This is a genomic window from Methanosphaerula palustris E1-9c, assembly GCF_000021965.1.
Taxonomy (GTDB): Archaea; Halobacteriota; Methanomicrobia; order Methanomicrobiales; family Methanospirillaceae; genus Methanosphaerula; species Methanosphaerula palustris.
Window position 1 is genome coordinate 341,838 of record NC_011832.1, and the last position, 453,070, is coordinate 794,907.

Annotated in this window: 469 protein-coding genes, 14 tRNA genes, 4 rRNA genes and 8 pseudogenes (2 of these 495 only partly in view); 259 read left to right on the forward strand and 236 right to left on the reverse strand. The window is 55.1% G+C overall.

All coding sequences use genetic code 11. The features are described 5' to 3' along the window. The 6 genes in view from glmU (MPAL_RS01600) to MPAL_RS01625 are tightly spaced (at most 37 nt apart) and all read right to left on the reverse strand, a layout consistent with a single transcriptional unit that may run on beyond the window. Positions 1-669: the 5' portion of a bifunctional sugar-1-phosphate nucleotidylyltransferase/acetyltransferase gene (glmU, locus tag MPAL_RS01600; protein WP_012617014.1), read on the reverse strand. The gene continues 486 nt to the left of window position 1, outside the view; the window shows 669 of its 1,155 coding nt (coding positions 1-669); its start codon is at positions 667-669; its stop codon lies beyond the left edge, outside the window. A 10-nt stretch (positions 670-679) separates the two neighbouring features. Then, a complete protein-coding gene (glmU, locus tag MPAL_RS01605; RefSeq protein WP_012617015.1) occupies positions 680-1,882 on the reverse strand; it encodes a bifunctional sugar-1-phosphate nucleotidylyltransferase/acetyltransferase in 1,203 nt (400 codons plus the stop codon). 4 nt (positions 1,883-1,886) lie between these two features. Continuing rightward, positions 1,887-3,143 carry a phosphopentomutase/phosphoglucosamine mutase gene (locus tag MPAL_RS01610; RefSeq protein WP_012617016.1) on the reverse strand — a complete coding sequence of 419 codons (1,257 nt, stop codon included), beginning with the start codon at positions 3,141-3,143 and terminating at the stop codon, positions 1,887-1,889. A 37-nt stretch (positions 3,144-3,180) separates the two neighbouring features. Continuing rightward, positions 3,181-3,786: a hypothetical protein gene (locus MPAL_RS01615; protein WP_012617017.1), complete on the reverse strand. Its 606-nt coding sequence runs from the start codon at positions 3,784-3,786 to the stop codon at positions 3,181-3,183. Then, complete coding sequence (locus MPAL_RS01620) at positions 3,783-4,415, reverse strand: cyclase family protein (RefSeq protein ID WP_012617018.1); 633 nt, start codon at positions 4,413-4,415, stop codon at positions 3,783-3,785. The genes MPAL_RS01615 and MPAL_RS01620 overlap by 4 nt, the downstream gene beginning before the upstream one ends. Further along, complete coding sequence (locus tag MPAL_RS01625; RefSeq protein WP_012617019.1) at positions 4,405-5,052, reverse strand: protein-L-isoaspartate(D-aspartate) O-methyltransferase; 648 nt, start codon at positions 5,050-5,052, stop codon at positions 4,405-4,407. Before MPAL_RS01625 ends, MPAL_RS01620 begins: the two co-directional genes overlap by 11 nt. A 391-nt stretch (positions 5,053-5,443) precedes the next feature. On the opposite strand from MPAL_RS01625, the gene MPAL_RS01635 reads away from it, so the two are divergent. From MPAL_RS01635 to MPAL_RS16080, 5 genes are all read left to right on the forward strand, one after another. After that, positions 5,444-5,686 carry a hypothetical protein gene (locus MPAL_RS01635; RefSeq protein ID WP_012617020.1) on the forward strand — a complete coding sequence of 81 codons (243 nt, stop codon included), beginning with the start codon at positions 5,444-5,446 and terminating at the stop codon, positions 5,684-5,686. A 14-nt stretch (positions 5,687-5,700) separates the two neighbouring features. Then, positions 5,701-5,856, forward strand: a complete 156-nt coding sequence (locus tag MPAL_RS14925) for a DUF1328 family protein (protein ID WP_012617021.1) — start codon at positions 5,701-5,703, stop codon at positions 5,854-5,856. 231 nt (positions 5,857-6,087) lie between these two features. Further along, the gene (locus tag MPAL_RS01645; protein WP_236610411.1) at positions 6,088-6,384 is read left to right on the forward strand and encodes a hypothetical protein; all 297 of its coding nucleotides are present in this window, start codon (positions 6,088-6,090) and stop codon (positions 6,382-6,384) included. Between the two features lie 13 nt (positions 6,385-6,397). After that, positions 6,398-6,553: a DUF1328 family protein gene (locus tag MPAL_RS14930; protein WP_012617023.1), complete on the forward strand. Its 156-nt coding sequence runs from the start codon at positions 6,398-6,400 to the stop codon at positions 6,551-6,553. A gap of 234 nt (positions 6,554-6,787) precedes the next feature. After that, entirely contained in the window at positions 6,788-6,931 is a 144-nt protein-coding gene (locus tag MPAL_RS16080) for a hypothetical protein (protein WP_158303601.1), read from the forward strand. A 1-nt stretch (position 6,932) separates the two neighbouring features. Here the strand turns inward: MPAL_RS16080 and MPAL_RS01660 are convergent, their stop codons facing one another. Genes MPAL_RS01660 through MPAL_RS01675 form a run of 4 tightly spaced genes read right to left on the reverse strand, consistent with a single transcriptional unit; the run spans position 6,933 to position 10,474 of the window. Next, on the reverse strand, positions 6,933-8,048 hold the full coding sequence (locus tag MPAL_RS01660) for a hypothetical protein (RefSeq protein WP_012617024.1): 1,116 nt from the start codon (positions 8,046-8,048) through the stop codon (positions 6,933-6,935). A 7-nt stretch (positions 8,049-8,055) separates the two neighbouring features. Beyond that, positions 8,056-8,862 (reverse strand): TIGR01458 family HAD-type hydrolase, encoded by an 807-nt coding sequence (locus MPAL_RS01665; protein ID WP_012617025.1) that lies wholly within the window; start codon positions 8,860-8,862, stop codon positions 8,056-8,058. After that, positions 8,814-9,488, reverse strand: a complete 675-nt coding sequence (locus MPAL_RS01670; RefSeq protein ID WP_012617026.1) for a type 1 glutamine amidotransferase — start codon at positions 9,486-9,488, stop codon at positions 8,814-8,816. Before MPAL_RS01670 ends, MPAL_RS01665 begins: the two co-directional genes overlap by 49 nt. Beyond that, positions 9,485-10,474, reverse strand: a complete 990-nt coding sequence (locus MPAL_RS01675) for a hypothetical protein (RefSeq protein WP_012617027.1) — start codon at positions 10,472-10,474, stop codon at positions 9,485-9,487. Before MPAL_RS01675 ends, MPAL_RS01670 begins: the two co-directional genes overlap by 4 nt. Before the next feature lie 316 nt (positions 10,475-10,790). On the opposite strand from MPAL_RS01675, the gene MPAL_RS01680 reads away from it, so the two are divergent. Continuing rightward, on the forward strand, positions 10,791-11,777 hold the full coding sequence (locus tag MPAL_RS01680) for a 5,10-methylenetetrahydromethanopterin reductase (protein ID WP_012617028.1): 987 nt from the start codon (positions 10,791-10,793) through the stop codon (positions 11,775-11,777). A gap of 112 nt (positions 11,778-11,889) precedes the next feature. Next, positions 11,890-12,822: a galactose-1-phosphate uridylyltransferase gene (locus MPAL_RS01685; RefSeq protein WP_012617029.1), complete on the forward strand. Its 933-nt coding sequence runs from the start codon at positions 11,890-11,892 to the stop codon at positions 12,820-12,822. Between the two features lie 16 nt (positions 12,823-12,838). Here MPAL_RS01685 and MPAL_RS01690 read toward each other — a convergent pair whose 3' ends face one another. Then, complete coding sequence (locus tag MPAL_RS01690) at positions 12,839-13,681, reverse strand: F420-dependent methylenetetrahydromethanopterin dehydrogenase (RefSeq protein WP_012617030.1); 843 nt, start codon at positions 13,679-13,681, stop codon at positions 12,839-12,841. A 204-nt stretch (positions 13,682-13,885) separates the two neighbouring features. Here MPAL_RS01690 and MPAL_RS01695 point away from each other — a divergent pair, with 204 nt between their 5' ends. After that, on the forward strand, positions 13,886-14,290 hold the full coding sequence (locus MPAL_RS01695) for a Tfx family DNA-binding protein (RefSeq protein ID WP_012617031.1): 405 nt from the start codon (positions 13,886-13,888) through the stop codon (positions 14,288-14,290). Between the two features lie 60 nt (positions 14,291-14,350). On the opposite strand, the gene MPAL_RS01700 is transcribed toward MPAL_RS01695, so the two are convergent. From MPAL_RS01700 to MPAL_RS01725, 6 genes are all read right to left on the reverse strand, one after another. Beyond that, positions 14,351-14,422 (reverse strand) — tRNA-Ala (locus MPAL_RS01700). A 205-nt stretch (positions 14,423-14,627) separates the two neighbouring features. Continuing rightward, positions 14,628-14,699: transfer RNA gene (locus MPAL_RS01705), tRNA-Ala, on the reverse strand. Positions 14,700-14,711: 12 nt separating this feature from the next. After that, the gene (locus MPAL_RS01710) at positions 14,712-15,716 is read right to left on the reverse strand and encodes a transcription initiation factor IIB (protein ID WP_012617032.1); all 1,005 of its coding nucleotides are present in this window, start codon (positions 15,714-15,716) and stop codon (positions 14,712-14,714) included. Positions 15,717-15,730: 14 nt separating this feature from the next. Continuing rightward, on the reverse strand, positions 15,731-15,955 hold the full coding sequence (locus MPAL_RS01715; RefSeq protein ID WP_012617033.1) for an H/ACA ribonucleoprotein complex subunit GAR1: 225 nt from the start codon (positions 15,953-15,955) through the stop codon (positions 15,731-15,733). A gap of 95 nt (positions 15,956-16,050) precedes the next feature. Continuing rightward, positions 16,051-16,707, reverse strand: coding sequence for a histidinol phosphate phosphatase domain-containing protein (locus MPAL_RS01720; RefSeq protein ID WP_012617034.1), 657 nt, complete (start codon positions 16,705-16,707; stop codon positions 16,051-16,053). After that, positions 16,704-16,976 (reverse strand): signal recognition particle subunit SRP19/SEC65 family protein, encoded by a 273-nt coding sequence (locus MPAL_RS01725; RefSeq protein WP_012617035.1) that lies wholly within the window; start codon positions 16,974-16,976, stop codon positions 16,704-16,706. Before MPAL_RS01725 ends, MPAL_RS01720 begins: the two co-directional genes overlap by 4 nt. A gap of 52 nt (positions 16,977-17,028) precedes the next feature. Between MPAL_RS01725 and hypB the strand changes: the two genes are divergently transcribed. From hypB to MPAL_RS01740, 3 genes are all read left to right on the forward strand, one after another. Further along, complete coding sequence (gene hypB, locus MPAL_RS01730) at positions 17,029-17,676, forward strand: hydrogenase nickel incorporation protein HypB (RefSeq protein WP_012617036.1); 648 nt, start codon at positions 17,029-17,031, stop codon at positions 17,674-17,676. Between the two features lie 98 nt (positions 17,677-17,774). Continuing rightward, positions 17,775-18,152: a 30S ribosomal protein S8e gene (locus tag MPAL_RS01735; protein ID WP_012617037.1), complete on the forward strand. Its 378-nt coding sequence runs from the start codon at positions 17,775-17,777 to the stop codon at positions 18,150-18,152. A gap of 81 nt (positions 18,153-18,233) precedes the next feature. Next, a complete protein-coding gene (locus tag MPAL_RS01740) occupies positions 18,234-18,722 on the forward strand; it encodes a DUF2240 family protein (RefSeq protein WP_012617038.1) in 489 nt (162 codons plus the stop codon). Here the strand turns inward: MPAL_RS01740 and MPAL_RS01745 are convergent, their stop codons facing one another. Both MPAL_RS01745 and infB read right to left on the reverse strand, forming a co-directional pair. Continuing rightward, positions 18,723-19,121, reverse strand: a complete 399-nt coding sequence (locus tag MPAL_RS01745; protein WP_012617039.1) for a 30S ribosomal protein S6e — start codon at positions 19,119-19,121, stop codon at positions 18,723-18,725. A gap of 66 nt (positions 19,122-19,187) precedes the next feature. Continuing rightward, positions 19,188-20,969 carry a translation initiation factor IF-2 gene (gene infB / locus MPAL_RS01750; protein ID WP_012617040.1) on the reverse strand — a complete coding sequence of 594 codons (1,782 nt, stop codon included), beginning with the start codon at positions 20,967-20,969 and terminating at the stop codon, positions 19,188-19,190. A 232-nt stretch (positions 20,970-21,201) separates the two neighbouring features. Here infB and MPAL_RS01755 point away from each other — a divergent pair. Continuing rightward, positions 21,202-21,274 (forward strand) — tRNA-His (locus MPAL_RS01755). A 366-nt stretch (positions 21,275-21,640) separates the two neighbouring features. Here the strand turns inward: MPAL_RS01755 and MPAL_RS01765 are convergent. The 4 genes from MPAL_RS01765 to MPAL_RS01780 all read right to left on the reverse strand — a co-directional run bounded on the left by MPAL_RS01765 (position 21,641) and on the right by MPAL_RS01780 (position 25,814). Beyond that, positions 21,641-22,627: a hypothetical protein gene (locus MPAL_RS01765; protein ID WP_012617041.1), complete on the reverse strand. Its 987-nt coding sequence runs from the start codon at positions 22,625-22,627 to the stop codon at positions 21,641-21,643. 696 nt (positions 22,628-23,323) lie between these two features. After that, on the reverse strand, positions 23,324-24,088 hold the full coding sequence (locus tag MPAL_RS01770; RefSeq protein WP_012617042.1) for a hypothetical protein: 765 nt from the start codon (positions 24,086-24,088) through the stop codon (positions 23,324-23,326). 166 nt (positions 24,089-24,254) lie between these two features. After that, positions 24,255-25,580: a WD40 repeat domain-containing protein gene (locus MPAL_RS01775; RefSeq protein ID WP_012617043.1), complete on the reverse strand. Its 1,326-nt coding sequence runs from the start codon at positions 25,578-25,580 to the stop codon at positions 24,255-24,257. 45 nt (positions 25,581-25,625) lie between these two features. Beyond that, a complete protein-coding gene (locus MPAL_RS01780) occupies positions 25,626-25,814 on the reverse strand; it encodes a hypothetical protein (protein ID WP_012617044.1) in 189 nt (62 codons plus the stop codon). A gap of 353 nt (positions 25,815-26,167) precedes the next feature. Between MPAL_RS01780 and MPAL_RS01785 the strand changes: the two genes are divergently transcribed. The 12 genes from MPAL_RS01785 to MPAL_RS01835 all read left to right on the forward strand — a co-directional run bounded on the left by MPAL_RS01785 (position 26,168) and on the right by MPAL_RS01835 (position 36,923). Continuing rightward, positions 26,168-26,416 (forward strand): hypothetical protein, encoded by a 249-nt coding sequence (locus MPAL_RS01785; protein WP_012617045.1) that lies wholly within the window; start codon positions 26,168-26,170, stop codon positions 26,414-26,416. Further along, a complete protein-coding gene (gene wecB, locus MPAL_RS01790) occupies positions 26,416-27,552 on the forward strand; it encodes a non-hydrolyzing UDP-N-acetylglucosamine 2-epimerase (protein ID WP_012617046.1) in 1,137 nt (378 codons plus the stop codon). Before MPAL_RS01785 ends, wecB (MPAL_RS01790) begins: the two co-directional genes overlap by 1 nt. A 7-nt stretch (positions 27,553-27,559) precedes the next feature. Next, the gene (locus MPAL_RS01795) at positions 27,560-28,501 is read left to right on the forward strand and encodes an NAD-dependent epimerase/dehydratase family protein (protein ID WP_012617047.1); all 942 of its coding nucleotides are present in this window, start codon (positions 27,560-27,562) and stop codon (positions 28,499-28,501) included. A gap of 3 nt (positions 28,502-28,504) precedes the next feature. Then, a complete protein-coding gene (locus tag MPAL_RS01800; RefSeq protein WP_012617048.1) occupies positions 28,505-29,614 on the forward strand; it encodes an NAD-dependent epimerase/dehydratase family protein in 1,110 nt (369 codons plus the stop codon). A 33-nt stretch (positions 29,615-29,647) separates the two neighbouring features. After that, complete coding sequence (locus MPAL_RS01805) at positions 29,648-30,838, forward strand: glycosyltransferase family 4 protein (protein ID WP_012617049.1); 1,191 nt, start codon at positions 29,648-29,650, stop codon at positions 30,836-30,838. A gap of 192 nt (positions 30,839-31,030) precedes the next feature. Then, a complete protein-coding gene (locus tag MPAL_RS16085) occupies positions 31,031-31,192 on the forward strand; it encodes a hypothetical protein (RefSeq protein WP_158303602.1) in 162 nt (53 codons plus the stop codon). Continuing rightward, positions 31,192-31,956 carry a class I SAM-dependent methyltransferase gene (locus MPAL_RS14095; protein WP_012617050.1) on the forward strand — a complete coding sequence of 255 codons (765 nt, stop codon included), beginning with the start codon at positions 31,192-31,194 and terminating at the stop codon, positions 31,954-31,956. The genes MPAL_RS16085 and MPAL_RS14095 overlap by 1 nt, the downstream gene beginning before the upstream one ends. A 111-nt stretch (positions 31,957-32,067) precedes the next feature. Next, a complete protein-coding gene (locus tag MPAL_RS01815) occupies positions 32,068-33,063 on the forward strand; it encodes a DUF362 domain-containing protein (protein ID WP_012617051.1) in 996 nt (331 codons plus the stop codon). Then, positions 33,063-33,833, forward strand: a complete 771-nt coding sequence (locus MPAL_RS01820; protein WP_012617052.1) for an FkbM family methyltransferase — start codon at positions 33,063-33,065, stop codon at positions 33,831-33,833. The genes MPAL_RS01815 and MPAL_RS01820 overlap by 1 nt, the downstream gene beginning before the upstream one ends. Then, positions 33,823-34,761: a glycosyltransferase gene (locus MPAL_RS01825; RefSeq protein WP_012617053.1), complete on the forward strand. Its 939-nt coding sequence runs from the start codon at positions 33,823-33,825 to the stop codon at positions 34,759-34,761. The genes MPAL_RS01820 and MPAL_RS01825 overlap by 11 nt, the downstream gene beginning before the upstream one ends. 1 nt (position 34,762) lies before the next feature. Then, positions 34,763-35,971, forward strand: coding sequence for a glycosyltransferase (locus tag MPAL_RS01830; RefSeq protein WP_012617054.1), 1,209 nt, complete (start codon positions 34,763-34,765; stop codon positions 35,969-35,971). Beyond that, positions 35,961-36,923 (forward strand): methyltransferase domain-containing protein, encoded by a 963-nt coding sequence (locus MPAL_RS01835; protein WP_012617055.1) that lies wholly within the window; start codon positions 35,961-35,963, stop codon positions 36,921-36,923. Before MPAL_RS01830 ends, MPAL_RS01835 begins: the two co-directional genes overlap by 11 nt. A gap of 268 nt (positions 36,924-37,191) precedes the next feature. Here the strand turns inward: MPAL_RS01835 and MPAL_RS01840 are convergent. Next, a pseudogene (locus MPAL_RS01840) lies at positions 37,192-38,127 on the reverse strand (IS1634 family transposase); the annotation flags it as partial. Positions 38,128-38,237: 110 nt separating this feature from the next. Further along, positions 38,238-38,852 (reverse strand): annotated as a pseudogene (locus MPAL_RS17415) (transposase). A gap of 525 nt (positions 38,853-39,377) precedes the next feature. On the opposite strand from MPAL_RS17415, the gene MPAL_RS01850 reads away from it, so the two are divergent. The 13 genes and pseudogenes from MPAL_RS01850 to MPAL_RS01910 all read left to right on the forward strand — a co-directional run bounded on the left by MPAL_RS01850 (position 39,378) and on the right by MPAL_RS01910 (position 54,391). Further along, a complete protein-coding gene (locus tag MPAL_RS01850; protein ID WP_148208098.1) occupies positions 39,378-40,418 on the forward strand; it encodes a glycosyltransferase family 4 protein in 1,041 nt (346 codons plus the stop codon). Positions 40,419-41,228: 810 nt separating this feature from the next. Then, positions 41,229-42,683 carry a DUF6541 family protein gene (locus MPAL_RS01855; protein ID WP_148208099.1) on the forward strand — a complete coding sequence of 485 codons (1,455 nt, stop codon included), beginning with the start codon at positions 41,229-41,231 and terminating at the stop codon, positions 42,681-42,683. Positions 42,684-43,001: 318 nt separating this feature from the next. Then, positions 43,002-43,199 (forward strand): hypothetical protein, encoded by a 198-nt coding sequence (locus MPAL_RS01860; protein ID WP_012617058.1) that lies wholly within the window; start codon positions 43,002-43,004, stop codon positions 43,197-43,199. Positions 43,200-43,262: 63 nt separating this feature from the next. Beyond that, positions 43,263-44,822 (forward strand): oligosaccharide flippase family protein, encoded by a 1,560-nt coding sequence (locus MPAL_RS01865; RefSeq protein ID WP_012617059.1) that lies wholly within the window; start codon positions 43,263-43,265, stop codon positions 44,820-44,822. A gap of 396 nt (positions 44,823-45,218) precedes the next feature. Then, positions 45,219-46,343, forward strand: a complete 1,125-nt coding sequence (locus tag MPAL_RS01870; RefSeq protein WP_158303603.1) for a glycosyltransferase family 4 protein — start codon at positions 45,219-45,221, stop codon at positions 46,341-46,343. A 407-nt stretch (positions 46,344-46,750) separates the two neighbouring features. Beyond that, positions 46,751-47,649 (forward strand): annotated as a pseudogene (locus MPAL_RS01875) (IS5 family transposase); the annotation flags it as partial. A gap of 258 nt (positions 47,650-47,907) precedes the next feature. Continuing rightward, positions 47,908-48,438: pseudogene (locus MPAL_RS17420) on the forward strand (transposase). 104 nt (positions 48,439-48,542) lie between these two features. Continuing rightward, a complete protein-coding gene (locus tag MPAL_RS16090; RefSeq protein ID WP_158303604.1) occupies positions 48,543-48,719 on the forward strand; it encodes a hypothetical protein in 177 nt (58 codons plus the stop codon). Between the two features lie 202 nt (positions 48,720-48,921). Beyond that, the gene (locus MPAL_RS01890) at positions 48,922-49,263 is read left to right on the forward strand and encodes a hypothetical protein (protein WP_012617064.1); all 342 of its coding nucleotides are present in this window, start codon (positions 48,922-48,924) and stop codon (positions 49,261-49,263) included. A gap of 9 nt (positions 49,264-49,272) precedes the next feature. Then, complete coding sequence (locus MPAL_RS01895; protein WP_012617065.1) at positions 49,273-49,662, forward strand: hypothetical protein; 390 nt, start codon at positions 49,273-49,275, stop codon at positions 49,660-49,662. Then, on the forward strand, positions 49,646-52,822 hold the full coding sequence (locus tag MPAL_RS01900; protein ID WP_012617066.1) for a hypothetical protein: 3,177 nt from the start codon (positions 49,646-49,648) through the stop codon (positions 52,820-52,822). The genes MPAL_RS01895 and MPAL_RS01900 overlap by 17 nt, the downstream gene beginning before the upstream one ends. 324 nt (positions 52,823-53,146) lie before the next feature. Further along, positions 53,147-53,995 (forward strand): hypothetical protein, encoded by an 849-nt coding sequence (locus tag MPAL_RS14120; RefSeq protein WP_012617067.1) that lies wholly within the window; start codon positions 53,147-53,149, stop codon positions 53,993-53,995. 48 nt (positions 53,996-54,043) lie between these two features. Further along, complete coding sequence (locus MPAL_RS01910; protein WP_158303605.1) at positions 54,044-54,391, forward strand: hypothetical protein; 348 nt, start codon at positions 54,044-54,046, stop codon at positions 54,389-54,391. 287 nt (positions 54,392-54,678) lie between these two features. Here MPAL_RS01910 and MPAL_RS01915 read toward each other — a convergent pair whose 3' ends face one another. Beyond that, positions 54,679-55,176 carry a hypothetical protein gene (locus MPAL_RS01915; protein WP_012617069.1) on the reverse strand — a complete coding sequence of 166 codons (498 nt, stop codon included), beginning with the start codon at positions 55,174-55,176 and terminating at the stop codon, positions 54,679-54,681. Between the two features lie 119 nt (positions 55,177-55,295). Between MPAL_RS01915 and MPAL_RS01920 the strand changes: the two genes are divergently transcribed. Both MPAL_RS01920 and MPAL_RS01925 read left to right on the forward strand, forming a co-directional pair. Next, positions 55,296-55,793 carry a helix-turn-helix domain-containing protein gene (locus MPAL_RS01920; protein ID WP_012617070.1) on the forward strand — a complete coding sequence of 166 codons (498 nt, stop codon included), beginning with the start codon at positions 55,296-55,298 and terminating at the stop codon, positions 55,791-55,793. Beyond that, positions 55,783-56,109, forward strand: a complete 327-nt coding sequence (locus MPAL_RS01925) for a hypothetical protein (RefSeq protein ID WP_012617071.1) — start codon at positions 55,783-55,785, stop codon at positions 56,107-56,109. Before MPAL_RS01920 ends, MPAL_RS01925 begins: the two co-directional genes overlap by 11 nt. 323 nt (positions 56,110-56,432) lie before the next feature. Here the strand turns inward: MPAL_RS01925 and MPAL_RS01930 are convergent, their stop codons facing one another. After that, a complete protein-coding gene (locus MPAL_RS01930; protein WP_012617072.1) occupies positions 56,433-56,669 on the reverse strand; it encodes a type II toxin-antitoxin system HicB family antitoxin in 237 nt (78 codons plus the stop codon). 136 nt (positions 56,670-56,805) lie between these two features. Between MPAL_RS01930 and MPAL_RS16095 the strand changes: the two genes are divergently transcribed. Continuing rightward, positions 56,806-56,943 (forward strand): hypothetical protein, encoded by a 138-nt coding sequence (locus tag MPAL_RS16095; protein WP_158303606.1) that lies wholly within the window; start codon positions 56,806-56,808, stop codon positions 56,941-56,943. A gap of 42 nt (positions 56,944-56,985) precedes the next feature. Next, positions 56,986-57,813 carry a hypothetical protein gene (locus tag MPAL_RS01935; protein ID WP_012617074.1) on the forward strand — a complete coding sequence of 276 codons (828 nt, stop codon included), beginning with the start codon at positions 56,986-56,988 and terminating at the stop codon, positions 57,811-57,813. 9 nt (positions 57,814-57,822) lie between these two features. Here the strand turns inward: MPAL_RS01935 and MPAL_RS01940 are convergent, their stop codons facing one another. From MPAL_RS01940 to MPAL_RS16780, 4 genes and pseudogenes are all read right to left on the reverse strand, one after another. Continuing rightward, on the reverse strand, positions 57,823-58,065 hold the full coding sequence (locus tag MPAL_RS01940) for a type II toxin-antitoxin system HicB family antitoxin (protein WP_012617075.1): 243 nt from the start codon (positions 58,063-58,065) through the stop codon (positions 57,823-57,825). Positions 58,066-58,214: 149 nt separating this feature from the next. After that, on the reverse strand, positions 58,215-58,535 hold the full coding sequence (locus MPAL_RS17425) for a HEPN domain-containing protein (protein WP_095206378.1): 321 nt from the start codon (positions 58,533-58,535) through the stop codon (positions 58,215-58,217). A gap of 13 nt (positions 58,536-58,548) precedes the next feature. Further along, on the reverse strand, positions 58,549-58,701 hold the full coding sequence (locus MPAL_RS16775) for a hypothetical protein (RefSeq protein WP_236610498.1): 153 nt from the start codon (positions 58,699-58,701) through the stop codon (positions 58,549-58,551). 73 nt (positions 58,702-58,774) lie between these two features. Continuing rightward, positions 58,775-58,897 (reverse strand): annotated as a pseudogene (locus tag MPAL_RS16780) (nucleotidyltransferase domain-containing protein); the annotation flags it as partial. Between the two features lie 742 nt (positions 58,898-59,639). Here MPAL_RS16780 and MPAL_RS01950 point away from each other — a divergent pair. The 9 genes from MPAL_RS01950 to MPAL_RS01990 all read left to right on the forward strand — a co-directional run bounded on the left by MPAL_RS01950 (position 59,640) and on the right by MPAL_RS01990 (position 67,777). After that, the gene (locus MPAL_RS01950) at positions 59,640-60,221 is read left to right on the forward strand and encodes a metal-dependent hydrolase (protein WP_012617077.1); all 582 of its coding nucleotides are present in this window, start codon (positions 59,640-59,642) and stop codon (positions 60,219-60,221) included. A gap of 305 nt (positions 60,222-60,526) precedes the next feature. Next, positions 60,527-60,790 carry a hypothetical protein gene (locus MPAL_RS01955; RefSeq protein WP_012617078.1) on the forward strand — a complete coding sequence of 88 codons (264 nt, stop codon included), beginning with the start codon at positions 60,527-60,529 and terminating at the stop codon, positions 60,788-60,790. After that, positions 60,787-62,517 (forward strand): DUF4129 domain-containing protein, encoded by a 1,731-nt coding sequence (locus tag MPAL_RS01960; RefSeq protein WP_012617079.1) that lies wholly within the window; start codon positions 60,787-60,789, stop codon positions 62,515-62,517. Before MPAL_RS01955 ends, MPAL_RS01960 begins: the two co-directional genes overlap by 4 nt. After that, entirely contained in the window at positions 62,514-63,476 is a 963-nt protein-coding gene (locus MPAL_RS01965) for a DUF4129 domain-containing protein (RefSeq protein WP_012617080.1), read from the forward strand. The genes MPAL_RS01960 and MPAL_RS01965 overlap by 4 nt, the downstream gene beginning before the upstream one ends. Continuing rightward, positions 63,463-64,359 carry a DUF4350 domain-containing protein gene (locus tag MPAL_RS01970; RefSeq protein ID WP_012617081.1) on the forward strand — a complete coding sequence of 299 codons (897 nt, stop codon included), beginning with the start codon at positions 63,463-63,465 and terminating at the stop codon, positions 64,357-64,359. Before MPAL_RS01965 ends, MPAL_RS01970 begins: the two co-directional genes overlap by 14 nt. A gap of 2 nt (positions 64,360-64,361) precedes the next feature. Continuing rightward, positions 64,362-65,336 (forward strand): AAA family ATPase, encoded by a 975-nt coding sequence (locus MPAL_RS01975; RefSeq protein WP_012617082.1) that lies wholly within the window; start codon positions 64,362-64,364, stop codon positions 65,334-65,336. Positions 65,337-65,340: 4 nt separating this feature from the next. Continuing rightward, positions 65,341-66,582: a DUF58 domain-containing protein gene (locus MPAL_RS01980; protein ID WP_012617083.1), complete on the forward strand. Its 1,242-nt coding sequence runs from the start codon at positions 65,341-65,343 to the stop codon at positions 66,580-66,582. Continuing rightward, positions 66,582-67,025: a hypothetical protein gene (locus MPAL_RS01985; protein WP_012617084.1), complete on the forward strand. Its 444-nt coding sequence runs from the start codon at positions 66,582-66,584 to the stop codon at positions 67,023-67,025. Before MPAL_RS01980 ends, MPAL_RS01985 begins: the two co-directional genes overlap by 1 nt. Beyond that, on the forward strand, positions 67,022-67,777 hold the full coding sequence (locus MPAL_RS01990) for a hypothetical protein (protein ID WP_012617085.1): 756 nt from the start codon (positions 67,022-67,024) through the stop codon (positions 67,775-67,777). Before MPAL_RS01985 ends, MPAL_RS01990 begins: the two co-directional genes overlap by 4 nt. A gap of 82 nt (positions 67,778-67,859) precedes the next feature. On the opposite strand, the gene MPAL_RS01995 is transcribed toward MPAL_RS01990, so the two are convergent. The 6 genes from MPAL_RS01995 to MPAL_RS02015 all read right to left on the reverse strand — a co-directional run bounded on the left by MPAL_RS01995 (position 67,860) and on the right by MPAL_RS02015 (position 71,341). Then, complete coding sequence (locus tag MPAL_RS01995) at positions 67,860-68,828, reverse strand: DUF1616 domain-containing protein (protein WP_012617086.1); 969 nt, start codon at positions 68,826-68,828, stop codon at positions 67,860-67,862. Between the two features lie 33 nt (positions 68,829-68,861). Then, complete coding sequence (locus tag MPAL_RS02000; RefSeq protein ID WP_048145062.1) at positions 68,862-69,056, reverse strand: hypothetical protein; 195 nt, start codon at positions 69,054-69,056, stop codon at positions 68,862-68,864. Between the two features lie 3 nt (positions 69,057-69,059). After that, positions 69,060-69,401: a metal-dependent hydrolase gene (locus MPAL_RS02005; RefSeq protein ID WP_052292171.1), complete on the reverse strand. Its 342-nt coding sequence runs from the start codon at positions 69,399-69,401 to the stop codon at positions 69,060-69,062. 94 nt (positions 69,402-69,495) lie between these two features. Continuing rightward, positions 69,496-70,908, reverse strand: a complete 1,413-nt coding sequence (gene purF / locus MPAL_RS02010) for an amidophosphoribosyltransferase (protein ID WP_012617087.1) — start codon at positions 70,906-70,908, stop codon at positions 69,496-69,498. Between the two features lie 8 nt (positions 70,909-70,916). Beyond that, complete coding sequence (locus tag MPAL_RS14940) at positions 70,917-71,099, reverse strand: 50S ribosomal protein L37e (protein ID WP_012617088.1); 183 nt, start codon at positions 71,097-71,099, stop codon at positions 70,917-70,919. A 14-nt stretch (positions 71,100-71,113) separates the two neighbouring features. Further along, positions 71,114-71,341 carry an LSM domain-containing protein gene (locus MPAL_RS02015; RefSeq protein WP_012617089.1) on the reverse strand — a complete coding sequence of 76 codons (228 nt, stop codon included), beginning with the start codon at positions 71,339-71,341 and terminating at the stop codon, positions 71,114-71,116. Between the two features lie 117 nt (positions 71,342-71,458). Here MPAL_RS02015 and MPAL_RS02020 point away from each other — a divergent pair, with 117 nt between their 5' ends. The 3 genes from MPAL_RS02020 to MPAL_RS02030 are packed head-to-tail and all read left to right on the forward strand — an operon-like array spanning position 71,459 to position 72,902. Further along, positions 71,459-71,956: an RNA-binding protein gene (locus tag MPAL_RS02020; RefSeq protein WP_012617090.1), complete on the forward strand. Its 498-nt coding sequence runs from the start codon at positions 71,459-71,461 to the stop codon at positions 71,954-71,956. A gap of 47 nt (positions 71,957-72,003) precedes the next feature. Beyond that, complete coding sequence (locus MPAL_RS02025) at positions 72,004-72,378, forward strand: cell division protein SepF (RefSeq protein ID WP_012617091.1); 375 nt, start codon at positions 72,004-72,006, stop codon at positions 72,376-72,378. After that, complete coding sequence (locus tag MPAL_RS02030) at positions 72,378-72,902, forward strand: ZPR1 zinc finger domain-containing protein (protein WP_012617092.1); 525 nt, start codon at positions 72,378-72,380, stop codon at positions 72,900-72,902. Before MPAL_RS02025 ends, MPAL_RS02030 begins: the two co-directional genes overlap by 1 nt. 50 nt (positions 72,903-72,952) lie before the next feature. On the opposite strand, the gene purM is transcribed toward MPAL_RS02030, so the two are convergent. Both purM and MPAL_RS02040 read right to left on the reverse strand, forming a co-directional pair. Then, positions 72,953-73,945, reverse strand: a complete 993-nt coding sequence (gene purM / locus MPAL_RS02035) for a phosphoribosylformylglycinamidine cyclo-ligase (protein ID WP_012617093.1) — start codon at positions 73,943-73,945, stop codon at positions 72,953-72,955. Continuing rightward, positions 73,938-75,326, reverse strand: coding sequence for an aspartate kinase (locus MPAL_RS02040; RefSeq protein ID WP_012617094.1), 1,389 nt, complete (start codon positions 75,324-75,326; stop codon positions 73,938-73,940). The genes purM and MPAL_RS02040 overlap by 8 nt, the downstream gene beginning before the upstream one ends. A gap of 136 nt (positions 75,327-75,462) precedes the next feature. On the opposite strand from MPAL_RS02040, the gene tfrA reads away from it, so the two are divergent. From tfrA to MPAL_RS14130, 4 genes are read left to right on the forward strand one after another with little or no spacing between them, the layout of a single operon-like run. Then, the gene (gene tfrA / locus MPAL_RS02045) at positions 75,463-77,091 is read left to right on the forward strand and encodes a fumarate reductase (CoM/CoB) subunit TfrA (RefSeq protein WP_048145064.1); all 1,629 of its coding nucleotides are present in this window, start codon (positions 75,463-75,465) and stop codon (positions 77,089-77,091) included. After that, entirely contained in the window at positions 77,088-78,560 is a 1,473-nt protein-coding gene (gene tfrB / locus MPAL_RS02050) for a fumarate reductase (CoM/CoB) subunit TfrB (RefSeq protein ID WP_012617096.1), read from the forward strand. The genes tfrA and tfrB overlap by 4 nt, the downstream gene beginning before the upstream one ends. Before the next feature lie 42 nt (positions 78,561-78,602). Further along, complete coding sequence (locus MPAL_RS14125; protein WP_012617097.1) at positions 78,603-80,009, forward strand: GDSL-type esterase/lipase family protein; 1,407 nt, start codon at positions 78,603-78,605, stop codon at positions 80,007-80,009. A 45-nt stretch (positions 80,010-80,054) separates the two neighbouring features. Then, positions 80,055-82,304 (forward strand): GDSL-type esterase/lipase family protein, encoded by a 2,250-nt coding sequence (locus MPAL_RS14130; protein ID WP_012617098.1) that lies wholly within the window; start codon positions 80,055-80,057, stop codon positions 82,302-82,304. A gap of 61 nt (positions 82,305-82,365) precedes the next feature. On the opposite strand, the gene MPAL_RS02065 is transcribed toward MPAL_RS14130, so the two are convergent. The 4 genes from MPAL_RS02065 to MPAL_RS02080 all read right to left on the reverse strand — a co-directional run bounded on the left by MPAL_RS02065 (position 82,366) and on the right by MPAL_RS02080 (position 86,842). Next, positions 82,366-83,517, reverse strand: a complete 1,152-nt coding sequence (locus tag MPAL_RS02065; protein WP_012617099.1) for an FAD-dependent oxidoreductase — start codon at positions 83,515-83,517, stop codon at positions 82,366-82,368. A gap of 281 nt (positions 83,518-83,798) precedes the next feature. Beyond that, a complete protein-coding gene (locus tag MPAL_RS02070; protein ID WP_012617100.1) occupies positions 83,799-84,356 on the reverse strand; it encodes a DUF7504 family protein in 558 nt (185 codons plus the stop codon). Beyond that, complete coding sequence (locus MPAL_RS02075; RefSeq protein ID WP_012617101.1) at positions 84,356-85,384, reverse strand: PAS domain-containing protein; 1,029 nt, start codon at positions 85,382-85,384, stop codon at positions 84,356-84,358. Before MPAL_RS02075 ends, MPAL_RS02070 begins: the two co-directional genes overlap by 1 nt. 54 nt (positions 85,385-85,438) lie before the next feature. Further along, a complete protein-coding gene (locus tag MPAL_RS02080) occupies positions 85,439-86,842 on the reverse strand; it encodes a DNA-directed DNA polymerase II small subunit (RefSeq protein WP_012617102.1) in 1,404 nt (467 codons plus the stop codon). Between the two features lie 85 nt (positions 86,843-86,927). Here MPAL_RS02080 and MPAL_RS02085 point away from each other — a divergent pair, with 85 nt between their 5' ends. After that, positions 86,928-87,638: a S24/S26 family peptidase gene (locus tag MPAL_RS02085; RefSeq protein ID WP_012617103.1), complete on the forward strand. Its 711-nt coding sequence runs from the start codon at positions 86,928-86,930 to the stop codon at positions 87,636-87,638. A 14-nt stretch (positions 87,639-87,652) separates the two neighbouring features. After that, positions 87,653-88,747, forward strand: a complete 1,095-nt coding sequence (gene cofH, locus MPAL_RS02090) for a 5-amino-6-(D-ribitylamino)uracil--L-tyrosine 4-hydroxyphenyl transferase CofH (protein ID WP_012617104.1) — start codon at positions 87,653-87,655, stop codon at positions 88,745-88,747. Positions 88,748-88,776: 29 nt separating this feature from the next. Here the strand turns inward: cofH and MPAL_RS02095 are convergent, their stop codons facing one another. Genes MPAL_RS02095 through MPAL_RS02110 form a run of 4 tightly spaced genes read right to left on the reverse strand, consistent with a single transcriptional unit; the run spans position 88,777 to position 90,716 of the window. Next, positions 88,777-89,085 carry a YunC family protein gene (locus MPAL_RS02095; protein WP_012617105.1) on the reverse strand — a complete coding sequence of 103 codons (309 nt, stop codon included), beginning with the start codon at positions 89,083-89,085 and terminating at the stop codon, positions 88,777-88,779. Between the two features lie 37 nt (positions 89,086-89,122). Then, complete coding sequence (locus MPAL_RS02100) at positions 89,123-89,671, reverse strand: flavodoxin family protein (protein ID WP_012617106.1); 549 nt, start codon at positions 89,669-89,671, stop codon at positions 89,123-89,125. A 21-nt stretch (positions 89,672-89,692) separates the two neighbouring features. Beyond that, a complete protein-coding gene (locus MPAL_RS02105) occupies positions 89,693-90,127 on the reverse strand; it encodes a GIY-YIG nuclease family protein (RefSeq protein ID WP_012617107.1) in 435 nt (144 codons plus the stop codon). Continuing rightward, complete coding sequence (locus MPAL_RS02110; protein WP_012617108.1) at positions 90,117-90,716, reverse strand: MBL fold metallo-hydrolase; 600 nt, start codon at positions 90,714-90,716, stop codon at positions 90,117-90,119. Before MPAL_RS02110 ends, MPAL_RS02105 begins: the two co-directional genes overlap by 11 nt. 25 nt (positions 90,717-90,741) lie before the next feature. Here MPAL_RS02110 and thiC point away from each other — a divergent pair, with 25 nt between their 5' ends. Continuing rightward, complete coding sequence (gene thiC / locus MPAL_RS02115) at positions 90,742-92,040, forward strand: phosphomethylpyrimidine synthase ThiC (protein WP_012617109.1); 1,299 nt, start codon at positions 90,742-90,744, stop codon at positions 92,038-92,040. Between the two features lie 15 nt (positions 92,041-92,055). On the opposite strand, the gene purE is transcribed toward thiC, so the two are convergent. After that, a complete protein-coding gene (gene purE, locus MPAL_RS02120) occupies positions 92,056-92,448 on the reverse strand; it encodes a 5-(carboxyamino)imidazole ribonucleotide mutase (RefSeq protein ID WP_012617110.1) in 393 nt (130 codons plus the stop codon). A 121-nt stretch (positions 92,449-92,569) separates the two neighbouring features. On the opposite strand from purE, the gene MPAL_RS02125 reads away from it, so the two are divergent. The 8 genes from MPAL_RS02125 (at position 92,570) to MPAL_RS02160 (ending at position 101,393) form a co-directional block, all read left to right on the forward strand. Then, positions 92,570-93,697 carry a pyridoxal-phosphate-dependent aminotransferase family protein gene (locus MPAL_RS02125; RefSeq protein ID WP_012617111.1) on the forward strand — a complete coding sequence of 376 codons (1,128 nt, stop codon included), beginning with the start codon at positions 92,570-92,572 and terminating at the stop codon, positions 93,695-93,697. Beyond that, entirely contained in the window at positions 93,694-94,155 is a 462-nt protein-coding gene (gene ribC / locus MPAL_RS02130) for a riboflavin synthase (protein ID WP_012617112.1), read from the forward strand. The genes MPAL_RS02125 and ribC overlap by 4 nt, the downstream gene beginning before the upstream one ends. A 57-nt stretch (positions 94,156-94,212) precedes the next feature. Then, on the forward strand, positions 94,213-94,629 hold the full coding sequence (gene ribH, locus MPAL_RS02135; RefSeq protein ID WP_012617113.1) for a 6,7-dimethyl-8-ribityllumazine synthase: 417 nt from the start codon (positions 94,213-94,215) through the stop codon (positions 94,627-94,629). After that, positions 94,626-95,768, forward strand: coding sequence for a pyridoxal phosphate-dependent aminotransferase (locus MPAL_RS02140; protein WP_012617114.1), 1,143 nt, complete (start codon positions 94,626-94,628; stop codon positions 95,766-95,768). The genes ribH and MPAL_RS02140 overlap by 4 nt, the downstream gene beginning before the upstream one ends. A gap of 458 nt (positions 95,769-96,226) precedes the next feature. Beyond that, entirely contained in the window at positions 96,227-98,710 is a 2,484-nt protein-coding gene (locus MPAL_RS16785; protein ID WP_236610413.1) for a dockerin type I domain-containing protein, read from the forward strand. Positions 98,711-98,746: 36 nt separating this feature from the next. Beyond that, on the forward strand, positions 98,747-99,397 hold the full coding sequence (locus tag MPAL_RS02150; protein WP_012617117.1) for a hypothetical protein: 651 nt from the start codon (positions 98,747-98,749) through the stop codon (positions 99,395-99,397). A gap of 58 nt (positions 99,398-99,455) precedes the next feature. Further along, positions 99,456-100,076, forward strand: a complete 621-nt coding sequence (locus MPAL_RS02155; protein ID WP_012617118.1) for an FmdE family protein — start codon at positions 99,456-99,458, stop codon at positions 100,074-100,076. Further along, entirely contained in the window at positions 100,077-101,393 is a 1,317-nt protein-coding gene (locus MPAL_RS02160; protein ID WP_012617119.1) for a TM1812 family CRISPR-associated protein, read from the forward strand. On the opposite strand, the gene MPAL_RS02165 is transcribed toward MPAL_RS02160, so the two are convergent. The 3 genes from MPAL_RS02165 to cofC all read right to left on the reverse strand — a co-directional run bounded on the left by MPAL_RS02165 (position 101,313) and on the right by cofC (position 103,864). Next, positions 101,313-102,149: an ABC transporter permease gene (locus MPAL_RS02165; protein WP_012617120.1), complete on the reverse strand. Its 837-nt coding sequence runs from the start codon at positions 102,147-102,149 to the stop codon at positions 101,313-101,315. The two genes, MPAL_RS02160 and MPAL_RS02165, sit on opposite strands and share 81 nt — an antisense overlap. Before the next feature lie 6 nt (positions 102,150-102,155). Continuing rightward, positions 102,156-103,136: an ATP-binding cassette domain-containing protein gene (locus MPAL_RS02170; RefSeq protein ID WP_012617121.1), complete on the reverse strand. Its 981-nt coding sequence runs from the start codon at positions 103,134-103,136 to the stop codon at positions 102,156-102,158. A 98-nt stretch (positions 103,137-103,234) separates the two neighbouring features. Continuing rightward, complete coding sequence (gene cofC, locus MPAL_RS02175) at positions 103,235-103,864, reverse strand: 2-phospho-L-lactate guanylyltransferase (RefSeq protein ID WP_012617122.1); 630 nt, start codon at positions 103,862-103,864, stop codon at positions 103,235-103,237. A gap of 166 nt (positions 103,865-104,030) precedes the next feature. Between cofC and MPAL_RS02180 the strand changes: the two genes are divergently transcribed. The 3 genes from MPAL_RS02180 (at position 104,031) to MPAL_RS02190 (ending at position 108,818) form a co-directional block, all read left to right on the forward strand. After that, complete coding sequence (locus MPAL_RS02180; protein ID WP_012617123.1) at positions 104,031-105,242, forward strand: hypothetical protein; 1,212 nt, start codon at positions 104,031-104,033, stop codon at positions 105,240-105,242. 112 nt (positions 105,243-105,354) lie between these two features. Next, positions 105,355-108,255, forward strand: coding sequence for a carbohydrate-binding protein (locus MPAL_RS02185; protein ID WP_012617124.1), 2,901 nt, complete (start codon positions 105,355-105,357; stop codon positions 108,253-108,255). A 71-nt stretch (positions 108,256-108,326) separates the two neighbouring features. Then, positions 108,327-108,818 (forward strand): CBS domain-containing protein, encoded by a 492-nt coding sequence (locus MPAL_RS02190; protein WP_012617125.1) that lies wholly within the window; start codon positions 108,327-108,329, stop codon positions 108,816-108,818. 2 nt (positions 108,819-108,820) lie between these two features. On the opposite strand, the gene MPAL_RS02195 is transcribed toward MPAL_RS02190, so the two are convergent. Next, a complete protein-coding gene (locus MPAL_RS02195; RefSeq protein ID WP_012617126.1) occupies positions 108,821-109,984 on the reverse strand; it encodes a cation:proton antiporter in 1,164 nt (387 codons plus the stop codon). A gap of 64 nt (positions 109,985-110,048) precedes the next feature. Continuing rightward, complete coding sequence (locus MPAL_RS02200) at positions 110,049-110,603, reverse strand: hypothetical protein (protein ID WP_148208104.1); 555 nt, start codon at positions 110,601-110,603, stop codon at positions 110,049-110,051. A gap of 108 nt (positions 110,604-110,711) precedes the next feature. Here MPAL_RS02200 and MPAL_RS02205 point away from each other — a divergent pair, with 108 nt between their 5' ends. The 5 genes from MPAL_RS02205 to serA all read left to right on the forward strand — a co-directional run bounded on the left by MPAL_RS02205 (position 110,712) and on the right by serA (position 114,528). Continuing rightward, entirely contained in the window at positions 110,712-111,296 is a 585-nt protein-coding gene (locus tag MPAL_RS02205; RefSeq protein ID WP_012617128.1) for a hypothetical protein, read from the forward strand. Positions 111,297-111,405: 109 nt separating this feature from the next. After that, positions 111,406-111,963, forward strand: a complete 558-nt coding sequence (locus MPAL_RS02210; RefSeq protein ID WP_012617129.1) for a hypothetical protein — start codon at positions 111,406-111,408, stop codon at positions 111,961-111,963. 160 nt (positions 111,964-112,123) lie between these two features. Continuing rightward, entirely contained in the window at positions 112,124-112,567 is a 444-nt protein-coding gene (locus tag MPAL_RS02215) for a NusA-like transcription termination signal-binding factor (protein WP_012617130.1), read from the forward strand. Beyond that, positions 112,564-112,863 carry a phosphoribosyl-ATP diphosphatase gene (gene hisE, locus MPAL_RS02220; RefSeq protein ID WP_012617131.1) on the forward strand — a complete coding sequence of 100 codons (300 nt, stop codon included), beginning with the start codon at positions 112,564-112,566 and terminating at the stop codon, positions 112,861-112,863. Before MPAL_RS02215 ends, hisE begins: the two co-directional genes overlap by 4 nt. A gap of 66 nt (positions 112,864-112,929) precedes the next feature. Next, a complete protein-coding gene (gene serA, locus MPAL_RS02225; protein ID WP_012617132.1) occupies positions 112,930-114,528 on the forward strand; it encodes a phosphoglycerate dehydrogenase in 1,599 nt (532 codons plus the stop codon). A gap of 42 nt (positions 114,529-114,570) precedes the next feature. Here serA and MPAL_RS15625 read toward each other — a convergent pair whose 3' ends face one another. Beyond that, the gene (locus MPAL_RS15625; RefSeq protein ID WP_148208106.1) at positions 114,571-114,837 is read right to left on the reverse strand and encodes a hypothetical protein; all 267 of its coding nucleotides are present in this window, start codon (positions 114,835-114,837) and stop codon (positions 114,571-114,573) included. Between the two features lie 165 nt (positions 114,838-115,002). Then, positions 115,003-115,545, reverse strand: coding sequence for an HdeD family acid-resistance protein (locus tag MPAL_RS02230; protein ID WP_012617133.1), 543 nt, complete (start codon positions 115,543-115,545; stop codon positions 115,003-115,005). Between the two features lie 175 nt (positions 115,546-115,720). On the opposite strand from MPAL_RS02230, the gene MPAL_RS02235 reads away from it, so the two are divergent. Beyond that, a tRNA-Val gene (locus MPAL_RS02235) sits at positions 115,721-115,794 on the forward strand. A gap of 317 nt (positions 115,795-116,111) precedes the next feature. Here MPAL_RS02235 and MPAL_RS02240 read toward each other — a convergent pair. After that, the gene (locus MPAL_RS02240) at positions 116,112-116,852 is read right to left on the reverse strand and encodes a SagB/ThcOx family dehydrogenase (RefSeq protein ID WP_012617134.1); all 741 of its coding nucleotides are present in this window, start codon (positions 116,850-116,852) and stop codon (positions 116,112-116,114) included. Positions 116,853-117,484: 632 nt separating this feature from the next. Here MPAL_RS02240 and MPAL_RS02245 point away from each other — a divergent pair. The 28 genes from MPAL_RS02245 (at position 117,485) to MPAL_RS02380 (ending at position 132,808) form a co-directional block, all read left to right on the forward strand. Beyond that, complete coding sequence (locus MPAL_RS02245; RefSeq protein WP_012617135.1) at positions 117,485-118,498, forward strand: 50S ribosomal protein L3; 1,014 nt, start codon at positions 117,485-117,487, stop codon at positions 118,496-118,498. A 6-nt stretch (positions 118,499-118,504) separates the two neighbouring features. Next, a complete protein-coding gene (gene rpl4p / locus MPAL_RS02250; RefSeq protein WP_012617136.1) occupies positions 118,505-119,254 on the forward strand; it encodes a 50S ribosomal protein L4 in 750 nt (249 codons plus the stop codon). Next, positions 119,251-119,499: a 50S ribosomal protein L23 gene (locus MPAL_RS02255; RefSeq protein WP_012617137.1), complete on the forward strand. Its 249-nt coding sequence runs from the start codon at positions 119,251-119,253 to the stop codon at positions 119,497-119,499. The genes rpl4p and MPAL_RS02255 overlap by 4 nt, the downstream gene beginning before the upstream one ends. 10 nt (positions 119,500-119,509) lie before the next feature. After that, positions 119,510-120,229: a 50S ribosomal protein L2 gene (locus tag MPAL_RS02260; RefSeq protein WP_012617138.1), complete on the forward strand. Its 720-nt coding sequence runs from the start codon at positions 119,510-119,512 to the stop codon at positions 120,227-120,229. A 5-nt stretch (positions 120,230-120,234) separates the two neighbouring features. Continuing rightward, complete coding sequence (locus tag MPAL_RS02265) at positions 120,235-120,648, forward strand: 30S ribosomal protein S19 (RefSeq protein WP_012617139.1); 414 nt, start codon at positions 120,235-120,237, stop codon at positions 120,646-120,648. Then, positions 120,648-121,118, forward strand: coding sequence for a 50S ribosomal protein L22 (locus MPAL_RS02270; RefSeq protein ID WP_012617140.1), 471 nt, complete (start codon positions 120,648-120,650; stop codon positions 121,116-121,118). The genes MPAL_RS02265 and MPAL_RS02270 overlap by 1 nt, the downstream gene beginning before the upstream one ends. Then, positions 121,119-121,823: a 30S ribosomal protein S3 gene (locus MPAL_RS02275; RefSeq protein ID WP_012617141.1), complete on the forward strand. Its 705-nt coding sequence runs from the start codon at positions 121,119-121,121 to the stop codon at positions 121,821-121,823. After that, on the forward strand, positions 121,824-122,027 hold the full coding sequence (rpmC, locus tag MPAL_RS02280; protein ID WP_012617142.1) for a 50S ribosomal protein L29: 204 nt from the start codon (positions 121,824-121,826) through the stop codon (positions 122,025-122,027). Beyond that, positions 122,024-122,299 carry a ribonuclease P protein component 1 gene (locus tag MPAL_RS02285; protein WP_012617143.1) on the forward strand — a complete coding sequence of 92 codons (276 nt, stop codon included), beginning with the start codon at positions 122,024-122,026 and terminating at the stop codon, positions 122,297-122,299. Before rpmC ends, MPAL_RS02285 begins: the two co-directional genes overlap by 4 nt. 11 nt (positions 122,300-122,310) lie before the next feature. Next, positions 122,311-122,637 carry a 30S ribosomal protein S17 gene (locus MPAL_RS02290; RefSeq protein WP_012617144.1) on the forward strand — a complete coding sequence of 109 codons (327 nt, stop codon included), beginning with the start codon at positions 122,311-122,313 and terminating at the stop codon, positions 122,635-122,637. Beyond that, on the forward strand, positions 122,634-123,032 hold the full coding sequence (locus MPAL_RS02295) for a 50S ribosomal protein L14 (protein WP_012617145.1): 399 nt from the start codon (positions 122,634-122,636) through the stop codon (positions 123,030-123,032). Before MPAL_RS02290 ends, MPAL_RS02295 begins: the two co-directional genes overlap by 4 nt. Before the next feature lie 11 nt (positions 123,033-123,043). Further along, positions 123,044-123,412 carry a 50S ribosomal protein L24 gene (rplX, locus tag MPAL_RS02300; RefSeq protein WP_012617146.1) on the forward strand — a complete coding sequence of 123 codons (369 nt, stop codon included), beginning with the start codon at positions 123,044-123,046 and terminating at the stop codon, positions 123,410-123,412. Continuing rightward, a complete protein-coding gene (locus MPAL_RS02305) occupies positions 123,412-124,137 on the forward strand; it encodes a 30S ribosomal protein S4e (protein WP_012617147.1) in 726 nt (241 codons plus the stop codon). Before rplX ends, MPAL_RS02305 begins: the two co-directional genes overlap by 1 nt. 17 nt (positions 124,138-124,154) lie before the next feature. Further along, a complete protein-coding gene (locus MPAL_RS02310) occupies positions 124,155-124,652 on the forward strand; it encodes a 50S ribosomal protein L5 (protein WP_012617148.1) in 498 nt (165 codons plus the stop codon). Next, positions 124,652-124,807 carry a 30S ribosomal protein S14 gene (locus tag MPAL_RS02315; RefSeq protein ID WP_012617149.1) on the forward strand — a complete coding sequence of 52 codons (156 nt, stop codon included), beginning with the start codon at positions 124,652-124,654 and terminating at the stop codon, positions 124,805-124,807. Before MPAL_RS02310 ends, MPAL_RS02315 begins: the two co-directional genes overlap by 1 nt. 12 nt (positions 124,808-124,819) lie before the next feature. Beyond that, entirely contained in the window at positions 124,820-125,212 is a 393-nt protein-coding gene (locus tag MPAL_RS02320; RefSeq protein ID WP_012617150.1) for a 30S ribosomal protein S8, read from the forward strand. A gap of 11 nt (positions 125,213-125,223) precedes the next feature. Then, positions 125,224-125,754: a 50S ribosomal protein L6 gene (locus MPAL_RS02325; protein WP_012617151.1), complete on the forward strand. Its 531-nt coding sequence runs from the start codon at positions 125,224-125,226 to the stop codon at positions 125,752-125,754. A 5-nt stretch (positions 125,755-125,759) separates the two neighbouring features. Continuing rightward, positions 125,760-126,179: a 50S ribosomal protein L32e gene (locus MPAL_RS02330; RefSeq protein ID WP_012617152.1), complete on the forward strand. Its 420-nt coding sequence runs from the start codon at positions 125,760-125,762 to the stop codon at positions 126,177-126,179. Next, a complete protein-coding gene (locus tag MPAL_RS02335; protein WP_012617153.1) occupies positions 126,172-126,624 on the forward strand; it encodes a 50S ribosomal protein L19e in 453 nt (150 codons plus the stop codon). The genes MPAL_RS02330 and MPAL_RS02335 overlap by 8 nt, the downstream gene beginning before the upstream one ends. Position 126,625: 1 nt before the next feature. Continuing rightward, positions 126,626-127,153: a 50S ribosomal protein L18 gene (locus tag MPAL_RS02340; protein WP_012617154.1), complete on the forward strand. Its 528-nt coding sequence runs from the start codon at positions 126,626-126,628 to the stop codon at positions 127,151-127,153. 1 nt (position 127,154) lies between these two features. Then, positions 127,155-127,778 carry a 30S ribosomal protein S5 gene (locus MPAL_RS02345; protein ID WP_012617155.1) on the forward strand — a complete coding sequence of 208 codons (624 nt, stop codon included), beginning with the start codon at positions 127,155-127,157 and terminating at the stop codon, positions 127,776-127,778. Next, complete coding sequence (locus MPAL_RS02350; RefSeq protein ID WP_012617156.1) at positions 127,778-128,239, forward strand: 50S ribosomal protein L30; 462 nt, start codon at positions 127,778-127,780, stop codon at positions 128,237-128,239. Before MPAL_RS02345 ends, MPAL_RS02350 begins: the two co-directional genes overlap by 1 nt. A 6-nt stretch (positions 128,240-128,245) precedes the next feature. Next, positions 128,246-128,674, forward strand: a complete 429-nt coding sequence (locus MPAL_RS02355) for an uL15m family ribosomal protein (RefSeq protein ID WP_012617157.1) — start codon at positions 128,246-128,248, stop codon at positions 128,672-128,674. Positions 128,675-128,701: 27 nt separating this feature from the next. Further along, positions 128,702-130,135, forward strand: coding sequence for a preprotein translocase subunit SecY (gene secY / locus MPAL_RS02360; protein WP_012617158.1), 1,434 nt, complete (start codon positions 128,702-128,704; stop codon positions 130,133-130,135). A 5-nt stretch (positions 130,136-130,140) separates the two neighbouring features. Next, a complete protein-coding gene (locus MPAL_RS02365; protein ID WP_012617159.1) occupies positions 130,141-130,713 on the forward strand; it encodes an adenylate kinase in 573 nt (190 codons plus the stop codon). Positions 130,714-130,717: 4 nt separating this feature from the next. After that, positions 130,718-131,317, forward strand: coding sequence for a DUF106 domain-containing protein (locus MPAL_RS02370; RefSeq protein ID WP_012617160.1), 600 nt, complete (start codon positions 130,718-130,720; stop codon positions 131,315-131,317). Continuing rightward, positions 131,317-131,847 (forward strand): (d)CMP kinase, encoded by a 531-nt coding sequence (gene cmk / locus MPAL_RS02375; protein WP_012617161.1) that lies wholly within the window; start codon positions 131,317-131,319, stop codon positions 131,845-131,847. The genes MPAL_RS02370 and cmk overlap by 1 nt, the downstream gene beginning before the upstream one ends. A gap of 61 nt (positions 131,848-131,908) precedes the next feature. After that, positions 131,909-132,808, forward strand: coding sequence for a hypothetical protein (locus MPAL_RS02380; protein WP_012617162.1), 900 nt, complete (start codon positions 131,909-131,911; stop codon positions 132,806-132,808). Here the strand turns inward: MPAL_RS02380 and MPAL_RS02385 are convergent, their stop codons facing one another. From MPAL_RS02385 to MPAL_RS02420, 10 genes are all read right to left on the reverse strand, one after another. Beyond that, the gene (locus tag MPAL_RS02385) at positions 132,809-133,324 is read right to left on the reverse strand and encodes a nitroreductase family protein (protein ID WP_012617163.1); all 516 of its coding nucleotides are present in this window, start codon (positions 133,322-133,324) and stop codon (positions 132,809-132,811) included. It abuts the gene before it with no gap. A 59-nt stretch (positions 133,325-133,383) separates the two neighbouring features. Beyond that, positions 133,384-134,388, reverse strand: coding sequence for a DUF3821 domain-containing protein (locus MPAL_RS02390; protein ID WP_158303607.1), 1,005 nt, complete (start codon positions 134,386-134,388; stop codon positions 133,384-133,386). Positions 134,389-134,579: 191 nt separating this feature from the next. Continuing rightward, positions 134,580-134,753: a DUF362 domain-containing protein gene (locus MPAL_RS14950; protein ID WP_012617165.1), complete on the reverse strand. Its 174-nt coding sequence runs from the start codon at positions 134,751-134,753 to the stop codon at positions 134,580-134,582. Between the two features lie 66 nt (positions 134,754-134,819). Beyond that, positions 134,820-135,584, reverse strand: a complete 765-nt coding sequence (gene dapB / locus MPAL_RS02395) for a 4-hydroxy-tetrahydrodipicolinate reductase (RefSeq protein ID WP_012617166.1) — start codon at positions 135,582-135,584, stop codon at positions 134,820-134,822. Further along, positions 135,577-135,717: a hypothetical protein gene (locus tag MPAL_RS15630; RefSeq protein ID WP_012617167.1), complete on the reverse strand. Its 141-nt coding sequence runs from the start codon at positions 135,715-135,717 to the stop codon at positions 135,577-135,579. Before MPAL_RS15630 ends, dapB (MPAL_RS02395) begins: the two co-directional genes overlap by 8 nt. A gap of 113 nt (positions 135,718-135,830) precedes the next feature. Next, entirely contained in the window at positions 135,831-136,595 is a 765-nt protein-coding gene (gene dapB, locus MPAL_RS02400; RefSeq protein ID WP_012617168.1) for a 4-hydroxy-tetrahydrodipicolinate reductase, read from the reverse strand. Next, entirely contained in the window at positions 136,588-137,463 is an 876-nt protein-coding gene (dapA, locus tag MPAL_RS02405) for a 4-hydroxy-tetrahydrodipicolinate synthase (protein ID WP_012617169.1), read from the reverse strand. Before dapA ends, dapB (MPAL_RS02400) begins: the two co-directional genes overlap by 8 nt. 8 nt (positions 137,464-137,471) lie before the next feature. Next, positions 137,472-137,663: a 30S ribosomal protein S17e gene (locus MPAL_RS02410; RefSeq protein ID WP_012617170.1), complete on the reverse strand. Its 192-nt coding sequence runs from the start codon at positions 137,661-137,663 to the stop codon at positions 137,472-137,474. Positions 137,664-137,676: 13 nt separating this feature from the next. After that, positions 137,677-138,198: a thiamine-phosphate synthase family protein gene (locus MPAL_RS14135; RefSeq protein WP_012617171.1), complete on the reverse strand. Its 522-nt coding sequence runs from the start codon at positions 138,196-138,198 to the stop codon at positions 137,677-137,679. Positions 138,199-138,209: 11 nt separating this feature from the next. After that, positions 138,210-139,223 carry a phosphate signaling complex PhoU family protein gene (locus MPAL_RS02420; protein WP_012617172.1) on the reverse strand — a complete coding sequence of 338 codons (1,014 nt, stop codon included), beginning with the start codon at positions 139,221-139,223 and terminating at the stop codon, positions 138,210-138,212. 135 nt (positions 139,224-139,358) lie between these two features. Here MPAL_RS02420 and MPAL_RS02425 point away from each other — a divergent pair, with 135 nt between their 5' ends. The 6 genes from MPAL_RS02425 (at position 139,359) to MPAL_RS02450 (ending at position 145,250) form a co-directional block, all read left to right on the forward strand. Then, entirely contained in the window at positions 139,359-140,357 is a 999-nt protein-coding gene (locus MPAL_RS02425; RefSeq protein ID WP_012617173.1) for a phosphate ABC transporter substrate-binding protein, read from the forward strand. Between the two features lie 83 nt (positions 140,358-140,440). Continuing rightward, entirely contained in the window at positions 140,441-142,378 is a 1,938-nt protein-coding gene (gene pstA / locus MPAL_RS02430; RefSeq protein WP_012617174.1) for a phosphate ABC transporter permease PstA, read from the forward strand. 4 nt (positions 142,379-142,382) lie between these two features. Then, complete coding sequence (gene pstB / locus MPAL_RS02435) at positions 142,383-143,144, forward strand: phosphate ABC transporter ATP-binding protein PstB (RefSeq protein ID WP_012617175.1); 762 nt, start codon at positions 142,383-142,385, stop codon at positions 143,142-143,144. Positions 143,145-143,153: 9 nt separating this feature from the next. Beyond that, positions 143,154-143,804, forward strand: coding sequence for a phosphate signaling complex protein PhoU (gene phoU / locus MPAL_RS02440; RefSeq protein ID WP_012617176.1), 651 nt, complete (start codon positions 143,154-143,156; stop codon positions 143,802-143,804). Between the two features lie 49 nt (positions 143,805-143,853). Continuing rightward, positions 143,854-143,925 (forward strand) — tRNA-Thr (locus MPAL_RS02445). Between the two features lie 380 nt (positions 143,926-144,305). After that, positions 144,306-145,250: a magnesium transporter CorA family protein gene (locus MPAL_RS02450; protein WP_012617177.1), complete on the forward strand. Its 945-nt coding sequence runs from the start codon at positions 144,306-144,308 to the stop codon at positions 145,248-145,250. A 55-nt stretch (positions 145,251-145,305) separates the two neighbouring features. On the opposite strand, the gene MPAL_RS02455 is transcribed toward MPAL_RS02450, so the two are convergent. Beyond that, a complete protein-coding gene (locus MPAL_RS02455) occupies positions 145,306-146,112 on the reverse strand; it encodes a methyltransferase domain-containing protein (protein WP_012617178.1) in 807 nt (268 codons plus the stop codon). Positions 146,113-146,290: 178 nt separating this feature from the next. Between MPAL_RS02455 and MPAL_RS02460 the strand changes: the two genes are divergently transcribed. Next, entirely contained in the window at positions 146,291-146,482 is a 192-nt protein-coding gene (locus tag MPAL_RS02460; protein ID WP_048145087.1) for a DUF2124 family protein, read from the forward strand. 63 nt (positions 146,483-146,545) lie between these two features. Here the strand turns inward: MPAL_RS02460 and glmM are convergent, their stop codons facing one another. The 3 genes from glmM to MPAL_RS02475 all read right to left on the reverse strand — a co-directional run bounded on the left by glmM (position 146,546) and on the right by MPAL_RS02475 (position 154,055). After that, the gene (gene glmM / locus MPAL_RS02465) at positions 146,546-147,913 is read right to left on the reverse strand and encodes a phosphoglucosamine mutase (RefSeq protein ID WP_012617179.1); all 1,368 of its coding nucleotides are present in this window, start codon (positions 147,911-147,913) and stop codon (positions 146,546-146,548) included. A 109-nt stretch (positions 147,914-148,022) separates the two neighbouring features. After that, on the reverse strand, positions 148,023-148,583 hold the full coding sequence (locus MPAL_RS02470; protein WP_012617180.1) for a DUF5806 family protein: 561 nt from the start codon (positions 148,581-148,583) through the stop codon (positions 148,023-148,025). A gap of 72 nt (positions 148,584-148,655) precedes the next feature. Next, entirely contained in the window at positions 148,656-154,055 is a 5,400-nt protein-coding gene (locus MPAL_RS02475) for a carbohydrate-binding protein (RefSeq protein WP_012617181.1), read from the reverse strand. Positions 154,056-154,371: 316 nt separating this feature from the next. Between MPAL_RS02475 and MPAL_RS02480 the strand changes: the two genes are divergently transcribed. Next, a tRNA-Arg gene (locus MPAL_RS02480) sits at positions 154,372-154,443 on the forward strand. Between the two features lie 29 nt (positions 154,444-154,472). On the opposite strand, the gene MPAL_RS02485 is transcribed toward MPAL_RS02480, so the two are convergent. From MPAL_RS02485 to MPAL_RS02495, 3 genes are all read right to left on the reverse strand, one after another. Next, positions 154,473-154,916, reverse strand: coding sequence for a GAF domain-containing protein (locus tag MPAL_RS02485; RefSeq protein ID WP_012617182.1), 444 nt, complete (start codon positions 154,914-154,916; stop codon positions 154,473-154,475). Between the two features lie 251 nt (positions 154,917-155,167). After that, positions 155,168-155,467 (reverse strand): diguanylate cyclase family protein, encoded by a 300-nt coding sequence (locus tag MPAL_RS02490; RefSeq protein WP_048145089.1) that lies wholly within the window; start codon positions 155,465-155,467, stop codon positions 155,168-155,170. A 68-nt stretch (positions 155,468-155,535) separates the two neighbouring features. Then, the gene (locus tag MPAL_RS02495; RefSeq protein ID WP_148208107.1) at positions 155,536-155,865 is read right to left on the reverse strand and encodes a response regulator; all 330 of its coding nucleotides are present in this window, start codon (positions 155,863-155,865) and stop codon (positions 155,536-155,538) included. A gap of 476 nt (positions 155,866-156,341) precedes the next feature. Here MPAL_RS02495 and acs point away from each other — a divergent pair, with 476 nt between their 5' ends. After that, complete coding sequence (gene acs / locus MPAL_RS02500) at positions 156,342-158,249, forward strand: acetate--CoA ligase (RefSeq protein ID WP_012617183.1); 1,908 nt, start codon at positions 156,342-156,344, stop codon at positions 158,247-158,249. Positions 158,250-158,328: 79 nt separating this feature from the next. Next, positions 158,329-158,922, forward strand: coding sequence for an acetate uptake transporter (locus MPAL_RS02505; RefSeq protein WP_012617184.1), 594 nt, complete (start codon positions 158,329-158,331; stop codon positions 158,920-158,922). 366 nt (positions 158,923-159,288) lie between these two features. Here the strand turns inward: MPAL_RS02505 and MPAL_RS15440 are convergent, their stop codons facing one another. Beyond that, positions 159,289-161,172, reverse strand: coding sequence for a carbohydrate-binding protein (locus tag MPAL_RS15440; protein WP_012617185.1), 1,884 nt, complete (start codon positions 161,170-161,172; stop codon positions 159,289-159,291). 212 nt (positions 161,173-161,384) lie between these two features. Between MPAL_RS15440 and MPAL_RS17665 the strand changes: the two genes are divergently transcribed. The 3 genes from MPAL_RS17665 to MPAL_RS17155 all read left to right on the forward strand — a co-directional run bounded on the left by MPAL_RS17665 (position 161,385) and on the right by MPAL_RS17155 (position 162,933). Further along, positions 161,385-161,900, forward strand: a complete 516-nt coding sequence (locus MPAL_RS17665) for a TolB family protein (RefSeq protein ID WP_012617186.1) — start codon at positions 161,385-161,387, stop codon at positions 161,898-161,900. A gap of 108 nt (positions 161,901-162,008) precedes the next feature. Further along, on the forward strand, positions 162,009-162,389 hold the full coding sequence (locus tag MPAL_RS17670; RefSeq protein ID WP_012617187.1) for a hypothetical protein: 381 nt from the start codon (positions 162,009-162,011) through the stop codon (positions 162,387-162,389). 415 nt (positions 162,390-162,804) lie between these two features. After that, positions 162,805-162,933 (forward strand): hypothetical protein, encoded by a 129-nt coding sequence (locus MPAL_RS17155; protein WP_269078472.1) that lies wholly within the window; start codon positions 162,805-162,807, stop codon positions 162,931-162,933. Positions 162,934-162,978: 45 nt separating this feature from the next. Here MPAL_RS17155 and MPAL_RS02520 read toward each other — a convergent pair whose 3' ends face one another. Beyond that, positions 162,979-164,232, reverse strand: a complete 1,254-nt coding sequence (locus tag MPAL_RS02520) for a hypothetical protein (protein ID WP_148208109.1) — start codon at positions 164,230-164,232, stop codon at positions 162,979-162,981. 94 nt (positions 164,233-164,326) lie between these two features. Here MPAL_RS02520 and MPAL_RS02525 point away from each other — a divergent pair, with 94 nt between their 5' ends. The 5 genes from MPAL_RS02525 to MPAL_RS02545 all read left to right on the forward strand — a co-directional run bounded on the left by MPAL_RS02525 (position 164,327) and on the right by MPAL_RS02545 (position 167,072). Next, entirely contained in the window at positions 164,327-165,079 is a 753-nt protein-coding gene (locus tag MPAL_RS02525; protein ID WP_048145093.1) for a hypothetical protein, read from the forward strand. After that, a complete protein-coding gene (locus tag MPAL_RS02530) occupies positions 165,076-165,735 on the forward strand; it encodes a PrsW family glutamic-type intramembrane protease (protein ID WP_012617192.1) in 660 nt (219 codons plus the stop codon). Before MPAL_RS02525 ends, MPAL_RS02530 begins: the two co-directional genes overlap by 4 nt. Positions 165,736-165,855: 120 nt before the next feature. Continuing rightward, positions 165,856-166,134, forward strand: a complete 279-nt coding sequence (locus MPAL_RS02535; protein ID WP_012617193.1) for a glutaredoxin family protein — start codon at positions 165,856-165,858, stop codon at positions 166,132-166,134. After that, the gene (locus MPAL_RS02540; RefSeq protein ID WP_012617194.1) at positions 166,131-166,649 is read left to right on the forward strand and encodes a ferredoxin-thioredoxin reductase catalytic domain-containing protein; all 519 of its coding nucleotides are present in this window, start codon (positions 166,131-166,133) and stop codon (positions 166,647-166,649) included. The genes MPAL_RS02535 and MPAL_RS02540 overlap by 4 nt, the downstream gene beginning before the upstream one ends. Positions 166,650-166,730: 81 nt before the next feature. Next, a complete protein-coding gene (locus MPAL_RS02545) occupies positions 166,731-167,072 on the forward strand; it encodes a hypothetical protein (RefSeq protein ID WP_012617195.1) in 342 nt (113 codons plus the stop codon). On the opposite strand, the gene MPAL_RS02550 is transcribed toward MPAL_RS02545, so the two are convergent. The 3 genes from MPAL_RS02550 to MPAL_RS02560 form a co-directional block, all read right to left on the reverse strand. Further along, positions 167,069-167,650 (reverse strand): carbonic anhydrase, encoded by a 582-nt coding sequence (locus tag MPAL_RS02550; protein WP_012617196.1) that lies wholly within the window; start codon positions 167,648-167,650, stop codon positions 167,069-167,071. The genes MPAL_RS02545 and MPAL_RS02550 overlap by 4 nt on opposite strands. Positions 167,651-167,911: 261 nt before the next feature. After that, on the reverse strand, positions 167,912-169,555 hold the full coding sequence (ilvD, locus tag MPAL_RS02555) for a dihydroxy-acid dehydratase (protein ID WP_012617197.1): 1,644 nt from the start codon (positions 169,553-169,555) through the stop codon (positions 167,912-167,914). 50 nt (positions 169,556-169,605) lie between these two features. Further along, positions 169,606-170,010, reverse strand: a complete 405-nt coding sequence (locus tag MPAL_RS02560) for a DUF126 domain-containing protein (protein ID WP_236610414.1) — start codon at positions 170,008-170,010, stop codon at positions 169,606-169,608. Positions 170,011-170,048: 38 nt separating this feature from the next. On the opposite strand from MPAL_RS02560, the gene MPAL_RS02565 reads away from it, so the two are divergent. The 9 genes from MPAL_RS02565 (at position 170,049) to MPAL_RS02605 (ending at position 177,608) form a co-directional block, all read left to right on the forward strand. Continuing rightward, the gene (locus MPAL_RS02565; RefSeq protein WP_012617199.1) at positions 170,049-171,209 is read left to right on the forward strand and encodes a proteasome-activating nucleotidase; all 1,161 of its coding nucleotides are present in this window, start codon (positions 170,049-170,051) and stop codon (positions 171,207-171,209) included. A 1-nt stretch (position 171,210) separates the two neighbouring features. Then, positions 171,211-171,702, forward strand: coding sequence for a DUF5804 family protein (locus MPAL_RS02570; protein ID WP_012617200.1), 492 nt, complete (start codon positions 171,211-171,213; stop codon positions 171,700-171,702). 11 nt (positions 171,703-171,713) lie between these two features. Next, a complete protein-coding gene (locus tag MPAL_RS02575) occupies positions 171,714-172,271 on the forward strand; it encodes a UbiX family flavin prenyltransferase (protein WP_012617201.1) in 558 nt (185 codons plus the stop codon). Next, the gene (locus tag MPAL_RS02580; protein ID WP_012617202.1) at positions 172,264-173,502 is read left to right on the forward strand and encodes a UbiD family decarboxylase; all 1,239 of its coding nucleotides are present in this window, start codon (positions 172,264-172,266) and stop codon (positions 173,500-173,502) included. Before MPAL_RS02575 ends, MPAL_RS02580 begins: the two co-directional genes overlap by 8 nt. Positions 173,503-173,504: 2 nt before the next feature. Next, the gene (locus MPAL_RS02585; RefSeq protein ID WP_012617203.1) at positions 173,505-174,668 is read left to right on the forward strand and encodes an aconitase X; all 1,164 of its coding nucleotides are present in this window, start codon (positions 173,505-173,507) and stop codon (positions 174,666-174,668) included. Positions 174,669-174,743: 75 nt separating this feature from the next. Next, positions 174,744-175,499, forward strand: a complete 756-nt coding sequence (locus MPAL_RS02590) for a HEAT repeat domain-containing protein (protein ID WP_012617204.1) — start codon at positions 174,744-174,746, stop codon at positions 175,497-175,499. Positions 175,500-175,520: 21 nt separating this feature from the next. After that, on the forward strand, positions 175,521-176,237 hold the full coding sequence (locus MPAL_RS02595; protein WP_158303608.1) for a DUF432 domain-containing protein: 717 nt from the start codon (positions 175,521-175,523) through the stop codon (positions 176,235-176,237). Beyond that, the gene (locus MPAL_RS02600) at positions 176,237-177,103 is read left to right on the forward strand and encodes a mechanosensitive ion channel family protein (protein ID WP_012617206.1); all 867 of its coding nucleotides are present in this window, start codon (positions 176,237-176,239) and stop codon (positions 177,101-177,103) included. The genes MPAL_RS02595 and MPAL_RS02600 overlap by 1 nt, the downstream gene beginning before the upstream one ends. Beyond that, a complete protein-coding gene (locus MPAL_RS02605; protein ID WP_012617207.1) occupies positions 177,096-177,608 on the forward strand; it encodes a HEAT repeat domain-containing protein in 513 nt (170 codons plus the stop codon). The genes MPAL_RS02600 and MPAL_RS02605 overlap by 8 nt, the downstream gene beginning before the upstream one ends. Here MPAL_RS02605 and MPAL_RS02610 read toward each other — a convergent pair whose 3' ends face one another. The 3 genes from MPAL_RS02610 to MPAL_RS02620 all read right to left on the reverse strand — a co-directional run bounded on the left by MPAL_RS02610 (position 177,609) and on the right by MPAL_RS02620 (position 181,278). Beyond that, positions 177,609-178,736, reverse strand: coding sequence for a hypothetical protein (locus MPAL_RS02610; RefSeq protein WP_012617208.1), 1,128 nt, complete (start codon positions 178,734-178,736; stop codon positions 177,609-177,611). 234 nt (positions 178,737-178,970) lie between these two features. Beyond that, positions 178,971-180,101, reverse strand: a complete 1,131-nt coding sequence (locus MPAL_RS02615; protein ID WP_012617209.1) for a hypothetical protein — start codon at positions 180,099-180,101, stop codon at positions 178,971-178,973. Between the two features lie 10 nt (positions 180,102-180,111). Continuing rightward, positions 180,112-181,278 carry a tubulin/FtsZ family protein gene (locus MPAL_RS02620; RefSeq protein ID WP_012617210.1) on the reverse strand — a complete coding sequence of 389 codons (1,167 nt, stop codon included), beginning with the start codon at positions 181,276-181,278 and terminating at the stop codon, positions 180,112-180,114. 122 nt (positions 181,279-181,400) lie between these two features. On the opposite strand from MPAL_RS02620, the gene MPAL_RS02625 reads away from it, so the two are divergent. The 9 genes from MPAL_RS02625 (at position 181,401) to MPAL_RS02665 (ending at position 188,337) form a co-directional block, all read left to right on the forward strand. Next, positions 181,401-182,639 (forward strand): NAD(P)/FAD-dependent oxidoreductase, encoded by a 1,239-nt coding sequence (locus tag MPAL_RS02625; RefSeq protein ID WP_012617211.1) that lies wholly within the window; start codon positions 181,401-181,403, stop codon positions 182,637-182,639. Beyond that, complete coding sequence (locus tag MPAL_RS02630) at positions 182,626-183,342, forward strand: glycosyltransferase (RefSeq protein ID WP_012617212.1); 717 nt, start codon at positions 182,626-182,628, stop codon at positions 183,340-183,342. The genes MPAL_RS02625 and MPAL_RS02630 overlap by 14 nt, the downstream gene beginning before the upstream one ends. After that, positions 183,326-184,303 carry a lysylphosphatidylglycerol synthase transmembrane domain-containing protein gene (locus MPAL_RS02635; RefSeq protein ID WP_012617213.1) on the forward strand — a complete coding sequence of 326 codons (978 nt, stop codon included), beginning with the start codon at positions 183,326-183,328 and terminating at the stop codon, positions 184,301-184,303. Before MPAL_RS02630 ends, MPAL_RS02635 begins: the two co-directional genes overlap by 17 nt. Next, entirely contained in the window at positions 184,293-186,299 is a 2,007-nt protein-coding gene (locus MPAL_RS02640) for a DUF2298 domain-containing protein (RefSeq protein ID WP_236610415.1), read from the forward strand. Before MPAL_RS02635 ends, MPAL_RS02640 begins: the two co-directional genes overlap by 11 nt. 281 nt (positions 186,300-186,580) lie before the next feature. Next, on the forward strand, positions 186,581-186,949 hold the full coding sequence (gene rpl7ae, locus MPAL_RS02645; protein WP_012617215.1) for a 50S ribosomal protein L7Ae: 369 nt from the start codon (positions 186,581-186,583) through the stop codon (positions 186,947-186,949). A 6-nt stretch (positions 186,950-186,955) separates the two neighbouring features. Then, positions 186,956-187,165, forward strand: a complete 210-nt coding sequence (locus tag MPAL_RS02650) for a 30S ribosomal protein S28e (protein WP_012617216.1) — start codon at positions 186,956-186,958, stop codon at positions 187,163-187,165. Positions 187,166-187,170: 5 nt separating this feature from the next. Further along, entirely contained in the window at positions 187,171-187,362 is a 192-nt protein-coding gene (locus MPAL_RS02655; protein ID WP_012617217.1) for a 50S ribosomal protein L24e, read from the forward strand. A gap of 5 nt (positions 187,363-187,367) precedes the next feature. Next, entirely contained in the window at positions 187,368-187,817 is a 450-nt protein-coding gene (gene ndk / locus MPAL_RS02660) for a nucleoside-diphosphate kinase (protein WP_012617218.1), read from the forward strand. A 64-nt stretch (positions 187,818-187,881) separates the two neighbouring features. Next, positions 187,882-188,337 carry a DUF371 domain-containing protein gene (locus tag MPAL_RS02665; RefSeq protein ID WP_012617219.1) on the forward strand — a complete coding sequence of 152 codons (456 nt, stop codon included), beginning with the start codon at positions 187,882-187,884 and terminating at the stop codon, positions 188,335-188,337. On the opposite strand, the gene xseB is transcribed toward MPAL_RS02665, so the two are convergent. Continuing rightward, positions 188,319-188,501: an exodeoxyribonuclease VII small subunit gene (gene xseB / locus MPAL_RS02670; protein ID WP_012617220.1), complete on the reverse strand. Its 183-nt coding sequence runs from the start codon at positions 188,499-188,501 to the stop codon at positions 188,319-188,321. The genes MPAL_RS02665 and xseB overlap by 19 nt on opposite strands. Beyond that, entirely contained in the window at positions 188,485-189,744 is a 1,260-nt protein-coding gene (gene xseA / locus MPAL_RS02675) for an exodeoxyribonuclease VII large subunit (RefSeq protein ID WP_012617221.1), read from the reverse strand. The genes xseB and xseA overlap by 17 nt, the downstream gene beginning before the upstream one ends. A 61-nt stretch (positions 189,745-189,805) precedes the next feature. Here xseA and MPAL_RS02680 point away from each other — a divergent pair, with 61 nt between their 5' ends. The 23 genes from MPAL_RS02680 to MPAL_RS02790 all read left to right on the forward strand — a co-directional run bounded on the left by MPAL_RS02680 (position 189,806) and on the right by MPAL_RS02790 (position 204,278). Next, positions 189,806-190,603, forward strand: a complete 798-nt coding sequence (locus MPAL_RS02680; protein WP_236610416.1) for a sugar phosphate isomerase/epimerase family protein — start codon at positions 189,806-189,808, stop codon at positions 190,601-190,603. A 100-nt stretch (positions 190,604-190,703) separates the two neighbouring features. After that, a complete protein-coding gene (locus MPAL_RS02685; protein ID WP_012617223.1) occupies positions 190,704-191,969 on the forward strand; it encodes a hemolysin family protein in 1,266 nt (421 codons plus the stop codon). Between the two features lie 27 nt (positions 191,970-191,996). After that, entirely contained in the window at positions 191,997-192,605 is a 609-nt protein-coding gene (purN, locus tag MPAL_RS02690; protein WP_012617224.1) for a phosphoribosylglycinamide formyltransferase, read from the forward strand. Between the two features lie 70 nt (positions 192,606-192,675). Further along, entirely contained in the window at positions 192,676-192,996 is a 321-nt protein-coding gene (locus tag MPAL_RS02695; RefSeq protein WP_012617225.1) for a ribonuclease P protein component 4, read from the forward strand. A 7-nt stretch (positions 192,997-193,003) separates the two neighbouring features. Beyond that, positions 193,004-193,246 carry a YhbY family RNA-binding protein gene (locus MPAL_RS02700; RefSeq protein ID WP_012617226.1) on the forward strand — a complete coding sequence of 81 codons (243 nt, stop codon included), beginning with the start codon at positions 193,004-193,006 and terminating at the stop codon, positions 193,244-193,246. A gap of 135 nt (positions 193,247-193,381) precedes the next feature. Beyond that, the gene (locus MPAL_RS02705) at positions 193,382-193,828 is read left to right on the forward strand and encodes a 30S ribosomal protein S19e (protein WP_012617227.1); all 447 of its coding nucleotides are present in this window, start codon (positions 193,382-193,384) and stop codon (positions 193,826-193,828) included. Between the two features lie 15 nt (positions 193,829-193,843). Then, positions 193,844-194,173, forward strand: a complete 330-nt coding sequence (locus MPAL_RS02710; RefSeq protein WP_012617228.1) for a DNA-binding protein — start codon at positions 193,844-193,846, stop codon at positions 194,171-194,173. After that, positions 194,170-194,754 (forward strand): alpha hydrolase, encoded by a 585-nt coding sequence (locus tag MPAL_RS02715; RefSeq protein ID WP_012617229.1) that lies wholly within the window; start codon positions 194,170-194,172, stop codon positions 194,752-194,754. The genes MPAL_RS02710 and MPAL_RS02715 overlap by 4 nt, the downstream gene beginning before the upstream one ends. Positions 194,755-194,772: 18 nt before the next feature. Continuing rightward, the gene (locus MPAL_RS02720; protein WP_012617230.1) at positions 194,773-194,925 is read left to right on the forward strand and encodes a 50S ribosomal protein L39e; all 153 of its coding nucleotides are present in this window, start codon (positions 194,773-194,775) and stop codon (positions 194,923-194,925) included. 2 nt (positions 194,926-194,927) lie between these two features. Continuing rightward, on the forward strand, positions 194,928-195,191 hold the full coding sequence (locus tag MPAL_RS02725; protein WP_012617231.1) for a 50S ribosomal protein L31e: 264 nt from the start codon (positions 194,928-194,930) through the stop codon (positions 195,189-195,191). A 1-nt stretch (position 195,192) separates the two neighbouring features. Further along, positions 195,193-195,858, forward strand: a complete 666-nt coding sequence (locus MPAL_RS02730; protein WP_012617232.1) for a translation initiation factor IF-6 — start codon at positions 195,193-195,195, stop codon at positions 195,856-195,858. Between the two features lies 1 nt (position 195,859). Beyond that, on the forward strand, positions 195,860-196,051 hold the full coding sequence (gene rpl18a / locus MPAL_RS02735) for a 50S ribosomal protein L18Ae (protein WP_012617233.1): 192 nt from the start codon (positions 195,860-195,862) through the stop codon (positions 196,049-196,051). Then, positions 196,041-196,511 (forward strand): prefoldin subunit alpha, encoded by a 471-nt coding sequence (pfdA, locus tag MPAL_RS02740; protein WP_012617234.1) that lies wholly within the window; start codon positions 196,041-196,043, stop codon positions 196,509-196,511. Before rpl18a ends, pfdA begins: the two co-directional genes overlap by 11 nt. Position 196,512: 1 nt before the next feature. Continuing rightward, a complete protein-coding gene (ftsY, locus tag MPAL_RS02745) occupies positions 196,513-197,742 on the forward strand; it encodes a signal recognition particle-docking protein FtsY (protein ID WP_012617235.1) in 1,230 nt (409 codons plus the stop codon). After that, a complete protein-coding gene (locus tag MPAL_RS02750; protein ID WP_012617236.1) occupies positions 197,742-199,064 on the forward strand; it encodes a signal recognition particle protein Srp54 in 1,323 nt (440 codons plus the stop codon). The genes ftsY and MPAL_RS02750 overlap by 1 nt, the downstream gene beginning before the upstream one ends. 2 nt (positions 199,065-199,066) lie before the next feature. Beyond that, positions 199,067-199,642, forward strand: a complete 576-nt coding sequence (trmY, locus tag MPAL_RS02755; RefSeq protein WP_012617237.1) for a tRNA (pseudouridine(54)-N(1))-methyltransferase TrmY — start codon at positions 199,067-199,069, stop codon at positions 199,640-199,642. Next, the gene (locus MPAL_RS02760; protein WP_012617238.1) at positions 199,642-200,871 is read left to right on the forward strand and encodes a tRNA pseudouridine(54/55) synthase Pus10; all 1,230 of its coding nucleotides are present in this window, start codon (positions 199,642-199,644) and stop codon (positions 200,869-200,871) included. Before trmY ends, MPAL_RS02760 begins: the two co-directional genes overlap by 1 nt. Before the next feature lie 2 nt (positions 200,872-200,873). Continuing rightward, on the forward strand, positions 200,874-201,164 hold the full coding sequence (locus MPAL_RS02765) for a 50S ribosomal protein L21e (RefSeq protein ID WP_012617239.1): 291 nt from the start codon (positions 200,874-200,876) through the stop codon (positions 201,162-201,164). Between the two features lie 27 nt (positions 201,165-201,191). Beyond that, positions 201,192-201,542: an RNA polymerase Rpb4 family protein gene (locus MPAL_RS02770; protein WP_012617240.1), complete on the forward strand. Its 351-nt coding sequence runs from the start codon at positions 201,192-201,194 to the stop codon at positions 201,540-201,542. Positions 201,543-201,552: 10 nt separating this feature from the next. After that, positions 201,553-202,113, forward strand: a complete 561-nt coding sequence (locus tag MPAL_RS02775) for a DUF655 domain-containing protein (protein WP_012617241.1) — start codon at positions 201,553-201,555, stop codon at positions 202,111-202,113. After that, positions 202,110-202,898: a 16S rRNA (adenine(1518)-N(6)/adenine(1519)-N(6))-dimethyltransferase RsmA gene (gene rsmA / locus MPAL_RS02780; protein WP_012617242.1), complete on the forward strand. Its 789-nt coding sequence runs from the start codon at positions 202,110-202,112 to the stop codon at positions 202,896-202,898. Before MPAL_RS02775 ends, rsmA begins: the two co-directional genes overlap by 4 nt. After that, positions 202,849-203,415 carry a HemK2/MTQ2 family protein methyltransferase gene (locus MPAL_RS02785; RefSeq protein ID WP_012617243.1) on the forward strand — a complete coding sequence of 189 codons (567 nt, stop codon included), beginning with the start codon at positions 202,849-202,851 and terminating at the stop codon, positions 203,413-203,415. Before rsmA ends, MPAL_RS02785 begins: the two co-directional genes overlap by 50 nt. Positions 203,416-203,420: 5 nt before the next feature. Next, the gene (locus MPAL_RS02790) at positions 203,421-204,278 is read left to right on the forward strand and encodes a DNA-3-methyladenine glycosylase family protein (protein ID WP_012617244.1); all 858 of its coding nucleotides are present in this window, start codon (positions 203,421-203,423) and stop codon (positions 204,276-204,278) included. A 153-nt stretch (positions 204,279-204,431) separates the two neighbouring features. Here the strand turns inward: MPAL_RS02790 and MPAL_RS02795 are convergent, their stop codons facing one another. From MPAL_RS02795 to MPAL_RS02840, 10 genes are all read right to left on the reverse strand, one after another. After that, entirely contained in the window at positions 204,432-205,073 is a 642-nt protein-coding gene (locus MPAL_RS02795) for a Fe-only nitrogenase accessory AnfO family protein (RefSeq protein ID WP_048145604.1), read from the reverse strand. A 14-nt stretch (positions 205,074-205,087) separates the two neighbouring features. After that, entirely contained in the window at positions 205,088-205,396 is a 309-nt protein-coding gene (locus MPAL_RS02800; RefSeq protein ID WP_012617246.1) for a 2Fe-2S ferredoxin, read from the reverse strand. Between the two features lies 1 nt (position 205,397). Next, entirely contained in the window at positions 205,398-206,768 is a 1,371-nt protein-coding gene (locus MPAL_RS02805) for a nitrogenase component 1 (protein ID WP_012617247.1), read from the reverse strand. A gap of 4 nt (positions 206,769-206,772) precedes the next feature. Continuing rightward, positions 206,773-208,161, reverse strand: coding sequence for a nitrogenase iron-molybdenum cofactor biosynthesis protein NifE (nifE, locus tag MPAL_RS02810; RefSeq protein WP_012617248.1), 1,389 nt, complete (start codon positions 208,159-208,161; stop codon positions 206,773-206,775). A 33-nt stretch (positions 208,162-208,194) separates the two neighbouring features. Continuing rightward, a complete protein-coding gene (nifK, locus tag MPAL_RS02815) occupies positions 208,195-209,562 on the reverse strand; it encodes a nitrogenase molybdenum-iron protein subunit beta (protein WP_012617249.1) in 1,368 nt (455 codons plus the stop codon). Next, complete coding sequence (gene nifD / locus MPAL_RS02820) at positions 209,555-211,180, reverse strand: nitrogenase molybdenum-iron protein alpha chain (protein ID WP_012617250.1); 1,626 nt, start codon at positions 211,178-211,180, stop codon at positions 209,555-209,557. Before nifD ends, nifK begins: the two co-directional genes overlap by 8 nt. A gap of 17 nt (positions 211,181-211,197) precedes the next feature. After that, positions 211,198-211,617: a P-II family nitrogen regulator gene (locus tag MPAL_RS02825; protein WP_012617251.1), complete on the reverse strand. Its 420-nt coding sequence runs from the start codon at positions 211,615-211,617 to the stop codon at positions 211,198-211,200. 11 nt (positions 211,618-211,628) lie between these two features. Then, positions 211,629-211,955 carry a P-II family nitrogen regulator gene (locus tag MPAL_RS02830; protein ID WP_012617252.1) on the reverse strand — a complete coding sequence of 109 codons (327 nt, stop codon included), beginning with the start codon at positions 211,953-211,955 and terminating at the stop codon, positions 211,629-211,631. A 17-nt stretch (positions 211,956-211,972) separates the two neighbouring features. Then, positions 211,973-212,803 carry a nitrogenase iron protein gene (gene nifH / locus MPAL_RS02835; RefSeq protein ID WP_012617253.1) on the reverse strand — a complete coding sequence of 277 codons (831 nt, stop codon included), beginning with the start codon at positions 212,801-212,803 and terminating at the stop codon, positions 211,973-211,975. 576 nt (positions 212,804-213,379) lie between these two features. Then, positions 213,380-213,769, reverse strand: a complete 390-nt coding sequence (locus MPAL_RS02840) for a hypothetical protein (RefSeq protein ID WP_048145099.1) — start codon at positions 213,767-213,769, stop codon at positions 213,380-213,382. 119 nt (positions 213,770-213,888) lie between these two features. Here MPAL_RS02840 and MPAL_RS02845 point away from each other — a divergent pair, with 119 nt between their 5' ends. From MPAL_RS02845 to MPAL_RS17430, 3 genes are all read left to right on the forward strand, one after another. After that, a complete protein-coding gene (locus MPAL_RS02845; protein WP_012617255.1) occupies positions 213,889-214,392 on the forward strand; it encodes a hypothetical protein in 504 nt (167 codons plus the stop codon). 26 nt (positions 214,393-214,418) lie between these two features. Beyond that, positions 214,419-214,895, forward strand: coding sequence for a metal-dependent hydrolase (locus MPAL_RS02850; RefSeq protein WP_012617256.1), 477 nt, complete (start codon positions 214,419-214,421; stop codon positions 214,893-214,895). 69 nt (positions 214,896-214,964) lie between these two features. Then, positions 214,965-215,183: a transposase gene (locus MPAL_RS17430; protein ID WP_394295853.1), complete on the forward strand. Its 219-nt coding sequence runs from the start codon at positions 214,965-214,967 to the stop codon at positions 215,181-215,183. A gap of 522 nt (positions 215,184-215,705) precedes the next feature. Here the strand turns inward: MPAL_RS17430 and MPAL_RS02860 are convergent. Beyond that, positions 215,706-217,136 (reverse strand): aldehyde dehydrogenase family protein, encoded by a 1,431-nt coding sequence (locus MPAL_RS02860; RefSeq protein ID WP_012617257.1) that lies wholly within the window; start codon positions 217,134-217,136, stop codon positions 215,706-215,708. Between the two features lie 113 nt (positions 217,137-217,249). Beyond that, complete coding sequence (locus MPAL_RS02865; protein WP_012617258.1) at positions 217,250-218,482, reverse strand: adenosylhomocysteinase; 1,233 nt, start codon at positions 218,480-218,482, stop codon at positions 217,250-217,252. Positions 218,483-218,615: 133 nt separating this feature from the next. Between MPAL_RS02865 and hisF the strand changes: the two genes are divergently transcribed. Beyond that, positions 218,616-219,422 carry an imidazole glycerol phosphate synthase subunit HisF gene (gene hisF / locus MPAL_RS02870; protein ID WP_012617259.1) on the forward strand — a complete coding sequence of 269 codons (807 nt, stop codon included), beginning with the start codon at positions 218,616-218,618 and terminating at the stop codon, positions 219,420-219,422. On the opposite strand, the gene pheT is transcribed toward hisF, so the two are convergent. From pheT to MPAL_RS02895, 5 genes are read right to left on the reverse strand one after another with little or no spacing between them, the layout of a single operon-like run. Then, entirely contained in the window at positions 219,379-221,019 is a 1,641-nt protein-coding gene (gene pheT, locus MPAL_RS02875) for a phenylalanine--tRNA ligase subunit beta (protein ID WP_012617260.1), read from the reverse strand. The genes hisF and pheT overlap by 44 nt on opposite strands. Positions 221,020-221,023: 4 nt before the next feature. Continuing rightward, positions 221,024-222,508: a phenylalanine--tRNA ligase subunit alpha gene (pheS, locus tag MPAL_RS02880; protein WP_012617261.1), complete on the reverse strand. Its 1,485-nt coding sequence runs from the start codon at positions 222,506-222,508 to the stop codon at positions 221,024-221,026. A 2-nt stretch (positions 222,509-222,510) separates the two neighbouring features. Continuing rightward, positions 222,511-223,764 carry a tryptophan--tRNA ligase gene (locus MPAL_RS02885; RefSeq protein ID WP_012617262.1) on the reverse strand — a complete coding sequence of 418 codons (1,254 nt, stop codon included), beginning with the start codon at positions 223,762-223,764 and terminating at the stop codon, positions 222,511-222,513. An 11-nt stretch (positions 223,765-223,775) separates the two neighbouring features. After that, the gene (gene endA / locus MPAL_RS02890; protein ID WP_012617263.1) at positions 223,776-224,822 is read right to left on the reverse strand and encodes a tRNA-intron lyase; all 1,047 of its coding nucleotides are present in this window, start codon (positions 224,820-224,822) and stop codon (positions 223,776-223,778) included. Positions 224,823-224,857: 35 nt separating this feature from the next. Next, positions 224,858-225,643: an ATP-binding response regulator gene (locus tag MPAL_RS02895; protein ID WP_012617264.1), complete on the reverse strand. Its 786-nt coding sequence runs from the start codon at positions 225,641-225,643 to the stop codon at positions 224,858-224,860. A 250-nt stretch (positions 225,644-225,893) separates the two neighbouring features. Between MPAL_RS02895 and MPAL_RS02900 the strand changes: the two genes are divergently transcribed. After that, positions 225,894-226,970, forward strand: a complete 1,077-nt coding sequence (locus MPAL_RS02900) for an ATP-binding protein (RefSeq protein WP_158303609.1) — start codon at positions 225,894-225,896, stop codon at positions 226,968-226,970. 561 nt (positions 226,971-227,531) lie between these two features. Next, positions 227,532-227,708, forward strand: a complete 177-nt coding sequence (locus MPAL_RS16435; protein WP_167998857.1) for a hypothetical protein — start codon at positions 227,532-227,534, stop codon at positions 227,706-227,708. 803 nt (positions 227,709-228,511) lie between these two features. On the opposite strand, the gene MPAL_RS02905 is transcribed toward MPAL_RS16435, so the two are convergent. Further along, on the reverse strand, positions 228,512-229,753 hold the full coding sequence (locus MPAL_RS02905) for a Coenzyme F420 hydrogenase/dehydrogenase, beta subunit C-terminal domain (protein WP_012617267.1): 1,242 nt from the start codon (positions 229,751-229,753) through the stop codon (positions 228,512-228,514). Continuing rightward, complete coding sequence (gene fdhF / locus MPAL_RS02910; protein WP_012617268.1) at positions 229,753-231,813, reverse strand: formate dehydrogenase subunit alpha; 2,061 nt, start codon at positions 231,811-231,813, stop codon at positions 229,753-229,755. The genes MPAL_RS02905 and fdhF overlap by 1 nt, the downstream gene beginning before the upstream one ends. A gap of 198 nt (positions 231,814-232,011) precedes the next feature. Here fdhF and MPAL_RS02915 point away from each other — a divergent pair, with 198 nt between their 5' ends. Further along, positions 232,012-232,596 (forward strand): transposase family protein, encoded by a 585-nt coding sequence (locus MPAL_RS02915; protein WP_158303610.1) that lies wholly within the window; start codon positions 232,012-232,014, stop codon positions 232,594-232,596. Between the two features lie 36 nt (positions 232,597-232,632). Here MPAL_RS02915 and MPAL_RS02920 read toward each other — a convergent pair whose 3' ends face one another. Further along, the gene (locus tag MPAL_RS02920) at positions 232,633-233,568 is read right to left on the reverse strand and encodes a hydantoinase/oxoprolinase family protein (protein WP_012617270.1); all 936 of its coding nucleotides are present in this window, start codon (positions 233,566-233,568) and stop codon (positions 232,633-232,635) included. After that, on the reverse strand, positions 233,565-234,452 hold the full coding sequence (locus MPAL_RS02925; protein ID WP_012617271.1) for an ATP-grasp domain-containing protein: 888 nt from the start codon (positions 234,450-234,452) through the stop codon (positions 233,565-233,567). Before MPAL_RS02925 ends, MPAL_RS02920 begins: the two co-directional genes overlap by 4 nt. Before the next feature lie 102 nt (positions 234,453-234,554). Here MPAL_RS02925 and surE point away from each other — a divergent pair, with 102 nt between their 5' ends. Both surE and rpiA read left to right on the forward strand, forming a co-directional pair. Then, positions 234,555-235,346 (forward strand): 5'/3'-nucleotidase SurE, encoded by a 792-nt coding sequence (gene surE, locus MPAL_RS02930; RefSeq protein WP_012617272.1) that lies wholly within the window; start codon positions 234,555-234,557, stop codon positions 235,344-235,346. Positions 235,347-235,391: 45 nt separating this feature from the next. Then, positions 235,392-236,105 (forward strand): ribose-5-phosphate isomerase RpiA, encoded by a 714-nt coding sequence (gene rpiA / locus MPAL_RS02935; protein WP_012617273.1) that lies wholly within the window; start codon positions 235,392-235,394, stop codon positions 236,103-236,105. On the opposite strand, the gene MPAL_RS02940 is transcribed toward rpiA, so the two are convergent. Continuing rightward, positions 236,079-236,474 carry a TrmB family transcriptional regulator gene (locus MPAL_RS02940; protein WP_012617274.1) on the reverse strand — a complete coding sequence of 132 codons (396 nt, stop codon included), beginning with the start codon at positions 236,472-236,474 and terminating at the stop codon, positions 236,079-236,081. The genes rpiA and MPAL_RS02940 overlap by 27 nt on opposite strands. A gap of 71 nt (positions 236,475-236,545) precedes the next feature. Next, positions 236,546-237,157, reverse strand: a complete 612-nt coding sequence (locus MPAL_RS02945) for a PIG-L deacetylase family protein (RefSeq protein WP_012617275.1) — start codon at positions 237,155-237,157, stop codon at positions 236,546-236,548. A gap of 412 nt (positions 237,158-237,569) precedes the next feature. Here MPAL_RS02945 and MPAL_RS02950 point away from each other — a divergent pair, with 412 nt between their 5' ends. Both MPAL_RS02950 and MPAL_RS02955 read left to right on the forward strand, forming a co-directional pair. After that, positions 237,570-238,136 carry an LbetaH domain-containing protein gene (locus tag MPAL_RS02950; RefSeq protein ID WP_012617276.1) on the forward strand — a complete coding sequence of 189 codons (567 nt, stop codon included), beginning with the start codon at positions 237,570-237,572 and terminating at the stop codon, positions 238,134-238,136. Between the two features lie 111 nt (positions 238,137-238,247). Further along, the gene (locus MPAL_RS02955; protein ID WP_012617277.1) at positions 238,248-239,735 is read left to right on the forward strand and encodes a lipopolysaccharide biosynthesis protein; all 1,488 of its coding nucleotides are present in this window, start codon (positions 238,248-238,250) and stop codon (positions 239,733-239,735) included. A gap of 275 nt (positions 239,736-240,010) precedes the next feature. Here MPAL_RS02955 and MPAL_RS02960 read toward each other — a convergent pair. Beyond that, positions 240,011-240,085: transfer RNA gene (locus MPAL_RS02960), tRNA-Met, on the reverse strand. 108 nt (positions 240,086-240,193) lie between these two features. On the opposite strand from MPAL_RS02960, the gene trxA reads away from it, so the two are divergent. Next, a complete protein-coding gene (gene trxA, locus MPAL_RS02965; protein WP_012617278.1) occupies positions 240,194-240,619 on the forward strand; it encodes a thioredoxin in 426 nt (141 codons plus the stop codon). Positions 240,620-240,674: 55 nt separating this feature from the next. Continuing rightward, positions 240,675-242,825: a DEAD/DEAH box helicase gene (locus MPAL_RS02970; protein WP_012617279.1), complete on the forward strand. Its 2,151-nt coding sequence runs from the start codon at positions 240,675-240,677 to the stop codon at positions 242,823-242,825. Here the strand turns inward: MPAL_RS02970 and MPAL_RS02975 are convergent. The 7 genes from MPAL_RS02975 to htpX form a co-directional block, all read right to left on the reverse strand. Next, complete coding sequence (locus MPAL_RS02975; RefSeq protein WP_012617280.1) at positions 242,785-243,504, reverse strand: metal-dependent hydrolase; 720 nt, start codon at positions 243,502-243,504, stop codon at positions 242,785-242,787. The two genes, MPAL_RS02970 and MPAL_RS02975, sit on opposite strands and share 41 nt — an antisense overlap. A gap of 35 nt (positions 243,505-243,539) precedes the next feature. After that, the gene (locus MPAL_RS02980; protein ID WP_012617281.1) at positions 243,540-244,712 is read right to left on the reverse strand and encodes a M20/M25/M40 family metallo-hydrolase; all 1,173 of its coding nucleotides are present in this window, start codon (positions 244,710-244,712) and stop codon (positions 243,540-243,542) included. A 4-nt stretch (positions 244,713-244,716) separates the two neighbouring features. After that, positions 244,717-245,223 carry a hypothetical protein gene (locus tag MPAL_RS02985; protein WP_012617282.1) on the reverse strand — a complete coding sequence of 169 codons (507 nt, stop codon included), beginning with the start codon at positions 245,221-245,223 and terminating at the stop codon, positions 244,717-244,719. A gap of 71 nt (positions 245,224-245,294) precedes the next feature. Further along, entirely contained in the window at positions 245,295-245,462 is a 168-nt protein-coding gene (locus MPAL_RS14960) for a CxxC-x17-CxxC domain-containing protein (protein WP_012617283.1), read from the reverse strand. A 96-nt stretch (positions 245,463-245,558) separates the two neighbouring features. Then, positions 245,559-245,632 (reverse strand) — tRNA-Val (locus MPAL_RS02990). Positions 245,633-245,635: 3 nt separating this feature from the next. Next, positions 245,636-245,706 (reverse strand) — tRNA-Gly (locus tag MPAL_RS02995). Between the two features lie 75 nt (positions 245,707-245,781). Next, complete coding sequence (htpX, locus tag MPAL_RS03000; protein WP_012617284.1) at positions 245,782-246,657, reverse strand: zinc metalloprotease HtpX; 876 nt, start codon at positions 246,655-246,657, stop codon at positions 245,782-245,784. A 186-nt stretch (positions 246,658-246,843) separates the two neighbouring features. Between htpX and MPAL_RS03005 the strand changes: the two genes are divergently transcribed. Then, complete coding sequence (locus MPAL_RS03005; protein ID WP_012617285.1) at positions 246,844-247,494, forward strand: putative phosphothreonine lyase domain-containing protein; 651 nt, start codon at positions 246,844-246,846, stop codon at positions 247,492-247,494. On the opposite strand, the gene MPAL_RS03010 is transcribed toward MPAL_RS03005, so the two are convergent. The 10 genes from MPAL_RS03010 to MPAL_RS03050 all read right to left on the reverse strand — a co-directional run bounded on the left by MPAL_RS03010 (position 247,495) and on the right by MPAL_RS03050 (position 253,237). After that, the gene (locus MPAL_RS03010; RefSeq protein WP_012617286.1) at positions 247,495-247,641 is read right to left on the reverse strand and encodes a 50S ribosomal protein L40e; all 147 of its coding nucleotides are present in this window, start codon (positions 247,639-247,641) and stop codon (positions 247,495-247,497) included. Positions 247,642-247,713: 72 nt separating this feature from the next. Next, positions 247,714-248,271: an RdgB/HAM1 family non-canonical purine NTP pyrophosphatase gene (gene rdgB / locus MPAL_RS03015; protein WP_012617287.1), complete on the reverse strand. Its 558-nt coding sequence runs from the start codon at positions 248,269-248,271 to the stop codon at positions 247,714-247,716. After that, positions 248,268-249,827: a bifunctional N(6)-L-threonylcarbamoyladenine synthase/serine/threonine protein kinase gene (locus MPAL_RS03020; protein WP_012617288.1), complete on the reverse strand. Its 1,560-nt coding sequence runs from the start codon at positions 249,825-249,827 to the stop codon at positions 248,268-248,270. The genes rdgB and MPAL_RS03020 overlap by 4 nt, the downstream gene beginning before the upstream one ends. Positions 249,828-249,833: 6 nt before the next feature. Further along, the gene (locus tag MPAL_RS14965; protein ID WP_012617289.1) at positions 249,834-249,989 is read right to left on the reverse strand and encodes a 30S ribosomal protein S27ae; all 156 of its coding nucleotides are present in this window, start codon (positions 249,987-249,989) and stop codon (positions 249,834-249,836) included. A gap of 2 nt (positions 249,990-249,991) precedes the next feature. Next, positions 249,992-250,288, reverse strand: a complete 297-nt coding sequence (locus MPAL_RS03025; protein WP_012617290.1) for a 30S ribosomal protein S24e — start codon at positions 250,286-250,288, stop codon at positions 249,992-249,994. A 54-nt stretch (positions 250,289-250,342) separates the two neighbouring features. Then, on the reverse strand, positions 250,343-250,828 hold the full coding sequence (locus MPAL_RS03030) for a GTP-dependent dephospho-CoA kinase family protein (protein ID WP_012617291.1): 486 nt from the start codon (positions 250,826-250,828) through the stop codon (positions 250,343-250,345). Next, complete coding sequence (gene spt4 / locus MPAL_RS03035; protein ID WP_012617292.1) at positions 250,828-251,034, reverse strand: transcription elongation factor subunit Spt4; 207 nt, start codon at positions 251,032-251,034, stop codon at positions 250,828-250,830. Before spt4 ends, MPAL_RS03030 begins: the two co-directional genes overlap by 1 nt. Further along, positions 251,018-251,617, reverse strand: coding sequence for a DNA-directed RNA polymerase (locus tag MPAL_RS03040; RefSeq protein ID WP_012617293.1), 600 nt, complete (start codon positions 251,615-251,617; stop codon positions 251,018-251,020). The genes spt4 and MPAL_RS03040 overlap by 17 nt, the downstream gene beginning before the upstream one ends. 7 nt (positions 251,618-251,624) lie before the next feature. Then, on the reverse strand, positions 251,625-252,005 hold the full coding sequence (locus MPAL_RS03045) for a PIN domain-containing protein (RefSeq protein ID WP_012617294.1): 381 nt from the start codon (positions 252,003-252,005) through the stop codon (positions 251,625-251,627). Further along, on the reverse strand, positions 252,002-253,237 hold the full coding sequence (locus tag MPAL_RS03050; protein WP_012617295.1) for a translation initiation factor IF-2 subunit gamma: 1,236 nt from the start codon (positions 253,235-253,237) through the stop codon (positions 252,002-252,004). Before MPAL_RS03050 ends, MPAL_RS03045 begins: the two co-directional genes overlap by 4 nt. Before the next feature lie 211 nt (positions 253,238-253,448). On the opposite strand from MPAL_RS03050, the gene nikR reads away from it, so the two are divergent. Then, entirely contained in the window at positions 253,449-253,871 is a 423-nt protein-coding gene (nikR, locus tag MPAL_RS03055; protein ID WP_012617296.1) for a nickel-responsive transcriptional regulator NikR, read from the forward strand. A gap of 122 nt (positions 253,872-253,993) precedes the next feature. On the opposite strand, the gene MPAL_RS03060 is transcribed toward nikR, so the two are convergent. Beyond that, positions 253,994-254,281 (reverse strand): DUF2098 domain-containing protein, encoded by a 288-nt coding sequence (locus MPAL_RS03060; protein WP_012617297.1) that lies wholly within the window; start codon positions 254,279-254,281, stop codon positions 253,994-253,996. Between the two features lie 50 nt (positions 254,282-254,331). Between MPAL_RS03060 and MPAL_RS03065 the strand changes: the two genes are divergently transcribed. Next, positions 254,332-255,498, forward strand: a complete 1,167-nt coding sequence (locus MPAL_RS03065) for a YcaO-like family protein (RefSeq protein WP_012617298.1) — start codon at positions 254,332-254,334, stop codon at positions 255,496-255,498. Positions 255,499-255,502: 4 nt separating this feature from the next. Here MPAL_RS03065 and MPAL_RS03070 read toward each other — a convergent pair whose 3' ends face one another. Beyond that, a complete protein-coding gene (locus MPAL_RS03070; RefSeq protein ID WP_012617299.1) occupies positions 255,503-256,489 on the reverse strand; it encodes a histone deacetylase family protein in 987 nt (328 codons plus the stop codon). Positions 256,490-256,662: 173 nt separating this feature from the next. Between MPAL_RS03070 and MPAL_RS03075 the strand changes: the two genes are divergently transcribed. Beyond that, positions 256,663-257,766, forward strand: a complete 1,104-nt coding sequence (locus tag MPAL_RS03075; protein ID WP_012617300.1) for a glycosyltransferase family 4 protein — start codon at positions 256,663-256,665, stop codon at positions 257,764-257,766. Between the two features lie 20 nt (positions 257,767-257,786). On the opposite strand, the gene wecB (MPAL_RS03080) is transcribed toward MPAL_RS03075, so the two are convergent. Then, complete coding sequence (gene wecB / locus MPAL_RS03080) at positions 257,787-258,866, reverse strand: non-hydrolyzing UDP-N-acetylglucosamine 2-epimerase (protein ID WP_012617301.1); 1,080 nt, start codon at positions 258,864-258,866, stop codon at positions 257,787-257,789. Between the two features lie 165 nt (positions 258,867-259,031). Between wecB (MPAL_RS03080) and MPAL_RS03085 the strand changes: the two genes are divergently transcribed. Beyond that, the gene (locus MPAL_RS03085) at positions 259,032-260,168 is read left to right on the forward strand and encodes a glycosyltransferase family protein (RefSeq protein WP_012617302.1); all 1,137 of its coding nucleotides are present in this window, start codon (positions 259,032-259,034) and stop codon (positions 260,166-260,168) included. 20 nt (positions 260,169-260,188) lie between these two features. Here MPAL_RS03085 and MPAL_RS03090 read toward each other — a convergent pair whose 3' ends face one another. The 11 genes from MPAL_RS03090 to MPAL_RS03145 all read right to left on the reverse strand — a co-directional run bounded on the left by MPAL_RS03090 (position 260,189) and on the right by MPAL_RS03145 (position 268,718). Next, positions 260,189-260,569: a desulfoferrodoxin gene (locus MPAL_RS03090; protein WP_012617303.1), complete on the reverse strand. Its 381-nt coding sequence runs from the start codon at positions 260,567-260,569 to the stop codon at positions 260,189-260,191. A gap of 14 nt (positions 260,570-260,583) precedes the next feature. Next, on the reverse strand, positions 260,584-261,771 hold the full coding sequence (locus MPAL_RS03095) for an FprA family A-type flavoprotein (RefSeq protein WP_012617304.1): 1,188 nt from the start codon (positions 261,769-261,771) through the stop codon (positions 260,584-260,586). 7 nt (positions 261,772-261,778) lie between these two features. Continuing rightward, positions 261,779-261,937 carry a rubredoxin gene (locus tag MPAL_RS03100; RefSeq protein WP_012617305.1) on the reverse strand — a complete coding sequence of 53 codons (159 nt, stop codon included), beginning with the start codon at positions 261,935-261,937 and terminating at the stop codon, positions 261,779-261,781. Between the two features lie 428 nt (positions 261,938-262,365). Beyond that, positions 262,366-262,743 (reverse strand): hypothetical protein, encoded by a 378-nt coding sequence (locus MPAL_RS03110; RefSeq protein WP_012617307.1) that lies wholly within the window; start codon positions 262,741-262,743, stop codon positions 262,366-262,368. 16 nt (positions 262,744-262,759) lie between these two features. Continuing rightward, positions 262,760-263,062: a hypothetical protein gene (locus tag MPAL_RS03115; RefSeq protein WP_048145114.1), complete on the reverse strand. Its 303-nt coding sequence runs from the start codon at positions 263,060-263,062 to the stop codon at positions 262,760-262,762. Next, on the reverse strand, positions 263,059-263,259 hold the full coding sequence (locus MPAL_RS03120) for a hypothetical protein (protein WP_048145115.1): 201 nt from the start codon (positions 263,257-263,259) through the stop codon (positions 263,059-263,061). The genes MPAL_RS03115 and MPAL_RS03120 overlap by 4 nt, the downstream gene beginning before the upstream one ends. A gap of 131 nt (positions 263,260-263,390) precedes the next feature. Further along, positions 263,391-264,770, reverse strand: a complete 1,380-nt coding sequence (locus tag MPAL_RS03125) for a small ribosomal subunit Rsm22 family protein (RefSeq protein ID WP_012617308.1) — start codon at positions 264,768-264,770, stop codon at positions 263,391-263,393. A 5-nt stretch (positions 264,771-264,775) separates the two neighbouring features. Next, complete coding sequence (locus MPAL_RS03130; protein ID WP_012617309.1) at positions 264,776-265,708, reverse strand: glycosyltransferase family 2 protein; 933 nt, start codon at positions 265,706-265,708, stop codon at positions 264,776-264,778. Between the two features lie 268 nt (positions 265,709-265,976). After that, positions 265,977-266,285, reverse strand: a complete 309-nt coding sequence (locus tag MPAL_RS03135; protein WP_012617310.1) for a hypothetical protein — start codon at positions 266,283-266,285, stop codon at positions 265,977-265,979. Continuing rightward, positions 266,286-267,191: an Mrp/NBP35 family ATP-binding protein gene (locus MPAL_RS03140; protein WP_012617311.1), complete on the reverse strand. Its 906-nt coding sequence runs from the start codon at positions 267,189-267,191 to the stop codon at positions 266,286-266,288. A 204-nt stretch (positions 267,192-267,395) separates the two neighbouring features. Then, complete coding sequence (locus MPAL_RS03145; protein WP_012617312.1) at positions 267,396-268,718, reverse strand: response regulator; 1,323 nt, start codon at positions 268,716-268,718, stop codon at positions 267,396-267,398. A gap of 294 nt (positions 268,719-269,012) precedes the next feature. On the opposite strand from MPAL_RS03145, the gene MPAL_RS03150 reads away from it, so the two are divergent. Then, a complete protein-coding gene (locus MPAL_RS03150) occupies positions 269,013-277,802 on the forward strand; it encodes a GH36-type glycosyl hydrolase domain-containing protein (protein ID WP_012617313.1) in 8,790 nt (2,929 codons plus the stop codon). 234 nt (positions 277,803-278,036) lie between these two features. Here the strand turns inward: MPAL_RS03150 and MPAL_RS03155 are convergent, their stop codons facing one another. The 6 genes from MPAL_RS03155 to MPAL_RS15650 form a co-directional block, all read right to left on the reverse strand. Next, a complete protein-coding gene (locus MPAL_RS03155) occupies positions 278,037-278,255 on the reverse strand; it encodes a hypothetical protein (protein WP_012617314.1) in 219 nt (72 codons plus the stop codon). A gap of 131 nt (positions 278,256-278,386) precedes the next feature. Then, positions 278,387-281,446 carry an ATP-dependent helicase gene (locus tag MPAL_RS03160; RefSeq protein WP_012617315.1) on the reverse strand — a complete coding sequence of 1,020 codons (3,060 nt, stop codon included), beginning with the start codon at positions 281,444-281,446 and terminating at the stop codon, positions 278,387-278,389. Positions 281,447-281,593: 147 nt separating this feature from the next. Next, the gene (locus MPAL_RS16495) at positions 281,594-282,769 is read right to left on the reverse strand and encodes a molybdopterin-binding protein (RefSeq protein ID WP_048145117.1); all 1,176 of its coding nucleotides are present in this window, start codon (positions 282,767-282,769) and stop codon (positions 281,594-281,596) included. A 596-nt stretch (positions 282,770-283,365) separates the two neighbouring features. Continuing rightward, positions 283,366-283,581 carry a hypothetical protein gene (locus MPAL_RS03175; RefSeq protein WP_048145120.1) on the reverse strand — a complete coding sequence of 72 codons (216 nt, stop codon included), beginning with the start codon at positions 283,579-283,581 and terminating at the stop codon, positions 283,366-283,368. Positions 283,582-283,807: 226 nt separating this feature from the next. Continuing rightward, positions 283,808-284,098 carry a hypothetical protein gene (locus tag MPAL_RS15645; protein ID WP_158303611.1) on the reverse strand — a complete coding sequence of 97 codons (291 nt, stop codon included), beginning with the start codon at positions 284,096-284,098 and terminating at the stop codon, positions 283,808-283,810. Then, the gene (locus MPAL_RS15650; RefSeq protein WP_148208112.1) at positions 284,095-284,346 is read right to left on the reverse strand and encodes a hypothetical protein; all 252 of its coding nucleotides are present in this window, start codon (positions 284,344-284,346) and stop codon (positions 284,095-284,097) included. The genes MPAL_RS15645 and MPAL_RS15650 overlap by 4 nt, the downstream gene beginning before the upstream one ends. Between MPAL_RS15650 and MPAL_RS03180 the strand changes: the two genes are divergently transcribed. Beyond that, positions 284,334-284,546: a hypothetical protein gene (locus tag MPAL_RS03180; protein WP_048145122.1), complete on the forward strand. Its 213-nt coding sequence runs from the start codon at positions 284,334-284,336 to the stop codon at positions 284,544-284,546. The genes MPAL_RS15650 and MPAL_RS03180 overlap by 13 nt on opposite strands. Positions 284,547-285,051: 505 nt before the next feature. Here the strand turns inward: MPAL_RS03180 and MPAL_RS16105 are convergent. Then, complete coding sequence (locus MPAL_RS16105; protein ID WP_158303612.1) at positions 285,052-285,243, reverse strand: hypothetical protein; 192 nt, start codon at positions 285,241-285,243, stop codon at positions 285,052-285,054. Between MPAL_RS16105 and MPAL_RS03185 the strand changes: the two genes are divergently transcribed. The 3 genes from MPAL_RS03185 (at position 285,230) to MPAL_RS03195 (ending at position 287,130) form a co-directional block, all read left to right on the forward strand. Next, positions 285,230-285,478 carry a PD-(D/E)XK nuclease family protein gene (locus tag MPAL_RS03185; protein WP_158303613.1) on the forward strand — a complete coding sequence of 83 codons (249 nt, stop codon included), beginning with the start codon at positions 285,230-285,232 and terminating at the stop codon, positions 285,476-285,478. The genes MPAL_RS16105 and MPAL_RS03185 overlap by 14 nt on opposite strands. A gap of 171 nt (positions 285,479-285,649) precedes the next feature. After that, entirely contained in the window at positions 285,650-286,174 is a 525-nt protein-coding gene (locus tag MPAL_RS14150; RefSeq protein WP_012617320.1) for a hypothetical protein, read from the forward strand. 2 nt (positions 286,175-286,176) lie between these two features. After that, on the forward strand, positions 286,177-287,130 hold the full coding sequence (locus MPAL_RS03195) for a DUF4868 domain-containing protein (protein WP_012617321.1): 954 nt from the start codon (positions 286,177-286,179) through the stop codon (positions 287,128-287,130). Between the two features lie 328 nt (positions 287,131-287,458). Here the strand turns inward: MPAL_RS03195 and MPAL_RS03200 are convergent, their stop codons facing one another. Next, positions 287,459-288,322, reverse strand: coding sequence for a PD-(D/E)XK nuclease family protein (locus tag MPAL_RS03200; RefSeq protein ID WP_012617322.1), 864 nt, complete (start codon positions 288,320-288,322; stop codon positions 287,459-287,461). A gap of 267 nt (positions 288,323-288,589) precedes the next feature. On the opposite strand from MPAL_RS03200, the gene MPAL_RS03205 reads away from it, so the two are divergent. The 6 genes from MPAL_RS03205 (at position 288,590) to MPAL_RS17160 (ending at position 292,957) form a co-directional block, all read left to right on the forward strand. Then, complete coding sequence (locus MPAL_RS03205) at positions 288,590-289,819, forward strand: hypothetical protein (RefSeq protein ID WP_012617323.1); 1,230 nt, start codon at positions 288,590-288,592, stop codon at positions 289,817-289,819. Positions 289,820-289,944: 125 nt separating this feature from the next. Further along, entirely contained in the window at positions 289,945-290,163 is a 219-nt protein-coding gene (locus MPAL_RS03210) for a hypothetical protein (RefSeq protein ID WP_012617324.1), read from the forward strand. Positions 290,164-290,303: 140 nt separating this feature from the next. Then, entirely contained in the window at positions 290,304-291,053 is a 750-nt protein-coding gene (gpmA, locus tag MPAL_RS03215) for a 2,3-diphosphoglycerate-dependent phosphoglycerate mutase (protein WP_012617325.1), read from the forward strand. Between the two features lie 217 nt (positions 291,054-291,270). After that, the gene (locus MPAL_RS15655) at positions 291,271-291,453 is read left to right on the forward strand and encodes a hypothetical protein (protein WP_148208113.1); all 183 of its coding nucleotides are present in this window, start codon (positions 291,271-291,273) and stop codon (positions 291,451-291,453) included. Continuing rightward, positions 291,450-292,820, forward strand: a complete 1,371-nt coding sequence (locus MPAL_RS03220) for an ATP-binding protein (protein ID WP_012617327.1) — start codon at positions 291,450-291,452, stop codon at positions 292,818-292,820. The genes MPAL_RS15655 and MPAL_RS03220 overlap by 4 nt, the downstream gene beginning before the upstream one ends. Positions 292,821-292,828: 8 nt before the next feature. Continuing rightward, positions 292,829-292,957, forward strand: a complete 129-nt coding sequence (locus MPAL_RS17160; protein ID WP_269078473.1) for a hypothetical protein — start codon at positions 292,829-292,831, stop codon at positions 292,955-292,957. 106 nt (positions 292,958-293,063) lie between these two features. On the opposite strand, the gene MPAL_RS03225 is transcribed toward MPAL_RS17160, so the two are convergent. The 4 genes and pseudogenes from MPAL_RS03225 to MPAL_RS17435 form a co-directional block, all read right to left on the reverse strand. Next, the gene (locus MPAL_RS03225) at positions 293,064-293,630 is read right to left on the reverse strand and encodes a cache domain-containing protein (protein ID WP_012617328.1); all 567 of its coding nucleotides are present in this window, start codon (positions 293,628-293,630) and stop codon (positions 293,064-293,066) included. A gap of 199 nt (positions 293,631-293,829) precedes the next feature. After that, entirely contained in the window at positions 293,830-294,177 is a 348-nt protein-coding gene (locus tag MPAL_RS14155) for a hypothetical protein (RefSeq protein ID WP_012617329.1), read from the reverse strand. Between the two features lie 208 nt (positions 294,178-294,385). Beyond that, positions 294,386-294,727, reverse strand: a complete 342-nt coding sequence (locus tag MPAL_RS16500; protein WP_012617330.1) for a hypothetical protein — start codon at positions 294,725-294,727, stop codon at positions 294,386-294,388. A gap of 550 nt (positions 294,728-295,277) precedes the next feature. After that, a pseudogene (locus tag MPAL_RS17435) lies at positions 295,278-295,486 on the reverse strand (winged helix-turn-helix transcriptional regulator). Positions 295,487-296,158: 672 nt separating this feature from the next. On the opposite strand from MPAL_RS17435, the gene MPAL_RS03245 reads away from it, so the two are divergent. From MPAL_RS03245 to MPAL_RS03255, 3 genes are all read left to right on the forward strand, one after another. Next, the gene (locus MPAL_RS03245) at positions 296,159-297,628 is read left to right on the forward strand and encodes a B12-binding domain-containing radical SAM protein (RefSeq protein WP_012617332.1); all 1,470 of its coding nucleotides are present in this window, start codon (positions 296,159-296,161) and stop codon (positions 297,626-297,628) included. A gap of 116 nt (positions 297,629-297,744) precedes the next feature. Beyond that, the gene (locus MPAL_RS03250) at positions 297,745-298,989 is read left to right on the forward strand and encodes an SLC13 family permease (protein ID WP_012617333.1); all 1,245 of its coding nucleotides are present in this window, start codon (positions 297,745-297,747) and stop codon (positions 298,987-298,989) included. Between the two features lie 37 nt (positions 298,990-299,026). Next, the gene (locus MPAL_RS03255; RefSeq protein WP_012617334.1) at positions 299,027-299,878 is read left to right on the forward strand and encodes a pirin family protein; all 852 of its coding nucleotides are present in this window, start codon (positions 299,027-299,029) and stop codon (positions 299,876-299,878) included. Between the two features lie 59 nt (positions 299,879-299,937). On the opposite strand, the gene MPAL_RS03260 is transcribed toward MPAL_RS03255, so the two are convergent. Continuing rightward, positions 299,938-300,618 carry an MBL fold metallo-hydrolase gene (locus MPAL_RS03260; RefSeq protein ID WP_012617335.1) on the reverse strand — a complete coding sequence of 227 codons (681 nt, stop codon included), beginning with the start codon at positions 300,616-300,618 and terminating at the stop codon, positions 299,938-299,940. After that, positions 300,618-301,436: a class I SAM-dependent methyltransferase gene (locus MPAL_RS03265; RefSeq protein WP_158303614.1), complete on the reverse strand. Its 819-nt coding sequence runs from the start codon at positions 301,434-301,436 to the stop codon at positions 300,618-300,620. Before MPAL_RS03265 ends, MPAL_RS03260 begins: the two co-directional genes overlap by 1 nt. Before the next feature lie 383 nt (positions 301,437-301,819). On the opposite strand from MPAL_RS03265, the gene MPAL_RS03270 reads away from it, so the two are divergent. Both MPAL_RS03270 and MPAL_RS03275 read left to right on the forward strand, forming a co-directional pair. Continuing rightward, positions 301,820-303,034 carry a trans-sulfuration enzyme family protein gene (locus MPAL_RS03270; RefSeq protein WP_012617337.1) on the forward strand — a complete coding sequence of 405 codons (1,215 nt, stop codon included), beginning with the start codon at positions 301,820-301,822 and terminating at the stop codon, positions 303,032-303,034. An 84-nt stretch (positions 303,035-303,118) separates the two neighbouring features. Beyond that, positions 303,119-303,403, forward strand: a complete 285-nt coding sequence (locus tag MPAL_RS03275) for a hypothetical protein (RefSeq protein ID WP_012617338.1) — start codon at positions 303,119-303,121, stop codon at positions 303,401-303,403. A gap of 23 nt (positions 303,404-303,426) precedes the next feature. Here the strand turns inward: MPAL_RS03275 and MPAL_RS16110 are convergent, their stop codons facing one another. Next, positions 303,427-303,573, reverse strand: a complete 147-nt coding sequence (locus MPAL_RS16110; protein ID WP_012617339.1) for a hypothetical protein — start codon at positions 303,571-303,573, stop codon at positions 303,427-303,429. Between the two features lie 303 nt (positions 303,574-303,876). Between MPAL_RS16110 and MPAL_RS03280 the strand changes: the two genes are divergently transcribed. After that, positions 303,877-304,737, forward strand: a complete 861-nt coding sequence (locus MPAL_RS03280; RefSeq protein ID WP_012617340.1) for a methanogenesis marker 8 protein — start codon at positions 303,877-303,879, stop codon at positions 304,735-304,737. A 173-nt stretch (positions 304,738-304,910) separates the two neighbouring features. Next, positions 304,911-305,660 (forward strand): ZIP family metal transporter, encoded by a 750-nt coding sequence (locus tag MPAL_RS03285; protein ID WP_012617341.1) that lies wholly within the window; start codon positions 304,911-304,913, stop codon positions 305,658-305,660. 31 nt (positions 305,661-305,691) lie between these two features. Here MPAL_RS03285 and MPAL_RS03290 read toward each other — a convergent pair whose 3' ends face one another. The 12 genes from MPAL_RS03290 to MPAL_RS16790 all read right to left on the reverse strand — a co-directional run bounded on the left by MPAL_RS03290 (position 305,692) and on the right by MPAL_RS16790 (position 317,221). Beyond that, positions 305,692-307,107: a DUF2252 domain-containing protein gene (locus MPAL_RS03290; protein WP_012617342.1), complete on the reverse strand. Its 1,416-nt coding sequence runs from the start codon at positions 307,105-307,107 to the stop codon at positions 305,692-305,694. An 82-nt stretch (positions 307,108-307,189) separates the two neighbouring features. Beyond that, positions 307,190-307,468, reverse strand: coding sequence for an NAD(+)/NADH kinase (locus tag MPAL_RS03295; protein ID WP_048145128.1), 279 nt, complete (start codon positions 307,466-307,468; stop codon positions 307,190-307,192). A gap of 104 nt (positions 307,469-307,572) precedes the next feature. Further along, on the reverse strand, positions 307,573-308,052 hold the full coding sequence (locus MPAL_RS03300; protein WP_012617343.1) for a cupredoxin domain-containing protein: 480 nt from the start codon (positions 308,050-308,052) through the stop codon (positions 307,573-307,575). A gap of 16 nt (positions 308,053-308,068) precedes the next feature. Next, entirely contained in the window at positions 308,069-308,905 is an 837-nt protein-coding gene (locus tag MPAL_RS03305) for a hypothetical protein (protein WP_012617344.1), read from the reverse strand. Next, positions 308,902-311,076: a heavy metal translocating P-type ATPase gene (locus MPAL_RS03310; protein WP_012617345.1), complete on the reverse strand. Its 2,175-nt coding sequence runs from the start codon at positions 311,074-311,076 to the stop codon at positions 308,902-308,904. Before MPAL_RS03310 ends, MPAL_RS03305 begins: the two co-directional genes overlap by 4 nt. Positions 311,077-311,084: 8 nt before the next feature. Further along, positions 311,085-312,116: a cation transporter gene (locus MPAL_RS14165; protein WP_148208114.1), complete on the reverse strand. Its 1,032-nt coding sequence runs from the start codon at positions 312,114-312,116 to the stop codon at positions 311,085-311,087. Further along, complete coding sequence (locus MPAL_RS03320; RefSeq protein WP_012617347.1) at positions 312,079-312,276, reverse strand: heavy-metal-associated domain-containing protein; 198 nt, start codon at positions 312,274-312,276, stop codon at positions 312,079-312,081. Before MPAL_RS03320 ends, MPAL_RS14165 begins: the two co-directional genes overlap by 38 nt. 387 nt (positions 312,277-312,663) lie before the next feature. Beyond that, positions 312,664-313,446 carry a winged helix-turn-helix transcriptional regulator gene (locus MPAL_RS03325; RefSeq protein ID WP_158303615.1) on the reverse strand — a complete coding sequence of 261 codons (783 nt, stop codon included), beginning with the start codon at positions 313,444-313,446 and terminating at the stop codon, positions 312,664-312,666. 100 nt (positions 313,447-313,546) lie between these two features. Next, entirely contained in the window at positions 313,547-314,656 is a 1,110-nt protein-coding gene (locus tag MPAL_RS03330; protein ID WP_012617349.1) for an ATP-NAD kinase family protein, read from the reverse strand. A gap of 14 nt (positions 314,657-314,670) precedes the next feature. Beyond that, the gene (locus MPAL_RS03335; protein WP_012617350.1) at positions 314,671-316,029 is read right to left on the reverse strand and encodes a TrpB-like pyridoxal phosphate-dependent enzyme; all 1,359 of its coding nucleotides are present in this window, start codon (positions 316,027-316,029) and stop codon (positions 314,671-314,673) included. Between the two features lie 152 nt (positions 316,030-316,181). After that, positions 316,182-316,895, reverse strand: coding sequence for a tetratricopeptide repeat protein (locus tag MPAL_RS03340; RefSeq protein WP_158303616.1), 714 nt, complete (start codon positions 316,893-316,895; stop codon positions 316,182-316,184). A gap of 92 nt (positions 316,896-316,987) precedes the next feature. After that, on the reverse strand, positions 316,988-317,221 hold the full coding sequence (locus MPAL_RS16790; protein ID WP_330217453.1) for a CPBP family intramembrane glutamic endopeptidase: 234 nt from the start codon (positions 317,219-317,221) through the stop codon (positions 316,988-316,990). On the opposite strand from MPAL_RS16790, the gene MPAL_RS16795 reads away from it, so the two are divergent. Further along, positions 317,145-317,477, forward strand: a complete 333-nt coding sequence (locus MPAL_RS16795; RefSeq protein WP_236610418.1) for an ATP-binding protein — start codon at positions 317,145-317,147, stop codon at positions 317,475-317,477. The genes MPAL_RS16790 and MPAL_RS16795 overlap by 77 nt on opposite strands. Here the strand turns inward: MPAL_RS16795 and MPAL_RS03350 are convergent. Beyond that, positions 317,461-318,819: a dihydrolipoyl dehydrogenase family protein gene (locus MPAL_RS03350; RefSeq protein WP_012617353.1), complete on the reverse strand. Its 1,359-nt coding sequence runs from the start codon at positions 318,817-318,819 to the stop codon at positions 317,461-317,463. The two genes, MPAL_RS16795 and MPAL_RS03350, sit on opposite strands and share 17 nt — an antisense overlap. A gap of 109 nt (positions 318,820-318,928) precedes the next feature. After that, positions 318,929-321,718, reverse strand: coding sequence for a PAS domain S-box protein (locus tag MPAL_RS14170; protein ID WP_012617354.1), 2,790 nt, complete (start codon positions 321,716-321,718; stop codon positions 318,929-318,931). A gap of 214 nt (positions 321,719-321,932) precedes the next feature. Between MPAL_RS14170 and MPAL_RS03360 the strand changes: the two genes are divergently transcribed. From MPAL_RS03360 to MPAL_RS03365, 3 genes are read left to right on the forward strand one after another with little or no spacing between them, the layout of a single operon-like run. Further along, positions 321,933-324,449, forward strand: coding sequence for a RyR domain-containing protein (locus tag MPAL_RS03360; RefSeq protein WP_012617355.1), 2,517 nt, complete (start codon positions 321,933-321,935; stop codon positions 324,447-324,449). A gap of 28 nt (positions 324,450-324,477) precedes the next feature. Then, on the forward strand, positions 324,478-324,639 hold the full coding sequence (locus MPAL_RS16115) for a hypothetical protein (RefSeq protein ID WP_158303617.1): 162 nt from the start codon (positions 324,478-324,480) through the stop codon (positions 324,637-324,639). Beyond that, positions 324,629-324,811 carry a dockerin type I domain-containing protein gene (locus tag MPAL_RS03365; RefSeq protein WP_048145132.1) on the forward strand — a complete coding sequence of 61 codons (183 nt, stop codon included), beginning with the start codon at positions 324,629-324,631 and terminating at the stop codon, positions 324,809-324,811. Before MPAL_RS16115 ends, MPAL_RS03365 begins: the two co-directional genes overlap by 11 nt. Before the next feature lie 16 nt (positions 324,812-324,827). On the opposite strand, the gene MPAL_RS03370 is transcribed toward MPAL_RS03365, so the two are convergent. The 3 genes from MPAL_RS03370 to MPAL_RS03380 all read right to left on the reverse strand — a co-directional run bounded on the left by MPAL_RS03370 (position 324,828) and on the right by MPAL_RS03380 (position 327,254). Then, a complete protein-coding gene (locus tag MPAL_RS03370; RefSeq protein WP_012617356.1) occupies positions 324,828-325,511 on the reverse strand; it encodes a TetR/AcrR family transcriptional regulator in 684 nt (227 codons plus the stop codon). Between the two features lie 164 nt (positions 325,512-325,675). Further along, the gene (locus MPAL_RS03375) at positions 325,676-326,395 is read right to left on the reverse strand and encodes a flavodoxin family protein (RefSeq protein WP_012617357.1); all 720 of its coding nucleotides are present in this window, start codon (positions 326,393-326,395) and stop codon (positions 325,676-325,678) included. A 67-nt stretch (positions 326,396-326,462) separates the two neighbouring features. Then, positions 326,463-327,254, reverse strand: a complete 792-nt coding sequence (locus MPAL_RS03380) for a flavodoxin family protein (RefSeq protein WP_012617358.1) — start codon at positions 327,252-327,254, stop codon at positions 326,463-326,465. A 290-nt stretch (positions 327,255-327,544) separates the two neighbouring features. Here MPAL_RS03380 and MPAL_RS03385 point away from each other — a divergent pair, with 290 nt between their 5' ends. Then, complete coding sequence (locus MPAL_RS03385) at positions 327,545-327,760, forward strand: hypothetical protein (RefSeq protein ID WP_148208116.1); 216 nt, start codon at positions 327,545-327,547, stop codon at positions 327,758-327,760. 66 nt (positions 327,761-327,826) lie between these two features. Here the strand turns inward: MPAL_RS03385 and MPAL_RS14175 are convergent, their stop codons facing one another. Beyond that, positions 327,827-328,222 carry a hypothetical protein gene (locus tag MPAL_RS14175; protein ID WP_012617360.1) on the reverse strand — a complete coding sequence of 132 codons (396 nt, stop codon included), beginning with the start codon at positions 328,220-328,222 and terminating at the stop codon, positions 327,827-327,829. Between the two features lie 340 nt (positions 328,223-328,562). On the opposite strand from MPAL_RS14175, the gene MPAL_RS03400 reads away from it, so the two are divergent. Together MPAL_RS03400 and MPAL_RS03405 are read left to right on the forward strand one after the other, a co-directional pair. Beyond that, positions 328,563-331,106, forward strand: coding sequence for a PQQ-dependent sugar dehydrogenase (locus MPAL_RS03400; protein WP_158303618.1), 2,544 nt, complete (start codon positions 328,563-328,565; stop codon positions 331,104-331,106). A gap of 246 nt (positions 331,107-331,352) precedes the next feature. Continuing rightward, a complete protein-coding gene (locus tag MPAL_RS03405) occupies positions 331,353-331,649 on the forward strand; it encodes a hypothetical protein (RefSeq protein WP_012617362.1) in 297 nt (98 codons plus the stop codon). 140 nt (positions 331,650-331,789) lie between these two features. Here MPAL_RS03405 and MPAL_RS03410 read toward each other — a convergent pair. From MPAL_RS03410 to cfbA, 6 genes are all read right to left on the reverse strand, one after another. Beyond that, positions 331,790-331,864: transfer RNA gene (locus MPAL_RS03410), tRNA-Glu, on the reverse strand. A gap of 59 nt (positions 331,865-331,923) precedes the next feature. Beyond that, positions 331,924-332,790 carry a branched-chain-amino-acid transaminase gene (gene ilvE / locus MPAL_RS03415; RefSeq protein ID WP_012617363.1) on the reverse strand — a complete coding sequence of 289 codons (867 nt, stop codon included), beginning with the start codon at positions 332,788-332,790 and terminating at the stop codon, positions 331,924-331,926. 33 nt (positions 332,791-332,823) lie between these two features. Beyond that, positions 332,824-334,206 carry a Ni-sirohydrochlorin a,c-diamide synthase gene (cfbB, locus tag MPAL_RS03420; protein ID WP_012617364.1) on the reverse strand — a complete coding sequence of 461 codons (1,383 nt, stop codon included), beginning with the start codon at positions 334,204-334,206 and terminating at the stop codon, positions 332,824-332,826. Then, the gene (gene cfbD, locus MPAL_RS03425; protein ID WP_012617365.1) at positions 334,203-335,261 is read right to left on the reverse strand and encodes a Ni-sirohydrochlorin a,c-diamide reductive cyclase catalytic subunit; all 1,059 of its coding nucleotides are present in this window, start codon (positions 335,259-335,261) and stop codon (positions 334,203-334,205) included. The genes cfbB and cfbD overlap by 4 nt, the downstream gene beginning before the upstream one ends. Before the next feature lie 3 nt (positions 335,262-335,264). Beyond that, a complete protein-coding gene (gene cfbE, locus MPAL_RS03430) occupies positions 335,265-336,470 on the reverse strand; it encodes a coenzyme F430 synthase (protein WP_012617366.1) in 1,206 nt (401 codons plus the stop codon). A gap of 7 nt (positions 336,471-336,477) precedes the next feature. Beyond that, positions 336,478-336,879, reverse strand: a complete 402-nt coding sequence (cfbA, locus tag MPAL_RS03435) for a sirohydrochlorin nickelochelatase (RefSeq protein WP_012617367.1) — start codon at positions 336,877-336,879, stop codon at positions 336,478-336,480. Positions 336,880-336,955: 76 nt separating this feature from the next. On the opposite strand from cfbA, the gene MPAL_RS03440 reads away from it, so the two are divergent. The 9 genes from MPAL_RS03440 to leuS all read left to right on the forward strand — a co-directional run bounded on the left by MPAL_RS03440 (position 336,956) and on the right by leuS (position 347,582). Beyond that, positions 336,956-337,408, forward strand: coding sequence for a PDDEXK family nuclease (locus tag MPAL_RS03440; protein WP_012617368.1), 453 nt, complete (start codon positions 336,956-336,958; stop codon positions 337,406-337,408). 42 nt (positions 337,409-337,450) lie between these two features. After that, positions 337,451-338,569, forward strand: coding sequence for a methanogenesis marker 9 domain-containing protein (locus MPAL_RS03445; protein WP_012617369.1), 1,119 nt, complete (start codon positions 337,451-337,453; stop codon positions 338,567-338,569). Then, entirely contained in the window at positions 338,559-339,377 is an 819-nt protein-coding gene (locus tag MPAL_RS03450; RefSeq protein ID WP_012617370.1) for a triphosphoribosyl-dephospho-CoA synthase, read from the forward strand. The genes MPAL_RS03445 and MPAL_RS03450 overlap by 11 nt, the downstream gene beginning before the upstream one ends. Next, complete coding sequence (locus MPAL_RS03455; protein ID WP_012617371.1) at positions 339,377-339,940, forward strand: DUF447 domain-containing protein; 564 nt, start codon at positions 339,377-339,379, stop codon at positions 339,938-339,940. The genes MPAL_RS03450 and MPAL_RS03455 overlap by 1 nt, the downstream gene beginning before the upstream one ends. Positions 339,941-340,195: 255 nt before the next feature. Next, positions 340,196-341,551, forward strand: coding sequence for a NosD domain-containing protein (locus MPAL_RS03460; RefSeq protein WP_048145143.1), 1,356 nt, complete (start codon positions 340,196-340,198; stop codon positions 341,549-341,551). Positions 341,552-341,680: 129 nt separating this feature from the next. Then, positions 341,681-342,463 carry an A24 family peptidase gene (locus MPAL_RS03465; RefSeq protein WP_012617373.1) on the forward strand — a complete coding sequence of 261 codons (783 nt, stop codon included), beginning with the start codon at positions 341,681-341,683 and terminating at the stop codon, positions 342,461-342,463. 4 nt (positions 342,464-342,467) lie between these two features. Next, on the forward strand, positions 342,468-342,833 hold the full coding sequence (gene hisI, locus MPAL_RS03470) for a phosphoribosyl-AMP cyclohydrolase (protein ID WP_012617374.1): 366 nt from the start codon (positions 342,468-342,470) through the stop codon (positions 342,831-342,833). Between the two features lie 26 nt (positions 342,834-342,859). Then, the gene (locus MPAL_RS03475) at positions 342,860-344,788 is read left to right on the forward strand and encodes a PINc/VapC family ATPase (protein WP_012617375.1); all 1,929 of its coding nucleotides are present in this window, start codon (positions 342,860-342,862) and stop codon (positions 344,786-344,788) included. A 13-nt stretch (positions 344,789-344,801) separates the two neighbouring features. Then, positions 344,802-347,582, forward strand: coding sequence for a leucine--tRNA ligase (gene leuS, locus MPAL_RS03480; RefSeq protein WP_012617376.1), 2,781 nt, complete (start codon positions 344,802-344,804; stop codon positions 347,580-347,582). 10 nt (positions 347,583-347,592) lie between these two features. Here the strand turns inward: leuS and MPAL_RS03485 are convergent, their stop codons facing one another. After that, complete coding sequence (locus tag MPAL_RS03485; protein ID WP_012617377.1) at positions 347,593-347,907, reverse strand: DUF5611 family protein; 315 nt, start codon at positions 347,905-347,907, stop codon at positions 347,593-347,595. A 34-nt stretch (positions 347,908-347,941) separates the two neighbouring features. On the opposite strand from MPAL_RS03485, the gene MPAL_RS03490 reads away from it, so the two are divergent. From MPAL_RS03490 to MPAL_RS03505, 4 genes are all read left to right on the forward strand, one after another. Further along, the gene (locus MPAL_RS03490; protein WP_174255659.1) at positions 347,942-348,673 is read left to right on the forward strand and encodes a proteasome assembly chaperone family protein; all 732 of its coding nucleotides are present in this window, start codon (positions 347,942-347,944) and stop codon (positions 348,671-348,673) included. Between the two features lie 5 nt (positions 348,674-348,678). Next, positions 348,679-349,071, forward strand: coding sequence for a DUF473 domain-containing protein (locus MPAL_RS03495; protein WP_012617379.1), 393 nt, complete (start codon positions 348,679-348,681; stop codon positions 349,069-349,071). Positions 349,072-349,133: 62 nt separating this feature from the next. After that, positions 349,134-349,208, forward strand: a tRNA-Arg gene (locus MPAL_RS03500). 189 nt (positions 349,209-349,397) lie between these two features. Then, complete coding sequence (locus MPAL_RS03505) at positions 349,398-350,513, forward strand: radical SAM protein (RefSeq protein ID WP_012617380.1); 1,116 nt, start codon at positions 349,398-349,400, stop codon at positions 350,511-350,513. A gap of 68 nt (positions 350,514-350,581) precedes the next feature. Here MPAL_RS03505 and metG read toward each other — a convergent pair whose 3' ends face one another. Beyond that, positions 350,582-352,573 (reverse strand): methionine--tRNA ligase, encoded by a 1,992-nt coding sequence (gene metG / locus MPAL_RS03510; RefSeq protein ID WP_012617381.1) that lies wholly within the window; start codon positions 352,571-352,573, stop codon positions 350,582-350,584. An 86-nt stretch (positions 352,574-352,659) separates the two neighbouring features. Between metG and MPAL_RS03515 the strand changes: the two genes are divergently transcribed. Then, entirely contained in the window at positions 352,660-353,436 is a 777-nt protein-coding gene (locus tag MPAL_RS03515) for a hypothetical protein (protein ID WP_148208118.1), read from the forward strand. Here the strand turns inward: MPAL_RS03515 and MPAL_RS03520 are convergent. The 3 genes from MPAL_RS03520 to dnaG form a co-directional block, all read right to left on the reverse strand. After that, positions 353,405-354,064 (reverse strand): HEAT repeat domain-containing protein, encoded by a 660-nt coding sequence (locus MPAL_RS03520; RefSeq protein ID WP_236610419.1) that lies wholly within the window; start codon positions 354,062-354,064, stop codon positions 353,405-353,407. The two genes, MPAL_RS03515 and MPAL_RS03520, sit on opposite strands and share 32 nt — an antisense overlap. A 72-nt stretch (positions 354,065-354,136) precedes the next feature. Further along, on the reverse strand, positions 354,137-354,421 hold the full coding sequence (locus MPAL_RS03525; RefSeq protein ID WP_048145145.1) for a UPF0058 family protein: 285 nt from the start codon (positions 354,419-354,421) through the stop codon (positions 354,137-354,139). 58 nt (positions 354,422-354,479) lie between these two features. After that, positions 354,480-355,733 carry a DNA primase DnaG gene (dnaG, locus tag MPAL_RS03530; RefSeq protein ID WP_012617385.1) on the reverse strand — a complete coding sequence of 418 codons (1,254 nt, stop codon included), beginning with the start codon at positions 355,731-355,733 and terminating at the stop codon, positions 354,480-354,482. Between the two features lie 497 nt (positions 355,734-356,230). On the opposite strand from dnaG, the gene MPAL_RS03540 reads away from it, so the two are divergent. The 5 genes and pseudogenes from MPAL_RS03540 to MPAL_RS03560 all read left to right on the forward strand — a co-directional run. Next, positions 356,231-357,592 (forward strand): hypothetical protein, encoded by a 1,362-nt coding sequence (locus MPAL_RS03540; RefSeq protein ID WP_174255660.1) that lies wholly within the window; start codon positions 356,231-356,233, stop codon positions 357,590-357,592. Positions 357,593-357,744: 152 nt separating this feature from the next. Next, the gene (locus MPAL_RS03545) at positions 357,745-357,984 is read left to right on the forward strand and encodes a hypothetical protein (protein WP_012617387.1); all 240 of its coding nucleotides are present in this window, start codon (positions 357,745-357,747) and stop codon (positions 357,982-357,984) included. A 174-nt stretch (positions 357,985-358,158) separates the two neighbouring features. Beyond that, entirely contained in the window at positions 358,159-359,724 is a 1,566-nt protein-coding gene (locus MPAL_RS03550) for a hypothetical protein (RefSeq protein WP_148208120.1), read from the forward strand. A gap of 68 nt (positions 359,725-359,792) precedes the next feature. Continuing rightward, positions 359,793-360,770, forward strand: a complete 978-nt coding sequence (locus MPAL_RS03555) for a DNA adenine methylase (RefSeq protein WP_012617389.1) — start codon at positions 359,793-359,795, stop codon at positions 360,768-360,770. 231 nt (positions 360,771-361,001) lie between these two features. Next, a pseudogene (locus tag MPAL_RS03560) lies at positions 361,002-361,205 on the forward strand (SufD family Fe-S cluster assembly protein); the annotation flags it as partial. Positions 361,206-361,242: 37 nt separating this feature from the next. Here the strand turns inward: MPAL_RS03560 and MPAL_RS03565 are convergent. From MPAL_RS03565 to MPAL_RS03595, 7 genes are all read right to left on the reverse strand, one after another. After that, positions 361,243-361,470 carry a ferredoxin gene (locus MPAL_RS03565; protein ID WP_012617390.1) on the reverse strand — a complete coding sequence of 76 codons (228 nt, stop codon included), beginning with the start codon at positions 361,468-361,470 and terminating at the stop codon, positions 361,243-361,245. Between the two features lie 47 nt (positions 361,471-361,517). After that, positions 361,518-362,732 (reverse strand): cation:proton antiporter, encoded by a 1,215-nt coding sequence (locus MPAL_RS03570; protein ID WP_012617391.1) that lies wholly within the window; start codon positions 362,730-362,732, stop codon positions 361,518-361,520. Between the two features lie 78 nt (positions 362,733-362,810). Next, positions 362,811-363,554 (reverse strand): hypothetical protein, encoded by a 744-nt coding sequence (locus tag MPAL_RS03575; RefSeq protein WP_012617392.1) that lies wholly within the window; start codon positions 363,552-363,554, stop codon positions 362,811-362,813. 80 nt (positions 363,555-363,634) lie between these two features. Continuing rightward, entirely contained in the window at positions 363,635-365,218 is a 1,584-nt protein-coding gene (locus MPAL_RS03580) for an L-lactate permease (protein ID WP_012617393.1), read from the reverse strand. A gap of 149 nt (positions 365,219-365,367) precedes the next feature. Beyond that, positions 365,368-366,774 carry a hypothetical protein gene (locus MPAL_RS03585; protein WP_012617394.1) on the reverse strand — a complete coding sequence of 469 codons (1,407 nt, stop codon included), beginning with the start codon at positions 366,772-366,774 and terminating at the stop codon, positions 365,368-365,370. Continuing rightward, positions 366,767-367,486, reverse strand: coding sequence for an ABC transporter ATP-binding protein (locus tag MPAL_RS03590; RefSeq protein ID WP_012617395.1), 720 nt, complete (start codon positions 367,484-367,486; stop codon positions 366,767-366,769). Before MPAL_RS03590 ends, MPAL_RS03585 begins: the two co-directional genes overlap by 8 nt. A 200-nt stretch (positions 367,487-367,686) precedes the next feature. After that, positions 367,687-367,932 carry a hypothetical protein gene (locus MPAL_RS03595; RefSeq protein WP_012617396.1) on the reverse strand — a complete coding sequence of 82 codons (246 nt, stop codon included), beginning with the start codon at positions 367,930-367,932 and terminating at the stop codon, positions 367,687-367,689. A gap of 581 nt (positions 367,933-368,513) precedes the next feature. Here MPAL_RS03595 and MPAL_RS03600 point away from each other — a divergent pair. Together MPAL_RS03600 and MPAL_RS03605 are read left to right on the forward strand one after the other, a co-directional pair. Then, on the forward strand, positions 368,514-369,020 hold the full coding sequence (locus MPAL_RS03600; protein WP_236610420.1) for a flavodoxin family protein: 507 nt from the start codon (positions 368,514-368,516) through the stop codon (positions 369,018-369,020). Between the two features lie 193 nt (positions 369,021-369,213). After that, positions 369,214-370,065 (forward strand): ATP-binding protein, encoded by an 852-nt coding sequence (locus tag MPAL_RS03605; protein WP_012617398.1) that lies wholly within the window; start codon positions 369,214-369,216, stop codon positions 370,063-370,065. 8 nt (positions 370,066-370,073) lie between these two features. On the opposite strand, the gene MPAL_RS17165 is transcribed toward MPAL_RS03605, so the two are convergent. The 4 genes from MPAL_RS17165 to MPAL_RS03625 form a co-directional block, all read right to left on the reverse strand. After that, entirely contained in the window at positions 370,074-370,199 is a 126-nt protein-coding gene (locus MPAL_RS17165; RefSeq protein WP_269078474.1) for a hypothetical protein, read from the reverse strand. 23 nt (positions 370,200-370,222) lie between these two features. Then, on the reverse strand, positions 370,223-372,157 hold the full coding sequence (locus tag MPAL_RS14180; RefSeq protein ID WP_012617400.1) for a GAF domain-containing protein: 1,935 nt from the start codon (positions 372,155-372,157) through the stop codon (positions 370,223-370,225). 130 nt (positions 372,158-372,287) lie between these two features. Next, positions 372,288-372,566, reverse strand: coding sequence for a DUF1294 domain-containing protein (locus MPAL_RS03620; protein WP_012617401.1), 279 nt, complete (start codon positions 372,564-372,566; stop codon positions 372,288-372,290). A gap of 2 nt (positions 372,567-372,568) precedes the next feature. Beyond that, positions 372,569-373,285, reverse strand: a complete 717-nt coding sequence (locus MPAL_RS03625) for a class I SAM-dependent methyltransferase (protein WP_012617402.1) — start codon at positions 373,283-373,285, stop codon at positions 372,569-372,571. A gap of 226 nt (positions 373,286-373,511) precedes the next feature. Here MPAL_RS03625 and MPAL_RS14185 point away from each other — a divergent pair, with 226 nt between their 5' ends. Both MPAL_RS14185 and MPAL_RS03635 read left to right on the forward strand, forming a co-directional pair. Beyond that, positions 373,512-374,759, forward strand: a complete 1,248-nt coding sequence (locus MPAL_RS14185) for a 4Fe-4S binding protein (RefSeq protein ID WP_158303619.1) — start codon at positions 373,512-373,514, stop codon at positions 374,757-374,759. 191 nt (positions 374,760-374,950) lie between these two features. Further along, entirely contained in the window at positions 374,951-375,913 is a 963-nt protein-coding gene (locus MPAL_RS03635; protein ID WP_201763857.1) for a cation diffusion facilitator family transporter, read from the forward strand. Positions 375,914-375,964: 51 nt separating this feature from the next. Here the strand turns inward: MPAL_RS03635 and MPAL_RS03640 are convergent, their stop codons facing one another. Continuing rightward, positions 375,965-376,402: a winged helix-turn-helix transcriptional regulator gene (locus tag MPAL_RS03640; RefSeq protein ID WP_012617405.1), complete on the reverse strand. Its 438-nt coding sequence runs from the start codon at positions 376,400-376,402 to the stop codon at positions 375,965-375,967. A 282-nt stretch (positions 376,403-376,684) separates the two neighbouring features. Here MPAL_RS03640 and MPAL_RS03645 point away from each other — a divergent pair, with 282 nt between their 5' ends. The 3 genes from MPAL_RS03645 to MPAL_RS03655 all read left to right on the forward strand — a co-directional run bounded on the left by MPAL_RS03645 (position 376,685) and on the right by MPAL_RS03655 (position 378,806). Next, positions 376,685-377,620: a 4Fe-4S ferredoxin gene (locus tag MPAL_RS03645; protein ID WP_012617406.1), complete on the forward strand. Its 936-nt coding sequence runs from the start codon at positions 376,685-376,687 to the stop codon at positions 377,618-377,620. Beyond that, complete coding sequence (locus tag MPAL_RS03650; RefSeq protein ID WP_012617407.1) at positions 377,617-378,078, forward strand: DUF2115 family protein; 462 nt, start codon at positions 377,617-377,619, stop codon at positions 378,076-378,078. The genes MPAL_RS03645 and MPAL_RS03650 overlap by 4 nt, the downstream gene beginning before the upstream one ends. A 128-nt stretch (positions 378,079-378,206) precedes the next feature. Next, on the forward strand, positions 378,207-378,806 hold the full coding sequence (locus MPAL_RS03655) for a DJ-1/PfpI family protein (RefSeq protein WP_012617408.1): 600 nt from the start codon (positions 378,207-378,209) through the stop codon (positions 378,804-378,806). Positions 378,807-379,043: 237 nt separating this feature from the next. Here MPAL_RS03655 and MPAL_RS03660 read toward each other — a convergent pair whose 3' ends face one another. The 5 genes and pseudogenes from MPAL_RS03660 to MPAL_RS17440 form a co-directional block, all read right to left on the reverse strand. Beyond that, on the reverse strand, positions 379,044-379,712 hold the full coding sequence (locus MPAL_RS03660; protein ID WP_236610421.1) for an ABC transporter substrate-binding protein: 669 nt from the start codon (positions 379,710-379,712) through the stop codon (positions 379,044-379,046). 5 nt (positions 379,713-379,717) lie between these two features. Continuing rightward, a complete protein-coding gene (locus MPAL_RS15660) occupies positions 379,718-379,978 on the reverse strand; it encodes a hypothetical protein (protein WP_148208122.1) in 261 nt (86 codons plus the stop codon). Between the two features lie 656 nt (positions 379,979-380,634). Then, entirely contained in the window at positions 380,635-381,402 is a 768-nt protein-coding gene (locus MPAL_RS03665; RefSeq protein WP_012617409.1) for an MBL fold metallo-hydrolase, read from the reverse strand. 317 nt (positions 381,403-381,719) lie between these two features. Next, positions 381,720-382,154 carry a hypothetical protein gene (locus MPAL_RS14190; protein WP_236610422.1) on the reverse strand — a complete coding sequence of 145 codons (435 nt, stop codon included), beginning with the start codon at positions 382,152-382,154 and terminating at the stop codon, positions 381,720-381,722. Between the two features lie 3 nt (positions 382,155-382,157). Beyond that, positions 382,158-382,331, reverse strand: a pseudogene (locus tag MPAL_RS17440) (TetR/AcrR family transcriptional regulator); the annotation flags it as partial. Positions 382,332-382,580: 249 nt separating this feature from the next. On the opposite strand from MPAL_RS17440, the gene MPAL_RS03675 reads away from it, so the two are divergent. Both MPAL_RS03675 and MPAL_RS16120 read left to right on the forward strand, forming a co-directional pair. Further along, complete coding sequence (locus MPAL_RS03675) at positions 382,581-384,011, forward strand: MFS transporter (RefSeq protein ID WP_012617411.1); 1,431 nt, start codon at positions 382,581-382,583, stop codon at positions 384,009-384,011. 131 nt (positions 384,012-384,142) lie between these two features. Then, complete coding sequence (locus MPAL_RS16120) at positions 384,143-384,316, forward strand: hypothetical protein (RefSeq protein ID WP_158303620.1); 174 nt, start codon at positions 384,143-384,145, stop codon at positions 384,314-384,316. Positions 384,317-384,435: 119 nt separating this feature from the next. Here the strand turns inward: MPAL_RS16120 and MPAL_RS03680 are convergent, their stop codons facing one another. The 8 genes from MPAL_RS03680 to MPAL_RS14200 form a co-directional block, all read right to left on the reverse strand. After that, positions 384,436-385,020, reverse strand: a complete 585-nt coding sequence (locus MPAL_RS03680; RefSeq protein WP_012617412.1) for a nucleoside-triphosphatase — start codon at positions 385,018-385,020, stop codon at positions 384,436-384,438. After that, positions 385,017-385,874, reverse strand: coding sequence for an ATP-binding cassette domain-containing protein (locus tag MPAL_RS03685; protein WP_012617413.1), 858 nt, complete (start codon positions 385,872-385,874; stop codon positions 385,017-385,019). Before MPAL_RS03685 ends, MPAL_RS03680 begins: the two co-directional genes overlap by 4 nt. Further along, positions 385,858-386,817: an ABC transporter ATP-binding protein gene (locus MPAL_RS03690; RefSeq protein ID WP_012617414.1), complete on the reverse strand. Its 960-nt coding sequence runs from the start codon at positions 386,815-386,817 to the stop codon at positions 385,858-385,860. Before MPAL_RS03690 ends, MPAL_RS03685 begins: the two co-directional genes overlap by 17 nt. Then, positions 386,814-387,590, reverse strand: coding sequence for an ABC transporter permease (locus MPAL_RS03695; protein WP_012617415.1), 777 nt, complete (start codon positions 387,588-387,590; stop codon positions 386,814-386,816). Before MPAL_RS03695 ends, MPAL_RS03690 begins: the two co-directional genes overlap by 4 nt. Before the next feature lie 34 nt (positions 387,591-387,624). After that, positions 387,625-388,611, reverse strand: coding sequence for an ABC transporter permease (locus tag MPAL_RS03700; RefSeq protein ID WP_012617416.1), 987 nt, complete (start codon positions 388,609-388,611; stop codon positions 387,625-387,627). 101 nt (positions 388,612-388,712) lie between these two features. Further along, positions 388,713-390,497: an ABC transporter substrate-binding protein gene (locus MPAL_RS03705; protein WP_012617417.1), complete on the reverse strand. Its 1,785-nt coding sequence runs from the start codon at positions 390,495-390,497 to the stop codon at positions 388,713-388,715. Continuing rightward, a complete protein-coding gene (locus MPAL_RS16505) occupies positions 390,494-392,254 on the reverse strand; it encodes a hypothetical protein (RefSeq protein ID WP_012617418.1) in 1,761 nt (586 codons plus the stop codon). The genes MPAL_RS03705 and MPAL_RS16505 overlap by 4 nt, the downstream gene beginning before the upstream one ends. Positions 392,255-392,566: 312 nt before the next feature. Next, on the reverse strand, positions 392,567-393,463 hold the full coding sequence (locus tag MPAL_RS14200) for a hypothetical protein (protein WP_012617419.1): 897 nt from the start codon (positions 393,461-393,463) through the stop codon (positions 392,567-392,569). A 401-nt stretch (positions 393,464-393,864) separates the two neighbouring features. Between MPAL_RS14200 and MPAL_RS03730 the strand changes: the two genes are divergently transcribed. Next, a complete protein-coding gene (locus tag MPAL_RS03730) occupies positions 393,865-394,749 on the forward strand; it encodes a hypothetical protein (RefSeq protein ID WP_012617420.1) in 885 nt (294 codons plus the stop codon). Between the two features lie 314 nt (positions 394,750-395,063). On the opposite strand, the gene MPAL_RS14205 is transcribed toward MPAL_RS03730, so the two are convergent. From MPAL_RS14205 to glyA, 9 genes are all read right to left on the reverse strand, one after another. Further along, positions 395,064-396,947, reverse strand: coding sequence for a hypothetical protein (locus MPAL_RS14205; RefSeq protein WP_012617421.1), 1,884 nt, complete (start codon positions 396,945-396,947; stop codon positions 395,064-395,066). 10 nt (positions 396,948-396,957) lie between these two features. Next, positions 396,958-399,591 carry a PKD domain-containing protein gene (locus MPAL_RS16800; protein WP_012617422.1) on the reverse strand — a complete coding sequence of 878 codons (2,634 nt, stop codon included), beginning with the start codon at positions 399,589-399,591 and terminating at the stop codon, positions 396,958-396,960. 632 nt (positions 399,592-400,223) lie between these two features. Next, positions 400,224-400,295 (reverse strand) — tRNA-Thr (locus tag MPAL_RS03745). Positions 400,296-400,395: 100 nt separating this feature from the next. Next, positions 400,396-401,127, reverse strand: coding sequence for a sugar phosphate isomerase/epimerase family protein (locus MPAL_RS03750; RefSeq protein WP_012617423.1), 732 nt, complete (start codon positions 401,125-401,127; stop codon positions 400,396-400,398). 76 nt (positions 401,128-401,203) lie between these two features. Further along, a complete protein-coding gene (locus tag MPAL_RS03755; RefSeq protein WP_012617424.1) occupies positions 401,204-402,568 on the reverse strand; it encodes a cobyrinate a,c-diamide synthase in 1,365 nt (454 codons plus the stop codon). A gap of 102 nt (positions 402,569-402,670) precedes the next feature. Next, positions 402,671-403,474 carry a coenzyme F420-0:L-glutamate ligase gene (cofE, locus tag MPAL_RS03760; RefSeq protein WP_012617425.1) on the reverse strand — a complete coding sequence of 268 codons (804 nt, stop codon included), beginning with the start codon at positions 403,472-403,474 and terminating at the stop codon, positions 402,671-402,673. After that, complete coding sequence (gene folP / locus MPAL_RS03765; RefSeq protein WP_012617426.1) at positions 403,471-404,283, reverse strand: dihydropteroate synthase; 813 nt, start codon at positions 404,281-404,283, stop codon at positions 403,471-403,473. Before folP ends, cofE begins: the two co-directional genes overlap by 4 nt. Next, the gene (gene folD / locus MPAL_RS03770; RefSeq protein WP_012617427.1) at positions 404,265-405,107 is read right to left on the reverse strand and encodes a bifunctional methylenetetrahydrofolate dehydrogenase/methenyltetrahydrofolate cyclohydrolase FolD; all 843 of its coding nucleotides are present in this window, start codon (positions 405,105-405,107) and stop codon (positions 404,265-404,267) included. Before folD ends, folP begins: the two co-directional genes overlap by 19 nt. Beyond that, positions 405,104-406,351, reverse strand: a complete 1,248-nt coding sequence (gene glyA / locus MPAL_RS03775; RefSeq protein WP_012617428.1) for a serine hydroxymethyltransferase — start codon at positions 406,349-406,351, stop codon at positions 405,104-405,106. Before glyA ends, folD begins: the two co-directional genes overlap by 4 nt. A gap of 154 nt (positions 406,352-406,505) precedes the next feature. Between glyA and MPAL_RS03780 the strand changes: the two genes are divergently transcribed. The 9 genes from MPAL_RS03780 (at position 406,506) to rrf (MPAL_RS03820) (ending at position 417,427) form a co-directional block, all read left to right on the forward strand. After that, entirely contained in the window at positions 406,506-407,144 is a 639-nt protein-coding gene (locus MPAL_RS03780; RefSeq protein ID WP_012617429.1) for a hypothetical protein, read from the forward strand. Between the two features lie 12 nt (positions 407,145-407,156). Next, the gene (gene smc / locus MPAL_RS03785) at positions 407,157-410,597 is read left to right on the forward strand and encodes a chromosome segregation protein SMC (RefSeq protein ID WP_012617430.1); all 3,441 of its coding nucleotides are present in this window, start codon (positions 407,157-407,159) and stop codon (positions 410,595-410,597) included. Then, positions 410,590-411,306 (forward strand): segregation/condensation protein A, encoded by a 717-nt coding sequence (locus tag MPAL_RS03790; protein WP_012617431.1) that lies wholly within the window; start codon positions 410,590-410,592, stop codon positions 411,304-411,306. The genes smc and MPAL_RS03790 overlap by 8 nt, the downstream gene beginning before the upstream one ends. Before the next feature lie 908 nt (positions 411,307-412,214). Further along, positions 412,215-413,681, forward strand: a 16S ribosomal RNA gene (locus MPAL_RS03795). A gap of 61 nt (positions 413,682-413,742) precedes the next feature. Then, a tRNA-Thr gene (locus MPAL_RS03800) sits at positions 413,743-413,815 on the forward strand. Positions 413,816-413,926: 111 nt separating this feature from the next. Next, positions 413,927-416,851, forward strand: a 23S ribosomal RNA gene (locus tag MPAL_RS03805). Positions 416,852-416,959: 108 nt separating this feature from the next. Further along, a tRNA-Cys gene (locus MPAL_RS03810) sits at positions 416,960-417,031 on the forward strand. Positions 417,032-417,037: 6 nt separating this feature from the next. Next, positions 417,038-417,159, forward strand: a 5S ribosomal RNA gene (gene rrf / locus MPAL_RS03815). A 146-nt stretch (positions 417,160-417,305) separates the two neighbouring features. Next, positions 417,306-417,427 (forward strand): 5S ribosomal RNA (rrf, locus tag MPAL_RS03820). The 16S, 23S and 5S rRNA genes sit together here with 2 tRNA genes alongside, the layout of an rRNA operon. Positions 417,428-417,708: 281 nt before the next feature. Here rrf (MPAL_RS03820) and MPAL_RS03825 read toward each other — a convergent pair. Beyond that, on the reverse strand, positions 417,709-417,963 hold the full coding sequence (locus tag MPAL_RS03825) for a hypothetical protein (protein WP_012617432.1): 255 nt from the start codon (positions 417,961-417,963) through the stop codon (positions 417,709-417,711). Positions 417,964-418,405: 442 nt separating this feature from the next. Here MPAL_RS03825 and MPAL_RS03830 point away from each other — a divergent pair, with 442 nt between their 5' ends. Beyond that, positions 418,406-418,873 carry an LEA type 2 family protein gene (locus MPAL_RS03830; protein WP_012617433.1) on the forward strand — a complete coding sequence of 156 codons (468 nt, stop codon included), beginning with the start codon at positions 418,406-418,408 and terminating at the stop codon, positions 418,871-418,873. Positions 418,874-419,194: 321 nt separating this feature from the next. Next, positions 419,195-420,094, forward strand: coding sequence for a hypothetical protein (locus tag MPAL_RS03835; RefSeq protein WP_012617434.1), 900 nt, complete (start codon positions 419,195-419,197; stop codon positions 420,092-420,094). Positions 420,095-420,436: 342 nt separating this feature from the next. Here the strand turns inward: MPAL_RS03835 and MPAL_RS17445 are convergent, their stop codons facing one another. After that, the gene (locus tag MPAL_RS17445; protein ID WP_158303621.1) at positions 420,437-420,712 is read right to left on the reverse strand and encodes a 4Fe-4S binding protein; all 276 of its coding nucleotides are present in this window, start codon (positions 420,710-420,712) and stop codon (positions 420,437-420,439) included. A gap of 65 nt (positions 420,713-420,777) precedes the next feature. Beyond that, entirely contained in the window at positions 420,778-421,095 is a 318-nt protein-coding gene (locus MPAL_RS03840; protein WP_148208124.1) for a hypothetical protein, read from the reverse strand. Between the two features lie 362 nt (positions 421,096-421,457). On the opposite strand from MPAL_RS03840, the gene MPAL_RS03845 reads away from it, so the two are divergent. From MPAL_RS03845 to MPAL_RS14220, 4 genes are all read left to right on the forward strand, one after another. Further along, positions 421,458-422,372, forward strand: a complete 915-nt coding sequence (locus MPAL_RS03845; RefSeq protein WP_012617435.1) for a phosphatase PAP2 family protein — start codon at positions 421,458-421,460, stop codon at positions 422,370-422,372. Positions 422,373-422,792: 420 nt separating this feature from the next. Beyond that, positions 422,793-423,119: an MBL fold metallo-hydrolase gene (locus MPAL_RS17450; protein WP_394295843.1), complete on the forward strand. Its 327-nt coding sequence runs from the start codon at positions 422,793-422,795 to the stop codon at positions 423,117-423,119. Continuing rightward, the gene (locus MPAL_RS15670; RefSeq protein WP_148208126.1) at positions 423,100-423,291 is read left to right on the forward strand and encodes a hypothetical protein; all 192 of its coding nucleotides are present in this window, start codon (positions 423,100-423,102) and stop codon (positions 423,289-423,291) included. The genes MPAL_RS17450 and MPAL_RS15670 overlap by 20 nt, the downstream gene beginning before the upstream one ends. Positions 423,292-423,475: 184 nt before the next feature. After that, a complete protein-coding gene (locus tag MPAL_RS14220) occupies positions 423,476-425,341 on the forward strand; it encodes an SMP-30/gluconolactonase/LRE family protein (RefSeq protein WP_052292185.1) in 1,866 nt (621 codons plus the stop codon). Positions 425,342-425,441: 100 nt separating this feature from the next. Here MPAL_RS14220 and MPAL_RS03860 read toward each other — a convergent pair whose 3' ends face one another. The 3 genes from MPAL_RS03860 to MPAL_RS03870 are packed head-to-tail and all read right to left on the reverse strand — an operon-like array spanning position 425,442 to position 428,942. Then, positions 425,442-426,920 (reverse strand): NEW3 domain-containing protein, encoded by a 1,479-nt coding sequence (locus MPAL_RS03860; RefSeq protein ID WP_012617437.1) that lies wholly within the window; start codon positions 426,918-426,920, stop codon positions 425,442-425,444. After that, positions 426,917-428,020: an ABC transporter permease gene (locus MPAL_RS03865; protein WP_012617438.1), complete on the reverse strand. Its 1,104-nt coding sequence runs from the start codon at positions 428,018-428,020 to the stop codon at positions 426,917-426,919. Before MPAL_RS03865 ends, MPAL_RS03860 begins: the two co-directional genes overlap by 4 nt. Before the next feature lie 4 nt (positions 428,021-428,024). Next, a complete protein-coding gene (locus tag MPAL_RS03870; RefSeq protein ID WP_012617439.1) occupies positions 428,025-428,942 on the reverse strand; it encodes an ABC transporter ATP-binding protein in 918 nt (305 codons plus the stop codon). A 255-nt stretch (positions 428,943-429,197) separates the two neighbouring features. Here MPAL_RS03870 and MPAL_RS14225 point away from each other — a divergent pair, with 255 nt between their 5' ends. Together MPAL_RS14225 and MPAL_RS03880 are read left to right on the forward strand one after the other, a co-directional pair. Continuing rightward, a complete protein-coding gene (locus MPAL_RS14225; RefSeq protein WP_012617440.1) occupies positions 429,198-429,887 on the forward strand; it encodes a hypothetical protein in 690 nt (229 codons plus the stop codon). Between the two features lie 56 nt (positions 429,888-429,943). Next, positions 429,944-430,642, forward strand: a complete 699-nt coding sequence (locus MPAL_RS03880) for a winged helix-turn-helix transcriptional regulator (protein WP_236610423.1) — start codon at positions 429,944-429,946, stop codon at positions 430,640-430,642. Positions 430,643-431,295: 653 nt separating this feature from the next. On the opposite strand, the gene MPAL_RS15675 is transcribed toward MPAL_RS03880, so the two are convergent. Next, positions 431,296-432,231 (reverse strand): hypothetical protein, encoded by a 936-nt coding sequence (locus tag MPAL_RS15675; RefSeq protein ID WP_012617442.1) that lies wholly within the window; start codon positions 432,229-432,231, stop codon positions 431,296-431,298. 416 nt (positions 432,232-432,647) lie between these two features. After that, positions 432,648-434,084 (reverse strand): cache domain-containing protein, encoded by a 1,437-nt coding sequence (locus MPAL_RS03895; protein ID WP_012617443.1) that lies wholly within the window; start codon positions 434,082-434,084, stop codon positions 432,648-432,650. A 44-nt stretch (positions 434,085-434,128) separates the two neighbouring features. On the opposite strand from MPAL_RS03895, the gene MPAL_RS16125 reads away from it, so the two are divergent. Then, complete coding sequence (locus tag MPAL_RS16125) at positions 434,129-434,296, forward strand: hypothetical protein (RefSeq protein ID WP_158303622.1); 168 nt, start codon at positions 434,129-434,131, stop codon at positions 434,294-434,296. A gap of 110 nt (positions 434,297-434,406) precedes the next feature. Here the strand turns inward: MPAL_RS16125 and MPAL_RS03900 are convergent, their stop codons facing one another. Further along, entirely contained in the window at positions 434,407-434,970 is a 564-nt protein-coding gene (locus MPAL_RS03900; RefSeq protein WP_048145160.1) for an HdeD family acid-resistance protein, read from the reverse strand. Between the two features lie 616 nt (positions 434,971-435,586). Between MPAL_RS03900 and MPAL_RS16130 the strand changes: the two genes are divergently transcribed. Then, positions 435,587-435,742 (forward strand): hypothetical protein, encoded by a 156-nt coding sequence (locus MPAL_RS16130; RefSeq protein WP_012617445.1) that lies wholly within the window; start codon positions 435,587-435,589, stop codon positions 435,740-435,742. A 222-nt stretch (positions 435,743-435,964) separates the two neighbouring features. Here MPAL_RS16130 and MPAL_RS03905 read toward each other — a convergent pair whose 3' ends face one another. Continuing rightward, positions 435,965-437,974: an ATP-dependent helicase gene (locus tag MPAL_RS03905; RefSeq protein WP_012617446.1), complete on the reverse strand. Its 2,010-nt coding sequence runs from the start codon at positions 437,972-437,974 to the stop codon at positions 435,965-435,967. Then, the gene (locus MPAL_RS03910) at positions 437,967-439,838 is read right to left on the reverse strand and encodes an ATP-dependent nuclease (protein WP_012617447.1); all 1,872 of its coding nucleotides are present in this window, start codon (positions 439,836-439,838) and stop codon (positions 437,967-437,969) included. Before MPAL_RS03910 ends, MPAL_RS03905 begins: the two co-directional genes overlap by 8 nt. 423 nt (positions 439,839-440,261) lie before the next feature. Between MPAL_RS03910 and MPAL_RS03915 the strand changes: the two genes are divergently transcribed. Next, positions 440,262-440,636, forward strand: a complete 375-nt coding sequence (locus tag MPAL_RS03915) for a class I SAM-dependent methyltransferase (protein WP_052292186.1) — start codon at positions 440,262-440,264, stop codon at positions 440,634-440,636. A 150-nt stretch (positions 440,637-440,786) separates the two neighbouring features. Here MPAL_RS03915 and MPAL_RS03920 read toward each other — a convergent pair whose 3' ends face one another. Both MPAL_RS03920 and MPAL_RS03925 read right to left on the reverse strand, forming a co-directional pair. Further along, positions 440,787-442,892, reverse strand: a complete 2,106-nt coding sequence (locus MPAL_RS03920) for a M3 family metallopeptidase (RefSeq protein WP_012617449.1) — start codon at positions 442,890-442,892, stop codon at positions 440,787-440,789. 234 nt (positions 442,893-443,126) lie between these two features. Next, the gene (locus MPAL_RS03925) at positions 443,127-443,999 is read right to left on the reverse strand and encodes a hypothetical protein (RefSeq protein WP_012617450.1); all 873 of its coding nucleotides are present in this window, start codon (positions 443,997-443,999) and stop codon (positions 443,127-443,129) included. A 163-nt stretch (positions 444,000-444,162) separates the two neighbouring features. Between MPAL_RS03925 and MPAL_RS03930 the strand changes: the two genes are divergently transcribed. Both MPAL_RS03930 and MPAL_RS03935 read left to right on the forward strand, forming a co-directional pair. Then, entirely contained in the window at positions 444,163-444,882 is a 720-nt protein-coding gene (locus MPAL_RS03930) for a respiratory nitrate reductase subunit gamma (protein WP_012617451.1), read from the forward strand. Further along, positions 444,839-446,104 (forward strand): (Fe-S)-binding protein, encoded by a 1,266-nt coding sequence (locus MPAL_RS03935; protein WP_148208127.1) that lies wholly within the window; start codon positions 444,839-444,841, stop codon positions 446,102-446,104. The genes MPAL_RS03930 and MPAL_RS03935 overlap by 44 nt, the downstream gene beginning before the upstream one ends. 68 nt (positions 446,105-446,172) lie before the next feature. Here MPAL_RS03935 and MPAL_RS03940 read toward each other — a convergent pair whose 3' ends face one another. Both MPAL_RS03940 and MPAL_RS03945 read right to left on the reverse strand, forming a co-directional pair. Beyond that, entirely contained in the window at positions 446,173-447,276 is a 1,104-nt protein-coding gene (locus MPAL_RS03940) for a glycerol dehydrogenase (RefSeq protein WP_012617453.1), read from the reverse strand. A 402-nt stretch (positions 447,277-447,678) separates the two neighbouring features. After that, positions 447,679-448,110 (reverse strand): nuclear transport factor 2 family protein, encoded by a 432-nt coding sequence (locus MPAL_RS03945; RefSeq protein WP_048145657.1) that lies wholly within the window; start codon positions 448,108-448,110, stop codon positions 447,679-447,681. A 385-nt stretch (positions 448,111-448,495) separates the two neighbouring features. On the opposite strand from MPAL_RS03945, the gene MPAL_RS16135 reads away from it, so the two are divergent. Then, positions 448,496-448,672, forward strand: a complete 177-nt coding sequence (locus MPAL_RS16135) for a hypothetical protein (RefSeq protein WP_012617455.1) — start codon at positions 448,496-448,498, stop codon at positions 448,670-448,672. Positions 448,673-448,738: 66 nt separating this feature from the next. Here MPAL_RS16135 and MPAL_RS03950 read toward each other — a convergent pair whose 3' ends face one another. From MPAL_RS03950 to MPAL_RS03970, 5 genes are all read right to left on the reverse strand, one after another. Continuing rightward, complete coding sequence (locus tag MPAL_RS03950) at positions 448,739-449,230, reverse strand: hypothetical protein (RefSeq protein WP_012617456.1); 492 nt, start codon at positions 449,228-449,230, stop codon at positions 448,739-448,741. Between the two features lie 47 nt (positions 449,231-449,277). Continuing rightward, the gene (locus tag MPAL_RS03955) at positions 449,278-450,360 is read right to left on the reverse strand and encodes an MFS transporter (RefSeq protein WP_012617457.1); all 1,083 of its coding nucleotides are present in this window, start codon (positions 450,358-450,360) and stop codon (positions 449,278-449,280) included. 27 nt (positions 450,361-450,387) lie between these two features. Then, positions 450,388-452,280 (reverse strand): beta-CASP ribonuclease aCPSF1, encoded by a 1,893-nt coding sequence (locus MPAL_RS03960; protein WP_012617458.1) that lies wholly within the window; start codon positions 452,278-452,280, stop codon positions 450,388-450,390. A gap of 22 nt (positions 452,281-452,302) precedes the next feature. After that, positions 452,303-452,938 carry an archaeal proteasome endopeptidase complex subunit beta gene (psmB, locus tag MPAL_RS03965; RefSeq protein WP_012617459.1) on the reverse strand — a complete coding sequence of 212 codons (636 nt, stop codon included), beginning with the start codon at positions 452,936-452,938 and terminating at the stop codon, positions 452,303-452,305. 97 nt (positions 452,939-453,035) lie between these two features. Beyond that, positions 453,036-453,070, reverse strand: the final stretch of a protein-coding gene (locus MPAL_RS03970) for a CBS domain-containing protein (protein ID WP_012617460.1). It continues 784 nt past the right edge of the window; 35 of the gene's 819 nt are visible here — the last part of the coding sequence; the start codon falls outside the window, past its right edge — the gene reads right to left on this strand; its stop codon occupies positions 453,036-453,038.

Below are 453,070 nucleotides of genomic sequence, written 5' to 3' on the forward strand. Positions count from 1 at the left end.
CCTGGTTCCATCGATATTCTTCAGGAGCCGTGCGTTCATCTGGAGAAGATCCCAGGGATAGATCGCATCCTGCCAGTCGAACGCCTGGATCGCTTTGATCTGTTCGCCTGCATTCAGCATCGCCTGCAACGCATCTGGGATCTCATTTCCGACGATATACTTGAAGAACGACCGGTCCAGCGAATAGACGCCGGTGGAGACGATGAACCCGCGGGCGTCGGCTGGTTTCTCCCGGATCTCGCAGATATACCCGTCCTTGACCATCACCACTCCGAAGTTCGAGGGGGAGGGGTGGTCAGTGACCAGCACAGCGTTCTTCTCTTTGATCATCTGCTGGATCGATCGTGGATCGATGTAGTTATCACCGGAGAGGAGCAGGAAATCGCCCTCAAGGAAGGGTTCTGCATACCGCAGTGCATGGGCTGTGCCGAGCTGCTTCTCCTGCACCACCACCCTGACCTGAACGTCGAGCATGTTCAGGTACCTGATCACATGCTCCTTGCGATATCCGACCACGACGATGATATCCCGTATCCCGCTCATCTGGAGCGCTTTGATCACATACTCGATGATCGGGGTATTTGCAACCGGGGTTAGAGCCTTTGGGCGCGACCGGGTCAGCGGCCGCAGCCGGGTCCCCTCCCCTGCTGCCAGAATAACTGCCTGCATTACGTTTCACCTATGACTGGATGTTGGTCTTATCTTCGATCCACCCTTCGACAAATGAATGGGGGGCGATATTTGAGTCACTGCCGATGACGGTCCCGACGTTCACCGAGCAGTTGATCCCGAACTGTACATTGTCCCCGACGATCGCACCGAACTTCTTCCGACCGGTGCTCCTGCCGCAGACTTTGATGATCCCATGATCATGCCTGACATTGGCCAGTTTGGTTCCGGCCCCGAAGTTGCATCCGCTGCCAACAATACTATCGCCGAGGTAGTTGAAGTGTGGGATCTTGGTCTCTGGCATGATGATCGAGTTCTTCAGTTCACTGGAGTGGCCGATATGACATCGGTCGCCGACAGCGGTCCCGGGGCGGATGTACGCATGCGGCCCGATCTTGCAGTCCTTTCCGATCACACACGGCCCTTCGATGTACGTGCCAGCCTTGATGACGGTGCCAGCCCCGATGCTGACAGCGCCATGGATGGTGACCCCATCCTCGACCTCTCCCTCCTGCACTGGAGAGAGGACCGATAAGAGCCGGGTGTTGGCATCGAGCAGGTCCCAGGGGTAGCCCATGTCCAGCCAGACCTTCAGGGGGTGGGCGGCCAGCTGCCCTTCCCTGATCATCAGGTCGAGGGCGTCGGTAAGTTCATACTCCCCCCTGCTGGAGAGGCCGACTGCGTTGATAAGTGGATAGATCGTCTGATCGAAGAGGTAGACTCCGGCATTGATCAGGTCGCTCTTCGGATGCTGCGACTTCTCCTCAAGCCCGGTGATCAGCCCATTCTCACAGGTCACAACCCCAAAATCCTGGGGATGATCGGTCCTGTGGATCCCCATCACCGGGGCATCCATCTCACAGAGGGTGACGAGGTCTGAAGCACTGACGATCATATCCCCGTTCATCAGCAGGAACTTGCCTGAGGTCAGCCCTTCGGTGGCCTTTAACGCATCCGAGGTCCCGAGCTGCTGCCGCTGTGTCACATACCTGATCGAGACATTCCAAGCCTTTCCGTTCTTAAAGTAGTTCCTGATCTCCCGCTCACCATATCCGACCACAAAGACGAACTTTTTGATCCCGGCCTCTGCGGCAGCGACCATCAGATGTTCAAGGATCGGTCTGTTTGCAACAGGGAGCATCACCTTTGGCCGCTGACCAGTCAGCGGACGCATCCGTTTCCCTTCACCTGCTGCGAGTATCACACATTCCATATTCTCACTCCTTTGCTCTTCCCTTCTTCAGCAGGTCCTGCCCTCTGACGAGCATCGCCTTTGCTCTGGTCGGGGTCGTTCCCTCTGCTGTCAGCCTGACCTTCGGCTCGGTACCACTGGCCCTGATCAGGCACCATCCACCCTCTTCCTCGATTCGAAGCCCATCGGTCGGGTTCTCTGCGCCGAGTCTGGTCAGGATCCCCCGTGCATCATCGACCTGCACGGATTCGCGCAGGATCGGGTAGTTCGGCATCTCGTCGATCACCGTTGAGATCTTCCACTCACTGGCGATCTCACAGAGGAGGGCCGCCGCATACGGACCATCCGGGCAGAGCGATATGTCGGGGAAGACCCAGGCGCCGGAGGGTTCTCCGCCAAACTCGCCCCACCTGAGCAATTCCTCGGAGACGAAACTGTCCCCGACCGGGGTCCTCCGCACCTCTGCGATCTCTTCGATCGCCATCGAGGCGTCTGAGGTGGTGACCACATGGGCGGCGCCCAGGTATTTGGTCAGCAGCATCAGCATGTGGTCGCCGCCGATATACCGCCCCTTATCATCGAAGGCCATCATCCGGTCTGCATCACCGTCGTGCATCACCGCACAGGTCGCGCCGCGTTTTCGGATCAGGTCGGGGAGGTAGGGAAACGACTCTTTAAGTGGTTCTGATGGACGGGCAAACCTTCCCCGCGGATTGCAGTTCAGACAGATCGTCTTCACCCCTGCTCTTTTGAGCAGATCGGGGGTGACGGTGCATCCCGCCCCGTTCCCACAATCCACGATGGCGGTGATCTCCTTCTTTGGGGTGATCTGATCGAGGATCGCTTCAGTGTGAACGGCGATAGCATCCACCTGCCGCAACCGTCCCTGTTTGTTCCATGCTGCCCACCGGTCCTCTCCTTTCAGCATTTCCTCGATCTCCTGCTGCTGGGCCAGGGTATACGAGGAACCGTCCGGGTTGAAGAGTTTGAGTCCATTGTAGGCTTCGGGGTTGTGCGAGGCCGTGATCATACACCCTGCACCCTGTGTGCGTGCACCATACGCGATCGTCGGGGTCGGCGCCACCCCGCAGACATCCACCGATGCCCCGGCAGAGATGAGCCCTGCAATCACACCATCTGCAAGGAGCCTGCTGGTGGTGCGGGTATCCGTCCCGACCAGCACGGTCTGTCGGTCCTGCGCCATGGCAGCACCGACCCTTGGCGCGAGGTCGACCAGTGTCTGGTCGAATTTGCGCCGTATTCCTGAAGACCCGAAAAGCATGATAGAATAGTTATCGGTCTGGGAATATCAGGTTTGTTCACCGGCCATAGGGGCACCAGTGCGGAAACTTCTGCATCGTTGCGACGCCGGCTGTGGAGGGCGTCAGCAGCAGGATCTCTTTCTTCCCCCGGTACTGGTCGATCAGTGCCATACCCAGTTCACTGATCATCCCGTCGCCCGAGACCAGCAGCAGATCTGCGGCTTCGGGTGTGTCGACGACCCTGCTTCCAAGCGCCGTCGGGATCTCTCTGAGATCTCCGATGCAGTAGACCATCTTTTCAGTCAGTTCCTGGGTCAGGGCCGCCAGACAGAGGGGGTGATTGCTCTTCTCGCACCCCTTCAGCCGGCGCGAGAGGCAGAGAAAGCCGGCCACCGCATTGATCACCGAACAGGCTGCCGCCCGCTCATTCTCATTGGGGAGTGGGGCCCCTACCATATCCGAGACCTTCGGGGCGGCCCGGATCGGTGAATTCGTGACAAACTGGGCAGTTCTCCCTCCGAAGGCTCCCTCCATGCAGGCCCCGCGTTCATACGGGCAGTGCTCTGCATCCGGGTTCACATCGATGACGACGATACCATCCTCGCATCCGCTCCGGTCGAGCTTCTCTCCGAGGAGTGCTGCTGATTCTGCGATAAGATTCATGATCCTTCTCCGTGATAATTCTTGAGCAGGACGACCCTCGCCGGTGCCCCATCGAGTCCTTTGAGGGGGAGCGGAAGGGCGGTGAGCCAGTACTCTCCCCCGGCAACTCTGGATAGGTCCAGCAGTTCGATGATCGCGATCCCCTCCCCGAGGAGCTTCCGGTGAACGCTTCCATCGCCGGTGAACGGCTCTACTGAGGGGGTATCGACCCCGACGCAGATCACCTTCTCCCTGCAGAGGAGGGCTGCGGCCTCGCGGCTGAGCGCAGGATAGTGCTGGTCAAAGGTGGTTTTCTCTGAGAACCAGGTTCTGATCAGCACCCGGGTGGCCCCGCAGAGCCTCTTTGACAGGTCGGCAGCGGTGATCTCATCTCCTGCAACCTGCAGGTCGATCACCCTGCACCGTCCGATCAGGTGGGTGAGCGGGATCTGGTCGACGCCAGCGCCGTCTTTATAATAATGGTGCGGAGCATCGATATGGGTGCCGCTGTGGGAACAGAGCGAGAGGGAGGTGATCGTCGCCCCTGCCTCGTCGATGCTGGTGAACCTGACCGCCGGGTCTCCGGGAAAGACCATCATATCAGGCGAGAGCGATCTGGTCAGGTCGATGATCGCCTGTTCACCAGCCATGCTCACCGATCAGCGGTACAAACCTGACCGCCCCTTCTGGATATTCCTCATACCGGTCGCCCTCCCTTCGGATCAGCACGAGCTCCTGCAGGTCCTGTCCCCCGACCGGGGCGACGAGCCGGCCGTGATCGGCCAGCTGCTCCAAAAGTGGGGGCGGGACTGATGGCGTGCCGGCGGTGGCGAGGATTGCATCGTACGGAGCCCCAGGGGAATAGCCGTCGGTGCCGTCCTTTACAAGCACCTCTACATTGGTGAGCCCTATCTGTCGCAGGTGTTCCTCTGCACGGGCAGCAACAACAGGGATTCGTTCGATCGAGATCACCGTTTCCGCCAGCAGCCCGAGGATGGCGGCCTGATACCCACTCCCGGTGCCGATTTCAAGCACCCGGTCGGTGGGTTTCAGTTCAAGCAGGGCTGTCATCAGGGCGACGATGTACGGCTGTGAGATCGTCTGCCCCTCCCCGATCGGAAGGGGTGTATCCAGATAGGCCTGGTGCCGCCACTCCTCAGGGACGAAGATGTGGCGGGGGACCGTTCTCAGGACCGTTAACAATCGGGAATCGGTGATCCCGCGGGCTGCGATCTGGGTGCTTACCATCTCCTGACGTTCCCGGTGTTGCTCTGCTGTCTCATCCATTCCCGTTCTCCCTGTGACTATGATCTCTAAAGAGCGGATTCCAGATAAATGGATTGCGGTCTTCCTGAACAGCTCACACCTGGGTGGGTCGGGAGATGGACCTATGATACCTGGCATCATTGCTTTCATCTTTTTGGGGCAGGGCCCTTTTCAGATGTCTGAGCCTGCATCGATGCATCATCACGATGATAATATGGTCTGAACCACAGTTCAGAATTCATTCCGACACGGGATGACCGGGAAGAAGGGTGTGGATGTCAGCGGGAGACGATGCATCATAGCAGAGCTCAGAAAGAGATATATACTGTCTCGCTCTATGGGGGGTACGTCCTGAGATTTGTATATGACTTGTTATATACAAGTATAACTATCCAAAAAGATTGTATCCAGGATGGGAGTTGAAAAGAACATGACTGATAATTTAAAAGTAAAAGCCAAAAAAGCCTTAGATGACGTCAATGAGGCTGCACATGCCGCAATTGATGATACAAAGGTCGCTGTCCATAACGCAGGAAAAGATGCTGGGGTGGAAGCATCGCCGGCATCAGATGATGTAAAGACCGGTGCTCACAAGGCTGTTTCCGACGTTAAAATCAGGGCACATCAGGTCGCATCAGAACTGAAGAAGAAGTAGGGGAGACGTAAAAGATGGCAGGTCTGATCGGTCTTGCCGTATTTTTCCTTGTACTGGCCCTGGTCTTTTTTATTCTGGGTGCACGGGGAATAGCCGGCTTCTCCATGGAGATTGCGAAATGGCTCGTCATCATCTTCGTTGTCGTGGCCATCGTTACATTCCTCCTGTAGCGAGATCTTAAAAACAAAAACAGAGTCGGGTTCGGTGATGCAGTGCAGGAAAGGTGTTGCATCTCCAAATCGATTTTTTTTGATTTGATCTCTTTCTTCTTCTCCTCGAATGGCTGTGAGCAGGGGAGACCGGGATTGAACGATGTGGTTGCCAGAAAAGGATGCTGAACTGGAACACCGATCTGGTAAGGATTAAATACCTTGATGCTATACTGGGATACGTCCTGAAATTTGTATATACTCTACTCTATACAAATACAATTATCCAAAACGATCAAATCCAGGATGGGAGTTGGAAAGAACATGACTGATAATTTAAAAGTAAAAGTTAAAAATGCCTTAGATGACGCCAATGAGGCTGCACATGCTGTAATTGATGATGTAAAGGTTGTCGTTCATAATGCTGGAAAAGATGCAGGGGTGATTGAACCACAGATATCAGATGATGTAAAGACAGGTGTCCACAAGACAGTTTCAGATGCGAAAATCGCGGCACACCAGGCCGCATCGGAACTGAAGAAGAAGTAGGGGAGACAAAAAGATGGCTGATCTGATCGGTCTTGCCATATTTTTCCTTGTACTGGCCCTGGTCTTTTTTATTCTGGGTGCACGGGGAATAGCCGGCTTCTCCATGGAGATCGCGAAATGGCTCGTCATCATCTTCGTTGTCGTGGCCATCGTTACGTTTCTTCTTTAGAGGAATCTATGAAGACAGATTAACCAGATTCCGGCGATACAATGAAGGAAATGTGTTTCATCTCCTGGCACCTCTTTTTTCTTTCATTCGATCTTCTTCTTAAAATGATTTGAATGGGATAGATCAAAACAGGGGACTTTTTTTTGGATGATGAACTGTTGGGTTCTCTCCAATCTGATACTTTCACCCCGCTTCCCTCTGGTCATATCTGTATCAGACGCATCATCTCTCTGTATGGAACGGACAACATTCACTCTGCTTGCAGAACGGGCCGCAGCGTACCCGCTTGTCTGGCGCAGATCGCAGATCAGCAGGCTGACGTACCTGCAGAGCAGTCAGTCTTCGCAGCAGGACAAACCTCGGGCATCGACCTTCTGACTCATACCGGTAACAGGGTGGGGGCATTGTTCTGCAGCCATCGGTACGTACCTTCACGGTCGTACTGGTGAGTGATGATATAGTTGTGGACACTGCCGTAGTGGTTGTACCTGTCGACGCTGGCGTTGTAGTCGGCCTCCTGCTGCTGGTACCGGACGAGGTCCTGATTATACTGATCGGCCAGATCCTGCCGGGCCTTACCCGCCGTCATCGTAGCGATTGCAGCGTATTGCTGATTGAGGATCTGCCCTGCTGAAGCGAGGGCAATCTTCTGATCGTTCAGGGTGGGTGCCAGGGCCTGTGCCTGCTGATCTGCGCTGTCGCGTGCGGATGCGATCGCACTGGTCTTGTCGATCTGAGTGAACCCCTCGGTGCCGTTTCCTACCCTGACGATCAGCGGAGCCGACCGGAGCACTACCCCGCCTTCGAGCGTCTCCGGTGGGACTCCAACATAACTCAGATTGGTCGCCTCGATGAAGGCGTACCCGCTCTTCTGGTATCCCTCTCCTGAGCAGTTGACGCCGATCGCCATATGCTCTTCTGCAGGGAAGACCAGCAGTGAGACATTATAATTCTCTGCTGAAAGAAGGGCGGCCAGCAGCAGACTCTTATCATCGCAGTCCCCTGCCTGATCCTGATAGGTCTGGATCGGGAACTTCGCCCCTGCTCCATCCACACTTTTATACGGGATCTGCTGGACGAACGCGGTGATCAACTCCAGGTAGGCATCGGAGTCGAGATGATGCCGCTCTTTGGCATCCCGGAACCCGGCCAGCAACTGCTGATAGAAGGTTGTCTGTGCGGGATCGTTGATCTCTGCAAGGTACGATCCGCCGATCCATTCCTGGTCTGGCATCTCCTTGTAGAGGAGCACGGTCTTGTTTGCATGGACGGCCCCGGCATAGGCCGGCCCGTCGACCTGTATCGAGGAGGAGAAGGTCGTCTCCTGGAACTTGAATGTGTACTCTGGTGGCTGGGGTGTGGTAGCCCCTGGATCGGGGACGATATGCGGGTATACCACGCCTCCAGCAGGGGTGAGCACCCCACCAATACAGCCTGCAGCAATGAGGCAGAGGGTTATGAGCAGCAGAAATCCGGCGAGGTGCCTGGGAGTCATCCCGGGTTCAGCCTCTCCTCAGTATCATCTGCAGCGAAGCCAGCGAATCGATCAGAAGATCGGGGGTGACCCCTGATCCCCGGATCGCCTCCTCGCTGTACTTTCCGGTCCTGACCTGGATCCCTTTCAGCCCGGCTTGCTGAGCTCCCCCGATGTCGGTGGTGATGTCATCACCGATCATCGCCGCCCGCTCCGGGCTGACTCCGATACTCTGCAGGGCCCGGTGGAAATACTGGAGAGATGGTTTGCCCAGCACCGTTGCGGTGACCCCCGTGGCGTACTCGATCGCTGCGACGAACGGGCCGGCCGATAGACGGAGTCCGTCACCGCCCATCCAGTACCGGTCTTTCTCCAGGGCGAGGAGCCTGGCCCCGTCCTGCACGCACCGGAACGCATCGGTCAGCAGTGCGGTTGTCCAGCGGTCCCCGGCGTCCCCGATCACCACATAGTCCACCCCGCCGGAGGATGGGATCTCAATTGCAGAACTGACAAAGTCCTGATGCACATCTCCTGTGGTGAAGAGCCGGCACCGGCCACCACCCTCTTCCTCGATCAGGGCGACAGCTGCCACAGGCGGGGTAAAGATCGAGGAGCGATCGACGGTGATCCCCATCGACTGCAGTTTTGCCAGGATCGAGCCTCGGGAACGCTGGGTACTGTTGGAGAGAAAGACCACCCGATAGCCGAGCTGGTCGAGCAGGGTCAGGGTCTCTGCCCCTCCTGGGATTGGAGTTGTCCCAGTATAGATGACCCCATCCAGGTCGATCAGAAAGGCGTCGATCCCGTCGAGATCGATCGCCTCGTGTGAAACCATGCGAGAAGTGTGCTGCATAAGAGATTGCTCTGATTCTCACGTTGCATCGACTGCTGAATAATAGTATCTCTTTCTGCAGGGGAGAGGCCGGCTGTCCAGTGATCGATGATCGGGATGGTGGCCTCCGGGTGGAACTGCACCCCGAGGGCGGATCGGTAGATGAATCCCTGCGGACAGGTTCCTTCCCCCTGGTACAGGAGGGTAGCCCCGTCCGGGAGTTCAAAGGTCTGGTGATGCCATTCAAAGACCGGGACCTCGGCAGGGAACCAGGCATCGCCGCCAGGTGTTCTTCTGACTCTGTACCACCCCTGCTCCGGGGTCATATCGAAGACCCTGTAGCCAAGGGCAGCCGCGATCATCTGAGCGCCGAGGCAGATCCCGAGGACCGGCCTCCCCTCTTTGATCATCGTCCTGATAAGATTCTTCTCTGCTGCGAGGAAGGGATACTCCTGTTCGTCATTGACACTCATCAGCCCGCCGAGGACGATCAGTTCTTCGACCTGTTCAATGGGGACCGTTTCTCCTTCATACAGGTGCAGGACGGTGCAGGTCACGTCCCACTGATCGAGCAGGGGGAGGATTCGACCGGCCTGCTCGCCAGAACCATGCTGGAGGAGTGTGATCATATCAGGTCTCCAAAGATCTCCTGGAGTGCAGAGGTCTCGATCTCCTCCTTTCGTCCATCAGTAACCCTGTGCACCTCCGGGGATGCCCAGGTGAACCAGTTCTCCATGTGCATAAACGAACACCAGAGATCGGTGACCGCAACACCCTGGTTGAAGATCCCGGTAAAGTATGCGGCGTCTTTGAGGTTTTCGTTGTCTGATAACACATTCTCCTCAAGGATCCGCTTCATCTGATCCCCGACCAGTTTGGTCTTGTACCAGGACGATTTGGTCCAGCGGGTCGTCAGCATCTCCTTCACCTCCAGATGATCGAACTTCTGCATCTGTGGGATATTCTTGACTGGCATCAGGTCTTCTGAGGGGAGGGCATCGGCAAGGTACAGATCGCGTGCATAGAACATCGCCTTGTTCATCACGAAGAACTTCTTTGGCAGCGATTCCTTGAACTGGAGCAGAGCGGCCATGTCTCGCTTTCCCTCCTTGATCAGATAATACATCTGTGCCTTTCGCATCTTTGGACAGTGCTGGTACAGCCAGCGGTTGACAACGATATCCCAGGGAACCTCAGCGCAGGTCTCGTAAAAATGAGTGTATAACTGAAAGAGGATCCTGATCAGTTTCGTGGTCTCGATCTTTCTCCCGCTTTCACTGTCCTCCTTGAGGATGTCCAGGTAGATCTGCTTCATCCCGTGGTACGCCGACTCCTCGTTGTACGAGAGGACCTTCAGATTTCCTGTATTGAAGGCAGACCCTTTCAACAACAGTGTCAAACAGTGTTTGGCAATCACGAAATCCTTCAGCATCCCCAGGTAATCAGTACTGACGAGGATGACTGGTTCATACGTGCCATACGTGTACGGGTCGAGGAGCATCCCACGATACGGGGTTTCTTTGAGTCGTTTGATGGTGATCTCGATCTCCAGCACCTGCTCAGTCAGGGCGATCAGTCTCTCAAGTGAGTGGGAGATGGGATGAGTACAGATCATAATGACTCCAGACAATTGGCTGAATGCCTGTGCAGTCACAGGCGTTATCTGAATAAATTGGTATTTGGTACTATTCATAAGGATGGGCTTGGGTTGATTGACGTTTTCTGGGGGGAAAATCGTAATTCTATGTTGAATTTTAAAATATCCGATGCGTTCCTGTTTTTTTGAACTGGTCCCTGAAAAAAAACGGGCTGGATTATGCTGGAATCAGAAATAAATATCTGGAATGGGTGGAATGTCCCAGATCTTCCTGATCAAAAAAGGGAACATATTTAAATTTGTGTATTGTACTAGAGTGTGAGGTGAAGTTCACATGACCTATGGAATAGAGTTTGTACCCGGCAACGTGAATGTAAAGCAGGTTGTCAAGTTCTGTAAGCTTGCAGAGTCAAAGGATATCGACTTTGCATGGATCACTAACCACTATAATAACCGCCACTGCTACCCGGTTCTCGCAGCGATCGCTCAGGCGACCGATTCGATCAAGATGGGACCAGGTATCATGAACTCGTTTACTGACACTCCAGCCGCGATGGCATCGTTCATGGCGACCTTAAACGAGATCTCAGACGGACGAGCGGTGCTCGGCATTGGACCCGGCGACCTTTCTACCCTTCCAAAGCTCGCAATTCAGGCATCAAAGCCTGTTGGACATCTGGAAGAGGCAGTCGTCCAGATCCGGAAACTGCTCGCAGGTGAGGAGATCAAGAAGAGCGGAATGCAGTTCTTTGACTACGACGGCGCCAAACTGACTGGTGTGACCCTCCCCGGAAAGAAGGGCATCCCGGTCTACATCGGTGCCCAGGGGCCAAAGGTGCTCGAGCTCGCAGGGACGATCGGTGACGGTGCCCTGATCAATGCATCCAACCCGAAGGACTTTGCGGTCGCCATCCCAATCATCAAGGCAGCCAACGAGAAGGTCGGCAAGAAGAAGTTCGATATCGGGGCATACACCGCGATGTCGATCGACATGAACGAGAAGAAGGCACGGAACGCGGCTAAGATCGTTGCAGCATTCATCGCAGCAGGATCCCCTGAGCCACTGCTCACCCGCCACGGTCTCGACCTCGATAATGTTGCAAAGATCAAGGCAGCCCTCGGAAAGTTCGACTTCAAGAGTGTCGGCGAACTGGTCGGGGACAAGGAGATCGATGCATTCACCATCGCCGGTACCCCGGACATGGTCAAGCAGAAGTGTGAAGACCTGACCAAGGCAGGGGTCACCCAGATCATCTTCGGTTCCCCACTCGGTCCGGACATGACCACCTCGATCCGCCTGCTCGGCAAGTACGTGGTATAAGTCCATCCGTGAAATAAATCCCATCCTTTTTTGATAACACACTCATCAACCAGATCGCAGGCGATGCCTGCAGGTATTATATCCGACGCCCTCTCATGTTAGCAGGAGAGCGATGTTCAGTATCGAGGAGCAGCGGGTGGCAGGTGGAATCATCCAGTACCGCCTGGAGCACCTGACTGGTCTGCGGTGCACGATCAGTCCTACCCGGTTGAAGAGGCGGTTGAATGGCAGAGGGGCCGGATTTACGCTCCCGTCTGTCGGATGTCCGTTCTGTCCTGAAACGCTCGAATCGATGACGCCCGTCTTTCCTGACGGGACGAGGATTCATGTTGGGGAGAGCGTCACCTTCCCGAACCTGTACCCCTATGCCCCCTGGCATACGGTGACCGTCATCACAACGGCCCATGAGGTCAGGACCTTTCTTCTGCAGCAACTGATGGATGCCCTCACCGGGCAGGTTCAGTCCCTGCATGGTCATCAGGGGTACCCGAGCATCAACTGGAACTATCTCCCTTCAGCAGGGGCCAGTATCGCTCATCCCCATCTGCAGGGACTGGTGGAGCGGAGGGCATCTCCGCTCCTGCAGATGTACCTGACCGCTGGAGAACGGTACCGTGACCGGCATCGGAGAACCTACTGGGAGGTGTTGCGAGAGCGGGAATGCTCCTCGGACCGGTACCTGTTTGGGGATGAGATCGTCTGGACTGCACACGCGGTGCCGCTCGGCGAGCAGGAGGTGCGGGCGCTTCTCCCCATCGCGACGATCGACGATCTCGAACCGTATCTTGAACTCTTCGCTGCCGGGATGCTCAGGATCCTCTCGTTCTATGCGGAGCTGGGGACCTCAGCCTTTAATGCCTCGCTCTTCTTCGATCGTGGTGGGCGTGATCGCGGTTTCTCTGCGTTCTGTTCGATGATCGCACGGATCAATCCAAACATACATTCAGCTGGAGATACGGCGTTTATGGAACGTCTCCATCTGAATCCAGTGATCCTCACGCTTCCTGAAGAATTTGGACGGTACGCCCGACAAACCCGGACGTAAAAAAAGAGTGGTGGATTTACTCAGGCTTGCTGATCAGCGTGATCTTGGAGACGATGGTGCCGTCTTTCTTGTGGGGCTTGCGGATGATACCGTTGCCGGCCTTCTCGATCTCACGGGCCTCATCGCCGAGTGCTGCTGCCTGGCGCATCATTTCGTGGGCGCTGGCGACGATCGGAATGTACTTCTCCCATTCCTTGGTCATGAAGCAACCCTTGACATTGACGCCTGCGACTGCCTGGGCGATCTCATAGGCTGCGCGTGCCTTTGCCAGTGCATAGGGGTTTGAGAACTCGCCGTCGACTGCCTTGTCGGAGGTCATGACGACCTTCGGGAGGACGAGATCCGCACCCTTCTTGCCTTCCTTGACCTGGTCGATGACCTTGTCGAGTTCGGTCTGCAGCTTTCTGAAGGCACCGGTCAGGGCCAGGACCTTGACGAGGTTCCCATTGAAGTCCGCCATCTCGACTGGGTCGAGGAACTCGCGGCGGGCACCGATCATGGCGTCTGCTTTCATGATGATGTATCCGAACGAGCTGGCCTTCAGGGCTTCCCATCCTTCCTTCTTGGTCGTGATGTCGTCGGTGATCACCACGCAGGGGATGCCTGCCTTCAGGAGTTCGTCACGGGCACCGACTGGTCCGGGGAGGACGCCGTTCGGGGAGACGACAATACAGAAGTCTGGTTCCCATGCCTTCATTGTTGAGACAACACGGTCGATGTCTTCTGGCTGGAGCTTGGTTCCGCTCGTCGCCATGAAGGTCTGCATGTCTTCACGGTCTGCACGCTCATCAAGAAGAAGTTCGGCCATTACGCCGCTTGCAATATTACCTAATTTGGCAATTCCAACTTTAACAACCATTGATTTACCTCTTTATGCTACGTAATTACAATCAATACTAATATAAACATTTTGAATTTTTTCCGATTTCTGCTACTCAAATCCATAAATTATGAAAAAAACAGGTTTTTCCTGTGAGAAAACGGTGCGCGTCATCTCCTCTGGTGGGATCCTTTGATGCTGGTTAATGAAAATCTATTAATCGTCTGGAACTAGTTATTGTATATGAAAGAGGGGTTGCTGACTGAGCGGCAGAAAGAGGTGCTCAGGTACCGGAAGCAGGGGATGACCCAGCAGCAGATCGCCGACATCATCGAGACTTCAAAGGCCAATGTCTGTACCATCGAGAAGTCTGCGATGGAGAATATCCGGCGAGCAAAGGAGACACTCAGATTCCTTTACACCCTGGACGCGATCGCACTCTGCACCATCCCAGCAGGTACCGACCTTTTGACTGTCGGTCCGTCGATCTATAAGGAGGCTGAAAAACATCAGATCAAGGTCAAGTATGACACGCTCACCCTGATCAACCGGCTTCGCGATTCACATCCCGATCAGGTTCGAGGACGATATATCAGGGAGGAGATCGGTGTATACATCACCCAGGATGGTGACCTTTACTTTGAGTGAATCAAAAACTTAAATTCATATTATTTTTTAGGGAGTAGCATGTAATAAATCGCAAAACAGTGGACCCGACGGGATTTGAACCCGTGGCCTTCACGTTGCAAACGTGACGATCTACCCCTGATCTACGAGCCCTTTTCTGCAGACTGAATGTCAGTCTCCATTATTACGTGGTCGACGGTCCCATATATCTGTTGCTGAAGAAACGCCCATTTTCCCGTCTCTGGGATAGATGGTTCGGGGTTCCACGCAGCAACGATCAGATCATCGCTTGACGGGAGGTCTGATCGTGACGGATCCGTCGAGGTGCATCGATTATCACAGGAGGTCTGAAAAACGATGGACCCGGCGGGAATTGAACCCGCGGCCTTTACGTTGCGAACGTAACGATCTACCCCTGATCTACGAGCCCGAAATAAAAAGATTAGAGGATTATCTCGATATCTAACTTTTCAGCCAGTTCCTTATATCTGTTCCTGATCGTGACCTCGGTCACGCCGGCGACCTCGGCGACCTCACGCTGGGTGCGTCGTTCGCCCCCGAGGATTGAGGAGATATAAATGGCGGCAGCAGCGACTCCGGTCGGCCCTCTGCCGCTCGTAAGTTCGCGTTCTGCTGCCTGGCGAAGGATCTCCACGGCCCTGCTCTGGACCTCGCCTTTCAGCGTCAGCCCTGAGCAGAAGCGCGGAACATAGTCTATCGGGGATGTTGGGAGCAGTTTGAGCCCGAGCTCGCGCGAGATGAACCGGTAGGTTCTGCCGATCTCCTTACGGGAGACACGCGAAACCTCGGCGATCTCATCGAGTGTCCGCGGGACACTGCACTGGCGACAGGCCGCATATAGTGCCGCCGCAGCAACCCCTTCGATCGATCTACCACGGATCAGGTTCTTGTCGACGGCGTCACGGTAGACGACAGCGGCCGTCTCCCGGACATTCCTTGGCAGACCGAGAGCCGAGGCCATCCGGTCCAGTTCGCTCAGGGCAAACGCAAGGTTCCGCTCTGTGGCGTTGCTGACCCTGATCCGCCGCTGCCATTTCCGGAGCCGGTACAACTGGGCCCGGTTCTTACTGCTGATGGCACGACCATACGAGTCCCGGTTTCTCCAGTCGATCATCGTCGAGAGACCCTTGTCGTGGATTGTGAAGGTCATCGGTGCTCCGACCCTCGACCGCTTCATCCGCTGGTCGTGATCGAATGCACGCCACTCTGGTCCGCGGTCGATGAAGTCATCGTCGATGACAAGCCCGCAGTTCTGGCAGACCAGCTCTGCCCGTTCATAATCATGGACCAGTTGCCGGCTCTTGCATTCCGGACAGACAGACTCGGTATGGTCCTCAGTCTTCTTCTCGTGCTCGATGACCCTGTTGCGGTTCTTCAGGGCCTCGCGCTCGGTTTGAAGTATTCGTAGTTTCTCTATCTCCTGCATCAGAGTTCACCTGATCATCGTGCAAACACCTTCTCGCCAGGCTGTGATGTACACTGGTCCTGACAGAGAACGGTTGCATATGGTTTTGAAACGTTCCCGAAGAGATCCATAATCTTGCCGACAGGATGCATGCGCTGGTCCACAACGATTGAGTACAACTTTGGGAGCTGCGCTGCATCACATCTGACGATCATCAGTCGTCGACCACAAATTGCATTAATACGACCGATCACTTTCATGGCATTCCTGCGGTAAAGATTTTGAAAAATATTTTCGTAACATATATATTTTGAACCATCTTCTATTTAAAATAGGGGGGTTATATTCAAATAATTTAGGGCCTGCGCACAAGTTCCTCGATATTTAAAGCCAGTACCTCTTCGGCCTCGCGTGCCGAGAGGCCGGCACCCCGTGCCACAGCCATCTTTGCTTCGGCTGAGAGGAGATCGTGCGGGGCATGGGCATCGGAGTTCACAACGAGCCGGCATCCGGTGCGCTGGGCCACCCTGACGACATGGCCGTTGGTCCGGTTGTGGCCGCCGCGCGAGGTGATCTCCAGCGCTACGTTGTTGGCTGCGGCCAGGGCTGCGTCCTCGTCGGTGATCAGCCCGGGATGAGCGAGGATATCGACATCTCTGCAGATGCAGGCCGCATGGTTGGTTCCGGCCGGCACCGGCTCGACGACCGTCTCCCCGTGGACCACGACGATCTCGGCGCCCTCCTTCCTGGCGCGCTGTGCGAGGGCATGGATCTCTTCCGGCGGGACATGGGTGATCTCGACGGCCGGCAAGAATCTGATCCCAAAGAGGCGGGCCGACTCCCTGATTGCGGCGACCGTCGGTAACACCAGTGGAGAGGAGGCGGTGTCCACATGGTCAGCGATGGCGACGGTCGTATACCCGAGCACTGACATCCTCCTGAGCAGTTCCAGCGGGAGCATCTCCCCGTCGCTGAGCGTGGTGTGGGTGTGCAGGTCATAGAGGCCGGTCATCGCTTCACCTGCAGGTTGGCGGCCACTGTTTTGAGCAGCATCTCCTTGGATCGGTCCCACGGGACCATGACCCGTCCTTCATGCCTGGACCAGAATGCCGGGTGTGGGTTCTGTTCTGTTCTGCAGGTCAGTCCGCTCTTCCTGACTGCTCGTTCAAGGTCTGCCAAAAGCAGCCCCTTCTGGGCGAGGGACTGAGGAACGCGCCGGCCTTCGCTCCGTTTCAGGGCTCCGTTGAAGTAACAGGGGTACAAAATCCGCTCTTTTTCCATTCACTATGGGTAGGAGGTTAACCTATAAACAGATCACGTTGCAAGTACATGTATGCATCATATTGATATTCGGATCGAGCAGGATGTCTATGCGGCCAACGATCGGATCGCCGATCAAAACGCTGCTCTCCTCCGGGACCATGGGATCCGGGCGATCGATCTGCTCGGCGCGATCGGCTCGGGGAAGACCGCTTTGATCGAGCGTCTGGTCCCATTGCTTGCCGGGCAGGGAATCCGAGCCGGGGCGATAGCCGGGGATGTCTACGGGGATGACGACTTCAAACGGATCGTTTCGCTTGGAGTCCCAGCAGTGAACGCGAACACTGGTAAGGAGTGCCATCTCGATGCTCACATCGTCGAGCATGCAATCAGTCACCTCCCTCTCGACCAGCTCGATCTCCTCTTCATCGAAAACGTCGGAAACATGGTCTGTCCGACTGACTTCGCCCTCGGTGCTGAGAAACGGGTCGTCGTCGTCTCATCGACAGAGGGAGATGATGTCGTGAACAAGCATCCGATGATGTTCCGCGGTGCAACGATTGGGGTGATCAACAAGGTGGATCTGGCTCCGCTGGTCGGTGCCGACCTCGACCGCATGGTTCGTGATATCGCCCGGTATAACCCAACGATGCCGGTCTTCCGGACCAATTTAAAGACCGGGGAGGGGACAGAGGCCCTGCTTGAAGAGATCCTGAAGTGAACAGAGCTGTTAAATATCTTTGACAGGTACAATTATAGCACTCTGATAAAGGATCTCTATCCTGACAGACGATACATAAGTGATAACGGGGTTACTACATGCTCTGGCAAGGAAAATCAATACGAAAAGTGACTGGCGGCAGGTACGCACCTCTGCGGGGGAAGCGAAGAACTGAGATCGGAAAGGCTCCAGCTGAGACGCATATCGGCGTTGATCGGAAGAAGATGGTCCGGACCTTCGGTGGCAATGTCAAGGTACGTGCACTCCGTGCAACCTTTGCTTCTGTCGCCAACCGCAGCACCGGTGTCTGCAAGCAAGTGAAGATCGAGACCGTCGAGGAGAACTCGGCCAACCCCAACTATGTCCGGCGGAACCTGCTCACCAAGGGCGCCATCATCAGGACAGAACTCGGCAGGGCACGCATTATGAGCCGGCCCGGTCAGGACGGCGTCATCAACGCGGTTCTGGTAGAGTAATACACTATTTTTTTAGATTCCTCTGCTGATACTCTAGTGGAACGCAGCATTTCACTGCTGCAGGCCAAAGTGAGAACTGGTATGGATCGTACAGAAAGTCTTTTGATCACGGTCGCTGCGCCGTTTCGACATCTCCGCAAGGAGCGTCTGCAGAAGAGTGAGTTCATCTTCTATCTGACCATCGACCGGATGTGGATGAGCAGGGACCAGGCTGCCCTCCTGCTACAGCGTGCAGAGGGGGAGGGGCTGATCCGGATCTCAGGCGGGCTGATCGAGCCTCTCTTTGCCGTGGCATCGGTGACAGCTCCGCTCGGTTTCAAGCCGACCACGGTGATCTTTGAAGAGCAGGATCCCTATCAGGTACAGATTGAGCGGGTCACCAGGGTCACCGGTCGGTCTGCCCCGGAGGTGACGGCCGAGGTTGCAGCACTGGTGCATGATCAGTTTGACGGTCACCTCTCGCCTGAAGCTGGTCTCGTTCTCCTCTCACGCCGATATGGGGTCCCGATCAGCGATACCCTTGCTTCGCTCCGGACCAGTGCTCGAAAGGGAAGAAAAAAAGTGGATTGATTATTCTGCTGCCGCTGCGGGAGCTGCGAGCAGCTCGTCGAGCGACTTTTCGCCATAGGTAGCTACCTTGGCGTTGATCTGCACGAAGTCTGCGGTGATCTCATTGCCGCGGATCGATTTGCGCGCCCTCTGTCCGTCTTCTTTCGGGTTAAACCCGACGCCACCTGCAAGGAGCAGCCCTCTTCTCCCTGAACCCGGCAGGTCTCTGCGCGACGGTGTGCCGTTCCTGTCTGATGCCCCTGTGATCAGGATCTTATACCCGTTCAGCCCGAGTGGTGCCGCATCGATCTCAGTTCCTACGCGTTTCCCAATGAGCGCTCCTGCTGCGCCTCCGCTGACATCCATCTTGTATGAATGGCCCGTGCGGGTATCTGAAAGGATTATCTTGAATTCAACCATGGTCTTCTGACTCCGTATTGACGATAAATGAAGTACCTATAACATTGGATGATGCCGATATAAATACTACTTGCCCCAGAAGGGCTCGACCTTCCGCTTCATCGAGGTGAACTCCTCAAGCACCGCCTGGGTGCCGGCAGTCAGGTGTGAGAGCATCTCCTTCTCCAGCACCTTCACATGCCGTTCAGGCAGGTCCACGAAGAGGATATCACCGACATCGGCCTGTCTCCCTATGGTGGCCCCTTCGATGGCGATGGAGACCTCTGAACCCTCCTCAGCCTCATGCACATTCTCCAGCGAGAGCTCGATCGTCTTCAGGTGCCCGACCTTTCTGCCGTCCAGGTGGACCAGGTTCACATCGGTTCTGAGTTTTCCCTCCATCACCTGAACCCCGACCACTGCCGGGTTGGACTGGTGAAAGACACAATTAGGCATGATCCTGATCTTCGCCGGGATGATGATATTCTCGAACTTCTGCTGTTCCATGGCCCGCTTCTGCTGGTCACGCCAGAGCAGGTATGCGTCGATCAACTGGTAGATCACCCGTCCGGAGAAGACCTTCATCTGCTTGGTCTCCTTGACGATATCTGCTGCATCCGGGAGGAGGGGCGTATTGAAGGCCAGGACCACCTTATACAGCGGGTTCTTGATCGTCTCGGCGGTGATCAGGTCGTGCCGGCTGACCGGACCGACAGCCGCACGCATCACCCCGATCTCCTTATTCTCCAGTTCCTGACAGAGGGCTTCAAGGGCCCCGATCGTGTCCGCCTTGATCACCAGCCCGTCTTCGACCAGTTTAACATGGATCTCCTCCATCTCCTGTCGGATCTGGGTGGCCACTGCCTCCCGGTCACCCCGGACGCCTCGAAGCGGGGAGCCGGCGATCACCCTGTCCAGATTCGGGGCCGCGACCTTCACCCCTGATGCCGCCACGACGGACTTCACCCGCTCGAACCGCTCCTCGGTCAGGATCTCCTTCATCGGCCGCGGCTTTAAGAGGGACCTGACCTTGGTGGTGATCACGCCATCCTCTGAGGCGAGCATGATCTCGTCCCCGACCGAGAGGGTCCCGTCATACAGGATCACATCCAGCGTCGGCCCGAGCCCCCGCTCCTCCTTCACCTCGAGGACGGTTCCGCATCCCGGTCCGTCGACACTCATCGCCAGCGACTGCTCCATGTACCGCTGGGCCAGGCCGATCATCACCATCAGGAGGTCGGCGATACCTTCCCCTGTATGGGCACTGATCGGGACGATCGCGATGTTTCGTGCGAAGTCCTGTACCCGGTCGAATCGCTCGCAGTTGAACCCGAGGTCTGACAGTTTTCCGACGATCTCGTAGTGGCGAGTCTCCATGAACTCCTGGATCCGTTCATTCTGCTGTGCGAAAGTGGTCAGGAACGGTGCGTTCTCCACCACCCGCCAGCCATGGACCCGGTCGATCTTGGTCAGGGCCACGACGAACGGGGTCTTGCATCCCCGCAGGATCTGCAGGGCCTCGATGGTCTGTGGCTGGAATCCTTCGTTGATATCGACGACCACGATTGCCATATCTGCGAGCGCTCCGCCGCGGGCACGGAGGGTCGTGAACGCATGGTGGCCCGGGGTATCGATGAAGAGCAGCCCGGGCACTGTCACCGGGATCTTCTGCATGCTCGTCGACATCGCTCGGATGGCCTCGATTGGGACCAGTGTCGCCCCGATGTGCTGAGTGATGGCTCCTGCCTCGGAGCTGACCACCGACGATCCCCGTATCCGGTCGAGCAGTGATGTCTTTCCATGATCCACATGTCCAAGCACACAGACGATGGGCGTTCTGATCTTTGCGATCTTTGCACTCTTTGCCATTTCCACCCCATCCCAGGTCGTAAGAGAGCCGCAGAATCCCCTGACCGATCTGCGGCAAAACCAGTTATGATATAACGTATATGTCTATTAATAATGATTCCTGCGCGATCCCGGTGGTTTCTCCCATGCTCGTGAATCATTGCCCGGTTCTCTTCATCGGATCTGCTCTGAATGGGGAAAAGAGATAGAATAACATATATATCGAGGCGTGTAAACTATGAAGGCTCATTATGCCAGGGTAGGGTAGTTGGTCATCCTAGGGGACTGTGGATCCCCCGACCCGGGTTCAAATCTCGGCCCTGGCCTTTTCTTTTCATCTGGTTGTCCTGCAGGTGGGCATTGAACTGTTCATTTCTGTTCGGGATTTTGTTCTGTAATTCCTGCATGCTCCGGTACCCGTCCTGCCAGTCGGCGCGATAATACGTTTTGTACTGCATTTTGGTGTTGTAACAACCAGGAACATGTATGATATCCGAGATACTCCTCTTCCGTGCGGAATCATATGGCACACCCTGTGTAGTATTCAGGCTATTCAGCAACGCGAGTCTGATCAACCTGTGGATCTCCTACAGCAACACTCTTCTGTTGACCACAGGTCTGATCGAACTGGACAGAGTTTTGAGGAAGAGGATCTCCTGGTGGCCGCCAAGGTTCCTGAGAAAAAAGGATTTTTACCGTCGGTTGTGAATCATCAGGCATGCAAGGCCGAGTCCGATCAGGGTGATCAGTGCAAAGGGTGCGCCAGCTGGCTGGGTGGTGGAGGTGTTGGCAGTTGTTGCAGCCCCGGACAGGTCTGTCGTAGTTTCAGTAATCTTCGTTCCGGTAGATGTAACAACCTCTCCTGGCTGCCCCGTCGTCGTGGAGACCGGTGGGGTGACGCTGATGACCGGGGTTACGTTCGCTGTCATGTTTGCGGTCGTGTTGTTCGCTACAGGAGTGGCTGTCCAGGTCGCCCCAGTGTAATCATTCGAGCCTGAAGCACTGCTACCGCCCGGAATCAGCGTCGGGATGATGGCCGGCAGGGTTCCCTGCTCAAGGAAGAAGGTATCTTTGTAGGCGATGGTGTCGTTCGCCAGGATCTCAACATCGATGGTGGCGGGGTTTGCCGAGTAGGCTGAGGTGTTCAGGTCAAAGTTTTCTGGTCCGTCGACCTTGGTTCCATTGAGTTCAGCGGTGCTCGTCACAATCTTCGCACCGGCCATCGGTGTTGCGACCCATTTTGTGATCACGGTTCCCTCCACGATCTCGTTCAGCGTGTTATTGTGTGAGAACAAACCGTTCACCGAGGAACCGTTATAACTCATCTCGTGGTACTGGCCCTCCTCTTTGATCTCTCCAGGCTGGATCTCGTACTCCCCGATAGTCACCGAGTTTTCGGTGGTGTTTGTTTCAGAGATAGTGAAGGCAGCCCCGCTGATCTCAAATGGGATGGTGATATTGGAGTTGCCAAAGACGTTGGCGAGTGATTGTATCTCCTGGTGGTTGGTCACCTTCAAATCAAAGAAGGTGCCATTGGTCATCCCTGATACATTGACCGTCAGATTCTCCCCGCTCTTGAGCGAGTGTTTATCAGAAGTGATCGAGAGCGCTGAGACCGGTCCTGCAAGCATGCAGACGAGGCATAGCACCGCGATCATATACCATATCTTGTCTTTCATTTGTGAATCCCCGTCTCCACGATTTTATGTCCCTGTTCTGGATCATACGCTGGGACGATCACTCTTGCCAGGTTATGAATGTTTCTTTGTATTGTTGATACTCAATTTAAACATGCCTATTTCATTCCGGATATGCCGGCAAGGGCCTGGGGTTATGTTATGGGATCGTTGAATCGGGCCAGGATACGGGCACAACAAACCCCTGGACTGCAGGAATCCCGGGTAATCACTGTTGAGAACCGATCCGACGTTTTGTTTCGCACCTGACTCTGAGGTACAGGCCGTACCTCTCAATGGAGGGTTCTGTTTTTTTTGAAGGCCGCCCCTGTGAACACTGTGGTGATTCGAGGAGCGCTATCAGGTCGGGCCAGCTGCCTGTTGGATTGGGATCAGGTCACATCACCGGTCTGGTTGAGGATGGTTGATCTTCTTCTCCCTGTCATTACCTAAAAGATCATTCTCCAGAACAGGAATTTTTGGGAACGATCACATCTGTGTGAGGATGTCGCCCCCCCAATTCAGTATTGGTTGTACGTCGATGACGGGGTAGGATTGAAACAATATCAGCGATCCGATCAGTGATATCCCCCTGGTGATCGCTCCGTTCCTCGATGGTAACGAATTTCGGATTAAGAAAAGGCCCCAATTCTGTTCAAGGAGATCGATTAAAAATAGGTGATGTGAGTATGGTTTTCTTCACTGTCCGCTGACCCATCGCCAGAAGGAGGTGAGCAACCCTGTGAGTGGATCCGATCCTGAACCACTGCTGGTATTTGGCAGGGTCTCATTGGCAATGATGGAGAACGTATCATTGTAGGCGATGGTGCCGTTTGCACTGATCTCGACATTGACGGTGGCGGGGTTCTCAGAGTACATCGAGGTGTTCATGTCAAAGGTTTCAGGTCCGTCGACCTTGGTTCCGTTGATTGTAAAGCCGTTCGTCACATACTGTGCACCGGCCATCGGTGTCGCAACCCATCGGGTGCTCATGTTTCCCTGCACGATCTCATCGAGTTTGTTGGTCCGGGAGAACAGACCGTTCACTGAGGAACCGTTGTAGACCAGTTCGTGGTACTGGCCCCCTGCTTTATTCTCGTAGTTCCCGACGATCATCGTGTTTTCGGTGGTGTTCATCTCCGACATGGTGAAGGCAGCGTTACCGATCTTAAATGGAATAGTGATATTGAGGTTGCCGAATGCGCTAGTATTGGTGTTGCCGGATGCACTGGTAAATGAGGACATATCCTGATGATTAGTCACATTCCACTGGAAAAAAGTGCCGTTGGTCATCCCCGAGATATTGAAGGTAACATTCTCTCCATTCATAATAGTGTTGTTTGTCGTCCCAGAAACAATCGTTCCTGAGGCATTGAGCATCGTTACCGAAAGTGCCGAGGCCGGTCCTGCAAGTAAGCAGATGAGGCCAAGCACCACGATCATATACCAGTTCTTTTTAATCATTTATGAATCACCGTCCGCACATACGTCCCACTTCAAAGCTGTGCTCCGAGACGCCTGTATATGATGTAGATATATATTTCTTAATATATCTCTTTCCTATCTAAATCTATCTACCCGCATTGGGATGTACCCGTCGTGGGGTGCACAAATCAGGGCGTCGTTCCGGTCAGAGCCGGCGCCGGGATAAGAGCGCGACAAACCCTAGGGCTGCAAGGACTGCTGGGAGTAGGGGCATCGGGCTCTTTTGTGGGTCTGTTGCCACTGTCAGGACCTCGGAGGTGTTGTTCCGGGTTCCATTCTTTGCTGGCGTGATATTGACTGCTACAGTCTTGTTTGAGGGCGTCCCGTTCTTTGCCGCGGTGGCATTGATCGTTGCTGTTTTGTTTGTGGATGTTCCGTTCTTTGCAACGGTGGCATTCTTGACGGTGCTCGTCTTGTTCGGGGTAATCGCGGTTGTGAACAGGTACGATGTTCCATCTTCGCAGCCGACTCCGATAGATGTGCCGTCGCCAGAGACTGCCAGAGCGGTCGGCCTGGTCGACAGGTCGTATCCCCAGCGCAGGGTCCCGTTCTGGAAGAAGACCTGCACCTTTTTGTCCATCGAGCCGGCCGCGATCACCGAGGCGTCGTCAGAGAGCGCCACCAGGTTGGCCCAGTCGCCGGTTGGGTTGGACCAGATAACATCGCCGGTCTCGTCGAGGAGGGTGACTTTCTTATCCTCGGTTCCAGCGACGGTGCGGGTGCCATCGGTGCTGGTGGCCAGGGAGTCGACCCTGCCGCCGGTGTCGTATTCGCCGACCTTCTCGGCAGAGGTGTTGGTGGCGTTGTAGAGGAGGACCGAATGGGAGCCGCCGATTATCACCAGCGTGCCGTTGGCCGCGAGGGCGAGGGCCGAGGGGGTATCGAAGTCGGTCTTCCAGCGGACTTTTCCCGCCCGGGTATAGAGGTACAGGCCCTGGCTGTCGGTAGCTGCGATCACCGAGCCGTTCCTGGTGGTGGCGAGGTTCAGAACCGTGGTTGACTCTTTTTTGATGACCGCTGTAGCCCCGACCTTCGAGCCGGTTCCGTTGTAGATCTGAAGCGTTCCCTGCTTATCCCCGGTCACGACGGTTCCACCATCACCCGAGACGGCCACATGGACCATCGGTTCGGTGCCGGCGCTCCAGCGCGCGGTCCCGTTGGGGAAGAAGACATGGATGCCGTCGTCCATCGCCGCGGCGATCCTGGTTCCGTCTGTGCTCATGCCGACTGAGTTCGCCTGCAGGAACGAGCCGAACTCGGCTCCGGTCTTGTTCAGGATGGAGAAACTGCTGCCTCCGAGTGCGACCGTAGCCCCGTTCTTTGAGAGCGCGAGATCGACCACCTGGTCGGTCGTTGACTGACTGGAGGCCGTGTGGGTCCAGAGCGGAGTCTGGGCTGCGGCACAGGTGACTGCGATCAGCAGGAGGAGGATTTCAAAGAGCAGACGGTAGGTCTTCACCATTAATTTCATTTGGACTGAATTGATATTTAGACTATCGTCTTGAACGATCCGGTACTATTGCCTGCCCCACATCTGGCCGGAGATGTTCTCAAAGAAGCCGGTGAAGAGAATCGGTATATCCCCGGGGATAGTGCTGACCAGTCCCTGCGCTCTGACTTTCACGGGGAGTTGTCCGGTCAGAAATGGGGTGGTCGTCTTGTTCTCTCCGGCTGCCGGCAGGAATGATCCGGCGATGCAAACCATTAACTTGGTGGAAAAAAAAGGGTGATGGATAATATATATGACTATTATCCAGTTGTGGGGTTGATTATATGATAGTGTGCCTTAATTTTCTGGTTTCATCAGTACTCAATTGGATGAATCCCCTACAGGATCATTCTTCGTCCATTCCCTCCCTGATTCTCAATACGTCCAGAGGTGGGTCATTACCGCCCAGTTATTTATGATGTCTGCCATATCGAGGTGTTGCATGCTGTTCAAACCCCCTTCACGAGAGATGATCCCGATCCCCCCTGATGTCCTTTCTGTCCCACTACGATCGATCTCTTCATGTCTGAATTTTTCTTCTGGTTTGAACTGGGGGTTGATCGCGCCTTATGTACCGTGACCGTCGGATCAGGGCCGCCATCCCTGTGTACAACGAGGAACTGCCGATCGGGGAGACGCTCGCGTCCATCCCTGACTTTGTCGACGCAATCTATGGTGTCAACGACTGTTCGAAGGACCGGACGCAGCAGACAGGTGGGATGAGGTTGGCTGCTGACCCTTCTTCCTTCCCATGCACTGTCCCTCCTTCTGAGATGAGGACGCCGGCCTCCCTCGAACAGATAATCGAGGTTCGGTAATGATCGCCATCATCCTCGGCACCCGGCCGGAGATCATCAAGATGTCCCCGATCATCCGGGTGTGTGAAGCACAGGGGGTTGACTACTTCATCCTCCACACCGGTCTGTATTACTCGCACGAGATGGATCGGGCCTTCTTCGAGGAACTCGACCTTCCTGAACCGAAGTACAACCTCGATGTGGGATCCGGTACCCACGCCGACCAGACCGGTCGGATCATGGTCGGGATCGAGAAGGTCCTGATGGAGGAGAAGCCAGAGATCGTTCTCGTCCAGGGCGACACCAATACGGTTCTCGCCGGTGCGCTTGCCGCTGCCAAACATCACATCAAGGTCGGCCACGTCGAGGCCGGCCTCAGATCCTTTGACCGGACGATGCCCGAGGAGATCAACCGGGTGGTCGCCGACCATCTCGCTGCTCATCTCTTCGCCCCCACGGAGACAGCCCGGCAGAATCTCCTCGCGGAGGGTGTCGAGGATTACAGGATCTGCGTGACCGGCAACACCATCGTCGACGCGGTCTTCCAGAATCTGGAGTTGTCGAAGAAGAAGGCGACCATCCTCAAAGACCTTGATTTAAAGCCGGGGGAGTACTTCCTGGTGACCTCCCACCGGCAGGAGAATGTCGCCTCTCCCGAGACTCTGCGTTCGATCATCACGGGGCTTGAGGCGATCCACCAGGAGTACTCACTTCCGATCATCTTCCCGATGCACCCCCGCACCCGGAAGATGGTCGAGCAGTTCACGATCCCGCTGGACGGAATACCTGTCATTGAGCCCGTCGGCTTCCTCGACTTCTTACAACTCGAATCCAGCGCCCGCCTCGTCCTGACCGACTCCGGTGGCGTGCAGGAGGAGACCTGCATTCTGGGCGTGCCCTGCGTCACCTTCCGGGAGAGCACCGAGCGGCCGGAGACGATCGAGGTGGGCTCGAACGTGCTGGCCGGGATCAGGGCCGGCGAGATCCTGGCCGCTGTCCGACAGATGCTCTCCCGGCCCCGGACCTGGAAGAATCCCTATGGGGACGGTATGGCGGGTCGACTCATCATCACGATGTGCAGCGGCAAGGCTGGCGGACTCCCTGTCACGGTGGGGAACGGCATCCCGTTGCAGAACGATTATTCAATGATTCGGTGATAGTTACATGGAAACTCACAGCATTCTTGTTACTGGCGGCGCAGGCTTCATTGGCACCAATCTTGTCAACGAACTCGAGCGTCGGGGTCATGAGGTCGTCGCCCTCGATCTTCTGAACAACGATCGGGAGCACTACATCCGTGCGGATTCGAAGAATTACCGGCAATTGGAGCGGGTCTTCGATCGTTCAGCGTTTGATTATGTTTATCATCTCGCCGCGGAGTACGGCCGCTGGAATGGCGAGGACTACTATGAGAACCTCTGGCAGACCAACGTGATCGGTACCAAGCATATGCTCCGCCTTCAGGAGAAGCTGAAGTTCCGGATGATCTTCTTCTCCAGCGCCGAAGTCTACGGCGATTATAATGGCATCATGTCCGAGGATGTGATGATGGATAATCCCATCAAGGATACCTACCAGATGAACGATTACGCCATCACCAAGTGGGCAGGTGAACTGATGTGCATGAACTCGGCCACGATGTTCGGTACCGAGACGGTCCGGGTCCGGCCGGTGAACTGCTATGGGCCGCATGAGCACTATACCCCTTACCGCGGCTTCATCCCGAAGTTCATCTACCACGCCCTCTTCAACAAACCCTATACCGTCTACAAAGGGCACAAACGGATCATCGACTTCGTCGAGGACTCCTGCAGGACCTGGGCGAACATCGTCGACAACTTCATTCCTGGAGAGGTCTACAACGTCGGCGGCCGGCCTGAGTGGGAGCGGGATATCAAGGAGTACTCTGATATTATTCTCAACGCCGTCGGCAGGGACGACTCGCTGGTCACCTACGAAGAGGCCGAGCCGTTCACCACAAAGGTAAAGACGATGGACTTCACAAAGGCGGTCCGTGACCTCAAGCACGACCCTAACGTTTCACCGGAAGAGGGGATCCAGAGGACGGTCGAGTGGATGAAGAAATATTACCGGATCGAGGAGTAGACGATGACAGACTTTCATGAATTTTTCCAGGAGAAGACGATCCTCGTCACCGGCGGGGCCGGCGCGATCGGCGGGAACCTCGTGCGGCGACTGAACAACCTCGGGGCGAAGAAGATCCTGATCCTCGACAGCCTCTCGTCCTCCTATGAATGGAACATGGAGGCTGGGGATCGGATTCAGTTCATCAAGGGGGATATCCTCGACGAGGAGAAACTGCGGTGGACGTTCAAGCAGAAGCCTGACATCGTCTACCACCTCGCGGCCCACTTCGCGAATCAGAACTCGGTCGACAACCCCGAGACCGATCTGATGGTCAACGGCATCGGGATCCTGAAGGTTCTTCAGTACGCCCAGATGGTCGGCGTCGAGCGGTTCGTCTACTCATCGTCGGGCTGCGGGGTCTACGGCCTCGAGTCAAAGATGCCGTTTAAAGAGGACGACGTCTCGATCCACCTCCACACCCCCTACCAGGTTACGAAACTGCTCGGGGAGCTGTACACCAATTACTTCCACAACATGTACGACCTCCCGATCGTGAACGCCCGGTTCTTCAACTCCTACGGTCCGGGGGAGGTGCCTGGCCGGTACCGGAATGTGATCCCGAACTTTTTCTACTGGGCGATGAAGGGGCTGCCCCTGCCGATCACCGGCGAAGGGACCGAGACCCGCGACTGGACCTACGTCGGTGATATCGTGAACGGCCTGTTACTGATGGCCTACCGGGACGAGGCCATCGGCGAGGCGTTCAACCTCGGCAACGGGGAGGAGCAGCGGGTGATCGATATGGCAAATACGGTGAACGCCCTGACCGGGAATGAGGCAGGGATCACGTTCACCCCGCGGAGGGACTGGGACGTGAAGACGCGGCTCCTCTCCTGTATCGATAAGTCACGAGTTGTCCTTGGGTACGAACCGCAGACGACGTTCTCGAAGGGTCTGGAGAATACGTACGAGTGGTTTGTCGAGAACTGGGAGAGCATCGATACGCACGCGGAGTTCCCCAGAGTTCGTAGAGATGTAAAGAATGAACAGGATCAGGGTGTTCTCACCAAACCCCCGAATTGCGTCAGGTATCCGAATTCTGATGGAGATTCGTCTCCCTCAACCATATAATTTGTTATGCCATCGATACTCGAGGCAGACTGAATGAAGATCTTTGTCGTCCAGGAGTCAAACTTTATCGCCCGCGGGCCCCACCAGAGTCACCACCTCCTGGAACGGCTCGTCCAGCGGGGGCACGACGTCCGGGTGATCGACTTCGACATCCTCTGGCGGACCAAAGAGGAGCGAAAGATCATTCTGTCGCGCAGGGTCTTCACTGCCCGCGCCAAGGCGGTCCCCGGGGCCGATATCACGGTCATTCGGCCATCAATCATCCAGCTCCCGGTCCTCGAGTACGTTTCCCTCCTCTATTCCCACGGAAAGGAGTTGATCCACCAGATCGACGAGTATAAACCCGATGTCGTGATCGGGTTTGGCATCCTGAACACGCGCATGGCCATCACCCTCTGCCACCGACGGGGTATCCCCTTCATCTCGTACGTCATCGACGAGCTCCACCGGCTCGTGCCGCAAAGGCCCTTTCGGTGGCTTGCACGCGCTGTTGAAGGCAGCAGTTATGCCTCGGCCGACCTCGTCCTTTCCATCAATGAGGGGCTCAGGGACTATACTATCAAGATGGGGGCCCCCCGCGAGAGGACCCAGGTGATCCGGGCTGGTGTCGACCTCGCATGGTTCAGTGCTGTCGACCGGGAGAAGAAACGACGGGAACTCGGCCTTGTCGACGATGATATCGTCCTCTTCTTCATGGGCTGGCTCTACGACTTCTCCGGGTTGAAGGAGGTGATCGACGGGCTGATCGAGCGGCGAGATATGCCCAACCTGAAACTGCTCGTCGTCGGGCAGGGGGACCTCTGGGAGTACATTCAGGAGATCAAAGCGATCGATGGGATGGACGAGCGGGTGATTACCGTTGGCTGGCAGCCCTACGACTCCATCCCTGAGTTCATCGCGGCCGGTGATATCTGTCTCCTCCCTGCCCGGAAGAACGGGATCATGAAGAACATCGTGCCGATCAAGATGTACGAGTACATGGCCGCCGGCAAGCCGGTTATCGCCACCAGCCTGTCCGGTCTGAAGAAGGAGTTCGGGGCCGGCAACGGCGTCGTCTACATCGATTCCCCTGGAGAGGCGGTGGCCACCGCCATCGAGCTCGCGGAGAATGGGACGTGCGAGGAGTATGGGAGACGCTCTCGTCTCTTCGTCGAACCGAACGATTGGAATACCATCACTGATTCTTTTGAAGAGTCGTTGGAGTTGATTATCCATGCCAATTGAATATCGTGCATATTTGCTAGAGTTACTGATTCGAAACAGAAGGTTTTCAACAGTCTGGACTTTATCGAATGGAAGGATCAACCTGAAGAGGAACATGACTCAGGGAAAGAACGTCGTTGCGTACGAACAGATCTTTTGCACCATTGCCGGCGACGGTACCTTTTCCGAGAGATCATCTCCTTCGAGGAGCAGATGGACTGGGGTGTGAAAACCCGGTTGATATCCTGCATTACTAAAGCGGAGGATAAACTCGAATATTCACCTCATATTAAGTTCGGAAATGGATTGAAAGAAACACACAAGTGGTTTGCTGAGAATTGGGATGCTATTGAGATGGGTGTGGAGTTTCCATAATGAAACAATCTTTAAAAAGGGATTATACCTCCGATGAGAAGAAAAGAATGGAGGCAAAATTTTGGAAGGGTAAGACTGATTATACTGCCCTCCCCTCTAAAGAAAGCGATATCCGATTTAATGACTGGAATACCTTTTTATTGGATTCTGTGTTAAAATCGGTTGAAATTAACAATAAAATTATATTAAATGTAGGTGGGGGAAATGGCAATGAGGCAGAATTTTTACTTACTCACGGTGCAAAGGCTGTGGTATTAATAGATATTTCTCCCGGACAACTGGCAGGTGCCCAAATAAGAATTGAACAACGCGGATTAAAAAATTTGGAACTCGTGCATTGTGATTCAGAGAACCTTGGAATAAAAGAAAATTCTTGCGATGTTGGATTAATTTTTATGGCATTACACCATTTTCCGAATCATGAATACGCTGTAAATGAATTGTGTAGGGCATCAAAAAATGTATTAATAATCGATATTATGAATTGTGGTTTAACTCAATTATTTAATAAATTTGGCTTTTTTTTAAAAGAGGGTCCCTGTTTAATTAATCGAGTAAAAGAAGACGTGATTCAGCAGATCTTTATAAAAAACAATTTTTCTTTTACAATTCATTATTATTTTGTTCCACCCTACTATGGCAATAATAGAATATTAATTGCAGGTATCCGCAGCGGGGAAAAGATGGTCAATTTTTTAATCTCTAAAAATCGTATTTTTGCAAATTTTTTTGGAAATATCGCAATTATTGAGGGTATTCCATGAATAATGGGACAATAAAAAAACACAGTGTTTCCACCACAGTGTACGTTCAGAATCTTGACTGGGGCACCATAACAGATACATTTGAATACACAATAAAAGAGGTATGTTAAGATGAAAGATTACCTGGCGAGCATAATAAAGGTTTCAAATCTCCACGAAGACATCATCAATAGTCTCGAATTCATCAAATGGAAGGATTCTATTCGTAATGGTTCCATGGTTTTTATAAAACCAAATTTTACCTATCCATTCTATAAAGAGGGTATCACCACTAACCCCGTGGTCTTGAAAGAGATTCTGGCTATCCTCAAAGATCGGGCTGGGCGGGTTATTGTTGGAGAATCTAATGGCGGGAATCATTCATTCACTGCGAATCAAGCCTTCAAAGGTCATGGGATGCCCGAAATTTGCAAAGAAACCGGTGCTGAACTTGTCAATCTGTCAACACTTCCTTCACGATTTATTGAAGATACGATTCAAGGAAAAAGGGTTAAAGTCCAGGTACCTGATCTTCTTGTTGACGAAATCGACTGTTTCATCTCAGTTCCCGTTCTCAAAGTGCATGTGATGACTACCATCACTCTGAGCATGAAGAATCTGTGGGGTTGTTATCCCGATACCATGCGATGCCTGCAACACAAGTATTTGAGCAGGAAATTGACCCTTCTCACAAAGGTGATTAAACCGAAGATCGTTCTGATCGATGGGACGTATGCCCTCAATGGTCATGGTCCGATGTATGGTGAACCGGTGAAAACAGATCTCCTGATAGCGGCAAACAATCCGGTTGTAGCCGATGCATTTGGTTCAACGCTTATGGGGATACCGGCCTCAAGAGTTGAGCATATTATGTTTGCAGAGAAGGAAGGACTCGGTACAACAGATCTTGATGCAGTTCAATTCAATGATGACTGGAAAAAATATCAGTTGCAATTTCAGGTGAATAAAACCCTGATTGACAGTCTTTCAACGATCCTATTCAATAGCGAGTGCATGGCGAAACTGGTGATGGATTCCCCCATGAAGCCGATAATCTATGGTGTTGCATCGAAATTGAGAAATAAGAATGAACAGAATGTTGTCGATGAACTTGAAGGGAGAGATTAATGCATTTGTTTGGGTGGGTTTCCTTAAGTAGTCCATTTCAACATAAAATTTCCATCATTTTTAAAAAAATTATTCCTAAATCACTCATATTACCTATAATTGAAGGACCCCTTAAAGGGAAAAAGTGGATTGTAAATTCTTCAAATTTAGCATATTATTTAGGCAATTTTGAAAATCGTCAGATGAACATTGTAAAAGATCTATTACATAATGGGGATATTTTTTATGACATCGGGGCTAACGTTGGAACTTATACCTTACTCTCCTCGGAAAAAGTAGGGAATCCAGGAATTGTGGTTGCATTTGAACCATTACCTGCTAATGTAAAAATCCTTAATAAGCATATTCAAATGAACAACTGCACGAATGTCAGGGTGATTGAATGTGCCCTTTCTAATGTATCCGGGGTATCCATGTTTTTTGAACATCCTGATAATACGATGGGATCTATATCAAAAAATGGGAATCTGGAAGTCCCCACATTGACCTTGGACTCTGTTGTTGCTGACGGCATCGCACCACCCCCGGATTTGATTAAAATGGATGTTGAGGGAACTGAATCAATGGTATTATGTGGCGGGTTAGACGTATTGAGAAATTATTGTCCCACACTCCTTATCTCCTTACATTCAGATCAACAAAGAGAGGAATGTATTGATCTATTACGGGGTTTAGGATATTCAATTCAACCGATTGACGATAGAGATCTCTCTCGAACATCTGACATAATTGCTTGTAAGTCTAAGGAAGGATTAAATTATGAAAAATGATGGGGTCTATATTTTTGTGGAACCCCCACTTAATATTCTTCAATGTAAACAAATCGATTTTGAGCATCCCCCTCTCGTATCGTTTGTAATACCTGTCTATAATAGTGAACGCACTATTGAAAAATGTTTAAAAAGTATCCAAGATCAAGATTATCCCAATAAAGAAATAATTATCGTTGACAATGGATCTTCAGATAACACGCTTTCTATTGTGAAAAAATTTACAGATGAAATTTTTTTTGATGATGGCACTTTGGGGAGTGTCCGTCAAACGGGTATCGATAATATGCAAGGGCAGATTGCTGGGATTTTCGATAGTGATGTCTATTTACCTCATAAAAAATGGCTTTCAAATGCTATATGGTATTTCAATTATTCTGAAGATATTGCAACGATTTGGCCAAAAATGAAAGCACCATTAAATGGACCCTTGTTTCAAAGATTGTATTTTAATTTGGCATATCTGATTCTTGAGGATAGAATTGACAAGAATCGTGGTATAATGGGTGGTGGAGGTGCGTTAATCAATAAGAAAGCCATTGATGAAACTGGCGGTTATGATAGAAATGTACATTGGGGGGAGGATTTTGATCTAGCATCAAAATTGAAAAATAAAGGATATAAAATAATCTATTTAAAAGACGCGGTATATCATGACACTGATATGGGATTGTCAATTTCAAAATTTATTAAAAAGCAAATCAGGGGGGCTTCGTCATTATCTACCAATTCTAAAACAAAAATGAATTTATCTAAAAGAGATATGGTCTATGAGAATTTCTTTCTTGGAACCAAAGGCATGATATTTGGATTACTAAAAGAGAGAGATATCTCATGGCTGCTCTTTCCTCTGTTGGTTTTCTTAAGGATGCAAATTTTTCTCTATGTTCATTTATGTAAATTATTAAATGTTCCCCAGGAGAAATAAGATGAAAATACTTCAGATCATCTCCTCTTTCCCACCCGCTTATTCGTATGGGGGGCCCCTTCAGGTTGCATATAATTTATCGAAAAATCTTGTGAAACAAGGGGATGAAGTTACTGTATATAGCACAGATGTCCTCGATCAAACTCATAGGAACAAAAATGTTGAAAATCCTGGGTTTCTTGATGGGATAAAAATATTCAGGTTTAAAAATATCAATAATCGACTGGCATCAAAATATCGAATATCCTGTGCTCCACGTATTGCATATGCATTGAATCTCAATATTAAAAATTATGATATTGTTCATTGTCATGAATATCGCGCATTTGAAGCAATTGTGATGCATCATTATGCAAAAAAATATCATATCCCTTATATTGTTCAGGCTCACGGTGCGGTACTGCCAGTCTTTGAAAAACAAGGAATAAAAAAAATATATGATATTCTTTGGGGAAACCAAATATTAAGAGATGCCTCAAAATTAATTGCGGTATCAAAAGTTGAGAAAGACCAGTACTTGAAAATGGGAATGCCGGAAAACAAAATTGTAATTATTCCAAATGGAATTGATGTGTCTGAATATGAAACACTTCCGGAACGAGGAATATTTCGGAAAAAATATGGAATTGCATCCGATGAAAAAGTCGTTCTCTATTTGGGACGGTTGCATAAAAGAAAAGGAATTGATTTTCTTATTAATACTTTTTCAAGTCTTTTGGACTTAAAAAAGGACAATAAACTAATTATTGCAGGTCCGGATGATGGATTTCTCGAGATCCTTATGGAAATTATAAAAAAATTAAAAATTGGTAAGAATGTTTTGGTTACCGGCTCTCTTTCTAAAGTTGAAAAAATCGAAGCATTCGTTGATGCTGATGTGTTAGTATATCCTGGAATATTGGAAATTTTTGGGCTGGTACCATTTGAAGCTATAATGTGCGGAACACCGGTTATAGTGACGGACGACTGTGGGTGTGGCGAGGTAATTAAAGAAGCTAAATGCGGATATTTAGTAAAGTACGGAGATACTGATGATTTGAGAGGAAGAATATTAAATGTCCTTAATGATGACATCCAATCAAACCTGTTCGTGAGGGATGGGCAAAAATTTATTAAAGATAATTTATCCTGGTCATATCTCATTGAAGTTGTAAAACAAACATATTTGGAATGTATTTCTCAATCAAATGGAGTAAAACATGAATTATAAAACACTTGTATGGGGACTTTCGACGCATGTTCCTGGCCTATATAATTCATTGATTAAAATGCGGAATTCCAGTTCTGGTGGTGCGGCAAAATCCTCTCGATATTGTTATTCAGTCTGGTTACGTCATCTCGTTATGGCAAAAAATCACAACCTGATCAAAAAAGTACCTGAAACAATCGCTGAATTGGGACCCGGTGATTCGTTAGGAGTCGGCATAGCGGCCTTATTGTCGGGATCAAACAGATATTATGCTCTGGATGTTGTACCCCATGCAAACTTGATGCATAATATCTCTGTATTAGATGAATTAGTAAAATTATTTCAGGATCGTGAATCGATCCCGGATGATATTGAATGGCCGGACTTGTTTCCGAAACTTCACTCGTATAAATTTCCTAAAGATATTTTAAGAGATGAAGTTATTGACGCCGCATTAAAGCCTGAACGAATTATTGCAATAAAAGATGCTTTGGTAAATTCAGGTGTCGATTCATCAAATATTGAAATACAGTATTTTGTCCCATGGAACAATTCAGGGATTATCCAAAAAGATTCGGTAGATTTTGTTCTATCTCAGGCTGTCATGGAGCATATAGAAAATCTTGACGAAGCATATTCAGCAATTTTTCAATGGCTGCGTGCGGGAGGGATTTTTTCCATGGAAATTGATTTTTCAAATCATGTCATGGCAAAAAAATGGAATGAACACTGGCGGTATTCGGATTTTATATGGAATAATTTAATCTGGGGGAAACGACCGTATTCGTTAAATCGACAGCCGGCATCCATTCATCTCTCATTGATGAATAATAATAATCTCAAAATAATATGTGATTTTCCTCAGTATAATCATTCTGGGATTAAAAGATCTGAACTTAATAAAAAATTTGAATACATAACGGATGATGATTTATATATAAATAATACTTTTATTCAAGGTATTAAAAGGTAGCGTGCCTAAAATGATTTAAAAATAAAAATGCCCTGTATCCAACCTAGAATTGCTAGAAAGGTGAAACAGGGCCATGATACCATTATCATTTATCGAAGAGATCATCCCAAAACAACGATGAGACCAACGGTCACAGGCTCAACCAATGAAAATACTCATCTTCATGTTTGTCTATGGCATGTTTCTGGCAGAGCAGGTTGAAGAGTTTTTAAGTTGAGGAGCCTGTTCCTAAAACTAACCAGATTATGCATTGAACTGACATTCCGCACTAATTTTTCAGTCGATAATATTTTTCGCATTCAGGCCCAAGCAGCCCCAGAATTCGGTTCAAGAGATCATTGAGACCCAGTATCATCTTCTGTCTATCGTCCCCCCATGAGTATACTTGGACTTCGATTGCCCGGAAGAGGAAGAAGATCCTTTTGAGGGTCGGCTTTTGTGTTGGTCTTCGCTCCGGGTTCGGGATGGTTTCATTCCGCTCTTTGAGCGCCTTTCTGACTCTGAATTCAGCTAGGCTATAAATGAAGAGTGAGAGGGTCATGATCATGGCCAGTGCTTCAATTTGTGTATTCTTCTTGAGGAATATCTCAGATACCCGGAACGAGTTATCCTTCAGGAATCGAAATCCACGCTCGACCTGTGCCTGATTCTTATAATTAGCCAGTAGTCTGTCGGGATCGAGGTTGAGATCATTGGTTGCCAGCACGAATCGTCCCAATTTTTTTCTTCCAGCATAGTATCCCCTATTCGGTTCAATCTCCGCCTCGATCCGATACCCGACCTCCATCGCCTCCCCATTTCGTGGCCTTCCTCGAAGCCCATTCTTCTTTTTGGGGATCTGCTGGATATCAGATGACATGATCTGACACTCTGGATGTTCATCATACCATTGATCCAGAGCTCTCTGTGCATCCGGTTCACAGGCATATTCCTGATGCATGATCCTGCCCTGCGATGTTCGTGCTTTCGTTATTTTCTTCTCAATCGTAGCATCAAACGTCTTTTCAATTCGTTTCTGGAGTTCACTCGACTGATAGACGATCCAGTGTTGAGGGATACCACCGTAGTCCGAAATGACCTGCTGGTATGAATAGCGCGGATCCTCACAGTGATGGAAGGGTTCCTCGGTCTCATAGAGTTCCCGAATACCGCCAACTGGGGTTGGCACCCGGGTGATCCAGAAACTTCGGTTGAGTCTGGTGAGATTTTCAGCGCTTTAGAGCGCTGAATTGGCGATATAGTAGACCTTTCTGTCGAACTTCAAACTCTTCTGCAGGGGTTTCAATCATCGCGATAATGCTCTGTTTATCCGATTCATTCACCGAAAACGTCTGTATGAAGAGCGGGATCCCGACTTGGTTTGTCGCAAGACAATCCTCGTTCTTTCATCTCATCGAAGAGCCCGGACCAGAAGGTTTCATTCTCACATGTAGCAATCCGGGCTCCCAGGATCTCTCGATATCCATCCTCCCGAACTCCGGCTGTCACCAGAAGTGCCTTGGAGACACATCTGGGTCCATCTCGGACCTTAAAATACGATGCATCGACGTAAAGGTAAGGAATCGATCGTTCTATCGGTCGATTGAGAAAAGCCTTCACCTGATCGTCGAGATCATGTGAGATCCGTGAAACCGAGGATAGAAAGAGTTGTTTCATACCCGGATGCGCGACGATCTCCTGAACTTCTCTGGTTGAAACTCCCTATAGATACGATTGGCGATGGCGTTCATTAGTGCCTTCTCGATCCGGGCGTATCGCCCGAAGATCTGAGTCTTGAAGGGTTTTCTCCCGAAACTGATATTTTGTGAGAGTAACATCCCCGTAGCGAGTTGTGAGGGATCGGGATCGAGAACCGTTTCGACGGCAGTTTCTCGTTGAAGTTCGTTTATAGGGATTGGCACCCACTTGTTGATAGGCTTTGAGCTGCATTATCTGGTTCAAAAACTAGGTGATGAGAATGCGCATCCCTTCGTCCTTGTCGGAAAGATAATCTTCGATAAATGATAATGGTATCATGGCCCTGTTTCACCTTTCATGCAATTTTAGGTTGGATACAGGGCATTTTTATTTTTACATCACTTTTGGCACGCTACCAGATCGAGCAGTGAGAGATCGTAACCGTGGTGCTGAATCAAAGCAAAGATCTGGTCAGATCTCCTCTGAGTATTGATACTGGTGAAATCGAGATTTGCTCCTTCGATTGGCAATGACGATATTCAGATATATGAATTTGTGGTGAGAGGAGTGGCAGAAGGTATTTTTAATGTGTGAGAAATAAATCATCATGGAGTCAAGGAAAGCAATTTCCCGAAAAGATGTTGATGTAACATGTTTCTAGCTTAATTAATCTGGCGGTGGATTATCATACCTCATGAAAATAAAAATTGTATTGGTGTTGTCACACCTCCTATCGGGACTCATAGTTTAACACCTTTGTCAAATCTTATTGAATTGTTGTCAGTTCATTCTAAACCACTTTATCTTATAACCGGAAATGAGGGTTTTAATTATTTCAGAGATGATCCAAGGATTGTTACATTAGGGACAGACCATGATGGAGCAATGAATATTTTTTTGAGAATTCTAAAATATACACTTCTTCAGATCAGAATATCGCACTTATTACTAAAAATAAACAAAAAATGTGACCTATTTATATTTTTTTTAGGTGGTGAAGACTTAGTATTCCCAATGATTATTGCAAAAATTTTTAAAAAGAAAGTTGTTGTAATTTTTTCAGGATCCTCAGTTCACACATTATATTACGATAATTTAGTTTTTGGGTTAAAGATTTTGACTAATATTAATTGCACATTATGTTATAAAATTGTCCTATACTCAGAAAGATTAATAAAAGAATGGAATCTTGAGAGATATCAAAACAAAATTCTCATCGCCCAAAACCACATTGTTGATCTTTCAAATTTCCGGGTCGAAACACCCTTATCAGAGCGACCACCTCTTATTGGCTATTTTGGTCGTTTAAGTAAAGAAAAAGGGATTATTAATTTTATCCAATCACTTCCAATATTACTTCAACGTCTGCCTGAATTGCAGGTAATAATTGGGGGAAACGGGGCTCAATATCAATATATAATGACATATATTGATGAAAATAACTTAACAGACCATGTCAAAATTATTGGTTGGGTTCCACATAAAGATCTCCCTAAATATCTTAATGGATTAAGGCTTGTTGTCATTCCATCTTATACTGAAGGTCTGCCTAACATTATGCTTGAGGCTATGGCATGTGGAACCCCTGTATTAACAACTCTTGTCGGGGCGATACCAGATGTCATACAAGATGGAATAACAGGATTTATCATGACAGATAACTCTCCTGAATGTATCGCAGAGAATATAACTCGTGCAATTCAATCAGCCGATTTGGGAAATGTTGGAAAAAATGGTGAATTTTTTGTTCAAAATAATTATTCCTTGGAAGAAGTTACAAAGAAATGGAAGTGGGTAGTAAATGACATAAGATACTAATTCTGAAATTAAAATTCTATAAAGACTTTGAGGGATCCAGAAAGCAGTTGGTGACGGCGTTCCAAAAAGGTTCGTAGCAGATGTGTGAGGACTATACCCCACACATGTCCATCCCCCAAAAAAACTCGAATATAAATAGAAATTTGATGACGGACAAAAGATATGGATCAATGAATGAAGAATGATCCCACCACGGTGACGAGGCTTTGCATTATGGCTGAAATCCAAGGCGCTTCCATACTGAAAATTGATTGGTGGTTGAAGGACGACAAGGTTTAAAGTAAATGTAGGATTGGGACAGTCAAATGATCATTTTTTAAATGCCTCACAATAATATCTTAACAGGGGTATAGTCCATAGAAATTGAGAATGTTACCGGGAATATCACCTTCTTTCTATATAGTGACATCATCCCATTGAAGGTTCATTAGAAAATATCGTGAGATACGAGAAATGTTTGATAATCTGTTATTGGAAAAAAACATGGATCGAATCTCGAAATGTATCTCGATAATTGGATATATCTTCATCTGCTGTGGGACTAGTATTATTTTTTTTTATGGGCCAAGTACTAGGTACGAATTTTCTATTTACGATGTATACCCCAAATATTTTTGGGGATTATTGATTTCAGCAACATTCATAGGTCAGTTGCTCATTATTAAAGAAATCTTTAGAAAATCTGAGAAGCAATGGTGGCTACATGGTCTCATAATTATCCTTCTTTCAGACGCGATTCAACTTTTTTTACCCCTTATCAGGGGATATCATAGTACGGGCATCGGCGACGTTATGACGGAGATAGCATATATGCTCGATATCATCTATTCCGGAGTAATCGGCCAAACTAATCAATATCCTGCTGATCACTTGATTGGAGTGGTCTTCTATTGGATCTCTGGGATCTCGCTCTCGGACGTTACGATGATCATCCCGCCTATATTTTCTCTGTTCTTCATCATTTCCATGTATGTTCTCGGACGAAATCTTTTCAGTGATAGGAGGTTGCCATTTCTTATCGTTATCTTTGCTACTCCGCTCTATTTCGGCAGTTATAACGTTCATTTTTTACCAAATGCTCAAGCGATGATGTTACTGCCTTTGAATCTCTTCATATTGGCAAAGATTATTCAGGGGAACTGTGTAAAGCAATTTGTTTTCATTCTAACCGTCATGAGTATTCTCCTCGTTTTTTTTCATCCACTTATCACGGTCACGAACATCATTATTCTAATAATCGCGAAATTAATCCAGCGCCTGATGTCAGATATGGATAAGAAGGATAAAACCAAACTCCCAATCAATTACGCTCTTCTAATTTCTTTCTGTTTTTTTGTATTATGGGAACGGGGTTTCGTGGTTGTATTGAAAGCGCCGGGTCCACTTATTTCATATCTTTTAGGAGGAGAGGGGGCATCATCAATTTATGAGAGTTACTCTAAAACTATTTCTACAGTCTCAGTTGATATAGGATATCTCATTCGGTTAGCTTTCAACATGTATGGCCAGTACCTCGTTATGGCAATTCTCTCTCTCCTGTGCTTTGGTATCGTCCTATTCTTGATAAAAGAAAAAAGCACCGAACTTCCATTTTTTTTAATCTTTTCGATAGCCGGTTTCTTTATATTTGGTTTTATTACGTTTCTCTTATTCTTCTCCGGAATCACGTTCAATTTCGATCGGTTTTTGAAGTTGATGATGATTTTTTCGATGAGTTTGATACCGTTCACAATAATGCTAGTATTGCGTCTTCGACCATCACACTCTTGGGTGAAGATATCTATTGCGGTGGGTCTTTTCATTTGCGTGGTCATAGTGTCGTTTTTTTCTACATTCAATCTCTACGATTCTCCATTGATCAAACAAGCAAATCAACAGGTTACCGAGAGTGAATATCAGGGGATGACAACGTTCTTCGAGATTCGAGATAATACGACCCCGATAATAGAACATGGTCTCTATGTCTTCAGATATTATCAAGCGATCTTCGGCATAGATTCATCGCAAATACAAGATCTTTACGGAACTAATGCGATTGATCATTTTGGGTACGGCGGGAATACAACATTGGGAGGGAAATCTGGAACCCACTATTTACTGATGAATACACAGGGACGGTATGTTTACCAGAATGTATATCCCGAATTTTCTGAGTCATGGCGGTTCACTCCAACAGATTACAATCTTTTAGATAATGATAACCAGATTCATCTAACGTATGAAAATGGGAACCTACAAGTATACATAATTGTGAGATCATCCTGATAATCATTGTTTTATCCCTTGCCCTCTATTCAATAAATATTTGGAGAACCAACCGATAAATTCGAAAAATTCGGTAGCGTGCCGAAAGTGATATAAAAGTAAAAAGGCCCTGTATTCAACCTAGAATTACAAGAAAGATAAATCAGGGCCATGATATCATTATCTGGCACTCCACACTAATTTTTCAGTCGAGCTCATCCAAAAAATCTCGTGGATCAGAAAAAAAGAATGAATACAGGAAACTATGTCCTAATCACTGTGGAGTTTGGGCTTGAGGTTGGCCGTGCCCTTATCTTGGGTGATGGTATCGAGAACTGAATGGTGGAGAACGAGAAAGCGCCCCCCGACGTGGTCGCGAACTCGCCGTCCATCTTTGAGGGAGAAGACGGTGTCGTTCGGGAGGTTATGAAGTTGGATGGTGACCAGGTCCCCGTCAACGACCCGTTCTGGCTGGACTCGACGGCAATAACGCCGGCATCAGGGGCATATCGTCTTACTTGGGACACTTATCGTTAAAGAATCCCAACAGTTAATCAACTGAGCAGCCAATATCAAGTAGCATTATCTTGAGGCCTATCCGTGGAGATCAAAACAATCGATAAATTCACCAAACAGTTCCCGTGGAACCTCGCCGCGAATATCGCCTATTTTTTGGTCAGTATTATCATTGGAGTTCTCCTCGTCCCGTATTTTATCTCCACGCTAGGAATCGCTGCGTATGGCCTTATACCACTTGTAACTTCCATTACGGGTTACGTTGCGATCATTGTCCAATCACTCAATACTGCAGTCACACGCTTCCTGACCGTTGACCTTCAACACGAAGACTACGGGGCGGCTAATAAAACCTTTAGTACAGCCTTTTTTGGATTGACAGCCATCGTCCTGCTGATGGTCCCCGTCGTTATAGCAGTAGCGTTTTTCGTCCCTGCTATCTTCAAAGTCCCATCTGGTCAGGAACAGGGCGTAATTTTTCTTTTTCTCGGTGTCTGTGGATCTGTTCTTTTAAGGGCTTGGAGCGGAAACTTCACGGTTCAGCTCTTCGCTTATAATCGCCTCGATCTCCAGAACATCGTCAACCTGACAAATCTTTTCGTTCAAACGGTGTTAATTGTCATTCTTTTTATACTGCTCGGCCCTGACCTTGCCTTTGTTGGTGCAGCTTTCCTTGTGGGAGCAATCGTAGCATCCATGGTTTCAATCATCCTAGCCAAGGGAATCTGCCCATTTCTCAACGTTTCAATTCGTGATTTCGACAGAACAAGAGTGCGCAACCTGCTGAGCATGGGTGGCTGGGTTATGATTGACCAAGTGGGAGCATTGTTCTTATTTCAGGTAGATCTAATCGTGGTGAACTTGCTATTCGGGGCGATTCCTACCGGCGAATATGCTATCGCCCAACAATGGGGGCAATTTTTACGTTCAATAGCATTCACGCTTGCAGCTGTATTAGCCCCAACAATTTTGAGTTTCTATGCACTTAGTCGAACAGATTCCCTGGTTCAAATGACTTCGAGCGCGATAAAATTCTTGGGACTTTCCATGGCCTTACCAGCGGGTCTTATCTGTGGTTTTTCCCCTCAATTGCTAACAATATGGGTAGGTCCAGAATATGCCAGACTGGCACCACTCCTGGTGCTCCTTACAGCTCCTAATGCAATTATTATGGCCGTTCAACCACTTTTTTCGGTAAACATAGCATATAATAGAGTTAGGATACCAGGCATAGTCACAATCATCTTTGGAACTGCGAATTTTATATTGGCTATCGCCTTTTCGTTAGTTCCAGGATTGGGATATTACGGGGTTGCACTGGCCAATTTCCTAATTCTCACTGTAAGGCATATTCTCTTTGTTCCGTGGTACGCTTCCAGGATTCAACAAATTTCAATAGTAAATTTCATCACACCGTTGATTCCCGGGACGGTTGCCCTATTAATCATAGGAGGGGTAATCGCCTGTATAGCAATGGTCTTTTCCATTAATTCCATCATGTCATTGATAATTTGTGGAACAGTGATTGCAATCATTTATGGTGTCATGGTTCTTAGATTTGGCCTCACCGAATTTGAGAAACAGTTAATTGTATCATTGATTCCTTCAGGACGGATTAAAACAAAAATTGAGAGGAGAATGTGAATGGATATTATACCAACGGCTTGGGAAATATTGGAAAAGAAAAATTTCACTCGAAGGATAATTGTTAATAACCTGATGACATTTTTATTATAATAAGGAATTTTAATGAATTCTATTTGATCTAAACAATTATAATAAACTCGATCTTTATCCAGACGATCCTGAAATTCAAAGTTTTCTGGTGATATCTTAGGCTCCTTGGTTAACCCGACATTGTACGAGAATTCAGATAATAACTTTGAAACTGACTTTTTATATCCACCATTACGACGCGTGAAAAATATACCCATTAGAAAAAATGAATAATCCTAAAAATAATTGGACAAACAAAACGGATCTATAATTTTGTAGGCCGAATAACAAGAGGTCGATTTGATTATGAAAATTTGTATATTGGTGCTGAATAATTTTGGGACACTGGGGGGCGTGCAAATAGCTACCCTAAATCTGGCAGAGCAATTAATCCAATTAGGTCACGAAGTTCATATTGTTACATTCGCACCGAATAAAAAGCCATTCTGTAACTTGGATAACAACTTATACAAGGTACATATAATTCATCCCATTATTCCAATAAAAAATCCATATTTTTCGTTCTTAGGAATTATACTCTATATTTTTCCATCATTCAAAGTCGTGAGGAAAGTCGGAGCCGATATCGTTCATGTTCAGCATTTTTCTCCAGCATTGTCTGCGTATATAATAAAAAAAGTTTTAAAAATTCCTTATGTGATTTCTGTCCACGGTGAAAACAATTGTTATACGGAACGGGGACCAATTGTTTCAGCAGTGTTAAAATGGATTAGACCATTATTACCTGAAATTCAAAATGCTGCTGCTATTGTTTCCCTTACTCAGAATACAAAAAAAGATATCGAGAAATGTTTTAAAAAAGAGTCAATAGTCATCCCAAACGGAGTAAATCTGAAATTATTTACTCTAAATAAAGATCGTCCCTTTTTAGATCCGTTGGTTCCCAGGATCATATGTATATCAAGGTTGAATGAACAGAAAGGCATTGAATACGCTTTACATGCGGTAAAATTGTTAAAAAAAGATTTTCCAAGAATCAAATTGATAATTATTGGAGATGGAGAATGTCGTCATTCGCTTGAAGATCAGGCAATTGATTTAAAATTAGCAAACAATGTAATTTTTCTTGGGGAGGTTCCGAATGAAGATCTTGTGAAACATTTGTATGATTCGAACGTATTTCTGCTTCCCAGTTTTCGCGAAGGATTTTCGTTAAGTTTACTTGAGGCTATGGCATCAGGTCTCCCAGTCGTGGCGACACCTGTCGGGAGTAACCCTTTGATAAAGATTTGGAATAATGGATATTTGGTCCCGATCAAAGACTCAGGTGCCATATATCATGCAATTAGGGGGATAATCTCGGATCCCGAAAAGTGGGAAATATTTTCAAGAAATAGCATAAAAAATGCTCAAAAATATTCCTGGGAGAAAGTTGCCAAAAAATATGAAGAACAATACTATTTGATATTGGGGAAGTATCAAAAATAGGCTCTGTTGAAATGCTTCAACTATGGTAGCGTGCCATACGTCCAGTAATTTCAACAAGCCCTGTATCCGTGCCTGATTATCTCCCCTCCACTATCAAACCCAACTTTGCCATTAAAAGAATAAGATTGTTTTTGGTCTAATTGATTTGTGCCCAAACGACCAAGAATATATGGAATTGTTCCTAATCAAAATATATCCTTTCCTATTGGAACCATATATGCGGTTGAAAAATGTATCATTTTTTAAATTGTCGTGAAATATTCGGGAAACACAAGAAGAATGGAATAGATATCAATAAGGGCTCTGTTGAAACCCTCTGGTACTATGATCCCACGATAAGACAAATATCTAATAAGAATCGTTGCTCCTTGAGTCAATGACAAATTCAACAACAAGGAGCAGAAATAATGTCAACGAACCGGTATATCAAACTTGTCAGATACATCTGTTCAGTACTTCGATCCTCCCATTTCCCTCTTTATTCCTGTAAATATTCTCGGAGAACGTATACTCAGCATCAGCTCATGGCGATCCTTCTCTTTCATGAAGCCCTTGGTACTGACTATCGTGATGTAGTCGAACTCATCAATCTGATGGGCAAGATCAAAGACATCCTCAATTTGGACCAGGTTCCCCACTACTCGACCATCCATAAGTTCATGGCTCGAACTCCTTCTGCAGTACTCTCGATATTCCTGAATAAAACCCTCAAACTGTTTTATTCCTGGGGTGAATTGTTCCAACAACTGCCATCGATTCTACGGGATTCACAAGTTCGTACGCCAGTCATTATTACTCCTGGCGTACAGGAAAGACCCGAAAAAACTTCCTGAAAACGTCGATTGCAGTAGATACATGTAAGCAGGTGATCCTCTTTTCCAAGATCTCGCTAAAACCAGTTCACGACACTAAACATGCTGAACCACTCCTCAGGCAGTGCCAGAGGACCAGAAAAACCGGGTGTTATGTGATGGATAAAGGGTACGATTCCGAGAAACTTCATCGACAGATCAGGGAAGAAATGGGTGCTGATTCGGTGATACCTGTCAGAACCTGGAAAGGAAAGATCTATTCGGGGAAATACAGACAAGAGATGTATAACAACTTCGATTCGAAACGCTATCACGAGAGAAACAAAGTTGAAACCGCATTTTCAGTCATTAAAAGAAGATTCTGAGAGGACCTCAAGGCACGAAAATATTGGTACCAGGTCAAGGAGATCAAGGTCAAAATGATCCTCCATAACCTCACGAAGGTGGTTCAATTAGTCGTGATTGTTATCATAGTTGAAGCATTTCAACAGAGCCTCAATAAGCTGTTAAAAGCCCTCTTCAGTTACAAACTGACTGATAATTTCAGCATAAAACGGGCTAATGAATGGATAAACCGTGATGAAGTCGGTAGCGTGCCAAAAGGAATGTAAAAGTAAAAAGGCTCTGAATTCCACCTAGAATTGCATGAAAGGTGAAACCGGACCATGATACCAATATCATCTATCAAAGATTATATTTCCGACAAAGACGAAGGAATGCGCATTCTCATCACCTAGTTTTTGAACAAGGTGATGCAGATCGAAGCCCATCAGCAAGCGGGTGCTAATCTCTATGAGCGAACTGCAACAAGAAACTGCCATCGAAACGGTTCTCGATCCCGATCCCTCACAACTCGCTACGGGGATGTTACTCTCACAAAATATCAGTTTCGGGAGAAAACCCTTCAAGACTCAGATCTTCGGGCGATACGCCCGGATCGAGAAGGCACTAATGAACGCCATCGCCAATCGTATCTATAGGGAGTTTCAACCAGAGAAGTTCAGGAGATCGTCGCGCATCCGGGTATGAAACAACTCTTTCCATCCTCGGTTTCACGGATCTCACATGATCTCGACGATCAGGTGAAGGCTTTTCTCAATCGACCGATAGAACGATCGATTCCTTACCTTTACGTCGATGCATTGTATTTTAAAGTTCGAAACGGGCCCAGATATATCTCAAAAGTCCCCCTGGTGACAGTTGGAGTTCGGAAGGATGGATATAGAGAGATCATGAGAGCCCAGATCCAGTATCAGTGGCTTTCCCGAAGGAGATACGTATGACTATCCCTGGTGTGGGCTATCTCGATCTCCTCAGGTGTTCGAACTGGCGTAGGTCCTGAATTCCGAAGGGACCAAAGGAGCCGGCACCGCTGAACCCGGCCAGCGTGACACCCGGCGAGGTCTCCGGTCTCTCGATCCAGCACCGATGGGATGCCGGCCCCTTCGAGCGCATCGACGACGGTCAGGATCTGCCGGCCAGGCCGGCCCCCCGGATCCCGTCCGCAATACCACCACCGTTACCCTTAAGAGTGCCGGCCGGATTTGTGATTTTGTCAAACTGATCCGAACATGTTTTGCCGGTTTTTTGGAAGATCGGTCTCGCCGTCCCGGACGAGATCCTCGCTTCTTTTCCCCCGGAAACCGGCAATTTTTTGGTGAAAATATTTTGGTCCAGAAAGGACATTCTCCCGCTGAACTCAGGTATATGCAAAAGTGCGGGTAATAGTTGAATTGCGAAATAAGGTTCGCAATAAGGTGAAAAAAATGAAAAAAATTGTCTATTCATCAGGCAGACCCGAAGAGATCCCAGAGCAGCCGGTCAGGGCCGTCGCCCCCGGCTTGAACGGAACGGTCAGGCTCTATCATGCCGACCGGGCGGTACACCCCGATCACGAGGCATCAGGCAATCTGGTGTTCGTGCACAATACAGCAGCTGTCATTGATGCTGGCGGGACGGTCGTCCTCTCACGGTCAGGTCTGGATGGAAGTCCGGCCGGGATGACGATCCGTCTCCTATCGTGTTCATTATATATTGTTCTCAGATCTGCTCTCGCTGCAGACGCACGGGATCAGACCCGCTCGCGATACCGGCCGACGAGGGGGTGAGGTAGCGAGATGTCAGCAAAAACAGTCGTTGATCCTGGTGCAGAGCCGGTCTATGCATACCTCAGACGAAGTGCCATCGAACATGAAGCAGTCTCTCGTCTGCGGGAACTCGGGTACAGGGTGATCCGGACCGACGGCCGCTACCCGGGCGTGAACCTGATCGCGATGAAGGGCGACCATTTCAGGTTCGTCTGCATCAGGCGACGAAAGATGCCGGCCGGCTCCCTCGCTGAGGTTGCCGCGACGTATGCAGAGGATCAGTATGAACTCCGGCGGTACATCTCGCCGATCGTCGCCGCCGATCTCTGGATCTGGTCCATGGCGGACCAGTGGCGGTACTTCGCCGTCTACCCCGGTGGAATTCAGGAGATAGGTGAGAACGATGAACACCGGCTCTGAGATCCGGCGGGGTCTCGAGGTGCTGGTCGCTCCCGGTCAGGTCTTCGAGGTCCGGAGCTGGACGGGCGATCGCATCGCCTCTGGTTACTTCGACGACCTCGATACCGCCGGGAAGGCGATCGAAGCACTCGACGCGGCGAACCCAGACGGGATCTACCTGACCCCGAACCCGGTGCTGCCCGACCTCCTGGCGAGGCGGGCGAACCGGATCAAGGGACCGCTCGCCAAGAAGGACTCCTCGACGAGCGATGGCGATATCCTGAGCCGGCGCTGGTTCCTGATCGACATCGACCCGGCCCGGCCATCCGGGGTCTCCTCATCCGATGAGGAACATCAGGCAGCGCTGGACCGGGCGACTGAGATCGCGGCAGCCCTGGGCGAGAGGGGCTGGCCAGCCCCGGTCGCCGGCGATTCCGGCAACGGTGCTCACCTCCTGTACCGGGTGGACCTCCCGAACGACGAGCAGGTGACGGCGCTGATCAGGGCCGCCCTGGTCGGACTCGACGGTCTCTTCTCCGATGCGAGGGCCTCCGTCGATACAGCCGTCTTCAATGCGAGCCGGATCTGGAAAGTCTACGGAACCGTCGCAAGAAAGGGTGACAACACCAGATCCCGACCACACCGACGGAGCCGGCTGCTGTCGATGCCGGACCCGATCGCGATCGTGACACGGGAGCAGCTCGCAGCCCTGGCGATCACCGATCCAGGAGGAGACACAGCAGCGCCGGCACCCTCGAACAGGGGGACCAGCCGCCAGGTTGGCGAGAAGATCGACCTGGCCGGCTGGCTCCGGGACCACGACCTCGGTGTCATCGACCGCCGGCCCTACCGGGGCGGCGATCTCTACCGACTCGACGCCTGTCCGTTCTCATCAGCCCACACCGACGGGGCGTTTGCGATCCAGTTCGCGAGCGGGGCAATCCATGCCGGCTGCCATCACGCCTCGTGCGGCGGCGGGTCGCAGCGGTGGCCCGAACTCCGGGAGATGTACGAGAAGCCGAAGGTCTCCGCCATAACCCCTGAAGAGAAGGGGGCGGCCTACAGAAAGAAGAAGGCTACAGCGAGAGAGGCGGTGGCCGGCCGGGATGACGCAGCACCGGTTGAGACCGATGCAGCAGATGAAGCGGTCCTGGCCGAGGCCCGGCAGATCCTGGAGACCGGCGACCCGCTCGCGTACATGGTCGACACGTTCAACCTTGAGCACGTCGGTGATCGGGACCTGGCTCACTGCCTGGCTCTCTCTCTTGCGTCCCGCCTGGTCGCAACATCCGAAGGGCTGCACGTCATGACGACCGGTGAGTCGGGCAAGGGGAAGAGCGACGGCTACCGGGTGATGCTCAGGCAGCTCCCCGACGCGTGGAAGATCAAGGGCTCGTTCTCCGACAAATCCCTCTATTACATGGGTGAGTCCCTGAAGCCCCAGACGGTCTTTCTCATCGACGACAAGGACCTCTCAGACTCCCTTCAGGAAGTGCTCAAGGAAGCCACTACTGATTTCAGAAAACCGATCGAACATCGCACCGTCACGACAGATAGAAAACCACAGATTTGTTACATCCCGGAGCGCTGCATCTGGTGGATTGCCAGGGTCGAAGGAGTCGGCGACGACCAGGTCAAAAACCGGATGCTCATGCCATGGGTCGACGACTCCGATGAACAGGATCGGGCTGTCCTGGCCGGCATTCTTGAGCGTCTGGCCCGGGACGAAGACGAACCGATCGGTGAGCTGCACGAGATCGCAGTCTGTAAGGCACTGTGGACGATCCTTCAGAGCGTCGGACTGGTCGACGTCAACCTCTCCCGGTTTGCGCTCAGGATCCATTTCTCATCTGCCCGGAACCGGCGCAACTCCCGGATGTTGACTGACATGATCCAGTCCGCAGCCATGCTCAGATATTTCCAGCGGGACCGCCGGGACCTGCAGGACGGCATAACCCGGATATACGCCACCGAGGACGACTTCAGGACCGCGGCGGCCATCTTCACGGCCCTGCATACGGTATCTGGGTCGCAGGACGCGAAACTGACCCGGCGGGAGGATGATGTTCTGCGGTTGCTCGCGGCGACCGGGGAGACGGAGTTTACCGTACAGAAGATCATGAACCTGACGAAACTCTCGTACGATTCGGTCCGCAGAATGCTGGTCGGATACGGAGACCGGGGCATCCATCGCCCTGGACTCCTGGAGAAGTGCCCGGCGATTGCAAAGATGGATACGTCGGTCAGCATACGGGATGAGGACGACGACAGAACGGTCCGGACGATCCATCGGCGCGAGACCACGTTTTCCTTCGACCTGCAGGTCTACCGGCGCTGGCAGACCGGCGGTCAGGTGGTCTGGCTGGACGAGCCCGGAGACCGGGACCGGGATCCCGATCCGCGGTCGAACACTTGTCAGCAGCATCAGCAGCATATACGCAGCATAAACGCAGTTTCAACTGCGACCATAAAAACCGACAATCCGGCCCTTTCTGCGGAAACGGATGATAAATCATTATGCGTACAAAGAGAAGGATCGTTAAACGCAGCAGAAATGAAGAGCACGCACCCCGCACCCTCACCGGAAGGAAGGGTGTGTGCGGGTGTGTGTGTTCCTGAAAAAAACTGCGACCTAACATCAAATACTGGTATCCGCAACCTGATTCAAAAACAGGGCCGGCAATCACCTCCAAAAGTCAGCAGCAAAAACTGCAAAGATGCTGCGACCACCTGCAAAGACTGCGGAGATGCTGCGGTCACCAGTATGGCAGGCGGTGAACCGGCACGGCCGGCCCCACCACTGACCCTCGCCCAGGTGAACCCGGGTGACTACTCCCTGATCCCGGGCGGTCCCCTGATCGAGCCGTGCCCGGTCTGCGGTGGCCGGGTGGTCCACTACACCGAACGCTACCAGGCCCGGAAGGCCCGGGGTCCAAAGGAGAAGAGCCGGAATATCTGCCGGGGCTGCTATAACCGGGCCCGGGCCTGTGAGCAGGCCGCCATCCAGGTCCTGCCGGGTGTGATCCCGCTGGACGAGGTTGAGTCGGTCGATGCTGGCCTCTTCGGCCGGTGCTCAGTCTGCGGGCTCCAGGCGGCAACATACAACCACGCCGGCAGCGGGACCGGGATCTGCTCGGTCTGTTATGAGAAACTGGTGAGAGAGCAGGTGGATATTCGATAAGATCTCCATTACCGGCACTGAACCTTTCGGCGATCGGTGCCAGAGGGGACGCTGACCCTCTCGGTGCCGGCGGGCCAGATGCCAGAGAAGTCCGGAGCCGGCGCGATAGTCGGGGTGCTGGGAGTCATCGCGATGGTCACCTGCCGGCGACGGTGAAGCAGATCGGAGAGAGTCCACGGACGATCGGACGTTATCACTCCCTGGTATCCGGGGATATCTGGACACACCGTAAGACAGAAAGAATTTTAATGTCTCATATTAAGATGTAGACTTATATTTTAGAAATATAAGGTTTTTTTTAACTAAAAAAAAAGGTTGGATACCATGGGAACAGAGATCGTCGCGGTATTGACGGGAGATTTGGTAAAATCTCAAACGTATTTGACTGAGGCGCTCACGTCGACCCTCGCTGATCTCAGATCTGGGTTTAAGACGTTTAAAGAAATAATGGGCGAAGCTCATAATCAGAGTAATTTTGATCTGATGATCTCCCGTGGCGATAGTTTTCAGGGACTTCTTCTACAGCCTGAGATCGCTCTCAAAGCAGCGATATATATTCGTGCGGATTTGATCCGTGATAGTAAAGCAAAATTTCGTCGTGATGCGAGAATTGCAATCGGGATTGGCACGGTTGAAGATATGGATGCTTCTCTGGGAGAGGCGTTTATCAAATCCGGTGTCTGGTTAGATGAATTAAAAGATATGAAACAAAATCTTATCATCAGGACCTCATTTGGAGATGAAATAAACAGAGAATTCGATACTGAATGCGCATTAACTGATGGAATAATTCAGAAATGGACATCTGGCCAGGCTGAGGCCGTAAAGGAGTATGTAATCAGCGAAAATCAAGAGGAGGTTGCAAAGAAATTAGGCATTTCTCAGGCCGCAGTTTCGTTAAGACTGAATGGTAGTAATTATTCGTTACTACAAAAATTCTTTTCACGATATCAAGAGATCATCTCTCGTGAAATCCAGAAACAAACGGAAATTACAACCAATAACAGATCAGAAAATCTGGATCTTGCTGCGAAGCGAATAGCAGAAGTCATGTGGAACCTTGGTTATCGTCATTTATCCGATGCCGAATTAAATTCCCTTTCAAAAAACGATGCATTATCCCGGAAAGTTGAAGCCAGACTTAAACAATATCAGGGATCGGCACAGAAATAGTGATGGTGAGAGATGTTGTACCAGTATCTTCTCTATCTAATTTTATTGGTGGGGTATATCATCATACTGTGGCCAAGTGGTTATGCAATACGTCGATTTTTAGAAAATTTTGAATTTGAGAATAAATTTAAAAAAGATGAGACCGGGCTCAATTCTTCACAGAAACATGCAGGAACCTACATCGGTTATTTCGAACGTTTTTTAATACTCATCTTTATGTTAACGGATCAGTTTGTAGCTATTGGCTTTCTGATCACTGCCAAATCGATATTCAGATTTGAAAAAAGTCCACGAGGCATCGTTGAATATTTTTTGATGGGGACGCTTATGAGTTATGCGATAGCGATTTCAGTTGGAGAAATTATGCAATATCTCATTATTATGATCCAATCCTGAAGAGAAGCCTCCAGAACCAGAAGAGAGAGGGCCCTACCCGATCAGGGCATGCTGAGAAAACCTGGCAGGTATCAGTTGTCAGGTCTTCGACAATTCACCACACAGAATTCCCTTCTCGATCTTACGGAGATATTCCCGGATAGTATCTGCTTCCGTGCCCGTCTCGATCGGTGAACCTATCACCTGGTGCCGGCCTCAGGGGATGTGATCTTCATTCCCGGCTCGCTGAACCTTCGGCCCAGCTGAGGATCTTCTGGAGACAGAACTGCCGGATCAGTGTCTCGACATCAGTGGCTTTCGCAAACAGGTTTTCTTCGGTTCGAATGAAAGGTTCCCAGGGGATGCCGGAACTTGTCTGAGCCCCAGCGTCCACGAAAGTACCCGCTGGCCTGCTCGAACACGCCCTCCTCGATCAGGATGAACATGTCCTGCGTGCGCTTCTGTTCACAGAGTCGCTCGAATTCCATCGATGCAGACTGGTTGATGCAATGTTCAGAACCCACTTCGAAAAAGAAGACAAAGAGGTGAATCCTAGATTGGTCGAGGAGGAGGTGACTGATCCTGAGGTTATAATCATCCGGGTTCTCGCCTTCCCCGCAGGGGTGCTCAATATCCAGATCGAGAGAGATGCGGGCAGAATAGCCATCAACAATCAGCCGGTTCCTGAGTGTTTCCAGAAGCGGCAGGTTCCGCGGCGCGAAGGACCCGAATATCCCGATTGGAATGGACCGCACCAGGGCTGACGACGCCTGCTGTTCGCCGGCCAGGGTGAGAAAGAAGTCCATGGTTTGAGATGGGAACTGTTCTGGTATAATTACATATAGTCTCAAATGTGTGACTTAAAAACCAGAAACCCTATATGTGGGTCTCACTTATGAGACTATGTGCGAGAGAGGGGAGGACAATGAGTGGCATGAGCGCGGATGCGATCAGGATCTATAGTGGGAAGGTGCCCCAGGAGATCAGAAATGCGGTGGCACCTCTATCGAACGACAAGGTCTGGGCGGTCTTTGCGGGGATCCTGACCCATGAGTCGATCAGTTTTACTGAGATAAAACGCCTCTTTGAGACGGAATCCTCAGGAGAGATCACCCGTCACCTGAAGGCGCTGACGACGGCCGGGCTGATAGAACGGCGTGCTCCTACGATCGATGCCGTCGGAGATACGGTCCGCTCTGTCTATGTACCGACGGCGCTCGGTCGTTCGATGATGCGGGGGCTCTTTACGTCGGTTCTGCCGCAGCCTTCAAAGGGGCGCGTGATCTCGCGCGAGTTTATGACAGTCCCAATTCATACGTTCAAGAAGGGGGGGCTGACAGATATATCGGCGTATTCGAGTTGGAGCTCGACAGACACGCAAGCATCGAGATCCATGATGATGGTGATGCCGCATGCCATCTAATGAAACTCAGGATGACAGGTTACCGCTCCGGATTGTTCAGCCGGCAGATCTGCCCGTTTTGAACGTGGATGGCATCCTCGGCGGACTTGACCCATCCCAGGCACGGATCCTCCTCTATGCGGACCGCCCGGAGATGACGATCGCCGCAGACGGTTCGATGACCCCGGCAGCGGTGGTCAGGATGTTTCTCGCCGAGCTCCGGATGTCGCCCGAGACTTTTGTCAGTATTGCCTGCTGGATGGGAACCCAGGCAGCCCGATATGAGGCGTGTAGCGCGGTAGCGGACGACGAAGAGATGGATCAAAAACCCGTGTGATCTGTGGCATTCGAAGGAGCCGGCGCCTCCAGTCGCCGGTGAAATCCGGCAGAGAAAACAGTAGGTGCCCCACACCTGATACATATCAGGTTTTCTTAAATATCTCGTTCATCCGTAAGAGGGAATCAGATGGGAGAAGAGTCCGGAGGACTCTGCGAATACTGTTGAACGCAGTCAATCCCTAAATAGACCAATCTTCGACTCTATTGAGTCTACGATTGGTCAAGGATGTTGCGTTTAACACTATACCTTTCACCCGGTTCAGCACAAACCCTCTCTTCTCCAGAACTCGGATGACCTTATGAGGCGTGAGTGTTGGAACCTTAGGCATGGGCTTCGATGGTGAGGATGTATTCCAACAACCCCTCCTCGGTCGGGATATCCTCGCCCTTCTCCTGAAGGTCCTCGATAGAGAGCTCGATAGCTTCCCTTGCCATCGTTATCGCGTCATCGATCGTCTCCCCGTAGGTGACGCAGCCTGGAAGCATCGGTACAGTCACCGTCGTATATCCGCTCTCCGGCTCTTTCCGGAGCAGGATGCGGTAATTCAGGTATCTCATCTCGTATCACCCGTGGATCATGCAGACTCTGATCTGCTCGTGAAGTATCTTGCCCGAGGTCTAATAAATAGTAACCGAGCAGGGGTGCCTGGGGTTAAGCGGGGGCATCGACGCGATCATCTCGTTCGCGGTCCGCGTGGTGCTGGAGGGGACGCTGACAGTCCCGGTGCTGGCGAACATCGCGAAGATCTACGATAAGAAGATCACCCTCGGTTCGCCGGCGACTCCGACACCGGGCCAGAGGATCGCACGGGCGACCCCCTCGCCCGAGTGATGCACTGCCCGGACAAACATCTTATCCTCAATTCCTCATCGCATGGAGGACGAGTTCGCAGACGGCGTTGGGCTGGAGATCCCGGAACACCTTCTCCGGGTCAATGTGCCGGAGGTACCCCGGGCATGCACCCTCCCGGGTTCCTCCCCGATCATGAATCCTCGAACCCTATATACTCCGCCGTCTATAGGTGATCATATGCAGCGTCTTCTCCTCATCCTGCTCGCCCTCTGTATCCTCACTGGCACGGCCGGCGCCATCACCGTCGAGATCCAGCCCGACCGGGTCGTCGACGGGGACCAGGTCACCGTCCACCTGCACGACCTGCCGAACGGCACCGTCTTCTCCCTCAAGATGGACGGAGAGTTCGCGACCACGCCCGGGGGCGCTTTCTCGTTCTCCACCAATCAGCTCTCGATGCCGTTCACCCTCGACAAGGGGACGGTCACGGCCAACCTTGAGAACACCGTGACGAACACGCTCGTCGTCCGGAGGGGCGAGACCCAGGCGAAGGTCGGGGGGGATTCGAAGAACGGGCTCTTCTCGACCGTACAGAACGTCTCGATCACGGCCGGCACCTACGACGAGATCGCGGTCAGCGGCACTGTCCTCCCCGATGCGACCACCGTCCGCTCCAGCCTGATCCTGACCGGGGTTAAACAGGGGGCCTCAGACGCGACGATCTCATTTACCGTTCATGGAGTGACTGAGGGGACCCTGACCATCTCGGTGCTCGCGAACACGGCAAAGGTCTACGGCAAGGAGATCGCGCTCGGTCCACTGCAGACCCCGACGCAGAAGTCCGGGGCTGGTGCGATCGTTGGAGTCCTGGGGGTCGTCATCGCGATGGTCGCATGCCGGCGACGGTGAAGCGGAACCTCATACCTGGGATTCGATCGTGAGGGTGGTATTCCAGCAACCTCTCTCCGGTCGAGAATCCCCTTTCTTCCGGAAGTCCCCGATAGAGAGTTCGATAGCATCCTTTGCCCTCGCTATCGCGTCGTCGATCGTCTCCCCGTAGGTGAACCCAGAGTCCGGAAGCATCGGGACGTTCACCGTATACCCGCCCTTTGACTCTCTCCGAAGGAGGATGCAGTAATACAGGTATCTCACTCGTCTCATCCGCGGAATAGGTGGATTCCAGTCCGCTCGTGAAGCACTGAGCCTGATATCACATAAAAAATGGCCATACTCCCACGACAAAAGTCGCGGGCTTTCTGCTGCTTTGATCGAAGTTACCTTCTCTACCTGATAAATGAGGATCAGAAAATTCAGGATCTCTTATCGTTGAGTATATTTTCTGCTCGAAGTACCACAGACTCGGCAAGCGCTTCGGTATATTCCGCATCGCCTACCGGAATTTCAAAACTCGGTGCAGATTTAATTGCATCCGGGACGGGGAGCCCGCTCCTTTCAAGACGATGAAGAAGATCTGAAATATCGTGAATGTAAGGAAGTGGGAGTGCACGGACAATAAATACAGCCTTGATCGCCTTTTCTGCAGCCTGTTGTGCCTGAAAGCAGAGGTCTTCCAGGCAAATTTTCGGTCTGCAGCAATGGGCAATCGATAGGCTGCTGTGCGCTCTTCGGATCTACTCTTCCGGACTATCCGGTGGAAACCGTGCTGACATCGTAGAGAACCTTCCCTTCACGCAATGCGGGGTGCAGGACCAGGTACGGGGAGCTGGCATACTTCCGCACCTGTTCCGGTGTCACAACGATCAGGTCGACTGCCTGACCTACCCCGTACAGTTTCATGTAAATCATCTGCAGCGACAGTTCGCGGGTTATAGTCACCGGATTTTATCACCAGCAGGTCCAGATCGCTGTCTGGCCCCCTGTCTCCCCGTGCTGTCGAGCCAAACAAAATAATCTTTTCTGGTCTGGCGACATCCACAATGCGCCTGAGGATCTCGGTTAACACTTCTTTGTGGATTTTTCTTCCCATCTGCATACATCCCCCCAGGACTAAACTTCTGCCTGTTCAGAATCATTTATCTTGAATCATATATGCATATCTGTCCGCAGGAATCGTTATTGTCCACGTCCGGTGTATACGAGAACCAAAAGGAGAGCGTTTCGATTGCGAGACCCGCTTCCTCATTGCATATCAAGATATGAAATACTCGTTTGACTTCTTCGATCACAAATGCCGTGCCCGGGCCTGACTGATCATGCAGATCCTCTCCCAGATCCAGACACGTGATGAGGCACTCACTGCATGGCGGCGTTATCAGACTATACCGTTTGCGTAATGTGCAGAGGAGACCGATATCTGGTCTATGTATGGCCTGCCACGCGATGATTCTTGCACTCCAGGCCTCCATCGACATTGCAACCGGCATGGTTGGTGAAGAAGACGCCTAAGCGCCCGGATATATACCGTGAAAATATTTCATCTCCTGGGGACATAATGTCATATAATCCCTGAAGCCCTCGCACGAGAGTTGTCAACACCTCGCAGGGTTCTGGAATCTTCTCGTTCAGAATACATCAGACTGGACCTTAAACACGTATGCCGGCGACTTCATAAGAACTGGTCAGACGATGGGCACCTTTCGCGGTATTGTTCGGGATTTCATCAGAGAAAAGGTACAGGAGAACTGATCCGACGGGACCCTTGTGTGCAGATATTAGTTCACCAAATCAATAATAACGTTAAAAGCGAATCTGGTAGCTGAAGTATTCTTTTCATCATGCTCGCAGAACATATCATCTACTCCAGTGCCCTTGCAATCATTATTGGAATGGTTTTTCTTCACTATACGGGGAGAGATTATTCCTGGATAATCATTCTCTGTTCATGGGCTCCGGATAGTGACATCATCGCGAATCCTATTCTGAATCAGTTTGGATTTACCCTGCTGTATGAGGGCCATAAGATCGTTCACGGCGATTTTCATAATATCGCCATCATGGTAATCTTTGGTATAATAGTGGCATTCTTACTGCACCCGCTGGGAATAAAATTTATTGAAGCGTTCGTTTATTCTGTCATTGGGTTCGGTGCTCACCTGTTTGAAGATGCGCTGGTGTACAGGATGGGATACCGATTCCTCTGGCCGTTCTCATCAAAGATCATGGGTCTTGGTATCCTCACCCAGATACAATCTGAGGAATACTATATTAGAAATTTTTTTGGAATTGCAAATACTGGAGTACTCATTATCGGTCTGATGCTCCTTGGTGCGGCAGTACTGATCAGAACGCGTATTGAAGGGAGAACCTGGATTCGCTGGTATATGCCGAACAGAGTGTACACAAAATTTTTTAATTGATATATTCAGCATAAATTACCTTACTAGTTGATACTCAATCTTGCATCCTGTTAGGGCAGGGAACTTCGGACGCACTGACTCTTGTTTACAGGTCAAGGGTTGTTGAGGGGACGCTGAAGGCTCGATGTGCCGGCATTGACCACGACGCAAAGAAGAGATGGGAGAGAAAAGGGGTGCGTTCGTCGGTCTAACATCTCTCCTCATCGTCCAGATCGCATTCCACTGACACTGAAGTGAGACGAGCTGGGAGAACCACATCAAAACAGATACGCATATGTCTCACGAGGGTGTACTATGAAGGGAGTATGAGCACCACGCAGCGTATTCCGGTCATCGTGCTCATCATATGGTTCGCTGTGATCACGACCTTCATGCTGTTGAATCAGGTGCTCGACCTTGAAATCTTCTTTGTCCTGGCCCTGATCGGCCTCCTCATCGTCGTCGAGATGATCGACACGGCCACGGTCCAGTCGCGATCCTTGCGTCGGATCAAGTACGTGATCGTTGTGGGTGTCCTCCTCTTCGGGTATACTGTCGTGAACAAGATCATGGAGATCGTCGCCCGATGACTTCAATCAGGCGCGAGTGGCTCATCTCGCTCGGTCTTGCGGTCTTCGTCCTCACCCTCGCCGGCCTCTTTGCCCTGCAGCCCCTGCTGTACACGGCCAAAACCGCGTCGATCACCAGTCTTCACGAGGATCTGACAGAGACCGGGAACCTGACCACGACCGACAGCGCGCTTGTCCTTCCCGAATGGGCCACCAGCCTGAACCTCACCGGCCCGCTCATCCTCGATATCAAACTGAACGACTTTGAGTCTGCCAACCGCACGCTGCAGCAGTACCTCAAGTCAGGGCAGAGCCTGAGCGGCCTGGTCGTGAAGCTGGATATGAGCGACACCGACGTCGCCACATTCCAGCGGGACAACCAGGCGAACAACCTGGCGCTGCAGCAGCTCTTGAACCAGACCGGAGAGTTCGACCAGCTCCAGTCCCTGCAGGTCCAGTACAAGGAGAGCGGGGACACGGCGATGCTCAGGTCCGTGCAGCTCCAGGGGGAGGAACTCCGGAAGAAGGTTCAGGCGAATTATCTGGGCTACGCGTCCCGGGAGGAGAGGGTCGTGAACGTCTCGCAGAAGTACGGACAGAACACCAGCGCCTACGAGCAGTCGGTCCTGGACTTCGCGGCCATCGTGGCTGCGCTCAATGCGGTGCAGGACGAACGAGCCGCCTCGGTCCCGGAGGCGATTCGTGCGATCCAGCAGCAGTCCGGCGGCCTTCCAGCGATCACCTTCCAGGTGGAGCCGGACCATGGAGTCTACGGCGACCTCCTCTCGATGGCCGGCACGGTCAGGGGGCCGGCCGGCACTCAGGTGACCATCTTCTCGGACGGAAAGCCGTTCGCCGGAGTGGTGACCGGTGAGGACGGGCGATTCAACTTCCTGTACCGGGTTGGGGAGATCGAAGCCGGGAAGCATACGGCCTATGCCTCTGCCGGCGTCGCCCTCTCGGACGAAGATCCTTTCACCATCACGAAGGTGAACACCACGCTCGACCTCGCCGCCCCTCTCGTGGAGGTGAACGGAACCTGGCGCGCGGTCTGCACCGGGAACCTGACCGCCACGGACGATCGGCCGGTCGTCGACGCACCGGTCCAGGTCCTCCTCGATGGGAAACGGGCGGCACAGGTGACGACCGATGAGAACGGTTCGTACCGGACGACAGTGCAGAACCTGACCGGGGGCACCCACGTGCTAAAGACCCGGTTCGACCCGGCCGGTTTCCCGTTGAACGGGTCCGAATCGGCCCCGGTGACGATCGAGGTCCCCTCCCTCCTCGGGCTGCTCGCCCTGATCCTGTACGTTCTTGGGATCGGGGGAGCAGCCATCGGCGCGTATCTCTATCTCCGCCGGCGACGGAAGGTCGGTGCGGTCCTCCACGACCGAAGGGAACAGCCTCCCGAGCCGGTGGTCGAGCTTCCCCCGGCGCCGACCGTGGAGGAGGCGATCGGGGCCGCGACTCTTCTCGTCGAAGGTGTCGACGGGCGCGAGGCGATCACCCGGCTGTACCGCCGGCTGGTCCGGGAGCTCGATACACGAAACCCCGGCCACCATCTCAGGTCGAAGACTCCGCGCGAGATCGCCGGTCACTTTGCGGCAGCATCCTATGGGATCCGGCTAACTGATCTCGTCGGGGTTCACGAACGGATCCGATATGCAGGTCGGGAACCAACAGAAGAAGATATCCGCAGAGTGCGCGAAGATTTTATCTACGTGATAACAGAGGGAAGTCAGTGAGGAATCAGAAGTTGCTCCTATGCCTGGTCGTACTCATCGGCCTGGTCTCAATCAGTGGATTTGCGGCCGCAGCAGTGCCCATTGGAGAACTCAACGTGAATACGACGGTCTCCCTGGAAGTGACATCGACTCCGGACCTGAATGAACCGGCTCTGGTACCTGCATCTGCCCAGAACGAGTCCGGAACAGTCGCGACCCCAGTTCAGAATTCCATTCCGGTCGTCCAGCTCAGCGTCAGCCTCTTCAACGCCAGCGAAGTGCCGCCCATCTTCTGCACTGGAAACGTGACGGTGGCCGGCCGGCCGGTCTCCGGCGCCACGGTCCACCTGCTCTTCGACGACTACGGCGTCCTCGATTGTACCACCGATGAGAGCGGTACCTTCAACATGCTGGTCAATGTGGGGCCAGGTCGCCACTCGGTGGTCGCGAATGTCTCCTCCGTCGACCCCTCCCAGACTCGCCCGGCGTTGAGTTCACGGGTGATGATCGAGGTTCCTGGTGTAAAACTCCCCCTCCTTCCGATGGCAGTGGGCGTAATCGTCCTGCTGGCCGGCGGGACGGCCCTCTTCTTCTGGCGCCGGGGGCGTAGAAGAGAGCGGCAGCCGGAACCTGAAGTTCCGCCCCTTCCCGAAGTGACGCCGGTCGCTGAGACCGAAGACCTCCAAAAGACCGCCAGAACCCTCGCCGCCGGCGATCTTCGCAAAGGGATCGAGGCGATCTATCTGGAGTCCCTGGTCCGACTGGACCAGCAGCAGCCTGGCGCCCGCCTCAGGACCCGGACACCCCGGGAGATCCGGGTCCAGTTCGAAGGGACGCCGATTGCCGCTCCTATCACGGCCATGACTGCAATCTACGAAGCGGTCGTCTATAGCGGACACACCCCGGTCGAGAAGGACAGAAGAGAGATGATCGACCTCTTTGTCGCAGTCTTCTCAGGGTCGGAACGTGCCGACCAGTAACCATTCAGGTCAGGTGGTCAACTGGGCGGTCGGACTAGTCCTCCTGATCGCCGTCGTCGTCCTCTTTCTCCACCTCACCGCAACAGATGTGGAGTTCAGCCGCTACAACCCGCAGTGGAACGGTACCTCGGCTTTCTTTGAAACGCTCGAAGACCATGGTGCCGTGATGGTCGGTGACCCGTCAGCGCTCGCCGGCAGAACCAACACGACCCTGCTCGTGATCGCACCCGGCCGTGCCCCGACCGCTGGAGAGGCAACGGCGTACCGTGATTTCGTAGCGGCAGGGAACACCCTCCTCCTTGCCGATGACTTCGGGGAGGGGAACGCCCTCCTCAAAGCGGTTGGAGGAACAATCCGTCTCGACCAGCGGAACCTATCGAGCCTCGACCGGGAGTACCAGGTTTCGGCCGCACCTCTCGGCTTCCCGGTGGTGGGGGCGCCATTCACCGATAACATCACCAAGATCGTCTTCAATCACCCGGTCGTCGTGACCGGCGGAACCCCGTTCCTCGAGACCTCGCTCCTCTCCTGGATCGATGAGAACGGGAACGGACGGGCCGATCCAACCGAGCCCCTCGGGAGGTTCGCCATCGCGGCCACCGAACCGGTCGGTGGCGGCCGGGTGGTGGTGATCGGGGACGGGAGCCTCTTCATCAATGCCATGCAGCACCTCCGTGACGGGGATAACGAACGGTTGATCGACGAATTGACCCCCGGCACCGTCCTGGTCGACCAGCATCTCAGCCAGACCTCCACAGCGAGCGGTCCGATCAGCACGATTTTATGGGTACGAAATATATCTTCATCCATCATTCTGGTCACCGCGCTGGCGCTTGGTATGCTCGCGTGGTATGTCTGCAGACGAAAAAGGGGATGGGACTGAGCATGGAACAGAAAGAACTGGAGAGAGAGGTCAGGGCGATCGCAGATGCCCGGCGGGTGACTCAGGAGACCCTCGGCAGATTTGTGGTCGGCAACCAGGATCTGGTCGACCTGATCCTGGTCGGGGTCCTGACAGGGGGGCACGTCCTGATCGATGGCGTGCCCGGCACGGCCAAGACCACCATCAGCAAGATCGTCGCACGGTTGATCGGGTATCAGTTCAGCCGCGTGCAGGGTGCAGTCGATGTTCAGCCGACCGATATCGTGGGCATCCGTATCTACGATAATGAAACGCATAAGTTTTCGCTGCAGAAGGGTCCGATCTTTGCGAATTTCGTGATGATCGATGAGATCAACAGGCTCACCCCCAAGACTCAGTCCGCCTTCATCGAGGCGATGGCCGAGCACCAGGCCACCATCGACGGGAAAACCTATCCCATTGAATCTCCTTTCTTTGTCATTGCGACCCAGAACACCCAGGAGTTCGAGGGAACGTTCCACCTGATCGAGGCGCAGCGGGACCGGTTCAACTACAGCATGTCTCTCTATCATCTGGGTCGGGAGAATGAAGCTGAGATCCTCCGCCGTGATCGCGATGGTCACCTGGACTGGGATGTCTACGGAGAGCAGATCGCACCGATCCTCTCGATCGCGCGGGTCCAGAATATGACTCACGTTATCCAGGAGGTGTATGTGGACGATGCGATCATCCGCTACATCAGTGACATCGTGGTCGCCAGCCGGAATCATGGTGATATCAGGCTCGGGACCAGCACGCGTGGTTCGCTCGCTCTCCTCCGTGGGGCCATGGCCTCTGCGGCCCTGGCCGGCAGGACCTATGTGATCCCTGACGATGTCAAGCGCATGGCCCGCCCGGTCCTCGGTCACCGGTTGATCCTGGAACGGGAGGCAGAGATCGGCAAAATCTCGGCCGACGACGTGGTTCAGGAGATCCTCGAGACGGTCGAGGTGGCCTGATCCGGTGCGGCCGACACGGTGGACCGGGTCGGCTGCGGTCGTCGCCGCCGTGCTCGGCACAATCGGGCTCTTCTTCGATGCCCCGGCAGCTGCCGGTGCTTCGGTCGGGCTCGCCGCCCTCCTCGCAGGGGGAGCAGTGCTCTTTCTCTATCGCACGATCCGGTATGCGGACACCCTCGCTGTCGAGCGGGTCATTGGGACGGGGCTCGTCTGCCAGGGAACTCCGGTGGAGGTCGGGGTGCAGGTGACTGGTGAGGCTGTGTCCGGGCTCGCGGTCCGGATCATGGACCTCCCCCCGCGTTCGGCGGTGCACGATCCCAAAGAGACGGTTCTTAAGGGTGGAGAGGGCCGGTACCGAATCCGGCTGATGGCCCCTGGCGAGGTCTTCTTCCGTGGACTTCGGGTTGAGGTTGCGGATCGGTTCTTCACAACAACGCTCTTCTGCACAGCCCCGCGGTTTGCAGGAACGATGCTGACCGTGTACTCGCCCGATAGTTATCGTCATGAAAAAGGGCCCGGATCAGGAGCCGGGGAACTCGAGATCGAGCGGAAAGGGGTGCTGCGTGGACAGGGGATCCGTTCATTCCGTCCATTTCGGTCAGGGGACGATCCGGCCCTGATGGATTGGAAACTCTCGGCCAAGCACGGCCGGCTCTTCGTCCGCGAGCCAAACAGCCAGGTTGGAGGTCCCCCTCTGCTGATCGTCGACCTCCCGGTCGTCGGAGCAGAGGGAGGTGAAGATCTCCTCCTCGCCGCTGGTGAAGCGATCGAACGGGAGATCCGGGAGTACGACCACTGTACCCTCCTCGTGATTGCAGGTGGCGAGGTGATCGGGTTCTGGTATCATGAGCAGGACCTGCCGGCACTGGTTCGGAACCTCCGGTCCCGGCCGGCCGATTCCGTTGCTCCCCTCTACCGGGTGTATGATCCCATCGTCCTCAAGCGGCGGCTTCGGGCAGCTGAACGGGGTGTCTCCGAACCTTCGCGACGATTCGCCGCCGTGCTTCGTGCCACCCTCGGTTCATCTTCCGCCTTCGCCTTCGAGGAGGAGGTCGGGCGGATCCTGGCCAGTGTCGAACACCCTGAGGTGATCGTCTACACGGCCGCGACCGATGAGATCAGCCATCTGAATCTGATCGCCGTGGCTGCCCGCCGCCACGACCGCACCCTCAGGATTCTGCTGACGCGCCCAGGGCCGGGTCTTCTGGCCAGGCTCAGTTCGTATGCCCGGGTGGAGGTGCTCTGATGGAACCCATCCGGCTCATCCTCTCCGGTGCTGCAGGCGTGGCCATCGGTGTCACCTGGCTTTTCGGTGCTGACCTCTGGGTGAACGTGCTCGTCACCCTCCTCGGGGCAGCGTTCATCGGCACGGTGTGGGCAGGGATGGGGGGCTGGTGCCTCGCCCTCTGCCTGGGTGAAGCCTTTGCTGTCGCCCTTGGCACGGCCAACCCCCTGATCGGTGTCCTGTTCCAGCCGGCGATCGCCGGAATAGTGATCGGCGTGGAGGATCGGAGAAAATTGGTGATGGGTGCCGTCATCATCACCGTTTCAGCCGGCGCCGTCCTTCTGGTCCGTCACATGCTGCTGCCGCTCCTCGCCCTCGTGGTCGGGATTGCCGTGGTCGCTCTCTGTCTGGTGGGGATCGAGGCCTGGGTGCAGCGACAGTTGTCAGGAGGAGAGAGAGTATGAAAGAGTACAGCACCACGTTTCTTGGGGGCACCGCACTGATCGGTGCGGCCGCCCTGCTGCTGGCCGTCGCCGCCCTGACCGGGCGGGGAGATATGACGAGTGCGACCCTGGTCCTGGTCGGGGTCGGAACCTTCGTCGGCGGGGTGATCCTGCTGACCCAGTACCGTGGCGAACCGGTCGTTCCATGGGTGGCCGGGCTGGCCACGGCCGGACCGGTCATCGACCTCACCCGTCTCTGCACGGATCTCGGTCTCCAGGGCAATGCCCACCTTCTCCTCCGCGACGAGGAGATCGTTCAGGTGGTGCCGGTTGGGGATTCCCCCCCGGTGCTTCCTTCAGATGACTACTCGTTCATTGGTGAGGAGAATGGTGGCGGGGTTCAACTGCAGCCGACGGGATGGCTCCTTTATGAGCGGCTGGTGCGCGATCATGCCCTGGTCATCCCTGAGGGGGTCGACGGACTCTGCACCGCGATCCGCGAGGTGGGGGAGGACGTTCTCTGCCTCGCCGACCGGATCGTGGCCGCCCCCGAGGGGGATGGTATCGTCGTCCAGATCTCCGGGTACCGGCTCTATGAGGGATGCCGGGCGGTTCATGCAGTCTCGCCCAAGTGCTGCACCATGATCGGCTGCCCGGTCTGCAACCTCTTCGCCTGCATGGCCGTGGCCGGCCTTCATCGCGGCTGCGTTCTTGAGCATGTCTCGATCGACGATCACGAGCAGTCGGTCAAACTCGTGCTCAGGATTTTATAGAGAATACAGAAATAGAGAAACGAACGGGGAACCGGGTGATCCTGATCCCCCTCAACCCTCCTCTTTTGGTGGCTGTTCGCCTTCATCTGGTCTTGATCCAGAGGTGCAGGTCGCGGTCGCTCCGGTCGATCCGCTCCTGCCCGGTCACTGAATCGTTGGGGACCGTCTCATTGAAGAGGAGGAACTGGATTTCGTTATACCCGGGTTTGGGGACCGTGAAGGTCAGTTTCTGCTCGTCGGTGGTGTTCTGGGCGAGCGTGACCTGGTAGCGGTTGAGTACCTGCATCCGGTCGATCGTCGAGGTGTTGGTGGCCGGGTCGAACGACTGGTTGACGGCCTGAGCCTCGACAGTGTAGGTCACGTTCCGATACTCGTGGTTGCCCACCCCGACGGTGACCCACTGGGGGGTGTTGAGTGCGAATGAGGTTGGATAGTCTGCGGCCTTTCCTTCGGCACCGAGGATATAGAACTCGGAGAAGTGTTCGCCCTCCTTGGGAACGGCGATCACGTAGACGGTCGTTCCGATCGCGGTCAGGATCGAGATGAGCATGATGATCGAGAGGGCCCGGTCGACCTTACTCTGGCCGGCCTCGAAGAGTTCGGCCCTGATCCCGGTCACCACCGCTGCTGCCGGGATCGTTAACTGCTCCTCTACAGGGAGGGAGAGGCGACGTATGGTGGCCGCGACCGCCATCGCCAGCGTGAAGAGGGAGAGGGAGACCAGCATCGGGTCCAGCCGGATACCCCAGGGGGTGTAGTTGAGTCCAAGCCCGATCAGGGGGACGACTGCGATCGAGAGACCGAATGAGAGGGCGATCCGTTCGATCCAGTCCAGGTCGTCTGAACGGGGGAAGAGTGCGGCGATGAGCACGTACCCTGGGACGAAGAGAACGAGAGGCAATCCAAAGAGAATCCTGAGTGGGCTCTGATTCACGATTGGAAGGTAGACTGCGATCAGGGCGAGTGCCGTCCAGACGAGAGCTGCGATCAGATCGGCCGGCGGTCTGATGGTCTGTATCAGCCCCTCACGGAGGCTCTGGTGTGGCGGCATAGCAATGATCTTCAATTATTGTTGGGTCTCGATCTATTTGAGTCCGATCGAGAGCACCTCGCTGGTTATTTGCTGATGAAACCGGTATACGGCGTAGCCGGCGAGGAGGAGGGCTGAGACCCATTCGACCGGGTTCTGGAGTTCGAGCAGCAGTTTACCCGGAAACCACCTCTCCTGGTCGATCGGTTCGAATCGACCGAGGAAGGGATAGATCCAGGTCCCGGGCATCTCCTACATCAGGTCCAGCACCTGGTATGATGCCACGCCGATGGCGACTGCGAGGAGTGCGGGGGTCCGGTACCGTGAGAGAAGGACCCAGCCGACGATCACAAGCACGAGCAGAAAGAGCAGGGAGTGGGAGAAGATACGACCCGACCCGACCGAACCGCTCAGAATCAGCAGACTGAGCGGTGTGTCGATCAGGTCCGGGAGGAGCCCCCCGACGATGCAGGGGAGGACAGGTTCCTCGTATGATATCGGTCTGCGAGCAGGTATCCGATCACGAGCCCGCAGACCCGGTGAAAGAGGATAGACCTCAGCAGGACCCCAATCTGCCCGCAGGACTCCAGACATAAGAGCCAATGGAGCAGTGCAGAGAGATCAAAATGTGTGTCATCGTATGCAGATATCGGTCAGGGTGATCGTCCTGCTCTCTGCAAAAAAAGTGTCAGACCTCCAGGTGGGACTGGAAGGTGCTCTTTGTGAATCTCACCCTGCAGGGGTTGGCCACTTCGCCCTCGATCTTGACCGGGTAACAGCCGGTCAGACAGCCGGTGCAGAGATTCTCCTCATTGATCCCGATCGCCTCGATCAGTTCTTTGATCGAGATGTGGTGGAGTGTGGTGGCGGTGATCTGTTCGCGAACCTCCTCCTCGGTGAGCGACGCGGCGATCAACTCCTTGCGTGTTGGCATATCGACGCCGAGATAACAGGGGGCCTTGATCGCCGGCGACCCGATCCTGGCATGAATCTCCCGTGCACCGAAGTCCCGCATCATCTCGATGATTCGGCGGGAGGTGGTGCCACGGACGATGCTGTCGTCGACCAGCACCACCGACTTGCCCTCCAGGTGCTTCCTGATCGGGTTCAACTTGATCCTGACAGCGTTCTCCCGCTCCTTCTGGGTCGGCATGATGAAGGTTCTGCCCATATACCGGTTCTTCATCAGCGACTCCATGAACGGAACCCTGGACTTCTGTGAATAGCCGATTGCATAGGCTGTCCCTGAATCGGGCACCGGGCAGACGGTCTCCGCATCGGCAGGCGCCTCTTCGAAGAGTTTTCCGCCGATCCTTCTGCGGACGTCGTAGACCAGCGAACCATCGATGATCGAGTCGGCCCGGGCGAAGTAGATGAACTCGAAGACACAGTGGGCACGCCGTTCGGCGATGGCGATCTGGGTGCTGTGCAGCCCCTCATGATCGATCCTGACCAGTTCTCCCGGGGCGACATCCCGCATGAGCGTCCCGTTCAGGGCATCGATCGCCACACTCTCCGAGGCGAACATATACCCTTCCCTGGTCTTGCCGATGCAGAGCGGCTTGATCCCGAGCGGATCCCGAAATGCATACAGGACACCATCGAGCATCACCACGGCTGCATACGAACCCTGCAGCTTCTCCATGCAGATCCGGATCGCATCCTCGATATTGGCACTGTTCGCCAGCTGGTCGACGATGATACTCGCGATCACTTCGGTGTCGGTGGTGGTGCAGAAGATCTGCCCCTTCTCTTCGTACTCCTTTCTCAGTGCTACGGTGTTCACCAGATTCCCGTTATGGGCGATTGAGAAGGCATGCTCTCTGAATAAGAAATTAAAAGGCTGAATATTCTCGGGGACGTTGGCGCCGGTGGTCGGGTATCGAACATGGCCGACACCGACGGTCCCGATCAGACCCTGCAGTATACCTGGAGTAAACACATCGGCAACAAGCCCTTCTGCCTTGTGTTTACAGAGCTTTGTGCCATCAAAAGTTGATATGCCTGCGCTCTCCTGGCCTCTGTGCTGGAGGGCATACAGTGCATAATATAACGGGAAGGATACACCGCCAGCATCCATGATGCCAACGATTCCACACATGATCTACTCTAGTGGGTGGGGATCTTTGACCGCTTTGTCGTCCACTTGTAGCTGCGCAGCTTGCTTGTTCTTCCGAATCCGCAAGCAGAGCAGACTTTGTGTCGTGCATGATACGAGATGCTACCGCACCGCCTGCAGGCGATATGCGTCTTCTTGTTTCGCTTCCCCATTGATGGAGTACCTTTCGACATCTTTTACCGCCTCTCTAGTTCCCCGAAGGAGATATATAAATCACATTATCTCCGCGTACGATGAGCGTCCCAATCTTCTGGGTAGCCCCATCAGTTACTTCTTCTGCCTTGTCGAGCACAAGGTTCATGTGCACATCATAGCCCTGCAGGACCCCCCGAAGTTCTCTGTCCCCTTTCAGAGATACGATTACCGGTTCCCCGTTCAGGACCTGATCTAAAATATCCAACGGCCGCTTTGTCATGTGATTCCCCTATGCTTCCTTCTTTGGAGTACTATACTTGAGCGAACACCCTAATTAAACATAGCGCAGTGGGACCATCACACCCTTAATCATATTCTGGTACAGATAGTACCTGGAATGGCAGCGATACAGGTGAAGAAGCGGCATACAATTCGGAAGGCACAGATCACCCGCCTGATGGACCAGCTGCATGAGCAGCTTGGCACCGACGCCGATCTGTTCAGTTCTGACCGGATCGAGATCGCAGAGACTGCCGGGCAGATGAGGTTCTATCTGGTGGATAAAAAACCGTATCTGTTTGAGAACCAGGGCTGGGTCTTCCCGACGTTGATGGGTGCGGTGGCCAGGCCGTTCCCTTCCCGGCGGATCGTTGTGGACATGGGGGCTGTCAGGTTTGTGGTGAACGGTGCCGATATCATGCGGCCGGGGATCGTCAGTGTCACACCTGATGTGAAGGTCGGGGCCCCTGTGGTGATCGTCGAGGAGCGGCACAACAAACCCCTGGCCATTGGGGTGGCTCTCTACGATGCAGCAGATCTGATGCAGCAGACAGCAGGAAAGATGGTCCAGAGCGTTCATCATGTCGGGGATGAGATCTGGAACCTCGAAGTTTGACTGATTAATGAGATACTATTAAATAAAATTCATTATACAAGTTTTTCATGGCTACTAAGATCCTGGACTCACTCCTTGGCAAGTCTACACTTCCGAAAGAGGATGATTATATGGAACTCGACCTGGCATCGTTCGAGGCATCCTCTGATGAAGAACCTGCGTCCCTGTATGTGAAGATCGCAGGTGTGAGCAGCCTCAAAGATACCCCGAAGATCAAGGATGAGATCTATAATGGGAACATTGTGATCGTCGACATCGCACAGTTGAAGCTCGACAAGGTCACCTATGAACGTGTCTTAAAAGACCTCAAAGAGGTCGCAAAGGATGTGAACGGGGATATCGTTGGACTTGGAGACCAGCGATATGTGGTGGTCACCCCGATGTCTGTCAAGATCTCCCGTGAGAAGATTGGGGGGCAGTAGTGCGGACCGTCGTTACGGGCCCCTGTCCTGTCTGCTCTACCGATATCGACTATATCTATCAGACCGAAGAGATCCCCTATTTTTCCGATATTCTGATTATTTCAGCGCGCTGCCCCTCCTGCGGCTACCGGTACGTGGATACCCAGACGCTCAAACAGACCGATCCCACCCAGTGGACCCTCGCCGTAGAGTCACCTGAGGATCTCTCGATCCGGGTGGTTCGGTCGATGACCGGCCGGATCGAGATTCCTGAACTCGGAGTCGCGATCGATCCGGGTACTGCCTGTGAGGGCTTTGTCTCGAATGTCGAGGGGGTGCTCGACCGGATCGACGCCGTCCTTGAGGGGGCGGAACGCTGGGCCGAGGGTGATGAGCTGGTTCAGGCCGCGTTGATCCGGGAGCGGATCGCCGCGGTCAAGGCAGGGGCGTTCCCGGTCACACTCTTCCTCGAGGATCCGTCCGGTAACAGCCTGATCGTCTCTGAGAAGGCACAGAAATGTGTCTATGAACCGAAACCCGAGTGATCGGGGCCGGCCAAATTTTTTAAAAAAATACCAAAAGAGAATATATTCTTTTATCTGATCTCGGTTCCGCAGAGCGTGATCTTCGCCTCTTCTGTGCAGGATCCGACGATCTTTGAGCCCGGCAGGTCACGCACGACCCCGTCCGCTGCATCCGGTGGGATGACCAGCGCGTACCCCATGCCCATGTTGAAGGTCCGGTACATCTCGACCTCGCTCACCTCGCCGGTCTCCTGCAGCCAGGTGAAGACCTGCTGTGGTGGCAGAGGATCCGTGATGGCGATCCCGAACCGGCTCAGCCTGGTGAAGTTCAGAAGGCCGCCGCCGGTGATGTGGCACATCCCGTGCACCTCATGGGCCGCGGTGATGGCCGGCACCTCGGCATAGATCCTCGTGGGGGTCAGCAGTTCCTCGCCGAGTGTCCTTCCCGGCCGTATCTCCTGGTCGTAGCCATCATGGGTCTCGGCGATCCTTCGCGCCAGCGAGAGGCCGTTGGAGTGGACCCCGGTCGACGGGACCCCAATGACGAGATCGCCCGGCCGGATCGCCTCCCCGGAGATGATCCGTTCCTTCTGCTGGACCCCAAGGCAGGCCCCGGCGAGGTCGAGACCGTTCACGAGCCCGGCGAGCGAGGCCGTCTCCCCGCCGACGATGTTCATATTCGCCTGCCTGGCCCCCTCATTCAATCCGATCCCGATCTCGGTCATCTTCTCGAGCGAGAGACGGTCGGTGGCGATGTAATCGACGAACGCGATCGGCTCCAGGTTCATCACGTAGAGGTCGTTGACGTTCATCGCGATGCAGTCGATCCCGACCGTCTTCCAGTTCTGCTGGTGGTCGGCGATGAGCATCTTGGTCCCGACTCCGTCGACGGCCAGCGCCAGGGCCACGGGCCCGAAGTCGATCAGCCCGGCGAAGTGGCCGACCTTTCCGAGCATCGGATACGATCCCTGCCGGCGGAACGAGAGCTGGCCGATCAGTGCTTTCACCGCAGCGGCCTCGAGGTCAATGTCGACCCCGGCGTCGCGGTAGGCATGTTCACTCATGGCACTCCTCCGAGAGGCGGAACTCGTCGTGCAGGGCACGAAGCGCACACGGTCCCTGTTCTCCCCTGACCACGAACGAGATGTTCACTTCGGAGGACCCCTGCGAGATCATCATCACGTTCACCCCGGCCTCTCCGAGGGCGGAGAAGATCCGCCCGCCGGTTCCTGCCTCGCCGGCCATGCCGGCCCCGACCACCGCGACGGCGATCACGTCCCGGTTGGTCGTCACCTCCCGGACGATCCCCTCCTTCACGACTTCAGAGAGGGCCAGGATCGCACGGTCCAGGTGGTTCTCGTCGATGATCAGCGAGATGTTCGCTTCAGACGATCCCTGCGAGATCATCATCACGTTCACATGGTTGTCGGCCAGCGCCGAGAAGATCGTCCTGGCCACCCCGGGCCGTCCGATCATCTGGGCGCCGTTGATGTTGATCAGCGCGACCTTCTCGATGTACGAGATCGCCTTCACGACCCGTTTCTCCCGGTGTTCGCGCCTGATCACGCAGGTCCCCGGATGGGACGGGTTGAAGGTATTCTTCACCCGGACGGTGATATCCTTCTGCATCGCCGGCTCGATCGAACGCGGGTGAAGCACCTTCGCCCCGAAGTATGAGAGTTCCATCGCCTCGAGGTACGAGATCATCGGGATCACCCGTGCATCGGTGATCATCCGCGGGTCTGAGGTCATCACCCCGTCCACGTCGGTCCAGATCCAGATCTCATCCGCGTCCATCCCTGCCCCGATGATCGAGGCCGAATAGTCCGACCCGCTCCGTCCGAGGGTGGTCACCGACCCGTTCTCGGTGCAGCCCATAAAGCCCATGATCACCGGGACCGTGTCGTTCAGGAGTGGGACGACCCGGGACCTGATTCGTCTCTCGCTCTCAGGCAGGGCTCTGGCATTCCCGTAGTCGCTGTTGGTCAGGATCCCGGCCTCGCAGCCGTCCAGGGCTACTGAGGGGATTCCGTTCTGCCGCAGGGCTGCAGAGACCACCGGTGCCGAGAGCCGTTCGCCGAAGGATATGATATAGTCCCTGGACCGCGGCGTCAGTTCGCGCAGGTTATGGACCGCACTCAGGATGTTCTTGAGGTTGCTCAGCCGGGCATCGATCTCCTGCATCACCTCGTCGTGAAGGTCGGGGGCGATCGCCTCCAGTGTCTTGCTGTGCCGGGTCCGCAGGGAGAGGACCAGTTGATCCAGATTGGCCCCCTCGTCTGCACGGACGGCATCCTCTGCCGCTGAGATCAGTTGATCGGTGACCCCGTGGCCTGCAGAGACGACGACCGCCAGTTCGTTCCCTGTTGAATAGTAATGGTTGAGGATCTCGACGACTCTGGCGATGCACTTTCCATCGGCCACCGATGTTCCCCCGAATTTCATTAAGAATCTCATGTATTGTCCAGTCCCAACACTATCTTCTTTTGAACCTGCCCGGGCTTCTTCGCCGGACGCGCAGATGAGCTCTCGAACTCACCACACGTTTCTTTATCTAATTATAAATCCCCTTCATAATAAGATGCGTGCAGATAACGTTGTGGACTGTCATGTGCTGGTGATCGGGAGCGGCGGAGCCGGGGTGCGTGCCGCCATCGAGGCCGCACCATATGGGGAGACCGTCCTGATCTCCAAGACGATCGTCGGAAAGGGTGGCTGCACCACGATGGCCGAGGGGGGCTACAATGCCGTCCTCCGCCAGCAGGACTCCTGCACATCCCACTACGAGGACACGCTGAAGGGCGGGGCCTACCTCAACGAGCCGGCCCTCGTCAGAGCGCTGGTCGAGGAGTCGCCCGACCGGCTGGCAGACCTGCTCGCCTGGGGAGCGGTCTTTGATATGGAGGATATGACCGAGCTCGCCCAGCGGCCGTTCGGCGGGCAGCGGTTTCCGAGGACCTGCTATGCCGGCGACCGGAGCGGACACGAGATGATGATGACCCTTGTCTCCCGTCTGGCTCTGACCGATGTCACGGTGATGCAGGAGGTGACGGTGGTCGAACTCTTAAAGGACGGCGACCGGGTCGCCGGGGCGATCGCCCTCGATCAGAATGGGGAGATGCTCCTGATCCGGGCGGACAGCACCGTCATCGCCACCGGCGGCGGGTCCCGGATCTATGACATCTCGACCAACTCATCGAGCGGCACCGGCGACGGCTACGCACTCGGTTACCGGGCTGGGGCGGAGCTGATCGACATGGAGATGGTCCAGTTCCACCCGACCGGGGCGGTCTATCCGTACGATGCACGCGGCCGGCTCGTCACCGAGGCGGTCAGGGGCGAGGGCGGCTACCTGATCAACTCGATGGGCGAGCGGTTCATGGACAGTTACGACCCAGAACGGATGGAACTCTCGACCCGCGACGTGGTGGCCCGGGCGATCGCCACCGAGGTGCTCGAGGCCCGCGGGACCACGCACGGGGGGGTGTACCTGGACGTCACCCACCTGCCGGCGGCGCAGATCGAACTCCGGCTGCCGGTGATGCTCGAACAGTTCCTCCTCTATGGGGTGGACATTCGAAAGGACCCGATCGAGGTGGCGCCGACGGCGCATCACTTCATGGGCGGGCTCCGGATCACCCCGGACTGCCAGACCACGCTCCCCGGACTCTTTGCCTGCGGTGAGTCCAGCGGTGGCGTCCAGGGGGCGAACCGGCTCGGCGGGAATGCACTGGCTGAGACGCAGGTCTTTGGCAGGCGTGCCGGCCTCTCTGCCGGCCTGGCCACGGTCAGGAAGCATGCGATCGATCCGGCGCAGGTGGAAGCACAGGAAGCGAGGCTTGAGCAGTTCCGAAAAGGAACCAGTCTCCCCTCCGAGGTCTCGCACCGGCTGCAGAAGGTGATGTGGGACGGGGCCGGGATCTTCCGGACGGCCGCCGAGTTGCAGGAGACCCGGGAGACCGTCGCAGACCTGGCCCGGATCCCGCTCCGTGCTGTCTCCGTTCAGAACCTGGTCGAGTGCTGCACCGTCCAGAATATGTGCCTGACCGCCTCGCTGGTCATCCGGGGGGCCCTGCTGCGGAACGAGTCCCGCGGGGCTCACCTCAGAAAGGACGTCGAGCAGGACTGGACGCCGAAGCATTCGCCGTTTGGACATACCTTCCTCTCGCTGGCCGGCGAAGGGATCGAGCGACGGGAGGTGCCGGTATGACCACGATGACGATCACCGTCTTCCGGCAGGACCCGGCGAAAGGGGAAGAGCCACGCTATGTCCCGTACACGATCGAGGTGAACGAAGGGGCACGGGTGCTCCACCTCCTTCATGCGATCCACGATCAGATCGACCCGACCCTCTCGTACCGGTACTGCTGCAGTTCAGGACAGTGCGGCTCCTGTGCGGTCAGGGTGGACGGGAAGCCGGTGCTGGCCTGCACCGCCGAGGCCCGCGACGGGATCACCATCGAACCGCTGGCCCTGCCGCTGAAGAAGGACCTGATGGTGGACCTGGTCCCGCTCCTCGCCGACCTGCCGCCGCTGGTCCCCGGGCCTGAGTCGGTGATGGTGACCAAGCGTGCTGTCGAGGCGATCCGACCGCTCTCGACCTGTATCGGCTGCCTCGCCTGTGTCTCGATCTGTCCTGCCATGAAGGTCACCGACTTTCTGGGCCCGACGGTGATGCGACAGGAGATGCGGCTGGCCCTGGACAGCCGGGACACCTGCGACCGGGCCACCCGGGCCGTGGCTGAGGGGCTCTTCACCTGCACCTCCTGCCAGGCCTGCTGGGAGGTCTGTCCGAAGGAGATCCGGATCCCGGGCAAGGCGATCGAGAAACTCCGCTCCCTGGCCAACAAGCAGGGGCTGACCCTCCCGCGTCATCTGGAGGTGGCCGAACTGGTCCGGGCGACCGGTAGGAGTGTGACCCGCACCGAACCGACGTTCCTGGAACTGGTCCCCGATCAGATCGAGCCGTACGGGCCGGTCCGGGCGACCATCGGGTTCTTTGTCGGGTGCATGTACAATATGCGCCTCCCAAAGACCGCGCTCGATGCGATGGAGGTGATGAAGCGGAACGGGATCAGGGTGATCATCCCGCGTGAACAGGTCTGCTGCGGTTCGCCGCTCTTCCGGACCGGGCAGGGGAAGTACCTCGCCATGCTGGTCCGCCGGAACATCGATGCGTTCCGGTTCAGAAAGATCGATATCGTGATGACGATGTGTGCCGGCTGCGGGTCGACGATCAAGAACGATTACCTGCATGTCCCCTTCAAGGTCATGGACATCAACGAGGTGCTGACCCACTTCGGGATCGAGCCTCCGGCGAAGCTCGCCCGAACCGTCACCTATCACGATCCCTGTCACCTTCTTCGCGGTCAGGGGATCAGCGAGGAGCCCCGCGCCCTGATCCGACAGGTGGCCGACCTGGTCGAGATGCCCTCCCAGTGCTGCGGCTCGGGCGGCGGGGTCAAGGCCGGGAACCCGGCAGAGGCCGAAGCCCTCGGCGAGATGCGGCGATCGGCGATCGAGGGATCGGGGGCCAGCGTGGTGATCAGTTCCTGTCCGTTCTGTGAGTTCCATATCAGCCAGCACACCGATAAGCCGGTGATGAACATCGCGACCCTCCTGCTCGAGGGGTACCGCGAGAAGGACCGGCAAGAGGCGAAGGGTACCCCTTCTGCCTGATCCGGATACTATTTTACCAGAGTCCGGCAGAGATAGGAGGAGATGCATCCACTCCGCTCTATCCCGGTCTGCCTGCTGGTAACTGTTCTCTTTCTCCTGCTTCTGGTCGCCCCGGTGGTCGGGACGGTCAGGATCGTTCCGATCGGCGACTCGATCACCCAGGGAACCCTCCAGAACGACGACGGACTCTCCCATCCGACCTACCGGTACTGGCTCTGGCAGACTCTGAAGAGCAGAGGCTACGACGTCGACTTTGTCGGCAGTGTCGACCAGCCGCAACTCCCGTACTCCTTCGACCAGGATAACGAGGGGCATGACGGTTACCGGACCCGCGATCTTCTCGGCACCGATCGGCTGAAGACCTGGCTCACGGGATACAGCCCCGACATCGCTATCGTCCACCTCGGGTCCAATGATGCGATGGACGGGGTGCCGGTGGAGACGACGATCGGAAACCTCAAACAGATCGTCACGATCCTCCGTGCGAAGAACCCCTCGATCGTGATCCTGATCGGGACGGTGATCCCGCGGGGCGGGTACGGTTCGAACCTGCCGGCCCTGAACAGCGCCATCCCGGGGATCGCCGCCTCGATGAGCACCCCCTCCTCCCCGATCGTGATCGTCGACCAGTTCACCGGCTACGACGGGTATGACGACAACCAGCCGAAACGGTACCTGCATCCGAACCAGCAGGGCGAGCAGAAGATCGCAGCCAGGTATGCCGCGGCTCTGGCCCCGTACCTCGAGAGCCCCGGCCCGTACACTGATCTCTCCATCCCCGGGCGGGTCGAGGCCGAGGCCTATGATAAAGGAGGCGAAGGTGTTGCCTACCATGACACCACCACCGGCAACCAGGGGGGTGCCTACCGGCAGGATGATGTGGACATCGAGTCCGGTGCCAGCGGCTATGATCTCTGCTTCATCCGCGATGGAGAGTGGGTGAACTATACGGTGAATGTGGCCGCCGCCGGGGAGTATACGGCAACCTTCCGGACCGCGGCCTGGAACGACGGGCATACGATCACCCTCTCTGTCGACGGCACCTCGGTCGGATCGGCCGGACTGGCGAACACCGGTTCCTCTGAAGCATATGTCGACACCACCATGTCGGTCTCATTGTCGGCCGGCACCCACACGCTGACCGTTCAATTCTCCGGTGACGGCGAGAACCTGGACTATCTCTCCTTCGCCGCGGTGCCGGTGACGACCCCGACGTCGAGACCGACGCTGCAGCCGATCCCGCCGTCGACGCTGCAGCCGACAGACCCTGATCAGGACGGGCTGTACGAGGATCTCAACGGCAACGGGGCACTCGATTTCAATGACGTCGTCCTCTTCTTCGACCGGATGGACTGGATCGCAGGCTATGAACCCGTTGAAGTCTTCGACTTCGACCGGAACGGTCGGATCGATTTCAATGATATCGTCAGGGTCTTCTCTCTCCTCTGACCCTGCAGATACCTTTATTGAACCTGCCAAAAAGAGTAGTATTCGATGGTATCGTCTCTCCGTGTCCTCTCTCTGCTCAGTTTGACGGCTCTTCTGGTGCTCTTCCTCTCGTCCATACCCGGGCCGGCCGAGGCTACGGTCAAGATCGTGCCCCTTGGAGACTCAATCACCAAGGGGTCCACCCAGACCGCTGATGAGGCTCAGTACCCGACCTATCGGTACTGGCTCTGGCATTCGCTGCAGGACAACGGGTATGACGTGGACTTTGTCGGGAGCTGGGACCAGCCCCGGTTCCAGGACTTCTCGTTCGACCAGGACAATGAAGGGCATGGGGGGTACACCACCGACGGGATCCTGAACGGCGCCTCCGACGACCCCTGGCAGGGACACCTCTCCGGGTGGCTCGGGTCCTACTCTCCTGATATCGCGCTGGTGGAACTCGGGACCAACGACGTCCTTCACCAGGTACCAGCCGATCAGAGCATTCGAAACCTGGAGGCGATCATCGACACCCTCCGGGACCGGAACCCGCACGTGAAGATCCTGGTCGGGACGGTGATCCCCACGTCGATCTACCGTGAGAACCTGATCGCCCTGAACCAGAGGATCCCGGAGGTGGCGGCCGACAAGAGCACCACCGCTTCCCCGGTCAAGATCGTTGATCTCTACTCGGGGTACGACGGCCTGGCCGACAACCAGCTGCCGCTCGGTGTCCATCCGAACCTGCAGGGGGAGAAGAAGATTGCAGCGAAATGGTATAATGCGCTGGTTCCGCTGCTCGATTCGTCGACACCCACGCCGACACCAACGTCGACTCCAACATCGACCCCGAAACCCACACCGACCCAGGACTCGCACCTGATCACGGGACCGGTGAAGATCACGGTACCGGGGACGTACACCCTGGCGAACGACATCACCGGCTCTTCGAGCCAGGTCGGGATCGAGATTGCGAGTTCTAACGTGGTGCTCGAAGGGAACGAGCACACGATCAGTGGAACCGGTCAGGACGGGTCCTGTGGGGTCTTTGTCTCCTCCAGTGACACCCCGATCAGCGGGGTGGTGATCCGGAACCTGAAGGTCTCGAACTGGGGCTATGGGATCTATTACTACCAGGGTGTCACGGGCGGGACGGTGACCGGGTGTGAGGTCACGGGGAACTCGTTTGCCGGGGTGGTCCTGTACTCGGGTGGTGATAGGACCACGATCCGGGGGAACACGATCACCCGGAACATCCGCGGGGTCTACCTGGCGAATGTCGATGGGGCCGGCGTGGTCGATAATATGCTTAAAAATCAGAATAATGCCGTCTTTGCGGGCACTGTCACCAGCACCGTCTGGGCGCTTCCGGTACAGGCCGGGACCAACATCGCCGGCGGACCCTCGCTCGGCGGTAATTACTGGGGGTCGACCGCCGGGACCGGGTTCTCTGATACCGCATCGGACGCCGACCACGATGGTTTCTCTGACCAGCAGTACACCGTCTGGGGCGGCAACGTCGACCCGCTGCCGCTGGTCACGTACGTGCCCCCCACGCCAACGCCGTCCCCGACGCCGACCCCAACCTTCACACCCGGGCCGTTCACCAGCCTGACCGTTCCGGGCACCCTGCAGGCGGAGCAGTACGACAACGGCGGCGAGGGTACGGCCTACCATGACACCACCCCGGGCAATCAGGGCGGGGAGTACCGGCAGGACGACGTGGACATCGAGTCCGGTGCCAGCGGGTATGACCTCTGCTTTATCCGGACCGGGGAGTGGGTGAACTATACGATGCAGGTTGCCACTGCCGGCGACTACACGGCCGCCTTCCGGGCGGCGAGTTGGGGCGATGACCACACGATCACCCTCTCGATCGACGGCACCGTGGCCGGCACGGTCGTGCTCGCCGACACTGGTTCGTCTGAGGTGTATGCCGACACCGCCATCCCGGTCTCCCTACCGTCCGGCACCCACACACTGACACTTGAGTTCACCGGCGACGGTGAGAACCTGGATTATGTCGTCTTCACCGCGGTGCCGGTCTCAACACCAACGTTGACCCCCACACCGACCGGGAATCAGACCGGTACGCTGCAGCCGATCCCTCCGTCGACGCTGGTACCGACCGATCCCAATAACGACGGACAGTACGAGGACCTGAACGGGGATGGACTGGTCGACTTCTCTGATGTGGTGATCTTCTTCAACCAGATGGACTGGATCGCTGAGAACGAGCCGGTGGCGGCCTTTGACTTCAACCAGAACGGACAGATCGACTTCAATGATGTGGTCATTCTCTTTGAGAGGCTCTGATCCCTTTTTGTGAAGAGACCTGCCGCCCGGCTCATCCTTAATTATAAAAAAGTGAAGTGTATCAGAGTCGGGTCAGGTATCGGTAGGCCTCGAGCGCTGCTTTCGCCCCTTCTCCGGCCGCGATGATGATCTGATTTCCCTTGATACTGGTCACATCTCCTGCGGCAAAGACCCCTGCACGGTTGGTGTGACAGTTCTCATCGACGACGATCTTTCCGTCACCGGTCAGGGTCAGCAGATCGCTGAGGAACCCGGTATTCGGGAGCCAGCCGATCTCGGCAAAGACCCCGTCCAGCAGGATGGTGGTCTCCTTCCCGGTTTTACTGTCAGTGATCGTGATCTGATCGAGGAAGAGATCACCGTGTAACTGCGTGATCTGGTGATACAGATGGACCGTGATGTTCGAGATAGTCTCGAGTTTCTTGATATAGGTCGGGTCAGCCTTCAAATCGGCTCGGACGATCAGACTGACCGACGATGCGATCCTGCTCATCTCGATGGCGGTCTGGACCGCCGCATTGCCGCCGCCGACGATAGCGATCTTCTTGTCCTTGAAGAGCGGGCCGTCACAGGTGGTGCAGACCGAGAGCCCGCGCCCGAGGTACCGGTCCTCCCCCTCGACCCCGAGCGGACGTGGATGCATACCTGAGGCGACGATCACAGCCTTCGCCTGAATGGTCCCGCCGGTCGCGGTCGTGGCCAGGAAGTGATCTCCTTCTGAAACGAGCGTCTCGACCCTGTCCAGGTCAAGACGGAGTGACTGCTGCCGCACCTGCTCCTCGAACTTCTGCATCAGGTCGTTGCCTGATATCATCCGGTAGCCCATGTAGTTCTCGATCGCCCAGCTCTCCATCGCCTGACCGCCGATGTTCTCGGTGATCAGCACCGTCGAGAGCAACTTTCGTGCGCAGTAGACACCGGCGGTCAGCCCGGCCGGGCCGGCACCGATGATCAACACATCGACGGCGTCAGCCCTCTTCTCGGCGCCGAAGAGTTCCTCCAACCGCGGGGTGTCAAACCCGATCACAACCTTATCGTCGACGGTCAGCACGGGTACCCCGTATTGCCCTGAGATCTTCACCATCTCTGCGGCAGCTTCCCTGTCCTGCCCTACATTGATGGCCTGATACGCGACATGCTTCTTATCGAGGAAAGCCTTGACCATCTTGCAGTACGGACAGTTGTCGGTGAAATAGACCCTGACGGTTCCCATGTCTGCAGATTGAAGGTCTGGTGGTATAAATATGCTGGGGCTGTGCTTCCTTGAGCGTCCTATCCATCCATCGGAATAGAAAAAAAGGGCTGTGTTTCATCCCCACTGCCCTGGAAATGGCAGAGATCGAGACCGGCTGCGAGTGGTGTTCCTGAAGGAATTTTCGAATCAGCGTATAGCGATCGTCCCGTGCACTCATGTGGTAAAGAAAGAGGTTCCCTGGTACATGATGAAGGTATGGGATCCAATACTGTGGTGGATGGGCAGTATCTGGCCACAGTTCAGGGATCCAGCATCTCAATCGTGCTGTCCGCGAAGGTGGTCAACTGGGTCATCAGCAGGGGATCGAGCCCCTTCTCCACCGCCAGAAAGATCCCTGCAATATCCATCAGCCGGAGTTTGTTCGAGACGAAGTGGATGAACTTGGAGATGTTCACCGACGAGAGGTAGATCAGCATCGTCGAGACCGAATCGATCAGGATACAGGTCTTCTGGTCTGTATGCTGTTTGAGCAGTTCACTGACCGCGATCCCGATGTCGGTCAGGTTGGAAGGATTGTTCACATACCAGCACTGGGGATCATGACCTGGAGTCGACCCGAGCGCAAAGGTTGTGATCGTATCGATGAAGGAGATCCGGTCGAGATCGATGCCATGTTTTGTGTATACGCTCCGAAGGACAGCACATGGGTAACTGGTCGTGATCACGATCACTCCATACCCCTGCGCGGTCATCTCCATGACAATCCTGGCGTTGTTCTCGCGCAGCGCCGTGGCCGCCGAGAGGACGAGGAAGATCCGTTTTTCTGCCAGGTCCTCACTGGTGAAGTACTCCCCCATCAGGTTCCTCGCATCAGAAATCGGCGGTAAGCATCCGGGATATCGTCGGCCTCGTCTGCGATCATACGGTTCAGGTCGTCGATATTGGCGAGGATCTGGGTGGCGTTGCTGACCTGGACCCGAAGCAGCATCAGCGCATGCTCTGCGGTCATCTCCCCTTCGTCGACGAGGGTGATCACCTGGGCCAGTTGATCCCTGATGATCGCGACCGGGTTGCGAAGCCGCAGGGCCGCCTCGGTCAGGTAGGCGACCAGGGCCCGTTCCGCCCTCCGCTGCCCGGAGATATCCCGACAGATCCATGAGACTCCAGTGATCGCCCCTGCCTGATCAAAGATCGGCGAGACCGAGAGCGAGACCTCCATCGTCGAACCATCCTTCCTGAGTATCATCTGTTCGGTCGGGTGGAGTCGGTCGCCCCGGGTGATCGCCGCCAGAATCGTGTTGACTCCTTCCTGGTCCTCTGGTCTGACCAGTCTCTGCAGAGACGAGCCGACCATCTCCTCTCCGGTATATCCTGTCAGCATTCTGGCGCCAGTATTCCAGGAGGTGATCGTCCCGTCGGGGGTGCTGCCGACGATCGCATTCTCTGTCGAGGTGACGATCGCGGCCAGGCGCGCCTCTGCTTCATGTCCGATCTTCAATTCGGTGATGTCGGTCAGGATATGGACCGCACCGAGCAACCTGTTCTGGTCGTCCATCACCGGGTCGACGGTCGCGATGAACCAGCGGTCCTGAATCTGGACCTGGTAACTCTCCCGCCGCAAGGATGTTTTCATCCTCACGAAGGGGCACCCACTGGTGAAGTGTTCAGTCCTGTGCACAACATGGTAACAGTGCTGTCCTATGATCGCTTCCGGCTCCATGCCGACCAGGTCTGCAGCGGCCCGGTTGACCCTGAGGATCTCCCCTGAGGTGTTGAGGATGTAGATCGGGTCGACGATTGCGTCGAAGGTTCGTTCCCACTCATTTATACAGGCCCTATAGGCGTCTGTCTCCTCCTCGTTTCCTGGTGAACTCTCTCTCTTCATGTTCTCGTCCCTCCTTCGATTGTATCCATCGTCTTCTGTCAAACCTTCAGCAGATCAGGCCTCGTTGAAGTCGCGGACCTGATACTCCAGCGTCTGAAGATCCACTTCGACGGCTCGGGCCGGAGTCGGGTTGATATTCATCTGCTTCTGGAATCCGGTCTGCCCCTGCCAGGTGCCGGCATTGATCCCGAGCACCCCGCGGTACCGGGTGATCCCCATGATATGGACATGGCCGGTCAGCAGGATCTCAGGGATCGGATTGATCACCAGCCGGTCCAGTTTGGACGCGGCAATCGGGGTCCTCCTTCCGTACGACGGAGCCAGGTGCCTCCGCTGCAACATCTCCTCCATCATCTGCCCCGGATTTTCGTACGTGGCGCCGGGGATCAGGCTGATCATATCATCGATCGACCGACCGTGATACATCAGCACCCGCACCCCCTGCAGACTGATCAATGCCGGGTTCTCGACGACGGTACAGTTCTCCGGGAACGAACCGGTGAACTTGTCTGGGAGGGCCGGCTGTGGTTCGGCTCCCCGAACCACATCGTGGTTACCGGGGGAGACGACGATCTTCAGCCTCTTCGGCAGTTCGGCGAGCATCTCCCCGAAGGCATTGTACTGTTCATAGATATTCTGAATGACCAGTTCCTGCTCCTGGCCGGGGTAGACCCCGATCCCGTCCACAACGTCCCCGGCGATCAGCAGGTACGAGACATCGGCGGTCTTGAGCCATGCGGCGAACCGGTCCCAGGCCTCAGGAAGGAAGGTGTTGGAGCCGACATGCACATCTGATATCAGCACCGCCCTTCCCGGCGTTTTGCTCAGAAACGGGGCATGGTTCATCGGGATGTCCGGCCGGATCAGCTGGTTCCCGAAGAAGAGCGTCCCTTCAGGCGACAGGGTTCCCCGAACCCCGATCACTTCGTCCGGGATCAGCCGCTCTGCCTCGGAGAAGTCGGGCCGGTTCTTGTTGAAGAGAACTGCGATCGTCCCGGTCGGGTCCTCGACCTGGACGATCTTGTGCCCTTTGGTCGAAGTCCGGGAGTCTCCGACCATCCCGATGATCGTGCACTCCTGCTGTTTGTATCGGGTCGTCTTCACCAGCGCCTCGATTGGCATTGCATGAGCCCGGGCCCGAACGATCCCGCCGAGCTGGTTGTACCGGTCCCGGAAGTAGTGGACATAATCGTGAACACTGGTGACGGCCTCTGAGGTGCCGGCGATACCGGCCAGCACCTCCAGCCCCGGGTCAGTCAGGAACCGGGTTCCGTCTCGCTCTGCACGGAGTTTCGGGATCACCGCCGGTGAGACGACGACGGTCTGGTCTGAAGCGTCTCGGATCACCTGGTCGACCAGGGTCGGATCGTTCTGCTCCTGAAGGTACCTGACCACATCCGGATGGACCTGCAGTTTCGTCTCGATGAACCGTTGCAGAATCTCGCTGGCCTTGAGCATTCTGATCAGTATTGTACCGGCTGGTGGATAATGGTGTGGAAGAGGGTACCATTAATAGATGGCTCGACAAATTTAGCAGCAGACAATGTCAGGATCAAAGGATAATCCGGAGAAACCGTCGCTTCTGACTGCACTCAGGACCAGTGAGGAGCAGAAGTTTTCGCTCGCCAGGGACCTGATCTGGGTGGTCGGAGTCGTGGGTGGAATTGCACTGCTGCTCTTCCTGGTCACGGGAACCTGGCCGGCGGTCGTGACGATCGAATCCGAGAGCATGACCCCGAATATGAACGTCGGGGACCTGGTGCTGGTCGTGCAGCAGGACCGGTTCGGAGCGCTGGAGACCCTGGAGGAGGGGGCCCTGAACGGGTATGGAAAGTATAACTCCCTCCCGAACAACTCCGGCCAGAAGGTCTATGGAGATGTGATCATCTACCGGCCGAACGGGGATACTGCGATACATCCGATCATCCATCGTGCGATCAGGTACGTGAACGATTCGGTGGCCGCTGCCGCCTATCATGCCTCGCATGGGGGGTATATCACAAAAGGAGACCACAACACGATCGAGGACCAGCAGGGCGGATTGGCCGGGATAGGCCAGATCCAGCCGGTCAAACCCGAATGGGTCGTTGGAAAGGTGCTCTTTGTGGTTCCGCTGGTCGGCCTGCTCCCGCTCCACCTGCCTGAAGTGGTGGTGGTGGTGGTGGTGCTGATGCTGGGCTATGAACTCTATCTCAGGTCGCGCAGGGATGAATCCGGGGATCAGAAACGAAAGAAAGGAAAGCGGGGACGTTGAAAGGAGAGAGAACAATGGATACCGATGTCATACTGCATGATGTGCTGGCCGGCCGTCGGCTGACTGAAGCCGAGGGGCTGCACCTGCTCTCGATCCGGGGGCGCGAGATCTTCAAGGTCCTCGCTGCGGCCGATGAGCTTCGCGAGGAGCGGGTCGGCGAGGCCGTCACCTATGTCAGAAATCAGAACCTTCACGTGACCAACATCTGCAAGAACCTCTGTGGGTTCTGCGGGTTCGGGCGAAGATCCGGTGACGAAGGAGCCTACCTGAACAGCATCGATGTGATCACAGAGAATGCTCTGCTGGCGAAAGAACGGGGGGTCACCGAGGTCTGTTTCCTCTCGGGTGTGCACCCGGCATTCACGCTCCAGTCCTACATGGACATGATCGGGGCCGTCCATGCGGTGATCCTAGAGGCAGATATTCACGCCTGCAGCCCAGAGGAGGTCTCGTTCGTCGCAAAGAAGAGCGGACTTTCCACGGCCGAGGTGCTCGATCAACTGCGGGCCGCCGGCCTCGGGACCCTGCAGGGAACTGCAGCAGAGATCCTGGTGCAGGAGGTTCGGGATGTGATCTGTCCGCGCAAGGTTCCTGGTGCAGAATGGATCCGGATCATCAAGGAGGCGCATGGTATGGGGATCCGTTCGACCGCCACCATCATGTACGGCTCCTGCGAGTCAGCCAGGGACCGAATCCGGCATCTGGGAATGCTGCGTGAGATCCAGGACGAGACCGGAGGGTTCACCGAACTGGTCCCCATGACGTACATCCATCAGAACACCCCGCTCTTTATGGCAGGTAAGGCCCCCTCAGGGGCCACCGGAAGCGAAGATCTGCTGCTGCTGGCTGTCTCGCGCCTCTTCCTCGACAACTTCGATCACATTCAGGTCTCCTGGGGGAAACTCGGGCTGAAGATGACCCAGATCGGGCTCCTCTCTGGTGGTGATGACCTCGGTGGGACGATGTATGTTGACGATGTTACCGTGGACGCCGGGGCGAAGGAGGCTGCTTACCTCGATCCCACCGAGATGGGCAGGATCTGCAAGGATCTGGGTCGACCGCTGATCGAGCGGAACACCGTCTACCAGCCGGTGCACCGGACGTCCTGACGTCCAGCAAAAATAATAAAAAATCTATTTTAGTTTGCAGAGAGGAGATCGAGCGCTTCTCTGCCGGTCTGCCCTTCCCTGACCCCGAGGGCCGCGGCGGCCTGGTTTGCGCTCTTGATCGTGCCGGCGAGCAGGTCGTCGATCGTCTGTATGGACGGGCCGCTCGCTGGTTTCACCTTTGCTGCAGGGTAGGTGAAGTTCTGCAGGGCGTCGACGTCAAAGGCTCCGCACCCGACCATGCCTCTGGCGGCGATCACCGCGACCAGGTTCACCGGCCCTGCCGGGATGACGATCCCTCTTCCAATCCCTCCTTTCAGGTGTACTTCAGTCTCTGTCATATCCCAGTACTTCTGACGCCGGCCCCGTTAACCCTGATCAATCGTTCGGGCGGAGCAGGTGGACGATCGCATCCCCGAGCCGTTCGGCTTCGCTGACGGCCCGTCGATCGTTCAACACATCGCCGGCTTTGAACCCGCGTCCGATCACACTGCCGATAAAGGCGAACTGGTGGGTGTTCAGAAAGGCCTCCAGCGTCTCGATCGCCCGTTCGGCCCCCTTGTCCGCATGGACGGCGATGGCCACCCCGTGTCTCCCGATCAGCCGTTTATCGTGGTACAGCGAGTAGGTCCGATCGATGAAGTTCTTCAGGTGGCCGCAGACCTCGTAGAAGTAGACCGGCCCGCCGACCACCAGCACCTGAGCATCGATGACCATGTCGGCCACTGCCTCCCAGTCGTCCTCGAGGATGCACCGGTGTTCGGTGCTGCAGTATTCACAGCCGGTGCAGGGCTGGATCTCCTTTCCTGCCAGCGAGACAAAGTTCGTGGAGAGGCCGCCGGCAGTGCACTGGTCGAGGACGATGTTCACCAGTGCCGCGGTGTTCCCGTGCAGCCGGGTGCTCCCGGATAGTCCGCATACATCCATGCCTGTCGATCACCTCTCCTCTCATATCACTCTTCTGATCGCCGGCGCCAGGCCCAGCCCCTCCATCGCTGTGCAGACCTCGCCGACCGGATCCGACGGGCGATAGAAGAGGTGCGACCTGCAGTGGCAGTCACTCGACCCGAATCCCTGCACCGATCTCCCACCGATGGCTGCTGCCAGGGCGCATTCGAGGGGGGCCTCCGTCTCTGCGGTGATCACCACTGCCAGCCTGAACCGGTCCGAGAGGAGCAGGCGATCGATGTGCCAGGTGGGGCGCCGGTCCCTGGCCGCCGCCAGTCGCTGGTGCCGATCCGCCCGGGCGAGCCCCCCCGACCCCTGTGCAGAGCCGACATACAGGTGCCACCCCTCCAAAAAGGTCCGTTCCCCGAGCCTTCCAATTGAAAGGCTGGTAGGACTGTTCCTGAGACAGAGGCAGTAGATCCCTTTACCAGCCACGTCTGCAGAGGACTGCGGCTGCTGCGATCTGCATGGCGCCGCCGTGGTCGACCGGCTCGCCATGGCCGGGGTAGAACCCCTCGACCTCCAGTTTCTGCAGCGACATCAGCGACTCCTCCATCGCTGCTGCCGAGCCGGTCGGAAAGTCGGTCCTGCCGCAGGCCCCGTCGGTGAAGACGGTGTCCCCTGATATGAGCAGATGTTCCTCCTCAGAGTACAGGCAGATCGAGCCGGCGGTATGCCCGGGTGTCGGGATCACCAGCAGCCCGCCGATCACCTCGCCACCCTGCAGTTTCTGATCAGGTGCGATTCGTGGTGAATGCTCTCCAAAGTGATTTGCCAGGGAGATCTCGTCGCGGAAGAGCGCCTCGGCATCGGCGGTGTGGATACAGACCCTGGCACTGCACATGTGGGCGATCTCCTTGAGATAAGCGGTGTGATCGTAGTGGCCGTGGGTCAGGATGATCGTGCTGATCTGGTCTTTGTATCGTTCGACGGCCATCGGCAGCACTCCTGCATCGACGAGGACATCGCCAAAGAGGTAACTGTTGGCCTGCGCGTCCCGTCCCGGGATCCATCTGACTGGCATGCAGAATAATAAGGAGTCCTGACAAATGTGTGTTATGCATAGCCTGATCCATGAATGTCTCCATGGTGTGCCTTCAGAGGTCGAAACCATTGCACGGGACGAAGGACTTGTACCCCGACAGGCCGCACGCGCCGTCGCACGGGGCAGGATCGCCGTGCTTGCCAACCCGGTTCGGCCACATCGGATCGCTGCGGTCGGCGAGGGGTGCCGGGTCAAGGTGAACGTGAACATCGGCACCTCTGGACAGCGGTGCGACCCGGTTCTTGAGATGGAGAAGGGGCGGGCGGCTCTGGCCGAGGGTGCCGACGCGCTGATGGATCTATCGACCGGCGGGGATCTGCAGGCGATTCGAAAGGAGATCCTGACCCTCGACGCTCCGGTCGGGACGGTTCCGATCTATGAGGCGGTCCGGCGAGCCGGGAATGTCACCGACGTCGACGCCGACCTGCTCTTCCGGGTGATCCGCGAGCACTGCAAGCAGGGGGTCGACTTCCTGACCCTCCACTGCGGGGTGAACCTGCAGGCCCTCGATGCGCTGAAGTCCGACCCGCGGATCATGGGCGTCGTCTCCCGCGGCGGGTCGTTCCATGTCGCGATGATGCTCTCGAGCGGTGAGGAGAACCCGCTCTATGCCGAGTTCGATTACCTGCTCGAGATACTCGCCGACACCGGCGTCGTGATCAGTCTCGGTGACGGGATGCGCCCGGGGTGCATGCAGGATGCCGAGCGGCATGCAAAGGCGACCGAGTACCTCACGCTCGGCCGGCTGGCCAAACGCTCGCTCGATGCTGGGGTGCAGCGGATGATCGAGGGGCCGGGGCACATTCCGATCACGCAGGTCGGTTACAATGTGAAGATGATCAAGGAACTGACCGATGACGCTCCCCTGTATCTGCTCGGGCCGCTGGTCACCGATATCGGGGCCGGCTACGACCACGTGGTCGGTGCGATCGGAGGGGCGATCGCCTGTATGAACGGGGCCGACTTCCTCTGCATGGTCTCCCCGAGTGAGCACCTGGCCCTGCCGGACGTGCAGGACATCATCGAGGGGACCCGCGTTGCCTGCCTGTCTGCTCATATCGGGGACCTGGCACGGGACCCGAAGGGGCATTACATGCAGCGCGAGGTGCAGATGGCAGAGGCCCGGCGGAGGCTCGACTGGGACGAGCAGTTCAAGCTGGCCCTCTTCGGTGAGCGGGCGAAGGCGGTCCATGTCCGTGACGGCGAGACCGAGACCTGTTCTATGTGCGGGGATCTCTGTGCACTCAAGATCGTGGATAAACTGCTCCCTGCACCTGATGTGACTCCAAAAAAAGAAGAATAATTTTTTAATTAATTTTCAGACGCCCGCTGCATGCAGGATCCTGATCGCCAGGTATGCAGCATTGGCCCCGTTGTCGATTCCGACACAGGCCACCGGCACTCCTTTGGGCATCTGCACGATCGAGAGGAGCGCATCGAGGCCGCCGAGCGAACCGCTGACCGGCACCCCGATCACCGGCCGTCTTGTCCGGGCTGCGATCACCCCCGGCAGCGCTGCCGAGAGGCCGGCGATCGCGATGAAGACGTTTGCATCACAGGTTCTGATGTACTCGTCGAGCCGGTCAGGGTCGCGGTGTGCAGAGAGGACCTGGTAGTCATAGGGGATCCCTTCCTCGTCGAGGACGGTGGTCACCTTCTGTACGATCTGCTGATCAGAGGCAGATCCTGCGATGATCGATATAACTGCCATAAAAGACCTCCAGCTTATATCCATATTCTCCCATATATAGTGGTAGACACACTGCTCTGTGTGTCGAACTCCAGGATAGACCCGGCTGTGATCGCTGGTCTCCTGGTCTGGACTGATCCATATGGAGAACGAACCGTTACTGATGCTGCCAGGGCCGGTACCGATGCCTGAACGGGTCCGGTACGCCATGATGCAGCAGGCGATGAACCATCGCAGCGCAGCGTTTGGCGCTGTCTATGCAGACTGTGTAAAGACGCTGAAGACCACCTTTGGGACCACCAATGACCTCTCAATCCTCTCGGGATCCGGGACCGCTGCGATGGAGGCTGCGGTCGCCAACTTCGGAAAGGGTAAACAGATTGCTTCGCTGGTCAACGGCAAGTTCGGCGATCGACTCTGTAAGATCGGGGCCCTGTACGGGACCTCGCACGAAATAGCCTCTGAATGGGGAACCCCGCTGAACCTCGACCTCCTCGCTGAAAACCTGGAGAACGGCGCTGAAGTGGTGACCCTGGTGCACAACGAGACCTCCGCAGGGATCAAGAACCCGGCGGCTGAGGTAGGGAAACTGACACGTAAGCATGACGCCCTCTTCATCATGGACGGGATCACCTCGATCGGCGGCGATCTGGTCGAGGCTGACCGGTGGGGCGTCGATGTCGCAATGGTCGGCTCGCAGAAGTGCCTGGCCGCGCCGGCCGGGCTGGCCGCCATATCGGTATCAGAACGGGCCTGGGAACGGATCGCCGACCAGCGACCGTTCTACCTGGACCTCGCCGCCTACCGGAAGAATGCTGCCAAGACCCCGATGGAGACCCCGTACACGCCGGCGGTTCCACTCTTCCTGGCGCTCAGGGAGGCATGTGCCATCGTCGAGGAGGAGGGGCTTACTCACCGGATCGCCCGACATACCCGGATGGCCGATGCGGTCAGGGCTGCAGTCAAGGCCTGGGGGCTCACGCTCTTCCCGACGCTCGACCAGTACCATGCCTACTCGAACACCGCCACCGCCGTCAGCATACCTGACGGGATGACCGACGACGACCTTCGCGGACCGGTGAAGAAGATGGGGATCATCATCGCCGGCGGCCAGGACCACCTGAAGGGGAAGATCTTCCGGATTGGGACCATGGGTGCGGTCAGCGCCCCCGAGATCCTGGCCACGCTTGCGGCCGTCCAGTACGCGCTGAAGAAGCACGGCCTTGAGGTCGGGGACGGTGTCGGTGCTGCCGCCGAGGTGCTGGGATGAGGGTTGGGGTGGCTGACACCACCTTTGCACGTGTAAATATGGGGGCGATCGCGATCGATGAGCTCAAGCGGCACGCCAGCGTGTCCGTGGAGCGGTACACCGTTCCGGGGGTCAAGGACCTCCCGGTCGCCTGCAAGAAACTGATCGAGGAACGGCGGTGCGACATCGTGATGGCGCTCGGGATGCCGGGGGGCAAGGATAAGGACAAGATGTGTGCCCACGAGGCTTCACAGGGTCTGATCCATGCTCAGCTGCTGACCAACCATCACATCATCGAGGTCTTCGTCCATGAGGACGAGGCAGAGAACGACGCAGAACTGGCCTGGCTCGCCGAGCAGCGGACCCGGGAGCATGCCGTCAGCGCAATCAGGCTGATCCTGGCCCCAAAAGAGCTCGAGCGGGATGCCGGCACCGGGCAGCGGCAGGGTTTTGCCGATGCCGGCCCTGCACGCCGGTGAGAGTCATAACGACTATATGGATTATAATGTGATACAGAAACCTGGGAGTTTGAAGATATGGCGATGAAGGCAATAAAACTGGGATTTGTGGTGGCAGAGTTCAACCGTGACATCACCTACATGATGGAGATCGAGGCACGCGAGCATGCGACCTTCCTCGGCGCTGAAGTGACCGAGTGCATCTACGTGCCCGGGGCGTACGACATGCCGCTCGCGATCAAGAAGATGCTGACCGACGGCCGGGTCGACGCCGTGGTCACGATCGGATGCGTGATCGAGGGAGCGACCCAGCACGACGAGATCGTGGTACAGCATGCGGCCCGAAAGATCATCGATCTCTCCCTCGAGTTCAACAAACCGGTGGCGCTGGGCATCTCCGGCCCCGGGATGACGAGGATTGAGGCGACCGAGCGGATCGACTATGCAAAGCGGGCGGTGGAGTCGGCGATCAAGATGATCCAGCGGTTAGAATGAGACCGCTCTCGGCGAAGATCGGTGCGCTGCCCCCCTCTGCCACCATCGAGATCTCCAATACCGCCAAGAAGATGAAGCAGCAGGGGATCGATGTGATCAGCCTCAGCATTGGTGAGCCAGATTTCGATACCCCGGATCATATCAAGCAGGCGTGTATCAGCGCCCTGCTGGCCGGAGAGACTCACTATGCTCCCTCGGCCGGCACACCCGCCCTCCTCTCTGCGATCGCAGAGAAGATCGGTGGGGAGAACAACGTCCCCTGCTCTCCAGGCGACGTGATCGTCACCTGCGGGGCGAAGGACGCGATCTACGAGGCGTTCGAGGCGGTGCTGAACCCCGGCGACGAGGCGCTGCTGCTCGATCCGTCCTGGGTCTCGTACGAGCCGGGTGTCCGGATCGCTGGCGGGACGCCGGTCCATCATCACCTGAGCGAGGAGACCTTCCAGGTGGATGACACCTTCCTCGAAAAGGTCACCAGAAAAACCCGGATGATCGTCGTCAACTCCCCTTCGAACCCGTCCGGTGCGGTCTTCACCGACAGGTCGCTCCGGATGATCGCCGACCTCTGCATCGACCACGACCTGATCGCCCTCTCAGACGAGATCTACGAGAAACTGGTCTATGGTGGTGCAGTTCATCGGTCCCTCGGTTCGATCGACGGGATGGCCGAACGGACGATCACGGTCAACGGGTTCTCGAAGGCCTATGCGATGACCGGCTGGCGGCTTGGATACGCCGTGGCTCCGCCGGCCGTCCTCGCGCAGATGATCAAGGTACAGCAGCACACGATCAGCCATCCGACCACGTTCGCGATGGCCGGCGGGGTCGCTGCACTGAAGGGGGACCAGTCCTGCGTCGAAGCGATGCGGGTCGAGTTCGACCGCCGCCGGCAGTACCTGCTCGGTGCCCTGGCCGACCTCGGGTACAGCACGGCCCCGGCCGAGGGAGCGTTCTATGCCTATGTGAAGACCGGCGGCGACGATCTCGCCATCGCCAAGCAGTGGCTTTTGGAGGCGCATGTGGCCGTCACCCCCGGCACCGCCTTCTCCACCCCCGGCTGGCTCCGTCTCTCGTATGCGGCCTCGCTCGAGACCCTTAAAACGGCGGTCGACCGGATCCGTGTGTTGAACGGGAACTGACCCCGTGCGATTGAGAGGGCCGGCCCACTTTTTTATCAGTTCATGTTATCGGGGTCTCTTTACCTGGCGTCGTACTGCAATGATATCATCAATCAGTATCCTTTCGCTACCCAAGCACATCGGTTCTTGAGATCGAAGGGAGACCTCGCCGGCACGATGCCATGATCCAGGACGTCGGATCCTGCTAGAGGTTAGGGCTATCGTAAGAAAGGGTGCGAGAAATGCAAAACCTGGTGATCGTGGTCACGGTGATTCACCTCCTTGACCTTCTCATTCCAAATATTGAGATCTACATAGATGAAGATGCCTCTATCGAAACTGTCGGGTTGCATATTATAAAGATTACTTAGAGTAATATATCTCAATTATAATCAATAAAACTAATATTCTGTTTAACCTTTAGTTGATTCATGAAATTTCCTCAAAATCGTCATTTCTTCATTGGAATGTTTTTGTTGTTGCTACTGCTCGTGAGCAGCATTCAGATCGCCACAGCGGCGGATAATTATCAGTCTGTGGCGAAGTGGTGGGGCTCCCCGGACGGGGCGTTCTCTTACCCCTATGGGATCGCATTCGACAGTGCGGGGAATGTCTACATCGCTGACTCGGGCAACAATCGGGTCCAGAAGTTCACATCTTCCGGCCTCTTCATCACGATGTGGGGCACCTCCGGCTCTGACAACGGACAGTTCCGGACTCCCACCGGCATCGCGGTGGACAGTGCAGGGAATGTCTACGTCGCCGATAGGGACAACAATCGGGTCCAGAAGTTCACGTCGACCGGTACCTACCTCGCGAAATGGGGGACCTCTGGCACCGGGTCCGGACAGTTCTCTTCTCCTTATGGGGTTGCTATCGACAGCGCAGGGAATGTCTATGTCGTTGATAGGGGTAACCATCGGGTCCAGAAATTCACGTCAAGTGGCATCTTCGTCGCGAAATGGGGCAGTAGTGGCTCTGAAAACGGACAATTCTCGTACCCCGAAGGGATTGCGATCGATGGCACTGGCAACGTCTACGTCGCGGATGAAAGCAACCACCGGGTAGAGAAGTTCACCTCTATCGGTACCTTCCTCACAGCGTGGGGGACCAAGGGATCTGAGGACGGGCAGTTTGCTTATCCCGATGGCGTCGCGGTCGACAGTTTGGGTAATGTTTATGTCGCTGACTCGGGCAACAATCGGGTCCAGAAATTTACATCTTCCGGCGCCTTTATCACGGACTGGGGCAGTTCCGGCACGGGGTCCGGACAGTTCAGTAGCCCCGTTGACATCGCGGTCGACAGTTCGGGCAATGTCTACGTCGCTGAATATTGGAACAACCGGGTCCAGAAATTTGCTCCACAAACTTCTCTCCCGACGGTGACCCCGGTGGCGACACCTGTTCCGACGACGGCGGCGGATATTTATCAGTCCGTGGCGAAGTGGAGTGGCTCCCCAAGCGGAGCGTTCTCTTACCCCTATGGGATCGCATTCGACAGTGCGGGGAATGTCTACGTCGCTGACTCGGGCAACAATCGGGTCCAGAAGTTCACGTCTTCCGGCCTCTTCATCACGATGTGGGGCACCTCCGGCTCTGACAACGGACAGTTCCGGACTCCCACCGGTATCGCGGTGGACAGTGCAGGGAATGTCTACGTCGCCGATAGGGACAACAATCGGGTCCAGAAGTTCACTTCGACCGGTACCTACCTCGCGAAATGGGGGACCTCTGGCACGGGGTCCGGACAGTTCTCTTCCCCTTATGGGGTTGCTATCGACGGCGCAGGGAATGTCTATGTCGTTGATAGGGGTAACCATCGGGTCCAGAAATTCACGTCAAGTGGCATCTTCGTCGCGAAATGGGGCAGTAGTGGCTCTGAAAACGGACAATTCTCGTACCCCGAAGGGATTGCGATCGATGGCACTGGCAACGTCTACGTCGCGGATGAAAGCAACCACCGGGTAGAGAAGTTCACCTCTATCGGTACCTTCCTCACAGCGTGGGGGACCAAGGGATCTGAGGATGGACAGTTTGCTTACCCCGATGGCGTCGCGGTCGACAGTTTGGGCAATGTTTATGTCGCTGACTCGGGCAACAATCGGGTCCAGAAATTTACATCTTCCGGCGCCTTTATCACGGACTGGGGTAGTTCCGGCACGGGGTCCGGACAGTTCAGTAGCCCCGTTGACATCGCGGTCGACAGTTCGGGCAATGTCTACGTCGCTGAATATTGGAACAATCGGGTCCAGAAGTTTGCTCCACAAATTCCTATCTCGACGGTGACCACGGTGGCGACGACTGTTCCAACGACAACTCCGATAACCACAGTGTCAGCGTTCCGGTTCGCCCCCTCTCCGCTCATCATCCCGCGCGGGTCTACTGGTGCGACAGTACTCTACCTGGACGGTCTGAAGAACGGCATTTCGGGCTTCAACGTATCCCTCAGCCTCTCTCTTGTCGACCCGACAGTCGGTGAAATTGTCGGAGTCTCTCTTCCTGGCTGGACGATGCAGAAGAATTCAACGCTCCCCGCCGACACCGTGTGGTTGACTGCTCTCGATTCAAATGGCCAGAGCAACCCCGGGACATCAACCGCTCAGATCGGGACCATCACCATCAGAGGGGATCGGAGCGGTCAGACCAGTCTCTCCATCATTCAAGCGAGAGTCGACGATGATAGTGGGAATTCGATATCACCACACCTCGTCGCTTGCCCGGTTGAGGTAACCGCCAGTGCATGTAATCCTTTCCCTGGTGTTTCGTCCTCTCCAAAGGATCTCGACGGGGATGGCTGTTATGAAGATATCAACGGCAACGGACAGATCGATTTCAATGACGTGGTACTTTTCTTCAACAATTTTGATTGGATCCCCACGAATGAACCTGTTTCTGCCTTCGACTTCAACAAAAACGGACAGATCGACTTCAATGACATCGTCATCCTCTTCAACAAGGTCTAACCTCTTTTTTCGCAGAAGAGCCCTGGCCTCGTCACGATGGAGGTGCAGCACACCGATGAACAGGGGTCGCTCGCCTTGACCACCGAGGATCAGAATGTGAAGATCACCTATACGGTGAAGCGCTACCGGCGCGAGATCGAACGCGGGCTTGTCGGGTCCCTTGCAGGGGGTGCCCTCGGCAGCGTGCTCGGGGGTATCGGAGGGCTGCTGCAGAAGAACGAAGGGGTCGGTGAACTGCTCGGAGGAGCGATCGGCGGTGCCGTGGCCGGTGGGGCCTGGGAGGCCTATAATGGGTACGACCAGTCCAAGCATGACCAGTCCGCCTTCGCCGCTCTCCTCGGTGACGCTTCAAAGGTGGTCGAGGGTGAACTGATGGAAGCCATGCCAGCCCAGACGCCGGCTGGGGAACTGGTTGGAGGTGCACCCAGAGATCCGGAGAAGGAGGCAGCGTTCAGACGCGACCTCGACGGGGTCTATGGCGATATCCTCGCCGTCCAGGAGGATCTCCTCCTCGCAGCGGGTGAAGGGGTCGACATCGCCAGGCCGAAGGTCCGTGCTGATCGTGCCGAAGGACTCTACCATGAGGCGATCCAGGCACTGGAGGCGCAGGACTACACCCTGACCGGCGCCAAGATCCAGGCCGCCCGCAGTATGGTCCAGAACGCCCGTTCAACCCTCTCCGGATGAGGGAACGGGCAGAACAGAAAACCTATCCTTTATCTCACTGGATCGACCATCACTCCTCATGAGCAATTCACATCAGGTTACTCCCCGGCTCCCCACCTTCGAAGAGGCGGTCGCTTTCCATGGCCACCGGTGTCCGGGACTGGCACTCGGCTACCGGGCGGCCGTCCTCGGCATGGCGGCGCTCGGTCCCCGGCGGTCAGAGGACGAGGAGATTGTCACGGTCGTCGAGAACGACGCCTGTGGGGTCGACGGCGTGCAGGTGGTGACCGGGTGCACCTTCGGGAAGGGAAACCTGATCTTCCATGACTATGGAAAGCATGTGTACACATTCATAAATCGGAAGACAGGGGATGCGGTCAGGATCGTCACCAGGGTCGACTTTTCGACCGGCCAGATCGATCCGCAGTTCGGAGACATTCGGGAACGAGCCAGACGAGCAGATGCCACCCCTGCAGATCAGGTGCTCTTTGAAGATCACCTGGCCGGCGTCTGCGAGGCGATCCTGACGATCGACCCAGCCCGGATCTTCCTGATCACCCGGCCCGTCATCACCCCGCCAGAAGAGGCCCGGATCTATCGGTCCCGCCCCTGCGACCGCTGCGGGGAACTGGTCGCCGAACCGAAAGGGGTCCACCAGGCAGGCCGGTTCCTCTGCGTCCCGTGCTCGCGGAACGACTGAATGACCGGTACCTCCACCCCTCTGATCCTCCTTTCGTTCGTTGACCAGTCAGAGCCGGAGCCTGGGGGCAGCACTGTATATCGATGGGGCGACCTGACCTGTGCTGGTGACGATCTTCTCTCTGCCCTGATAAAATTCTTTGAACCCGATCGGGTGGTCCTCTTTGGAGAAGGGGATGGGCCGGCCCCTGCCTCTTCGAACGACATCCCTATCCGGTGGCAGGCGATTCCGGCAGGAGAGTCAGAGGCCGACCTCTGGACAGTCTTCTCTCTCCTCTGCAGTGTTGTGGAACCGGGTGACCGGGTGATTGTGGAGATCCAGAACGGTTCCCGTCCCCTCTCGTTCATCACCTTCGTCGCGATCCAGTACCTGCGCGAGACAAAGGGTGTTCAGGTCGAGCGGATCTGCTCGACTGTTCCTGGACCGAATGGTGAGTCGTTGATCCGGGATCTCTCAGACTTTGTCACGGTCCTGGACTGGATGCGAGGGGTGCATGCATTCACGCAGCATGTCGACGCTGAAGACCTGTCGGTGCTGATGGGTGCCGTCCAAAATAAGGCTTATCGGGATGGAATCGGGCATCCGCTCAGTTTAAAACCCTGGGGGCATGCCCTCTCCCTCTTCGCCCAGGCTGTCCGGCTCTCCCGGCCGCGGGAGGTGATGCATGCTGCTGATATCCTGACTTCCCACTTTGCCGAGGTGACTACCGAGGTTCAGCAACTGGCTCCACCGCTGGCCCCGGTGATGGATCGGTTGCAGGAGGTGACCGCGATGGGGCGTGGCGGCTCGCCTGACCGGTTGAGCTGGGAGGCGCTCTCGATCGGTCTGAACCTGATCGAGTACCAGTGCCGGCATGACCTGATCATGCAGGCCGTCACCCTGGCCCGGGAATGGTGCCTGAACTATCTGATCCTGGAACTTGACTATCACCCTGACCAGTGGCTTGTCTGGGAGGTGCGGGACGAGATCGGACGGACGATCACCGGGGCTGCGCTGGAGGTTCGGCACCATCCCTACGAGGGGACCACCCTCTCGGTCAGGTTTACCCAACTCGAGCAGAAGAACGATCTGGTCGCGCTCTGGATCGTCCTAGCGGACCTGCGCAACGATATCGCCCACTGTGGGATGAATCTGCAGCAGAAGAGTGCCGTGACGATCCAGGGACGGACCGGGGATATGGTGGAGCGGCTCAGGCACCTGGTCGCCAGTTCGTCCTGCCGGGTGCCGGGAGGGCGGTCAGGTGATGACCGCTCTCCGGAACTTCCACCAGGCGAGGGTGAACGTGGCGATGGCGAAGGCGATCAGCCCGAGGAATGAGATCAGGATATCCATCGGGGTGTAGACGAAGTGCAGGCCGATCGCCGTGAAGTTGTCGCCGATCGCAAAGTACCGGATCCCGTTGATCATGAGGGTCAGCGGGTTGACCGTGGAGACGAGTTTGAGGATCTCCGGGAACCCATCGATCGGGTAGAGTGCATTGGAGGCGAAGAAGATCGGCATCGTCAGCAGTGTGGTGACCCCCTGCAGTCCCTCCGGGGACTCCATCGACATCGAGATGAACGCCGAGAGGAAGAGAAATCCGAGGGCGAATATCCCGACAAAGAGCAGGATCCCGAGGATTGCAAATATCGTCTGGACTGCGGTGTATCCGACGAAGAACTTCACTCCGAGCAGCAGGCCGAAGAGCATGATCACCATGGCCTGGATGAACGACTTGGTGACGCCTGAGAGACCGATCCCGATGATGATGTTGTTCCGATTCATCGGAGATGCCAGGATCTCACGCATCAACCCCCAGTTCTTATCGAAGAGGAGGACGATCCCGCCGAAGAGGCTGGTGAAGAGGGTGGTCATGGCGATCACGCCGGCGGCGATGAAGGTCATATACCCGACCTGAACGACGCCCGGGAAGGCCGGCGTCATCCCGGCCAGCCGGTCGAAGTTACTGGACATCGCGACCCCGAAGAACGCAAGCCAGAGGGCCGGCTGCACCAGCGATGAGATCAGCAGGGCTTTGAACCTGACAAATCTGAGCATGTCCCGCCAGTAGACGGTTGTGAATCCTGTATCCATATCAGTTCACCTCCTCGTTCTCCGTGCCTGTGGCTGCATCCGCGGCTGTTCTTCATCCCGCAGATCCTTTCCGGTGTAGTGCATGAAGACGTCGTCCATCGACGGCTTCTTGAGGTTGACTGCGGTCAACCGGATCCCCTCTTTCTGCAGTGATTCGAGGATCCCTGGCAGTAAATGGGTCCCATCCTCGGTGATCATCACCAGCAGTCCCTTTCCCTTCTTCTTCACCTCACGAACACTCGGGTTCTCTCCAACGATCCGGGTAGCCCCGACATTGTCCGTGGTCTCGATATAGATCAGGTCCTGGCCGAGGGTGTTCTTCAGTTCCCAGGACCTCCCTGATATGATGACCTTTCCGTGGTCGATGATATCGATATGGTTGCTGAGCTGGTCGGCCTCGTCCATGTAATGGGTGGTCAGGAAGATGGTGGTCCCCTCCTCGTTCACCTCGCGGAGGTACTCCCACATCCTCGTCCGGGTCTGCGGGTCCAGGCCGATCGTCGGTTCGTCCAGGAAGAGGACTGCCGGCCTGGTCATCAGTCCGCGTGCGATCTCCAGACGACGTTTCATCCCACCGCTCAGGTTTCGGGTCAGGTCGTCCTGTTTCGTCTCCAGTTCAACCAGGGTGATCAGTCTCTCGATCCGCTCTCGCCGGTCAGCTCGCTCGAGCCCATACAGCCTTCCATGGAACTCAAGGGTCTCCCAGACTGTCATGTCCCGGTCCAGGGTCTCCTGCTGGAAGACGATCCCTATCGACTTTCTGATCTTCACCGGGTCTCTGGCGAGATCATAGCCTGCGATGGTGACCGATCCCTTCTGCAGCCGCAGAAGCGTGGTCAGGACATTGATCACGGTGCTCTTCCCGGCCCCGTTCGGACCCAGGAATGAGAATATCTCCCCCTTCTCCACCGAGAAACTGACGTCGTCCACCGCCACAAAGTCATCGAACTGGTGACTTAAGTGCTGCACCTCTATGATATGCTCCACATCATCCCTCGAACTGGTGTTGTCTTCTTGTTCACTGGCACGCAGGGGTACCAAGGGGTTGTGGTGATAAAAAAATACTGGTGATCCAGGTTGCTGGGTCAGGGGGAGGATCGGATGACGCTGACCCTACCCTTCATACTGATCGGTTGGAACCCAAACGACCGGAGCAGGGCGGCGCTCTCCCCGGTTCCATGGATCAAAAGGTCGACCAGGTCCTCCTCCTCGTCGATGTCCACGTACAGGCGGAATGAGTCGATCACCTCAAGGGAGAGGTTTCGCTCCTCTGCAATTCTGCAGTGCTTCATAAAACTCTGGCCATAATAATCGGTCGCAAAGGAGGAGCCCTGTTGTAGATAGATCGCATTGGTCCCGCCACCCCGCCCCGGCACGATTGCGACATCTGCATCGGCGCTGATCACCGCAGTGATCGCTTCCTTCGTAGCGAGCGGGATGTCCGCCATCATGATCAGCACCGGGCCGTCCTGATCACGGAGGAGGGTGTTGAGTGCAGTGCTCAGATCTGCGTCGGTGACACGGACCCGGACGCTGGCAACAGTGTAGGGTGTGGTGGCGAGGACGAGCGGCGTGCACCCTGCAGCAGTCACGGCACCGATAACATCAGTCAGCATTGCGGCAGCGAACAGTTCCCGCTCCTCTCTGGTCATGATCCCGCTCAGTCTGGACTTGGGGTTCAGCGGCCGGAACGGGATCACTGCAAGCGGAGTCATCAAGGATTAGATTCTCCGGCAATACAGAAAAGGGATTGTACTGGTGCGGGCTCAGCGCGGTTGATATATACCAAGACTATATTATTATCATCCAATGATCTATTTCCATTGTAGAGCCCGACCTGGTGGCCGGTCTCTCTGATGAGAGAACAGGTTTGGGGTATATATGATGAAGAGACGAGAAGGAGCGATCAGGATCGCCATCCTCTGGCTGGTTATGCTCTGCGCGATGGTGGTGATCAGCCCGATGGCAGGGGCGGTCGAGGTGAGGATCGGGACATCGGACAGTGACCAGGGGCACCCTTCGATCTCCGGCGACCGGATCGTCTGGCAGGATGATCGGAACGGAAACTGGGATATCTATCTCTGGAATATTACGACTCAGACTGAGACCCGGATCACGACTGATTCGAGCGATCAGAAGAATCCTTCGATCTCTGGGAATCTGATCGTCTGGGAGGACTACCGGCACGGGGTAAACCCTGAGATCTACCTGTACGATCTCACGACTCATATTGAGCGGCAGATCAGCTGGAGTGGGGATGAGAATTATCAGATGGAGCCTGCGGTCGACGGGACGAATATCGTCTATGAGGACAGTATGAATGGGTTCTACAACATCTACCTGTACGACCTGCTGACCCAACATCGGCATTCGCTCAACGAGGACTCCAAGACACAATGGCATCCTGCGATCTCCGGGGACGACGTGGTCTGGATCGATTATACGACCAGCATTCTCTACCTCTACAGTATATCAGCCGGGGGGCAGCCGATTGCGGTGACCGATGGGTATACCGCTCCGAAGGCGCCAGCAGTGGATGCTGGCAGGGTGGTCTGGGCGGATTATGTGAATGGTAACGATGCCGGGATATTCCTCTATGATCGGGCGACCGGTATAAAGAAGTGGTTGACCCCGAATCCATCCAACCAGGACAACCCGGTTATATCGGGGAATACGGTCATATGGGTTGATGACCAGGCTGGGACCTCTAACCTGTATCGGTATGACCTGACGACCCACCAGACCACCAGGCTGACGAGCGGTCCCAGTAACCAGTATTCAGTGTCGATCGACGGGGATCGGGTCGTCTATGTGGATGATCGGGGGATGAACCCACATATCTATATGACACCGATCGAAAGCACCCCGCAGCCAGTGATGGTGAACGGGCAGACGAAACTGCCGACCGACCCCAACCACGATGGGCTCTACGAGGATCTGAACGGGAATAATGCGATCGACTTCAATGATGTGGTGATCTTCTTCAACCAGATGGATTGGATCAGCGAACACGAACCGATCAGTCTCTTCGACTTCAACCATGACAATCAGATCGACTTCAATGATATCGTCCTCCTCTTCAATCAGTTATAGTCGACAATTTCGAAAAAAAGATAATCTGGGGAATATTTCCTCTATTTTTTAGATTTTCTCCTCCATGTTCACGGTGATAATCTATAATTAGGAAGAGAGGAGTTATGTTACTATGAATATTCTGAGCCGTACAGAGATCCGGAGGTCTGCCCTCCTCCTGGCTCTGATACTATTATCTGGATGCCTGCTGATCCCAGGGGCATTCGCAGTCACGGTATCGACCGGCACTTATCAGATTGATGCTGTGGGAAATACAACGACCATCCCTATTATGATGGATCAGGCACCCAACGGATTCGCCTATTATAAGATCCAGATCAGTCTTACGAATCCGGATGTTGCAACGATCACAGATTGTTCATTCCCAACCTGGCTGGGACTGAATCTGAATACAGCACTCCCGGATAAGAGTGTGGTGATCCGGGGAGGAGACCTTACCAAGGCCCATGTCAAAGCAGGGGATACGAATATCCTCCTCGCTACGCTGACTGTACAGGGTACTGCAGTTGGGACAACTCCGATCACAGTGACAGTCTCTCCTCCAACCTATGTGGTTCAGGATAAGGATGTCGTTAACTATGCAGTCACTACCCCTGCCGGTCAACTGACCGTCGGTACCCCGGTTACCCCTACCCCGACGGTGCAGCCCCCGGTCGCTGACTTCTCGGTCGACACGACTAATGGAACAGCACCGATGACGGTTCATATCACCGATAAGTCTGTGAACGCGACCACGATCAAGTACAGTCTTGGGGATGGAACATCAACAGGTTCACTCTCTCCAGGAGGTGTCACCCCGTACACCTATGTTGCGGCAGGTACCTTCACGCTTACTCAGACCGCGACCAATGCAGCAGGGTCAACCAACAAGACTGTGACAATAACGGTTTTGGGAGCACCGACAACGACCCCAACGGTCACGCCTACCACTCCAACAGTGACCCCTACAACTCCAACGGTTACGCCTACCACTCCAACAGTAACCCCGACTACTCCAACCGTTACGCCAACCCCGACGGTAACTGTTACACCCGGCACCCTGATTGCGGACTTCCAGGTGGCGACCACTCCAGGCAGCAACCTGGTCAAGATCACTGATAAATCGACGAACGCGTCGACGATCAGGTACAACCTCGGTGACGGAGTCTCCACCAAGAATATGCCTCCGAACGGACCGGTGCTCTCCTACTATTACATCACCGCGAACACCTACACGATCACCCAGACTGCGGTCAGTGCGACTGGACAGACCGCCACCAAGCAGGTGACGGTGACCGTCGGCGGCGCTCCAACCATCACCACAACGACGACGACCACCACCACAGCGACGACCACGGTCACTCCGACCGTCACTGTCACACCGGGGTATCCGGTGCCTGACTTCGCTCTCACCACTCCAAGTTCGATGGGTATCCAGATTGTCGACAACTCGGTGAACGCGACCTCGGTGAAATACGATCTCGGTGACGGAACCACGACCAAACTCACTCAGTTCCGGTACACCTACTGGCAGGCCGGGACCTACACAATCACGCTGACCGCAACCAATGCGATGGGCTCCTCGGTGAAGACGGTCCAGGTGACTGTGCCGGCTACTGTACCGACGACCACCACGCCCACACCGACTGTTACGGTTACATCGACCGTTACAGCCACACCAAGCGGTCAACAGCCATACAACGGACCGCATAACGCTCCTGGCAAGGTCGAGGCAGAGGACTATGACCTCGGCGGCAACAACGTCGCCTACTATGACACCACATCAGGTAACGCAGGTGGGTTATACCGCCACGACGATGTTGATATCGAAATAGAGGATGGCCCAAGCGGCTATGATGTCGGTTACATCATCGGCGGCGAATACCTCACTTACTCAGTCGATGCAGCAGCAGACGGTGACTACCCGATCACACTCAAAGTAGCCAACCCTGACGCAGCTGCAAAGACGGTGACCGTCTCAACTGGTGGTGCTTCGACCTCGGTCAGTATTTCATCCACCGGCTCATTCGACACCTACAACTCCTTCAACTCTGCAGGCACGCTTCATCTCGAGCAGGGCAGAAACATCGTGAAGGTGGACTTCGGTGCCTCAAGGATGAATTTCGATTACTTCACGATCGGGACCGGTTCACAGCCAACCACAACTGTGACCACAACAGCAACGACAGCTCAGCCAACCACGACTGTGACCACCACAGCAACGACGGCTCAGCCAACTGTGACCACCACAGCGACGACGACTCAGCCAACCACCACGACGGTCCAGCCGACCGGCACCCCGCTCTCGACCCCTTACTATATGATCAGCATGGTTCCAGGGCATATCGAGTCATATTCCTATGACAATGGCGGTGAAGGGGTCGCATATCATGACACCACCACAGCCAACCTCGGTGGAAAACTCCGTTCAGATGGCGTGGATATTGAGTACAGCCAGTCAGATGCCGGCTATAACATCGGGTATGTTGCTGCTGGCGAATGGTTGATCTACTCGGTTCAGATCGACACGGCAGGGACCTACACGGCTGCCATCCGGGCATCGAACCCAGATAGCACGGACAAGCACATCGTCCTCTCGCTCGAAGGGAGCAGCACTCCACTGGCGACCGTGACCGTTCCGCCGACCGGTTCATTCGATACATACCAGACCATCACAACGACCGTACAGCTGCCTGCTGGCAGGCACTGGCTGAAGTTGAGCTTCCCAGAGAGCAGGGTGAACCTCAGGTTTATGGATATCACCCGCGGGGCATCGACCGGACCGATCGCAGCGACCGGCACACCTACCCTGCTCGTCTCAACCACCCCAGTTGAGACCATTGTGCCTACCACCCCGGCATCAGTGATCGACTCGATCACCACCGCTACACCACTGGTGACCATCTCCCCAGTGATCACTACCCCAGTGATCACTACTCCGGTGATCACTACTCCAGTGATCACTACCCCTGTGATCACACAGGCGGCGGTCATCACCCCAGAAGCAGAGAATAACACCTCAGTCAAGGTCTGAACCAATCGGTTCTCCTTTTTTTCCTATCTCCTTCGGCAGTTTGATAGCACCTGACGCTGTATCAGAGATCCATGAATGAAGCTGAAGCAGTGCAGTCGGATCTGGCACTGACCCCGGTCAGCGAGATCATGCGTGAGACCGTGTTGAAGGTCATCCCTGAAACACCGGTGATCGAGATCTTCTCGTGGTTTCGCAAGCGGGGACACACCCATCTAATCATCACCGACGCCGAAGGGAGCGTGCTCGGGGTGATCACATCGTTTGACCTGCTCTCTGCGATCAGCCCGACGATCGGAATCCAGAGTGGAAGAAAATACTTGAGCCTCGACCGGCTGATCAAGTCCAACGCGCGGGTGGCAGGGGATCTGATGGCCCCGATACCGGTGATCATGAACGGAACAGAACCACTGGTCAGGGCACTCGAGATGATGGAGCATTACCGATACCCTTACACGGTCGTCACCGATAAAAAAGGACACCTGACTGGGATCGTTGAGTTCGCCGATATTGTGAAATTTCTCATTAATAAAGGGCATATCCTGGGCGAGAAGAGTTCTCCGTGATCCTATCCCAGGGGTGCTGGCTCTACCTGGCTTTGGAATCCCCGCTTCAGCAGCGCCGGGGTGATGATGATCGTAGCGATCACTGTCAACACGGTGGTGGTGTAGAGTTCGTTGGAGATGAGCCCGGCCAGCAGGGCGTATTTTGAGATCGCCAGTGGCAGGTCCCCCTTCGGGCAGAGGCCGATGCCGACGAGCAGAGCTGATTTTGCATCTTTAAAGAACCATATCGAGCCGAGAAATCCACCGAGAATTTTTGCACCGATTGCGGTCAGCAGGATCGGGATGATCAGAGGGGAGAGGTTCTGGGGGGTGATCTCCAGCACCAGCCCGACCGATGCGAAGAAGAGGGTGACAAAGAATCCGAACGCCGAGTCGGTCAGGGAATCGAAGAGTTGCCGGTCGATCCTGATCAGATCCCCGAGGATCAGGCCGGCCAGGAATGCACCGATCACGTAGTTGAGCCCTGCCGCATGGGAGAGGAGGGCCGCTGCAATCGCAAGGATCAGGGAGATGGCATAGGAGACCTCGTGTGAGGAGGCGCGGGCTGACAGGGTAAAGACCCGTCTGAGCACAAATCTGCCGGCGGTGGCCATGCCGATGATGAAGAGCAGGCTGATACCGACTGAGATCAGTAGGTCGGCGGTGCTGATCCCCTTTCCCACTGACATCGAGGAGAGGATCCCGTACAGGGTCAGCGCGATCAGGTCATCGAGGACGGCGACTCCGATGATCGTGGTCCCGATCTCGGTGTTGAACTTGTTCAGACTGACCAGCGTCGGGACCACGATCCCGACTGAAGTGATCGAGAGGATGATCGCGAGATAAAACGAGAGGATGAGTGGCTGGTGCAGGAGTGTCCCGAGCAGAAAGCCGGCGCAGACTGGGATCAGCGAGGCCGTCACCGCCGTCACGACCATCCGCGCAGTTGAGGAGACGAAGAGTTTCAGGTTCATCTGACTCCCGATCACGAAGAGGAGCAGGATCACCCCGATCGTTGAGAGGGCCTCAATCACATCATCATGGGCGACCAGATTGAGAAGGGATGGGCCGAGGATTACCCCTGCCGCGATCTCACCGATCAGAGCAGGATATCCAACCCGCTCCACCAGCTCGCCGAGCACCTTTGCCAGTACCAGGATCGCGAGGATCGAAAGGAGGATATCCATAACGCTTCAGAAGTATTCTCTCGCCCCGGGTTAAAGATGGTCCTAAAAAATGGCAGACTTCATCTCATGCAAGAGCGGCTACCATCTGCCTCGCCATACTGGCGGCCTGATCGAGGTTCGCCTGCCCGTTTTTGGCCTGGTAGGTGACCTGCATCACCAGGTCCGTGCTTCGTACACCAGCCTCTGCAACGTTCTTCTGGGTGTAGCCATATCCCTCATCAGCTATGGAGAGATCTGACAGTTGAAACTGGCTCGCCTGCTTCTGTATGCCCAGGTAGGCCGCATGTGCTTCAGTCGTGCTCTGGTACCGGGCTGCCATCAGGGAAACCCGGTCCCCTGCACTGTTGATCAGTGCGGTTGTGGCAGAGGTGTTGGTGCCCGAATACGACTCCATCTTCCAGTCTCTGGCCAGATCCTGCACCATTTGCCCGAGCCCGTCAAGCGACTGTTCTTGAATGGGAGTGGTCAGAACTGCTGTTGTTGAGACCGATGTCTGTACCTGGCCGGTCTGTTGAACCGGTCTGATCTGGTCATCCAGTGATACACATCCTGCAGCAAGCACTGCGAAGAGGAGGAGCATCCCTCCAAGCAGAGCATATCTGCCGCTTATTCCTAGCATGTCAACACTATTTGATCTCAAATCGGATAGAAGTGTCCTGCTATCACGTGCCTTGTAAGAATAGTTTATGTTGATCTCCATCGTATGCTACAGCGGGAGATCAATCAGATGAGTCAGAATTTACATTGGAAGGGCCGCTGCCTGTCCGTGCTGCTGGTGCTCCTCCTTGCAGGGGTCTGCATGATTGCAGGCTGCACCCAGGCACCGTCAGGACAAACGACCAAAGGGGTTCCCGTAAACACCTCGATACAGACACTTGATCCGTCGGCTCTGGTCCCGTTCGTTCCGTCAGCGCCACAGGGCTGGGTGAACGAGACCGAACCATTCGGGTATACGATGAATGACAACAACCAGGGGATCTCGTACTCTGCAGCATCAGGGTCGTACACGTATGCGGCCAACAACAGCAGCACTGCAGAGGTGATAATCCAGGATACCGGCGGTGCAAAGGTCGGTTTCCGTGGACTCTGGGACAATCTGACCGCATCAGAGGGGACATCAGCCTACACCAAGTCGGTCGAGGTGAAGGGAAACCCCGCATGGGAGATCTATGAAGCCCCTGATCGATATGCGAGTTGGATCTCTGTTGGGGACCGGTTCATGATCTATATCGCGGTGAACGGCGGCAGCCGTGCAGACTTCGACACTTTGACCGATTCGATCAACTATCAGGGACTTGCTGCCCTGAAGTGATCCACCCTCATTAATCTCTTTTTTGCCAGCCCCCTCGTTGAGATCCCGGGCCGTTCAACAGAATCTTTATCTATTCTGACACAGAGCCTCTCCTCATGGAGACTGTCGTATGACCGGTCATCTTCGACCAGTATGGTATATCACGCTGACTCTGATGCTGATCTCGGTAATCCTGACAGCGGGCTGCACCTCTGCCCCTTCAGGAAAACCGGTGGTCATCGGGCAGTTGCAGACCGTTGAAGCGCTCACACCGTTCATGCCTGCAGCGCCACCTGGCTGGAACGTGACTCAAGAACCACTCGGTGAAGAGATCAATGACTCTGCAGGGAAGCCGACGGTGATCTCTGTCTCCGGTGCGTACATGAACAGTACGAACTCTGCGATGACTGCGGATATCATGATCCAGGACTCGGCCAATGCGACGGCAGGGGCCAGGGAGGCCTGGGCCTCCTTTCAACCCTCAGATTCAGGGGATGCCTACTTAAAGCAGGTGACGGTCGACGGGTTCCCTGCCTGGGAGACCTATCTCAAACCCGACCAGTACAGCGCGATGATCGCCGTCAACGATCGGTACATGGTGGTGATCGCCGTCACTTCAACACAGCGTGCCGACCTTGAAGCCTTCGAGAAGCAGGTCAACCTGACCGGGCTTGCGGCCCTGACCTGACCCAGGGATTAAGTCGATCGAATGGATAATTGATGGTACCCCTTGTCGGTCATAACGGAGCGGCCGTCCTTTCCCCAATTTTTGGTCTATCATGTGAATAGAAATTGGCGAAATTTTGGGTATATTTAATCCTCACGACCGTGTATACTGTTGGAAGAACATGGAGCGTACCCTAGGATTTAAGGAGCGGCGGTATATTGAGGAGCTCCGTATTCTGACCAGATCGACAGCGCTCGACTGCGTGATCGACGAACGTTTCGATCGAGTCATCTATGTGATACGGCAGGGTGACATGGGGCTAGCCATCGGCAAGAAAGGGGAGAATATCCGCCGGTTGCAGAAGGTGCTTGGTAGGCGGCTTGAGATGGTCGAGTACGACGAGGCCCCCTTCACGTTCCTCTCCAACATCGTCCGCCCCGCCGAGATAGCCCGGCTTGACGAGGACGGGGAGGGCGGTCAGGTGAACTTGCTGGTGAGGAGACGGTCAGATCTTGGGATTGCTATCGGGAAAGGGGGGTGTAATGTGGAAAAAGCTCGTATACTCTGTAAACGATTCTTTAATATGGATATCGGCGAGGTACTCCTTGAGGAGGATGCAGCATGACCGACACCGCCCTGATCGCTGAACTCTGGGATGTAATCGTCGATCGGCGGCTCCACCCCGTGGAGGGATCGTATGTGAACTCACTCCTCTCCCATCGGAAAGGGATCGACAAACCGCTTGAGAAGGTTGGCGAAGAGGCTACCGAGTTCATCCTCGCCGTGAAGAACGGCGAGTCCGATCGGATTGCAGAGGAAGCGGCTGATCTGCTCTTTCATATGCTGGTCGCGCTGAACGCCGCTGACGTCGACCTCTCCCTGGTTCTCGACGAACTGGCGTCCCGGCGCAGGTCCCGATGAGCAAGCATCTCCTGCCGGCCCATCCTCCCTTTTAACAATACTGATTAAGTACTGGCCCTATAGAATATGGGGATTATTGTGAACTATCGAGTACTTGTGAGTGACCCGCTGGCTGAGGAGGGTTTGACCATCCTGCGCGATCAGGTCGAGGTGGATGTGAAGACCGGGCTGACCGAAGATCAGCTGATCGCCATCATCGATCAATATGACGCTCTGCTGGTGCGGAGCGGAACGCAGGTCACTGCAAAGGTGATCGAGGCGGGAACGCATCTGAAGTTCATTGGCCGTGCAGGTGTCGGCGTCGATAATATTGATACTGATGCTGCAACCAGGCAGGGGATCATCGTCGCCAACGCCCCTGAAGGGAACACGCTCGCTGCCACCGAACATACGGTTGCGATGATGATGGCTCTGGCGCGGAACATCCCGCAGGCCAACGCTTCGGTCAAACGCCACGAGTGGAAGAGGTCCAAGTTCACCGGCATCGAGGTGAACGAGAAGGTGCTCGGGGTCGTTGGCTTCGGGCGGATCGGGAAGGAGGTCGCTAAGCGGGCGATAGCGATGAACATGCGCATCGTCGCCTATGATCCATTCATCTCCAAGGAGAAGGCCGCCGAGATCGGTGTCGAGATCATGACGATGGCCGAACTCTTCACCGTTGCAGATTTCATCACCGTCCATACTCCGCTGATGAAGGAGACCACCCATATCATCAACGATGCTTCGATTGCCACAATGAAGGATGGCGTCAGGATCATCAACTGTGCCCGGGGCGGGATCATCGATGAGCAGGCGCTCTACCGGGGTCTGGTCTCCGGTAAGATCGGTGGGGCCGCGCTCGATGTCTACGAGCATGAGCCACCGACCGATTCGCCATTGATCGAACTGGACCAGGTGATCATGACACCGCACCTCGGGGCGAGCACCGTTGAGGCGCAGATCAATGTGGCGATCTCGGTCGCCAAGCAGTGCCTTTCAGTCCTCTCCGGTGGTTCGGCGAGGAGTGCGGTGAACGCACCGATGATCCCTGCAGATCAACTGGAGTTCGTCGAGCCGTTCGCGGTGCTGGCAGAGAAGATGGGCAGGCTGCTGCTGCAGCTGGTCGAAGGCCGGCTCGAAGCGATAGAACTGGTCTATGGCGGAGAATTTGTTGAAAGGAACAGCAACACGCGTTTCATCACCAGGATGGCTCTGAAGGGGATCCTCGATCGTCTGCTCCACCTGCCGGTGAACATCGTGAACGCAGAGTTCGTCGCCCATGAGCGCGGGATTGTGGTCAGCCAGACGGTCACCCGGGAGTCGCAGGGGTTCAAGAACCTGATCACCATCAAGGTCAGGACAGATCTGGGTGAGGAGACGATCAGTGGTTCGGTCTTCTCAAAGGTTCGCTCTCGGATTGTTGCAATTGGTGGATATACGATGGATCTCGATCCGACCGGTTTCTTGGTCATCTCCAGGCATCTGGACAAGCCCGGCGTGATCGGCAGGGCGTCGACGATCCTCGGGCACTGTGAGGTGAACATCGCCGGGATGCAGGTCGGTAGGATCCGGCCAGGTGAGGAGGCGATCATGGTTCTGAATGTGGACAGTGAGGTCTCTGACGAGGCGATGGATGAGATCAGGTCGATGCCCGGCATCTTCAGTGCGAAGTTTGCACAGATCTGATCCTCACTTCCGGAACGATTCGCTGGGATTGAGGCTGTCCAGTCAGAAATATTTAAGAATGCATCCCATTTTTGTGATTTTGTAAAAAAAATATTCAACCTGAAACGAGGGTTCCTGTCTCCTTATCAAAGGACATTCTTTCCAATCGGTCATTTTTCCGCTTGGATTTACCAATTTTGGATGGTCTTCAGGTTTTGGTATGCAGGGTTCCTTCTTCCTGCTGATTCGTTCCTTCTGATTGCTTCTCTCTCTTTCAGGCGGGAATGGGGAATTATTTTTCTGAAGGAGTGGATGGGATAAAAGAATCAAACCGGATCGATCGAATCTACAGTTCTGATCATTCCGGGTGTTGGGTTGGTTACCTGATCTTTGGTTAACACCATTTTTGTATTGTGATCATTCCTCCTATCTGATGATGGGTGTGATCAGGATTGGGGAAAACCTTTGAAAAAAATTGGGGGGTGGTTTTTGGTATCAGAGCGTGATCACGGCTTCGCCTTTCTTCATAAGTAAACCAGTGATGAGGCTGATGATGCCGAAGAAGAGGCAGTAGATGCCCAGGAGCATAATGATGACGAGCGACCCCTCTGTTGGGAGTGGGGATAAGCCGATCAGGAGACCGAATAACACCGCGAAAATGCCGTTGATACCCAGCAGGATCCTGAAGGGAAGTTCCTGTAGGGAGAATGCAATGATGAGATCTGCTAATCCCGTGATGATGGCCCATGCTGCGATCAGGACGGTCAGGGCAACGAACGTTGCAAACGGCGAGATGAACATGAGAAGTGCGATGATCACACCGATGATCGAGAGGATGAGCACCCCCCACTGCACTCGTCCGGACTCGCTGAGTGAGATCGAGATGGTGACGATGGAGATGATCAGGAGGAATATCCCGATGATATAAGCAATGATGGCTTGCATCCCGATCGGGATTGTAAAACAGAGAATCCCAATGAGCAGGGCAAAAATACCGCGGGTCAGAAGTCCGCCTTTTGTGAGAATTTCAGGTTCCATAGATAATCATCCTTGTTTTTAGAGGGCATGGGATATATTTGTAATCTGAGGTTTTTCCGGTTCGGCGGTCAATCGATTTTCATGTTATTTTAGGGGGACTTGGACTTTTTTCCATGAGGAAATACGAATTTTTTTATACTCGCCAGTTCAATATTATCGAGCACCAAGCAGGGTGGGGCTCGTGGTCTAGTTGGTTATGACGTCGCCTTGACATGGCGGAGGTCTCGAGTTCGAATCTCGACGAGCCCATATTTTTTCAATTGATTGTTCCGGTTTTTCGGCTGAACCATTGTATTCTCGTTGTTTCCTGTTTTGTTCGATCAATCTCTGCGCATTTATTCGTCGATGAAGTTAGGATCCTCTGAATGGTTAACTGATCACTCCTGACTGGACCATCATCTGATCGTGTGGCACCGGGAGGACTGCAACCAGTTCGTTCTTCGCCGTGTGGTACTGTTTTTAACCATTCGAACAAAATCTGAATGGAGTATGAGGGATCGTTCTTTTGGGTCAATCATATCCCCTGATATCCCAGCAGTGATCGACAGAACTCTCTGAAAATTGTTTTAACTCCTTTTTCCAATCGTCGCCGCGTAGATCATCGACTGTTCTGTCCCGTCGAGACCGAGCAGACGGTTTATCTGGTCATCATCAAAGGCCCCGATTGCGCAGACGCCGGCCCCGATCGCCTCTGCGGCCAGGTACAGATTCTGGCAGATATGCCCTGCGTCCAGAAGCAAATATCGGTACCCCCGTTCGCCATACCGCCAGGTCATCCGATAGACCACGGCAGTCCAGAGAAATGTGGCTGCACTCGTCCTGATGAATGGTTGATCATAGCAGGCCATGGCAACCTTGTTGGAAAGGTCAGGATCGGTTGAGATCTCAAGGAGGTGGTGGTCCTGTGCCAGATACCGATACAGCCCGGGAGTCACCCCTTCGACCCGGTTCAGCAGCAGGTTCGTCTCGATGGCATGTCTGGCACCGGCTGATGGAACCGTCCTGAAGGTATACTCACCATTCACGATACCCTTGATCCCCTGGGTTGTCCAGAGCAGGTAGGAGAGTTCATCGAGGGTCAATGGGGTGGAGGTGTATTCCCTGGAGGTGGTTCGTATGTTGATAGCAGTCCAGAGATCAAGATCCGGAACCGTGAGCGAGTCCGGGTTGGGTAGATGTATGATACGTCCTTTTCCATCATAGGGGAGTTCGAGCAGAGGTTGTGGAAGTCCCATCGACTGGTCAGAAGGGTTGAGATCATCTCCAGCCGTCTCTCTCATAAATCTATGGCCGATTCTCTCGATCATACGTAATCACTCAGGACCCCTCTTATTGAAGAGGTGTGACTTAAATATTCGCCCGGCATCTGGTCCTTGCAAATTCCTGGGATTAAGTCCTACATATTTATATCCGCATCTGTGCTAGTATATAGACACCTGTATGAAAGGCGTCTGCATGGAATTCTTGAAAAAAAAGGCGTTTACGCTTTTTAAATCATAATTCTAATGAGCATGTGGTTTTGCATGGGGAGATCGAGGTAACACCGTTCTTCCCATACAATCCGCGCTCTGCAGGGGTCTTCTCATACGGTCGCACCCGACCCTGATGGTCGGGAATGCCGAGAGGAGTTGTGAGCGATCACAACGGGCTGACAGAAGCTGGATCTGAAGGACAGTGGGTGGACGTTCGTGCAACGAGCCCGTTCCTGCACACTGCAGGAGATTGTCCTGTTCAGGATCTATTCGCGAGACAGGTACATTCTGGCGCACTCCAGAAGATGCTCACCAGGAAGGAACGATTCCGCTCTCTGTGAAAGGGGGGCTGATCGCTCTGGACTGGCATAATCCTCAAGCGAAGTGCACTGCTCAATCTCGGGTTTACGATGCGGCATCGTCCCGTCGATAAACATGAACAAACGCAGAGAAGGATTGATTAAGACATGGCAAATATACACAGGCCACGTAGAGGATCACTTGCATACAGTCCTCGCAAGCGTGCAAAGAGCCAGGTTCCAAAGTATCACTCTTGGCCTGCCCGCGATGGAGAGCCAATCCTCCAGAGTTTTGCAGGGTACAAGGTGGGTATGACGCACGTGATCATGGTCGATGACCATAAGAACAGCCCTACCGAAGGTAAGGACATTATGGTCCCGGTGACGATCATTGAGATCCCGCCGATGAAGGTTGCGGCTATCCGTGCATACACTGCGGACACCTATGGAAAGCGGGCACTGACCGAGGTCTGGACAGAGCAGTTGAGTACGCTGCTTGGACGAAGGATCACCCTTCCGAAGAAATACAGCGAGGAAGCAGGCTTCAAGGCACTTTCCGAGGCTGTTGCAGCGGGAACTGTCACTGAACTGCATGCCCTGATGTACACTCAGCCTGACACCCTGACCGGTGTTCCAAAGAAGGTTCCTGAACTGATGGAGGTCTGTATCGGTGGCGGGACACTCGAGCAGAAGGTCGAGTTCGCTCAGTCCATCATCGGCAATGAGGTGAACCTCGCTGATGTGATTGGGGCCGGAGAGTACGCCGATGTGACTGCGATCACCACCGGAAAGGGAACCCAGGGTCCAGTCAAGCGCTGGGGGATCATGCTCCGGAAGAGAAAGCACTCCCGTGGCGGTAAGAAGCGGCATATCGGTAACCTTGGTCCGTGGAATCCCCACCATGTCAGATGGCAGGTTCCCCAGATGGGTCAGATGGGATACCAGCAGCGGACCGATTTCAACAAGCGGATTTTGAAGATCGGCGAGAATGGAACAGATATCACCCCCGCGGGTGGTTTCCTCCACTATGGTCTGCTTCGGAATCCGTATGTGATGATCAAGGGCTCTGTGCCTGGACCGGTCAAGCGTTTGATCAGGATTCGGCCAGCAGTCAGGAAAGGAGAGCATCATGCACGCGTACCAGCAATCGAGTTTGTGAGTACACAAAGCAAGCAGGGATGATCTGAGATGAAAGCACAGATTATAAGACTTGATGGCGGCGTCGCTGAAGAGATCGAGCTTCCTGCAGTCTTTGCGGAAGCATACCGCCCGGACCTGATCAGGAAGGCAGTGGTTGCACTCCAATCAACCCGCAGGCAGCCGCATGGGACCAATCCCTATGCAGGCATCTGCTCGTCGGCAGTCGGCTGGGGGAGTGGCCGTGGTGCCTCCCATGTACCGAGGCTGAAGAACGGTTCACGTGCAGCCAAGGTTCCACAGGCAAAGGGTGGTCGGGCAGCTCATCCACCGAAGGTAGAGAAGATCCTGATTCGGGATATCAATAAGAAAGAGAAGCAGAAGGCATTCCGCTCAGCAATTGCAGCAAGCGTTTGTGAAGACCTTGTTCGCGCACGCGGACATCAGTTCGAGGGTGCATGCCAGGTTGTCTTCGAGGATGCCTTTGCGGGGCTGACCAAGACCTCCGAGATCATCACTGCATTGACCGCAGCTGGCGTCTATGCAGATGTCGAACGCTCCAAGGCCTCTAAGAAGGTCCGGGCTGGGCGGGGAAAACTTCGTGGCCGCAGATACAAGCAGCGCAAGAGCCTGCTGATTGTGACCCGGGACGAACCGCTCGCGGCAGCAGCGAACCTGGCCGGGGTCGACGTGGTTTCAGTGAACGCACTGAATACCGAACTGCTGGCACCGGGTGCACAGGCAGGACGACTGACCGTCTGGACGCAGGGCGCACTCAACTGGCTTGGTGAGAGACGATGATCCTGAAGTACCCGTTTGTAACAGAGAAGGCGATGATGACCCTGGAGTCCCAGAACAAACTCCAGTTCCTCGTTCGCAAAGAGGCGTCAAAGCCCCAGATCAAACGTGAGATCGAGAAATTCTTCGGCCATGATGTGACCACAGTGAAGACACTGATGACCACAAAGGGCCACAAGAAGGCTATCGTGAGTTTTGCTGACCAGAAGGCCGCTGAAGAGATCCTCAGCCGGCTGGGGATTATGTAAGGTGAGCTAAATGGGACATCGAATAAAGACGCAGAACCGTGGCCGAGGGGGTCCGACCTATCGCGCACCCTCACACCAGTACAAGGCAGAACTGAAGCATCTCGGTAATGACAAGGTCACCGTCCGTGGTGTCATCATCGATATCGAGCACGATCCAGCACGGCACACCCCGATCGCACTGGTCAGGCTCGAAGGAGAAGGCAAGAAGGTTTACCTGCTGGTCACTGAAGGGCTCGGTGTCGGTGATCAGGTGGCCTGGGGCCCGGAGGCTGAGGTCAAGAACGGCAATACCCTGCCGATCAGCAAGATCCCGACCGGGTCGTACATCTGCAACATCGAAGCACGTCCCGGTGACGGCGGCAAGTTCGTCCGGGCGAGTGGTGTGCAGGCGATCATCATCGACAAAACCGTCGACCGTGTCGGCGTGAAGATGCCATCAGGCAAGATGAAGTGGTTTTCGAGCCGCTGCCTTGCTACGGTCGGTGTCGTTGCAGGTGGTGGACGTGGCGAGAAGCCGTTTGTTAAGGCGGGTAAGAAGTTCCACAAGGTAAAGTCACAGGCAACCTACTGGCCACGGGTCAGGGGTGTAGCGATGAACGTCATCGACCATCCGTTTGGTGGTGGTGGTCATCAGCACACTGGACGTCCGAAGACGGTATCCCGTGGCACTTCGCCAGGAAGAAAGGTTGGTTCAGTTGCTGCACGCAGAACTGGAAGAAGGAAGAGGTGAGCTAAATGGCGAAGAAGACGCAGAAGAGGTTGCCGCGACGGCGTGAAGAGTTTACCTATCACGGCTACCGTATAGAAGAACTGCAGGCGATGGCGATGAACGATCTCCTCCCTGTGATGCCCTCACGGGCACGCAGAAAGATCGTCCGTGGTCTCTCCAGAGATGAAGAGCATCTGCTTGGTAAGGTTAGAGCAGGGGATGCACAGATCAGGACCCATCTCCGGTCCATGATCGTCCTCCCCGAGATGATTGGCAAGGAGATCGAGATCTATTCCGGTAAGGAGTTCCTGAAGGTTGAACTCCAGCCAGAGTCGGTCTTCCACTACCTTGGCGAGTTCGCTCTGACCAGAAGGCGTGTCGCACACGGAACAGCCGGTATCGGTGCAACCAGGTCGAGTAAGTTCGTACCCCTGAAGTGATGAAGATGGCAGCACGAATAGCATATTCAAAGGCGGTCGAGGGGGAGAATGTTGCCAAAGCAAAGGCAAATGAGCTCCCCTGCTCACCAAAACATGCGATCGAGATCGCTAAGTTCATCAGGCACAAGAAGGTGGATGAGGCGATCGCATATCTGAACCAGGTCGTCGCATTAAAGAAGGCCATCCCGTTCAAGACGTTCAACAGGGACGTGGCGCACAAGCGCGGACTGGACAAGTGGGATGCCGGTCGGTTCCCGGTCAAGGCCTCCAAGGGTTACCTGAAGATGCTGGAATCGGTCAGAAAGAACGCCGAGTACAGTGGCCTCGACGGTGAGAAACTCGAGATCATTCATGTGACCGCAAATCGTGGCCGTGGACAGAACGCGTTCTTCCCCCGTGCGATGGGTCGGGCAACTCCGAAGAGAAGAGAGACTGTGAACCTTGAGATCATTGTAAGAGAGGTGGAGTGAATGGCAGTCGAGAGAAAGTTCGTCGCCGAAGGCGTCCGTAAGGTCCGTGTCGAGCGGTTTCTGCTCCGGGATCTGAAGAGGGCAGGATACGGCGGCATGGACATCGCCCGCACCCCCCTCGGTACGCAGGTTACGATCTATGCAGAGAAGCCCGGTATTGTGATCGGGAAGGGTGGAAAGGTTGTCAGGCAGCTGACTCAGGACCTTGCGACCACCTATGGAATCGAGTCCCCGCAGATCGAGGTTCAGCAGGTGCAGAACCCCAACTACAACGCCCAGATTATGGCAGAGCGACTGGCCAATGCGCTCGAGCGCGGCTGGTACTTCAGAAAGGCAGGATCCAACGTGGTCCGCCGTGTGATGGAGTCCGGTGCACTCGGGTGTGAGGTCGTCCTTTCCGGTAAATTGACTGGTGCTCGGGCACGGGTCCAGAAGTTCACCGAGGGCTACATCAAGCACTCTGGCGAACCGAGCATCACGATCGTTGAGAAGGGATATGCAATCGCAATCAAGAAACTTGGCACCATTGGTGTGCAGGTCAAGATCATCCCGCCGGATGCCAAGCTCCCTGACCAGTTCGAGATCCTCGATGTTAAGAAGCCCGAGATCCCTGCAGAGCAGGAAGAGATCGCGGTGGTTGATATCGGTGAGGAGATCGATGCAGAACTTGCGAACACCCCGGACGAGTATGGCGAGGTGCAGTGAATGGCAATCTTTCGCGCTCGTGAAGTGGCCCAACTCACCGATGTCGAACTGACCGAACAGATGAGCAAACTACAACTCGAGTTGATCAAGCACAATGGCAAGGTCAGCGCAGGTGGTGCAACAGAGAACCCCGGCCATATTCGGGAACTGAAACGCACGATCGCTCGTCTTATGACCGAACAGAACCACAGGAGAACTGCGTGATTACACCCCGGAACGTGGTCAGTCATGAATTGACTGGTTTACCCGTTCTGGTGGTCGATGCATACAATCCCCTCCAAACAAATATTTGCGGCCAGATCATCGATGAGACCAGGAATCTGCTCGCCATCCTCACAAGGGGTGGGGTGAAGCGGGTGCAGAAGGTCGGCACGGTCTTCCGGTTTACGCTCCCTGATGGGGTGCGCGTGGATGTGGAGGGGAAGGTTCTGGCGGTACAGCCTGAAAGAAGGATCAATATCCGGTTGAAGAAGTAGAGGATACAAAAATGGCGAGAAATATTGGATTAAACGTCCAGCCTCCTGTAGAGGAGTGCCAGGATGTAAATTGTCCGTTTCATGGCAATTTGTCGGTGCGCGGCCAGGTGATCACCGGCAAAGTCGTGAGCGACCGCATGCTTGGCACGATCGTAGTGGGAAGAGATTACCTCCACTACGTACGAAAGTACAAGCGTTATGAGAAGCGGAGCTCAAAACTGCATGCGCACAACCCTCCCTGCCTTCAGGTGAAGGTCGGGGACATTGTGAAGATTGCAGAGTGCCGTCCGATCAGCAAGAGCACCACCTTCGTTGTTGTTGAGGTGCAGAAGCCATGAAGGCCAAACAATCGCGGACACCGCGGTCACTCGGCACAGGAACCAGAATGGCCTGTGTCGACAATACCGGTGCCCGCCTTGTTCAGGTCGTCTCTGTGGACCGCTATCATGGGGTTCGCAGGCGGCAGCCCAAGATGGGACTGGGCGACCTCGCCACGGTCTCTGTCAAGAAGGGCACTCCCGATATGAGGAGAAAGCTTGAGAAGGCCGTTGTGATCAGGCAGAAGAAGGAGATCAGAAGGCCGAACGGGCTTCGCATCTCCTTTGAGGACAACGCGATGGTGATCGTGAACGAGAAGAACGAGCCCAAGGGAACTGAGATCAAGGGCCCGGTGGCCCGTGAAGTCGCAGAGCGGTTCCCCAAACTCGGATCGATGGCGACGATCATTATCTAAAGGTGGTAGTGATGGTACGGATTGCAAGTAAACAGCCAAGAAAGCAGCGGAAGGCACGCTATGATGCCACCCAGCATCAGCGCAGCGCGATGCTCGGTGCACCGCTCGCTCCTGCACTGCGGGAGAAGTACGATGGCAAGAGAACCCTCCGCGTGGTCACCGGTGATACCGTCAAGGTGCTCCGTGGCGACTTTATTGGAGAAGAGGGTGTGGTCGATGGTGTGGACACCAGGACCAGTAAGATCATTGTGCACGGGGTTTCGGTCACCAAAGCAGACGGGACAGAAGTGCCACGAAAGGTGGACCCGTCCAATGTGCAGATCATAAAACTGAACCTGAAGGATCCGCGCAGAGCCGCGAAACTCGGGGAGGTAGCATAATGTCTGAACATCTGAAGAGACTTGTCGCACCCCGTGCGTGGCATATCGCAAAGAAGACGAATACATTCATCTCAAAGACCGCTCCCGGTCCCCACAATGGGCAGGCACTCCCGATTGGAGTCTGGCTTCGTGACACCATGGGATTTGCCCAGACCTTAAAAGAGGTCAAGCAGATCTTAAACGAGCGCTCTGTCATTGTCAATGGCAGGCCATGCAGGGATCCAAAGATGGGGATCGGTATCTTCGATATCATTGCGATCCCAAAGATGGGAAAATATTACCGGATTCTGCTCGCCAAGAACGGCAGACTGGTCGCAATTTCGATCGAGGCAGAGGACGCGAAGAGCCGGCTCTGCAAGGTTCAGGACAAGACGATTGTCTCTGGTGGAAAAACTCAGGTGAACCTGACCTACGGTGCCAATGTACTGACAGAAGAGGCATGTTCACCGAAGGACTCACTGGTTCTTTCACTTGAGCCGGAACAGCGGTTTACAGTCCTCGACCACTTCCCCTACAAGGAGGGAAATATGGCGATGGTGATCGGTGGTCGGCACTCCGGTAAGATCGGGAAGATTCAGACGATCACGACAGTGATGGGGTCAACCCCGAACACGGTCATTCTCGAAGAGGTTGGGACTGGAACCCAGTTCGATACGATCGACTCGTATATCTATATGGTTGGACGTGAGACGCCGGTGATCGCTGAATGGGGGATTGAAGAGTGACCCCTCAGCAGAACCCGATGACACTTCCGGCCATCAACAAACTGGTCGTCCATATGGGCGTCGGTGAGAGTGGTGAACGGCTGGTCAAGGGTGAGGAGATCATGCGCGCTATCACCGGTCAGAATCCGGTCAGAACGATCGCAAAGAAGACTCAGCCTGCATTCAATGTCAGGAAAGGCGCTCCAATAGGCTGCAAGGTGACCCTCAGGGGCGATGCGGCCAGGACCTTCCTTGAGACCTCGCTCTCGATCCTGGAAAAAACCATCGATGCAAGCCAGTTCGACAAGAACGGGAACTTCTCGTTTGGTATCGAAGAGCATACCGATTATCCGGGGATGTCGTATGACCCGAAGATCGGTATCTATGGTATGGATATCAACGTGGTCCTTGAGCGCCCGGGAATCAGAATTGCCCGCAGGCATATCGAGCAGAAGAAGCTGCCCAACAAGCAGCGCGTCACCAAGGACGATGCGATTGCATTTGTCCGTGAGCAGTTATCCGTGGAGGTGCAGTGATGGCAGGAGAACAGAAGAAGGTGTATGGCCGCGGTGCAAACGAGTGCAAGTTATGCGGACGGAAACAGGGGCTTGTGCGCAGGTACCATATCATGTTCTGCAGACAGTGCTTCCGCGAATGGGCTCAGAAGATGGGTTTCAAGAAGATGAATTGAGGTGAACGCAGAATGTCAAGACAGAATACAATCGCTGATGCGATGAGCGCCCTGAAGAACGCAGGGGACTGCGGTAAGCCTGAATGCATTCTTGAGCCCTCGAGCAAGCTGCTCGGTGCAATGCTCCGGATTATGCAGGACGCAGGATATATCGGATCGTTCGATATGATCGATGATGGAAGGGGTGGCCAGTTCCGTGTTCACCTCTCCGGCAGGATCAACAAGTGCGGTGCAATCACCCCACGGTACTCGGTCGGGCTCGATGAGCTCGAATACTGGGAGACCCGGTACCTGCCTGGAAAGAACTTTGGACTGCTGATCCTTTCGACCTCCAGGGGTGTGCTGACCCATAACCAGGCACGCCAGAACGGGATCGGTGGCGAACTTCTCGGGTTTGTCTATTGAGGTGAAATGAAATGACAATGGAGAAGACCGTTACCATCCCAGAAGGAGTCCAGGTGCAGATGGAGGGAACCCTCCTGACGATCACTGGACCCAAGGGGACACTGCAGCGCGACGTCAGGTATCCACAGGTCTCTGTCACCGTTGACGCAGACACAGAAACAATCGTGGTCAGGACCGATGCAAGCAGAAAGCAGATCGTCGCAATGGTTGGGACGCTTGCTGCTCATATCCGAAATATGTGCAAAGGGGTGACTGAAGGGTTTGAATACAGTATGAAGGTCGTATTCGCCCATTTCCCGATCCAGTTGAAGTTGCAGGGCAATATGCTTGTGATCGAAAACTTCCTCGGCGAAAAGCAGTCGCGAAAAGCACGTATTGAAGAAGGTGTCACTGCCAAGGTCAGCAATGATGAGATCATCCTGACCGGGATCAACAAGGAGTCGGTAGGGAATTCAGCTGCACATATTGAGCACGCGACCAAGATCAGAAATAGAGATCCCCGTGTGTTCCAGGATGGCATCTATATTGTGGGGAAGGCGTGAGCAGAATGCAGGTTGAAACAAAGAGACTGATCCGTGTCAGGAGTGAGCGACGTGCACGCTTCAAGAGAGACGGATACGGTACAAAGAAGCAGCTGAGTGCCAGCTGGAGAAGGCCACGTGGTCTGCAGAGTAAACAGCGGGCACAGAAGAAGGCTAAGGGTGTCCACCCAATGGCAGGCTATGGAAGCCCGGTGGCCATTCGCGGCCTTCACCCAAGCGGATATCAGGACATTCTGGTCTTTACACCGAATGAACTGACAGGACTTGACCCGGAGACCCAGGCTGTCCGGATTGGTCGCACCGTCGGAAACAAGAAGCGTGAAGTGATTCAGAACCTGGCACGTGAAGCTGGTCTGAAGATCTTAAACCCCAAGGATGCTTCCCTGGTCGTCAAGGGCAAGCCAGAGGTGAAGGAAGATGAGTGATCTCTCCAACCAGCGCAGAATTGCAGCAGCAGTTCTGAAGTGTGGACTTCACCGGGTCTGGTTTGATCCAGAGCAGTTAACTGAGATCGCGAATGCAATCTCACGCGAAGATATGCGCAAACTGGTCGAGGAAGGGGCAGTCAAGGCACACGCGATCAAAGGGGTCAGCAGGGGACGGGCACGAGCAAAAGCAGAGAAGCGCTCGTACGGTCACTGCAAGGGTTATGGACGGAGGAGAGGTGCCAAGGGTGCCCGTATGCCGTCCAAGAGAGCCTGGATCCAGAAGATCAGAGCGATCCGAAAGGCGCTCGTCGACCTCCGTGAAGTCGGAGTCGTGGACCGTCACCTCTACCGTATACTCTACCGTAAGTCGGCAGGTGGACAGTTCAGAAACGTTGCACATATGAAAGCACAGATGGAGATCCTCGCAGGGAGGATGAAGTAATATGGCAGTCGGACCCAGGTATTTTGTTCCTTTTAGAAGGAGAAGAGAGGGCAAGACCGATTACTATAAGAGAGGCAAACTGATTGTCGCCGAGCAGCCGCGTATGGTTGTGCGAAAGACCAACCGGCATATCATTGTGCAGATGATCGTTGCAGAGATGGAGGGCGACAAGACCCTGGTCACTGCAAACTCAGCTGAACTGCTGGATTATGGGTACAAGGGCTCAACTTCCAACACACCAGCTGCTTACCTGACTGGTATGTTGTTCGCGGTCAAGGCGCTGAATGCAGATCATCCTGCTGCGATCCTCGATATCGGGCTGAACCGTGCGACCTATGGAGCAAAGGTCTTCGCTGCACTGAAAGGTGCAGTGGAAGCAGGCCTCGATGTTCCGCACGGTGAAGAGATCCTCCCGGCTGACGAACGTGTCAAGGGCGAGCATATCGCTGCATATGCTCCTGACCGTGCAGGAGACCTTGTTGAGAATGTTGAATCGGCCGCTCAGACCATCATGAAGGAGCTGGCATAATATGGCATATGAAGAACATCACCAAGAATGGGTTCCACTCACTGGTCTGGGAAGGCAGGTTATATCAGGTGAATTGACCAGCATCGACCAGATCTTCGACTCGGGAAAACCGATCAAGGAACCTCAGATCGTGGACGCATTCCTGCCGGACCTCGTTGATGAGGTTCTGGATATCGAGATGGTCCAGCGGATGACTGACTCTGGTCGCAGAGTCAAGTTCAGAGCTGTCGTCGTGGTCGGAAACCGCGATGGATATATTGGATTCGGACAGGGCAAGGATGTCCAGGTCGGAAACGCGATCAAGAAAGCGATCGACAATGCCAAGGTCAACATCATCAAGGTGCGCAGAGGATGCGGTTCATGGGAATGTGGCTGCGAACTGAAGCACTCGATCCCCATGCAAGTGCAGGGGAAGGCCGGCAGTGTCAAGGTCACCTTAAAGCCAGCCCCTCAGGGGATTGGACTTGTCACCGGTGACATCAGCAAGAAGGTGCTCGAACTTGCAGGGATCAAGGATGTCTGGACGTTCAGCAATGGTCAAACCAGAACCACGATCAACTTTGCGAAGGCAACCTTCAATGCACTCCAGCAGACGAATATGATCAGAACCGGAGGATCTGAGTAATGTATGCGGTTGTACAGGTGCGCGGTGTTGTGAACACCCGCCGTGACATCAAGGATACGCTGAAGATGCTTCGTCTCCATCATATCAATCACTGTGTCTTCCTCCCTGATACCCCTGAAATTCTCGGGATGATCAGGAAGGTCAAGGACTATGTCGCCTATGGCGAGGTGGATGAGGCCACCCTTGAGACGCTGATGCGGACACGCGGACGGCTTGAAGGGAACGATGCACTCACTGACGAGTACCTGAAGGAGAACTCAGAACTCAACGGAATTGCAGACCTTGCAAAGGCGATGATCGAAGGTACGGTACGCATCAGGGATGTCCCTGGATTGAAGCCGGTCCTTCGTCTCCACCCGCCGAGAAAGGGCTACAAATCGCTGAAGAGGACATATCCACAGGGAGGAGCGCTTGGTTATTATGGCCAGGAGATCAATGCTCTTCTCTATAAGATGAGGTGAGACCAGATGCCAGTAAATAAACGATCAAAATACCGTGGATCGAGGACCTGTGGTGGTGGAACCCATAAGAACCGGAGAGGTGCAGGTAACCGCGGAGGGCGTGGCCGTGCAGGTCTTAACGCTCATCGCTTTGCCAAGTTCTACCTGGAAGATGGTGGTCCCGTCTATGGTAAGAATGGATTCAACCACAGTCCCCGTGTCCCGGTCAGAGCACTGGACATCGGAACGATCAATCAGATGGTCGACGAACTGATTGCCAACTCTGTTGCCACAAAGGATGGCGACACGATCACCCTTGACACCGCACTGATCGATGTCGATAAGGTGCTCGGTAGTGGTAGAGTGACAGCCAGGTTTAACATCACTGCCAAGGCTTTTTCAGAACAGGCAAAGGCAAAGATTGAAGCGATGGGTGGTCAGGCACTGATTGTCTGATCCCCTTCATTTTTTTAGGGTGAAAGAATGGGAAACCTGCTGGATAGAATGGAGCCCCTGCTTGCAGCGATGCCGGCGGTCCGCAGTCCTGAGGGGCATGTCCATTTTAAAAATAAACTGATGTGGACTGCAGGAATTCTGGTCCTGTACTTCATACTCAGCAATGTACCTCTCTTTGGGCTTGACACGAGTTCACTGGATCTCTTTCAGGCCTGGCGTGCGCTCCTTGCGGGGGCGAGCGGCTCGATCATTCATCTTGGTATCGGACCAATCGTCACGGCGTCGATCGTGTTGCAGCTCCTCAAGGGAGCAGATATTCTTCAGATCGATACCAGTGAGACCCGTGGACAGGTCATGTACATGGGTCTGCAGAAGATCCTGATCCTGGTGATGATCGTCATTGAGGCTGCCCCTAACATTGTGGGTGGGTTTATGAAGCCGAATGCTACACTCGTCCAGTCGGTCTTTGGAGGGAGCTCCCTCACGCTCATGCTGCTCATCTTTATCCAGCTCTGTGTAGGCGGAATCCTGATTGTGCTGATGGATGAAGTGGTGACCAAATGGGGGATCGGTTCAGGTGTCGGTCTCTTCATCATCGCAGGGATCTCACAGAGTCTGATCAACGGGTTCCTGAATTGGACCCCGGTCAGCGATGCCTACCCGGTTGGGTTCTTCCCGCGCCTGGTTGCTATCGGCCTCGGTGGTGGCAACTATCTGCAGTACTTTGGAAAGGATCTCCTCGCCTTCATCACGACGATCGCGATCTTCCTGATCATTGTCTATGTCGAATCGACACGTATCGAGATCCCGCTCGCCCATGCACAGGTCAGGGGCGCCCGGGCACGATTCCCGGTGAAATTGATCTATGCCAGTGTGCTGCCGATGATCCTGGTTCGTGTGTTGCAGGCAAACATCCAGATGTTTGGCCTCTTCCTCTCGAATATCGGGATCAAGATCTTTGGCGCCTTTGATGGACAGAAGCCCACCGGTGGACTGATGTATTTCCTGGCACCGGTCAACGGTCCAACTGACTGGATGTGGTGGGTGACGGACCTTGGCCATGCGCCATGGGAGATCCTTACCAGAATGGGTATCGATACGTTCATCATGGTTGTCGGTGGTGCGCTCTTCGCGCTCTTCTGGATCAAGACCGCAGGTCTTGACTCAAAGGATGTGGCCCGACAGATCCAGATGAGCGGGATGTCGATCCCGGGATACCGCCGGAATCCTCAGGTGCTTGAGAAGTACCTTGACCGATATATTCCACGTGTCACGGTGATCGGTGGTGTCTTCATCGGCCTGCTGAGTGTTGTAGCCAACCTCTTCGGGGTTATCGGCTCAGTCAGCGGAACAGGACTGCTGCTGACAGTCTCGATCACGTACAGACTGTATGAGGAGATTGCAAGCCAGCAGATCATGGAGATGTATCCATTCATGCGGCAGTTCTTTGGGAAGGAGTAAAACAAATGCCTGGAAGAAAGATCATTATCACCGGGGTACCTGGTGTAGGGAAGACCACGGTGATCAATGAGTCGATTTTAAGGCTCAAAGAAGAGGGGATCGACTATCAGTCGATCTCCTTTGGATCATTTATGTTTGAGATGGCGGTCTCGAAGGGGCTGGTGAAGGATCGCGATGAGATGCGAAAGCTCTCTCGCGATGATCAGAAGCACCTGCAGCAACTGGCCGCGGCTGCGATCGGCAAGATCAATGGAGACGTGATCATCGATACGCATGCCTCGGTCAAGACCCCGAAAGGGTATCTGGCAGGTCTGCCGGAGTGGGTACTCCGGGAACTGAAACCAGATGTCTTTGTGATTGTGGAGACTGATGAAGACCAGATCCTGATCCGCCGGCTATCCGACATAACCCGTGTGCGAGATGTCGATGGATTCCGTGCGCTCTCTGAACATCAGGAATTCAACCGTGCCATCGCTGCATCTTATGCAATGGTGACCGGATGTACGGTTAAAATTATCCAGAACCCCGATCACCTGCTGGAACGAGCAGTCACTGATATGGTAAATCTGCTTCGGTGAAGAAATGGATTTGAAGAAGTATGGAGGGTATCTTGCCCTCCTTCTCGCGATGGTGCTGATGCTCGCCTACAGCATCGAATGGCTCAGAAAAGGGATTGGCATGGCCATCGACGGGGTCTTCGGACCACTTCTTGATACCTATGGTGTTCCGTTTTTTGCCCTGATCATCATTCTCTCAACGCTGACTGGTCTGTACTCGTCATTGATCCAGAAGTATACGATTGATTATGAACGGATGCAGGAGACCCAGAAGGCGATGAAGGCCTTTCAGGCTGAGTTCCGGGAGGCCCAACTCTCTGGGGACGAGAAGAAGGTGAAGAAACTCCAGGTTAAACAGAACGCGATGATGCAGGAGCAGCTCGAGATGTCGCAGGCGCAGTTCAAGCCAATGGCCTATATCCTGCTCGTCTCGGTACCGGTCTTCTTCTGGTTGCTCTACCGTCTTCCTGAAGCACATGCAGATATCGTCTTTCCGTTCATGGGCAAACTGGCCTTGACCGCTGGAGCAATCGGTCCGATTCAGGCCTGGATGGTCTGGTACATGATCTGTTCGCTGATGATCAGCCAGGTGATCAGAAAAGCGTTGAATATTGGGGGGATCTGATGCGGATCACCATCAGTGGTCCTCCTGGCAGCGGAACCACATCTCTCTCCAAGCATCTGGCAGCGGAACATAACCTGAAACTCATCTCTGCAGGGGAAGTCTTTCGGCAGCTCGCCAGGGAGAAGGGGATGGACCTCGCTGCGTTTGGGGAACTGGCAGAGAATGATCCATCGATAGATCTGATGATCGATGCCCGTCAGAAACAGATCGCAACAGAACAGGATGATATCATCGTTGAAGGGCGCCTCTCGGGGCGGATGGTAGAGCAGGCCGATCTCCGGATCTGGCTGAACGCTCCACTGACCTGCAGGGTAGGTCGGATCGCTTTTCGGGACAGTGTGACCTGTGAAGAGGAGGCGATGACGCTGACCCGAGAGCGGGAGGCCTCTGAGGCCAAACGCTATATGATGTATTATCAGATCGATATCAGCGATCTCTCCTCCTATCACCTGGTGCTGAACACCGAGCGGTGGTCGGTCGGCCAGCTCGGCCTGATCGTTAACTGTGCCATTGCCGCGGTCAGAGATTGATCGGATTGCTCTGGCGAAACAATTCCTTTTTTTAAGTTCATACGATCAACTACTATCGTTTATGGATATGGTTGATGGTGGAACTCTGGGTCTCTGGGTGTTGCAGATCCTTGATCGGCGATCCTGCACACAGAACGAACTGAATAAACGTCGACCTGACCTGGGAGGTGCCCTGACGCTATTCCAGGTCCTCTGTCACCTTCAGCGTCAGGGTCTGATCAGCAGAGAGGCCGATCTCCCGCGGTACCGGGCACACTATCATCTGACTGTCGCCGGCAGGAAGCACCTCCATAACCTTGAAGAGGATCATATCGCTCATCATCACGCTCTGCACCTCGACCGTGTCTATACCGATCTCTTCTCATTAGCCACAAGAGAATGCAGCGGTATGACTCTCGAAGCCGGTGCAGTGTTGATCTCCTCAAAGAGACCAGATCTGCTGCTGACCGAGCGCGCCTGCGACCTGCTGACCACTCTGGTGGTAGATGAGAAGCAGCGATTCCTGATCACTCCTGCGGTAATTCCGGTTCCCTGTTCTGGAACCCCGCTGGTATCATCCTTCCCTAGTATCGCCCTTCCTTCTGTGTCTCTTGATCTGGTGCTCATTCCAATACCAAAACCAGCGATCCCGACCGCTCTGGTCCTGGAGATCAACCGGCTTCTTTCAATTCGGGGTGTGCTGTTGATCACGCTTCCCTTCAGTTTAGAAGCTGGAACTGTCTTACCTGCTGAGAACCAGATTCAGGAGATGGTTTTTGAGGTTCCATGGTTCACCCTTGAAGAAGAGATGGCGCTGATCAGGACTCTGGACCTGTACTTTGATGTCTACTGTCTCCGCCATAACGGTTCGGCCCTGTTGATCTGCAGACGGTGGGGAACTGGTCCGGATAATAATCAAAAAGAGGTGGATGAATATGATGAGCAGATCTACCCCTGCCGGGTCGTCGAGATAAGCGACTGATTACACCGTCTTCGACTGGGTAAACCGCTCGCGGAATGTGATCGCTTCGATATCCTTCTTCTTTGCGATGGTGACATCCATCGGGAAACCGGCTGGAACCAGGGAGACCAGAGTGTACTGGTCCGGTACTCCGAGCAGTTTCCGGATCTCTTCTGCATAGGTCTTCTTGTCTCCGGCGACCCAGCACGATCCGATCCCATAGCCCTGCAGGGCAAGGATCAGGTTCTCGGTGGCAGCGGAACAGTCCTCTAGGTAGTAGGTCTCGTCCCGTTCTCCAAAGATAGCAAAACAGGCCGCTGCTCCGGCGATGAAGGAGCCGTGATCGGTCAGAGCTGCGATCTCTTTCATGGTCTCTTTGCTGGTGATGTATCCGAAGAGCCATGGCTGTCTGTTCGCTGCGGTTGGGGCCAGGTGGGCACAGGCGAGCGCCTCGTCGATGATCTTCTCATCGAGAGGGGTCTCCTTGAAGGAACGGACACTGTGACGGGATTTGATAATCGTCGTGCCAAGATTCATGGATCTTTGATAGTATTCCAGACAGATATGTGTTATGCCAAAAAAAGGGTCAGATCTTCTCAGCTCTGGCGTCGGAGTGCAATCGCAGCCCCGGCCAACAGCAGCAGGGCGGTCGTGCCGGCGGTGAACCCGCCGGCCTTTGGGGTGGGATAGGTCGTCGAGGTGATCGGTGAACCCTGGGGGGTTGAGATCTGCCCGGTAGTTGACAGGGTTATCGTTGTGGTGGTTGGCGAAAGCGTCATTGTCCCGGTCTCAATCGGAGAACTGATCGGACTGGTCTGTTGACTGGTGGTAGTGGCGGTGTTGGTCGAAACCAGGGCCACCGTCACCTCTCCAGTTCCCACGGTGAGGCTACTGGTGGTGTTTTTAGTCGTTGTCTTTCCTCCAACTGGATATTCGTTCTTCATATTGTTCGCGTTGCACTCGGCCCAGATTACATAACTTCCCTCTGGATACTGAGCATTTCCGGTGTTCCAGACCGGGTCGGTCTCATAGAGCGAGGAACTGACAGTCACCGGGTCCAGGGAATGAACCTTTCCATTGCTGTCGGTCAGGGAGGTATAATCGATCCCTCCAGGGCCGGTAACATGAATCGTGACCGGTACTCCGTTCACTCCTGTCCGCTCGGTCATCGAATACATATTGGTCTCGACCTGGAACTTCACCTGGTCCCCGCGGGAGACCAGACCGCTGGTCACCTCGCGGCCGGTCCTGACATCGATCGCTTTGACGGCGAGCGTTGGATCCTTGATGGTGAAGGCCGGCTTCTTATCCGGGTAGGTGTACCAGACCCCGGTCTCAGTGCCATAGATGGTCGGGGAGACGAAGAAGTTCTTTGGGTCTGAGATCGTCTGCAGGTCTGAAGGGGCATCGGTGGTCGGGGACCTGCCGGCCCCCCACCAGGCTACCTGGGATCCTGTAGTGACGCCGTTGAGGTTCAAACCCTGTTCTCCAATGAAGATAACACCCCCTTGGGGAATATCACTCAGTGTTGCGGTGACAGCCGGGACCATCAGGACCAGGCAGGTGGCAACCATCAGTACAGAGATCATATTTCGTCTCATCTTCAGTTCACCAGATGGGGTATAGGCACCGGTGATAGATAATGATGTGGGAGATGGACTATTCATGTCTTATCCCACGAACAGAGAAGTGGGTCAGATGAAAGAATATCCAGGATCAATTCAGGTAATCCTGCAGAAAATGAAAATTGGGATGCGAAGAAGAGATCTCTCCTCTCAAGCCGGGTGGACGATCAGTCCATGGTGATGGCTGAGGAGGGGCAGACTTCCACGCATGAACCACAGTCCACGCATTTGTCTTTATCGATGACGGCAATTCCATTGGCCATCGCGATCGCTTCAGCGGGGCACTCGTCCACGCAGGTTTCACAGCCTACACACAGGTCAGAATCAACTTTTGCAACCATATAAAACTCTCCTTACGATCTCAACAGTTACTATGAAAAATATTTCTATCTGTGCAGCACTCAATCTTAGGATTCAAGATCGAGTACTGCACTGAACGGATAGATGCCGGGCAGTTTCCCATGCACCCATGCAGCCGCTATCAGGGCTCCTTTTACAAGTACAGCCCTGTCATAAGCGCGATGTGAAAGGGTGATCGATTCAAAGTTCTTTGCGAAGGTGACAGCATGGTCGCCGACGATATCTCCCCCGCGGAACACATGCACCCCGATCTCGTTCTTCCGTTCGGTGATCCCTTCTCTGCCGTATACCTTCTCCCTCTCTCCCACTGCCTCGTCGAGGATGGAGAGGATCGTCTTTGCCGTCCCGCTCGGAGCGTCCTTCTTGTGCCGGTGATGAGCCTCGCTCACCTCGATATCGTACTCGCTGAGCAGGGGGGCCGCGTTCCGGAGGATCTGCCAGAATATATTGACACCTATGCTGAAGTTGGTCGAGATCACCGCCGGCACCGTCCCTTCGACTGCGTCCCTGATCTGCCGTTGCTGCGCATCAGAAAAACCGGTCGTTCCGACGACCAGCCCCACATGGTGACGTGTGGCGGCCTGAATGGCGGTGACTGCCGCAGATGCGATGGTAAAGTCGATCAGCACGTCGGGCTGTTGCTCGGTGAGCAACCGATCGATCTCTTCAGACTTCACCACCTCAACATTGAACTGGGTGCCGGCCTGATTCCCGATCCCACCGACCAATTCCAGCCCCTCGGTCTCGGTGACCATCCTGCAGATCATCGAGCCCATCCGACCGAAGGCCCCTGATACCACGACCTTAGTCATACGTGCTCAACACCTCCGTCAGTGCAGCAGTCTTTTCAGCATCCAGTTCATCGAGCGGGAGTATGAGCAGCCCTGATGCAAGGCCTCGGAGGTTGATCGTCGTCGTGATCGCTTCAGTGGGGCACTCGTCCATGTATGTTTCACAACCTCCACACCTGCTGGAATCAACTTTTGCAACCATGTAAAAACTTTCCTTACGATTCCAACAGCTGTTATAAAAAAAGTTTATCTGCGCAGCACTCAACCCTATGATTCGAGGCCGAGTACTGCACTGAACGGATAGATGCCTGGTTTTTTGCCGGGCACCCACGTGGCTGCTTTCAGGGCTCCTTTTACAAATACTGCACGGTCATAAGCGCGATGTGAAAGGGTGATCGATTCAAAGTTCTTTGCGAAGGTGACAGCATGGTCGCCGACAATATCTCCCCCGCGGAACACATGCACCCCGATCTCGTTCTTCCGTTCGGTGATCCCTTCTCTGCCGTATACCTTCTCCCTCTCTCCCACTGCCTCGTCGAGGATGGAGAGGATCGTCTTTGCCGTCCCGCTCGGAGCGTCCTTCTTGTACCGGTGATGAGCCTCGCTTACCTCGATATCGTACTCGCTGAGCAGGGGGGCCGCGTTCCGGAGGATCTGCCAGAATATATTGACACCTATGCTGAAGTTGGTTGAGATCACCGCTGGCACCGTCCCTTCGACTGCGTCCCTGATCTGCTGTTGCTGCGCATCAGAGAAACCGGTCGTTCCGACGACCAGCCCCACATGGTGACGTGCGGCGGCCTGAATGGTGGTGACTGCCGCAGATGCGATGGTGAAGTCGATCAGCACGTCGGGCTGCTGCTCGGTGAGCAACCGATCGATCTCTTCAGACTTCACAACATCGACATTGAACTGGGTGCCGGCCTTGATATCGATCCCACCGACCAATTCCAGCCCCTCGGTCTCGGTGACCATCCTGCAGATCATCGAGCCCATCCGACCGAAGGCTCCTGAAACCACGACCTTAGTCATACGTGCTCAACACCTCCGTCAGTGCAGCAGTCTTTTCAGCATCCAGTTCATCGAGCGGGAGTCTGAGCGGCCCTGATGCAAGGCCCCGGAGGTTGATCGCCTTCTTCACCGGGATCGGGTTGGAATCGATGAAGAGCGCCCGAAAGAGTGGAGCCAGTTCATAGTGAAGGCTGATCGCGTCGTCCCAGTCGCCCTCGGTATATGCCCTGTACATCCCCACCATCCGCTCGGGTTCCACGTTCGCCGCCACCGAGATCACCCCGCCCCCGCCGAGTGCCATCACCGGCAGGGTCATCCCATCGTCGCCGGATATCACCGTAAAGTCCTGGTCCATGGTCTCCTCAATGATCTGTGAGACCTGAGAGATGTTTCCGCTCGCCTCCTTGATCCCGACGATGTTCGGGTGCCTGGAGAGTTCGGCCACCAGGTCAGGTGAGAGGTTCTGGCCGGTCCTGCTCGGGACATTGTAGAGAACAACAGGGATGTCGAGGTCAGCGATGGCTGAAAAATGCTTGATCAGTCCTGACCGGTTGGGCCTGTTGTAATACGGACTGATGATCAGCACACCGTCGGCGCCGAGATCCTTTGCAGATCTGGTGAACCGGATCGCCTCATCGGTATTGTTCGAACCAGCTCCAGCGAGAACAGGAACCTTCCCTGCAACCGCTTCGATGGTCGCCTCGATTACCTTGACATGCTCCTCAAAACTGAGGGTCGCCGACTCGCCGGTCGACCCGCAGGGGACCACGCCGTGGACACCTTTACTGACCAGGAATGCAAGATTTGACTGCAGACCCAAAAGGTCGAGGCTCTTGGCATGATCGTTCTGAAACGGGGTAACGATTGCCGGAAGGACTCCCTCAAACATAAAATAGATTATAGATGTTTCTTTGTATTTACTTTTCTCGTGATGAACCCTGCGATGCGGTTTCTGACACGCTTGCTGTCGATGACCGTCAGCTCAGATACCTGATGCTTGTTCTCGTCAAAGTCAGGTGTGAACCTGTCCCCGTACCGTCCGATCAGTTCAAGACCGAAATTTTTGATATAACTTGGTTTGATGCCCATATGAGATCCTATCCTATAACTCTATATTGGTACTGCGCCGGGACAACATAATGATTTCGTCTACAACGTCCATCGGTCTCTCTGCAAAGATCACGATCTTGAACGGATCAGCGGAGCGATCGTATATCAGGTCCGGTACTCCCTCTCTGCAGCAGAAGGCCGTCCCCCAGTCCATCGTGCTGATCCCGGGTGGTGTTCCGTGTCGGTCGTATTCGGCCGCATCGAGGAGTATTCGCTCGGCCACATCCAGGATCGAAGGCGAACAGGGGACCATCGCTGCGCTTCTGATGGTCGAGTCAAAACGGAGTGCTGTCAACAGACCGGCTCCCACCTCCCCTGCCTTTCCGAGGGCTGCCGGTTCTGGAAACGGGCAGCAGAGCCGGACCGATCCGATATCTGCTGTGGTCCGGGCATGGTCGGTCGCCCCGGCGAGGGTGATCGTCCCCCCGCCAGGTATCAGTGCTCCTGTGCTGCAATAGTGGACCGCCGCCGCGGTCAGATCCCTGATCAGGGTTTCGTGCCCGGAACTGCTCATGGTGGCACGCCCTAGAGGTCCCGCTCGTGCTCGACCACGTAGTTGATCACATTTTCGGCGATGTCTGCAGAGTACTCGCCGAGCCGCCGGATACTCTCGGCAATATATCCGACGGCGATGGCGTCCTCCGCCTCATGGGTCAGCATCGCCGTGGTGACCCCTTCGCAGAGATGTTCGAGTCCCTTGACTTCTTCGATGGTGGCGTTCGCCCGCCTGATGTCCAGGTCAAAGAAGGCGGTGACGCTCTGGTCAAAGATGGTCAGCGAGAGGGTGCTCGCCTCCCTGATCTTCGCGATAATCAGTTGGTCCTGATCTTTGTCGGAGAGAATCACTGCATTTCGTGCTATCCGCACGGCATGGTCCCCGATCCGTTCGAGGGTTCTGCTGACCAGCAGGTACTGGGAGGCTGTATACAGGGTCAGCCCCATCTTCTTGGAGAGGTTGATGTTCCGCATCACCATGTTAGTCTGACGGGCCATCAACCAGTGGAGCCGATCGACATCCCGGTCCTGGGCGATCACCTCCTCTGCCAGTGCCTGGTCCTGCTCAAACAGGGCGGCGATCGAATCCTGGTGCATCCCCTTGACGATCACGATCATCCGCCGAAGCGTATTCTCGAACGGAAGTTCGCCAGGGTTCAGGAGATCTTTGATGGTGACCCCAGTCTCCGACTCCTCAAGCACCTCCTGTCCGATCGTCATCTGGGTGAAATCCCGGACGACCATGCGGACAAATGAGGGCAGACGGCCGCGGGATTTGACCTTTATCTCGGTGTAGCCGGCGATATATGCCCCAATCAAACTCCGGAAGAAGAAGGTCGCGTTGGTACAGGTGGTGACATCGAACTCCCTGGTCCGCTGGATCTGGTCCTCTGATATATTGGCGGAGATGAGCAGGGTACCGTCGGCCTGGGGGGTGACCCTGACCGGATCGTTCTTCTTGATGCTCATCTGCTGTGTCCAGTCCTTGGGGAGCGTCACAACGAACGAAGACCCCCCTGTCATCTGTACCCGTCGTATATCCATTCCAGATCCTCCATCTCCTATAGTATCCTCATGTTATTCAATATAACTCTGTATTGCTCTGTATTCTATTTTGTTATATAGAGTCTCCGTCGAATAACAGTATATGTGCTGCACGTGATTTTAGAGAGGAGAATCATGGTAGAAAAACGTAGAACCTTTGGCACAATGGCCTGCGGGCTTGCAGCAATTCTGATTGTAGCGCTGCTCGTCAGTGGCTGTATCGGTAACACCTCGAAGACCACCACCCCGGCGACGACTGCGGTAACGACTGTCTCACCTGCGGCAACCACAGCGATTGCAACGCAGGCGACGACGGTTCCGACAGTTGCACCAGCGAACACGACCACCACTACGAATGGCAGTGCATCCAGCGCTCTGACCGGTGCTTCGACGGGCCGGCTGACGATCACCGGATCGACAACCGTCCTCCCGATCGCTCAGGCATGGGCTGAAGCCTTCATGGCGGCTAACAAGGGGGCAGATGTGCAGGTCAGTGGCGGCGGTTCAGGTGTGGGCGTACAGGCCATCGGCGAGAAGACCGCGATGATCGGGATGTCTTCGCGCGAGGTGACTGCAGATGAACTGAAGAAATATCCCTCCATGACGATCACCCCGATTGCACGGGACGGTCTCTCAGTCATTGTAAACCCCCAGAATATGGTTACGACGCTCACTCTCAGCCAGATCAGGGGCATCTACAACGGCACCATCACGAACTGGAAGGATGTCGGCGGTGCAGATCTTTCGATCGTTGTCATCGGTCGTGACAGTTCATCAGGGACACGGGACTTCATCTCAAGCGCCGTGATGCAGAAGGACAACTTCACCTCCTCAGTCCTTGAGAAAAACTCCAATGGTGCCGTTGAGACCGGCGTCTCCACAACACCAGGCGCGATTGGATACGTGGGCCTCGGGTACACGAAGGACGCAGTGAAGGCACTGACTCTCTCGGCGAATGGTGCCGCAGTCGCGCCCTCTGTAGCCACCGTCGTGGACGGGACCTATCCGCTCTCACGGAAGTTGTATATGCTCACCAATGGACCAGCGACAGGAATCGCCAAGGACTTCCTCGACTACGCACTCAGTCAGGAAGGTCAGAAGGTTGTTGAAGATCAGGGATTTGTCCGGATCTGAGGAGATCTCCTCTCATCCAGTAAAATTTTTTCTCTGACCGCCCATTCGATCGAACCAATCTGATGAATTAACGGCTTTTGATCATGAACACGATTCCGATCACACCTGATCTGTCTGAAAAAAGACAGAGGCAGATATCATTCTTCAATCTCAAAGAGAAAGTTATCGAGTCCCTGTGGCTCATCTGTGCGCTCTTTTCAGTGCTGACCGTCATCTTCATCCTGCTCTTCCTCTTCAAGGACAGTTACCTTGGATTTGTTCAGATCGGCATTCTCCCGTTCCTCACCGGGATGACCTGGAATCCCGTCGCTGCAATCCCCAGTTATGGGATCGCTCCCCTGATCGTAGGCACCCTGCTGGTGACCCTCGGTTCGATGGTGATTGCGGTTCCGCTCTCAATTGGAACTGCGGTGTATATCTCAGAACTGGCTCCCCCCCGGGTGAAACTGATCATCAAGCCGGCCATCGAACTGCTGGCCGGCATTCCGTCCGTGGTGTACGGGTTCTTCGGTCTGATGGTCATGACCAACTGGCTGCGGGTTCTCTTCGATCAGCCCTCCGGTGAATCGTGGCTCGCTGGCTCGCTTTTGCTTGGAATCATGGCCCTTCCGACGATCACCTCGGTGGCAGAGGATGCCATCCGCTCGGTGCCTCAGGAGTACCGTGAGGGATCCCTCGCCGTCGGGGCGACCCGGTGGCAGACGATCAGCAAGGTCGTGGTCCCGGCGGCCCTCTCGGGGATCACCGCGGCCATCATCCTTGGTATGGGCCGCGCGATCGGAGAGACGATGGCAGTGATGATGGTGACCGGCAACTCAGCTGTGATCCCGAGCCCCATCTTCAATGTCCTCTCACCAGTTCGGACGCTGACCGGTACGCTCGGTATCGAGATGGGCGAGGTGGCCTCGGGTTCCCTTCATTATCACGCTCTCTTTGGGGTGGCCGTCGTCCTGCTGCTGATCACCCTGATCGTGAACCTAGGTGCGGTACTGATCCTGAAAAGGCTGAACGCACAGCGACCGGCCAGCATGTTCCTGAAGAACGCCCCTGCTCTGGTCAGGCGAGGTTTGAAACTGGTCCCCCTTCTGGTCGTCACGGTGATCATCTATGCGATAGGTGGGATCATTGGGGTTGGGCTGCTGGCCTGTGCGGGCGTGCTCTGGCTGGTTGCTCAGCGCCTCTCCCCCAAAACGGCCCAGCGTATCGCTTTCTTCTTCCTCCACCTCGGGGTCGGGCTGGTGCTCCTGGTCCTTGGAATCATCCTCTTCGATATCGTCTCCCATGGGCTTCCTGCCATATCATGGGAGTTTCTAACCACGGCACCCCGTGATCTCGGACGGGCTGGTGGTATCTTTCCCGCGATCGTGGGCACCCTCTACCTGGTCGCCGGTTCAATCCTCTTTGCACTGCCGTTCGGCGTCGGCGCTGCCATCTATCTGAATGAGTACAGGATGGAGGGGTATCTGACCCAGATGATCAGAACAGGCATCGATCTCCTGAACGGCACCCCTTCGATCGTCTTCGGTCTCTTCGGGTTCACCTTCCTGGTGCTGTACCTGGATATCGGCGTCTCGATGCTTGCAGGGCAGCTGACCCTCGGTCTGATGGTTCTTCCGACGATCATCAGGACCACCGAGGAGGCGCTGAAGAACGTTCCCTCCTCGCTGCGGGAAGGATCCCTGGCACTCGGCGCTACCCGATGGCAGACGATCAGTCGTGTGGTCCTCCCTTCGGCAGTGGCCGGGATCATCACCGGGACGATCCTCTCCATCGGCAGGGCAGCCGGAGAGACCGCCCCGATCCTCTTCACTGCGGTGGTCTTCTCTCAGCGGTACCTCCCGAGTTCGATTCTGGACCCGGTGATGGCCCTTCCGTACCACCTCTTCATCCTCTCTACGAACGTCCCCGACTCGTCACAGAACCGGTATGGGACAGCCCTGGTCCTGATTATGCTGGTGATCGGGATCTATTCGATTGCAATCTATCTGAGGAATCACTTTCAAAATACGTTGAGGTACTGATCAAATGGCAACAAGTGAAATTGTACTGCGCACCGAGGATCTGGACCTCTGGTACGGCGAGAAAAAGGCATTGAAGGGGGTTACGATCGGGATCACTCGGAACCGGGTGACCGCCCTGATCGGCCCCTCGGGGTGTGGAAAGTCCACCCTCCTCCGATGTTTTAATAGAATGAACGATCTGGTTCCCGGATGCAGGATCGAGGGGGGGCTCTTCTTCAATGACACCCCGCTCTCCGATATTCCCGATGTGGTCCAGCTCAGAAAGCATATCGGGATGGTCTTCCAGCGACCGAACCCGTTTCCCAAGAGTATCTATGAAAATGTCGCCTATGGTCCACGCATCCATGGCGAACGGAACAGTGCTGCTCTGGATACGATCGTTGAGCAGTCCCTGAAGCAGAGTGCCCTCTGGGAGGAGGTGAAGGACCGGTTGCATGATTCTGCCCTCTCCCTCTCTGGTGGGCAGCAGCAGCGGCTCTGTATTGCACGGACCCTAGCAGTCGGCCCTGATGTGATCCTGATGGATGAGCCCTGTTCGGCGCTCGACCCGATCGCCACCAGTAAGATCGAGGAACTGATCACGAAGCTCTCTGAACAGTATACCGTGATCATCGTGACCCACAGCATGCAGCAGGCCTCGCGGGTCAGCGATTATACCGGGTTTATGTACATTGGAGAACTGGTCGAGTTCGGCGAGACCACCCAGATCTTCGAGAGGCCGGAGAAGGAATTGACAGAGAATTATATCACCGGAAGATTTGGATAGGTGGCTGCGATGACAGAGAAATTTCTAACAGAACTGGAAGAACTGAGGGGAGATATCCTCTCAATGGCAGAGATGGCGGAGTCGATGCTGCAGTGCTCGGTTGAGGCGCTGAAGACCCAGGACACCGACCTGGCCGATCAGGTGATCGCACAGAAGAACGAGATCAAAGAGCGAAATTATCGGATTGAGGACCGGTGTATCCAGTTGATCACCCTGCATCAGCCAGTTGCAAAGGATATGCGGATGATCTTCTGTATCCTGAAGATCTCTTCAGCCCTGGAACGAGTCGGAAGATATGGGAAGGACATTGCCAATGTGGTGTATTATACGGCGGAGACCCCGCATCTTGCCCATCTCCTTTCGATCCCCCATATGAGTGTGATGGTGATTGGGATGGTCTCCGATGTGATCACTGCGTTTCGGGAGGGGGATGCCACCATCCTCTCTGATTATACAGAACGGGACAATGAGGTTGACGCCCTTGGGTACTCGATCTTTCGTGAGTGCATCACCTATATGCTCGAAGATCCAGCGACGATCACACGATGTATGAACTACGTGATGGTCGCGCGGTATCTCGAGCGGTCAGGAGACCATGCCTGTAAGATGGCTGAGTTGATCACCTTCATGGTGACCGGGAAGCGGACCGAGTTCGAGTAATCCCGCCCCCCGAAGTATTTTTCTGTGTGGAAAGAGAACAAGTTATGGCGCCTCAGTGGCTTAGTGGTATAGCGGCTGATTTGTAATCAGCAGGTCCCGTGTTCAATCCACGGCTGAGGCTTTCTTCTGATCTATTTTCTCCATTTCTCCAGGACTGTCTCCTGCCTCTCTATCTGAATCTTCGTCGTATTGTCCCTATTGGCCGGGTTTTGAACACTTCTGGTTATGGGCGTTTCTCTCAGTATATGACTCCCTTCTCATCGCATCTCTCTGCTCCCATCTTCATCGATCCGTCGAGTTTGCTCTCTTCAATCCATGTATGGAGAGATATCGGAATATTTCTCATCTCACAAATGCCGTTGATGGGATCCAATAAATATAGCGAAAGACAACAGTTCTCTATATTTCGACGACGGTTGCTGAGTGAAATGGGCCCTGTTGTCCCCCGATATGGGAAGGTATACCAGTTTATTCGAAATTAATGCGGGGGATATAGCCTTGATGCAGATCTATAAGACAAGAAAGGGGTCGGAGCCGGCGATCATCGAGATTGTAGAGACGATCTGCGAGGGCTCCTGGATATGGCTACTTGAACCATCTGAGGCTGAATTGGCGATTGTTGCGGACCAGTGCAGGATCCCCCCAGAATTCCTCCAGGCTGCCCTCGATGAAGAGGAACGACCGCGCATCGACTCTGAGGACGATGTGGTTCTGATCGTCATGGATATACCCATGACGACCGAGAGTCTTGGGGTCAAAATCCTGACCACCCACCCGCTTGGTATCATCATCACCAGGGACCATATCGTCACGATCTGCAGCCGGCGTGTCGATGTCCTGGACGATGTTCTCGCCGGCAAGATCCGACAGTTCACCACCGTGAAGAAGACCCGATTTCTCTTTCAGATCTTCTACCGGAATGCCACCTATTATCTGAATCACCTGAGGCGAATCGAGCGGAAGATGACCCAGATTGAGGTCGAACTCCGCCGCTCGATGAAGAACGAGGAACTCTTCCAGATGATGGAACTGGAGAAGAGCCTGATCTACTTTTCAACCTCGCTGAAGAGCAACGAGGCCGTCCTCGAACGGATTCTCAGGACCAAGATCCTGAAGATGTACGAGGAGGATGCCGAGCTGCTGGAGGATGTCATCATCGAGAACAAGCAGGCGATGGAGATGTCGCAGATCTACCTGCATATCCTGACTGGGATGACCCAGTCCTTTGCCTCGATCATCTCGAACAACCTGAACATTGTGATGAGGTTCCTCGCCTCAGTGACGATCATCCTCGCCATTCCTACGATGATCGCCAGTTTTTACGGCATGAATGTCATTGAAATTCCCCTTTCACAGTACCCCTTCTCCTTCGAGCTTATCTTTGGGATCGCGGTGCTCTTAGCGGTTGGGATGGGGTTGATGCTCTGGAGGAAGAAGATGTTATGATCTCAAGTTTTTTTAAGAATACGGGAAAGATGCTGGAGATCATTCTGGCCCTCCCTCATCTTCTAGCGGTGGCTTTGAAGAACGTATAGCAGAAGACCCCGCCCGGTTCAGTGGTGTGGTAGAGTGCCGTTATCCCCTTTTTCCATGCGTCCTGGTTCATCAACCCCTGCTTCTCAACCTCGTCAGCCACTCCCTCGACCATGGCTGCAAAGGTCAGTTTCGTAAAGCCTTCAACAAGTCCCGGACGGGAGGCATCGATATAGACCATCCTCGGCGAGACATGGAGATCCCGGTATCCGGCATTGGCTATGAGTGGATAGAGTTGCCTCCCGATCAGTGCGTTGCCACCCGCCTGATGCTGGAGTTCCACGAGGCAGTCGATGGCCTGCCTGGCATCCGGGTCATCCGGGTGAAAGAACGCGGAGCCGTGATCTCCCTCGATCACGGTGAGGGTCCCGCCTTCTTTGAGGAGCGGGCGAAGTCTCTCCAGTCCCTGCTGCGGTTCGGTGAGATGCTCCAGCACAAAGCAGACAAAGATGTGATCAAAGGTCGCCGGTTTGAATGGGAGGTGGAAGATATCTCCCTGTCGGAAGGTCACATTGGTGATTCCTGCATGTTGAATTGTCTCTTGTGCCTGCTTGAGGGAGGCCTCTGAAATATCGACCGACGTGATCAGGGCATCGGGGCTATTTCTCGCCAGGATCACGGTCTGGGCACCAATTCCACAGCCGGCTTCAAGCACCTGTGATCCTTTCGAGTAACGGGTGTCACGGTGGAGGAGTTCAGTGAGGGTCTGAGCCTGGTCTGTGAGCCGCTCAGATTCTCGAGCAGAATACCCATGAACATACATGTGGTATGTCATATGCTGGTACGGAATATATAGTAGTGAACAGCAATGTCCCGGTACCTCTCATATCCCGATCAGATAAATGAATTTCTTCTCTCCCCTGAACTGGTGATAGTCATGACTCAAACTGAAAAATTCCAGAGAGTCCTGGGAATCCTGCGATCGTTTAAGGAGTTCATCGAGGCAGTCGGACTTGGATGCCGGCGACCAGATCGTCTATTATGGCGTACCGGGGACATGCATCCCGTTTGTCGAACTGCTCGCCTTTGCCCTCCGCTCGCTCGACCTCGAACAGGTCTTTGTCCTCTCCTGGACGAAAAGAAGGCTGGCTGGCTCTCGACGATTTCGTTCGACTGTCTCGTCGAGGTCCCGAATCGACCTTTGATTATGATCGAATCGAGATGAAGGTCCTGACCTGAATCCGGATCGATCTGGCCAAAAAAAGGGATCAGGTGGTGAAGGGGGCGGTCACACCCAGGATCTCACTGTTGAAGGCCTCAGCGGCCTCTTTATTGTCAGACTCGATCGTCGCCCTGACCAGCGGCTCGGTTCCCGATGCCCTGACCAACGCCCAGGTCTTCCCCCGGCTGATCCGGAGTCCGTCTGTCCGATCAATCGTCTCGTTCTTGAAGTGCTCCTCAACCGCTGCCAGCAGTCCGGGGATATTGGGGGTGCGGATCTTGTTCTTGATCGTTTTGTACGGTGGGAGGTCGTCGACCAGGTCGGAGAGGGACCGTTTCAATGTCCCGAGGATTGCGACCATCGTGGCCGCGGTCATCCCCCCATCCCTGCAGAACTGGAGGTATGGGTAGATCAGCCCGCCGTTTCCTTCCCCGCCGAATGCAACCGTTTCTCCATTGGCGATCAGTTCGATCATCTTCCTGGCCACGTAGACCGAGCCGACCGGGGTGTACAGCACCGTACACCCCTGCTCTGCCGCCACGTCCTCGATCAGCAGCGATGAACTGACCGGGGTCACAACGATCCCTTTCCGCTCAGAACAGACCTGTCGTGCGACCAGCGCAAACTCGTGATTCTCCTCGATATATCTCCCCTTATTATCGATGAAGACTGCCCGGTCTGCGTCGCCGTCATGAGCGACTCCGAACGCGGCCCCAGCACTGAGGACCAGCTCAGCGAGCGGTGCAAGTCCCTCTGGTGTCGGTTCGGGCAGCCGGCCAGGGAACGTCCCGTCAAGGGTGGCGTTGATGGTGAAGACCCTGCAGCCGAGCCGTTCAAGGATAGCCGGTGTCGTCCTGGTCGCCGGCCCTGACCCGGGATCCACTGCGACGGTGATCCCCTCGCCGATCCCTGCCGGGAACTGGGAGACGATCGCGTCGATGTACTGCCCGAGCAGGTGCGGGGCCGCCTCCTCGCTGCCCACCCGGTCCCAGGATGCCAGCGTGAAGTCCAGGTCAAAGAGTCTTCGTTCGAGTTTGACGACCTCTTCGTCGCCCATCTCGGTCCCGTCGGCTTCGATGATCTTCACACCGTTGTACTCGGGGGGGTTGTGGGAGGCTGTGATCATCGCACCCCCGTCGAACCCGAGTTTCACAATATACTGCAGTGCTGGAGTCGGCAGGATGCCGACATCCACCACATTGCAGCCGGTTGCCATCAGCCCGGCCTTGACCGCGCTCGCGAACGCCTCACCTGAGGTTCTGGTGTCCCTGCCGATGGCGATCGTTCCCTTCCTCATAGAGCCGAGTGCTTCGCCGATATGGAGCACCAGTTCTGGGGTCATATCCTTGCCTGAAACCCCGCGTACCCCGTTTGTACCAAAGAGCTGTTTCTGTGCCTTCTTCTCATCAACCATTCAATATCCCCTCATCTGATCGGTGATGTACGCCTGGGATCGTACATCGATATGTCCACTAACTAGATCTGCTCTTCTCTGAAATAGAGCCTTTGGAAGCGGCTCTTCCTCATTTCTGTTTAAGGGGCCCCTCTGCATTGTCCAGTTCTGTTTGAGCCTCGATCGCCTCTTCGCGGGCCTTGATCAGCGTCTTTGCAGCTATCCCGACCCGCTGCATCACCTCGGTGATCTTGTCCTCGATGTCGATCTCGTCGTCGACATCGAGTGCAGTCCCCTCGATCTCCAGGAGGAACCGTGCGATCTCACTCGCCTCGAAGAGCATGTCGTCCAATTCCTCGGTGGTGAAGAATCCGCACATCGCCCCGTAAAAGAATGTGGAGCCAGCCTTCTTCACCTTCTTCTTGAACGAGTTTCTGGCCTGGTTTACGGCCTGGGGGGAGTAGGTGTCCTCCATAAACGGAACTAGTTCTGGGAGGTGCTGACCGATGAAGGTCATCTCCACGCCGGAACTGGTCCGGAAATCGGTGCAGAGTCTGGCCAGTGCCCACTCGCGGGCGGTGATATAGGTATGCTTCCGCAGGAACTGGTTCACCTTGTGGTAGGTGGCACCGTCCACCTTCTTGAACTTTTGGTACTTATTGATATCGTCCAAGCCGAACTGATCCCCCATGTAGAGTACCTCTGTGTAACGGTGCCATTAATATTCTGGTTTCACTGGATCTGGAAAAAAGATGTGGGCTGGTCAGTTCAACTCAAAGTAGTTGAAGTTCAGTTCATCGCCGACGAACGTGAGTCTGATCTGGTGAACACCCGGGGTCAGCGGGATCCCGGCGGTCACGGTACTGTACTGGTTTATGCCGCCGGTGGCCGGGACGGTGACGACGCCGGCATCACTGCCATCGACCGTGATCCGGATCTGTTTCCCCGCTGTCGGAGTTGCAACCCTGAATGAGCCGGTGTAGGTTCTTGTTGCCCCTGCGGTGACAGTGTAGGTGAGCCATTCGCCGTTCCTCACCCAGCCGACATCAAAGGACCGTTCGCCTGTGTTGTATTCGATGTCGACGTCGTCCTGCCGGTAGGCTCCGCCTTGGTTACCTGTGGTGGTGTCGAGGTAGGCTACCCCTTCACCACCGAGATCATAGTCCTCGGCTTCGATCCGTGCAGGTAGCACATGGGGCCGGAATGGGGTACCCTTGTAAGTGGTTGCCTGGGTCACGGTGGAAGTGGGGGTCTGAGTCGTCGGTGGCATCGTCGGGATGGTGGAGATTACCTGTGTCGGAGTCCGGGTCGGCTGCTGAACTGCACTGAAGGTGAAATAGTTCAGGTTCATCGAACCCCCGGGGAGCAGCTTGATCGTGTGGGTACCGGCAGAGAGTGAGACCTGGACGACGGTGTCCGCGTAGGTATCAAAGGAACCGGTCGTGGTGAGGATAGGGTCTGCGAGAGTAGTTCCGTCCACCTGCATCTGGATATGGGCCCCTGCGGTAGGGACGGCTGCTCGGAACGTGGTGGTGTAGGTTCCGGCGGTCGGCACGTTCACGGTATAGAGGAGCCATTCACCGTCCCTGATCCAGCCGACGTCGTAACTCTTCTCCTGCTGGCTGTATTCGATGTCGACCCCTTCCGCAGGGCGATACTGCCCTCCCTCGTTCAGGGCGGTGGTGTCATGGTAAGCGTATCCTTCGCCGCCGTTGTCAAAGTCCTCTGCCTCGATCTTCGCTGGAAGGGTGTGCTGCAGGTAGGGTGATGTGGTCCCGGTACCTGGTGTCCCAAGGGTGGTCGGCACCGTCGTCGGGATGGTTGTCGAGGGTTGGGTCGTGGGTGGTGATGTGACCGGCAGCAGGGTGGTCTGCGTGGTCACCGGACCTGCAGGTGATGCGAAGGTCATATAGTTCAGGTTCATCGACCCGCCCTTCAACAGCAGTCTGACCTGATGGGTGCCGGCAGGAAGTGATACCTGGGCGACGACATCCTGATAGACATCGAACGAATTTGAGGTCGGTATCCCGACGGTGGTGATTGGGTTTCCGTCGACAGAGACCTGGATCTGTCGTCCGAGACCAGGTGTTGCGATCCGGAATGTGGTGGTGTAAGTCCCGGTGGCTGGCACATTTACAGTGTACTGGAGCCATTCGCCGTCCCTGATCCAGCCGACATTGTAACTCATCTCCTGCTGGCTGTATTCGATGTCGACCCCTTCCGCAGGGCGATACTGCCCTCCCTCGTTCAGGGCGGTGGTGTCATGGTAGGCGTATCCTTCGCCGCCGTTGTCAAAGTCCTCTGCCTCGATCTTCGTGGGGAGGGTGTGCTGCAGATAGGGTGATGTGGTCCCGGTACCTGGTGTCCCGATGGTGGTCGGTGCCGTCGTCAGGACGGTGGTGGTTGGCGTCGTCGTGGGTGGTGATGTGGCTGGCAGCAACGTGGTCTGCGTGGTCACTGGTGTGTCTGTCGGCGTGAACTCTATGTAGTTGATGTTCTCGTAGCCGTTGTAGAGCAGTTTGATCTGGTGCTGGCCTGCAGGGAGGTATACCGTCCTGTGGACCGTTGTGTAGGTTCCATAGGAGCCGGTGTTTGGCACATCGACGGTCGTCAGCGGGGTTGAAGTGTCATCCAGCATCATGACGAGGGAGATCCCATTCCAGGCAGTCGAGACTCGGAAGTCTGCTGTGTAGGTTCCTGCAGCGGTTACGTTCACTGTGTACCGGGTCCACTCGCCGGGGAAGACCCAGCCGATGTTATAACTCTGCTCGGTCGGGTTATACTCGATATCGACCCCTTCGTCGGGACGATACTGCCCACCATCGTTACTTGTCGTTATGTCGTGATAGGCTACCCCTTCGCCACCGAGGTCGAAATCTTCTGCCTCGATCCGGGATGGGATCTGGTGTGGCATCCCGAGTTGGTAGGGTGGCGCCGCTGTTATGGTCGGTGTTGGGGCTGTGGTGACGGTGGTCGGGGTCTGGACTGGTGTCGTCGGGACCATTGTGGTGGGTTCTGTTGTCCGGGTGATCGTCACCGTGGGTGTCAGGTTCGTGGTGGGGGTCACAACCGGGGTGGTGACCACTGGGGTTGCGGGTGGGGTTACATCCGGCCGGGTGGTGAAGGTTGGGGTTGGCCCGTTGGAGAGCCAGGCATCGATATAGTTCACTGCCATTGGGGATGCGAAGTTCAACTTCAGGGTATGGGTACCGGCTGGAAGCCAGGCCTGCCGCTGGACCTCCTGGAAGGTGGTCATGGAACCGGTATCCAGTCCGACGATCGAGCAGACACTTGAGTTATCCACCTCAAGCGAACAGGCTGAGGGTCCGTTCCCTGCCAGGTCGAAGTTCAGGGTATAGATACCACTGGTCGGGATCGTCACGGTATAGGCGAGCCATTCTCCGTCGACGTCGGCGGTGACGTAGTAGGACCCCCGGGACTGTGAGTATTTGATGTCGACACCATCACTCCTGTACAGGGGGGTCTCCTCCTCCGGGGTCAGGTCGTAATACCCGACACCCTGTCCGCCATAATCATAGTCCTCGCCCTCAATCCGGGTCGGGAAGGTGTGCTGAATGAACGCCCCTGATGACGGTGTCTGGTTGGGTGTTATGTTTGCGGTCTGCGTGGGGGCTGGCGTCGTCGTGTTCACGGGGACGGTCTCGGTTGGAACGGTGGTCGGGGCCGGCGTAGTGGATGTCGGTATGGGTGTGGTCGGCGCCGTCAGGCTCTGGAGGTCGATCGATTCGATGGCCATCGGATCGTTGAAGGTGAGCTCCAGGGTATGGTTCCCCGAGGGAAGCCAGACCATCCGTTTGACGGTGGTGAACTGGTCGAGGGAACCTGTGTCAGGCACAGAGATCAGACTGATGTCCGCCCCGTCCAGCTGTACCCCGAACCGGGTACCGCCGTTGATGCCGGCAACTCGGAAGGAGGCGGTGTAGATGCCACCACTGGGTATGGTAACTGTATACCTGACCCATTCGCCAGCGCTGATCCCGGTGACCACATCGGATCCTTCTGATGCACTGTGGCTGATGTCGACGTCCTCAGGCCGGTAAGCCCCTCCCTGGTTACCCGTGGTGGTATCGTGATAGGCAACCCCTTCGCCGCCGAGATCAAAGTCTCTGGCCTCGATCTTGGTCGGGAGGGTATGATTGGGGATTGTTGGCATCGTCAGCACTGGTACAATCGTCTGTGTGGTTGGTGGTGTCGTGGCGGTGGTCGTCGGAAGGACGGTCACGGTGGGTATGGGTGTCTGGGACCCGCCTGATGCAGAGAGCACGTCGATGTAGTCCAGGTTGGAGTTGTCTGCATTATCGAAGACGAGCTTGAGTTGGTGGATACCGGCAGCCAGGTACACCTGCGTCCTGACGGTGGAGTAGGAGTCGTACGAACCAGTATTCGGCACCGTAACCCCGCCGGCATTTGTGCCATCGATCTGGAAGGTGAACGATTTATCGCTGAAGGGTGAAGCCACCTGGAAGTCAAGGTAGTAAATGCCTGCAGTCTGGACAGATATATTGTACTTCAGCCATTCTCCTGATCTGATGAATCCAACGTCATACCCACTGCCATCAGCAAGCCGTTCTACATCTACATCATCGAATCTGTACACCGATCCGTCATTCCCTGAGGTCGTGTCATGATACCCAACCTCTGCACCAGGCAGGTAATTCTCAGCTTCAATCCTTCCCGGGATGGGGTACGGGTCTAGGATCACCGGGGTGGTGATCGGGACAGGATTGATCTCCTGCTCAGGGGGCAGAGTGGGGTTTTGAGTCACGGTGACCACTGGTGCTACATAGGGAGCGTCAGAGGTCTTCAAGGAGTAGGTGTTCCCATCGGCAGGATCGTTGTAGGCATCGTTGAGATTTAAGATCGGCAGCGTTGACCCCTGTGCGGTGATGTCGAAGTATGACCCGGTTACTGGCTTCTCGTATGCACTCTCCCCCTTGTAATATCCGAGTATCGACTGCACCTGGGGGGAGATATCGGTTCTCCCTGCCGCACTGTACTGCTGGAATCCTCTGACCTGAATGTTATGTGCATAGGCGATCCAGAGGGCCCAGTTTTGGGCATCTACCGAGGTACAGTTGTTCAACTGGACATCTTCGACGTCCTTACAGAGTTTCCAGCCGTACCCGCTTCCCTCGTCAGTACATCCGTTGAAGACGTTGTCCCCGTTCTGCTCGTCATAAAACCCATAGTTCCTGTTATTGATCGAACGGCAGTTGTTCAACGTGGTCCCCATCGCGATCGTGTACCCTGCCATATAGAAGTGTGCAGCTACAGGGGGTTGTACTGTGAAATCCCCCTCATTGGTGTTCCGCTGCCCATTGTTGGTGCTGAGGCAGTCAGTCAACACGATGTTCTGCTGGTTGTCGCCTGGCTCGAAGTGGAACCCTGATTCCCAGTTGTTGTTTGCTACACAGCGTATGACCTGGCAGTCGACCAGGTCGTTACTCTCATGGAAGTCGAACCCTGTCGCCCAGGGCCATCCCTCGGCGTTCCCGCACTGGGTCGCCGAACAGTCGATGAACCGGATGTTCTTGATCATCTTTGGGGTCCCCTGGCCGTTCAGATTGAACCCATGGGTGCCGATGTTGGTGGCGCTGCACTGGTTGAACTCGATATCCTCGACGACTCTGTTGTCAGCCCAGACAAAAAATGCCCCGTTCGCCCCCATATCATCGACTTTGCCTGGATAGTAGCCAAGCAGGTCATCCTTTGCGGCGACGTTTCTGACCTGTATGTGGCTGGCGGTGATCCTGACCCATCCGCGGCCGGTGATGGTGAAGTCCTCCAGCGTGACGTAGGGCTGGTCGACTTTGATACCCATATAATATCCCTGGATGTCGATGATCGTCTTATCGACCCCTTCCCCTTTGAGGGTGGTATAGGCTCCGGGCACGATATTGTCGGTGCAGTGATAGGTTCCTTCCTTCAGTAACACGGTCCCCCCATCCCAGGGAAGGGATGCGATCGCTGCCTTGATCTGGTCCTGGTCGCCTGATCCGGTACAGATAAACTGGGCCGATGTTTTGGAGAGCGCACTGCTGTCCTGCGCTGCCACCACCACGGTGACCGCGGCGGCACCCTCGATCAGACAGAGGAGCAGGAGCAGAGCTATGAGTATTTGCACTGTTCCAGGTTTATTCATACAGAATTCTCCAGGGGGTCGTGTATTCGATCGGTCATAAAAGAAGCAACAGTTAGAATGGTGAATAAATTATTAAATATTTCTGTTTTTTTATATCAATAAATGTAGGGTATTTGACTTTTTGTATAAAAAAATCGAGAATTGCTGATTTATTCACGATATTACGTTTCTTCTTCTCTAGAGGTGTTTTATTTGGGGGTTAACTCATGTTTTCTGCTATCGCCTTTCCTTTGGGAATGACAACGACCGGAACCGTCTATGAACATCTATTTATGCGAGAGGATCGTATAGAATTGAGCAGGGTTATCCCTCATCGGTCCCGGTAGGGTAGTGGACATCCTAGAAGCTTGCGGAGCTTTTGACCCGGGTTCAAGTCCCGGCCGGGGCGTTTTCGTTTTTTTCATCCTCTTGAGATTTCTATCCTGATTTTGATAGATGATGCTTCTCTGTTGACTCGTCATTCTTTTCTTCTACGATCATCCTCTCGATAGTTCCACCCAGCTCCCGCCCGATCGAGATGAGGGTCTCCCTCTCCTCAGGAGAGATCATATGCCTTCGTGTGCTGACCACGTTCAATGCACCGATGATCCTGGCCTTGGTGTGGAGGGGGACGCTCTCCACAGACTGGAAGCCATAAGGAATGGCATGATCCGGGGAAACCTCTTCATAATGTTCGGTTATGATAGTAATTCCTTCGATGAAGAGTTTGCAATAGGGGATCCCGTCGAGGTGAACCTCTCTACCTTTGGCGAGGAACTCCGGTGACAGGTTCCTGGAATGGACAACCCTGGCGATTCTGGCAGCCAGGTCAACCAGATAGATTCCTCCTGCATCAAAGTCCAGCAGGCCGCAGCGTCTCATTCTGGATGTCACCGAGTACCTGTTGGCGATTGGTGGCCTGGTTTGCCGTGTTGATGAATGCGAGGGCCTTTGTTCTTCTTGAGAGCGTCTCCTCATTATAAGTGAGTGCCACTCTTGCCAACCGATCTTCGTTGATATCTCTCACAGTGGAGAGAAACTCATGATCCCCAGAGGGTACGAACTGACTCTCAAAAAATGTGTTTCATCCCTGAAGTTGAGGCAGTATTCATATCGTTGGGGGTGTCCGGTCTCTACAACAAGGGTGATATCTCAAATATCGTTCGATAGAGATTCTCAGACTCCTGAAGAACTCGTTCGGCCTCTTTGCTCTCTGTGATATCATGAATGGCGCCGGCCACTTTGGTCGGTTTTCTGTCACCTGTGCGGAGGATCAGTTGTGCGACTGAATGAATGATCCGCTGGGGGGACCATCTGCCGGGGTCAATAGTATATTCAAGGTCGTGTCTCTTCTCACCTATGATCAGGTCCTGAAGTGCCTTTTGCACCCTCTCCTGGTTTAGGATGTAGGCTTCAATCTCTTCGGTGGCCACAGTTCCGGACTGTCAGTGGATCCCAAAGATCCTGAGCCCCTCATCAGAGGCCCAGAGTGTCTTTGTCTTTAGGCTGTACTCCCAGTTCCCGGTCTTCCCGATAGCCTGTGGGCCATCCGCAGTCGCTCGTCATTAGTACGGAGTGCATCCTCGGTCTGTCGACGTTGTACCACGATCCTGATCTTGTGCATGAGTTCAGCAAACAGGGACCTCGGGTCACCTCCCTTCAGGAGGTAAAAATCTGCCCCGCTTTTCAGCGCCTGGATGACCACTTCCTCCCTCCCATGTCCGGTGAAAAGAATGAAGGGTGTGGAGCCAAACCTGACGCGGACCTCTTTTAAGAAGGTGATGCCATCTTTTTTCAGCATCTGGTAATCAGAGATGATCGCTTCATACACTGAAAGCTCCCCCGATGAGTCTGTGTTTCCAGTGCAGACGTGTCCGTATCGATGGTGAACTCATGGGAAATCTCCAGGTAGAATTTTGTTACCTCTAGGAGGTCCGCTTCGTCATCGATGTAGAGAACATGATGCATTGGAGGCACCTGGCTATGACTCGGTATTGACCAATTGACATAAATATTCATGGTTTTTTATGCCGCCTTTCTGATCGCTTTTCCGATTGCAGTATGCCAGGTCGGCTCGCTGTCATCTTATCGATTCAGACGAATATTTTTTTGTGTGAAGACCAGTTTGTCTCTCCCGTACCTCTCATATCAGGTCTCTCATCAAATTCCATTTTTGACCAGAGAATATATAATCTATCACTATTAATAATGATAATTAACCCCGGCAGAGGGACCAGACTATTCCACATCCCAATTGGGTGTGGATGATCCCTTTTATAGGGGTAAGCAGGACAGGGGTCTGATATCATGCACGAGATTAAGGAATCATTCGATGTGAAACTCGCAGAGGATGAAAAGTATTATGTCCCTGACGAAAAATACCGCCGTACATCTTGGATTGGGGACTATCAGCGCAGGTACGACGAGTTCCTTGCCGACCCGGATGCATTCTGGAACGACATTGCAGAGGAACTCGACTGGGTCAGACACTGGGATAGGGTTCTCGAGTGGAACTACCCTTACGCGAAATGGTTCGTCAATGCCAGGCTGAACATCACATCCAACTGCCTAGACCGCCATGTTGCCAGTGACCGGCGGAACAAGGCCGCCCTGATCTGGCGTGGGGAGGATGGAACAGAACGGGTCTATACCTACCAGAAATTGCTGACAGAGGTGATCCACTTTGCGAATGGCCTCAAGAAGGTCGGGGTTTCGAAAGGGGACAGGGTCTGCATTTACATGCCGATGGTCCCTGAACAGGCGATCGCCATGCTGGCCTGTGCCCGAATCGGTGCTGTACACAGTGTGGTCTTCGCCGGGTTCGGTGAGACCGCATTGAATATGAGGATCACGGACGCCCAGGCCAAGATTGTGATCACCGCCGACATCTCGATACGACGCGGAAAGGCGATCCCGCTGATCACCATCGTCAAGGAGGCGATCCTGAACGCTCCGAGTGTAGAACACCTGGTGATCCTCCGCCGGCGGAGGGAACCCCCGGTGGAGATGCGGCCTGACTTTGAACTCGACTTCTATGAACTGATGAGAAACGGAGGTGCTGATTGCCCCCCCGAGGCGATGGATGCAGAAGATCCGCTCTTTATGCTCTATACGAGTGGTTCAACCGGTACCCCAAAGGGGGTGGTCCATACCTGCGGAGGCTACATGGTCGGGACGTACTACACGAGCAAGTATGTCTTCGACCTCAAGGAGAACGACATCTACTGGTGCACAGCAGACCCCGGCTGGATCACCGGCCACAGTTACATTGTGTACGGACCGTTGATCGTCGGCGCCACCGTCTTCATCAGTGAGATGACTCTGGATTACCCGGACCCCGGCATCTGGTGGAGGCTGATCGAGGAGCAGCGGATCAATATCTTCTACACGGCGCCGACTGCAATCCGGACATTCATGAAACTGGGGGAGGCATGGCCGGAGAAATATGACCTCAGTTCCCTCCGGATCATCGGGTCGGTGGGCGAACCGCTCAACCCCGAGGCCTTTGAATGGTACTACCATGTGATTGGAAAGGACCGCTGTCCGATCGTCGACACCTGGTGGCAGACTGAGACCGGTATGCAGATGATCACCACAATGGTCGGTGAGCCGATGCGCCCCGGCTTTGTCGGAAAGGGGATCCCTGGCGTGGTGGCTGATGTCGTGGACAAAGATGGTGCGTCAGTTCCACTTGGTTCAGGTGGGTTCCTGGTCATCCGAACTCCCTGGCCGGCGATGTTTCGGACCATCTACAACAATGACGAACGGTACCGGCAGTACTGGGAGACGATTCCAGGGGTCTATACCGCCGGCGACCTCGCGGTGAAGGGAACGGACGGGTATATCATGGTGATCGGCCGATCCGATGACATCATCATCATATCCGGGCATAACATTGGGACCGCTGAGGTGGAGAGCGCCCTCGTCTCCCATCAGGCGGTTGCCGAGGCCGCTGCCATTGGAAAACCAGATCCATTGAAAGGGAACAGCATCAAAGCGTTCGTCATCCTCCGGGTGGGGAACGCCCCGAGTGAGAAACTGAAGAAGGACCTGATGTACCACGTGCGGATGACCATCGGCCCGATCGCTGTGCCGCAGGAGATCGCGTTCGTCGAGAAACTGCCAAAGACGCGAAGCGGGAAGATTATGCGCCGGGTTCTGAAAGCTCAGGAGATGGGCGTCGACCCCGGTGACATCTCCACCCTAGAGGAGTAGATGCTGCAGTTTCTTGATAAGTTATGGGCAGCAGGGTATGCTGAAACATCAACAAAAAAGATAAGATGTGAGGAGAAAAATGGCTAACGAATCTGGTACCACCATCACACCGGTAAAGAATCTCGATGTTACGGCGAACCCGGCCCCCCTTGGGCTCCTGGGTTTTGGGATGACGACTGTCCTCCTGAACCTGCACAATGCAGGATTCTTTGCACTGGGTTCTATGATCCTTGCGATGGGTATCTTCTATGGAGGTCTGGCCCAGGTCATCGCTGGCATCGAGGAATGGAAGAAGAATAACACCTTTGGCGCAACTGCGTTCACGTCATATGGTTTGTTCTGGCTATCGTTCGCCGGTCTGCTGGTGCTTCCGAAGATGGGGCTTGCAGAGGCCTCTGACAAGACTGCCATGGCAGCGTATCTCGCGATGTGGGGGTTGTTCACTGGTGTCATGTTCATCGGGACACTGAAGGCAAACCGGGCTCTCCAACTCGTATTCGGCTCGCTGACGATCCTGTTCATCCTGCTGGCCCTTGGAGACCTCACCGGTAATGCGACGATCACCATGGTAGCGGGCTATGAGGGGATCATCTGCGGGTTCTCTGCTATCTATGCAGGTCTCGCCCAGGTGCTCAACGAGATGTATGGGCGGACCGTTGCACCGCTGGGATGATCCCGTCACCGCAGGATAAACCTGCACTCATTCTTTTTTTTGAATCTAGAGAACCTGATATACCCGGTTCATCATAACGGATCTGTCGGGTGGATAATCGTCTGCAACGCCATCTGGCGTCCGCAGATCCAACTTTTTCTCTTCAGGAGATTCTACTGATCTTCTGACCAGTGACTGGATTTTGCCCCTTTGCAGTTGGGATGGTTATCGTTCTCGTGATGATGGGACCTGGTAGAGATCCGAATGGTTGAGGAGTCGGATAGGATCGATGCGGCATGGTCGGATGCGAATCAAAACGAAGCACCCCTCAGGGGATGCTTCGTGTGGATGAAGAATGGGGAGATCCCCACTTCAAAAATCCCATCATCAGAGTGAATTAAAGAGCATGACCACATCATTGAAGTTGATCTTCCCGTCCCCGGTGAAGTCGAAGGCGGCGACCGGTTCATTCGCGGCAATCCAGTCCATCTGGTTGAAGAAGAGCACGACGTCATTGAAGTCGAGCACCCCGTTGCCGTTCACGTCCTCGTACGTACCATCCCCGTTCAGATCTCGCGGGACACCGGTCCCTCCCGGGACGATCCCGATCGGGACAGTGGATTTCGTGAACTCGATCCAGTTGATGTTCTGGCCATCACCTGAGAAGGTTAAATTCAGGACATGCATGCCGGCCGTGAGCGTGACCGGGATCGGGACCGTTGAACCCGTGGGTCCGGGTGTCGGTGTCTGCGGGGGAAGGTCGACGTACATAAACGGGGTGACGTTGGTGAACGTAGCGAAGGATCCGGTGTTCGGGATGGTGATCGTCGGGAATTGGACCCCGTCGATCGAGAGCTCGACGGTCCGGTCGTTGTTCGGGCTTGCCACGCGGGCCGTCAGGGTGTATGAACCAGCCTGGGTGACGTTCACCGTGTAGGTGAGCCACTCGCCGTCCCTGATCCAGCCGACGTCCGGCGTACCCTCCGCGGGGTTGGCCTCGATGTCGACATCATCCTGGCGATAGGCACCGCCAGTGTTACCTGGTGTTGTGTCGTGGTACGCGATCCCTTCACCGCCGAGGTTGTAGTCCTCGGCCTCGATCCGGCCCGGGATGGTCAGGGCTTTATAGGGCGTTGGGCTGACCCCCTCGAATGGGTACCCAGGTGTTCCACCCAGGATCTCACCGAGCGAAAGACCGCCGTAGATCAGATCGTTGGGTGTGATCATAAGGTCGGTCACGATGACGAAGTGCGGATCACGGTGGTCGATCCGGTGCCAGCCTCTGGAGAAGACATTCAGCGCGTCGATCTGTAGGTCTCCATTATAATATTTCTCGATCTCCCATCGATCCCCATTCTTTACCACGTCGTATGTGGTGTAGATCGGGAACGACCCCTCGGTCCACTGCACCCGGGCGACCACCTGTCCTGTTGTGTTCGAGGCATCAGTACCGAGGACATCCCCGACCAGGTACCGGGGTTGATCGCTCTGGCTCGGGGGAGAGTCCCAGAGTTCAGGTCCGTAGCCTTCCCCGGCAAGGAATTCGGCGAACGAGAGATGGTACCACCCAGTGTCGCCGGTATTGGTGATTGTATCATTCACGATGACGGTGTGCGGATCCGCATGGGCGAGTCGGCGCATGCCCATGCTGATCAGTGTCTCCTCTGGCAGGCCGAAGCCATTGTAGTCGAACGAATCGATCTCCCAGCGGTCCCCATTCTTCACCACGTCGTACGTTCTGTAATAAATCTGGCCGTTATTGGTGTATTCTCTCCCGATCAGGGTTCCACCTGTGGGAGCATACGTATTGTTCAGGATGTCACCGGTGACATAAAGCGGGGTTCCCGCTCCGGTCTCTCTTGGAGCGGGCTCGACCGGGTAGGCGATGCCGGCCAGGGCCTCGGCCAGCGAGAGGCCGGTGTACTGCATATCCCCACCGGTGATCGTCGGGTCCGTGATGACCACGAGGATCGGGTCAGCATGCGCGACCCTGTATGCGTGAAGGTTCACAACAAGGTTCTGTTCATCGACCTGAAAATTGCCGTGCCAGTACTTCGGGATCTCCCAGCGCCCGGCTCTGCTGACCACGTTGTAGGTAGTATAAATCGGGGTCGCGCCGCCGGTCTGCACTCCGGCGACCACAACAGTCTCGTTTATACTGATAGTTAGGACATCACCCACCACATAGCGTGGGGTTCCGGGGGTGTAAGCGTTGTCTGCCGTAACCGGTACGATGAGAAGGAGGAGCAGCACTACTGCGAAATATCGCATAAGGATATGCTAGTCGTTCAACTATATATCACTGGGTTTGGTGAGCCCGGGCTATGGGTTCTTTGCCCCTCCTGTGCTGTGCAGTTTTAATATGGGGATTTGCGGTACTTCAGCTCGACTTTGGGTGGCAGGCTGCACATTTGATCAGAATTGTTAAGGAGTTCACAGGTTGAGATCATACTGAAGGTGCAGATGACAGGATCTGTTCGATCATGAGGTGGGCGTTCATCGTCCTGCCGGCTCTGGTTATCGCCCTGGTAGCGGCTCTGGTCCTCGTCCAGAGTGGAACCGCTGCCGACCCCCTGAAGATCAATGGTATCCGACTCTCCTCGGCCGATTCAGAGCCGAATTATCCCACGATATCAGGTCAGTATGTGGTCTGGGAGGAGGATCGAGGAGTAGATGCTCAGATCTGGCTGTACAACCTGACGACAAACTCCAGCCGCCCTCTCTCCCCGCATCTGGGGAACCAGTTCGCGCCGGCCATCTCTGGTGATCGGGTGGTCTGGCAGGACAAGCGGAACGGGAATTGGGATATCTATCTGTACAACATCACGACTGGTGTGGAGGCCCCGGTCTGCACGGATCCTGCAAAACAGGTCAGACCACGGATTTCCGGAGATGCTATCGTCTGGACAGATTATCGGAATGGCAATCCTGACATCTACCGGTACGATCTCGGTACCCAGACAGAGCAACCTGTCTGTATTGACCCCGCAACGCAGTAGCTTCCCGACGTATCAGGGGATCGTATCGTCTGGGAGGATTATCGGGAAGGATTCGTTAATTCAGGAGATATCTACCTGTATAACATTACCTCTCAGCAGGAGCAGGTCGTGGTCAACCTCTCAAGGGGCCAGTGGGCTCCCTCGATCTCTGGTGATCGAGTGGTCTGGCAGGACTACCGTTCTGGCGCGGCATTTGATATCTACATGAGGAACCTGACTACCGATAGTGAACAGGTGATCTGTGCGGATCCCGGGCGACAGTGGCTGCCGAAGGTATCTGGGGATCTGGTGACCTGGGTGGACTCCAGTGGTGAGGAATGGACGATCACCGCCTATAATCTGACCTCCGGGGTTAGGTACCAGTTCGGCTCTGGTACAGCAGATCAGTGCTGGTCTGAGGTGTCAGATGGTCGGGTGGTCTGGATGGATTACCGGGACAATCAGAACAAGGTTTACCTGTCAGACCTGACTGGTTCAAACGCTTCATAACCCCTAATCTAAAGTTCATGGAGATCCCGTATGGAACATTCAATGTTTCTTATGGTCATCGGTATTCAGATCGTACTCGTCATCGTCGTAATGCTCATCTCCTCCAGGGGACTCGACGGCGGGGCTGGTAAAAAGGGAGATCTGCAGTGATAATCGAGAATTTGAATGGTTGAGTCAGACGAATCGAACGACCAGTATGACGGATGGTTCTGCTCTTTGGAATGCCGGCCGGCAGCCCATTGACCTGCGTGCAACCCGATCCAATAGCAGATGCATGGGTTGATATCGCCGGCCGGAGCCGGTCAGAGAATGAAAGAATTTTCGATCTATCAGACATTTTCGGTCCAAGTATTTCATAACGTTTATATGTAAAAAATTATTATTATTATCTACTATGGAACGTTCAATGCTTCTTATGGTTGTTGGTCTTCTGGCTGTCATCGTCATCGCTGTCACAGCCATCTCCTATCTGGGGCTCGATGGTGGACTGTTGCAGGGAAATCTGCAGGGTATGATGTGTGTAGCCAGGCCATACGGCCAATAACTGGATACTTTTAACCTCCTTCTTTTTTAAGCGTCAGATCTGTTATCACATCATCGCATAATAGATTGCGGCCACTGGAAAGAGTACACTGCCTGCAGCCATCACACCATACCAGAGCCAGGAGCCCTGGGCATAGGGGGGGAGGGTTCTATCCAGGTAAATCAGCAGCAGCCCGACGAGGCCAAAGACCATCATTGAGAGGGTGACGAGTTCCTTGGCGAGATATTTGTCTCCTATAAATGCGAAGATGATGAAGAGCGCGGCAAAGACAAGGACCATCCCTTTGTACAGCCTGTCCTCGGCGTCTTTCCGGTTTATCGTCTGCGCAATGAGCGTCGCGACTGCTCGGGCTCTGCCATCCAGGGCCCCGATCAGGTAGACAAAGAGGGTGACGAAACTGATGATCAGAAAGATCGTCATCCCGAACGGAACCGTGTTAAGCGTATGCCCGATCAGCCTGATCATCAGGTCGTTCTCGAAGGCCGACATTCCCTCCTCATTCATCACCACGAACCCGATCGTGAGGTAAAAGAACGAGAGGAGGCCGAGGAGCAGAAACCCGAGGGTGAGATCGAAAGAGACCAGATTGATATGTTCCTTAAAGAAGGCTTCGCCATGGGCCCCTTTAGTCTCCTTCTCCAGCCACATCGAGTAGCAGAGGAGTGAAAGCCCGGTCCCGAGAGAAGCCATGATCGAACCGATATAGTAGAGCAGTTCGTTGTTTCCAAGGTCCGGGGCGAATCCGGCAGCGATGTCAGGGACTGAAAAGTACAGGGTGTTGAGGTTGTATAGCAACCCGCAAACGATGATCACCCCTGCAACCACCATGATCTTCTTGAAGAGCGGGTATGAGTTGTGATACAGGATGGCGGTGATCCCTGCGATCATCAGGATGACGGTCAGTTTGGCAGGTAACTCGATTGGGAGGATTGAGGCAAGCAGGCTTGCAGCCACCATCGCACCAGCCCCGTGGTTCATAACCTCGATCAGATAGATCCCACCGATGACCGGTGTCTCCACGGTCCGGAAACCCGGGACTCTGCGCAGCCCGGCATAGATGTTCTCCCCCTGTGAGACTGTATACCTGGCGATCCCTCTGTTGAAAGCGTACTTGTAGACAAGGACCGCAAGGATGGCCCAGAGGATCAGGTAACCATAGTCAGAGCCGAGTCCGATGAGGGTTAAGAGGCCGACCCAGCCCGCCGAGGACATGGCAAGGGACAGCCCGGGGCCGACAAACCTGAACCTCTTTCTGATCAGATCCCACAGGTGCGGAATGGAAAACATGGATGACGCCATCGCTAATCATTAATGTCTGCCTAAACACGGATATGTATGTCTGTTTAAGAATAGAAAAGACATGTTTTTAACTATCATCTGCGCATCCCTGTAAGTGATCGATCTTACGGAAGTTCCATTGGTATCACGATGGTATAGGCCCGGACTGGCCTTCTTCTCCCTACTGCTGGCCGGCTCGCTCGGCCTTCTCCTGGCCGTTCTCCTCCTACCATCCCACACCTTCGATGGGTATGGGACGGTCAGCAATGGCCTGCAGTTGCTGACCAGTATCGCCTGTCTGATCGTCTGTGTATCTGCATACATCTTCTGGTCACGGGACCTGTTGCTGATTTATGCAGGGTTTGCATTTGGTGGTTGGACCCTGGCCAACACCTTCTGGTATGCCTACACCCTGATCATCGGGCCAACACTGATGTACCCAACCGTCTCTGAAGCGGGTTTTCTCGGGGTCTTCCTCTTCCTGGCTTCAGGCTATTTGGAGGTCTTTCCCAGTTCTGCCTGGTCACTGCCCCGGTTGGGGGGTTTTGCCATCTGTCTCATCATACTCTTATCCGTTCCTGTATACCTGATCATCCAACTCGGCCTCACCCTCTCAACAGGGGTCACTCTCCTCTTCTTTTTCTTCGGTGGATACCTGCTCCTTGTCTCCCTCTCTCGCCAGGTCTATGAAGAGCGTTTCCTCTTCGCCGGAACGCTTATGGTGATCGTGGCCCACCTGATCTATGCGGTCCGTGAGGCTGCATACCCTGACTTCTGGCTGTTTCGAATCGTCGGTCCCCTGGTTGTGTTATCGTTCTGTCTGCTGGAGATCGGGTTGTTGCAGCGGATATGGGAGGGACGGATATGATCGTTGCATTCTTCCTTGCGGCAGCGATCCCGCTCTGTTTTCTGCAGATCTTCCTCGAAGGTAAACAGCGGGTGATCGTCTCGTTCCTGGTCTGGGGACTCTGTGCCGGGGTGATAGCGTATTACCTCAACTCCAGTCTGGCCGACCTCTTCGCCTCGACTACCATGATCCCCGGTATCACGATCGCCCCGGTTGTCGAGGAGTTTCTCAAAGCGCTGCCCCTCTTTCTGATCCTGCCGCTGACCGGTCGACGGTATGATCGGTCGTTGCTGGTGCTGGCCATGGCCTCTGGATTCGGATTTGCGATCCTTGAGAACTACGTCTATCTCTCCGATCTCACCCTGACTGGGGTCGGTCCTATCGTGTACGCCGTACTCCGGGGGATCACCAGTTCATTGATGCATGGATGTATGACCGCGATCATCGGCTATGGGATCTTCCTGACGAGCAATCTTTCAAAAAGGTCTCTCCCGGTCCTCCTCTTCGGTCTGTACACCATTGCGATCACCCTCCATGCCCTCTACAACCTGCTGGTTGAATACTCTGGGATTGGCAGGGTGTTCGCCATCAGCGCGCCGCTGACTCTCTTCATTCTGCTGCTCGTGGCTTACAACTGGGGGGTGCTGATAGGAGAAGTGGATGGCCAGAAGGAATGATCTCCTGAGATCCGGTCATATCTTTTTCAGATCCCGAGCATCTTCTCTGATTGAAGATCTACACGCAGAACCTTTATATTTGAATATCCTTCAATACCCGATCAAAGGATGGTGAGTATCATGCAGATTGAAGTTGTGGATGGCAGAGATAAGGGGAACGTAATGCTCTATGCTCTCAGTACCTGCGGATGGTGTGCGAAGACCAAGGAACTGTTGAAGTCGCTCGGTGTGAAGTATTCATATCTGTATGTCGACAAGGTTGGTCCTGATGAGCAGGAACAGGTGGTCAAGGAGATCGAGCGGTTCAATCCTCACCTCTCGTTTCCAACGCTGGTGATCGGGAACGATCATGTGATCGTGGGTTTCCGAGAAGACGAGATCAGGAAGGAACTGGCATGACCGCAGAGAGGACACCGGTTGCCGATGAGGACGCCGTTGCCCTGTTTGAGCGGCTGAACCGGGAAGCTGGGCAGGCCGGGTACCATATGAATCCGGATATGGAGTTCGTGCTCGGTCTGATGAGAGGATTGCTGACCAACAAGGAGCGGTATGGATACATGGCCTGTCCCTGTCGTCTGGCCAGTGGGGTTCGGGAGAAGGATCTGGACATTATCTGTCCCTGTGACTATCGTGACCCGGATCTTGCAGAGTTTGGTGGATGTTACTGTGCGCTCTATGTCTCGAACGCGGTGCTGCAGGGGCGCCAGCATCTTGAATCTATCCCGGAACGTCGACCCCCCGCAGATGAGCGGGAGGTGAAGGAGGTTGGGCAGCATGCTCCCCCGCTCGGTGAGGTGCTACCATTTCCTGTCTACCGCTGTCCTGTCTGCGGCTATCTCTGCGCGATGAACACCCCTCCGTTAGTCTGCCCGATCTGTAAGGCAGACCGGGACCGGTTTGTTCGGTTCTTCTGAAGTAACTCTTTTTTTATTCAAACAGGCCTGTGCAGTCGCCCTATCAAATGTCTGATATAGCAAGATGTGCCATGATCTGCTATGGATCAACAATTACATATCGAGATCATCGGGTTGAAGAACGCGTCCTGTTCACCATTTCCCTGCGATGATGAACGGACCTGCGGACTGACAGCCTGCCATCCCTCTGGAAAACTGCTCCCTGCGGTGGATGCGCTGCGCCAGGCGGTTGAGAATGAGTACGGTGAAAAAGTCACTCTCTCGCTGGTGTTGATCGACGATCAGGTTCCTGATTATGTGGGTACAATTCTCAGGGACCAGTACCCGCCGATTCCGTTCGTGCTGATCGACAGGGAACTGGTTCCGATGGGACGGATATCGCTTGAGCAGATAAAAAAGGAGATCGATCGTCGGCTCGCTTAAGTGACTGGCGAGAGGGTGCCCGACCCGAGGTCGAAGTAGAGGCCGTGGAGCCTGATCTTCTCATCCCGTTCTGCCTTTTTTACCAGGGGATAATTCCGCAGGTGCTTGAGCTGCAGGCGGACATTTTCTTTGGCGATTTCATCCAGTCTGGCCACCTTCTCCTCGGGTGTCGATGCCGGGGGAAGTCTCTCATCGACCCGCTCTTTTGCCTCGATTGCATTGCCCAGCCAGAACGGGACATATGCATCGTCTGTTTCCTTGTCGAGCCCTTTGATGGCTCCGCAATCCGAGTGACCGCAGATTACAATATCTTTCACCTTCAGGTGCTTGATCGCGTACTCAAGTACCGTCGCAAAGTTCCATCCACTGATCGGAACGATGTTCCCGATGTTCCGGTGGACAAAGATCTCACCTGCGCGGGCGGCCGTGATCCGTTCCGGGTCGACCCGTGAGTCTGAACATCCTATCCAGAGTACTTTTGGACTCTGCCCTTTCGAGAGTCCTTTGTAGTATTCCCTATTCTCGATAAAGTCTGTCTCCAAAAAGCGCTTGTTTCCTTCGAATAAATAGTCTATCATGATCGTCACCTGCCAGGCATCTGCTGTCAAAAATCCAAATAATGTAATCGACCGGATCTTCTCGCATCTTTGTTTCAAGCAGAATCAGAACCAAATTCAGGGTCGATTCCCTGAAATATTCGATGGATTTGACACCGTCGACTCGTCAGGATCAGACGATGATCATAGCTGTCTATGGCTGGTCCGGAACGGAATGTCCAACACGATGCACTGGAGAATTTTATCTTCAGTATGGTAATTAAAAAATGTTGTGGAAGGATTTCACCGCTGAACAGCGCCGTGATCTGCCTGTCCGACTGTGGCAGCATACCTGGCCAGCACCCCGGAGAGGAACTGTTCTGACGGTTGCCATGACTTCCGCCGATCCGAAAGGGTGGCGTCGTCGACCAGCAGGTCTATGGACCTTGCATTGAGATCGATCCTGATCAGATCTCCGTCTTTCACCAGTGCGATCGGCCCGCCGATCGCTGCTTCAGGGGCAACGTGCCCAATGCAGGGACCACGGGTACCGCCGGAGAACCGTCCGTCCGTGACCAGAGCGACGCGGGTGTACCCGAGCCCCATCAGGGCGGAGGTCGGCGAGAGCATCTCCGGCATCCCGGGCCCGCCCTTCGGCCCCTCATACCGAATCACGATCACGTCTCCCTCCTGCACCTGCCGGCTGAGGATCGCATCCATGGCGGCCTGCTCACCGTCGAAGACCCTGGCCGGTCCCTGGTGGGTCCACATATCCTCGTTGACGGCTGAACACTTCACGACAGCAGAGTCTGGGGCGAGGCTCCCGCGAAGGATCTTTAGCCCGCCGGCGGCATGTACCGGGTGCTCAATCGTTCCGATCACCTTCCCGTCCGTGACGACGCCCCTGGCCGCGATCTGGAGCACGTTCTGCCCGGATACGGTGGGTCCGTCTTCGAGCAGACTGATCAGTCGCTGCTCGACGGCAGGGATCCCGCCGGCATGGTGAAGCTGTTGCATCGAGTATGGCCCGCCGGGCTGCATGGCACCGATATGGGGGACCTGTTCTGCAATAGCAGTGAACTGATCGATATCAAAGGGAAGCCCGGCTTCTTCTGCGATGGCCATCAGGTGGAGGACGGTGTTGGTCGAACCGCCGAGGGCCATGTCGACCCTGATCGCGTTTCTGATCGCTGGAGCTGTGATGATCGCCCGCGGCGTCACCTGCTCCTTCACGAGCCCGACCACCCGTTCACCGGTTTTGCGGGCAATCCTGAGTTTTGCTGCGTCCACCGCTGGGATGGCTGCACACCCGGGGAGCGACATCCCGAGCGACTCGGTGATGCAGGCCATCGTGTTGGCGGTGTAGAGCCCCTGGCAAGAGCCGCATCCGGGCATCGCTGTGCATTCGAGAGTGTGCAGTTCCTCTTCAGTGATCGTGCCTGCCGCGACCTTCCCAACCCCTTCGAAGACATCGGTCAGGGAGAGGTCTTTGCCATTGCTGCACCCGGAGAGCATAGGTCCGCCGGTTAGCACGATCGTCGGGATGTTGCACCGTGCCGCCGCCATCAGCATCCCTGGGACGATCTTGTCACAGGTGCCGATGCAGACCAGCCCGTCGAGTCGGTGCGCCTCGGCCATCAGTTCGATCGAGTCGGCGACCGTCTCCCGCGAGGGGAGCGAGTACCGCATCCCGGAATGACCCATCGCGATCCCGTCACAGATCCCGATCACCCCGAACTCGAAGGGCACCCCTCCGGCTGCGCAGATCCCTCCCTTGACCTTCTCGGCCAGGGTCCGAAGGTGCAGGTGGCCCGGCACGATCGTGTTCCACGCGTTCGCGATCCCGATGAATGGCAGGTTCATCTCTTCGTCGGTCACCCCCAGCGCTCGAAGCAGCGAGCGGTTGGGTGCCCGCTGATATCCGGCTTTGACCTCGTCACTTCTCATAACAGTCTATCCTCCGTTGATGCATAGAGTTCTTCCTGTTCGCAGCCCATTCAATCGTCAAATGTCACCTCGCCAGTCTCTCCGTTCACTGTGGCCGAGCGGTGCTCTTTGAGTTCTTCAAACGGAATATCGAGCCGGTCGACCATTGGGATACCGCTGATGATCGCTCCGACCACGATGATCGGTTCCGCCTCCTGGTTGATGATCGCGGCTGGGGCCTTGTGGTTCCGTGCGAGTGCATAGAGAATGTAGGACCCTACCGTCGACCCCTTGCCGTGGGGGAAGGCGAAGATCGTCCCTTCGATCGACCGCCCCTGCAAGGGGTGCCCCTGTTCAATGATCACTCCCGTCACCGGGTCCACTCCAGAGAGAAAGGATATCGGGGCTTCACTGACCAGTAATTCCCCGGATCCTGACCCTTTTGCTATTCCTCTTCCCTGCATGGTCACATCCATACCTAATAAATGTTTGAAAATTACATTATACTATTGATATGGACGATACCATTATCAATAGCGTTAATGCAGGCAGTGAACTCAATTATCAGATTGAGCTTCAGCAGATAGAGGCTCAGTTCCTCGAGCTGAAGATGAGGTTCGACACTCTCCAGAAAGAGAACGCTCATCTCAAGAAGGAGAACAATCAGCTGAAGCGTATGCCACTCTTTGTGGCTGTGGTCGTGGACATGCTCGGGGATGGTGTGATCTATCTCCGGCAGCAGGGGAATAATCAGGAGTACCTGACCCATATTGACGAGGATCTGTATCGTACCTTAAAACCAGGAACCAAAGTCGCAGTGAACAACTCTCTCTCTGTAGTCAGGGTCGTCGGCAACATCTTTGATGCACGGATCAGGGTGATGGAACTGGACTCCTCGCCTGATGTCTCCTTCGACCAGATCGGCGGACTTGCAGAGCAGATCGAGGAGGTGCGAGAGGCCGTCGAGTACCCGTTGACCAGGCCTGAAATATTCCTGCAGGTGGGTGTCGAACCGCCGAAGGGGATCCTGCTCCATGGTTCGCCAGGAACCGGCAAGACCCTGATCGCAAAGGCGGTCGCCCATGAAGCGAAGGCCACCTTCATCCGGATGTCCGGGAGCGAACTGGTTCACAAGTTCATCGGTGAAGGCGCCCAACTGGTCAGGGAACTCTTCACGCTCGCTCGTGAGAGGGCTCCCTCGATCATCTTCATCGATGAGATCGACGCGGTCGGTTCGATCAGGACCAACGACGGGACCTCGGGAAGTGCCGAGGTGCAGCGGACCATGATGCAGTTGCTGGCAGAGATGGATGGGTTCAACAACAGGGGAGATGTCCGGATCATGGCTGCGACGAACCGGGTGGACATGCTCGACCCGGCTCTGTTACGCCCCGGGCGGTTCGACCGGGTGATCGAGATACCGCTGCCGGACAAGGGCTCGCGTCGGTCGATCCTCTCGATTCATTCCAGGAATATGACACTCTCCAACGTTGATATCGACCTGCTCGCGGAGATGACCGAGACCTTCACCGGTGCGGAGCTGCAGTCCGTCTGCAGGGAGGCTGGAATGATGGCAGTTAGAAAGAAAGCTTCAGCCATCGAACAGCAGGACTTCATCGCTGCGATCAGAAAGATCAGGACAGATCCCGCCACCGACGAGCGCATGTTCACCTGATATGGACGTCCTCTTCCTGGGGAGGGAGGGGATCCCCCTCTACCAGACTCTTTTAGCGTCAGAGACTGCACGTGCTGCGCTCCGTTTTTATCATCCTGTTGAAGTGCCGTATGGGGTGATCGTCAGAATGGCCTCGCTCGGGTCTGCCCTCTCCCTGGTCTCGGAACTCCGATGGTATATGCGCCGGTATGTTCGGACTGTTCTCTTTGAGATTGGCTCGGAGATCTACTGTACCCTTGCGCTGGCCACTGAGGTCTACTATGGCCGGCAGATCCGGCTTCACTCCCCCTGGCCCTATCGCTTCCTGTATGTGATCAAAGACAGGGCCTTCGCCGGGGTGGTGCCCCTGGACCCGGAGAGCGATCCGGAACACTGCCGGATCGATGACCGCGATGCCGACCGGGTGTACGAGGTCTGGCGTTCTGAATCCGAGGAGCCGACCGTCGACGAGCGATCAGCAGAGCATACATTATCCGACGATGATACAGTATAGATGAGGCTGGAATGAGCGACAAGGAGTATGTGGTCGGGGTCACCGGTGCCAGCGGGATCATCTATGCACGACGACTGCTGGAGGTGCTCTGTTTGGATGCCAGGGTGCACCTGATCATCTCCGAACAGGCCCGTGCGATCGCTGTACACGAAGGGGTTTCACTCGATGGGTTCGATGCGATCTACGTGGACCCTCACCTCCTCTCAGCGGATATCGCGAGCGGCTCGTGCAGGATCGACGGGATGGCAGTGGTCCCGTGCAGTATGAAGACCCTGGCTGGCATCTCCCAGGGATATAGCGACACGCTGATCGGGAGGGCTGCAGATGTCTGTCTGAAGGAGCGGCGCCGATGCGTCCTCCTCCTTCGTGAGATGCCGCTCGGCCGGGTCCATCTGAAGAATATGCTCGCCGCCGATGAGGCTGGGGCTGTGGTGATGGTCGCGAGCCCTGCCTTCTACCATCGGCCGGAGACGATCGACGATCTGGTCGACATGGTTGTGGCCAGGGTGCTCGATCATCTGGGGGTCGAGCACACGCTTGGACCACACTGGAGGGGATATGATGCGTGAATTTATTGAAAAGATGCGAGCTGCAGGGCGTCTGACCGAGGTCAGCAGTCCCTGCTCCACAGAGTACGAGGCCCCGAAGCGGGCTGCAGCGACCGATGATCTGGTCCTCTTCGAGGATCTCGACGGGATGCGGGGGGTGATGAACCTGGTTGCGACCCGTTCGGCCCTGGCTCTGGCCCTCGATATAAGGGAGGAGTCGCTGGTGTCGATGCTGGCTGGATGCCGGTTTGACGGTGAGGTGGCGGTGGATGGGAAGGTGACCACCGGCCACCCCGACCTCTCAAGGATCCCGATTATGAAGCACTATCCTCTGGACGCAGGACGATACCTCACATCAGCGATCGTCTTCTCCCGGTATGGCGGGGTTCAGAACGGTTCGATCCATCGGATGCAAATGCTGGATAAGACCCATCTCGCGGCCCGGCTGGTCGAAGGACGGCATACGTATAACCTGCATAAGGCGGCGCTGGCCGATGGAGAAAACCTGCCGGTGGCCATCACCATCGGGACACATCCGGCTGTCACGTTCGCCTCCTGTACGCGGGTCCCGGAGGGGAAGGAACTCGCCTATGCCGCCGAACTGCGGGGCGGAATGCTCCCGGTTCGAGAGTGCAGTAACGGGGTGCTCGTCCCCGACGCAGAGATCGTACTTGAGGGATACATCGGGGCCGAGACCGCAGAGGAGGGGCCGTTCGTCGATATCACCGGAACCTATGACCCGATCAGGATCCAGCCGGTGATCACGATCACCGGGATGCAGATGAAGCGGGACCCAATCTACCATGGGATCCTGCCAGGTGGTGCCGAGCACAAGATGCTGATGGGCGCTCCGTACGAGCCGAAGATCTATACGGCGGTGAGCGGGGTCACCGGCGTTAAAAATGTGGTACTGACCAGCGGTGGGTGCGGGTACCTCCACGCGGTTGTTCAGATCAAAAAGCGGACGCAGGGAGACGCGAAGAATGCCATCATGGCCGCGTTTGCTGCTCATACTTCGTTGAAGCATGTGGTCGTCGTCGACGAGGACATCGATCCGACCTCGCTCACCGAGGTGGAGTATGCGATCGCGACGCGGGTACGAGGCGACGAGGACTTGATGGTGATCACTGGCGTCCGCGGTTCGTCCCTGGACCCCTGCCGGCTGGCGGATGGGACCAATGTGAAGGTCGGGGTCGACGCGACGATGGTGATGGGACGTGAGGACGAGTTTGTCCGGGCACGGTGGGATTGACGATGTTTCTTGATACAGACGATGAGAAGATCCTGGCAGGCGAGTACGGCGAGACCAGGCAGAGGATGATGGAGCTCCTTGTCGCGCTCGGCAAGGTCTTTGACGCAGAGAAGATGATCCCGATCAGTAGTGCACAGGTCAGTGGGGCTTCGTACAAGACGATCGGCGACTGGGGGCTCGAATGGCTGCAGGGTCTCGATGCCCGGGTCTCGGTGCCGGCGGTGTTGAACCCGGTCGGCATGGCACGCGACCGGTGGCAGGAGATGGGAATCAGCAGCGAATTTGCTGACAAGCAGAATCAGATCATTTCGGCATTTCAACGGCTTGGGGTAAAATTGGAATGCACCTGCACCCCCTATTATCTGAATATGGTTCAGTATGGGGATCACCTGGCCTGGTCAGAGTCATCGGCGGTCAGTTATGCGAACTCGGTGATCGGTGCCAGGACCAACCGCGAGGGCGGTCCTGGGGCCTTGGCCGCTGCCTTGGTTGGGAAGACGCCGTACTATGGCCTTCATATCGTGGCCAATCGGAGGCCAGAAGTGGTGATTCAAGTCGCTGATGCGCCTAAGACTCAGGACACCGCCTGGTACGGGGCGCTCGGTCACCTGGTCGGGCCGCTCGTCGGGACCAGGATCCCCCTCTTCACGGGGATCAGACCGTCCCGTGATCAATTGAAGGCGCTCGGCGCAGGGATGGCAGCTACCGGGGCGGTGGCTCTGTACCATGTCGATGAAATCACCCCTGAGACCAGGGTCTTCCACTTCGATACCACCACCCTCGAAGCGATCCCTGTCGAGCCGGCATCGGTGGATGCGGTCTTCTCCAGCCAGGAGGTGGACGCTGTGGCGGTCGGGTGTCCGCACTGCTCCCCGGACGAGCTGACCCGGATCGCCGGGTTGCTCAAAGGAAAGCATACAAAGAAACCATTCATCGTCTTTGCGGCGAAGGGTGTGATCAGTGCAGAGCAGGAGTCGGTGGCCTTGATTGAGAAGAGTGGAGCAAAAGTCTATGCAGATACGTGTATGGTCGTCTCGCCAGCCCTCGAGCGTTTCAACAGTCTGATGGTGAACAGTGGAAAGGCCCTCGCCTATGTCCCGAACCTCTGTGGTGGGACTGCTCACCTCGCTACCCTCGAGGAGTGCGTGGCCGAGGCCACCCGCTGATTCCAGGGCGCGAACCCATTTATTTCTGGTAAAACAATCAAGCAAAGGACTATAACGAACGAACCGGGGAAACCGATGACCGCTCTGATTGACATCCCCCTGATCGGTCTGCCGCTGACGCGTCTGCTGATCGGGCTCTCTGGAGGAGTTGAGATCCGCCGGATGCAGAGGCGAAAGAACAGAAAAGGTCTGATCGTAGCACTCAGTTCAGATGATCCTGCGATCCGGTATCTGGCAGTCGACGCGCTCGGTGGCCTGCATGACCCGGCCGCGATCCCCAGTCTGGTCCGATGCCTGACCGGGGAGGGAGGCAGGGATATCCGTTGGAAGGCTGCGGAAGCGCTTGGGAACATTGGTCCGGCTGCAGTGAAGCCGCTGGTCGGGGCCCTCTCCAGTGCTGATGAGGACGTCCGGTGGATGGCTGCCCTGGCCCTCGGTGCCACCCGGGATGATAGGGCGATAGGTCCGCTGATAGCCCTCTTTTCTGATCCAGATCGGTTTGTCAGAGGCCGGGCCACGGTAGCGCTGGGTATGATCGGTTCTGCTACAGTGCCTGCGCTGACCTCCGCACTCACTGATCCCGATCCAGATCTCCGCTGGGGTGCTGGGGTGACCTTTGGCATCATCCGGGATCCATCCACCCTTCCTCTACTGATCCATGCTCTCGGCGACCCCGTGGATCAGGTCCGGGCTGAAATCCTGGCTGCCGTCGCCGGATTCGGAGCAGAAGCGGCTGAGTCGCTCAGGATTCAGACCGATAGCGGAAAGCCGGCCCGTGATGCCGATATCCACCGTCTCCTTACATCTATCGAGGGAAATCGTCTCGGGTAGGTATAAATGAGTCTGCCTGCCATGGTATCTGTGTACGGCACCTATGGCTACGAGGCCACCATAGGGACAGACCAGATCAACCTTTCGATCAGCCGGCGTTCGGGGATGGTCGAGTACAGTCGGAACTGTGCGGGAGCGACGGTGAAGAAGCATGTAGCTTCATTGGATGGTCGGATCATCATAAACCCGATCGAGCCGGTGAACCTTCCGGAGGAGGTGACCCGTTATCTGGAGGTGCAGTTCGAACCGCTTCTTCTCGAGCCTTCAAGCCATCAGACAGTGTACCTGACCTTCCCGGTTGAGATCGGGGTCTTCATCGCTGCACAGGAGGATGTGCATCTGGTCGATATATTCTCGCTGAACCAGCCCAGGTATTCGCTGTATGGCCAGCCGGACTGGGGTTATATCACCCGATGGCATCGGAGTGTTCTGTACCATGAGATCCCGATAACCGATCCGCTCCGGGAAGGAGTGCTCGCCCTGGAGATCAAGAACGACGCCAGCACCTGGGTGGAGGTGAATAGGGCGGTCTTTGACAGTGTCGGGATGAAGATCTATTACAACTCGTTCGTCGCGATGTGGGCCGAGATGCGGATCATCAACAGCACCGTCGCAGAGACCAACTTCTTTGACAGTCCGCTCGTTCGTGGTATGACCCGGTCACTGGAACATTACACGATCATGAAGATCCCTGGTCTCCATAGGGAGGAGTTTTTGATGGATGCGGGGCTGAACTGATGTTGGAGATCCCGCTGTACAACAATATCACGGTTGGAGATCTGATCATCGTCGTCACCGCGGTATTGGCGGCCTATCTCATCGGCAGGGTGTTGACGATCTCCCTCAAGAAAGCGCTGCTCGATAAAATTCCCAAGGGCACCCTGAACCTGTTCTTGAAGGTCATGAACATCATGCTTGTGGTCTTTGCCTTTCTTCTGGTCCTCCCGACGAGCATGAAGGTCGATCTGACCGGTCTTGTCGTTGCCGGCGGTCTCGCCGGGGTGATCCTCGGGTTTGCCAGTCAGAGCGTGGTTGCGAACCTGGTCTCTGGTATCTTTCTGATCTTTGAACGTCCGATCACGATCGGGGATAACATCCACCTTGCTGATATATCCGGAACAGTCGAGGATATCCGACTCTTCTCTACCATTGTCCAGACGTATGAGGGGATATATGTCAGAATCCCGAACGAGAAGGTCTTCACCTCGAACATCACCAACTACGTGAAGAACCCTGCCCGCAGGTTCGAGTATGAAGTGGGAATCCGATATAAGGATGATGCCGCTGCTGCGGTCAGGATCATCAGGGAGGTCATAGCGTCACATCCGTTTGCTCTGATCTCTCCGGAACCCTCGGTCTATGTCGATTCCCTGGCAGACAGTTCCGTGAAGATCGTGATACGGATCTGGTCTCCGTCGACGGTCTGGTGGACAGTCAGGACTGATCTCCTCTGGAAGATAAAACTGGCCCTTGAGGCCAGCGGGATTGAAATGCCGTTTCCCCAACAGACAATCTGGTTTGAGAATGGTACGAGAGGTTCAAACGTCGGTCAGGATGGGCAGTTTGATATGCAGGAGCATCTCAAAAAGATGCATAATGAGTGATAATGAAGAGGTAGAGTCGCAGATCACCAGGATTCGGCAAGGGGGTCTCGAGGAACGGAGGGCTGCAGTTCGGGAACTGGTGGTAATGAGTGAGCGGGCAGTAGGGCCGCTTATCGCTGCCCTGCTTGCAGAATCAAACCCCGATCCCCGGTGGTATATGGCCGGAGCTCTGGGCAGGATCGGATCGCCGGGTGTGGCCCCGCTCCTGGCGGCGATGAGAGAGAATACCGATCATGATTTCCGCAGATATGCGGCGGCTGCACTTGGGGAAGTGCGTGGATCAGCGATCCTGCCGCTTATCGAGGCTCTGCAGGATCCGGATCGAGAGATCCGACAGTTTGCTGCACTTGCCCTCTGCAGGATTGGAGATCCCGCGGTTGGCCCCCTTAAACAGGCCTGTGCAGAGGGCGGTGACGTTGAGGCAAGGGCACGGCAGGTGCTTTGGAAACTTGGGGATGCAGGGCTTGCGGCATTGATCGAACGTTCGAACAGCCAGGACATGTGATTATACCTGGGTCCGGCGCTTCAGATCCACCTGTTCATGGAGTATCCTGACGATTGCAGGGTTTAATATTACGTCGGGGTCAGGAACCATCAGATAGACCGGAAAGAAGCCGAAGAGATCCTGGGACGTGGTCTTGTAGACCTTAGAAGATATGTAGGCGTCCCTGATATCAGAGAAATCTCTGGCAAACGAGTTGACTGCATCGATCTGTCCCTTCTCCAGTTTTGAGCGGTACACGATGAGGGGGATATCGACGAAGTTATTCAGCACTTCTGTCTTTCGATCCTTGAGGTTGATGATCATCCGCCTGCTGTGGGCTCCCTGTGAAAAACGGACCAGTAGAATCTGGCTGATCATAACCATCAGTACGGGAATGACCCCCAGCCCTTTGATCGCCGCTTTGGCATCGAGGACCGCGTTGAGCGTAAAACCCGGCAACATCATTGCGGCTATGGTCACGATGATCACCAGCGTGGCCAGGGTTCCTATCGAGAGGATGACCGTCCAGAGCGGCTGCATCCTGGTATGGATCCGCTGATAGATGTCAGTCCTGATATCGAGGAGTGAATCGAGGAAATCTGCCGAGTAGGGCTTCAGGTACCAGATCCCAAGATAAAATATGATGATTGCGATGGACTGGAAGGTCACCAGGTCTGTGATCGGTCCGAGGCCATAGGTCAGGGTAAAGATAATATTCACACAGTAGACCAACGAGAAGCCGATGGCCAGCGGCTGACTGTTGATGAAGAATGCATTCCAGAGAATTTTTCCGAGTGTCCATTTATTTTTGTAGAGTTCGATCTGCCGGAGTGTCGCCAGGTAATCTCTGGTTCCCTTTCTCCTCCGGGGTCCTATTGACTGAGTCGATGGGATCAGCATGATGAACGGGTTCACTGCATACAACAGAAAACTTGCTGTGATCCAGTCGATCATGTAATTATCCAGCACAAAGAAGAGGAGGATGTTCAGTAACAACAGATCGATAACCAGTAGCCGGCTGATGTTCAGGTTCTCATCGGATTTTAGGAGTGCTGTTCGCTCAGCCCGCTCGTAATGGATCTCATCTTCTGTCTGGTGTATCAGGCGGTTGATATGCTCTTTGATCCCTGTGAGTTCCGCAGGTTCCATATCCGTACCCCCAATGTATTGATTTAATGATCTTTTCCACGTATGGGCGAACCGGATATTCACAGAGCCTCTTTGACCTCTGCTCGTATCTGCTTCACTCTAATGGGTGAAGCAGATGTTTGATAAAACCCGGTATCAATCATCAATTAGGTTTTCACTTCTATTAGGGGTATTGGTGGAAACCGTACAAAAAATGTTATCTTAAAAAAGGATGATTTTGTCAATGGATGACGATCATCCGAGCTCGTCCCACCTGTTCCTGCGCTGGTAGAGGACAACCCCACCGACGACCAGCCCTATGGCCACTACGACCAAGATGTAGTAGATGATCCCGAGTCCGCCGCCGTCACTCTCGGTGCTGGTGTTGTTGAGGGTTTTTGTGGTTCCGGTTCCGTTCCTGAGTGCCAAGGCATCATTGTAGGCTCCGAGGGCTTTCGTTGCAGATTCGTTCGCCTTAATCCGTGCCTGGTTATAGTTGCCTGCTGTCAGACTCTCGTTTGCTGCGGTATAGGCCTGATCTGCATTCTCCCGCTGGATTGTGATCGCGGCTACCCGGGCGTCATTGGTCATGTCCGGATTGCTCTTGAAGTAGGTGATCAGTTGATCGACATTGGCGAGCGAGTTCTTGGCCTGATCGATCTCGCTCTGAGCCCAGGACTTGTCCAGGCTCGTCTCAGCATCAGCGATGGCTTTCTGGGCAGTGTCAAGATTCGCCTGGGTGGCGGTGAAGTTCGTTCCATTGCTGCTTTTGATATTCTGTTCAGCCAGTTTGTACTTGGCTTCAGCCTCATCGGTGCCGACTCCGGCTGCTGCTCTTTGATCGATATCAGCCCGGAGGGTCTTCAGGTCGCTCTGTGCCTGCTGGACGTTCTTTACCAGGTCATCGGGGTTGACGACCTTACTGGTCAGGGTGAACTCTCCGTTATCCCGGACTTTGGTCGTCGCGTCAAGCCACTGGAGCCTGAGAACCGTGAGGTTCTGCGTTGCGTTGGTCTGCGGGACAACACCTTCAACTGTGATCAGCAACTTCACCGACTGGCTTGAGGGGTAATCCAGGTCGAACCCGTTGATCTTCAGGTACTTGCCTGACGCATCGGGTTTGGGGTTATCAGCACCATTGATGGTGATCGAGTACTGCCACTTGGCTTTGTCCAATTCAGTGAATCCCTGGAACGTATCGGTTGACGGGAACGTGGTTCCAGTAAGTGTTGAGAAGTCGACCACCGCATGGGCGGTCACGGCGGTTCCTGCTGCGAGATCCCCCGAGGGGGTCACCTCGCTCGACTCCATCTTGAATGCCGCTCCTGCCTGTACTATGCAGCAGAGGAGAAACAGTATGATGATCCCTTTGATTGCGTATTTCATTATATGCACCTCATTCGAAGAGTGGGTCGATCCCATCCTCGAACATCGTCATCCCATCGGTTTTGGCCCGGGCCAGTTCCACCTTCGTCTCTTTGGCCATATCAAGGAGAGCGCGGATCCTGGGCACTTCCCCGATCGAGGCGAGCACTACGACGGCAGCCACATAGTTGCTTTCGATTGGATAATCCCCGCTCCGGATCTCCTCGCCCTCGATGTTCTCCTCGACCCAGCTCCTCGCCTTCTCGACACCTTTACGATCCATCTCCCCCGGCGGTCCGACCAGCAGAATCAGGGCACGCTGTGCAGTTTTAAAGTCACAGGGAAGGGTCAGACGTCCGAGCATCGCGCTCCTCACCAGGGAGATGATCTTTGCACTCCGATCATCCCCGAGCAGCACCTCTTCGGAGGCTTCCCGCTTCTTGAGTGAACCGATCAGGTTCCCGAACAGCCCTTTGTTCTGTTTTGACCTGGTACTGATCGCCTCGGTCTTGGCATACCCAACTGTAGTAATACCGCCACCACGGAGGGTGTTGATGATCTCGCTGGAGTCGACGACCATCTCGCCGACCCCGATCTTACCGACCTCGCCGGCACGGAAGAGAACCCCGAATCTGCGGACGATCTCGTCGTTCACCCGGTCGTAGGCCATCTTGATCGACTCCCCTTCCTTTCTCCAGGCCCCGTTGTCGAAGATGAAGGTGTTGTCCGCCTCATTGACGAGCGTTGTCAGCGAACGGGCTGCGTTATAGGTGTACAACCGTCCCTCCTCGACAGATGGGAGGATCCCGAGGGCATAGACCGGTTCATGGTACAGCCCTTTCAGGTGCCTGACCAGCACTGGAGAACCCCCGGAACCGGTGCCTCCACCAAGACCGGCGATGACCACGAATGCATCGATGTCAGAGGTACCGATCGATTCGATGGCGGTCACGATGCTATCGATCTCGTCCTTTGTCAACTTTGCGCCCATCGCGTTATCGGTGCCGACCCCGTGTCCTTTCACGACGGTCTGTCCGATCAGGATCCGGTTCTTCATCGGAATATTCTTAAGGCCGATCAGATCAGTCCGTGCAGTATTCACAACGAGCCCGCGGAACAGGTTGCTCTTGTCCTGCTCCATAAACATGTCCACGACCTTGCCCCCAGCCTGGCCGAACCCAATAAAGAAGACCCTCATCTAAAGACACCGTCCATCGGCCCTATATCTGCGGTACTATTGCTATCCATCTTATATCTCATTTTATATGGCAAACTCAAAAACCTTCTTATCCTTTTTGCCATATAATGATGTAACAGATTATGAAGATCTGTATCATCGGCGGAGGATTGGCAGGTCTCACTGCAGCGCTCGACCTCTCTGGGGATCATTCCGTGGAACTCCTTGAGCGGCGCCCATTTCTTGGCGGTTGTCTCTCATCTCTTTCGCGTGAACACTATACCATAGAACACTACTATCATCACTGTTTTGAGGGGGACAGCAACCTCTTCTCGTTGATGGAACAACTGGGGATAAGCGACCGGCTCGAATGGCTGGAGGGGAGCACCGGGTATTATGTGGATGGGGCCGTTCATCCCCTGACCACGCCACGGGAGATCCTCGTGTACCCCTATCTGTCGTTGCTCGACAAGGCCCGACTGGCCCTGCTGACGCTCCGTGCAAAGCGGATGGATCGGATAAAACTCGATGATGTTCCAGTAAAGCAGTTTCTGGTTGAACAGGTGGGGATGAACGCCTATACTTCCTTCTTTGAGCCGCTGCTCAAATCAAAGTTCGGGGCCATGCGAGACCAGATCTCTGCAGCCTGGCTGATATCCCGGATTGCGATCAGGTCCAACCGGACCACTGGAGGGGAACGGCTCGGTTATCTGAAAGGAGGTTTCTCGATCCTGATCGATCGGCTGGAACAGGTCCTCTCCGACCGGGGGGTTTCCATCCAGACCGGCACCCCGGTCGAGAGTATGCAACGATCCGGTCTTGAATGGATCGTGAATGGGATCCGGTATGATACGGTCATCTCGACGATCCCGCCACAGGAACTGGCCAAACTGAGCGGGGTTGAGTTCCCTGCGATCCCATACCAGGGGGCGGCCTGCATGATCCTCGCTCTGGACCGTGATGTGACGGAAGGGATATACTGGCTGAATATGAAGGATCCTGCACCGTACGGGGCAGTGGTCTCGCACACTAACTTTGCACCCCTGGAACGATATGGCGAACATCTGGTCTATCTGGCTTCGTACTTCAGCGGTACCCTTCCTGACCAGCACGGTCAGAGGATGAAGGAGGACTTCTGCACGCGTTTCAATGTCACGGACGAGATGATCCACTGGCAGCACCTTGAGGTGGATCCCTGGGCCGGTCCGGTTTATACCACAGGATACCGGCAGATGATCCCCAACTATGAACAGTACGGTCTTTATATGGCTGGCATGTTCAGCAGGCCCAACTATCCAGAACGGTCGATGGAGGGTTCGATCACCGCCGGCAGACAGGTGGCAACCTGTGTCCGGCGGAGGATGGCCCATGACCAGCATTGAGGTCAGCGCGGTGATACCGGTCTATAACGACCTCCCCGCACTAAAGGTTGCGATCCCTGTATCGATCGAGGTTCTCTCCAAGGTCACCGATAGTTTTGAGATCCTGGTAGCAGAGGACGGTTCCACCGATGGGAGTGCTGAGTTCGTCAGGGCCGTCGAGCAGACCGATCCCCGTATTCACCTGCTCCATTCAGATCAGCGTCTTGGACGGGGCAGGGCCCTGAACCGTGCGTTCACTGCCGCCCAGGGGACGATCGTCTGCTACTATGATGTCGACCTGGCTACCGACATGCAGCACCTCGCCGAGGTGATCGATGCGGTCCGTGAGGGCTCTGATATTGCGACTGGTTCGCGTCTTCTCCCGGAGAGCGACATCGTCAGGACTGGCGGGCGGGAGATCGCGAGCCGGGGGTATAACCTGCTGGTCAGGACGATCCTCGGTTCAAAACTGTACGACCACCAGTGCGGGTTCAAGGCCTTCAACAGAGCTCGGCTTCTGCCGTTGCTCGAAAAGGTTGATGATACGCACTGGTTCTGGGACACCGAGGTACTGGTCCGGGGGGCCCGGGCCGGCTATAGGATCCGGGAGATACCGGTTCGGTGGCGGCAGGGGCCGGGGACCACGGTCAAAAGGAAGGACGTCGTGGACATGGGCAGTGCGATCCTGCGGTTGTGGTGGGGGCTTCATGTATCGAAAGATTAGTGCAGTCGTGATCCCGACGCTGCTGGCAGCAGGGATCCTCGGGTTTATGCTCTACAGTGTCAGGGCTGACCTCTCTGTTGCCATCGCCAACAGCATCCCGGCCTATATCGCTGTCGCCGTGCTGATCTGTGTGGCAGCATGGTGGCTTCGGGGTTTCCGGTACAGGTCGATCTTGCAGGGTCTCTCCATCAAGCCGACGCTCACCTTTGCGACGGCCAATATCTTCATCAGCCAGACCGTGAATCTGGTGATCCCATTTCGCCTCGGCGACTTTGTTAGGGTTTTCCTCCTGAAGCATGAGCACAGCACCACCTACTCGCAGGGGATCTCCTCGATACTGGTGGAACGGATCTTTGATGTGGTGACCGTGGCCCTACTCGGACTCATATCGGTTCTGTTTCTGCTGAATGTACCGGAGTGGTTCTACACGTTGATCGTGATCCCGCTGGTTGCCGGCGTGATCTTCTTCGCTCTGCTCATCGTTGCAGGACGGTTTCAGACGAAGAATCGGTATATCGGGATGGTGCTGACGATGCTCGACGAGGTTCGGCGTGTCTCGCTGAACCTGCGTTCACTCCTGGTCCTCGGTGTTTCGTCGATTGTGATCTGGATCCTGGATGCGATGGTCTGTATGGCGGTGGTACTGATGTTCGAACAGCCACTGGACCCGATCGTTGTGATCCTGGCCGTTGTGATCGGTAACCTGATCAAGACGGTTCCGGTGACGCCCGGGGGGATGGGGATCTATGAGGCTGCAGTGGCCGGCGTCTTCGTTACGCTCGGGGGTATGCCCCTGGCCACCGCGACCCTGATTGCGGTCATCGACCATCTGATCAAGAATCTGATAACCGGAATCGGCGGAGCGATCTCGATCTATCTCTGCGGGGACTGGGTGATGCCGGTGATCTGGCGGGTCTTCCAGAAGAAGGTTGTGGAGGGTGAGTCGATTGGTGGGGATTGAGATGCAGGTGGCCGCAGTGATCATCTGGCTGGTGCTGATCAAACTGCTCCAGTTATCGCTCTGGCCTCTGCTGCAGGAGGGGTGTGGCCGGTTTGCCTACCCTGCCTCGTTCACCGGTTCTGTCCTCGCCTATACTCTTCTCTCCTGGTACTGTGGCCTGCTCCACCTCCCGGTCTGGTTGGCGCTGCTCCCGTTCGGGGTACTGCTCGCCTATCACCTGTACCGGCGGGAGTACACCCGCGCTTCCCTCGCTGGAATGTGGCGGTGGGACCTGGTCTTCCTTGGCTTCTTCCTCTTCATGCTCGAGGCCCGGTACACCAACCCCTCGGCCTCGTATGCAGAGAAGTTCATGGATCTTGGTTTCATCTCATCAGTGATGCGAACCCCGGTGGTTCCGCCGCTCGACCCCTGGTATGCCGGCGGGTATCAGAACGTCTATTACTATCTCGGGTACTGGCTGGTCGGGGCTCTTGGCGCCGTCACCGGGATCCCCGCATCAGTTGTCTTCAACCTGGCACTGCCGACGATCATGGGCCTCGCTGCCGTGAATCTGTATGCGATTGGAGATCTACTCTTAAAACGGCTCTCCTGGCTGCCGACCCTGATCCTCCTCCTTCCGAACCCCTCCGCGTTCCTCCTCTCCTTTGGGGGGAATGATCTTTCGAAGGTCGCCTGGGACAGTACCCGGGTGATCGACAATACGATCAACGAGTACCCGCTCTTCTCCTTCACCTGGGGTGATGTCCATGCACATGTGCTCGGTATCTTCAACCAGGTCTTTCTGATCTTCCTGCTCCTCCTCTGTATCCGAACCTGGAAGGATCTCACCTCCAGGGGGAGGGGGCTGTTGATGCTGCTGGTCGCCGTCTCGCTCGGGTCGATGCCCGGGATCAATTCCTGGGATGTGCTGATCTATGCGCCGATTACGCTCGGAGTCTGCCTGTACCTGGTCTGGCAGGAGCGGCAGCAGGCAGTGGCCGGCCTCCTTCAGTATCTGCCGCTCGTGATCCCGGTGCTGGCCATCGCTGCCTACCTGCCGTTCTATCTGCAGATGTCCAGCGCAGGGATCAAGGGGATTGGGATCGTCCATCTCCCCTCGGCTCCGGCCCAGTTCCTGCTGGTGCACGGTTTCTTCCTGCTGGTATTCTATGCCTTTTCCGCACGTGACCTGGTCAAGCGGCCCTATCTGATCGCCGCGGCGATCCCGTTCCTGTTGACCGGGTATTATGCCGCTGCGATCGCTGTGATCCCGCTCGTCTCGTTTGCCACGCGGAAGGCCCGGCGGCACGAGGAACTCCTGGCTGTCTGCGGGCTGTTGGTCGCCGTCTTCTGTGAGATCCTGTATCTGAAGGACAATATGGGAGATCAGTACTTCCGGATGAATACGGTCTTCAAGTTCTATGTCGCGGCATGGCTGCTGATGGGATCGGCTTCAGCAGTGATGATCGGGCGGGCTATCGACGAGTCTCGGTTATCGGTTCATCTCGCGTCCATTGGGGATGCCCGGGGGAAGGGGATGGCAGTGCTACTGATCGCGGTACTGCTGATCACTCCGTTTGCCGTCACCGGCAAACTGACGGCCCCTGACCGGACTCTCGACGGTCTCGCCTATGTGGAGACGACCCATCCCGGGGATGCGGCTGCAGTGGCCTTCCTTTCGCAACTGAAAGGGAGCCCGGTGATCGTCGAGGCGCAGGGGTCGGACTACACCTACGCCGCCCGGATCTCTTCGTTCACTGGCCTCCCGGCGATCATCGGCTGGACTTTCCACGAGTATATGTGGCGCGGGGACTACGGTCCGGTATCAGAACGGATGGCCGATGTGAAGACGATCTATCAGGATCCTTCACAGACGGTATCACTGATGAAGAAGTATAATGCCACCCTCCTCTATGTCGGGGAGACCGAATGGACCACCTATCAGGTCTCGCTCCCGACCACCGGGCTCAAGCAGATCTACTCCGGGCAGGGCGTTCAGATCTATCAACTGGCCTGATCCATCTCTTATCTTTTTTGTCGACGGAGGGGATCGATCCGGTTTGAATGCACAGGATCCAGGGGTTCGCACTGTTGGTCTTCTGTGTCAGATCCCGGGTCAGAGGGATGATCCGGACGGGCGAGGATCTCCTGGATTCTGGGGAAAATTCAGGTAGATCACCAGGTCCCTGGCCTCCAGTTACAAACCTTTATGTGTGGCTAAAAGAGAAAGATATGGACACATCGGCGACTGACTGATGAGTGATGAAGGAGACTACGCAATCCTGAATGAGGTGAGTTATGTCAAAAGCATACGTAACATTTGATTCTCCAGAGGAGATCCAGAACAAGGCCCTTGAAGCCCTTGAAATTGCCCGGGATACCGGGAAGGTCAAGAAAGGGTCCAATGAAGCGACAAAAGCTATCGAACGATCCATTGCTCAGCTGGTCCTGATCGGCGCAGATGTGGAGCCAGAAGAGATTGTGATGCATCTGGCCCCACTCTGTGATGAGAAGCACATCCCGTACATCTTTATCGGGAAGCAGAACGATATCGGAGCCGCCAGCGGCCTGACTGTTGCCTCGACTGCTGCAGCGATTGTGAAGCCTGGAAAGGCAAAAGAACTCGTCGACGAGATCACGGCCCAGCTCACTGAGTTAAGGGGGTAATGTCCGATGGCAGATGAAGGCACGCCAGCGGAAGTGATCGAGGTGATCGGGTCCACAGGGATGCACGGAGAAGCCATGCAGGTCAAATGCCGTATCCTTGACGGTTCCAACAAGGGGCGGATCATCACCAGAAACACCGTCGGTCCAATCCGCGAAGGGGACATCCTGATGCTCCTCGAGACCGAACGTGAAGCAAAAAAACTCTCCAGGCGGTGAAGTAAATGGTTGAAATGCATACCTGTACGTTCTGCGGTGAAGGGCTCGAACCCGGAACCGGCAAGATGTTCGTCCGCAGGGATGGTTCTATCTATTACTTCTGCAGCACCAAGTGCCAGAATAACTTCAAGCTCGGAAGAGCTCCGCGCCGGGTCGCTTGGACCAAGGCCGGCAGAAAGGCACTCGGTAAGGAGTGAATGAGATGGACCGGACCTTTGTGATGATCAAGCCCGATGGAGTCCAGCGCGGCTTAATCGGGCAGATCGTCGCCCGGCTTGAGGACAAGGGGCTGAAGATGGTGGCCGCACGATTTGAGCGGCTCGCTGAGGCGACGGTGAATGAACACTACCGTGAGCACATCGAACGGTCGTTCTATCCCTCGCTCAAGCAGTATATCATGAGCGGTCCCTGTTTCCTGATGGTCTGGGAGGGAAAGAATGCGGCTGCGGTGGTCAGAACGCTGACCGGCGCAACCAACCCATCCGAGGCCGCTCCTGGCACTATCAGGGGCGATTACGGTCTTGACATCGGTAGGAATGTGATCCATGCGTCCGACGCTCCTGAGAGCGCCGCACGCGAGATTGCACTTCACTTCCCGGGCACCGGACAGGTCACCTATACACGGATCGATGAACCGGTCCTGTATGAGTGAACCCGCACTTTTTTTAATATGACTCTGTCTGCTTTCAACAGCTGGCGCTCTCTTCTGAAGAATAATGACGATAACTGAGGTGATCCACTGCCATGGACATCAGTATGTCCTGGCCACGCACAAGACCACGTTTGAGGTGACCACCGAGCCCTCGTTGACCCTGCAGGGCGACTGCATCATCGGCGTCGGGGCTGACCGGGCAGGCCCTGATCTCTCATCTGAGTTTAAGAGAGCGCTGGCCACAGATGGGGCGGTACTGATCACAACGCTGGCCTGCGATGGGATCTCCGTGGTCGTCAGGTCCCGGGGTGGTTCTGGACTGGACCTTTCCCACCAGACCGACCTGGTATGGCGCCGGTCTCCGTTCACCTGCAGCCGGACGATCGGAGTCTACGCGGATCATGTGGCCCGGACCCTGCCCAGAGATCTGATCGCCAGCCTTCAGAACGGGGCCCCGCTTGAGGTGACGCTGACCGTCCTCTCTGCTGTTGAGGCCGTCAGTCAATCCCTCCCGAGCTGACTGATCTTCATCTCGGCCGTCTCGAGCATCCCCTCGCACTGTTTCACCAGCAGGGCCCCGCGCTCATACAGGGCGATGCTCTCGTCGAGGCTGGTCTCATCGTCCTCGATCTTCTGCACGATAGATTTCAATTCCTTCAGCAACTCTTCATATGTTTCTGTCATAGGTGACCTCCTTTATCTTCGCGATCCCGGTTCCGTCCGCCAGCCTCAGTAATACCTGGTCTCCTTTGCTGATCTGATGTGCCGAGGTGATCGGTTGGTTCTCCCGTTCGACCATACAGTAGCCACGGTTGAGCAGCCTGAGCGGATCGCCGGCTTCCACCATCGCCCGCTGTTCCCTGACCTCCAACCGTCTTCTTTCCATCCCGACCGTGAGGGCACGGTCGAGCCATTCGGAGAGTGTGGCGAGATCCTCTCTCCGCCGGTTCATCAGTCGTTCAAGCCGAGCAGGGTGAAGTCGCTCTCTGAGGGTAGTGACCTCGGTTGAGCCCTTCTGTACCCTCCGTATCAGGTGATCGATCAGGTGCTGCCGGCAGGTCAACAGTTCGCTGATCAGTTCTCCCCGGTCCGGGACGACCAGTTCCGCTGCTGCAGAGGGGGTCGGGGCACGCAGGTCTGCAGCCAGGTCACAGAGGGTTACATCGACCTCATGGCCGACCGCACTGACCACCGGGGTTATACACCCTGCGACTGCCCGGACGACGTCGGGGTGGTTGAATGGGAAGAGGTCCTCGAACGAGCCTCCTCCCCGGGCGACGATGATCACATCCACCCTGGTATCGACCCTCCTGATGGCCGCCGCGATCTCAAGGTGAGCCGTCTCCCCCTGTACGACCGTCGGGGAGACGATCAGGGTCAGGGGGAACCGCCGGCTGATCACATTCCTGATGTCCTGCAGGACGGCGCCGGTCGACGAGGTGACCACGCCCACGACCTTCGGAAACCGGGGGAGCGGTCGTTTTCTTTCGGCTGCGAAGAGCCCCTCTGCATCGAGTTCCCGCTTCCACCGTTCGACGAGGAGGTGCTTCTCCCCCTCCCCTGTCCGTCGAACCTCCCTGGCATAGAACTGATACCGCCCCTGCGGTGGGTACAACCCGATCGATCCAAAGATCTGGACATTCATCCCATTGGCCAGATCGATCCCGATCCGGGCCGCATCACTCCGCCAGATCACACACTGGATTGTCGAGACCTTTCCGAACCGTTCCTCTGAAAGGGAGAAGTAGCGATGGCCTGAACTGTGGTGGGTATAGTTGGTGATCTCCCCGCGGACCCAGATCTCCTGAAGCCGTTGATCGCCGAGGAGGGTCTCGATCAGCCCGGAGATCTCGGATACGCCGAGCGTTCGGGGTTCCTCGCGGGGCGCGATCTGGTCGAAGGTTAACTGGCCCTGTCTTCCTGCCATTACGTTCAATAGGATGTACTCCGTATCACCTATATCTATGGTTCGCTCTTCCGTTGCGAGCATGTTCTTTCACGAGTCCACGCTCTCTGAAATCTTCGCCACCGTCGCCGCTTCATCTCTCGATACCATGGAGTTCTGGCCTGAGACCCCTTCGTTCTGGCTCTACGGCATGCCGATGGACCTGCTGGATAGATGCCGTTCCCTCTACTCCTCGATGGATCCGATGACCGTGCATGTCCCGATCCTCGACCTGAATCCCTGCTCCATGAATCCCAAGGTGGCTGCGGCGTCCCGTGAGTATTCAGCGGCTGCTATCAGGTTTGCTGATCGGATTGGAGCTGGGGTGGTGACGGTGCATCCTGGCCGCCGGACAGCTAAGCGACCCCCTGGTCCTGACGAGTACACCCGGTTCGAGGTACTGATCGATCTGCTCAGAGAGGAGGCCAACCGGTCCTGGGTAAGGGTCGCGATTGAGAATATGGAGAATAAGGTGAACTATCTGCTCTGCACTCCAAAGGCAGTCCGTGCCCTGCTGGACCGGGAACCCTGGCTGTATTTTACGCTCGATGTCTCGCATGCGATGGGCACCTCGGTGGAGTCGGTGCTTGAGTACATCGAACTCTGCTCTGATCGACTGGTCAATGTCCACCTCTCGCGGAGTGAGAATGGCGTGATGCATCTTCCTATGCAGGGCCACCCTGATTCTCAGCGGGTGCTCGAGGCGCTGGCCGAACAGGGGTATCAGGGAAACCTGACTCTGGAGATCGAGGACCTCCGGTTCGATCATACTCTATCAAGGGAGGAGAAGGTCGCGTTATTGAATGAGGAAGAGCGTTTCATCGCCCGGTTCTTTGTCTGATCTCCACCATCAAGTATATAAAATCCTGCTTTCAATATATTATTAGATACGATCTCATGAATACCCATTTCGTGGTTTGCCCTTTACGGCGTGAGCATTAATGCTTCAGTTAGACCTTTTTAACGCTTCGATTTTTGGACTCTGTATCATTCTTTCGGCCTTTTTCTCCAGTTCTGAAGTGGCGCTGATCTCGATCACACGAGCCAAGGTCCGGGCATTGGTGAATGATGGGCGGTCAGGCGCAGCCCAACTCTTTAAACTCAAGCAGAATCAGGATCATATCCTGATCATCCTCCGGATCGGAAACACCATCGCGATCGTGGCCGCGGCCGCGGTGGCCACCTCCATCGCGATCGAGGCATTTGGGGATCCCGGTCTGGGGATCGCGATCGGAGGTACAGTGCTGATTCTGCTGATCTTCGGTGAGATCGGACCGAAACTCTTTGCGACCCGGTACACCGAACCCCTGGCCCTCAGGGTGGCTCCCCCGATTCTCTTCCTCTCCCGGGTCGTCGGTCCGTTCCTCTGGTTATCAGATAAGGTCAGCCGTTCACTGGTCCCTGGAGATGTCTCTACTGAACCAACGGTGACTGAGGATGAGATCCGGGAATGGATCGATGTCGGTATGGAGGAGGGGACGATCGAGCAGGAGGAGCAGGAGATGCTCTACAATGTTCTGGAACTCGGGGACACAACCGCTCGCGAGGTGATGACCCCCCGCGTCGACGTCGCGATGATCGAGGACACCAGCACCCTTGAGAGTTCCCTCACTATCTTCCATGAGACTGGTTTCTCCAGGCTCCCGGTTTATCACGAGAAGATCGATAACCTGACAGGGGTCCTCAACATCAAGGATGTCTACACGGTGATCGTCGGACATAAGAAGGATGTAAAGATCTCGGATCTGATGTACGATCCGTATTTCGTCCCTGAAACCAAGAAGATCGACGACCTCTTAAAGGAGTTGCAGCTCAGAAAAGTTCCGATGGCGATGGTGATGGATGAATATGGTGGTTTTGTTGGGGTTGTGACGGTCGAGGACATCCTTGAGGAACTGGTTGGTGACATCCTCGATGAGTTCGATGATGAGGAACCCGAACTGTCCCGGATCGGCGAGGGGATCTATATGCTGGATGCGCGTATGTGGGTCGATGATCTGAACGAACAACTGGATATTGCGCTTCCGACCTCCGATACCTACGAGACGATCGGGGGGCTGTTGATCGAGCAGCTCGGCCATATTCCGCATCCTGGTGAGACAGTCAGGGTCGAGGAGAGCAATGCGACGCTGGTCGTTATGCAGATGCGGGGCAAACGGATCGTCAAGGTGAAGATGATCCTCTCCGATGATCGGGAGAAGCGTTAATAGTCTCATCTGGCAGATGTGTGATGAATGAAGACGATTGCAGTGCTCGCTTCGGGCCGTGGCTCAAACTTTTCGGCAGTGATCGATCGGATCCGGGATCAGAAGATCCCTGCGGTCTGCGTGGCACTGATCACCGATAACCCGGATGCTCGGGCGATCGATCGGGCGGCGGAGGCCGGCATTCCGTCTGTGGTCGTGGACTACTGTGCCTATCCCAACCGGCGGGCCTATGAGGTGGATCTCTTCGCTGCGATCGAGGCGACTGGTGCCGACCTGATCGTGCTCGCAGGGTATATGCGGATCTTGGGGGATCGGATCGTGCATGCCTGTGCCGGCCGGATGATCAATATCCATCCTGCGCTGCTGCCCAGTTTCTCCGGGCTTCATGCTCAGCGTCAGGCCCTTGAGTATGGGGTCAGGGTGGCCGGCTGCACCGTTCATTTCGTCGATACCGGAATGGATAGCGGACCGATCATTCTGCAGCACTGTGTGCCTGTGCTGGATGGGGATGATGAGGATGCGCTGAGTGAGCGAATCCTCCAAGAGGAGCACCGGATTCTTCCGGAGGCGGTCAGGCTCTTCTGCGAGGATCGGTTGACCATCAGTGGCCGGCGTGTCCTGATAAAGCAGGGGTGAAGATCCCGCATTATATAATGGTCAGCGTACAGTACTAAGTGAAGTGTGCCTGCAGGGGGCAGGGGCTGGTATGACCGTTAAGTCACAGAACAGACAGACCAAGAAACTTGCCGGGGAACGTATCGCGATCCTCTTTACGCAGGCGAAGGTCTTCGCCGGGATCAACCCGGCCTGGAGTGACCGGTGCGTGGAACGGGCCAGGGCCATTGCAATGCGGCAGCGGATGCGGATGGAACGGGAACAGAGAAGACAGTATTGTCACCACTGTTATGCGTACTTTCTGCATGGTGTGAATGTTCGGGTCCGTGTCCACCGTGGACATGTGATCGTGACCTGCCTTAACTGCGGGCGCCAGACACGGTATCAGGTGGTGAGGACAGATAATAGATAATTCGAGTATGCAGGACCTCAAGCCGACCATCTGGGTTGGCAAGCGGGGAATGACCGATACGATGATCGACGAGATCGTCAGGCAGCTCAAGGATCGTAAGGTGATTAAGATCAAGTGGCTCCGGTCCACCGATGTGGTACCTGAGGATATCGCCCTCCGCGCAGGTGCTGAACTGGTGCAGGTCCGGGGGCATACGATGGTCCTTGCAGAAGGACGGTCCGGCCGGGCCGGTCGGGAACAGAGCAGGTGAATCCGGTTGATTCATCTTGCTATTTAGATAAATAAGGGCGGATTTTTGATGATTCACCTGCTCGAAATATATAAAACCTTTATGGACATATACCTAAAGACTGTTATTATATTTGATGGACAGTGAGGAAGTTCAATGACAACGGTATACGATGTACCGGCAGATAAACTGATCAGAATGGTGGCAGAGGAGCTGAAGCAGCGCCCTGAGATCGCACCACCTGCATGGGCAGAGTTTGCCAAGACTGGGGTCCACAAGGAGATGCCCCCCGAGGATCCGGACTGGTGGTATACACGCGCAGCAGCAGTGCTCAGGCGCGTATATATTGACGGACCGGTAGGTGTAGAGAGGATGCGCAGCTTTTATGGCGGCAAGAAAAACCGAGGAGCCAGACCCAATCAGTTTAGAAAGGGTAGTGGAGCGGTGATCCGGACACTCGTTCAGCAGCTTGAGGCCGCTGGACTTATCGTTCGCGACAAGGCGGGCCGAAAGGTCTCCCCGGCAGGGATGTCGTTCCTTGACGGGACAGCCTATGGTCTGGTCAGCAGTGCAGCCGAAGGTACATCTGGACAGAGCGAATAATTTGACAGGTGCATGATGGGGGATGACGAACTCGCTGAACTTCGGCGCAGACGGATGGCTCAACTTCAGAGTCAGCAGATGGATCAGCAGCAGATGGATGAGGAGAAGCAGCGTGCCAAGTCTGCGATGCAGATGGCATTGATGCAGATCCTTGAACCTGAAGCGCGGGAGCGTTTAAACACCATCAGGCTGACTAAGCCGGAGTTTGCAGCAGGTGTTGAGCAGCAGTTAGTGATGCTCGCCCAGAGTGGGCGAATCAAGCAGAAGATCTCTGATGCACAATTGAAGGATCTGCTCAGGCAGTTGATCCCGGCAAAGAAGGATTTCAATATCGTACGGAAATGAAGGCAGCGGTTCTCTTCAGTGGAGGAAAGGATAGCGCACTTGCGGCATTGATGCTCGCACGGGATTATCAGGTGGAGCTGAACACGTTTGTGTTCGATCAGCATCACTCTCTTCCTGCAGTCGAGGCTGCTGCAGATGCACTCTCCCTCCCGCTGATTCGGAGAACCTTTGGGACAGCACTTCGTGATCGGCTCGTAGTCATGATCCGCCAGTGTGGTTATCCCAATGATGCTATCAACCTGGTCCACCGTTATGCAATCACTGCACTTGCAGAGGAGTATGCAGTGGTTGGGGATGGAACGCGTCTGAATGACCGTGTACCGATGCTGACGTTCGGTGAGGTGCAGCGCATCGAGGCAAAATATGGGTGCTCCTATGTTCGGCCGTTGCTTGGTTTCGGCAGGACCGAGGTGAACCGCCTCGTTGATCGCCTGCTGATCGTGCAGTACGGAGAGAGCAGTACCCTGCAGAATGGGGACTACGAACATGAACTGCGGGATGCGTTGGTGATCCAGGGGGTTGACCCGTCGGCCTTCTTCCCGCAGCGCCATGAACAGTCCTTGATCTGTGGAATAAAGTGAAGAAATGTGGGGTAAATTATGAGTAAACTGACCAAAGGAAGAAAAATTCGGCTGTCAAAGGCCACTGCGCAGAACAGGCGGGTCCCCTCCTGGGTGATGATCAAGACCAAGCGGGCTGTGGTCTCTCATCCTAAGAGGCGGAGCTGGAGACGGAGCTCACTGAAGGTGTAATAATGGTAGAAAAAATGAATGAGCAGATCTATATTATTCCGCTGCGAGACGTCAAGCGTTCGCCACGGTGGAAGCGAAGCAACACTGCGATGAAGGATATTCGGGCATTTCTTGCCAAGCATATGAAGAGCGAGGATGTCAAGCTCGATGCCAGCATCAATGAGAAGGTCTGGGAGCGGGGGAGTGAAAAACCACCGCGCAAGATCCGGGTCCGGGCCATGAAGTTCGACGACGGACAGGTCCAGGCTGAACTCGCACAGGAGTAACATGATACGGACGCTCGCATACGAAGGCGACCCCCATATTGGTATCTTTACGCGAGTGCTTGAGGATATCGCAGTGGTCCCACCCGAGGCCTCTGCTGACTATTGCGCCGCCCTTAAAGAGGCGCTCGGTGTAACTCTGGTGAAGACGCATGTCCAGGGGAGTTCCATCATCGGTTCACTGGTCAGTGGAAACAGCCGGGGGGCTATCGTCAGTGGGCTTGCTTACCCTGATGAGATCAGGGCGATCGAGGAGTACCGTGAGGTGATGCTCCTCGAGGGATCGATGAATGCGGCAGGTAATGTGATCCTTGCCAATGATCAGATGGCGGCTGTCCATCCTGATATGGATAATGCCACAATCGAGCAGATCCATTCGGTGCTGGGCGTGCCGGTGATCAGGCTGACACTGAGTGGGATCAAGACGGTCGGAATGGCCGGGTATGCGACGAACCGTGGAATTCTTGTCCATGCACGGAGTGCTGGCAGGGAACTGGCAACTCTTGAGTCAACCACCGATCTTCCGGTTGGGACAGGAACGATCAATATGGGGAGCGGCCTTGTCGGTACAGGGTTGCTCGCAAACAGCACGGGCTATCTCGCAGGCATCGAGACGAGCGGTTTCGAGATGGGCCGTATCGCAGATGTATTTGGATTTGTTGAGGGATAATATGGCAGAACAGATGTTTGAAGTGAAAGGGACATTCAAGATAGGCGACGATTGGAAGCCCTATACCAAGGTCGTCGGCGCACCGAACAGCAAGCAGGCAGAGGAGCGTACTTACGCCACAATCGGCAGCGAGCACCACCTTAAGAGAATGTATATTACTATCAACGGCATTACTCCTGTAGATGGTGAATAAGGTGGAGAACGTCGACCCACGGGAAGTGCAGATGCTTCAGCACTACCTGAACGAGTACGGGCAGCAGATCGAAATTTTTTCACAGCAGTTCCGTATGATCGAGCAGGGCCGGCTTGAATCTCTGGCCGCGATTGATACAATTGGTGCGGTCTCCGCTGTTGATGCAGCTGATGGTACCGTGCTGTTGCAGATCGGTGGTGGGGCCAGCGTTCGCGCCCATGTGGTCGAACCGGAACGGGTGCTGGTGAGCATCGGTGCCGAGGTTACGGTTGAACGGACCAGTGCCGAAGCGATCGATTTCTTAAAGGATCGGATCACCGAGATGGAGGCATCTGGAAAGAAGATCGCGGAGACGATCGAGAAGGTCCGGTCTCAGATGGATGAGATCAGTCGTCGCCTCGACTTGGTGTACAGGGCAGCTCAGCAGCAGGCACCGCAGGGTCAGTCAGGTACGCTCTAATATGTTTGAGGGGCTCAAAAGCAGGCTGCAGAAGGTTCAGCAGAAACTGGGCAGCAGCATCAAGGCTGCGGTCGCCTCGACCCCTGAAGAAGAGGAGGTGCAACAACCGCAGATCAGGGACACCTCATCTGTTCAGGTGGAAACGGTGCTGTCGGAGATTCCGACAGCATCAGAAGCAGATGAAGTTGTCTCTTCAACGGTCGTTGAATCGTTTTTAGAACCAGAGGTTGTTCCTGAACCAATAGTAACGCCCGTGGTTCGTCAGGATCTTTCGCCTAAGGTGAAGCAGCCCGCAGAAGAACCTTCCATCGTGACTCCTGTTCCTGAGAAGAAGGAGAAGGTCGGCTTTTTTAAGAAGATGAAGGTCTTTGTCAAGGAGCGCGAGCTGATCCTTGCAGAGTCCGATGTAAAGGATGTCCTCGACGAACTTGAGATGGTGCTGCTTGAGAATGATGTGGCGCTGCCAGTGACTGAGGAGATTCTCAGACATATCAGGCACGACCTGATCGGCTCGCACCGAAAGATTGGGACATCCCCTGATCTGATTGTGATGGAGACTCTAAAGGATGCCCTGCTCGATGTGCTCGGTGAGGGTTTCGATCTTCCTGCGTACATCCGGACGCATGACCGACCGGTGAAGATCCTCTTTACCGGGGTGAATGGCACCGGGAAGACGACGACGGTGGCCAAGGTCGGTGCGTTCCTGTTGAAGAACGGCTTTTCGGTAGTGATCGGTGCAGGGGATACCTTTCGCGCCGGTGCTATCGAACAGATCGATATCCATGCTGAGCGGCTTGGCATCAAGGTGATCCAGCATCAACAGGGTGGTGACCCGTCGGCTGTCCTCTTCGATACGGTCCAGTATGCGATCTCTCATCAGATCGATGTGGTCCTTGCTGATACTGCAGGACGATTCCATAACCGCGCTAACCTGATGAACCAGCTGGCCAAGGTCAAGCGTGTGATGAAGCCGGACCTGGTTGTCTATGTCGACGAGGCAGTGGCAGGGAACGATGCGGTGATCCGGGCGGAGGAGTTTGAGAAGACCGTCGGCGCGGACGCGGTCGTGCTGACCAAGGCAGATATGGATCCCAAGGGGGGGGCGGCTATCTCGATCGCCCATACGATCGGGAAACCGCTGATGTTCCTTGGGGTCGGGCAGGGGTACGAGGATCTGATCCCGTTCACCCCGGCCACCGTCGTCGACGACCTGCTTGGGGGTGAGTCCTGATGCTCGACCGACTCGGGTCGTCGTTGAAGGATGCCCTGAAGAAACTGGCTGGAAAGACGGTCGTGGATCGGGCGGCGGTCGAGGAACTGGTCAAGGACCTGCAGCGGGCCCTGATCCAATCTGATGTGAATGTCAAACTGGTGATGAACCTCTCGCAGGCGATCAAGACACGATCGCTCGAAGAGGAGCCCCTGAAAGGGATGGGGGTCCGTGAGCATGTGCTCCGGATCGTCTACCAGGAATTGGTGGGGCTGATGGGTCCTGAGGTGGAGGTGACCCTTGGACAGCAGACGATTCTGATGGCCGGGTTACAGGGGTCTGGAAAGACTACCACCACGGCGAAGCTGGCCCGTTACTTTCAGCGCAAAGGGCTCCGGGTCGCAGTGATCTGTGGGGATACGTTCCGCCCGGGGGCATACCAGCAGATCAGCACCCTCTGTCAGAAGATCAACGTCCCCTGTTTCGGAGACCCAAACGAGACCGATGCGGTAAAGATCGTGACCAAAGGTCTCAAATCGGTTGGTCAGGCCGAGGTGCTGATCATCGATACCCAGGGGCGGCATGCGCTTGAGGAGGGGCTGATTCAGGAGATCGTCGACCTGAACACCCTCTCAAAGGCTACGCACCGCTGGCTGGTGATCGATGCCGCCCTCGGTCAGCAGGCCAGTGAGCAGGCACGACGGTTCCACCAGGCAATCGATATCGATGGCGTGATCATCACGAAGATGGATGGCACGGCAAAGGGTGGTGGTGCCCTCTCGGCGGTTGCAGAGACGAAGAGTGGTATTGTCTTCATAGGTTCAGGGGAGACGATAGAGGATCTTGAACGGTTTGACCCTGACGGATTCATCTCCAGGCTGCTTGGGATGGGAGACTTGAAGGCCCTGGTCGAGCGGGCTGAAGAGGCGATCACCACTGAGGATGTCGATGTAAACTCGATGCTCCGGGGGAAGTTTACGCTGCGAGACATGTACAAACAGCTTGAGGCAGTCAACAAGATGGGGCCGCTGAAGCAGATCATGAGTATGCTCCCGCTCGGAAATGTGGATATCCCCAACGATGTCTATGAGGTGACCGGGACGAAGATGGTTCGGTACCGGATCATCATGGACTCGATGACCAATGAAGAACTGGACGATCCGGCGGTCATCGGTTCATCACGAATGCATCGGATTGCGACAGGTGCCGGCGCATCCCCTGACGAGGTGCGCGAACTTCTCCGGTATCACAAGACAATGCAGCGTGCCCTGAAGGGGATGCGCGGTGCCGGAGGAAAATTCAATATGCAACGTATGATGAAGCGTTTCAGTGGGAAGCAGTGAATATGACCTCTTTTGTTATCATAGGCCACCGGGCCACGACAAGTGGAACCTTCAGTCTGAACGATATGCCCGGGGCGGCCGGACGTATGGACATCCTCTGTAGATGTGTGAACACTACGTTCTTTCTCTCGCATGATCTGCGCAGGGATACTGTCTGTTACCTGATCCTCTCCGGAGGACCGGATCCTGAGAAGACGGTTCGATTCACCGGTGAGACGGTCAGGTACCTGAACCCGGACGAACGATCTGCCGGGTCCCTGATCAAGAAGGCCCTGGCCCACACCTGCACCGACCGGTTTACCGAGTCGACCCGGGGGGTCGAGGTGCGGTGGGGCGGGCTTGCACGTCTGCTCGAGGATGTCCCCTGTGCGGTCCTGGACGAACATGGCGAGGACATCAGGACAGCACCTGCCCTCCCCTCCGGATTTCTGCTCAGTGACCATCAGAACTTCACTGATGAGGAACTGCACCTGATCAGTTCACTTCCCCGGTATTCGGTTGGACCGAAATGCCTGCATGCAGATCACACCATAACGGTGGTGCTGAATGAACTCGATCGACGTGAGGCGAACCAGTGATGATTGAACAGGTGAAGGCGATCCTAGGATATGGCGAGATCTGTGACCACTGCCTTGGACGGTTCTATGGAAAACTGTCCTTTGGGCTGACCAATCAGGAACGGGGGCATGCCCTCCGGGTGGCGGCGGCGCTCGACGCCAATGAACCGTACCACCCGGCAGCAGGGGTTTGCTGGGTCTGCAACAATCTCTTCGACCAGGTCGGTCTCTGGGCTGAGAAAGTTTGTACTGCCCTCGAGGGGCTCGAGTATTCGACGATTCTGGTCGGGACCCGGGTTCCACCGTTGCTGACCGAGAGCGAGGAGATGGTCTGGTCAGATCAGAATCTCCGCTCACCCGAACCACTCAAGTCTGAGATGAACCGGGAGGTTGGCAAGGCGGTCTCTGCTAAGACCGGCCGCATGGTCGACTTCAAGCACCCAGATGTGGTTGTGATCCTGGATATAGCCGGTGATCAGGTCGAAGTGCAGGTGAACCCGATCTTCATCTATGGCAGGTACCAGAAGTTTGAACGGGGGATCCCGCAGACCCATTGGGACTGCCGGGCCTGTCATGGCAGTGGCTGTGAAGCCTGTAACTTCACCGGCAAGCAGTATGCCGACTCGGTCGAGGAATTGGTCGGCAGGCCGGTTATGGTCCTGCTGAAGGCCACTGGTGCCGTTCTGCATGGTGCAGGGAGGGAGGATATCGATGCCCGGATGATCGGCACAGGAAGGCCGTTCATCCTTGAAGTGGACACGCCTCAGATCCGGTCGGCTGACCTCAAAGAACTTGAACTGGCCGTCAACACCGCTGCAGCAGGCAGGGTTGCTGTAGAGTTCGACCGGTGGGCGCTGCGGACCGAGGTGGAAACCCTTAAGTCCAACAAAGCGCATAAAAAATACAGGATCCTGGTAGAGGTCGAAGGCGATCTGTCAGAGGATGAGCTGAATCTGGCTCTGAATCGCCTGCAGGGGGTCACAATACATCAGCGCACACCCCGCCGGGTTGCCCATAGACGGGCAGACAAGATCAGGGAGCGTGATGTCCTTGAGATCAGGTGTCTTGGTATCGAAGAAGGCAGGTATTCAATCGAGGTTCTCGGTGAAGCCGGCCTTTATATCAAGGAACTGATCTCAGGGGATGATGGCAGGACACGCCCCAGTCTTACGGAGATCCTTGGAAGACCTGCTCAGGTGACCAGCCTTGATGTAGTGCTGGTCGAAGAAATGGCAAATGGAGGAGAGTAATCATGGCACATCATAACGGCCCACGAAAGAAGACACGGTATAAGTTCAAGAAGGATCTCCGCAAGCGCGGTATCGTCCCAGTGACATCCCTGATTCAGCACTTCGAGATTGGACAGAGTGTACACATCGTCTGTGAGCCAAGCATCCAGAAGGGGATGCCCCACCGCCGGTTCCATGGAAAGACCGGTAAGGTGATCGGCCAGCGCGGAAGGGCCTGGATGCTCACGATCTTCGATGGCAACATGGAGAAGATTGTGATTGCAAGACCGCAACATCTAAAAGCTCAAAAATAAAAGTCTCCCATCAATCAGGTGTTTGGCATGAAGGTAAAAGGCATCATCAGCGAAGAGAAGGTTACGCTTCCGGAAGTCAGGGATACCCTTGGTCGAGTGGAAGCGCAGCGTCTTGGGGCAGAACAGGAAATGTCGTATGAGCTTCGCAGAAGCATTGAGCATGCCAATCACCTTGCAAAGACCAGTCCGGAACAGTCACGGGCGTTGGTGGAATCCCTGCTGGCGCTTGAGAAGATGAAACCTGATATTGCGTATCGTATCGCCAATATCATGCCTAAATCGCGTGACGAACTCCGGGCCATCTATGCAAAGGAACGCTATACCCTGACCGGGGAAGAACTGGACGAGATCATTGACCTGGTTATGACCCACTTCTGAGGTGAGTCACATGAAGGTCGATAAGAAGGAGCTTAACGCAGTAGTGCTGGACGTCCTCCTCAAAGGAAGTCCGGACGATCACCGGTCAGGGTTCAAGCGTGAGCCATTGGTGATGGCCGTCGGTACCGAGCAGTTCAAACTGCTCGAACTGGTGCCCAAGAAGGTGGAGATCAACATCCATGAGCGCATCTACATCGGTGACGGCGAGCGCGAGAAGATCGAACGGGTGAAACGCCGTATTTTTTATCAGGATCTATCTCAGGTAGCGAAGCTTGAACTTCCGTTTGTCGTCGAGAAACTGGTGCTCGAGAACGAACAGATCTATGTCAAGTTCTTCAACACGTCCGTTCCGATCAGTTCGAAGTTACATATGCTTCACCTGCTCCCCGGCATCGGCAAGAAGCTGATGTGGGAGATCCTGGATGCCCGAGGGAAGAAGCCGTTTGAAAGTTTTGCTGATATTTCGCAGCGGATCAAAGGGATTCCCCATCCGGAGATCATGATCAAGAATCGGATCCTCGAAGAGATCGAAGATCCTGATGTGAAATACCATATCTTCACGTCGAAATGAAAGCTCCACGGGATCAGCATTTTCTGGTCGATCAGAGAGCGATCGATCGGATCATCGAATGTGCCGGCGTTGATGGGAAGTCTGTCCTTGAGATCGGTCCCGGAGAGGGTGTGTTGACCCGGGCCCTGCTCGATGCAGGGGCTACGGTCAGTGCGATCGAGGTGGACCGAACATTGATCGCCCACCTCACTGACCGCTTCGTCGATGAGATCCGGTCTGGATTTCTCACCCTGATCGAGGGGGATGCGGCCAGGTGCCCGTTTCCTCCTTTTGAGGTGATGGTGGCGAACCTTCCCTATTCTATATCGTCCCCGATCACCTTTCGTCTGCTCGATACCGACTTCTCGTCAGCCGTGCTCATGTACCAGCGGGAGTTTGCTGCACGGATGGCAGCTCCGGTGGGCACCTCGGGTTGCGGGCGTCTTTCGGTAATGGTGCAGACCTATGCCCTGGTCGAGGAGTGTTTCACCCTTTCGCCGTTCAGCTTCAACCCACCCCCTGCGGTCGACTCGATGGTGGTCAGGATCAGACCATACGGCCCGATCTTTCCAATCACAGACAGGTCAGTCTATGCTGCCGTGGTCAGGATCCTCTTCTCTCAGCGGAGGAAGACGGTCAGAAACGGTCTGAAGGGTGGGATCGGGATCTATGGAAAACCGGCGATCGCTGGGGTGATCGAGGCCCTCCCTGAGGAGATCCTGGGGGCCAGGCCCCAGACACTGTACCTTGAAGATTATGCAACGATCGCAAACCTTGTTTCTGAACGATCAGGTCTATCAACCTGAGGCGGATACGCTCCTCCTCTGTAGGGTAGCCTGCAGCACTGCGATGCCCGACGATCGAGTTCTCGAGGTTGGGACCGGCAGTGGCTATGTAGCCGCTGCATTGAAGGATTGTTGCACTGTCGTCGGGTTGGACATCAACCCTCATGCGGTGATGGCAGCGAAAGCTCGTGGTGTGGAGGTGGTCAGATCAGATCTCTGTGCGGGATTCAGGGGGCCGTTTGACCTGATCCTCTTCAACCCTCCCTACCTGCCGACCCTGCCGGAGGAACGGATCGATGACTGGCTTGAGTACGCTCTCGATGGAGGCCTGACCGGTCGGGATGTGATCGCACGTTTTGCAGCAGAGGTCGGTCGGGTGCTCGCGCCGGAGGGACGGATTCTTCTGTTGATCTCATCATTGACCGGTTATGATGAGGTTGCGGCTATCTTCACGGGGCTTGGATTCCAGATCATCCGGGCTGCAGATGAGCAGGTCTGTGATGAACTCCTCTCTGTACTCTGTATCAGGAGAGCCTGAACGGCATGGCGCACACGCTGAACCTGTCGTCTGATCAGTCTTTCTCTCTCTCGCTGACGCTGGGGTGCGGGCAGGCCTTCCGGTGGGAGCAGGACGAAGCCGGATGGTGGGAAGGGGTCGTCGGGGATGAGGTGATCCGGGTCCGCCAGGAAGATCGGTCGCTGACCTTCACCGGAACCAGTGAAGAACGCCTGATCGAGTACTTCGCCCTGGACATGGATCTCGCACATGTGCTGGAGACGATCGATCGAGATCCGTTCATCCATGCGGCGATTGAGGAGTGTGCTGGCCTTCGGATCCTCAGGCAGCCCTCCTGGGAGTGCCTCCTCTCCTACCTCTGCGCGACCAATACCAACATTCCAATGGTGAAGAAACGGGTCCGTCTCCTCGCCGAGAGCCTGGGGGAACGGATCCCCGGCACTGACCAGTTCGCCTTTCCTGTACCATCCGTCTTCAACGAAACCTGTGCCGAACCACTCGACCATTGTAGACTGGGGTACCGGAAAGGGTATCTCGCCACGACGGCGTGCCAGCTCGCTGCTGAGGGGGGATGGGAGGGACGGGTCCGGGCTCAACCATTCGAGGAGGCACGACAGGTACTGACCAGGCTTCCTGGTATCGGACCTAAGGCAGCCGACTGTGTCCTCCTCTTTGGTTTTTCGCGGTACGAGGCGTTCCCGGTCGATGTCTGGATCCGGCGAATCATGCAGCAGTTCTACCCTGAAACTGCTGCAGAGGGATCGTTCACCCCCAAAGAATACGAGCGGATTCGGCGGTTTGCCTGGGAATATTTTGGTGAATATGCCGGCTATGCCCAGGAATACCTCTACGGAGCCCGGATGGGAGCAGCCCAGATCCCCTGATGGATTTTAATTTTGAATGGTTTTAAAAACAGAAATGGGATGGGCTCACGCACTGCCGGCATCCCTGTTCACATGTGACCTGTCGATTGCATTGATAGCGGTGCGTGCGCCATCCAGAGGTGTTTGGTTGGAATAGTGTGTGTTCATCCCTGATCAGCAGCAACCACCTGCCTGGCCCCTGATCAACCGTGCCCGGACCTCGTTCTTTCCAAGTTGCTCACGCTCGATGGTGAATCCTCTCTGATCGGCCTCGAGTTCGATCCAGGGAGGGACATGGTCGCAGATGATCTCCAGAGAGGCGAACTCTCTCTGGCGGATGAACTGTAACAGGACCTGCTTACTGGTGATCTCCGGTGTCTTTACCTGGATATCCTTGATCGAGATGCTGAAGTGGCCTGGTATCAGTTCGACCGGGGTCGGCACTCCCGATTCCAGTGCCGGCTTATCCGCTTCAGCCAGTTCTTCCTCCTCCTCTTCCCAGACATAATTCAGGAACTCATCGGTGGTTCCGGTGATCTCCCAGACATGGCACCGGGCCTTCTCCAGTTCGAAGAAGAGTGCCCCGCTGGCGGATTGCGCAACGAAGATCCGGCATTCCTGAAGGAACAGGATGAGTTCGGCCGTCATCTGGCGCATCTCCCGCAGACTTTTGCACTGGTCTGGGGTGAATCCCATCTCCCGGTCCACCTCCCAGATCCCCAGCCTGCGGTGAAAGACCACGACTCTTCCTGGCTCTCCCAGGGTAATGGTCCGATCGTCCGCCCCCAGCATCGTTGCAATCTCGTGAACTCTCATCGTTTCATCCCCCATCATATCACCAGGCGATCGACCACGGTGCCCCCCTCGATGTGCTCATCGAGGATCTCTCCCACATCGTCGGGGGTCACCGATCCGTACCAGATGTTGTCGGGATACACCACAACGATCGGTCCCTTCTCACAGATTCCGAAACAACCGGTGTTGGTGATGAAGACCTCGTTTCCGAGTTCGCGATCCTCGATCTCCTCCATGAACCTCATCATGACATCGACCCCCTCCTTGTTGTGGCAGAACCCCTTCTGCTGGCCGGTGGGTCGGGAACTCGTACAGATAAATATATGGTGGACTGGTTTTTGCATATCAGATACCTCCTCTGGTGATCATCTCGTCTTTTCGCTGCTGCCGATAGGAACTGTACTTTGCCTCCAGCAGCGTGTTGGTGAACCGGTCGAGGAATGCCAGTGTCCCCGCATATCCAGCGGAGAGAAGCCGCTGACCTCCAACCCGGTCATGTATGGGAAATCCCACCCTGACGATGGGGATCCCCTGTCGTTCGGTCAGGGACCGTCCCCCTGAATGGCCGATGGCGATATTTGCCTTCGTCGTGCAGGCTGCCTCTGAAATGGCGGCGATGTCGGCCTCCTCAAGGAGCACCGGCGCTTCATCAGCATCTGCCAGTTGGGGTGTGAGCACCTCCTCCAGCCGGCTGTTCCTGGTTCCGCTGGCGATGACTGCTGGAATGGCTCCGTTCTCCAGGCAAAGGCTGACACAGGCGTTGACCAGTTCAGGCTCACCATAGATGACCGGGCGTCCTTCTGCATTGTACTTGTGGGAGTCCGCCATCCCATCGAGGAGCCATCCCCGCTCCAGGGCCAGGGTTTCGGGCAGCGGCCGGCCGCTCAGTCTCTGCAGGGTCTCCATCAGCCGGTCGGTGTTCTGGAGGCCAATCGGTAACGGCAGGGTGATCAGCGGGACGCCGAACTGCTTCTGCAGGTACAGCCCCGGCGACAGGTCGTCCGGGCAGGTCAGCCCGAACTGGACGGTAGCCCGTGCCCCGGGCATCGCTGCGATGTCGGCGGTGCTGGTGCCGCCTGGCGGGATCTTCTGGTACCGTCCCCCAAAGGGGCGGTCCAGGGTCATGGAGTAGTCGGGGATCAGCATGTACTCAAGCCCCATCAGATCGAAGATCCGCTTGATCTCACGAATATCCGCCGGGCTGATATGGGGGATGATCACATTGATCCGCTGGTGCGGTTCGGTCGGTCTGGCAAAGTAGGCGATGAGGTCTCTTGTCGCCGCCCAGAATCCCTCGGTGTGGCTCCCCGCATAACTCGGTGTGGCCACCGGGATGATGTCTATCCCCTCGGTACTCCGTTCCCTGGTGTAGGACTCGATCATCCGCGTGAGGTCCTCTCCCATCGTCTCTGCGAGGCAGGAGGTGACGATCCCGAGCACCTTCGGCTCATAAACCCTGATCACGTTGTCCAGTGCCTTCTTCAGGTTCTTCTCCCCGCCGTAGATGGTCTGTTTCTCGTTGAGAGCTGATGACGCCACATCGATCGGTTCGTTGTAATGTTCGACATTTGCGAGCCGCATGTAGGTGCTGCATCCCTGGGAACCGTGCACCAGCACCATCGCCCCTTCGATCCCCTTGAAGGCGACGACGCCCCCGAGGGGCATACACATCTGGCACTGGTTCTCGTTCACCTGTCGTACCCGTGTTTCACTCATTGGTTCAGTCCTCCTTACAAGGGGGAGTCTGTTTCAGGTGCTTCCAGACTGGGGAGCAGGTGGTGATGTATACCTCTCTCGCGAACCGGACGGCTCCTTCGAAGCCGGCCAGGCATTCCTTCCGGTCATGGTTGTGATCGACGAAGCCGATCCCCAGTTTAAAGGCGAGTACCCGTTCCTTCACACCGCCAGCCATCATGTCGACCTCCTTCTCCAGCAGGAACTTCTCAAGCTCTGCCGGATTGGCGTCGTCGATGATGACCGTCCCTTCGTCTACCATATCACGGATCCGGTCGTACTCCTCCTGTTTGCCGGTCTGCGTCCCGGTGAAGACCACCTCCATCCCCAGTTCCTGCAACTGGCGGATGATGGCCACCGCTTTGAAGGCGCCGCCCACATAGATGGCCGCACGTTTTCCGGTCAGTTTCTCCCGATACTTCTGGATCGCTGGCTGGATATTCTTCATCTCCCGATCGATCAGGACCTCGGTCCTGCGCATGATCTCCTCGTCCTCATAGAATTCGGCGATCTTTCGCAGGCTCTCTGCCGTATTCTCTGCGCCGAAGAAGTTCACATCGATATAAGGGGTACCGAATGTCCGTTCCAGGTTCTGAGCCACCCAGTGCATGGACCCGGTGCACTGCACAATATTCAGGCATGCCCCTGGTGCCTGCTTCAGGGCGGCCACTGTAGAGTCCCCGGTGAAGGCCACGTTGATCTCGATCCCGATCTCTCTGAGATAGCGTTCGACGAGCCATTTCTCCCCGCCCAGATTGTATTCTCCAAGGAAGTTCAGCTTCCTGGTCATCTGGACGGTCTCCCCTTCTTTGGGGGTGATCAGTTTCAGCAGTGCTTCAGCCGCTGCCCGGTAGCCGATCACCTTGTTCCCAGACATGAACCCGGTGGACTCCACCGGGATCACATCGATCTGGTGCCGCGCTGAGGCAGCCTTGCAGACAGCGATGATATCGTCGCCGATCATCCCAACCACGCAGGTCGAGTACACGAACACTGCCGGAGGATGATACTTGGTAACGACCTCATCGATGCAGGCGGCGAGTTTCTTCTCTCCGCCAAAGACGACATCCTTCTCTTTGAGATCGGTGGAGAAACTGTTTCGATACAGTTCTGACCCGCTGGAGAGGCTCCCCCGGATGTCCATAGTGTACGTGGCACAGCCGATCGGACCGTGGACCAGGTGAATCGCGTCCGTTACCGGGTTCAGTACCACCCGTGCTCCACAGAAGACGCAGGCCCGCTGGCTGACTGAGCCGGCCATGCTATCGTCAGAGCAGTGGATACTGCTCTTATTTCTCCCGGTGGTTATGATCGATCGCTGCCGTTCATCGATACATGCACCAGACCCAACGTCCAGTACGCCTGTCTCTTCCATATGTCATCATCCTCCGATTCGAGTATTTTTTGTTTATAATACCAGTTCGTAGTCCTCGTCCAGGCAGTCGCGATCCCGCCGTTCGAGGAGCGCGTTGCTGATCATCTCGATCAGCCGCAGGGCACCCCGGTAGCCGACGATCGGCATCAGGGGCTGCACTGCCCGATCGAGGATCGGGAAACCGACCCTGACCAGGGGGATGTCCTCGGCCCGTGCAATATATTTGCCGTAGGTGGTCCCGATCAGCAGGTCCACCGGTTCGTCTTTGATCCACTGGTGCAGTTCGAAGAGATCGCCTTCGGCCTTGACATGGCTCTCTGTGATGCCGGCTTCTTCAAGCATCTCTCTGATCTCCTTCTCGAACCGTTTCCCGGGGGTGCCAGTCAGCACGTGGACCGGGATCATGCCCATCGTTAACAGGAATTCGGTCAGAGGGATCACGATGTCTGGATCCCCGAATACAGCAACCTTCTTTCCCTGATAGTGGAAGTTGGTGTCGATGAGGGTGTCGACTACCTGCCCCCGTTCGATGGTCAGGGACTGGGGGACATCCACGCCGAACCCATCCTTTATAGCCATGATCAGGTCGTCGGTCGCCTTGATACCGATCGGTACCTTCAGGGGGACACCGGGAACGCTGCATTTCTCCTGGAGGAGGTTGCCCGCTGCGTCAGAGGACCAGGACCCGAGTGCCAGGGTCAACTTAGAGTTCCCTGAATCCCGGATTGATTCGATGGTTGCTCCTCCATCCGCGTACATCGTATACCTGTTCGTCAGCGGTGAATCGAGCACCCCGGTGGTGTCCGGATACATGATCAGCGGGACACCGAGATCTCCGACGATCCGTTTGATCTCTCGCATGTCACCGGGATTGACGAATCCTGGCAGGATGTTCACCTGCTCCTTCTTCTCAGTCCCACTTGATTCTGCCAGGTATGAGACGATCGCCTTGCACATGTTTGAGAACCCAGTGACATGGGACCCCACATAACTGGGTGTGTTGGCATGGATGACGACCTTCCCTTCAGGAACCTCAGCCTGTTTGATGATGTTGGGGATATCGTCTCCGATCGTCTCTGAAAGGCAGGTGGTGTGGACGGCCATGATGTCGGGGTTGTAGATCTCAAAGACATTCTTGATCGATGTCTTGAGGTTGGCCGCACCACCGAAGACCGAAGCTCCTTCGGTGAAGGAACTGGACGAGGCCAGCACCGGTTCACGGAAGTGGCGGGTGAGATGCATCCGGTGATAGGCGCAGCATCCCTGCGAGCCATGGCTGTGGGGCAGGCAGCCGTGTATACCCAAGGAGGCATACATGGCTCCGAGTGGCTGACAGGTCTTGGCTGGATTGATCTTTCCTATCGTGTGCTCCACCGGTTCTTTTGGGATACATTCAAGCATTGCTATCACTCCTTGATCTGTTTTGGTCTTCCCATGGTGCCGTTACCAGTTTCCAGGCCGGGGTCACCAGCGCGTTCGCCACGTCCTCGGCGAAGATCAGGGAACCGTTGAAGCCGGCATAAGGGCCGCTGTAGTCATACGAGTGCATCTGTTTCGCCGGGACACCCATCTTGTGAACGATATACTTGTCCCTGACTCCTGAGAAGAAGAGATCCGGTTTTATCATCCTGATCAGTTCTTCGACCTCGTGATGGTTGGCGTCATCCAGGATCACCTCTCCGTCCTTCATCTCAGGGATCATCCCCTGGTAACTGTTGAAGGCAATCCTGCTGGATAGTTCGTCGTACTTCTCCTTTGACATCTTCAGGTGGACATGTGCCTCCTGGTATAACTCCTCGTCTGGGGTTGGATGGAGTTCCGGAATGTTCTTGGAGTCGGCGTCGCTCTTGATGGTTGGGATCACTTGCCGTCCCTCATAGTCATCGCGGTGGGCAAACTCGTAACCTGCGACCACCACGTCCATACCCAGGTCTCGGAGAAGGGCCTGGTAATGGTGACTCCTGGACCCTCCGACAAAGATGAATGCAGTCTTTCCCTGGCAGATCTTCCGGTACTGTTCCAATGCGGGGGTCACCCGAGCCAGTTCCCTGGCGATCACCATCTCGGTTCGTTCGATCAGTTTTTCATCATTGAAGCACTGGGCGATCTCGCGGAGCGAGGCCATGGTGGCGGTGACCCCGATGAAGTTGACCTTCAGCCATGGGATACCATACTTGGTCTCCATCATCTCGGCGATGTAGTTGATCGAACGGTGGCACTGAACCAGATTCAGGTCGGCAATGTGCAGATTCCGGATCTTCTCATAACTGGCGTCCCCTGTCATGATGCAGTTCAGGGTGTAGCCGATATCCTTTAGGATCCGTTCCAGTTCCCATCCATCCCCTCCGATGTTGTACTCCCCGAGGATGTTGATCACATAATCGTCCGGGTTCTTTTCGGCGGTTCCCTTTCCGATCACATGCTCCATCAGATTGTTGTTCGCTATATGGTGTCCTGCCGACTGGCTGACCCCTTTATACCCTTCGCAGTTGAACGAGAGGACCTGGATCCCGTGCCGCTCTTCAGCGGCCTTCGCCACTGCATTGATATCATCACCGATCAGACCGACTGGACAGGTGGCGCAGATCGAGACCGCCCGTGGATGGAAGATCTCGACAACCTGGTCGATCATCTTGGCCAGTTTCTTGTCCCCGCCGAAGACGATGTCGCTCTCCTGCATATCGGTGGTGAAGCAGAGGGGAGTGAAGACCTTCTCTGGAGGAGTCGTGTCATCAGCCCGTGCTTTGTTTCGCCGGGTTCCCCAGGCGTAATATGAGCAGCCGACTGGACCATGGACGATATGTACCATGTCCTTGATCGGTCCGACGACCACACCTTTGCAGCCGGCATAGGCACAACCACGCTGGGAGATGATGCCCGGGATCGTCCGGGTGTTCGCCTCGATCTGCTGACAGGCCTCGGCTGAGTTCTTCAGGATGAGATGCTTCTTCCGGTTCTTTTTGACCTTGTCCGGGTAACGACTGAGCATCTCCTCCAGTTGTTCTTCAGTTATTGACATTATCATTCACTCCTCGTTTACCAGATGGCCGCGTCACCCGATTCACCGGTCCGGACACGTACCGCATCGTCCACAGGCAGCACCAGGATGATCCCGTCGCCCACCTTTCGTTCAGTTATATTGACCTTCGTGATGGCCTCGACGATCCTGGGTACATCCTCATCATGGGCCAGGATGGTGAAGAGACGGCGGGGGAAGAACCGGGAGTCGTCCAGAAAACTGGTGACCTCCTGCTCTGCTTCCTCCACTTCATTGATATCGTCGATGGCCATGGCCAGCAGTTTCTCCTTGCACGGTTCGATCACCGCAGTGTCCTCGACCAGTTTGCCTCGTCCGAGTACCTTGAGGGCGGTGAAACCGGCGACCCCCGTCTCTACCAGAGCTCTCTTGGTGACGCCAGTCTTCTTCATCCGCACTATGGCCATAATCTCTTTCATTGCAGTCCCCCCTACAACCCCTGACTGCCTTTTGATATCGTGTAGACCTCTTCGACGGGGCTGATGAAGATCTTGCCATCCCCATATGCTCCCTTGTCACTGGTCTTGGCCGTCTTTAGGATCACGTTGATGACCTGGTCCTTCTCTTCATCTGGAATGGCCATCAGGATCATGGTCTTTGGGATCTCGTCATAGACGATCCCACCGATCTTGATCCCTTTCTGCTTACCACGACCCACGACATCCACTACGGTCGCGGCATGGAATCCCGCAGATGATAACTCCCCCAGCACCTCGTCCTTCTTTTCGGGCCTTACGATCGCTCTGATCAGTAACATGCTCTGTTCACCTCACCTTACACAAGTGCATCCATGAATCCATGCTGCATCATCAGTTCTTCCAGCCGGTCCTGTGTCATCGGTTTCGGGATGACAAACATCCTGTTCTCATCAATGGCCTTGGCCAGCTGCCTGTATTCCTCAGCTTGGTTGGACTCCGGTTCGAAGTCGATCACCGTCTTCTTATTGATCTCAGCCCGCTGCACCAGATTGTCCCGTGGGACAAAGTAGATCAACTGGGATCCAAGTTCCTCGGCAAATGCCTTGAGGAGGGGATACTCATTGTCGACCTGTCGGCTGTTGCAGATGATTCCTCCCAGCCTGACCTTGCCTGATACGGCGTACTTATGGATCCCCTTGGCGATGTTGTTGGCCGCATACAGCGCCATCAACTCCCCGGAGGCGACGATATAGATCTCCTCTGCCTTTCCTTCCCTGATTGGCATCGCGAACCCCCCGCAGACGACATCCCCAAGCACATCGTAGAAGACATAGTCCAGGTCGTCGGTATATGCCCCGAGTGACTCCAGCAGGTTGATCGACGTGATGATACCACGGCCGGCACATCCAACGCCAGGCTCCGGGCCTCCTGATTCAACACAGAGGGTGTCCCGATATCCCGGTTTGAGGATCTCGTCCAGTTCGATATCGTCTCCTTCGTCCCGCAGGGTGTCCAGCACTGTCTTCTGACAGAGTCCGTGGAGCAGAAGTCTGGTGGAGTCGGCTTTGGGGTCGCATCCAACCACCATGATCTTCTTCCCCTGTTCAGCCAGTGCCGCGACAGTGTTCTGGGTTGTTGTCGACTTTCCGATTCCGCCTTTTCCGTAGATTGCTACCTGTCTTTTCATAATAATCTCCTCATTTCACCTATTGGATCTTCGTCGTTCTCTTGATTTTTTTCAGACCTATCGGTCTCGGTGTCAGCTCTCCACCTATTTTTCTGGTGCAGATCTCTTGGTTTATGGTGCGGTGATGGTGCCGCGCCTGATCATATCCCACTCCCGGTTCGGGACCACGGATCTAATGCACCTGATATCAGGAGAGCCCTATGGCTCTCTTCTGAATTCGGCACTGTGGCCAGGGTCTGTCCGCCCGGAAGCCTGGTTACGCCGGCCTCTGGGACTGGTCTGGTTCCGCTGCCGGAGATCTCCAATACTGCTCTATCTGTAACTTCGTAATTGCCTCACCTCGGTTCCCACCTTCGTGGTATGAATATAGATACTACCTTTTAATATAAATTAATATTGGAACAACTCTTCTTTCTTTATTATTTAAATATTACTATTACCGATCGGCTAATTTCCATAATTTATCAGTTTATTGTTAGATTAAGTCCAATTCTACCGTTGAAGTAGATTCAGAGACGAACGTGAATTGGACTCTTAAAAAAGGGAAAGCATCTGTGCAGGACCAGCCCCACGCGATCAGTTCTCCTGTTGGACGTCCACCGTGGGAACTGCTTCTGCCATCTTTCTCAGCACCTTCATCCCCCTGGTAACGATCAGGGTGTAGGTACTATCCTTTGCTTCTTCGCCATCGATCTCAATTCCAAACCTGGCCAGTGCCCGTGCAATCACCTCTGCCGATTTCCAGTCGGCATAGGTTCCGGTCAACTGCCTGAGCACTGCAAGGTTGAGCCCCCCCACCCACTCGCGAGGTGTCAGATCCCACTCGATACAGTCGAGCAAACTAGCCTCATTCATAAGATACCGAAATGATCCATCGGAGAGAGGTTCGAGCCCTTCTAACAGTTCATCTGTACTGTTCTGGTCTGCGCATGTCTCTGCGAATTCCTGCATCGTCTGTTCACTCACTTACCCATCTCCCACGTACTGCAAACTTTCATACACGCCCTTCTCATATGCTATTCCTATTTGATCAGGTGAGCCGGGAACCTTTATCATATCTCCTCCCCAAATGTTTGATGATACCCATGAAGAAAAGCATGATGCTGATGATCGGTCTTGTTGCAGCGGTGCTGGTTGTATCGCCGGCAGCTGCATTTGAGACGACATCACTTGATATATCCGTGGGTCAGTCAGGTGGTGCTGTGGTTACCCTTGGTTATCACCTGACGCCTATTGAGATGACTGCTGTCTATCTCCATCTTATCGATCCGTCCACTGAACTTGCTGCAGCGCTCTCTCCATTTAGTTCGAGGGGTGTAGAAGTCCGTTCTGTATCTGTGGACGAGGCTGTGATCAGCCTCGATTCATATGCAGAGACCAGTCCTGGGGGGCAGGGTATGCAGTATATCACCCCAAAGATCGACTTTGAACGGGCAGACTCCTATCTGCAGAACACCTGGTTTGTAGGTTTTATAAATCCAGATATCTCTCCATCAATCACCACGACTCGGTTCCCTGATGGATTTATCGAGACCGCAACAGATCAATCGGTGATCCCATCCTACACACATAACGTGCCGGCTGTTTGAAATGATCTGATGGTTTATCTATCTCCATGTTTTTTTTCATTCATCTCTTTATCGGGGTGCTCCTCGGATATCTGCTCAGTCGATTCAGCGGACGCCATCTCCTCCTCCCCTGCGCCTTCGGCGCAGTGCTTCCCGACTTGGTTGACAAACCACTTGGTTATCTGATTCTCGGGACGATCGTTGATGGTGGTGGACGGATCTATACTCATGGTCTTCTTTTCCTGGGTCTGTTGTTTCTAATAGGGGCTCTGCTCCTGTATTGGACTGGTCGTGCTGACCTTGTGGCGATGGGGGTTGGGGTCCTCTCACACCAGCTCCTGGATCTGATGTGGCTGCAGCCGATAAACTGGCTATATCCGTTTCTTGGTCCTTATCCTACCGTGGGTATTGTTTCTGACTATTTTCTGAATGGATTCATTCGTGAGATCTCCTCACCCCCTGAGTGGGTGATGGGATTCATCTCCCTGCTGGTTATATTCTTCTATGTCCGACGTAATCGGTAGCGGTCTTCCCGAAATTATCATCTCTAATTGTCCCCTAGGGTCTCCGTATGGCATCCATCGAAATTGATGATGATCCCAGTCAATCGGAGAAATCGTAGACGACCCAAAAGGGGACGATCATATCGATTCGATCCTATGATCTATCGTTCTCAAGGAGCAGTTGAACGGTTCTTTAGCTGGGTCAAGGCATTCAGGAAGATTTCATCCAGATATGAGCAGCTCGAGGAATCATTTCGAGGACTGGTCATCATCGCCTGCATACTGATACTATGGAGACTTTTGGGCTGAGCTCAGTAGATTATTCTGAGTTTTTTGTAAACCCTTAAGTTATAATCCATCTAATTTGAGGATAGAGGATTCCTTCTGCTGGTTGCGGTGCTCTCAAAGGTAATCATCACTCGTGTATTGTGTTTATCCTTGATTGAGAAGTGGTTCCCTTCCAGGATGGATCTGCAGCCCATTTCGTGCCAGGATGCAGGGACGAAGTGTGATACCACCTCGGGCATCACGGCAAAGGTGACCTCAGACCTCATTCCTTCAGTGATGGCGACCAGAATAGGAACTCCTCTATCGACCTCGATGGAATTATCATCCTATGAGATTATATCCCCAATAACTGAACCGAACGCTGTATGACAAACAATAATAACATCCATTGAATTTCATCTCTCTCCACTACTCGCTATCATATCCACTGCTATTCCGGATCTGGAGTTCACCAAGATTGTTCATATGCCACTATATCAAATCTGTCGTTTGTGATAATGAAAAGAGAATTCCTGAAATTAGATGAAGAAATGGCAGGCCAGGTCAGAGTCTGACCAGCACCGTCTTCGCCTCGGTGTAGGCATCCAGAGACTGCAGACCGTTCTCCCGACCGACCCCACTCTCCTTCACGCCTCCGAAGGGCACCTCCGGTGGGATCTTCAGGTGCTGGTTCACCCAGATAATACCGGCCTTCAGCCCGCTGACTGCAGTCCGAATCGTCTTTAGGTCACTGGTCCAGATCGAAGCACCCAGCCCGTAGCGTGTGCTGTTGGCGGCAGTAATCGCTTCGTTCAGATCCTTCACCCGAACAATCGGGAGTACCGGTCCAAAGATCTCCTCTCGAAGCAGGATCGAATCCGGGACGACATCAGTCACCAGCGTCGGGGTATAGAAGTTCCCCCGGATGTACTCATCCCCCTGTGGTAGTTCCCCTCCGGCGATCACTCGACCTTCCTCCCGGTCGACCACCTGCCTGACGACCGAGCGGATTGACTCCCGCCCTTGCAGGCTGGAGAGCGGTCCCATCTTCACCTCAGGCTTCATTCCGTCACCGATGGTGATCTGGCCGACCTTCTCGGTAATCTGTTCGATCACCTGGTCGGCGACCGAGTCGACGACATAGAGGCGTTTCACCGCGGTGCAGATCTGTCCGGCATTATAGAACCTGCCGGCGACGGCTCCGGCGACGGCCTTAGGGATATCAGCATCCCCACAAACGATCATTGGATCACTCCCCCCAAGTTCGAGGGTCAACCTCTTGAGGTCATGGGCCGCCAGTGTCATGATCCGCTTGCCGGTCTGGGTCGAGCCGGTGAACGAGACCTTCTGAATTTGTTTGGAACGGACGATCTCCTCCCCTACCTCGTCGCCTGAACCGGTCACCACGTTCAGAACGCCGTTGGGAAGCCCGACATCGTGCAGAGCCGCAGCCAGCATCAGGGGGGTTAGCGGGGTTGCAGTGGCCGGCTTGAGTACGACGGTGTTCCCGGTCAGAAGAGCCGGACCGACCTTCCAGGCCATCAACAGCGCCGGCATGTTCCAGGGGATGATCGCCCCACAGACCCCGATCGGCTCCCGCATTACCGTCGCTTCGGACCCGTCCTCAAGATGCTGAACCGTGGCCGTGAGATTGGACGAGAGGCCGGCATAGTATTCAAAGACCCTGGCTGTACCCCGGATCTCATCAATTGCCTCACGCTGCGGTTTTCCCTGCTCCGCCGTCAGAATTATCGCGATCTCCTCGGCCTGTTCCCGGATCCTGGCTGCAGCCCTGGTGAGGATCTGCCCCCGATGGTGGGAGGAGGTGCCCCCCCATCGGGAGAGCGCCTCCTCTGCGGCATCGGCCGCCCGCTTCACATCATCCCGAACTCCGAGCGGGGCTGGGCCGACCGCCTCGCCATTCGCTGGATTCTTTACCGTATACGTTCTGTCTGAGAGCGAGCCGACCCACTCCCCATTGATCACCATCTTCATGCAGATCACCCGAAATGTAATCTACTGTTCCGCTGATCTTTAGAAATGTGCCGGTCTAAAAGAGATCTAGTTCCCCGATGACCGGGGATTTTTAGTTTTTGTACTCTGTTGGTTCAGGTACCGGCGTCCCAGTTTGAGAGGTAGGTCTTCTGTTCATCGCTGAGTGTATCGATCGTGATCCCGAGTGAGGCCAGTTTCTGGTCGGCGACCTGCACATCGATCGCCTCTGGCACCTCGTAGACTCCGCCGGAGAGTTCTTTCCCGTGTTCGGTGATGTAACGTGCACAGAGCGCCTGAAGGGCGAATGAGAGATCCATCACTTCAGCCGGATGGCCCATCCCCTTCGGTGTCGCAAGGTTTACGAGCCTGCCCTCTGCAAGGATATGGATCCGCTTTCCATCCAGCAGGTAGGTGTCGATCCCATCACGGCTCTCCTTTCCCGATGCATGCGCTTCGAGCCAGTCGATATCGATCTCCACGTTGAAGTGGCCGGCATTGGCGAGAATCGCCCCATCTTTCAACTGGCTGAAGTGAGTGCTGTTGATCACATGTGCGTTCCCTGAGACGGTGACGAAGATATCCCCGAGACGTGCGGCCTCCGCCATCGACATCACCAAAAATCCATCCATATGCGCTTCGAGCGCCTTCCTCGGGTCGACCTCGGTGACGATCACCTTCGCACCGAGACCGTGCGCCTTGCGTGCAAGCCCGCGTCCGCAGAACCCGTAGCCTGCCACGACCAGGTACTTGCCGGCGATCAATACGTTGGTGGTGATCATCACAGCAGAGAGAACACTCTCGCCGGTCCCATGGACATTGTCGAAATGATGCTTCATCGGGGTGTCATTGACGGCGACCACCGGGAACTCAAGTTTTCCTTCCGCGGCCATCGCATGTAACCGGTGGATCCCGGTGGTGGTCTCCTCGCACCCGCCGATCACCGTGCTGAGCAGTTCTCGCCGCTTGGTATGGATGTAGTGGATCAGATCCATCCCGTCGTCGATGGTGACGGACGGCTTTGCATCGAGGACCTTGTCGATCGCTGCGTAGTACTCCTCGACCGAGCATCCCCGCTCTGCAAAACAGTGGACATGCGGCACCCTGTTTAACGCCTGGGCGACATCATCCTGGGTGCTGAGCGGGTTGCAGCCGGTGATATAGACCTCTGCACCGCCCGCGGCCAGGGTCATAACCAGGTTGGCGGTCTTGGCTTCGACATGCAGGGCCATCCCGATGGTGACTCCGTGAAGAGGCTGCTCTTTTACAAACTGTTCCCTGATGCGCGAGAGGACCGGCATGAACTGCCCTGCCCATTCGATCTTCAAAGTCCCTGTATCCTTCTCCATGCTGATATCCCGACTCGAATCACCTGTAAATAGCCATCTCTGGTCCTGCAGGGGATGGAGTCATCTCCTGATAGATTAGCGGTATAATTACTTAATCCATAACTCTGATATGGCCGCCCTCTCACCTGTATATATGGTTCTGACCAAACGGATCATCCCCTGCCTCGATCTCAAGGACGGGAGAGTGGTGAAAGGAACACACTTTGTCGACCTCAGGGATGCCGGCGACCCGGTTGAACTGGCCGAACGCTACAACGAACAAGGGGCTGACGAAGTGGTCTTTCTGGATATCACCGCCTCGAAGGAGCAGCGGGGTGCTATCCTCTCAGTGATCAGCCGGGCTGCAGACCAGCTCTTCCTTCCGCTGACGGTCGGCGGTGGGATCAGGACGATCGATGACATCCAGCAGCTCCTCCGGGCCGGCGCCGACAAAGTCAGCATTAACACCAGCGCGATCAAGGATCCCTCTCTGATCAGCGACGGGGCCGTCCGGTTCGGTAATCAGTGTATCGTCGTCGCCGTGGACGTCCGGCGGTCCACCGCAGCGAACCCCGACGCTACAGTGATCCATCTCCCCGACGGTACCACCTGCTGGTACGAGGTGGTGATCTACGGCGGTTCGACCCCGACAGGGATCGATGCGGTCAGGTGGGTACAGGATGCAGAAGAGCGGGGCGCCGGCGAGATCCTGCTGACCAGCATGGAGACCGACGGTACGAAGAACGGGTTCGACCTGGCCATCACGGCCGCCGTCTCAGATGCGGTTTCGATTCCGGTGATCGCCAGCGGCGGGGTCGGAACCCTCGCAGACTTTTATGATGGGGTGACCGCAGGCAAGGCGGATGCCTGCCTGGCGGCCAGTGTCTTTCATTATGGTGAGTTCACGGTTCGGGACGTCAAGACCTATCTCGCTGGTCGCGGTGTGCCCGTACGGCTCTGAGGTCCAGTTCAACGGCTGCAATCGGGTGGTCGAGTTCGAACCCGAGGATCACCCTCGGGCTGATCTCCCCAAAGACCCCGACTGTGGTCCCGTCGACGATGATATCCCCTCTTCTTCCGTCGATGAAGGCAGGGTCTGTTGACTCTGCTGTGGTATAGGGGAGGTTGAGATCTCTGCAGAGCGCGTCCGCAGCTGCGTAGGCCTCGCTGAAGTCTGCAGCCCCGTGGCAGGAGACGGCAGCCGCTTTCTGGTGGGTACTGATCCCCTCGACGACATCACCAGTGCAGAAGATTCTCTGGGGCAGTTCCCGGTACCTATTCATCTGGAGCAGTTCGAGGAGCAGCGGCAGCAGGTCAGTCCTGACGATCGTCTGGTCCTCGGTGATCGGGTGGAGCAGGTGGAGGGCGGTCGGCGACCGCTCGCGCTGCATCAGGTCGTAGGTCACCGTCTCGCTGGTCAGAGTGAACGGCATCACCTCGTGGTAGCCGAGCCCGGTCAGGATCTCCCTGACGGCGCCCCCGATCACTGAGACCTGGCTCTGCTCGCCGATCGTCGACGTCTCCGGCAGGGTCGCATCGAAGTTCTCATACCCGTACGCGACTGCGACATCCTCAAAGATGTCCCAGTCGTGCATGATGTCAGCCCGATAGCAGGGGACCTCGACTCTGATTCGGTCTGTCCCGTCCGGTGTCGCTTTAAAACGCATCTTCTCAAGCAGGGTGGCCATCTCCGGGGCGGTCAGTGAGAGGCCGAGCAGTTTATTCCCCTCATCCACCGAGACGGTCCTGACTGATGGCGACAGGTCTGGGGACTCCACACCGTCGATCGTCACGCTCTCCACCGTCCCGCCGGCCTCGACGAGGGCGGCGCAGACGATCTTCACGGTCACCTCGACAGCCCGCTGGTCGGTGCCGGTGGTGTCGAGCAGGATGTTCTTCGTCTCGGTGGTGACCCTTGTGAGATCCCCGTTGATGATCGGTGGGAACGAGCAGACCCGGTCCTCGGCGTCGACGATCAGCGGATAGCGCGGGTGCTCCCTGACCAGATGGGCATAGGCCCGCCCCTTGGGATGCTCGTCGAGCATCTGCTCCATCGTCATCGGTTCGGTGAAGTCGAGTGGCACGAAGGACCTACTCTTCTCTGCAGCGCAGTACCGAAAGGGCGGAGTGATCTTGTCCAGGTCATGGAGCCCGATAGCCATCTTCTTTCTGCCGCGTCCGATGGCCCAGTGGAGCGCCTCCTGAAGTCCCATCAGGCTCTGGATCGCCTCCTCCGAGAGGGAGAGCCCTCTGATCACGGCCGAACCGAGGAACGGCCGGATCTCTTTGAGGGCCGGGTCGATGGTGAACGAGACCCCTGATGGCTTCACTTCGTAGGTGACCGACCCGGTCTCGATCCCGAGGAACCCCCTCATCGCCCTGGCGACCCCTTCTGTGGAGAAGAGGTCCGGTCGGTCCGGGAAGAACTCGACGTCTGCATGGTCGTCCTCGATCCGTTCGATATCTGACCCGATCATCGGCAGCCTGTCAAGGATCGTCTCCTTGTCCGTGCCGATGAGAGTTGTCAGGTAGGTGTAGGGTAGGGTGATAATTGTCATCTGGTCACCGCCTCGTGGACGATTGGGTGTCCGCAGGGAGGATCGGGGCGTCCCGGATCCAGTCGATGTCGCTCCGGTAGAGCATACGGAGATCTTTAAGCCCCAATTTCAGCATCGCAACCCTTGAGACGCCGAGTCCCCATGCGAGCACTGGTGTCTTCACGCCCCAGGGGTCGGTCACCTCCTGGCGGAAGATCCCGGCCCCGCCGATCTCCACCCAGCCGAGGCCGTCGACATAAACCTCGGGCTCGACGCTCGGCTCGGTGTACGGGAAGTACGCCGGCCGGAACCGGACATCGGCGAAGCCCATCTTCAGGTAGAACTCTTTTAAGAAACCGAGCAGGTGCGAGAAGGTGACTTCCTTGTCCATCACGACCCCTTCGAGCTGTTCGAACTCTGGGGTGTGCGTCGGGTCGATCGCCTCGCGGCGGTAGACCCTGCTGATACAGAAGGCTCTGACCGGGGGTTCCGGATGGGTGGCCAGGTACTGGATCGAGAGACCAGTGGTGTGCGTCCGGAGGACGCACTGTTCCGCCTTTTTCCCCGACCATACGCCGCCCCAGCCGCTCGAGGTGGTGTCGCCGCCATGCTCGTGCATCGCCTTGACCCGTTCGTACCCCTCGGGTAGGTCTGTCTCTTCGGCGAGGTAGAAGGTGTCCTGCATCTCCCTCGCCGGGTGGTCCTGAGGCTGGAAGAGGGCGTCGAAGTTCCAGAAGGCACTCTGGACCAGTTCCCCACTGATCTCGGTGAACCCCATCTCCAGCAGGATCTGGCGCATCTCGTTGATCAGGCGCTGGTAGGGGTGGATCTTCCCCGGGACGGCCCGCCGGGGCAGCCGGTCGATTCGGTACCGCCGCAGGTTCAGGTGCTCCCACTCCCCGGTCAGCAGGTGCTCGTGAGTGATCTGCCCGGTCTCCTCCCGGAGATCGAGCCCCTCGTTGACTAGTGCCTCGCCGGCTGGGGTCAGCCTCATCGTCGTGACGGCCGACTCATGATCGACGATCAATCCGCGCCGGATCAGGGCGTTCAATCCTTCACCCTCGGTTAGTGGCCCCTTCAGGGCCAGTTCATCGATCCCCTCGGGTGCGTCCCCGTTCCTGCTGATCAAACCGTCCCTGATGGTGACCCAGCCCTTCTTCCGCATCCAGCCGATCCCGATCTTTGAGAGCGGGTGCTGTTTGAGGGTCGCCATCTCGATCGAACCCTCGAAACTGTTCAGCAACTGCCGTTCCGGCAGCCCAGCACGGGCATAGACCTCTCCCTCTTCGTTCAGTACATAGGTGTGGGTGACCGTCCTGGTCATCGTTGCAAACCCGTTCTCCTCTGCCAGGTGAGCCCACTGGATCACCGCGTCGGTCGCGGTCTGCATCTCCTCGGCCACCGATTCGGCGGTCCTGTCCAGGTGGCCGGCCAGCACGGCCAGAAGCCTCTTCTCATTCTGGGTGACTCCTGTCGGCCCTCTCTTATCTGCTGATGGTTCTTTCTCCATGGTTATACCTCTACCAGATGCTCGACTGCATCCATCCGTTCTGAAAAGTCATGCAGGAATTCGCTGACCCGTGCAAAGGTCTCCTTCTTGCACGCCCCGCAGGTCAGTTCCCCCCCACAGCACCTGTCCCTGAGTTCCTGCAGTTCCCGGTCATCTTCGATCAGATGGAAGAGGTTGAGGAGATAGACCGGGCAGCGATCAGCCTCCCCACCCATTGCCTTCTGTTCCTCAAGAGTAGGTCGACCCCCGGTCACTGCCCCCATCACCTTCTTCTTCACGGCCGCTTCCGGTTCATGGAATCCAATGATACTCTCCGGAACTGATGAGGACATCTTCCCACCCTGCAGCCCCGGCATGAACTGGTGATAGGTGGCTGACGGGGTGAAGAACCCGAAACCACCGTGTTCGATCTCCACCGCTCGGGTCCGCTCCTTCACCTCTTCGAGTGGGACTCCTCTGATATCGACATGCCCTTCGTACTTTTTGGATCCTTTATACGTCCGATGCACGGCCTCAAGGGCGGCGGCCGGGGCATTCTTGGACCTGACACTGACATGATCCCCCCGGTCCTCGACGGTGAAGAATCTCAGTTTGCGGGCCACGTCCCGTGTCAGTCTGATATGCGGATCCTGGTCGATCCCGACCGGGACCACGGTTGGGGCCGGCACCCCTTCGACCTGTGGATCGAGGATGTCGGCGACCTGGTTGATCACACTCATCGCATGGGCCAGGGCGGTCTCGGAGCCGAAGCCATAGATCGCCGAGAGGTCCGAGAAGTTTACCCGGGTTGCCGCCTCAAAGGCTAGGTTCTTGAGCACCTCGTTTCGTGACTGGAAGTAGGTCCGTCCCTCAAACCCGAGCGCATAGAGGCATTGCAGGTATTCGCGTCCGTACTTGTCACAGTCCTCCCAGGAGAGCCCCCGGACGGCATGGGCCTCGCAGTCTGCGATGGTGATCGTCCCCTGGCCACCCTGCCGGATGTGCCAGACAACCTCTTTCATCACCATCAGGTGGCCGAGATGCGGGTGGCCTGAGGGCATGAACCCAGTCAGCACATGAAACGGTCTCTTTTCTCTGATCGCCGTGGCGATCTGTCCATAGTCCCGGTGACCGATCACGACACCCCGGCGCATAAAGGTCGGGATTTCCGGGAGGTCCCCGAGGACCGGACCGATTGGTTCGATCCCGAACTCTTCAAACAGTTTTTTCGTATCGATGGACTGGCCGCTCGACCAGGGGTTGATGGATGGCTGCATGGATGGTACGCTCATAACTTGATTCGTCCGAATTCGATGTACTGAATTCCGGTAGTATGTACACATCCAAACAACATCTTCTTTTTGACACTGTGGGCGAGCCTGACCGAACGGGATATCACACTCATCGGCAGTGCTGTACCTCTGGCGATCGCATGGATCAGCAGATCTGAATGGGACATGCCACAGACATAGACCCTGAAGTGGTGGCCGAACTTGTACCCGGTCCGAGGGATATATCCAAGGTCCCGGATCTGGTCATACACCGCAGCCTTCTCGGTGGCCTCGGCATCGTCTGCTTTGAAGAGTTCGGTATACTCTCCAGGAGAGAGGATCTGATCTCTATGATGCACGGTTAGAATTTCCCTCTTCTGCAGATAGCCCGCCTCGACCAGCGAGAGCATCAGTCTCTGATCATCGAACCGTTTCCCGTAACCGGCCGCTTCGAACACTGAGCCGGCCGCCCCCGGGATCAGCACCGATCTGCCGGTGAGGAGACCATCCACTGGTTCAAGGGTGGGCTCAGGTTGGTCCTTCTGCAGGGGCTGGAGTTTGATCTCGTAGTAGGTCAGTTCCCCTTCGTCGTCGACAACGGCCAGCACATGCTGTTTGCGCATATTGATTGAGGCTGCCGCCTCGCTGATCAGCACCTCGAAGTCGATCAGGTCCCGTTCTGAAAGAACTCTGACCATGTACTGCGAGGTACCGACACCGGGCCGCTGCCCCCGCCGGAAGACCCGGAAATCATGGGGCCCGGTCTGGACCACGTACCCCCGTTCGCGGAGGTCCCGGTAGACGATGAAACTTCGGAAGAACAACTCCTGTTCACAGAAGTATGAGATCAGGCTCTCCAGATCATATCCTTCAATGGTGATCTTGGACCGGTAGACCAGGTACAGCGCCTCCTGAGGGGCCAGCCGCAGCCCGTCCTTCTCCGGCCTTCCATAGCCACTCTGCTCATAGAGCACAAGCCCATCCATCCCGAGCCTCACCGAGGTCCCGTCGACGCTCCCCTTCACAAGGAACTTATTGGAGGGGCAGGTTTTAAAATGGTGCACATGCGGTTGCCATCCTGGGATCCCGCGCCTGTGATTCAGGTGGTGAACAGTTTTCGCTCGGTCTGGGTGCGGGTATGGATCTTCACATAGACTGCGATCACATCGTCCCGGGTATCCCGGATCGGCCGTGCTGAGAGGGTGATATGGCGCTTCTTCTTGTCGTTGGTGATCATAGCCAGATTGTTCTCGATCCCGATCACCATGCTCTCCTTCACCACTTCATAGATAGGGTCCTCGATCGGCTGCCCGGTCCTGATATCAATCAGAAAGAAAAGTTTGTTGATCGAGTGCATGATGGCCTGTCGGTAACTGACATTGATCAACTGCTCTGCGTACGGATTCATGAAGAAGATCCTGCCTCTCATATCTGTCATAATGATCGCATCGAGTGCGGCCATCACACTCTTCACCCCGCCATCCTTGAGATTCAGCACTCTCTTCCGCATCGTGTGGTTATACAGTGCGATCTCAATATTTGAGTAGAGATCTCTGTCATTGAACGGCTTGCTAATGAATCCCATCGGTTCGGCAATCTTTGCCCGTTCGATCGTTTCGTCGTCATAACTGCCAGTCAGGAATACGACCGGGATATTGAAGATGGTGTTGATATATCGGGCTGCATAGATCCCATCGATGACCCCCTTGAGGGTGATGTCCATCAGCACCAGATCGGGCCCGAGATCTGCGGTCTGATTCAGTGCCTCTTCACCGCTCGTGACCTTGGCCACGATGGTGTAGTCCTTCTTCTGAAGCATCCGTTCGATCAGGCTCGCAATGATCTCATCATCCTCGACGATCAGGATTTTTTTCAGTTTTGTCATGAATACAGAGCGGCAGAGGGATAGCAGTTGCTTGCGCTCTTTCCCCAATATATATCAGTTTCTGTAATTATTATAACCCTGCGGTTTTCTCCTGGGAGAATGAAACCAAGAGTGGGCTCTATCTTCTGTCCGTTCGACCGATCCATCGAAAGATATGAGTATTCAGTCTCCCAACTATCAGATATTACAGATTGATTCCATGTCATCCCTTCTCCCCTCGTCTGAAGATATTCTGTCTCTCCTCTGCAGCATGATAGATCAGTTACCAGACCCCGGGTTTGTGGTGGAGCGTTCTGGTCGTATCATCGGTTGGAATCGACGGCTCGAAACGCTCTCGGGTGTTTCCCGTGATGATATGGTGGGGATGGATGGGACGGCGTGCGGAATCCTCTTCTATGGGGACGAACGTCCCCCTCTTGTCGACCTGATACTTCCATCCCGGACCCCTCCTGATCTGATCCCGTATGCCATCCTGGAACTGGATCCGGGGGCTGTATCAGCAGAAGTTCATCTGCCCTGTCTCAGGGGGGGGGCCGGTGGCCTGGTGCTCGCGAAGACTGCTGTGGTGACGGATCGTTCGGGGGCGGTGATAGGGGGGATCGAGACTTTGACCGATATCAGCGCTCAACGATCTGCTATTGAGCGTTTGCTCTCTGCCAATGCCAATCTCCAACAGGCCAACCGGGTGGTCAGGCATGACATTATGAACGAACTGACGATTGTGCTCGGGTATCTCAATCTTGCAGGCGAATCGGTCACCGACCCCGAAGTGCAGGGGGATCTGGCCCGGGCAAGCCTTGGGGCGCGGCAGATTCAGCAACTGATCGAGTTCACGCGTGAGATTCGGTCCCATGGCACAGTCCTCCCATCCTGGCAGCAACTCGACAAGGTGGTCGCTGCTGCGCTCAAGAACTCCACCTCCTGTGTCCCCACTGTTACGGTAAGGGGGGACGCGGTTCGTCTCCTTGCAGACTCACTCTTGGTAAGGGTGATCTCTACGCTCCTCACCGATACCTACCAGCGGGGAGGGAATCTGGTTGAACTCTGGACAGAAGAGCACGGGGATCATCTCTGTATCATCTATACTGATGATGGAGATGGGATCCCTGAATACGAAAAAGAGCGAATATTTGGTGAAAATTTTGATAAGGTGCGGGGATATGGCCTCTTCCTTGATCGTGAAATTCTGGCGGTGACCGGGATTACTCTACGGGAGACCGGGGATCCGGACAGGGGGGCCCATTTTGAGATAGTCGTGCCGGCCGGCGCATATCGGATCCTCACTGGCCAGGAAGTATCTGGTTCAGATTGGGTCGTTGATCTTTAGATCTGGCAGTCATATTCGTGAGATTACGAGTTGGTTCGATGAAACCTCCCCTGGGTCCGGCTCTGTGGCTATGGTAACTCCCTGCTCTGCCCAGGTGAAAGGGGGCCCGTCTGGACCATCTCATTGTCTTTGATGTCCCCCCAGTGCCTTTGCGTCTTCGGGTTAATCTCAACCCGGCCGGTCGGCTCTCACATTCGATAGTCTCTGGGCTGCAGGTTATTGTCCCGGTGTGCAAGTGCCACATGCAGCGATTGGTGATGAGGTGGAGTGGGACCTCCGCATCCGGTACTTCTATTGGTTAATTCCATTCGGAGGATGGGAGGATGTCTAGGCTGTCTAGTGTTCTGACTTTTCTTTGTGGAGGATCGGGGTTCCGGGGTGCTCCGTGGTTTGGGCACGGCCAGGGGAGGCCTTCGGCGCCAAACTCTGCAGATCTCATGCCGGTTTTTGTTCCGTTCCGACGGTATTTTTTTATGAAATCTACACGTAATTCGTGGGTATCACTGCGACAAATGTTAAATTAAAAAAATGTATTACTCATAAAATTAATACTAATTGATCATGGGAGAAATTGAAAAGTGTGAATACTGTGGGAAGGATGCTATCGGTCTCCAGTCATTTGAGGGCAGTTTTGCCTATGTCTGCGAAGATCATGCTGACGGTCTCCTTCGTGCACTCAAGCCCGGTGAAAAAAAATCTTATGGTGTTTGTTATCTCGAACGATACGATAACAATTGATACTTGATTGTTCTCCAAAAATGATAGATGTAACTCCCCGGCGACCTAAAATCTTGGTGATGGGAGAGATCGTTCAATGCGCCATATGACGAACTCTCCCTTCAGAATACGTTCATCATTCCCTGAAATAAACTGCTGATCCTCTTTTTCAGATCAGGGTGATTTTACCTAATATCTGCATCTTGCCCAGTGGTTCCCTGGTTAGATTCGTGAGACAAAATTGATGAATTGGAAAAAAATGATAAGATTCTTGGAATAATGATGGGTGAGGATGGTGGAAAAACCAGGGTGTGAAAGGATGTGAGGGGGATGCAATCATGATCCCGTCATTAGGGTAATGTGGTGCCTATGTCTGCCGGGATTCTGCTGAGGACCTCCTTCTTTCATTCAAACCCAGTTATAAACAGGGGAATGATTATTATTACCCCGAACGATTCGATATCGCCGATCACTGGTTTTTCTCAGGATGATGATGGATATTGTTCTCCTGCGGCCAGAAATAGGTGTACTGATAATAATTGTTCTTCTGTTCCTGATGGTTTAACGGAAGATTCCTTAGATTGCGAATGAAGCCTCCCTGAGGAAGGTGGGGGGAAGCACCCATACAACCGTAGGAGTGTCCCACATTTTGAGGTTGGGGTAATCCTAGGAGATACCGGGATCCGTTTCCCTATTTCTGGCGTTGGAATAGATAAATTTGCTGATAATTCACATTTATCTGATCGAACACGGAAAATTGCAGTAAAAAATCCAGACTTGTCAAAGAGAAAAGCCACTGATTTCACTCACTCCTAAAAAAGGGATTATTTGTTGAAACAGTTCAGATAGATCATGTCGCTGCCGGTCTTCGCAAGCCGGTCGCGCTCTGCACGCTCTTCGACCAGTGCCAGTATCGGCAGTGTCATGTCGACACCCGGTTTGTGGCCGAAGAGATCTTCTAGCTCGACCTGCTGTGCATGCATGAAGAGGGCGTTCGGGATCTCTGCTGGGCAGAGTTCCTCACACTGTCCACAGTTCACGCAGGAGTCTGATATATGTGCGTATCTAATCAGGTGGAACATAAAGTTCGGTGGGATCTCTCCTGGAGTGACCAGTGCCGGGTTCTTTGTTGAGCAGTCCACGCAGTAACAGATCGGGCAGGCTTCGATGCATGAGTAGCACTTGATGCAGCGTGCGGTTGCCTTCATGATCTTTTCGAGCCGCGTCTGTCCCTGACCGAGTTCGGTGAAGTCCTTTGCTCGCCACTTGTCGCCGAGCTTCAGCATGGCGCCCTCGATCTTTCCCCGGATCTCGATCCCCTTTGCTGGGGCCGGCTCGGTGGCGATGGCGCCTGCCTGCTCTGCCCTGGTGAGGAGGTCTGCGCCCTTCTGGCTGCAGACTTCGACGAAGGTGGCCTTGCCTGCCTTGTCGCCAATAACACCCCAGTTTCCGCAGGCGAGGTCTGCCTGGCGGGGGACCTTCAGCTTGCAGCGGCGACAGTTGGTCCTGCGGCCAAAACCCTCATCCTCAAGGATGTCCATGGCGATACCTTTGTGACCTTCCTCAGTTTCGATGATGAACTGTCCCTTGTCGATCTCCTCCTTTTTAACGTCGTTCGGGTCGACTTCGTACTTCTCACGGATCATCGTGCGTGCGAGGGCCGGGCTTACTGAGCCGCCACAGTTCACCCCGATCATGGTGACATTGTCGAGGTTGATCTGCTTGCGCTTGGCCAGTTCGTATATCCCCATCATGTCGCAGCCCTTGACGGTGACACCGAGTTTCATGTCGCTGGCGCCGTCGAGGTACTTCTTGATCAACTTGGAGAGCAGGAGCGTTCCGCAGTGGAGGGAACCTGCCGTGTTGTTCAGGTCTTCGGGGTTCGTGATCAGGACTGGCTGGGCATCATAGAGGTCAACCCCTCTCTGCACGGTCAGCACTGCATCGACGATCTTGTTTTCAAGTGCATATTTGAGAAGAGCGGTGACTGCACCCCCACACTCTGCTTTCTTCTGTAGGTCTGCATTGGTGGTCCAGGCCAGGACCATGTCGCCTTTTGCTGCCATTACTGTACCTCCGGAATCTTCTCAATCCTCACAGAGCACGCCTTGTACTCTGGAATGCTCGCTATCGGGTCGAGTGCATTGTTGGTCAGGATGTTTGCTGCGCACTCCTTGAAGTGGAATGGCATGAAGACAACACCTTTCTTTATGTCCTTTGTAACCCGTGCACCGATATTGATCTCTCCTCTGCGGGAGATTGCCCGGATCATCTCCTTGTCCTTGATGCCCAGTGCCTTTGCATCTTCAGGGTTCATCTCGACCCAGCCGGTCGGTTCCTCGCGTTCGAGACTCTCCGAGCGGCGGGTCATCGTCCCGGTATGCCAGTGCCACATGCAGCGGCCGGTGGTGAGGAGGAGTGGGTACTCCGCATCCGGTACTTCTGCCGGTTGTTTCCATTCGATGGGGGTGAGGATGCCGAGACCATCAGGTGTTCCGAACTTCTCCTTGTGGAGGACCGGTGTTCCGGGGTGCTCTGCGGTTGGGCATGGCCAGTGGAGCCCTTCGGCGCCTAAGCGTGCATAGGTCATACCGCCATAGGATGGTGTGACCTTGGCCACTTCGTTGAAGATCTCTTCAGGACTCTTGAATGCAAACTGCTTCTCGTAACCCATTGCGGCCCCGAGTTCACAGATGATCTGCCAGTCGGGCTTTGCCTGTCCTGGTGCATCCTGCGCCTTTCTCCAGAGCTGGACACGCCGCTCGGTGTTGGTCTGGGTTCCGTCGCGCTCTGCGTAGCAGGAGCCCGGAAGGACAACGTCTGCAAGTTCAGCGGTCTCAGTCAGGAAGATATCCTGTACGACCATAAATTCGAGGTTTTTCAATCCCTTCTCGACGTGGTGAAGATCAGGATCAGAGATCATCGGATTCTCGCCCATGACGTACATGCATTTCAGGGTGCCAGGCTCATCAGCGAGAACGTTGATCATCTTGGTGACGGTGTACCCGACCTTGCCCTCGGCGATGTCGCATCCCCATGCCTCGGTCATCTTCTTGTGGAGATCTGAGTTGGCGACCTGCTGGTAGCCTGAGTAGACGTTCGGCAGGCAGCCCATGTCGCAGGCTCCCTGCACATTGTTCTGGCCACGAAGTGCGCAGACGCCGGCGCCCCGCTTGCCGAGGTTTCCGGTGATCATCTGCAGGTTGGCTGTGGACTTCACATTATCGACACCAACGGTGTGCTGGGTGATGCCCATCGAATAGAGAAGTGCACTGGACTCGGCCTTTGCGATCCACTCGGCTGCAGTGGCGATGTCCGCTGCCGGGAGACCGGTGACCTTTGCCACGTTTTCGAGGCTGTAAGTGTCCTTCATCACGACCTCTTTGAGTTTGTCAAAGTCCTTGGTCCGCTTTGCAATGAACTCCTTATCCTCCCATCCATTCTTGATGATGTGCTGCATCAGCCCGTTCAGCAGGGCGACATCGGTGCCTGAGAAGAAGGGCAGGTACAGATCGGCCTGCTTGGCGGTGGGGGTGAACCTTGGATCTGCAACGATCACTTTTACCCCGTTCAGCCTGGCCATCATGATCCGGCGGCCGATCAGGGGATGCTGCTCAAAAGTGTTGGACCCGATCACAAAGATGCACTTTGCCTCGCTGATATCCTCGATCGAGTTGGTCATGGCCCCTGACCCGAAGACGGCTGCAAGGCCGGCGACGGTTGATGCGTGGCACAGCCTGGCGCAGTGGTCGACGTGTGGTGTTTTGAGGACGGCACGAGCAAATTTCTGCAACAGGTAATTCTCTTCATTGGAGACACGGGCAGATGCAAGACACGCCATCTCTTCTGGCTTGTATGCTTTGAACTTGGAAACGATCAGTGCGTATGCTTCGTCCCAGGATGCCTCGACGAACGTGCCATCCTTCTTGATCAGGGGGGTGGTCAGCCGGTCCGGGCTGTTTACAAACTCGGCTGCATAATTCCCCTTTGCACATGTCTTGCCCTGGTTTACTGGGGCACGATGCCATGGTGCGGTGTCGACAACCTTCCCGTCTTTGACGACAAGATTGAACCCGCAACCTGTTCCGCAGTACGGACAGGTCGTTGGTACGTATTTCATCTCCATAAGAAAACCTCAAACTGTTGAATTTTAATTTACTTAAGTAACTTTACTTATTTAACCATAATGGTTCAATTCTTGAAAATTGTATATTTTTGGTGGGTATTATCCGGCGTCGGTTCGTGTTTATCGAGATAATTTTGAAAATGTTTATATGGCTACTGTGGTACAACCTGTTCTAGCGCAGGATGTCCTGTGCAGGATGTGTCTGGACTGAAGAAGACTCCCATGTTCCCCCTGATGCTGGATCTAGTCCGGTCGGGTCTCTCTGCAATGGATGGTGTAGTCTTCACCGAACGACAGTGCTGCCCGTATTGTGGCGGGCCCTTACTCGTCCATGATTATAAGGATCGTAAGTTTGCAACTCTTCTCCAAGGGTCGGACCAGATGGATATCATGGTATCGGTCCGACGTTTTCACTGCCGGTCCTGTCACCGGCTGGTCACTGCCGAAGTTCCATTCTACCCGGACGTCCACCTCGGATCCCCTGTGGTGGATCTTTGTATCGTCCTCACCCACCAGTTGCCATACTCCCAGGCGGACCGGCTGATTCGTGATCTGGGTGTCGTTCTCCACCGTGGCACGATCAGAAACTACGCGACTCTCCCGATCATGCCGGCCGTGACTGATAACCTCTTTGGGATCACCTTTCCTCGCTCGCTCCTGAACCTGTCATCGCTGGCTGCAGCCAGGAGTGCAGGAGAGCCGATCACCGGGGAGGATGCACTGGCTGCCTGCATGTCCGTGGATTTATCTAACCAGGAAGTCATCAGATCCTTATCAAAATAGAGGATGTGTGGGAGATGGATCGGCTGTCACTCTCTGTCAGTGTGATCTGTTCTGCAACGCCATCTCGCGGACCGCCCAGGCTGGAAGGGCATCGGCGAGTTCTCCGAGTTCCTCTTCAAGGCTGGTACCGCCGAGTACCCCCGCAATGAGGCCGGCCCCAATCCCTGCAGTCAGCACCTCGTCTGCACCTGAAACCTCGGCTATCCGTTCCACCTCTCTTCTGATGGCATGACTCTGGATCGCCCAGCACTGTTCTGCGATTGATAGGACCCCGACCTCTCCAATCTCTTCCAGGTCTGCACAGACGACTCGGGCGAGCCTCCTCTGTGAGCCGACCAGGGTCTTCTCCCTGTGATCGGGAGCGTCGCAGGTATACTGCTCAGTGGTGATATGCCCCAGAACCAGGTGGAGATCGGCACTGGTCGCAAAGTATTCGCTTGAAATAGGAGTCCTGACTCCCTCAAGATCAACCGAGTGAAGGATGGCTGCGACGTTGGTCCTGAGCATACCGGTATAGATCAGGTATCCCCGCTGTAGTCTGAGCAGATCGGTCAGTCCGGTCAGGTCAGAGAATCGGGTCAGCGGGATGATGTCGGTCGTCGTCGAGCCGAAGTCGACGAAGAGGGCGTTCGGGTGCTCTCTTCTGAGCCTGTCGGCAGAAGCGAGCCAGTTGGCCGCTGCCAGCGAGGGGTCTGAATCGTCATGAAAGGCCCCGTCCATGCCATAGAACCGGGATTGAGGGAATGCTGCCCTGACGGCGTTTACGATGAACCGGATCCCCTGCTCCTTGGCTGGGAAGCAGTCGGCCAGTTCTCCACTCATCACGACGGCAGCTTCTTCGGTGAGGCCCGGGTTATAGGGCCTGAGCAGTGTTGTGATCGGGGCCTTCTCCCAGAGCGGGCAGTAATGAATCGCCACCCCTTTCTCGGTCACTACCTTGAGATTCGCACCGCCGACGTCGATCCCGATCATAATCTGGTGACTCCGCCGTGGGTATCGAACCGGACGCTGCCGGACAGGTGAACCGATCCGGGTCCCCTGCCGTGCGACGCATTGACCAGCACGTCGGCGATCTCCTCCTCCATACAGGCGGCGATACCGACCAGGCTCGTCGTGATCCTGGGGTTCACATCGACCACATAGCAGTGGTCCGCCACAACCATATCGACCCCGGTATAACCCTGGCAGCCGAGCCGGTTCAATGCCAGTGCAGCAGTCGCAACGATTTCATCCTGGCGGGGGTGATCGATGGGGGTCTCACCGCCCAGGTATCGGATCTGGCCATCCGGTCCCTGGCTGATCGTCTGTCTGTTCACGGCCAGCAGCAGGGGCGGATCGCCTGAATAGTTGTCACAGGCATCCCCAACGACACGGGAACCGACCATGCTGACCGAAATGTGCTCTCCCTCGATAAACCGCTCCCCAAACTCTACCTCCCCTGCCGGCTCGTCAGTCAGGCGCACCCCGGCACTACCGTATCCCCTGATCGGCTTTACGATTCGCAGCCCTGCCGTCATCAACTCCGGCACAGGGACACCATGTTTGGCGAGGACCGTTTTAGCTCGCAGTTTATTGGCACAGACTGCGACGCTCATCGAACCGCAACCAATGTTGTTGGTCAGGTGTTCAAGGGTCGCGCTGAACCCGGCGAGGAGTGGGTCGGGGGCGATCACCAGTCCAACATCGCAGAGGGGGGCGAGGCGTCGGATCTCCTCTGAAAAATCGTCCCCCTCAGGAGTCAGTACCTCGTAGCCGCACCGTTCAAAAGACGCTGAGAGCACCTCAAGCATCGCTCTCCCTTCCTCTGCACAGGCCGGCTCTCTCGTCATCGTATACTCTGCAATGAGCGCCTTCATATCCGATCCATTCACCGTATATCCAGATGAGTGTGACGATCAGAACAGGGTAATCTCAGGTTCCGATGACTATTTCTGCAGTCCCTGCGCAGAGGTACTTGGATGAAAAAACCCAGGGTGCTGCTGACAAATGATGATGGAATCAACTCTGTCGGACTATGGGCGGCATATGAAGCCCTATCTGATATCTGTGAGGTGACGGTGGTGGCCCCCGCCTCTCAGCAGAGTGCCGTCGGGCGATCGATCTCGATCTTTGAGCCGATCCGGGCCGGCATGGTTTCGATGCATGGGATTTCTGCCTATGCTGTTGGTGGGAAACCAACTGATGCGGTGATCATTGGGTTATATGCCCTCGATCTGAAGCCCGATCTGGTTGTCAGCGGGATCAACATCGGAGAGAACCTCTCGTACGAATCGATCATGACCTCGGGCACCGTCGGAGCTGCGCTGGAAGCGGCCAATCAGGGGACGCCTGCTGTGGCTTTTTCGCTGCAGGTTGAGGATCAGGGTGATAAATTCGACGATCCTCGACGACCGAGCCAGAGTTTTTCCAGTGCAAAGCAGGTGGTCCGGGATGTATGTTCCAGGATTTTTGAACAGGGTTTTCCTCAGTCAACCGATGTGATCAATGTGAATGTTCCCTCGATGATCCGGGGCGGATACGTGGTCACCCGGCTCGCCAAGAAACTCTTTCGGACCGGGGTCGAAAAAAGGCTGGATCCCCGGGGTCGTCCGTACTTCTGGATCAATGGTCCGCTGCTCGATGATGCTGAAGAGGGGACTGATTTTCATGCGATCAAGAGCGGGGCGATCTCGATCACCCCGATCACTCTGGACTGCACGGCCACCTGGGCCGTCGATGATATGAGTAGGCTCTTCTCTCTTGAGAAGTGAACCTGTGCCTACCCTTTCTTATCTGCAGACCTCCCACCTTGGTCTATGGTTGATGCATCAGCACAGGCTGTAGGAAAGCGTGAGGCCGGGTATCGTGCCGCCGATATGGTCGCGGATGGAATGGTTGTCGGGCTTGGAACGGGCTCGACGGTCTTCTTTGCGATGGAGCGGCTCGCTGCACGGATCCGGGAGGGGCTTGTTATCACTGGAATCCCGACCTCGTTCCAGACCGCGATCCGGGCACGGGGTTGTGGAATTCCTCTGGCAACGCTGAACGACTATCCTGTGATCGATCTGGCCATCGATGGAGCTGATCAGGTCGACCCTGGTTTTGCTTTGATCAAGGGTCGGGGTGCTGCCCAGACCCAGGAGAAGTGCGTGGCCTTTGCGGCCAAATCTCTGGTTATTGTTGCGGATCCCTCCAAACTAACCCGAAAACTGGATGCTGTGGTCCCGATCGAAGTTCTCTCCTCTGCTTATGTGCCCGTGATCCGATACCTCAAAACAATTGGTGGTGTCCCTGTACTTCGGGAAGGAATTAAAAAAGACGGGCCTGTCATCACCGACAATGGCAATATGGTGATCGACTGTGGCTTTGGTACTATCGGTGACCCCACTGCCCTTGATATCCACCTCTCATCGATCCCCGGGGTTGTCACCTGTGGCCTCTTCACTACTTTTGCTGATAAGACGACAGTGGTCGTCGGTGATTCAAACGGGTGTCAGGTACTCTCACGAAACGGTCAGTTCCCTCTGTGAGAGGAGATCGCGGAGTTGCTGCATCGTCTGACGCTGCAGTTCTGCCTCTGATCGTTTATCCGCCTCAATTTGATCGACGATCGCATTGATCGGATGACCAAGCCGATAGATCTTCACCGGCCTTCCTTTGCTTTCAGCCTTGCTCTCTCTGCTCTCGATCCATCCTTCGGTATGGAGCCTGCTCATTGCAATGCTCACCTCTGGCTGTCGGAGGTCGGTTCCACGCTCGATATCCCGTGAGGTCGCTTCACTGGTGCTGGAGAGGAAGACAAGAACCTTTGCTAGGTTCCGTCTGATCCCGATCCCGATCAGCAGGTCGACGAACTCCTCTTCCTTCTGAGTGAAGAATAATACCTGTTCAGATCTCATCTGATCCCCTTTCTTAATTTATTTGTGTGCGTTATATAAAAGAAGTATTATCTTCTCGATAATTAACTTGATTACCAGTCTGCAAGGTGTTTGACGACTTCGAAGACTTCAGCGTACTTGGTGTTCACCTGGAACCCATGGTAACTGGCCCGCCCTTTGATCCCTTCCAGCCACCATGGTCCATAGGTGTCGAGTTGAGATTTGTGAGCCATGATACTCTCGAGCTTCTGGTCTATCGTCTCTGATATATCGATGAAATACTGCCCACGGAACGGCAACGGTGCGATACCGCCAGGGATCGTCTGTTCGTACATGTAGAGCGAGCAGTCGTTCTTCCTGGTCGTCGCGATCACCGCATTGGTCACCGCGTTGTGATCCTGGTGTGAATCGTTGTTGGAGTGGGTGTAGACGACATTCGGTCTGAAATCTTTAAAAATCTGGTCGAACTGCCGCACCATCTCTCGGGAGAAGACCAGTTCATCGGGGGGCACATCCATGACGATCAAATCTGCACCGAGGATCGCTGCAGCTTGCTCCGCCTCTGGTATCCTGATCTCTTTTCTGTTTGGGACGGTGGCGACTACCATCAGTACCTCATGCCCTCTGCTGATATGCCGGGCGATGGTCCCTCCCATCCCGATCTCCAGATCATCTGGATGTGCACCGAATGCGAGTATCTTCATTGAATTGTTCCTCATAATGATTGATGTTGTATGAGTGGGGTACCGATCTTCTGGATTGTAAGACGCTGTGATTGGGCGTCTTCATCATGCATGACCGCTCCCTGATGGGTATCTGTATATTTGATTGAACGATCGATCCTTTCTGGATACGTTTCAAACATGTCCTCGTGACCACGAGGGAATCTGCGAATTCAGAAAATACCTGTGATTCAAGTCTACTCTTCTTTCAGCGTTTCACATATGTTTCTCTTTACCCCAGTATAAAAGATCTGATCTCGGGGAGATACTGACCCTCTTGATGAGTTATCTATCCTGGGGGTAGTGATCTTTATCTTGATTCGGATGCAAATGTATGGTCGTTATTCAATGGGGTGGCAGCAGATGCCATCCCTGAGGTGAACGGTGGTACCTGGTGATCAGATCTAAAGATGAGTATCTGTTCTATCTTGAGGCGGACCGGGTGGCACTCAACCGGCAGAGGAAGAGGCCAAAACTCTTTGGGGATGAGATCTGGAGGTTCCAGCGGTTGCTCCGAACAGTGGAATTCTATGAGAACTGTCGAACCTCGCTCTTCTGGAAGCCGTTCCTGGTCTATTATTCGATCATGTTCCGGCTCTTTGGTCTGCTGCTCGGGTATACGATCCCCCAACATGTCTTTGGCCCGGGATTGGCGATCACCAGCGTGGGGACGATCGTTGTGAACAGTTGTGTACGGGTAGGTGAGAACTGCCGGCTTCATGTTTGTGTGAACATCGGTTCACGGGCCGGAACCGACACCGAGGCCCCCCAGATCGGAAACAATGTATGTATTGGTCCTGGGGCGGTGCTCTTTGGGCAGATCTCCATCGCTGACAATATCACCATCGGCGCCAATGCTGTGGTGACCCGGTCGTTCACTGAAGAGGGGATCCTGATCGCTGGGGCGCCGGCCAAAAAAATAGAATGTAACGGCTCTGTACCCGCGGTGAAGACCCCCTAGATCCCCTGCGATCCCTCCTGGTGACCGGCCTGGTTCCTGGTTACCTCTTCTATTCTTTATCGTTCCATTTTATCTTCTTGGGTCACCGATACTACTGTCACAAGGTATGCTATGAGTGGGGCAGAATCTGAGGAGGAGAAGAATGCACGGATCGATGGCGAGAAAAGTTTCTCGACTGATGTCCTCAAACTCGTAACTGGGACCACCCTGGCACAGGTGATAGTGGTCCTTGCTTCACCAGTGCTGACGCGGATGTATACGCCTGAGGCTTTCGGCCTACTGGCGGTCTTCACTGCGATCACCAAGATCCTGAGCGTCGTCGCCTGCCTGCGGTACGAGTTCTCGATCATGCTCCCTGAGCGGGAGGAGGATGCGGCCAACCTGCTTGGTCTCTGTCTGCTCGTGGTGACTGTCATCTCGGTGCTGACAGTTCCACTGATCTGGATTGGGGAAGGACCATTCCTGGAACTGCTCAATGCGGAGTCCCTCGCCGGTTATCTCTGGCTCATTCCGCCGTTCATCTTTATGACCGGTGTTTTTCTGGCGCTCAACTACTGGAACTCGCGATCCCGCCACTATGGGCGTCTCTCGATGGCGCGAATGGTATCTTCCCTGGCGATCACCGGCGCACAGGTGGGCGCCGGCGGGGTTGGGATGGCGACCAGCGGCAGCCTGATCGGTGCGAATGTCTTCGGAACAACGGTGGCCACCCTGATCCTCGGCTGGCAGATCGCCCGAGACGACCTCGCCCTGCTTCGGCGGGAGATCTCCTGGAGTGGGATGAAGGCCGGGATGATCCGGTACAAGAAGTTCCCCCTCTTTGAGTCCTGGTCCGGGCTGCTCAATGTTGCCTCCTGGCAGCTCCCCTCGTTTCTGCTCGCAGCCTACTTCTCGACGACGGTGGTCGGATATTATTCACTTGGGTTCAGGCTGATCCAGATGCCGATGGATCTGATCGGCGGCGCTATTCAGCAGGTCTTCTTTCAGCGAGCTTCGGACGCCCAGAAGCATGGATCGCTCAGTGTCCTGACCGAGAGCGTCTTTGGGGTGCTGCTGAAGATAGGTCTATTTCCAATGCTGCTGCTCTCAATGATGGGGGAGGAGCTCTTTGTCCTGGTCTTTGGGAGTGCCTGGGGGGAGGCTGGTTTCTATACTCAGTTGCTCAGTGTATGGGCCCTTATCTGGTTCATTACCTCTCCACTATCGACCATCTACATGGTGCAGGAGAAGCAGGGTTTTGGTTTGAAAGTCAATATTGCGAACTTTGTTACCCGACTGCTCGCCCTGGTCGTCGGGGGAATGCTCGGCAGCGCCCGTCTTGCAATCTTCCTCTTTGCGGTCTCAGGGATCGCTGTGTACGGGTATCTCTGTCTGCAGCTCCTCTCATTCAGTGGAGTGCCGCTCAGAAGGACGTTCAGGATTGTTCTCTCCAATGTGGCACTTTTTGTGCCGGCTGGGGTGCTGATCATGATTCTCAAATGTTGGGGTATCTCTCCTCTTATCCAGATGGTCGTGGCCGGTGCCTGCGCCCTGGTCTATTACCTGTATACACTCAAGACAGATCCCCAGATCAAGGAATTGCTGGCGGGTTTCGCCTGATCCTCGGCAAATTATAATCCTTTTTTTAATATTTGATGGTATGGTGATAGATAGTTAAAAACCTGAAAATAGATATGTGCATGAGGCGATCTCTCTCCCCTTTTTTGTAGTCAATCTGAATCGCATCTCAAGTTTGTGGGATTGGGCAGACGAACTTCTCTCTTTTTGATTGGGCTGAACTGTATGGTTGTGCTGAAGAACTCCTGACATTTGGGATGAAATGATCAGACATTCGTCTGAAGAAGAAAATGTCAAAAGAAAGTATGAACAATCGATAGCGAGGGATGGATTTGAACCATCGGTCTACGGGTTATGAGCCCGTCGGGATCTCCTGACTACCCTACCTCGCTTCCTATGCAGGTTACTACTATATGAGACACTGAGATATATAATTTTTGGTTAATTGATGGCTAACTTATGAGATATCTCTAAATAGGGCGTCCTCGTATACCGACGACATGGATGATGAACTTCAGCATCTGCGGGAGGAGCGCATCAAAGAGATCATGCAGCAGAGGGCGCATGTACTGGAACCAGTCCTAGAACCCGTGTTGGTGAGTGTCCTCCCGATCACGGTGATGAATATGGAACAGACGCTGACTTCGCACCCGTTGCTCGTGATGGACTGCTGGGCACCCTGGTGCGGTCCCTGCAGGAGGGTCGGTCCGATCATCGAGTCCCTGGCGAGAGAGATGGCTCCGACAGTCACCTTTGCAAAGTGCAACACCGATGAGAACCATCAGATCAGTGCCAGGTTCCAGATCTCTGCCATTCCGACGATCCTGCTCTTCTCTTCTGGTAAACTGGTCGGGCGGATCACCGGTGCCTATCCGCAGGAGGTTCTCCGGTCCAAGATCGTTCGGACGTTTGGTCTCCGGCACTGACCGCTTCTCCCTCTACCCCTAATCCAATATGCGATCGCGATCAATGTTCTAGTATATGCCTCCCTCCTGCTTCGCCGCTCTCCACCCGACGCTCCGGCAGACTCTCCAGCACCGGCTCGGCTGGGATGATCTTCGGCCTCTGCAGGAACAGGCCTGGCAAGCAGCCTCTGGCGGCGATGATCTGCTGGTACTCGCTCCGACTGCCGGAGGAAAGACTGAAGCCGCCATGATCCCGGTGATCGATCGGATCCTCAGGGAGGGGTTGGCAGGGATCGCCTGTCTCTATCTCTCCCCTTTGAAGGCACTGATCAACGATCAGGAGGAACGGATCACCACCCTGGCCAGGCCGGCCGGGATCACCGTCCAGATGTGGCACGGAGATGTTCCGAAAGGGGAACGCCGATGGGAAGATCCTCCGCAGATCCTGATGATCACGCCCGAATCGCTGGAAGTGCTGCTGCTCGATCCGGTGCTCTCTGAGGATCTCGCCCAGCTTCGCGCGGTCGTGATCGATGAGGTTCATGCGTTCGTCCCGGATCCTCGAGGTGTCCATCTGAAGGTCCTCCTCGATCGGCTCGACACGATTACAGGGGGGAAAGTACAGCGTATCGGACTTTCCGCGACCGTTGGGAACCCTGAATCGATCCTCGGGTGGCTCTCGGGACCGGGTCGACAGGGGCAGGTGGTGCGGTCCACGGGTCTCCCTGCGGAGAAGCGTTTCTCCTTTATCGTTCGGGAGGACCCGATAGAACGGTACCAGTTGCTGACGGGGGTGGTCGCCGGCCGGCGGGCTCTGGTCTTCGTCAAGAGCCGGAGCGAGGCTGAGAAGGTCCGACGTTCCATCGGTGCGGAGATTCCCCATGCCTATGTCCACCACTCGGCACTCGCACCAGATCTGCGGCGTGCAGCAGAGGAAGCGACCACCCGGCCGGGTCCGGTGTGTATTATCTGCACCTCCACCCTCGAGTTAGGGATCGACATCGGGGATCTCGACCTGATTGTCCAGGTCGGTCCGCCTACTTCGGTCTCCTCGTTTCTGCAGCGGCTTGGGCGGAGCGGCCGGCGGGGCTCTCCTGCCACGATGACCTTTCTGTTGGGCCCTGAGGATCTCCTTATCACGCTTGCGGTGATCGAGGCGGCGGCGGTACATCAGGTGGAACCCCTCTCCCCGCCAGAGAAGCCGTATGCTGTGGTCCTTCAGCAGATGCTCCTGTACCTGATAAAATCCGGGCGAACGTCCCGTTCATCGCTCTCCCGTCATATCTTTCCGCTCTTTCCGTTTCTATCGGCAAATCCGGAGACGATCGATCGCCTGATCGATAACCTGATCGAACTTGGGATTATGGCGACCGATGGGGGGCTACTGATGCTCGGTGATGCAGGCGAAACGACCTTCGGGGGAGCCGGAAGAAAGGATCTCTTCTCGGTTCTCTCCTCAGTGAGTGAGTACCAGGTGATCACCCCTGATGGTGATCGCATCGGCCGGCTTGACGGTCGTTCGTTGCATCTCATGCCCGGGGATGCGTTTCCGCTCGGAGGGCGTCTCTGGTCGGTGGCAGGGTGCGATCAACAGCACCATCTGGTGATCGTGACCCGCGCGTCAGCCGGTCAGTGTTCGACCCCGATCTTCTGGATCGGATCGCGTTCATCGCTGACTCCATTAGTCGCCCGTGGCATGCTTGAGATCATTGCGGCCGGGAAGACGAATGTTCCGATCGATGGGGAGGAGCAGGCATTGCTGGCTGAAATCTGTTCTACCTATCCGTCCGGTGTACGGCAGAGCGGCCTGCAGGTCTGGGAGGAGCCCCTCGCCACCGGCTTTCGGGTGGTGGTCCTCTCGTTCCAGGGCAGCCTCTTCAACCAGGTGCTGGCTACATTGCTCGAAGACCGTCTCTCATGCAGGGTGAGGTATACCGACACCCACCTGATCGTCGAACAGAAGGGCCGACCCGGTGCCGGAAGGCGGGTGGCAGAGGTGCTGAGGGATCTGCAATCGGTGACTGCAGGCCAGGTCGCCCCCTTTCTCCCTCTGCCCCCCCGGGAAGCCTGGAAGTTCGCATCACTGTTGCCGGACGATCTCTATTCAGAGATGGTCGTCGAGGACTTTTACCACCTGCAGACCTTTCTCTCCTCCCTTTCGCAGGCAGATGTCCTGGAGTTGCAGGTCACCTCTCCCAGCCTTCAACCCTGGTCTCCCTCTTTCTAAAGACAAATCCCCCGAGAATTGCGCCGGCGACTGCTGAGGATCCGAGGATCAGGTTGTCGAGCGGAGTTGTCAGTCCGGTCAGTATGGTGTCACTCCCCATGAATCCGGCGAGCAGCGCAGCGGCACCGGCGCACCCGATCAGGGCAAGGATCAGTGTTCTGAACTGCCGTTCGTATCGGATGAGTGGGGCAGGGGTCAGCGACCGTATCCATTCTCCCCTGTACCATGAGAAGAGGCAGATCAGGATCCCCGCAAAAAAGAGCCACTCGGTTGGGGTGGTCAGTTCGACCAGGAGCATGTGGAGGAAGAAGTCCGGGTATGACTGTTTGGTATACTGGCCGAGCAGTGGGTAGTACCAGAGTTCTGGCTGTGTCCACATCGCATCGAGGATCTGGTGGGAGAGGACGCCGACTCCGATTCCCATGAGCAGTGGTCCCTTTCTTCGAGAGATCAGCAGTCCGGCGATCAGAAACAGAATGAGGCAGAGGAGGAGGCTGTGGGTAAAGAGTCTGCCATTGTCGATCGTTGCTTTGAATAGCAGGTGACCGAGCGGCTTGTCGATCAGGTCCGGGAGCACGGCGCCGGCCATGCATGCAGCGACCAGGCGCCGATCCCCGAGTAGATCGGAGAGGACCAGTCCGAGGATGGTTCCCACAAAGAGGTGACAGAGGATCAGCATGAAAAGAAAGGTGGGTCTGTTTCCCCTAAAGTCTTTCAGACTGAGTACTCTCTCATAATCCGGGCATAGATCCTGGAGGCCGTTTCCAGTTGATCGATCGAGACCCGTTCGTCAATCGCGTGCATAGTGCTGATCTCGCCGGGTCCATACTCGACCACGTCGAACCCTTCCGGTCGCAGCGCCCTGGCATCGCTGGCAGCCCACTGGACGATCGGAATTGCTGGGGTGCTGTACTCGCTGCTGACGGCTCTGCAGACTGCTGTAGTTATCCGTGCATCTGCTGGGGTGAAACTTGGCTCTGCACTGCTCTGAATGGTCATGGTGGCGTTCTGGGCGTGCTCCTGGATACCCGTGACCAGTTGTTCGAGCCCACATCCCCAGGGGAGGCGGAGATCGAGTTCGAGCATGCACTGCTGGGCTACGATGTTCGCCTTCTCGCCCCCTTCGATCCGTCCGGGGTTGAACATCACCCGTCTGAGCACGTGACTGAGCCCCTGTATCGAGAAGGTCTCTTCCAGGACAGCCGTCGACTGATCGAGGATCTCGTCGAGAAGATCGCCGGCCTCGAACTCCTGTTCATGGACTTCGTCGAGGTATTTGAGGAGGTTCATCGCCTCCATGATCGCACTGACCCCCCTGTCGGGATACAGCGAACTGTGCCCGGGGTTCCCGGAGAAGTTCAGGGTCATCCTGCAGAGTCCTTTCTGGCCGATGCATGGATTCCTGGCTGGTGTCGGTTCGGCGATCACACAATCCATCGGGGAGAGGAGTCCTGCTTTGAGCAGGTGTCGGATTCCTTTACCACCGATCTCCTCATCACAGACGAAGGCCAGGTCCACGGGGGGTTCGAGCCCTTCCTCGATCACCGCGGCGAGGGCACTGATGACAGCCGCACAGCCGCCTTTCATATCGGTGGACCCCCGTCCCCAGATGAATCCTCCCACGCTATCCCCCTCGAACGGGGGATAGGTCCACCCCTGATCGATTGCAGGAACCACATCCAGATGACCGCAGAAGAGGAGGGTGGCATCCTTCTGACTGGAGATGAGGTTGGCCTTTTTTGGCTCTTCGCCGGCGATCATGGACCTGACGCCGAGGCCTTCGAGCAGGTTTCTGATGTACTCAACGGCGTCCCGGGTATCCCCGGGTGGATTGTCTGTTCTGATCTGAACCAGCGAAGCACAGAGGTCGGCGGGATCGATCTGCATGTATTCAACCTGTCCTGGTCAAGAATTCGTTCAGCAGGGTTGAGAGCGATGCCTCGTCGTACAGACTCTTTAAAAATGCCTTCCCAAAGAACTCCTCGATGGCATCTCTGAAGAATCTGGCGGGTATTGGTGCCTTGCTATCTGGATTGAGGATGATCCGAAACGAACGGTAATGGGCAGGGTCGGCAGAGTCATAGATCATCTGCCAGAGCGTTGGCAATTTTTCAAAGGATTCCGGGTGCTCTACCTTGAGCCACTCGATAAAAGCCCCAAACCGTGGACGATCGCCTTTCTTCTCTTCATCGATCCGCCAGCGGAGGTACTCGCCGGCCATGATGTTCTTGGGCGACTGGATATTGTAGGCATAGGTCCCGAGGGTGTAGTCGAGGTGTGCCAGGGAGTCGATGAAGTAGAACTTCAGCACAGGGTGGAAGAGACCGATGTCCTGAAGGATCAGTGATTTCTGGTAGAGGTGTTGCAAGATCGCAACGTACTCGTTCTCTCTCTGCATATGCTCCTTATTGGCCGGAGACTGATAAATTAATTATGCTGCCGGGCGTTGCCCTGTTGAAAAAAAAAGGATTAGAATCTTGGCTTTCTGTGCTTTGGAAGGCAGTCCCTGCAATAAACCGGTCTGTCCTGTGTTGGCTTGAACGGAACCTCGCACTCTTTTCCACAGTCTGAACAGATCGTTTTTGTCATTTCTCGTGGCCCAAAGTTCCTTGGACCTCCGAATCCTCTTTCGCTCATGATTTACTCTTACAGAATTTATTCTGTATTAGAACCTACGTTCCTCTGGTTAATAATGGTATGTATTGAATCTAGCCGGTTTAAAAAGGAGATGTATGGGCTCGCTGAGATTCGAACTCAGGACCTCCGCCGTGTGAAGGCGACGTCATAACCAACTAGACCACGGGCCCGAATGCATCGACCGGGAATTGAACCCGGGCTATTGGCTTGGAAGGCCAAAGTCATGCCACTAGACCATCGATGCGATGTGCCTTTCATATATGGCACGCTGCGTTATTATTCTTTTCCCATTGTATCTGTAAAATTGAGGGGGTGTACCTCAGTACCCCTTCATTTCATCCTCGATCGCTTCGAGTGCAGCGATACGCTTCTCAAGTGGGGGGTGGGTCGAGAAGAGCTGTTGCAGGGTCGAAGTCGAGAGGACCGGGAGGATGAAGAAGGCGTTGGCCCCTTCGATCTCTCGCTGCTTCTCCGGAGAAACCCGGGAGATTCTGCCGCTGATCTTCTCGAGTGCAGAGATCAGAGACTGGGGGTTCTGAGTGATCAGGGCACTGCCCCGGTCGGCTGCAAACTCCCGGTAGCGAGAGAGTGTCCGAATCAGGATGGTGCTGATCACCCAGACGATGATCGCAACGATCCAGGCGATCAACCATGGGTTTCCTTCTCTTCGGTCGCCCAGGCTCATGAAGATTCCATTCTGCATGATGATCGAGGCGATCATCCCGATGAACGAGGCGATAGTCAGGGTCAACATATCCCGGTTCTTCACGTGGCTCAGTTCATGGGCCAGCACGGCTTCGAGTTCCTTGGGTGTGAGGAGCTGGTAGATCGAATCGGTCACGGCGACGACTGCATGGCGAGGGGACCGTCCGGTCGCGAATGCGTTCGGGACGGGGCTTGGCATGATGGCGATTCGCGGCATGGGCAGATCCGCCGTGGCACAGAGGCGGCTGACCATCTGGTGGAGTTCCGGGTACTCATCTGCATCGACTACCCTGGCCCGAGTGCTCATCAGCACCAGTTTGTCAGAGAAGAAATACTGGATGAATGCTATGCCTACTGATATGATGACCAGCCAGCCCAGACCGACGCCGAGCGCGGAGAGTATACTGATAAAGACCAGGTAGATGATGAACAGGAGGAACATCGTCAGCCAGACTCTCATGGTGAGTCCAAGGTCACGCTGCCATTTCATACTTATAAAATATATAAGTATATTCAGTTAAATGGATCGTTGGGGGCAGATCTCCCTATAACCCTGCATCTGGGTGTCTTCTGTCAGATACGTACTCCTTGCAGGGCGTCTCTCTTCTCCACGAGTACTCTGGATCTCTTCAGGAGATCGTATACCTTTTATTTCGAATACATGCTATCCATACTTATGGTAGATGTCGAACCTGAAGCGCTGGCTGATGTGGCATATGGGATCTTTGAGATCGTGCTGAACAGGGATCTCCGTGCAGCCGGCCGGCCGCTCTTCAAACTCGTTGAGGAGCAGGTCGACTTTGCAGATGACTTCTCCCGAATCTTCACCGAATTTTCTGATGAATACCCGTTACTGGCCGAGGCTCTCCTCGAACGGTCCCTGACTCCTGGTGCTATCTATGCGATGCTCTGTGCTGGCGAAGGGGTGGTTCCGACCCGGACCACCCAGATGTACTGGATCGTTCTTGACGCCCCACAGGGCCGGCCTGAAGCGGTGGATGATGAACAGGCAGGCAAGTGGCTGATCTTTCTTGAGAAGGACCGGGTTGATGAAGCCTGGAAGTGTGTGCGCGATATGACTGCTGAGGGAATCCTGGGGATCTCGGCCAAGGTCAGTACGGCTAAACCGAACCCCGATGCCCGCGACGATCGCTTTGTGATCTACGTTTATACGCCTGACTGGCAGAATGAAGGGGATGTGATGCGAGTTCGTGAGGAACTGCGCAGTGCAGGTTTTGTCGACAGGCTTGGCTATAAGCGGAACCTTGAGACATTTCGGGGTGAATATAGTAAAAAAGGGAAGAAAGTTACCTATTATAGCAGTTGATTAGGCCTTTCGTTCCTTGTTCTTGGGCCGCAGGTTCTGGTATCCGCACTTGCGGCAGGTGGTTGCACGTACTGCATTCCTTGCATTGCAGCGCATACAGATCTTCACATTGAGTAAACGTTCTTCTGCTTCAGGAAATTTGCCCATTCTATATACTCCACTCTGTAAGTCTACAATATTGTGTTCTGGTTTCACTTAACAGTTTTGTAGGATAACTGCTCAGTCCCCTGCTGGTTCCTCTGTTCTGATGATCCACGTCCGGAACGCATCGAGCGCCCTCGCGCGGTGGGAGATCATACTCTTCTCATTGAGAGGGATCTCTGCGAGTGTCCGCCCCTCATAGAGGAAGATCGGGTCATACCCAAACCCATCTCTCCCTCTGGGCGAAACGACAGTCCCTTCGATAATCCCGGGGAAGGACTTGACTCCCTCTGCCGAGGCATAGGCGATCACCGTCTCGAAGTGGGCCCTGCGGTCGGTCACACCGGCCATCAACTTCAGGATCCCCCGGTTTCCGATCGTCTCGAAGACATACGCGGCGTTTGGGCCGGGAAACCCGTTCAGCGCATCGATGAAGAATCCTGTATCATCGACGATCAGGGGGCGTTGGAGTGTTCGGTACGCATACCTGGCCTTCTCCTCTGCGATCTCCCTGACCTTTGGGAACCGGTATTCCGGGATCTCCAGGCTCACATGTTCGACCTCTGCGATCCCGGAGAAGAAGGCGGCGACCTCCCCTGCTTTGTGTACATTGCTGGTGACGACGATCAGTTTCACAGATATCTCCCCCGATGTATGATCTCCTCCTCCCGTTCGATTACCTCGGCGGCTCCGTCAAAGGTGGCGGTGTATCCTTTAATGAATGCTGCTCTCAGGGGTGCTGCTTCGCTGGTGGTACTCTGGAGGGTCTGGAAGAGCACATGGAGGTCGACACCTCTGTTTTCGATCTCGTGGGTTGCATGGGCTAGTCCGAAATCGATCAGCACGCATTCCTGATCCCTGATGATCAGGTTGGAGGTGGTCAGGTCGCCATGGACGATTCCGGCGGTGTGAAGCCGGCCTATAGCTTCTCCTGTCAGGGTCAGGTTCTCCCTGGTCAGGACCTCCTTCAACTGCTGGCCTCTGATCTCTTCCATTACGATTGTATCCCGGGTGATGTCTCGGATCACCGGCGTCGAGACCCCCCCTGACCTGGCCTGCACGATCAGTTTCGCCTCGGCACGGGTCCGTTCGGTGAGCAGCCGGTGATCGAGTCCGGGCATCCGGTAGCGCTTGCTGGACCTGCACTTGGTGGCTTCATGTCCGTTCAGGGTCACCACGGCCTCGGCCCCCTGGTTTGTGGGACCTGTTGTGCGGCTCTCTCTCTCTCCGCTGCGCCAGGTGACCGTCACCTCATCCGACCGGAAGTTCGGGTTGACGGTGGAGTCGGAGAGCGGCAGGGGGTCTCCGTGGGAGAGCATCAGCCGGCCGGTGTAGGCGATCATCGCCCCGTTATCTCCGAGGAAGGTGTTCTCCGGAACATAAAACGATGCCCCCCGGTCCTCGCACATCGTCCGAAGCATCTGCTGCAGCCGCCGGTTTGCTCCGACTCCGCCGACCAGCAGTACTTCGTCCTTCCCGGTCTGGGCCAGCGCCCGCTCGGTCACCTCGACGCACATGGCGAAGGCAGTCTCCTGCAGGCTGAAGCAGACGTCTTCAAGGGAGTCTCTACTCTCCTTTGCAGCGCTGACCAGCCCGGAGAAGGCGAGGTCCATCCCCTTCACGGTGTAGGGGAGATCGATGTAACTCCCTTTAACTGCGAATTTTTCGATCAGTGGGCCCCCGGGGTGGGGCAGGTTCTTACTCCTGGCGAACTTGTCGAGGGCATTCCCGATGCCGATGTCCAGAGTCTCCCCGAAGATCCGGTACCGGTTGTTCAGGTAGCCGATCACCTGTGTGTTCGCTCCGCTCGCATAGAGGACGATCGGGTCCTCGCAACCGGTGGTAAACCTCCCGATCTCCACATGTGCCACACAATGGTTAACTCCGATCAGGGGAAGGTTGCGGGCCACGGCGAGCGCCCTGGCTGCGGTGGCGACGGTGCGGAGGCATGGGCCAAGGCCCGGACCCTGGGAGAAAGCGATCCCCTGGAGATCGTCTGCTTCATCGAGCACCTTGCCGATCACGCTGGCTGCAACTGAAGCATGGTGCTGGGCAGCCTCGCGCGGATGGATCCCCCCGGTGGGAGGCCTGTATGGATCCGACTCTAATGCGCAGAGATGATCGTTGAAAAGTGCGGCACTGAGGTTCCAGGCTGTTCCCTCAATGCCCAGTACCTGCCCGGAAAAAGGCATTCTGGTCTATTTTCTAAATTCAGTATAGCCGCACTTGCCGCATGCGCTGCGGTCCTTGTGCTCTGCCATGATCACGCCAGCCCCACACCGGGGACAGTAGCGCTTGTTCAGTGTCACACCTGATCCTTCGACCTTGAAGTATGCACTTCGCTTGTCTGCCATGATCAGGCCTCCTCTTCTTCCTTCTTGGGTTCTCCTCTGTTCAAGAGATAGGACCGTTCTGTTCTCTGTCTCCCCTCTTCAGTATCATAGATGCGCATGAAACCGTCCAGCTGCATCCTTCCGTATCCGGTCCGAAGCGAGTCCAGGACCACAAGGTTTTCATTGATATTGTTGAGTGCACAGAGTTTGCCCCTGATCTCTTTGCGTGAAGGGGTTGCGCCGTCATAGGTGAGGATAAACCGGAGTTCTCTCCTGCCTAACAACTCATTCCGTGTATCACTGGTGATCTCAAATTCCATCGATATCCTCTAATTATTAGAAACGAGTTTATTTAAAACATAGGGCTCTTCTGATCAGACCTGTTCGAAGAGGGCCAGCATCTCGCGGGCCCGTTCTTTTGCCTGCTGATCGACGGTGCAGAGCACCGCTCCTTCTCCAGGCTGCCCATACAGGAGAAAGCCGCCATCTGGCACCGCCAGAATCACTGGGAGCACAGCAAGGTCTTCCTCACCTTCCACCACGATCAGGGCCGGCGGATTCGCCGCCGCATCCCCGATGGCAGCGATCAGTTCGTCGGTGATTGCTCCTGCCGGGTTCTTCACCAGGATCTGCCTGGCCTGATGGAGCAACGCCGGGGGGCATGGAAGGCGGCGGGTATATCCATCGATGATCGCGATCGCAGGGAGGATGCCTGCAGCAAGGATGTTTGCCGTGACCACGTCCCCTACCGTGTAGATCGCTCTTCCAGCGAGGTGAGGTAGGACCATGCTGAACTCAGGATAGAGCGTTCCGAACGGGTTCCGAAAGAGTGCCCGGTGCTCGTCCGGCAACCTGAGCATCAGCGAACCTTCAGCGCATATCGGCCGGGGAGGTTGATGTTGACCTTTTTGGCCACCTCTGAATTGATCGGATCGATCACAACCAGATATCCTGACCAGTCGGTGGAGAGATTCGAGGTGCTGCAGATCACACAGGTCTCGCCATCGACAACCCGGTGACATTCTCTGCAGACCTTGGGGAGCTGCTTCTTAGTGCTCACTGCCATGCTCTACTCCCCCTTTTTCCTTGTTCTCTTCCTTCTCGCGTTTCAGTTCCTCTTCAAGCCAGAGTTCAGTTCCCAGCCCAGCCTGCCGCATCGTGAGTCCGATCTTGCTATCTCGGGGTTCACGTTCGTTCAGACTCAGTGTCACGACACGCGCTCTGATCCGATCGCCGACGCCGATGAATCTTCCTGAATCCTTGCAAATCAGGCGGGCGTTCTTCTCATCATAGTTGATGAACTCGTCTGAAATCTGGCTCACATGGAGCATGGCATCGATCGGTCCGAGACTGACGAAGGCACCAAAGGTCGTGGTCTCGACGACCACTCCTTCGAGCACCTCCTGCAGAGAGAGGCGGAGTCCGAGCGCCTCGAACTTCACATCATAATAGACGGCCCCGTCGCCCGGAACCATCTCGCCCTCGCCGACCTCGATCACCTTCGTGACTGCAATGAAGATCCCGATCTCCTTGTCGATGGATCCCTCAAGCTGCTCCTGCAGCACATCGAGGATCACCTTGATCAGATCCTCACCCAGTCGGTGGGGGGGGACCCGCACCTTGTCTTCGAGCAACAGTTTGTAATACATGCTTCTTCTATCCCCTGATAAATTCCATAGTTCTCTGTTTTCTCATCCCAATAACAGGGATGCCCTCGATCAAGAGCAACCTGCGCATCCGTCGGTCGTTGGTGACTACAGGGCACTGGTGTTCGTACGCATACGCAATGATCCGATCATCCACCTGAGGGGCTGTGCAGGTGCTGGTGACGATTGTACACTGTTCTGCCATCGCCAGCCCGTATCGAGCAGCAGCCCCGTTCTTTCCCCTGCAGAGGGAGAGTCCGCGCAGTTCAGTGACGACATCCTCCAGCACCAGCGGCTCGTGCGCCCCGATCAGCCGTGTCAACTCACCGAAGAGATCGACCCGGAACTGGGCCGGCATCATCAGTGCATTGGCATCGATCAGAACCTTCACTCGAGCAGAATCCCCATCCCGATCAGTCGCCATCGTGCACCGACCTGGCGGCTGATAGCGATCCGCTCTCCGGCTGCGACACAGACCGGCCTCTTCAGGGTCACCTCGATCGCCTCCTTCTTGGTGGTGGAGACGACCCCGACCGTCACTGCAGTTCCCACCGAGAGCATCAGCGGTTCATTGAACTTCAGCGGTTCGATCTTCAACTCGCTGGTGGCGCCGACCACGCGCTCCATCAGCATCACCTTGAACTTCAGTTTGTCCCGGATGGGGGGAAGTGACCCGGCGAGACCTGCCACCTGGCCGGCGAGGGTATCGCTCTTGGTCAGGGCTGGGTCAAGTTTTGTTGCGATCCCGAGCAGTCCGCCAGGGGTCGCTTCAATGACCTTCTTCGAACCGGTATTGATCGAGACGATCTTGGTTTCGATGGGTTCCCAGCGGACTCTGTTCTCGACCTGGACCTGGCGCCCCGGCCGGATCTCGATGTCATCGCCCTCTTTGAGAACGCCTGCGATCAGAGATCCACCAATAACCCCACCTTTCACATCCTTCCAGGAACCTCCGGGCTTATTGATATCGAACGAACGTGCGATCAGCATGAAGGGTGTAGCTGCAGGATCGCGTTCTGGGATGGGAATCGTCTGATCGAGCGCCTCGACAAGTGCTCCCATATTGATATTCTTCTGTGCAGAGATTGGGACGATTGGGGCTCCTTCGGCGATCGTGCCCTTGATAAAGTCCTTGATCTGCTGGTAATGCTGCAGCGCGTCCTTCTGCGTCACCACATCGATCTTGTTCTGGACGATGACGATCTTCTTGATCCCGACCAGTTCCAGCGCCATCAGGTGCTCCTTGGTCTGTGGCTGCGGGCAGTGTTCATTGGCGGAGATGACCAGCATGGCCCCATCCATCAGGGCTGACCCTGAGAGCATCGTGGCCATCAGTGTCTCGTGGCCAGGTGCGTCCACGAATGAGACTGCACGGAACGGGGTGGCAGGACCGCCACAGTTCGGGCAGGTTGGGGATGTGGTGTAGGCGTCGGAACCTTCGCAGGCGCTGCATTTATAGAATGTTGCATCTGCATAGCCAAGACGAATCGAGATCCCTCGTTTCATCTCTTCACTGTGCCGGTCGGTCCATGTACCGGTCAGCGCATTGACAAGGGTGGTCTTGCCATGGTCGACGTGTCCCACGACCCCTATGTTGACACTGGGTATTGTTTCATCAGGCAAAAACTTCGAACCTCCTTATTCTATGTATAATGCTGATACTTATACATGCACGGTGCATCTGGATCATACCCTCTCAACAGCCGGTGCAAGAACCTGCCAGGGATCTGGATCATTATGAGTAACACAAATGGCGTCCTTTTTTAAAAATTATTAATACGTTGAAACCCAACAAAATAACAGCGCAGACAGATGTCTGGTCAGGTAGTGCCATATGCCTATGGAAACAGAACTTTCACGGATCGGAATATCACTTCCGAAGAACTTGCTTGATAAGTTCGATGAGATCATCACGATCCGGGGATACTCCTCGCGGTCAGAAGGGATCCGCGATGCGATCAGGAATTATATCACCTATTACCGGTGGATGTCGGATGTGAAGGGTGACCGGCAGGGAGTGATCACGATGATCTATGATCATGATCAGCGGGGACTCCTCCCGACACTGACCGATATCCAGCACGATTTCATGGGGATCATCCAGGCCTCGCTCCACTCCCATGTCTCGCATAATCGGTGTCTTGAGGTGATCCTGGTCCATGGAGATGGAGCACAACTCAAAGATCTTGCAGAACGGTTGATGTCTCAGAAAGGGGTTGAATCGGTGAAATTGACCACGATCCCCATAGAAGATTGAAGAGAGATCGATGATCGGTATTCCTTCTTTTTTGTGATCCAAAAAAACTTGAAAATTCTGGCTGATCTTCGGAGATGACAGAGAGCCGTGTCCATCGCCTCCGGCTCATCACCAGATAGGTTCTATCCGCCACCCTCGCAGCTGTTGTCGGTATCAATCTGCGAGCCGTCTACCCGGGTCAGGGCAGCCCGCTCCTTATCGAGCAAGGTCCTGAAATCCTGCTTCTTCGCCTCGCCGGTCTGCGCCTTTACCTCTGCAGCGATCAGTTGATCGACCCGGTAGAAGAGATGAGAAGACTCAACCTCGGCATACAGGTTCCCCTTGATCGTGGCGAGCGAGATGACTGCACCGGTGGTACCCGTCCGTGGGTATCGCACCTGCATCCCAACAGCGATCTGATCCTGATCCATAGAGGAGCATTGCGACGAGAACATATAAAATTTGAGCATGCTGACTATTGATGATGAATCAACTCCTGCACCAGCGAAAAGAATTCTATGCCGGAACTCACCGGGCAGTCCCACCAGAGGAGACCGATCGGCGGGTGCAGCCGCTGATGGAGGGGATCGGGCTCGAATCGATCAGGGAGATCACCGATATCGACCGGCTCGGGATCCCCTGTGTGGCCGCAGAGCGAGCGAGCGCCCGGGATATTGTAATGCTGGTCCATGCCGGCCAGACCCTCCTGCAGGCGAAGGTGGCGCTGAAGATGGAGGCAATTGAGCGCTATTCTGCAGAGTACCGACATGAACCTCTGCAATTCGGCAGTCTCGAACAGATCGGTATCGCCAGGGCCGTCGACCCTGAGGAACTGATTCTTCCGCGGACCGTCGACATGTGCGAGCCGCTCCACTGGTCTGATGGCTGGGACCTGATCGGTCGGGAGGAGGTGGTCGTCCCCTCCAATGCTGTGATTCACCCCTACGACACCCGGGGGATGACGACCGCACTCTATCCGAGCGACCCCTGGGGGCTCGCAGCAGGAAATGTACCTGAAGAGGCGATCGTTGAAGGTATCTGCGAGGTGATCGAGCTGGACGCGCTGAGTGTTGCCGAGCGGACTCACTCGATGGGCCGGCGACTGCAGGTCGATGACGACCCTGCAGCGGCGGCGCTGATGGATAAGTTTGATGAGGCGGGGGTCGTTGTCACCCTCTGGTTGCTCGATGGAAGGACCGGGGTGCCGACGGTCGCGGCAGTGGCAGACGATCAGCAGACCCGGGATCCCACCCTGCTGGTGATGGGGGCAGCGACTCATCCTTCCCCCTCGATCGCGGCTCAGCGCGCCCTGATCGAGGCTGTACAGGGACGGGCGGTCAGACTTTACTATCGCGACAACGAACCTGAACGGGATGCGCTGATCCGGAGGGCAGGATACGACCGTATGAAGCGGATCAACCACGAATGGTTCGCTCCAGCTGGTTCGGTCTCCATCGCTGACGTTCCCGATCTCTCCACCGAGTATCTCGATGACGATGTCAGAGCGCTCTGCGGCGCGGTCGAGGGGCATGCCGAGCGGATCTGTGTCTGTGACCTGCAGAAGACCGACATCCCGGTGGTGCGCGTGGTGATCCCCGGGTTTGAGGTCACCCATCAGAACCCGGATCGGGTCCGGCGCTCCCGGTGATCGGTCAGATCAGTCGCTTCAACAACGATACAATCTCCCTTGTAGACCTGAGCGGGGCGGCGCTGACCTCTCCCTCTTCACGCACCCTGCTCTTTCCCTGCAGTGTTTTGAGCACCTCGGCGATCGCCAGGTGGTGGGACGGGCCATACCCCCCTTCCAGCACCAGGGCGAGCGGGGTCTCCACCGTCCCCGCGAGGATCCCGGCCATCGTCCCGAAGTCCTGGGGGCGAAGGAGCATCCCGCTTTTGGGATCGTCGCCGAGCGGATCCTGCCCTGCAGAGACGATCACCAGGTCCGGTCTGAACCGCTTGATCGCAGCACCAAATATCTCTTCCAGGACCAGTCGGTAATCGGTGATGGTCGCGCCGGGTTGGAGGGGGGCGTTCAGGGTGAATCCCTTGCCGGCTCCGGTGCCGATCTCATCGACCCAGCCTGTGCGGGGGAATGTGTTCTGCTGATGAATAGAACAGTAGAGGACCTGATCTGAACTGTAGAAGATCTTCTGGGTTCCGTTGCCATGATGCAGATCCCAGTCCACGATCGCGACTCGCATCCCTTCTCTCTGCAGATGGGTCGCAGCGATCGCTGCGTTGTTGAAGAGGCAGAATCCCATCCCCCTGTCGGGTTCTGCATGGTGTCCGGGTGGCCTGACCAGGGCGAAACAATGCTCCCCGTCCAGTGCCCTTTGAGCAGCATCGATGGCGGATCCTGCTGCGAATGAAGCGACGGTGAACGATTCTGCGGTCAGGTAGGTGGAGGGGTCGAGGTAATATACGCCGCCATCACAGCAGAGCGACCTGATCCTCCTGACATAATGGTAATCGTGAACCGTCAGGAGGTCGGCCTCTGTGGCCATCACCGGGTCGTGCGTCACCACACCCCGGGGAATCCCGGCCTCCACTTCGCGGAGCCGTGTGCTGCACTCGTCATGGAGGCAGAGGTCGTGAGCCGAGAAGACCTGTCCCTGGATCACCGAGCAGCGTGGGGACATGTTCTCTCCTCTCTCCTCACACGAAGGGTGACTATTTTTTTCTGGATCTGTATGGGTGCCATATGTCTTGATCCTCAGATCGGAATTCACTAATAGGCCTGCAAGCCGATCAATATGAGGATCTCGATCCAGGAACAAATAATACTGTGGTGCTATCTGACGTGCGAATCTGTATGATCTCGTTTCCAGTCATTAAGGCTTTTTCAACCCCTCTCCGGAACCTTGAGCGGACGCTCCGTTTGGCAGGGTTCACCGTGACCGGGATCGTCGGCTACGAGGAGATGCCCGAGCTTGGAGACAGTGCTAATAATCTACGTTACCTGATCCAGTATAATCGATGGACCAGATCTCAGGTTCTTCACCAGGTCTCCTTTCTCATGCTCCAGTTCCGTATCGGACTCCGGATGCTCCTGCTCTCACGAGAGACCGATCGCTTCTTCTTCTTCATGCAGACAGGGCCGATCATTCCGCTCATCGTCGCCAGGCTTCTTGGAAAGAAGACTGTCTGGATGCTCCCTTCCTCAATGGAGCGGATGACGCAGTACCAACAGTATGCACTCTCCGGTCTGATCCTCCGGCTTCAGCACATCTGTTATTCTCTTACCAATGTACTCGTCCTCTACTCGGCTGACCTGATCGATGAATGGGGGCTTCGTGCCTATCAGGGGAAGATCAGGATCGCCCATGAGCACATCGTCGACACCACCCGTTTCAGCGTTGAGGTTCCGTTCTCCCTTCGTGGGCCGGTCATCGGGTTCGTGGGCCGGTTCAGTGAGGAGAAGGGGATCCTCTCCCTGCTCGAGGCTATTGGGGAGGTACACCTGAAACGGGACGATCTTAGATTCCTGTTGATCGGAGACGGGCCATGCATCGGGGCGGTCAGAGCGTATATCGGGGAACACCATCTTGAGAACACTGTCTCCCTCCCGGGCTGGGTCGATTCCGTCGACCTTCCGCAATACTTGAACCAGATGGCCCTGCTGGTCCTCCCTTCAGCGACCGAGGGCCTTCCGAATGTGATGTTAGAGGCGATGGCCTGTGGCACTCCGGTACTCGCCTCAAGCGTCGGTGCGATACCTGCGGTGATCAACGATGGGCTGAATGGTTATCTGCTGAAGGAGATCTCTGCAACTGGTATCATAGCGGGTTTGCTCTCAGCACTATCGGATCCAGCTCGTGGAGAGATTGCTGTGGCGGCACGCACAAGTATTGAAGAGTCTTTCTCAATCGAGCGGACTGCTGCAGGGATGAAGGATCTCCTTTCTACGATCGACTGAACCTGAATCAGAGGGCCACCTCATCTCTCCAGTTCGGCTGTGCAGACCTGCAGGATTCGTTCCCCTGCCTTCCCATCTCCGAACGGGTTGACCCAGTCCCGGGTACGCCCAAGCATCATGGCGGCTGCCTGCTCGATCCTCGCCGGGTCGGTGCCGGCCAGCAGGTTGGCACCGACAGTGATCGTCTCTGGCCGCTCGGTGTTCTCCCGCAGGGTTACGCAGGGGACCTTTAAGATGCAGGTCTCCTCCTGTACGCCCCCTGAGTCCGTCAGCACCAGGGCGGCCTCGGCCTCGAGCTGCAGAAACTCTAAAAATCCCTGCGGCGGGACCAGTGTGACGCCCTTCGGATCGAGGTTGAACTGATCGATCATCTTCGCAGTCCTCGGATGGACCGGCACGATCACCGGAAGCCCGGTGTCGGCATGGACCCTGGCCAGCCCTTCCAGCACGCCGGCCAGGCGTACCTGGTTGTCCACGTTCTCTGCGCGGTGGAACGTTGCCAGCAGATAGTCCCTGCTCTCCAGTCCCATCGCCTGCAGGGTGGAGCACTTCTCCTCTGCGATCTCCCTGTTCTGGTACAACGCGTCCACGATCGTATTGCCGGTGACCGTGATCGTATCGTCAGCGATCCCTTCTGCAAGCAGGTTGCTCCGGGATGTCTCCGTCGGGGCGAAGAGGTGATCGGCGATATGGTCGGCGACCACCCGGTTGATCTCCTCGGGCATCGTCCGGTCGAAGGATCTGAGGCCGGCCTCGACATGGCCGACCCTGATCTGGAGTTTTTTGGCTGCCAGCGCCCCGGCGAGGACGGTGTTGGTATCCCCCTGCACCAGCACCTCGCTACAGTTCTTTTCCATCAGAACCCGCTCGACTCCTGCCATGATGGCCCCGGTCTGAACCGCATGGGTGCCCGAACCGACATCCAGGTTGAAGGTTGGCGCCGGCAGGTCCAGCTCGGCGAAGAAGACCTGATCCATCTCAAATGAGTAGTGCTGACCGGTGTGAATCACGCAATAGTCGATCGTTGCTGCTTCAGCAGCCCGGATCACAGGGGAGAATTTGATGATCTCAGGCCTGGTGCCTAGAACGAGAGTGATCATGATAGCTCCAGATACTGAAATTATTCGTCCTCTTCGCAGATATAACCCCGGTGTTCCCTATGGATCCTGCGAAACCATTTACCGACCACACCTCCATCACTGTATACAGATACCGGCAGATTGGTCACGGTGTTACCATCATATCCTCCGTGATCAGGAGTATTTATGAAGATCCTCGTCATTCCGACCACCGACTGGCTACGGCACCCTGTCCCGAACAGGCTCAACTTCATCTTTGATATCCTTGCAGAAGAGCATGCGATCTATGTGCTGAACTTTCACCTCAAACAGTTCGACGGTCTCCCCGCCCGGACCACCCGGTGCACACTGGTGGATGGGGACGCCTTCTCACCTGCCGGCCTCTCCTCCCATTATCTGCTCAACGGCCCGGCCCACCTGAAGAAGATTCGGGAGGTGGTGAAGCGGGAGAAGATCGACCTGATCCTCTCGAGCAACATCCTCCCCTCGCTGGTCGCGAACTTTGCCGGCGTCCCGGTGGTCTTTGACTATCTTGACCATCTAGAGGAGTCTGCTGCGATCTACTATCCGGACTCCTTCGTTGGCACGGTCGTCCGCACCGGTGTGGCTGTTCTCAGCCACTTCAACCTGAAGCGGGCGCGGGCTGTGATCACCGTCACCGAGGTCTTCAAACAGTACCTGCAGACCCTTGGGGTGAAGGACGTCACGGTGATCCCGAACGGTGTCGACACCACCCTGCTTCATCCGGTCCCCAAAGAGGTGGCCAAACAGAACCTCGGGTTTTCAGGTCCCGTGATTGGGTACCTCGGTTCGCTGGAATACTGGATCGATCTGGAGACTGTGGTGAAGGCACTGCCGTCGCTGCCGGACGTGACGCTGATGATCGTTGGCCCCGGTCTCTTCACCGATTATGGGGAGACGATCCAGCACCTCGCAGCAGATCTCGGGGTCACCGAGCGGGTCCAGTTCATGGGATCCGTTCCGTATGCCGAACTGAGCGGCTACCTCTCTGCGATGGACATCGGCCTCAACCCCCGAAAGCCGATGAAGATGAACGAGTATACCGTCGGCGGTAAGGTCTTCAACTACCTCTCCTGTGGGATACCGGTCCTCTCCAGCAGGACCGAGGCGCTCGAGCAGTTGTTGCCGACCGAGATCACCTACTACGATGATCAGCAGGGTTTCATCACGGCGGTGCAGTCCCTGCTCAAAGACCCCGGAGATGCAGAGCAGCATCGTGCCGTTGCAGAGCGGTTCGACTGGCATACCCTTGCAGCCACCTACGCTGACGTGCTCAAGCGGGTCGCAGAGAAGAAAAAGTAAAAAAAGCGAGGGTCGGGCGTTCAGGCCCTGTTGGTCCAGAGCCCGTGCACGCTGCAGTACTCACGTGCCTTGACGTTGATATCAGGGATGCAGAACTCTGCCTCTGGTTTATCCCCGGCATTGAGTCTCTTGATGTAGAGTTTGTTCTGGTATCGGACCTCGATCCATTCGATGTGATGCTCAGGGAGCATCGGGTGCGCTACGGCCCCGACCTTTACCAGGATTCCGTTCGCCGTCTTCTCAATTACAGGCACGTGCTTTTCGTTGCCCTGGTCTGTCATCTTCTCCGGTTCGAGAAGCATCGGCTGGCCGCAGCAGACCAGATCACCTTCACCACCCCGAACAACCTTTACGATGTTGCCGCACTTCTCACATCGATAGACCTGAAGCATCTCAGTCATTTTTATCACACTCCTTACAGGACTCCTATACTCTCCTTATGCTTCTTAAAAATTTCGTCGGCGAGCCTGGTCAGATCCTTCTGGGTCTCCTCGGTCGGATACCCTTTCACGGTCACCGGCTCGAGCACCTCGACCTTCAGATGGTTCAGCATCCCGACCAGGGTGTCGACGGTCTTCCCACCCCACCCATACGAGGTGATCACCGAGACGAACCGGGTCTTGGGCTTGAGGATGTTGGCCAGATAGGCTGCGTATACCACCTTGGGATGCGGGCCGAAGAGGACCGTCGGGGTCGCGATCACGATCGTGGCCGCGTCGACGAGTGCCATCGCCAGGTCTCCGGTATCGGTCAGGGAGAGCTGGAACTGTTTTACTCCTACACCCCGCTCGGTCAGAGCCCTGACCAGAAAGTCGACCATCGCCTTGGTCGATCCGTGCATCGAGATGTACGGGATCACGACGGTGTTCTTCACCTCGTCCGAGGTCCAGTCCGCATAGGCCTCCAGCACCGTCTCCGGTCGGTCATGGATGGGACCGTGGCTCGGGCAGATGATCGCGATCGGATAAGCCTTCAATCGTTCCAGGTAGCCTTTGATGCTGTTGCGGAACGGCATCATGATCTCTGCATAATACCGCTTTGCGTGCGTGTACCACTCTCGGGCGTCACTCATGAACAGATCGCTGGTTGCCATGTGGGCCCCGAAGAGGTCGCATGAGAAGAGAATTTTGTCCTCCCGCAGGTACGTCAGCATCGTGTCGGGCCAGTGGACCCAGGGGGTGATCAGAAACTCAAGGGTCTTATCGCCGAGGGAGAGAGTCTCACCGTCCTTGATGACGATGATCTTCTCGTCTTCGATCCCGAGGAAACTTTTGAGCAGGTCCTTGCAGGTCGCATTGGTCACCACCTTCGCATCAGAATAGAGTTCAAGGACCAGGGGGAGCAGTCCGGAATGGTCCTGCTCGGCATGATTGACCACCACATAGTCGATATGCCCAACCCCACCCTTCATCAGGTTGGTGATGAACGGCAGTTCCATCTCCGGGTCGGATGCATCAATCAGAGCGACCTTTTCACTCCCCTGGACCAGGTACGCATTGTAACTGGTGCCATGTGGGAGGGGGACCAGTTCGTCGAAGAGCCGGCGATCCCAGTCGACGGTCCCGACAGCGTGGACACCAGGTACGATCTCATTCGCAGTCATGATCGTATCAGGCCTTCCGGAACATTGCCTTGCCTGCACCGCAGACCGGGCATGTCCAGTCCTCGGGGAGATCTTCAAAGGCAATGCCCGGGGTGATGTTCTGCTTCTCTTCTCCGACTGCTGGGTCATAGGTATGGCCACAGATTGTGCAAATGTACATTTCCATCGTAACTCTCCCTCTGGATATATCTCCTTCTGGATATCATCTATCAGAAGGCCGGATGATTGGATCCTCTCCGGCCTGTCTTTTCGTGGTCGACACGGAATTAAATGTTTCCTGATGGTTCCCTGCTGGATCCATAACAGGTTCCCACTTGATACTCTGAAACGGAAAAGTGTAATGTGAATGACAATGATAAGCGTTTCTATCCCGGTCAGATTGTCGGTTCTCCCGATCCTGTGACGTCGCTGCCTGAAATGACTGGGGTTCGTTTCGATCCGTGGCCTCCTGGATCTGATATGCCCTGGTAAAGAACGCGAAGAAACGGTTCTGGATACTGGCAGTCCTGATCGAAAAACTCTCCAGCAGTGCGATCATAAATTCTATCCGGGAGGTGAACTGCCCCGGGATCCGGGCGTTGAATGCCTCCTTGGTCAGGTCGTCTGTGGAGTGAACGGGGTCAGACCGAAGGTCTGTTGCTGATCGCCGTCGATACCTGCCAGGTACCATCCTTCGATCTCTTTGATCACGATGATCACCTTCCGTGGATTCAGGTTCGGGTGCACCGGGGTCCCCGGGTCCTTGAAGACCCTCAGTGGGTGGTTGGTGAAGTAGAGGGTCGCGATCAGCACCAGCAGGGTGATCGTGCCATCGGAGAGGGACGAGGCGGGGATCTCCACCACCTGCAGAGCCTGATCCGGTGACTGGCTGACGGTCACTGCTTCGATGAAGGGTAGCAGGTCCTGCACCAGGGTCATAAAACGTTTCTCTGTCGCCGGCATGGCCAGGATCATGTCCAGCATTGCAGCCATGCTTGCTCCGCCCTCGTCAAGGTCGGTGGTCAGGCCATCTATGGCCCTCAGTTTCAGCGGCGGGTGTCAAGGTGGTAGATGGCGAAATCTGAAAAGAATGTCGTAATGTCGGACATCGGATACACGTTGCTCTTGAGGAGGAGAGAGCCGGCGTCCAGATGCTGGCTTCTATTCTCTGGATAATCACCTCTTCATTGATCATCCCGGCATCGGTCGGCAGGTCGAAGGTGTACTCGACCCGATCCTTCTGGTGGAGGATCGTTCCTGTCTCACGGGCATCTGGATCACTTCCTCCAAGCATCGGGATCTCGAGGATCATGCGGTCATCAGCGATGATGTATTCGTCCCCTGAACAGAGCAGGGAGAAGGAATAGGTGCCGGCCGGGTTTCCTCCTGTGGGTGGAATGGGATGTAGGTGCTGGTCGGGGGGAGGGCGAACCCGACCGCGATGTCCCGCAGCAGCCGGATCACCTGGATCCAGTTGGATTTGTTGGTAGCACTCTGTCCGATCACCACCGAGATCTGATGAAGGTCAATGGTTGCCTCGCGAAAACTCTTGAAATTTTTATGAAGAGATGATCCGCCGGCATAAGGATCGGATCTGAACCCGGAATGATAAAAATTCTGTCTGACCTGGAGATCCGGGATCAGTTCTCCAGGTCCTGCTGGAATGGAATGGCCCGGGACTGTTTACTGATCAGCAGGTTGTAGGCCCCGGTCTTTCTGTTCTGCCGGACCAGGACCCCCTGCAGAACCATTCCCTCTCCATATCCGCAGGTTCGAATCGCCCTGTTCTCTTCAGTCTCGTGGTACGCAGGGAGGACTGCAAAGACCGGCACTGGTGAGGTGCCGTCGCAGAGAAGGAAGACATGATTCTTCGGATCGCCGAGATCAGCCGACATCTTCATGGCCGCACACGAGACCCGGTGGTTCTCGTGGCTGGCGAGATGAGAGAAGCGTGCATATTTCTTTTCAGAGAGGGGCTCAAAGCGAGTCCTGGTTTTTTTATCCATTCTTATGATCGCAGAGGAGAACTTGATGTCCGTGTTCAGGTACCGGTACCCTTCCGGATCGTCAGCCAGCACCTCCATCAGATGGGTCGGTCGGATCGAGCGCCGCTCTTCAAAGGTCCAGCAGTCCTGGCAGCTGCACCGGCTCCTCCAGAGGTCCGGGCAGGGGCTGTAGACGGTGAGTCCGGCTGCTGCCAGCATCTGCGTGGTCTTTCTGAGCGCAGAGGAGGCCACCCGTTCTGCGGGTTCGATCAACAGAATAATTCCATCGGGTGCAAGCCGCGAGGTCCATCTCCTGATCAGGTCTGCCCGGTCCTGGATGCTGCTCTCGTGCAACTCGTTCAAGACGTTTGAGAAGACCAGCAGATCGATCGACACCGGCAGATCCTCCGGCTTCACCTTTGTGATGTCCTTATTCATCGGTGGAGTCAGGGTGACGGCAGGAACTTCTTTCCCGTAGCCTTCGACCAGATAGCGGTAGGCTTCCCGGTGCTCTTCAGACTGTTCGATGGCATGGATCGTGGCGTGACATCCGTGCAAACGCTTCATCAGGTCGATGACCGCGAGCGGGACTACTCCTGGCCCGGATCCTGCATCGACGATCACCATCTCCTTCTTCAACAGTCCGGCTGCTGCCAGTTCAGAGAAGATGCTGGCAAACTGCAGGTAGTAGACCGGGAACTGGTAGGCGAGATAAGCGATCACACTGTACCCGCCCTTGTAGGTGATCGGTTTTTTTGCCTTCTCGTTCCAGTACCGGATCTTCTGTGTAACGATCGCCCGCCTGATCCGGTCGAGGATCACCGGGTCATGCCAGTCCTTATCGATCTTTCTGACGATATACTGTTCGATCAGGTTCTGCAGGGCTGTGGGGACAGCGTCGGCTGCCAGGAACGACTGGATCGCTGTCCGCTCCTGTTCGTCCGGCACGAGTACCGCTGCCTGTTCGCTGACCTTTTGTCCACCTTCTGAATCGGGCAGCGGCCTGTTCTCATTCATCTCTTTCTTATGGGCCATAGGGTTCAGTTATCGATCTCCTTATCGCGTGCCTGGTATGCACTGATCATTCGGTTGAAGATTGTCTCGCCGAAGAGAGAGAGGAGGGCGACACCCTGATACTTCAGGTTGCCGCGGTTCAGGGCGGCCCCCTTCTTCAGGTAGGTTCTGCCCTTTGCAAACTCTCCGACCGAGGCGAACTGGATCCCAAGCCTGATGTAATGCTCGGCGAGCAGGGCCGGGAACATCTTGAACTCGTCATAGTGCTTATTGAGTACCATCTCCATCCCGCGGTAGACACTGGTGTTGGTATTGGAGATGCCGGTCTCAGTGAAGTTGGAGTTGAGCAGCGGTTCATCAATATACGCAAACTTGTAATCCTTGCTGATCCGCAGGAACAGTTCCCACTCCTGCTTAGCTGGCAGCCCCTCCATCCAGAGTCCGGACTTTTCAAAGCACTCTTTTCTAACCACGGCTGCCTGCGTTGTCACAAAGTTGCCACGCATCAGTTCATGGTGAACGTCTCCGTCCCTCTGTTTCACCCAGGTGAACGGGATGTACATCTTCTGGTTGTTGCCCATATGCTTCCAGTAGCCTGAGTAGACGACGCCCACCTCCGGGCCCACCATCTCAAAGAGTTTCATATTTTTCTCGAGTTTGTCAGGGAACCAGTCGTCGTCGCTGTCCTGGAAGGCGATGAACGGTCCGCGGGCAGCCTGGATACCCACATTCCTGGCGTGGTTAGCTCCCTGGTTCGGCTCGTACCTGATATATCTGAGCCGTTCGTCGGTGATGGTCCTGATCACCTCCTCTGTGGAGTCCTTCGATCCATCATCAACCACGATCAGTTCCAGGTCCCTGTATGTCTGGTTCAGTACACTCTCGATAGCCGTGGGGAGCAGGTGTGCTCTGTTATAGGTAGGGAGAATGACACTGACCGTGGGAGTTGTACTCGCCATATCAGATCATGTATCGTATAAAAGAATAAACCCTCTCCAATGCCGAATTATTCAGGTTCTACCCAACTCTCATGTTCACGTTTTTGATCGGTTGACGCGCCGGTGCGACCCGATTGTACCTATCCGTCTTCTGCCTTAAAATTGCATGATATAGGGGAGGAATCCTTGGTATCCGGTTCCCTTGAACGTTGCACAGGCAGTGCCTGACATTATAAAAAAGCGGTGAGGATTACCCGGGTTGGGTGGCCGCCGGCAGCCTCCCTGTCCTTCACTCTGCCGATCGTTCGGTCACCTCGAGGAGGAGACTGCCGAAGATGACCCGCTCAAGCACCTGAGCCGCGTACCTGATTCGCTGTGCCTTCTCCATATCCTGGGTGCTATGGATATCTGTATAGATCTGAACCCGGACCAGGGCAAACCTGAGTTGTTCGAGCTCTGGCTCATTGAAGAGTTGGGCTGAACGGACGATTGGTTCGACTCTGTCAGGCAACTGGTTGAGGTCCTCTAAACAGATGACGATCTCCTTGTAGATCTCCATCTCCTCGCCAGTGCCCTGCAGCACCCGCATGAACTCCATTCAGTTCTCAACTCGCTTGACCAGTTCTTCCATCACGCTGTCGACCGCCTTCCAGGTCGGGCTGTCGCTGTGGCGAAGCACATAGGGTCTCCCCTCGTCGCCGGCCTCCCGCATGGCCAGGTCGAGCGGGATACTGCCGAGGAACGGAACACTGAACTCTTTTGCGGCTTTCTCTCCTCCTCCTTTGCCAAAAACGTCGATCTCGGTCTTGCAGTGCGGACAGATCAGCCCGCTCATATTCTCGACGATCCCGAGCACCGGGAGATCGAGTTTCTCGATGAACTTGATCGTCTTGCGTGAGTCGAGGATCGCGACCTCCTGTGGCGTCGTCACGATCACAGCGCCCCGAACATTCGGTGCCAGCTGAGCGATCGTCAGCGCCTCGTCCCCGGTGCCCGGCGGCAGGTCCACGACCAGGTAATCCAGCTGCCCCCAGTTCACTTCGTTTAAGAACTGGCTGATCACACTCATCTTCATCGGTCCACGCCAGATCACGGGAGTACTGGTGTCCGGGAGCAGGAATGCCATCGAGAGTGCACTCAGTGAACCGGTGATCCGTGCCGGCTCGATCAGATTCCCGATCACCTGCAGTTTGTAGTCTTCGATTCCGAGCATCTTTGCTACGCTCGGTCCATGCAGGTCCAGGTCGAGAAGACCTACATTAAAGCCGTGGTTTGAGAGTGCGTACGCGAGATTCACTGCCACTGTGGACTTGCCAACACCACCCTTTCCGCTCAGCACCAGGATCACATGTTTGACATCGATCTTCGCCTTCTCCGGGAGATGAGATGGTGCACCCTGCGCTCCATGTTCGCTGGCACTCGGGCAGCTCCCGCAGTCCCCGCTGCAGTTCTCCTGTTTCTCCGGTTCAGTACAAAGTTCACGTTGATCTTGATTATCTGCCATTGTCATCATCCTCTCTGTTGATCTGGTAGATGATGGTACTGTAGTGACCTGTCTTGGAGATCGCCTGAACAGGTGTATGATCAACATCCTGAACTGTCGATCTTAGAAACAAGATGAAAGAATCTACAGTGATCCCTACCTGGTTGGTATATAAATCAATTCGTCATGATCGGATAAAAAACCGAGCATAAGAGCAGATTACCCTCAATTTGCACTGGGATTCTCTGGTGACCTGGTGAGATTGTTGTCGATCTCCCTGCCCACAATCTGAAACTCAACCACAGTCCGGTTCCGGTCGGTGATCGCTCTGCAGACCCAGTGGACTGCTTTGATGCCTTGCGGAGTCGGGAGATGAGCTTCGAGGGCGATGAGCGGTTCATCTGCTGTCAGGGCTATAATCCTGGATCTGACTGTCTCCCGCTCCTCAGGGGCGAGCAGGTGATAGAGGTCCGCACCGATCAGGTCCTCCCGGAACCTGTTGCAGGACGTGATGAACGAGGTGTTCACAAAAGTCAGGAGACCGTCCGGGGTGAACCTTGCGACCATGTCGGTCTGATCTTCGATGATCGCCCGGTACCGGGCCTCACTGATCTCCAGGGCTTTCCGTGTTGTTCTGCGCTCTCTCTCTGTTCTGAGGGAGAAGATCCCATGTGCCATATCCCGTGCCAAACCCGTCAGGAGGTCCACCTCTTCTGGGTCGAATGCATCGGTCTCGATCGCATAGACCTTCAGAACCCCCCAGACGAATTCGTCATCGATCATTGGGATCGCTATTGAGGAGGCATATCCCCGGGCAGCAGCTTCTTTTCGCCAGGCCGCATTGAAGTTGGTCTGAAGGTTTCTGGCTACAGCCGGGGTTCTGGTCCTGATCGCTGTTCTGGTATGCCCATCACCATCGGCAGTCTCCCGCCAGGAGATGGTCCCGGCTGAGAGGTATCCGTCCTCAAATCCGGCGTAAGCCAGGGGGTGTATGATCTTCTCGTCACCTTCGACGGAACCGACCCATGAGAACCGGTATCCTCCGAGGTTTACCAGGGTCTCGCAGATCTGGTGCAACAGTTCCTGTTCATCGGTGGTTCGGACGATGATCTGGTTGCAGGCCAGAATCATTCTGAGAGCACGATTGTACCGGGTGATCTTCTCATTATCCTTTCGTCGGGTGATCGCAGTCTGGAGCATATTACGCAGTTCTGCGAACTGCGGGGTAGCATTCCCTCCTTTCTGAAGATAGAAGTCCGCTCCGCAGTTCAGTGCCTCGATCACCACCTCCTCCCGTCCCCGGCCGGTGAAGAGGACGAACGGAACCTGTTTATCCTGTTTTCGTAGTTCTTTGAGAAAGGAGAGGCCATCCATATCAGGCATCTGATAGTCTGATATGATCGCATCAAAGGGATGCTCTCTGATCACCTGCAGCGCCTCAGTTGCAGAGGTGAGTGTCTCCACCTGCATATCCCCCCTCTTTTCAAGGAACAACTTTCCAATGTCCAGGAGTGATCGCTCATCATCAACATAGAGAACAGAGATCATGGCGGCTCCTCCTGTAATTAATAACGTACTATTTCACTTTCAGCGTAAAAAAGGGTCTGTTTTGTCTCAGGAGCCTTTTGAAAGACCGTCTTCTGTCTGTTGATTGGATCATTCATCGCTTCTTATTTATACTTCTGGAACCCTCTGAAACATACTAACTACCCTGATATATTCCGTGGAACAACCGGGAAAACCTTATTTGAGGAGAGGGGTATTATCGGAGAGCGTGGAAAGGTCTGTTGAATGCATCGATCGGAAGGGATGGTTCCTTCATGAGTCGGGGAAGGCTGTAGAGTGAGGGACTGGGTCGATACACTGCTTCGTGCGATCACCAGGAAGACGATACCGGTCGGTGACGTAGTTTTGAGGGATCAGACCGATTTGAGTACAGACCCTCTCCGTGCAGAACTCTTCAGTGTCGATCAGTTGGCCCAGCATGCACAGGAGATAGCCGGTTGGTACAGCGTTGAAACCCGAAAGAAGGGTATCGACCGGCTTCTTCCCCGGCTTATTGAGAATGAGACGGTGCTGCTTGAGACCTATGAACTGATCTCGGCTGCCGTCGAAGTGAACCGACGTATCGCTCCGGCCGGGGAATGGCTGCTCGACAACTTCTACCTTGTCGAGGAGCAGATCCGGACTGCCCGCCGACACCTTCCGAAAGGCTACAGCAAGGAACTGCCCCACCTGATGAAAGGGCCGCTCAAAGGCTATCCCAGGGTCTATTTCATCGCACGGGAACTGATTGCCCATGTCGACGGACGTGTCGATACCGCGAGCCTCTCCGGTTTCATCGAAGCATATCAGAATGTCACACCCCTGCTGATCGGGGAACTCTGGGCGGTGCCGATCATGCTCAGGCTCTCGCTGATCGAGAACCTGAGGAGGGTCGCCGATAGAATTGCAGCAAACCGGCGGGATAGTGACGTTGCCAGTTACTGGGCAGATCGGATTGTCAAAACAGTGGAGACCGACCCGAAGTGCCTGATCCAGGTCGTCGCAGAGATGGCTTCCTCTGATCCTCCAATGACCAGTGCCTTTGTCGCTGAACTGGCCCGGCGGCTCCAGGGATGGTCAGCTGCGCTGGCCTTTCCTCTGACCTGGATCGAGCAGCGTCTCTCTGAGATGAACATGACCATCGAACAGATGGTCCAGGCCGAATCCCAGTCCCAGGCTGCAGATCAGGTTTCCATCGGGAACAGTATCAACAGTTTTCGCCTTCTCGACGCGATGGACTGGCGCGAATTCGTTGAACGAATGAGCGTCGTCGAGCGTACGCTTCGGGAGAATCCGGCGGACGAGTACGGGGATATGGACTTTGCCACCCGTGACCGGTACCGGCATGTGGTCGAGGCGATCGCAAAAGAGTCCGGGATCGCTGAGGAGAAGGTGGCGCTGAAGGCGATGGAACTCGCCCTCGACAACCGGATCCAACATGGTGGAGCCGGACGAGCCTCTCATGTCGGGTATTACCTGATCGACGAAGGACGACCCTCACTTCTTTCGGCTCTATCTGTCCCTCCCTCAATCGGGGATCGATGCCGGGCGTTTGGGTATGCCCATTCGCTGGGGCTCTACCTCGGTGGTATTGCACTGATCACCGGCTCTATCGTTCTCCTTGGGTATCGGTTCACCTCACCTCTCTTTTTTGGGATTGATCTCCTGGCCCTGCTGTTGCTGTTGATCCCTGCCAGTCAGGCCGGCGTCACGCTGATCAACTGGCTGGTGACGCTGCTGGTCAACCCTGTCCTCCTCCCCCGGATGGACTTCTCTGACGGAATCCCGTTTGAGATGCGCACCCTTGTGGTGATCCCCACGGTGCTGGCCGAGCCTGGCGACGTGGATGACCTGCTCGAGTCCCTCGAGGTCAGGTACCTGGCCAATCGGGATAAAAATCTGTACTTTGCCCTGTTGACCGACCTCGTCACTGCAAAAGAGGAGACGTTGCCTGGTGATGAAGCGATGGTCCTTCGTCTGGGCCAGGGGATCGAGGAACTGAACGAGCGGTACCGTGAAGAGAAGGCAGGAACCTTCTTCCTGATGCACCGGCCGCGCACCTGGAACCCTGTGGAAGGGGAGTGGATGGGATATGAACGGAAGCGGGGGATCATCAGTGCCCTGAACCGTCTTCTCCGTGAGAACATGATCGATGAGTTCTCAGTGATCATCGGCGATCAGTCCCTCCTCTCAGGTGTGAAGTACGTGATCACGCTCGATACCGATACCCAGTTACCCCGTGATATGGCCAGGCAGATGGTAGGAACGATGGCTCATCCGTTGAACCAACCGGTGATCGATCCGATGACCAAGTCTGTCTGTGATGGTTATAGCCTCCTCCAGCCTCGTGTGGGGCTGCTTCTCCCCGATATTGGTCTCTCCCGTTTTGTGCGGTACTTTGGCGGTGAGCCGGGGATCGATCCCTATACCCGGGCGATCTCTGATGTCTATCAGGATCTCTTCTTTGAAGGTTCGTTCATTGGAAAAGGGATCTATGATGTCGATATCTTTGCCCAATCAGCAGAAGGAAGGTTTCCTGAGAACCTGATCCTGAGCCATGACCTGCTCGAAGGGTGCTATGCCCGGACCGGGCTGGTCAGCGATCTCCAGGTCTTTGAGGAGTACCCTGCCAGGTATCTGACCGACATCAAACGGAGGCATCGCTGGATCCGCGGGGACTGGCAGATTGCGCCGTGGGTCTTATCAAAGGTGCCTGGTCCGGATGGTGTCAAAGTGAAAAATTCCCTCTCCCTCCTCTCCCGCTGGAAGATCTTTGACAACCTGCGCAGAAGTATTGTTCCTCCGGCCATGCTGCTGCTGCTGGTCATATCATGGGCTTTTCTCCCGCAGGTCTGGACCTGGCTGATCATCGGGGTCTATCTGGTCCCGCCAGCCCTCATGTATCTCTGGAGGGTGGTCAGAAAGTCACCGGATCAGTCACTGCCTTTCCATCTGCGCGAGGTCTTATCCTCACTTCCGGTTCAATTTGCGGTCCCCGTTATCTCACTGGCTCTGCTGCCGTACGAGGCCTTTATCAGCCTTGATGCAGTGCTCCGAACCTGGTGGCGGATGCTGATCAGCCACCGTTGTTTGTTGAACTGGACGACCTACCGGGAGGCTGACCGAAGCGGACAGAGCGATCTGATCGGGTCGTATTACACCATGTGGACCGCTCCACTGGTAGCCGTGCTCTCACTGTCTGGCCTTGTCCTGTTTCGTCCGTCAGCTCTGATGTCGGCCGGTCTCTTTGTGGTGGCATGGATTGCCTCTCCAGGATTGGCCTGGTGGCTCAGCCAACCGATCCCTACCAAGACGACTGCCCTGACCCCTGATCAGATGCTCTTTTTACGAGCAATCTCTCGGAGAACCTGGAGGTTCTTTGAGACGTTTGTGACAGCGAATGAGCACTGGCTCCCACCGGATAATTATCAGGAGGAGCCGATTGCAGTGATCGCCCATCGTACGTCCCCGACCGATATCGGCCTCTCGCTGCTGGCAGACCTGGGCGCGTATGACTCCGGGTACATCTCGGCTAGACGGCTGGTCGAGCGGACAGGAAAGACTCTGCAGACGATGGCAGGGATGAAAAGGTTCCGTGGACATTTTTATAACTGGTACGACACCGTTACCCTTGAACCGCTCCTTCCACTGTACATATCCACAGTGGACAGTGGGAACCTGACTGCTCACCTGCTGATTTTACGACAGGGTCTCTCTGACCTCTCCGAAGCCCCGGTTGTCTCAAATATGGCTTTTGAGGGGATTGCTGATACGCTCGCTCTCTTGAACGAAGCAGTGCTGGCAGCCGTCAAGGCTGAAGCGGGTGCAGTCTCTGATGAGACCAGGGCCTGGATTGCAGAGATAGACGTTGCCTGTACTGTGATGCCAAAGACGCTTCATGAAGTATGGCAGGGGCTTGTGGTGCTCAGGGATCTTTCGTCAAAGGTGGCGGGGGATCTCCGCTCGCATTCTGACGATGAGATCCGGTGGTGGGCCCAGGCCGTAGAACAGCAGGTTCATGACCATCTGGAGGACCTGAAGTCACTCGCTTCGTGGGTTACCGTTGAACTGCCTCGAAACACGCCTACGATCGCTCCTTTCCCTGAGTATCAGGAGATCTGGGATAGAATTCTGAATCTGAAAGAATCTATTCCCACCCTGGCAGAGGTCACGGATCTTGAAGAGGGTCTGCTCGGCCCCCTGGATACCCTGCTGAGCCGGATTCTGGCGCTCAGCCCTGGTGGTGAGGGGGTCTCCGATGAGACCAGATCCTGGCTCCTTTCTCTGCGGAAGAAGATCCAATCCTCGAGTGAAGAGGTGGGTGAGCGTCTGAAGCTGGTTGATAATCTGATCGCCCTCTGCACGAACTTCAGTGGGATCGAGTACGAGTTTCTCTATGACCGGACCAGTGAACTCCTTTCGATCGGGTACAATGCCACCGATCTCCGGCGGGATGCCAGTTCCTATGATCTGCTCGCCTCTGAGGCCCGGCTTGCCAGTTATGTCGCGATTGCGCAGGGTAGCCTCCCGCAGGAGCACTGGTTTGCCCTCGGCCGGTTACTGACGGCCGGGAGCACCGGTGAACCGATCCTTCTCTCCTGGAGCGGCTCGATGTTCGAGTATCTGATGCCTCTGCTGGTGATGCCGACCTATGAGAATACGCTCCTCGATCGGACCTATCATGCCATGGTGGCCAGGCAGATCGAGTACGGGCGGAGACGGGGTGTCCCCTGGGGAGTTTCCGAGTCCGGGTACAACATCACTGATGCCAACCTGAACTACCAGTATCGGGCGTTCGGGGTTCCCGGACTCGGGTTCAAGCGAGGGCTCGCCGAGGACCTGGTGATCACCCCCTATGCATCGGCGATGGCGTTGATGGTCGACCCCCGTGCTGCCTGTCAGAACCTGGAACAGCTGGCCTTATCTGGATTTGTCGGCCAGTACGGGTTCTACGAGGCGATTGATTTCACCCCGTCCCGGGTTAGCCCAGGTCAGTCTTATGCTGTGGTCAGATCCTACATGGTGCATCATCAGGGGATGACCCTCCTCTCCCTCCTCTATCTTCGGGGTCGTCCGATGCAACGGCGGTTTGAAGCCGAGCCGCTCTTAAAAGCCACCTCATTGCTGCTCCAGGAGAAGGTGCCGAAGGTGGCGCCGTTCTATCCGCATGCCGGTGAGGTACAGGGAATCCATAAGATGCTCGGCGAACCTGAATCGATGATGCGGGTCTATACGACCCCAAATACCCCGCGACCTGAAGTCCAGCTCCTCTCCAATGGCAGATACCATGTGATGGTCAATAATGCCGGGGCCGGGTACAGCCGGTGGAAGGACCTGGCTGTGACCAGGTGGCGGGAGGATCCGACAGCGGACTGTGCCGGCACCTTCTGTTATGTCAGGGATGTGGAGAGTGGGGTCTTCTGGTCGACGGCCTTCCAGCCAGCCTGCAGGCCCACCTCCTCCTATCAGGCGATCTTTCAGCAACCCCGTGCAGAGTTCCGGCGACGCGATCCGGATATCGATACCCATGTCGAGGTGATCGTCTCTCCCGAGGATGATGTAGAACTGCGCAGAGTCCGGATCACGAACCGTTCATGGCGCCGGCGGACGATCGAACTGACCAGTTATGCCGAGGTGGTGCTGGCGCCACAGGGTGCCGACGAGTCCCACCCCGCCTTCAGCAACCTGTTCGTCCAGACCGAACTGGTCCGGAGCCGGAATGGGATCCTTGCCACCCGCAGGCCGCGTTCAGATGGGGAGCATCCGCCATGGCTCTTCCATATGATGACCCTGCATGGCACCACGTCGGTCAGGAAGATTTCGTATGAGACCGATCGGGCCCGGTTCATCGGCCGTGGACGGACGCTCCGGGATCCGGTCGCGATGACCGACTCCTCAACCCTTTCGGATACGGCAGGGTCTGTACTCGATCCGGTGGTGGCGATCCGGTGCACGATCACGATCGAGCCCCAGGAGACGGCGGTGGTGAATATCTTCACCGGGGTCAGTGAGACCCGGGTCGGTGCAGAGGGACTGATCGAGAAGTATTATGATGCCTATATCGGGGAGCGGGTCGCAGAACTGGCCTGGACACATGCCCAGGTGGTGCTCAGACAGTTGAATGCCACTGAGAGTCAGGCGCGGGACTTTGCATCACTGGCTGCCTCGGTGGTCTATGCCAACCCGACCCGTCGTGCTTCCCCCGAGGTGCTGATACAGAACCGGCGAGGTCAGTCCGGGCTCTGGGGATATGGGATCTCCGGGGATTATCCGATCGTGCTGGTCCGGATCCGCGACCGTTCTGGTCTCGCCCTGGTCAGGGAGATGGTGCAGGCGCATGCTTACTGGCGTGTGAAAGGGTTGATGGTGGACCTGGTGATCTGGAACGAAGACCAGTCCGGATACCGACAGGAGTTGCAGGACGAGATCCATCGGCAGATGGCCGGCAGTCCTGATATCCAGCAGATCGACCGGCCGGGAGGGATCTTTGTTCGGCGGCTCGAACAGATGTCTGATGAGGATCGCGTGCTGATGCAGACCGTAGCACGGGTGATCATCACAGATCGGGGTGGATCCCTGGCCGAACAGATGGAGCGGGGAGGGTGGAGCGACCTGGCTGTGCCGCCTCTTATACCCGTGAAGACCTGGCGTCCGGAGCGGCCGTCTCTCCTCGCAGATGCTGAGGATGGCCTCCGTTTCTTCAATGGATACGGTGGGTTTACCGAGGACGGGCATGAGTACCGGATCATCTCTGGGGCTGGGAAGGAGACGCCTGCCCCCTGGGTGAATGTGCTGGCCAACCCGATCTTCGGGACTGTCATCTCGGAGAGTGGCGGTTCCTATACCTGGAGTGAGAACGCTCACGAGTTCAGACTGACCCCCTGGTACAACGACCCGGTCAGGGATCTGAGCGGTGAGGCGCTGTACATCCGGGATGAAGAGACCGGGCGGTTCTGGTCGCCGACGCCCCTTCCGGCCCGTGGCACCCACCAGTACCTGACCCGACATGGATTCGGATACTCGGTCTTTGAATATGCTGAAAGCGGGATCCACACGAAACTGACGGTCTTTGTGCCGGTGGACAGTTCAGTGAAGTTCCTCGTGCTGAAGATCAGGAACACCTCCGGGCGTGTACGGGCGCTCTCGGTGACTGGATATGTGGAATGGGTGCTCGGGGAGCTCCGACAGCGGTCCCTGCTGCATGTGACCACCGAGATCGATCCGATCAGCGGGGCTCTCTTTGCGAGGAATCCCTACAATAACGAGTTCCCCGATCGGGTGGCATTCTTCGACGCCAACGAGTTGAACCGGACGGTGACCGGCGATCGCCATGAGTTCCTCGGCAGGAACGGGACTCCTGCAGCGCCGGCAGCGATGGGACGGGCCCGGCTCTCAGGCAAGGTCGGGCCGGGTCTGGACCCCTGTGCCGCGATACAGGTTCCGTTCTCTCTCGCTGACGGACAGGAGCATGAGATCGTCTTTATGCTCGGGGTCGGTCATGATCTCGATGCTGCTCGGAACCTTATCCAGCGGTACCGCGGTGTCGGGCCGGCCAGAACTGAACTCGAAGCGGTCAGGCAATACTGGACATGGACCCTCGGTGCAGTACACATTTCGACTCCTGATCCTTCGGTGGACCTGCTCGCCAACGGCTGGTTGATGTACCAGACCCTGGCCTGCCGTATCTGGGGGAGGACCGGGTTCTACCAGTCCGGTGGGGCGTTCGGTTTTCGTGACCAGCTTCAGGATGTGATGCCTATACTCCATGCCGAGCCCCGGCTGGCGCGCAAGCATCTTCTCCTCTGTGCCGGTCATCAGTTCGTTGAAGGGGATGTGCAGCACTGGTGGCACCCGCCGATGGACCGGGGTGTCAGAACGCACTGTTCTGATGATTACCTCTGGCTGCCGCTGGTCACCTGCAGGTATGTTCTCGGCACCCGGGATACCGGGGTCCTGAATGAGCGGATACCGTTCCTTGAAGGCAGGCCGCTGAAACCTGAGGAGGAATCTTATTATGATCTGCCGAGGGTCTCACCGGAGTCAGGGACGCTCTATGAGCACTGTGTCAGGGCGATCCGGTGGGGACTGAAGTTCGGTTCTCACGGGCTTCCGCTGATCGGGAGTGGGGATTGGAATGACGGGATGAACCTGGTCGGCGCTCATGGCCAGGGTGAGAGTGTCTGGCTCGGGTTCTTCCTGTATGACGTCCTTTTCCAGTTTGCCGAGGTGGCCCGGATCCGCGAGGATACCGAGTTTGCAGACCTCTGCATGGTCAATGCCGAACGGTTGCGGCAGAATCTGGAACAGAACGGTTGGGATGGAAGATGGTACCGGCGTGCGTACTTCGACTCCGGGGAGCCGCTCGGTTCAAATCAGAACCAGGAGTGCTTCATCGACTCGATCGCACAATCCTGGTCTGTGCTCTCAGGTGCGGGTGACAAAGAACGGGTCAGAACGGCGATGGAGTCAGTCGAGGAGCATCTGGTCCGGCACCAGGATAGACTGATCGCGCTGTTGACCCCGCCATTTGATAAATCGACGCCGAATCCAGGGTATATCAAGGGATATGTGCCCGGGGTGCGGGAGAATGGCGGACAATACACCCATGCGGCTATCTGGGTGGTGATGGCCTTTGCGGCTCTCGGGGACCAGCGACGTTCCTGGGACCTCTTTAACCTGATCAACCCGATCAACCATAGCAGCACCCCGGAGGATGCCAAGAGGTACCGGGTCGAGCCGTACGTCGCTGCTGCTGATGTGTATGCAGTTGAACCGCATATTGGTCGTGGGGGCTGGACCTGGTATACCGGGTCGGCTGGATGGATGTACAGGCTGATCCTCGAGTCGCTCCTCGGTGTGCGACTGGAGGTGGACACCCTTCACTTCTCACCGTGCATTCCAGTAGGCTGGTCCTCGTTTACGATGGATTACCGGTTCCATGAGACCGTCCATCACATTGTGATCACGGCGACAGGGACGGCCTGTGGGGTTCGGTCTGTGACGGTCGACGGACTGCTGCAGCCGGACAGGACGGTGCGCCTGGTCAATGACCATCGAGAGCACATGGTCGAGGTGGTCCTTGGGTAAAAGGGGAGCTGGTCTGCCACCTCTGTTGGTACCAGCGTATGAAGAGTTCTGCTGGTGGTTATGAGGTGTTCTGCAGGGTTCGATTTTCTCTTGTTCGAAAACGAAGGGACGCGGAAATCAGCGTCGACATGGGGGATGCCATCCTGTTCCCAGGGTGATGTTCATCTCTTCCAACCTGGAACGGGATCTCTCTCCTAAAAATACCAGAGAACTGTGCAGACCGCTACGCAGTTCTCACCTGCCCTTTTGATCATGTCCCTCGGCTTCCATGGTGATCAGCTGCTTGTAGATGGTGAACAACCGCCCTAAACGCTCTCCTGTCGTTGCTTCAAGGCGTGCATCCCGAATATACTGTTCATCATCCCCTATTGATCTTGTCACCGTCTCGAATAGGGGAATCCAGGCCCCGTTCTCGAAATGGCCTGATTCTCCCTGGTACTCTATCATCTTCATCTCATTCCCTGGTATCGTCTTTTTTATAGGCCGTTATGGCCCGGAGAGGCAGCCTCTGGCTGGCTGCACCTGCCGGCATCAGGTCACACATGACCTGTCTGTCTCTGTCTAGATGTAGGATGGCCAGTATATTAGCCTTTCAGATCTGTACCACAGAGGGGTCGGTACGCACACCACTGGCATCTCTGATTGTCCGACTTGGGTGGAAACTCTTCCCTGGTGATCCCTCCGATCAGGGTGCTGAGTGTCCCAGTGAAGACCTGGATCGTCTCCTCGGTCGGGAGATACGAGACCCGTTTTCCATCCTTTAAGTAGAAGAGCTCGGCCTTCTCCGGGAGTACCTGATACATCTGCTGGACAGCCATGGAGTAAAGGTTCAGCTGGATATGTTCGCCGACCGCTTTCTTCGTGAGGGAGTCGGGTTTCTTGCCTGACTTGAAGTCGATCACCACATAATTTCCGTCCGGAGTTTGCTCGAGCCGGTCGATAAATCCATGGATGCTATGACCGGCGAAGGAGAAGGTGAACTCCTTCTCGACCCCGATCACGGTATTTGGGTTTCCTGCCTGCCATGCCAGATAGGTGTCGAGGAGAGCCGATGCCGAATCGTGGGCCTCCGACTCCTGGGTCTTCGATTCGTACGGCTCTGGGGACCAGTACTCTTCGAGGAGTGCGAGCCCCTGGTCGCGGAGCGACTGTGAGGGGTCGGGGTTCCTGGTGAGGTGCTCGATCACCGAATGGAGGGTGGAACCGAAGACCAGCTGGGGCTGCCTGGGCAGCGGGACCCGGTAGAGGTTGGCGAACTTGAACTGAAGCGGGCAGTCCTGGTAGGTCGAGAGGGCTGAGGCGGAGAACCGGTAGTTCGGTGGGATGAGCGACTGGTGGGGCGGGTCGAGGAGGGTTGTGATCCTGGTGTCGGCCCCGACCCGGCTCCCTGCTTTCGCGAGGAAGGCGTCCCGGTCGAAGTCATCGGTACCCTGCTCTGCGTACTCCCGCACTCCTTCGAGGGTCACAAGGGTCTGGATGGCCGTGGAGATGCGCATCTCCGAGACAGCCCGGACCACCTCCTCCTGCAGCGAGGTTCGGAGATCCTCGACAGGGTCTCCTGCCGTCACCGGCAGGGCCGGGGCGCAGGCCGGGGGCTCGACGACCGTGATGAGCGGGTTCTCCCGGAAGTTGAGTTCCTCCAGGAACGGGGACGGCTTCCTCTCACGTTTGTTGTCACCGTACCACTTCGCATAGGTCAGGTACAGCCGCTCCTCGGCTCGGGTCATCGCGACGTACAGGAGCCGGCGTTCCTCCTGAACAAAGAGTGCCTTCTCATCGTCGCCGGTCCGGAGCCCCCGGGCCAGGTCGCCGGGGACCCGGAACCGCTTGGGACTGTACCTGAGTGGGAACTTCTCCCTGGCCAGGTCTGCGACGAAGACCACCGGGAACTCCTTCCCCTTGCTCTTGTGGGCGGTCAGGATCTGCACTGCGTCACCTGCCTCCTTCTGCTCTCTGACGACTTCCACGGGGAAGGCGCCGAGCAGCTCCAAATACTGGAGAAGGCCGGGGATGGTCGCCTCGGGAGTCGTCCGGTCGAACTCCAGGACGATCTCGTGGAAGGTCGCGAGGTAGAGCCTGACCATGTCTGCCGTATCGGTGAGCGCCGAGCGGTACAGCCCGGAGGCCTGCATCATCACTGCATGGACCAGTTCCGGGAGGGTGTACCGCTCCTTCTGCTCGATGAAGGGGGCGAGCATCCGGACGACCTCTCCGACCGGCTCTGCATGATCAGGGACGATACTAGCCGCGTCCTGCATCGTCTCATAGACGCCGTCATCGTCGTCATCACCCCTCTTTATCGCTGCCGCATTGATCTTCTGCACCACGGTCTCAGGGATGGAGCAGATCTTCATGACCCGGTTCAGCGGGACGGCGGCCATCAGCGGGTTGTCGATGATCCGGAGGTATGCGACCATGTCCCTGACGACCGGCAGCTGCATGAAGTCCACGTTCGCCTGGTACTCGCAGGGGATGGCGTGCCGCTGCAGGGCGGCCTGGAACTTCTTTCCGTCTGCCTTCGTGCGACAGAGGACTGTGAAGTCGCGGTATTCGAGCGGTCGGTCTCCTCCGTCCTGCCTTGAGTGGTAGGGGGTGCCGACCAGCTTCTCGATCTCGGCTGCCACGTACTCGGCCTCACCCGCATCGTTCCCGCAGGCGGCGACGGTGACCGGTTCTCCATCGCCTTTCTCGGTGAAGAGGGCCTTTTCTCTCCGGCCTGGTGCGCCGGCCATCACCTGGAGGGCAAGGGAGAGAACTGCGCCTGAGTTCCTGTAATTCTGGTCGAGGAGGGTCTCGGTGTGGGTGGCGGCCCACTGCTTGAAGTCCCTGATGTTGGTGAGGTAGGCGCCCCGGAACCGGTAGATGGTCTGGTCGTCGTCTCCGACGACGCAGAGGTTTTCGCCGGCGATCTCCTTGATCAGCTGGAGCTGGGCATAGTTGGTGTCCTGGAACTCGTCGACCAGGATGTACCGGAACCGGGACCGGTACGATGAACGGAGAGCCGGGTCGGATCGAAAGAGGGTGACGGCCCCGTGGATCATATCGTCGAAGTCGATCAGGTTCCGCTCCCGCTTGTACTGCTCGTAGGCCCGGTAGACCTTCAGCAGGTCTCCGAGCTGCAGTAGGTACTCCTGCTCGGCCTCCTCGACCTGGACCGACTGTTTTTGGGTCAGGTAGTCGTCGAGCTCGTCCGGTGCGATCAGTTCGTCCCGGAACGCACTGATCCCATCGATGACCGCCTCGATCACGTCGGCCGCGTTGTTCCCGAGTTTGATGTGCTCAAAGTCGAAGATGTCGATATGCTGCAGCCCCCAGACGAGCTGGCTGGTCCGGCTGATCACCCCGCCCGAGACGTTCAGCCCGCTGCTCAGCATGTTGTCCTGGAGGACCTCCAGGCAGAAGGAGTGGAAGGTGTGGATCTCCAGGTCGAGGTTCGGGCGTTTCATCTCGATCCTGTCGTTCATCTCGGCGGCGGCCTTCTCTGAGAAGGTGAGGGCGAGGATCTCGGTGGGGGGAACGCCATGGTCGAGGAGGTGGAGGATCTTCTCGGTGATCACACGGGTCTTGCCTGAGCCTGGGCCGGCCAGGATCAGCTGGGTGCCGGCGTTCTCCACGGCGGTCTGCTGGGCGGGGTTGAGGGACATTGTGGAGATGTTGGCGGTGGGGACGTTAAGAGCGTCGGTTTGGTTGTGATGGTATCAGTTTGGGTCGAGAGGGTTGCACTCGCAGACGTCGTTCTATCGGTTGCCCACCCAGTGGGTCCTAAAAAAGGAGGGTTCGACCACCGTTGATCAGGTGGCCTGAATATAGTCCGTCAGCTGGACCGTCTCGGTCGAGCCGTCCGTGTAGGTGAGTTTCACGAGTGGGGTGAAGGTGCCCGCCCTCGGATAGAAGAATGTCGGGTTGACGGCCCGTGAGTTCCAGGTGTTCATGTGGGTCGTGGCATCGAACGACCACCAGGCCGAGCTGATGATCTTGCCGCTCGCCGGGGTCACGGTGAACTTCACTGCGCTGCCCTTCTCGGCGTTCGTCGGCGTCGCGACGAAGCTCGCATCAGAGGAGGGAGCCGGCGTGGATGAGGATGTCAGATCGTATACCACGATCTGGTAGACGTTACTGGTCCACCGGCCGTTGACGTTGTCGCCGGGGATAACGAGGCGGGCAAAACCGTTGTCCGATTCGTTTTTGGCTACGTTGAGCGTGTTGTCGCCCGTAATCGCCAGCATATCATACTGAGAATATGCGGGATCTGAATAAAGGCCGGACAACGCATGGGTCGCCTCGTACATGGAGAGCACCGTGGCGAAGCCGTCAGGTCCTGAAACGACGACATAACTGGTCATGTCAGTCGTGTTCACACCCGAGGCTTTGAGGGTGCTGAGCAATGTGGGTCCGGTCCAATCCGTCGTGACGTTGTTCTTCGTGTTTTTGATTCTGCTGGTTACCTGTGTCATCCCCTGCAGGTCAGAAAGGTTCAGGACCTTCGGAGTGATCCCCTCCCCGGAGACGATGAACTGCTGCGAGTAGAAGCGGGTCCCACCCTTTACGACATCGACCGCATGGACGACATCGATGGAATTCACGTCTTTGATCTCTCTTCCCAAGCCGGCCAGGTCGACCTGACCGTTATTCTGTTCCGTGAGGGTGACGGTATTCCCCTGTGCGAACTTTGTGTCCAATTCGCCGTAGGAATAGAGGGCCGTCTCTCCGTTCTGACCGGTGACGAGCACATAATCGCCTTCTACCCAGTTATGGTTGGTCGGGTTTATTTGTAATTCCGGAGGATAGTAGTTATTTTTGTCATACACGGATCCCATGACGCCGCCACAGGTGCCGTTTATAATCGTTAACAGGTCTCCTCCTGTACTCAAACTTGCGGTGTAGGGTGCATCTTTGAAATCTCCTCTCACCGTATACGCCATGGCCGAGCCACTCGAAAGGAGCAGAACCAGGAGAGCAACTGCCATGACAAAGCAAAATCTATTTTTCATAGTCATCTTCAACCTCAGATTTGGGTGCGACATCTTCCCGGTTCATCGAAGGAGGAACGATCTGAAATGCTGTTCTCCATCCCGGGATGTCGCCTTCATTGCTGCGGGCCTCTCTTTATCGATGGATATCACGACGGCAAAGACCCGCCCTTTTTATTTCGATAGGAGTACTGATAAAGTACTATGTTTTTAGTTTCACAATTTGAAATTGTTTAATATTTTTAGTTTACAAAAGATGAGTTCAGGGATTGAGTGGAGAGACTCTATCCACGAACCGGATCTCAAAAAACGAATGTCTGTTAAGATTCAGGTGGGGGGAACAGGGACAATTCGGTCCAGTTCATTATCGACCTGATGGGTGAATCCACAGGGAATGGCTTGCATGCTGTCACCTCACTCGATTGATAAACAGAATTCCCTGGAGAACCTCGTTTGGAAAATAGGTCCCCTTTTAATTCTCTGTCACCGGTTTTCACCACCCGACTCTCGTCTCCTCGAGCTCTGTCTCGGTCATTCCGATCTGCGTTTGGATGACTCCCTGTCGTTCGATCTCGCCCGGTCCCGGCTCGACCTCAGATCTTCACGGTGCTCGGCATCACCGCGGAGGCGATCGGCGCCGGCTCCCGGTCCCGGTTGTTTGCAGCAGGGGAGATGGTTTGCGGCACGTTTGCATCAGTTTGCGGCACGTTGCTGCAAACAAGCGGAGCCGGTTCAGAGTTCAGATCGCCAATTCTGGCGCAATAATCCAGTTCCTCATTTCGTTTGCAGCAGATCGCGGGATCGCGCACCCACCCACCACCGTCACCCTCTGCAATCGGGGGTCTGTGTGTTCTTCAGATCTGCTGCAAACAACGATCTTTCATTCTGTACGCAGGATGATTCAGTATCCGTTCCGCCAACCGGTGCCTTCTCTGCGTTTTTGTTCTTTGCACCATCTGCCGCAAACGTGCTGCAATCGTGCTGCAACTGATGCAAACCATCTTCACCCGGATCGGGGCCGGCGTCGTCATCCGATCAGAGCCGGACCGGCCCGCCTCGTGACCAGGAGGAAGGGATCTCCCGTTTGAACATGAACGGCAGCGCTCGACGTCGAACCGGTCCGGCTTCATCGGGTGCCCGCCCTCTCTTCTCACAGGCCGGCCGTGGCAGGGGAACGAGAGCTACGGGGAAGAAACATGGCGAGCCGGTGCCACCTTGGGGAGGAGAGATATGTCCAGAGCTGCGGCCGGCTCCTGGTTGTTTGCAGCAGGAGGAGTTGTTTGCTGCACGTTTCCTGCAGTTTGCTGCAGACTGCAGCAAACTCACGGCGCCGGTTCCTGGTCCAGATTTTCGATCCTGGCGCAGTCCTTACGTTTTTCATTTTGTTTGCTGCAGATCCCGGGAGCACGCACCCACCCACCACCGTCACCCTCTACAATCAAGGGGGTCTCTGTGTTCTCTGATTTTGCAGCAAACATCGATCTTTCTTCCTGTACACACGATGATATTTCATCTGTTCCGTAAACAGAGGCTGGATTCGTGTTTTCATTCTTTGCTGCAGATGCAGCAAACATGCAGGAAACGTGCAGCAAATGCAGCAAATCATCTTCACCGGAATCTGGGTGATGTCTCCCTCTTCAGATTGAGCCGGCCGGCCGTTCCCGTGACAGAGGGAGACAGCCGATCCGTGCTTCTCGACAAATGCCGGGCTGTCAGTACGCTGGAGAAGTCAATCGGCACCGAGGACGAGGCCGGCGATGGTTCGATCCGGTGATGTGTTGTTGTGTACCCACGTGATACCCGGGTGTATCGGCACTGAAGAACCGGCGGCCAGGTGATCTGATTGGACGAGCCCGGAGACAGGGAACCGGATCACAATCTGCGGTTGAGCAACTTGTCAGCAGCGTCAGCAGCCTAAACGCAGCCTATACGCAGTTTCAACTGCGACCATAAAAACTGATAATGCTGCCTCATCTGCGGAAACGGATGATACATCATTATGCGTACAGAGAGAAGGATCGTTGTACGCAGCAGAAATGAAGAGCACGCACCCCGCACCCTCACTGGAGTAGAGTGCGTGTGTGGGTGTGTGCTCCGGGAAAAAACTGCTGACTAACATAAAATAATTGTATTCGCCCCTGGATTCAGAAAAAAAGCCGGCAATACCTTTCGATAGTCAGCAGCAAAAACTGCAAAGATGCTGCGACCTCCTGCTGATACTGCGGAGATGCAGTGATCACCATCCCGGCGCATACAAATAATGAACACCAGGCACACCTCTAAAAAGCCGGCCCCACCCCTCTCAACCCGGCCAGCCCCTCACACGATTCACCGGCATGGCCGCCGTTCACCAGCGCAGGGATCCGGTCGTTGCCATGCGGTGAATGAAAAGGGGCTGCCGGCCGGTTCCTCTCATCGGCGTTTATGATGGGGGGGTGGCGGTCGTTTTGTGAGGTGTTGTTTGTCGTCACGCTGGCTTCCGGGAAACGGGTCGCCGGGACGATCGACCGGTTATGCGAGCTCGCGGACGGGTTATGGGCGGTGATCGATTACAAGTCTGACCCGGTGACGCCGGCTGTGTATGCTTCGAAGGCGGAGGAGGATGGTCTTTCTCTGTTGGTTTACTGCGAGGCGGCCGGGCAGCTGGTTGGTTTGGAGGTTGCTGGGTGGTTGTACTTCACGGAGATGGGGGATTTTGAAAGGTAAATATGAAGATCTCCTGAATAGTTCCGGAAATAAAAAATATATGTCGCATTGTGGATAAACATCAATTATTATTAATTTTAAGACCACATAGAAAGAATAAATATCTTTAAATATTCAATACTTCGATAAACTTTTGGATAATCGAATTTCAGAATTGAGTTATGGGTAAAAATGAAGTTCTGGGTTAATGTTGGATTATTCTTAAGCGCGTATCTACCATTTTTCGTAATTTTAGCGATCAAGAATTGGTATAATCAGTATGTAACGATTGTTTTTCTCATTGTAGCGTTGTACAGTTTTGTGTGGTTTTTAATAATATGGATAATTGAGAAAAACACGATTGAGTGCTATAAAGTAGTAAAAGCGGAAAATAAAACGAAGGATTCTTTGTCATATCTTGTACCATATATCATTTCTTTTGTAGGATTTGATCTAACTCGATGGCAAGACATATCTGCGCTTTCAATTCTTTTATTAATTTTATTTGCCGTCTATGTGAATTCAGATTTATTATATATTAATCCGATGCTATCTTTCTTTAAGTATCGTGTGTACCAAGTTGAAGTTTCTAAAATTGCTGCTGGATGTGATGATTCACGTTGGGATATCACATTACTAACGAAGCGGGGGATCAAGAGTGATGATGTTATTCGTGTCTGGGATGTTTCTGACAATGTTTTTCTTGAGGTGAACTAAAAATGGATGAAATTCTTCAATGCATAAAAAATGCTGATAATAATTATATTAAACTTTTTTTCATTACCCGGAAAAAAAGCCAAAAAAATAAAGAAATTAAATACAATGTGCTAAAAGCAAAAATTAATTCGGATATCAGTGAGGATCTTAAAAATTCCGGATCCAATCAGATTGGAAGCATATTGAAAAAAGATCCTGAGTATATTGACTATGGTATTCTCTCTGATTTTGACAGAGTTACCATTGAAAAAATATCAACAGATGAAGTTCCTTATCTTTATGATATACTTCGTTCGATGGCTAATCCAAATCTTGATCTTGTTACTGATGAAGATCTTGAACAAGTGTGGGGTTATGTTGTTAGGATTGAATGTTTCACAAAAACGCTTTTCCTATTTAAAAAATACACCCCTAATAAACTACTTGTGAAAGGGAAAAAATTATTAAGGATGCAAGATGGACAATTCACAAACTTAAATACTCAAATTATCACAATTGACTCATCGTATGATGCAGTCTTACTGATTGAGTCTTCTACTGAAATATCACAAAAGATTCCTTCCTCTGATGTATTTGTGTTATCTAGAGCATCATTTGAATCTTTTTTTAGTTTCGTAGAAATTTATAAATCTGAAGTTGAAGCTAATAAAAAATATTTGATTGAAAAATCTCTTTTGAATAACGTCACTTTATTAATTGAGAATTGTATTAACGACGGAAGAAAAATACGAAAACTTGCTAGAATTATTAAAAATGATCAATTACAATCGATAACCATCGAAAAGATTAAAAAAATGGTTCAAGATTATAATCTTGATATATATTTTGACGCTACTGGGAAAATAGAATTTACACCTGAAAAGATTTGGGTTTTTCTTCGAATATTCGATGATGATTATGTGAAATCAGAGATTACGGACATTAAATATGAAGTGCGATCAAAAGTGAAAAAATAATTCGTTCATGATATTAAATGGAAGGACTTCACGACAAAAGATATTATTATGCATGTCACGATAAATGAAAAATTCGTGTAATCTTTTTCCCAAGAGAATGCTGGGACACTAACAATACTATAGTAGTTTAGCACGAAAATCCGAAAAATGGGTGTGGATAAGCGAGAATTTTCATCGATTGAGCCTGTGACTACAGGTCTCATCGTCGTTTTGGATGATCTCTTTGAATATCTGAAATTTTTTATCAATTTTTTTAGTTCTGGTGTGTATTTTGATTGATTATGAATCTCATCTTTCAACTCGAAAATTAATCGGTTTGAGTATTATCTCATTTTCCAATCCCCGAGTCCGAACAAATCCTCGCAAACTGGCAGCTCAAGCATCCCTGGGGATTAGGCATCGTTGGATAATCATTATACTCATAACTCGTGTTCATTGCTTCATATTCCATTTTGATCGTATTCTGAACCTCACGTAACTGCTCTTCAAAAAATAGATATGGCTTTGTCTTTCCGTTCTTGAGGAACACGCTTTCACTCTGGATTTCATCGAGGCTTTTGTCGTAATACTGCATCGCCCAAAGAACATATGTGGCCATCTGCAACTCGGTCTCATTCTCATCATTATCCGTACCGGTCTTCCAGTCACTTAGGACTATCGTACCATTCTGCATCTTACTGACAAAATCTACCTTGACTGTTACTTTAACATTTCCAGTTCTGAAATAATCGAATTCCTCATGCTTCAAGCATTCCTGGTTTTCATAGTTCGGCCAGATGTTCTGGAAGAACATATTCAGGCATGCCTTCCCGCTATCATCTATTGTTGTGAAAAAAGTATCACTGACTGGCTCTCCATGACGATATTCAGTGAACATTTCGGAAGCCATCATTTTATTCTGGGCAATCTGTCGAGAGTAGAAACTCAAAGATCCGGCAGGATCCATTGGGATTGTATTACTACAGCCTTTGATTTGCTCATTGAGGATATTGTGAATGAGTTTCCCCTGTAGAACAAACCTGGAATTATATTCTTTCAGCATTATGATTTTGTTGACATCAACAGGTGCAGGGGGTTTGAGATGCTGAGCAATATATTTATAGAAATACTGGCGCCGGCACTGGTTCCATATGCGATGTTTTGTGAAGGACCAGGAATTAAATTGAAAGAAGGAATTCTCTAGTTCTGGCATAAGATTTTTATTGGGGGGCGTTACGAAATAGTTTTGCTTTTTATTCTGTCAGCGAATATTATGAATGTCCTCTAAATTTTTGGGTTTTAATCGTGATCTTTAACCAGTTGATTCTGTCGAGGGAATTTAGATAGACTCCTAAAATGGGGTGTGATGCTAAGACTGCTTTACTGGTGATGGCGTTAGTTTATTCAAAAATATTGCGCAGCAGCTTTTACTGGAAATAGATATAAAAAGTAATTAAATTAGCGAAGTTGAATAAACAACATGGCATCTGTAGGCGGGATATATGTCGGTGGGGGGGAAGGAAGTCCGAATACTGGCGAAATATTTTTTAGTGGAATTTGTTTTTTCTTAGATCGAATCCCAGAAAACTCAGATATTAACACCTCAATTTCAGAGGACTGGGAGATTGAAGTTAATAATCATCAGAATCAGATCGTTGCCAGATCAAAGAAATGCTACGATTATGAAGAAATAATTACTCATGGTTATGATTGTTGCCAAATATTTCTTGATTTGAAGTCTGTGCTTCATCACGAATCATATCTCATCAAAAATGCCGAATTTGAATATATCATTGTTTACAATGAGAATGGATCTTTTTGTGTTCGAGATGTATCGAAATCTGATTTTATCATGGGTTCATCAGTGTCCATTCAAATTTTAGATAAAGATGGTAGCGCTAAAGAGTTACCAAAAGAAGAGGAACCTAAATGGATTCAGGCATTTCGGTATTATCGATTATCGCAGACAGATCTCGACATTTATAACGCATATCGAAATCTTTTTTTGAGTTTTGAATCCCTCATCGATGCGATTTTTCCATATGTAAAAGTTGGAGAGAAAAATTGGTTAATTGGATCAATTCATAAAATCCATAAAACATATCCGCTTGACTCATTTATTCCCAAACAGTATCCCAAAGGTCCTGTTGATTATATAATCGAAGAACAATATGAAAAAATCCGATGTGGTTTGTTTCATGCAAAAAATCGGGATATAATCGTTCCTCTAACAAAACCGAATCCTTCAGAGATCCTTGAAGCCTATCAATATTTAATACCGATATGGAGACATGTCCTTACTCATTACAAAGATACCCTTATTGGTGGTGGCGAAATGACTTATGATGGTTTTAGAGATCTCATGGAATATTTTGGAAAAAAAATTACGAAATTTGTAGTTTCCAACGATCCAACGCCTATAAAAAATGATAATAATTGTATTTCTCCGGCAAATTATACTGTAATTATCGGAGATGAAATTGGCTATGATGCGAAATATGGGCCGGGATTATCCCTGATCTATGGAAAAATATCTACGAGCAGGATCTCAGAAAAAGAATATCTGCATCGATTTTGGTTCGAAAACCAAGACAATCTGGTCCAATTAAATTATCGAGACGATGGGATTAATCCAAAAGGGACTGAACGACTTGAATGTTATCAAATCACTCGGTTGATTAATAAAAATACTTCGAAAACCACATTTTGATAAAATTTCCCATTTTTATTTCTCTTCCGCCAGTTCTCAACACATGACCTTCGCCCCCTCGAGCATCGTCTCTATCGTCCAGATCTGAGCTTCCATGCTCTCCTTTCACAGCCTAGGTGATCGTGATGTTCATCCGGATAGAAATTACGATGTCCCAAGCGATTGTCTTCTGGGAGCCCCTCATTTCCAGCGTCTCCCTCTTCACCATCGCTGTCGGCCTCCTCTGCTCATCGAAGACCATCGGTGAGCACGGCCGGCTCTATCTATACAATATAACCATGGCGATTGAGCCACTCATCGGGAATCCCGCGAATGAGTCGACCCTCCGGAAAACCAGGGTTTAAATGCCTTGAACATCTGAACTGTGTTGATAGCAACGGTGCCGGCGCCGAAGAACCAGGCCGGGGAAGAATCATCGAAGAACGAAATAAAACCCTGCGTGAAGCACTGCAGGGAAATAATTCAGGTTGAAACGGAGCGGAAGATGTACACACTGGTATTGCTGCGACACGGAGAGAGTGCATGGAACAAAGAGAACCGGTTCACCGGGTGGACGGACGTCGACCTCTCCCCCCAGGGGATCGAAGAGGCCCACCGGGCGGCCACGCTCCTCCACGACGGCGGCTACTCCTTCGACCTCGCCTACACCTCGGTCCTGAAACGGGCGATCCGGACCCTCTGGATCGTCCTCGACGACCTGGACCTCATGTACCTCCCGGTCCATCACACCTGGCGGCTGAACGAACGCCACTACGGCGCTCTGCAGGGGCTGGACAAGCGCGAGACCACCGAGAAGTTCGGGAAGGACCAGGTCCAGGCCTGGCGCCGGGGATATGCGGTCCGGCCCCCGGCCCTGGAGGAGACCGACCCCCGGCACCCGCGCTTCGACCCCCGCTACGCCGGCCTGAAGAAAGATGACCTGCCGGCCACCGAATCGCTGGAGGACACACTGGCCCGGGTGGTCCCCTACTGGAACGAGACGATCGTTCCGACGCTACAGGACGGGAAACGGATCCTGATCGCCGCCCACGGCAACAGCATCCGTGCCCTCGTCAAGTACCTCGACGGGGTTCCCGACGACGTGATCACCGGCCTCAACATCCCGACCGGGTTCCCCCTCGTCTACGAGCTCGACGACGACCTGCACCCCATCCGCCACTATTACCTGGGCGATGAAGAGGAGATCCGGCGTGCGACAGAGTCGGTCGCGAGCCAGACCGCGACGAAGAAATGAGCAGAGGCCGGCATACTCCCCCGACCTCCTCGTGCTGAGGATCGGCCCGGGCAGCCCCTCCTCCCCGTTCCTGCCGATAGACGACACGCCTGCCCGCCCCGGGAGTGCCGCCCGTTCCGGCATCGTCAGACCAGGATATTCTCCAGACTGAGCGTAAGGTATAGATGACGTCGGGAGAAATGAGAGATTTGACTACAGATACAGTCAGGATAGAATCGTGGAGATGCGTGCCTGGTCGGCCGTGATCGATGAGATCGTCACGAACGAATACAACCCGAACCATTCTGAAGAGGATCCGATCGACGTCCGGTCTGCGAGGTGCCGCAGGTTTGAGGGAAAGCAGGGTCCGGTCCGGGAAAAGGTCGGCGACGACATGGAAACTCGTGGGGAGATGCGATGACGCTGAAGATCGAAGATCTGCTGGCGGGTATTGAAGGGACGACCGTCGAGTTCAAGGAGATACCCAACAACAAGTTCTACAGGACCATTGCTGCGTTTGCGAACACCCGGGGTGGTACGGTCCTGCTCGGAGTCTCCGATGCGAAGGTGCCCGTCGGCTTCTCCTGCACAGACGGAGCGATAAATAAACTCTCGGATACGATCGTCAACAAACTTCAGGTCCACCCGACCATCACCCCGATCACCATCAATGGCAGAGAGATCGTCAGGATCGACGTCAGGACCAGCAGGACGCCGATCGCCTACGAGGGTCGGTACCCGACCCGGGTCGGGAACACGACGCGGGACATGCTGGCCGAGGATCTTCGCAGCTTCTTCCTCTCGTCGGTCGAGTGGGACGGGCTGACGAACGATATCTCTCTGAGCGAGATCGACGAACCGACGGTCCGGGTCTTTCTCGCACAGGCACGGGCAAAGGGCCGGCTGGACGTCGTCGATCCCCAAGAGCCGGTCGAGTCGGTCCTTCGCCGGCTCGGGCTGTTTCGGGATGGCCAGCTGACGAATGCCGCGGTTCTCCTCTTTGGAAAGGAGCCGCAACAGTCATTTATCGGGGCTGTTACAAGGATCGGACGGTTCAGAAAGGAGACGATCATCACCGGCGACCGTCTGATCGCCGGGAACCTCTTCAACCAGCTCGCAAAGGGGGAGGAGGCCATCCTCGAGTTCATCAACGTCCAGTACGACCTCTCTGAGGAGGCGATGCGGGAGTCGTTCGTCCGCAAGGAGATCTGGGACTACCCGCTGCCGGCGATGCGCGAGGCGCTGCTGAACGCGCTGGTCCACCGGGACTATCTCCATCAGAACGAGCAGACGACGATCAAGGTCTACGACGATCGGATCCGGTTCTCCAATGCAGGCGGGCTTCCCTGGGGAGTGACCGTGGAGGAACTCCTGGCCGAGCCGCGTTCAGTGCCGCGGAACCCGCTCATCGCCCACGTCCTCTACCTGGCCGGGCTCGTCGAGCGGTTCGGGTCGGGGATGGAACGGATCGTAGCCGTCCTCCAGGAGGCCGGGCTGCCGGCTCCGGAGTTCAAGAGTTCAGCGGCCGGCTTCTCGTTGGTGATGCGGAAGGATCCGTTCTCTGAGAAGGTGCTGAAGAAGAAGGGCCTGTCCGAGCGGCAGATCATGGTGATCCTCTCCATCAGGGAGACCGGTCGGATCACCACAGCGGAATACCGGCAGCTGGTGGGGGGGACCCGGAAGGCGACCAACCGGGACCTCCGGGAGCTCACGGCATCCGGGGTGCTGTACGAGGCCGGCGTCCACGGCAAGAGCATCCAGTACCGGCTGAGGAATAACGGGGCCTGAACCGAAAATTGGCGTGTACCCTTCTGCTGGACCGGATCAAACCGATCCCGGCCCGGGAGATCAACGACGTCATTCCGCCTCGTGCGGTGGTCGCCACCAGCCAGATCGCCCCCGACGCAATCCCCTTCCTCTTCTGAGATTTTCGTCGTCGGTGAGGTCCTCGTTGCCAGCGGTCCTCTCTTCATCGTCGGGGAATGGATCTCCCCCGGCCCGGACGATTCAAAAAAAGGGATCATCGCCGATTCATTTCGACACAGCCTGAGCATTCGCTGTGGCCGGGGCTGCCGGCCCGGTGTAGATCCCCGAACCCAGGTACCAGGTATCGTCCACCTTCTCCACATAACTCAGTTTGGACTCGACCGTATTGTTGTGGGCGGGATTGAGGTACGTATAATTGACAAAGCCGCTCCCGTTCCTGGCGACATCACGCTGGTCCCGAACAAAGAATTCTCCCTGTGAGTCAGTCACATCCAGACGGTTGACGCCGACCAGCTCCGGTTGGAACGGGAGGGCCAGGGTGGTGCCATTGAAGTCATAGGCAAAGACGTAGATATCGCCCTTCACAAACGGACCCGATTGGTTGGAAAATGCTGCAAGGGCCTTGTCCTTATCATGTGCCTGTGCATAGGCGACCGCAGTATCGACAAAGGAGACGAGTGCTTCCTGCGAGTTGACGTTCGTCTGCAAAGGGATACTGATCTGTGCCGGTGTCGTGTTGCTCACACCGGGTTGACTCTGTACGCAGCCGGCGATGAGGAGTGATGCGCCGATGACAAGCAGGACCAGAAACGAGAGTGACCGTGTTCTCATACGGCATGGATGAGATCTTTTCACAAATAAATCTGATAGGTATCAGTACTGATCGTATTCCCCTCTTCTCCATGACCTGATGCTGGATGGGGAAGGTAGGGTTCATCATCTCGACCAGGTATCCAGGGATTGTTCGTGATCGTCTGGAGCGAACGGTGAACCCACGTTGGCACTCGGCGATCGAGTGCTCTTCCTGGACTCACTTCTTCTTCGCCATCTTCGCAATCTTTTCATTGATATTGGGACTGTTCTCCATCCGGTGCCAGTCCTCATTACTCATCCCCAGGAAAAAATTGCATGACGAACATTTGAGCCAGACTTCATATTGATCCGGGAACTCTGCACGAAGGGTCGACTCTCCGCATTGCGGGCAGATCAGTTTCACCTTGTCGATCGATTCGGTGACATCACTGTCCATGGTGTGAGGTTCGATCGGTGTTTTTTCAGTTACCGGCTCCAGGGATTGAACCTCGTCTGATCCTGAATCTGCAGTCATCTGTTCTTCGTCGACGGCTTTACTGGCCTTATCCAATAATTCTTCAGTCATAAATCTTCAACACCTTGATATGAAGTTCATAAGGGATCTGTGAGGGTATATAAAAAATTGTCCTTACTCAGAGCAATCCCCTGATCGTGATGACTGACGAGTAGAGATTGGGCGCCGGCGGTGGGCCCGATGATGATCCTTCCGGCACTGCACCTGGGGTCTGATCTTTTGCCGGCCCAGTACGAATCAAAAAGGGATTATCTCTGAATTATTTGGATGCACCCTGAGCATTCGTTATGACTGGAGTTACTGGCCCATAGTAGATGCCCGAACCCAGGAACCAGGTGTCGTCCACCTTCTCCACAGAGCCCAGTTCTAATTCGGCTGCAATGTTGTGTGCTGGATTGATGTACAGGAACTGAACAAAGTCGGTTCCATTCCTGGCCGCAACAATCAGGTTTCGGATCTTCTGCCATACGAAGACCCCAGATCTGGTCGTCTTTGCGATCCTCTTCGGCGCCGACCTCCTCTGCTCGTCGACGGCCATCACGATCAGGTACTCATAGATCCAGCCGGCTCCATCATCAGAGAAGGCATTCGCTCTCCTCATCGAGAATCCCGCGAATGAGTCGACTCTCTGGAAAACCCGGGTTTAGATGTCGTGAACATCTGAACTGTGTTGACACCAACGGTGCCGGAAGGGTCCGGCCCTTTATCCATCCCAGGGAGGCGATGATCTGGGTATATCAGATCGAGCGCCGCACCGGAATGGTGCACCAGCCGGAAATCTCACCCTCGGACCCGGTCATGGTGGCGGCCATCACCGGCAACGCAGTTCTTCGGCGGCTCATCATTCCTCTACCTTGTGGAAATACATCCCACATTCTTCCGGAGATCAACTAGGCGTCAAAATTTCGACATCTGTCTGAGCAGAGATATCTGATGACTGGTGACAGTCCTGGTTAAAGACAGGATCCCCAAGTGATTTTTTCCTGGGGACCCGGCAGTTTCTTCTCCTCGCACTCCAGGATTGTATCAAATTGGCACGCATGATATCGAGATCGTCCCGCAGTGCCATCAGAACCTCATCTCTCCTGGCGATTGGCAGGGGTTGGCTTCTCGCGCGGCCTTCTGGCTGAGATATGTGGCGCTCCACAGGCTCAGAAGTTTAAGTACACCAGCCTCTTTCCTGAGAGGGTAAGTGCGTATTCCACTTTTTTGGGGACTCTAGGGTAGACTGTTCTTGTCACCAACCCGTTTTCTCCGGTTCCCACAGTTGCCTGACAAGCACACTCCTGGTGATAGTGGTAATCCGATGTGCGATCTCGCTGTACCGCAACGTCCAGGTACTCAGTGCATGGATTATCAATACCTTTTTTTGCCCTCAATCATGTTAAGGGCCGCTTCTCCCCAGATGATTCATCGTCATTGTTTCTTATTACAGGATATCTCCGTTCAGGCTCACTCAACTCAATGATAGTATGTACCGAATGTGATACTATGTTCTGATTGGTATAGCGTGTTTATAAATAAAATCCCATTCTAATTGAACAAAAAAACCCAGATGGACCCTTGAAATTATCAATAGTTTTCTCTCTCAATCCGGGATTTTAGGGGAAGTTTATGGAAATAATATTACAACTACACACTCCTGTCGAAAGGCCAGTATCCCTGATCCCCATTTCACCGGGATGGCCCGGTGGGTTTGAGGAGTCCTGGATGAGAGAACCCGGGCTATGGCAGCATTCGAAAGGTGAATTGAAGATCAGATCTTGCGTACCTTGCCTTCGCTGTATCGCAACAGATAATGAAAGCAGGGACCGAATGTCGCCACCGTGTGGGAGACACCGACTGGCCGGCAAGGTTGCAGGGTGTGGGATTATGGATCCGTACGTGGGTGCATGACGATGGGATATTCCCCTGATCACGGGAGTGTAAATGATCTCCTGGAATTGAATTATCCTTGGAGCAGGTCGTCTGATCTTCACTGGAATCGGAACGAACGACCGGTAAATGAACATTATTTATCGGAGATGAGCGCATGACCCGGGTCGTCTTTGTCAACCCCCTCGATTCGTCCATTACAACAACAGGCCTCGGCCTCAAAGCACCGCCTCTGAATCTTATGTATCTTGCCGGTGCGGTTGAACAGGCAGGATTCTCCCCCAGTATCGTTGACGCGAATCTCCTCAATGCCCCCCCGGAGAAGATAACAGAGATCGTAGCACGGCTGCATCCTGACCTGGTCGGTCTGACGGCTACAACAGCAACGATCTCAAAGGCGTTCCAGTACGTCAGGAAAATTCGTGATGCGGTACCTGAGTGTTTTATTTTCATAGGTGGCCCGCATGTTACCTTCCTCCCCTCTGAGACCCTTGCCGAATGCCGCGAACTCAATGCCGTCGTCATCGGAGAAGGTGAGGAGACAGTCGTTGATCTGGTCACGTCATTCTCCATGACCGACCCTCACTGGCCGGAAACGGTTCGGGGGATTGCGTACAGGCGTAATGACGGAGATAGGGAACGGATCGTCGTCACACCGGCAAGAGAATTGATTCAGAATCTGGATGCATTGCCGTTTCCCGCCCGTCATCTGGTCCCATTCAACGAATACAAACTGTTTGACAAGGATGCAACAATCGGATATATGATCACCAGCCGTGGCTGCACGTTTGCCTCCAATTACTGCTCCTCCTCGCACCTGATGGGTGGGATGTTTCGGGCGCGGTCTCCAAAAAATGTGGTTGACGAGGTGGAGGAACTCGTTTCAACCTACCATGTGGACACCATTGAGTTTCTTGATGACAATTTTATGCTCAATCGTTCCCGGGCCATCGATATCGCCCATGAAATTCGATCGAGGGGACTTGATATCTCCTTCGTCGCCTCTTCCCGGGTGAACGCGGTCAATCGCGATCTGTTGATGGAATTAAAAAAGGCCGGTCTCTCTACAATATATTATGGTGTCGAATCGGGTTCTTTGCGCACCCTGAAGTTGATGAACAAGCGAATCACGTTATCCATGGCTGAGGATGCGGTCAGGATTGCAAAAGACTGCGGTATCAGCGTACTCACCTCGTTCATTATCGGGTATCCTGGGGAAACGTATGAGGATATGAATGCAACAATCAGGTTTGCGATCCGTCTCGACCCCGATTATGCACAGTTCACCATTCTCACCCCGTACCCGGGAACCCCGATATTTCAGGAATTGAAGAAGAACAACCTCCTAGCCACTGAAGATTGGGACCGCTACACTGTACTTGAGCCCATTATTCGATACGAAGCGTACGGGCTGACTTCGCGGAAGATCTCCCGCAAGCTCAAGGAGGCATATCTGCGGTTTTACCTGCGTCCAGGATACCTGTTCAGGCGGTCCGGTCTTTTAAAAACTGTACTCTATACCCTGTACCACAGTTACTTCCGACCTGCATTCCTGCACTCCGATCCTCAGGGTTGGTACCGTAATTTTCCTGGCAACGAGCTCTCGGATTGCGAGAAGGGGACATAACTCCAGTACCTGGGGAAGACCTGGAACCCCTTACTTTCCTGAAATTTCTTGACAGCCCCCCGATCCCAACGCTCATCCCCCGGCACCTCGAACACTGATCCACGTATTTCTCCGTCGTGGTCCTGGCCGCCGTCTTCCTGCTGATCGCCGTCCGGCAGGTCGGCCGGCTCAACCTGAAGATCTGGCAGGTCATGCTCGGGGGAGCTGTTGCCGTCCTCGTCACCGGCCAGATCGCCCCTATCGATGCCCTGGGGGCCGTCGACCCCGACGTGATGCTCTTCCTCTTCGGGATGTTCATCGTCGGTGAGGCCTTCGTCGCCAGCGGGTACCTCTTCACCGTCGGAGACCGGATTTTTTGCCATACGAAGACCCCCGACCAGGTCGTCCTTGCGGTCCTCTTCGGTGCCGGCCTCCTCTCCGCCCTGCTGATGAACGACACGCTCGCGATCATCGGCACCCCCCTGGTCCTCGGGATCGCCTCCCGCACCCGGATCTCCCCGAAACTGCTGCTGCTGACCCTCGCGGTGGCGATCACCACCGGCAGCCTGGCCAGCCCGGTCGGCAACCCCCAGAACCTGCTCGTCGCGGTGAACGGCGGGATCCCCTCCCCGTTCATTACCTTCGGCACCTACCTGCTCGTCCCGACCCTGATCGGCCTCCTGCTCGCCTACCTGGTCCTCCGGCTCGCATACCGCAGAGAGTTCCAACCCGGCAAATCCGTCGACAGGCCGGCCTGCCTCCCGACTCCCGCCGGTGACCCCCCCGCCTTCGATCGGCACCTGGCCTTGCTCGCGAAGTCCTCGATCGTTATCATCGTCCTCCTCGCCGGGGTGAATATCGCGGCCTCGACGATGGGCGGCGGGATGACCGTCCCGCTTCCGCTGATCGCCCTCGCCGCCGCCCTCCCGATAATCCTCCTCTCCCCGCGGCGATTCGAGGTCATCAGGACGATCGACTGGCCGACACTCGTCTTCTTCGCCGCCATGTTCGTGCTTATGGAGAGCGTCTGGCGGACGGGCTTCTTCCAGCAGTTCGTTTCGGCCGGCGGCCTCACCACGGTGCCGGCCCTCCTCGCCACCAGCGTCCTCTTCAGTCAGTTCATCTCCAACGTGCCGTTCGTCGCTCTCTTCCTGCCGATGGTCCTGCAGGCCGGCGGGACACCCGCCCAGTTGATGGCCCTCGCGGCCGGCAGCACCCTGGCCGGCAACCTCACCATCCTCGGGGCTGCCAGCAATGTGATCATCGTCCAGAACGCCGAGAAGCAGGGGGAGACCCTGACCTTCGCCGAGTTTGCCCGCGTGGGTGTACCCCTGACCCTCCTGCAGATGGCGGTCTACTGGGTGTTTCTCGATCTCCTCTGACCCATAGATTCAAAAACATGCAGACCCAGTTCCGTGCATGACGACACAGGTCCGTGCAGTGGAAGACGTCCGAACGGCGACTCCGACGATCGAGGGTGCAGGGGTTCACCTGCACCGGGCCTTCGGCAGTGCCGAGTTCGATCCGTTTTTGATGCTCGACGACTTCCGGGGAGACCGGCCTGAGGAGTACCTGCCCGGTTTCCCCACCCACCCGCATCGGGGGATGGAGACGGTCACCTACATGCTCGAGGGGATCATGGCGCACCGGGACAGCATGGGGAACGCCGGCAATATCAATGCCGGGGATCTCCAGTGGATGACCGCAGGCTCCGGTATCGTCCATTCGGAGATGCCCCGGCCGGTGAACGGACGTATGGGTGGGTTCCAGCTCTGGGTGAACCTGCCCCGGTCAGAGAAGATGATGGACCCGCGGTACCAGGAGATCATCAGCGACCAGGTGCCGGTCGTCTCCCCGGCCGAAGGGGTCACGGTCCGGGTGATCGCCGGATCGGTGGCCGGCGTCATCGGACCTGTGCGGGGGATCGTCGCCGACCCCGAGTATCTCGATGTCTCGCTGGGTCCGGAGGTCATCTTCTCTCACCCGGTGAAGGAGGGGTACACTGTCTTCGCCTACATCATCGGTGGAGGAGGAATGTTCGGGACCAGGCGGGGAGACCTGGTGAAGAATCGCGACCTGGTCCGGTTTGGTGATGGTGCCTCGGTGGGGGCCCGGTCCGGTGAGATGGGGATGCGGTTCCTCCTCCTCTCCGGGCGACCGATCCATGAACCGGTGGCCTGGCAGGGGCCGATCGTCATGAACACGGCCGAGGAACTCCGCCAGGCGTTTAAAGAATACCGGGAGGGGACCTTCATCCGGAAGAAGGCTTGATGGGGCTGGTGAGGCCCTGGGATTCCGGAGTCCGCGTACACCTGGTGCGATCTGCCCCTTTACCGGGGTAATGTTTCTGCAAACTCGCGGACCGTATCCCCTGCCCCTGTCCTGAGGGGGATTCCATGGCCAGGGAGGAGAATGTCGAAATCAAGGGTGGCGATCCTCCGGATAGATTTCTGTTCCTGGTCGATGTCCTGGGTGAAATTTTTCGGACCTTCTGATAGTATTTTCCCGTCATACCGGAGGATATCTCCTCCCCAAAAGGTCCGGGTTGCCTCATCGAGCAGACCCAGGCTTCCTGGGGTGTGGCCTGGAATATGGACAGAGACCAGTCCATCGATCCGGTCGCCATCTGTAAGAAGGATATCTGGCTCGAAAAAATTCTGTTTTATAACCAGATTCATGATACGCGTCAGAAGTCCGATCATTCCTCTGGGTGGCGGGATCGGAATTTTTCCCCTGAAATATTCCGCTTCCGCCGAATGAACAGCGACCTTTGCCCTGGGGGCTGCCTGTTTGAGTTTCATGACCCCGCCGACATGGTCCATGTGGGCATGGGTCAGGATGATGGAACTGATCTCAGATGGATCTCTCCCGAGATCTTTTGTGATGTACTCGATGATCTTCGCACCGCTGCCCGGCATGCCGGTATCGATGATCGTCAGGGACTCCCGTGCGACGATGTAACAGTTCGCGTTCACCCCGTCCACCTGATGAATCCCTGATAAAATCTCCATTATGCTTCCCTCCGGGCAATGACGTCCCAGATGGGGCGTCCACTCCATCTGTTCTCAAGACTCTGCTGCTGGGGAGATGCCGATTTGCCCGATCGGAACCGCTGCCAGAGTTCAAGGGGAATGACGACGGTCTGGATATCGATATCCGCAAAACCGTGACTGGCGAGCATCCCGGTTATCTCCTCGCGGGAGTATCCCCTCCGGTACCCGAAGACGGGAACCTGTTCCCCATTTTCGTTTGTTGTGAACCCTGCCGGCTGGACCTCAGTCCCGATCTGTCTTCTCTTTTTCGTCACCAGCTGCCGATTCAGGCCGGCATCATAGTCTCCCGAATGGCTGAAGAATTCAAAGTCTCCGACTGTAAAACGGAGGAACCCTCCGGGTCGCAGCGCAGTTCTGAACTGCTCAAGGGCGGTGTCCGGGTCGAGATAACCGAAGACATTGAGGAGGATGATCCTGTCGATCGATGCAGGAGGGAGTGTATGGAGAGCGTCAGGTCTATTCAGGTCGGCCTGGAGTGTGGTGACGGTTGTCGATCCTTTCACTGGTTCCAGTCGGGCTAAAACATAGGCGAGAATGTCAGGGGATACATCAGCTAGATGATAGTCTCTAATGGTTGATCTCTCCGAGAGGGTTCTAAACGCGAGGTCGCCCCGTCCGGGACCGATCTCCAGGACGGATGCGCCTTCACCCAGCCACCGGGCGGTCCCTGAAGCCCACTCCGGAATATTGACCGGACTCGGGCAGACAAATTCATCCAGGTTCTGGGAAATTGCCCCCCAGTATCTGGCATTTATTGAATATTCGTTCGCTTCCATGCGATCACTTCTATAGTTAGTATACAGGTATACAGATTTTTTGATGATGTGGTGATCATTGTTCTTCGACATCGCAGGTTTGTATTGTTGAGAGTGGTATACTCTGCAGGAAGGGATCGTGCTCTCGTACCTTCTGGGTCTGGCTGTCTCTTCCCAAACGGCCATGGGTGAATGTGCCTGCCCTGGGCGCCTGGAATCCCCGGACCGAATGCGGCAACAATTGCCCGGAGATGCGGAACTATTCCCTCTCCCGCTCAACAGAGATGTAATAATTAGAATCACTCTCGGGTCACCCCGTCAGTCTCCATGCACCAGCCCCTGTCGGTACCTGCCTCGGGACTTCCACGGCTGGTGTTTCCAGTACATTATCCGGAAATGACACCATGACTGAAAAAACTGCTCCCCGTCGGGGACTGATGACCGATGCGATCCATGCGGGGGAGACCCCCGATCCTGTGACCCGGGCATCGGCCCCCGGTATTGTAATGTCGACTGCATTCCTTGCCGATGCCGGCGCTTCGTTCTCTGCTGAAGACTTCGGCGATGAGACCCCGTACCTGTACACCCGCTGGAAGAATCCGACCGTCGACCAGCTCGAACAGAAACTCGCCGTCCTCGAGGGGGCGGAGGCGGCCGTGGCTTTTGGAAGCGGCATGGCCGCCATCACGGCCCTGCTCCTGTACAACCTCTCTGCAGGGGATCATCTCGTCATCAGTGACGTCTCCTATGCAGCAACTGCAGAGATGACGGACGAACTGATCCCACGTCTGGGTATATCGGTCACCAAGGTCGACATGTCTGACCCGGAGAATGTCCGGAATGCGCTCCGCCCGAATACCCGGCTCATCTATGCAGAGACTCCGGCGAACCCGATCATCCGCCTGACCGATGTTGAAGCCATCGCAGCCATCGCACGGGAGAACGGATCGAAGTTCGCCGTGGATGCCACCTTCGCTTCCCCCCTGGGTATCCACCCGCTCGCCCTTGGAGCGGATTATGTGATCCATTCCCTGACCAAATATGTCTGCGGCCATGGTGACGCCATCGGCGGTGCGGTCCTTGGGAATAAGATGGACATGGCCGGCATCAAGAAGGGGATCGCGATCCGGACCGGCGGGATCCTGAGTCCGTTCAATGCCTGGCTGATCCAGCGGGGTGCGTCTACCCTTCCCCTCCGGATGAAGGCCCATGAAGAGGGAGCCCTGATCGTTGCACAGTTCCTCGAAGATCATCCGAAGGTGACCCGGGTCATCTATCCGGGTCTTGCTTCGCATCCCCAGCATGCGCTGGCCAGCCGGCAGCTCGAGAATTTCTCCGGAATGCTGACATTCCAAGTCGCAGACGGAGCAAAGGCCGCAACGATCATCGCCGACCGGCTTTCGATCATCCATTACGCGGTCTCGCTCGGTCATGTGCGGAGCCTCGTCTTCTACCTCTCCACCGACGAGATGCTCAGGACTTCCTTCCGGATGACGCCGGCACAGGAACAGTCGTACCGGGAGTTTGCAGGTGATGGAATCTTCCGGCTCTCGGTCGGTCTTGAGGATCCACAGGATCTCATTGCAGATCTCGAGTACGCCCTTGCAGGGATTCCGTGAATCACTTCATGGTGTTGACGGGTCTTCTTCAGGATGAGATAGGTGAATGTGATTCAGAACCGGGAATATTGGGATTGACGACATATGACAGACATACGATCTGAAACGAAACGTGGCGTGCCTCTTCACGATGATCTGATTGAAGAGCGGATGCAGGAACTGCGGGACACGCAATCCTCCTGTCCGGCCTGCCAGGTGAATGCCCCCTTCGATGACCTGGAGACCTACCAGAAGAAGATTGAAACGAAGATTGGTATCGAAACAATGAAACACGGCGATCTCGATCACCCGGACGATGTGGAGATCGAGGTGTCGACATCGGTGCGAATCCAAACATCGACCGGATCCGGTTCTGGCGGAGAAGAATAATGTTCTTTTCAGCGTGGGCCTGTTTAGAATTTTATCTTCAGATCCACCAGTGCGATGGCGATGCTCACACCGATCGCGACCCAGTAGAGAACCATCAATCCGATCTCAATCCAGGTCCACCGAGCAGAACGGTTCTTATGGTGGCCTGGTTCATCGTTGATGCAGTTCATAGCAGGTACTTGGGTATGGGTTCGTTCATATCACTTGACGCTCCGGCAAATTTTGTCGTCAATTCCCTGTTTTTGTAATACCTGGTAGTGAAAAATATCATTCATACAACCGGCATTCTTGCAGCAATGACCTGTCCTCAGAAACACCGTTAACGGCTCTCCTGTTACCGGTTAGCGAGCTCCCTCTGCAGGCGATCGATCCATCAGTCTATCTCAATCCTCAAAAAAGATCTGCCACCTCTTTTGCCGGAATGTTTATGTTCCTTAAACCGGGAAGCAGATATGATTAAGAGCAGGCATCTTATGACAGCAGAACACGATGAACATGTCATAGAGGCGATCGGAAGAAGCCGGATCGTCATACGGGGAGGAGAAGTGGTCGAGGTCGGTGAGGCACGGATAACAACGTGTCCTCTTGCAAAACGGTTCGCCCTTCCTGTTCCAACAATTAATAAAGACGCCGTGAAGGCAAACATCGAATACCGCATTCGGACCTGGGGAATGTGTACGCCACAACGGGACGTGCTCGATACCCGGGAGTTTGTCGGATTCGGGGCATCCGAGATCCTGAGTTTCGGGCTTCACACCGGCCTGATCGATGCGGTTGTCCTCGCCTGCGATGGCGCCGGAACCGTCATCGTGACAACACCCGCCCTCGTGCAGGGGATCGGCGGAAGAATGTCCGGGCTCGTTTCCACGACCCCCTATCCTGAGGTAATTCACCGGATCGAGGAGAACGGCGGGGTTGTGATCGATAAGGCCCACGCTCGCCTGAACCAGACCGCCGGCGTCAAACGGGCCCTTGAATTGGGATATAAAAAGGTAGCCGTGACGGTTACGCTGCCAAATGACGCAAAAACGATCCGGAATCTCTATCCCGATACGATCATCTTCGGCGTCCATGTCACCGGGTTGACCCCCGATGAGGCAGAGACGTTCGCCGCCTCGGCGGACCTGATGACCTCATGCGCCTCAAAAACGGTCCGGGAGATCATCGGCAGGCACGCTCTCATGCAGGCCGGCGTCGCAATCCCGATCTTTGTCCTGACATCGAAAGCAAAAGATCTCATCATCGAAAAACTTCACCAGGGCACCGAGCAAGTGCTGATCAAAACCACGAAACTTCCGTCACTTGGGGATCAGCAGCCGGATCCGCTGGTCTGATACTCCCTCATTTTTTAAGAAATTTGGACCCCCTGGAACTGGTCGATCGTTCCATCGCGGGGGCCGATCGCTTTGAACCCGGTCCGTCACCGAACACTCTTATGCCCAGGACACTATTCTACTGAAGATAGACGTGGATCTCTTCAGAGCTCCCCGATCTTGTGGATGATATCATGGTTCCACTCTGGGTGATGGCCGGGCTCTGGGGATCGGTGGCGGGCTCAGCCCTTCTGATCGGGGCGGCAACTGGCTATTATCTGAAGATTCCGCAGCGAATCGTCGCCCTGGTCATGGCTTTCGGTGCCGGCGTCCTCCTCTCTGCCATCTCCTTTGAACTGCTCGACGACGCCTATTCCCTGGGAGGCATCGGCCCGGTGATCACGGGCTTCATCGCCGGCGCCCTGATCTTCACCGTGGCAAATATTCTGCTGGCCCGAAACGGGGCCAGACATCGAAAGCGGTCGGGGCTGCCCCCTGGAGACGAATTAGAGAGTAACGGTGCTGCCATCGCCGTGGGTTCTGTGATCGATGGGATCCCCGAGTCGATCGCCATCGGGTTGACGATGATTGGGGGAGGGACAGTCAGTACGGCGACGGTCATCGCCATCTTCCTCTCTAACATTCCCGAGGGGCTCTCCAGTTCTGTCGGCCTGAAGGCCCGTGGATGGCACGCGGCACGGGTCTTTCTGATGTGGGGCGGTATCGCTGTCTGTTCAGGCCTCTCGTCGCTGGCTGGGTACTCGATCTTCAGTCATTTCAGCCCGAATATCATTGCCGCGGTGCTGGCTCTCGCGGCAGGGGGTATCCTCGCGATGCTCGTCGATACCATGATCCCCGAGGCGTTCTCAAAGACCCATAACCTGACCGGCCTGGTGACGGTCCTCGGTTTTATCACGTCGTTCATTCTTTCAAAACTGGGGTGATTCAGAATGGGGAGGGCAGGTGGTCATCCAATCAGGGATCGTGGCTGGCCGTGATCGCTCCTGTCTGCTCGGCCACCACGAGGGTCTGATGATCGAGGTCGGTCTGTCTGGAGTATGCCGCTGCAAACGCGGTGATCGCCGTATCGAATTGATCGGTCTTTCCCAGGTATCCGCTGATCAGGGCTGCATCCCCTGCCTTCGCATGGGCCCGGGCCAGGGTCTTGCCACAGATCGTGGCATACGTCGCGAAGGCTGCCGGGGTGAACCCCTCGATCGTGAATGCATATTTCATGTCCCGCAGTTGCCGGACGTAATAGTTCAGATCCCCTTTTGGGGTTGTCGTCCAGCCGAGGAAGATGTCGCTCGCTGCCTGGAGGAGCCGCTGCCCCTGCACGACCCGTTCCCCCTGGTTTATGAACTCGCTGGGGGCGGTGTAGGGTTCGAGGACCGAGGGCTGGGCCTCTTTGATCTGGAGCAGGAGTGGCTCGCCTTCTGAGGAGAGCAGGATCACTCCGCATCTGGTCCCGACCGACCCCACCCCAACCACCTTCATCACGAAATCGTCGACCTGGTACCGGGCCAGCAGGCACTGCCGATCATAGGTGAGTGTCTCTCTATACTGCTCGAATCCTTCGATAAATGTCTCCTCAGCCCTCAGTTCAGACGGTGGATGGTAGATCAACGGTGGTTGATCGATGATCCGTCGTCGTCCGTCGACCACCTCCGTGATCTTTGGAAAGAGATGTTCGGCGATCCTTTTTCTGGCTTTGAGAGCAATGATTTCGTCTTCATGTCTCGTCGCCCTGTCCGGGGCGGTTGCGATCAGGTCATCGATCTTCAGTTCGGTGTACCAGACCGCCAGAAGCGGCATACTGCTGAACTCGATCATCGCCTCGCGATAGGCTCTGACCATCGTCCTGACCACGGACTCACACTTCTTCTGGGTACACCCGTTTCCCCTGGCTGCCACGTAAAAACTGGCCGCAAGCCGTTTCACATCCCATTCGAAGGGGGCAGGGTGGGTCTCATCGAAGTCATTGAGATCGAAGATCAGGTTCCGCTCGGGGGTTGCGAAGAGGCCGAAGTTGGCGAGGTGGCAGTCGCCACAACACTGGACTGTGATCCCTGAGTTCGGTGTCTGCGAGAGATCATAAGCCATCACAGCCGCTGAACCCCTCAAAAATGTAAACGGCGTCTTCAGCATCCGTTCGTACCTGATTGGGACAAGGTTCGCAAGCCTGGAGAGATTCGATTTCGCAAGAATCCCAAGGATGTCATGCCGTTCGGCCGATACCTCCCATTTGGCGTGTTCTGCGAGCGGGACATTTGCACGCAGTGCCTTCCCCTGTTTATATCGTTCCTTCCGGATCATCTGTTCGCCGATGAATATGGCTGTTCCTTCGGTGTCTCTCCTCACTCTGGTATGTAGTCCCTGTCCAGATCTCATGTCATCATGCTCTGCTTGGGATCTGGCCGAGGGAACTGAAATAGGTTGGTGTCATCGGTTGGGAATAGAGATCCTGAAAAGATCAGGGAACACCTGGCTGGTAGATCTGTTTCCGCTGGGCGATCCGGTAGGCCTCCTCGTCGACATCCATCACCTCGGCATCGCGGAGGGTGTACTGCGTTGGGCTATCGATGATCTCCGCTGCCGTGGCCGGGTCGATGGCGAAGAGGGCGGAGTACATCTTCACCCCTGCCGGTATCCCGAGGATCGGAATCTCCCGGCCGGCGACAACGAAGATCTCCCGGGCCGTGCCGTCCCCCGGCAGAAGAGGATCGTCTTGGACTCCCCGGTAATTCTGCACTTCAGCGCCTCATCGATGGCCCCCTTCACTGCATGGGAGGTCTTGGGGGCGACGATGATCCCTTCGGTGCGGGGGAAGGGAAGGGGTGAGATATCACCCCATCTCTAACTGCTCTCGACGATGAGTTTGCCGTTGCCGATACCCATGTTGCAGTGAATGGGAAAGGTCCCAACCCTGTCTGCGGTGAACTCGATCACGTTATCACCAGATCTGATCGCCTTGCTGATACCATACGTATCGATGTTGACCACGAGCATGCATCCCTGGAGAGTTGTGGGATCCCCTTCGATACGAACCTTTGTTCCCTGCTTCACACGGATCTCGGCCGGTGAATACTGGGAACCATCGTAACTCAATTTGATGGTCTTGGTCTGTCCGGTCTCCGTTCCTCCGTCCGTGGAATTAGATGTATTTCCGCCAATCACTCCGGTTGGATTTGGAGATCCTGATTGTTGCAGAGCCGCTGCACCGGTTGTCGGAGTGTTCTGAACACTTCCTGTCGCGATACCTCCGCAATGCAGGATATGTATCGCAATGACTGCTACAATGATGATCCCAATCGCTGCTTTCGTTGTTGAATTCATTTTCGTTATCTCCTCCTTATCCAAGCTGGGTTTCATTCAACGGTACAACGTGCATCATATCGAAACTCGAGTTCGTCGTTTCGAGCACTCCGACCACGACCACATTCTTTCCGAAGAAACCCCGTATTTCGTCCCCGACTGTCCCGAACAACCCCTCTTCACGCATCATCTTTGCCTCGTTCGCGCCGAGGACAATCGGATAAAAATCTACTCCCCCGAGATCGTGTACCGAATAGCCGCTCATGTTGCCCTCCGCGAGCACGAACTTCGTGGGCACGGTCTCGTTCACTCCGAGGGTGTAGAAGAGCTTCGGCACCTTTTCTGGCGTCAGTTTCGAGTAGACCCGTCCCTCCTCGCCCGTAAGATTGCCATAGTCGTGCGTGCTCAGGAAGTGCAGGTCGTCGACGAATGTTCCGGTGCGGTTGAAAGTTCCGCCGATCTCAATCCTGTCCAATCCGAAGAAATTCGTCAGGGCGTCTCCGGGTTTCGCGAACAACTTCTCTTCTTTCATCATCTCACCTTCGGTATACCCGAGGATCATGGAGTTTCCATCGGGGATCCTCTCGCCTTCTGCCACGCTCAGGTTTGCGAGCGCGTTGCTCTTTGCATGGGCGAAGACCTTGGGCGTGCCGTCCGGGGTGAATGCAATCTTGTACGTGATCCCGTCGAAGACCGACGGATCGACCGGTGCCGGCGTCATGCCGGTTATCTTCGACATCGTGCCGTTTGCCGTGCCGCCACCCATGCCGGCCGGGGCCCCGAGTGCGAAATACCCGAAGGATCCGAGGATCATGATCACCGCTGCGAACGCAAATGCGCCCCTGTTCTCCCTGAACCATAGACCTATCTTCATGGTGTCACCTGGAGTTTGACCCACCTGAGGGTGAGCGCGTTCGTCACGACCGATACACTGGAGAGCGCCATAGCGCCGCCTGCGATGATGGGTGAGAGCAGAATGCCGTATGATGGATACAGGATCCCTGCAGCGATTGGAATTCCAATGATGTTGTACATCAGAGCCCAAGCCATATTCTGTCGAATTTTTTTGATCGTTGCCCTCCCAAGCCGTATCGCCTGTGGCACATCAAGCGGGTCGGAACGCATCAGGACCACGGAGCCGGCCTCCATCGCCACGTCTGTTCCCGAACCCATCGCGATCCCGATGTCTGCCTGCGCAAGGGCGGGAGCATCATTGATGCCGTCGCCGACCATCACGACCTTGAGTCCCTTCTCCTGGAGTCGTTTCACATATTCGGCCTTGTCCTGGGGAAGAACCCCGGCAAAGACGTTCTCGATACCGGCAATACGGGCGATCGCTCGGGCGGTCTTCTCGTTGTCCCCGGTGATCATCCAGGTCTCGATCCCCAGGCGTTTCAGATCCTCGACCGCCCTGGCGCTCGTCGCCTTGATGGTGTCTGCGACACCGATGACCGCACGGGGAACGTTGTCGACCTTCAGGATCATCGCCGTCTTTCCCTCGCTCTGGAGACGGCTGACCTTAGTCTCCATATCAGCGCCGAGGACGCCCGGTTCGGGTTTTCCGAGGTAGACCGATCTGCCGTCGACGGTCGCGGCCACGCCGAAGCCGGGTATGGCCCGAAATTCTGAGACGTCCCCGGGATTTACGCCCCGCTCCCGTCCGTACTCAGTGACGGCGTCGGCAAGCGGGTGCTCGGAGTTCCGTTCGACCGCATACGCATACCCGATCAGGGTCGGGACCTCGTCCTCAGATTCGGTGAGGAAGTTCGTCACCCGGGGTTTGCCCTCGGTGATGGTCCCTGTCTTATCGAAGACGACCGCGTTCACTGCGTGCATCATCTCAAGGCTCTCGGCACTCTTGATCAGAATGCCCTTCTGTGCACCAACCCCGGTGCCGACCATGATCGACGTCGGTGTCGCAAGACCGAGTGCGCACGGGCAGGCGACCACGAGCACGGCCACGGCCACCATGAGGGCGAACGGAAACGACATACCGAAGACGAAGTACCACGCGACGAAGGTGAGCACGGAGATTCCGATCACAGCCGGGACGAATATACCGCTGATCCGGTCCGCGAACCGCTGGATATCGGCCTTGCTCCCCTGTGCATCCTCGACGAGCCGGACAATCTGCGAGAGGACCGTATCCGTTCCGACCCTGGTCGCCTCGAACCGGATCATCCCGTTCTTGTTGATCGTCCCGCCGATGACCGTCGACCCCACGGTCTTCTCGACCGGAATGCTCTCCCCGGTGATCATGCTCTCGTCGACGGCCGATCCGCCCTCGACAACGGTTCCGTCGACCGGAACCCTTTCGCCGGGTTTCACCAGCAGGAGATCGCCCACCATCACCTCTTCGATCGGGATCTCGATCTCGCGCCCTTCCCGCACGATGGTCGCGACCTTTGGCGTGAGCCCCATCAGCTTCCGGATCGCATCGCTCGTTCTCCCCTTGGTCACCGCCTCGAGATACTTCCCGAGGACCACCAGCGTGATCAGGACGGCCGCGGTCTCGAAGTACTGCTCGGTGACCAGTCCGAACATCGCAGCGACACTGTAGAAGTACGCTGCGCTCGTCCCGACGGTGATGAGCGTATCCATGGTCCCGATCCGGTTCTTGAGTGCGCTCCAGGCTCCAAGGTAGAAGTTTTTTCCCACCACGAACTGAACCGGGGTCGCCAGCAGGAAGAGCAGGAGCACCCGGTACGGCACGTCCATGAAGACCATCCCGAGCAGGAGTGCGGGAACAGCAAACAGGGCACTGAAGATCAGGGAGATCTTCAGATCCGAGATCTCCTTCTCCCGAACGAGCCGTTCGGTGTCGGGGTCGACTCCTATCTTCGCTCCATACCCTTTCGACACGATCAGGTCGATGAGTCTCTGCTCGTCGAGCAGCGACTCGTCGAACTCCACTCGCGCCTTTCGGGACGCGTAGTTCACGTTGGCCGTGACAATCCCGGGCGTTTTTGTGAGCGCCCGTGAGATCAGAGTGGCGCACGACCCGCAGTGCATACCGTCGATGTTTATCTCAACTTTCTTCATCATCGTCTCACCTATCCGCCGAGGACGTAGCCTGTCTTCGGCCCGAAGACATACACAACGGTCAGGGCAAGGTTGAGCGCGAGCGCCAGGACGGCGAACTCCATCCCGCTCACCCTGAGATCCTGCTTTGTCATGTTCCCGAACTCCTTGTACAGCATGTAACTGAACGCTACCAGGATGACACCCTCGGTCCCTACCAGAATGAAGAGGAACGGGACGAGCCGATCGTAGATCAGCATGGCCGAGAGCATCGCTCCCATCGTGCCGGCCATCAGACCGCCCATCATCCCCTCCATCACGCCCATGACCCCGCACGACCGTCCTGTGACATAACCGAGACTCATCCCGGCTCCCATTCCAATGATGCTCCCGAGGAACATTCCGTTCGTCGCACCTACGAACGCACCGATCAGAAACCCTCCGGCCATTCCGAAGGTCATGCCGGTCATCATGCCGGTCATGCACGACGAACTCTTCCGAAATGCATTCGAATGGTAATAGGCGAAGAGGAATGCCACGACCGAGACCGTGGTGAGGAGCATGACGCTCCAGTAGGTATTCAGGTATCCAGGAGTGTTTTTGAAGAGTACACCGAAGAGCACTGCCTGTACTACGAGCACAAGGGCGATCGCTCCGAGGGCATACCGAAAGAGTGTGTGTTCTACCTCGAAACCCCGGGCATTGAAGATCACCTTCTTCAGGACATCGATTCCACGACGGAACGAGCCGGCCTCGAAGCCTTCCGCTGCCCTCTCGCCGGGAAGAAGCAACTGATAACCCTTCCCACGAAGTTCATCGCGTATTTCTTCGAGATGACCCCTCCTGCTCTCGATGATCAATCGATTGTTCGCCATGTCGACTGATGTGACTCGTGCTCCCGCATGTCGTGAGACCGTCCGCTCGATTATCCTCGCACAGGACTCGCAGTGCATGCCGTGGAGCGTGAGGTCGGAGACGATCACGCCATCGGCCCGATCCTGCCCGGTCCGGCTCTCTGGAACGGGTTCAGAGGGTGAACCCTTCGCTCTGGATTGCCTGTCCAATCGCCTCAAGCGTCGCCTCCGAATCGTGAGTGACAACCACTGTTCCGCTCACATGGTCGACCGAGAGCACCTGTGCACCCGGTATTTCACTTATCGCGTCTTCAATCAACATCGCACAGCTCGCGCAGTGCATCCCATAAACCTTGAGAGTCGTTTCCATGCTGTTGTTCTCCAAAGCCCTGCCTGGTCCCCGTGCTCGTGACTGAGGTGAGCCTATGAACCGTCAGGGGAATTTGTACATCTTGTGAAACGTGATCCCTGTCTGCACCGACGGCGTGTTCTTCTCGCACCTTCGGGGGCAGGGATTGAATCACAATTGTGATGAGAAGTCGGCACAGTCGGTATAACGTGTTCTCACCGGATCCTCTCCCGATTCCATGCCACGGTGCACCTTTCTGTTCCGGGTCTGATCTGGCCAGAAGTAACGATGAGGGGACCGTGCAGATCGTTTGGAATCAAGCGGAAGAAGAACGAGTGGAGAAGAAGAGCGAATGCGGACAGTATCTCTAAAAAATGGGTGGTCTGGAAGGGATCAGCGATGATCCTTTCAGGTCACGGTGCAGGGGGTTGCGGCAACCTGATGCATCGCCGCACTCCCGTCATCGGTCAGGCGGTACAGGGTGTTTCTCCCCCGGTGCTCCGCCGTCACGATTCCGTCGTCGAGGAGACGATGCATATGCCAGCGGACGGTTGGGGCCGAGCATTCGATCTGTGCGGCGATCATCGACTGCGTGATCCCGGGGTTCGATCGAATGAGGGCAAGGATCGTGCCTGCCGTCGGGCTCCTGATATGGAGGAGGAGACGCTGTTCGATAGCCCCATACCGTCCACTGTTTTCGAAGTACCGGGTCGTCCCCCGCTCTCGCATGACGGTTATCTTATGGAAGGACTCCAGCAGGTCGAGATGGTACCTGAGTGTCTGTCGGTTCATTACGACCATCTGGGAGATCGCTGCGAGGTCGATTCCGGGGTTCGATACGATCGTCGTGTAGATCGCCGCCCGCATGGGGTGTTCGAGGAGATTTTTTCGATAGATCCGGCGCTGGCCGGAGAGACGTTCCTCCTCTGTTCCACGAGGACCTCTGAAGGTCTCCCTCGGGTCACCGACTGCGGTACAGGGATTTGGCATCGGACAGGGACGGTCTGAGGTAGATTTGGCCTGGGCAGAATCAGCGAACCCTTCGCACGAGCCCATGGGAGAACTCATACTCCCGGTCGAGCACGGGAGACGGAGAACTCCTGATGAAATGCAGAAGAGCGAGACAGGAGACGCCGCAACGGCCAGGCAGAACGCGATAACGATCCAGGCGATCCTCTTGTTCGTTGACATCACCATGTACTTCAGGGAATTCTCAATATAGTATCTCTTATTGTGGCAGTTGTTGCAGTGGAACACTTCTGGCAGGTTGGAGATGATCTTTGAAGCGCGATCATCCCTGCCCTGGCTGGTAGATCCGTTTCCGCTGGGCGATCCGGTAGCCGGAGATGACCTGGACCGACGGGCCGAATGACCGGTCGAGGGCCGGGTCCCCTGAGTCAACGTACAGCATGGGAGTCTCGCGGAGTTTGTGCGGCGTGGCCACGATGATGATATGGTTCACCCCCACCCGCTCTACGACCCGCGGACTGATCTGCTGGTTCCCCCGTCCGAGGATGAACCCCTGGGCTCCGATCGGACTGATGACGATCCGTGCGTCGTCTTCGGTTTCGAGCAGGTCGACGAGGGTCTTCTCGTCTGCATCCACGGCGATGACCGATCCGTTCTTCACCACGTCCACACCCAGCAGCGTCTTCTTCACGCCGATGTGGCTGGCGATCGCTTCGGTCGTCGTCCCGGCACCGAGGATGTAGACGGTGTCCGGGAGGATCACCTCCCCGATGAACCGGGCGATCTCCTTCTTTGCCCGTTCCTCATCCCCCTCTTCGAAGACCTGTTTGCTGACCTGGGTCAGGTTGGGGAGGGCCGGCGTCCGGGCCACTCCATAGAGCCGGGTCTGGAGGTCGCCCCTCCGGTAGGCCTCCTCGTCGACATCCATCACCTCGGCATCGCGGAGGGTGTACTGCGTTGGGCTATCGATGATCTCCGCTGCCGTGGCCGGGTCGATGGCGAAGAGGGCGGAGTACATCTTCACCCCTGCCGGTATCCCGAGGATCGGGACCTCCCGCCCGGCGACATCGAAGATCTCCCGGGCCGTGCCGTCTCCCCCGCAGAAGAGGATCAGGTCCACGCCCTCCTCCAGAAACCGGCGGACTGCCATTCTCGTATCCTCTGCGGCGCTCTCCCCTCTGTAGTGGTGCACCACTTGGAACTGTGTGATGCCGGCCTTGGCGAGGAGAGACTCCCCCATCTCCCCTGAAGCGGTGAAGAAGAGGAGGTCCGGGTTCCCGGCCAGGATATCCAGGGGGATCCGGGCTCGTCTCTCTGCCTGGGGCACGGCACCCCGCCTCCGTGCCTCCTCCACCTGGCCGTCGGTCCCCTTCAGCCCAACGGCCCCGCCCATCCCGGCGACGGGGTTGATGAGAAAGCCGATCCTGCGCATGGTCCCTCTGGCGATCAGGCGATCTTTGGAATCCGGTCCAGCGCTTCCTTGATCAGGGCGTCCGGGTACTCGTAGTCCACCAGGGTGCCTGCAGAGTAGGCGTCATACGCCGACATGTCGAAGTTGCCGTGGCCCGAGCAGTTGAAGAGGATCGTCTTGGATTCCCCGGTCTGTCTGCACTTCAGCGCCTCGTCGATGGCCCCTTTTACGGCGTGGGAGGTCTCGGGGGCGACGATGATCCCTTCGGTGCGGGCGAAGGTCTGGGCTGCGTCGAAGACCTCGCTCTGGTGGTAGGCTACGGCCCGCATCACGCCGTCGTGCACCAGCCTTGAGACGATCGGCGAGTCCCCGTGGTACCGGAGGCCGCCGGCGTGCATGGACGGGGGCACGAAGTCATGCCCGAGGGTGAACATCTTCAGCAGCGGGGTATACCCGGCTTCGTCTGCGAGGTCGTAGGTGTACAGTCCCCTGGTCAGGGTCGGACAGGAGGCCGGCTCGACACCGATGATATCGATGTCCGGATGCTTACCGGTCAGTTTGTCCCCTGCGAACGGGAACGAGATCCCGGCGAAGTTGGTCCCCCCGCCGACGCACCCGATCACGACGTCGGGGTAGTCGTCGACCATCGCCAGCTGCTCGCGGCACTCGAGTCCGATCACGGTCTGGTGGAGACAGACATGGTTCAGCACCGAACCGAGCGCGTAGTTGGTCTTCTCATGGTTGACCGCGTCCTCGACCGCCTCGGAGATGGCGATCCCCAGGCTGCCGGGGGTATCGGGATCCTTCTTAAGGACGGTCCGGCCGGATTCTGTCCTGGTGCTCGGGCTGGGGATGCACTCGGCACCCCAGACACGCATCATCGACTTCCGGTACGGCTTCTGTTCATAGCTCGACCTGACCATGTAGATGGTGCAGTCCATGTCGTAGAGCATCGTCGCGAAGGCGATGGAGGATCCCCACTGTCCTGCTCCGGTCTCGGATGCGATCCGCTCGACCCCAGCCTTCATATTGTAGTAGGCCTGCGGAACCGCGGTGTTCACCTTGTGGCTTCCTGCCGGGCTGACCCCTTCCCACTTGTAGTAGATCTTCGCCGGTGTCTTCAGGAACTTCTCCAGCCGGTGGGCCCGGTACAGGGGGGTCGGCCTCCAGAGCCTGAAAACGTCCCGCACCTCCTCAGGGATGTCGACATACCGATCGGTGGTGACCTCCTGCCGGATCAGTTCCATCGGGAAGATGGCTGAGAGATCCTCAGGGACGATCGGCTTCTGGGTCCTGGGGTTCAGCGGCGGGTCCAGGGGGGACGGCAGGTCTGCCTGGACGTTATACCATTGCTTGGGAATCTGCTCCTCATCGAGAAGGATCTTAGTCTGCATACAGTATACTCGAACTGTACAAATATATACATTGTGGATCACAAATGTTTATGTCCGGTCGAATACTCCGTTCTTCAGTACAGATGGAACGATCTGATCGGGTGCTCCGGGAAACCGGGGACGGGGAGAACCCTGTCGGGCTCTTACCTGTCCTACGCCGTCATCAGGCTGGGCGGTGTACAGGGTGTGTTGAGGTTCTCAAGGTCGGTCGTGGCGTTCCCAAACTCCGGCCAGGGGAGGGTATAATCCGGATTGATCGCAATGGACTGCCTGAACGCATCGGCCGCACCTGAACAATTCCCTGAAGCTGCCAGTACTTTCCCTTTCAGATGCCAGTACAGGGGGTTCTCCGGGTCAAGCAACCTGGCGGCGTCGACTGCCTGTAAAGCCCCGGTCAGGTTGCCGGTATGGAGCAGGGCGAATGATCTGATCCCAAGCGCCGGGGGATAGGACCCGTTGAGGGAGAGTGCGGCATTCGCATCCTTCAGAGCGTCATCGTAGTGCCCCAGCGCGAGCAGGGCATATCCCCGGTTTGCATACCTGACCGGCCGTGGGTCCAGCGGTATAGCATGAGAGACATTATCGGCAGCTTCGGCATAATGGCCGGTTTTGCGGAGTGCGTATCCCTTCAGGCAGTACAGTTCGGGGTCGTCGGGATACAGGGCCAGCCCTGCATCGGTGGTTGCAATCAGCCGGCTCCAGTTCTCCTCTGCCATCAGGGCCATTCCCATCTTCTCATAGGCCGCAGCACTCAGCGGGCTGCCAACTGGAGGTACGGTACTGTTCCCTGCAGAGAGAAGGACAGCCTGTGTCGGTACACAGAGAAGCGTTACAAGAAGAAGTACGATAAGGGCGGTAACCGGCATTCTTAGCCAAAAAACCTTCCCAGTCACCTTCCTCGTGTCGGCCGGTTCGATCATGAGAAATATGAATCACCTGAGGGAAAAAAAATATTGGTCTATGATGCACCAGGAAGAGATCCGCGGTAATGCCAGCAGATCCGGGCGAGCGGGACTGTGACGGCGAGTGCAGCCCAGCCGAACTCCCTGAGGATCAGGGGATAATGCCAGAGGGCAAAAATCGCTCCGCTAATCAGACCGACCCGGGTGAAGATCATGAACTTCGACATATCAGGGACAAGGAGCCCCCGCCACCCGAGTTCATCCCCAAGGGCGGCCAGGCTGGTGACGATGCCCCAGGGCGTCTTTTCGGGATTTGGTGGTCTGCGAAGACGATGGCAACGGTATCTCTGTGAACGAGAAGGAACCGATCTTCGACCGGGGTATGGGAAGAACACCGGGCTTGGTTTTGCCACATCACGGGAGATCCTCGAAATCACTGGTATGACGATCCATGAAGTCGGTGAACTGGGGAAGGGAGCACGGTTCGAGATCACGATCCCCCAGGAATATACCGATAATCTCTGCCGGCTTATCGGATCCGGTTGATGTCGTGGATTGCCGTTGGATACGCCCAGTCCATCTCCTGCAGATCGGCGAGCGTCAATCCTCTCCGAATCGCCAGGGCAAAGACGTTGATCATCTCGTCGGCATTGTATCCCAGAAGATGAGCCCCGAGGATCCTGCCTTTCGGGCTGTCGGTCAGCACCGTATACCCTGATCGGCCGAGTTCGAGCCTCCGGGTGGTATACCAGTCCCGGGTATCGGCCCTGTAGACGGTGACCGGAATGTCACGCATGGTCGCCTCCTCCTCCCCGAGGCCGACTGCCGCAAGCACCGGGGCGGTGAAGACCGCGGTCGGCACGGCCGAGTAGTCTGGCACAACCGTGTTTCCATGGAGGATATTCTCGGCGACGCTCTTTCCATCGCGGCTCGCCACTGGAGAGAGGGGTCTTCCCCGGGGATTCGCGTCTCCGGCGACGTATACCGACGGATTGGAAACACTCTGGAGATATGGATTCACCACGATTCCCTTTCTATCGGTCGTAACCCCCCCGCGGGCGAGGTCGAGACCGGCGGTGTTTGGCACCCGCCCGGCTCCGTGCACAATCATGTCAGCCTCGAAGATCCGGTCCCTGCTCAGAACACGAAGGTGTCCGCCGGCCTGCTCCACGGCCGAGACCGGCATATCCGTCTCGATGCAGATCCCCATCTCCCGGCAGGACTCGACCAGGAGGCCCACCAGGAACGGGTCGAACCCCTTAAGGAGTCGTTCACTCCGGTGGAGGATGGTCACGCTGGCCCCGGCGGCCGCGGCGATGAACCCGAACTCAAAGGAGATGAGCCCTCCGCCGATGAAGAGGATTCGTTTTGGCAACGATTCCATTGCAAGAAAATCGTCGCTCGTGGCTACCAGTTCCTCTCCCGGGATGGAGAGTTTTAGGGGGACGGCGCCGGTGGCGATGCCGATAAACCGTGCGGTGACACGTTCGTCCCCGACCTTGAGTTCATTCCTGCCAGTGAACCGGGCCTGGCCATGAAGGCAGACGATGCCATCCTTCGCAAGAGTCGCAGTGCGCCTTGCTTCGACGGGCCCGGTAAACCTGCGTTTGAACTGGATCAGGTCCGCCCACTCGATATGACACTCGCCACCAATCCCGTCTCCTTTCAGCCGCCGGGCCCGGTCGACGGTCTCAGCCACGCCATTCAGCACTTTCTTCGGAACACAACCTCTCTGTCCGCAGGTCCCCCCGTACGAGCGTTCATCGGTGATGGCCACCGACCAGCCCTCCCGTCGGCATCGGCGGGCTATGGTCGGTCCGGCCTCCCCTGTTCCGATCACCATGAGGTCATAGTGCTTACTTCCTTTCGCGTCGTTCTCTTCTGTCATGCTCTCCTATCAACTCCATTCTCTGGTCGTTCTTCAACCGGGAATCCCAGTCGGTTCTTGGAGAGGCAGGGGGTATAAGTATATTGGGGGAGAGGGGCGGAGACCTGAATTACACCACCGGCAGCGTGAAGAAGAATGTACTCCCCTCACCCAGCTCTGACTCGATCCGGATCCGGCCTCCGTGTCGTTCGACGATCTTCTTGACGATCGCAAGTCCGATCCCGGTCCCCTCGTACTCGTCGATCGTGTGGAGCCGGCGGAACATCTCGAAGATTCGGTCGAAGAACTCAGCCTTGATCCCGATCCCATTATCCCTGACTGAGAACTCCCACCAGTTGCCGTGTCGCTCTGCTGATACGGTGATCGCTGGCGGCATTTCTGGACGATGATACTTGATCGCATTCCCGATCAGGTTTGTGAAGATCTGTTCGAGCTGTGACGGATCGGCCATGACGATCGGCAGCGGGTCGACGGTCACCCTGGCATTGTTATCATGGATTGGTGTTTTAAGCGAGCGAATGGAATCGGCGACCACTGCATTCGCGTCGGTGGGGGCGAGCGGCTGTGCCTGTGTCTCGATCCGGGAGACCTGGAGCAGGTCTTTGATCAGGGCCTGCATCCGCACCCCGCCATCGACGATAAACTTGATGTATTCGTCGGCGTCCTTATCGAGCTTCCCCCTATATCGGCGATCGAGGAGCTGGCTGAAACTGACGATCGAGCGCAGTGGCTCCTGGAGATCGTGGCTCGCCACGTAGGCGTACCGTTGCAGTTCCTCGTTGCTTGCCATCAGTTTCTCGGCATACTTTTTCTGGGTTGTCTCGAACTGTTTTCGCTCGGTGATGTCCAGGAGAAGTCCGAGTACCCGGAGCGGACGCCCGGCATCGTCGTACTGTCCCAGACCTGTCTTTTCGATCCATCGGATCTCGCCGTCAGTCCGTCGTATCCGACATTCGAAGCGCCAGTCGCTCTGGCTTGCGAAGGCATCGGAAAAAATCTTCCTGACCATCTCCTGGTCTTCAGGAAGAACGTGGTCGATGAAGATCTTCAGGTTCCAGGTGGATGGTGGCGTCTTGTACCCGAAGATCTGGTCGTGTCGGAGGGACCGCCATGAGGTGTGGTTGACCATGTCGCAGTCCAACGTCCCCATCCCGGAGATGTCGAGGGCAAGGGCGAGGCGCGCCTCGCTCTCGCGGAGCATCTTTTCGGCGGTCATGAGTTCCTCGTTGTTCATCTTCATCTCCTCCTCGGTGGCGGTGAGCTCCTCGTTGAGTTCGTTGAGTTCCTCGTTTGAACGGATCAGAGCCTCTTCTGCACGCTTTCGCTCGGTGATATCCCGGAGGATATGAACGCTTCCGCGGACGTTACCCAGAGGATCCTGGATTGGAGATACGGTCAGGAAGAAGTCCTTGTTCGAGGTATCCTCATGCAAATCCGTTGAATGACTCTGGTAGTCCTGGAGGAGTTTCTGGTGTGGACATATGGTCGGGGGGGTGCTGGAGTGATGAATAACTTCATAACAGGTCATCCCCACTACCTCTTCGGGCGAAATACCAATACTGTCGGCCATCGCCCTGTTCACCTGAACGATCCGGAAATGCTTGTCGACGATGGCGATCATATCCGGAACGGCGTCGAAGGTTCGTTCCCACCGGTTCTTTGCCTTCAGGATCTCATTCTGGAACCGCTGGCGCTCGGTGATATCGTGGGCTATGTCTGATATCCCAATAAAATCCCCATCACTGCTCAGGATTGGAGAGAGTGAAAGGGAGATCAGTCGGCGTGAACCGTCTTTTGTGACCCGTTCGGTCTCAACACGCTCGATCGTCTCCCCCTGTCTGATTTTTTCCAGTTGGTGGAGTATCTCTTCCTTTTGTTCGAAGGGGAAGATGCAGGAGATTGGGCTGCCGACCATTTCCTCTGATGTATACCCGTACAGGCGTTCAGCACCGGTATTCCAGAGGATGACCCGAAATGCAGGATCGAGGACGATGATGGCGTCGACGGCTGTCTGGATCAACTGCCGGTACCTGGTTTCAGCCTCGGCGAAGAACCTCGTGAGCATCTCCTGGTCTGAGACGTTCCCGGTCGACGCCCGATGCTGGAGCGCCATGAACGCGACGAGAATAAAACAGGCTCCGAGATACTCCCCGATCCGAGCAGCCCAGTTGAGCGGACCGTCGAAGACCATGATGATGGTCGCGGCAAGGAGGCCGAGGCCGATCATCGCCATACCGATGGAATACCAGAAGAAGAAATCCTCGTCACGCTTCCGGAACAGTACAAAGAACAGCCCTGATGCGAGCAGGAGGAATTCGATCCCGCCAGCGAGGACGAAGTCGCGTAAGATCGTCGAGCCGGAGCCCGGGACAAAGAACGTCGGGGTCAGCCCCAGGAGGGCGGCGAGCATGAACCCGGCGGACCCCGTGACGACCACTCCGTACACCGTTGCTGCGATCACCGTTCGGCGCCCGGCCGGTCGGAAGGTCCAGCCGACCAGCGCTATCAGCGCGCCAGCAAACTGGAGAAAGGCGCTGATTCCGGCGCTGAGGTTGAAGATAGTGATGCTCATATTGGATGAATCCGGCAGGAGCCCGACCAGTCCTGTGGCGATGGCACCCAGGCCAAGGAAGAGCATCCCGGCGCCCATCATCAGGATATTGACGAGACCGCTGCGCTGAAACGATAAAACCGAGACATATGCGACGTACAGGGGGATCAGGCCGAGGAAGATCGAGTTCAGGAGCAGGAGGAGGAGGGGCTGGGCAAAGACAGCCGTTCTGTCCGTGAGGAAGAGGAGCGCGATGATCACGAGGTACGAAGGGACGATGAGGAGACTGATGATCTTCCGCTGGTTGACGTTCGTCGTCGCGGAGTCGAACGGGTGATGACGCGCCATGGAAATAATCTATCAAAAATCGTGCAGAGGTGGGTAATAAGACTATGCAGCAAAGCAGGTGGAAAAAAACGTTTTGTATCGTTCGGGATATTTTGAATGGGACCTGCCGACGGGAGACTACAGCCTGAAACCATCCATATCGATAATTCCCGTTATTGAACCAGTGAGCATTTCAGTCAAGAGATACTATCATCCGCCACGAGAAAGAGAGACCATGGATCAGGAACCCCCGAAGATTGTCGTCGCCGGTGATATCGCCCTCGACTGGCTGCAGGTCGACTCCCCCCTCAGGGAGGACGACCCTCTGAACTGGCGTAAATACCCCGGTTATCGCTGGCACCAGTTCCCCGGTGGCGCCCTGCTTGTCGCCCAGATGCTCGTCGCAGCGATTGACGATCCTGTGCATACTTACAATCTCGGAGATCTGATGGGTTCTACCTCCGCTACTGTCCTCCACTCCCTCGCCAGGGTTGGAACTGATCCGGACCGAAAAGATAGTACAGTCCTCCGCGTCCAGCAGTATCTTGGTTACTCGGGGCCAGCTGACGGGACTGGTGTCATCCCTGAACTCAATGACGATCCTGAGGATGCGACCATCGTCGTCCTTGACGACGCCGGCAATGGGTTCCGCGATCAGGAAACCGCCTGGCCTTCGATCATCAGGAACTCTGAATCCCGGCCCTTCGTCGTCCTGAAGATGGGTCATCCCCTTGCTAAAGGTAAACTCTGGGACCTCCTCCTCAACGATCATGCCGATCGCCTGATCGTCGTGATCTCGGCCAATGATCTCCGGACCCTCGGGGCGAACATCAGCCGCCGGCTCTCATGGGAACGGACCGTCACCGACCTCGCCTGGCAGATCGCCTACAACCCGGCCCTCCGCCCGCTGACTGCGGTCGCGACCCTGGTCATTCGGATCGGGATCGACGGTGCGCTGGTCCTCCGGCGCACTGGGGAAGGATCGGTCGCAACGTTCCTTTTCGATCCTCAGGGGTACGAGGACGCCTACAAGGATCAGGGTCAGTACCCTGGCGATATGCAGGGACTGACCCCGGCTTTTATCGCCGCCCTCACCCGCCGTCTTGCCCGCGATGGGGAGGTCGGGATCCTCGACGGTGTCAGGGAGGGTATCATCGCCTCCCGCCGCCTCTTCCGCCTCGGGTACGGAACGGACCCGCATAACCCCACGTATCCCGGGCCCGAACTCTTTACTGACCCTGTTCCCGAGGACGGTATGATCGAACGCGTCGACCTCGACGATCTCCAGGCCCTCGAAGACGACCCTCACTGGACGATCCTCCACCACCTCGAACAGACACAGTTCGAGGATATCGCCCGCCGAATCGTGCGGGAAGGTGTGGGGGCGCTGCAGAGGCCCGTCCCGATCGCCCGGTTCAACAACCTGGTCGTCGTCGACCGGGACGAGATCGAGAGTTACCAGAGCATCCGGAACCTGCTGGTGGAGTACATCAATAACACGCAGATCCGCCGACCACTCTCGTTTGCCGTCTTCGGCCCCCCTGGCTCGGGCAAGTCGTTCGGGGTCAGCGAGCTCTCGAAGGGGCTGGCCCCGGAGCAGATCGAGTCCATGACCTTCAACCTGTCGCAGTTCGAATCGACGCGGGATCTTGTCGGTGCATTTCATCTGATCCGGGATGCGTCCCTTGAGGGGAAGATCCCCCTTGTCTTCTTCGACGAGTTCGACGCCCGGTTCGGGGACCAGCCGCTCGGATGGCTCCGGTTCTTCCTCGCCCCGATGCAGGACGGGATCTTCAAGGACGGCGAATCGTCGCATCCGATCGGCCGGGCGGTCTTCGTCTTCGCCGGCGGGACGAGTATCTCATTCGATGAGTTCGCGAAGAGGGTTATTGATCCGGATGACCCTGTGCTGAAGGATGCGAAGGCAACCGATTTCATCAGCCGTCTTCGGGGACGGATTGACATCCGGGGGTGTAACGCCGGCCCGGACGATGAAGGTCGGTATCTGGTGCGACGGGCACTCCTCCTCCGCTCGATCATCGAGCGGACGGCAAAACATCTGGTCACCGCTTCCGGGATGGTCCCGATCGATTCAGGGGTCCTTCGGGCGTTTCTGAAGGTGCCCGCCTATCGGCACGGCGTGCGGTCGATGCAGGCGATTGTTGAGATGAGCACGCTGACCGATAAGAAGATCTTCGCTCCTGCATCGATACCGCCGATAGAACAGCTCGCGCTTCATGTGGATGCGGACCTCTTCCGGCTGCTGATGCTGCAGGACATCCTCTTCGAGCGCATGGTGGAACCCATGGCCCTGGCCATCCATGCAGAATACCTGGCCCATGTGACCCCCGGCCCTGCAGGTCAACTTCCACCGATGGCATTACCCTGGGAGACACTCCCGGAGGAGTTCAGGGAGTCCACCCGTGACCAGGCGCGGGAGATCCGCCAGAAACTGCGGATGGTGAACTGTGGGATCATGCCGAAGGCTATGGGTGTCGACCGCGTTGTGATGGCTTTCACCGATACCCAGGTTGAACTGCTCGCAAGGACGGAGCACGACCGCTGGATGAGGGAGATGAAGCGGAATGGTTGGGTCGCAGGGGTGGTGCATGACGATGAAAGGAAGGTGCATCCCGACCTCATCCCCTGGAGGGGACTTTCTGATGATGTCAGGGAGAAGGACCGGGACGTCGTCCGGACGATTCCCCAGTTCCTTGAGGAAGCCGGGTTCGCGATCTATTCAATACTCTGAACCTCGCCGTGGGGGCGTCGGATGAGGGATGTACCGATCTTCGCCAGTGTTCCATACGAGGATGTATGCTCTGGCCGATCATCCGCTCGGTCTTGAAGCATACCGCCTCGACCCGGCGGCGGTCCTTGCCGAAACTGAAATAAATACGATCCGTCCTCTTCTCGGGAACCCCGGTGCTCATGGATCGTGATGGTCGGTACAAGGACATGAACGGCAACGGTTCTGTCGATTTCAACGATATGGTCCTGTACTTCAATCAATTGAATTGGATCGCAGAGAACGAGCCACTCGTCGCCTTCGATCAGAGCGAGGACAATCGGGTCGACTTCAACGACATGGTGGCGCTCTTTCATTCCCTCTGAAGCATCGTCTCTGGTTTCAGACTCGATCGTCGGATTTTCTCTCGTCTATGCCGGCGTCTTGTGGGGGTGTCCGGGCTTCCACGGCCGGCCCGATGAACCGCAGGAAATTCCCGGCGAACGCCTCGCTGCTGATACCTCGTTCATCAAGGAGGGCTATCCACTTCTCTCCGAGTGACAGGATGCTCATGAAGGTGATCATCAGGTAGAGCGTGATCTCCATCGGATCGAGATCGTTCCGGATCGTCCCGTCGTCGATCCCCTGCTGCACCGCTGAGCAGATGAGATTGTGGGCTTCTCCCGATGCCGCAAGGATCTCGGCAGCTTCCGGGCTGGTGTCATTTCGGAATCGCTCTGATCCATAATACCGCATAGTCCTGACGTAATCCGGATACTGCCGGTTGAACCGGTAATATGCGTCCCCTAAGAGCCCTACCCTGGTGATGCCGGAGACCTCCATCTCCATACATTCGTGGTACATGCGGTTGAGGCGGGCAAATCCTCTCAGGACGATCGCCGAGAAGAGCGCCTCTTTGTTTTCAAAATAGAGGTACAGGGTTGCCTTGTTCAACTCGACTTCTTGAGCGATATCGTTCATAGCGACATCGTCATACCCACGGGAGAAGAAGAGTCGCTCGGCTGCTTCGAGGATCTCAGTTCTCCGTTGCTCCTTCTCCCGCTGTCTCCTGTCTGCTATTGCCATTGTTGAGATCCCTACCCTCTGATCTGAGTTCTGGTTTTGCCAGAACTGATGATCTGTTTATCCCTGTTATTTCTCATGAACACCTTCCCAGGTATTCTCGTGCCACTGGAAAAAAGGTACTTCCTTTCAGGACACTTCTTTCAGTACAGATCTATCTGTGCCGCTCACAGGTTTTTTTTGAGTATTTCTGAGAAGTTCTGGTTGGAGATCTTCTGGTATTCATCCTTAGGGATGAGCGGGCGGCTGATCGTTTTAAGCAGTGAGGGATTGATGCTTCCCTCCTGAACGAGCTGGCGGCCGGCTTCCCGGGCTGCATCGAGGACGTCCTGGACCGGTGCGCCCTGTTCGATCATTTCCCTGAGGACCGGCCCGTGGGGACGGAGGAGCGCCCCGGCAAACTGCACGTTTCCGTGCGTGCTCCTGGCCTTGAACTGGGCGAGGAGCGGATCGAAGTTGTCCATCTCCCAGAAGCCGCAGTTCGAGACGAGCACCGTCTGATGGGATTTTGTCTCCTCCCTTTGGAGGTGGCGCATCTTGCCGTCACTCTCTTCGATGAACGGCTGGACCAGTGAGACCATTCGGTCCATCATGATCTTCATCGGTCCGGTGACGCCCCAGACATAGATCGGTGAGGCCAGGACCTGGATGTCCGCATCCCTCATCTTTGGAATGAGCCAGGTCATGTCGTCGTCATGGATGCACCGGCCAGGGGTTTTCAACCAGCAGGTGTAACAGCCGGTGCAGGGCTGAATCGTGAGATCTCTGGGATATACGATGTCGACCTCAGCCCCTGCCTCTTTCATTCCTTCAAGGAACGGGGTGAGAATTAAAGCGGTGTTTCCTTTGTCTCGGTTGGGACTTGCATTGATGGCGAGTACTTTCATTCGTATGCTCCGTGTAAAATGGTGATATCGGGTTGGTGGGATACCTGTAGACCTGGCGCACCGATTTTCATGACCGGTCCTCTCTGCCGAGTTTTGCTGTCAGGCTTTCAATCATCGGGGTGGAGATCTGGATAAACTGCTCGTAGGAGAGCATCTCCCGGCTGACGGTGGCCAGGGTCTCCTCTGCGATGATCCCATCCTCCACAATCTGATGACCTGCCTTTCCGGCGGCCTCCAGGATATCTTCAAAGGGAAGTCCGAGCGCTGCCGCACTTCTCATGAACGTTCCATGGGGACGGATGAGCGCCCCGGCAAATTCCGCGTTCATGTTCTTTGAGAGGGCCTGCATATGCATGATGAGGGGATCGAAGTTGTCCCTCTCCCAGAAACCACAGTTGGAGACCAGCATGATCCGGCGCACCTTCGTGTCCTTCGGGGTATGCCGGCTGTGGCCGTCCCGGGTTTCAATAGACATATGCAGGAGGGGGACCAGCCGGTCGATGAGGGTCTTCATCGGCCCGTTGACCCCGTCGACGTAGAGAGGTGATGCAAAGACCAGGATATCGGCCTCCCGGATCTCCGGCATCAGCCATTCCATATCGTCGGATTGAATGCATCGTCCTGATGGACGGCAGAAGCAGGTTAAGTCACCCCGGCAGGGAAGGACCGAGAGGTCTTCCGTGTAATAGAGGTCGACGTCTGCACCTGCTTCCTTCATCCCTGTGAGGAGTGGGTTGAGGATCAGGGCGGTGTTTCCCCTCTCCTTGCGAGGGCTTGAGTTGATGGCAATAACCTTGGTCCGTTCACCTGGTTTCGATGAAGACGGCTGATGGGTTTGATCGGTGTTCCAGGTATCCATTGGCACCACACAACAATATGTACCTCTGGTTAAATTATAACTTACGGTTAGTTTGTAACTTTTGGTATTTGCTGCGATAGAATTTGTATGCCCACCATCACTGTCTGGTATCTCTCCGTGCAAGGAGGGGAGTACTGCGTGATCTCTTCCATCCACCTCAATAGACAGGGTTGACGATCCCTTCAGTGATGGGGAGAAACATGACTGAGTGGAAGACTATGGCGCCGGAGAATGCCGAACACGAGAAGGTGTTCGTAGGGAAATCTTCAATACCGGCGACCCAGGACTTCTTGCAGGTACGGACGTGGACCTGTCGACAAAAGCATCTCTTCAAAGGTTTGGGTAGGAATGAGGACGACCAGCGGCGGCTCGGCGCTGCGTGGTGCGGCACCTTCGAGACGATTGGAGCCGGCACGAGGGTTGGGGTGGGAGGTGTCGTGGTTCTTGATATCCCGACCGGCGTGCTGGCCGTGAGCTACCCGTGCAGTGTGGTGCGGCTGGTGTAGTTCGGTCATGACGTTCCTTCCCGTTCCCCTGGGCCTACCAGCCTCTGATTGCGAGTCTCCACCAGATCAGGTCGGTTCGACCGCTTCAATACCCAGGAAGTATTCATGCCGGATCTGCTCTTCCGGCACCTCCATCTCTCTTAAAATTGTCGTCATCGCGTCGACCGTGGCCGCCGGCCCGGAGATGAAGAAGACCCGACCCTGCCGATCCGGGTCGTCGCCTCGTCCCCCGGCGAACGGGTGGCCGGTCAGTTCCTTCGTCATATCGAGCATCGGTTCGGTTGGACTGCTCGAGATGGTGAGGTGTCGGACCTGGTTCTCTCCGCCCCTCGCGAGCGTGATGAACATGTACTGCCCGGGGTGGTACAAGAACCCCTCCGGTCGCTCGAACCAGACCGAGACCGCGTGCCCCGACTGCCATACCACCTCGATCACCCGCGTGGGCATACTCCCTGACATCATCCATACGTCCTGCTCTTTCTCTGATCTGATAATTATCCCTTCGTGGTCGACACCCTGCGACTGATGTCAGGAGGTTGTTGTCGGTGATTTCTGTGCAGATACGTTTTCTGTTTGGATTATTTCTGATTTTTTCCAGGATTGAGTTTCGGCGACGGACTCAAAGCGGGTTTTTAGGTTCCACCGGGGGTTATGAACCTGCTGTTCCCGGTCTCCTGCAAAGTCCCCGAGTGCATCAGGGACTGTCACACGAGAGTGTATGTCAACCCCCGCCCCCGGGAACGTAATGACTGGTCTCATTCTGAGAAAATTTATATATAATAAGGGGCCGTCTGAGCCACCCATGAAGAGAAGTACGATTGCCCTCATCGCCGTGCTCTGCATGGCAATGGTGGCATTGACCGTGGCGGCAATCCCCACGGGAACGAGTTCCCCCAGCGGGAACGTAACCTCCACGGAGCACCTGTTCCATCCATTTACAGGAACCCCATCCGCGATCCCCGGCATGATCGAGGCAGAGAACTACGACACCGGCGGCCAGGGAATTGCCTGGTTCGACCGGACCCCCGGTAATGAAGGGGGTGCCTATCGCCAGGATGACGTCGACATCGAGACCGGCGGATCCGGGCATGTGGTCGCGTTCGTCAAGTCCTCTGAATGGCTGATCTACACGGTCGACGTTCAGGAATCTGGAAAGTACCTGGCGACGTTCCATGCCTCAAGTCCATGGGCTGAGCGCGAGGTCTGGGTCTGGGTTGACGGCGTCTTGGAGGCGCAGGTCAAAGTCCCGGACACGAAATCCTTCGATATCTACGAGGACGCGACGGCCAACATCAGCCTGACGGCGGGGAGTCACTACATCCGGCTCCAGTTTGTCGGAGATTCGCAGAACCTCGACTACATGGCCCTTGCGATGGCGCAGGGAAGTGGTGGAACCGAGAGCACTCCAACACCGACCATTATCCCGACCCTGACTCCGACATCGACGCCCGAGGGCAACGTGACCCCAACACCCACAGGTAACGTGACTCCAACGCCGACATCAGACGGGGGCGGGGGTAATGTCACTCCAACACCCACGGGTAACGTGACCCCAACCCTGGTCACGAACACCACCGACCTGACGAACCAGAACTCATCCGAGGCCGCGACCTCCACCGCGAATCTGTCCACGACGATGCTGAAGGCACCTACCGTGCCGATCGGCCTTCAGCGCATCGCCGGCAACTTTACATCGCCGCTCTTCGTCGCGAATCCCGATGACGGGAGCAGCCGGCTCTTCCTCGTCGACCAGAACGGGTACGTAAAGATCTTCTACATGAACGGGACCGTCATCGACCAGCCGTTCCTCGACGTCCGCGATCGGATGGTCAACCTGAGCTCGGCGTACGACGAGCGGGGGCTCCTCTCGATCGCGTTCCACCCGAACTTCTCGACGAATGGAAAGGTCTATGCTTACTATAGCGCACCGCTCCGTGCCGGCGCCGACCCTGCTTGGTCCTGCACCAACCGCCTCTCCGAGTTCCAGGTCTCGCCGGATAACCCGAATCAGGTGAACATGTCATCAGAGCGGATCCTCCTTGAGATCGACAAGCCGTACGAGAACCACAACGGCGGTATCCTCCTCTTCGGGCCGACGGACCACTACCTCTACCTGACCCTTGGTGATGGAGGAGGTGCCGATGACACCGGCATGGGCCATACGCCGGGCATCGGCAACAGCCAGGACCTCACCACGCTTCTCGGCAAGGTGATCCGGATCGATGTGGACACTACGAGCCCGGGCAAGGAGTATGGCATCCCGGCGGATAACCCGTTCCTCTCGAACGCGACCATCCGGCCTGAGATCTACGCTTACGGCTTCCGCAACCCGGCCTTCGCCACCTTCGACTCGGGCGGGAGCAACCGGATGTTCATTGCGATGGCCGGGCAGAATCTCTTTGAGTCCGCACAGGTCATCTACAAAGGTGGCGCCTACCCCTGGAACATCCGTGAGGGGACGCACAGCTTCGACCCGGCCAACGACACAGAGGTGCCGAACACCAGCAGTAGGATCACCAGCTACAGCGGGCAGCCACTGATCGGCCCGGTGGTCGAACTCGGTCATGACGTCGGCAACGTCATCGTCGGTGGCATCGTCTACCGCGGCAGCATCCTTTCCTCTCTTCAGGGATCGTACATCTTCGGCACCTGGTCCAACAGTTTTTCCACGGGCAACGGGACGCTCCTCGTCGCCACTCCACCAGCCGGCCTTGATTTGACGACCTTGCCCGATGATGCAGCGAACCTGACCGCAGCAGAGAACACGATGTGGACGACCTCGGAGATGACCGTCGCGAACAACGCGAACGGCCGGATCAATGCCTTCATTCGAGGTATGTACGAGAACGCCGACCATGAGGTCCTCGTCCTGATAAACCAGAACGGCGGCCCCGGAATCACGCCGCAGAACTCGGGCGAAGTCTGGAAGATGGTCCCCGCGAATACCTCCGGCCTCGTCCCCATCGGCAATGCCAGCGCGGAGTCAACCCCAACAACTACGACCACGGTGACTACGACTTCGGTCACAACCACGGCGACGACGCCTGCCAGCCTCAACACTTCGATCAATCTCACGGCCCAGAACCTCGCATTCAACCAGTCAACGATCACAGTTCCTGCCGGGGCGCAGGTCACGGTCACCTTCAACAACATGGACTCCGGGATGCCGCACAACTTCGCGCTGTACACGGATTCATCAGCCGCTACCACCATCTTTAAAGGATCGGTCATCACAGGTCCGGCGACCACGACCTACACCTTCACCGCACCGAGCACGCCGGGGACGTACTTCTTCCGGTGCGACGTGCATCCAACACTCATGTTTGGTCAATTCATCGTCCAGTAGGCCGGGAGAATCCTCCCTTCCCCCTTTTTTTCTCGACGCGATCCATCGATCCTGCTGGTGATCAGCGGCGATGGGAGCGGTGCCGGCATGGTCACCGTATGCACGATCAATGGCGTGACGGTGAACCTGACGTCACCGTTCTCTTTCAACACGCTGGAGATCGGTCGATTTTGAGACTGTGGAAGATATATACGTGGAATATTCCCTTCTCAGCCCCTGCCCCGTTTCGGGGTGAGGGGTATGGATATGACGAAAGAACTGGTGTTGGGGATCCTGCTGCTCATCGGAGGGATCGTTGTCGTTTCCGTTGGTGTAGCCGACCCCCATACGACAAGTAAGGGCCAACCCAATCAAAACTGCGAGGAAATTTTCCCTGGCGGGGATGTGGCGCCACCGGTTTTCACCACGGCAGGTTTCGCTCACGCGACAACCGTTTATGCTGGAGCCGGGCAGTCTCTCGAGCATGCCAACAGTCCGCATGCTGTCTCGCAGTACGACGTGGCCTGCTTTCAACAAGCGCAGAGAATGTTGCGGACCGGCTGATCTCTTCTCCTCCAGCAATCCGTGGTGATGACGGGTCGGCACCACCTGAATCGGCATCATCCCGTCACTCGATCGGACGTACTCCCACGAGTGACAGACCCAGCCTTAACTCTTCTGAAAAACGAAATCACAAAATCGGATGCTGCCATGGGGATTCGAACCCCAGTCGTCGGCGTGAAAGGCCGACATGATTGGCCGGACTACACTATGGCAGCGATTGCTCTACTTAATCTCACGCTCGGAAATAAATAGGTTGTGATGCCGGCTACCGTGATCAGTAGACCGGAGTTCCTTCTTTATCGGTGACAGCGGTGAACGCCTTCATCATCTGGGACGTCACCGGGCCGGGGCGCCCGTTCCCGATCGACCGGCCGTCGATCGTCACGATCGGAGCGACCTCAGCGGCTGTGCCGGTGACGAAGACCTCGTCGGCGGTGTACAGATCGAAGTAGCCCATGTTCTGCTCCTTGACCGTGAACCCGAGGGAGACGGCCAGTTCCAGCACGACGAGCCTGGTGACCCCGCGCAGGTTGTTGACGGTCGGCGGGACGAAGAGCACGCCGTTTTTGATGACATAGATGTTGTCCCCTGACCCCTCGGCCAGGTAGCCGTTGGTGTCGAAGAAGATCGCCTCATCGCCGCCCTTGTAGTTGGCCTCGATCTTGGCCAGAATATTGTTCAGGTAGTTCAGACTCTTCACGTTCGGCGGAAGCGCATCGGCCGAGTTCCGCCGGACCGAGACCGTGATCGCGGTCAGCCCCTTTTCGTAGAGATCGCCGTACATCGCTCCCCATTCGACCGCAATGACGATCACGGTCGGAACCGGACACTTCCGGGGGTCGAGGCCGAGATCCCCGTTGCCACGGGTGACGATCGGGCGGATATAGCAGTCCTTGAGGTTGTTCCTCCGGATCGTCTCCTTGATCGCCTCGGCCATCTCCTCCTTTGAGATAGGAACCTTAAGGTCGATCGTCTTGGCCGAGTCGTACATCCGGTCGAGGTGCTCCTCGAGGCGGAATATCCGGCCGCTGTACGCCCGGATCCCCTCAAAGACTCCGTCTCCGTAGAGAAGACCGTGATCGAAAACAGAGACCTTGGCCTCCTCCTTTGGGACATATGCTCCATTGAGATAGATGATCATAGTTACACAATTGGGGGTCTGATCTAGTATCCTTTACGCTTCGGTCCTGCCAGACCTGCAGGCGTGAAGAAAGGCCGCGAACATCTCCCTGCTGCTGACCGGGTGGAGATGGCAGTAGGCACCGAGCGTATTGTTGAAGAGCGCACCGTCGGCGTCCCCGGTGATCCCGACTCCCCGGGTCAGGGTGTAGGCGTACCGGGTCTCCTTGGTCAGGTCGACGTCTGAGTAGTGGAACGCATGGCCCCGGAACCGGGACGCCCCCATCGGGGAGTCGGCGGCGCTGCTCCCCTCGATATAGGTGACCACGCGGGCCGCCGGCATCACGGTCCTGCCGGCATAGACACCACACATCCGGTACGTCTGCTCCTGGGTGCTCTGCTGCCACCCCTGCTTCAGCACGATCGCCTCGGTCAGGTACATCAGCCCCCCGCACTCGGCATAGATCGGCGTCCCGGCCAGAGCTGCGGCCCTGACCGCCTCCCGCATCTGGGTGTTCGCCGCAAGTTCGGCCCCGAAGAGTTCGGGGTATCCTCCGCCGAAGATGTAGCCGTCTGCTCTGGGCAGGGCGTCATGGACCGGACTGAACCGGACGACCTCGGCACCCCCGGCGGCGAGGATGTCGAAGAGTTCGGCATAGTAGAAGTTGAAGGCCTCGTCGTAGGCCACGCCGATCGTCAGATCCCTGTTTACGGCAGGGCGGAGATACTCCGGGGACGGGGCGGGCGTGACGTCGCCGGCCAGTTCCAGGAGACGGTCGACCGAGACGTACTGCCCGATCAGGTCGGTGATCGCCTGGATCCGGTCGCGGAACTCGCTGCCCTCCTCCCCTTCCCGGAACGGGACCAGCCCGAGGTGGCGCATCGCGAGGTGCATCTCCTCGAGTCGCGGGATCGCTCCGATCACCGGCACCCCGCAGTAGTGCTCGACGGCGGTGATCGCCTTCTCCTTATGCCGTTCCCCCATCACGTTGTTGAGGATCACCCCGCAGATCTTCACCTCCGGGTCGAAGGCCATGAACCCCTTGACGATCGCGGCCGCGCTCCGGGTGATCGAGCGGGCATTGATCACCAGCACCACGTTCAGATCGAGCAGCCTGGCCACCTCGGCGGTCGAGCCCTTGTTGGAGAGGGCCTCCGCCCCCTCGTAGAGCCCCCGGACCCCCTCGACGAGGGCCACCTCGGCTCCCTGGCAGCCGTGGTTGTAGATCCCCCGGATCTCGTCGGCGGTCATCACGTAGCCGTCCAGGTTTCTGCAGGGCCGGCCGGTCACGCCCGTCAGGTACGAGGGATCGATGTAGTCCATCCCGACCTTGAAGGTCTGGACTGAGAACCGTTTCCTGAGCAGCGCCGCCAGCGCAAGCGTGATCGAGGTCTTGCCGCTCCCCGACCGGTCGCCGGCGATCAGCAGCGTCTTCATCGAAGGGACCTCAGCACCGCTCCGAACTCGCTCTCCACGATCGAACGGACGCCTAAGGTCTTTGGGTGCAGGTCCACCTCGACGAGCACGTGCTGGTGCCCCAGCTCCCGAAGGGGAGCCACCTGCCGGGGGCCGTTGGTGATCGAGAAGACCTCCCGCCCCTCGGTATACCGGGCTGGGACGGCGTGCGGAACCCCGACGAGCAGAATGAACTCCGGGTCGGTCTTTATGATCTCCTCCCCAATCTGGTCGCCGAGGGCCCCGTACTCGTCGAGCGCCCCGACCAGTTCGGGGGTCAGCCCCCCGGCCTCCAGCCCCTGGAGGATCCGCTCTGCATCCAACCGGACCTTGGGGAGGCCGCGCTGCTCCAGGTTGGCCAGGTACCGGACGGGTGCGTCGGGCGCCACCTCGTGCAGGGCGAGCAGTTCGTCAGCGAACATGTAGGCCGTCTCCTTCTTGGCGTTCATGACGGCCATCCCTCGGGCCCCACTTCTGGCCAGTTCGAGCAGCCGCTGTGCCGCGGTATGCTTCAGGTCCCCGCGCTCGGGTTCGATATAGGTCCTGCTCGCGGCTCCACGGAGCCGTTCGACTTCATTGGCCGCGGCCAGCAGCCTCCGCTGCCGTTCCAGTTCCTCACCGCTGATCCAGCCGGCCTCTGCGGCGGCGACCAGAGTGAGGATCACCCCTTCAATGTTCTCCTTGAACCCGGCATGGACATCGACCGCGATCGAGGGGACCGTCGTCGCATGCAGTGCAGACTGCAGGTCCTCGCCGATGATCATCGAGACGCAGGTGCCGATCACCGCCATCCTCTTTGGGTGGAACGTCTCTTCTGCACGGATGAGCACCCGCTCCAACGCCTCCTGGCCGCCGAAGATGAACTCGTTGTCCGCCAGCGAGGTGGTCAGCACCCGCATCCCGTCCTCCTCCAGCAGCCGGGCGTGTTTGAATGAGCATCCCGAAGGGCCGTGCAGGATCGCCACATCGACCTTCAGGTCCCTGGCGGTATAGAGTGCCGCTACGATTGAACTTGGTCTTGGTTGGATATAGTCCATAGGTCATCTCCACATCTTCACAGCGAGGACAATGGACCCTCCCTGTGGTGTCAGTTTCTCTGCCATCGGCACGGCTTCTGCGAGCGTCTCCGCCGCCAGGAATTGATCGTCCGGCAGGCCGGACAGCAGCGCCCGGGCCTTCTCCCCGACCAGCACCACCGATGCCGGCCAGGTCTCTGCGATCGCCGCCCTGATCTCCCGGGGGGAGAACCCCTCGCAGACGGCGTGGGCCTCCTCCCCTATCACCAGGGTCACCGGCATCTTCGGGTTCATGCTGCGGGCTGTATTTACAGCCTCTCTGGTCGTGACCCTGCTGACCCCGCTGTTTGCATTGTCCACGATCAGGGTCTGGCCTCTTGTACTGATCTTCATCCTCCCGTCGAGCGGTTCGAACCCCCCGAGCCCGGATGGGTCAAGGCCGAGGATCAGCGCTGCAGTGGTCGCCAGGGCTAGCGGAGAATGGTAGGCGGGCAGAAGGAGGAGGGTGTTCTTGAAATGACCCGTCGTTCTCTGGTAGGTAAACTGGCACTGGTCGTCGCGGATCGTGGTCGCCTGGTCGACACTGACCTGGTGCGGGTGGGCGGTCTGAACATCGAGGGGTGCAACGACGATCGATGCCGTAGCGACGGACCTGATCTTCTCTTCGAGCGCCGATCGCGTCCCGGCTGCACATCGGTAGTCATTCCCTGAGGTGAGTATAGCAAGGTCACCGGCCCCGGTCACCCCAAGGGAGACCTCTGCGATCATCCAGCCATCGATCGCAAGCGCTGCTTCTGCCGCTGCTATCTCTGAAGCTGGGGTGATGCTCGACTGAAAGAGGAGTTTCTTTTCCGGGTACTGGTAGGTGCCCGTCGAGGTGTGGAGGATCCCCGGCCCCTTCATCAGAAAGGCCAGGGCCGTTGCAGTCGTCGTCTTTCCCTGTGCCCCGGTCACCTCGATGAACGGATGGGGTACCTGGTTGCCGAGGATCCACCTGACCGCCTGGTGGTGGGTGATCGCCGGGCATCGATGGTGGTGGAGGAGGGGATGTGTCGGATCGAGGTGAACCGGTGCGATCAGCAGATCGTACTGCTGTTCCATCGCTACCTCCTCTGGAACCCCGCCTTCGCCGCGGTACACGTCCACCGCATCCACCTGGTGCCCCTGTGCGGCGAGCGCGGCTGCGATCACCCCGCCGCCGTGGATCGTATCCAGCACAAGGAGACGCATACCGGGTTCAGACCAGTTTCAGTGCGTTCTCTGCGTTCTTCAGCATCAGGTCGGCGAGCAGCGGGTCGACCCCAATCGGCTCTGCATAGACCAGGGGGATGGTCCCGTTATCGGTCTTGAACGTGCCCTTCCGTCCCCCCTCGGGGAGGCCGAGCAGGGATGGGATGTCCTTCTCGATATGGACGCCCTTTGCCAGGAAGAGGGGTACCACGACGAGCACGTCGATGGCTGTATGCGAGAACTCCTCAAGCATTTTTTCGACGCTCGGCTCGTTCATCGACATGAACCCGCACTTCACCATGAATTCTGAGGACTTGCCGGTGATCATCTTTCCTGTCTCAAGGATCAGTTCTTTATTATATTGTAACTTGGAGCCATGCCCCACCAGTAGTAATCCTTTGCTACTCATGTGGTACTGTGTACGACATTATGATCTAAAAAATATTACCAATCCGTTTTTTTGATCAGGGACCCAATATACCTGTATGGGTGATTTTGAGCTGGAGGTGGTTCACTGCTTCAACCGGTTCTTCGCAGAGGAGGGGCTGCAGGGTTTTGCCTACCGGCTCAAGCAGCAGAAGTTCAATATGCAGTACGTGGACGTGCTGGTCGATTCGCTCGATCCGAAGTATTACCTCTCGGTGGAGTGCAAATCCTTGAAGGGGAAGAAGGTCTACTTCACCCAGCATTTCCATGCCGACAAGCACAATGTCCATCAGGTCGACGGGATCTCGGCGTTCATGAAGAAGACCGGCCGGCGTGGGTACCTGGCCGTCGAGTTCCGACCGGGGCCCGGCAAGGCGAACGAGGCCTATCTGGTCCCCTGGGAGAAAGTGGTCCGCGCATATGGGACCTGCCCGGGGATCTCTATCGATGAGTGCAGGGAGGAGATCCCGCTGCAACGGTCCAGGGAGGGATACACCCTCCTCTCCCTCTGACCCAAATAACTATCTCAATAAAAACCTAATGAATATCACCACATGAGCGAGCAGTATGAGCGATTCGAACTCCTGATCAATGATCAGGTCGTCAAGACCCCGGTGGCCCTGGCATCGATGGCCGGAATGGTCGACGGTGCCTATGCGGCCGCCCGGGCAGCCCATGTCGGTGTTGCATTTCTTGGCGGATTCTCCATCGATAAACCGACGATGGAGGCCTCAGAGAGGTTGGTTGCGCAGGGACGGGCCGAATTCATCTATCTGGACCCGGTAGAGGCACTGACAGAGGAGCTCGAACTGCTGGAAGGATCGGACCTGGTGATCGGTCTGAACCTCCGCGGGTCGACCCCAGAAGCGTTCACGCGCATCGCCGAAGCGTTTGGAACCCGGGTCATCTATGAGGTCGATGCCCACTGTCGTCAGCCGGAGATGATGGAAGCCGGCGCAGGGCAGTACCTGCTCGAACACCCGGATAAACTCGATGCGATCATCCGCGCTCTGAAGAGTGCCGGTGTCGTGGTCTCCGTGAAAATTCGCGCTGGCGTCGTCCTCGACGACCGTGTCCTGGCGAAACGGCTCTGGAAGGCCGGGGCTGATATCCTGCATGTCGACCTGATGGACTACGGCTACTCTAAACTGCGGCAGATCCGGAACTCCTGCCCGCTGATGTTGATCGCAAACAACTCCATCACCTCCTTCGATCGGATGCGCGACATGTTCACCCATGGCGCAGATCTTGTCTCGCTTGCGCGACAGGCCGATGAACGGACCCTTGCCGGTCTTGATGCCGCGATCACCCGATACGCCGATGAAGAGGGATGGTACAACTCTCCCAAACAACTCTGCAGGGGCGGGGATATCCGGGCCCTGACCTTCTGCTGCATGCCGGTCAAGGACTGCCCGCTCCTCCCTATGCTGGAGAAGATCGGAATGACTCGGGACGATTACCGGCAGTTCAAGGAGCAGGCGGTCGAGAAGACCCCTCTGAAGGAGGGGGAGCACACCTGTTTCGGGTCGCTGGCCTGGTGTTGCAAGTCGTCGTCCCCGTGTATGTTCCGGGACATGACGATCCAGCAGTTCGGTTTCACCAAGAAGGACTATATGCGCTATAAACACCGGCTCGCCGACAGGATCATGGATCGGGTCTTTCATGAGGAGTAAAGGGGCAAGCAGGGCCGACCAGGCCCAGCTCGCGATGATGCTCGAGGTCTGTGCCTCCCCCAAGCCGGGAAATGTTGACCGATGCCATGATTATCCCGACACCCGGCTGGAGCACTTTCTTGCGTCGACGCTGATGGTCAGACCTGTCCTCGAACGGGCTGAACAGCGGGCTACCGGGATCGGAACGCTGATCCGGGAGGCCGTACAGGCGACCTCCTTCCACCGCGGGGGAAACACCCATTTTGGTGCGTTCATCCTATTGATGCCGCTGATCTGCGGAGGCGACCTCGTTGGAGCAGTGAGGGAGGTCAGTACGACGACGGTCCAGGACGCGGTTGAATTCTACCGTGCGTTCGGGCTGACCGAGGTACGGGTCTGTGCTGAGGATGAACTCGATGTGCATGACCCGGCAGCCATCGAGCAGATCAGAACCCGGGAAATAACCCTTTATGACCTGATGGTCCACTCTGCAGAGAAGGACATGGTCGCCCGCGAGTGGGTGAACGGGTTCGCCCTGACCCGGCGTACCGCAGACTTCCTGCTCGCCTATGAGGATTCGCGAGCTGCGATCCCGGCGGCGTTTCTGAACCTGCTCGCCACCGAACAGGACTCCTTCATCGTCAAGAAGTTGGGACGGGCGAAGGCCGAACAGACCCGGTTGATGGCGGCTGAGGTGCTGCGTGGACAGAAGTCCGTCGAATCGCTCGATGCCTGGTGTATCGCCGAGAAGGTCAATCCCGGGTCACTCGCCGACATCATCATCGCCTCGATCTTTACCGCGCTCGGGGAGGGCTGGCAGTGGGACTGATGAGGGATGGGATCAATGAGGTGATTGCGACCATTGCGATGAACGCCGCTCCGATTGGGATCATTTCACGCGCAGGTACTCTGCAGGCAGCGCTCTTCCTGACGAGCCACACGGCTGCACTGGTCGAGCGGGATCGTCGACTTGTCGCGAACCTGACTCATGACCCAGTCCTCTATGTCCAGACGGCGTTCTCTGATCTGGCACCTGGAGCGTTCACGCAGTTCACGGTCGACGGGGTCGATATGTGCCGGCTGGCTGATGCCGAGGCTTGGACCGCCTTCTCGGTTGAGGTGGTCCGGAAGACTGGAGCGACGCTGCTGGTGCATCTGATCCCGATCGCCGAGGAGATCTGCGATATGCAGGTATATCCGGTGAACCGCGGTTTCTCCAGCGTGATCGAGGCCACCGTACATGCAACCAGATACTGTGTCAACCGGGACCCCTGGTTGAAGCAACTGATAGACCATCACTCTGCTATCGTCAGACGCTGTGGTGGTCCGCGTGAACTTGAGGCAATGACTCTGCTCGCCGATGAGATCAATCGATGCCTCTCTAAATCGTGATCGTGGGTGACTTGATCTCTCTCATCTACCTCAATGTCCTCTATTTACCGTTAATTTTTAAAAAAATCCCAAATTTTCCCGAATTTGATGAACAGGTGGGTGGGGGTAAAATAATAACACTAATATGGACGTGTAACAAATACACATGCATTGCCACTGGTTTTCTTTTGAAGTTATACCGGTGATTCTGTTATTTATGATCGAGCAAGTGCATCTGGAGTGAAGATGAAGGGAAATTTGAGAACCAGAATTACAATGAGTGTGGTGCTGGGACTGCTCGTCGCCGGGTTGTTCCTCATCTCTTCAGCATCGGCAGTCGACGTAACTGGACCGGTGGTGATCGACAGCCCTGGGACCTATGAACTGCAGAAGGATATCACCAGCACCAGCGAACCAGTCTGCATTGAGATTCGATCCTCTGATGTCAAACTTGAAGGAAACGGCCACATAATTTCGGGGAATGATGTCAGCAACTCGTGCGGTGTCCTCGTACACGGCTCGTCCGCCCTGAGCAATGTGACAGTCCGCAATATTGTGGTCAAGGACTGGTACTTCGGTGTCTACTTCTGGAACGTCAAATCGAGTTCCATCCGGAATGTTGACGCCAGAAGCGACTACTTTGGTATCTCCTTAAACCCGGGTACTGGTGTCTCGATCACAGGCAACATCCTGCGCGGCAACACCCACGGGCTTGTGCTCACCTCCTCGACTGGGACGACCATCACCGATAATCATATCTTTGGGAATGAGGGTGATGGGATCTCCATCGTCTCATCCTCAGGGAACACCATCACCAACAATGAACTGAACAATGCCAAGAATGTCGGGTTCGTCGGGTCGACCGGGTCCAACACCTGGAGTGGATCGGTGACCAGCGGCAGAAATATCATTGGGGGACCAGTTACTGGCGGAAATTACTGGGCAACGCCGGCAGGGGATGGATTCTCCCAGGTCAATGTGGATAAGGAAGAGAACGGTATCTCCACCGTTCCTTACACACTGAAGTCCGGCAATGTGGACCAGTGCCCGCTCGTGATGGAGTCAGAGGACGGTGCTGTATCGAACGTCACTGCAAAGCCGGTCACGACCAAGCCGACCACCACGGCGAATGTCTCTCCGAACACCACGTCGACCACTTCATCATCTACATTCCAGGTCCCCTATGTCGGACACATTCTCCCGTCCCAGATCGAGGCAGAGGACTATGATATGGGTGGTGAAGGGGTGGGGTACCACTACTCTGGTTCATCCAACAAGTACAGCATCTACCGTGTTGGTGGGGTGAAGATCGAGCGGAATGCCACTGAAAAGTTCTACTATGTTTCGAATCTCAAGTACGGTGACTGGTTGAAGTACACCGTGTCTGTTCCCCAGGATGGCACCTATCAACTCACCTTCCGCGCAGCGGCGGTCTCGGACAAGCAGTACGTAGTCGTCACCGATGATAACGATAAATCGGTCAGTGCCGCGGCCTGGCTCCGGCAGACCCTGAGTATGGACCGTTTCGCTACCTCTCCAGCAGTGTCGATCCATCTGACCAAGGGCACCCATGTGTTGAAGGTCTTCTCGTACGGGAACGAGAACATCGATTCCTTCACACTCTCCCGTTGAACCCCAGGGCTCTGATGTCCTGCACAATTCTCTCTTTTTGATCGCCCTGCTGATGGTATCTCCTGGTTTTCATCTCCTGCAGGAGCACTAGACATAAACCAGAATACAGACAAGCAGTATCTGCAGATCATGATGATAATCCCGCTTTTAATCGCGGCAGTGGCGATCGGGTTCACGCTGCTGTACGCTTCGGTTCTCGATATCAGAGATCGACGTGTACCGTTTAAGACCTGGTACCCGATGCTGGTCATCTCGGTTCCTGCTGCAGTTCTCTTCTATCTGACTCTGTCGGACTGGACGCTCGGTGGGCGGTACCTGATCGCAGCCCTGATCTTTTCAGGTTTCTTCTATCTCTGTGCCTCGTTCGGTCTCTTCGGCGGGGCGGATGCCTGGGCTCTGATCTTCATCTCGCTCTTGATTCCGACTTTTCCGGCCCAGCCGTTGCTTGGTTATACCGCGACTGGCTTCTTCCCGTTCACCGTGCTGGTCAATTCGTTGATCTTCGCTCTGATCGCTCCGGTCGGGATCTTTCTCATCAACCGGATCAGGGGGAACAGGGGTCCGCTCATCTGTCAGTTCATGGGATTCCCGGTCAACAGTGCAGATCTGACCCGGACCTATGGATTTGTGATGGAGGAGTTCTCACTTGAGGGCGGTGCCCTGCAGCGCCGGTATTTCGGGTTCTTTGAGACGCTGAAGATGATGCTCGGGGGCAGACAGCGGGTCTACACCCGGAACCTTCGTCTTCACCCGGGGGATTATGTCGAGGAGACGCGGCTCTATCGAAAGGCTGGCACTGTCTGGATCTCGTATGCAGTTCCGTTCATCGTGCCGATCACGGCAGGGCTGTTGATGTCTCTGACCGTGGGGGATCCTATCTACTGGTTGTTAGCGCGGATGATAGCAGGATGAGCGTATGAATCCTCACTTCAATGAAGATGGACTGGTCCCGGTGGTTGTCCAGGACCAGAAGACACGGGATGTGTTGATGGTTGCTTATGCGAATGACGAGGCGGTCAGTCTCACCAGGGAGACCGGGTTCGCTCACTACTTCAGCAGGAGCAGGCAGAAGATCTGGAAAAAAGGGGAAGAAAGTGGTCATCTGCAGCATGTAAACCGGATTCTGGTGGACTGTGACGAGGATTGTCTCCTCTATCTGGTCGACCAGGAAGGGGCAGCCTGCCACATGGGATACCGATCCTGTTTTTTCAGAACTATCGATGGTGAACACGTCTTGTCGAAGGTCTTCAATCCAGACAAGGTATATGCTAATAAAGAATAATATCCTCTAAATTATGGTGATTTTTTATGAAACTGGTGCCCGATACGAGCGTCGTTATTGATGGACGCATCACATCTATGATAAAAAAGGGAGAATATGCCGGCGCTACAATAATAATACCCGAAGCGGTGGTGGCTGAACTTGAGTCGCAGGCGAATCAGGGACGAGAGATCGGGTTCAGTGGATTGACTGAACTCCAGCAACTCTGCAAAATGGCAGAGCAGAAATTGATAGAAATACAGTTCGTGGGTGTCAGGCCGACGCTCGAACAGGTGAAACTGGCCAGTGGTGGAGAGATTGATGCAATGATCCGAAACGTGGCAATAGAACATAACGCAAAGTTCATCACCAGTGACAGTGTGCAGTCTGAAGTGGCCAGGGCCAAGGGGCTTGATGTTCAATATATGAAACCGCAGATCGGCGACTTCACCCCCCTCGGCATCGACCAGTACTTCGATGAACAGACACTGGCAGTCTACCTCAAGGAACGAGTCCCCCCCTATGCTAGGAAGGGATCGATCACCGAAAAGCGGCTCGTCCGGATCAGGGATCAGCCATCCAGCGAGTATGAACTGATCGGACTGGCACGAGAGATCCTTGAGCGTGCAAAGCGGGATCCAGATGGATTTGTGGAATCTGAAGGACGCGGGATCACGGTCGTGCAGATTGGTTCGATGCGGATTGCCATCGCTCGCCGCCCCTTCTCAGATGGGATGGAGATCACGGCGGTCCGTCCTGTAGTCGATATATCGCTGGAGAATTATCGGAAGGCACACCTTGTAAAGAACAGGCTGGCCGATGAGAAACGGGGTGTACTACTGGCTGGGGAACCCGGAGCAGGCAAGACTACGTTGGTTCAGAACATCGCCATTCACCTCTCTGATCGGGGATCCGTAGTCAAGACGATGGAGGCCCCACGGGATATGCAGGTGCCTGACCTGATCACTCAGTACACAGCCCTGGATGGCAGTATGGAGAAGACAGCCGAGATGCTGTTGCTGCTCAGGCCTGATTATGTGATCTATGACGAACTTCGGAAACATGAGGACTTTCGAATCTTCTCAGACATGCGGTTGACCGGGGTCGGGATGATCGGTGTACTCCATGCGGAGAACGTCCACGCCGCCCTGCAGCGATTTTCGGACCGGGTGGACTTTGGTGTTCTTTCACAGGTAGTGAACTCGATCATCTTTGTCAGTGACGGGGATATCAGTAGCATCTATGACCTGAGTTTCGGGCTGAAGGTTCCTGCCTCGATGCCGGCGGAGACCCGGCATCTACCGGTGATCACGGTCACCGACGCTGAGACTGGTGGGCTGGTGCTCGAGATCTTCAGGACAGAAGGTGAGACGGTCATCATGCCGGTAAACCTCGGTGTTACCCCACAAAAGGAGACGGTCCCCGAACTGGTGGGTCCTCTGGAACCAGTAGAGGAACCTGTGCTCGAAGAGGCGGAGATCGAGCCGGAGACCTATGAGGAGAAGCCGGCTTGGCGGATGGTCGCCAAGGATATCCAGCGCGAGATCGGCAGGTACACCGACGGTTCGGTTGAAGTGAAGATGATCAGCGACAGTAAGGCCGTCGTGTACATCGAGGACAAGGACGTTCCTGCGGCGATTGGAAAGGGTGGAAAGAATGTCGCCTCCATTGTGAACAAGGTCGGTGTCGGGATCGATATCCGGCCCCTGACTGAACTGGAGGTGGCACGTCCGGTGGTGGAAGAGGTTCTCCCTGTTGAGGGAGGGATCCGGATCCGGACGGATAGAAAGCACCTCTCGATCATCTCGTCTGAGCAGAGCGGGAAGATCGTCGATGTCTTTGCCGGCAAGGAGTATCTCTTCACAGCGACCGTCAGCGAAGCCGGAGAGATCCACCTGGCCAAGAGCAGCACGATCGCACAGGAGATGCTGAAACGGTACACGAATGGAGAGATGATACGGATGAGGCCGGTATAACGAGGCGGTATGAATGAACGGATTTGATATGAACAAACTGGAGAGCGAATGCAGGGAACGGTGGGGGACCCTCTTTGAGGCGAACCCCTCTGATAAGGAGAAGTTCTATATCACGGTCGCTTACCCGTATCCGAGCGGTGCCATGCATGTGGGGCATGGCCGGACCTATATGGTCCCGGATGTGATCGCCCGGTTCTGGCGGATGCGGGGAAAGCAGGTACTCTACCCGATGGCGTTCCATGTGACCGGCGCCCCGGTGATTGGGATCTCCAAGCGGATCGCTCGCGGGGACGAGGCGGCTATTCATCTGTATCGCGACCTGTATCGGGTGCCGCAGCAGGTACTGGACCAGTTCACCGACCCGCTCGCCATCGTCAACCACTTCAGCAACGAGTACGAGCGGGTGATGCGGATGTGCGGCCTCTCGATCGACTGGCGGCGGCGGTTCACAACGGTCGACCCGACGTACAGCAAGTTTGTCGAGTGGCAGTTCTCCCATCTTTACAACGACGGTCATGTGGCCAAGGGTGCCCACCCGGTCAGGTACTGCCCGCAGGACGACAATCCGGTTGGCGACCACGACCTGCTTGAAGGAGAAAAGGCCGAGGTGATCAAGTTCACGCTGGTGATGTACCAGAGCGAGGAGGGACTGATCCCGACAGCCACCCTGCGTCCCGAGACGATCTATGGGGTCACGAACCTCTGGGTCAACCCGACGGTCACCTATGTGAAGGCAGAGGTGGATGGGGTCGTCTGGATCGTCAGCCGTGAGGCAGCGGACAAGCTCGCGATGCAGGATCACGCCGTAAAGGTGATCGGAGAGATCCCGGGCAGTGCCCTGGTCGACCAGATGGTCACCCATCCGCTTGCAGGTCAGGTCAGAATCCTGCCAGCTGATTTCGTCGACCCGGATATGGCGACCGGTATCGTGATGAGCGTCCCGGCCCATGCCCCGTTCGACTATATTGCGCTCCGCGACCTGCAGCAGCAGGGGCAGTACACCGATATCGTTCCGGTGCCGCTGATCACGGTCGAGGGCTACGGCAAGGTTCCGGCGAAGGACGCCGTTGAGCGTGCCAATATCACCAACCAACATGACGTCCGGATGGAGGCGCTGACCCAGGAGGTCTACTCAGCAGAGTTCGCAAAGGGGAAACTGTATCCTGAGTATGGGGGCGCCCCTGTGCGGGTGGCACGGGATACCGTCGCCGATCTGATGCTCGCCGAGTACGGTTCAGCCGTGATGTACGAGTTCGACCACCGACCGGTGATCTGCCGGTGCGGCAGCCGGGTCTATGTGAAGATCCTCCACGACCAGTGGTTCCTGAAGTACAGCGACCCGGTCTGGAAGGAGCAGGTCCATGAACACCTGCCACGGATCAAACTGGTCCCGACCGAGGTCCGTGCCGAGTTCGAGCGGACCGTGGACTGGTTGAAGGACTGGGCCTGCACTCGCAGGGTCGGGCTCGGGACGAAAGTTCCTTGGGATCCGACCTGGCTCTTTGAGCCGCTCAGCGACTCCACGATCTACATGGCCTACTATACGATCGCGCACAGGATCCGGGAGATCGATCCGGCGCTGCTGACGCCGGCGGTCTTTGACTACATCTTCCTTGGGACCGAGTCTCCCGACCTGCCGATCAGGGAGCAGCTGGATGCGCTCAGAGCAGAATTCATGTACTGGTATCCGTATGACTTCCGGTTCTCAGCGAAGGACCTGATCTCCAATCACCTGACCTTCCAGGTCTTCCATCATGTCGCGATCTTCCCAGAGCAGTATCAGCCCAAGGGGATCGTCGTCTTTGGGATGGGATTGCTGAACGGAGCCAAGATGTCCTCCAGCAAGGGGAACGTCTTCCTCCTCGAGGACGCGGTCCAGGAGTTCGGGGCCGATACGGTCAGAATGTTCCTGATGGGCAGTGCAGAGCCCTGGCAGGACTTTGACTGGCGGAACGAACTGGTCGCCTCAACCAGGAAACAGATCGAGCGGTTCTATGCGACCGTCACCGAAGGGATGACCGTCACCGGGGATCAGACCCCCATCGACGCCTGGCTGATCAGCCGGCTCCAACGGCATATTCAGAAGACCACCGATGCCCTCGAACTCTTCCAGACCCGCCAGGCGCTTCAGGAGTCGTTCTTTGCCATCGAAGCCGACCTGAAGTGGTACTGGCGCCGGGTGCCCGCAGGATCGGCCTGTAACGCTGCCATCCGGGAACTCTGCCAGGTCTGGGTCAGGCTGCTCGCCCCGTTCATTCCATTCACCTGCGAGGCCCTCTGGCACCAGATGGGAGAGGAGGGCTTCGTCTCTGTGGCACCCTGGCCGGTCCCCCAGCAGGAGAAGATCCTGCCGTCGGTCGAGCTGGCCGAGGAGTTGCTCGCCCGAACCGTCGAGGATATCGAGTCGATCATGAAGTTGATCCAGATCACTCCGTCGTCGATCGAGATCGCGGTCGCCCCTGCATGGAAGCAGCAGGTCTTCGCGCTCATCGCCAGTTCATCAGACCGGAAGGCCGGGGTGGGTGAGGTCATGAAGAACGAGGAGATGCGTGCCAGGGGGAAGGCCGCAGCCGAGACGGCTAAACAGTGCATCACCCTGGTCCATCGGCTCCCGCCGCAGCTGATCGAACAGTTGCTCACTGAGGCTCCTGACGAGCTGGCACTCTTCTATGCCGCACAGGGATTCCTTGAAGAGAGTTTTGGAATTCCCGTGAAGATCGTCGGGGCAGAAGAGAGTGTTCACACAAAGGCAGGATCGGCCCTGCCCTTCAAACCAGCGATAATTATTGAGTGATATCTTTAGTTCACTCAATCTTCTTCGCTTTTTTGACCCGCTCTTTTGACGTGAATCCGGTGACTGCCTGCAGATAGGTATTCCGTCTCCTGATCGTATCGAGGATCAACTGATCGTCATCGATCGAAGGGTCCGCCTCGATGTCGACGACGATACTCTTCCCGGCAGAACCCAGCGAGACATCGAACCGCTTCAGGGCCCCGAAGGTGATCGTGTAATGCCCGTCCGCCTCGACAGGCTCAACGTTGAAGCATTCGACCAGCTGCTGGACCATATTTTTATCGAGTTCTTTAGTAAATCCACGTTTAATCTGGAATTCTTCCATAATACTTTTTAGGAAGATGCACTATGTTAAACTAATGTCACCAGAAGCCTTGTATGATATCAGAATTATCTCAGAGCCCATCTCCGGGGACGGGGCCACAATTCTGATGGGGTTCCCCGGGAGCGGCCTTGTTGGTTCAATCGCCCTTCAGTATCTGGTCGATCAGAAGGAGTTCAAACAGATCGGGACGATGACCAGCAAATACTTCCCCCCGTTTGCGATGATGGCGAAGGGTTTGATCAATGTGCCGGTCAGGATCTATCAGAAGGATGCGATCGTCGCTATCGTTGCCGATATTCCGATCCATCCGATGATCTGTTACGAAGTCGCCAACGGACTGGTGGACTGGCTGATGCCTTTCCACATCAAGGAGGTGGTGGCCCTGGCAGGGGTTGTCACCACGGACGATCAGAAGAGGGTCTTTGGGATTGCGACCACCGAGGAACTGCTCGAGCGGATCAAGGATGTGACCGAGTTTCTGCCAGTGGGTTCGATCTCCGGGATCGCCAGCAGTCTGATGACCGAGTGCAAGATCCGCGGCATCCCGGCGATCGGTCTGCTGGGTGAGACCGTCAACGCCCCCGACCCTCGAGCAGCCGTTGCCTCTCTTGAGGTGTTGAACCACATGTACAACCTTGAGGTGGACATCCAGCCGCTGCTAGAACAGGCCGATGAGATCGAGGCGACGATGCATAAACTCGCCGAAGAGGTTCAATCCTCTGCTGAAGGGCCTCAGAAGAGAGAAAATCTACCGATGTACGGGTGATCTGGATGAAGTGTGCTGCATTAACCGGAATATCTGCTGAGGTTATCAAAGAACTGAAGCGCGGACGTCCACGCACCCTTGAGGTTCAGAGTGCGCACAATGTGATCACCGTCTCCGGGGTCGACCCGGGAAGCCATCTCTTCATGACCGATGTGGATCGCGATGACCTTGCTATCGGTGATAACGGGATCATTGTCGATGTACTCTCGATCGGGATCACGATGAAGCGGATCATCGAGTTCTCCTATGGTTCTCACTTCGAGGAGCGCGAACGGATGGCGGCCAGAATTCAGGTCCGGTACTGCGCGAACTCGTCGGTGAAGGAGGTCTCGCCGCTGGAGACGATCCAGCCTACCACAGTAGAAGTCTTAAAAGTCACCTGCTGCCATGCCGGATGAGGAAGTCCTCTTCCTCTCTTCGACGGATTAATAAACCGGGACTGCTAATATCAATTATCACGGGGCTTGTGGCTTAGCCAGGACATAGCGCCGGGCTTCTAACCCGGATGTCGGGGGTTCGAATCCCTCCAGGCCCGTCTTCTTTCTTGTTTTTTCCAGAGATCGCTCTTCCTGTTCAGTGGGATTGTTCTTCCGGGTACCTTCTCTAAGGGTGATTTGGAACTGATATGTCCTGGAGATTGCTGCATATAAACAGAGGATCTCATGGATTAGGAATAACAACGGTTTTCACTACAGACTCAATAAAATAACATGAGACGTTTTTCATGAATCCTGTCGCAGGTTCTGGCCCAGAGGAAGATGCCAAGACAGCCGGAGGCTATCGAGATCTGTTCGATGGGACGATCACTGAAACTCTCAACCAGGCGCTGCGGATCATTCGGGATGACCCAACCCTCTTGATCGCCGGCACCAACCTGTTCCGATATCAGAAAAAAGGTGCGCTCCTCCGCAGAAAGAACGAGAGAAAAGGGCTTCTTGTTCCACCAGTGATGATCGTGAGTGTCACCTCGCGATGTAATCTGACCTGTGCAGGCTGCTATATGAGACAACGGCAGAATTCGGCTGTACCGGAGATGACCCCTGAGGTCCTCCGATCGGTTGTCTTTGAGGCGGCGGATCTTGGCGTATCGGTCATCGTCCTCGCCGGTGGGGAGCCGCTGATGCGAAGAGCAGAGATCGTCGATCTCGCCCGATCGTTGCCGCAGATCCTCTTCCCGGTCTTCACTAATGGTCTACTGATCGAGGAAGAGACGGCTGCTTCGCTGGCAGCCCAGAAAAACATCGTCCCGGTCATCAGTATCGAGGGCTTCCGCCAGGAGACGGACTGTCGACGAGGTCCTGGGGTCTATGATCGTCTGCTCTCAACCTGCTCGATCCTGAAGTCCAGAAGAGGCTTCACCGGCTGTTCGGTCACCGTGACCAGCAGTACTATCGATCAGGTACTTGATGAACGGTTCATCGAATTTTTGCTCGATGCAGGTATCAGAGCCTTTGTATTTGTCGAATATGTTCCGATCGAATCCGGCACCAGGAATCTTGTATTGACTCCTGATCAGCGGAAGAGACTGAACACTGCCATCCAGTTGTTTTCAGAAAAATATCCGGCACTCTTCATTGAATTCCCCGGCGATGAGGATGTCTATGGGGGATGTCTTGCTGCAGGCAGAGGTTTTGTACATGTCAGCCCGTCCGGGGATCTCGAACCCTGCCCGGCATCCCCCTTTTCGGATGCCAATCTTGCAACTGTTTCGCTAAAGGAAGGTCTGCGATCGAACTTTCTGCAGAAGATCCGTGAGAACCACTCCAGACTGATTGAGACCGATGGGGGCTGTGCTCTCTGGACAAATCAGGAATGGGTGAAGGGATTGATGGAGAAATAGGGAAAACAGTTCTCTGGTGTTCGGTCCCCAAAGGAAAAAAAGGTTTTTTTAGAGATGAGTGGAAGAGTTTACCGGATCGGTGTCCCCGGCTCGACCGCCTGGTTGGGGGTCAGCAGGGCTGCATTATCGCCGGCCGCCAGGATCATACCCCTGCTCTCGACGCCGAAGATCGTGACTGGTTGCAGGTTTGCTATCACAACGACACTGGACCCGACCAGGTGCTCGGGATCGTAGAACTTGGCGATCCCGCTGACGATCTGCCGTCTCTCTGATCCGAGGTCCACGATCAACTTCAGCAGTTTTGAGGATTTTGGGATCTTCTCTGCCGATATGACCGTCCCGACAATCAATTTCATCTTTCCAAACTCATCGATGGAGATCAGTTCCTCGGTGGGTTGACCTCGCTTCTCTGCTTCTTCCACTCTCATCATCAGTGTCTTCTCCAGTGTCGCCACCTCTTTCTCCTCCATCCGTGCGAAGAGGGTGGTGGGGGGGGCGAGTTCGCCGGCTGTCAGAGGCTCTGTTGCCTCGGATGTTCGGTGGTCCCGGACCTGGTCCGTCTCTCCCAGCATCATCCAGATCTTCGACGCCGTCTCGGGCATCGTCGGGTCGATCAGCAGGGCCAGGGCCCTGACCAGTTGCAGACAGTTCCGGATCACCTGAACCGCGGCCGGCCGATCGGTCTTGATCAGTTTCCAGGGGGCCGCGGTCTGAATGTAGTTGTTACCGAAGGCCGCGAGAGTCATCACGGCGTCGACGGCGTTCTTGAACTCGAATGCATCCATGGCAGTGTCGACTGCCGCGATCGTTTCGTCGATCCGCTGCAGGATCTCCTGGTCTGCGTCCAGGTCGGGGATCCCGATCCCCTGGGCATGCGCAAAGTGCAGGGTCCGGTGGACGAAGTTTCCGAAGGTGTTCACCAGTTCGTTGTTGACCCGATCGGCGAAGGCCTGCCACGAGAAGTTCAGTTCCTTGGTGTGGCTGGTGTAGGCGAGCAGGTAATACCGGAGGTAATCGGCCGGCAGACCGAGGTCCAGGTAGTCATCGTTGGTCCAGACCACGTATCCCCGTGACTTGGAGAACTTGTGGTCGTCGATCTTCAGCATCCCGCTCGCCACGATTGCAGATGGCACGCCATATCCGGCACCCTTCAGCAGGGCCGGCCAGAAGATGCAGTGGTGATAGGTGATGTCGCCGCCGATGAAGTGGGTGATCTCCCCGTCTCCACACCAGAACTCGCGCCAGTCGCGCCCATGGGCGGCCGCCCACTCCTCGGTGAAGGCGATGTACCCGACCGGGGCGTCCACCCAGACGTAGACGACGAGGTCGTCCCGTCCAGGGAACTTGACACCCCAGTCCAGCGTTCTGGTGATGCACCAGTCATGCAGGTCGTCATTGACCCAGCCCAGTGCGTAGTTTTTTGCGTTGTCGGTACCCCTGACCCCTTTCAGAAACGTGCCCAGGAACTCTTTAAACGCGCTCAGTTTAAAGAAAAAATGCTCCTGACTCCGCAGTTCTGCTCTGGTCCCGCAGACCTTGCAGACCGGGTCTCTGATCTCACCCGGTTCGAGGTGCTTGCCGCACCCCTGGTCGCACTCGTCGCCGCGTGCTACAGCCCCGCAGTGCGGACAGATCCCCTCCACATACCGGTCCGGGAGGAACCTGCTGCAGGTGGTACAGTAACTCTGGCTGACCGTCGCCGAGTAGATGTATCCCTTATCGATCAGTCTCTGCATCATCTCCCTGGTCCGGTGATGGTTCGCCTTGCCATCGGTCATTCCGAACCGGTCGAATCGGATTCCCATCTTGATGAACGTCTCTTCAAAGTGATGATGATACTTCAGGGAGAGCTCCTTTGGTGTGACCCCCTGCTCTTCGGCACTGACGACGATCGGAGTGCCGTGGTTGTCTGAACCGCAGACAAAGACCACCTCTTCTCCACGGTGGCGGAGGTACCGGACATACATATCCCCGGGCACATAGGTCCGGAGGTGGCCCAGGTGGCAGGGTCCGTTGGTGTACGGCAGTCCACAGGTCACCAGTATGGGTCCTTTACTCATGATACACTATTAGTGGATGATGGCATAAATAGGTACAATATATGGCAGGAATGGTGCGAATACAGACGAGATCGCTGGGTTCTGAGGTGGAGACCCCTGACCTTGCCACGCTCTCGACCTGGGTGTCAGAGCGGCCGGTCGGGAGGGAGGCTGATCTGATCACCTATAAACTCGAATCCTCGTTGCGGCCTCAGATCCTGGCCGGGATCGATCACCCCTCGGCAGGTGGCCGTTTTTATGCAGAACGGGTCCTCTCTTCGTTAAAAGGAATCACCGACAGGGTGGTTCAGGAGGAGGTGTACGCGGATCCTGCAGAGGTCCGCATGGATGCAACCATCATCACCGGGTTGTACCGGGGTGGCTGGTGCGCCCTTCCCGGTTTATCTGAATTGGGACTGACCGATCCCGACCACTGCTACCGGGACGATGATGAGTTCGTGGAAGCACTGACCGGGGTCTACCGGGAACTGATGCGGGCGATGCGGGACGCCGGGGTGGGCGGTCACTTGGTTCACTGCGGCAGAGATCTGACCGAGTCCGAGGCTGACGGCCTGGCCGGGGGAAAGACCCTCCTCTTCATCGAACACCCCGACCCTGCAGCCCTCCGCCTCCTCCTCGAACACCAGCCTGTGATCGCGATCCCGCCTGCAGATCTGCCGGTTCTGGTCGATCTGATGGAGGAGTTTACAGTACGTCAGGTGATCCTGATAGACCCATCATCTGCCGACCTGACCCGTGCCCTCGGGGAGATGGATGCCGACCACCTGGCATCGGGCGGGTACTGCAGCAGCGGGGACTGCGAAGGCTACTGGAAGGAACGGATTGCGCAGTCTACTGTCCCTGCCCATCCCCGACCGTCCTGATCGCCCCGGCGATCGCGGTTTTGACAGCTGGGTCGGTCTCCCTCTCTGCTGCTCGGTGCAGTGCCGTTCTGGCCTGTTCGTCCCCTCTTCCAACCGCCCCAAGTGCGGTTGCTGCGGACCGCCTGACAAACTCGTTGTTGTCGGAGAGGGCATGGATCAATGAACTGATCTCTTCTGGCCCTCCGATTCTGCCGAGCCCCTTTGCTGCCATGTATCGAACATGATCCTTTTCATCAGAGAGCAGGTGAACCAGTGGCCTGACAGCCCGTGGATCTCCGATCAATCCCAGTGCCTCAACTGCCCTGTACCGGATCACCCAGTGATGGTCGGAGAGAAGGTCCAGCAACGGATCGACCGCCGGGGTACCGAGGTTTACAAGCGCCTGCATGGCCAGGTTCCGAACCCCCTTCTCGGGATCGTGCAGGGCTTGAAGCAGGTTCGGCAACGCCCGCTCTTCCCCAGTTCCTCCGAGCAGGTGGGCTGCGTACTGCCGGATATGAGGGTCAGGGCTGTTCTCCAGGGACCCGGCCAATCCAAGATAACCATCCTGTATCAGTTTCTCTTCATCAATGTTTCTCTTCTGCGGGTCGGTCATTGTCGACTCCCCCTGGTGGTGGGAGAGTTCCATCTGACGTGTACATGCATACTACAGATCTGGAGGTGAGCAGGAAAAAGGGATCTGTTCAACGAATTCGTTCAACTAATGTTGACATTCAATCTCTTTGAGCGTCCTATCTGCCAGTTCCTTCATGCGTGCGGAGATCCTGCCTGATGCGGAGAACTCAACGAACTTCATCGCATTGGCCAGTTCGGAGCCGAGGACAAAAATAGCATATTTGTGTTCCAGTTTACTCCTCTGCACATGTTTCGGTGTTATTTTCAGGGCATAATACTGGGTGAACATCAGTTCAGGGCTATTCTCTTCAAAATAGTTCTTGATCTCAGTGAGCATTTGATGGAGCATGATTAGTTCGTCCTTGTGAATAGTCCCACCTCTTCAGAACAAAATAGTAAGTTTTATTATATATACCTGTTCCGCCTGCTCACTGGGCGATTTTCATCAGTCGAATCGAGAGCGGACGTTTGATAATTCCATTAAAATCGCGTGCAGCAACGAATTCAACCCCTTTTCCCACCAGGCGGTCGAGCAGTTTCTGATCCACTACCCGATCGATTACCAGGCCGGACACCTCGGTGGTCATCTGATCGATAGCCATTTCGACATCGTCAGCTCTGGTCTCGTTCAGGATTGTAAACTCGGGTGAGAGAAATCGTGCGATCAGGTGCCCGCTTACCCGCTCCATGTGATCATGCAGGGTAACTGGAGGAGCTGGCTCTGATATAGGTTCAAAAGAGGTGGGTGTGGATTCGTTTTCATTCTCCACATTCTCCTTCTTTATTGAGTTCTGCTCGCTAGCCCCGGGCTTTTGAGGTCGGAGATCCTGTGTCCGCTTCTCCCCCGGCACATCCCCGTAGAACTGATCCCTGACATACTCCACTGGGACCTTGTTCCGAAGGGCTTTGATGATCTCTTTACGCGCCATATCCTCGACGCTCTTTCCCCGTGGGGAGAAGGCGACGTAGTCGATGTCTGCGACCTGGAGCAGTTCCCGGAGGATCAATTCTCCGCCCCGATCCCCGTCGAGGAAAGCCGTCGCGGTCTTCTTATCGGCGAGGTCGACGATCTGAGCGGGGACGTTGGTCCCTTCGACGGCGACCGCATTCTTGATTCCATACTTGAGCAGGTTGATCACATCAGCCCTGCCTTCGACGATGATGATGGCGTCGGAGTCCATCACATTCGGCCCTGCAGGGATCTTCTCATCCCCGAGTGAACCGATCTTCTCGACTCTGATCGCCTCCCGCACCTCATCGAGCAGTTCATAACTGTCGATGCTGCCGTCCTCGAAGTGATCGAGCAGCAGTTCTTTGGCACGATCGACAATCTTTCTCCGCTTGGTGACCCGGATGTCTTCGATCCCCTCAACCACCACATGGGCGACACAGGGACCGACCCGGTCGATTGTCTCAAGTGAAGCAGCCAGTATCGCGGTTTCAGCACGATCAAGGGAGGAGGAGATCAGAATGTCTCCTTTCGTCTCCCCCCTTTTGCTGCTGATCTGGACATCAATCCTTCCAACCCGTCCCGTTCTCTGAAGATCACGCAGATCGAGGTCTTCGCCGAGCAACCCTTCAGTCTGGCCAAATATGGCCCCAACTACATCGGGTTTCTCGACCACCCCCTCTGCCTGAAGATTAAGGTGAATAAGGTACTTGGTAGTATCTGGTGAATACAAGGCATAACACCCCCATGCATCTTGCTTTTGAATAATCGCTTGATCATAGGTACACTAATATTTATAATGTGACATTACTTAAAGGAGACACCTGTGCAAGGAAATTGAGGATCTATGCGGATCAACGGGCAATTTACGCCCTTTTGAAAAACGGCAGATCTGCCCCCGATCCCTCAGTTTTCCCCCAGAGGTTGGGGGTGTCGGTCTCTCCATCTCGGTGGTTTTTTTGCGGGATCGCCCGGGTTGTGATCCGCGCTTGTTTATGATCATATTACCTTCAGATCAGCTCTGACGTCAGCATGGCCCGGCATAGATCTCTGCACTCCCCTTGTCGCTGGGAGTATTTATATCTGGATGGACGATAGAGTACATTTCAGGTAATATCTCTGTTTAGATCAAGACAGATCACGAGGATATTCTGTGTCTGTCCGAGTGGAATTCAGTTCTGAATCCTGGATTTAAATGGTATGGAGACAATGATGAAATTTCAAACAATTATGGTGATTCTGGTATTTCTCCTGATCGGGGTTGCATCAGGGTCACTGCTGGTGACAGTATCTGCGGCAGCTCCCCTCTCTTTGTATGCGCAAGCCGAGAACTCAACCACCGTCCCTACATTCATCGAAGGCCTGACGACGGTGCCGACAGTGCCTGTGACATCTTTGACTGCGACAGCCTCGCTGACTGCAACGGCCTCATTGACCACACTTACGACGGCCCCGACGACATCTGCAGTTACCACGTCTTCGACATTACCAACGACAACGGTAACCACCACAACCCAGACGACGGCCCCGACCACCACAGTCCAACCCACAACCCAGACGACTGTTCAGACCACTGCAACAACAGTGACAACCCAGACAACGACTCCGATCACTACCATCGTCTCGACTCCTATTACCACGGTGGTCACCCCAACGACGGTGCCGACCTCGTTCATTACGATTGTGACTTATCAGAGCCAGACTCTGCCGGTTTCGATCGTTCAGACCGTGAATCCGAACTACACCCCGACCACTTATCCGATCGATACCGTGGTGTCCCGGACTCCTGATCTCGATGCAGGGATGCAACCATATGACGGTCCGATCCCCACTATCACCACGATTGCCCAGGCGGTGATATCGACCAGTTCAAGCACGCTGGTGACCGTAGTACCGGTGAATACATCGGTTGGGGCCCCGGTTCAGTCTGTTGAACAGGTTGCAAACATCTCCAATGTAAGCCCGTACCAGACCTATACGCCGGTTCCAACCCCGAAGAACCCCCTGGGATCAAATCCTTTCAATCTTCTGCTCCTTGCAGTGCTTGTCATTGCAGGAGGGGGTGGCATCGCTCTCCTGAGCAGGTACTATCGTGGTCGGCAGGAGGAACCTGAAGAAGACGTCTCCGCAACCTCGGACCATGGTGCGAACCCAAAGACGGGGGAAAGCGCGGCTGCTGCAGGTTTTGTCTCTGCCGGGGGGCATACTACTCTCGATCAGATCGCAGATTATGATCCTGCGACCACCGAGGTCGACCACCTGATGCAGATCTTGAATAATATGGTCAAACACTCGCAGAAATCCCTCAATAATCCATCGATCCGGCTTGATACCATGGTCCGCCTCTCTGGAATCCCGACTCTGCCGATTCCAGAAAGGGTCGCCCAGTGGGGTTCTGATCATGGATACGTAGTCGTTTCGAGGGATTTCCAGAATGAAGCGCTCCTCTTCCGACAGATTCATGTACCGGGGGAACCAGATTTGGGAATCATGTATGTGGGGGACATTATGGCAGATAATGAGATTCAACCTGAACCTAAAGACCCCGACACATCGAGGGATCGTCTGGATGAATGGGAAGGGACACGATAACCTATCTCTCATTTTTTGTAGGATCCCCGCCTTCTTGATGCACCGGTCCGATTGAGTAGACCGGATAGATACGCTAAAGGGTCTGCGGTAATGCCGGCGGCGCGTTTTTTCCTGCGATGACCTTAAAGACCAGAAAATCAGGATCTGTTCATATGAGTCTGCCCGGTGAGATCATGCTTCCCCCAGAGCCCTTCACCGGCGGTGATGCTGTTTTCTTTGTGATTACCTGGCAAAACACCTTCGAATGCTCTGCTCTCTTCGACATCAAAGAGGAGATTGTTCCTGTCACTGCTGTCTTCAAATATGATCGAGAGGAGCAGGTCGAGGTGCCTGGAGAGAGGAAGGTGATGTTCTCTGTCCCGGACAGACCCCGATCAGTCAAGGGATTTTAGCATTGCTCTCTGCTCCCCAGAGATCGCTGGGAGAATTTATATCTGGGTTGATGATAGAGTACTATTCAGGTATTTTATCAGGTCAGCGGTGATACAGATCACAAGAGCGATCTTTGGATATGTTCATCAGGGTGGCTTTAGCCGGATTTCCCTGACTTGGATTTTATGGAGACAATGATGAAATTTCAAACAATTACGGTGATTCTGATATTTCTCCTGATCGGGGTTGCATCAGGGTCACTGGTTGTGGCGGTCTCAGCGGGAGTTCCACTCTCTTCGAATGCACAGGCAGAGAGCTCAACCACGGTACAGACCACACCTGCAACGTCTCTGGATTCAACAGCATCGCTTGCTTCAACGGCTTCGCTGTCCACCACCGTGCCGACGGTTCTGACAACCACCCAGACGACAGTTCAGGGCGGTCATTCAACCGGCACGCTCTCCTGGGCAGGCACCGGTTACTATGCCTCCGATCTCTTCACCCTCTCACCGGGGCTTGCAAAACTGAGTGTTACGGGTGATCAGATCACCGGGGTGTACGTGAAAGACAGTACTGGACAGACAATTGGCTCCACCTCGGCGGGCCCACAGCCAGGTTCGAGTTCTATTACGATCCCAACAGCCGGCTCGTATTTGATCGATGTGATCAGTTCAGGGACCTGGACGGCCTCGGTCAGCATGATCTCCACCCAGACCTTAACCCCGATCACGACGATACTAACGACGATCCCGACAACAACTCTTACGACGATCTCAACCTCGATCCCAACCTCGATTCCAACGATCATCCCTACAACAAATATAACGACACTTCCAACGACGATCCCAACCACCATTCCGACCGTGTTCATCACGAATGTGACCTTCCTGACCCCGACCGTCGAAACCCTGAACCCGAACTACACCCCGGCCACCTATCCGATCGATACCTCGACGTCTCGAACTCCCGATATCGATACCGGGATGCCGGCATATGACGGACCGGTTCCCACCCCGACCACAGTGGTTCAGACGGTGACGCCGACCAACTCCAGCACGTCGGGGATCGTGGTCCCGGTGAACACGTCAGTTGACGTTCCGGTGCGGACCGTCGAACGGCTTGAGAACATCTCCAACGCCAGCCCGTACCAGACCTATACGCCGGCCCCGACACCGGCGCCGGCCAAGGGTCCGGACTACCTGAAGATCCTGCTCCTTGTGGTGCTTGCTATAGTGGGCGGGGGCGGGATCGCCCTGTTGAGCAGGTATTATCGTGGCCGACAGCAGGCGTTAGGAGAGGTTGTTCCAGGGACCGAGGATGGGGGAGCGATCCCCGTGGTTAAAGATGGAACGGATGCTGTCGGGGAAGCCGCACCAGAAGGACAGATCCTCCTCGACCAGATCGCAGATTATGACCCGGCAACCAGTGAGATAGAAAACCTGATGCAGATGCTGAACAAACTGGTTCAGAACTCACAGAAATCCCTCCATAACCCCTCGATCCGGCTCGATGATCTGATCCGCCTCTCTGGGATCTCAACCCTGCAGATTCCCGAACGGGTCGCTCAGTGGGGTGCCGATCATGGCTACGTCGTCGTCTCAAGGGATTTCAAGAATGAGGCGCTCCTCTTCCGGCAGCTTCCGGTGCCGGGTGAACCCGACCTTGGGATCATGTATATCGGGGATCTCATCAGGGACAATGAGATTCCTCCTGCACCCAGTAAACCGGGATTATCAGAGGACGTTCCTGATAGCCGGTAAGAGGTGATACCTCTTTCTCTCTCTTTGATTTATTGTAGATTCCGATATTTCCCTTCTGGATGAAACCCATGCGACCGAGTAAACCTGGAACGTGCATTATCCGGCCGGCGGTAAAACCGACAGCAAAGCCAATGGCACGGCCATTTTTAAAATGGGCAGGGGGAAAGACCCAACTCCTTGATCAGCTCCAGCGACGTCTGCCCGGAGAGATCCAGCAGGGCGAGATCACCCATTACCTTGAACCCTTCGTCGGCGGAGGTGCAGTCTTCTTTGCGATCAACCAGTGTTACTCCTTTGAATGCTCTGATATCTGCGATATCAACGAGGAACTCGTCCTCGCCTATACTGTCGTCAAACGCGATGTCGAGGCTCTGATCGAAGTGCTCGACAGAATGGAGACGGAATATTATGCTCTGGACGAGGCCGGCCGGTCAGGTTACTTCTACCAGGTCAGGGAGATCTTCAATGCAGAGAAGGAGGGCACTTGTTTTGATCGGTATACCCGATCATGGGTCGATCGGGCTGCTCTGTTGATCTTTTTGAACCATACCTGCTTCAACGGGCTGTACCGGGTCAACGCCAAAGGTCACTTCAATGTTCCGTTCGGCAGGTACCGGTCTCCACGGATCCTGGATGCAGAGAACCTCAGGCTGGTATCAAAGGTGCTCGAGAGGACCGCGATCCATCACGGCGACTTCACCGGCTGCGAAGGAATGGTGAATGAGCGGACCTTTGTCTATCTTGACCCTCCATACCGCCCCCTGAACAGCACCGCCCAGTTCACTGGTTATTACCGGGCCGGCTTTAATGAGGGGGACCAGGTCAGGCTGGCCGAGTTCATCGGGACCCTGGATCGACGGGGGGCAAAGATCATGCTCTCCAACTCGGACCCCTGCAATGAGGATCCCGATGATACCTTCTTCGATACCCTCTATGTAGGGTACACGATCGATCGGGTCTCTGCAAAGCGGACGATCAACAGCAATGCCGGACGGCGCGGTGCGATATCTGAACTGGTCATCACCAACTATCCTCCCGTCATATGAATGATCTGTCTGGTGCAGAACACCCTTGTGACGTATCTCTCCTCTGCCCTCACCGATTCAATCGTTACCTTTGAGGAATAAGGGGGGGCCTGTGATATGGAGTGTTTGAGATACAGAATCTCCACGCACGCGTGGGGGATCGTCGCAATGTGGGATGAATCGCTGAAAAAGAGACAGAATCTCCACGCACGCGTGGGGGATCGGGAGATTCTTCATGATGTCACACTCACGGTCGGGACTGAACTCTCGCATGAAGCAGCCGTGGGTAAGATCGCCCGGGACGAGATCGATTATCTGGTCTCCCGCGGACTCGATGAAGAGGTCGCGACAGCGACGATCATCCGGGGATTCCTGGATGTGAAGATCCAGGGGCTTCCCGACGCTCTGCAACAGCAGATCGAAGCTGCCATCGACGTGGCCGAGCAGGGATTCTGATCCCGGTATGGCAGTGATGTAAAGAGGGACTTGTCCCTCATACTTCTACTGTGATGATCTCGACTGGACACGAGTCCGCCGCGTCCTGTGCACAGGCGAGAAGTTCTGTGGACACTTTTCCTTCAGCAGGGTTCCCGCCGGTGCTGAATGCTTCAGTTATTCTGCTCTTCCCATCCTTGGGATCTTCTTCAAAGACTTCCGGGCAGGTCTCCCAGCAACTGGTGCAACTGGTACACTCTTCTCTGTTGATTGTGACTGTCGGCATGATTGGAACAGGGGTCGTTCTGGTAAAAAAACGTATTTATCTGATCCTCAGTCTCCTGAATTGATGCAGGCCCCGCTGGCATCATAGGTGCCGTATTCTCCTCTGTAGAACCAGTTCCGATAGATGATGGGGGTGATCACCGTCGTGAGCAGACTCATGATCACGAGGACGACATACACTCCCTGATCGATGATGCCGGCGTTGAGCCCGATCAGTGCCACGATCATCGCCACCTCCCCACGGGGTGCCATCCCGAAACCGATGATCAGGGAGTCCTTCCTGTTCATTCCTCCGAGCCGGGCGGGAAGTCCGCACCCGATGACCTTGCTGATGATCGCTACGATCGTCAGCGCCACGAGGAAGACCAGGATCTCCGGGGTGACTGCCCGGAGGTCAACAAGGACCCCCAGCGAGACAAAGAAGATCGATGCAAAGATGATCTGGAGATACTCGGCCCCTTCCTTGAGACTTTTACTCTGGTTCAACTCCACATCCTTGAACGAGACACCGGCGATGAATGCGCCGATGATCGTTGAGAGCCCGACCATCTCGGCGCAGATGGCATAGAAGAAGGCGAACATCATGGCAAAGATGAAGATGAACTCGGGGAACCTCTTCACAAAATCGGTCCTGTCGAGGCGGACGAGATATCTGCCGATCACCAGGGTTCCGAACGCGGCGCCGATGACGATGAACAGCAGTGCTTTTATTGTGATCAGGGCGATTCCCCAGTATGAGAACGAGCCGTTGACGACGGCGGTACTGATGGCGAGGACGATCAGGGCGAGGACGTCATCGATGACCGCAGCCCCGATGATCGCTTTGGCTGCCGCGGTATGAAGTTTATCCAACTCTCTGAGCACATTCGCCGTGATGGCGATGCTGGTGGCGGTCAGGGCGGTGCCGATGAAGATCGCACTGGCTGAACTGTAGCCGAAGAGGATGGCAAGCTCCCAACCGCAGAACCATGGCACGATCACCCCCACCAGGGCGATGGCAAAGTTACGGGGGTGTATGATCTCGCGAAGGTTGAACTCAAACCCGATGACAAAGAGGAGTATGACCGCTCCGAGGTGGGCGAGGCTCTGGATAAAGTCTGTGTAGGTGATCCAGCCCAGGACGCTGGGGCCGACGAGGATCCCGACGAGGATCAACCCGATCACCGCGGACTGGTTGATGCGTGATGCAATAAGATACCCCCCGAGGGCCACAAACAACAGGAGGCTCATCTGGAATTCCGGCGAAATAAAGAGGTCTTCCATCAAAACAACTGGGAGATAACTCTACATATCCTTTCCGCTTCTTCTCCTTATCCTCAGGAACGATGAGTGTTGATGGTTCTACCGGATGATGACCGAGGCCGACTCATCGAATGGATTTCTCCGCAACTCAAGGCTGAAGAGGTAGGGATACTGCTCCTTGAGATACTCCATGTATACGACCCATTCCGGGAGCACCAGTGAATAGACCCGCACGATGTCGGTTGTGAGATGGGCTATGTCTGAAGATGGCAGTGCAGTCAGGTCGTCCCGGGCTTTTACTTCCTCGGTCAGGTGGTTGATAGCGAGGATCAGGTCGGTGAACGATTCATGTTCAAGGATCACCGGATTTTCAACAAGCCTGAGCAGAAAATCCTCCTGATTCACCAGGAATTCACGCAGATCCTCCATCTGGATTTGGTCCATGACAATGCTGGACGTGTGGGTCTTCAGATAGGTCTGTACCTCCTGAAACATCCTCGTGTTCCATTCGGTGCCGAAAACAAGCCGATCTTTGATCTGCCCGATGGTTGGGTCGGCGCTGGCCACCACCCTGAGGAGGGGTGTTCCCACCGTTGAAAAGAAGGTACCGATGACCATCTTCACCTTCTCCATCCGTTGCTTCCTCTCGCGTGATTCGAGCATCTGGTTGAGGATCAGGGTGACGACCAGCATTTCGATCGGGATGAAGGCCAGATCCCCTACAAAATAGAAGAGCAGGTTGTGAAGATCCTGGAAGATCAGATAATCGGCACCATAGAGCATAAGGGATACTATGAGCAGCCCGGTCCCCACAATGATCATCCATCGGGTATCCGCTTTCATCGTGGATCACTCTTGGCGATACAGAAAATAAAACATATACTCTGCTCTTCAGATCAGAGGTCTTGTAAAAAAGGGAGAGATCAGAGTGCCAGCAGCACGATCAGCATCGCGCCGGTGATCAGGGTTAACAGGATGGCGATCACTGCGGACTTTCTGATCACCTCGCCCTCGATCCCGATCTGATCGATCACCGCCGCTGCGTTGACGATCTTTGCCGGGGCGATAGAAGACGCGATCCCGCCTGATACACAGTGAGCTGCGTAGACCTTGATGAAGTCCAGGTTCAAGACATCAGTCGACTTCTTCAGGATTCCGTGGAACATCACGTTCGAGGAGGCTTCACTCCCGGATACGAAGGTGCCCAGCAGGCCGAGGAGCGGGCTGATCGCAGGAAATGCGACCCCAAACGTCATTGCGAGGGTCAGGCCGATGATGGCGTTCATGTTCAGGTCAGCCGCCCCGGGGGCAAAGGTCAGCGTGTTGTTGATGACACTCTGCGCAGACCAGTCCATCACGTAGGCTATCGCAAAAAAGACCATCGCTGCGAGGGTGGGGGCCCATGCCCGCCTGGCCCAGGTTTTGAGGATCTCCTCGGCCTGTGCCCTGCTTTTCACCAGCACTGGGGCCGCGAGCAGGGTACTGATCATCACCCAGAAGTAGGCCTGATTCAGTAATTTCAGGTCCACGATCTTATCTGCGATCACCTGGATCTTCTGGGCGTTCCCGAGGGTGGCATAGAGGCCGGCCTGGATGATCGGGATGCTGATCGCGACACAGAAGATCACCAGCAGCAGCCAGGGCAGTGAGGCCTTCCAGAGCGGCATGATCGGTGTTCCGTCGTCCGTCTTCATCCTCTGGAGATCCTCGTTCTTTGCAATGATCGGCTTGCCTTTGATGTACCTGAGGAGGAAGAGGACCGCGATCGTGACCAGCCCGGAGAAGACCCCGACCAGTCCGATGGCCGAGGCCGGCAGCACCCTCACAAAGATGTTGCAGGAGATCCCGAGGGTGACCCCTGCGATGATTCCGGGGACCAGCCCTTTTTTGACCCCGGCCATGCCGTCTGCGATCCAGAGCATCCCGAGGGCGAACCCGGTGGAGATCACCGGCAGGAAGAGTGCGATCGTCCCCCCGAGGAGGCTGACATCGATGTTGAAGACCGAGGCCGGCAGGGTGATCGGAACCGCCAGCAGGGAGAAGGAAGTGAGCGGGTCATATCCGAGGCAGGGGAGCGCCACGGCTGCGAGTGGCGAGAACCCGAGGGCCAGCATGATCGGCGGCAGCATCGTCACCGGGGTTGCGCCGATCGAGACCAGGAACGAGCCGAAACCCACGTTCAGAATCATGATCTGTTCGTATCGTTCTGCCGCGATCACCTTGATGTAGGCGGTGATGCTGGTGATCGCCCCGGTCACGTCCATCATCGTGACCTGGAGGATGGTGAAGAGCACCATCAGAGAGATACCGAATGAGGAGAGTACCCCTGATTCGGAAGCAGAGAGTGCGATCCGTGGCGATGTCCCGAAGAAGAGCACGGCCAGTACGACGGTGAGTACCCAACCGATGATCCCCATTAGCGTTCCCGATTTATTTAAAAAGACGAGCCCGACGAAGATTACGATGATAGGGAGAACTGCCAGTAGAAAGGAGAATATCAGATCCAATACAATCGACCATCCTGGTTTTGCAGTACTATGTCATGCTATAGCATAACATGAAGTTTGCGGAATCTATCCGGAGATAGACTGGGGTGCGCCTGACGGTGGCATGGGTCTGAGTATTCACAAAAAAAGAATGTGGGAGACTTATTCGTTCAGAACCCTTCGATATCGGCTTTTTCCCATCGGGGATAACTGCGCCTGACGAGGAACGCTGCCGGGATGAAGAGGAGCACCGCCGCGAGCGGATAGAGCGGGTTCATGAAGGAGAGGACGATCAGCGGGACGATCACGACGGCCATGCTGATCAGGTAGGTGACGAGCACCTTCGCGTCGTAGATCAGCACGTTCGGTGAGAGACCGGTCAGATAGACCGTGACTGCGAGGCCGAAGAACGAGATGGCGAGGCCGAGCACCAGCACTGAAGGCAGGTACTGGCCGGCCCCGGTGGTGAGGGCGAGGATCGCAAGGAAGACCACCGGGATCACCTGCAACAGGGAGAAGGTGCAGATCTTGCTGAAGATGATCGTCCTGACCGCTATCGGGAGGCATCCATAGGAACCGACTGTATCGAATGCGGTGATCCAGGTGTACATCGTCGAGGCGAGTACCCCCGTCAGGATCGCAAAGAGAAGCAGCAGCGCGGCGTGCGGTAAGAACGAACCTATCAACGAGAGGAAGAACCACATGAGGCCGAGCGGGAGCAGAAACGAGAAGATCGTCTGTCCCACGGCAGCCCCGGTTCTCATGAGGTCGAGCAGATCCTTGGCAGCGAGGTAGGGATACGGGAAGAACGAGAGGCGCTTCATCAGGGGGGTGAGCCTGTCCGGGTAGCGTTTCGTTGCGTCCGCCTGTTCTGTGGTGAAGGTCTGGACTGCGATGACGAACGGGACGATGATCAGGAGCAGGGCCTCGATCAACACCACTGGTGAGAAGGCCTCGAAGAGGGCGAGCGGAGGAAACATTCTGAGCAGATCGACCCCAAAGAAGAGGTACGTCCCTCCGAAGACCGCGACCAGAAACAGACCGGCCAGAGCAAGCCCACGCTTGGAACGGGCATAGATCGTCGAGAGGAGGAAGACCCAGGCGAGACCGGTCAGGAATGTCAGGGTCAGCGTCAACAGCAGTGACAGCGGGTACAGTAGCGATATCCCGAGGATCGGGGCAGCGATGCCGAACCCTGCGACGAATGGGAAGACCCAGAGGATGAAGTAGTAGACCGTGTCTTTGATGACGAAGTTCAGGAAGATGAACCGTTCAGAGAGCGGCAGTGTCCGTGCCGAGTACGCCAGCAGGCTGGCCTGCCCGAACCGCCTGTTCATCACCTCGTTACCGAGCAGCCCAAACCCGCCGACCATCACCCCGAGCAGCAGAAAGAGGGCATGGGTGATCAGGATCAACTGTACGATCGGAATCACGGTCCCGAAGAGCGGCAGGAGAAAGGTGCTCATAAACGCGATGCCGGCGATCATCACTGGGAAGAGGGCGAAGCTGAGGGATCCGAAGATCGTCGAATGGATTCGCCACTCCTCCTTCATCATGCTCGTGAAGAGTTCAAACATGGTTGTCCTGCCTGACCCTCGTGAGGAAGAACTCGGAGAGGTGTTCATCGCCGATATCGTCGATGGCTCCGGTATAGAGGAGGTGCCCGTTATGCAGGATCGCAAAGTCAGAACAGATCTCCTCTGCGATCTCAAGGATATGGGTGCTGATGAAGACCGTGCCGCCATCCTTCACATAGGTCTGCAGGAAGTCCTTCACCTTCATCTGCATGATCGGATCGAAGTTGATCAGGGGTTCATCGATCAGGGCCAGCACCGGTCGGTGGATGAAGGCCTGGGTGAACATCAGTTTCTGTCTGGTTCCCCTGGAGAGGTCCTTGCAGAGTACGTCTCGCTTGTCCTTAAACTCCAGGAAGTCGAACCACCAGTCCGCCCTCTCGTCGAGGTCGGGGATCCCTCTGACAGCCCCGACGAAGTGGAGGTACTCCTCGGCTGAGAGAAAACTGGGCGGGGTCTCCTGTTCTGGAATGATCCCGATCCGCTCCCTGACGGTGATGGGATCCTTCTCTACATCCAGGTCGAGGACGGTGGCCGACCCGCCGGTCGGGCGGACCTGCCCGGTCAGCATCTTGATCATCGTCGTCTTTCCCGAGCCGTTCGGGCCCAGAAGGCCAAAGAGCGCGCCTTTCTGGACTGAAAGGGATACACCGTCCACAGCGATCGTACTCCCATAGGTCTTTGAGAGGTTCATCGCTTCCAGTAATGCTGCCATTATGGTACTGATCCTCTCCCTGCCATTTAAAGGTATGTTATTGGGGAACTGCCGTTACTTGCATTATTCGAGAATTCCCGGTCCCTGTTCCGTCTCATTGGATAGATCATGATTGGGTGTGGGTGCCAGGTTCTATGATATTCTCTCCAGACATTCTCTCGATGGTTGTCGTCTCCTATCAGGTGAATGGGTGATGAATATCAGGTACAGAGATCACGTACTTTTTCGATAGGTATCTTCAGTACCTTCCCGAGCTCGCGGAGTTCATCATCACTGAACTCGATCGATTCGCCTGCCGGTTTATCGCGGCTCTCCTTGATCAGGGTGTCGGCGATACTCTGGAATGACTCTGCTGAACGTTTCTGTGATGCCCTGGCGATCCGTTGACTGAAGGTCTCGGCGGGAGGAACTATCTGAGCAGGATCTTCTTCGGCGCTCATCTTCATGTATTCTTGCGTGTGATCATTATTGAGCTATCTCCTCTCCAGATAATGTCTCTGATCACAGACCGGGGGTTTGATCTGGGTTTGGGTGTGAGGACTGGTTGGATCTCATAGTTTGACCGTAAAAATTAAGAAAACTATTTATATCATTAGTGTTATGTAGATATTTGGTAGCGTCTTTGGAAGGGCTTCATCTCATCGATCGTTTTGATCATCATAAAGGTGAACTGATGATTTCGATCTCTGAGCATCCGGAAAGTACGGATGAAGCGCGTAAGCACTTCAGCGCTACCGCCTCTTCCCGACGTTTTGATGTTCGATCCTCTTCTTATTAAAACCGTGTGATGGATCAGAGATTATCCGAATCCCTCTTCTGGTATTGTGAGTGCCAGTTTCCTCACCCGTTGGCCGTGGTCCTCAACGAGGTGTTCCCTCTTGGGAGAGGAGGGTTTTTGCCTAGATCATTTATGATGCCGGTGGTGATCTGGTCCAGAAGATCCCGGACATCCATGAATTTCAGACAAAGGTCCACAGACTGACATGGGTCTGAAGACTGAAGTTTTGAGAAATCCTTTTGAGATAGCATGACCTCTCTGAAAGAGAGAACAATGAACGTGATCACCATATTCCATTCCTACTCCGGTATCACCCGTGGTGTGGCTGAAAAGGTGAAGACCGCCTGCGGTGGCGATCTCATCGAAGTAAAACCAAAAGAGAAGTATTCGTCGCTGAGTGCCTATTCGCTCGGTTGTTTTCGTGCGTTGAGGGAGGAAGGGGAACCGATCGATCCGGAGACGATTGATGTCGCTGCCTATGACCTGATCGTGATCGGGACGCCAGTCTGGGCCTGGAAAGCGACTCCGCCGATCAATGCAGCGATCGCCGCTCTCAAAAACTGCAAAGGAAAACGGGCGGTGCTCTATGCAACCTGCGGGTCATCGGCACGTGATACGCTGTCGATCCTCAAAAAAGCCCTTGTAGCGAAGAGTGTCGACGTGACCGGGGAGTTCGTCCTCTCCAGGAAGGATATCGACGAGGGGACGAAGATTGCAGACCTGATCGCCGGGGTGAATGCAGCACAGTCGTTGTAACGGTCTCGCTGCAACCACCGCCTGCTTTAGGGACAGTGCCGGCATGCTGATCGTTTCATCTCCCTTTTTTCCAGAACATCCTCGCAGGCATCTTCCTGGAGAGGCTGGAGATGAATACCCTACTCAGATCTAGGTCGATGGGGATACTGTTCAGCAGTCATTAAATGGTGAAGATGCCATTGGGAGGATGAGAATGAAGAGAAAAATTATCACGATCGATGAGGAGCGGTGCACTGGCTGTGGACTCTGTATACCTGATTGTCCGGAAGGAGCGCTTCAGATCATCGAAGGGAAGGCGCGGTTGGTGAGCGATCTCTTCTGTGACGGGCTCGGCGCATGTATCGGTACCTGCCCGGAAGGGGCGATAAGAGTCATTGAACGGGAAGCGGGTGCGTACGATGAGACGGCCGTGATGGAGACGATCGCGCCACAGGGGGCTGCTGTCATCAAGGCACATCTTGAGCATCTCAATAGCCATGGGCAGATCCCTCTGTATAATGAGGCGATCGAGTACCTGATCGAACACACTATCCAGATCCCTGACCATCAGGTCACCAAACCTCGGGCAGCGCCTGCGAAACAGACCCTCAATTCGTTTGCAGGTTGTCCGGGAGCCGCAGCTCGAAGTATTGAAAGGGAGGATCAGAATGCCGGCGATGGCAAGCCTGGGGGATCAGCATCAGAACTGCGCCAGTGGCCTGTGCAGTTGAAGTTGCTGAACCCTGCGGCGCCATACTTTGACAACGCCGATCTCTTAATAGCCGCTGACTGCGTTCCTTTTGCCTACGCCGGTTTTCACCAGGACTTTCTTCGTGGGAAGATCGTGATCATCTTCTGTCCGAAGCTGGATGCCGACATCGAGGGGTATATCTCCAAACTCGCCGAGATCCTCACCCTGCACACAATCCCCTCGATCACGGTCATCCACATGGAAGTTCCCTGCTGCAGTGGCGTGAAGTATGTTGTCGACCAGGCCTTGGAGAGGGCAGGGAAGAAGGTCCCGGTGAAGGATATCACCATATCCTTACAGGGAGCGATCCTGTAGACCTGGACTCACATCATCATTGATACAGGAGTTTCGATGACCGCCGTTGCGGTGGGACCCGCAGCTGGCTGTCGCTCTGAGGACGAGATTGTGAAGAGGATCTCGCTGTCCTGTGAGATCATCAGGCAGATCATCTCCGGATATAAGATTTGATCTGTCATCTACTCCCGGCGAACCGATAATTCCTCTTCGGAATGGTGATCTCGAACCGGACACCTTCTCCTTCGATGCCGGTCTCCCTGATCGTGATGCCGGTTAGGGAGAGGATCTCCCTGACTAAAAAGAGTCCGAGACCTGTATTCTTTCCATACCCACGAATAAAGATCTGGTCTTTTTCATTGATGGGGATGCCAACTCCGTCATCCTCCCATACTATTGTCAGGTTCTCTCCTTCCTGCCTGGACGATACCTGTATCCTGGTCACCTGCTGGCCGTGCCTGATCGAATTATCGAGCAGGTTGAAGAGGGCCTTTTCGAGCATCGGATCGGCGTTGACTTCGATACCCTGCAGACCTATGGTCAGTGTGATCTGGGGAGGGATCTGTAACTTGGAGAGAATCGCTTCTAGCCTCTGCCACTGCGGCTCGTTGGTTCCAAGGTCCTGGTAGATCCTGGTGAATCCAATCTGCGCCTGAATTGCGCGTGTGGCCAGTTTCATCTTCTTCAGGTACTTCTCCAGATCCGGGTCTGTGCATTTTACTTCTGCCATCCCCAGGTATCCGAGGATGACTGTGACATTGTTGAGGATGTCATGCCGGGTGATGCCGGAGAGTAGGGAGAGCTGCCGGTTCGCCTGTCGCAGGGCAATCTCAGTCTTCCTCCGGCCCGTGATATCGGCATTTATTCCGATCACCCTGGTCACGTTCCCCTCCTCGTCCCATTCGATTGCCTTTCCGCGGGCATCTATCCAGCGTTCGTCACCATCTTTTGTTCTAGCCCGGTATTCGATCTCAAAGGTAGATCTTCGCTCTTTTATCTGCTTCAAAAGGTCAGACGTGACCTTATACTGTTCATCCGGATGGATCAGGGAAGTCCAGGACTCAAAGGTTGGTGGAAAGTCTCTGGGTTCGAATCCGAGCATCGTATAATACTGTAAACTGAAGTACGCGTTACCAGAGGGGATATACCAGTCCCAGAGCCCCTCGCCAGCACCATCAAGGGCAAGGTGAAGCCGGTTCTCACTCTCTCTGAGTGAGGCTTCTGCCCTTCGCTGTTTTATGATCTGCCACAGCCCCTTGGTCAATAGCGAGAGTTCGCGAAGATCCCGTTCATCGTAATCAGACCGTTTATTCCCCACACCTGCGACCATCACGATGTGGTCATCGTCTATGATGGGGATATTCATGTGCCGGATGATGGGGATATGGCCCTCTGGATATCCCTTCTTCTGGGGGTTGGGGACTGCGTAATCGTTGGTGATCACCGGACGGCGCTGCCGGACGGCCTCCCCCCATAACCCGGTTGAGGCGACTGAATATCTGATCGGTTTCTCACGGATGGTGCACTGGTTCATCGCCTCCGATGACCAGGCATACATCGTCATCATCGTCTCCTCCTCCTCGACAAAAGCGAGGTATCCGATGGTACTGGCGGTGATCTTCACCAAAATCTCAATGGCACGGGTCATCAGTTCCCTGAGCGGCGCATCGACCATCTGGTAGAAGGAGACGAGCGTTTCGAGCCGGCTTTCGTCCTGTTTCAGTGCGTCGGCGGCACGTTTCCGTTCCACCCCTTTTTTGATCATATGTGCAAGTTCGGCAAACTCCGATGTCGGGTCCCCCCCTTTCTGAAGGTATGCATCGACACCGTTGTTGATGGCCTCGATGACCACATCCTCGCGTCCTCTCCCGGTGAAGAGGATGAAGGGGAGATCCTCATAGGTCACTCGGATCTCTTTGAGAAGTTGGATTCCGTCCATCAGAGGCATATGGTAGTCGGAGACGACGGCATCAAAAGGAACCGATTCCATGATGGCCAGTGCCTCGGGTGCGGAGGTGATCGTTGTGATGAAAAACTCCCCGGTCTCTTCGAGGATCAGTTTTGCGATCGCAAGGAGCATCGGTTCGTCATCGACAAAGAGCACGTGATACATCAGGGGCACCAGAACGTAATGCGGTATCTCTGTCAGGGAATTTAAAATAATGGTTCGTGGTGATGTCGTCCCGACACGGTGACCATCATCTCTCCAGTTGGTCGTCCTGACCCGACCGGATGATCTCTCTTCACCAGGTCCATCCAATCAGCAGGAGGAAGCCGGCAACCTGCATCAGGAGAAAGAGTGGAATAGAGAGGAGGAAGATGGTCTTCTTTGTCTTGTGCCGGAAGAACTGCATGCCGGCGAAGGCACCAAAGGGGCCGGCGATCGATGAGAGGAGGAGCACCCGCTCGGAGATCCGCCACTCGCGTCGTTGTGCCTGTTGCTTGTCATAGCCATAGAGGAGGAACACGATCGTATTGATAGCAAAGACGGCAGTTATGAGCAGAGGATCCTGGGCTGTCATGGTCACTGGCGGGACGCCCACACTTGGTCTTCTTCAGAGTCACTCTTCTTGCTGCCGGTCAACACCACAAAGGTCCTGTTCCGGTAGATCACATCGACATTGGAAAACCCGCTCGTTTTGAGCCAGGTGAGCTGGTCGCCAAGGTTTGCACTCTGATCGAGGGTATCGCGCCGCGTTCTGATCACCGCCTGTTCTGCGGGGGTCAACGGCCCGTCGGAGAGGAACGCATCCCAGTATTCTATGAATCGCCGGTCCAGGGCGGGAGTATCCCCTCTGGCCTGATCTGCGTTCACAAAGACTCCGCCCGGGTTCAGGGCGTCGTATATCCGGTGGTACAGGCCGGCCTTCTCCTCGTCCGGAAGGTGATGGATGGAGAGGGCAGAGCAGATCAGGTCGTATCCTCCGCAGAGGTCCACGTCCCGGTAGTCGCCGGTGATGTAGCGCAGATCCGTCCTGCCGGCGAATCGTTCCCTGGCTACATTGAGCATCTGCTCTGCAAAGTCGAGGAGGGTCAGGTGCGCCTTCGGGTACTTCTCCTGCAGGAGGGCGGAGAGCAGTCCTGTTCCGGCTCCGATATCCAGGATTTTGGGTGTATCTCCCTTCCACTCGGCCGCCCAGACTGCGGCGCTGTAGAATGCATCTATGTCCGGGATGATCCATCGCCGCTGGGCATCATACTCTCCGGCGATCGTATCAAAGGCTCTGCGAATATGTTCCATGCTTTTATGCAGGTTGGAAGTATTGGGTATTCAATGCGATGGGGATACGGGACCCCCGTTGTCCTGTTGATCGGAGTTCTGCCGGGTTCTGGCCCTTGTGTGTTGTTAAACTACCATAATGACATAATAATTTAACAAAATGTTAGTTTTATTGCTCTAAATGAAACTTTTAAATGGCAAAATGTCAGATAGAATCTGTGGAACAAGACAGATCTGTCGAAAGATCATGACATCACGAGAGAGTATACGTAAAGGTCTGGGGGTTCTGATCGGGGCCGCCGGGCTTGCATACCCCGTCTGTGCTGCCGTCTGCCCGCGGGGAAAAGGGGATTGCCCGTATCCGGGCAAGTGCTTCCTGTATACTGATATGGATACCAACTCGATCTGTGATTATACCCGGTCGTCGACATCGTCTTCGGGTAGCAGCAGTTCGGTTGCTGTCCAGACAACCTCGGCGACCCCAACCCCCGGGGTGACAACGGCAACGACAACGACAACGACCACTTCGGTTCCGGTCTCTCCTGGCCCGAACACCCTCGGTCTCCTCCCATTCAGTGCCTTACTGGCCGGCGTGCTCGCCTTCATCGTCGCGACAGCCGTCCTCTTCATCGGATTACGTTCGGGACGTTTTGGGGGTCGTACTCCGGGCCCGGGCCCTGCTCTTGCGCTCTCATCGTTCTTCGGCCTCGGGGCCGCCGAGATCGTAACGTACCTGCTGATGGACCAGAACACATCGGCTTCGCTCTTCGCAGCCGTCTACCTGCTCGCGGGTACCGTGTTGACTGCATACGCCTGGAGGGGCGGGGCCCTGTCGCGGACTATCGTGCTGGGGCTCGCGGTCATGAGCGTGCTCTTCGGTTTTGTCTTCCTTGCCCCACTGATGCCGATCGAGTTCGTCGGACTCGTCGGGCTTGTCACCGGCACCCAGACCCTGACGCCCGGGATCATCGGTATCCTTGGAGGAATCGGTCTCGCCCTGATCACCGGCAGGACGTTCTGCGGGCATATCTGTCCGGTTGGGTCGATCCAGGAACTGGCCTATACCGTGCCAGTGAAGAAGATCACCAGTCTCCAGGGCCGGTACCTTGAGATCCTGCGGGGCGTGATCGCCGTCGCATCGGTAGTGGCTGGTATGTTCCTGGTCAGCATCATGGAGTACACTGGGGTCTACGACTTCTTCTCGCTGACCCTGTCGACGGGCTTCCTCGTCTTCGCAGGGCTCCTGATCATCTCAGCATTCATATACCGGCCGGTCTGTCGGGGACTCTGTCCGTTCGGCCTGATCTTCTCCATCCCGTCCCATTTCAGCCGGTACCGGTTGAGGCGAACCGGGTCGTGTATCACCTGTAAAAAATGTGAGAAGGTCTGTCCTGCCCAGGTCGCCGGCAGGGACGCCTCCAGGCGAGAGTGCTACCTCTGCGGCAGGTGTTCGGATGTCTGCCCGGTGGAGGGTGCGCTTGTCTACTCGGCTTAAACGATTCGTTGGAATTCATCAGGAATGCCAATCCATTGAACTATTGGATGGTAGGAACCTCTCTTCGAGGATCATACCACCAGTAACATAAATGCCTGTGCCGTAATACTGGTTATGACTGCTCGTTCGTATGGATTCTCCCCAGCCCCCTGTTCCCTGGAATCGATTTCGATTTTGTCGTGGTCGACGGGATGGAATCCATGACAACGCAGGGCAGTTCTACCATCGCGGTCGTCGCGGCTATTACCGGCAACCTGATCATCGCAATCATAAAATTCGCTGCGGCGGCTATCACTGGCTCCTCGGCCATGATCTCAGAAGGCATCCATTCGCTCGTCGATACGGGAAACGGCGGTCTCGTGCTACTGGGGATGAACCGTGCCAGGCAGCCTGCCGATGAGAGTCACCCATTCGGTCACGGCAAGTCGCTCTACTTCTGGACGCACGTCGTGGCGGTCTCCATCTTCGGTATCGGTGGTGGTATGTCGCTCTATGAGGGTATCATACACATCCTCCACGTCACGCCAGCCGCCGAGCTGGGTGACCCCACCGTGGCCTATATCGTGCTCGCCATCTCGTTCCTCGTCGAGGGCGGATCATTTTCGGTGGCCATGAAGCAGTTCCTGCAGGCCAAAGGAAATAAGGGGGCCTGGCAGTTCATCAATCAGTCAAAGGATCCGAGTATCTACACAGTCGTGCTCGAGGACAGTGCTGCCTTGCTGGGTCTCATCTTCGCATTCCTTGGGATCTTCTTCGGTCATCTCTTCAACAACGCGTATCTCGACGGGGTGGCATCGATTGCAATCGGTCTGCTGCTGATGAGTGTGGCCGGTTTTCTCGCGTCGCGAACGAGGGGTCTGCTGCTGGGGGAGGGCGTGAACCCCGACGAGCTCGCGGACATCCGGCGGCGGGTGGAGTCAGATCCGGCAGTCGAGAGTGCCGGTGATATCCTTACCATGTATATGGGTCCGCACGATCTGCTCGTGAACATGGGGGTGCGGTTCACCCCTGGTACCACCGCCGAGCAGATGCACGAGGCGATCCGTCGCATTGAAGCCGACCTGCACAGTGCATATCCGGAGACCAACCGCGTCTACATCGAAGCCGAATCGCTGCCGGCGACCGGGGTTCAGCAGCGCCTACCGAAAGTGTGAGATGGCCTGCTCGGTCGAGGAGGGGCCCGTACTCTCGCTGGCATCGAATCATCAGCCCAGGTCTTTTAGTGAGTGTATCTGGGGATAGATTTCATCCAGATCACGTGCTCGCTGATCCATAAAGACTTCATCTGGATACCACCTGGCGCTAAAGGCGATGAAGCTCATGAGGATCGGTATGGTATCCATCCCTTTGTCAGTGAGTTCCCACTCGACAATCCGTGCGGTATCGTGTATCATGACCGCCCGTATGAGTCCTTCTGCTTCGAGTTCGTGCAGTCTCAGGGTGAGGACACGGGGTGTGAGACCTGGAAGAGAGCGGAGGATCTGGTTGAATCGATTGATCTTTAAAAGCCCGATATCCCGGAGAATCAGGAGAGTCCACTTCTTTCCGAGAATCCCGACACTGATGAGGATGGGACAATTTCTGTAGGGTACGGCGGGAGTCAGGGGCTTCCTGGTATCTGCTGTTTGTATCCCTGGGTGCATAGTATACTTCTGGTTCCTGCCTGATTAAAGTAGTATTATTAGTATACTAGTTTTATCAAAAATACCTGATATTTCATCCAATAATTTGGATATTCGGATCGATGAACAGGCATCTGATTGTCATCAGATCTGCCGGAAGATGACCGCATTACACTGAAAACTTCAAGATAACATATGATGGGGTTCACAAGGGACACTTCTCATCCCCACATTGTGGAGTCTGAAACATGAAATCCAGATCAGAGAAAAATGGAATGAGTATGACAGGACCGGGTATAGCCGATGTCTCCGACTGATATCACCCCTAATGAAGAGAAGCCCATTCATCAGGATCTGCAGATGGCGAATGACGATGTGGCTCTCTGGCTGGAACGGATTATCAAGGAGTACTGGATGCACTCTCCTGAAAACCGAATGGGAGACGGAGGGGAAGAGAAGGCCTTTGATGAACCGCTGCTCGGCTTTTCAAATGGTGACGATCCCCTCTACCGGGAGATCCAGGCAGATGTCGGCTCTCCATGTCTGACTCCTGTAGAGGTCTTTGAACGGGCCTTTCCTGGCTGTGCGATCGCTCCTGACGAACTCACCGTGATCAGCTGGGTGCTGCCCCAGAACCGGGCGACCAGGAAGGATAACAAGAAGGAGACCTTCTACCCGTCAGAGCGGTGGATTCGTGCCAAACATTTTGGAAAAGAGTTCAATATCCACCTCTCCCAGTATGTGGTACAGGCTCTGCACGATGCCGGCTCAGATGCGGTTGTTCCAACCCAGACTCCGTTCTTCACCATCGAAATGACTCAAAAATACGGGCTGGCATCCAGCTGGTCTGATCGGCATGCTGCGTATGTCTCTGGCCTCGGGACATTCGGTCTCTGTGACGGTCTGATAACCCCTCGAGGCAAGGCGATGATCTGTGGGTCGGTCATCGCCAGACTATCGATTCCCCCGACTCCCCGGCCGTATCAGGATCACCATGCCTATTGTCTGTACTTCTCCCAGGGGACCTGCGGTCTCTGTATGAGGCGATGCCCGGTGAATGCGATCTCAGATCATGGCCATGACAAGAACCGGTGCAGGGTGCACTGTTTTGAGGTCGCTCAGCCGTATGCGAGGGAGAGATTCGGGATCGACGAGTATGGCTGCGGGCTCTGTCAGACCGGCGTTCCCTGTGAATCCGGAATTCCTGTTCGTCGTCGGTCATCTGATAGCAGGCTATGAACGGCTCAGATCTGTTACTCCGGATTCAATCTGATCTTGAAGAGATTTCCGGTTACACCTCCCGGATAGCAGTGGAGATCCCGCTTCGGTCAGAAGAACCCTCGACGATCATCAGCCGGCTTGCTGTGTATAATTACCAGACCTATCTCGAGATCCGATCTCTTTCTGGGATTGCACCAGATTTTGAGATTGACGAGAAACGACTTGGTCAGATGTACAGCGTTCTGGCTCACTATCTGGATCGTTATGCTCCGGGGAACGAGGATCTCCATTGCTATGTGACGGCGATCTCGATCTATCTCACCTTTATTGCGCACAAACCACTGCATCCCCCGGGTTCCTTCTCCGAGGAGATTCAGATCGTTCGGCGGGGGTCCCTCTATTACTGTAGCGGGAGACGGAAATTCATCCGGGATAACCCCTCGCTCTGCCGGTTCTGTGTTTGCCAGCCGGCATGAATGTGGGGATATGGACTCTCCTCCCTGAGAGATGACTGAGTTCTCCATCACCGTCTTGGTCCTGCAGAGGGGAGGCCAAACCCTTATGTGGGCCCGTTTCCAGTATTTTTACATCCAGGTGAATTCCTATGCGAGAGCTTGTGACCATTCTGTATGATGAGTTTGAAACACTGGACGTATTTGGACCGATTGAGATTCTCGGCAGGTTGTCCGATCATTTCAACCCGCGGTTTTATTCTCTGACCGGGGGAATCGTCACCAGTTCCCAGCAGGTTCCGGTGATGACCGGGTCTCTGTCTGATCTGACCTCCACCCGGTATGTTCTCCTGATCCCAGGCGGGACGGGGGCGAGGGATCTGGTGAACGATGAGACGTTCATCTCATCTCTTGGATCCCTGGCGGAGCATGCCGAGTTCATTCTGACCGTCTGTACCGGTTCGATCCTCCTCTCCCGGACCGGTATTCTGAATGGGAGGCGTGCCACCTCAAACAAACGGGTGTTCGCCTGGACGAAGACCGCACCTGGGGTGACCTGGGAAGAGAAAGCCCGGTGGGTCAGAGACGGGACCATCTATACCAGTTCGGGTGTCAGCGCCGGCATGGACATGGCTCTGGGTTTTGTAGCAGACCTGCTGGGGTCTTCGCTCGCTCACCAGGTGGGCCGGGAGATCGAATATGAATGGAACGAGGATTCCGGCCATGATCCGTTCTCTGCTCTCTGCCAGTGATGGGGCTGGGTTCTCAAAAATAAAATTTAGGGGGAAATTTTCCCCGATTCCCTGTTCTTTCAGTACCTCTTCTTTATTCACATCATAATACCTGGGCCGGTGTTACGTCGTTGGGTTCATGATGCTGTCCACATCGCTGTCACTCAGGTCATACCCAAAGAATGTCTGATAGAAACTCTTTGTCTCATTGTTGATATCCAGGAATCGGAACTTATCCGGGTACAGGGTCTTGGCTGCTCACTGGATCTGCAGGGCTTCTTCTGCACCGTAGCGATCCCAGAGAAACGCTCCCTTCGGGTTCACGTAGACTCTGCCATTCTGAACGGCCTTCGTCTGTTTCCAGATCGTGTCGTTCATGATTGTGGCCCTGTCCTGTACCGTTCCGCCTACGATGATCACATCCGGATTCCACTTCTGGATACTCTCCATCGAGGAGACGGGTTGCATGTTGCCCGATATGTCCTGCCTTACAGCGTTCACACCGCCGGCAGTTTGGATCCATGTGTCGATGAGCGTGTTGTTGCCATCCACCTGGAGCGGCGACAGGCTCGACAGGTGCAACACCCTGACCTTCTGATCGGCGGGAATGGTCGACGTCGTCTCGTTGAGCATGGCGAGCTTCGAATCCAGATAACTGTTATACACCAGTGCTTTTTTCAGTTCGCTGTCGCCGAGTATAGAGCCGGTGAACAGGAAGCACTGCTTGAGCTGGTCAAAGGTCGTAAAGGCCAGCGTCACAACCGGGAGACCGGTCTGTGTCAGCTTCGCACTGGTGGCATTGGTGCTCGTAGAGATGAAGACGATGTCTGGAGACGTATTCAGGAGGACCTCGGTATTCGCATCAGAGGCGGTGAACGCGGCCGGCGCTGTTTCAATACTCGGATCGATCTTTTTGAACCATTCCAATCCTTTTATCGTCGTGGTCGTGGCGACAATCTTTTTTCCGTCGCCAGCATGAGCACGACTTCGTTATGAGCATGCCACCCGTCTGCTATTCGATTGATCGTCGTCGGTATTGTGACTGTGGCGCCGCTCATATCCGTTATCGTCCTTGTCGTATTCTGCGACGATGAGGCCGCCGCTGTGGCAGACGTCGACGAATGCTGTGTTGTGCATCCCGCGAAGGCGGTGGCAAGTAACAGGATCGCAATCACCGCTATCAGACCGATCATCCAAAATTTTTTCTGGTTTCATGGTATACCTCATCGTTAATCATGCGATAAATCCCTAAAATTTATTTATCTCTGAAAATATTCCAAATCCTGTGAAAAAAGATGTTTGTCAACCAGAATGGTTCTTATTCATTACGGGGAAAAGTATTGGATACAAGCACCACAACAAGTTGACAAATTAAAATTGTTAATAATTAAATTTAAACATTTTGGCTCTGTAGAAATTCCACCATTCCCGGGGGAAATGTCAGATTATAAAAGGAATGATCATTACTTAACAAATTGTACTCGATGTTTTTTCTTTTCATCAGCGTTTCTCGTTTTTTTCGGTTATCCCTGGTTCTTGTGGCTAGATATTTTCCGCACGACCAGTACAGTTCATCGCAGGGTCTCTCTGATCGGCACCAGGAACTGATCAAACAGAACGCGCAGTTCCTGGATCCTGTTTCATGGATGAGAATCGTATCTCACGCGTCGTCATCCGGCGGTTCTAAAGAAAAAGAGATGATATGGGTTTAGAATCGGTTCCTCAGATTGCACATCAGGTACGTCGACTCGATTCTATATCCATATCGAGAGGTTCCATGGATCCGCTGGGAATTCCAGAAGATGCCATGTATCACCTACTCAGTGTTTCGAAATGCTCTCACTGGTTTTCATGAAAATTCCAATAACTCGTTATCCTCGGGGATAAAGAATTTTTTAACACCAATTTCTGCAAGCCGTGCAGGTGTAAAATATTCATGCAGGTCTTCCCGTGTCTCGATACAGTGATTGAATGTGTCGAGATGGACGATGATAAAGGTGAGATTGGGATCGATTCTGAGCGTCTCTTCAACATCGATGATGTTCATCACAATATGACTGCTGTTCAGGAATTTGGGAGAGCCTGCATTTATTATTAAAATATCTGGATGGAATTTTTCGATGGTTTCCGAAATCGATTCATGAAAGACTGTATCTCCTGTGATGTACAGGGTCGGTTCATTCTTCGATGATAGGATATACCCACTGCTGGGTCCCATAATCTCTCCTGTAACTCCCGTTCCATGGTGTGCTTTGACCCGGGTGATCTCGATATTTCTGATCGTTATAGATTCATCAACAGGGATGATGTTTTGAAATCCAGATGAACCCAATGTCTTCACATCTTCAGGCTGACAGATGAGTTCAATTTTTTTATCCAGCAGTTCTCGTGCCCGATCGTCGAAATGATCCCCGTGCGTATGGGTGGAGAGAACCATATCAACATCCAGCAACTTATCCATTGGAGTATTCAGGTCGACAAGTGGATTTCTTCTCCTGTTCGGTGTTAATGGAATCGGGGGATACTGTTCTTTTTCGCTGAAAACCGGATCGGTGAGAATCCTAGAACCCGCATAGGTCAGTAGGGACGTAGCATGTCGTACATGTAATATTTTCATTGGAGCCTCCTCTTCATTTTTCTAAGTTTTTTTTGGCACATTATTGCAGTCTTTTGAAAACCTTGATTCATTCCTATCACACGATCCTAAATCATCATCCGTTTTAAGCACAGAACTACCGAATCATCCATTTTTTTTCTGCTCATTTGGGGAGATGATGAGTGCTGGGTCTCATTATTTAGTGCATGAACACCCAGTTCAGATTTGTGTATTCCAGTACGGCGATACTCGCTGATGTTGTTATCATCTGGTGGCGAGAAAAATTTTGTAGTGGAGTAGCCCGGGTACCTGATTATATATTTCGAATGAATTGAAGTTCACGCATCTGTCGACGAGACCTCGGAATCATCAAAACCCAGGATCACCTTACCCATCTCATGATACCGGGCTCTGATCTCTTCCCTGCTCATCCCTTTTAGGATGAGATTGGTTACACCGTTCATCAGGAATATCATTGATATCGCGAGGGTCTTCGCGTCAACATCCTGCCTCGCCTTTCCTTTTTTCTGTAAGCAGATGATCCCGAACGTTGCTCGTTCAATTACGGCGTTCATGTGTTCTTCATAGTTGATCCGGAGAACCTCGCTTCGCGTGACTAGGGCAAGGATGTCGAAGTTTAAACCGATACGGTTTAAGTCCCATTTTAAGAACAGGTCCAGGAGACCTGTATAGGCATCAAGGGTTGATTCGGTATGAAAAAGATCAATCGCAGTATCCTGGATCTTCTGGTGAACATCCTTGACGATCTCCACCACCAGATCATCCTTATTTTTAAAATATAGATAGAGTGTTGTTTTACTGACACCGACATAACCGGCGATATCATCCATGGTGGTGGTTTGATATCCCTTTTTAGACATCACCTCGAGACCAGCAGCGATGATCTTCTTTCTCGCTTGTTCATGGTACTCGGGAAGTACTTTCGGCATTTTATCACTAGTGTTCGGTTCGGGAGGGATATAATAATAGTCCTAAAACTTACTCAAAAGTAAGTTTTAATACTTTTAATTAATAATTAGTTCTAATGGGACTTAATAGTAATTTTGACGAATTTTCTCATATTCTCCAGATTCCTGTGAAATTTGAAGATATTTTAGAGAATGTGAATGAAATGGATCGAGAAGATTGGGGGAAATTCGGTGCGTCAAACGGAACACCCTGGAATTCGGGAGCAGTCTATGTCTGATGCTGAACCGGTGCGGAACGTCCCGATGATCATGGGAAGCGTGATGCTCGGTCTCTTCCTTTCAGCGATGGACGGAACGATCGTCAGTACCGTGATGCCGACGATTGCACATCAACTTCAGGGGATGGACCTCTATGTCTGGCCGTTTACGGTCTACATGCTTGCATCGACCGTTGCCATCATCATCTTTGGAAAGATATCGGATATATTTGGACGAAAACCAGTGTATCTCCTGGGAATCGGAATATTTCTCGCTGGGTCCATGCTATCCGGTTTGTCGGCCACGATGAGTGAAATGATCCTCTGTCGGGGAATTCAGGGAGTTGGAGGAGGGATCATTGTTGCCATCTCGTTCGTCATGGTCTCTGAAATATTCCCTGTCTGGGAGCGGGGGAAGTATCTTGGGATCCTGGCATCGGTATTCGGGATAGCGAGTATCATCGGCCCGATCCTCGGCGGTGTGATCACGGAGACGATTGGATGGCCCTGGGTTTTTTATCTGAATATTCCGATAGGTCTCCTCTCTGCAGTCCTCATCAAAACAAAGTTCCCGAATATGCCGGCTGTTTCCCCTTCAGGAGATATCGATTATCGAGGGATCATCTGTTTTATCGCTCTGATGATCCCGCTCTTCCTCGGTCTCTCCCTGGCCGGTGTGGTCTATCCCTGGGTCTCTCTTGAAATTATCGGTCTCCTCGGGTTGTCTGTTCTCCTCCTCTTCATCTTCATCAGGATAGAACGAAACGCCAGACATCCGATCCTTCCCATCGATCTCTATAAAAACCGTGTATTCCAGATCTCGATGGGGGCAGTGTTCCTTGGGAACTCGCTCTTCTATGCCGGCATCATCTATCTCCCCCTCTTCGTCCAGGATGTGATCAAGACTACCGCCAGTGGAGCCGGCCTGGTCATCACACCGATGATCATCTCACTGATCCTCTCGGCGAACATCACCGGACGGCTGATAGCACGGACCCGACGGTATAAATACCTCGCATTATCGGGATTCCTGTTCCTGGGGATCGCTATCTCCATCCTTACTATGGTCCGGATCGATACGCCGATCACGGTACTGATCCTCGCCTCGATCCTCCTCGGGTACGGGATGGGAGTTATGTTTCCAACTTTCTCGGTAGCGGCCCAGAATGCCTTTTCTGTAAAGGAGATCGGGGTGATCACCTCCTCCCTCCAGTTCTCCCAGAACATGGGGGCTACCTTGATCACCCCGCTGTTCGGCATTATCATCTCCACTGCTCTGAACTCGTCAAAGAAACTGACCGATTATTCTCTCGTGCCGGCTGACCTGCTCAGCCATGCTATATCACTGGTCTTCGACGCCTGTCTTGGTATTGTGATTCTGGCGATTCTGGTCACACTTCTATTGAAGAATGACCTTATCGCGCCACGCAGTCCTCAGGCATGAATTATCGATGGTTCCTCAGATAAACCGGGGAGATCGAATGCCGGGGTGCCGGGACGGGACGACCCTGACCGGTACCCGGTCTTCACGGTTGGATCCCAGCGATCCTCTCCACCGGTCTGGACCGGGAGGAGGTGCGTGAATCCCCGGCCTTCGAAGGTCTCTCAGTCTGCCGGCTGACAGACGAGATCGATCGTCTTATCCAGCATCTCTCGCGCCCGACCGTTGAAGTGGTCCTGGTGCGTATGGGTGGAGAGGATCAGATCGATATTCAGCAGCGTCTCCAGCGGGAGTGCAAAGATCGATGAGCGGGTTATTCCTCTGGCTGGATGTCAGTGGGATCGGTGAGAACCGCCCTCTGAATGCGAACGACGCCACCGGGATCACGATCAGAGATCGTGCGGGTCCTGCTCGTCATCTCGATCCCTTACAGGATTTCTGCCCGATATCTCTCCACCGTCTCAAGAAGTTCAGAGACCACCGCCTCGTGACTGGCCGATCGGATGTCCACGACGACCTGACTGGTCATCGGCCATCTCTCAGCGATCGCATCCACCAGACTGCGCCTCACCGTCCAGATCATGGGAGGATAGGGCATCGTGACGATACGATCGATTGAGTCCGCCCAGACTGCCCCTCTGAGTTCGAACCGCCCCACCTCGTCGATGACGAGGAGGTCGGTGGTTTCACGGGGATCGAGGTGGAGCGCCCGGTGTCCGAGAGAGAGCCCGTCGGGTCGAAAATAAAACCGTCCGAGATGTTCAGACTCAAAAGAGGGGATCACCGAACAGAGTTCCCTGGAGATTCCCGTCCCCAGATCCTGAATCGTGAAACCCGACCGGCGACCATTGCAGATATGGCCAGGGGCTGCGATCCCTCTGATCTGCAGACCTTCTGCGGAGAGGACTGCCAGAACCCTCATGAGAAAACTGGTCTTTCCCTCACCCGGGTCGCCGGTGATGATGAATACCGGCGGTCTCTGGTCGACCGATCCTGGAGATCCGTTCGTCATGCCCTCACCTCAACCCAGTGACCAGGGTGCACCTCGACCATCTCGGGCATTCCGCCAGAGGGAGACTCCGGGAGAGATGGGGGAACATCGGCATCTCTGGTCGATGCGGCAACGAGTCGACGAGTGTACCAGTGGCAGGGGTGATCGAGGACGTCTGAGGTCGGTCCGATCTCCACGATCCTCCCCTTCACCATGATGGCGACCTGATCGCTCATCGCCCTGATGACGCCGATGTCGTGAGAGATGAAGAGGCAGGTCGTATCGCAATCCCGTGCCAGTGCGCGAAAGAGCGTGAGGATCTGGGCCTGAACCGAGACGTCGAGGCTCGAGGTGGGTTCGTCTGCCACGATGAAATCGGGTTCCAGGGAGAGAATGCGGGCCAGGACCACCCGCTGGTTCTGCCCCCCTGAGAGCTCGTACGGTCTGCGGTTCAAGAGGTCCTCGTTCAGCCCGACCCTTGCGATCAGTTCTCTCACCCGTCGATCGATACCTGCCCGGTCCCCGCGTTTCATAAGTCTGAGCGGCTCTGCGATACTGTCGTACATGCGTATCCTCGGGTTGAGCGAGGCGTAGGCATCCTGGAAGATCATCTGCATCCTCGGTCTGAACCTGCGAAGTTCTGAACGAGAGAGCCCCGTGATCTCGACCCCGTCGATGAAGACCTGCCCATCAGTGGGTTCGATCAGGCGGAGAAGGGAACGACCGAGGGTCGTCTTCCCGCATCCGCTCTCTCCGACCAGTCCGAGGGTCGTTCCCTTCTCAATCTCCAACGAGACCCCGTCGACCGCCCGAACCTCAGTCCGGCGGAGAATTCCTGACGAATAATACGTCCTTAAATTACGAACCTCTATCATAGTAAACCAGACACCGTGCAAACTGACCTGAGCCGATCTCGATGAGTTCGGGATGTTCTCTCTCACATCGTCTACCCGCGCAGGAACACCGGGGGGAGAACCTGCACCCGGTCGGGAGATGGAGAGAGGAGGGAGCTGATCCCGGGATCGGCTGCATACCCCTCTCGGGTAAGGATGCCAGGAGACCGCGGGTGTACGGATGTGCAGGGGCGGTGAGGACCGCATCGACCGGCCCGAGCTCGACGATCTCTCCGGCGTACATCACCGCGACACGCGAGGCGATGGTCGCGGCGGCATCAATGTCATGGGTGATGAAGAGGACCGAACGGTCCTGATTGATCTCTCCAAACAGACCGAGAATCTCCCGTTTTGTCACCGGGTCCAGTCCCCGCGTCGGCTCGTCAGCGATCAGGACGGACGGACTGCAGGCGAGTGCGAGGGCGATGAGCGCACGTTCCTGCATTCCGCCGCTGAGCCGATGCGGATACGCTCGGGCAGTGCTGGTGGGATCTGAGATCTGTGCGGCACGGAGGAGATGTAACGCCGCCGCATCTGCGTCTGTCCTGTCCAGTGTGCAATGAAGCATGATCGCCTCGGCGATCTGGTCGCCGACCCTGAGCACCGGGTTGAGCGATGTTCCTGAATTCTGGAGAACCACGGCGATCTCCTTCCCCCTGATCTTCTCCATCTCCCTCTCGGAGACGGAGAGAAGGTCTCTGCCGCGGAACAGGATCTCCCCTTCGATCCGGGTGTTCGGCTGGAGAAGACGGGGAATCGCCATGCCAAGCACCGTCTTCCCCGATCCCGTCTCACCGAGAAGCGCGAGCGTCTCTCCTGCCCGGATCGTGAGATCGACCGTATCGGATGCCATCACCAGGCCGTCGATGGTGGGAAAACCGATCTTCAGTCCTCTGATCTGGAGGAGGGGATCGTCGGGGGTCATATTCGCATCACCTGGAGATGTGGATTCATCTCGTCCTCCAGAGCATAGGCGAACCATGCAAGGGCGAGGGATATGCCCGTCACAGCCAGGCCCGGCGGGATCAGCCACCACCAGAGACCGAGGGTGATCCCGCCGTTCGTGCTCGCCCTCTCGATCATCTGCCCCCAGTCCACGACATTCGGATCTGCCATGCCGAGGAAACCCAGTCCGATTCCGACGAGCATGAAATGTTGAGCCGACGTCACGAACTTCATGCCGACGAGGGGGAGAATGTTCGGGAGGATGTGCCGGACCATGATATATCCGTCGCGGGCACCGAGCGCCTTCGTTCCGATGATGAAATCGGCTGCGGCAAGGGAGAGGGTCTGGGCCCTGATGATCCGCACACAATTGAAACTGCCAAGAAGACCCATGATCACCGCGGTCAGATAAATCCCTGGACTGAAGAAGAAGGTGAGGAGGAGCAGGAGTGGGAACGAGGGAATGGTCATGATCACGTCGAGAATCCGCATGATCACTTCGTCGGTCCAGCCCCGGTAATACCCGGTGACGATGCCGACGGTCGTACCGAGGGCGGTCGAGACCACGGCGCCGAGAAAACCGAGGATCAGCGTCGCTCTCGTACCCCAGATCAGCATACTGAAGATATCCTGGGCAAGATCGTTTGTTCCGAGGAGATGTGTGGCGTCCGGATGGACCAGAGGCAGGTCTGAACTTGCTAGGGGATCGAAGGGGGCGATCACTGGCGCAAAGAGGGCCACCGCACAGTACACAAGAACAATGCCGAGGCTGAGGGAGAGGGAGAGGTTATGGTTGGAGATCGTCCCCCACCTCCACGCGTGGATCGATGTACGGATAGATCAGATCGACACAGATGTTGGCAACAATGATGATCAGCGTGTCGATGAGCAGGATCCCCTGGAGCAGGGGGAGGTCGCGAACCTTGAGGGATTCATAGGTGAGCAGTCCGAGACCCGGCCAGGAGAAGATCGTCTCGATAAAGATGCTCCCGCCGATCATCCCGGCACACTGTAAGGCGACCATCGTCATCATCGGGAGCAGGGCGTTTCTCAGGGCATGACGCCGAAGTATCTGCTGGTTGTTCAGGCCCTTCGCCCGGGCCGTGGTGATGTAATCCTCCCCGGCCGTCATCAGTATCGAGTTTCGCATCAGATAGTACGTCCCGGTCACCGAGAAGAGGAAGAGCGTGAGGATCGGCAGAGCGGCGTGAGTCAGCACGTTGAGGGGATCGATCCCCGTGTTGAGGGCGCTGAGACTCACATACCCTCCGAGCGGAAAGAGCTTGAGGTAAAAGGCGAAGATCAGGAGGATCATGAGAGCGAGCCAGTATGAGGGGATCGCTCTGAGAAAGATCATCCCGTTCAGGAGGGCGATATCGGCCTTTGAACCACGTCTCCATCCAGAATAAGCTCCGATCGCAATGCCGGCGATGCTGGAGAGGACTGTCGCCGGTAGCAGGATCACCAGCGTCCAGATCAGTTTCTCATCGATCACATCCAGAACCGGCCTGTCGTAACTGAGAGAATATCCCCAGTCTCCCTGAAATACACCAAGAAGATAACTGAAGTACTGGTCGATGAGCGGACGGTCCAGACCGTAGGCGTGGTTGTATGCAGTGACGACCTCAGGCGGCGCAATCACGTAGAACGCCTTCAGGTACTGGGTGATGAAGTCCCCCGGAATGAGGTGGAGGATGACAAAGGTGATCGTGATGCTGACACCAAAGGCAAGCCCTGAGTACAGAAGCCTTCGCAGAAGATATGACGCTCTCATGGCTGTCGGTTCGACGCAGGTGCTTCTCCTCCAGTTCGGAGATGAACCTGGAGAAGGGAGAACTGGAAATAGACCATCTCGCCCCCTTCAGGTGTCGCTGTCTACCTGTTCACCTCCGTACTCGCAGGCTTGACATGTGAGAAGATGTTGATATCGCCCCCGTCCTTATGTATCAGGGAATCGAAACCGTAGAACCGGTCGGAACGGTAGGCATCGAAGGCGTCCATCGAACAGACCGGTATGCAGGGGATCTGCTCGACGAGGATCTCCTGAAGCTGGTCTCCTATCGCCTTTCTCTGTGACTCCTCCACGGTATTCTGGAGGGTGTCGATCAGTTCGTTGAAGGATCCGTTGTCGAAGTGGTAGTAATTCTTGCCAAGCGGACTCGACTGGAAATTATTCAGGCGGGCGATGTCGTCGTGGAAGTAACTCGGCATGCCGTCGATACGGACTGCGTCTCCGTCGATCCGTTTGTCATACTGATCGTCATCGGCCTTGAGGTTCTCGACGGTGAGTGTGATGCCGAGCGCTGTCTCCCAGTCCTCCTTGAGCACCTGGACGATCTTCTCGTCGACACCGTTGGCCGAGGCTTTGCCGCCGAGCGGGATGGTGATCGTGACCACCTGGCTGTCCGGTCCGTAGAGGATGTTCTTCCCGTTCTCGGTCTTTAGGGTGAAGCCGGCCTGGGCGAGCAGCGCTTTTGCTGCGGTGAGGTCGTAGCCGTACCTGTCGTTCGTGGCGTTGTTCACCTGGTCGCCGGCGAGGGCGGGGATCAGAAATGCCGTACTGGTCGCCTCGGTTGCCTGCCGGTCGATCAGCTGACACATCCTGTCCCTGTTCACAGCATGGCTGAGAGCCTCCCGAAAGAGCGTGTTGTTCGCCGGATAGATGTCGAGGTTGAACGCGACTTCGAAGGACTTACCTCCGGCGGGAATTGTCGTCACTCCTATCCCGTTCACTCCCTGGAGCGAGTGGGCGGTGGCCGGAGCCAGATCTGATACGAAGTCGACATCCCCGTTCTTCAGGGCAAGGACCCTGGTATCTTCAGAGGAGTAGAGTTTTCGAACAATCGTGTTGACATACGGTACCGATCCATGATACCCCCGATATGCTTCAAGTTTGTAGGAATCTCCTGAGATGCTCGAATTGTACATGAAAGGACCGGAACCGATGTAATCAGGATCAGATTCCTTATTTGGATTTGAGATGGACGACCAGATATGTTCCGGGAAGATCGCAATGCCCGGTCCGGTCGCAAGAAGGTCGGGGAACTGCGGCATGCAGATATCCAGGGAATAGACCACGGTCGTGTTGTTGAGAGCCGTCACATTGGTGACATTCGACAGGACGTTCCTGTTCTTGAGTCCCTTATCGTTGAGATACTGGTATGAGAAGACAGCGTCGTTCGCGGTGACGGGAACGCCGTCCTGCCAGGTTGACCCTGACGGGATATGAAACGTCCAGGTTTTTCCATCGGCAGAGTGCTCCCACGAAGACGCCAGCCAGCCGAGATCTTCCTTGTCACGCGCTCTGGTAACGAACCCCTCATAGATGAGAGAATCTTCTGGAACCCCTTTTTCATCGATATATGCCCTCGGCAGGAGTTCATTTTCGCTGTCGACCGCTACGACGAGTTGGCCGTACGGGATGTGCAGGGTGTTGTGAGCCGCGAGGGAGAGATCTGCCTTATCGAGCGTGGCGGGACCGGCCGCAGAGGGTGCGTTCAGATAATCCAGAATTCCTGTCGAGAGTTCGTCCTCAGAGACAACCCCGTCGCCATTCGTATCGCACGGGATCCCGGCGGAGACTGGCATGCAGCAGATGAGGATCAGAAACAGGATCGAACAGCAGACGAAGAACGCACTGGGTCCTCTTCTTTCACTCATTCGTCCCTCTCCGTCGCTGTCTTCTTATCTCCACGATGTCGCACGACGCCGGCACCGCCGACTGCACCCAGACCGGCAAAGGCCGGAAGTAGATCGAATCCGGGTGTTGAGGTCGTTTGTGCCGGTGCCGCCCTTCCTCCTCCGTTCTCTCCTGACGTGGAGCCGACTGCGACCTGACTGTCAGGGATCACGCCGTCGGTCATATCGACGGCATTGTTCCAGGTTCCCGTGAAGGTCCAGGAACTGCCCGTCCTGGCCTGAACGTCATAGGTGATCGTGCTCGTATTGATCACCGAGAACAGGACTTTCTGCCCGGATACACGGTATCGATCTGTTGGATAGTCTGTCTTGGCGAAGGTGAACCCCTCAGGGATCGTCTCCACAACGCCGCCGGCCTGAATTCCCCTGATCGAGAGTGTCACGCTCAGGTCTTCGCCTCCTCTGATCGAGGTGGAAGAGAGGGTCCGTGTCACGCCAGCGTCCACCGGCGTCGTCGGGGCTACAGTCCTGTTGATTGATCTGGTCGTGGTCCCCCCGGTTGTACCATGGGAGGTCTGATTCCCTGCAGCCCCCGGGATGGAGACGTGGCCGCGGATCACGGCCTCAGCATCCTTGAATGCGCCGTCCTTGACACCATAGTAGAATTCCACCAGATCCCCGTCGTCCACCTGGTAGACGCTGATCCCCTCGTTCCCGGAGAAGTCGTTCTTCCAGACTCCGTTCACCCGGTAAGCCCAGGCCAATTTAGGGTCGGTGCTGCCGGAGTAGTTGAATCCGCCTGCGTCGTCGAGCAGGAAGGTCCCATAGGCGGGGTCGTCCCATTTCTTGTCGGTCACGTCATAGGTGAAGTGTCCGGCCTTCGAGGCGAGTTCCAGGAACCCCTGAGGGGTCAGGTTCTGGACCTGATGGGTTGCTCCTGAGTTGTAGGCATAACATGGGTAGGTGCCGTCCGTCAATGTCAGATTGCCGTCGAAGAGGACGACCGGTTCTGTTCCGGAGGTCTGCTGAGGGGCCGGAGTAACGGTGGAGGTCACTGTGGGTGTCGAGGTGGCGGTATCACGTGCTGAACCAGTTCCGTTGGTCGAGGAAACCGGGACGATCTCAATCTTTGCGATCCATTTGTTCGAGAGCTGCGCTGCATTCGGCAGCGCGTCCTTGCCACCGAACCAGCTCCAGTACTTCTCATCGAAGGTCTCCTTCATGTCCTGATTGCCGAAGACATGGAGCCCCCATGGGTTCGTTGAGGTGTCGGCACCGAAGAAGAGCCGGATCCCGTCCGAGTAGCTGTACCCCTGGCGGGCCGTCCACCATGCGAGGACGATCGGGCCCTGACGGGGCTGGGGGTTGTAGACGTTTTCGTAGGGGAAGGTCTTGGTGAAGTTGTCAGAGGCAATCGTCCTGACCTCGTCGCCGGGCTGCATCCCGCCGACGAGGTTGCAGAGATCGATGAGTCTGGTTCCCCTGATCGTCTCGTTCACCTTGTCGATGCTGGTGTCCTCAGCAGGGTTCCACTTCGCAGGATCGCTATAGTTGGTGATGTTCAGCATCGGTCCCTGAAGGAGGTAGGGGGTGGCTCCGTCCCCGAAGACGGGGAGGTTACTCTCCATCCAGGAGACGTTCACGGTGGTCTGGTTCGCAACGGTCGTGCCATCGCTCGCGTAGCAGATCACCTGTACCTCGGTTGTCTGTGCGGCGGCCACGGGGGCAGCCATGAACATGACGAGGATAAGGAGCAACAGAACATTGGTTGATCTCATAGAAAGTTCCCAGTCCAGCGCGGTCTGATGGATTCGACCACGGACGTATTCATTAGATTCTCAGATTGGTGGAGGTAAATATGTTCTCATTTTATTTGTTAAATATTAACAAAAACGGATTTACTTCTCCCCCGGCCAGGGCGGAGAGATGATATATCAGGATCATGACAGCGACCTCGATTCCTGGGATTCGGTCGTCCCGGAGCGCTCGAATCCCAAAGTTCTGACGCAGAGCGGTCAGATCCCCAGACGCGCGACGGAGAGAGGAAAGATGAGCCCCCTCTCTCATGACAGGAACATAATAATCGTGACTCAGACCCTGGTGAAGAGCCAGACGACGTCGTTGAAGTCGATCTCCCCGTTCCCATTGTAATCAAAGAGCGAAATGGGCTCATTATCGGCGATCCAGTCCATCTGGTTGAAATAGAGAACTACATCATTGAAGTCGAGCACCCCGTCGCCGTTGATGTCTTCACACAGCCCATCACCATCGATATCTGTCGGTACCTTTGAACTGCCGGGCACTGCGAGCGCACGCGGTGCCGGAAGAATCTCAACCTTCGCGATCCACTTGCAGGAGATCTGTGCAGCCGAAGGCAACGCATCCTTGCCACCGAACCAGCTCCAGTAATCCTCATCGAAGGCCTCCTTCATGTCCTGGTTGCCGAAGATATGGAGCCCCCATGGGTTCGTCGAGTTGTCGGCACCGAAGAAGAGCCGGATCCCGTCCGAGTAGCTGTACCCCTGGCGGGCTGTCCACCATGCGAGGATGATCGGGCCCTGACGGGGTTGGGGGGTATAGACGTTTTTATAGGGGAAGGTCTTGGTGAAGCCATCTGAGGCCCGGATTCTGACCAGATCCCCAGGGTGCATCCCACCGACGAGGTTGCAGAGGTCGATGAGTCTGGTTCCCCTGATCGTCTCGTTCACCTTGTCGATGTTGGTGTCCTCGGCAATGTTCCACTTTGCAGGGTCGCTATAGTTGGTGATGTTCAGGATCGGTCCCTGTAAGAGATAGGGTGTGACGCCATCCCCGAAGACGGGGAGGCTATTCTCCATCCAGGAGACGTTCACGGTCTGTGACTCCTCAACTGTCTTGTTGTCCCAGCCATACCTGATCACGGTGAGGTCGGTCGTCTGGGCGGCCGCCGCAGGGAGGACAAGCATCAGGAGCAGGGCGAGGATCAGCAGCGTATTGGTCGATCTCATGGGTTATCTCCAGTCCGGTGCTGGCATATGATCATTGCAGCGGACGTATACACACAAGATCCTCTGATGGGTTGTAGTAAATATGTTTTGGTATTCTTTTCTTAAAAATAAAATCATTACATTGACCTGCACCTCTGGTCGGATCGATAGGGTATCGATGAGCAATCAGCCTCGACGAACCTGCACGTTTGTCAATCGAGGAAGTAGAAGCATCGGAAACATCCTTGCAGTCATGGTCGGGTATTTTTCCACCTTTTGATCGGATCGGGGGGTTGTAAACTACTTTATGTTATGATTGTGGGAAAGAACACCACAACATATTTACAATTCCCCATCAGAAGATCATCTGGAAATACGTCTGTATCTGTGATTCTGTGACGGTGTCAGACCGGAGATCCTCTATGAAACCGACCATTGTTCTGCTGTTATTGCTCCTCGTCCTGATCGTGGCCGTTCCTGCAGCTTCCGCGCAGACGACCAACCTCACTGTGATCAGGTATGGCTGGGACAACAAGACAGTTGAGGAGTCACAGACCGTGAACGTCTCCTGGATGGAGAACAACCTCCCTGTCTATGGGGACGGCGCCACGCCCTATCTCCTTCAGGGTCCGACCCTCAACCTGACCAATCTCTGGGATCCTGCCGAGGATACGAACCTCGACAAGATCAACGAGACGTTGAAGGGGACGTCCATCCGTGATCTGGTCGACCTCGTCGGCGGGATGCAGCCTGGAGATGAGGTCCAGGTGAGGGCTGTGGACGGATTGAAGAAGCGGCTGAACTACACGAACATCTATAAACCGCAGGCGCGGCAGGGGCCGGCCGTCGTCGCCTGGTGGAACGCCCGGAACGGTTATGCATGGCCCGAATCGATGCGTCTCTTCTTCCTCGCCGACAACTCGACGAATCCCCAAGGGGTTCACGTCTTTGGCAACGAGGATATGCGCCAGTGCCTCGCGGAAAAATACTGGACTTATCAATATGACTGGGGGATCTATTATCCGTCATCTGCCAGCCTCTCGGTGAAGTATGTCGCCTATCTCGAGATCTACCCAGGGCCGCGGGCGCTCGCGGTGCCCGGCAGTTCAAAGGTACCGACAGATATCGACGGTGATGGGCTGTGTGAAGACATCAACGGCGATGGGGTGCTCGACTTCAATGATGTGGTCCTCTATTTCAACCAGATGGACTGGATCGCCGATAATGAGCCCGTTTCGCTCTTTGATTACAATGGGAACGGGGAGATCGATTTCAACGACGTCATCTGGCTCTTTAACAGGGTCTGAAAGACGGGAACCTGAAGGGAAATGAGTTGATCCCCCATTTTTCTATCCAATGGCGGCAGGGTTGACTTCGATGATGTCGAGAAGAAGATCCACCACCATCTCTTACCGCTTATATCCAGAGGGATTGGATGTATACCACCATCGGCCGGCCCTCTCGATCCCATGCTTGCCAGAGGATAACGAATAACTCGATGTTGATCCTTCTCCGGGCCGGTTCATCCGGGTGACGGGGTCGAGGGAGTGGAACGTTGTTTTTTCACTGGAAATATCTGGTCGGGAGTGATCGTCGCGACCTAAAAAAAGGTGGGTCTGGTTCATTCTCTGTTCTGTTCATCCTTCTGTTCCTTCTCCCTTCGTTGCCGCAGGTACAGGATCCCGGCCAGTGCCAGGAGCAGGAGGAGAACTATGATGATCAGCCCTGCAAAGATCAGCAGGATGAAGAGCAGTGCCACCGCGATCAGCAGGAAGATACTCAGGTCTGACGACGAGAGGCGGTCGATGGCCGACTGTATCGTGGAGAGGAAGTTCTTGGTAGAGGTCTGTCCTCCAGACGAGGATTTTGAGTTCGAACCTCCGGGAAGGATCAGCGGCGAGTATTCGTCCTGACTTCCTGTGTCGAGAACTGGTGGGGTCGACGTTGTCGTCACTGGAGTGCTGGTATTTACCTGGGTCGGAGTGGGCGTTGCATTTCCAGTCGGTGTATGAGGTGTAGTTACAGTTGTGATCGCCGTCGTTGCGGTCGTTGTGTTTGTCCCACCGACGCCGGTATAGTCGTCGCTCGATGAGTCTGAAGATGAATCTCCGGTTGAGACGGGGGCTCCTCCAGAAGAACTGGCTGTCTGAACTGAAGACCTGCTCGTGGCTGTGATGATCGGTGCGATGGTTCCTGCACTGGATGTCGTCGAGGACTGGATACCGGTGCTGGTGATGTCTGGAGCTGGAACGACGGTCTGCTCGTGGGAGGGTAAGAGCGTATTCATACCTGATAGGGAGATCGAGGGTACTGGACTCGTGGTTGAGGGGGACGATATGACCGGGGCGAGTGCTGTTGTGGTCTGTGGTATTGTGGATACCGCAGGGGCGGTGCTGGCTGTTACGACCGGGGTGGATCTGGTAGTCACTCCGGTATCGATGGTTCTGACTGTGGTTATCGACGGGGTGGTCGCCACCGTCGTGGGGGAGACCTGTTCGATCGTCCCCACAGTCGTCGGCACCGTCGTTCCGGTGACAGAGACCGTCGGGATGATCGTGAGTGTCGTGGTGGTCGCTGTGGGTGTCTGGGTCTGAGTGACGGATGGGGTTGCAGTGTTTGTCGACGTTGGTGTGGTGTTTATGGTCGTGACGACCACTGTCGGCTGCTCGGTCTGGGTGTCAGTCGGGGTTGCTGTGGTTGTCGACGTCGGCGTGGTGTTTATAGTCGTAACGACCACCGTTGGCAGCTCGGTCTGGGTGTCGGTTGGGGTTGTTGTGGGCGTTAGTGTCGGTGTCGCGGAGGTGGTCGTCTCAGTGGTTGTGGGCGCCTGCTGAGTCGAGACGATCCGGAGTTCGTTCACATACATGGCCGAGAGCCCGGTCGTGGTCGGGTAGATGTCAAAGAAGTTCCATTCGTTCGAGGGCATCGAAGCCTTCATGTCGCTGAGGCCGAAGACGTGATAGCCCCAGGGGTTCACGGAGGTGTCGGCGAAGAATACGATCCGCATGCCGTTCGAGTACGACGGGACGTACCCTTCGTCGCCCCTGTACCAGGTCAGGACGAGCGGACCCTCCCGAGCTGGGGGAGTATAGATGGTATTGTACGAGAATCGCTTCGAGAAGCCGTCTGAGGCCTTGACGACAAGCGTATCGTCGGATTGCATTCCCCCCACGAGGTCGCAGATATCGCGGAGATCGGTCCCTTTCAGGGCGCCCATATCCTTCTCCTCGACGTTCACCGACTCGGTGGGATCCCACACATCGCCGTCGAAGACGGGGCCCTGGAGGTAGTAGTGGGTGACGCCGTCACCGAGCACGGGCAGGTTTGATTCGAGCCATTGGTAGTCGACGGTCCGTTCGGCGAGGACGGTGCTGCCGTCGGCCGCGGTCTTCACCACATGAACCTCGGTTGTGGCGGCTGAAACTGCGCTGACCAGCAGGACAAGGCAGATCAGGAGACTGCAGACACGGAAAAGAGAGTGAGTGAAGAGAGTATGGGACTCCATAACCTCCCCTCTATTGGACCGTGATGTAGTTCGCCAGCTCGACGGTATCTGTCGATCCATCGGTGTAGGTGATCTTCACGAGCGGCGTGTAGGTCCCCTTCGCAGGGTAGAAGAACGTCGGGTTGATGTCACGCGAGTTCCAGGTGCCATAGTGATTGACTCTATCAAAGGTCCACCAGGTCGAGCGGATCGTCTTCCCGGCCGCTGGAGTCACGGTGAATTTGATTGCTTCCCCGTATGATGTCGCCTGGGGGATACCGGAGAACGATGCGCCAGTAACCGGCTCGGTCGGCGTGACTGAGGGCGTGGGTGTGGGAACTGTTGTCGTCGCTGTCACGGTTGGCGTGGTTGCCGGCACGGTGATAGAGACTGTCTTCACCGAGGTACCGACAGCATTGGTCGCGGTCAGCGTGATTGTGTAGGTCCCGGGTGCCCAGTAGTAATACCGGAAGTTCCGGTAGGCGGTGCTCGTGCCGTCGCCGAGGTCGTACCTGATCGAGGTGGCATTCGTTGTATTATCGATGATCATGATCTCCATCGGGGACGGGGTGGTCAGCGTGAAGTCAGGCACCGGATAATCCCCGATGGTGGGGGGTACTGTCGGTGTCGGCGTCAGCGTGGGTGACGTGGGTGTGACCGTCGGCTTCTCTGGTGTCAGACCGATGAGGTCGATGGTTGTGATCATCCGGACTGACAGGTAGGATGGTATGGATGGCCCGACGAGGCGGAGCGGCCATCCCGTCTCGTCGAGCGGCACTCCGTTCAACCGGTCGACGACGATGCAGTTGTTGTTCCGTGCGATGAGGCTCGAGTTCAGGGACTGGTTAAAGCCATCACTGCCGGTGATCTTCACCTGGTAATTCTGGGCCGCGAGCGTGTCGTTGAAGGTTGCGGGGTCGCCGTCATCGACGAGTCCGACGAGGCGCCAGAGCGGGATGCCCGACCAGGTGCCCGAGATGTCGGTGTATTCGACCCGGTTTCCGGAGGCTTCGAAGTCGGCCTTGGAGAACGTAGCCGATTGTGCACCGTTGAGCGTGAGCGTGAAGTTGACGTCGTTCGCGACAAAGACCCGAATCCGGACAACGGCCGTCGCCGCGTCGAGGCTGGCGCCCTTGACCCCGTAGTAGAAGACGAGGTTGTCACCGTTTTTGACCTGCTGGACGCTGATCCCCTGGTTTGCCGAGAAATCGTTCATGACGACGCCGTTTTGGGTGTAGGCCCACGTCAGGTTCTGAGTCTTGTTATAGGTCGAGACTCCATCGAGCAGGACCGTGCCGAGATCGTTCCACTTCTTATCGGTTGCGATGTAGGTGAACCCGCCCTTCTCAGCTGTTGCCTCAAGGGCCCCCTGGACGGTCAGGTTTCCGACGTTATGGGTTGTCCCCGAGTTGTAGGCATAGAACGGGAAGGTTCCATTCATCAGGGTCACTGACCCGTCGAAGATCGTCGTCGGTTCCCGGATGGAGATGCGTATCCGGATCACGGCCTCTGCGTCCTTGAACGCGCCGCCATTGACGCCATAGTAGTATTCGACCAGATCGCCGTCGTTGAGCCGATAGGTGCTGATCCCCTCGCTGCTGGAAAAGTCGTTCTTCCAGACTCCGTTCACCCGGTATGCCCAGGCCTTCTTCGCGGCAGAGTTGTCGTAATTGAACCCGCCTGCGTTGTCGAGCATGAAGGTGCCCAGCGTCGACCACTTCTTGTCGGTTGCATCGTAGGTGAAGTTAGCAGCCTTTGAGGCGAGTTCCAGGGCCCCGTGGGGGGTCAGGTTCTGGACCTGATGGGTCGCTCCCGAGTTGTAGGCATAGCCCGGGAAGGTGCCGTCCGTCAGCGTCAGGTTGCCGTCGAAGAGGACGACCGGCCCGGAGGTCTGCGTGGCTGTTGGGGTCGGGGTGACGGTCGTCGTGTTTGTCCAGTTGAGCGTGGCTGTTGGGGTCGGGGTGACGGTCGTCGCGTTTGTCCAGTTGCTTGAAGACGTCGGGACGATCTCGACCTTCGCGATCCACTTGTTCGAGAGCTGCGCCGCATTCGGCAGGGCGTCAGTACCGCCATACCAGGCCCAGTACTTCTCGTCAAGGGTATTCTTCATGTCCTGGTTACCGTAGACATGAAGCCCCCACGGGTTCGTCGAGGTGTCGGCACCGAAGAAGAGTCGGATCCCGTCAGAGTAGTCGTATCCCTGGCGGGCCGTCCACCAGGCGAGGACCATCGGACCCTGCCGGGCCTGGGGGTTGTAGACGTTTTCGTAGGGGAAGGTCTTGGTGAAGCCGTCTGAGGCGATGATCTTGACCTCGTCGCCGGGATGCATCCCGCCGACGAGGTTGCAGAGATCAACGAGTTTGGTCCCCTTGATCATCTCATCCACCTTATCGATGTTGGTGTCCTCGGCGGGGTTCCACTTAGCAGGATCGCTATAGTTGGTGATGTTCAGCATCGGCCCCTGGAGGAGGTAGGGTGTGGCTCCATCCCCGAAGACGGGGAGGTTGCTCTCCATCCAGGAGACGTTCACGGTCTCCTGGTTTGCGACTGTCGTGCCGTCGCCTGCATAATGGATCACCTGCACATCGGTCGTCTGTGCTGCGGCCACCGGAGCGGCCAGGACCAGAACGAGAACGAGGAGGAGCAGAGCATAGGTTGATCTCATAGGAAGTCTCCAGTCCGGCGCAACCATTAGGGTACGGCTGCGGAGGAATACGGAAAAACCTCTGCTCGGTGATGGTAAATATGTTATCATTTTTTTTCGATCTTTGTTCATCTAAAAAAGTTAACAACACTCCGATTCCAGTCAGAGCGACAAAGAACGCGGCTGTGATATCGACGTTGATTTCGGGGTCTCCATCGTCCACGGGCAGATCGAACTCAAATATGCAGGATGATGAGTGATCTGAGGCATCCCCGTGCGGTGTGATGGGAGGAGACCCGTTCCTCCTCTCTTCTGGTGGTGATGGAGGTTCTGATCGCTCTCCGTATCTCTCTAATTCCTCGGCGGTGACGAAATAGGAACAGGGCTGCTGGCCGGCGTTCTGATCGTTTCCGGCAGGTCGCCGGGAACTGTTTGGCATCAGGTGTATGTGGGGGATTCTCGGGTTGAGTTCGTTGACGAGCAGGACAGGGCCGCAATCACAGGGATTTCAACGCTCGTTTTGGGTGATCCCGGTCATTATGGAAAAACGGTGCGCGTTTCGTGAATCTTTACAATTCAGCAAGAGAATGTCGCAGAACCTAGTATAAACAACCTGATTGAAAAACTCAAAAACAGGGATTATGCCCTTCCAAAGCCTCAGGCGAGAATCGAACTCGCGACCTCGTCCTTACCAAGGACGCGCTATACCGCTAAGCCACTGAGGCGTTGTTGTATCATAAAGTTGGAAGTACAGTGATTAAAAGATTCCGGCAGATCGGCCGAAAATTGGTCCAATTCTGGGGGTCGAGACCCCTTCCTCGCGGATCAGAGCCCTTTGAGCGCCTCGATGCTGGTAAGGACCCCTTCGTACGTTCCAACTTCTATGATCGGCCGGACATTGTTTCTCCGGACCGAGGCCATCACGGCTGAGAAGTCGATCGTCCCGTCACCGAAGGCCGCATGCTGATCCTCCTTCCCGTTGTTGTCATGGAGGTGGAAGTGACCGATCGTCCGGGAGAGGAATCCTTTCAGGCAGTGGTTCAGGTTGGCATGCCCCACATCGAGGGCCAGCCCGATCCCGTCGGGGAGCGGAAGTTCCGAGGGGATCCGGATGAAGAAGTAGTCCCAGTTGCCCATATTCTCGATGAAGAAGGTGACCCCGTGCTCCTCGGAGAGATGGATCAGATCGTTGACCGAGGTCTCGAACTGCCTGGCGGCTGCTTCATACTCCTGTGTCCAGGCGAAGTACCCGGGGTGGACCACCACCGGGGCGTTCACCTCGGCTGCGATGGCGAAGCAGTCCCCGAGCACCTCGACACTCGCCTGCCGGATCGGCTCAAGCAGACTCGCGATGTTCACCCCTCGGGATGGGGCATGGAGGGCATACTTCAGCGAGAAACTCTCCAGCGGCTCTGCACTGGCGATCAGGTGAGGGCCGTCGTCCATCACCTCGACATAGTTGGTGATCGTCGACAACTGTTCGAGTGCCTGCGTAAGCGGCAGGCTGTGGAGGCAGTAGGACGAGATGCCATACTGGCTGCTCTGTTCGGGTTGCATGGTGACGGGTTCCACTCCTGGCAGGCGGAGGCTGCGTTGAGAGAAGATGGGGAGGCCGACTATTTACCAGTATAGATTAGAGCCGGCGATAGGCCGCTCCGGCTTGGACCAGCCCTTCGGCAAAGGTTCTGGAGAAGTAGGCGTGGGTGTAGCATCCGGTCGTCTCCTGCTCGTAGAGCCCGTCCTTTCCCCGATCGATCCCTTTCCCCCGTGTGAGGGCGATCGCGAACCGTCCGTCCGGGTCGGGGACCAGCCGGGAGTAATGGAACTCGTGGCCGCTCACCGGGGAGCCGGGTGCGGCGTATCCGACCTCGCCCTTCCAGATCCCCTGCACATACCCGAGCCCCTGGAAATGTGAGGTCATCGTTGCTGTTGCCGGAAGGACGCCGGCCATTCGGTAACCGTGATTGCCGGCGGAGAGCGATTCGGTCAGGTAGGTGAGGCCGCCGCATTCGGCATAGATTGGCATCCCGGCCATGGCAGCCGAACGGATCTGATCTCTGCAGGGGGAGGTCTCCAGAGCCTCGGCGTGCAGTTCGGGGTACCCGCCGCCCAGGTACAGACCATCAACCTTCGGGAGAGGGTCGGTCATCGGACTGAAGAAGACCAGCCCTGCCCCTGCTGCCCTGAGTCGATCCAGGTTGTCCTGATAATAGAAGCAGAACGCCGGGTCCATCGCGACCCCGATCGTGGCCTTCTCCTGCTGGTCGGCAGGGGCCGGCTGCCGTGTCGCCTCCAGCGGGCTGGCACTTCCAGCCACCGACTCGATCTGTTCCAGTGCGCAGTGCTCCTGCATGACCGCCCCGAACGAAGCGGCCCGATCCGATTCGTGAGCCATCGAGAGGCCCAGGTGCCGGGACTCGATCATCAGGTCCTGCTGCTTTGGGATCCAGCCGAGGGCCGGGACGGTCAGCCCTTTCTCGATCAACTGCCGGTGACGGGGACTGCCGATCCGATTGAAGATCACGCCGGCGATGTTGATCGTCCGGTCATAGGTGCAGATCCCGTTGATCAGGGCGTGGACCGTCGACGACATCCCCTTGGCATCGACGACGAGCACCACCGGAGCCCCGAGCAGTCTGGCCACATGGGCCGTGGAGGCGCATCCGGTTCCGTCGACTCCGTCGTAGAGCCCCATCACCCCTTCGATCACAGCGATATCGGCGCCGGTCGAGGCCCTGGCGAAGGTCTCGATCACCTGCTCCTCGCCCATCATGAACGGGTCCAGGTTCCGTGAGGGCCGGCCGCAGGTCAGCGTGTGATGGGTCGGGTCGATGAAGTCGGGACCGACCTTGAACGGCTGTACCGTCCGTCCCATCCCGGTCAATGCGGCCATCAGCCCGCTCGCGACTGTCGTCTTGCCACACCCGCTCCAGGTGCCTGCGATCACCACCCGGGGAATCGTCACCTCATCAGAATCGTCTCTGCCCGTTCGCTGCATACTCTTCACTACTGTGGTCTGCAGATCCTGATAAAAACGTGTATGGCGTGCAGGGGCGGTTCTTCTCGGACCATCTCTCCTAAAAAATAGATGAACGAATGTTCACTCGTTCCGGTTGTCCGGTGACCTGGTGGGATCTGATGTGAGTCCCCTGACGGCGCCCATGAACAGGCATTCGTCGGCGGCGATCCCTTCGATCCCGACCTCGTCGGTGATGGGGATCCCGAGTCCACGGACCAGGACGCCCGGGGTGCACTCGTCCGCCTCGCCCATCAGCAGTTCGGCTGCCGATACGATGTTGTCGGCGACCGCCCGTTTGGTCACCTCAAGTTTCCGTCCGAAGAGGTCGTCTCTGCCGCGCTCGTCGACCACCGCCGTAATGCCTGCACAGCCGATGGCGACTCCTCCGCAGCCGAGCCGCATTGCATGGGTTCTGCTGTCTGCGATCAGCACCCCGATCCTCGCCCCTGAACGAGCCAGGATCGCTGCTTTGATCGCTGCTGCGCTCTGGTCGGGGTCTGCTGGCAGCGGAACCACGCATCCCAGTGGTGCGTTGGATCCATCCACGCCGGCGTTTGGAAGGAGTGTCCCCTGCTTCTCACAGAGGAGGAACCCTGGGATTCCGCCGACGATCCGGTCGCTCTCCCGGATCACCACCTCGGCGACGCGGGGGTCCATATGGTACTGTGCTGCGAGACGCACCGCCTCGCTCCTGGGGGTTACCGATGCGAGTTCCACTGCCCGTCCCTCGGAGGTCGCGAGCGCCGACTCGGCGATTACCAGCAGGTCTCCGTCCCGGAACCCGTCGGCCACCTCGTCGGCTGTCCTGGAGAGGATGGCAGCCATATCGTCACCGGCCAGAATCACCCGGGTCTTCAGGCCGAAGACGGTGAATGCGGCAGTCATGCCTTCTCTCCCATCTTCTGATGAACGGCGATCAGATCTCTGGTCTCCGGGACGTCATGAGCCCGCACTATCGCGGCCCCTGCTCGGAGTAACTGCATCGTGACGGCCAGCGTCCCTGCCAGCCGCCCCTCTGCCGGTTCATTGAGGAGATCCCCGATGAAGGTCTTGCGGGAGACGGCCGCGAGCACCGGGTAGTCGAGGGCCGTGAACGATGCGAAGTGCGTGCAGAGCGCCCAATCATCCTCGACCGTCCGTTCTGCAGTCCAGAGCCCGACGGCCGGATCGAGGATCACATCGTTGATTCCGGCCAGTTCACATCGGTCGATCACCGTCTCCAGCGCCTGCAGGGTGGCCGGCACCCCTTTCGGGTCGCCGGGGAGGTGATTCGCTGCCATCGCGATCACCGGCAGTCCTGCATCGGCAGCGAGGGATGCGAGAGCCGGGTCGGTGAGCCCCCCAATATCGTTCAGGGCATGGACATCATGCCGCAGGCATGCCTCCAGCACGGCCGGGTACATCGTGTCGACTGACACCGTGATCCCGCTTCCGTCCAGCTGGTTGAGTGCCGCCTCGACCCGCCCGATCTCCTCTTCGATCGAAAGGAACGGACAACCCGGAGCGGTGGACCGTGCACCGAGATCGATCAGGTCGGCTCCGTCACCGATCATCTGCTCGGCCCGGCGCCGTATCTGATCTTCAGGGGTAAAAGAACCGCTAAAAAAGGATTCCGGGCTGCAGTTGATGACACCCATCAGTCTGACCGGCTCCCCGGGTCCGATCGCCAGCCTGCCTAGTGTACAGTTCTGCATGACTGCATCTTCGCCGCTTTGAAGGTGTTCTCCATCAGGGTGGCGATCGTCATCGGACCGACCCCCCCAGGGACCGGCGTGATCGCTGCCACCTTTTCACTGACCGATGCAAAGTCGACATCCCCGCAGAGTTTTCCGTCCACGTGATTGATCCCGACATCGATCACCACTGCATCCCCACTGACCATATCTCCGGTGATGAACCGGGCTTTACCCATCGCGCTGACGATGATGTCAGCCTTTCTGAGTTCGGCGGCCAGGTCTTTTGTTCTGCTGTGGCAGACGGTGACCGTCGCATTCGCATTGATCAGCAGTGCGGCCATCGGTCTCCCGACATCGATCGATCGTCCGATCACGACCGCCCGTTTTCCAGCGGGATCGATCTTGTACTCCTTGAGGAGTGTCATGATCCCGAGCGGGGTGCAGGGGGCGAAGGTCGGTGATCCCCCGAGCAATTTCCCGAGGTTGAAGGGGTGGAACCCGTCGACATCCTTCTCCGGCAGGATCGCTTCGATTACCTGCTCGGTATCCACGCCTGCAGGGAGCGGGAGCTGGACGAGGATCCCGTTGATCTCAGGGTCCTTGTTCAGCCGGTCGATGGTCTCAAGCACCTTGGCAGTCGTCGAGTCCCCGGGAAGGGTGATGCTGATCGAGCCGATATGGACCCGTTCGCAGGCACGGTGCTTCATCTGCACATAGAGGAGCGATGCAGGGTTGTCCCCTGCGATCACGGTCGCGAGCCGGGGATAGAGCCCTGACTCGTCGATCTCCTCTTTGATGAGTTCAAGCCTCTTCTCGGAGACCCGCTTGCCATCGATGATCATAATGATGGTGGGTAGAGGGAGTAGCGGCTGGCGAGTGCGGTCACTTCGTTCTTGACTGCGCTGATCGTTGCTTCGTCCTGAATATCCTTGAGGACTCTGATGATGTACTCCCCGATCTGGTGCATCTCGTCCTCTTTCATACCCCGTGAGGTGACGGCTGGGGTTCCGATACGCAGCCCGCTCGTGACGAATGGGGACCGATTCTCGTTTGGAATCGTGTTCTTGTTCACGGTGATCCCTGCTTTCCCGAGGGCAACCTCTGCTTCCAGCCCGGTCAGCCCGCGGTTGGAAAGGTCGATCAGGATCAGGTGGTTGTCGGTCCCACCGGAGACGAGCCGAAGGCCGGCCTCGCCGAGTGTCTCTGCCAGTGCCTGTGCGTTCTTCACGACCTGGCGGGAGTACTGTTTGAACGAGGGCTGGAGTGCCTCCTTGAAGCAGACTGCTTTCCCTGCGATGGTGTGCATCAGGGGGCCGCCCTGCATACCCGGGAAGATCGCCTTGTCGATCATCGCACCGTACTCCTCATTGCACATGATCACACCACCGCGTGGACCGCGGAGTGTCTTGTGGGTCGTCGAGGTGGTGAAGTTCACGACGTTCACCGGGGATGGGTGAACCCCTGTGGCACAGAGCCCTGCGATATGGGCGATATCCGCCATGCAGTAGGCACCGACACTGTCAGCGATCTCCTGGAACGCCTTGAAATCGATCTCACGGGGGTACGCGCTCGCACCACAGACGATCACCTTTGGTTTCACCTTCTTGGCCATCTCTTCGACAGCACCGTAATCGATCAGTTCGGTCTTGAGGTCGACCCCATACTGGCTCACCTCGTACATCTTTCCGCTGAACGAGACCGGTGAGCCGTGGGATAGATGCCCGCCCTGGGTCAGGCTCATGCTCATCATCCGGTCCTTGCCGCACTCCATCACCGAGAAGTAGACGGCCATGTTCGCCTGGGTACCTGAATGAGGCTGGACGTTCGCATGCTCTGCATTGAAGAGCTGTTTGAGCCGGTCACGGGCCAAGTTTTCAATCCTGTCATGGAACTCGCAGCCGCCGTAGTAACGCTTGCCGGGATATCCTTCAGCGTACTTGTTGGTCAAGATCGAACCCATCGCTTCAAGTACGGCCTTACTGACGAGGTTCTCCGATGCGATCAGTTCAAGACCGTTCACCTGGCGCAGCCGTTCACACTCGATTAATTCCGCGATCTCTGGATCGGCGGTGGCAAGATACGACATATGAAAAAAACTTGGCGCTGTAAGGGTAATAGTGTTTCTTTGATGGCATTTACAGAGGGTCTGGATCAGTTCTTGTTAAAAAAGAGTATTGATATGGGGATGTATGCAAATTATTAATGGGTACAGCGCTCATGTTTACTTCTGAGGGGCAGGAATGGCGTTGAAGGATGCGAAGATAAAGTTCCTTGAGCAGGAACTTGAGGAGAAGGAACGGGCGATTGAGATGATGCGGGATTCAGAGAATGTGCAACCGCCGGTTCAGCCGGTGGTGCAGCCGCAGGATGACAGCAGGGTTACTGTGCTGGAGCAGAGGGTGCGCGACCTTGAGGCCGTGGTCAAGGGGTTGATCGAGGAGATCCTCGATATGAAAGCGATGACCCAGAAGATCTATAAGGCTTCTGAGGATCTTACCTCAAGACCGCAGCAGGTTTCGAGGTCACGAGGATCGGCCTCTACGGTCATGGTTCATCCAAGGAATGCAGATCGGCTGAGCGATCATGCATCCGAACATCTGGAGAAGCAGATCCTCACCCCAAAACCCTCACGTGCGGTGTCGGTTGAGGAGCCTGCCAAGGCGATGGACCTGATCATGCAGCCGGACGGCACGCTGAAGCACGAAGTCCGGACGAGCCGGGAGTATATCGTCGCCCCAGCCGGCTATGATACCAAAAACCCGATGCGGAAGGGGAAGACAGTCTCTGGTCAGGGGGCCCGGAAGAACCCTAACGCCCGGGTCGATGACGTGATCCTTGCGGAGGAGCGCGATATCCCCAGACCTGAGCGAAAGAGATAAGGAGCCTATCTTTTGTTCATTAAAGAGCTGGAGATCGACAACTTCAAGTCTTTCGGAAGGAAGACGACAATACCATTTTTTGAGGGTTTCACGGTTGTTTCCGGGCCAAACGGTTCTGGAAAGAGCAATATTATCGATGCGATCCTCTTCGTGCTGGCACTCTCCAGCTCCCGAAACCTCCGTGCAGAGAAGCTGACCGATCTGATCAATCTGAACTCCAACCGGAACACCGCCGAGGTTGCCCTGACCTTTTCAGATGGGACCACGATCCGGAGAAAGATCAAGCGGACTGCAGCCGGCTACTACAGTTATAACTACATGAACAACCGGCTCTGCAAACAGAGTGAGGTCAGTGCGTACCTCGCCGACCATGGGATCATACCCCACGGCTACAATGTCGTGATGCAGGGAGATATCACCAGGATCATGGAGATGAGCGACGGCGAACGGCGCAGGATCCTCGATGAGATCGCCGGCGTCGCCGAGTTCGATCAGAAGCGTGACCAGGCCCTCGCTGAGCTTGAGGTGGTCAGGGAACGGATCGAGCGGGAGGAATTGCTGTTGCAGGAGGCGAGTCTCCGGCTGGTGGAACTGGAGAAGGAGCGGCAACAGGCCCTGCTTTACCAGGAACTGCAACAGAAACTGGTTCATTTTCAGGGCTGCAGGGCAGCAGCCCAACTCAATGAGAAAGAGCGGGAGCTCGGCGGGCTGACCTCTCTCCTGGAGGAGTATAGGATCTCCCAGGACCGGACCGTTCAGGACAGAAGTCTCGAAGTGAACGAGCTTGCCTACCTCCGTGCCGATCAGAAGGAGGTCGAGGCCGAGATCAACCGGAAATCCGGGGCCGAATACCTGAAGTTGATCAGTCAACTCGAAGAGACCAAGGGGAACATCAGGAGTACCGAGCAGACGATTGCGCGGCTGAAGCGGGAGAAGGAGACAAATCTCGAGCTCGTCAACCGCGTCTTTATGGATATCAAGCGGGCCGAGGCGAAGGTCACCGCCGATACGGAGGGGATCCGGGCGTTGACGATCGATCGGACCACGCTGGCCATGGAGCAGGCGATGATTCGGGCCAGGATCGAGAAGGTCGAGGGGTCCCTGGGGCATCAGCAGGCAGAGACCGGCGAGGCGCGTGAACGGCTCTTTGGTCTGATCTCCTCCCTTGAGGAGAAGAAAGGGGAGCGATCCACGCTGCTTCATCAGAAGGATATGCTGATCGAAAAGAGCCGGATGCGTACCAAGGAGCAGGACCGGCTCTCGCAGCGGCTCACCGAGGTGCGAAACGAGCGTACTGGAAAGGGGGGTCAGCAGCAGGAGTGGACCGAGGCGAGCAGGGTCATCGGAGAGGAGAAACGAGCGATCGAGCGACGCCTCTCTGATTCTGAACGCGGACTTCTCTCTAGGAGATCCTCACTGGATGGGGTCAGAAAGGAACTGAAGGCCCGCGAGCAGGAACTGATGCGGTACGAAGCCCAGCAACAGGTGCAGGGGGATGCCGGCGGCCGGGCGCTCGAGGCTGTGCTCGGGATGGACGGCGTCTACGGGACGATCGCCAGGCTCGGGAAGGTGCCGCCCGAGTACATGACCGCCCTGAATGTTGCAGCCGGCGGCCGGCTGCATAATGTGGTGGTCGAGGACGACCGGGTGGCGGCCGGAGCGATCCGCTATCTCAAGGAGGAGAAGGCCGGACGGTTGACCTTCCTGCCGCTGACCAAGCTCAAACCGGTCCCCTTGCCGCCGGTCGACGGGGACGGGATCGTCGGGTACGCCCGGCATCTGATCGCCTATGATCCCCTGTACGACCCCGCCTTTGGGCAGGTCTTTGGGACCACGCTGGTTGTGGATACCCTCAACCGTGCCAGAACCCTGATGGGAAAGCACCGGATGGTGACCCTGGAGGGTGAACTGGTCGAGAAGAGTGGGGCGATGACCGGGGGGTTCCTGAAGAAGACGATCAAGGGCTTCTCTGCCTCGGTGGATGACGATATCCGGCGTTTGCAGGCGGTGATCGCCACGCTCGGTGAAGAGGCGTCCGATCTTGAGAACGGGATCAGCAGACTGACTGCCGAATCTGAGTTGCTCAGGAACCAGCGATCCGAGGCAGATCAGCGAATGGCCCGGTACCGGATCATGCTCGAGGAGTATGGCCACCGGACCGAGTCGCTGGCCGGGGAGCAGAAGACTCTTGAGGAGACGCTCGCCCAGATGGCCTCAGATATGGAGGCCGGCGTCGCCGAGATCACCGGGGTGGAGTCGAATCTGGACCGTATTGGGGATCAGATCGTCACAATCAACGATGAGATTACAGGTCTGAAGAAACGGCTGGAAGGGACTGAGATCCCGGAACTGACCGAGCAACTCGAGAAGCAGAGGAAGGAACTGGAGGAGACCGAGCGGCGCCTTCGGAACAAGGAGTCCGACCTGGCCGACCTGCAGCGGGAACGGGCCTACTTTATCAAGCGTGTCGAGGAACTGAACCGCGATCGCGAGCAGGCGATCAGCCGGAACCTGGAGATCGATGGGGAGGCCGAGGGGGCCGGGGAACAGATCGCCCGGTATCGTGAGGAGATCGCCCGGCTGGAGGAGGAACAGAAGTCCTTCTCCGGAGAACTCGAAGTTCTGCAGGAGAAGCGGAGTGGGATCGCCACACAGATTCAGGAATCCGAGCACCGGCTGATCGAGTTCGATACCGGAATTGAACGGGTCAAACTACAGATCACCGCAACCCAGGAACGGGTGGCAGTGGTTTCATCTGAGATCGCTGTGATCCGTGAGCAGGCCTCAGGGGTCGAGACGACGCTGACCCTCGATGAGATCGAAGAGGGGATCGCCACGACCGATCGGGCGATACGGAAACTTGGGGCGGTGAATATGCTGGCTGTTGAGGAGTATGCCCGTGTCGAAGAGCGTGTGGGTGAGCGGCGTGAGAAGAAGGAGATCCTCTCGGTGGAACGGTCCAGTCTGATGGAGCGGATCGAGGGGTTCGAGAAGATGAAGTTCGATGCCTTCATGGCTGCGTATACAGCGATCAATGAGAACTTCCGGGCGATCTTTGCACGTCTGACCAGCGGAACGGGCCGGCTGATCCTCGACAATGATGAGGACCCGTTCGCCGGCGGTCTCACCTTTGCGGTGCAGCCCCGGGACAAGGTGGTTCATCTGTTGAATGCTCTGAGTGGTGGTGAGAAGTCGCTCACCACGCTTGCATTCATCTTCTCGATCCAGCAGTACATCCCGGCGCCGTTCTATGCCCTGGACGAGGTGGATATGTCGCTCGATGGTTCGAACGTCGAACGGATTGCAGCGATGCTCAAGGAGATCTCCAACACATCGCAGTTCATCATCGTCTCCCTTCGAAAGCCGATGATCGAACAGGCCGACCGGATCCTCGGGGTGACGGTTCGTCCTGACAAGAGTACCCTTGTGACTGGGGTAAAGATGAATGTCTGAGGACCCGATCGAGATCCTCGTCCAGCTCGCCGAGCGGGGCGAGATCGACCCCTGGAAGATCGATATCGTCGAGGTGACCGACCGGTTCTTCTCAGAGTTGGAACGGCGGAAGGAGATGGACCTGCGGGTCTCAGGAAGGGCTCTCTTCTATGCGTCCCTTCTTCTCAGGATCAAATCCGAGTGCTTTGGTATTCCGGATGATGATGGTGAAGAGGAGTTCATCGAGGATATTGCAGATGAGGAGGAGGTGCCTGACTGGGATATGGATTGTTCGGCTGCGATCTGTGAGAGTCCGATCGATCTGCTCGAACGGGAGATCAAGCGCCGGCTTGAACGGAAGCACCTCCGGAAACGGCCGGAGACGCTCTTTGAACTGATCACGGCTCTCCGCTATCTGGAGAAGGACGAACGGCGGAGGCAGCGGTCCCGGACCATGGGTGAACGACAGATGATCACGGCAGAGGACGTGGTCGGGATCGCTCATGATGAGGGTTATCGGGATGCGGCTCTGGTCGTTCTGGAGTGGTGCACCGAGTCGTTTGCTGAAGGACGGGTGCTGACGGTCGGGGACCTGGCCGTCGAGATGGGCTGGAACGTGGCTGATGTCTTTATTCCTCTTCTTTTTTTGATGCTGGATGGGAAGGTGGCCCTAGTTCAGGTTGAACCCTTCGGCGCGATCAGTATTCATCCATATGGCGATGGGGATTGATTTCGATCAGTTCATCTTTTTTGGATCTGCGCGTTCACAGAATTTTCCGGGAGTATCTGGGTGCGGCCCTGGAACTATACTCTGACGTCGTGCAGGTTTGTTGAATTATCAAGATCGCGTTATCACTTGAATTTTGGAAAATATTCAAATTTTCTCGTATCTTTTTGCGCGCAATTAATGCAGTTCGATCTCCGGGCTTATTTTTTCCGAGTGTGGTGGGTCTCTTGAAATGATTGGTGCGATCTCTATACCTGCTGAAAAACGGCGCGATACTGGTGAATTTTTAAAAAAAATTACCGAATTGACGATCACTTTGTGACTGAATTTTGTGATTTAGGGTCAAGGATTATATATAGCCGGGTGCAATGCTGATATCCAACTATGGTGAAGAACCAAGCGACCTGGTCTGGGATCAGGTTGGTTCTGAGGGTGGATGTGGACAAGGTTTATTAAGGCCTGCGTTCAACATAAGTATCTCGCGTTGCGAAGTCGACACGAGTGATTGTGAAGGGCGTCTTCAGACTCCGATTCGACGAATCGGGATTTGAAGTAAAGTATATATGTCCGAGCGTTCAACATAAGTATCTCGCGTTGTAATGGAATGCGAGTGATTGTGAAGAGCGCATGTATCGTTTGCTTCAATGAATCGATTGATACTAAGGTATATATGCCTCAGCGTTCAACATAAGTATCTCGCGTTGTAACAAACAACGACCGCGAGCAAACGTCTGCATGAGAGTGCAGATAGTTTACGGTAATACCATAGAATATTACCCTCTGTGATGGAGAATCGAGTTCCCCGGCGTGTTTCGGGATCGGTTCTGACATTGATACTGGCAATGTGGAATTTTGTTTAGTAACTGCCAATTCCATAAAATTTCAGATAGTATAGTGTGTATTTCAACTTAATTCTGGTTGATCCTGCCAGAGGCCACTGCTATCGGAGTTCGATTAAGCCATGCGAGTCGAGAGGTGCAAGACCTCGGCATACTGCTCAGTAACACGTGGATAACCTACCCTAAGGTGGGGGATAACCCCGGGAAACTGGGGATAATACCCCATAGTCTATGGAGACTGGAATGTCCTATAGATAAAAGATTCATCGCCTTAGGATGGGTCTGCGGCCGATTAGGTAGTTGTTGGGGTAACGGCCCAACAAGCCATTGATCGGTACGGGTTGTGGGAGCAAGAGCCCGGAGATGGATTCTGAGACACGAATCCAGGCCCTACGGGGCGCAGCAGGCGCGAAAACTTTACAATGCGGGAAACCGTGATAAGGGAACTCCGAGTGCCCGTAAACGCGGGCTGTCCATCTGCTTAAAAAACAGGTGAAGAAAGGGCCGGGCAAGACCGGTGCCAGCCGCCGCGGTAATACCGGCGGCTCGAGTGGTGGCCACTATTACTGGGCTTAAAGCGTCCGTAGCTTGGTTGTTAAGTCTCTTGGGAAATCTGTCGGCTTAACCGACAGGCGTTTAAGGGATACTGGCAATCTAGGGACCGGGAGAGGTGAGAGGTACTCCAGGGGTAGGAGTGAAATCCTGTAATCCTTGGGGGACCACCTGTGGCGTAGGCGTCTCACCAGAACGGCTCCGACAGTGAGGGACGAAAGCTGGGGGAGCAAACCGGATTAGATACCCGGGTAGTCCCAGCCGTAAACGATGCGCGTTAGGTGTATCGGTGACCACGAGTCACCGAGGTGCCGAAGGGAAACCGTGAAACGTGCCGCCTGGGAAGTACGGTCGCAAGGCTGAAACTTAAAGGAATTGGCGGGGGAGCACCACAACAGGTGGAGCCTGCGGTTTAATCGGACTCAACGCCGGAAACCTCACCGGATAAGACAGCGGGATGATAGCCAGGCTGAAGACTTTGCTTGACTAGCTGAGAGGAGGTGCATGGCCGTCGTCAGTTCGTACTGTGAAGCATCCTGTTAAGTCAGGCAACGAGCGAGACCCACGCCAACAGTTGCTAGCATGTCCTTCGGGATGATGAGGACACTGTTGGGACCGCCTCTGCTAAAGAGGAGGAAGGAATGGGCAACGGTAGGTCAGCATGCCCCGAATTATCCGGGCTACACGCGGGCTACAATGGGCAGGACAATGGGTATCGACACCGAAAGGTGAAGGCAATCTCTTAAACCTGTCCGTAGTTCGGATTGCGGGTTGCAACTCGCCCGCATGAAGCTGGAATCTGTAGTAATCGCGTCTCAAAATGGCGCGGTGAATATGTCCCTGCTCCTTGCACACACCGCCCGTCAAACCACTCGAGTGGGGTCTTGATGAGGCTGCGGTTTTCGCCGTAGTCGAATCTAGGTTCCGCAAGAGGGGTTAAGTCGTAACAAGGTAGCCGTAGGGGAATCTGCGGCTGGATCACCTCCTAATGAATTTGGGATGGCAGTTGCTGAACAGAACACAAAATAGCCAGTGTCAATAAAGCAGAGGGCTCATAGCTCAGTTGGAAGAGCGCCACCCTTGTGGGGTGGAGGCCATAGGTTCAAATCCTATTGAGTCCACTTTCGATGCACCTGGAGATGTGAATCATCAGGGAAGGGCTGAAGGTTAATGACCTGACGATGCCGTGTAATGGTTTAGCACTCTGGACGTTAAATGGGTTCAACATCAAAGAGTACTAGAATTAAGCCTATCAGTGGATGGCTCGGTTCGAGAGCCGATGAAGGGCGTGCCAAGCTGCGATAAGCTTCGGGGAGGCGCACGGAGCCAACGATCCGAAGATACCCTAATGGGACATCCTGACACTTTTGTGTCGATCCGTAAGGATTGGAAACGCCCCGAATTGAAACATCTTAGTAGGGGCAGGAGAAGAAATCAATCGAGATGTCGTTAGTAGAGGCGATCGAACACGACAGAGTTCAAACTGAATCCCGCAAGGGAGATGTGGTGTTGTAAGCTCACTGTTATGCTTGTGTCTGTTAAGTGAAAGTCGTCTGGAACGTCGTACCATAGAGGGTGATAGTCCCGTACACGTAAACCGGCACAAACTAAGTGAAGTCTTGAGTACCGTGGGTCGGAATTCTCGCGGGAATCTGGGAGTCACTAACTTCCAAAACTAAATACTCCTCGAAACCGATAGCGTATTAGTAGCGTGAGCGAAGGCTGAAAAGTAACCCCAGAAAGGTGGTTAAAAGTGCCTGAAATTGATAGGTGATAGCGGGTTATAGCGTTAAAGGATCTTCCATGCGAAGGAACCCGTCGCGAGGCGGTAGTACGGGTATGGTTGCCAATGTTATAACGTACGTTTTGAAGAACGGGCCAGAGAGTTTATTCTGTTGGCGAAGGTTAACCCGAAAGGGGAGCCGAAGGGAAACCAACAAGTCTGTAGCCTTCGGGTGTGAGACGGCGTATTAAAAGTGCGCGGAGTCAGCAGGATAAGACCCGAAGCCTAGTGATCTATGCGTGGGCAGGTTGAAGCGTGACGAAAGTTGCGTGGAGGACCGAATGGGGTTTTGATATGCAAATCATTCCCGTGACCTGTGTATAGGAGTGAAAGATTAATCGAACTAGGCATCCGCTGGTTCCTCTCGAAACATGTCGCAGCATGACCTGGCTGGAGATCGATAGTGAGGTAGAGCACTGATTGGGGGAGCTGGGCGGGAAACTGCTCACCCCCCTGTCAAACTCCAAACTCCCTATCATCGTAGAAGGCTGGAAGTCCGGGCTACGGGGTAAGCTTGTAGTCCGTAAGGGAGACAACCCAGACCGAGGTTAATGTCCCTCAATGTAGGTTAAGTGTCAACACTGAAAGCGGTCCTAGGCCAAAGACAACTGGGAGGTGAGCTCAGAAGCAGCTACCCTTTAAAAAGTGCGTAACAGCTTACCAGTCAAGGTTTAGGGCACTGAAAATGGACGGGGCTAAAAACCTACTACAGAGACCTCGGGGCACCGCAAGGTGATCCAGTAGAGAGGCGTTCTGCATGGGTGGAAGTTGGGGCGTAAGTTCCAATGGACCGTGTAGAAATGAGAATTCTGGCAATAGTAGAAGCATAGTTGGGTGAGAATCCCAACCGCCGCAGGGGCTAGGTTTCCTTGGCAATGTTCGTCAGCCAAGGGTTAGTCGGTCCTAAGACGTACCGTAATTCGAGTACGCCAACAGGGAAACAGGTTAATATTCCTGTACCATCTAGTTTTAAGCGCAAGCCCTGACGCTTTGGGATATGCTGGGCGGAGTTATCGCTCCGTCTAAGCGTCGAATTCTGTGGAGTACCGTAATGGTGAGAAGCAGAGGAATACGTGATGGGGAAACCCAGCAAATTCCTGGAGCCCGTGAAAAGGGAATTAGATGTCCGTACCGAGAACCGACACAGGTGCCCCTCGCTGAAGAGGCGAAGGCGTGTCGGATTTAATTGTGTTAAGGGAACTCGGCAAATTGGCCCCGTAACTTCGGAATAAGGGGTGCCTGCCTGGAGATCAGGCAGGTCGCAGTGACCAGGGAGCTCTAACTGTCTAATAACAACATAGCAGACTGCAACTCCGTAAGGACTAGTATAGTCTGTGATTCCTGCCCAGTGCAAGTATCTGAACACCCGGTTCAACGGGACGAAGGACTTGTAAACGGCGGGGGTAACTATGACCCTCTTAAGGTAGCGTAGTACCTTGTCGCTTAATTGGCGACTTGCATGAATGGATTAATGAGAGCTCTACTGTCCCTAACACAAATCCGTTGAACTTTTTGTCCTAGTGCAGAGACTAGGGACTCCTAATGGGAAGTGAAGACCCCGTGGAGCTTTACTGCAGCCTGTCGTTGAGTTACGGTGTTACTTGCGCAGTGTAGATGGGAGGTGTTATATCCGTTCTTTTCGGAGGACGGGGAGCCAACAATGAGACACCATCCTTGTTACTCTGTAACTCTCACTCCTTTGTGAGGACATCGATAGGTAGGCAGTTTGGGTGGGGCGCCACACCCTCGAAAAAATATCAAGGGTGCCCTAAGGTCAACTCATGTGAGTCAGAAACTCACAGGAGAGTGTCAAGAGCATAAGTTGGCCTGACGCGATCATGAAAAGCAAATGATCGCGAGAGGAAACTCGGGTCTAACGAACCAATATGTCCTTTTGGTGAGGGCTATTGACTACAGAAAAGCTACCCCGGGGATAACAGAGTCGTCGCCGGCAAGAGCACATATCGACCCGGCGGCTTGCTACCTCGATGTCGGTTCTTTCCATCCTGGCTGTGCAGCAGCAGCCAAGGGTGAGGTTGTTCGCCTATTAAAGGGGATCGTGAGCTGGGTTTAGACCGTCGTGAGACAGGTCGGTTACTATCTATTAGGAGTGTCAGGAGTCTGAAGGCAAGAATGAAATAGTACGAGAGGAACTTTCACTCGTCGCCACTGGTTGATCGGTTGTCTGACAAGGCAATGCCGAGCGGCTACGCGATAAGGGATAAAAGCTGAAAGCATCTAAGCTTGAAACCCAGCCTAAAAAGAGACTCCGTTGAGGACATGGATAAAAGATCCGTTTGATAGACTTGGGATGTAAGCACGAAGGTTACGACGTGTTCAGTCCGCAAGCACTAACGTCCAAACTCTAGTACTTGCAAACTTGAGTTGAACCCAGACGAAATCTGGAGTGCTAAAATTATACGAAACCATTATGTTTATTGCTTATCTAAGCGATAACTGTATTGGTTTTCTTTACACGGCTGCCAAGGTGGCGGAGCGGCCACGCGGCTGATTGCAGATCAGCTACACTCCGGTTCAATTCCGGACCTTGGCTTCGGGTAATAGCGGCCATAGCAGCTGGGACACACCTGGACCCATTCCGAACCCAGAAGTTAAGCCAGTTCACGTACTATATTGTACTGAGGTACGCGAGTCCTCGGGAACTATAATACGCTGCTATTACCCTTCTTATGCATCGATAAAAAGTATGCTGTTTTTCGTAATTGTGATTCGTGAAGAGTTACAACGTTTCTGTTCATTCCACTATTCGTCTGATTCTCGAATGGATATTCTTACTGATCATCATCATCATCATCATCATCTTCGATACTGGCGGCCATAGCAATCGGGATACACCTGGACCCATGCCGAACCCAGTAGTTAAGCCGGTTTACGTCGTATGCTGTACTGAGGTACGCGAATCCTCGGGAACCATACAACGCTGCCAGTATCGTTTCATACCAATCGCTATTTTATCGAGTTTTTCGGGAAAGAGGATTGGCATATGAGCCAGTCCCTGCCATTGTGATATCCACTCATTTGTAGAATAGGTTTTTTTAGAGGGGATATTTTATTATATAATCAATTGTTATGATGGCCAGCACTCCATGATATTCATGATGCCATACGGATAGGCGTTATACCGAGTTGAAATGTTTCTGACGTTCGCTTGTCTATTCATTTTGTTTGGATAAACAATGTCACGAGTTCGGTTATTAGCGTTTTTTTGTTTTAATGTTCCTGTATTATCAGCCAGATTGCAATGAGCATCACGATATTTGCGACAAGGAATAGAAATCCATCAATTCCGGCAATAATCGGGATCATACCCATACGCGAGAGATCAAAACAGACATAAAGCCCAAACGTAGCTGCAATTGCCCAGCCAAAATGTCTCTGTTTTTTTACTGCAATGAACACTGCTCCTGCTGCGATAATAATTTCGATGAATACGGAGAGCACCTGAAGGAGATCAATACCAGACATAATCCAGGAATTATCTGTCTGCTGGTATAAAGGAGTATGGCGGGTCCACGACACATTCTGCTCTCAAAACTCATAGAAATTCATGCATAGTCTCGAAGGTTACGTTCCATGCTCTCACATCACCTTCAATTTCCCTTTTTTATGGGGATCCTGACGGAGGGATTTTATTTTCATCCTGTTTGCTTATGGCCTTCGGCATCATATCTGTTTTCTTGCAAATCTCTCATCGGAATCTGTTATGCAGGCGATGACAACCAGCCCTAGATATAGATTCTTCGAGTCCCTCATTTCAGGGTGAGATCGTTCCAAATCTCCTGACTCAACTGAAGAACCGTTCAACTGCCCCAGAGCGACAGATGATGGGAGAAATCGATAATTAAAGAGAATAATCCAGTAATCACTTCTAAAAATAAATAAATATCATCCTGTTGTGAATATACCTATGAAAAAAGGAATAATCGCTATTATTTGTTTGATGGTACTCATGGTTTTTATTGGAGGGTGCTCATCTGTACTGAAGGAGCCGGAAATAACAGTTCAGAATGTGGAACTTGTCAATATAACTCCTACCGATCTGAACCTGAATGTGAGTCTTGCCATCAATAATTCGAATATGTTTGGAATAAAGCTCGATACCCTGACCTGTAATGTCTCTTATCAGAATTCCAGTGCCTGGTCACCACTGACTCAAATTAGTATGAAAAACATTCAGGTTGACAAGGGATCCAGTTCTCTGGTGATTCCTGTGCATATGAAAAATGCTGATCTCATCAAGGCCGGTTTTAGTCTTATGAAAGATAAGGAATTCACCCTGAAGATAGAAGGATCCGCAAATCCATCCTGGTACGGCATTTCACTACCTGTTACCGTACCATTTACCAAAACCATACTCCTCAACAAAACTTTTTGATACTTCCCTTTTTATAGTATTATGAATGGCTGGTTTTTCCGAGAGGCAGGAAAAGAGTAACTATCAGTACAATCCCTTTCAGGTCAATTAATTGAATGAATATCGTTTCGGAACAGCAGCAGATCAGATCAGTATCAGATTTGTAGCCTCGTCTTCATCTGATGTTTAAATATAAAAATGATAATTCCTCGTTGGAAACTTGAAAGAAGGTATATTTATATCGATTATCCACTTAACCATTATCAGCCGGCATACGTGTATCTTTCATAGAATATCTTCAAACGAGACGATGATGAGCGTATCTTCATCACTTTGAATAATATGACCAAAATCGATGATTATCTGGATCAACTCCATCATGGTGTCTGGGAAGTGGTGATACCAAAAGATGATGTTACCGATCCGTTGAGTGATGAATGGAAGCGGTCTCCCATCAATATTCCAACCCCTGGTACCCTCGCGAGTTATAGAAAAGGCCAATACCATGTTCATGAGACAAAAAACGAGTGGCGGGTTCATCTGGATAGATACGACCCAAAAGTCCATCCTACTCTTCATCTGATCGATGACGCTCCCCTTTTTCTCATGATCTTTGATACGATGGTGATGCTCTTCTCTGAAGCACGGGGAAGATCGAACACTATTGAAAATAAAATGAAGGATCAGCAGACATTATTAAAGAATGGGTTTTCTTTTGGCATATTTCTCCTCTTCCTTGGATCAACCTTCATAATCTCTCCTACATTTTATTATTACGGTATTTTCCAGGTATTTCTCCCGTTTGTTGTCATTATTATTGGATTCGTATTTATTGGTAGGGGTATTTCCTGGCACCCTTTGCAGAGTGCTGAACCGAAAAAAATTGTCAAAGGAGGAGCAATAATACTGATAGGGCTCGTTCTCTCAGCATTTCCGATAATGATCTGGAATGTTATTTTGCTTTCAGTTCTCTGTATCTGGATGTTATCGAGTGCAATTCTGCTACTTAACAGGGTTCGGAAAGGAAAATCTGCTGTTATAGAAGGTTTTTATAGCCGATTTGCCATTGCCGTCGTATCGTTGCTCCTCGCTATTGGAGTTTTCATCATTCCAGGGGAAATTCTTACGTTATTCATGATGATCTCAGGTGTTATAATAATCTTAATCGGTTGTACCGTGATCGGTACCACCCTCAAACTGAGGAGCAGATCTCATATATCTCCAAAAAATATGCTGTCATAGTCCTGCCAATATCAGTATTCTTACGCGAAATGTTATTGCATTTTTAATAAAAAAGTACTCCTATTTGTGATTTGTTAAAACCCTCAGTTTTAACCCTCATTCAGTGTCCTTATATCAATAAGGATACTATTTGCGAATGGTGTAAAGGGATTCAACAGACCCCTTTTTAATTGAAATCCGAAAATCCCTTCAATGAGGTAACCGAGGGAGCCAGATGGATACCTCTGTTGCATCGTGCCAGTGCTGTAGTTTTAGTGGTGGGAGTGGAGGCCGGAAGGTTAACCGGGATTTATTGTTTGCCTTTTGGTTCCTGCAAACCAGGGGCATTCTATCACGCAGAGGCTACACCTGATGCCACCCCGGCGATATCCACAGGGCAAGTGGGGCTTCACATTTCAGCAGTATCTGCTGACCAAGCAGCCACGTTACAACCGGAATGAGATGGGGAGATATCCTGGCCCTCACCTTCTGGCACCGGAACATATCGATGCCATCCAGCCCGAATGCATCTCCGGGGCAAACCCGAACGCAACGTCCGCACCCTGTGCAGAGGCCGGCATCAAGAGATCCTGTTTCAGATCTCGCCGTATCGTCAGGTCTGTTTTCCGAGACTGGCACGCTGGTTATAACACCACTCAGCAGCAGCCTCGAGCCATATTGGGGTGAGAGCAAAAGGGAATTTCCTATTGACCCAAGTTTCCAGATGCAGCGACCTGTTTTAACCGGACAAGACCCTGCGCCTGTCCATCCAGCATTCTTATGGGCAGGTAGAGGGGAACGGCGAGGGTTGGTTTCTGTTCGTTGTTCAGGCCTTCTGCGAGTCGGCCGGCCGAGTTATCAAGAGCCCCGGCAATCCGAAGCATCACCCTGGTCTTCTCTTTCGGTGGTGATCGAGGTGTCTGAGCGGGGACTTCTTTTCCGAACACAATAATGGTTCTGGCTGCCGGGAATGTCTGCATTACGTGAGTCCGGTCGGTCTCCAGCAGGTCAGAAATGCTCACCTCTGCAAAAACGTCAACTCCTTCCTCGCTAAAAAAGTCTTAAGATCCAAGTTCTCCTCCCTAATATTCAATCAGACTCATCCAGGTACCCTTCGCGATTTACGGTCAATTTCAGGTTCACCCAGGGAAGTGCCATTCATTGTTCAAAGGCTCTCTCTATATTCCAGATTGAAGATGAAGTACCCGAATGTGCTCATGAAAAAATTAACATCGATAAAGATATAAATGTAAGTTTGGGTTAATTCCTATCTTCTGGATATAATCCAAATTATTGATGATTATCGTCGTATCTCTCTAAAATATCTGATAATCAAGAATCTCAAATATCAATCAGGCAACTCAATAATTTCCATGTGTGATATATGATGAATATTCCTGCATTCGAGGTTTCAGAAACCAAAAAAAATCGATTTGCGGAGTTTGTTTCCAATTTCACACATCCCCCGTTCCTTTCAATTCCCACATTTATCGTTTTAAATTTATTTTTATTGGATCCTCATAATTTTTTTGTAATCACCGGTATTTGTGTCTTTTTTGCAGCGATTTTACCCGTTGGTATCCTGATTTTCTGGGCAAAAACAATTACAAAAGATGAGTTGGATTTTCCAATCAAAGAAGATCGGCGTTATCCATTACTCATTGTAATCCTGTCCTATCTTATCGGCACCGTCATTTTATTTACTCTCCATGCACCCCCAATGGCGACCAGTTTGATGTTCTGTTATTTTTCAAATACATTGGTTGTTTTTTTCATCAATCTCTATTGGAAGATCAGTATCCATTCCATGGGTATTGCGGGACCCACGACTGCGTTATTTATTGTATTTGGTTTTTTCGGTTCTATCCTTGCATGGTTAATTCCGGTTGTCATGTGGAGCAGGGTATATCTAAAACGGCATACGATGTCTCAGGTAATTGCCGGGGCATCTCTTGGGTTTGTATTCACGGGAATCCAGATAAAAATCCTCTATGGATTCATATTTAGGATAAATTTAGATGTATTTCCAATTTTCTGGCTGGTATATGCTTTTATTGGCCCTGCAATTGTACTGAGTATTGCCGGTTATCTGAATAATAAAGGAATGAAGGATGGTTATACTCGGAAAACCATCGTATTTTTCGGATTCATTTCAATTGTCATATACTTATATCTTGCACCGATTGGAGCTACAGTTTTTCTTCTTATTTCTGGTTGTCTCTATGTTGCAATTGCGTTTTTTTCTAGTCCTGGTTTTTTATGGTTCGATGGAATTCGAAGAATATTGGATGCCCCTTGAAATATTCTATGAGAATAACTCTCAGCACCCCTTTTTATCTTACCACACCCAGTCAGACATATATTCCCAATTCCACTTTCATATGGCCGACTATGAAATTTTTCCTGGAGTGCACAAGGTACCGGGCGTGAATGGGAACTGCTATCTCCTCGATCGGGACGGACTTGTTCTGATCGATTCGGGTTTGCCGCGAAGCAGTTCAAAGATTGTCTCGTTTATACAGGATACCCTCCAGAGAAAAACCCGGGATCTGAAGTCATTATTCTCACCCATTATCATATGGACATGTAGGGTCTGCGGAGGATCTCGTAGAGCTCACCAGCGCACAGGTTGCTATTTTTGAGACAGATGCGGATTACTTTTCAAGAACGGTTCGCCTGCCTCCGCCCCGGTGGGGTTCTGGGACTTCTTCTCAGAATCATGACGGTCTTCTTTTCATCCAAACCTGTGAATCCGGTTATTCTACTCCATGATGGGGATCAGATAGCCGGGCTTGTGTGTATCCATACACCTGGGAGCATCTGTCTGTATGACCCTGAAAGCGAGGTGTTATTTACTGGAGATACGCTCACGACTAGGAAAGGAGTTATCAGCATCTCTCCTTCGGCGCCAACGCATGATCTGATGGAAGCACGAGAATCGGTGAAGAGGATCGACTTGCTGGATGTGAACGTCTTTCTGTCCGGACATGGGGTACCCGTTACGGGTCAGGTCGCAGAGAAAATACGTGAATATAGTCAGAGATGAAGTGTCCGGGTTGGAGTCGGTCGGTCCTTCTCCCCTTCTCTCCCGGGCTGGCAATGGCGCCGTTCTTCTGATGATGGAGGTCTCTGGCGGCCGGTGTACCGGAAAGGGCTGGCGATCCGGATGTGATCCCAGAGATGTCGGCGCCGGGATCGGTTCTACCGGCTCAGGTTGATCAAAGATGCCGTATTCGAAGTGTTTTACACTATGGACTATGCGGACCAGAGTGACTGACTCCTGCTCGGTCCTGGTAGCGAGTGGGCCTTACTTCTCTCTCATGATCGCCTGCCTGCTGGCTCATCTGTGATCGGTGAGGTCGACCGATAGTCTCATCATCTCTCATGTATTATTCACGGCTTATGAAACCAGTATCATTTCTGATTCTCCTGGTTCTGCTCTGTGCCGTTATTCATACTGTCTCTGCTGAAGAGATGTATGTCTTCACCGGGACATGGGGGACCAACGGCTCCGGAGACGGTCAGTTCAATTATCCCCAGGGAATCGCGGTAGACGGTGCCGGAAACATCTACGTGGCTGATAACGGCAACAAACAGGTCCAGAAGTTCACGTCGAGCGGGACGTTTGTTACGGCGTGGGGAACCGCGGGTCCCGAGGACGACAGGTTCAGCGAGCCCAGTGGTATCGCGGTGGATAGTGAGGGAAATGTGTACGTCACGGACACGGGTAAGTTCCGCGTCCAAAAGTTCACGCCGACCGGCACCCTGATCACGGAGTGGGGGACCGAGGGCACCGGCGACGGACAGTTCTACTCCCCCAATGCTGTCGCGGTGGACGGCGAGGGCTCCGTCTACGTCACTGATATTCGTTACTCAGGCAGCGGGCCCCGCATCCAGAAGTTCACGTCGAACGGGACGTTCGTCACGAAGTGGATGACGTATGGCGATGAGGTCATGTATAGCCAGCCGATGGGTATCGCGGCGGACAGTGCGGGCTCAGTCTATGTCGTCGATCTGAGGAGAGATCGTATCCTGAAGTTCACGTCGACCGGTACCCTGCTTTCGGAGTGGGGGACTACGGGCTCTGGGGACGGTCAGTTCAACAACCCGATGGGTATCGCGGTGGACAGCGAGGGTTACGTCTATGTCACGGAACCCTACGCCAACCGGGTCCAGAAGTTCACGCCGAACGGGACGTTCGTCACGAATTGGGGGACCGAGGGCTCTGGGAACGGTCAGTTCAACAACCCGAGGGGTATCGCGGTCGACAGTGCGGGCACTGTCTATGTCGTCGACAGTAATAATCACCGGGTTCAGATATTCGAACAAGGAACGACGCCGTCGCTGACGCCGACCGTACCCCCAACATCCACGCCGACGATGATTGCAACACCGACATCTACACCGGATGGGAATGATACACCCATAGCCACGCTGACGACAACCACGTTCACGCCGTCACCGACGGTGATTTCGGTGACGCCACAGACGACACCCTATGGTGCCGGCAACACCATCCCCGGGCGGATCGAGGCGGAGAACTTCGATACGAGCGGCACCGGGGCGGCCGACGCATCCTACGCTGACACAACCCCCGCGAACGAGGGCGGTGCATACCGCCCGTCCGAGAGTGTCGACATCGAGTATACGGCCGGCATCGGGTCGTACGACGTCGGCTGGATTCGCGCTGGCGAATACCTGATATACACGGTCCAGGTCGCGAACACGGGTCAATATACGGCGCAATTCAACGCCGCAAACCCTGATGCGTGGAGCAAGGCGGTCGACGTATACGTCGACGGTACGAAGTTCGGCACGGTGCCGATCGGCAGTACCGGCTCGTTTACGACCTTTACGACGTTCGCCTTCCCGATCTCGCTTCCTGCCGGCAGGCACCAGATCAAGCTCGCCTTCCCATCCGATCGCCTGAACCTGGACTACATCGAGTTCGCACAGGGCGACACCCCGGTTACGACCGCCACGACTCCATCCCCGACGACGGGGTCGGCGACCTTCATCGCTGTTCCGGCATCGGCTCCTCACGGTTCCGCGTTCATGTTCTCCGTGACCCCGTCGCCTGGCAAGTTCATCAGCTCGGCCTGGTGGTCGTTCGACTACCCAGCCCACTGGAACACCTGGAACTCGCGGGAGGTCGACCCGACGTTCTTCTATCCGTGGGCGGGCACCTACAGCCCGCATGTGAAACTGACCTACACGGACGGCACGACTGAAGAGGTCACCAGAGGCAATTACATCACTTCTACCTGAACCGGACCATTTCGCCCCGGTTCATTTTTCCGTCCCCTTACTCTGTTTTCGGCTCATCTCGGCCAGAGGGACGCCGTTTCTCTCTAATAAAAATGAATGATCATCGACGGTTGTATTTCCTGAACATGTAATACACCCCGCTCCCTATGAGCAAGAGAAGGGCAATCCCGAAGATTGCGATGAGTGACTGTTCATGCACGACGACCCGGAAATCATCGCTCTTCTCAGTCTGGTCCGAGGTCACCTTCACCGAGACCTTGTACTCACTTGCCACGATATTTCCCGGGGGGACGATCCGCAGTTTCACGGTGGCGGACTCTCCCGGGGGAATACCGGCGATCGTTTCGGGAGAGATATCGGCGTTCCAGCCGTCCGGCGCAGATATGACGGTGCTGACATTCGTGAGGGTTCCGGCATTGCCGGTATTTGTCAGGCGGATACTGAAGGTGAGGGAGTCTCCCTTGTTCACAGAATACTGGTACTGGTCGGCGTATACCTTGAGTTCGTAACTTCCCTTGATCTTTGCTGTCAGGTTCTCGGCATAGGATGTCGCTGACGAATCGATAACGAGCGGGATCTGGTAATCACCCACCGTGACATTTTGCGGTGGGATTGCCTCGACGACCATCGCCTTCTCCTCCCCGCTCTTGAGGAAGACCTCTGAGATATCCGTCCCGGGGGCGGCTTTAGCCTCGTACCGGACGTACCAGCCCTGTGATAGATTTTCGGAACCGAGGCGGAACGTGTCATCGCTCTTCCCAATGTTATGGATCGTCAGGTCGTACCGGGGTTTCGTGTCGGCCGTGGTCGTGATCACCGGGGAGTTGAGGGTGATCTCAGCAGCGAACTGGTTCTTCTCCAGCATCACCGTTCCTGCATCGGTCGTGTTCCCGCCTTTGATCTGGATATCTTTCTTCTCCACATCCTTATAGCCGGCCCGGCCGATCCGGAGGGTGTACTTCCCCGGCGGGACATCAGTTGAAACTTTCCCATCGGAGGTGCTCATCACCTGGTCGATGTTGACTTGATCCGAATTCCTGATGATGGCTACCTGTGCTCCCTTGATCTTCTCGCCATCCTTATCGGCAACACTGAGTTGAAGCGTCCCTTTCTCCCCGATATGGGTCTTGGAGATGGTCATATACACCCAGTACCAGCCGTCTCCAATATGGACCCGAAGGGCATATTCACCAACCGGGGTCTCCGAACTCGTGTCGACAACCAGTTTGATGGATTTTGATCCGTTCGTAGGGAGAGAGATCTTGTTGATCTCCGTATCCCCATCCTTGAACCGGACCTCCCATCCGTACTTTCCACTATCGGACGATTCACACCATATATTCCTGTTGATCTCCTCTCCGCGATTCAGGATATTCAGGTCGAATGTTGTGGTCGTCCCCGCCTCAATCACCTGTCCGGGGAGATCGCAGGATATGGCGATATCGGTATCCTGCGAAAAAGACTGGTCCGCCGAGGCCGGCTCTGGGAGGAGAAGAAGAACTCCTGCAACGATGATCAGGCTGATGATGAGGAGAGGATTTGCCCCCCCCTGGTTTGTGTATCCGAACCCGGTCATCATCGCACATCCATCCGCATGAACCGCATGTAGGCAAGACCGAAGAACACTGCAGGGAAGAGGAGGAGGGCTATAATATTGGCGATGATCTTTCCCAGGATATCCTCGACACCGGCAGACGCCGTCTTGGTGGTGCTGAATGAGGTGACGCTATTGGTCGATCTCCCTATCATCTCGGTGTTGGAGGTCCGGTAGGTGATGGACGAAGTGATTGCTTCATAATTCATGGTAGGAGAGAAGAGGGCGAGCGTGTCGTGTATCATCTGGCGCTTCTCAGAGTAGACCTGCATACGATCAGTGTATTTTTTCCAGGCATCGCTGTTGCCGGTATTGACCGGGCTACTCACGACAACTGTGGCCGTCGATGAACCGGTGGAATTGGGTGAGATCTGCATCTGGTCGAGGAGTTCCTGTGGGAGTTCAGGCTGGCTGCCGATCACGTTCTCCATCACCGTGTCGTTGGCCAGCGTCGGGACGAGGACTGACAGTACGATGAAGATGATGATGGTGTAGATGAGTGACGACCCGCTCTCGTCCATGGTCGTTGACATGAAGAGGGCGATGGCGAAGTATGAGAAGATCAACAGGAACGAGACCCCGCCAAACACGGCGATCAGGACGAGTTCGTTCCCGTCCGGGATGATGCCGTACACCAGCAGGGTTGCAAGGGCGATGAAGAGCACCACCCCGAGCGCACACCCGAGGGCGACGATCCCGCCCAGTGCCTTGCCGTTGATCACCTCATCGCGATATACCGGATGGGAGAGGAGGATCTTCAGCGACTTGCTCTCCTTCTCCTTGGAGACGAGGTCGAACCCCATGGCGATCCCAAGCACGCCTCCGACAAATACGAGGTACGTGGCGACCGAGGAGAAAACCCCGAGGATGGATGGTTTCTCTGTCATCTCCCCGCCGATATCCGAAGAGATGGTGGACTGGCCTTTGTTATACTGATCGAGGGTCTTGTTATACTCGGAGATCCCTCCGATCATGCCGACAATGGCAACGACAAGGAGGATCCCGAAGATTAAGAGGAATTTGCGGCTTCTGATGTGGTCGAAGAACTCCTTCTGTGCGATGGTGAAAAGTCTGTTTCCCGTCATTTTCTCACTCCGCCATCCGGTAATATGAGAGGAAGGTCTCTTCAAGCGACAGTCCTTCGCGGGAGAGCCCCCGCAGCCGCACGCCGTTCTGTGCGAGGTGGCCGGCGAGGTCGTCCCGTATATCCGAGCGGGCGATGAGTACGGCCGTGCACCGGTCGTGGTCATAGTTCATGCTGATGAGATCCGTGTGGTGGAACTCCGGTATCGGGTCCAGCGTCTCCACCCGGATTGTGATCTGGGATGCAGACCGGTCGGACAGATCCCGGGCAAGGTCCTGCCAGGAACCCTGGGCCACCAGTTTTCCGGCAGAAAGGATCCCAATCGAGGTGCTGACTCTGCTGACCTCTTCGAGGATATGTGAGGAAACGATCACCGTCTTCCCTTCGCGGGCAACATCCCTGATGATCCGGCGGTAGTCGGCGACGCCCTGCGGGTCGAGGTTCGCGGTCGGTTCATCGAGGATGATGACGGACGGCTCGTTGAGCAGGGCCTTGGCAAGACCGAGGCGCTGGCGCATCCCCTTGGAATAGCCGCTGACATGCTTGGTCACGCCTTCAAGACCGACGAGGGGGAGCAGGTCGCTGCAACGCTTCGCACAGGTGCGGGAATCCATCCCGTACAGTCTGCCGAAATAGGTGAGGTTCTCTTCAGCGCTGAGCGTCGGGTAGAACCCCACGTCTTCCGGCATGTACCCGATCTGCTGCTTGACGGTGATCGGGTCGCGGGCAACGTCCAGCCCGTTCACCAGGCAGCGGCCGGCGGTCGGTTCGATAAGGCCTACCAGCATCAGGATCGCTGTACTCTTCCCGGCGCCGTTGGGGCCGAGCAGGCCGAATATTTCTCCATCCGGGATTGCGATGGTCAGATCGTCGACCGCCCGGACGCCGTGATATTCTTTTGAGAGATGTTCGAGTTGTATCATGGTTGTTCTCCTGGCCGGAACGGTTCCGGTCGAATGGATGCACGCCAGTTCGCCAGGAACTTAAAAAGGAGTTGTCGCACAGGTCTCTACATGTCAGACCGCCGAAAAAGAACTGTGCCAGAGCATTTAAATGCGACAGAAAACCCGTACTCAGATTTTTTCTATTTTTTCCACGGTTCCGGTTCCTGCCGCACCCGCAACGTGTAGAGACTTGTGCCAGATACTTTATTTATCGTCCGCACTTGATACCTAAGCATGCATTACCGGACGGTTATAGGGATCTGGATACTGGCTGCGGTGTGTATCGTCCCCATTGTAACTGCATTCCCCTCTGTGAATGCATTCTTCGTGGAACCCACGAGAGAAACGGCCGTCAGGACCGGAAATGTAACCGTTATGACAGAGGATAACCTTGGATCATGGGAGAAGACCAACGTCGTTTATGTGGGGGGCGACGTCTTCGAACTTCCGGCGAATGCGGTATCGGTATCCAAATCGGACGGTGTCGTCTATGTTTCCATGGCTACGACCTCTGATTTGAATCCCGTGACCTTTCCCCTTCTTTCAACATCAAGAGGGGAGACCGGGTATGCCGTCAGTACCGTCACGGTTGTAAAGGATGGGAATCCACTGCTCGTGAATGACAAGGCCTTTTCTGTGATGCCTTCAACAGCGAACTATTATGCTGATGAGGTTCCGGCGGAGAAGCACCACGAGTGGGTCGACCTTGACTGGAGAGATGAAACAAAGGATCTCAGTCTTACCGTGTACGCACCGGATGCGACCTTTGGTCCCTTTATGGATATGGCTGACGGTAAAAAAGACGGTCGGATATTCCTCGATGTGAGCAGCCAGCTGAATGTGACGCCCGGTCACTGGTTCTTCAAGATCCAGAATAGTAACCCGGACCGAACCGATTATACCCTGAATACCTATTCCGTGTGAGTGAACCCATGAGACCATTCCCTGTTTTTTTCCTTGTGGCGACGGTCCTTCTCCTCATGCTGATTGTGCCCTTCGTCTCTGCCCAGGAATATATCGTGCAGTCGGGGTACGACAGCCCGGTGACGCCGGATGCTGAATCCCGGGTTCCGGTCCCGGTTCCATTCTATGCCTTGCCTCTCTGGGTGATACTCGCCCAGCTGGTGCTTGTCCCTTATGAACTCCTGTTAACGATAAAATTCTGGGCATATCTGGGGATTCGGCGGATCTCGAGCGCCAATGTCCTCGACCAGGAGGTTCGGGCACAGATCTACGATCATATCAAAAAGAACCCGGGGATTCATCTCAGAGGACTTGCCGGCGAGATGGAGATGAAGATGGGGACACTGCGGTATCACCTGAATATCCTGCGGATCACGCATAAAATCGCAGTCAGCGAGGATGTCGCTTCGGTCAGGTTCTATGAGAATAGCGGAACTTATAGTCTGGAGGAGCAGCACATCCTCAAATACCTCCGTAACGAGACGACTCGGAAGATCCTGTCCGTCCTCATCGACCGGCCGATGGTGACCAGGCAGGAGATTGCCGATGCTGTCGGTGTCTCCGGGCCGTCCGTCTCATGGCATATGAAGAGGCTCGAGGATGACAACATCATCACAACCCGGCGCGAGGGGAGAGTCACCGCGTACGAGATCCCGGTCCCTGTCGCCCGGTATATCAGCCGGCAGATCCAGACGCCGGTAAGGGCGAACGGATAGGGCTGATGATCTCAGACTCTGTTGAAACCCTCAAAAATCACCATTTTTCCCGTCATGGTATTGAATGACGAAGGAGTCTTTTCCTCCTCTTCTCTGAGTCGTCTTATGGAGAAGGGTCTCGGATTTCTCCCTCATGATGATCAATCACGAGGGTTTTTCCAGGTGGAACCGACGGGATCTGGTATGATCAGTTCCTCACCGCACTTCCACGCCAGACTCCCCGCTCCCGATCCACCTAGATTTGTCGACGGCCTCGTTCATGAAGTTATTCGTCCTGGTCGTCTCCGGACCGGAAGGCCGGTCAGGTTCCTTGTGATGACCCCGGTGTTTGCGGTGTCCTGCATTCCGCGGATCGTGTCGACGCTGTTGGGATTAAATTGGGAAAAAATGGTATAATTGGAGTATTTTTCTCGGCGTTAACGGCCCGGATTGATTCTCCTTCCGTTGGAGATCCCTGAAATGTTTAATTAGCATCAATTGGATGCAAGAAGTGACCCGCGGACGTGCGAGGGATTTGGGGTTTGGGGGGGATTGGGGATCCCCGTCCGCCCCCCGGTATCCGGAATGTCAGAAGCATGGAGAGGACTGTGTTGCCGGACCAGCATGTTCCTGCTCATGCTGGGTCCGCACTCCATATCCATGCAACTGCTCATTCACTGAGGAATCATCATCTGGAGATCGCCCATGGACTTCTTCATGCGGGATCCCATGCAGCCGGATGCCATGTCCGGGACCATCTTGCATATGGACTCTCGGAACTGAGCCATGCACCTGGACATCATCATCACACAGTCGCTCATCGGCTTCATCATGGCTGCGTCCATGCACATCGACTCAGTGCACTTGGAATCCATGCACTTGGAGTTCATGCACATGCGGTCCATGCACTCGGACATCATGATCATGCAGTCGCTCATGGCTTTCATCATGAGTGTGTCCATGCTTTTTGATTCCATACCCTTGGGCATCATGGTCATGCAGACACACATGGACTTCATCATGGGTACCATCATCTGCATCATGCCCATCGGTGCCATCTCCATGAACTGAGTCATGCACTGGCCCATCATCATCATGCAGTCGCACATGGGCTTCATCATGGAAGCATCCATGCACTCTGACTCCATGCACTGGCTCATCATCATCATGCAGTCGCACATCGACTTCATCATGGATGAGTCCATGCATTTTGATTCCATGCAGGTGGACATCATGGCCATGCAGTCCTCCATGCCCTTCATCATGTCCTTGTCCATGGACTTTGCCTCCATGCAGGTGGACATCGTGGCCATGCAGTTCTTCATGGACATTGCCATGGCATCGTTCATCGGCATGGTCATGGGCGCCATCATCATGCACTGGGACATGCACCGGTCCATCAGGGTCATGCAGTCGTTCATGGACTTTGCCATGGCGTCGCTCATCGGCATGTCCTTCATCGAGTTCGAGGTCATGCACTGGGACATGCACTGGGACATAACGGCCTGGAGATCGCAGAGTGCTTTTTCCATGCGCATATCCATACAGTTCATCATCGGGCTACAAGTGTTGTTCAGGTCCATTTCGGACTGGTTCATCATTGCTTTCATGTGGTCTTCCTCAAACCGAAATTTTCGGTTAAGAAATAGATAAATTACCAGGAGTATAAACGTATCTGCGCGTCCGTTTCGATTTTGAGCAATTATAGGCAAGTATTGCCGGTAGTATAATAATCCTGTAATAAAAATTGGGGCCTGCGGAAATGTGGCTTAATTTTTTATTACTTGTGAGCATATTACGGGTAGGAAAATTATGCCGTCCGCGCCTAGTTGGCGGAAAAAGCGGGAGATCCCCTCGGGTCTCTCCTGCGAACGCTTTAGTCTTCCTGCCCCGCGTGTCTCCCTCAGACTTCCATCCCTCAGCCACAACTCCCGGTTCATCTCCTCCGCTCATCGGAATCATCACTCCCGAAAAGGTCTACTTGATCGACCTGAAACGATTCTCTCGACTCCTCTTCACCATCTCCTCACCGTACTTCCACGCCATACAATCCGCTCCCGATCCACCAGGATTCGTCGACGGCCTTCTGATAGATCAGTTTCGGTATCAGGGTCGTCCCGTTCACCGAGGTGTCGGGGAAGAGTGCATGGGAGAACCCGGTACCGTTCTGCATGGCTTCGAGTCCGACCTTCGTCGTATTCATGCCATAGCGATCGAAGTCGTCGATGAAGTTCTTCCCGATGCCGGTTTTCCAGTAGGGGTCGGCGAGGACCGTGCCGTCGGTCGACTCCGCCCAGACGGAGAGGTTGCCCCTGACAAACGGCCCGTGAGGGTTGTCGATCGCTGCGAGGGTCTTCTCCTTCCCGTTCGCCTGTGCATAGGCGACGGCCTCGTTTACGAGGGCGTAGACCTCAGTCCTGGTCTCGTTCCGAACAGGGAGGCCGGTCAGGTTCCCGGTGACGACCCCGGTATACGCCGGATCGATGATCCCGGCGAAGAGCCACCAGGTGTTATTCACCGGCTCCATATAATCGATCTTCGGGAGATAGATGTCCTTTCCGTCCACGGTGACCCGTGCGACCGTGTAGAGGAATCCCCCTCCGTTTCTCGCGATCTCCCGCATCCCGCGGATCGTGTCGACGCCGTCGGGGTCCTGGTAGTTGATCAGGTTGATTCGGTTCGCCGCCACGTCGGCGGCGTAGGGCGGGCCGGCCAGGGTCGTACCGTTCATGTCGAAGGCCATGACCGCGAGCTGTCCACGGATGGTGGAGCCGTTCGGGTCGTTGAAGGTGGCGAGGGCCTTCTCTCTTCCGTTCGCCCGTGCAGAGGCGGTCGCATTCCTGATATAGGTGACCAGGTCGTCGACGCCGGGCTGCTTCCCTGACATGTTCAGGACGACCGAGGGGTAGATATCGGCGTCGGAGGCATAGATCCCGGCGCCCACATAGTAGGTCCCGTCCACGTCCTCGACGACCGAGAGTTTGGATTCGACCGTGGCGTTCTTCCCGGGGTTCGGATAGGCGTAACTCACGAAGCCCCGGCCGAAGCGTGCGGTCTCCTCGAGGTTCCGGACCAGCGGGGTCCCGAAGGAGTCGGTCATCCCTGATATATTGGTGCCAACGATCCCGGGCTCGAGCGGCTCGGCGAGGGCGGTCCCGTTGTAGTCCTCGGCAAAGATGTAGAGGTTGCCGGCCACGAAGGACCCGTTCGGATTGTTGAAGGCGGCGATGGCCTTCGCCTTCCCGTTCTCGCGAGCGTAGTCGGCCGCCCGGTGGACGAAGGCGATCAGACCGGTGGTGTTCGTGATATTCGCCGGCGGCGATGGGTAAGCGGAGACGCCGGTGGTGGTTCCGGCGGGTGGCGATGTTGCGTTCACTGCCGGCTGGGGACTCTGGATGCAGCCGGCGGCGAGGATCATCATGACGAGCATGGATGCGACGATGAGGAACTGACGGACGGTCATGAACTGGGGTTGTGCCGGTGAGGGGAAAAGGGTTGTGAAGTTGGGTGGAAGAGACCCTGGAGAAGGGGGAGTCTTACCATGAATGGACCGATGTGGTCTCCTTCCCCGGCATGATCTCCACCATGGATGCTCAATCCCGTATCCTGGAAGTCGGGGCCGCCATTGGAATAATAAATATTTTTATAGCAGCCGGTGAACGGTCGCTTCGTTGATCTTTCAGACGCCCGGGTTCAGGACGGCGATGATTCCTCTTCCTCGATGATAATTTCCGATCCTGATCCCAGCGGGATGGGTATTCTGACAAAAAAGGGTAAATTTTAGTTTACAGTGAAGCCTGTGCTTTTTTGATAAGGAACGAAACGAATATCGTGGATATTCCTACCAAGATCGCAAAGATCCCTGCAATAAAGGGGAGTGCGATTGCTCCTGCATAGGGGTAGGCGAGGAGGATGAAACCGAAAATGATGCTCAGCAGACCAAGAACACCTGCCCCGGCATCCTTCTTTACGAAGGCTTCGTATAACTTGGTACCTCCGATAAGAAGCCCCCAGAATCCAATCAGGGTGGTAAACACCGTCAGGACCAGAAGCGAACTGTAAATCGGGTACGACATGATACCAATTCCGGCTATTATACTGATAACTGCCAGGAATGTCTTCCATCCCCAATTCGATCGGTCCGTGAAGAGACTCGCCAGGGTAAAAATACCTCCAATTAACCAGTATACTCCGATGAAGAGGATCAAGGTAAAGGCGGTGGCCAGTGGCGTTGTGACCAGCATGAGCCCGACGATCAATGCCATTATTCCCCAGATCAAGATGAGCCACCATGACATGCTGCCGACAACAGCTGTCATTTCAGCGCTTGTAGATATGTCTTCTTCCATATTACCAAACCAATGTCCATATTGTCATTGCATATTTGATTAATTTTGGGATAAATTCATGGAAAAAATTCGACACACTCGCGATACGAACGAATATTCTTCATTTGTCTGGCGAAACGTTCGGTGACACCCCGGTTACGGTGGACGTGGGGTTGAATCGATCGTCCGTCCTCTCTTGGTCTCCTGCGATTATCCGGATTGACCGGGATCATCGTCTTCATTCCCTGTCTGCGATCGCTCGTTCTGATCGCACCGGAATCATATCGATCGCTCACTGGAAATGGGAACCCCTCCCGTATTCCGTGCTTTCGTCACGATGGTCCGATCAGTGAGGATCCCGAAGCCCTTCGCGTGGACTCATACCGGGGCATCATACACCCCGGTCTGGAATAACTCATACACAGTCCGACAATCAAGGCGCTTGTTGCGCTCACCGGGCAGCTGTTTCGCCGTAAAGACCCCTGTGTCCGCTGCCCATCCTCCATTAGAAGGATCTCGACCCCTTTCCCATCGGACTTCGCGGGCGTACGAGAGACCGACCGTGCCGGCGTCCCCTTCCCAGGAAGCCGGCACTCGATACGATCGCCCGGTCGTCCCTGCACAACCTGGGGGTCACATGCCCGCTTCCCGGAATTTTCTTCCCCGGGCATCGGCTGCCTGGTGCACGAAGGCGATCGGGGCGGTGGTGTTCGTCACCTTCGCCGGCGGTGACAACAAGACGGCGGCGGTCGAGGTAGCCCTGGCGGGGGACTCTGGATGCAGCCGGCGGTGAAGATTATAAAGACAAGGACGGAGGCGACGATGAGCAGCGGATAGATGGTCATGAATGGGGGTTTTGCCGTTGAGGAAAAAAAGGGTTGTGAAGTGTGGTAAGGTTCTCTGTTTGTTGTTACAGTTGGAAGATCCTTATATCACATTTTTTGTTGGTGATAAAAGTTCAAAAGTAAATATGATGAATAATTTGGTAGATGATTTGATGATTTAAAAAAGGAGTTTAATTAAAACTAAACAATGATTCTTCATTCCTAAAAGGGCCCGCTGGGACAAATCCATATTCTTTTAATTTCTCAATTTTATTATGATCTTTGTAATCTTTTTCAGGAATTGCCCAAGCAAGTAAAAATTTTGGACGTGAACTGGCAACATATGCTAAACGTGCTGATTCACCTTTGGCATTTTTTATGTTAAGCCAGTCTTCCCAATATCCACTACCTTCTTTTGATGACGAGGAACGATCAGATGAAAACAACAGAATTGCATCAAATTCTTTTCCTTTTGCAGAATGGATTGTTGATACTTGGATTGATTTCTCAGAGTTTAATTGCGGTTTATTTGTACCAATTGTATCTATCACCCTCGAATCTTTTTCATTATTAGGAGCGGATTTAATCTTGGATTTATCAAATCTTGATGAATCTATCCAATCGTATTGTGTTTGATAATTTTCGAGTATTTTAGGAAAAATACTGTTATAATTATTTTTCCAATCTGTCCATTTTTTTGAAAAATCTGCAATTACATCTGATTTGTTGCAACTTTCTAATACATTTGCTAAAAAAATTCTCCATTGATAATTTTTAATTTCTCTTGGACAATGATAATTTCGATAATTAAGATCTTTGTCGAAAAAAAGATTTGCTGCAAGATATTTTCCTATCAAATTTAACGACTCTATTTTCAATCTGATATCCATTTGAGACCAGAAATAAATCGCAATTGGGGGGACCTTTGCTTTTGGAATGTTGGATACAACTTGTCCGAGTATTACTTCCTTTCTTGAGTTATTCCTTACTAAAATTGCAGATTTTTTTACATCATAATTATTTCTCGATAAATAACTTTCAAATAAATTTGATATTTCTGGAATTGTATCTTTTTTATAACTAAAAACTAAGCAATGGTCTTGTCTGGGTTTATCATCTTCTCCTTTTATATCTTCAGTATTGTTAACAATTTTGCTACAAGTATCTACGATTCTCTGAACACTTCTAAAATTTTTTGTTAACAAAAAAACTTTGCTTTCTCTTTTTTGAGTGAGTTGGGAATTTTTTTCAAAATTTACGTTGTTATAATTAAAAATTGATTGATTGATATCTCCGACAAAATGAAAAACAGTTCCTTGATTTTCCAATAAATTAAAAATTTTAATTTTTATTGGTGACATATCTTGGTATTCGTCTATTATAATATGATTAAATCGACCTACGATTAATTTGCATATCTCTATATTTTCTTTTAATAAATTATAACAAATTATTTCAGTATCCTGATGAGTAAGATATCCAGATTTCCAAAATTCCTGTTTCATCCGACTCAATTTCTCTACTAATCCTGGGGTTAGGGAGGAATTATTTCTGATTGTATCGGTGGGAATATTTCCAGAAGAGAAATAGATCTTATCGCATTCAGGATTCATATAATACTGATTTGCAAAAATTTTGCCACCTTTTTTAAATGTGGGGGAAAATATAGAAAATTTTCGATTTTGTAAAAAATGAGCCTGGCTGGAATTTTCAATTATTTTGATGCTCCGATCTTCATTATCCCCAGGATAATGGGTAATCAGATGAGCAAATGGGCTTAAAATATACCCATATAACCAACTATCAATGGTTCCTATGAAATGGGGATGAGAAATTCCTGATGAGCCATTAAATTGGAGAACTCGCTCGATTATTACATCAACTGCTGCATTAGTAAATGTAAGAACTGCAATTCCTCTCGTTTTTTTTTGCCATTTCCCGATCTCATATGCAGTTTTTAAACCAACAACTTCAGTCTTTCCACTTCCTGGACATGCCTTTAAATAACTGTTTTCATTTAAAGAATGTACGATGAATTCAAGTTGCTCAAGTGTTTTTTCTGCAATCCTACACATTTTATAGTTTTTACATGGAGAATCTGAATATCTATGAAGTAAATAACAATCATCATGAGACAAGTGATGATTATAACATAGTATCGATGAAATTTGTTGAAATAATTCTTCTTTTCTTTTAGACATTTTTTATCTCACAAACCCAATTAATCGCGTCTTTGATATATTTAGGAATTTCAAATGATGTACAATCTTTCAATAATAAATCTGCGAGTTCTTGAGCATATCGTCCCTTTCCGATTTTAGATGAATCGATGCGAAGAAGTAATTTTTGCGCAACTATCTCTTTTGTATCACGGGAAGCGTCTTCCCATTTGACTTCTAAATAATCAGTGAACTCTTTCCGAATTGGTCCGTTCGTATCTAGACATTTTAAGAATATTTGGATCATAGGAGTAAGATTCCCTCCTTCCAATGCCAAGTCATATTCAAAGGTTTTTAAATTTGAAAATATTCGAGAATTCTCAGATTTATTTATACGATTGACCAATTGAAGTATCGGGTTGTTTCCTTCAATTGGTTCTAGATGTGTAGAGTTTGAAGGAGGGTCATTATCAGTAATTCCAACGCACCTCAATGGAATTGAAAATGCGGGTTGAGAATCTTCATTAATATTACAGAATAGTTGCATGAAATGCTTAAAATTAATTCCGTTAATATTTATCACAGAAATTCCCTGTTCTTCCAGAGTTCCAGGTAATTTTGTCTTATATTCACTATTATACTTTTTTATCACTCTCTTTGCTAGTTCTGGAATTAGCATCGCTTCAGCAATCCCTTCAACTAATATTACACCTTTTGCAAAAAAAATAGTTGATTTGGTTGCGTCAAGCCATCTTGTAAGAAATGCTTTACTTGGAGAAGGAAGTCCACATTTTCTAATGGGTGTGGCAATTGTTTTCCTATCTTTACTGAACGATAAATGAATAATGGCGTCAATAGAAACCGCTGAAGCGAGTACAGGAGAGTGAGTTGTAATAATTATTTGAATGTTTGAATTTTCTGTCTCTTTCTGAAGATACTTCAGTAATTTTATCTGTAATTGAGGATGTAAATGCGCTTCAGGTTCTTCAATAAGTAATATTTTTAAAAATTCTGGTTCATCGGATTCAACTTCTTTGATAGGTCTTAATTCTGCAAGCACAGTTGCTAGATAAATCAGATTGTTGTATCCTAAACTATTTTCTTCAAGACTTCTATAGTTGAATTCTTGTCCATTTTGGTTTATTTCTGGAAAGAAAAACAATCTTAGATTTTCAATAATTCTATTAATATTTGTTTCTGAAAATTGTATTCGGGTATCTTGCCCAAAGACAGTTCCAATCGCATTTTTAAGACTATTCTTGATCAATTCATTAGCTTTAAAAATGGGTTCATTCTTGTCATTTACAATATCATTATAGAATGAATTCACTTTTTCTTCAATTTTTAGAGATTTTCCGTCTCGTTTTGCTTTTAAAAATTCTTCTTTATTTAAATTCAATATTAATCGTGCTAGACGGGATCCACGGCCTTCGCGTAATTTTGCTTCGGCATCTCTCAACGGGGGCAAATAAATACAATTTATCAGTTCAACAAGTTCTTTTTCATATGGATTACTTTGCGATACCCCCCCCCAAATTTTCCTATTGTATCGTCCTCGATTATTTTGAGTGTCATCAATCACCAATGAAAGCCGAGCCTCATTTTTGTCTTCTCTCCAAGGTAAAAATGCAATTTCTTCGAAATCAGATAATTCGTCAAAATGAGCAACAATTTTAATTTTATTTGAAGCAACTGAATCTTTGACGAATGGTCTATGAAAATCCTTCTCAGAAATCCCTGATCGTCCGTATTCATCTTCTGAAAGTATTAACCGAATTGCATCAATAATCGAACTTTTTCCAACCCCGTTCTCTCCAACTAGAACATTTAGACCCGAAGAAAAACAAATCTCAAAATTTTCATTAAAATTTTTATAACCCGAAATGGAGATTTTTTCTAAAAACATAAAACTCCTCAATTAATATTAATAATTGAATTTATGGCATTTGCGTTTTTGTTTTTTAAATTGTTATTTTTTAAGACATCTTATACCAATTCTTGAAGATGGGTGCGGTATCTGCGCCAGGATCCTCTGCTAACCCGGCGGGATCCGGTCGAGAACAGGTCTGCAGCACTAACGTTGGAACAGCCGGCGCCGTCCCACTGCCGCATTGGAGATGGAGTGCGGAAAGGAGACTAGATCTGGCGATTCAAGTTCTGTGTGTTCATCTTATGTTTTGAAAGATAGAAACCACAACCTCCTTGGAATAGACCCGGCTCTGACTTTTGATGCGCTCACCTTTATCGTCTCTCATACCTTTGTGGCTGATCCAGATGATCATACAACCACCCACAAAACACTCATCCCCCGCCGGCAATGAAGAGAGCGATGACTCCTGAGGAATTCTTCTACCATGTCTTCGAATCCCTCCGCCGCCTGGGCCCGGGGTGCACCGGTGCGACATGGAAGGCCTGGTCGTACCTCCTTCCGGTGGACGCACAGATCCTCGATATGGGATGCGGAACCGGAGCCCAGACCCGGGACCTCGCCGGCCTCTCCGCCGGCACGATCCCCGCGGTCGACACCCACCAGCCGTTCCTCGACACCATCACGGCATGGGCAGATCGGGAGGGGATGAGCGAACGGGTCCGGACCGTCAACCCCTCCATGGACGACCTCCCGTTTGAGACGGACAGTTCGATCTCATCCGGTCCGAAGGTGACATCTGGAATGTCGAACACAACCATCCCTGGCCAATCGTAGAATCAGAAAGGTCGGATGTCGACCAATTGTGGGATCGGATGCGTTTGTTCGCTTCCCCAAGTACGGGTAAACCTGAATTTGAGAAAACCTGACGGTAGAATCAGTCAGGTTTCAGGCATTATTTCTTAAAATTTTAAAAATTGTAGTGCTTTACGTCCCGGATGCAGGCTGCGACATATGAATCCCGATGTGCCGATACAGAGCCTCCATGTCGGGTTCCTTCCCCAGGAAATTTTTCAGGAGCACGCTGCCGTCCTCCATGTTACCCCGGGCAAGTATCTCCTGCCGGAACTTCATGCCGGTGGTCTGGTTGGTCATCCCGTCGCGTTTGAATGTATCAACGATGCTGAGAGCGTACACTTTCGACCACAGATAACTGTAATACCCTGCATCGTACCCGTCCATGATATGGTCGAACGATGCAGGTTGGTGCGTCCCTGCAAGCTGAGGTATGCCCATTACCTCCTCGTAGGTCTGGTATGATACCTCTGTCACGTTGACCGGTTCTGCAGCCGTGTGGAAACGCATATCCTCCAGTGATTTCTCCATACGGTTGCTGTAATCACTTCCCATGGAAGCTTGCTGTGCGGCAATGACCCGGTCGCGGAGGTCCGCGGGGATCTTCTGGGAGGTATTCGTATAGTGGCCTGAGATGGATTCCAGCAGCTGAGGGTCCCAGACCCACTCCTCAAGCGCCTGTGAGGGAGTCTCGACAAAATCCCACTCGACACTGGTCCCGGACATCGTACCATAGGGCGCGGTGGTGAGAAGACTGTGCATGGCATGCCCGCTTTCATGGAAGAGCGTCTCCAGATCGTAGGGGGTCAGGAGCGAGGGTTTGTCTCCTGACGGGGCCTGGAAATTTGCAATAATTGCAGCAACCGGGACCTGATACGAGCCGTTGTTCTGCCTTCCTTTGATAACATCGGACTCGGAGAACCACGCATCCTTACCGTCCCGCGGATAGAGATCGAGATACAGGTACCCGACCGTGGCGTTGTCGGAGAGGTTCCTCACACGGAACAGGCGCACTTCGGGCGACCAGACCGGGGCACCCTTCACCTCATCGAACCCGATGCCAAAGAGGGTGCCATAGATCGAGAAGAGGCCCTGCAGCACGTTGTCCATCGGGAAGTATTCCCGGACCTCGTCGTCGTTGTACGCATACTGCTGTTTCTTCCGGATCTCCTGCAGGTACATAATATCCCAGGGATCGACCGTCGTTGCCTGGGGATCGAGCCCTTTCTTGATCGCTAGAAGTCCTGTGAATTCTTCCCTGGTCTTCTCCCGCAGGGGTTCTTGTAACGTTGTGAGGAATGTCATGACCGTGCCGGTGCTCTTCGCCATCCTCCCGTCCAACTGGAAGTCGGCCCAGGTGGCATACCCGAGTTCCTGCGCAATCTGCCGGCGGAGATCGATAGCCTGTTCAAGGAGGGCGGTGTTCGCCTCTGCCTGCCGGTTAAAGTAGGCGGCATACATCTTCTTCCGGGTTTCGCTCCTGTCGGCGTTCGCCATCACGGAGGTGTAGTCAGGGTATTTCGTTGTAACGATGCAGGTTCCCTGCGGTGTCTTTTTGAATGTGGCGATCGTTGCTGCCGGGACGCCGGTCAGTTCCTCTTCCGTGAACTCAAGCGTGGTAGTGTCGTTGTTCAGGTTGAACAGGTACTGTGATTCAAGAGAACTCAGGTTCGCCCGCATCTCTCTGACCCTGGCCAGCCGGTCGTCCGGAAGCCTCAGCCCGTTGTGCTCGAATTCGCGGATGGTCTCGTTATAGAGCCGGACTTCATCCGGGGTTTGCGGAACCTGACCCTTCAGTGCACTGTACAGGTCGCGCCGCGTGGTCACTCCATTGAGAAAGATCTGGGAGGATGTTGCGACCTCACTGCCTTCAGCGGCGATGGCCGGATCCGGATATACATACCGCATCAGCGTGAGTGGTCCGATCGCATCGTTGTAATCGGATAGTATCCGGTCGTACGCAAGGAGGGTGTTCTCGACCGTACGCTCCCCGGGGGGAATGGCGGCTATAGCATTGAGTGAGGCAGTAGCCTCCTCTTCTGCCTGATCATTGATCCTGGTAATCTCTCCGGTTGAATACCGGGTCTGGATTGGTGCTGCCGGTGTCGTGCGATTCTGTTCAGAGTCTGCCGATGTGCCGTCCTGGAGGCATCCTGCGATCATCAGGAGGGCAACGAGGAGCGCAACTACGCCGGCAGTTACTGGGTAATACCGGATGGTCCTGAGTCGTGGAGGCATGGATGATCAGTACCATACCTGCGATGTAACGGAGGATAAATGGAGCTGGATGGGTAAGAGCCAAAGGGCCCCCTCTGATCGATCCCCCGCCAGATCGGCACCGGTCTGCCTGCGCCGCAACCTGAGGATCTGGTCTGGACCGGATACTATCGGATTATCTGCATGGATGCCGGCATGAACGTGAATTGTGGACGAACGAAAAAAATAGGGGGAACACTGAGAATCGTCGGAATATTATCTCCGGACGCCGTTCCAGAGATACGTAGCATTATTCTGGACATATGCTCCGTCTTGTGTGTAAGTCCATGTTCCAGTGAAGGAATTTCCGTCGGCTGACAGTTCAAATTTCATTGGTCCGCCATATGTCCCGGTTTTATCGTTCTCAGACCAGGTGCCGTTCAGCCAGGCTCCCTGTACGGTACCCGTAAGTGAACCCGTGTAATTTCCCGAGGCATTAATGTACGTCCCGGTCACCGATGAGCCGGTCTGGGTGAAGGTAATGTCGTCCCCGGCTGTCAGGTTTGAATTATCCTCAGAAGTCCATATCGTGCTCCACATGCCGGACCAGGACTTTTTCTCGGATGCTGACGCGGCTGCTGGTGCTGTCATGGTGGCGGGCACCATCACACCATTCCAGAACTGGGTGGTGTTCTTCAGGGCATCTGCACCATCAGCGGTGTTTACCCAGCGGCCGGTGAACGAGTTCTTATCTGCGGATCGATTGAATGCGAAGAATCCGGAATACGTCCCGTTGGCGTCGGAGTCGTGCCAGATACCGGTCAACCTGCCTTCCTGCACCGTTCCATTGAGGGTACCTTTGCCAGCGTGATAGGTCCCGATTACGGAAGAACCGGTCTGCGTCAGCGTAATAACTTCTGTGACCGCTCCGTCCGTACCGTTACTATAGGAGGTATTCCAGGTTCCGGACCATGACGGGGACTCTGGAGCCGATACGGCTGGTGTCGGTACTGTCGGAAGAGTTGTCATCGGAGCCGCGGTCGTGGCAGCGGGTGTTGCCGGTGTCGTACCGGGGGAGCTCGTGCAGCCGGCAGCGAACAGCATGACACAAACAACGCCGGCCAGAATAATAACTGGTATTTTTTTCATAGGGCGATCTCCTGAATTTTGCTCTCAATGGTAATGTAATTATCTCTGGCGAAATGATGCTTACAACACTTGCAGGCTCCTCCAGCCATCCGACTGACCCTGAGTTCTCGTGGAGCGTAATGATAAATGTCCCGGTGATAAACATTTTTACAGCAGCATTTTTATGGCCGTCCACTCCCTGAACCTGGATTATATGTACTGGCCCCTGATCGTGGTATCGATTATCGTCTGCATTGCCGGCACGTGGCTCATGGCAGTTTCCTGGGGGCACGGTCGACCCGGCCGGTTCCTCTCCGCATGGGTCCGCGAGGCGTTCCGCGACGGAGCAGCGGTATTTTTTCGGACGCTCGTTCTCGATGTATTTCTTCTCCGCAGGGTCTGGAACCGGAGCAGGCGCCGGTGGGCCGTGCACATGTCGATCTTCTGGGTCTTTGTCATTCTGGGCGCCTTCACGCTCGCCTCGGCTCTTGCCATCGTCCTTGCTCTCATCGACCCGACCGGTGCAGGTGGGGCCTTCTTCCAGTACCTCCAAAAACTCAGCCTTCCCTACTCCCTGCTGGCGTACCCGCTCGTGCTTGGGTCCTCTGTTGCACTCGCACGTCGGGTTTATGTTAAGGAGGTCCGGGAACGGACCCGGTCCCATGACTATCTCATCCTCATCTCCGTGTTATTAATCGGGCTATCCGGGATGTTCGCAGAATGGTTCAGTGGATTTGATCTCTTTATCGGCACGTCCCTGATCAACTGGGATCTTGCCCTTGTGATCCTCATGGTGCATATCTACGCATCCTTCCTGCTCTTTATCATGCTCATCCCGTTTACCCGGTTCCGGCATATCCTTGCAACCCCGCTCCTGTTGCTCGCCCGAAGGGGAGGCGACTGAGATGGGCGGGCAGGACATCAGGAAGATCTGGTCCCGTCACTTCTCCCCCCTCCAGATGCTGGAACTGGATGCCTGCACCCGGTGCCAGGAATGCGTTGATGCCTGCCCGGTGGTCCGGGCGGGTTATCCCGATGGCGCGATGGAACGAATAGCCGGCTGGAGGAGGCTTGTGACCCCGAAAACCAGGATTCTCTCCCGCTTGACCGGCACTCCCATCGTTGAAGATGGCGAGGCAGCACTCTTCTCAAGTCTGTTCCGGTGTACCTCCTGCGGTGCCTGTTCCGTTGTCTGCGAATCTGGGATCGCCACAGTCCCGCTCTGGGAATCGATCATGGGTGCAGGACGGGAGATGGGATTTTTGGATCCTGCGATCGAGCAGATGGCCCGTACTATTATTGATAAAAAAAGCCCGTATGGCGACCCACGTGCAGACCGGGTTGCATGGATCCCGGCGGGAATCCCTGTTGCCGATGCAGCGCCGGTAGCGCTCTTTACAGGATGCACGGTAGCGTTCCGGCAGCCGGAGATCGGGCAGGCCGCCCTGCGGATCCTTGCAAAATCCGGAACAGAATTCTGCATGGTACAGGAGGAGTCCTGCTGCGGTTCGTTCCTGTTTCGGACCGGTTCGTCGGAGGAGTACGCGGGGACCATCCGAGCCATGATCGAGGATCTCAGGGCCAGGGGTGTCAGAACCCTTCTTGTCACCTGTGCCGGGTGCTTAAAGACGATCACGGTCGACTGGCCCCGCGTGTACGGGAAGGAGCTGCCGTTTGTGACCATGCCGTTTACCGCATTTGTCCGTGAACTTATCCGGCAGAAGAAGATCCAGTTCAGACCCACACCGCACCTGCGGGTCGTGTACCATGACCCCTGTCATGCCGGCAGGCACCTGGTGCACCACCTGGGACCTGATCTGGCGTTTGAGGCGCCCCGTGATCTGCTCCGTGCAATGCCGGGGGTCGAACTTCTTGAATATGAGAAGAACCGGAAGAACCAGGTCTGCTGCGGTGCTGGCGGGGGCACCAAGACCCGGGACCCGGAGCTGGCCATCGCGATTGCAAAAGAGAAGATTTCCGCTGCAGACCGGATGGATGCCGGTATCCTCGCCTCGGTCTGCCCGTTCTGCCGGAGAAACCTTGAGGATACGCGTGTTATTGTGGGATCATCTATCGAGGTGCTCGATCTCATCCAGCTGGTTGACCGGATGATGGATTCCCCGTAAGGCAATCTCGCGGACGGAACAGGGAGGCTTCCCGTGATCGCTTGACAGCCCCGGCACCTCCGGGGGTATCACATCCCCGCTGCACTGAATTTTCTTCCCCTGGCATCTGCCGCCATCAGGGCGTCAAACATCATATCAGGCGTCACGGTGAACGGCATACTGTCCATAAAATTCTGCGGACTGCATGCAGTCACCGCAACGCTCATGAGTTCATCACGGGTGAGATCCCGTGTACTTAATTCAGCTAATGAAACCGGGAGTCCCACGCTGGTGCAGAACCGGAGGACCTCTGCAATCTCCGCATCCGTCCTTTCTTCGAGGAGCATCTGAACGAGAGTACCAAATGCAACAAGTTCGCCGTGGTACATGGAGTGGCATGGGGGCAGTGCAGTAAAAGCATTGTAGACTGAATGGGCACAGGCAAGTCCGTTGCTCTCAAAACCCACCCCGCTGAGATAAATATTCGCTTCAATGATATTCTCGAGCTCCGGGGAACAGACCCGCTCTTCTGCAGAACGTTTGGCTTTCAGGCCGTCACGGATCAGGATCTCATAACACACCCGTGCCAGTGCCACAGAAGTAGTGGTCGGTTTTCCGCCGGCACAATTGTCATGGCCCGAGGCAGTGTTTGCCATGGCCTCGAAATACGTGGATAATGCATCCCCCATGCCGGCAACGAGAAACCGGACCGGTGCCTGGATGATGACATCCGTATCGACCAGGACCAGTTCCGGGTTTTGGGGAAGGAGAATATTGCCGTCAAAGACATGGTCTTCTGTGTAGGTAACGGCGATTGCGCTGGTGGGAGCGTCGGTCGATGCAATCGTGGGGACTGAAATAACCGGGCCCCTCTCATAAAATGCAACACCTTTTGCGGTATCGAGGGCCTTCCCTCCGCCTACCCCCACCACCACGGTGCAGTGATTCGCCCGGTACCTGGCCCGTATCTGGTCGATCTCGTTCCGTGTGCATTCTCCGCCGAATTTTTCAAAGACCGGTGCAGATCCGGAATCTCTGTAACTCTCCTCAATGACGCCTTTCAGATGATTGTATGCAAAACCCCCCATGACGAACAGAACCGGCCCGCCCAGGTAGGAGATGCGGTCTTTTATTCGTGAAAGTTCGCCTGGTCCCTGGATATATTTTGATGGTGATGCCAATACTCTGGACATACGATAATATCTCCTCGCTGTAACAGATTATTGTCGCTTCATACATAAACAGCAGACTTCAGCCGTAGTAAGAAGGAGAGGGGGCAGCAAAGGGACGCCGGCACTGATACGTCCTTGATGAGCAGACCCTGAACAGTACGGACCGGGCTCGTGGCGATTGGGTGGAGTGTATATTGGAAATACCGATACTCTGGAACTGATCGATCATTTCCGGGATTGAAGAGCGGGAGAATAGTAGCGCCGTAAAACTGGAATGAATCCCCGGGAAATTCTCAAAAAGGTAATGTCTGGTCTCTCCCGAAGATCTTCCTACCCGGAGTCCCGTCCGGTTATTATCGGCCCGGCCGTTCCCTTGCCCCGCACCTGGGCCGGCACGCACCATATACCGACCGGTTCCGTTCTTCACACACCAGGAAAGGATTGCCCTGCACTCTGTTCGCCATAGGGCATGGAGAAGTGGATCTGCTCGATGGACCACCGGCTTCCGGTATTTTTCAGCACCATCGTCGACCGGCCGTGCATGATCTGCGCTGGGGACTCGCCAGCCGTGAAGGTGATGGACGACCGGGTCGTGACCCATGCAACCGTTCCATCGCCGGCAATCTTCGTATCCGAAAAATCGACTGCAAGAACCGTTGCCTGGCTCATGTCACGCCGGATCTGCCGGATAAAATCCTGGCGATTCTCGATAACCTCGTCCGGCCCGCTGCCAAACCCGGAGATTTCGGGGGAGAATATCGCCATCATCTCCTGGAAGTCCTTCGTCCGGTATGCCGTGGCATACGCATCCATCGTTGCTCTGACCTCCGCCTTCTGTACATCTGTAAGAGTCATACCGGTTATCAGTGCCGAACCAATATCCATCTTTCTGTCCGGATGTGTGCACGACAGGATACCTGGTCCGGATCCGCATCTGCTTCTCCTGTCTGATACCGGAGTGCGGATCCCCTTTCTGGTACCATCCTCCGATCCCCGGTCCGGTTCCCGATGTAATCCTCAAACCCGGTACTCCCGGTCCGGCAGAAGACGGATTGGCATGCACAGAAGAGTGATCTGAGTGAGGACTATCAGGATTCTGGATATCGGGGATATGCAGAACGGCATTTTGCTGAATGATGGCAGCCTCTCCATCCATGGGGGCCCTATCATCATCGCACCGGCATGAGCGTTCCTGCTGCAGGCGGCAGGTGACGGACTTTTCGATCCTACCTTCGTTGAGATGGACACACATTTTGTTGAGGAATATGCCCTTATCGGAGGAGAACAGGCAGCCCCCGATCCATTGCGGGTACGGGGCGCGGAACTCCGAAAGACCCACGAATTCGACCCTGACGATGCGGCCGTCCTCGACTCCTGCGAGCGCGAAGCAGCGATCTATCCAAAATATAAATGGTAGTATGGGAACACGTTCTTTGTGATGCAGGCGATCTGATCGCCTTCTGATAAAAAAAGAAAAAAAGAGTTATACCACTGCAAGACTGACCGTCTGCTTCTGGACCGCCGTCCCTGAAGTGGCCGTCACCACGCCGTTCAGATTGATGTTCGCCGGGATACTGTCTGGAATCGTCAGTGGGTAGGTGAACGACTGGGGATAGGGCGGTTGCAGGGTGCCGAGATCATAGGTCTTCTTGAAGATCCCGGCACTGGCGGCGAGCGAGATCTGCACCGGCCCGGTGAACCCCTGTTGAGCCGTGACCTCTCCTGCGTAGGTGATCGTATCCCCTGCATGCCCGGTCGCCGAGGCCGGCGAGATCTTGAACGAGAACGGGGTTGCAGCACTGATTTCAGCCTGTGCAGCCGGCGTCGTCGTGGCCGTCTGATCGACGGTGGAATAGGGGAGCAGATCGGGAACAAAATGTTCTGCGATGAAGAGCGCCGTGCAGACGATCATCACCATCAGCACTATCCCCTTGATCGTACCCCAGAGCAATGATGGTCTCTTATTTCTGGCCATTATCTGTACTGTTGGAGAAGAAAACGCATTAAATGATTGTTCGGGGATCAGAAGACCCGCTTCAGACTGCACCCCGTGCACCGCCGGATCGTGATGGTGACGATGCCGACCATCCCGGCGACCACCAGAAAGGCCGGCACGCTCCCCATGTACTGAAAGACCGCTCCGCTGATCGTTGGCAGAATCGACATCCCGGCGTAGGTGGCTGAATTGTACAGCCCCATCGTCACCCCCTGCCCGGCGCCGGTCTCGGCCAGGAAGGCCATCTGTGCGATGGTCACGACCCCGGCGGCTGCCCCCATCACCGCGAACCCGACCGGCGTCAGGTAGCAGAGCAGGACCGAGAGCCCGAGAATCACCGACCCGGCCTGGATGGTGGGGATCGGATCGAGCCGGAACCGGGAGGCGACGAGAACCGCGATGATCGTTCCGATGTTCTGGAGGGCGATCTGCATCCCGAGCAGTTCTGCACTCTGGTCGGTGAATTCGGGGTACAGAGCGGTCACCGCCCCGGTAGCCCCCATCAGCAGAAATGCCGAGACATAGAGCCACCAGTGCGAGCGGAGTGCACCAGTGATCGGCTCCCTGGGGCTCAGCGGGCAGTCCACCTCCCTGACACCTGCACTCAATAGCAATGCGAGCGCTATCATCACCGTGAAGAGGATGAAACTCCCTGGAATCGTGTTGTATGAGTACTGTGCCGGGATCAGACCGGTGAGGATCAGGCCGGCGATCAGGCCTGCATTGATCGATGCCATGAACCAGCCGCTCAGAGGTCCATGGTCGGGCTGTGAATTCACCCAGGCCATGGCAGAGGAGATGAAGAGCCCTGCTCCAATCCCCTCAAGTAACCTCGCCCCGAGGATCACCATCGGGCCGGGCAGAAGGATCATCAGGACGCCACTGACAAGGCTCAGCAGCAACCCCGCCTGGATGAGCGGCACCCTGCCGAACCGTTCGCAGAGGACACCACCTGGAAGGACCATGCAGAGGGCTCCAATAAAGTACGCCGCGTACAAAAGGCCCTGCATCGCTGCCCCCTCTGCAAAGTGGGGGAGCACCGGGACGATGACATTGGAGAGGGCCATCACGGTAAATACGGCCAGGCAGAGGGTCAGGCGCTGTTTCATAAAAACGGGGTGAGATTCGAGTGGGTATCAGATCATCCGGTAGGTCTCGAGGTTCATCGGAGAGTGAGTCTCGATGTGATACCGCTTATAAATAGAACTGGCCAGATCGATCGTCTTGTTCTCGTCCCCATGGATCGTGAAGATCTTCTCGGGATGCGGCTGGACATGCCCGACAAAGTTCATCAACTGCCGCCGGTCGGAGTGACCGCTGAATCCGTCGACCGTCACGATCTCCAGATTGATCACGATCGTCTCGCGCCGGCCGAGCGGAACTTCCCGCCATCCCTTCTGGATTCTGCGGCCGAGGGTTCCGTCCGCCTGGTACCCGACAAAGACCAGGGCATTCTTCTCGTCGCCGGCCAGGTTGTGGAGGTACTCCATGACCGGCCCTCCGTTCATCATACCGCTGGTCGTGATGATCACGCACGGGTCGCCGAGCACCACCTTCTCACGGAGTTCGTTTGAGTCGACCTGCACGAAACATTCGGCCAGGAACGGGTTCAGCCCTTCGCGGAAGATCAGGTTTCGCAGGTCGCTGTTCAGATATTCCGGATAGGTGGTGTGGATCGCGGTCGCCTCTTTGATCATCCCGTCCAGATAGATCTTGACATTCGGGATCTTTCCAAGCCGCATCCCCTCCTCCAGGGCCAGCATCACCTCCTGTGAACGTCCGACTGCGAACGCAGGAATGATCACCTTACCGCTCCGTTCGAGCACCTTATTCACGGTCTCGTAGAGTTTCTCCTCGGCGTCCTTACGGGCCGGCTGCATATCGTTCGCCCCACCGTAGGTGCTCTCCATGAAGAGCGCTTCGAGCCGGGGGAACGTCGAGACGGCCGGGTTGAAGAGACGGCTCTTCCCATAGTTGAAGTCCCCGGTGAACGCGATATTGTACAGCCCGTCCCCGAGGTGGAAGTGGGCGATGGCTGACCCGAGGATATGCCCTGCATTGTGGAAGGTCAACTTGATATCCGGAGCGATATCGGTGACACTCCCATAGTTCAGGACGATCGAGTGTTTCAGGTAACTCTTGACATCGGCGGAGGTGTAGGGAATCTTCTTGTCCTCTTTCCTGATCACCTCGAGATAGTCGAGTTGGAGCATCGATGCGAGGTCGCGGGTCGGCGGTGTGCTGTAGACCGGCCCTTCATAGCCGTATTTATACAGCAGGGGAATCAGTGCGCAGTGGTCGAGGTGAGCGTGGGTCAGCACGACCGCATCGAGCTGAGAGAGTGGGTGGATCTCAGGCACATAGAGGTATGGCGTCCCGTTGTTATTGTTGTCGGGCTTCTCGCCACAGTCGATCAGCACCTTGCTCTCCGGTGTCGAGAGGAGGAATGCCGCTCTCCCGACCTCCCTGCAACATCCGAGCGTCGTGACCCTGACCCACTGGTCCTTGTTGGTGATCTCCCGGTGGATCCGTCGCCCGATCGTCCGCAGAAAGTCCTTCCGCTCGTCATTGACCGAGCGCATGAACTGGCGAACCTGCTTGACGGTGGTACTTTCGATCGGGGGGGTTCTGACCACCTTCGGCGTCCAGCCGATGGCCTTGGTAATCTCGCGGAGAGTTGCTCCGTTCTTTCCGATCACGACCCCTGGCTTCTCAGCCTCGATCAGTACTTCCCCGGTATCGGCATCGAAGAAGATGTCGGTGATGCCGGCACCCTCCGGGACGACCGACTTGATATCGTTCACCGCCTTCTCAGGCTCTTCGAGGATCGTCGGACGGATCACGATCCGCTTCCGCAGGTCACGGGCCAGGATCCGGATCAGGTCTGCCTCGTCGGCAAACCGCTTGGGGTCGTCTGTATAGATGGCCAGTTCCGGGCCTTCAAATTCCACCTGCGATACTGTGATGCCTGCCGGCACCTTCTCGTTGATCTTATCTCTGAGCTCCTTAAGCCTCTCTTCGATGACCATTAATATCGTCCTAAAAAAAAGTTTATGCGGTGACAGCAGCGGTATACTGCTCTAACCGTTCTTCAGATAATTCTGAATATGCGTCCTTGGTGATGATCACCACATGGATCCCTTCCCCTGATGCCGAGTCCCGCCGCATCGCTGCACGAAGTGCCCGGATCGCGAGTTCGATCGCCTCATCCTCAGTGAGGTCCTTCTTGTACCGGTCCTCAAGAACCCCGTAGGCCATCGGCGAACCGGAGCCTGTAGCGACGATATCGCTCTCTCTGGTCGCACCGCCCATGGCGTCGACCGAGTAGACACTCGGTCCTGTCGCATCGACACCGCCCACCAGCAGCTGAACATAGTAGGGGTAGCCCCGGTTCTGGTTCAGATAGTTCGACAGGAGCGTCGAGGATGCACCGACCGAGATGGACCGCCCGCGGCGGATCTGGTACAGGTTGCATTCAACAGACATGATCCGTGCCAGCTGCTGGGCATCCCCAACGCCGCCGGCCGTTGTCATTCCGATACGGTCTGCTACCTGGTATACCTTCTTCGCCCGCTTGCTTGCGATCATACTTCCCATGGTGGCACGCTTCTCAGTTGCGAGAATGATGCCGTCTTTAAAAACAATCCCGATGGTTGTCGTTCCTTTTAATGTCTCTGCTTCTGACATTGAAACACCCCAAAAATATTACACGCTATAATGAGTATAAAAAGCGCTTGCACGATATACAAAGCCCTTATGAAATTTATAGATTTGGTTAAAAGTACTAATTACAGAGCACTTTTATCAGTTCACGGTCAA

Coding starts and splice junctions, on each gene's coding strand:
- dapB (WP_012617166.1), bottom strand. CDS start 135,584: ATGACTAAGGTCGTGGTATCAGGGGCCTTCGGTCGGATGGGCTCGATG.
- MPAL_RS02370 (WP_012617160.1), top strand. CDS start 130,718: ATGGATTTGAAGAAGTATGGAGGGTATCTTGCCCTCCTTCTCGCGATG.
- cofC (WP_012617122.1), bottom strand. CDS start 103,864: ATGACTCCGCTTGCAGTGATCCCGTTCCGGCCGCTGAACCCCAAGTCC.
- metG (WP_012617381.1), bottom strand. CDS start 352,573: ATGAGTAAAGGACCCATACTGGTGACCTGTGGACTGCCGTACACCAAC.
- surE (WP_012617272.1), top strand. CDS start 234,555: ATGAAAAAACCCAGGGTGCTGCTGACAAATGATGATGGAATCAACTCT.
- MPAL_RS01995 (WP_012617086.1), bottom strand. CDS start 68,828: ATGCCGCCACACCAGAGCCTCCGTGAGGGGCTGATACAGACCATCAGA.
- trmY (WP_012617237.1), top strand. CDS start 199,067: ATGACCTCTTTTGTTATCATAGGCCACCGGGCCACGACAAGTGGAACC.
- rpiA (WP_012617273.1), top strand. CDS start 235,392: ATGGTTGATGCATCAGCACAGGCTGTAGGAAAGCGTGAGGCCGGGTAT.
- MPAL_RS01895 (WP_012617065.1), top strand. CDS start 49,273: ATGTCAGCAAAAACAGTCGTTGATCCTGGTGCAGAGCCGGTCTATGCA.
- MPAL_RS01625 (WP_012617019.1), bottom strand. CDS start 5,052: ATGGATGAGACAGCAGAGCAACACCGGGAACGTCAGGAGATGGTAAGC.
- purM (WP_012617093.1), bottom strand. CDS start 73,945: ATGAGTGAACATGCCTACCGCGACGCCGGGGTCGACATTGACCTCGAG.
- MPAL_RS02540 (WP_012617194.1), top strand. CDS start 166,131: ATGACCGCAGAGAGGACACCGGTTGCCGATGAGGACGCCGTTGCCCTG.
- MPAL_RS03625 (WP_012617402.1), bottom strand. CDS start 373,285: ATGGAACATATTCGCAGAGCCTTTGATACGATCGCCGGAGAGTATGAT.
- MPAL_RS03325 (WP_158303615.1), bottom strand. CDS start 313,446: ATGTCAACGAACAAGAGGATCGCCTGGATCGTTATCGCGTTCTGCCTG.
- MPAL_RS01855 (WP_148208099.1), top strand. CDS start 41,229: ATGCTCGATATCATCTATTCCGGAGTAATCGGCCAAACTAATCAATAT.
- MPAL_RS03225 (WP_012617328.1), bottom strand. CDS start 293,630: ATGAGAACACGGTCACTCTCGTTTCTGGTCCTGCTTGTCATCGGCGCA.
- MPAL_RS03520 (WP_236610419.1), bottom strand. CDS start 354,064: ATGGAACTCTCCCACCACCAGGGGGAGTCGACAATGACCGACCCGCAG.
- MPAL_RS02310 (WP_012617148.1), top strand. CDS start 124,155: ATGACACTTCCGGCCATCAACAAACTGGTCGTCCATATGGGCGTCGGT.
- folD (WP_012617427.1), bottom strand. CDS start 405,107: ATGATCATCGATGGCAAGCGGGTCTCCGAGAAGAGGCTTGAACTCATC.
- MPAL_RS14200 (WP_012617419.1), bottom strand. CDS start 393,463: ATGAGATCGACCAATACGCTGCTGATCCTCGCCCTGCTCCTGATGCTT.
- MPAL_RS03865 (WP_012617438.1), bottom strand. CDS start 428,020: ATGACGGGAAACAGACTTTTCACCATCGCACAGAAGGAGTTCTTCGAC.
- MPAL_RS03650 (WP_012617407.1), top strand. CDS start 377,617: ATGAACGGCTCAGATCTGTTACTCCGGATTCAATCTGATCTTGAAGAG.
- MPAL_RS14180 (WP_012617400.1), bottom strand. CDS start 372,157: ATGTATCACGTGCTCTTTGTCGATGACGAACCGATGCTCCTTGCGATC.
- MPAL_RS02655 (WP_012617217.1), top strand. CDS start 187,171: ATGGTTGAAATGCATACCTGTACGTTCTGCGGTGAAGGGCTCGAACCC.
- MPAL_RS14940 (WP_012617088.1), bottom strand. CDS start 71,099: ATGTCGAAAGGTACTCCATCAATGGGGAAGCGAAACAAGAAGACGCAT.
- MPAL_RS01710 (WP_012617032.1), bottom strand. CDS start 15,716: ATGCAGGAGATAGAGAAACTACGAATACTTCAAACCGAGCGCGAGGCC.
- MPAL_RS01670 (WP_012617026.1), bottom strand. CDS start 9,488: ATGATCACACTCCTCCAGCATGGTTCTGGCGAGCAGGCCGGTCGAATC.
- MPAL_RS03010 (WP_012617286.1), bottom strand. CDS start 247,641: ATGGGCAAATTTCCTGAAGCAGAAGAACGTTTACTCAATGTGAAGATC.
- MPAL_RS17450 (WP_394295843.1), top strand. CDS start 422,793: ATGACGGTCTTCTTTTCATCCAAACCTGTGAATCCGGTTATTCTACTC.
- MPAL_RS16085 (WP_158303602.1), top strand. CDS start 31,031: ATGGACTGGGGTGTGAAAACCCGGTTGATATCCTGCATTACTAAAGCG.
- MPAL_RS02180 (WP_012617123.1), top strand. CDS start 104,031: ATGATGAAGAGACGAGAAGGAGCGATCAGGATCGCCATCCTCTGGCTG.
- MPAL_RS03370 (WP_012617356.1), bottom strand. CDS start 325,511: ATGGCAATAGCAGACAGGAGACAGCGGGAGAAGGAGCAACGGAGAACT.
- MPAL_RS14095 (WP_012617050.1), top strand. CDS start 31,192: ATGAAACAATCTTTAAAAAGGGATTATACCTCCGATGAGAAGAAAAGA.
- MPAL_RS03860 (WP_012617437.1), bottom strand. CDS start 426,920: ATGATGACCGGGTTCGGATACACAAACCAGGGGGGGGCAAATCCTCTC.
- MPAL_RS03540 (WP_174255660.1), top strand. CDS start 356,231: ATGGTGATTCTGGTATTTCTCCTGATCGGGGTTGCATCAGGGTCACTG.
- MPAL_RS01985 (WP_012617084.1), top strand. CDS start 66,582: ATGGAACCCATCCGGCTCATCCTCTCCGGTGCTGCAGGCGTGGCCATC.
- MPAL_RS03270 (WP_012617337.1), top strand. CDS start 301,820: ATGACTGAAAAAACTGCTCCCCGTCGGGGACTGATGACCGATGCGATC.
- MPAL_RS01680 (WP_012617028.1), top strand. CDS start 10,791: ATGACCTATGGAATAGAGTTTGTACCCGGCAACGTGAATGTAAAGCAG.
- MPAL_RS03220 (WP_012617327.1), top strand. CDS start 291,450: ATGACGCTGAAGATCGAAGATCTGCTGGCGGGTATTGAAGGGACGACC.
- MPAL_RS02600 (WP_012617206.1), top strand. CDS start 176,237: ATGTTGGAGATCCCGCTGTACAACAATATCACGGTTGGAGATCTGATC.
- cfbE (WP_012617366.1), bottom strand. CDS start 336,470: ATGCGTCTCCTTGTGCTGGATACGATCCACGGCGGCGGGGTGATCGCA.
- MPAL_RS03900 (WP_048145160.1), bottom strand. CDS start 434,970: ATGGAAGAAGACATATCTACAAGCGCTGAAATGACAGCTGTTGTCGGC.
- MPAL_RS03680 (WP_012617412.1), bottom strand. CDS start 385,020: ATGACGAACGGATCTCCAGGATCGGTCGACCAGAGACCGCCGGTATTC.
- tfrA (WP_048145064.1), top strand. CDS start 75,463: ATGCGTGCAGATAACGTTGTGGACTGTCATGTGCTGGTGATCGGGAGC.
- MPAL_RS03095 (WP_012617304.1), bottom strand. CDS start 261,771: ATGACTGCGAATGAGATCGTACCTGGTGTCCACGCTGTCGGGACCGTC.
- rpmC (WP_012617142.1), top strand. CDS start 121,824: ATGGCAATCTTTCGCGCTCGTGAAGTGGCCCAACTCACCGATGTCGAA.
- MPAL_RS01820 (WP_012617052.1), top strand. CDS start 33,063: ATGCATTTGTTTGGGTGGGTTTCCTTAAGTAGTCCATTTCAACATAAA.
- xseA (WP_012617221.1), bottom strand. CDS start 189,744: ATGGCAGGAAGACAGGGCCAGTTAACCTTCGACCAGATCGCGCCCCGC.
- MPAL_RS03070 (WP_012617299.1), bottom strand. CDS start 256,489: ATGTCCCCACGCTGCTCGGTGATCCAGGGACAGGTCTTCTCGGCTCAC.
- MPAL_RS01675 (WP_012617027.1), bottom strand. CDS start 10,474: ATGATCTGTACTCATCCCATCTCCCACTCACTTGAGAGACTGATCGCC.
- MPAL_RS01975 (WP_012617082.1), top strand. CDS start 64,362: ATGGAACAGAAAGAACTGGAGAGAGAGGTCAGGGCGATCGCAGATGCC.
- MPAL_RS02620 (WP_012617210.1), bottom strand. CDS start 181,278: ATGAGGGTCTTCTTTATTGGGTTCGGCCAGGCTGGGGGCAAGGTCGTG.
- MPAL_RS14220 (WP_052292185.1), top strand. CDS start 423,476: ATGAAACCAGTATCATTTCTGATTCTCCTGGTTCTGCTCTGTGCCGTT.
- MPAL_RS17165 (WP_269078474.1), bottom strand. CDS start 370,199: ATGATCTGCCTGATGATCTCACAGGACAGCGAGATCCTCTTCACAATC.
- MPAL_RS14205 (WP_012617421.1), bottom strand. CDS start 396,947: ATGGAGTCCCATACTCTCTTCACTCACTCTCTTTTCCGTGTCTGCAGT.
- MPAL_RS03140 (WP_012617311.1), bottom strand. CDS start 267,191: ATGGCAGATAATCAAGATCAACGTGAACTTTGTACTGAACCGGAGAAA.
- MPAL_RS01955 (WP_012617078.1), top strand. CDS start 60,527: ATGAGCACCACGCAGCGTATTCCGGTCATCGTGCTCATCATATGGTTC.
- nifE (WP_012617248.1), bottom strand. CDS start 208,161: ATGGAAGAGACAGGCGTACTGGACGTTGGGTCTGGTGCATGTATCGAT.
- MPAL_RS02985 (WP_012617282.1), bottom strand. CDS start 245,223: ATGCAGAGAGAGAACGAGTACGTTGCGATCTTGCAACACCTCTACCAG.
- MPAL_RS02790 (WP_012617244.1), top strand. CDS start 203,421: ATGGCGCACACGCTGAACCTGTCGTCTGATCAGTCTTTCTCTCTCTCG.
- MPAL_RS03135 (WP_012617310.1), bottom strand. CDS start 266,285: ATGGAGTTCATGCGGGTGCTGCAGGGCACTGGCGAGGAGATGGAGATC.
- MPAL_RS16505 (WP_012617418.1), bottom strand. CDS start 392,254: ATGAGATCAACCAATGTTCTGTTGCTCCTTATCCTCGTCATGTTCATG.
- pheS (WP_012617261.1), bottom strand. CDS start 222,508: ATGGAGAAAGAACCATCAGCAGATAAGAGAGGGCCGACAGGAGTCACC.
- MPAL_RS01685 (WP_012617029.1), top strand. CDS start 11,890: ATGTTCAGTATCGAGGAGCAGCGGGTGGCAGGTGGAATCATCCAGTAC.
- MPAL_RS02425 (WP_012617173.1), top strand. CDS start 139,359: ATGGTAGAAAAACGTAGAACCTTTGGCACAATGGCCTGCGGGCTTGCA.
- MPAL_RS02065 (WP_012617099.1), bottom strand. CDS start 83,517: ATGGGAACCGTCAGGGTCTATTTCACCGACAACTGTCCGTACTGCAAG.
- MPAL_RS02070 (WP_012617100.1), bottom strand. CDS start 84,356: ATGGGGGAGTACTTCACCAGTGAGGACCTGGCAGAAAAACGGATCTTC.
- MPAL_RS15650 (WP_148208112.1), bottom strand. CDS start 284,346: ATGTTTGCTGCATCTGCAGCAAAGAATGAAAACACGAATCCAGCCTCT.
- MPAL_RS02485 (WP_012617182.1), bottom strand. CDS start 154,916: ATGAGACGCTGCGGCCTGCTGGACTTTGATGCAGGAGGAATCTATCTG.
- MPAL_RS01800 (WP_012617048.1), top strand. CDS start 28,505: ATGACAGACTTTCATGAATTTTTCCAGGAGAAGACGATCCTCGTCACC.
- MPAL_RS03075 (WP_012617300.1), top strand. CDS start 256,663: ATGATCTCGTTTCCAGTCATTAAGGCTTTTTCAACCCCTCTCCGGAAC.
- MPAL_RS03020 (WP_012617288.1), bottom strand. CDS start 249,827: ATGCCTTTTTCCGGGCAGGTACTGGGCATTGAGGGAACAGCCTGGAAC.
- MPAL_RS02710 (WP_012617228.1), top strand. CDS start 193,844: ATGGGGGATGACGAACTCGCTGAACTTCGGCGCAGACGGATGGCTCAA.
- MPAL_RS03130 (WP_012617309.1), bottom strand. CDS start 265,708: ATGGCGAGTACAACTCCCACGGTCAGTGTCATTCTCCCTACCTATAAC.
- MPAL_RS03210 (WP_012617324.1), top strand. CDS start 289,945: ATGTTCATCCGGATAGAAATTACGATGTCCCAAGCGATTGTCTTCTGG.
- MPAL_RS02765 (WP_012617239.1), top strand. CDS start 200,874: ATGGCACATCATAACGGCCCACGAAAGAAGACACGGTATAAGTTCAAG.
- MPAL_RS01725 (WP_012617035.1), bottom strand. CDS start 16,976: ATGGAAAAAGAGCGGATTTTGTACCCCTGTTACTTCAACGGAGCCCTG.
- MPAL_RS02190 (WP_012617125.1), top strand. CDS start 108,327: ATGAATGAAGCTGAAGCAGTGCAGTCGGATCTGGCACTGACCCCGGTC.
- MPAL_RS02905 (WP_012617267.1), bottom strand. CDS start 229,753: ATGGCAGCAAAAGGCGACATGGTCCTGGCCTGGACCACCAATGCAGAC.
- MPAL_RS02705 (WP_012617227.1), top strand. CDS start 193,382: ATGACAACGGTATACGATGTACCGGCAGATAAACTGATCAGAATGGTG.
- MPAL_RS03825 (WP_012617432.1), bottom strand. CDS start 417,963: ATGTCTGGTATTGATCTCCTTCAGGTGCTCTCCGTATTCATCGAAATT.
- tfrB (WP_012617096.1), top strand. CDS start 77,088: ATGACCACGATGACGATCACCGTCTTCCGGCAGGACCCGGCGAAAGGG.
- MPAL_RS01765 (WP_012617041.1), bottom strand. CDS start 22,627: ATGAAAGACAAGATATGGTATATGATCGCGGTGCTATGCCTCGTCTGC.
- MPAL_RS02325 (WP_012617151.1), top strand. CDS start 125,224: ATGACAATGGAGAAGACCGTTACCATCCCAGAAGGAGTCCAGGTGCAG.
- MPAL_RS01770 (WP_012617042.1), bottom strand. CDS start 24,088: ATGATTAAAAAGAACTGGTATATGATCGTGGTGCTTGGCCTCATCTGC.
- MPAL_RS02800 (WP_012617246.1), bottom strand. CDS start 205,396: ATGCAAAAACCAGTCCACCATATATTTATCTGTACGAGTTCCCGACCC.
- MPAL_RS02315 (WP_012617149.1), top strand. CDS start 124,652: ATGGCAGGAGAACAGAAGAAGGTGTATGGCCGCGGTGCAAACGAGTGC.
- rpl18a (WP_012617233.1), top strand. CDS start 195,860: ATGGCAGAACAGATGTTTGAAGTGAAAGGGACATTCAAGATAGGCGAC.
- rpl4p (WP_012617136.1), top strand. CDS start 118,505: ATGAAAGCACAGATTATAAGACTTGATGGCGGCGTCGCTGAAGAGATC.
- MPAL_RS16080 (WP_158303601.1), top strand. CDS start 6,788: ATGGAACGGACAACATTCACTCTGCTTGCAGAACGGGCCGCAGCGTAC.
- MPAL_RS02590 (WP_012617204.1), top strand. CDS start 174,744: ATGACCGCTCTGATTGACATCCCCCTGATCGGTCTGCCGCTGACGCGT.
- MPAL_RS01930 (WP_012617072.1), bottom strand. CDS start 56,669: ATGAGATACCTGAATTACCGCATCCTGCTCCGGAAAGAGCCGGAGAGC.
- MPAL_RS14135 (WP_012617171.1), bottom strand. CDS start 138,198: ATGAGCAGTTCCGGGCACGAAACCCTGATCAGGGATCTGACCGCGGCG.
- MPAL_RS02150 (WP_012617117.1), top strand. CDS start 98,747: ATGGAGGTGCAGCACACCGATGAACAGGGGTCGCTCGCCTTGACCACC.
- MPAL_RS03570 (WP_012617391.1), bottom strand. CDS start 362,732: ATGGAAGACCTCTTTATTTCGCCGGAATTCCAGATGAGCCTCCTGTTG.
- MPAL_RS02210 (WP_012617129.1), top strand. CDS start 111,406: ATGACCGGTCATCTTCGACCAGTATGGTATATCACGCTGACTCTGATG.
- MPAL_RS03255 (WP_012617334.1), top strand. CDS start 299,027: ATGACGACACAGGTCCGTGCAGTGGAAGACGTCCGAACGGCGACTCCG.
- MPAL_RS02955 (WP_012617277.1), top strand. CDS start 238,248: ATGAGTGGGGCAGAATCTGAGGAGGAGAAGAATGCACGGATCGATGGC.
- MPAL_RS03585 (WP_012617394.1), bottom strand. CDS start 366,774: ATGTTTGAACTCTTCACGAGCATGATGAAGGAGGAGTGGCGAATCCAT.
- MPAL_RS02520 (WP_148208109.1), bottom strand. CDS start 164,232: ATGGCGTCATCCATGTTTTCCATTCCGCACCTGTGGGATCTGATCAGA.
- MPAL_RS03575 (WP_012617392.1), bottom strand. CDS start 363,554: ATGAAAGCGGATACCCGATGGATGATCATTGTGGGGACCGGGCTGCTC.
- acs (WP_012617183.1), top strand. CDS start 156,342: ATGCACGAGATTAAGGAATCATTCGATGTGAAACTCGCAGAGGATGAA.
- MPAL_RS02845 (WP_012617255.1), top strand. CDS start 213,889: ATGAAGAAAAGCATGATGCTGATGATCGGTCTTGTTGCAGCGGTGCTG.
- MPAL_RS02680 (WP_236610416.1), top strand. CDS start 189,806: ATGTTCTTTCACGAGTCCACGCTCTCTGAAATCTTCGCCACCGTCGCC.
- MPAL_RS02450 (WP_012617177.1), top strand. CDS start 144,306: ATGCAGATCTATAAGACAAGAAAGGGGTCGGAGCCGGCGATCATCGAG.
- gpmA (WP_012617325.1), top strand. CDS start 290,304: ATGTACACACTGGTATTGCTGCGACACGGAGAGAGTGCATGGAACAAA.
- MPAL_RS14185 (WP_158303619.1), top strand. CDS start 373,512: ATGACATCACGAGAGAGTATACGTAAAGGTCTGGGGGTTCTGATCGGG.
- ndk (WP_012617218.1), top strand. CDS start 187,368: ATGGACCGGACCTTTGTGATGATCAAGCCCGATGGAGTCCAGCGCGGC.
- MPAL_RS03600 (WP_236610420.1), top strand. CDS start 368,514: ATGACCTCTCTGAAAGAGAGAACAATGAACGTGATCACCATATTCCAT.
- MPAL_RS03870 (WP_012617439.1), bottom strand. CDS start 428,942: ATGATACAACTCGAACATCTCTCAAAAGAATATCACGGCGTCCGGGCG.
- MPAL_RS03065 (WP_012617298.1), top strand. CDS start 254,332: ATGATGAATCAACTCCTGCACCAGCGAAAAGAATTCTATGCCGGAACT.
- cofH (WP_012617104.1), top strand. CDS start 87,653: ATGGATACCGATGTCATACTGCATGATGTGCTGGCCGGCCGTCGGCTG.
- MPAL_RS02365 (WP_012617159.1), top strand. CDS start 130,141: ATGCCTGGAAGAAAGATCATTATCACCGGGGTACCTGGTGTAGGGAAG.
- MPAL_RS02715 (WP_012617229.1), top strand. CDS start 194,170: ATGAAGGCAGCGGTTCTCTTCAGTGGAGGAAAGGATAGCGCACTTGCG.
- MPAL_RS02575 (WP_012617201.1), top strand. CDS start 171,714: ATGAGCGACAAGGAGTATGTGGTCGGGGTCACCGGTGCCAGCGGGATC.
- MPAL_RS03550 (WP_148208120.1), top strand. CDS start 358,159: ATGATGAAATTTCAAACAATTACGGTGATTCTGATATTTCTCCTGATC.
- MPAL_RS14120 (WP_012617067.1), top strand. CDS start 53,147: ATGGGAACAGAGATCGTCGCGGTATTGACGGGAGATTTGGTAAAATCT.
- MPAL_RS02025 (WP_012617091.1), top strand. CDS start 72,004: ATGGCTACTAAGATCCTGGACTCACTCCTTGGCAAGTCTACACTTCCG.
- purF (WP_012617087.1), bottom strand. CDS start 70,908: ATGTGTGGAATCGTTGGCATCATGGATGCTGGCGGTGTATCCTTCCCG.
- MPAL_RS01835 (WP_012617055.1), top strand. CDS start 35,961: ATGAATTATAAAACACTTGTATGGGGACTTTCGACGCATGTTCCTGGC.
- MPAL_RS02290 (WP_012617144.1), top strand. CDS start 122,311: ATGGCGAGAAATATTGGATTAAACGTCCAGCCTCCTGTAGAGGAGTGC.
- MPAL_RS01925 (WP_012617071.1), top strand. CDS start 55,783: ATGCCATCTAATGAAACTCAGGATGACAGGTTACCGCTCCGGATTGTT.
- MPAL_RS03285 (WP_012617341.1), top strand. CDS start 304,911: ATGGTTCCACTCTGGGTGATGGCCGGGCTCTGGGGATCGGTGGCGGGC.
- MPAL_RS03705 (WP_012617417.1), bottom strand. CDS start 390,497: ATGAGTGAAAGAAGAGGACCCAGTGCGTTCTTCGTCTGCTGTTCGATC.
- MPAL_RS02005 (WP_052292171.1), bottom strand. CDS start 69,401: ATGTCTGGAGTCCTGCGGGCAGATTGGGGTCCTGCTGAGGTCTATCCT.
- MPAL_RS03100 (WP_012617305.1), bottom strand. CDS start 261,937: ATGGAAATGTACATTTGCACAATCTGTGGCCATACCTATGACCCAGCA.
- MPAL_RS02730 (WP_012617232.1), top strand. CDS start 195,193: ATGATACGGACGCTCGCATACGAAGGCGACCCCCATATTGGTATCTTT.
- MPAL_RS02100 (WP_012617106.1), bottom strand. CDS start 89,671: ATGGATGTATGCGGACTATCCGGGAGCACCCGGCTGCACGGGAACACC.
- MPAL_RS02580 (WP_012617202.1), top strand. CDS start 172,264: ATGCGTGAATTTATTGAAAAGATGCGAGCTGCAGGGCGTCTGACCGAG.
- MPAL_RS02255 (WP_012617137.1), top strand. CDS start 119,251: ATGATCCTGAAGTACCCGTTTGTAACAGAGAAGGCGATGATGACCCTG.
- cmk (WP_012617161.1), top strand. CDS start 131,317: ATGCGGATCACCATCAGTGGTCCTCCTGGCAGCGGAACCACATCTCTC.
- MPAL_RS03320 (WP_012617347.1), bottom strand. CDS start 312,276: ATGGAAACGACTCTCAAGGTTTATGGGATGCACTGCGCGAGCTGTGCG.
- MPAL_RS01825 (WP_012617053.1), top strand. CDS start 33,823: ATGAAAAATGATGGGGTCTATATTTTTGTGGAACCCCCACTTAATATT.
- MPAL_RS02805 (WP_012617247.1), bottom strand. CDS start 206,768: ATGAGTGAAACACGGGTACGACAGGTGAACGAGAACCAGTGCCAGATG.
- MPAL_RS03195 (WP_012617321.1), top strand. CDS start 286,177: ATGGATGAAATTCTTCAATGCATAAAAAATGCTGATAATAATTATATT.
- MPAL_RS03910 (WP_012617447.1), bottom strand. CDS start 439,838: ATGTTTTTAGAAAAAATCTCCATTTCGGGTTATAAAAATTTTAATGAA.
- nifK (WP_012617249.1), bottom strand. CDS start 209,562: ATGCTTGAATGTATCCCAAAAGAACCGGTGGAGCACACGATAGGAAAG.
- MPAL_RS03365 (WP_048145132.1), top strand. CDS start 324,629: ATGGATCGTGATGGTCGGTACAAGGACATGAACGGCAACGGTTCTGTC.
- hisE (WP_012617131.1), top strand. CDS start 112,564: ATGACCGACACCGCCCTGATCGCTGAACTCTGGGATGTAATCGTCGAT.
- MPAL_RS03645 (WP_012617406.1), top strand. CDS start 376,685: ATGTCTCCGACTGATATCACCCCTAATGAAGAGAAGCCCATTCATCAG.
- MPAL_RS16130 (WP_012617445.1), top strand. CDS start 435,587: ATGCCCGCTTCCCGGAATTTTCTTCCCCGGGCATCGGCTGCCTGGTGC.
- MPAL_RS02650 (WP_012617216.1), top strand. CDS start 186,956: ATGGCAGATGAAGGCACGCCAGCGGAAGTGATCGAGGTGATCGGGTCC.
- MPAL_RS02275 (WP_012617141.1), top strand. CDS start 121,119: ATGGCAGTCGAGAGAAAGTTCGTCGCCGAAGGCGTCCGTAAGGTCCGT.
- dapA (WP_012617169.1), bottom strand. CDS start 137,463: ATGTTTGAGGGAGTCCTTCCGGCAATCGTTACCCCGTTTCAGAACGAT.
- MPAL_RS02125 (WP_012617111.1), top strand. CDS start 92,570: ATGGAGAACGAACCGTTACTGATGCTGCCAGGGCCGGTACCGATGCCT.
- MPAL_RS02535 (WP_012617193.1), top strand. CDS start 165,856: ATGCAGATTGAAGTTGTGGATGGCAGAGATAAGGGGAACGTAATGCTC.
- MPAL_RS03025 (WP_012617290.1), bottom strand. CDS start 250,288: ATGGAATTTGAGATCACCAGTGATACACGGAATGAGTTGTTAGGCAGG.
- MPAL_RS01950 (WP_012617077.1), top strand. CDS start 59,640: ATGCTCGCAGAACATATCATCTACTCCAGTGCCCTTGCAATCATTATT.
- MPAL_RS03895 (WP_012617443.1), bottom strand. CDS start 434,084: ATGACCGTCCGTCAGTTCCTCATCGTCGCATCCATGCTCGTCATGATG.
- MPAL_RS03200 (WP_012617322.1), bottom strand. CDS start 288,322: ATGCCAGAACTAGAGAATTCCTTCTTTCAATTTAATTCCTGGTCCTTC.
- MPAL_RS03790 (WP_012617431.1), top strand. CDS start 410,590: ATGTCTGAGGACCCGATCGAGATCCTCGTCCAGCTCGCCGAGCGGGGC.
- glmU (WP_012617015.1), bottom strand. CDS start 1,882: ATGGAATGTGTGATACTCGCAGCAGGTGAAGGGAAACGGATGCGTCCG.
- MPAL_RS02900 (WP_158303609.1), top strand. CDS start 225,894: ATGATAGATCAGTTACCAGACCCCGGGTTTGTGGTGGAGCGTTCTGGT.
- MPAL_RS01900 (WP_012617066.1), top strand. CDS start 49,646: ATGAACACCGGCTCTGAGATCCGGCGGGGTCTCGAGGTGCTGGTCGCT.
- MPAL_RS03030 (WP_012617291.1), bottom strand. CDS start 250,828: ATGCTCAGGTTGCCGGACGAGCACCGGGCACTCTTTCGGAACCCGTTC.
- MPAL_RS02155 (WP_012617118.1), top strand. CDS start 99,456: ATGAGCAATTCACATCAGGTTACTCCCCGGCTCCCCACCTTCGAAGAG.
- nikR (WP_012617296.1), top strand. CDS start 253,449: ATGCCTATGGAAACAGAACTTTCACGGATCGGAATATCACTTCCGAAG.
- MPAL_RS02975 (WP_012617280.1), bottom strand. CDS start 243,504: ATGCTGATCCTCTGTCACCTCTTTGTGGGAACCATCCTCGGACTGGTC.
- MPAL_RS03605 (WP_012617398.1), top strand. CDS start 369,214: ATGAAGAGAAAAATTATCACGATCGATGAGGAGCGGTGCACTGGCTGT.
- MPAL_RS02865 (WP_012617258.1), bottom strand. CDS start 218,482: ATGGAGAAGGATACAGGGACTTTGAAGATCGAATGGGCAGGGCAGTTC.
- MPAL_RS03555 (WP_012617389.1), top strand. CDS start 359,793: ATGCGACCGAGTAAACCTGGAACGTGCATTATCCGGCCGGCGGTAAAA.
- MPAL_RS02830 (WP_012617252.1), bottom strand. CDS start 211,955: ATGTTACTGATCAGAGCGATCGTAAGGCCCGAAAAGAAGGACGAGGTG.
- MPAL_RS01960 (WP_012617079.1), top strand. CDS start 60,787: ATGACTTCAATCAGGCGCGAGTGGCTCATCTCGCTCGGTCTTGCGGTC.
- MPAL_RS02205 (WP_012617128.1), top strand. CDS start 110,712: ATGAGTCAGAATTTACATTGGAAGGGCCGCTGCCTGTCCGTGCTGCTG.
- MPAL_RS02260 (WP_012617138.1), top strand. CDS start 119,510: ATGGGACATCGAATAAAGACGCAGAACCGTGGCCGAGGGGGTCCGACC.
- MPAL_RS02550 (WP_012617196.1), bottom strand. CDS start 167,650: ATGATAGACTATTTATTCGAAGGAAACAAGCGCTTTTTGGAGACAGAC.
- rplX (WP_012617146.1), top strand. CDS start 123,044: ATGGTACGGATTGCAAGTAAACAGCCAAGAAAGCAGCGGAAGGCACGC.
- MPAL_RS14175 (WP_012617360.1), bottom strand. CDS start 328,222: ATGATGTCAGGGAGTATGCCCACGCGGGTGATCGAGGTGGTATGGCAG.
- MPAL_RS02195 (WP_012617126.1), bottom strand. CDS start 109,984: ATGGATATCCTCCTTTCGATCCTCGCGATCCTGGTACTGGCAAAGGTG.
- MPAL_RS03290 (WP_012617342.1), bottom strand. CDS start 307,107: ATGAGATCTGGACAGGGACTACATACCAGAGTGAGGAGAGACACCGAA.
- MPAL_RS02925 (WP_012617271.1), bottom strand. CDS start 234,452: ATGAAGGCGCTCATTGCAGAGTATACGATGACGAGAGAGCCGGCCTGT.
- MPAL_RS01740 (WP_012617038.1), top strand. CDS start 18,234: ATGGATCGTACAGAAAGTCTTTTGATCACGGTCGCTGCGCCGTTTCGA.
- MPAL_RS16775 (WP_236610498.1), bottom strand. CDS start 58,701: ATGAAACTGTACGGGGTAGGTCAGGCAGTCGACCTGATCGTTGTGACA.
- MPAL_RS03685 (WP_012617413.1), bottom strand. CDS start 385,874: ATGATAGAGGTTCGTAATTTAAGGACGTATTATTCGTCAGGAATTCTC.
- purE (WP_012617110.1), bottom strand. CDS start 92,448: ATGGCAGTTATATCGATCATCGCAGGATCTGCCTCTGATCAGCAGATC.
- MPAL_RS02350 (WP_012617156.1), top strand. CDS start 127,778: ATGTATGCGGTTGTACAGGTGCGCGGTGTTGTGAACACCCGCCGTGAC.
- MPAL_RS02305 (WP_012617147.1), top strand. CDS start 123,412: ATGTCTGAACATCTGAAGAGACTTGTCGCACCCCGTGCGTGGCATATC.
- MPAL_RS03310 (WP_012617345.1), bottom strand. CDS start 311,076: ATGATGAAGAAAGTTGAGATAAACATCGACGGTATGCACTGCGGGTCG.
- MPAL_RS03920 (WP_012617449.1), bottom strand. CDS start 442,892: ATGCCTCCACGACTCAGGACCATCCGGTATTACCCAGTAACTGCCGGC.
- MPAL_RS03465 (WP_012617373.1), top strand. CDS start 341,681: ATGATGATAATCCCGCTTTTAATCGCGGCAGTGGCGATCGGGTTCACG.
- MPAL_RS02245 (WP_012617135.1), top strand. CDS start 117,485: ATGGCAAATATACACAGGCCACGTAGAGGATCACTTGCATACAGTCCT.
- MPAL_RS03060 (WP_012617297.1), bottom strand. CDS start 254,281: ATGGATCAGGATCAGATCGCTGTTGGGATGCAGGTGCGATACCCACGG.
- MPAL_RS03275 (WP_012617338.1), top strand. CDS start 303,119: ATGACAGACATACGATCTGAAACGAAACGTGGCGTGCCTCTTCACGAT.
- MPAL_RS02725 (WP_012617231.1), top strand. CDS start 194,928: ATGGTAGAAAAAATGAATGAGCAGATCTATATTATTCCGCTGCGAGAC.
- MPAL_RS03450 (WP_012617370.1), top strand. CDS start 338,559: ATGAGGAGTAAAGGGGCAAGCAGGGCCGACCAGGCCCAGCTCGCGATG.
- MPAL_RS01805 (WP_012617049.1), top strand. CDS start 29,648: ATGAAGATCTTTGTCGTCCAGGAGTCAAACTTTATCGCCCGCGGGCCC.
- MPAL_RS03940 (WP_012617453.1), bottom strand. CDS start 447,276: ATGTCCAGAGTATTGGCATCACCATCAAAATATATCCAGGGACCAGGC.
- MPAL_RS03505 (WP_012617380.1), top strand. CDS start 349,398: ATGAATCCTGTCGCAGGTTCTGGCCCAGAGGAAGATGCCAAGACAGCC.
- MPAL_RS03590 (WP_012617395.1), bottom strand. CDS start 367,486: ATGGCAGCATTACTGGAAGCGATGAACCTCTCAAAGACCTATGGGAGT.
- cfbD (WP_012617365.1), bottom strand. CDS start 335,261: ATGGACTATATCCAACCAAGACCAAGTTCAATCGTAGCGGCACTCTAT.
- glyA (WP_012617428.1), bottom strand. CDS start 406,351: ATGTCGTATCTTGCCACCGCCGATCCAGAGATCGCGGAATTAATCGAG.
- MPAL_RS03335 (WP_012617350.1), bottom strand. CDS start 316,029: ATGCAGACTAAGATCCTTCTCGATGAGGAGCAGATTCCCAAGCAATGG.
- MPAL_RS03155 (WP_012617314.1), bottom strand. CDS start 278,255: ATGAAGATGATAGAGTACCAGGGAGAATCAGGCCATTTCGAGAACGGG.
- MPAL_RS03780 (WP_012617429.1), top strand. CDS start 406,506: ATGGCGTTGAAGGATGCGAAGATAAAGTTCCTTGAGCAGGAACTTGAG.
- MPAL_RS14960 (WP_012617283.1), bottom strand. CDS start 245,462: ATGAGCGAAAGAGGATTCGGAGGTCCAAGGAACTTTGGGCCACGAGAA.
- MPAL_RS01920 (WP_012617070.1), top strand. CDS start 55,296: ATGAGTGGCATGAGCGCGGATGCGATCAGGATCTATAGTGGGAAGGTG.
- MPAL_RS02560 (WP_236610414.1), bottom strand. CDS start 170,010: ATGGATGTGACCATGCAGGGAAGAGGAATAGCAAAAGGGTCAGGATCC.
- MPAL_RS16795 (WP_236610418.1), top strand. CDS start 317,145: ATGAACTTCGACATATCAGGGACAAGGAGCCCCCGCCACCCGAGTTCA.
- MPAL_RS03180 (WP_048145122.1), top strand. CDS start 284,334: ATGCAGCAAACATGCAGGAAACGTGCAGCAAATGCAGCAAATCATCTT.
- MPAL_RS03455 (WP_012617371.1), top strand. CDS start 339,377: ATGAGGGATGGGATCAATGAGGTGATTGCGACCATTGCGATGAACGCC.
- MPAL_RS15660 (WP_148208122.1), bottom strand. CDS start 379,978: ATGATCGGTCTGATAGCGGTGATTGCGATCCTGTTACTTGCCACCGCC.
- MPAL_RS01690 (WP_012617030.1), bottom strand. CDS start 13,681: ATGGTTGTTAAAGTTGGAATTGCCAAATTAGGTAATATTGCAAGCGGC.
- nifD (WP_012617250.1), bottom strand. CDS start 211,180: ATGTCAATAACTGAAGAACAACTGGAGGAGATGCTCAGTCGTTACCCG.
- MPAL_RS14150 (WP_012617320.1), top strand. CDS start 285,650: ATGAAGTTCTGGGTTAATGTTGGATTATTCTTAAGCGCGTATCTACCA.
- MPAL_RS03160 (WP_012617315.1), bottom strand. CDS start 281,446: ATGTCCCTCAACCCCGCCCAGCAGACCGCCGTGGAGAACGCCGGCACC.
- MPAL_RS03040 (WP_012617293.1), bottom strand. CDS start 251,617: ATGTATTACAAACTGTTGCTCGAAGACAAGGTGCGGGTCCCCCCCCAC.
- MPAL_RS02200 (WP_148208104.1), bottom strand. CDS start 110,603: ATGCTAGGAATAAGCGGCAGATATGCTCTGCTTGGAGGGATGCTCCTC.
- MPAL_RS01720 (WP_012617034.1), bottom strand. CDS start 16,707: ATGACCGGCCTCTATGACCTGCACACCCACACCACGCTCAGCGACGGG.
- MPAL_RS02850 (WP_012617256.1), top strand. CDS start 214,419: ATGTTTTTTTTCATTCATCTCTTTATCGGGGTGCTCCTCGGATATCTG.
- MPAL_RS03675 (WP_012617411.1), top strand. CDS start 382,581: ATGTCTGATGCTGAACCGGTGCGGAACGTCCCGATGATCATGGGAAGC.
- MPAL_RS03090 (WP_012617303.1), bottom strand. CDS start 260,569: ATGACTGAGATGCTTCAGGTCTATCGATGTGAGAAGTGCGGCAACATC.
- MPAL_RS02420 (WP_012617172.1), bottom strand. CDS start 139,223: ATGGATATACGACGGGTACAGATGACAGGGGGGTCTTCGTTCGTTGTG.
- MPAL_RS02000 (WP_048145062.1), bottom strand. CDS start 69,056: ATGCCCGGGACCTGGATCTATCCCTTCCTCGGTCGATTCGAACCGATC.
- MPAL_RS01890 (WP_012617064.1), top strand. CDS start 48,922: ATGAAAAAAATTGTCTATTCATCAGGCAGACCCGAAGAGATCCCAGAG.
- MPAL_RS02340 (WP_012617154.1), top strand. CDS start 126,626: ATGGCAGTCGGACCCAGGTATTTTGTTCCTTTTAGAAGGAGAAGAGAG.
- MPAL_RS02040 (WP_012617094.1), bottom strand. CDS start 75,326: ATGAAATTCGGGGGAACATCGGTGGCCGATGGAAAGTGCATCGCCAGA.
- MPAL_RS03125 (WP_012617308.1), bottom strand. CDS start 264,770: ATGGCCCATAAGAAAGAGATGAATGAGAACAGGCCGCTGCCCGATTCA.
- MPAL_RS15675 (WP_012617442.1), bottom strand. CDS start 432,231: ATGAAAGCAATGATGAACCAGTCCGAAATGGACCTGAACAACACTTGT.
- hisF (WP_012617259.1), top strand. CDS start 218,616: ATGGTTCTGACCAAACGGATCATCCCCTGCCTCGATCTCAAGGACGGG.
- MPAL_RS01990 (WP_012617085.1), top strand. CDS start 67,022: ATGAAAGAGTACAGCACCACGTTTCTTGGGGGCACCGCACTGATCGGT.
- MPAL_RS14950 (WP_012617165.1), bottom strand. CDS start 134,753: ATGGTTGCAAAAGTTGATTCTGACCTGTGTGTAGGCTGTGAAACCTGC.
- MPAL_RS02785 (WP_012617243.1), top strand. CDS start 202,849: ATGCAACGATCGCAAACCTTGTTTCTGAACGATCAGGTCTATCAACCT.
- MPAL_RS03440 (WP_012617368.1), top strand. CDS start 336,956: ATGGGTGATTTTGAGCTGGAGGTGGTTCACTGCTTCAACCGGTTCTTC.
- MPAL_RS14965 (WP_012617289.1), bottom strand. CDS start 249,989: ATGGCAGACAAGCGAAGTGCATACTTCAAGGTCGAAGGATCAGGTGTG.
- spt4 (WP_012617292.1), bottom strand. CDS start 251,034: ATGGCAGTGAGCACTAAGAAGCAGCTCCCCAAGGTCTGCAGAGAATGT.
- infB (WP_012617040.1), bottom strand. CDS start 20,969: ATGGCAAAGAGTGCAAAGATCGCAAAGATCAGAACGCCCATCGTCTGT.
- thiC (WP_012617109.1), top strand. CDS start 90,742: ATGTGTGTTATGCATAGCCTGATCCATGAATGTCTCCATGGTGTGCCT.
- MPAL_RS02760 (WP_012617238.1), top strand. CDS start 199,642: ATGATTGAACAGGTGAAGGCGATCCTAGGATATGGCGAGATCTGTGAC.
- MPAL_RS01660 (WP_012617024.1), bottom strand. CDS start 8,048: ATGACTCCCAGGCACCTCGCCGGATTTCTGCTGCTCATAACCCTCTGC.
- MPAL_RS16115 (WP_158303617.1), top strand. CDS start 324,478: ATGTACCGATCTTCGCCAGTGTTCCATACGAGGATGTATGCTCTGGCC.
- MPAL_RS02505 (WP_012617184.1), top strand. CDS start 158,329: ATGGCTAACGAATCTGGTACCACCATCACACCGGTAAAGAATCTCGAT.
- MPAL_RS03005 (WP_012617285.1), top strand. CDS start 246,844: ATGGTAGATGTCGAACCTGAAGCGCTGGCTGATGTGGCATATGGGATC.
- MPAL_RS01635 (WP_012617020.1), top strand. CDS start 5,444: ATGGGAGTTGAAAAGAACATGACTGATAATTTAAAAGTAAAAGCCAAA.
- MPAL_RS02345 (WP_012617155.1), top strand. CDS start 127,155: ATGGCATATGAAGAACATCACCAAGAATGGGTTCCACTCACTGGTCTG.
- ilvE (WP_012617363.1), bottom strand. CDS start 332,790: ATGATCATCTATCTCAATGGAGCATATGTCCCAAAGGAGGAGGCCAAG.
- MPAL_RS03915 (WP_052292186.1), top strand. CDS start 440,262: ATGACTCCTGAGGAATTCTTCTACCATGTCTTCGAATCCCTCCGCCGC.
- MPAL_RS02545 (WP_012617195.1), top strand. CDS start 166,731: ATGGATCAACAATTACATATCGAGATCATCGGGTTGAAGAACGCGTCC.
- ilvD (WP_012617197.1), bottom strand. CDS start 169,555: ATGAGAAGTGACGAGGTCAAAGCCGGATATCAGCGGGCACCCAACCGC.
- MPAL_RS14930 (WP_012617023.1), top strand. CDS start 6,398: ATGGCTGATCTGATCGGTCTTGCCATATTTTTCCTTGTACTGGCCCTG.
- MPAL_RS16800 (WP_012617422.1), bottom strand. CDS start 399,591: ATGAGATCAACCTATGCTCTGCTCCTCCTCGTTCTCGTTCTGGTCCTG.
- MPAL_RS01665 (WP_012617025.1), bottom strand. CDS start 8,862: ATGGTTTCACACGAGGCGATCGATCTCGACGGGATCGACGCCTTTCTG.
- MPAL_RS14925 (WP_012617021.1), top strand. CDS start 5,701: ATGGCAGGTCTGATCGGTCTTGCCGTATTTTTCCTTGTACTGGCCCTG.
- MPAL_RS02980 (WP_012617281.1), bottom strand. CDS start 244,712: ATGCAGATCGATCCCGCCGACCTCTGTGCTTCGCTGGTTCAGATCAGA.
- MPAL_RS03665 (WP_012617409.1), bottom strand. CDS start 381,402: ATGAAAATATTACATGTACGACATGCTACGTCCCTACTGACCTATGCG.
- MPAL_RS03280 (WP_012617340.1), top strand. CDS start 303,877: ATGACAGCAGAACACGATGAACATGTCATAGAGGCGATCGGAAGAAGC.
- cofE (WP_012617425.1), bottom strand. CDS start 403,474: ATGACTGCCGCATTCACCGTCTTCGGCCTGAAGACCCGGGTGATTCTG.
- MPAL_RS01785 (WP_012617045.1), top strand. CDS start 26,168: ATGTACCGTGACCGTCGGATCAGGGCCGCCATCCCTGTGTACAACGAG.
- MPAL_RS02945 (WP_012617275.1), bottom strand. CDS start 237,157: ATGAAGATACTCGCATTCGGTGCACATCCAGATGATCTGGAGATCGGG.
- MPAL_RS02775 (WP_012617241.1), top strand. CDS start 201,553: ATGAAGGTCGATAAGAAGGAGCTTAACGCAGTAGTGCTGGACGTCCTC.
- leuS (WP_012617376.1), top strand. CDS start 344,802: ATGAACGGATTTGATATGAACAAACTGGAGAGCGAATGCAGGGAACGG.
- MPAL_RS03930 (WP_012617451.1), top strand. CDS start 444,163: ATGGCCGTCCACTCCCTGAACCTGGATTATATGTACTGGCCCCTGATC.
- MPAL_RS03300 (WP_012617343.1), bottom strand. CDS start 308,052: ATGAATTCAACAACGAAAGCAGCGATTGGGATCATCATTGTAGCAGTC.
- MPAL_RS02630 (WP_012617212.1), top strand. CDS start 182,626: ATGACCAGCATTGAGGTCAGCGCGGTGATACCGGTCTATAACGACCTC.
- MPAL_RS02685 (WP_012617223.1), top strand. CDS start 190,704: ATGCTTCAGTTAGACCTTTTTAACGCTTCGATTTTTGGACTCTGTATC.
- MPAL_RS02295 (WP_012617145.1), top strand. CDS start 122,634: ATGAAGGCCAAACAATCGCGGACACCGCGGTCACTCGGCACAGGAACC.
- pstB (WP_012617175.1), top strand. CDS start 142,383: ATGGCAACAAGTGAAATTGTACTGCGCACCGAGGATCTGGACCTCTGG.
- MPAL_RS02700 (WP_012617226.1), top strand. CDS start 193,004: ATGCAGGACCTCAAGCCGACCATCTGGGTTGGCAAGCGGGGAATGACC.
- MPAL_RS02635 (WP_012617213.1), top strand. CDS start 183,326: ATGTATCGAAAGATTAGTGCAGTCGTGATCCCGACGCTGCTGGCAGCA.
- MPAL_RS02385 (WP_012617163.1), bottom strand. CDS start 133,324: ATGAATCTTGGCACGACGATTATCAAATCCCGTCACAGTGTCCGTTCC.
- MPAL_RS14225 (WP_012617440.1), top strand. CDS start 429,198: ATGCATTACCGGACGGTTATAGGGATCTGGATACTGGCTGCGGTGTGT.
- MPAL_RS03750 (WP_012617423.1), bottom strand. CDS start 401,127: ATGCAACCCGAACAGAGCAGCCAGTATGGCATCTCGTCCTACTGCCTC.
- MPAL_RS03375 (WP_012617357.1), bottom strand. CDS start 326,395: ATGAAAGTACTCGCCATCAATGCAAGTCCCAACCGAGACAAAGGAAAC.
- MPAL_RS03565 (WP_012617390.1), bottom strand. CDS start 361,470: ATGCCGACAGTCACAATCAACAGAGAAGAGTGTACCAGTTGCACCAGT.
- MPAL_RS16495 (WP_048145117.1), bottom strand. CDS start 282,769: ATGGCAGTTGCTCTCCTGGTTCTGCTCCTTTCGAGTGGCTCGGCCATG.
- MPAL_RS02570 (WP_012617200.1), top strand. CDS start 171,211: ATGGACGTCCTCTTCCTGGGGAGGGAGGGGATCCCCCTCTACCAGACT.
- MPAL_RS02565 (WP_012617199.1), top strand. CDS start 170,049: ATGGACGATACCATTATCAATAGCGTTAATGCAGGCAGTGAACTCAAT.
- MPAL_RS02885 (WP_012617262.1), bottom strand. CDS start 223,764: ATGCAGCCATCCATCAACCCCTGGTCGAGCGGCCAGTCCATCGATACG.
- MPAL_RS03835 (WP_012617434.1), top strand. CDS start 419,195: ATGACCAAAATCGATGATTATCTGGATCAACTCCATCATGGTGTCTGG.
- MPAL_RS03400 (WP_158303618.1), top strand. CDS start 328,563: ATGAAGAGAAGTACGATTGCCCTCATCGCCGTGCTCTGCATGGCAATG.
- MPAL_RS03405 (WP_012617362.1), top strand. CDS start 331,353: ATGACGAAAGAACTGGTGTTGGGGATCCTGCTGCTCATCGGAGGGATC.
- MPAL_RS03265 (WP_158303614.1), bottom strand. CDS start 301,436: ATGGAAGCGAACGAATATTCAATAAATGCCAGATACTGGGGGGCAATT.
- MPAL_RS17665 (WP_012617186.1), top strand. CDS start 161,385: ATGAGGTGGGCGTTCATCGTCCTGCCGGCTCTGGTTATCGCCCTGGTA.
- MPAL_RS02410 (WP_012617170.1), bottom strand. CDS start 137,663: ATGGGCATCAAACCAAGTTATATCAAAAATTTCGGTCTTGAACTGATC.
- MPAL_RS03880 (WP_236610423.1), top strand. CDS start 429,944: ATGCTGATTGTGCCCTTCGTCTCTGCCCAGGAATATATCGTGCAGTCG.
- MPAL_RS03700 (WP_012617416.1), bottom strand. CDS start 388,611: ATGAGAGCGTCATATCTTCTGCGAAGGCTTCTGTACTCAGGGCTTGCC.
- purN (WP_012617224.1), top strand. CDS start 191,997: ATGAAGACGATTGCAGTGCTCGCTTCGGGCCGTGGCTCAAACTTTTCG.
- pheT (WP_012617260.1), bottom strand. CDS start 221,019: ATGACAATTATCACCCTACCCTACACCTACCTGACAACTCTCATCGGC.
- MPAL_RS02330 (WP_012617152.1), top strand. CDS start 125,760: ATGCAGGTTGAAACAAAGAGACTGATCCGTGTCAGGAGTGAGCGACGT.
- psmB (WP_012617459.1), bottom strand. CDS start 452,938: ATGTCAGAAGCAGAGACATTAAAAGGAACGACAACCATCGGGATTGTT.
- hisI (WP_012617374.1), top strand. CDS start 342,468: ATGAATCCTCACTTCAATGAAGATGGACTGGTCCCGGTGGTTGTCCAG.
- MPAL_RS02595 (WP_158303608.1), top strand. CDS start 175,521: ATGGTATCTGTGTACGGCACCTATGGCTACGAGGCCACCATAGGGACA.
- MPAL_RS03545 (WP_012617387.1), top strand. CDS start 357,745: ATGAGTCTGCCCGGTGAGATCATGCTTCCCCCAGAGCCCTTCACCGGC.
- MPAL_RS16110 (WP_012617339.1), bottom strand. CDS start 303,573: ATGAACTGCATCAACGATGAACCAGGCCACCATAAGAACCGTTCTGCT.
- MPAL_RS02215 (WP_012617130.1), top strand. CDS start 112,124: ATGGAGCGTACCCTAGGATTTAAGGAGCGGCGGTATATTGAGGAGCTC.
- MPAL_RS01915 (WP_012617069.1), bottom strand. CDS start 55,176: ATGGACTTCTTTCTCACCCTGGCCGGCGAACAGCAGGCGTCGTCAGCC.
- glmM (WP_012617179.1), bottom strand. CDS start 147,913: ATGGTTGATGAGAAGAAGGCACAGAAACAGCTCTTTGGTACAAACGGG.
- MPAL_RS02160 (WP_012617119.1), top strand. CDS start 100,077: ATGACCGGTACCTCCACCCCTCTGATCCTCCTTTCGTTCGTTGACCAG.
- MPAL_RS02970 (WP_012617279.1), top strand. CDS start 240,675: ATGCCTCCCTCCTGCTTCGCCGCTCTCCACCCGACGCTCCGGCAGACT.
- MPAL_RS02380 (WP_012617162.1), top strand. CDS start 131,909: ATGGATATGGTTGATGGTGGAACTCTGGGTCTCTGGGTGTTGCAGATC.
- MPAL_RS03925 (WP_012617450.1), bottom strand. CDS start 443,999: ATGAAAAAAATACCAGTTATTATTCTGGCCGGCGTTGTTTGTGTCATG.
- cfbA (WP_012617367.1), bottom strand. CDS start 336,879: ATGAGTAGCAAAGGATTACTACTGGTGGGGCATGGCTCCAAGTTACAA.
- MPAL_RS02140 (WP_012617114.1), top strand. CDS start 94,626: ATGAGACCGCTCTCGGCGAAGATCGGTGCGCTGCCCCCCTCTGCCACC.
- MPAL_RS03960 (WP_012617458.1), bottom strand. CDS start 452,280: ATGGTCATCGAAGAGAGGCTTAAGGAGCTCAGAGATAAGATCAACGAG.
- MPAL_RS02825 (WP_012617251.1), bottom strand. CDS start 211,617: ATGAAAGAGATTATGGCCATAGTGCGGATGAAGAAGACTGGCGTCACC.
- MPAL_RS02320 (WP_012617150.1), top strand. CDS start 124,820: ATGTCAAGACAGAATACAATCGCTGATGCGATGAGCGCCCTGAAGAAC.
- MPAL_RS02795 (WP_048145604.1), bottom strand. CDS start 205,073: ATGAGAGTTCACGAGATTGCAACGATGCTGGGGGCGGACGATCGGACC.
- MPAL_RS03085 (WP_012617302.1), top strand. CDS start 259,032: ATGAAGATCCTCGTCATTCCGACCACCGACTGGCTACGGCACCCTGTC.
- MPAL_RS03360 (WP_012617355.1), top strand. CDS start 321,933: ATGGATCAGGAACCCCCGAAGATTGTCGTCGCCGGTGATATCGCCCTC.
- phoU (WP_012617176.1), top strand. CDS start 143,154: ATGACAGAGAAATTTCTAACAGAACTGGAAGAACTGAGGGGAGATATC.
- pstA (WP_012617174.1), top strand. CDS start 140,441: ATGAACACGATTCCGATCACACCTGATCTGTCTGAAAAAAGACAGAGG.
- MPAL_RS14170 (WP_012617354.1), bottom strand. CDS start 321,718: ATGGCGCGTCATCACCCGTTCGACTCCGCGACGACGAACGTCAACCAG.
- MPAL_RS03260 (WP_012617335.1), bottom strand. CDS start 300,618: ATGGAGATTTTATCAGGGATTCATCAGGTGGACGGGGTGAACGCGAAC.
- MPAL_RS02860 (WP_012617257.1), bottom strand. CDS start 217,136: ATGAAGATGGTGATCAATGGGGAGTGGGTCGGCTCGCTCTCAGACAGA.
- MPAL_RS02940 (WP_012617274.1), bottom strand. CDS start 236,474: ATGAGATCTGAACAGGTATTATTCTTCACTCAGAAGGAAGAGGAGTTC.
- MPAL_RS02020 (WP_012617090.1), top strand. CDS start 71,459: ATGGCAGCGATACAGGTGAAGAAGCGGCATACAATTCGGAAGGCACAG.
- MPAL_RS03945 (WP_048145657.1), bottom strand. CDS start 448,110: ATGACTCTTACAGATGTACAGAAGGCGGAGGTCAGAGCAACGATGGAT.
- MPAL_RS03475 (WP_012617375.1), top strand. CDS start 342,860: ATGAAACTGGTGCCCGATACGAGCGTCGTTATTGATGGACGCATCACA.
- MPAL_RS03330 (WP_012617349.1), bottom strand. CDS start 314,656: ATGCGCAGGATCGGCTTTCTCATCAACCCCGTCGCCGGGATGGGCGGG.
- MPAL_RS03955 (WP_012617457.1), bottom strand. CDS start 450,360: ATGAAACAGCGCCTGACCCTCTGCCTGGCCGTATTTACCGTGATGGCC.
- MPAL_RS03635 (WP_201763857.1), top strand. CDS start 374,951: ATGGAATCCATGACAACGCAGGGCAGTTCTACCATCGCGGTCGTCGCG.
- MPAL_RS03460 (WP_048145143.1), top strand. CDS start 340,196: ATGAGTGTGGTGCTGGGACTGCTCGTCGCCGGGTTGTTCCTCATCTCT.
- MPAL_RS03640 (WP_012617405.1), bottom strand. CDS start 376,402: ATGCACCCAGGGATACAAACAGCAGATACCAGGAAGCCCCTGACTCCC.
- MPAL_RS02270 (WP_012617140.1), top strand. CDS start 120,648: ATGAAGATGGCAGCACGAATAGCATATTCAAAGGCGGTCGAGGGGGAG.
- MPAL_RS02355 (WP_012617157.1), top strand. CDS start 128,246: ATGCCAGTAAATAAACGATCAAAATACCGTGGATCGAGGACCTGTGGT.
- MPAL_RS02665 (WP_012617219.1), top strand. CDS start 187,882: ATGACGATAACTGAGGTGATCCACTGCCATGGACATCAGTATGTCCTG.
- ribH (WP_012617113.1), top strand. CDS start 94,213: ATGGCGATGAAGGCAATAAAACTGGGATTTGTGGTGGCAGAGTTCAAC.
- MPAL_RS03340 (WP_158303616.1), bottom strand. CDS start 316,895: ATGCCGGTTACCGCCCTTATCGTACTTCTTCTTGTAACGCTTCTCTGT.
- wecB (WP_012617046.1), top strand. CDS start 26,416: ATGATCGCCATCATCCTCGGCACCCGGCCGGAGATCATCAAGATGTCC.
- hypB (WP_012617036.1), top strand. CDS start 17,029: ATGCATCATATTGATATTCGGATCGAGCAGGATGTCTATGCGGCCAAC.
- MPAL_RS01795 (WP_012617047.1), top strand. CDS start 27,560: ATGGAAACTCACAGCATTCTTGTTACTGGCGGCGCAGGCTTCATTGGC.
- ftsY (WP_012617235.1), top strand. CDS start 196,513: ATGTTTGAGGGGCTCAAAAGCAGGCTGCAGAAGGTTCAGCAGAAACTG.
- MPAL_RS03380 (WP_012617358.1), bottom strand. CDS start 327,254: ATGGATACCTGGAACACCGATCAAACCCATCAGCCGTCTTCATCGAAA.
- MPAL_RS17155 (WP_269078472.1), top strand. CDS start 162,805: ATGGTTGTTGGTCTTCTGGCTGTCATCGTCATCGCTGTCACAGCCATC.
- nifH (WP_012617253.1), bottom strand. CDS start 212,803: ATGAAAAGACAGGTAGCAATCTACGGAAAAGGCGGAATCGGAAAGTCG.
- MPAL_RS02110 (WP_012617108.1), bottom strand. CDS start 90,716: ATGCCAGTCAGATGGATCCCGGGACGGGACGCGCAGGCCAACAGTTAC.
- MPAL_RS03350 (WP_012617353.1), bottom strand. CDS start 318,819: ATGACAGAAGAGAACGACGCGAAAGGAAGTAAGCACTATGACCTCATG.
- MPAL_RS02080 (WP_012617102.1), bottom strand. CDS start 86,842: ATGCTCAAGGCCAGCGAGATTCTGCAACGGTTCATCGAGACGAAACTG.
- MPAL_RS01780 (WP_012617044.1), bottom strand. CDS start 25,814: ATGGTTTGCATCGCCGGATCATTCCTGCCGGCAGCCGGAGAGAACAAG.
- MPAL_RS03950 (WP_012617456.1), bottom strand. CDS start 449,230: ATGGCCAGAAATAAGAGACCATCATTGCTCTGGGGTACGATCAAGGGG.
- MPAL_RS02455 (WP_012617178.1), bottom strand. CDS start 146,112: ATGACATACCACATGTATGTTCATGGGTATTCTGCTCGAGAATCTGAG.
- MPAL_RS01940 (WP_012617075.1), bottom strand. CDS start 58,065: ATGAGACGAGTGAGATACCTGTATTACTGCATCCTCCTTCGGAGAGAG.
- MPAL_RS03620 (WP_012617401.1), bottom strand. CDS start 372,566: ATGACAGCCCAGGATCCTCTGCTCATAACTGCCGTCTTTGCTATCAAT.
- MPAL_RS16435 (WP_167998857.1), top strand. CDS start 227,532: ATGGGAGAAATTGAAAAGTGTGAATACTGTGGGAAGGATGCTATCGGT.
- MPAL_RS02720 (WP_012617230.1), top strand. CDS start 194,773: ATGAGTAAACTGACCAAAGGAAGAAAAATTCGGCTGTCAAAGGCCACT.
- MPAL_RS02615 (WP_012617209.1), bottom strand. CDS start 180,101: ATGAAATACGCAATCAAAGGGATCATCATACTGTTTCTCCTCTGCTGC.
- MPAL_RS02240 (WP_012617134.1), bottom strand. CDS start 116,852: ATGATCGAGAGAATCGGCCATAGATTTATGAGAGAGACGGCTGGAGAT.
- MPAL_RS02770 (WP_012617240.1), top strand. CDS start 201,192: ATGAAGGTAAAAGGCATCATCAGCGAAGAGAAGGTTACGCTTCCGGAA.
- MPAL_RS14130 (WP_012617098.1), top strand. CDS start 80,055: ATGGTATCGTCTCTCCGTGTCCTCTCTCTGCTCAGTTTGACGGCTCTT.
- MPAL_RS02625 (WP_012617211.1), top strand. CDS start 181,401: ATGAAGATCTGTATCATCGGCGGAGGATTGGCAGGTCTCACTGCAGCG.
- MPAL_RS03495 (WP_012617379.1), top strand. CDS start 348,679: ATGAAGTGTGCTGCATTAACCGGAATATCTGCTGAGGTTATCAAAGAA.
- MPAL_RS03110 (WP_012617307.1), bottom strand. CDS start 262,743: ATGGCTGCAATGCTGGACATGATCCTGGCCATGCCGGCGACAGAGAAA.
- trxA (WP_012617278.1), top strand. CDS start 240,194: ATGGATGATGAACTTCAGCATCTGCGGGAGGAGCGCATCAAAGAGATC.
- MPAL_RS02530 (WP_012617192.1), top strand. CDS start 165,076: ATGATCGTTGCATTCTTCCTTGCGGCAGCGATCCCGCTCTGTTTTCTG.
- MPAL_RS03830 (WP_012617433.1), top strand. CDS start 418,406: ATGAAAAAAGGAATAATCGCTATTATTTGTTTGATGGTACTCATGGTT.
- MPAL_RS03245 (WP_012617332.1), top strand. CDS start 296,159: ATGACCCGGGTCGTCTTTGTCAACCCCCTCGATTCGTCCATTACAACA.
- MPAL_RS03490 (WP_174255659.1), top strand. CDS start 347,942: ATGTCACCAGAAGCCTTGTATGATATCAGAATTATCTCAGAGCCCATC.
- MPAL_RS01830 (WP_012617054.1), top strand. CDS start 34,763: ATGAAAATACTTCAGATCATCTCCTCTTTCCCACCCGCTTATTCGTAT.
- MPAL_RS01695 (WP_012617031.1), top strand. CDS start 13,886: ATGAAAGAGGGGTTGCTGACTGAGCGGCAGAAAGAGGTGCTCAGGTAC.
- dapB (WP_012617168.1), bottom strand. CDS start 136,595: ATGACTAAGGTCGTGGTTTCAGGAGCCTTCGGTCGGATGGGCTCGATG.
- MPAL_RS01745 (WP_012617039.1), bottom strand. CDS start 19,121: ATGGTTGAATTCAAGATAATCCTTTCAGATACCCGCACGGGCCATTCA.
- MPAL_RS01860 (WP_012617058.1), top strand. CDS start 43,002: ATGGTGGAGAACGAGAAAGCGCCCCCCGACGTGGTCGCGAACTCGCCG.
- MPAL_RS03755 (WP_012617424.1), bottom strand. CDS start 402,568: ATGCAGCGAACGGGCAGAGACGATTCTGATGAGGTGACGATTCCCCGG.
- MPAL_RS02475 (WP_012617181.1), bottom strand. CDS start 154,055: ATGAATAAACCTGGAACAGTGCAAATACTCATAGCTCTGCTCCTGCTC.
- MPAL_RS14155 (WP_012617329.1), bottom strand. CDS start 294,177: ATGACTGAAGAATTATTGGATAAGGCCAGTAAAGCCGTCGACGAAGAA.
- MPAL_RS03655 (WP_012617408.1), top strand. CDS start 378,207: ATGCGAGAGCTTGTGACCATTCTGTATGATGAGTTTGAAACACTGGAC.
- MPAL_RS03205 (WP_012617323.1), top strand. CDS start 288,590: ATGGCATCTGTAGGCGGGATATATGTCGGTGGGGGGGAAGGAAGTCCG.
- MPAL_RS02750 (WP_012617236.1), top strand. CDS start 197,742: ATGCTCGACCGACTCGGGTCGTCGTTGAAGGATGCCCTGAAGAAACTG.
- rpl7ae (WP_012617215.1), top strand. CDS start 186,581: ATGTCAAAAGCATACGTAACATTTGATTCTCCAGAGGAGATCCAGAAC.
- MPAL_RS17430 (WP_394295853.1), top strand. CDS start 214,965: ATGATCCCAGTCAATCGGAGAAATCGTAGACGACCCAAAAGGGGACGA.
- MPAL_RS03845 (WP_012617435.1), top strand. CDS start 421,458: ATGATGAATATTCCTGCATTCGAGGTTTCAGAAACCAAAAAAAATCGA.
- MPAL_RS16500 (WP_012617330.1), bottom strand. CDS start 294,727: ATGAGGAGAGCGAATGCCTTCTCTGATGATGGAGCCGGCTGGATCTAT.
- MPAL_RS02470 (WP_012617180.1), bottom strand. CDS start 148,583: ATGGGGGATCAGTTCGGCTTGGACGATATCAATAAGTACCAAAAGTTC.
- MPAL_RS01715 (WP_012617033.1), bottom strand. CDS start 15,955: ATGAAAGTGATCGGTCGTATTAATGCAATTTGTGGTCGACGACTGATG.
- MPAL_RS02165 (WP_012617120.1), bottom strand. CDS start 102,149: ATGGATACAGGATTCACAACCGTCTACTGGCGGGACATGCTCAGATTT.
- MPAL_RS01615 (WP_012617017.1), bottom strand. CDS start 3,786: ATGAATCTTATCGCAGAATCAGCAGCACTCCTCGGAGAGAAGCTCGAC.
- MPAL_RS03595 (WP_012617396.1), bottom strand. CDS start 367,932: ATGAAGATGAGCGCCGAAGAAGATCCTGCTCAGATAGTTCCTCCCGCC.
- MPAL_RS02265 (WP_012617139.1), top strand. CDS start 120,235: ATGGCGAAGAAGACGCAGAAGAGGTTGCCGCGACGGCGTGAAGAGTTT.
- pfdA (WP_012617234.1), top strand. CDS start 196,041: ATGGTGAATAAGGTGGAGAACGTCGACCCACGGGAAGTGCAGATGCTT.
- MPAL_RS02230 (WP_012617133.1), bottom strand. CDS start 115,545: ATGGAACCTGAAATTCTCACAAAAGGCGGACTTCTGACCCGCGGTATT.
- MPAL_RS02895 (WP_012617264.1), bottom strand. CDS start 225,643: ATGACAAAACTGAAAAAAATCCTGATCGTCGAGGATGATGAGATCATT.
- MPAL_RS02605 (WP_012617207.1), top strand. CDS start 177,096: ATGAGTGATAATGAAGAGGTAGAGTCGCAGATCACCAGGATTCGGCAA.
- MPAL_RS03145 (WP_012617312.1), bottom strand. CDS start 268,718: ATGATCTCTGTTCTCTATGTTGATGATGAGCGATCACTCCTGGACATT.
- MPAL_RS01775 (WP_012617043.1), bottom strand. CDS start 25,580: ATGAAATTAATGGTGAAGACCTACCGTCTGCTCTTTGAAATCCTCCTC.
- secY (WP_012617158.1), top strand. CDS start 128,702: ATGGGAAACCTGCTGGATAGAATGGAGCCCCTGCTTGCAGCGATGCCG.
- MPAL_RS01610 (WP_012617016.1), bottom strand. CDS start 3,143: ATGCTTTTCGGGTCTTCAGGAATACGGCGCAAATTCGACCAGACACTG.
- rsmA (WP_012617242.1), top strand. CDS start 202,110: ATGAAAGCTCCACGGGATCAGCATTTTCTGGTCGATCAGAGAGCGATC.
- MPAL_RS02335 (WP_012617153.1), top strand. CDS start 126,172: ATGAGTGATCTCTCCAACCAGCGCAGAATTGCAGCAGCAGTTCTGAAG.
- MPAL_RS15440 (WP_012617185.1), bottom strand. CDS start 161,172: ATGCGATATTTCGCAGTAGTGCTGCTCCTCCTTCTCATCGTACCGGTT.
- MPAL_RS02920 (WP_012617270.1), bottom strand. CDS start 233,568: ATGATCGGGATCGACGTCGGCGGTGCGAATCTCAAGGTAGTGACCGAG.
- MPAL_RS02185 (WP_012617124.1), top strand. CDS start 105,355: ATGAATATTCTGAGCCGTACAGAGATCCGGAGGTCTGCCCTCCTCCTG.
- MPAL_RS02695 (WP_012617225.1), top strand. CDS start 192,676: ATGACCGTTAAGTCACAGAACAGACAGACCAAGAAACTTGCCGGGGAA.
- MPAL_RS03905 (WP_012617446.1), bottom strand. CDS start 437,974: ATGTCTAAAAGAAAAGAAGAATTATTTCAACAAATTTCATCGATACTA.
- MPAL_RS02075 (WP_012617101.1), bottom strand. CDS start 85,384: ATGAAGAGAGAGAGTTCACCAGGAAACGAGGAGGAGACAGACGCCTAT.
- MPAL_RS03730 (WP_012617420.1), top strand. CDS start 393,865: ATGAAACCGACCATTGTTCTGCTGTTATTGCTCCTCGTCCTGATCGTG.
- folP (WP_012617426.1), bottom strand. CDS start 404,283: ATGCAGAACTGTACACTAGGCAGGCTGGCGATCGGACCCGGGGAGCCG.
- xseB (WP_012617220.1), bottom strand. CDS start 188,501: ATGACAGAAACATATGAAGAGTTGCTGAAGGAATTGAAATCTATCGTG.
- MPAL_RS15630 (WP_012617167.1), bottom strand. CDS start 135,717: ATGGACGAGTGCCCCACTGAAGCGATCACGACGACGATCAACCTCCGA.
- MPAL_RS02015 (WP_012617089.1), bottom strand. CDS start 71,341: ATGACAAAGCGGCCGTTGGATATTTTAGATCAGGTCCTGAACGGGGAA.
- MPAL_RS14125 (WP_012617097.1), top strand. CDS start 78,603: ATGCATCCACTCCGCTCTATCCCGGTCTGCCTGCTGGTAACTGTTCTC.
- MPAL_RS01935 (WP_012617074.1), top strand. CDS start 56,986: ATGGAGGACGAGTTCGCAGACGGCGTTGGGCTGGAGATCCCGGAACAC.
- MPAL_RS01620 (WP_012617018.1), bottom strand. CDS start 4,415: ATGGCTGGTGAACAGGCGATCATCGACCTGACCAGATCGCTCTCGCCT.
- wecB (WP_012617301.1), bottom strand. CDS start 258,866: ATGATCACTCTCGTTCTAGGCACCAGGCCTGAGATCATCAAATTCTCC.
- cfbB (WP_012617364.1), bottom strand. CDS start 334,206: ATGAAGACGCTGCTGATCGCCGGCGACCGGTCGGGGAGCGGCAAGACC.
- MPAL_RS03445 (WP_012617369.1), top strand. CDS start 337,451: ATGAGCGAGCAGTATGAGCGATTCGAACTCCTGATCAATGATCAGGTC.
- MPAL_RS03485 (WP_012617377.1), bottom strand. CDS start 347,907: ATGGAAGAATTCCAGATTAAACGTGGATTTACTAAAGAACTCGATAAA.
- MPAL_RS02095 (WP_012617105.1), bottom strand. CDS start 89,085: ATGACAGAGACTGAAGTACACCTGAAAGGAGGGATTGGAAGAGGGATC.
- MPAL_RS02585 (WP_012617203.1), top strand. CDS start 173,505: ATGTTTCTTGATACAGACGATGAGAAGATCCTGGCAGGCGAGTACGGC.
- htpX (WP_012617284.1), bottom strand. CDS start 246,657: ATGAAATGGCAGCGTGACCTTGGACTCACCATGAGAGTCTGGCTGACG.
- serA (WP_012617132.1), top strand. CDS start 112,930: ATGGGGATTATTGTGAACTATCGAGTACTTGTGAGTGACCCGCTGGCT.
- MPAL_RS03115 (WP_048145114.1), bottom strand. CDS start 263,062: ATGATCCTCGAGATCCCGATGCTTGGAGGAAGTGATCCAGATGCCCGT.
- ribC (WP_012617112.1), top strand. CDS start 93,694: ATGAGGGTTGGGGTGGCTGACACCACCTTTGCACGTGTAAATATGGGG.
- MPAL_RS03305 (WP_012617344.1), bottom strand. CDS start 308,905: ATGAAGATAGGTCTATGGTTCAGGGAGAACAGGGGCGCATTTGCGTTC.
- MPAL_RS03690 (WP_012617414.1), bottom strand. CDS start 386,817: ATGACCCCCGACGATCCCCTCCTCCAGATCAGAGGACTGAAGATCGGT.
- MPAL_RS01815 (WP_012617051.1), top strand. CDS start 32,068: ATGAAAGATTACCTGGCGAGCATAATAAAGGTTTCAAATCTCCACGAA.
- MPAL_RS02390 (WP_158303607.1), bottom strand. CDS start 134,388: ATGAGACGAAATATGATCTCTGTACTGATGGTTGCCACCTGCCTGGTC.
- MPAL_RS01735 (WP_012617037.1), top strand. CDS start 17,775: ATGCTCTGGCAAGGAAAATCAATACGAAAAGTGACTGGCGGCAGGTAC.
- MPAL_RS16135 (WP_012617455.1), top strand. CDS start 448,496: ATGGACACACATTTTGTTGAGGAATATGCCCTTATCGGAGGAGAACAG.
- MPAL_RS02610 (WP_012617208.1), bottom strand. CDS start 178,736: ATGGAACCTGCGGAACTCACAGGGATCAAAGAGCATATCAACCGCCTG.
- MPAL_RS02085 (WP_012617103.1), top strand. CDS start 86,928: ATGTCAGGATCAAAGGATAATCCGGAGAAACCGTCGCTTCTGACTGCA.
- fdhF (WP_012617268.1), bottom strand. CDS start 231,813: ATGGAGATGAAATACGTACCAACGACCTGTCCGTACTGCGGAACAGGT.